This window comes from Variovorax sp. AB1(2024) (genome assembly GCF_037482385.2).
GTDB lineage: Bacteria > Pseudomonadota > Gammaproteobacteria > Burkholderiales > Burkholderiaceae_C > Variovorax.
This window is the reverse complement of sequence record NZ_JBBHKP020000002.1, coordinates 1-455,609: the sequence shown is the minus strand read 5'-3', so window position 1 is coordinate 455,609 and position 455,609 is coordinate 1. Positions and strand designations below refer to the sequence as shown.

General features: G+C 68.2%; 385 protein-coding genes and 4 pseudogenes (1 of these 389 running past the window's edge). 203 read left to right on the top strand and 186 right to left on the bottom strand.

Annotated features, from left to right (window positions below; genetic code table 11):
• The 6 genes in view from WIX39_RS29060 to WIX39_RS29035 are tightly spaced (each overlapping or abutting the next) and all read left to right on the top strand, a layout consistent with a single transcriptional unit that may run on beyond the window.
• Nucleotides 1–76: the 3' end of an acetate--CoA ligase family protein gene (locus tag WIX39_RS29060; protein WP_409196629.1), read on the top strand. 2,057 nt of this gene lie to the left of the window's left edge; the window shows 76 of its 2,133 coding nt (coding positions 2,058–2,133); the start codon falls outside the window, past its left edge; its stop codon occupies nt 74–76.
• On the top strand, nt 73–831 hold the full coding sequence (locus tag WIX39_RS29055; protein ID WP_081267621.1) for an SDR family NAD(P)-dependent oxidoreductase: 759 nt from the start codon (nt 73–75) through the stop codon (nt 829–831). Before WIX39_RS29060 ends, WIX39_RS29055 begins: the two co-directional genes overlap by 4 nt.
• A complete protein-coding gene (locus WIX39_RS29050; RefSeq protein ID WP_409196628.1) occupies nt 828–1,208 on the top strand; it encodes a VOC family protein in 381 nt (126 codons plus the stop codon). The genes WIX39_RS29055 and WIX39_RS29050 overlap by 4 nt, the downstream gene beginning before the upstream one ends.
• Nucleotides 1,205–1,750: a nuclear transport factor 2 family protein gene (locus WIX39_RS29045; protein ID WP_409196627.1), complete on the top strand. Its 546-nt coding sequence runs from the start codon at nt 1,205–1,207 to the stop codon at nt 1,748–1,750. The genes WIX39_RS29050 and WIX39_RS29045 overlap by 4 nt, the downstream gene beginning before the upstream one ends.
• The gene (locus WIX39_RS29040) at nt 1,750–3,036 is read left to right on the top strand and encodes an SDR family oxidoreductase (protein ID WP_409196626.1); all 1,287 of its coding nucleotides are present in this window, start codon (nt 1,750–1,752) and stop codon (nt 3,034–3,036) included. Before WIX39_RS29045 ends, WIX39_RS29040 begins: the two co-directional genes overlap by 1 nt.
• On the top strand, nt 3,033–4,022 hold the full coding sequence (locus tag WIX39_RS29035; RefSeq protein WP_409196625.1) for a Bug family tripartite tricarboxylate transporter substrate binding protein: 990 nt from the start codon (nt 3,033–3,035) through the stop codon (nt 4,020–4,022). The genes WIX39_RS29040 and WIX39_RS29035 overlap by 4 nt, the downstream gene beginning before the upstream one ends.
• Before the next feature lie 142 nt (nt 4,023–4,164).
• On the opposite strand, the gene WIX39_RS29030 is transcribed toward WIX39_RS29035, so the two are convergent.
• Complete coding sequence (locus tag WIX39_RS29030) at nt 4,165–5,121, bottom strand: hypothetical protein (protein WP_409196624.1); 957 nt, start codon at nt 5,119–5,121, stop codon at nt 4,165–4,167.
• Between the two features lie 612 nt (nt 5,122–5,733).
• On the opposite strand from WIX39_RS29030, the gene WIX39_RS29025 reads away from it, so the two are divergent.
• From WIX39_RS29025 to WIX39_RS29005, 5 genes are all read left to right on the top strand, one after another.
• On the top strand, nt 5,734–8,187 hold the full coding sequence (locus WIX39_RS29025) for a phosphoesterase (protein ID WP_409196623.1): 2,454 nt from the start codon (nt 5,734–5,736) through the stop codon (nt 8,185–8,187).
• A 100-nt stretch (nt 8,188–8,287) separates the two neighbouring features.
• Nucleotides 8,288–9,697, top strand: a complete 1,410-nt coding sequence (locus tag WIX39_RS29020) for a cytochrome-c peroxidase (protein WP_409196879.1) — start codon at nt 8,288–8,290, stop codon at nt 9,695–9,697.
• Nucleotides 9,698–9,715: 18 nt separating this feature from the next.
• A complete protein-coding gene (locus WIX39_RS29015; RefSeq protein ID WP_409196622.1) occupies nt 9,716–10,366 on the top strand; it encodes a hypothetical protein in 651 nt (216 codons plus the stop codon).
• A 41-nt stretch (nt 10,367–10,407) separates the two neighbouring features.
• Complete coding sequence (locus WIX39_RS29010; RefSeq protein WP_409196621.1) at nt 10,408–11,079, top strand: hypothetical protein; 672 nt, start codon at nt 10,408–10,410, stop codon at nt 11,077–11,079.
• Between the two features lie 4 nt (nt 11,080–11,083).
• Nucleotides 11,084–11,962 carry a 2OG-Fe(II) oxygenase gene (locus WIX39_RS29005; protein WP_409196620.1) on the top strand — a complete coding sequence of 293 codons (879 nt, stop codon included), beginning with the start codon at nt 11,084–11,086 and terminating at the stop codon, nt 11,960–11,962.
• Here WIX39_RS29005 and WIX39_RS29000 read toward each other — a convergent pair.
• From WIX39_RS29000 to WIX39_RS28990, 3 genes are read right to left on the bottom strand one after another with little or no spacing between them, the layout of a single operon-like run.
• Nucleotides 11,955–13,679, bottom strand: a complete 1,725-nt coding sequence (locus tag WIX39_RS29000; protein ID WP_409196619.1) for an OPT/YSL family transporter — start codon at nt 13,677–13,679, stop codon at nt 11,955–11,957. The genes WIX39_RS29005 and WIX39_RS29000 overlap by 8 nt on opposite strands.
• Nucleotides 13,679–16,705 (bottom strand): bifunctional diguanylate cyclase/phosphodiesterase, encoded by a 3,027-nt coding sequence (locus tag WIX39_RS28995; protein WP_409196618.1) that lies wholly within the window; start codon nt 16,703–16,705, stop codon nt 13,679–13,681. Before WIX39_RS28995 ends, WIX39_RS29000 begins: the two co-directional genes overlap by 1 nt.
• Entirely contained in the window at nt 16,702–17,721 is a 1,020-nt protein-coding gene (locus WIX39_RS28990) for a TRAP transporter substrate-binding protein (RefSeq protein ID WP_155742470.1), read from the bottom strand. The genes WIX39_RS28995 and WIX39_RS28990 overlap by 4 nt, the downstream gene beginning before the upstream one ends.
• A 192-nt stretch (nt 17,722–17,913) precedes the next feature.
• Between WIX39_RS28990 and WIX39_RS28985 the strand changes: the two genes are divergently transcribed.
• Complete coding sequence (locus WIX39_RS28985) at nt 17,914–19,125, top strand: serine hydrolase domain-containing protein (protein WP_409196617.1); 1,212 nt, start codon at nt 17,914–17,916, stop codon at nt 19,123–19,125.
• Between the two features lie 87 nt (nt 19,126–19,212).
• Here the strand turns inward: WIX39_RS28985 and WIX39_RS28980 are convergent, their stop codons facing one another.
• Complete coding sequence (locus WIX39_RS28980) at nt 19,213–20,241, bottom strand: LysR family transcriptional regulator (protein WP_409196616.1); 1,029 nt, start codon at nt 20,239–20,241, stop codon at nt 19,213–19,215.
• Nucleotides 20,242–20,362: 121 nt separating this feature from the next.
• Between WIX39_RS28980 and WIX39_RS28975 the strand changes: the two genes are divergently transcribed.
• The gene (locus WIX39_RS28975) at nt 20,363–21,433 is read left to right on the top strand and encodes a Rieske 2Fe-2S domain-containing protein (RefSeq protein ID WP_409196615.1); all 1,071 of its coding nucleotides are present in this window, start codon (nt 20,363–20,365) and stop codon (nt 21,431–21,433) included.
• Between the two features lie 19 nt (nt 21,434–21,452).
• Entirely contained in the window at nt 21,453–22,589 is a 1,137-nt protein-coding gene (locus WIX39_RS28970; RefSeq protein WP_409196614.1) for an ABC transporter substrate-binding protein, read from the top strand.
• Nucleotides 22,590–22,618: 29 nt separating this feature from the next.
• Here the strand turns inward: WIX39_RS28970 and WIX39_RS28965 are convergent, their stop codons facing one another.
• Nucleotides 22,619–23,275 carry an O-methyltransferase gene (locus WIX39_RS28965; protein ID WP_409196613.1) on the bottom strand — a complete coding sequence of 219 codons (657 nt, stop codon included), beginning with the start codon at nt 23,273–23,275 and terminating at the stop codon, nt 22,619–22,621.
• Nucleotides 23,276–23,357: 82 nt separating this feature from the next.
• Between WIX39_RS28965 and WIX39_RS28960 the strand changes: the two genes are divergently transcribed.
• From WIX39_RS28960 to WIX39_RS28950, 3 genes are all read left to right on the top strand, one after another.
• Entirely contained in the window at nt 23,358–23,990 is a 633-nt protein-coding gene (locus WIX39_RS28960) for a TetR family transcriptional regulator (RefSeq protein ID WP_409196612.1), read from the top strand.
• Nucleotides 23,991–24,103: 113 nt separating this feature from the next.
• Nucleotides 24,104–24,460: a hypothetical protein gene (locus WIX39_RS28955; RefSeq protein ID WP_409196611.1), complete on the top strand. Its 357-nt coding sequence runs from the start codon at nt 24,104–24,106 to the stop codon at nt 24,458–24,460.
• On the top strand, nt 24,430–25,545 hold the full coding sequence (locus WIX39_RS28950) for a lactonase family protein (RefSeq protein ID WP_409196610.1): 1,116 nt from the start codon (nt 24,430–24,432) through the stop codon (nt 25,543–25,545). The genes WIX39_RS28955 and WIX39_RS28950 overlap by 31 nt, the downstream gene beginning before the upstream one ends.
• A gap of 2 nt (nt 25,546–25,547) precedes the next feature.
• On the opposite strand, the gene WIX39_RS28945 is transcribed toward WIX39_RS28950, so the two are convergent.
• Nucleotides 25,548–26,531, bottom strand: a complete 984-nt coding sequence (locus tag WIX39_RS28945) for a GlxA family transcriptional regulator (protein ID WP_106938292.1) — start codon at nt 26,529–26,531, stop codon at nt 25,548–25,550.
• A gap of 83 nt (nt 26,532–26,614) precedes the next feature.
• Between WIX39_RS28945 and WIX39_RS28940 the strand changes: the two genes are divergently transcribed.
• Nucleotides 26,615–27,841: an MFS transporter gene (locus WIX39_RS28940; RefSeq protein ID WP_409196609.1), complete on the top strand. Its 1,227-nt coding sequence runs from the start codon at nt 26,615–26,617 to the stop codon at nt 27,839–27,841.
• Nucleotides 27,842–28,503: 662 nt separating this feature from the next.
• Nucleotides 28,504–29,940: a PLP-dependent aminotransferase family protein gene (locus WIX39_RS28935; RefSeq protein ID WP_409196608.1), complete on the top strand. Its 1,437-nt coding sequence runs from the start codon at nt 28,504–28,506 to the stop codon at nt 29,938–29,940.
• 22 nt (nt 29,941–29,962) lie between these two features.
• Here the strand turns inward: WIX39_RS28935 and WIX39_RS28930 are convergent, their stop codons facing one another.
• The 3 genes from WIX39_RS28930 to WIX39_RS28920 are packed head-to-tail and all read right to left on the bottom strand — an operon-like array spanning nt 29,963 to nt 34,957.
• Entirely contained in the window at nt 29,963–30,697 is a 735-nt protein-coding gene (locus tag WIX39_RS28930; protein ID WP_285411274.1) for an amino acid ABC transporter ATP-binding protein, read from the bottom strand.
• A gap of 19 nt (nt 30,698–30,716) precedes the next feature.
• Nucleotides 30,717–31,976 (bottom strand): M20/M25/M40 family metallo-hydrolase, encoded by a 1,260-nt coding sequence (locus WIX39_RS28925; protein WP_106938534.1) that lies wholly within the window; start codon nt 31,974–31,976, stop codon nt 30,717–30,719.
• A gap of 14 nt (nt 31,977–31,990) precedes the next feature.
• Nucleotides 31,991–34,957 (bottom strand): FAD-dependent oxidoreductase, encoded by a 2,967-nt coding sequence (locus WIX39_RS28920; protein WP_409196607.1) that lies wholly within the window; start codon nt 34,955–34,957, stop codon nt 31,991–31,993.
• A 105-nt stretch (nt 34,958–35,062) separates the two neighbouring features.
• On the opposite strand from WIX39_RS28920, the gene WIX39_RS28915 reads away from it, so the two are divergent.
• From WIX39_RS28915 to WIX39_RS28895, 5 genes are all read left to right on the top strand, one after another.
• The gene (locus WIX39_RS28915) at nt 35,063–35,959 is read left to right on the top strand and encodes a dihydrodipicolinate synthase family protein (RefSeq protein ID WP_409196606.1); all 897 of its coding nucleotides are present in this window, start codon (nt 35,063–35,065) and stop codon (nt 35,957–35,959) included.
• A 62-nt stretch (nt 35,960–36,021) separates the two neighbouring features.
• Entirely contained in the window at nt 36,022–36,852 is an 831-nt protein-coding gene (locus WIX39_RS28910; RefSeq protein ID WP_409196605.1) for an ABC transporter substrate-binding protein, read from the top strand.
• Between the two features lie 40 nt (nt 36,853–36,892).
• Nucleotides 36,893–37,612, top strand: coding sequence for an amino acid ABC transporter permease (locus WIX39_RS28905; RefSeq protein ID WP_081267648.1), 720 nt, complete (start codon nt 36,893–36,895; stop codon nt 37,610–37,612).
• Between the two features lie 25 nt (nt 37,613–37,637).
• The gene (gene hydA, locus WIX39_RS28900) at nt 37,638–39,092 is read left to right on the top strand and encodes a dihydropyrimidinase (RefSeq protein ID WP_409196604.1); all 1,455 of its coding nucleotides are present in this window, start codon (nt 37,638–37,640) and stop codon (nt 39,090–39,092) included.
• Nucleotides 39,093–39,187: 95 nt separating this feature from the next.
• Nucleotides 39,188–39,874 (top strand): GntR family transcriptional regulator, encoded by a 687-nt coding sequence (locus WIX39_RS28895; protein WP_081267650.1) that lies wholly within the window; start codon nt 39,188–39,190, stop codon nt 39,872–39,874.
• Nucleotides 39,875–39,895: 21 nt separating this feature from the next.
• Here the strand turns inward: WIX39_RS28895 and WIX39_RS28890 are convergent, their stop codons facing one another.
• Together WIX39_RS28890 and WIX39_RS28885 are read right to left on the bottom strand one after the other, a co-directional pair.
• A complete protein-coding gene (locus tag WIX39_RS28890) occupies nt 39,896–40,111 on the bottom strand; it encodes a DUF3606 domain-containing protein (RefSeq protein WP_081267651.1) in 216 nt (71 codons plus the stop codon).
• Between the two features lie 174 nt (nt 40,112–40,285).
• On the bottom strand, nt 40,286–41,119 hold the full coding sequence (locus WIX39_RS28885; protein WP_409196603.1) for an IclR family transcriptional regulator: 834 nt from the start codon (nt 41,117–41,119) through the stop codon (nt 40,286–40,288).
• Between the two features lie 160 nt (nt 41,120–41,279).
• Between WIX39_RS28885 and WIX39_RS28880 the strand changes: the two genes are divergently transcribed.
• Genes WIX39_RS28880 through WIX39_RS28845 form a run of 8 tightly spaced genes read left to right on the top strand, consistent with a single transcriptional unit; the run spans nt 41,280 to nt 48,724 of the window.
• Nucleotides 41,280–42,578: a 3-isopropylmalate dehydratase large subunit gene (locus WIX39_RS28880; protein ID WP_081267803.1), complete on the top strand. Its 1,299-nt coding sequence runs from the start codon at nt 41,280–41,282 to the stop codon at nt 42,576–42,578.
• Entirely contained in the window at nt 42,575–43,108 is a 534-nt protein-coding gene (locus WIX39_RS28875) for a 3-isopropylmalate dehydratase (protein ID WP_409196602.1), read from the top strand. The genes WIX39_RS28880 and WIX39_RS28875 overlap by 4 nt, the downstream gene beginning before the upstream one ends.
• 16 nt (nt 43,109–43,124) lie before the next feature.
• Nucleotides 43,125–43,988, top strand: coding sequence for a branched-chain amino acid ABC transporter permease (locus tag WIX39_RS28870; protein ID WP_081267654.1), 864 nt, complete (start codon nt 43,125–43,127; stop codon nt 43,986–43,988).
• A gap of 13 nt (nt 43,989–44,001) precedes the next feature.
• Complete coding sequence (locus WIX39_RS28865; protein WP_409196601.1) at nt 44,002–44,958, top strand: branched-chain amino acid ABC transporter permease; 957 nt, start codon at nt 44,002–44,004, stop codon at nt 44,956–44,958.
• Entirely contained in the window at nt 44,955–45,806 is an 852-nt protein-coding gene (locus tag WIX39_RS28860; RefSeq protein WP_409196600.1) for an ABC transporter ATP-binding protein, read from the top strand. Before WIX39_RS28865 ends, WIX39_RS28860 begins: the two co-directional genes overlap by 4 nt.
• A complete protein-coding gene (locus WIX39_RS28855) occupies nt 45,790–46,533 on the top strand; it encodes an ABC transporter ATP-binding protein (protein ID WP_409196599.1) in 744 nt (247 codons plus the stop codon). The genes WIX39_RS28860 and WIX39_RS28855 overlap by 17 nt, the downstream gene beginning before the upstream one ends.
• 42 nt (nt 46,534–46,575) lie before the next feature.
• Nucleotides 46,576–47,790, top strand: a complete 1,215-nt coding sequence (locus tag WIX39_RS28850; RefSeq protein ID WP_081267658.1) for an ABC transporter substrate-binding protein — start codon at nt 46,576–46,578, stop codon at nt 47,788–47,790.
• Between the two features lie 37 nt (nt 47,791–47,827).
• Nucleotides 47,828–48,724, top strand: coding sequence for an isocitrate lyase/PEP mutase family protein (locus tag WIX39_RS28845; protein ID WP_106938321.1), 897 nt, complete (start codon nt 47,828–47,830; stop codon nt 48,722–48,724).
• 27 nt (nt 48,725–48,751) lie between these two features.
• On the opposite strand, the gene WIX39_RS28840 is transcribed toward WIX39_RS28845, so the two are convergent.
• Nucleotides 48,752–49,660, bottom strand: coding sequence for a LysR family transcriptional regulator (locus tag WIX39_RS28840; protein WP_285411414.1), 909 nt, complete (start codon nt 49,658–49,660; stop codon nt 48,752–48,754).
• A 171-nt stretch (nt 49,661–49,831) separates the two neighbouring features.
• Here WIX39_RS28840 and WIX39_RS28835 point away from each other — a divergent pair, with 171 nt between their 5' ends.
• Together WIX39_RS28835 and WIX39_RS28830 are read left to right on the top strand one after the other, a co-directional pair.
• Nucleotides 49,832–51,040: a CaiB/BaiF CoA transferase family protein gene (locus WIX39_RS28835; RefSeq protein WP_409196598.1), complete on the top strand. Its 1,209-nt coding sequence runs from the start codon at nt 49,832–49,834 to the stop codon at nt 51,038–51,040.
• Between the two features lie 52 nt (nt 51,041–51,092).
• Complete coding sequence (locus WIX39_RS28830) at nt 51,093–52,097, top strand: Bug family tripartite tricarboxylate transporter substrate binding protein (protein ID WP_409196597.1); 1,005 nt, start codon at nt 51,093–51,095, stop codon at nt 52,095–52,097.
• 78 nt (nt 52,098–52,175) lie between these two features.
• On the opposite strand, the gene WIX39_RS28825 is transcribed toward WIX39_RS28830, so the two are convergent.
• The 8 genes from WIX39_RS28825 to WIX39_RS28790 are packed head-to-tail and all read right to left on the bottom strand — an operon-like array spanning nt 52,176 to nt 60,548.
• Complete coding sequence (locus WIX39_RS28825; protein WP_081267663.1) at nt 52,176–53,027, bottom strand: alpha/beta fold hydrolase; 852 nt, start codon at nt 53,025–53,027, stop codon at nt 52,176–52,178.
• A 34-nt stretch (nt 53,028–53,061) separates the two neighbouring features.
• Nucleotides 53,062–55,014: a TRAP transporter large permease subunit gene (locus WIX39_RS28820; RefSeq protein WP_409196596.1), complete on the bottom strand. Its 1,953-nt coding sequence runs from the start codon at nt 55,012–55,014 to the stop codon at nt 53,062–53,064.
• On the bottom strand, nt 55,011–56,024 hold the full coding sequence (locus WIX39_RS28815; protein WP_409196595.1) for a TRAP transporter substrate-binding protein: 1,014 nt from the start codon (nt 56,022–56,024) through the stop codon (nt 55,011–55,013). The genes WIX39_RS28820 and WIX39_RS28815 overlap by 4 nt, the downstream gene beginning before the upstream one ends.
• Nucleotides 56,025–56,083: 59 nt before the next feature.
• Nucleotides 56,084–57,673, bottom strand: a complete 1,590-nt coding sequence (locus WIX39_RS28810; RefSeq protein WP_409196594.1) for an acyl-CoA synthetase — start codon at nt 57,671–57,673, stop codon at nt 56,084–56,086.
• Nucleotides 57,670–58,839 carry an acetyl-CoA acetyltransferase gene (locus WIX39_RS28805; protein WP_081267667.1) on the bottom strand — a complete coding sequence of 390 codons (1,170 nt, stop codon included), beginning with the start codon at nt 58,837–58,839 and terminating at the stop codon, nt 57,670–57,672. Before WIX39_RS28805 ends, WIX39_RS28810 begins: the two co-directional genes overlap by 4 nt.
• A 12-nt stretch (nt 58,840–58,851) precedes the next feature.
• The gene (locus WIX39_RS28800; protein ID WP_409196593.1) at nt 58,852–59,661 is read right to left on the bottom strand and encodes an SDR family NAD(P)-dependent oxidoreductase; all 810 of its coding nucleotides are present in this window, start codon (nt 59,659–59,661) and stop codon (nt 58,852–58,854) included.
• A 22-nt stretch (nt 59,662–59,683) separates the two neighbouring features.
• Nucleotides 59,684–60,082: a PPC domain-containing DNA-binding protein gene (locus WIX39_RS28795; protein ID WP_081267669.1), complete on the bottom strand. Its 399-nt coding sequence runs from the start codon at nt 60,080–60,082 to the stop codon at nt 59,684–59,686.
• The gene (locus WIX39_RS28790) at nt 60,075–60,548 is read right to left on the bottom strand and encodes a PCC domain-containing protein (protein WP_409196592.1); all 474 of its coding nucleotides are present in this window, start codon (nt 60,546–60,548) and stop codon (nt 60,075–60,077) included. The genes WIX39_RS28795 and WIX39_RS28790 overlap by 8 nt, the downstream gene beginning before the upstream one ends.
• A gap of 201 nt (nt 60,549–60,749) precedes the next feature.
• Here WIX39_RS28790 and WIX39_RS28785 point away from each other — a divergent pair, with 201 nt between their 5' ends.
• Nucleotides 60,750–61,676: a LysR family transcriptional regulator gene (locus WIX39_RS28785; RefSeq protein ID WP_081267671.1), complete on the top strand. Its 927-nt coding sequence runs from the start codon at nt 60,750–60,752 to the stop codon at nt 61,674–61,676.
• Nucleotides 61,677–61,728: 52 nt separating this feature from the next.
• On the opposite strand, the gene WIX39_RS28780 is transcribed toward WIX39_RS28785, so the two are convergent.
• The 6 genes from WIX39_RS28780 to WIX39_RS28755 all read right to left on the bottom strand — a co-directional run bounded on the left by WIX39_RS28780 (nt 61,729) and on the right by WIX39_RS28755 (nt 66,931).
• Entirely contained in the window at nt 61,729–62,328 is a 600-nt protein-coding gene (locus tag WIX39_RS28780; RefSeq protein ID WP_409196591.1) for a VOC family protein, read from the bottom strand.
• 38 nt (nt 62,329–62,366) lie between these two features.
• Complete coding sequence (locus WIX39_RS28775) at nt 62,367–63,371, bottom strand: zinc-dependent alcohol dehydrogenase family protein (protein WP_409196590.1); 1,005 nt, start codon at nt 63,369–63,371, stop codon at nt 62,367–62,369.
• 2 nt (nt 63,372–63,373) lie between these two features.
• Nucleotides 63,374–63,952: an amino acid synthesis family protein gene (locus WIX39_RS28770; protein ID WP_081267673.1), complete on the bottom strand. Its 579-nt coding sequence runs from the start codon at nt 63,950–63,952 to the stop codon at nt 63,374–63,376.
• Nucleotides 63,953–63,973: 21 nt separating this feature from the next.
• A complete protein-coding gene (locus WIX39_RS28765) occupies nt 63,974–64,945 on the bottom strand; it encodes a tripartite tricarboxylate transporter substrate binding protein (RefSeq protein ID WP_409196589.1) in 972 nt (323 codons plus the stop codon).
• Between the two features lie 91 nt (nt 64,946–65,036).
• Nucleotides 65,037–65,897, bottom strand: a complete 861-nt coding sequence (locus WIX39_RS28760) for a fumarylacetoacetate hydrolase family protein (RefSeq protein ID WP_409196588.1) — start codon at nt 65,895–65,897, stop codon at nt 65,037–65,039.
• A 311-nt stretch (nt 65,898–66,208) separates the two neighbouring features.
• Nucleotides 66,209–66,931 carry a GntR family transcriptional regulator gene (locus WIX39_RS28755; RefSeq protein ID WP_081267675.1) on the bottom strand — a complete coding sequence of 241 codons (723 nt, stop codon included), beginning with the start codon at nt 66,929–66,931 and terminating at the stop codon, nt 66,209–66,211.
• A 36-nt stretch (nt 66,932–66,967) separates the two neighbouring features.
• Between WIX39_RS28755 and WIX39_RS28750 the strand changes: the two genes are divergently transcribed.
• Nucleotides 66,968–67,546 (top strand): NADPH-dependent FMN reductase, encoded by a 579-nt coding sequence (locus tag WIX39_RS28750; RefSeq protein ID WP_409196587.1) that lies wholly within the window; start codon nt 66,968–66,970, stop codon nt 67,544–67,546.
• A gap of 174 nt (nt 67,547–67,720) precedes the next feature.
• A complete protein-coding gene (locus WIX39_RS28745) occupies nt 67,721–69,244 on the top strand; it encodes a GGDEF domain-containing protein (protein ID WP_409196586.1) in 1,524 nt (507 codons plus the stop codon).
• Between the two features lie 18 nt (nt 69,245–69,262).
• On the opposite strand, the gene WIX39_RS28740 is transcribed toward WIX39_RS28745, so the two are convergent.
• Nucleotides 69,263–70,069 (bottom strand): IclR family transcriptional regulator, encoded by an 807-nt coding sequence (locus WIX39_RS28740; protein ID WP_409196585.1) that lies wholly within the window; start codon nt 70,067–70,069, stop codon nt 69,263–69,265.
• A 131-nt stretch (nt 70,070–70,200) separates the two neighbouring features.
• On the opposite strand from WIX39_RS28740, the gene WIX39_RS28735 reads away from it, so the two are divergent.
• The 9 genes from WIX39_RS28735 to WIX39_RS28695 are packed head-to-tail and all read left to right on the top strand — an operon-like array spanning nt 70,201 to nt 78,654.
• The gene (locus WIX39_RS28735; protein WP_081267807.1) at nt 70,201–71,187 is read left to right on the top strand and encodes a Bug family tripartite tricarboxylate transporter substrate binding protein; all 987 of its coding nucleotides are present in this window, start codon (nt 70,201–70,203) and stop codon (nt 71,185–71,187) included.
• 6 nt (nt 71,188–71,193) lie between these two features.
• Complete coding sequence (locus tag WIX39_RS28730; protein ID WP_409196584.1) at nt 71,194–72,114, top strand: amidohydrolase family protein; 921 nt, start codon at nt 71,194–71,196, stop codon at nt 72,112–72,114.
• Nucleotides 72,111–73,097, top strand: coding sequence for a Bug family tripartite tricarboxylate transporter substrate binding protein (locus WIX39_RS28725; RefSeq protein WP_409196583.1), 987 nt, complete (start codon nt 72,111–72,113; stop codon nt 73,095–73,097). The genes WIX39_RS28730 and WIX39_RS28725 overlap by 4 nt, the downstream gene beginning before the upstream one ends.
• Nucleotides 73,098–73,136: 39 nt before the next feature.
• Nucleotides 73,137–73,826, top strand: coding sequence for an RraA family protein (locus WIX39_RS28720; protein ID WP_081267680.1), 690 nt, complete (start codon nt 73,137–73,139; stop codon nt 73,824–73,826).
• The gene (locus tag WIX39_RS28715) at nt 73,823–74,764 is read left to right on the top strand and encodes an NAD(P)-dependent oxidoreductase (protein WP_409196582.1); all 942 of its coding nucleotides are present in this window, start codon (nt 73,823–73,825) and stop codon (nt 74,762–74,764) included. Before WIX39_RS28720 ends, WIX39_RS28715 begins: the two co-directional genes overlap by 4 nt.
• A 39-nt stretch (nt 74,765–74,803) precedes the next feature.
• Complete coding sequence (locus WIX39_RS28710) at nt 74,804–75,784, top strand: Bug family tripartite tricarboxylate transporter substrate binding protein (RefSeq protein WP_409196581.1); 981 nt, start codon at nt 74,804–74,806, stop codon at nt 75,782–75,784.
• A gap of 46 nt (nt 75,785–75,830) precedes the next feature.
• On the top strand, nt 75,831–76,787 hold the full coding sequence (locus WIX39_RS28705; RefSeq protein WP_409196580.1) for a tripartite tricarboxylate transporter substrate binding protein: 957 nt from the start codon (nt 75,831–75,833) through the stop codon (nt 76,785–76,787).
• A 7-nt stretch (nt 76,788–76,794) separates the two neighbouring features.
• Nucleotides 76,795–77,682, top strand: coding sequence for an amidohydrolase family protein (locus tag WIX39_RS28700; protein ID WP_409196579.1), 888 nt, complete (start codon nt 76,795–76,797; stop codon nt 77,680–77,682).
• 30 nt (nt 77,683–77,712) lie between these two features.
• Entirely contained in the window at nt 77,713–78,654 is a 942-nt protein-coding gene (locus WIX39_RS28695) for an SMP-30/gluconolactonase/LRE family protein (RefSeq protein WP_409196578.1), read from the top strand.
• A 12-nt stretch (nt 78,655–78,666) separates the two neighbouring features.
• Here WIX39_RS28695 and WIX39_RS28690 read toward each other — a convergent pair whose 3' ends face one another.
• Both WIX39_RS28690 and WIX39_RS28685 read right to left on the bottom strand, forming a co-directional pair.
• A complete protein-coding gene (locus WIX39_RS28690; RefSeq protein WP_409196577.1) occupies nt 78,667–80,661 on the bottom strand; it encodes a phosphatase PAP2 family protein in 1,995 nt (664 codons plus the stop codon).
• Nucleotides 80,662–80,910: 249 nt separating this feature from the next.
• The gene (locus tag WIX39_RS28685) at nt 80,911–81,534 is read right to left on the bottom strand and encodes a TetR/AcrR family transcriptional regulator (protein WP_285411302.1); all 624 of its coding nucleotides are present in this window, start codon (nt 81,532–81,534) and stop codon (nt 80,911–80,913) included.
• 144 nt (nt 81,535–81,678) lie between these two features.
• Here WIX39_RS28685 and WIX39_RS28680 point away from each other — a divergent pair, with 144 nt between their 5' ends.
• The 4 genes from WIX39_RS28680 (at nt 81,679) to WIX39_RS28665 (ending at nt 88,370) form a co-directional block, all read left to right on the top strand.
• Nucleotides 81,679–82,887 (top strand): efflux RND transporter periplasmic adaptor subunit, encoded by a 1,209-nt coding sequence (locus WIX39_RS28680; protein WP_409196576.1) that lies wholly within the window; start codon nt 81,679–81,681, stop codon nt 82,885–82,887.
• A 15-nt stretch (nt 82,888–82,902) separates the two neighbouring features.
• Nucleotides 82,903–86,064, top strand: coding sequence for an efflux RND transporter permease subunit (locus WIX39_RS28675; RefSeq protein WP_409196575.1), 3,162 nt, complete (start codon nt 82,903–82,905; stop codon nt 86,062–86,064).
• A gap of 10 nt (nt 86,065–86,074) precedes the next feature.
• On the top strand, nt 86,075–87,535 hold the full coding sequence (adeC, locus tag WIX39_RS28670; protein WP_155742480.1) for an AdeC/AdeK/OprM family multidrug efflux complex outer membrane factor: 1,461 nt from the start codon (nt 86,075–86,077) through the stop codon (nt 87,533–87,535).
• Between the two features lie 190 nt (nt 87,536–87,725).
• Entirely contained in the window at nt 87,726–88,370 is a 645-nt protein-coding gene (locus tag WIX39_RS28665; protein ID WP_409196574.1) for an SGNH/GDSL hydrolase family protein, read from the top strand.
• A 15-nt stretch (nt 88,371–88,385) separates the two neighbouring features.
• Here the strand turns inward: WIX39_RS28665 and WIX39_RS28660 are convergent, their stop codons facing one another.
• Together WIX39_RS28660 and WIX39_RS28655 are read right to left on the bottom strand one after the other, a co-directional pair.
• Complete coding sequence (locus WIX39_RS28660) at nt 88,386–89,417, bottom strand: HAMP domain-containing sensor histidine kinase (RefSeq protein ID WP_409196573.1); 1,032 nt, start codon at nt 89,415–89,417, stop codon at nt 88,386–88,388.
• Between the two features lie 6 nt (nt 89,418–89,423).
• Nucleotides 89,424–90,119, bottom strand: coding sequence for a response regulator transcription factor (locus tag WIX39_RS28655; protein ID WP_081267692.1), 696 nt, complete (start codon nt 90,117–90,119; stop codon nt 89,424–89,426).
• Between the two features lie 124 nt (nt 90,120–90,243).
• Here WIX39_RS28655 and WIX39_RS28650 point away from each other — a divergent pair, with 124 nt between their 5' ends.
• Genes WIX39_RS28650 through WIX39_RS28640 form a run of 3 tightly spaced genes read left to right on the top strand, consistent with a single transcriptional unit; the run spans nt 90,244 to nt 95,878 of the window.
• On the top strand, nt 90,244–91,692 hold the full coding sequence (locus WIX39_RS28650; RefSeq protein ID WP_409196572.1) for an efflux transporter outer membrane subunit: 1,449 nt from the start codon (nt 90,244–90,246) through the stop codon (nt 91,690–91,692).
• Nucleotides 91,689–92,807: an efflux RND transporter periplasmic adaptor subunit gene (locus WIX39_RS28645; protein ID WP_409196571.1), complete on the top strand. Its 1,119-nt coding sequence runs from the start codon at nt 91,689–91,691 to the stop codon at nt 92,805–92,807. Before WIX39_RS28650 ends, WIX39_RS28645 begins: the two co-directional genes overlap by 4 nt.
• Nucleotides 92,804–95,878: an efflux RND transporter permease subunit gene (locus WIX39_RS28640; protein ID WP_409196570.1), complete on the top strand. Its 3,075-nt coding sequence runs from the start codon at nt 92,804–92,806 to the stop codon at nt 95,876–95,878. Before WIX39_RS28645 ends, WIX39_RS28640 begins: the two co-directional genes overlap by 4 nt.
• Before the next feature lie 36 nt (nt 95,879–95,914).
• Here the strand turns inward: WIX39_RS28640 and WIX39_RS28635 are convergent, their stop codons facing one another.
• From WIX39_RS28635 to WIX39_RS28595, 9 genes and pseudogenes are all read right to left on the bottom strand, one after another.
• Nucleotides 95,915–97,087, bottom strand: a complete 1,173-nt coding sequence (locus tag WIX39_RS28635) for a CMD domain-containing protein (RefSeq protein WP_409196569.1) — start codon at nt 97,085–97,087, stop codon at nt 95,915–95,917.
• On the bottom strand, nt 97,080–98,399 hold the full coding sequence (locus WIX39_RS28630; RefSeq protein WP_172839830.1) for an acyl-CoA thioesterase/bile acid-CoA:amino acid N-acyltransferase family protein: 1,320 nt from the start codon (nt 98,397–98,399) through the stop codon (nt 97,080–97,082). Before WIX39_RS28630 ends, WIX39_RS28635 begins: the two co-directional genes overlap by 8 nt.
• Nucleotides 98,400–98,409: 10 nt before the next feature.
• Nucleotides 98,410–99,987, bottom strand: coding sequence for an ABC transporter substrate-binding protein (locus WIX39_RS28625; RefSeq protein WP_409196568.1), 1,578 nt, complete (start codon nt 99,985–99,987; stop codon nt 98,410–98,412).
• Between the two features lie 34 nt (nt 99,988–100,021).
• Entirely contained in the window at nt 100,022–101,020 is a 999-nt protein-coding gene (locus tag WIX39_RS28620) for an ABC transporter ATP-binding protein (protein WP_409196878.1), read from the bottom strand.
• Nucleotides 101,021–101,044: 24 nt separating this feature from the next.
• A pseudogene (locus tag WIX39_RS28615) lies at nt 101,045–102,085 on the bottom strand (ABC transporter ATP-binding protein); the annotation flags it as partial.
• Nucleotides 102,082–102,981, bottom strand: a complete 900-nt coding sequence (locus tag WIX39_RS28610; protein WP_081267698.1) for an ABC transporter permease — start codon at nt 102,979–102,981, stop codon at nt 102,082–102,084. The pseudogene WIX39_RS28615 and the gene WIX39_RS28610, both read right to left, overlap by 4 nt.
• Entirely contained in the window at nt 102,978–103,952 is a 975-nt protein-coding gene (locus WIX39_RS28605) for an ABC transporter permease (protein WP_081267699.1), read from the bottom strand. The genes WIX39_RS28610 and WIX39_RS28605 overlap by 4 nt, the downstream gene beginning before the upstream one ends.
• Nucleotides 103,949–105,442, bottom strand: a complete 1,494-nt coding sequence (locus tag WIX39_RS28600) for a SidA/IucD/PvdA family monooxygenase (RefSeq protein WP_081267700.1) — start codon at nt 105,440–105,442, stop codon at nt 103,949–103,951. Before WIX39_RS28600 ends, WIX39_RS28605 begins: the two co-directional genes overlap by 4 nt.
• Entirely contained in the window at nt 105,439–106,428 is a 990-nt protein-coding gene (locus WIX39_RS28595; protein ID WP_285411316.1) for a LysR family transcriptional regulator, read from the bottom strand. Before WIX39_RS28595 ends, WIX39_RS28600 begins: the two co-directional genes overlap by 4 nt.
• A 412-nt stretch (nt 106,429–106,840) precedes the next feature.
• On the opposite strand from WIX39_RS28595, the gene mdcA reads away from it, so the two are divergent.
• The 8 genes from mdcA to WIX39_RS28555 are packed head-to-tail and all read left to right on the top strand — an operon-like array spanning nt 106,841 to nt 113,927.
• Nucleotides 106,841–108,487, top strand: a complete 1,647-nt coding sequence (gene mdcA / locus WIX39_RS28590) for a malonate decarboxylase subunit alpha (protein WP_285411317.1) — start codon at nt 106,841–106,843, stop codon at nt 108,485–108,487.
• Between the two features lie 12 nt (nt 108,488–108,499).
• A complete protein-coding gene (mdcC, locus tag WIX39_RS28585) occupies nt 108,500–108,817 on the top strand; it encodes a malonate decarboxylase acyl carrier protein (protein WP_285411318.1) in 318 nt (105 codons plus the stop codon).
• Nucleotides 108,814–109,743: a biotin-independent malonate decarboxylase subunit beta gene (locus WIX39_RS28580; protein ID WP_285411319.1), complete on the top strand. Its 930-nt coding sequence runs from the start codon at nt 108,814–108,816 to the stop codon at nt 109,741–109,743. Before mdcC ends, WIX39_RS28580 begins: the two co-directional genes overlap by 4 nt.
• Complete coding sequence (mdcE, locus tag WIX39_RS28575) at nt 109,730–110,467, top strand: biotin-independent malonate decarboxylase subunit gamma (RefSeq protein ID WP_409196567.1); 738 nt, start codon at nt 109,730–109,732, stop codon at nt 110,465–110,467. Before WIX39_RS28580 ends, mdcE begins: the two co-directional genes overlap by 14 nt.
• Complete coding sequence (gene mdcG / locus WIX39_RS28570) at nt 110,442–111,125, top strand: malonate decarboxylase holo-[acyl-carrier-protein] synthase (protein ID WP_409196566.1); 684 nt, start codon at nt 110,442–110,444, stop codon at nt 111,123–111,125. Before mdcE ends, mdcG begins: the two co-directional genes overlap by 26 nt.
• The gene (gene mdcB / locus WIX39_RS28565; RefSeq protein WP_409196565.1) at nt 111,122–112,018 is read left to right on the top strand and encodes a triphosphoribosyl-dephospho-CoA synthase MdcB; all 897 of its coding nucleotides are present in this window, start codon (nt 111,122–111,124) and stop codon (nt 112,016–112,018) included. The genes mdcG and mdcB overlap by 4 nt, the downstream gene beginning before the upstream one ends.
• Nucleotides 112,015–112,983 (top strand): AEC family transporter, encoded by a 969-nt coding sequence (locus WIX39_RS28560; protein ID WP_409196564.1) that lies wholly within the window; start codon nt 112,015–112,017, stop codon nt 112,981–112,983. The genes mdcB and WIX39_RS28560 overlap by 4 nt, the downstream gene beginning before the upstream one ends.
• Nucleotides 112,980–113,927, top strand: a complete 948-nt coding sequence (locus tag WIX39_RS28555) for a malonate decarboxylase subunit epsilon (RefSeq protein WP_285411323.1) — start codon at nt 112,980–112,982, stop codon at nt 113,925–113,927. The genes WIX39_RS28560 and WIX39_RS28555 overlap by 4 nt, the downstream gene beginning before the upstream one ends.
• 132 nt (nt 113,928–114,059) lie before the next feature.
• Here WIX39_RS28555 and WIX39_RS28550 read toward each other — a convergent pair whose 3' ends face one another.
• The 7 genes from WIX39_RS28550 to WIX39_RS28520 form a co-directional block, all read right to left on the bottom strand.
• Nucleotides 114,060–114,974, bottom strand: coding sequence for a LysR family transcriptional regulator (locus tag WIX39_RS28550; protein ID WP_285411324.1), 915 nt, complete (start codon nt 114,972–114,974; stop codon nt 114,060–114,062).
• Between the two features lie 106 nt (nt 114,975–115,080).
• A complete protein-coding gene (locus WIX39_RS28545; protein ID WP_409196563.1) occupies nt 115,081–116,262 on the bottom strand; it encodes a carboxylesterase family protein in 1,182 nt (393 codons plus the stop codon).
• A 230-nt stretch (nt 116,263–116,492) separates the two neighbouring features.
• A complete protein-coding gene (locus WIX39_RS28540; RefSeq protein ID WP_285411326.1) occupies nt 116,493–117,080 on the bottom strand; it encodes a bacteriohemerythrin in 588 nt (195 codons plus the stop codon).
• Between the two features lie 376 nt (nt 117,081–117,456).
• Nucleotides 117,457–117,900, bottom strand: a complete 444-nt coding sequence (locus WIX39_RS28535; protein ID WP_409196877.1) for a Bug family tripartite tricarboxylate transporter substrate binding protein — start codon at nt 117,898–117,900, stop codon at nt 117,457–117,459.
• A gap of 117 nt (nt 117,901–118,017) precedes the next feature.
• Entirely contained in the window at nt 118,018–118,269 is a 252-nt protein-coding gene (locus WIX39_RS28530; RefSeq protein WP_253819837.1) for a high-potential iron-sulfur protein, read from the bottom strand.
• A gap of 120 nt (nt 118,270–118,389) precedes the next feature.
• On the bottom strand, nt 118,390–118,893 hold the full coding sequence (locus tag WIX39_RS28525; RefSeq protein WP_409196562.1) for an NUDIX domain-containing protein: 504 nt from the start codon (nt 118,891–118,893) through the stop codon (nt 118,390–118,392).
• Between the two features lie 9 nt (nt 118,894–118,902).
• Nucleotides 118,903–120,381, bottom strand: coding sequence for a trypsin-like peptidase domain-containing protein (locus tag WIX39_RS28520; RefSeq protein ID WP_409196561.1), 1,479 nt, complete (start codon nt 120,379–120,381; stop codon nt 118,903–118,905).
• 137 nt (nt 120,382–120,518) lie between these two features.
• On the opposite strand from WIX39_RS28520, the gene WIX39_RS28515 reads away from it, so the two are divergent.
• The 3 genes from WIX39_RS28515 to WIX39_RS28505 are packed head-to-tail and all read left to right on the top strand — an operon-like array spanning nt 120,519 to nt 122,941.
• Nucleotides 120,519–121,046 (top strand): flavodoxin family protein, encoded by a 528-nt coding sequence (locus WIX39_RS28515; protein ID WP_409196560.1) that lies wholly within the window; start codon nt 120,519–120,521, stop codon nt 121,044–121,046.
• A gap of 3 nt (nt 121,047–121,049) precedes the next feature.
• Entirely contained in the window at nt 121,050–122,510 is a 1,461-nt protein-coding gene (locus tag WIX39_RS28510; protein ID WP_409196559.1) for a trypsin-like peptidase domain-containing protein, read from the top strand.
• A 56-nt stretch (nt 122,511–122,566) separates the two neighbouring features.
• Entirely contained in the window at nt 122,567–122,941 is a 375-nt protein-coding gene (locus WIX39_RS28505) for a TraR/DksA family transcriptional regulator (RefSeq protein WP_409196558.1), read from the top strand.
• Between the two features lie 16 nt (nt 122,942–122,957).
• Here the strand turns inward: WIX39_RS28505 and WIX39_RS28500 are convergent, their stop codons facing one another.
• Nucleotides 122,958–123,431, bottom strand: coding sequence for a hypothetical protein (locus WIX39_RS28500; RefSeq protein WP_409196557.1), 474 nt, complete (start codon nt 123,429–123,431; stop codon nt 122,958–122,960).
• Between the two features lie 157 nt (nt 123,432–123,588).
• On the opposite strand from WIX39_RS28500, the gene WIX39_RS28495 reads away from it, so the two are divergent.
• Entirely contained in the window at nt 123,589–125,253 is a 1,665-nt protein-coding gene (locus tag WIX39_RS28495) for a PHA/PHB synthase family protein (protein WP_409196556.1), read from the top strand.
• 37 nt (nt 125,254–125,290) lie between these two features.
• On the opposite strand, the gene WIX39_RS28490 is transcribed toward WIX39_RS28495, so the two are convergent.
• Both WIX39_RS28490 and WIX39_RS28485 read right to left on the bottom strand, forming a co-directional pair.
• Complete coding sequence (locus tag WIX39_RS28490; protein WP_106938399.1) at nt 125,291–126,010, bottom strand: Crp/Fnr family transcriptional regulator; 720 nt, start codon at nt 126,008–126,010, stop codon at nt 125,291–125,293.
• An 85-nt stretch (nt 126,011–126,095) separates the two neighbouring features.
• Nucleotides 126,096–126,680, bottom strand: a complete 585-nt coding sequence (locus WIX39_RS28485; RefSeq protein WP_081267712.1) for a hemerythrin domain-containing protein — start codon at nt 126,678–126,680, stop codon at nt 126,096–126,098.
• 166 nt (nt 126,681–126,846) lie between these two features.
• On the opposite strand from WIX39_RS28485, the gene WIX39_RS28480 reads away from it, so the two are divergent.
• A complete protein-coding gene (locus WIX39_RS28480; RefSeq protein ID WP_409196555.1) occupies nt 126,847–127,353 on the top strand; it encodes a universal stress protein in 507 nt (168 codons plus the stop codon).
• Between the two features lie 97 nt (nt 127,354–127,450).
• On the opposite strand, the gene WIX39_RS28475 is transcribed toward WIX39_RS28480, so the two are convergent.
• From WIX39_RS28475 to WIX39_RS28450, 6 genes are all read right to left on the bottom strand, one after another.
• Nucleotides 127,451–128,293 carry a universal stress protein gene (locus WIX39_RS28475; RefSeq protein ID WP_409196554.1) on the bottom strand — a complete coding sequence of 281 codons (843 nt, stop codon included), beginning with the start codon at nt 128,291–128,293 and terminating at the stop codon, nt 127,451–127,453.
• A 146-nt stretch (nt 128,294–128,439) separates the two neighbouring features.
• Nucleotides 128,440–129,147, bottom strand: a complete 708-nt coding sequence (locus WIX39_RS28470) for a VIT1/CCC1 transporter family protein (protein ID WP_081267715.1) — start codon at nt 129,145–129,147, stop codon at nt 128,440–128,442.
• A gap of 208 nt (nt 129,148–129,355) precedes the next feature.
• On the bottom strand, nt 129,356–130,393 hold the full coding sequence (locus WIX39_RS28465; protein ID WP_409196553.1) for a zinc-dependent alcohol dehydrogenase family protein: 1,038 nt from the start codon (nt 130,391–130,393) through the stop codon (nt 129,356–129,358).
• Nucleotides 130,394–130,451: 58 nt separating this feature from the next.
• A complete protein-coding gene (locus tag WIX39_RS28460; protein WP_409196552.1) occupies nt 130,452–130,718 on the bottom strand; it encodes a hypothetical protein in 267 nt (88 codons plus the stop codon).
• 240 nt (nt 130,719–130,958) lie between these two features.
• Nucleotides 130,959–132,143 (bottom strand): DesA family fatty acid desaturase, encoded by a 1,185-nt coding sequence (locus WIX39_RS28455; protein ID WP_409196551.1) that lies wholly within the window; start codon nt 132,141–132,143, stop codon nt 130,959–130,961.
• Between the two features lie 63 nt (nt 132,144–132,206).
• Nucleotides 132,207–133,082, bottom strand: a complete 876-nt coding sequence (locus WIX39_RS28450; RefSeq protein WP_409196550.1) for an MBL fold metallo-hydrolase — start codon at nt 133,080–133,082, stop codon at nt 132,207–132,209.
• Between the two features lie 86 nt (nt 133,083–133,168).
• On the opposite strand from WIX39_RS28450, the gene WIX39_RS28445 reads away from it, so the two are divergent.
• The 3 genes from WIX39_RS28445 to WIX39_RS28435 are packed head-to-tail and all read left to right on the top strand — an operon-like array spanning nt 133,169 to nt 134,377.
• Nucleotides 133,169–133,495, top strand: coding sequence for an ArsR/SmtB family transcription factor (locus WIX39_RS28445; protein WP_409196549.1), 327 nt, complete (start codon nt 133,169–133,171; stop codon nt 133,493–133,495).
• On the top strand, nt 133,495–133,929 hold the full coding sequence (locus WIX39_RS28440) for a YeeE/YedE family protein (protein WP_409196548.1): 435 nt from the start codon (nt 133,495–133,497) through the stop codon (nt 133,927–133,929). The genes WIX39_RS28445 and WIX39_RS28440 overlap by 1 nt, the downstream gene beginning before the upstream one ends.
• A gap of 10 nt (nt 133,930–133,939) precedes the next feature.
• Nucleotides 133,940–134,377, top strand: a complete 438-nt coding sequence (locus WIX39_RS28435; protein ID WP_409196547.1) for a DUF6691 family protein — start codon at nt 133,940–133,942, stop codon at nt 134,375–134,377.
• Nucleotides 134,378–134,406: 29 nt separating this feature from the next.
• Here the strand turns inward: WIX39_RS28435 and WIX39_RS28430 are convergent, their stop codons facing one another.
• Complete coding sequence (locus WIX39_RS28430; RefSeq protein ID WP_409196546.1) at nt 134,407–134,580, bottom strand: hypothetical protein; 174 nt, start codon at nt 134,578–134,580, stop codon at nt 134,407–134,409.
• Between the two features lie 95 nt (nt 134,581–134,675).
• Here WIX39_RS28430 and WIX39_RS28425 point away from each other — a divergent pair, with 95 nt between their 5' ends.
• The 4 genes from WIX39_RS28425 (at nt 134,676) to WIX39_RS28410 (ending at nt 136,528) form a co-directional block, all read left to right on the top strand.
• The gene (locus tag WIX39_RS28425; protein ID WP_106938415.1) at nt 134,676–135,134 is read left to right on the top strand and encodes a universal stress protein; all 459 of its coding nucleotides are present in this window, start codon (nt 134,676–134,678) and stop codon (nt 135,132–135,134) included.
• A 48-nt stretch (nt 135,135–135,182) separates the two neighbouring features.
• Entirely contained in the window at nt 135,183–135,800 is a 618-nt protein-coding gene (locus WIX39_RS28420; protein WP_106938416.1) for a hypothetical protein, read from the top strand.
• A 33-nt stretch (nt 135,801–135,833) separates the two neighbouring features.
• Nucleotides 135,834–136,085, top strand: coding sequence for a BON domain-containing protein (locus WIX39_RS28415; RefSeq protein ID WP_409196545.1), 252 nt, complete (start codon nt 135,834–135,836; stop codon nt 136,083–136,085).
• Nucleotides 136,086–136,159: 74 nt separating this feature from the next.
• On the top strand, nt 136,160–136,528 hold the full coding sequence (locus WIX39_RS28410; RefSeq protein ID WP_409196544.1) for a LuxR C-terminal-related transcriptional regulator: 369 nt from the start codon (nt 136,160–136,162) through the stop codon (nt 136,526–136,528).
• Between the two features lie 12 nt (nt 136,529–136,540).
• On the opposite strand, the gene WIX39_RS28405 is transcribed toward WIX39_RS28410, so the two are convergent.
• Both WIX39_RS28405 and WIX39_RS28400 read right to left on the bottom strand, forming a co-directional pair.
• Nucleotides 136,541–137,380 carry a universal stress protein gene (locus WIX39_RS28405; RefSeq protein WP_409196543.1) on the bottom strand — a complete coding sequence of 280 codons (840 nt, stop codon included), beginning with the start codon at nt 137,378–137,380 and terminating at the stop codon, nt 136,541–136,543.
• Nucleotides 137,377–137,787, bottom strand: coding sequence for a hypothetical protein (locus WIX39_RS28400; protein ID WP_409196542.1), 411 nt, complete (start codon nt 137,785–137,787; stop codon nt 137,377–137,379). The genes WIX39_RS28405 and WIX39_RS28400 overlap by 4 nt, the downstream gene beginning before the upstream one ends.
• 151 nt (nt 137,788–137,938) lie before the next feature.
• Between WIX39_RS28400 and WIX39_RS28395 the strand changes: the two genes are divergently transcribed.
• Complete coding sequence (locus WIX39_RS28395; protein WP_409196541.1) at nt 137,939–140,308, top strand: phosphoketolase family protein; 2,370 nt, start codon at nt 137,939–137,941, stop codon at nt 140,306–140,308.
• 21 nt (nt 140,309–140,329) lie between these two features.
• Here WIX39_RS28395 and WIX39_RS28390 read toward each other — a convergent pair whose 3' ends face one another.
• Complete coding sequence (locus tag WIX39_RS28390) at nt 140,330–142,309, bottom strand: YadA family autotransporter adhesin (protein ID WP_409196540.1); 1,980 nt, start codon at nt 142,307–142,309, stop codon at nt 140,330–140,332.
• 223 nt (nt 142,310–142,532) lie between these two features.
• On the opposite strand from WIX39_RS28390, the gene WIX39_RS28385 reads away from it, so the two are divergent.
• The 3 genes from WIX39_RS28385 to WIX39_RS28375 all read left to right on the top strand — a co-directional run bounded on the left by WIX39_RS28385 (nt 142,533) and on the right by WIX39_RS28375 (nt 146,404).
• The gene (locus tag WIX39_RS28385; RefSeq protein ID WP_409196539.1) at nt 142,533–143,459 is read left to right on the top strand and encodes a helix-turn-helix transcriptional regulator; all 927 of its coding nucleotides are present in this window, start codon (nt 142,533–142,535) and stop codon (nt 143,457–143,459) included.
• Between the two features lie 100 nt (nt 143,460–143,559).
• Nucleotides 143,560–144,291: a winged helix-turn-helix domain-containing protein gene (locus WIX39_RS28380; RefSeq protein ID WP_409196538.1), complete on the top strand. Its 732-nt coding sequence runs from the start codon at nt 143,560–143,562 to the stop codon at nt 144,289–144,291.
• Nucleotides 144,284–146,404, top strand: a complete 2,121-nt coding sequence (locus WIX39_RS28375) for a PAS domain S-box protein (RefSeq protein ID WP_409196537.1) — start codon at nt 144,284–144,286, stop codon at nt 146,402–146,404. The genes WIX39_RS28380 and WIX39_RS28375 overlap by 8 nt, the downstream gene beginning before the upstream one ends.
• 19 nt (nt 146,405–146,423) lie before the next feature.
• On the opposite strand, the gene WIX39_RS28370 is transcribed toward WIX39_RS28375, so the two are convergent.
• Nucleotides 146,424–147,155: a Crp/Fnr family transcriptional regulator gene (locus WIX39_RS28370; RefSeq protein WP_409196536.1), complete on the bottom strand. Its 732-nt coding sequence runs from the start codon at nt 147,153–147,155 to the stop codon at nt 146,424–146,426.
• Nucleotides 147,156–147,362: 207 nt separating this feature from the next.
• On the opposite strand from WIX39_RS28370, the gene WIX39_RS28365 reads away from it, so the two are divergent.
• The 3 genes from WIX39_RS28365 (at nt 147,363) to WIX39_RS28355 (ending at nt 149,609) form a co-directional block, all read left to right on the top strand.
• Complete coding sequence (locus tag WIX39_RS28365; protein WP_409196535.1) at nt 147,363–147,866, top strand: ornithine carbamoyltransferase; 504 nt, start codon at nt 147,363–147,365, stop codon at nt 147,864–147,866.
• 137 nt (nt 147,867–148,003) lie between these two features.
• Nucleotides 148,004–148,579 carry a BON domain-containing protein gene (locus WIX39_RS28360; RefSeq protein ID WP_409196534.1) on the top strand — a complete coding sequence of 192 codons (576 nt, stop codon included), beginning with the start codon at nt 148,004–148,006 and terminating at the stop codon, nt 148,577–148,579.
• A 34-nt stretch (nt 148,580–148,613) separates the two neighbouring features.
• Entirely contained in the window at nt 148,614–149,609 is a 996-nt protein-coding gene (locus WIX39_RS28355; protein ID WP_409196533.1) for a zinc-dependent alcohol dehydrogenase family protein, read from the top strand.
• Between the two features lie 34 nt (nt 149,610–149,643).
• On the opposite strand, the gene WIX39_RS28350 is transcribed toward WIX39_RS28355, so the two are convergent.
• A complete protein-coding gene (locus WIX39_RS28350) occupies nt 149,644–150,468 on the bottom strand; it encodes a universal stress protein (RefSeq protein WP_409196532.1) in 825 nt (274 codons plus the stop codon).
• Nucleotides 150,469–150,703: 235 nt separating this feature from the next.
• On the opposite strand from WIX39_RS28350, the gene WIX39_RS28345 reads away from it, so the two are divergent.
• Complete coding sequence (locus tag WIX39_RS28345; RefSeq protein WP_409196531.1) at nt 150,704–152,284, top strand: oleate hydratase; 1,581 nt, start codon at nt 150,704–150,706, stop codon at nt 152,282–152,284.
• A 236-nt stretch (nt 152,285–152,520) separates the two neighbouring features.
• The gene (locus WIX39_RS28340) at nt 152,521–152,802 is read left to right on the top strand and encodes a hypothetical protein (protein WP_409196530.1); all 282 of its coding nucleotides are present in this window, start codon (nt 152,521–152,523) and stop codon (nt 152,800–152,802) included.
• Between the two features lie 31 nt (nt 152,803–152,833).
• Here WIX39_RS28340 and WIX39_RS28335 read toward each other — a convergent pair whose 3' ends face one another.
• Both WIX39_RS28335 and WIX39_RS28330 read right to left on the bottom strand, forming a co-directional pair.
• On the bottom strand, nt 152,834–153,043 hold the full coding sequence (locus WIX39_RS28335; protein WP_081267737.1) for a hypothetical protein: 210 nt from the start codon (nt 153,041–153,043) through the stop codon (nt 152,834–152,836).
• A 43-nt stretch (nt 153,044–153,086) separates the two neighbouring features.
• Nucleotides 153,087–153,656: a hypothetical protein gene (locus WIX39_RS28330; RefSeq protein WP_409196529.1), complete on the bottom strand. Its 570-nt coding sequence runs from the start codon at nt 153,654–153,656 to the stop codon at nt 153,087–153,089.
• A gap of 319 nt (nt 153,657–153,975) precedes the next feature.
• Here WIX39_RS28330 and WIX39_RS28325 point away from each other — a divergent pair, with 319 nt between their 5' ends.
• Nucleotides 153,976–154,593, top strand: coding sequence for a LexA family protein (locus WIX39_RS28325; protein ID WP_285411365.1), 618 nt, complete (start codon nt 153,976–153,978; stop codon nt 154,591–154,593).
• Nucleotides 154,594–154,814: 221 nt separating this feature from the next.
• A complete protein-coding gene (locus WIX39_RS28320) occupies nt 154,815–155,051 on the top strand; it encodes a hypothetical protein (protein WP_409196528.1) in 237 nt (78 codons plus the stop codon).
• Nucleotides 155,052–155,065: 14 nt separating this feature from the next.
• Here WIX39_RS28320 and WIX39_RS28315 read toward each other — a convergent pair whose 3' ends face one another.
• The 11 genes from WIX39_RS28315 to WIX39_RS28265 all read right to left on the bottom strand — a co-directional run bounded on the left by WIX39_RS28315 (nt 155,066) and on the right by WIX39_RS28265 (nt 164,885).
• Complete coding sequence (locus WIX39_RS28315) at nt 155,066–155,770, bottom strand: sulfite exporter TauE/SafE family protein (protein ID WP_409196527.1); 705 nt, start codon at nt 155,768–155,770, stop codon at nt 155,066–155,068.
• 2 nt (nt 155,771–155,772) lie between these two features.
• The gene (gene hemN, locus WIX39_RS28310; protein ID WP_409196526.1) at nt 155,773–157,176 is read right to left on the bottom strand and encodes an oxygen-independent coproporphyrinogen III oxidase; all 1,404 of its coding nucleotides are present in this window, start codon (nt 157,174–157,176) and stop codon (nt 155,773–155,775) included.
• A 2-nt stretch (nt 157,177–157,178) separates the two neighbouring features.
• Nucleotides 157,179–157,445: a hypothetical protein gene (locus tag WIX39_RS28305; RefSeq protein WP_409196525.1), complete on the bottom strand. Its 267-nt coding sequence runs from the start codon at nt 157,443–157,445 to the stop codon at nt 157,179–157,181.
• Entirely contained in the window at nt 157,442–157,732 is a 291-nt protein-coding gene (locus WIX39_RS28300) for a FixH family protein (RefSeq protein ID WP_409196524.1), read from the bottom strand. The genes WIX39_RS28305 and WIX39_RS28300 overlap by 4 nt, the downstream gene beginning before the upstream one ends.
• A 9-nt stretch (nt 157,733–157,741) precedes the next feature.
• Complete coding sequence (gene ccoG, locus WIX39_RS28295; RefSeq protein ID WP_409196523.1) at nt 157,742–159,157, bottom strand: cytochrome c oxidase accessory protein CcoG; 1,416 nt, start codon at nt 159,155–159,157, stop codon at nt 157,742–157,744.
• Nucleotides 159,158–159,169: 12 nt separating this feature from the next.
• Complete coding sequence (gene ccoP, locus WIX39_RS28290) at nt 159,170–160,105, bottom strand: cytochrome-c oxidase, cbb3-type subunit III (protein WP_409196522.1); 936 nt, start codon at nt 160,103–160,105, stop codon at nt 159,170–159,172.
• 12 nt (nt 160,106–160,117) lie between these two features.
• Nucleotides 160,118–160,258, bottom strand: a complete 141-nt coding sequence (locus WIX39_RS28285; RefSeq protein ID WP_081267746.1) for a cbb3-type cytochrome oxidase subunit 3 — start codon at nt 160,256–160,258, stop codon at nt 160,118–160,120.
• A 19-nt stretch (nt 160,259–160,277) separates the two neighbouring features.
• Nucleotides 160,278–160,910, bottom strand: coding sequence for a cytochrome-c oxidase, cbb3-type subunit II (gene ccoO, locus WIX39_RS28280; RefSeq protein ID WP_106938439.1), 633 nt, complete (start codon nt 160,908–160,910; stop codon nt 160,278–160,280).
• Nucleotides 160,911–160,918: 8 nt separating this feature from the next.
• Nucleotides 160,919–162,355: a cytochrome-c oxidase, cbb3-type subunit I gene (gene ccoN, locus WIX39_RS28275; protein ID WP_409196521.1), complete on the bottom strand. Its 1,437-nt coding sequence runs from the start codon at nt 162,353–162,355 to the stop codon at nt 160,919–160,921.
• A gap of 65 nt (nt 162,356–162,420) precedes the next feature.
• Entirely contained in the window at nt 162,421–162,558 is a 138-nt protein-coding gene (ccoS, locus tag WIX39_RS28270; protein WP_081267749.1) for a cbb3-type cytochrome oxidase assembly protein CcoS, read from the bottom strand.
• Nucleotides 162,558–164,885 (bottom strand): heavy metal translocating P-type ATPase, encoded by a 2,328-nt coding sequence (locus WIX39_RS28265; protein ID WP_409196520.1) that lies wholly within the window; start codon nt 164,883–164,885, stop codon nt 162,558–162,560. The genes ccoS and WIX39_RS28265 overlap by 1 nt, the downstream gene beginning before the upstream one ends.
• 104 nt (nt 164,886–164,989) lie before the next feature.
• On the opposite strand from WIX39_RS28265, the gene WIX39_RS28260 reads away from it, so the two are divergent.
• The 3 genes from WIX39_RS28260 to WIX39_RS28250 all read left to right on the top strand — a co-directional run bounded on the left by WIX39_RS28260 (nt 164,990) and on the right by WIX39_RS28250 (nt 169,058).
• Entirely contained in the window at nt 164,990–165,433 is a 444-nt protein-coding gene (locus tag WIX39_RS28260) for a universal stress protein (RefSeq protein ID WP_409196519.1), read from the top strand.
• A gap of 306 nt (nt 165,434–165,739) precedes the next feature.
• Entirely contained in the window at nt 165,740–166,801 is a 1,062-nt protein-coding gene (locus tag WIX39_RS28255; RefSeq protein WP_234383088.1) for a ThuA domain-containing protein, read from the top strand.
• 31 nt (nt 166,802–166,832) lie between these two features.
• Nucleotides 166,833–169,058 (top strand): PQQ-binding-like beta-propeller repeat protein, encoded by a 2,226-nt coding sequence (locus tag WIX39_RS28250; protein ID WP_409196518.1) that lies wholly within the window; start codon nt 166,833–166,835, stop codon nt 169,056–169,058.
• A gap of 75 nt (nt 169,059–169,133) precedes the next feature.
• Here WIX39_RS28250 and WIX39_RS28245 read toward each other — a convergent pair whose 3' ends face one another.
• Genes WIX39_RS28245 through WIX39_RS28225 form a run of 5 tightly spaced genes read right to left on the bottom strand, consistent with a single transcriptional unit; the run spans nt 169,134 to nt 173,918 of the window.
• Nucleotides 169,134–170,561, bottom strand: coding sequence for an ELWxxDGT repeat protein (locus tag WIX39_RS28245; protein ID WP_409196517.1), 1,428 nt, complete (start codon nt 170,559–170,561; stop codon nt 169,134–169,136).
• A 1-nt stretch (nt 170,562) separates the two neighbouring features.
• The gene (locus WIX39_RS28240) at nt 170,563–171,843 is read right to left on the bottom strand and encodes a TRAP transporter large permease (RefSeq protein WP_081267754.1); all 1,281 of its coding nucleotides are present in this window, start codon (nt 171,841–171,843) and stop codon (nt 170,563–170,565) included.
• Complete coding sequence (locus tag WIX39_RS28235; protein ID WP_081267755.1) at nt 171,840–172,403, bottom strand: TRAP transporter small permease; 564 nt, start codon at nt 172,401–172,403, stop codon at nt 171,840–171,842. Before WIX39_RS28235 ends, WIX39_RS28240 begins: the two co-directional genes overlap by 4 nt.
• 46 nt (nt 172,404–172,449) lie before the next feature.
• On the bottom strand, nt 172,450–172,896 hold the full coding sequence (locus tag WIX39_RS28230; RefSeq protein WP_081267756.1) for a type II 3-dehydroquinate dehydratase: 447 nt from the start codon (nt 172,894–172,896) through the stop codon (nt 172,450–172,452).
• A gap of 20 nt (nt 172,897–172,916) precedes the next feature.
• The gene (locus tag WIX39_RS28225; RefSeq protein WP_409196516.1) at nt 172,917–173,918 is read right to left on the bottom strand and encodes a TRAP transporter substrate-binding protein; all 1,002 of its coding nucleotides are present in this window, start codon (nt 173,916–173,918) and stop codon (nt 172,917–172,919) included.
• A gap of 137 nt (nt 173,919–174,055) precedes the next feature.
• Here WIX39_RS28225 and WIX39_RS28220 point away from each other — a divergent pair, with 137 nt between their 5' ends.
• Nucleotides 174,056–174,838 carry an IclR family transcriptional regulator gene (locus WIX39_RS28220; protein WP_081267758.1) on the top strand — a complete coding sequence of 261 codons (783 nt, stop codon included), beginning with the start codon at nt 174,056–174,058 and terminating at the stop codon, nt 174,836–174,838.
• Nucleotides 174,839–174,863: 25 nt separating this feature from the next.
• Nucleotides 174,864–175,880, top strand: a complete 1,017-nt coding sequence (locus tag WIX39_RS28215; RefSeq protein WP_409196515.1) for a TRAP transporter substrate-binding protein — start codon at nt 174,864–174,866, stop codon at nt 175,878–175,880.
• Between the two features lie 62 nt (nt 175,881–175,942).
• Here the strand turns inward: WIX39_RS28215 and WIX39_RS28210 are convergent, their stop codons facing one another.
• On the bottom strand, nt 175,943–176,464 hold the full coding sequence (locus tag WIX39_RS28210) for a TetR family transcriptional regulator (RefSeq protein WP_409196514.1): 522 nt from the start codon (nt 176,462–176,464) through the stop codon (nt 175,943–175,945).
• A 125-nt stretch (nt 176,465–176,589) separates the two neighbouring features.
• Between WIX39_RS28210 and WIX39_RS28205 the strand changes: the two genes are divergently transcribed.
• From WIX39_RS28205 to WIX39_RS28175, 7 genes are all read left to right on the top strand, one after another.
• Nucleotides 176,590–177,483, top strand: coding sequence for an SDR family oxidoreductase (locus tag WIX39_RS28205; RefSeq protein WP_409196513.1), 894 nt, complete (start codon nt 176,590–176,592; stop codon nt 177,481–177,483).
• Between the two features lie 237 nt (nt 177,484–177,720).
• On the top strand, nt 177,721–178,566 hold the full coding sequence (locus WIX39_RS28200) for an STAS domain-containing protein (protein WP_081267762.1): 846 nt from the start codon (nt 177,721–177,723) through the stop codon (nt 178,564–178,566).
• A gap of 12 nt (nt 178,567–178,578) precedes the next feature.
• Nucleotides 178,579–178,953 (top strand): STAS domain-containing protein, encoded by a 375-nt coding sequence (locus WIX39_RS28195; protein ID WP_081267763.1) that lies wholly within the window; start codon nt 178,579–178,581, stop codon nt 178,951–178,953.
• Nucleotides 178,943–179,347: an anti-sigma regulatory factor gene (locus tag WIX39_RS28190; RefSeq protein ID WP_409196512.1), complete on the top strand. Its 405-nt coding sequence runs from the start codon at nt 178,943–178,945 to the stop codon at nt 179,345–179,347. Before WIX39_RS28195 ends, WIX39_RS28190 begins: the two co-directional genes overlap by 11 nt.
• Nucleotides 179,338–180,369 carry a SpoIIE family protein phosphatase gene (locus WIX39_RS28185; RefSeq protein WP_409196511.1) on the top strand — a complete coding sequence of 344 codons (1,032 nt, stop codon included), beginning with the start codon at nt 179,338–179,340 and terminating at the stop codon, nt 180,367–180,369. Before WIX39_RS28190 ends, WIX39_RS28185 begins: the two co-directional genes overlap by 10 nt.
• A gap of 3 nt (nt 180,370–180,372) precedes the next feature.
• A complete protein-coding gene (locus WIX39_RS28180) occupies nt 180,373–181,251 on the top strand; it encodes a sensor histidine kinase (protein WP_409196510.1) in 879 nt (292 codons plus the stop codon).
• A gap of 2 nt (nt 181,252–181,253) precedes the next feature.
• Entirely contained in the window at nt 181,254–183,242 is a 1,989-nt protein-coding gene (locus WIX39_RS28175; protein ID WP_409196509.1) for a hybrid sensor histidine kinase/response regulator, read from the top strand.
• 2 nt (nt 183,243–183,244) lie between these two features.
• On the opposite strand, the gene WIX39_RS28170 is transcribed toward WIX39_RS28175, so the two are convergent.
• From WIX39_RS28170 to WIX39_RS28155, 4 genes are all read right to left on the bottom strand, one after another.
• Nucleotides 183,245–184,963, bottom strand: coding sequence for a thiamine pyrophosphate-dependent enzyme (locus WIX39_RS28170; RefSeq protein ID WP_409196508.1), 1,719 nt, complete (start codon nt 184,961–184,963; stop codon nt 183,245–183,247).
• A 149-nt stretch (nt 184,964–185,112) separates the two neighbouring features.
• On the bottom strand, nt 185,113–186,615 hold the full coding sequence (locus WIX39_RS28165; RefSeq protein WP_081267769.1) for a tripartite tricarboxylate transporter permease: 1,503 nt from the start codon (nt 186,613–186,615) through the stop codon (nt 185,113–185,115).
• Nucleotides 186,616–186,625: 10 nt separating this feature from the next.
• Complete coding sequence (locus WIX39_RS28160) at nt 186,626–187,048, bottom strand: tripartite tricarboxylate transporter TctB family protein (protein WP_345891203.1); 423 nt, start codon at nt 187,046–187,048, stop codon at nt 186,626–186,628.
• 149 nt (nt 187,049–187,197) lie between these two features.
• A complete protein-coding gene (locus WIX39_RS28155) occupies nt 187,198–187,533 on the bottom strand; it encodes a phage integrase family protein (protein ID WP_409196507.1) in 336 nt (111 codons plus the stop codon).
• A 328-nt stretch (nt 187,534–187,861) separates the two neighbouring features.
• Between WIX39_RS28155 and WIX39_RS28150 the strand changes: the two genes are divergently transcribed.
• On the top strand, nt 187,862–192,280 hold the full coding sequence (locus WIX39_RS28150) for a DEAD/DEAH box helicase (RefSeq protein WP_409196876.1): 4,419 nt from the start codon (nt 187,862–187,864) through the stop codon (nt 192,278–192,280).
• A 9-nt stretch (nt 192,281–192,289) separates the two neighbouring features.
• Here WIX39_RS28150 and WIX39_RS28145 read toward each other — a convergent pair whose 3' ends face one another.
• Both WIX39_RS28145 and WIX39_RS28140 read right to left on the bottom strand, forming a co-directional pair.
• On the bottom strand, nt 192,290–193,009 hold the full coding sequence (locus WIX39_RS28145) for an MgtC/SapB family protein (protein ID WP_409196506.1): 720 nt from the start codon (nt 193,007–193,009) through the stop codon (nt 192,290–192,292).
• Nucleotides 193,010–193,096: 87 nt separating this feature from the next.
• Nucleotides 193,097–194,533: an aldehyde dehydrogenase family protein gene (locus WIX39_RS28140; protein ID WP_409196505.1), complete on the bottom strand. Its 1,437-nt coding sequence runs from the start codon at nt 194,531–194,533 to the stop codon at nt 193,097–193,099.
• Nucleotides 194,534–194,680: 147 nt separating this feature from the next.
• Here WIX39_RS28140 and WIX39_RS28135 point away from each other — a divergent pair, with 147 nt between their 5' ends.
• Nucleotides 194,681–195,583, top strand: coding sequence for a LysR family transcriptional regulator (locus WIX39_RS28135; protein WP_409196504.1), 903 nt, complete (start codon nt 194,681–194,683; stop codon nt 195,581–195,583).
• Between the two features lie 50 nt (nt 195,584–195,633).
• Nucleotides 195,634–196,797, top strand: a complete 1,164-nt coding sequence (locus tag WIX39_RS28130) for a PDDEXK nuclease domain-containing protein (RefSeq protein WP_081267776.1) — start codon at nt 195,634–195,636, stop codon at nt 196,795–196,797.
• 82 nt (nt 196,798–196,879) lie between these two features.
• Here WIX39_RS28130 and WIX39_RS28125 read toward each other — a convergent pair whose 3' ends face one another.
• Nucleotides 196,880–197,356, bottom strand: a complete 477-nt coding sequence (locus WIX39_RS28125) for a DUF1566 domain-containing protein (RefSeq protein WP_409196503.1) — start codon at nt 197,354–197,356, stop codon at nt 196,880–196,882.
• Between the two features lie 221 nt (nt 197,357–197,577).
• Here WIX39_RS28125 and WIX39_RS28120 point away from each other — a divergent pair, with 221 nt between their 5' ends.
• From WIX39_RS28120 to WIX39_RS28100, 5 genes are read left to right on the top strand one after another with little or no spacing between them, the layout of a single operon-like run.
• On the top strand, nt 197,578–198,810 hold the full coding sequence (locus WIX39_RS28120) for a SpoIIE family protein phosphatase (RefSeq protein ID WP_106938463.1): 1,233 nt from the start codon (nt 197,578–197,580) through the stop codon (nt 198,808–198,810).
• Between the two features lie 13 nt (nt 198,811–198,823).
• Nucleotides 198,824–199,396, top strand: coding sequence for a SiaB family protein kinase (locus WIX39_RS28115; RefSeq protein ID WP_081267779.1), 573 nt, complete (start codon nt 198,824–198,826; stop codon nt 199,394–199,396).
• A gap of 34 nt (nt 199,397–199,430) precedes the next feature.
• Complete coding sequence (locus tag WIX39_RS28110) at nt 199,431–199,820, top strand: DUF1987 domain-containing protein (RefSeq protein ID WP_081267780.1); 390 nt, start codon at nt 199,431–199,433, stop codon at nt 199,818–199,820.
• Entirely contained in the window at nt 199,821–200,567 is a 747-nt protein-coding gene (locus tag WIX39_RS28105; RefSeq protein ID WP_409196502.1) for a GGDEF domain-containing protein, read from the top strand. It begins immediately after the preceding gene.
• Nucleotides 200,564–202,786 carry a putative bifunctional diguanylate cyclase/phosphodiesterase gene (locus WIX39_RS28100; RefSeq protein WP_409196501.1) on the top strand — a complete coding sequence of 741 codons (2,223 nt, stop codon included), beginning with the start codon at nt 200,564–200,566 and terminating at the stop codon, nt 202,784–202,786. The genes WIX39_RS28105 and WIX39_RS28100 overlap by 4 nt, the downstream gene beginning before the upstream one ends.
• Nucleotides 202,787–202,809: 23 nt before the next feature.
• Here the strand turns inward: WIX39_RS28100 and WIX39_RS28095 are convergent, their stop codons facing one another.
• Complete coding sequence (locus WIX39_RS28095) at nt 202,810–204,618, bottom strand: acetolactate synthase 3 catalytic subunit (RefSeq protein WP_409196500.1); 1,809 nt, start codon at nt 204,616–204,618, stop codon at nt 202,810–202,812.
• A 93-nt stretch (nt 204,619–204,711) separates the two neighbouring features.
• Here WIX39_RS28095 and WIX39_RS28090 point away from each other — a divergent pair, with 93 nt between their 5' ends.
• A complete protein-coding gene (locus tag WIX39_RS28090) occupies nt 204,712–204,834 on the top strand; it encodes a hypothetical protein (protein ID WP_409196499.1) in 123 nt (40 codons plus the stop codon).
• A 36-nt stretch (nt 204,835–204,870) separates the two neighbouring features.
• Here WIX39_RS28090 and phnE read toward each other — a convergent pair whose 3' ends face one another.
• Genes phnE through phnD form a run of 3 tightly spaced genes read right to left on the bottom strand, consistent with a single transcriptional unit; the run spans nt 204,871 to nt 207,364 of the window.
• The gene (gene phnE, locus WIX39_RS28085; protein WP_409196498.1) at nt 204,871–205,695 is read right to left on the bottom strand and encodes a phosphonate ABC transporter, permease protein PhnE; all 825 of its coding nucleotides are present in this window, start codon (nt 205,693–205,695) and stop codon (nt 204,871–204,873) included.
• Nucleotides 205,692–206,498 carry a phosphonate ABC transporter ATP-binding protein gene (gene phnC / locus WIX39_RS28080; RefSeq protein WP_409196497.1) on the bottom strand — a complete coding sequence of 269 codons (807 nt, stop codon included), beginning with the start codon at nt 206,496–206,498 and terminating at the stop codon, nt 205,692–205,694. Before phnC ends, phnE begins: the two co-directional genes overlap by 4 nt.
• Nucleotides 206,495–207,364 carry a phosphonate ABC transporter substrate-binding protein gene (gene phnD / locus WIX39_RS28075; RefSeq protein WP_106938470.1) on the bottom strand — a complete coding sequence of 290 codons (870 nt, stop codon included), beginning with the start codon at nt 207,362–207,364 and terminating at the stop codon, nt 206,495–206,497. The genes phnC and phnD overlap by 4 nt, the downstream gene beginning before the upstream one ends.
• Before the next feature lie 127 nt (nt 207,365–207,491).
• Here phnD and WIX39_RS28070 point away from each other — a divergent pair, with 127 nt between their 5' ends.
• The gene (locus tag WIX39_RS28070; RefSeq protein ID WP_409196496.1) at nt 207,492–208,379 is read left to right on the top strand and encodes a LysR substrate-binding domain-containing protein; all 888 of its coding nucleotides are present in this window, start codon (nt 207,492–207,494) and stop codon (nt 208,377–208,379) included.
• 15 nt (nt 208,380–208,394) lie between these two features.
• Here the strand turns inward: WIX39_RS28070 and WIX39_RS28065 are convergent, their stop codons facing one another.
• The 8 genes from WIX39_RS28065 to psrA form a co-directional block, all read right to left on the bottom strand.
• Nucleotides 208,395–209,267, bottom strand: a complete 873-nt coding sequence (locus WIX39_RS28065; RefSeq protein ID WP_409196495.1) for a LysR substrate-binding domain-containing protein — start codon at nt 209,265–209,267, stop codon at nt 208,395–208,397.
• A gap of 100 nt (nt 209,268–209,367) precedes the next feature.
• Complete coding sequence (locus WIX39_RS28060) at nt 209,368–211,518, bottom strand: phosphocholine-specific phospholipase C (RefSeq protein WP_409196494.1); 2,151 nt, start codon at nt 211,516–211,518, stop codon at nt 209,368–209,370.
• A gap of 46 nt (nt 211,519–211,564) precedes the next feature.
• Complete coding sequence (locus WIX39_RS28055) at nt 211,565–211,834, bottom strand: hypothetical protein (RefSeq protein ID WP_409196493.1); 270 nt, start codon at nt 211,832–211,834, stop codon at nt 211,565–211,567.
• 13 nt (nt 211,835–211,847) lie between these two features.
• The gene (locus WIX39_RS28050) at nt 211,848–214,070 is read right to left on the bottom strand and encodes an alkaline phosphatase family protein (RefSeq protein ID WP_409196492.1); all 2,223 of its coding nucleotides are present in this window, start codon (nt 214,068–214,070) and stop codon (nt 211,848–211,850) included.
• Nucleotides 214,071–214,255: 185 nt separating this feature from the next.
• Nucleotides 214,256–215,704 carry a phosphonoacetaldehyde dehydrogenase gene (gene phnY / locus WIX39_RS28045; RefSeq protein ID WP_409196491.1) on the bottom strand — a complete coding sequence of 483 codons (1,449 nt, stop codon included), beginning with the start codon at nt 215,702–215,704 and terminating at the stop codon, nt 214,256–214,258.
• Nucleotides 215,705–215,718: 14 nt separating this feature from the next.
• The gene (phnA, locus tag WIX39_RS28040) at nt 215,719–216,945 is read right to left on the bottom strand and encodes a phosphonoacetate hydrolase (protein WP_106937742.1); all 1,227 of its coding nucleotides are present in this window, start codon (nt 216,943–216,945) and stop codon (nt 215,719–215,721) included.
• A 54-nt stretch (nt 216,946–216,999) separates the two neighbouring features.
• Nucleotides 217,000–218,307 (bottom strand): MFS transporter, encoded by a 1,308-nt coding sequence (locus WIX39_RS28035; protein ID WP_409196490.1) that lies wholly within the window; start codon nt 218,305–218,307, stop codon nt 217,000–217,002.
• Between the two features lie 96 nt (nt 218,308–218,403).
• Nucleotides 218,404–219,495, bottom strand: coding sequence for an iron-containing alcohol dehydrogenase PsrA (gene psrA / locus WIX39_RS28030; RefSeq protein WP_409196875.1), 1,092 nt, complete (start codon nt 219,493–219,495; stop codon nt 218,404–218,406).
• 174 nt (nt 219,496–219,669) lie between these two features.
• Between psrA and WIX39_RS28025 the strand changes: the two genes are divergently transcribed.
• A complete protein-coding gene (locus tag WIX39_RS28025) occupies nt 219,670–220,536 on the top strand; it encodes a LysR substrate-binding domain-containing protein (protein ID WP_106937745.1) in 867 nt (288 codons plus the stop codon).
• A 38-nt stretch (nt 220,537–220,574) separates the two neighbouring features.
• Here the strand turns inward: WIX39_RS28025 and WIX39_RS28020 are convergent, their stop codons facing one another.
• From WIX39_RS28020 to WIX39_RS28010, 3 genes are read right to left on the bottom strand one after another with little or no spacing between them, the layout of a single operon-like run.
• Complete coding sequence (locus WIX39_RS28020) at nt 220,575–221,045, bottom strand: Fur family transcriptional regulator (RefSeq protein WP_409196489.1); 471 nt, start codon at nt 221,043–221,045, stop codon at nt 220,575–220,577.
• Nucleotides 221,046–221,092: 47 nt separating this feature from the next.
• A complete protein-coding gene (locus WIX39_RS28015; RefSeq protein ID WP_409196488.1) occupies nt 221,093–222,772 on the bottom strand; it encodes a cyclic peptide export ABC transporter in 1,680 nt (559 codons plus the stop codon).
• Between the two features lie 50 nt (nt 222,773–222,822).
• Nucleotides 222,823–223,062: a hypothetical protein gene (locus tag WIX39_RS28010; protein WP_106937748.1), complete on the bottom strand. Its 240-nt coding sequence runs from the start codon at nt 223,060–223,062 to the stop codon at nt 222,823–222,825.
• A 177-nt stretch (nt 223,063–223,239) separates the two neighbouring features.
• On the opposite strand from WIX39_RS28010, the gene fhuF reads away from it, so the two are divergent.
• The 7 genes and pseudogenes from fhuF (at nt 223,240) to WIX39_RS27975 (ending at nt 231,844) form a co-directional block, all read left to right on the top strand.
• Nucleotides 223,240–223,992, top strand: coding sequence for a siderophore-iron reductase FhuF (fhuF, locus tag WIX39_RS28005; protein ID WP_106938476.1), 753 nt, complete (start codon nt 223,240–223,242; stop codon nt 223,990–223,992).
• 66 nt (nt 223,993–224,058) lie between these two features.
• A pseudogene (locus WIX39_RS28000) lies at nt 224,059–224,997 on the top strand (alpha/beta hydrolase); the annotation flags it as partial.
• A gap of 447 nt (nt 224,998–225,444) precedes the next feature.
• A complete protein-coding gene (locus WIX39_RS27995) occupies nt 225,445–226,140 on the top strand; it encodes a GNAT family N-acetyltransferase (protein ID WP_409196874.1) in 696 nt (231 codons plus the stop codon).
• Nucleotides 226,122–227,426 carry a lysine N(6)-hydroxylase/L-ornithine N(5)-oxygenase family protein gene (locus tag WIX39_RS27990; protein ID WP_409196487.1) on the top strand — a complete coding sequence of 435 codons (1,305 nt, stop codon included), beginning with the start codon at nt 226,122–226,124 and terminating at the stop codon, nt 227,424–227,426. Before WIX39_RS27995 ends, WIX39_RS27990 begins: the two co-directional genes overlap by 19 nt.
• A 160-nt stretch (nt 227,427–227,586) precedes the next feature.
• Entirely contained in the window at nt 227,587–228,183 is a 597-nt protein-coding gene (locus tag WIX39_RS27985) for an RNA polymerase sigma factor (RefSeq protein ID WP_081267789.1), read from the top strand.
• Between the two features lie 8 nt (nt 228,184–228,191).
• Nucleotides 228,192–229,235: a FecR family protein gene (locus tag WIX39_RS27980; RefSeq protein WP_409196486.1), complete on the top strand. Its 1,044-nt coding sequence runs from the start codon at nt 228,192–228,194 to the stop codon at nt 229,233–229,235.
• Between the two features lie 167 nt (nt 229,236–229,402).
• Nucleotides 229,403–231,844: a TonB-dependent siderophore receptor gene (locus tag WIX39_RS27975; RefSeq protein ID WP_409196485.1), complete on the top strand. Its 2,442-nt coding sequence runs from the start codon at nt 229,403–229,405 to the stop codon at nt 231,842–231,844.
• 77 nt (nt 231,845–231,921) lie between these two features.
• Here the strand turns inward: WIX39_RS27975 and WIX39_RS27970 are convergent, their stop codons facing one another.
• The 11 genes from WIX39_RS27970 to WIX39_RS27920 all read right to left on the bottom strand — a co-directional run bounded on the left by WIX39_RS27970 (nt 231,922) and on the right by WIX39_RS27920 (nt 274,040).
• Nucleotides 231,922–245,598, bottom strand: coding sequence for a non-ribosomal peptide synthase/polyketide synthase (locus WIX39_RS27970; RefSeq protein ID WP_409196484.1), 13,677 nt, complete (start codon nt 245,596–245,598; stop codon nt 231,922–231,924).
• Nucleotides 245,599–253,356: an amino acid adenylation domain-containing protein gene (locus tag WIX39_RS27965; protein ID WP_409196483.1), complete on the bottom strand. Its 7,758-nt coding sequence runs from the start codon at nt 253,354–253,356 to the stop codon at nt 245,599–245,601.
• Nucleotides 253,353–256,448: a non-ribosomal peptide synthetase gene (locus WIX39_RS27960; RefSeq protein WP_409196482.1), complete on the bottom strand. Its 3,096-nt coding sequence runs from the start codon at nt 256,446–256,448 to the stop codon at nt 253,353–253,355. Before WIX39_RS27960 ends, WIX39_RS27965 begins: the two co-directional genes overlap by 4 nt.
• 14 nt (nt 256,449–256,462) lie before the next feature.
• On the bottom strand, nt 256,463–263,554 hold the full coding sequence (locus tag WIX39_RS27955; RefSeq protein WP_409196481.1) for an SDR family NAD(P)-dependent oxidoreductase: 7,092 nt from the start codon (nt 263,552–263,554) through the stop codon (nt 256,463–256,465).
• Nucleotides 263,554–268,845: an amino acid adenylation domain-containing protein gene (locus tag WIX39_RS27950; protein ID WP_409196873.1), complete on the bottom strand. Its 5,292-nt coding sequence runs from the start codon at nt 268,843–268,845 to the stop codon at nt 263,554–263,556. The genes WIX39_RS27955 and WIX39_RS27950 overlap by 1 nt, the downstream gene beginning before the upstream one ends.
• Before the next feature lie 63 nt (nt 268,846–268,908).
• Nucleotides 268,909–269,649: a thioesterase II family protein gene (locus WIX39_RS27945; protein ID WP_409196480.1), complete on the bottom strand. Its 741-nt coding sequence runs from the start codon at nt 269,647–269,649 to the stop codon at nt 268,909–268,911.
• Nucleotides 269,650–269,653: 4 nt separating this feature from the next.
• Nucleotides 269,654–269,902, bottom strand: coding sequence for an MbtH family protein (locus tag WIX39_RS27940; protein WP_081266156.1), 249 nt, complete (start codon nt 269,900–269,902; stop codon nt 269,654–269,656).
• 202 nt (nt 269,903–270,104) lie between these two features.
• Nucleotides 270,105–270,353 carry a FecR/PupR family sigma factor regulator gene (locus tag WIX39_RS27935; RefSeq protein WP_409196479.1) on the bottom strand — a complete coding sequence of 83 codons (249 nt, stop codon included), beginning with the start codon at nt 270,351–270,353 and terminating at the stop codon, nt 270,105–270,107.
• Between the two features lie 33 nt (nt 270,354–270,386).
• Entirely contained in the window at nt 270,387–270,911 is a 525-nt protein-coding gene (locus WIX39_RS27930; protein WP_409196478.1) for a sigma-70 family RNA polymerase sigma factor, read from the bottom strand.
• Between the two features lie 165 nt (nt 270,912–271,076).
• Complete coding sequence (locus tag WIX39_RS27925; protein WP_409196477.1) at nt 271,077–273,473, bottom strand: penicillin acylase family protein; 2,397 nt, start codon at nt 273,471–273,473, stop codon at nt 271,077–271,079.
• A 120-nt stretch (nt 273,474–273,593) separates the two neighbouring features.
• Nucleotides 273,594–274,040: an SRPBCC family protein gene (locus WIX39_RS27920; protein WP_409196476.1), complete on the bottom strand. Its 447-nt coding sequence runs from the start codon at nt 274,038–274,040 to the stop codon at nt 273,594–273,596.
• A gap of 159 nt (nt 274,041–274,199) precedes the next feature.
• Between WIX39_RS27920 and WIX39_RS27915 the strand changes: the two genes are divergently transcribed.
• Entirely contained in the window at nt 274,200–274,865 is a 666-nt protein-coding gene (locus WIX39_RS27915; RefSeq protein ID WP_409196475.1) for a hypothetical protein, read from the top strand.
• 6 nt (nt 274,866–274,871) lie between these two features.
• On the opposite strand, the gene WIX39_RS27910 is transcribed toward WIX39_RS27915, so the two are convergent.
• Together WIX39_RS27910 and WIX39_RS27905 are read right to left on the bottom strand one after the other, a co-directional pair.
• The gene (locus tag WIX39_RS27910; protein ID WP_409196474.1) at nt 274,872–276,128 is read right to left on the bottom strand and encodes an MFS transporter; all 1,257 of its coding nucleotides are present in this window, start codon (nt 276,126–276,128) and stop codon (nt 274,872–274,874) included.
• A 348-nt stretch (nt 276,129–276,476) separates the two neighbouring features.
• Nucleotides 276,477–278,216, bottom strand: coding sequence for a methyl-accepting chemotaxis protein (locus tag WIX39_RS27905; protein WP_409196473.1), 1,740 nt, complete (start codon nt 278,214–278,216; stop codon nt 276,477–276,479).
• Between the two features lie 271 nt (nt 278,217–278,487).
• On the opposite strand from WIX39_RS27905, the gene WIX39_RS27900 reads away from it, so the two are divergent.
• Together WIX39_RS27900 and WIX39_RS27895 are read left to right on the top strand one after the other, a co-directional pair.
• On the top strand, nt 278,488–279,192 hold the full coding sequence (locus WIX39_RS27900) for a response regulator (protein WP_409196472.1): 705 nt from the start codon (nt 278,488–278,490) through the stop codon (nt 279,190–279,192).
• Complete coding sequence (locus WIX39_RS27895; RefSeq protein WP_409196471.1) at nt 279,189–281,705, top strand: hybrid sensor histidine kinase/response regulator; 2,517 nt, start codon at nt 279,189–279,191, stop codon at nt 281,703–281,705. Before WIX39_RS27900 ends, WIX39_RS27895 begins: the two co-directional genes overlap by 4 nt.
• Here WIX39_RS27895 and WIX39_RS27890 read toward each other — a convergent pair.
• The 14 genes from WIX39_RS27890 to WIX39_RS27825 all read right to left on the bottom strand — a co-directional run bounded on the left by WIX39_RS27890 (nt 281,693) and on the right by WIX39_RS27825 (nt 296,533).
• Entirely contained in the window at nt 281,693–282,559 is an 867-nt protein-coding gene (locus tag WIX39_RS27890; RefSeq protein ID WP_409196470.1) for an isocitrate lyase/PEP mutase family protein, read from the bottom strand. The genes WIX39_RS27895 and WIX39_RS27890 overlap by 13 nt on opposite strands.
• Complete coding sequence (locus WIX39_RS27885) at nt 282,556–283,968, bottom strand: FAD-dependent oxidoreductase (protein WP_409196469.1); 1,413 nt, start codon at nt 283,966–283,968, stop codon at nt 282,556–282,558. Before WIX39_RS27885 ends, WIX39_RS27890 begins: the two co-directional genes overlap by 4 nt.
• Entirely contained in the window at nt 283,965–284,579 is a 615-nt protein-coding gene (locus tag WIX39_RS27880) for a cysteine hydrolase family protein (RefSeq protein WP_409196468.1), read from the bottom strand. Before WIX39_RS27880 ends, WIX39_RS27885 begins: the two co-directional genes overlap by 4 nt.
• Nucleotides 284,576–286,630 (bottom strand): hydantoinase/oxoprolinase family protein, encoded by a 2,055-nt coding sequence (locus WIX39_RS27875; protein WP_409196467.1) that lies wholly within the window; start codon nt 286,628–286,630, stop codon nt 284,576–284,578. The genes WIX39_RS27880 and WIX39_RS27875 overlap by 4 nt, the downstream gene beginning before the upstream one ends.
• Nucleotides 286,627–288,327: a hydantoinase B/oxoprolinase family protein gene (locus tag WIX39_RS27870; protein ID WP_409196466.1), complete on the bottom strand. Its 1,701-nt coding sequence runs from the start codon at nt 288,325–288,327 to the stop codon at nt 286,627–286,629. Before WIX39_RS27870 ends, WIX39_RS27875 begins: the two co-directional genes overlap by 4 nt.
• Nucleotides 288,320–288,841, bottom strand: coding sequence for a 3-isopropylmalate dehydratase (locus WIX39_RS27865; protein ID WP_409196465.1), 522 nt, complete (start codon nt 288,839–288,841; stop codon nt 288,320–288,322). The genes WIX39_RS27870 and WIX39_RS27865 overlap by 8 nt, the downstream gene beginning before the upstream one ends.
• Nucleotides 288,838–290,112 carry a 3-isopropylmalate dehydratase large subunit gene (locus WIX39_RS27860; RefSeq protein WP_409196464.1) on the bottom strand — a complete coding sequence of 425 codons (1,275 nt, stop codon included), beginning with the start codon at nt 290,110–290,112 and terminating at the stop codon, nt 288,838–288,840. The genes WIX39_RS27865 and WIX39_RS27860 overlap by 4 nt, the downstream gene beginning before the upstream one ends.
• Nucleotides 290,113–290,132: 20 nt before the next feature.
• Nucleotides 290,133–291,098: a tripartite tricarboxylate transporter substrate binding protein gene (locus tag WIX39_RS27855; protein WP_409196463.1), complete on the bottom strand. Its 966-nt coding sequence runs from the start codon at nt 291,096–291,098 to the stop codon at nt 290,133–290,135.
• A gap of 39 nt (nt 291,099–291,137) precedes the next feature.
• Nucleotides 291,138–291,848: an ABC transporter ATP-binding protein gene (locus WIX39_RS27850; protein WP_106937771.1), complete on the bottom strand. Its 711-nt coding sequence runs from the start codon at nt 291,846–291,848 to the stop codon at nt 291,138–291,140.
• Nucleotides 291,845–292,606: an ABC transporter ATP-binding protein gene (locus WIX39_RS27845; RefSeq protein ID WP_106937772.1), complete on the bottom strand. Its 762-nt coding sequence runs from the start codon at nt 292,604–292,606 to the stop codon at nt 291,845–291,847. The genes WIX39_RS27850 and WIX39_RS27845 overlap by 4 nt, the downstream gene beginning before the upstream one ends.
• Nucleotides 292,599–293,591, bottom strand: a complete 993-nt coding sequence (locus WIX39_RS27840; protein ID WP_081266176.1) for a branched-chain amino acid ABC transporter permease — start codon at nt 293,589–293,591, stop codon at nt 292,599–292,601. Before WIX39_RS27840 ends, WIX39_RS27845 begins: the two co-directional genes overlap by 8 nt.
• On the bottom strand, nt 293,588–294,460 hold the full coding sequence (locus WIX39_RS27835; RefSeq protein ID WP_106937773.1) for a branched-chain amino acid ABC transporter permease: 873 nt from the start codon (nt 294,458–294,460) through the stop codon (nt 293,588–293,590). The genes WIX39_RS27840 and WIX39_RS27835 overlap by 4 nt, the downstream gene beginning before the upstream one ends.
• Nucleotides 294,461–294,530: 70 nt before the next feature.
• Nucleotides 294,531–295,733, bottom strand: coding sequence for an ABC transporter substrate-binding protein (locus WIX39_RS27830; protein WP_081266178.1), 1,203 nt, complete (start codon nt 295,731–295,733; stop codon nt 294,531–294,533).
• Between the two features lie 17 nt (nt 295,734–295,750).
• Complete coding sequence (locus WIX39_RS27825) at nt 295,751–296,533, bottom strand: GntR family transcriptional regulator (protein ID WP_106938481.1); 783 nt, start codon at nt 296,531–296,533, stop codon at nt 295,751–295,753.
• 308 nt (nt 296,534–296,841) lie between these two features.
• Here WIX39_RS27825 and WIX39_RS27820 point away from each other — a divergent pair, with 308 nt between their 5' ends.
• Nucleotides 296,842–298,293 carry an NHL repeat-containing protein gene (locus tag WIX39_RS27820; RefSeq protein WP_159053756.1) on the top strand — a complete coding sequence of 484 codons (1,452 nt, stop codon included), beginning with the start codon at nt 296,842–296,844 and terminating at the stop codon, nt 298,291–298,293.
• A gap of 207 nt (nt 298,294–298,500) precedes the next feature.
• Here the strand turns inward: WIX39_RS27820 and WIX39_RS27815 are convergent, their stop codons facing one another.
• The 3 genes from WIX39_RS27815 to WIX39_RS27805 all read right to left on the bottom strand — a co-directional run bounded on the left by WIX39_RS27815 (nt 298,501) and on the right by WIX39_RS27805 (nt 303,251).
• Nucleotides 298,501–299,883 carry a sigma-54-dependent transcriptional regulator gene (locus WIX39_RS27815; RefSeq protein WP_199852014.1) on the bottom strand — a complete coding sequence of 461 codons (1,383 nt, stop codon included), beginning with the start codon at nt 299,881–299,883 and terminating at the stop codon, nt 298,501–298,503.
• Nucleotides 299,870–301,726 carry a sensor histidine kinase gene (locus WIX39_RS27810; protein ID WP_409196462.1) on the bottom strand — a complete coding sequence of 619 codons (1,857 nt, stop codon included), beginning with the start codon at nt 301,724–301,726 and terminating at the stop codon, nt 299,870–299,872. Before WIX39_RS27810 ends, WIX39_RS27815 begins: the two co-directional genes overlap by 14 nt.
• A 175-nt stretch (nt 301,727–301,901) precedes the next feature.
• The gene (locus WIX39_RS27805) at nt 301,902–303,251 is read right to left on the bottom strand and encodes a dicarboxylate/amino acid:cation symporter (RefSeq protein WP_409196461.1); all 1,350 of its coding nucleotides are present in this window, start codon (nt 303,249–303,251) and stop codon (nt 301,902–301,904) included.
• Between the two features lie 462 nt (nt 303,252–303,713).
• On the opposite strand from WIX39_RS27805, the gene WIX39_RS27800 reads away from it, so the two are divergent.
• Entirely contained in the window at nt 303,714–304,730 is a 1,017-nt protein-coding gene (locus WIX39_RS27800) for a tyrosine-type recombinase/integrase (protein WP_409196460.1), read from the top strand.
• A gap of 27 nt (nt 304,731–304,757) precedes the next feature.
• Here WIX39_RS27800 and WIX39_RS27795 read toward each other — a convergent pair whose 3' ends face one another.
• Genes WIX39_RS27795 through WIX39_RS27785 form a run of 3 tightly spaced genes read right to left on the bottom strand, consistent with a single transcriptional unit; the run spans nt 304,758 to nt 308,232 of the window.
• A complete protein-coding gene (locus WIX39_RS27795) occupies nt 304,758–305,735 on the bottom strand; it encodes a Bug family tripartite tricarboxylate transporter substrate binding protein (protein WP_285414764.1) in 978 nt (325 codons plus the stop codon).
• Between the two features lie 32 nt (nt 305,736–305,767).
• Nucleotides 305,768–307,027 carry a DUF1254 domain-containing protein gene (locus tag WIX39_RS27790; RefSeq protein ID WP_409196459.1) on the bottom strand — a complete coding sequence of 420 codons (1,260 nt, stop codon included), beginning with the start codon at nt 307,025–307,027 and terminating at the stop codon, nt 305,768–305,770.
• Entirely contained in the window at nt 307,024–308,232 is a 1,209-nt protein-coding gene (locus WIX39_RS27785; protein WP_409196458.1) for a CaiB/BaiF CoA transferase family protein, read from the bottom strand. The genes WIX39_RS27790 and WIX39_RS27785 overlap by 4 nt, the downstream gene beginning before the upstream one ends.
• 88 nt (nt 308,233–308,320) lie before the next feature.
• Between WIX39_RS27785 and WIX39_RS27780 the strand changes: the two genes are divergently transcribed.
• Nucleotides 308,321–309,286 carry a LysR family transcriptional regulator gene (locus WIX39_RS27780; RefSeq protein ID WP_409196457.1) on the top strand — a complete coding sequence of 322 codons (966 nt, stop codon included), beginning with the start codon at nt 308,321–308,323 and terminating at the stop codon, nt 309,284–309,286.
• 104 nt (nt 309,287–309,390) lie between these two features.
• On the opposite strand, the gene WIX39_RS27775 is transcribed toward WIX39_RS27780, so the two are convergent.
• Nucleotides 309,391–311,637, bottom strand: coding sequence for a DUF6351 family protein (locus tag WIX39_RS27775; protein WP_409196456.1), 2,247 nt, complete (start codon nt 311,635–311,637; stop codon nt 309,391–309,393).
• Here WIX39_RS27775 and WIX39_RS27770 point away from each other — a divergent pair.
• Both WIX39_RS27770 and WIX39_RS27765 read left to right on the top strand, forming a co-directional pair.
• Nucleotides 311,636–312,463 (top strand): Crp/Fnr family transcriptional regulator, encoded by an 828-nt coding sequence (locus WIX39_RS27770; RefSeq protein ID WP_409196455.1) that lies wholly within the window; start codon nt 311,636–311,638, stop codon nt 312,461–312,463. The two genes, WIX39_RS27775 and WIX39_RS27770, sit on opposite strands and share 2 nt — an antisense overlap.
• Nucleotides 312,464–312,557: 94 nt before the next feature.
• The gene (locus tag WIX39_RS27765) at nt 312,558–312,971 is read left to right on the top strand and encodes a BLUF domain-containing protein (RefSeq protein WP_409196454.1); all 414 of its coding nucleotides are present in this window, start codon (nt 312,558–312,560) and stop codon (nt 312,969–312,971) included.
• A gap of 9 nt (nt 312,972–312,980) precedes the next feature.
• On the opposite strand, the gene WIX39_RS27760 is transcribed toward WIX39_RS27765, so the two are convergent.
• Nucleotides 312,981–314,057 (bottom strand): LacI family DNA-binding transcriptional regulator, encoded by a 1,077-nt coding sequence (locus WIX39_RS27760; protein ID WP_409196453.1) that lies wholly within the window; start codon nt 314,055–314,057, stop codon nt 312,981–312,983.
• A gap of 134 nt (nt 314,058–314,191) precedes the next feature.
• Between WIX39_RS27760 and WIX39_RS27755 the strand changes: the two genes are divergently transcribed.
• The 5 genes from WIX39_RS27755 to WIX39_RS27735 are packed head-to-tail and all read left to right on the top strand — an operon-like array spanning nt 314,192 to nt 320,289.
• Nucleotides 314,192–315,211, top strand: a complete 1,020-nt coding sequence (locus WIX39_RS27755; protein WP_285414750.1) for a TRAP transporter substrate-binding protein — start codon at nt 314,192–314,194, stop codon at nt 315,209–315,211.
• A gap of 6 nt (nt 315,212–315,217) precedes the next feature.
• Nucleotides 315,218–317,107 carry a TRAP transporter large permease subunit gene (locus tag WIX39_RS27750; protein WP_409196452.1) on the top strand — a complete coding sequence of 630 codons (1,890 nt, stop codon included), beginning with the start codon at nt 315,218–315,220 and terminating at the stop codon, nt 317,105–317,107.
• A 43-nt stretch (nt 317,108–317,150) separates the two neighbouring features.
• Entirely contained in the window at nt 317,151–317,690 is a 540-nt protein-coding gene (locus tag WIX39_RS27745) for a VOC family protein (protein WP_285414748.1), read from the top strand.
• 5 nt (nt 317,691–317,695) lie between these two features.
• On the top strand, nt 317,696–318,964 hold the full coding sequence (locus tag WIX39_RS27740) for a ribulose-bisphosphate carboxylase large subunit family protein (RefSeq protein ID WP_409196872.1): 1,269 nt from the start codon (nt 317,696–317,698) through the stop codon (nt 318,962–318,964).
• A complete protein-coding gene (locus WIX39_RS27735) occupies nt 318,961–320,289 on the top strand; it encodes a four-carbon acid sugar kinase family protein (RefSeq protein ID WP_409196451.1) in 1,329 nt (442 codons plus the stop codon). Before WIX39_RS27740 ends, WIX39_RS27735 begins: the two co-directional genes overlap by 4 nt.
• Before the next feature lie 60 nt (nt 320,290–320,349).
• On the opposite strand, the gene WIX39_RS27730 is transcribed toward WIX39_RS27735, so the two are convergent.
• On the bottom strand, nt 320,350–320,718 hold the full coding sequence (locus WIX39_RS27730) for a VOC family protein (RefSeq protein WP_409196450.1): 369 nt from the start codon (nt 320,716–320,718) through the stop codon (nt 320,350–320,352).
• A 118-nt stretch (nt 320,719–320,836) separates the two neighbouring features.
• Nucleotides 320,837–323,137 carry an FdhF/YdeP family oxidoreductase gene (locus WIX39_RS27725; RefSeq protein ID WP_409196449.1) on the bottom strand — a complete coding sequence of 767 codons (2,301 nt, stop codon included), beginning with the start codon at nt 323,135–323,137 and terminating at the stop codon, nt 320,837–320,839.
• Between the two features lie 328 nt (nt 323,138–323,465).
• On the opposite strand from WIX39_RS27725, the gene WIX39_RS27720 reads away from it, so the two are divergent.
• A complete protein-coding gene (locus WIX39_RS27720; RefSeq protein WP_081270340.1) occupies nt 323,466–323,987 on the top strand; it encodes a Dps family protein in 522 nt (173 codons plus the stop codon).
• Nucleotides 323,988–324,030: 43 nt separating this feature from the next.
• On the opposite strand, the gene WIX39_RS27715 is transcribed toward WIX39_RS27720, so the two are convergent.
• Nucleotides 324,031–324,765, bottom strand: a complete 735-nt coding sequence (locus WIX39_RS27715) for a response regulator (protein WP_081270341.1) — start codon at nt 324,763–324,765, stop codon at nt 324,031–324,033.
• Between the two features lie 155 nt (nt 324,766–324,920).
• Between WIX39_RS27715 and WIX39_RS27710 the strand changes: the two genes are divergently transcribed.
• The 5 genes from WIX39_RS27710 (at nt 324,921) to WIX39_RS27690 (ending at nt 330,247) form a co-directional block, all read left to right on the top strand.
• Nucleotides 324,921–325,298 carry a response regulator gene (locus tag WIX39_RS27710; RefSeq protein WP_409196448.1) on the top strand — a complete coding sequence of 126 codons (378 nt, stop codon included), beginning with the start codon at nt 324,921–324,923 and terminating at the stop codon, nt 325,296–325,298.
• On the top strand, nt 325,295–327,394 hold the full coding sequence (locus tag WIX39_RS27705) for an ATP-binding protein (protein WP_409196447.1): 2,100 nt from the start codon (nt 325,295–325,297) through the stop codon (nt 327,392–327,394). Before WIX39_RS27710 ends, WIX39_RS27705 begins: the two co-directional genes overlap by 4 nt.
• Nucleotides 327,395–327,519: 125 nt before the next feature.
• Nucleotides 327,520–328,341, top strand: a complete 822-nt coding sequence (locus tag WIX39_RS27700) for an alpha/beta fold hydrolase (protein ID WP_081270344.1) — start codon at nt 327,520–327,522, stop codon at nt 328,339–328,341.
• A 224-nt stretch (nt 328,342–328,565) separates the two neighbouring features.
• The gene (locus WIX39_RS27695; RefSeq protein WP_409196446.1) at nt 328,566–329,273 is read left to right on the top strand and encodes a VOC family protein; all 708 of its coding nucleotides are present in this window, start codon (nt 328,566–328,568) and stop codon (nt 329,271–329,273) included.
• Nucleotides 329,270–330,247: a Bug family tripartite tricarboxylate transporter substrate binding protein gene (locus WIX39_RS27690; protein ID WP_409196445.1), complete on the top strand. Its 978-nt coding sequence runs from the start codon at nt 329,270–329,272 to the stop codon at nt 330,245–330,247. Before WIX39_RS27695 ends, WIX39_RS27690 begins: the two co-directional genes overlap by 4 nt.
• A 38-nt stretch (nt 330,248–330,285) precedes the next feature.
• On the opposite strand, the gene WIX39_RS27685 is transcribed toward WIX39_RS27690, so the two are convergent.
• The gene (locus tag WIX39_RS27685) at nt 330,286–331,635 is read right to left on the bottom strand and encodes an amidohydrolase family protein (protein ID WP_409196444.1); all 1,350 of its coding nucleotides are present in this window, start codon (nt 331,633–331,635) and stop codon (nt 330,286–330,288) included.
• Nucleotides 331,636–331,760: 125 nt separating this feature from the next.
• Between WIX39_RS27685 and WIX39_RS27680 the strand changes: the two genes are divergently transcribed.
• The gene (locus WIX39_RS27680) at nt 331,761–332,435 is read left to right on the top strand and encodes a TetR/AcrR family transcriptional regulator (RefSeq protein ID WP_106937850.1); all 675 of its coding nucleotides are present in this window, start codon (nt 331,761–331,763) and stop codon (nt 332,433–332,435) included.
• 36 nt (nt 332,436–332,471) lie between these two features.
• Here the strand turns inward: WIX39_RS27680 and WIX39_RS27675 are convergent, their stop codons facing one another.
• Nucleotides 332,472–333,440: a LysR family transcriptional regulator gene (locus WIX39_RS27675; protein ID WP_285412499.1), complete on the bottom strand. Its 969-nt coding sequence runs from the start codon at nt 333,438–333,440 to the stop codon at nt 332,472–332,474.
• 73 nt (nt 333,441–333,513) lie between these two features.
• Nucleotides 333,514–334,494, bottom strand: a complete 981-nt coding sequence (locus tag WIX39_RS27670) for a LysR family transcriptional regulator (protein ID WP_409196443.1) — start codon at nt 334,492–334,494, stop codon at nt 333,514–333,516.
• A gap of 111 nt (nt 334,495–334,605) precedes the next feature.
• Between WIX39_RS27670 and WIX39_RS27665 the strand changes: the two genes are divergently transcribed.
• On the top strand, nt 334,606–335,826 hold the full coding sequence (locus tag WIX39_RS27665; protein ID WP_081270939.1) for an MFS transporter: 1,221 nt from the start codon (nt 334,606–334,608) through the stop codon (nt 335,824–335,826).
• Between the two features lie 11 nt (nt 335,827–335,837).
• On the opposite strand, the gene WIX39_RS27660 is transcribed toward WIX39_RS27665, so the two are convergent.
• Nucleotides 335,838–337,178 (bottom strand): MFS transporter, encoded by a 1,341-nt coding sequence (locus WIX39_RS27660; RefSeq protein WP_285412502.1) that lies wholly within the window; start codon nt 337,176–337,178, stop codon nt 335,838–335,840.
• Between the two features lie 412 nt (nt 337,179–337,590).
• Here WIX39_RS27660 and WIX39_RS27655 point away from each other — a divergent pair, with 412 nt between their 5' ends.
• The 14 genes and pseudogenes from WIX39_RS27655 (at nt 337,591) to WIX39_RS27590 (ending at nt 350,407) form a co-directional block, all read left to right on the top strand.
• Complete coding sequence (locus tag WIX39_RS27655; protein ID WP_106937854.1) at nt 337,591–338,841, top strand: ABC transporter substrate-binding protein; 1,251 nt, start codon at nt 337,591–337,593, stop codon at nt 338,839–338,841.
• Nucleotides 338,842–338,875: 34 nt separating this feature from the next.
• Nucleotides 338,876–339,736 (top strand): branched-chain amino acid ABC transporter permease, encoded by an 861-nt coding sequence (locus WIX39_RS27650; RefSeq protein WP_409196442.1) that lies wholly within the window; start codon nt 338,876–338,878, stop codon nt 339,734–339,736.
• On the top strand, nt 339,733–340,668 hold the full coding sequence (locus tag WIX39_RS27645; RefSeq protein ID WP_106937855.1) for a branched-chain amino acid ABC transporter permease: 936 nt from the start codon (nt 339,733–339,735) through the stop codon (nt 340,666–340,668). The genes WIX39_RS27650 and WIX39_RS27645 overlap by 4 nt, the downstream gene beginning before the upstream one ends.
• Nucleotides 340,665–341,405: an ABC transporter ATP-binding protein gene (locus tag WIX39_RS27640; protein ID WP_106937856.1), complete on the top strand. Its 741-nt coding sequence runs from the start codon at nt 340,665–340,667 to the stop codon at nt 341,403–341,405. Before WIX39_RS27645 ends, WIX39_RS27640 begins: the two co-directional genes overlap by 4 nt.
• Nucleotides 341,395–342,120, top strand: a complete 726-nt coding sequence (locus WIX39_RS27635) for an ABC transporter ATP-binding protein (protein WP_409196441.1) — start codon at nt 341,395–341,397, stop codon at nt 342,118–342,120. The genes WIX39_RS27640 and WIX39_RS27635 overlap by 11 nt, the downstream gene beginning before the upstream one ends.
• 41 nt (nt 342,121–342,161) lie before the next feature.
• Entirely contained in the window at nt 342,162–343,304 is a 1,143-nt protein-coding gene (locus tag WIX39_RS27630) for an amidohydrolase family protein (protein WP_409196440.1), read from the top strand.
• Nucleotides 343,305–343,326: 22 nt separating this feature from the next.
• Nucleotides 343,327–344,439: an NADH:flavin oxidoreductase/NADH oxidase gene (locus WIX39_RS27625; RefSeq protein WP_409196439.1), complete on the top strand. Its 1,113-nt coding sequence runs from the start codon at nt 343,327–343,329 to the stop codon at nt 344,437–344,439.
• Between the two features lie 35 nt (nt 344,440–344,474).
• Nucleotides 344,475–344,957 (top strand): (2Fe-2S)-binding protein, encoded by a 483-nt coding sequence (locus WIX39_RS27620; RefSeq protein ID WP_081270948.1) that lies wholly within the window; start codon nt 344,475–344,477, stop codon nt 344,955–344,957.
• On the top strand, nt 344,954–347,068 hold the full coding sequence (locus WIX39_RS27615) for a xanthine dehydrogenase family protein molybdopterin-binding subunit (protein ID WP_409196438.1): 2,115 nt from the start codon (nt 344,954–344,956) through the stop codon (nt 347,066–347,068). The genes WIX39_RS27620 and WIX39_RS27615 overlap by 4 nt, the downstream gene beginning before the upstream one ends.
• A gap of 54 nt (nt 347,069–347,122) precedes the next feature.
• Nucleotides 347,123–347,593, top strand: coding sequence for a VOC family protein (locus WIX39_RS27610; RefSeq protein ID WP_081270950.1), 471 nt, complete (start codon nt 347,123–347,125; stop codon nt 347,591–347,593).
• Nucleotides 347,590–348,840, top strand: a complete 1,251-nt coding sequence (locus tag WIX39_RS27605) for an FAD binding domain-containing protein (protein ID WP_409196437.1) — start codon at nt 347,590–347,592, stop codon at nt 348,838–348,840. Before WIX39_RS27610 ends, WIX39_RS27605 begins: the two co-directional genes overlap by 4 nt.
• Before the next feature lie 127 nt (nt 348,841–348,967).
• Complete coding sequence (locus tag WIX39_RS27600) at nt 348,968–349,297, top strand: hypothetical protein (protein ID WP_081270952.1); 330 nt, start codon at nt 348,968–348,970, stop codon at nt 349,295–349,297.
• Nucleotides 349,298–349,308: 11 nt separating this feature from the next.
• Nucleotides 349,309–349,503, top strand: a pseudogene (locus WIX39_RS27595) (NAD(P)H-quinone oxidoreductase); the annotation flags it as partial.
• A 205-nt stretch (nt 349,504–349,708) separates the two neighbouring features.
• Nucleotides 349,709–350,407, top strand: coding sequence for an HAD-IA family hydrolase (locus WIX39_RS27590; protein ID WP_409196436.1), 699 nt, complete (start codon nt 349,709–349,711; stop codon nt 350,405–350,407).
• Nucleotides 350,408–350,443: 36 nt separating this feature from the next.
• Here WIX39_RS27590 and WIX39_RS27585 read toward each other — a convergent pair whose 3' ends face one another.
• From WIX39_RS27585 to WIX39_RS27570, 4 genes are all read right to left on the bottom strand, one after another.
• Entirely contained in the window at nt 350,444–350,938 is a 495-nt protein-coding gene (locus WIX39_RS27585) for an Lrp/AsnC family transcriptional regulator (RefSeq protein WP_007828485.1), read from the bottom strand.
• Nucleotides 350,939–351,005: 67 nt separating this feature from the next.
• Nucleotides 351,006–352,409, bottom strand: a complete 1,404-nt coding sequence (locus WIX39_RS27580) for an aspartate aminotransferase family protein (RefSeq protein WP_409196435.1) — start codon at nt 352,407–352,409, stop codon at nt 351,006–351,008.
• A 157-nt stretch (nt 352,410–352,566) separates the two neighbouring features.
• Complete coding sequence (locus WIX39_RS27575; protein ID WP_409196434.1) at nt 352,567–353,499, bottom strand: 2-hydroxyacid dehydrogenase; 933 nt, start codon at nt 353,497–353,499, stop codon at nt 352,567–352,569.
• A gap of 59 nt (nt 353,500–353,558) precedes the next feature.
• A complete protein-coding gene (locus WIX39_RS27570; protein WP_409196433.1) occupies nt 353,559–354,437 on the bottom strand; it encodes a GNAT family N-acetyltransferase in 879 nt (292 codons plus the stop codon).
• A gap of 515 nt (nt 354,438–354,952) precedes the next feature.
• On the opposite strand from WIX39_RS27570, the gene WIX39_RS27565 reads away from it, so the two are divergent.
• The 12 genes from WIX39_RS27565 (at nt 354,953) to WIX39_RS27510 (ending at nt 370,012) form a co-directional block, all read left to right on the top strand.
• Nucleotides 354,953–355,618: a haloacid dehalogenase type II gene (locus tag WIX39_RS27565; RefSeq protein WP_081270965.1), complete on the top strand. Its 666-nt coding sequence runs from the start codon at nt 354,953–354,955 to the stop codon at nt 355,616–355,618.
• Nucleotides 355,619–355,649: 31 nt separating this feature from the next.
• Complete coding sequence (locus WIX39_RS27560; RefSeq protein ID WP_409196432.1) at nt 355,650–356,942, top strand: NAD(P)/FAD-dependent oxidoreductase; 1,293 nt, start codon at nt 355,650–355,652, stop codon at nt 356,940–356,942.
• 73 nt (nt 356,943–357,015) lie between these two features.
• Nucleotides 357,016–358,638, top strand: coding sequence for an ABC transporter substrate-binding protein (locus tag WIX39_RS27555; RefSeq protein ID WP_409196431.1), 1,623 nt, complete (start codon nt 357,016–357,018; stop codon nt 358,636–358,638).
• A 161-nt stretch (nt 358,639–358,799) separates the two neighbouring features.
• Entirely contained in the window at nt 358,800–359,756 is a 957-nt protein-coding gene (locus tag WIX39_RS27550) for an ABC transporter permease (protein WP_081270968.1), read from the top strand.
• Nucleotides 359,757–359,766: 10 nt separating this feature from the next.
• Nucleotides 359,767–360,672 carry an ABC transporter permease gene (locus WIX39_RS27545; protein WP_285412532.1) on the top strand — a complete coding sequence of 302 codons (906 nt, stop codon included), beginning with the start codon at nt 359,767–359,769 and terminating at the stop codon, nt 360,670–360,672.
• Nucleotides 360,672–362,309, top strand: a complete 1,638-nt coding sequence (locus tag WIX39_RS27540; RefSeq protein ID WP_409196430.1) for an ABC transporter ATP-binding protein — start codon at nt 360,672–360,674, stop codon at nt 362,307–362,309. The genes WIX39_RS27545 and WIX39_RS27540 overlap by 1 nt, the downstream gene beginning before the upstream one ends.
• Before the next feature lie 11 nt (nt 362,310–362,320).
• Entirely contained in the window at nt 362,321–363,409 is a 1,089-nt protein-coding gene (locus tag WIX39_RS27535) for a tartrate dehydrogenase (protein ID WP_106937874.1), read from the top strand.
• 22 nt (nt 363,410–363,431) lie between these two features.
• Nucleotides 363,432–364,937 carry an NAD-dependent succinate-semialdehyde dehydrogenase gene (locus tag WIX39_RS27530; protein ID WP_409196429.1) on the top strand — a complete coding sequence of 502 codons (1,506 nt, stop codon included), beginning with the start codon at nt 363,432–363,434 and terminating at the stop codon, nt 364,935–364,937.
• On the top strand, nt 364,934–366,376 hold the full coding sequence (locus WIX39_RS27525) for an aldehyde dehydrogenase family protein (protein WP_285412535.1): 1,443 nt from the start codon (nt 364,934–364,936) through the stop codon (nt 366,374–366,376). Before WIX39_RS27530 ends, WIX39_RS27525 begins: the two co-directional genes overlap by 4 nt.
• A gap of 76 nt (nt 366,377–366,452) precedes the next feature.
• Nucleotides 366,453–367,778: an NAD(P)/FAD-dependent oxidoreductase gene (locus tag WIX39_RS27520; RefSeq protein WP_409196428.1), complete on the top strand. Its 1,326-nt coding sequence runs from the start codon at nt 366,453–366,455 to the stop codon at nt 367,776–367,778.
• Nucleotides 367,779–367,786: 8 nt separating this feature from the next.
• Complete coding sequence (locus tag WIX39_RS27515) at nt 367,787–368,686, top strand: GNAT family N-acetyltransferase (RefSeq protein WP_081270975.1); 900 nt, start codon at nt 367,787–367,789, stop codon at nt 368,684–368,686.
• Between the two features lie 48 nt (nt 368,687–368,734).
• Nucleotides 368,735–370,012 (top strand): NAD(P)/FAD-dependent oxidoreductase, encoded by a 1,278-nt coding sequence (locus WIX39_RS27510; protein WP_409196427.1) that lies wholly within the window; start codon nt 368,735–368,737, stop codon nt 370,010–370,012.
• A gap of 127 nt (nt 370,013–370,139) precedes the next feature.
• Here WIX39_RS27510 and WIX39_RS27505 read toward each other — a convergent pair whose 3' ends face one another.
• Nucleotides 370,140–371,084, bottom strand: coding sequence for a LysR family transcriptional regulator (locus WIX39_RS27505; RefSeq protein ID WP_285412539.1), 945 nt, complete (start codon nt 371,082–371,084; stop codon nt 370,140–370,142).
• A gap of 102 nt (nt 371,085–371,186) precedes the next feature.
• Here WIX39_RS27505 and WIX39_RS27500 point away from each other — a divergent pair, with 102 nt between their 5' ends.
• The 6 genes from WIX39_RS27500 to aroQ are packed head-to-tail and all read left to right on the top strand — an operon-like array spanning nt 371,187 to nt 375,517.
• Nucleotides 371,187–372,116: a ketopantoate reductase family protein gene (locus WIX39_RS27500; RefSeq protein ID WP_081270978.1), complete on the top strand. Its 930-nt coding sequence runs from the start codon at nt 371,187–371,189 to the stop codon at nt 372,114–372,116.
• On the top strand, nt 372,113–372,496 hold the full coding sequence (locus tag WIX39_RS27495; RefSeq protein ID WP_409196426.1) for a VOC family protein: 384 nt from the start codon (nt 372,113–372,115) through the stop codon (nt 372,494–372,496). The genes WIX39_RS27500 and WIX39_RS27495 overlap by 4 nt, the downstream gene beginning before the upstream one ends.
• 43 nt (nt 372,497–372,539) lie before the next feature.
• Nucleotides 372,540–372,992, top strand: coding sequence for a MaoC family dehydratase (locus WIX39_RS27490; RefSeq protein ID WP_081271075.1), 453 nt, complete (start codon nt 372,540–372,542; stop codon nt 372,990–372,992).
• Nucleotides 372,989–374,218 (top strand): CaiB/BaiF CoA transferase family protein, encoded by a 1,230-nt coding sequence (locus WIX39_RS27485; RefSeq protein ID WP_409196425.1) that lies wholly within the window; start codon nt 372,989–372,991, stop codon nt 374,216–374,218. The genes WIX39_RS27490 and WIX39_RS27485 overlap by 4 nt, the downstream gene beginning before the upstream one ends.
• 10 nt (nt 374,219–374,228) lie before the next feature.
• Entirely contained in the window at nt 374,229–375,050 is an 822-nt protein-coding gene (gene aroE / locus WIX39_RS27480) for a shikimate dehydrogenase (RefSeq protein WP_409196424.1), read from the top strand.
• A gap of 23 nt (nt 375,051–375,073) precedes the next feature.
• The gene (gene aroQ / locus WIX39_RS27475; RefSeq protein WP_081270982.1) at nt 375,074–375,517 is read left to right on the top strand and encodes a type II 3-dehydroquinate dehydratase; all 444 of its coding nucleotides are present in this window, start codon (nt 375,074–375,076) and stop codon (nt 375,515–375,517) included.
• A 15-nt stretch (nt 375,518–375,532) separates the two neighbouring features.
• Here the strand turns inward: aroQ and WIX39_RS27470 are convergent, their stop codons facing one another.
• The 5 genes from WIX39_RS27470 to WIX39_RS27450 are packed head-to-tail and all read right to left on the bottom strand — an operon-like array spanning nt 375,533 to nt 379,846.
• On the bottom strand, nt 375,533–376,348 hold the full coding sequence (locus WIX39_RS27470) for an SDR family NAD(P)-dependent oxidoreductase (protein ID WP_081270983.1): 816 nt from the start codon (nt 376,346–376,348) through the stop codon (nt 375,533–375,535).
• Nucleotides 376,349–376,392: 44 nt separating this feature from the next.
• Nucleotides 376,393–377,211 (bottom strand): enoyl-CoA hydratase/isomerase family protein, encoded by an 819-nt coding sequence (locus tag WIX39_RS27465; protein WP_409196423.1) that lies wholly within the window; start codon nt 377,209–377,211, stop codon nt 376,393–376,395.
• Between the two features lie 17 nt (nt 377,212–377,228).
• Nucleotides 377,229–378,383, bottom strand: a complete 1,155-nt coding sequence (locus tag WIX39_RS27460) for a thiolase family protein (protein WP_409196422.1) — start codon at nt 378,381–378,383, stop codon at nt 377,229–377,231.
• Nucleotides 378,380–378,808 carry a Zn-ribbon domain-containing OB-fold protein gene (locus WIX39_RS27455; protein ID WP_409196421.1) on the bottom strand — a complete coding sequence of 143 codons (429 nt, stop codon included), beginning with the start codon at nt 378,806–378,808 and terminating at the stop codon, nt 378,380–378,382. The genes WIX39_RS27460 and WIX39_RS27455 overlap by 4 nt, the downstream gene beginning before the upstream one ends.
• Before the next feature lie 51 nt (nt 378,809–378,859).
• Nucleotides 378,860–379,846 (bottom strand): Bug family tripartite tricarboxylate transporter substrate binding protein, encoded by a 987-nt coding sequence (locus WIX39_RS27450; RefSeq protein WP_409196420.1) that lies wholly within the window; start codon nt 379,844–379,846, stop codon nt 378,860–378,862.
• A gap of 190 nt (nt 379,847–380,036) precedes the next feature.
• Between WIX39_RS27450 and WIX39_RS27445 the strand changes: the two genes are divergently transcribed.
• From WIX39_RS27445 to WIX39_RS27420, 6 genes are read left to right on the top strand one after another with little or no spacing between them, the layout of a single operon-like run.
• Entirely contained in the window at nt 380,037–380,861 is an 825-nt protein-coding gene (locus WIX39_RS27445; protein ID WP_409196419.1) for an IclR family transcriptional regulator, read from the top strand.
• A 38-nt stretch (nt 380,862–380,899) separates the two neighbouring features.
• Nucleotides 380,900–382,045 carry an acyl-CoA dehydrogenase family protein gene (locus WIX39_RS27440; RefSeq protein ID WP_275892592.1) on the top strand — a complete coding sequence of 382 codons (1,146 nt, stop codon included), beginning with the start codon at nt 380,900–380,902 and terminating at the stop codon, nt 382,043–382,045.
• 21 nt (nt 382,046–382,066) lie between these two features.
• Nucleotides 382,067–384,193, top strand: a complete 2,127-nt coding sequence (locus tag WIX39_RS27435; RefSeq protein WP_409196418.1) for an acetate--CoA ligase family protein — start codon at nt 382,067–382,069, stop codon at nt 384,191–384,193.
• The gene (locus WIX39_RS27430) at nt 384,190–385,293 is read left to right on the top strand and encodes a CaiB/BaiF CoA transferase family protein (RefSeq protein WP_409196417.1); all 1,104 of its coding nucleotides are present in this window, start codon (nt 384,190–384,192) and stop codon (nt 385,291–385,293) included. The genes WIX39_RS27435 and WIX39_RS27430 overlap by 4 nt, the downstream gene beginning before the upstream one ends.
• Nucleotides 385,290–386,294 carry an NAD(P)H-dependent flavin oxidoreductase gene (locus WIX39_RS27425; RefSeq protein WP_409196416.1) on the top strand — a complete coding sequence of 335 codons (1,005 nt, stop codon included), beginning with the start codon at nt 385,290–385,292 and terminating at the stop codon, nt 386,292–386,294. Before WIX39_RS27430 ends, WIX39_RS27425 begins: the two co-directional genes overlap by 4 nt.
• Nucleotides 386,291–387,241 carry an NAD(P)H-dependent flavin oxidoreductase gene (locus WIX39_RS27420; RefSeq protein WP_081270991.1) on the top strand — a complete coding sequence of 317 codons (951 nt, stop codon included), beginning with the start codon at nt 386,291–386,293 and terminating at the stop codon, nt 387,239–387,241. Before WIX39_RS27425 ends, WIX39_RS27420 begins: the two co-directional genes overlap by 4 nt.
• A 20-nt stretch (nt 387,242–387,261) precedes the next feature.
• Here the strand turns inward: WIX39_RS27420 and WIX39_RS27415 are convergent, their stop codons facing one another.
• Entirely contained in the window at nt 387,262–388,287 is a 1,026-nt protein-coding gene (locus tag WIX39_RS27415) for a substrate-binding domain-containing protein (protein WP_409196415.1), read from the bottom strand.
• Nucleotides 388,288–388,419: 132 nt separating this feature from the next.
• Between WIX39_RS27415 and WIX39_RS27410 the strand changes: the two genes are divergently transcribed.
• From WIX39_RS27410 to WIX39_RS27375, 8 genes and pseudogenes are all read left to right on the top strand, one after another.
• A complete protein-coding gene (locus tag WIX39_RS27410; RefSeq protein ID WP_409196414.1) occupies nt 388,420–389,277 on the top strand; it encodes an SDR family NAD(P)-dependent oxidoreductase in 858 nt (285 codons plus the stop codon).
• An 8-nt stretch (nt 389,278–389,285) separates the two neighbouring features.
• The gene (locus WIX39_RS27405; RefSeq protein WP_409196413.1) at nt 389,286–390,278 is read left to right on the top strand and encodes a Bug family tripartite tricarboxylate transporter substrate binding protein; all 993 of its coding nucleotides are present in this window, start codon (nt 389,286–389,288) and stop codon (nt 390,276–390,278) included.
• 7 nt (nt 390,279–390,285) lie between these two features.
• Complete coding sequence (locus WIX39_RS27400) at nt 390,286–390,858, top strand: carboxymuconolactone decarboxylase family protein (protein WP_409196412.1); 573 nt, start codon at nt 390,286–390,288, stop codon at nt 390,856–390,858.
• An 18-nt stretch (nt 390,859–390,876) separates the two neighbouring features.
• Complete coding sequence (locus WIX39_RS27395) at nt 390,877–391,851, top strand: Bug family tripartite tricarboxylate transporter substrate binding protein (protein ID WP_409196411.1); 975 nt, start codon at nt 390,877–390,879, stop codon at nt 391,849–391,851.
• Nucleotides 391,848–392,678, top strand: coding sequence for an SDR family NAD(P)-dependent oxidoreductase (locus WIX39_RS27390; protein ID WP_409196410.1), 831 nt, complete (start codon nt 391,848–391,850; stop codon nt 392,676–392,678). The genes WIX39_RS27395 and WIX39_RS27390 overlap by 4 nt, the downstream gene beginning before the upstream one ends.
• A 65-nt stretch (nt 392,679–392,743) precedes the next feature.
• A complete protein-coding gene (locus tag WIX39_RS27385) occupies nt 392,744–393,250 on the top strand; it encodes a nuclear transport factor 2 family protein (RefSeq protein WP_409196409.1) in 507 nt (168 codons plus the stop codon).
• Entirely contained in the window at nt 393,247–394,038 is a 792-nt protein-coding gene (locus WIX39_RS27380) for an SDR family NAD(P)-dependent oxidoreductase (protein ID WP_409196408.1), read from the top strand. Before WIX39_RS27385 ends, WIX39_RS27380 begins: the two co-directional genes overlap by 4 nt.
• Nucleotides 394,039–394,204: 166 nt before the next feature.
• A pseudogene (locus WIX39_RS27375) lies at nt 394,205–394,923 on the top strand (cupin domain-containing protein).
• A 216-nt stretch (nt 394,924–395,139) separates the two neighbouring features.
• Here the strand turns inward: WIX39_RS27375 and WIX39_RS27370 are convergent.
• The 3 genes from WIX39_RS27370 to WIX39_RS27360 all read right to left on the bottom strand — a co-directional run bounded on the left by WIX39_RS27370 (nt 395,140) and on the right by WIX39_RS27360 (nt 400,095).
• Complete coding sequence (locus WIX39_RS27370; RefSeq protein ID WP_409196407.1) at nt 395,140–397,272, bottom strand: putative bifunctional diguanylate cyclase/phosphodiesterase; 2,133 nt, start codon at nt 397,270–397,272, stop codon at nt 395,140–395,142.
• 63 nt (nt 397,273–397,335) lie between these two features.
• Nucleotides 397,336–398,805, bottom strand: a complete 1,470-nt coding sequence (locus WIX39_RS27365; RefSeq protein ID WP_409196406.1) for a PLP-dependent aminotransferase family protein — start codon at nt 398,803–398,805, stop codon at nt 397,336–397,338.
• Nucleotides 398,806–399,126: 321 nt separating this feature from the next.
• Nucleotides 399,127–400,095, bottom strand: coding sequence for a LysR family transcriptional regulator (locus tag WIX39_RS27360; protein ID WP_409196405.1), 969 nt, complete (start codon nt 400,093–400,095; stop codon nt 399,127–399,129).
• A 102-nt stretch (nt 400,096–400,197) separates the two neighbouring features.
• Here WIX39_RS27360 and WIX39_RS27355 point away from each other — a divergent pair, with 102 nt between their 5' ends.
• Nucleotides 400,198–401,184 (top strand): Bug family tripartite tricarboxylate transporter substrate binding protein, encoded by a 987-nt coding sequence (locus WIX39_RS27355; RefSeq protein ID WP_106937901.1) that lies wholly within the window; start codon nt 400,198–400,200, stop codon nt 401,182–401,184.
• A gap of 17 nt (nt 401,185–401,201) precedes the next feature.
• On the top strand, nt 401,202–402,818 hold the full coding sequence (ggt, locus tag WIX39_RS27350) for a gamma-glutamyltransferase (protein ID WP_409196404.1): 1,617 nt from the start codon (nt 401,202–401,204) through the stop codon (nt 402,816–402,818).
• 7 nt (nt 402,819–402,825) lie between these two features.
• Here ggt and WIX39_RS27345 read toward each other — a convergent pair whose 3' ends face one another.
• The 7 genes from WIX39_RS27345 to glgX form a co-directional block, all read right to left on the bottom strand.
• A complete protein-coding gene (locus WIX39_RS27345; protein WP_409196403.1) occupies nt 402,826–404,163 on the bottom strand; it encodes a methyl-accepting chemotaxis protein in 1,338 nt (445 codons plus the stop codon).
• Nucleotides 404,164–404,269: 106 nt separating this feature from the next.
• Nucleotides 404,270–405,745: a helix-turn-helix transcriptional regulator gene (locus WIX39_RS27340; protein ID WP_285412568.1), complete on the bottom strand. Its 1,476-nt coding sequence runs from the start codon at nt 405,743–405,745 to the stop codon at nt 404,270–404,272.
• Nucleotides 405,746–405,829: 84 nt separating this feature from the next.
• Complete coding sequence (locus tag WIX39_RS27335) at nt 405,830–406,810, bottom strand: hypothetical protein (protein ID WP_409196402.1); 981 nt, start codon at nt 406,808–406,810, stop codon at nt 405,830–405,832.
• Between the two features lie 29 nt (nt 406,811–406,839).
• Nucleotides 406,840–407,088, bottom strand: coding sequence for a CsbD family protein (locus WIX39_RS27330; protein WP_081271008.1), 249 nt, complete (start codon nt 407,086–407,088; stop codon nt 406,840–406,842).
• A 54-nt stretch (nt 407,089–407,142) separates the two neighbouring features.
• Nucleotides 407,143–407,334, bottom strand: coding sequence for a CsbD family protein (locus WIX39_RS27325; protein WP_081271009.1), 192 nt, complete (start codon nt 407,332–407,334; stop codon nt 407,143–407,145).
• A gap of 217 nt (nt 407,335–407,551) precedes the next feature.
• Nucleotides 407,552–409,243 carry a lactonase family protein gene (locus tag WIX39_RS27320; protein WP_409196401.1) on the bottom strand — a complete coding sequence of 564 codons (1,692 nt, stop codon included), beginning with the start codon at nt 409,241–409,243 and terminating at the stop codon, nt 407,552–407,554.
• A 204-nt stretch (nt 409,244–409,447) separates the two neighbouring features.
• Nucleotides 409,448–411,592, bottom strand: a complete 2,145-nt coding sequence (gene glgX, locus WIX39_RS27315; RefSeq protein WP_409196400.1) for a glycogen debranching protein GlgX — start codon at nt 411,590–411,592, stop codon at nt 409,448–409,450.
• A 167-nt stretch (nt 411,593–411,759) separates the two neighbouring features.
• Between glgX and WIX39_RS27310 the strand changes: the two genes are divergently transcribed.
• Nucleotides 411,760–412,113 carry a hypothetical protein gene (locus tag WIX39_RS27310; RefSeq protein WP_285412576.1) on the top strand — a complete coding sequence of 118 codons (354 nt, stop codon included), beginning with the start codon at nt 411,760–411,762 and terminating at the stop codon, nt 412,111–412,113.
• A 13-nt stretch (nt 412,114–412,126) separates the two neighbouring features.
• On the opposite strand, the gene WIX39_RS27305 is transcribed toward WIX39_RS27310, so the two are convergent.
• The gene (locus WIX39_RS27305; protein WP_409196399.1) at nt 412,127–414,565 is read right to left on the bottom strand and encodes a catalase; all 2,439 of its coding nucleotides are present in this window, start codon (nt 414,563–414,565) and stop codon (nt 412,127–412,129) included.
• 125 nt (nt 414,566–414,690) lie between these two features.
• On the opposite strand from WIX39_RS27305, the gene WIX39_RS27300 reads away from it, so the two are divergent.
• The 4 genes from WIX39_RS27300 (at nt 414,691) to WIX39_RS27285 (ending at nt 418,572) form a co-directional block, all read left to right on the top strand.
• A complete protein-coding gene (locus WIX39_RS27300) occupies nt 414,691–415,863 on the top strand; it encodes a PAS domain-containing sensor histidine kinase (RefSeq protein WP_409196398.1) in 1,173 nt (390 codons plus the stop codon).
• A gap of 182 nt (nt 415,864–416,045) precedes the next feature.
• Nucleotides 416,046–416,492, top strand: a complete 447-nt coding sequence (locus WIX39_RS27295; RefSeq protein WP_409196397.1) for a DUF2934 domain-containing protein — start codon at nt 416,046–416,048, stop codon at nt 416,490–416,492.
• 2 nt (nt 416,493–416,494) lie between these two features.
• On the top strand, nt 416,495–416,827 hold the full coding sequence (locus WIX39_RS27290) for a hypothetical protein (protein ID WP_081271019.1): 333 nt from the start codon (nt 416,495–416,497) through the stop codon (nt 416,825–416,827).
• A complete protein-coding gene (locus tag WIX39_RS27285) occupies nt 416,827–418,572 on the top strand; it encodes a RecQ family ATP-dependent DNA helicase (protein WP_409196396.1) in 1,746 nt (581 codons plus the stop codon). Before WIX39_RS27290 ends, WIX39_RS27285 begins: the two co-directional genes overlap by 1 nt.
• An 11-nt stretch (nt 418,573–418,583) precedes the next feature.
• On the opposite strand, the gene WIX39_RS27280 is transcribed toward WIX39_RS27285, so the two are convergent.
• Both WIX39_RS27280 and WIX39_RS27275 read right to left on the bottom strand, forming a co-directional pair.
• A complete protein-coding gene (locus tag WIX39_RS27280; RefSeq protein ID WP_409196395.1) occupies nt 418,584–419,291 on the bottom strand; it encodes an NAD(P)-dependent oxidoreductase in 708 nt (235 codons plus the stop codon).
• A gap of 40 nt (nt 419,292–419,331) precedes the next feature.
• Nucleotides 419,332–420,198 carry an SDR family oxidoreductase gene (locus WIX39_RS27275; RefSeq protein WP_285412588.1) on the bottom strand — a complete coding sequence of 289 codons (867 nt, stop codon included), beginning with the start codon at nt 420,196–420,198 and terminating at the stop codon, nt 419,332–419,334.
• Between the two features lie 99 nt (nt 420,199–420,297).
• Here WIX39_RS27275 and WIX39_RS27270 point away from each other — a divergent pair, with 99 nt between their 5' ends.
• Nucleotides 420,298–421,194 carry a LysR family transcriptional regulator gene (locus WIX39_RS27270; protein WP_409196871.1) on the top strand — a complete coding sequence of 299 codons (897 nt, stop codon included), beginning with the start codon at nt 420,298–420,300 and terminating at the stop codon, nt 421,192–421,194.
• Nucleotides 421,195–421,231: 37 nt separating this feature from the next.
• Here the strand turns inward: WIX39_RS27270 and WIX39_RS27265 are convergent, their stop codons facing one another.
• Nucleotides 421,232–421,588, bottom strand: coding sequence for a hypothetical protein (locus tag WIX39_RS27265; protein ID WP_409196394.1), 357 nt, complete (start codon nt 421,586–421,588; stop codon nt 421,232–421,234).
• Nucleotides 421,589–421,797: 209 nt separating this feature from the next.
• On the opposite strand from WIX39_RS27265, the gene WIX39_RS27260 reads away from it, so the two are divergent.
• From WIX39_RS27260 to WIX39_RS27240, 5 genes are all read left to right on the top strand, one after another.
• Nucleotides 421,798–422,514, top strand: a complete 717-nt coding sequence (locus tag WIX39_RS27260; RefSeq protein WP_409196393.1) for a glycosyltransferase — start codon at nt 421,798–421,800, stop codon at nt 422,512–422,514.
• A gap of 22 nt (nt 422,515–422,536) precedes the next feature.
• A complete protein-coding gene (locus WIX39_RS27255; RefSeq protein ID WP_409196392.1) occupies nt 422,537–422,911 on the top strand; it encodes a response regulator in 375 nt (124 codons plus the stop codon).
• A 53-nt stretch (nt 422,912–422,964) separates the two neighbouring features.
• A complete protein-coding gene (locus WIX39_RS27250; RefSeq protein ID WP_409196391.1) occupies nt 422,965–423,381 on the top strand; it encodes a hypothetical protein in 417 nt (138 codons plus the stop codon).
• A gap of 69 nt (nt 423,382–423,450) precedes the next feature.
• Complete coding sequence (locus tag WIX39_RS27245) at nt 423,451–423,876, top strand: CopG family transcriptional regulator (RefSeq protein ID WP_409196390.1); 426 nt, start codon at nt 423,451–423,453, stop codon at nt 423,874–423,876.
• 28 nt (nt 423,877–423,904) lie between these two features.
• Entirely contained in the window at nt 423,905–424,978 is a 1,074-nt protein-coding gene (locus WIX39_RS27240) for an extracellular catalytic domain type 1 short-chain-length polyhydroxyalkanoate depolymerase (protein ID WP_409196389.1), read from the top strand.
• A 133-nt stretch (nt 424,979–425,111) separates the two neighbouring features.
• On the opposite strand, the gene WIX39_RS27235 is transcribed toward WIX39_RS27240, so the two are convergent.
• The 7 genes from WIX39_RS27235 to WIX39_RS27205 all read right to left on the bottom strand — a co-directional run bounded on the left by WIX39_RS27235 (nt 425,112) and on the right by WIX39_RS27205 (nt 433,240).
• Entirely contained in the window at nt 425,112–425,522 is a 411-nt protein-coding gene (locus WIX39_RS27235; RefSeq protein WP_081271026.1) for a hypothetical protein, read from the bottom strand.
• A gap of 179 nt (nt 425,523–425,701) precedes the next feature.
• A complete protein-coding gene (locus WIX39_RS27230; protein WP_106937920.1) occupies nt 425,702–426,574 on the bottom strand; it encodes a glucose 1-dehydrogenase in 873 nt (290 codons plus the stop codon).
• 115 nt (nt 426,575–426,689) lie between these two features.
• Nucleotides 426,690–429,302: an excinuclease ABC subunit A gene (locus tag WIX39_RS27225; RefSeq protein WP_409196388.1), complete on the bottom strand. Its 2,613-nt coding sequence runs from the start codon at nt 429,300–429,302 to the stop codon at nt 426,690–426,692.
• A gap of 9 nt (nt 429,303–429,311) precedes the next feature.
• Entirely contained in the window at nt 429,312–429,713 is a 402-nt protein-coding gene (locus WIX39_RS27220) for a response regulator (RefSeq protein WP_106937922.1), read from the bottom strand.
• Nucleotides 429,710–430,219, bottom strand: coding sequence for a low affinity iron permease family protein (locus WIX39_RS27215; RefSeq protein WP_409196870.1), 510 nt, complete (start codon nt 430,217–430,219; stop codon nt 429,710–429,712). The genes WIX39_RS27220 and WIX39_RS27215 overlap by 4 nt, the downstream gene beginning before the upstream one ends.
• Nucleotides 430,220–430,317: 98 nt before the next feature.
• Nucleotides 430,318–430,806 carry a hemerythrin domain-containing protein gene (locus tag WIX39_RS27210; RefSeq protein ID WP_409196387.1) on the bottom strand — a complete coding sequence of 163 codons (489 nt, stop codon included), beginning with the start codon at nt 430,804–430,806 and terminating at the stop codon, nt 430,318–430,320.
• Nucleotides 430,807–430,936: 130 nt separating this feature from the next.
• A complete protein-coding gene (locus tag WIX39_RS27205) occupies nt 430,937–433,240 on the bottom strand; it encodes an FdhF/YdeP family oxidoreductase (RefSeq protein WP_409196386.1) in 2,304 nt (767 codons plus the stop codon).
• Nucleotides 433,241–433,457: 217 nt separating this feature from the next.
• Here WIX39_RS27205 and WIX39_RS27200 point away from each other — a divergent pair, with 217 nt between their 5' ends.
• The 6 genes from WIX39_RS27200 (at nt 433,458) to WIX39_RS27175 (ending at nt 440,027) form a co-directional block, all read left to right on the top strand.
• Nucleotides 433,458–434,240 (top strand): exodeoxyribonuclease III, encoded by a 783-nt coding sequence (locus WIX39_RS27200; RefSeq protein ID WP_081271033.1) that lies wholly within the window; start codon nt 433,458–433,460, stop codon nt 434,238–434,240.
• 154 nt (nt 434,241–434,394) lie between these two features.
• Nucleotides 434,395–434,901 (top strand): 2Fe-2S iron-sulfur cluster-binding protein, encoded by a 507-nt coding sequence (locus WIX39_RS27195; RefSeq protein WP_081271034.1) that lies wholly within the window; start codon nt 434,395–434,397, stop codon nt 434,899–434,901.
• A complete protein-coding gene (locus tag WIX39_RS27190) occupies nt 434,898–435,887 on the top strand; it encodes an FAD binding domain-containing protein (protein ID WP_081271035.1) in 990 nt (329 codons plus the stop codon). The genes WIX39_RS27195 and WIX39_RS27190 overlap by 4 nt, the downstream gene beginning before the upstream one ends.
• A complete protein-coding gene (locus WIX39_RS27185) occupies nt 435,884–438,199 on the top strand; it encodes a xanthine dehydrogenase family protein molybdopterin-binding subunit (RefSeq protein ID WP_199852019.1) in 2,316 nt (771 codons plus the stop codon). Before WIX39_RS27190 ends, WIX39_RS27185 begins: the two co-directional genes overlap by 4 nt.
• A gap of 34 nt (nt 438,200–438,233) precedes the next feature.
• Nucleotides 438,234–439,532, top strand: coding sequence for a cation:proton antiporter (locus WIX39_RS27180; RefSeq protein ID WP_106937925.1), 1,299 nt, complete (start codon nt 438,234–438,236; stop codon nt 439,530–439,532).
• A 159-nt stretch (nt 439,533–439,691) separates the two neighbouring features.
• Complete coding sequence (locus WIX39_RS27175; protein WP_106937926.1) at nt 439,692–440,027, top strand: hypothetical protein; 336 nt, start codon at nt 439,692–439,694, stop codon at nt 440,025–440,027.
• Nucleotides 440,028–440,037: 10 nt separating this feature from the next.
• Here WIX39_RS27175 and WIX39_RS27170 read toward each other — a convergent pair whose 3' ends face one another.
• On the bottom strand, nt 440,038–443,241 hold the full coding sequence (locus WIX39_RS27170; protein WP_409196385.1) for an EAL domain-containing protein: 3,204 nt from the start codon (nt 443,239–443,241) through the stop codon (nt 440,038–440,040).
• Nucleotides 443,242–443,447: 206 nt separating this feature from the next.
• Between WIX39_RS27170 and WIX39_RS27165 the strand changes: the two genes are divergently transcribed.
• Nucleotides 443,448–443,876, top strand: a complete 429-nt coding sequence (locus WIX39_RS27165) for a universal stress protein (RefSeq protein WP_409196384.1) — start codon at nt 443,448–443,450, stop codon at nt 443,874–443,876.
• A 61-nt stretch (nt 443,877–443,937) separates the two neighbouring features.
• On the opposite strand, the gene WIX39_RS27160 is transcribed toward WIX39_RS27165, so the two are convergent.
• The 6 genes from WIX39_RS27160 to WIX39_RS27135 all read right to left on the bottom strand — a co-directional run bounded on the left by WIX39_RS27160 (nt 443,938) and on the right by WIX39_RS27135 (nt 451,337).
• Complete coding sequence (locus WIX39_RS27160) at nt 443,938–445,344, bottom strand: ABC transporter ATP-binding protein (RefSeq protein ID WP_409196383.1); 1,407 nt, start codon at nt 445,342–445,344, stop codon at nt 443,938–443,940.
• The gene (locus tag WIX39_RS27155; protein ID WP_409196382.1) at nt 445,341–446,177 is read right to left on the bottom strand and encodes an ABC transporter permease; all 837 of its coding nucleotides are present in this window, start codon (nt 446,175–446,177) and stop codon (nt 445,341–445,343) included. The genes WIX39_RS27160 and WIX39_RS27155 overlap by 4 nt, the downstream gene beginning before the upstream one ends.
• Entirely contained in the window at nt 446,174–447,139 is a 966-nt protein-coding gene (locus WIX39_RS27150; protein ID WP_409196381.1) for an ABC transporter permease, read from the bottom strand. Before WIX39_RS27150 ends, WIX39_RS27155 begins: the two co-directional genes overlap by 4 nt.
• Nucleotides 447,136–448,692 carry an ABC transporter substrate-binding protein gene (locus tag WIX39_RS27145; protein WP_409196380.1) on the bottom strand — a complete coding sequence of 519 codons (1,557 nt, stop codon included), beginning with the start codon at nt 448,690–448,692 and terminating at the stop codon, nt 447,136–447,138. The genes WIX39_RS27150 and WIX39_RS27145 overlap by 4 nt, the downstream gene beginning before the upstream one ends.
• A gap of 1 nt (nt 448,693) precedes the next feature.
• Nucleotides 448,694–450,862, bottom strand: coding sequence for a TonB-dependent siderophore receptor (locus WIX39_RS27140; RefSeq protein ID WP_409196379.1), 2,169 nt, complete (start codon nt 450,860–450,862; stop codon nt 448,694–448,696).
• A gap of 103 nt (nt 450,863–450,965) precedes the next feature.
• Nucleotides 450,966–451,337, bottom strand: a complete 372-nt coding sequence (locus WIX39_RS27135) for a DUF2946 family protein (RefSeq protein WP_409196378.1) — start codon at nt 451,335–451,337, stop codon at nt 450,966–450,968.
• Between the two features lie 71 nt (nt 451,338–451,408).
• Between WIX39_RS27135 and WIX39_RS27130 the strand changes: the two genes are divergently transcribed.
• Entirely contained in the window at nt 451,409–451,768 is a 360-nt protein-coding gene (locus tag WIX39_RS27130) for a DUF2946 family protein (protein WP_106937936.1), read from the top strand.
• A gap of 123 nt (nt 451,769–451,891) precedes the next feature.
• Nucleotides 451,892–454,225, top strand: a complete 2,334-nt coding sequence (locus WIX39_RS27125) for a TonB-dependent receptor (protein ID WP_409196377.1) — start codon at nt 451,892–451,894, stop codon at nt 454,223–454,225.
• Nucleotides 454,226–454,247: 22 nt separating this feature from the next.
• Here the strand turns inward: WIX39_RS27125 and WIX39_RS27120 are convergent, their stop codons facing one another.
• Nucleotides 454,248–455,609, bottom strand: coding sequence for an ABC transporter ATP-binding protein (locus tag WIX39_RS27120; RefSeq protein ID WP_409196376.1), 1,362 nt, complete (start codon nt 455,607–455,609; stop codon nt 454,248–454,250).

Here is a 455,609-nt window from a genome sequence, read left to right as displayed (position 1 = left end):
GGAGCAGGGACGCGGCGCCCATGCGCTGGATGCGCTGCTGGTGCCCGAGGAACAAACCATGAAAGCCAAGCCATGAACATGTCTCTTTCAGGCCGTGCGGCCTTCATCAGCGGCGCCGGCCACGGCATCGGCCGCGCCACCGCGCGGGCCATGGCGCGCCTGGGCGCGACCGTCGGCATCAACGACCTGAAGCCGGAATTCGTGGAAGAGGCCGTGGCCGAGATCCGCGCCCTGGGCGGCCAGGCCATCGGGCTGCCGTGCGACGTGTCGACGCGCGAAGGGATGCGCGAGGCGGTGGCGCAGTTCGCCAGCGACGCGGGACGGCTGGACATCATGGTCAACAACGCGGCCTGGGTGCGCTACCAGCCGCTCGCCGAAATCACCCCGGAGGTGATGGACCGCATGGTGGAGATCGGCTTCAAGTCGGTGATCTGGGGCATACAGGCCGCGGCGGAGGCGATGGACCCGCAGCGCGGCGGCTCCATCGTCAACGTGGCATCCATCGCGGCTTTCAAGTCGCCCATGCGCTCGGTGGTCTACAGCGGCATCAAGGCCGGCGTCCTGGGCATTACCCGGGCTTCGGCCGCCGACCTGGGCGCCCGCAACATCCGCGTGAACGCGGTGGCGCCCGGCGCCATCCCCACCGAGGGCACGGCCAAGCATCGCAATGCGGAGCTCGACGCCAAGCGCATCGGCCGCACGCCGCTGGGCCGCCTGGGCACGGTGGAAGACATTGCGGACGCGATCTGCTTCCTGGCCGGCGACGAATCGCGCTTCTTCAATGCGGACGTGCTGCGCCTGGACGGCGGCGCCTCGGAGACCTCGCTGTGAGCGGCGCGGTGCGACCGCCCAAGCGGGTGCAGAACGTGTTCGTCGCGGCAAGGGATCCCGCCAGCCTGCACGGCTTCTATGAAGGCGCGCTCGGCCTGCCGATGAAGTTCCGCGATGGCGACCGCTGGATCCAGTACGGCGCGGGCAATACCAACGTGGCGCTGGCCTGCCTCGAAGAGGCCGCGCCTGCCACCGGCGGCCTGGTGATGGTGCTGGAGGTGGATGACTTCGAGGGGGCGCCGGAGCGCATTGCGGCCGCCGGCGGCCAGGTGCTGGGCCTGCGCGACATGGGTGCCCACGGCGCCGTGCTGTCGCTGCGCGACCCGGAAGGCAACCTGCTGCAGCTGTTCCGGCGCGCCGCGCCCGCCGCTGCATGAGCGAGCCGCAGACCGTGCCGGCAGCCTTGCAGTCGCTGCTGGACCGGGAAGCGATCCGCGACTGCCTGCTGCGCTATTGCCGGGGCATCGACCGCTGCGACGAAGACGCATTGCGTTCGGCCTACTGGGAGGACGCCACCGATTGCCACGGGGCCTGGAACGGCAGCGCCGCCGGCTTCATCGCGCAGGCGCTGCCCAGGCTGCGGCAGGGCGGGCGCCGCGTCCACCAGATCACCAATGTGCTGATCGAACTGCACGGCGACTTGGCTGCCGTGGAAAGCAGCTTTATTGCATTGCAGTCCACGGCCGCGCAGCCGGATCGCGAGACCTTTCTTTGCGGCCGCTATGCGGATCGCTTCGAGCGTCGCGGCGGCGAATGGCGCGTGGCCGCGCGAACCGTGGTCTATGACTGGATCGAGGAGCGCACGCGGCCCGAGCTGGCGCAGGACGACGCGGCCCTGTTCGGTGCGCGCCAGCCCGTCGGCGGCCGTGCACCGCACGATGCGGTGTATGCGCTGCTGCACAACGTGCGAGGCGGCTGATGGCTGAATCTCGCAGCGTGCTGATCACCGGCGCAGGCGCCGGCATCGGCCGCGCCGCGGCGCTGGGCCTGGCGCGCGCGGGATGGCGCTGCGTGATGGTCGACGCCGACGCGGCCGCATTGGAACGCACCGAAGCGCTCTGGCCGGCCGGAGCCCAGAGGCCGCTGGGCCTGGTGGCAGACCTGACGGACGCGGCCCGCATCGAACGCCTGCGCCTGGAGGTTCCGCCGCTCGATGCGCTGGTCAACAACGCGGGCATGTCGGCCGGCGGCGCCGAGGCGACATCCGGCCATGACGACGGCGGCGCGGCGCGCCTGCTGGCGCTCAACCTGGCGGCACCGGCGCGCGTGGTGCAGGCGTGCGCCCCGCATTTGCGGCCGGGGGCGCGCATCGTCAACGTGGCTTCCGGGGCGGGCCTGCGAGCCATTCCCTGGCGCGGCCTCTACAGCCCGAGCAAGGCCGGATTGATCGGGCAGGGCCGCGCGCTGGCGCACGCCAGGCCCGACTGGACGGTGACCACGCTCGCACCGGGTTTCGTGAGAACCGAACTCGTGCAACGCCTGATCGACGGTGGACGGCTGGACCCCGCGCAGGCGGCGTCGAAGATTCCCATGGGCCGCATGGCCGAGCCCGAGGAGATGGCCGACGCCTTGTGCTTCCTGGCCAGTCCGGGCGCGCGCGTGCTCACCGGCCGGCTGCTGGTGCTGGACGGCGGCTCGTCCGTGTGCGGAGGCAGCCAGCCGTTGCCGCCTTGCGAACGTCCGCCCCTGGCGTTCGATGCGCCCTTGCGCCCGAGTTGCGAGGCGGTGCGCGAACCGCTGTGGCGCGCCGCCCTGGACAAATGGGTTCGCTCTCATGCGAGCCATGCGAGCCATGCGAGCCATGCGGGCTCCACGGGCTACGCGGGTGTTGCCGATGCGCGCGCGCTGGATGCGCCGCCGGGCTCTCGGCTCGATGCGGTGCTCGATGCGGCGCGCTGCTTCCGCGCGCGCCATGCGGCGCACGCCAGCCTCACGCTGCTGATGCCTGCGCCCGAACCGGGGCTCGACTGGCAGATGGCCGGCGATGCCGATGCGGCACGGATGCTGGTCGCCACGCTGGCCGCCGAATGGGGCTCGCACGCGCTGCGCATCAACGCGCTGGAGCTGCCGCGCGATCTCGCACCCGACGCCTGCCTGCCGCTGCTCGACTACATGGCCGGCCCCCGGGCGCAGTTCCTGACCGGCCAGGTGCTTCGCCTCGGCGCCGCCGCGGCCCGAGATCACAACAAGGAGACTTTTGCATGATTCCACCGACCATTTCACGCCGCCGCCTGCTGGCGGGCGCGGGGCTGCTCGCCCTTCAGGGCCAAACATGGGCCAGCGAAGCCGGCGCCTGGCCGGCGCGCCCGATCCGCCTGGTGGTGCCCGGCCCTCCGGGTGCCGGCTCGGACATCTTCGCGCGCCTGCTGTCCGTGCCGCTGCAGCAGGCCCTCGGGCAGCCGGTGGTCGTGGACAACAAGCCCGGCGCGAACGGCCTGATCGGCAATGACACCGTCGCCAAGGCGGCGCCCGATGGCTACACCATCCTGCTGTCGCCGTCCTCGGCGATTGCGATCAACCCGGTCATCCAGCCGAAGATGCCCTACGACACGCAGAAAGACCTTCTGCCCATCGCGCAGGTCGGCGCCGCCGGCATCCTGCTGGTGGCGAACCCGTCGACGGGTATCCGCTCGCTGGCAGACCTCGTTCGCCAGGCCAAGGCCAACCCCGACAAGCTGGCCTGCGGTTCCTGGGGCAACGGCTCGACCGGCCACCTGGTGCTGGAGGGCATCAAGGCCCAGTACGGCATCAGCATCGCGCATGTGCCCTACAAGGGCGTCTCGCCGCTGGTGACCGACCTGCTGGGCAACATCATCGGCGTGGGCTTCGTCGACATCGCATCGCCGGTTCCGCACATCCGCAGCGGCAGGCTGATCGCACTCGGCAGCACCGGCTCCGCCCGCGGACCCGCGCTGCCGGAAGTGCCCACGCTGACCGAGCAGGGCTACCGCTCCGACGTGGACGGCTGGTACGGCATCTTTGCGCCGGCGGCCACGCCGCGCGAGGTGGTCGCGCGCCTGAACCAGGAGATCAACCGCATCCTGTCGACCGAAGAGATCATCCAGAAGTTCGCCGCGCAGAACATGCCGCGCCCGCCGATCAAGAACGCGGAGCAGTTCGGCGCCACCGTCCACCGGGACCTCGCGGTCTGGCAGTCGCTGGCGAAAGTCGCCAGGTTGCGGGTGGAGTGACGAACGCGGCCGGCTTCACTGATGGCTAGTGAAAGAACAGGGCGATCAGGATGATGACCGGGATCGGCACGCCGAGAAACAAGAGCAGAAGCGAACGCATGATGAGGATCTCCTAGGAAGTGTGTTCACGCAGGCCGGTCGTTCAGAGGTCGCGCCGGCGCCCGCCGTAGGTCGCGGCGAAGCTGGCGACGAAGGCGCCGATCAGCATCGAGACCACCAGCCACAAGGCGGCATACGCCGATGCCTTGCGGGCCGCGTCGGCGGCTTCCCGGGCCTTGGCCTGCGCGTCGCGCAGCGTGGCCTGTGCCTTTGCATAGGTGTCGTTCACGCGCTTCTCGGCGTCCTGCTGGCTCAACCCCGTGCGCTGCGCCACGACCTGGCCGACATACCGCGCATCCTCCGGCGGCAGCGCACCGGTGCGGATGCTGTTCAGGAAGATGCGGCTGACTTCGGCGTTGGCCGCGGCCGTGCCGCGTTCCGGCATGGCGGGCTGCCCGGTGCCCGCGTCGCCGGTCGCGGCGGCAGGAGCGCTGGCGTCGCGACGGAACAGTGAATCGATGAAGTAGTTCATCGGGCCGGTGCCGCCGTCCTGTGCCGACTGCGATGCGGCAGCGCCTGCGCCAGCCCCCGCCATGCCCACAGCCGTGGCCGCGCCGCTCGCGACAGTGGCACCAGCCTGCGCACCCGCGCCCACGATCGAACCCACCACGGAACTGAGCAGCGCGGCGGTCAGCAACGTCGCGACAGACCAGGCCAGGAAGCCATGGGCCGTGTCGCGGAAGTAGACCTCGTCCGTATGCACGCCGGCCCACTTGGTGCGCAGCCGGCCCGCCAGATAACCGCCCATGCCCGACGCGGCGATCTGGGTGAAGCTCAGCCACAGGATCGTCGCGACGCCGATGGCGCCCGCACTGGCGCCCTGATGGGTCCAAGGGCTGACGGAGGACATGCCGAGGCCGGTGCCTAGCACCAGCAGGATCAGCGACAAGGATGCGGCGCCGGCCGCGCCCGCGAAGATCGCGCCCCATGAGACACCGCTTCGGCTGCCCTCCGCGGCGAGCACGCCGGGGGGTGGTGTATTGACGCCATATGAGCTCATGGTCGCTCCTTGTCTGCTTGTTGTGGAGCTCGCACTTTTTGGCTTGCGTCGCGGCGCTTCGGTCGGTGGCCGGCGCTAGCGGGGGTAGGCAATGAGCCCGAGCGGGGCATCGCTTTGTCGCAGCAATGCGCGGCCATCAATTCAAGAGCTCATTGATTTGCGAATCAATTTGTGGAAATTTTGATCGCGTGGCGGGCTTGGCAATTGACTAAAAAAGAATTGGAGATCCGGTGATTTTCCAAATCCGGATGCCCAGACGAATTGGTTTTTTGCCTGGATCAATTGATTTTTGGATTGGAATGTCCGGCTTGGGAAGCGCTGCGTTACATGCCGGACGTGCTCTGCGCGTCGCCCTTGTAATCCACGTCTAACTAATTGCTAACTCTCACCTAATTTTGAAGTCAGCTTCTGGTCAGTCGATAGCGCCGCCGGAAATTCGGATGAAAAAAACGCGCGTGAGATTCGAGGATGTATTGCGGTTTGACACACAAATGTCACCCGCGATTTCTACATTTCTCCTCGATGCGGCATTTGTTAATACAAAAGCAGCTGCCTCTGTTGCCGCTTGCAGGCCGGAAAAAACCATCCATAACTCTCAGCCCCAAGATTCATATGAACATTCTCAATAGAAAAGCCCTGTTCACGTCCTTGACGACGGTCGCGGCTTGCGTGCTCGCCGCTTGCGGGGGAGGCAACGGCGGGCCCGGCGCCATCGTCTTCCCGGTCGGAACGACGCCCGCCGCCAGCCCCACCACCTACAGCGGCGTGGTCGCCGCCAGCGGCTTCGTGCCGGGCAGCGCCACGGGCAACCCGACCCTCAAGGCCGGCTACTACCAGAAGGCCACGGTCTTCGTGGACACCAATGGCAACGGCGTGCTCGACAGCGGCGAAGTGTCGGCAGTCACGGACGCCACCGGCAAGTTCACGCTGACCACGACCCAGACCGGCCCGCTGGTGGCGGACATCGGCACGGGTGCGATCAACACCGCCACCGGCACTCCGGTGGCCAGCCACCTGATCCTGCGCGCTTCGGCCGACCAGATCGCGGACCAGGGCGCGGGCAAGGTCGTCATCAGCCCGCTGTCGAGCGAAGCGCAACGCCTGGTGGAAGCCAACGGCAGCAGCTACGCGGCAGAGAAAGCCAACCTCGTCGCGCGCCTCAACGGACCGGCGTTCAATCTCGGCACGGCCACGGTCGCCGACCCGCTGGCGGACGTCAACACACTGAGCGGCGCCAGCCAGTACGCGGTGCTGTACGAAGACAACCAGCTGACCAACCGCTACACCTATGCGACGACCAAGCTCGACCGCAAGGACATGTTCCCCGACAACCTGGCCGTCGCGGGCGGCGACCCGCGCCTGGTGGGCCTGTCGAGCGTGACCATCACCAACAGGGACGGCAGCAAGGTCACGCTGTCGGTGCCGACGCAGAAGCAGGCGCCCATCACCTTCGCGCAGGCGCAGCAGGCGGCCTTCAACGTGGAAGGCGTGCCGGCCTACGACAACATCTTCGTGGTCGTCGAGGAGAACAAGTCGACCGATGTGATCGTCGGCAACTCGCGGGCCGTGAACATCAACTACATCCTGAACAAGTACAACCAGCTGACGACGTACTATTCGACCGGCAATCCGTCCGAGCCGAACTACACCGCGCTCGGCGGCGGCGACGACTTCGGCATCAACGACGACAACTGGTTCGGATGCGGCGTGATCGCCGGCAGCGCCAACGCCATCACCGACGTCGCATTCACCGGCGGCACGGCCTCCGACGGCCAGCCGCTGCCAGGTCAAGGCCCGCTGCCGCCCGCCGGCAGCGCCACGCGCGCCGGCTACAGCGCGGCCAGCACCACCTGCGGCGACAACCCGACCAGCGGCACCGTACACAACGTCCTCGGCGACAACCTGTTCACGCTGATGTCCAGGACGGGCCGCACCATCCGCACCTACAGCGAATCGATGAACCCCGGCCAGGACGTTCGCGCCGACAGCATCGCCGACGCGTCCGTCACCGCCACCTACGACGCAGGCAACCGCCTGAACGGCTTCACCAATCTCGACGGCTCCACCCCCAGCCTTACCGGCACCGCCAACTTCGGCGTGGTGAACGGCCTGTACAAGGTCAAGCACGGCCCGTCGATCGCCTACCAGAGCGCGCGCAACCTGCCCGAGTTCGTGGCCACCAACCGCACCATCTTCGGCACCCAGTACCAGGAAGCGGATTGGCTCAAGTCCTCGGCCTACCCGATTCCGAACGGCTGGGTCTATGACCAGTTCAGCAAGGACCTGGCCACGGGCGACGTGGGCAACATCAACTTCATCGTTCCGGACCAGTGCGACGACATGCACGGCGTCGGCAGCGACACCAGCTGCGTGAGCAACAACAACGGCCAGGCCAACGGCGTCATGCGCGCCGACATCTACCTCGGCATGGTGGTGAAGAAGATCCAGAACTCCGCGCTGTGGAAGAACCCGCAGAAGCGCGTCGCGATCGTCGTGATGTACGACGAAGGCGAAGGCGGCAGCAACGGCTCGTGCTGCGGCTGGAACGCCGGCGGCAAGAACTCGGGCGCCGCACCGGTGACCGTGGATGCGAACGGCAAGGCGACGGCCACCACCGCACCGGTCAACTACAGCTCGGGCAACTTCGGCCACGGCAACTCGATCTTCGGGATCATCTCCAACCAGCAGGACGTGGGCACGGCGAAGACGAAGATCGCGGACAGCGACTCCTACAGCCACTTCTCGTTCGTGCGCACGCTGCAGGACATGTTCCAGATCGCCGACCCGGCCGTGGATGCGACTTACCTGAACCGCGCCAAATACACCGAAGCCTTCATCACGGCCAACATCACGGCGCTGCCGGAATTCGCGGGCAGCGTGGACACGCACTTCGACTCGGTGCGGCCCATCAACCATGCCTACGTGATCCCGGGCAACTACACGCAGAAGCTGTATGCGGCCGACATCGTCGGCCAGGTCGACACGCTCACGGGCAAGCTGGAAGGCCAGATCACCCCGCAAACGGGCCCCGACGCAAGCCAGGCCAACGTCTGGGCAATCAAGTAAGCCGAAGGCCGCCCCGGGGAAACCGGGGCGGTGTTCCAGGCGGAACCCGTTGCGGGGCCGCCTGGAACAGCTTTTTCCAGCCTTCGAGCAACGGTGAATGATGAATCTGGTAACGGAAAAGACGCTCCCCCTCGTCGTGGCGCTCTCGGTGGCGCTTCTGGCTTTGGCGGGCTGCGATGGCAAGGGCACGGCGATGGCGGCAAGCGCCGGCCCGCGCGCGCCGGCCCTGAGCCCGGGCGCCCAGGTCGGGCAGATGTTGTTCTTCGACAAGAACCTGTCGAGCGGCAAGAACATGTCGTGCGCGAGCTGCCACGACCCGCAATACGCCTACGGGCCGCCGAACAGCATCTCGGTGCAACTGGGCTCCGACATCACGCAGGCCGGCGCGCGCGCCGTGCCCTCGCTGCGCTACAAGGAATCGACACCCGCCTTCGACGACGACGCGCCGAACCCGGACGGCGTGACCTCCAACTCGCCCGGCGGCGGCTTCATGGCGGATGGCCGCGCGGCGACGCTGGCGGCGCAGGCCGCGCTGCCGCTGCTCAATCCGCTGGAGATGAACAATCCCTCGAAGGAAGAGGTCGTGAAGGCGGTGCGCAACGCCGCCTATGCCGGCCTGTTCAGGCAAGCCTTCGGCGCCGACGTCTTCAACGACACCGACAAGGCCTTCGACGCCATCGGCACCGCGATCCAGGCGCTGGAGACGGAGGACCTGAGCTTCCACCCGTACAGCAGCAAGTACGACCTCTATGTCTTCAACAAGGCAGGCGGCACGCTGACGCCGGCCGAACGGCGCGGCGAGGTCGTGTTCCACAGCAGCGGTGTTGCCAACTGCTCCGGCTGCCACTACACGGGCGCCAACTTCAACGGCAACTCCGGCCTGATGACGGACTTCACCTACCAGGCCCTGGGCGCGCCGCGCAACGACAGGTCGATCCCGAACAATCCGGATCCGATTCCCGCCAACGACGATCCGAAGTACTTCGACATGGGGTTGTGCGGCCCCTACCGCACCGACCACATGCCCGCCACGCCGCAGACCCCCAACCCCTACTGCGGCATGTTCAAGGTTCCGGTGCTGCGCAACGTGGCGACGCGAGGCGCCTTCTTCCACAACGGCGTGCTCCATTCGCTGGAGCAGGTCGTCAACTTCTACAACACGCGCGACACCAACCCGGAGTACTGGTATCCGGCCGACAAGGACGCCACCGGCGCGCCGCAGGCCAACCCGGCCTGGGCGCTGCAACCCACCCATGTGCCGGGGGCGACGGTCCGCAAGTACAACGACCTGCCGCCTGCGCAGCAGGGCAGCATCGACGAGGAAGTGCCGATGGGCACAGGCGAGGGCGGCGACAAGACGCTGGCCAGCGGCACCAGGCCGCGCGCGCCCGGCTCCCCGCCGGCCATGACGCCGCAGCAGGTCGACGACCTGGTCTGCTTCCTGGGTGTCCTGAGCGACGGCTATCAGCCTGCCGCCAAGCCACCGGCCACCGGCAAATGCGTGAACTGAAGACGGCTCGTTGATTCGATGACGCAAACAACCTCATTCCTCGCACGCCGCGTCGGCGGCATCGGCTTTCTTCTGGCGCTGCTGGCCTTGCTGGCCGGCTGCGACAACGAACAGGCGCGCTTTCCGGACCGCGACAACTTCACGGCGACGGTCAATGACTATCTCGCGCAGCGCGGCCATGTCTGCCTGGCCAAGTACACATGGCCGATCACGGTGGCGGCCGGATCGCACGAACCCGATGCGCAGCAGATGCCGTTGCTCGAGAAGCTGGGCCTGGTGACGGGCAGGGATGTCGCGGCCAGCCAAGCGAACGCGCCGGCCCGCGAATACGCGCTGACCGACGCGGGCCGCAAGTACTACCTGCAGGTGCCCGTGGTGATTCGCACCACGACGCAGACCGTGACACACCCGGGCGACTTCTGCGCGGCCACCCTGAGCCTGGACCGCCTGGTCGGCTGGGATCCGCCGCAGACGCGCGACGGCCGCACCGCGACCTCCTTGCTCTTCACCTACCGCATCGCGCCCGACCAGTGGGCCGGCACGCCTGAAGTGCAACAGGCCTTTCCGCTGCTGGCGCGCGCCATCCAGCGCGAAGGAACCATGCAGGTGCGCCTGGGCGTGCACCTCACGCGGCGCGGCTGGGTCGCGGACGAGCTGGACATGCACTGAGTCCGCGATCGCCCTTGCTCCTGAAAACAACCACAGATCCCATGAATCTCTTTTCCATCTGCCCGAGCCGGGGCCCCCTGGCCTCGATCAAGACTCTGACGGGCATTGCGCTGATCTGCGCACTGGCCGCATGCAGCGCGAGCCACGACCCCAAGGCCCCCACCGCGGAGAACCTCGCGCCCGCACTGGATGAGCATCTGGCCCAGCGCGGCGACATCTGCCTGGCCATGTTCGACTGGCCCATCGATCTGACCGAGGCCGAGGCCGGCTCCGGCGCGCGCCATGCCGTCCAGTTCCCGGTGATGGAACAGCTGGGCCTGGTGCACAGCACCATCGTGGCCGTGCCGAAGAGCAGCGAGAACCCGGACGGCGCCGTCAAGCGGTTCGAGCTGACGGATGCCGGGCGCAAGTTCTACAAGCCGCATCCCTACCTCACCCGTGGCGCCGAGCACGCCAACGACTTTTGCGTGGCGCATCTCAAGCGCGAGAAGATCGTCGACGTCAAGGTCGACACCTCCGACGCGAAGCATCCGATGGCGGTGGTGAGCTACACCTACCAGATCGACACGGCGCCGTGGATGCAGAACGCCGACGCGCAGCGCGTGTTCCCGATGATCACGCGCATCGCCAACGGCGCGGGCGGGCAGCTGCAGCTGCGCCAGGGCTTCACGCTCGGCGACAAGGGCTGGGTCGCGCGGCTGGGGCCCGTGTGAACCCATGAGCACCGTCGTCCGCTTCTCGCCCGATCTGGGCCGCTGGCTCACGCACAACCTGAATGCCGGGCGGGCGCCGCAGGCACTGGTCTCCACCATGCTCGGGCAGGGGATGAACGAGCGCTCGGCGCGGGCCATCGTGTCGGCTTACGTCGATGCACGGCAGCGCGGTACCGCGATGCCTGCCGATGCCATCGAAATACCGGACGAGTCCCCCGGCAGGCCCTTGGCGCGGCTCGCATCGGGCACGCGGATCTCGACCACCGATCGCGAGGTCGTCGTGCATTCGCGCGGCGACGATCCGGTCTACGCCGCGCTCGGCAATGTCGTGGATGCGCACGAGTGCAAGGCCGTGATCGAGATGGCGCGTCCGCGCCTGAAGCCTTCCACGCTGGTCGATCCGATGAGCGGGCGCGACGTGGTGAGCGACAAGCGCACCAGCTGGGGCATGTTCTTTCGGTTGGGCGAGAACGAGCTGATCGCGCGTCTCGACCGGCGCCTGTCCGCGCTGATGAACCTGCCAATGGAAAACGGCGAGGGGCTGCAGGTGCTGCACTACCCCGCCGGCGCGGGCAGCGAGCCTCACCACGACTACCTGGCGCCCACCAACGCCGCCAACCGCGAATCCATCGCGCGAAGCGGACAGCGCGTGAGCACCCTGGTGACTTATCTCAACGACGTGCCGGACGGCGGCCAGACCGTCTTCCCGCAACTCGGCCTGGCGTTCTCGCCGATCCGGGGCAACGCCTGCTACTTCGAATACGGCGACGACAGCGGGCGCGTCGATGCGCGTTGCCTGCACGCCAGCGCGACCGTGGACCGCGGCGAGAAGTGGGTCATGACCAAGTGGATGCGCGAGCGCCGGTTCGTGGCGGCTAGGTGACGGCAGCGAGCAGGCTGGCCACGCCCAGTCCCACCGCGGCCAATGCGTCGCCGGCGATCAGGCCGCCGCCGAACAGGGAGGCGCTGCTCATGTCCTGTGGCGCATCTCCGCGCGCGGGTGCGCGGGCGGCCCACTGGCTGCCGGCCACGCCGCCCGCTGCGAACCACAGCGACGCCGACAGCGGCACGAAGCCGCCGAACGACAGCGCATACGGCGACGGCAGCACGATCGCGTCGAGCACGAAGCCGCGCGGCCGGATCCACTTGCGCAGGCCCTCGATCACGAGGCCCGCGGCGATTCCTATGCCGATCGCCGTGCGCTGGTAAGGCACGTCGTCGGTGAGGCTGCGCAGCACGCCGACGAACTTGTAGGTCATGGCCGAGGTCCAGCCGCCCGGCTGCTGATCGGCCTTCAGCACTGTCTGGTCCTGCAGCAGCACCGGGTAGGCCGCCATGAACAGGCGCGCGAACACCACCGCGAGCACGGCGCCCACCACGATGCCCATCACCTGGTAGCGGAACTGCAGCGTGCGCGAACTGCCGAGCCTCCAGCCCGTGGAGCGGTCCTGCTGCATGTCGCAGGCCACGCCGGTGGCCATGAGCAGCACCGCGCCGGCCATCAGGCCCACCGTGGGGTCGCGCAGTCCGAGCGCGGCGAGGATGACGACGGTCACGACGAAGGCCGACGAGATCGGGTTCGAATCGCTCACGCCCACCGAGATGCCGTTGACCAGCGCGAAGACGAACACCAGCGCCACGGCCACCACCAGATAGAACACCGGCTGCGCCAGCAGCCAATGACCGCAGGCCACGGTGGCGGCGCCCCAGAACAGCACCCAGAGCGCGAGACCGCGCGTGACCCCGGGCCTGGGCATCTCGTCGTGCGCTGCGGCCTGCCGCCGTGCGCCCGGCAGTGCCCGCTTGAAGATCAGCGCCATGTCCAGGATCGCCGCGCCCATGATCGTGCCCAGCGCGATGAGGAACATCACCTTGCGCGGCGCGTCGTCCGCCTGCAGCCAACCGGCCGAGACGAACCACGGCTTGAGCGCCAGTCCGATGAGGCCTCCGGTCAGCGCCGGGACGCCGATGCGCGCGCCCACCACCAGCCCCGCGCCCAGGGTCGATGCCGACATGCCGATGGCGCCCAGCACCGCCAGCCGTGCGGTGGCCAGCCCCGCCACCAGCCCGATGCCCATGCCGCCGCCGAGTTGCTTCACCGAGCGCCGCAGCAACGCCGGATCGGTCAGCGCGCGCAGGATGTTGGCCACGGCCAGCCCCGACGGATAGGTCAGCCGCATGCGTTCCACCAGCACCGGCGTATAGAGCATGCCCACGCCCGCGCCCAGCATGCCGATGCAGCCCAGGTACAGCATCAGCTGCCATGCCGGCGGCTGCGGCATTCCCATCCACGCCATGGCCTGCAGCAGCACGCCCAGTCCGCTCATGGCGGCCACCGAGGCGGCCGCCGTCTGGATGTAGTTGGCGCCGTGCCGTCCGCTCGCGCCGTAGCCCGCCGTCACGGCCGATCCCAGCAGGCCGGCGAGCACCTGGCCGCCGACGAAAAAGCCGAGCGAGAAGTTCATGTAGGCCGCCGTCACGCCGGCTAGCGGCCCCAGCACGAGGGCACCCGCGGCCACCAGCAGCAGGTGGTAGCGCCAGCTGCCCTCGGCCGGCAACCAGCGCCGGCGGGCTCGCGGGGAGGCTTGCGAGGGCGGCATCAGGCGGCCGTGTCGAATTCGAGTTCGCGTTCGTAGAGGTGCAGCGGCTGGGGCCGTCCGAACAGGTAGCCCTGGCACACGCGGCAGCCGTGGCGCTCGAGGAAGTCGCGCTGCGCCTGTGTTTCCACGCCCTCGGCCACGATCTGGAGCTCGAGGTTGCGCGCCATGCCGATGATCGTCTGGATGATCAGCTCCACCTTCGGGTTCAGGCCGATGCTGTGCACGAAGAACTTGTCGATCTTGATCTGGCTCAGCGGCAGCTGCGTCATGTACGACAGCGACGAATAGCCCGTGCCGAAATCGTCCATCGAGAACTGGATGCCGAGCGCCGCCAGCGCGTTCATCTTGCCGATGGCGTCGACCACTTTTTCGTGCAGCAGGCTTTCGGTGAGCTCCAGCTTGAGCTTGCGCGGGTCGGCGCCGGTGCGCTGCAGCACCCGGCTCACCTGGTCGACGAAGTCCGCCTCGCGGAATTGCCGCGCGCTCACGTTCACCGACAGCTGCAGGTGGCCCAGGCGCGGGTCGTCCCGCCAGGCCACCAGCTGCAGGCAGGCGGCCTCCAGCACCCACAGGCCGAGCGGGATGATGAGCCCCGTGTCTTCCGCCACGTCGATGAATTCGTGCGGCAGCAGCAGGCCGCGCACCGGGTGGCGCCAGCGCACCAGCACCTCCGCGCCCGTGACCTTGTTCTCGTCGGTGACCTGGCTCTGGTAGTACAAGACGAACTGCCGGGCGGCGATGGCCGCGTGCAGCTCGCTCTCCAGCGTGGCGCGCGCGGTGATGGTGGTCTGCATGCCGGCCTCGAAGAAGCGCAGCGCGTTGCCGCCGTCGGTCTTGGCGTAGTACATCGCGATGTCCGCCTGCTTGAGCACTTCCTCCATCGATGCGTTCCCCGCATCGAAAAGCGCGGCGCCGATGCTGCAGGTGCTGTGGTGCTGCTGCAGGCCGAGCTGGTAGGGCTGGCTCAGCCGCGCGAGGATGGCCGCGCCCATGGTCTCGGTCTGCGAGGTGGCGACGACGTTCTGCGTGTCCAGGTCTTCGAGGATCACGACGAACTCGTCCCCGCCCAGGCGCGCCACCATGTCGCCTTCGCGCAGGCATTCCTTCAGCCGCTGCGCCACCTGCTTGAGCATGACGTCGCCGATGTCGTGGCCGAGCGCGTCGTTCAGCGTCTTGAAGTTGTCGAGGTCGAGAAACAGCAGCGCGCAGCGGCGCGAGCCCCGCGCATTGGAGCCCATGGCCCGCTTGAGCCGGTCCAGCAGCAGGCGGCGATTGGGCAGGCCGGTGAGCGTGTCGTAGAAGGCAAGGTGCTCGATCTCCCGCGCCGCGCGCTTGCTCTCGGTGATGTTGCGCAGGATGACGATGAAGCGCGCGTCCCGGCCATCACCTATCGATTTGCGCGAGGCCGAGATCTCGAACCAGTCCTTGTCCCCCGCGTGGCGCAGCTCGAACTGCCGGCCGGCCGAATGGCCCTTGGCGTCGGCGTCGTGCAGCGCGCCCATGACTTCGGCGGTCGCCTCGGCGGGCAGCAGTTCGGACAGCAGGTGGCCGACCGGGTCCGCGATCTCGATGGCCGGGAACGGCACGCGCGGCGAGTGGCAGCCGTGGCAGCGGCCGTCCAGGCCGACCTCCAGCAGCAGGTCGGGCAGCGCATCCAGCGTGGCCTGCAACTGTGCCTTGCTCTCGATGATGGCGGCCATGTGGCGGCGCTTCTCGGTGATGTCCTGGTAGACGCAGACGATGCCGCCGTCGGGCGTGCGGCTGCGCGCCGCGCGGATCACCTGGCCGCTCTCCAGCAGTGCCTCCTGCTCGGAGTAAGGCTGATCCATCTGCGGCGTGTTCAGCGCCGTCCAGCCGGCCGGGCCCTGGTCGTGCACCACATGCCGGGCGGTCTCGTCCATGATCTGGCGAAACGGCAACTGGGGCGCGATCATCGGCGCAACCCACGGGAACATCGCGACGAAGCCGCGGTTCCAGGTGAGCACGCGGTTGTCCGAGTCGAGCAGGATGAAGCCGTCGATCATCGACTCCAGGGCCTGGTCGAGCGTGAACTTGGAACGCAGCAGCTCCATCTGCGCGAGCCACTGCCTTCGCAGCTGGATGTGCGTGAAGCAGGCCACCGCCAGGATCATCAGCCCGATGGCGACGGCCGTCCAGGCGATCAGGTCGCGCTCGCGGCGCCATTCGCGCAGCGCCGCGGTCAGAGGAATGCTCGCGACGATCAGCAGGTTGCGGTGCAGGGTCGGGCGGGCCACCACGATGGCCGGCAGCCCGCTCAGGCGCGCTGCCATGCGCGATGGCTTGCCGTCGCTCGTCCTCTCGTGCAGGGCGGGCTCGATCTGCCGGCCGTCGAGATCGTCGCGCGGCGGCAGGCTCGCCAGCAGCGGGCCGCCGTCGCGCTCCAGCGTGACTTCGAGCCCGTAGATGCCGGCGCCCTGGGTCATGATGGTGGCCAGCAGCGAGAGCTGCACCTCGGCCACCGCCACCATGCGCGAGCCGTCGGCCAGCGTCGTGGCGCGCGCGAAGAACAACACCCTCTGCGAGGTGACCAGGCTGGTGGCCGGCTGGCTGATGGCCAGGGTGGACACCGGGTTGGCCAGCACGCTGTCGATGAAGCCGGCGGGCAGCACCAGCGGCAGCTGTGCGCCGCGCCGGTCGGAAGATGCCACCACGGCGCCGCGTGCGTCGACGAAGGCGACGTGGCGCACCAGCAGGTTCTGCCGCACCACGGTGTCCAGCAGCCGGTGGTCCTCGAAGCGACCCATGTCGTTGCCGGCGCTGCCGACGGTGGAGCTGCGCAGCAGTTCGTTGGCGCCCGCCAGCAGCATGTCGACGCTCAGCAGCGAGCGGTTGAGCGCCGCCTCGGAGCCGCTGACGAATCGCACGGCCAGGTTCTCGTGGTCGCTGATCGCCTTCTGGCGCCCATCCCAGACGATGAGGCTTGCCACGGTCACCACCGTGGCGAGAAAAAGCACGGCCACGCCGAAGACGATGGCGGTGACGCGGCGCGGGAAATGCGGCTTCACTGAACTGAAGGAGCGCGCAGCCCCACCACCGGCGCCAGCGTGTCGTTCCAGGCCTTGGCGCACTCCGGGCCGCAACGCCGCACCCAGCCGGGCAGCACGCGGTTCGCGAAGATCTCGCGGCGGCGCGCTTCGTCCTGTGGCGACGGCCGGACGGCCGTCATGCGGCCCTTGGTGGGCTTGGTGCAACCCGCCGCACCGGTGTTGCAGGCGATGCCCTCGTCGGTTTCCCGCTCCGACTGGGTCCATACCGCGTTTTCCAGCTTGGGCAGTTCCTTGCGCAGCAATGCCTGAAGATCGGCCGGCAGCGCGTTGAAACTTTCGCGGTTGGCCGCGAACACCGCGACGCCCCAGCTCAGCGGCAAGGTGTAGATGGTGCTGGTCACCTCGTGCAGGCCCAGCGTGTGGCCCGACATGGTGCCGGTGACCGCGCAGTCGGTGTTGCCGGACCTCATGTTCGCCATGATCTGCGAAAACTCGGTGTAGACCGGCGTGCCGCCCACCGCGGCGATGAAATCCGCCTGCGTCGAGCTCGACACCCGCGTGCGGCGGCCCGCCAGGTCCGACAGCTGCTGCAGCGGCTTGTTGCAGAACACCTCCTGGGCCGGGTAGATGTACACGGCCAGCAGTTCGGCGCCGTAGCGTTCGCGCAGCGCGGCGGCCAGGTAGGGGCGAAATGCGCCGACCGTGCGCCGCAGCGTGGACACGTCGGGGTTCAGCCCCGCCATGTCGGCGGCGCCCAGCTCCGGATACTGCGTCGAGACCTGGCTCAGCAGCGCCGTGCCGAAAGGCACCACGCCCAGCTGCATGAGGTTGAGCATCTCCTGTCCCGGCACGCCGGCACGGTCGAAGGGCACGATGCTGGCGGTGTAGCGGCCGCCCGACAGCGTGGCCAGATCCCGGGTCCAGAACTGCTCTTCGTGGCCGGTGTACTGCGTGACTCCTCCCAGGCCGCCGACGATGCGCAGCCGTTGCTCGGGCGCCGTCTGCGCGTGGCAGAGCAGCGAGGCGAAAAACATCAGGAGTCCGGCGAGGTAAACCAACATAGGCCCTAAGCGAGAAGGGTTTCAAATCATTACACAGGTTTCACGGGCAGCGATGAGTGAACGCCCTCGGATGTTGTAACGGGCTCGGGGCCGGCCGGGACGGCTTGGTGTCCAATGCGCTGCACATCGTCGTCACTCATCACCGTCTCGCATGGAATTCTCAGCATGAAGCTTGGCAAGATCGTTCTCGGGGGGCTCGCCGTGCTGGCCATCACCGGGGCGGCGGGCTGGTACAGCCTGGACAAGGAAACGCGCGGGCTGCTCTCCACGCTGCCCACCAACAGCGATGTGCTGTTCTGGAGCCAGCGCCAGCGCGATGCGGGCTTCCGGGCCCTCGACCGCTTGCCGGTGCTGGCCAAGGCGCACGTCGTGGCCGCCGGTGCCGCGCCGTCGGCCTTGCCGCCGGGGCCGCCGTTGGCGCTGTCCCTGGACGTCGATGCATACATGGCGCAGCAACGCAGCGCCGCGCTCGTGATCCTGCAAGACGGGAAGCTGCGCCTGGAGCGCTACGGCCTGGGCTTCGACCGCGAAGGGCGCTGGACCAGCTTCTCGGTGGCGAAATCCATCACTTCCACCTTGCTCGGTGCCGCCGTGCGGGACGGCCACATTCGCAGCCTCGACGACAAGGTCAGCGACTACATCGTGGAGATGAAGGGCTCGGCATATGACGCTGTCAGCATCCGCCAGCTCCTGACGATGACCTCCGGCGTGCGCTGGAACGAAAACTACGGCGATCCGCAGTCGGACGTGGCGCGCTTCAACAACCATCGGCCGGAGCCGGGTGCCGACGCGCTGGTGAGCTACCTGCGCCAGCTCCCCCGGGCGGCACCGGCGGGCACCCGCTGGAACTACAGCACGGGCGAGACCAATCTGGTGGGGGTGCTGGTGGCACGGGCTACGAGCAAGCCGCTGGCTACCTATCTGTCGGAGAAGATCTGGCGGCCCGCGGGCATGGAGCAGCAGGCCACCTGGATCCTGAACCGCTCGGGGCAGGAGATCAGCGGTTGCTGCATCCAGGCGGCCACGCGCGACTTTGCCCGCTTCGGGCAGTTCGTGCTCGACGGCGCACGCATCGGCGGCCAGCCGATCGTGCCGGACGGCTGGCTGGCCGAGGCCACCACGCGGCGCACGGACATCGGCCAGCCGGGCCGCGGCTACGGCTATCAATGGTGGACCTACGACGACGGCAGCTTCGCGGCGCGCGGCATCTTCGGCCAGGGCATCTTCATCGACCCGAAGCGCAGGCTGGTCATCGCCTCGAACGGCAACTGGGCGGGTGGGGCGTCGAACCGCGCCGACAGCGCGGCGCGGGAGAGTTTCTACAGGGCGGTGCAAAAGGCCATCGACGACGAAGGCCTGGGGAAGCCCGGCGGCTGATCCGCCGGCGCGCAAGAGACGCCAGGTGCGCAGAGCCAAAGACCGACATCGTTTTTGCAGGCTCACGCCTCGAAAGAGAAAACCGGACTAGGTCCGTTGCCTGGGTGCCCCGCGATTCGTCTTCGGCTTGGGCGCCTGCGTACGTCTGGAGCGCAACGATGGGCCGTAGAGCTTCGTCTCCATGTCGCGCCACTCGTCGGTCGCATCGTTGAACAGATCGGAGCATTGTTTGCGCAGCCATCGGTTGCGGGCGTCGTGCTGCACGAGCCGGTGCCAATGCGCGTGCACCGGAAACGTCGGCGGCTGGAACGGTAGACCGAGCAACTGCACCACGCCGAGTTGCGCGAAGCGCGCACCCGTTGCCAAGGGCACGGTGGCCAGCAGGTCGGTCGCCTCGATGATCGCCGGCAGGCTCATGTGGTGCTGCGTGCTCAGGACGATGCGGCGTTGCAGGCCGCGCCGGGCGAGGAATCTGTGGAAGAGCTCGTTGCTGCGCGCCGGCGACGCGACGTCGGCGTGTCCATAGTGCAGGTACGCTTTCTGCGTGAGGCGGCTGCCTTCCAGCGGATGGCCCTTGCGGACCATGCATGCATAGGTGTGGACATAGAGCCGTTGTCTGAAGAACGACTGGGCGCTCAGATCCGGAAAGTACCCCAGCGCGAGGTCGATCTCGCCCGCTGCCATGGCTTGCTGGAGCGGGCCGTTCGGCAGCGTGACACAGACCACGCGCGCATGCGGCGCATGCACCTGGAAGTGCCGCAGCAGGCGGGGAAGGAACACGATCCCGGCGACGTCCGCCATGGCCAGCCTGAACTCCGTGCGGGTGGTGGCGGCATCGAATTCCGGTTGGCCGAGGACGCCCTCGGCCACCTGCGCGAGCACCGAGCGAGCCGTCTCGACCATGCGCTCGGCGCGCGGCGTGGGAGACATGCCGTCGGCCGTACGCACGAACAGCGGGTCGCCGCACAGCTGCCGCAACCGCGCGAGCGCGCTGCTGAAACCGGACTGGCTCATGCCGAGGGCGCTTGCGGCATGCGTGACGCTGCGGGTGTTGCCGAGCGTCACCAAGACACGCAGCAGGTTCAGGTCGAACGCGGTGTCCAGGGTCTTGTCCATCGTTTCCACAGATAGTGATTCTCCGGTTCAGCGCGTTGCGCGATAGAGGGCCACTACCTAGAGTCGGCCTGGCATTGACCGAGAAACAGGCGGAACCATCCGCCGGACTGGAGACGACACGATGTTTGTGAAGAACTGCTGGTACGTGGCCGCCTGGGACCACGAGGTGCTGGCCGATACGCTGCTTGCGCGCACCATCCTCGATCAGCCCGTGCTGGTGTATCGACGCGCCGACGGCACGGCCGTGGCCATAGACAACCGCTGCGCGCATCGGGGCGCGCCGCTGTCGATGGGCCGGCGCGAAGGCGACGCCATCCGCTGCATGTACCACGGCCTGAAGTTCGGCGCCGACGGCCGCTGCACCGAAGTGCCGGGCCAGGACAACGTGCCGGCCAGGCTGTGCGTGCGCAGCTACCCCGTGGCCGAGCGCGGGCGATGGATCTGGATCTGGATGGGCGACCCGCAACGCGCCGATGTCGCACTCATTCCCGATGCCTTCTCGCTCAAGCATCCGGACTGGCGCTACAAGCCGGGCTATCTGCACTATGACACCGACTACCTGCTGATCTGCGACAACCTGCTGGACTTCTCGCATCTTTCCTACGTGCACGAGAAGACGCTGGGCGGGTCACCCAACATCGCGCAATCGCGGCCCGTGGTGACACCGCTGCCGCGCGGCCTGAACGTCACGCGCGACGTGCGCGGCACCGTGCCGGCGCCGTACCACGCGCGCCTGGGCGGCTTCCAGGGAAAGGTCGATCGTCGCTTCAACTACGACTTCCTGCTGCCGGGCGTGCTGCTGATGCATGCCCATGTCAAACCCGCCGACACGCCCGATGAAGACATGACCGGTGCGTTGCAGTTCCACAGCTGCCAGGCGCTGACGCCGGAGACGGCCCACAGCACGCACTACTTCTTCATGCAGGCCCACCGGTTCCGGCTGGACGACGCAACCATCACCGAGTCGATCTACCAGAGCCTGTGCGCGGCATTCGAGGAAGACCGCCAGATCATCATGGCGCAGAGCCGCATGCTCGACGCCACGCCCGGTGGCCAGATGCATCCCATCGCGGCCGACCTTGCCTTGGCCCGGTTCCGCCGGCTGGTGCAGGAATTCTCTGAGGCCGAGCGCGAGGATTCGATGCCGCTGCCGGCGGCGATCCATCGGCCCGTGCACGCACCCATCGCCTGAAGAAGAAGAGGAGACGACCATGAACATCCAACGACGCATGGCCATGCTGGCCGCTGCCGCACTTGCCGCCTTTTCCGCGCACGCCGAGATCGTCATCAGCGCCAGCTTCTCCATCACCGGACCGGCCGCGGCGCTGGGCATCGCACCGCGCAACACGATGCAGCTGTTCCCCGAGCAGATCGGCGGAGAGAAGCTTCGCATCGTCGTGCTGGACGACGCCACCGATTCGACCGCCGGGGCCAGGAATGCGCAGCGGCTCATCACGGAGGAGAAGGCAGATCTGATCATCGGATCGACGGCGAGCCCGCCCGCACTGGGCATTGCCGAGGTCGCGCTCCTGTCGCAGACGGTTCAACTGGCTGCCGCGCCGATAGAGCTGGCTGAAGGCCGCGACAGCTTCACTTTCCGCCTGCCGCAGGGCATCGCGCTGATGGCCGAAGGAACGGTCGAGCAGATGAAGAAGTCGGGCGTGAAGACCTTCGCCTTCATGGGCTACTCAGACGCATATGGCGAGAGCTGGTTGCGTGAAATGAAGCGCCACGCCGACAAGGCGGGCGTCCGACTCGTGGGGACCGAACGGTTCTCGCGCACCGACATGACCGTGGTGTCGCAGGCGCTCAAGGTGATGGCCGCCAACCCCGACGCCGTGCTCGTTGTCGCATCGGGCAGCGGTGCCGTCATGCCGCAGAAGGCACTCGTGGAGCGCGGATACCGGGGCAAGGTCTACCAGACCTACAGCGCCGTTGCGCCCGACCTGCTGCGCATGGGCGGCAAGGACGTGGAAGGCACGCTGGGACTGTCGGGTCCCGCTGTCGCGGCCGACCAGTTGCCGGACACGCATCCGTCGAAGAAGGTGGCCCTTGATTTCATCAAGCTCTATGAATCGAAATTCGGCGCCGGCACCTACAACCAGTTCGCGGCCAACATCTGGGGCGCGAAGCTGCTGCTCGACAAGGCGATTCCGATCGCGCTCAAGCAGGCCAGGCCGGGGACGCCGGCGTTCCGTCTCGCCCTGAAGGACGCGCTGGAAACGATGGGGGAGGTTGTCGTGCCGCAAGGCGTGCTTCGGTACTCGGCAAGCGATCACTACGGCTATGACGGCCGTGCCCGGTTCGTCCTCAGTGCCCAGGGCGGCGTCTGGCGCGGGATCGACTAGATGCACCGTGATGTTCATCGCGAGCAGCCTCAGCCCACGCGCATGGACAGTTCCACGTCGGCGGCGAAGGGGACCGACAGGTATCCGCCGTCGGACGCACGCACGCGTGCGAGGTACGCCGGGCTGTGGTCGGCGTTGTCCGCCACGATCAGCGCACCCGGCCGCAGGCGGCTCTCGACCAGCGCCAGGATGTCGGGGTAGAGCGCCTTCGCGCCGTCCAGCAGCACCAGGTCGATGGTCTGGGGCAGGTCGACGGCCAGCGTCTTCAGCGCATCGCCTTCGCGGATTTCGACCAGGTCGCTCACGCCCCCTTCAGTCAGGTGCTCGCGGGCCTTGGCGATCTTCGATGGCTCGAACTCGCTGCTGATGAGCCTGCCGCCGCCGTTGTCGCGCAGCGCGGCGGCCATGTAGAGCGTCGACAGGCCGAACGAAGTGCCGAACTCCACGATGTTGCGCGCGTTCATGCTGCGTGCCAGCTGGTAGAGCAGCACGCCGGTCTCGCGCGACACCGGCAGCCAAAGATCCTTCATCCGGCCATAGAGGTCGAGGTACTCGGTCTTGCTGTGCATCAGCCGTTCGCGTTCCTCGCGGCTGATGCTGGCAATGGCAGGGCTGGTTGCCGCGGCGGCCTGCAGGAACAGGCGGTCGAGCAAAGGGGCGAGGGGAGGGGAGGTCAGGGTCGTCACCGGGTTCTTTCGTGTGAAAAAGCAGATGCGAAATAATATGAAGAACCCTTCACGTTTTCCATTCGCGTTACGGATACTGCCCATGACCGACCGCCCGAGTGCGTCCATCTCCTCTCGCCGAAAGCCCAAGCAGGCGCGCTCGGCCGACCTTCTCCAGGCCATTCTTCAGGCAGCTATTCAGGTTTTGGCGAAGGAAGGGGTGAGCCGCTTCACCACCACGCGCGTTGCCGAGAGGGCCGGGGTCAGCGTCGGTTCGGTCTATCAGTACTTTCCGAACAAGGCGTCGATCCTGTTTCGTCTGCAGAGCGACGAATGGCAGCAGACCACGGAAATGATGCGCGGCATTCTGGGGGACATGCAGCGGCCCGTGCTCGAACGCCTGCGCATGCTCACGCACGGCTTCATTCGCTCCGAGTGCGACGAGGCGCAGGTGCGAACGGCGCTCGGCGACGCCGCGCCGTTCTACCGTGACGCGCCCGAGGCCCGGGAAGTGCGCGCCGCCGGCGGCGAGATCGTGAGGGTGTTCATGAAGCAAGCCCTGCCCGCGGCTTCCGATGCCACACGTGAAATGGCGGGCGACCTGATCGTGAGGACGCTCAGCACGGTGGGCAAGGATTTTTCGGAGAGCCCCCGGACCGCCGCCGAGATCGAGGCCTGGGCGGACGCGATGGCCGACATGCTCTGCGCCTACCTGGAAAGCCTCGCATCGCGCTGAGCCCGGCGCCCGGAATCCACACCGTTCTACCCGTTCTCGGGGATGGCTTCGGAAAGCCTCCTTCGATAGCCTGCGCGTTCGTCAAAAAAACGCCTCACTCGCCGACCATCCCGATGACGCTGCATTCCGCCTTTTCGCGCCGCGCTGGCTACGCCCTTGCCGCGGCCCTCACCCTCGTGCTTGTTGCCTGCGGCGGCGGAGGAGGGGGCGGGGAGGGCGGCTTCGTCCCGGTCATCCCTGCATCTTCATCGACGCCACCCGCGTCAACGCCTGAGCCCTCGCCGCCGCCGGCGGCACCGACTTACGCCGTGAGCGGCACGGTCACCGGGCTGCTGGGCACGGGACTCGTGTTGCAGAACAACGCCGGCGACGACCTGCCCATCGCCGCCAATGGCCGCTTCAGTTTTGCGACACAGCTTGCCGGCGGTACGCGCTATGCGTGTCGATCAAGTCACAGTCGAAGATCCTGACGCGCGTGTGCACCGTCGCCAACGGCAGCGGAACCATCGCAGCGGCCGCGGTGGACGACGTGCAGGTCGTCTGCACCGAGCCTCCTTCGCGCTTTGCCTATGTGTCGAACGGCGGCAGCAACAGCGTGTCTGCGTACACCGTCGATGCGTCGACAGGAGCGCTGCGCGCCGCGACGACGCTGTCGGTGCCGAGTCCGTACGCGCTGACCGTCGATCCATCGGGCCGCTTCGTCTACGTTTCGAGCACGTCGGGCGCCGGCGTGTCGGCGTATTCCATCGATCGTGTGACAGGTGACTTGACTGCCATCGGCGCGTTATCCGTGGCAGCCGGTGGCACCTCGGCAGGGATGGCGGTGGACCCCACCGGCCGCTTCGCCTACTTCGTGAACCTGGCGGGCGACCGCGTGCTGGCTTTCGACGTCGATGCGAATACGGGCGCACTGAGTCCGATGGCGGTGTCGTCCGTAAAGACCGGCGGATCGCCTTACGGTATAGCCGTGGACCCCACGGGCCGCTTCGCCTATGTGGCGAATACCGGCGACGGTACCGTGTCGGCCTACAACCTCGATGCCACGTCCGGAGCGTTGAGCCCGATGGCGATTCCCACCGTGACGGCCGGATCCGGGGCTCGCGACATTGCCGTGGATCCCTCGGGCCGCTTCGCCTATGTTTTGAACCAGGGCGACATGACCGTCATGGCTTACGGCATCGATGCCGTGACGGGCGCGCTGACGGAGCTAAAAGCAAAGCCGCCCAAGACAGAAGGGGGTCCATTCAGCATCACCGTGGACCCGAAGGGACGCTTTGCCTACGTGGCAAACCTGGACGGTCACAACGTGTCGGCCTATACCTTGAACGCCTCGACCGGCGTGCCGACGCCTGCGGTGACGCCGACGATTTCCACCGGCAATCGTCCCGCCTCCGTGGCGATAGACGCGAGCGGCAAGTTCGCCTACGTGGCGGACAACACGGACGGCAAGGTGTCGATCTACACCATCGATGCGGCGTCGGGTGTGCTGGATCCGCAGGCGGCGCTGACGGTCAATGCCGGACAGGCGCCGAACAGGATTGTCTTGTCGAGGTGAGCTCAGGCACGAAGCGCCCCGGCTGGCGCCGCCGCTCGCGCCATGCGCCGCAAGGCCTGCGGCGGTTGGCCATACACGCGCACGAACGCGCGCCGCATGCGCTCCGGGTCCTCGAAACCGGTGAGCCGCGCAACCGCTTCGATGCTGCTGTCGCCGCCTTCGATGTGCGTGCGTGCAACTTCGGCACGGATGCGCTCCACGGCCTTGGCGGGCGTCTGTCCCGTCTCTGCCTTGAAGGTGCGCATGAACTGGCGCGGGCTCACGCAGGCCACTTCGGCGAGCCGGTCGATGTCGAGGTCGGCCGTGAGGTTCTCGCCGATGTGTGCGAGCACGGCGCGCATGCGTTCGCTCTGCGGCGCGAGGTCCTGCAGCGCGGAGAACTGCGACTGGCCGCCCGTGCGCCGGTGGTAGACGACCATCTCGCGCGCCACCGCGCCCGCGATGTCGGCGCCGAGATCCGCCTCGACGAGCGCCAGTGCGAGATCGATGCCGGCCGCGATGCCCGCCGAACTCCACACATGGCCGTCGCGCACGAAGATCCGATCGGCATCGACGGTGATGGCGGGATAGTTGCGTTGCAGCAGCGCGGCCTGGCGCCAGTGCGTGGTGGCACGGCGCCCGTCTAGCAGGCCCGCCTCGGCCAGCAGGAACGCGCCGGTGCACACGCTGGCCACGCGCCGCTTCGCCGCCAGCGCGGCGCGCAGGTATTGCACCAGCGCGGGCGTGGCCGCGCCGGGCTTTCGTGCGCCCTGGCCGCCAGGAACGATGACGGTGCCGGCCTGCGAATCGCGCCACGAGCGCGTCTGCATTTCGAGTCCGGCCGAACACGCCACGCGACCCCCGCGTTCGGAAAGCACCGCTATTTCGTAGGCCGGGCCACGCCGGCTGCGTCCGATTTCGGCGGCCACCTGAAACACCGACAGCGGGCCCGCCATGTCGAACAGTTGGAACTCCGGAACGAGCAAGAAGGAGACGGAGCGGGTCATGTCGTTTAACGAGGGAAGTATGTCATTCGTGCCGGAGTGTCGTTGCCTAGAGTTCAGGCTGTCAAACCCGCTCTTTCGCTTTCATGACCGACACCGCCACCATCTCCACCGGCCGCCGCGATGCGCGGGTGCTCGCGATCTGCCAGGGTCTCTACACGGCGGCCGTTTCGATCGACCTCACGCTCACCGCGCTCACGGGCCACATGCTTGCGCCCGACAAGTCGCTGGCGACGCTGCCCTTTGCGCTCATCACGGTAGCGGGGGCGGTGGTGACGTGGTTCGCGTCGCTGCTGATGCAGCGCATCGGGCGGCGTGGCGGGTTCGCACTGGGCGCGCTCGCGGGCACGGCGGGCGGCCTCGTGTCGGTGTGGGCTGTCTTTCACGGCAGCTTCTGGGTGTTCTGCGCCGGCACGGCATTGGTGGGCGTCTACCAGGCCTTCGCGCAGTTCTACCGGCTGGCCGCGGCCGACGGCGTGGCGGTCGCCGACAAGAGCCGCGCCGTGTCGACGGTGCTGGCCGGCGGCGTGATCGCGGCTGTCGCGGGGCCGGCGCTCGCGGCCTGGAGCAAGGACCTCTTTCCGCCAGCTCTGTTCGCGGGGGCCTACCTGATGGTGGCGGTGCTGGGTGCAATCTCGGTCGTCTTGATCGTGGCTCTTTACCGCGACACGCAGATGCAGGCCGCGGCGAGCGGGCCTGTCGACACTCGGCCAGCCCGCCCGCTGGGCGAGATCGCAAGGCAGCCCATCTTCATCGCCGCGCTGGCCAACAACGTGGTGGGTTCGGTGTCGATGATGTTCGTGATGACGGCCGCGCCGCTCGCGGCCGTGGCCTGCAACCACTCCATCGACGACGGCGCGGGGATCATGCAGTGGCACCTGGTGGGCATGTATGCGCCGGCGCTGTTCGCGGGCGCGCTCATCCAGCGCTGGGGCTTGCCGCGTGTGGTGAGCCTGGGCATGTTGCTCAATGTCGTGTGTTCGGTCGTCGCGATGAGTTCGACCACGCTGCCTTCCTTCTACGCGGCACTGTTCTGCCTGGGCGTGGGCTGGAACTTCATGTTCGTCGGCGGCACCACGCTGCTGGCGCAGTCATATCGCCCGCAGGAGCGCGGCCGTGCGCAGGGCGCCGCGGAGTTGCTGCGCAACGTGTGCACGGCTTTCGCGACGCTCGCCGCCGGCCCCGCGCTCGATCACTTCGGCTGGGCGCCGCTCAATGCAGCGATGCTGCCGGTGGTGCTGCTCGCTGCCGCCATGACGTTCGTCTGGGCGCGTTCCACGCGCGCTGAACGGCTGCCGAGCCTTCGCGGGTGAGCCGTTTTCATGGCGTTAGGGCGATCGGTGACGTCAGAAATCCATGCAATGTATCTTATGTTAACTTTGACTGCTCGCAAAGGAGAGTTGCGGTTAGAAGCAAAGCACGAATTACGAATTTTCCTGCGTACAAGAAAATTCGTATGGTTGGAAAACGTAGCGTGCAAATCGCGACGAGGTTATCGAAAACTTCCAATAACTACATGGTCAGGTCCAAACCCATCCTTTTGCAAAATTCAAGGGTAAGGAACAACATAAGGAAAGACGAAGCGACGAATGCCAATCCCACCTTGATGGACGTGAGCAACACGGCAGCCGTCTTTTGATTCTTGTATTTCTGTCCTCGAACGTAATGCCACTTCACGGCCAAATACATGCCGACGCTGAGCACGAGGATCTTGAAAATAACAAAAGAAACAGGAATCGAATTCATGATTTAAACGAAATGAAAAGCCAATCTGGTAAAGCTACCGACTGGCACCACAGAAGCACTTTCAACGTGTTGTCGAGTGTTCACTTTTCAGACTGATACGTACAGAACCAGATCGGCTCCAGATTTGCATATCAGATGCCGGGCGGCCGGTAGTCGCGCCGGCGCATGCCGACGTCTGATACGAAAATCTGTGAAGCGGTCCCGAATGACCGTATCAGGAGGAATGCCCATGAACCGCTACGAGAAGCTCGCCGACAACATCGCTCAGCGCATTCGCGCCGGCAGGCTGAAGGCGAACGATCGCCTTCCCTCGGTGCGCGAACTGAAGTCGCAGATGGGCATCAGTGCGTCCACCGTGTTCTCTGCTTACTACCTGCTGGAGGCGCAAGGGCTCGTCGAAGCGCGGCAGCGGTCGGGATACTTCGTTCGAGCGGGCGCGGAAACGACGGCCAACGAACTCGCCGCCAGCGCGCCTGTCCTCCGGTCCATGTCAGTCGACGTCTCGTCGCTCGTCTTTCAGGTCCTTGCACAGGCGCGCGAGCGCGACATGGTCCCGCTCGGTTCGGCCTTTCCGTCGCCAGAGCTGTTTCCCTTCGAGCAACTCGCCGCCGGCCTGACGCGAGCGCTCAAGCGGATGGATCCTTGGCAGACCGTCGAGGACCTGTCACCCGGAAACGCGCTTCTACGCCATCAGATCTCCCTGCGTTACGGCAGCGTCGGAATGGATGTTCCCGCGTCGGAACTGGTCATCACCAGCGGGGCGATGGAAGCACTCAATCTCGCGCTCGAATCGGTGACGCAGCCGGGCGACGTCGTGGCGATCGAAACACCGACCTTCTATGGTGCGTTGCAGGCACTGGAGCGGCGCGGTCTTCGCGCGGTCGAGGTCGAGACCCACCCGCGTACAGGTGTAGATCTCGACTCGCTTGCGCGCGTGATCGACCAGCATCCGGTGAAGGCCTGCTGGTTCATGCCGACCTTCCAGAATCCGATGGGCTGCACCATGAGCGACACAGCCAAGGAGCAACTGGTCGGCATGCTCGCCACCCGTTCCATACCGCTGATCGAAGACGACGTGTACGGCGAGCTCGCGCATGGCGCTCGTAGACCGCCACCAGCCAAGGCCTGGGACCGGGACGGCTGGGTGCTGCACTGCAGTTCTTTCTCGAAATCCCTGGCACCCGGATATCGCATCGGTTGGGTAGCGGGTGGCCGCTTTGCAGCCACTTTGAGCCGGAACAAGTTGATGAGCTCGCTGGCGACGGCCCTCCCCTCCCAACTGGCGTTGCAGGAGTACCTGCAACACAAGAGTTTCGATCGTCACCTGCGCGTACTGCGGCATTCGCTCAGCCGCCAGCAGGCTGTATGCTTGCGACTTGTCGATCGATACTTTCCGGCTGGCACGCGGGTCACGCGCCCCGAGGGTGGCTATTTCCTGTGGCTCGCGCTGCCGGAAGGTGTCGACTCCCTCGCACTGCACCAGGACGCTCTTCGGCTCGGCATAGGCGTAGCGCCGGGGCATTTGTTTTCAGCCGACCGCCGGTACACCCGGCACCTGCGCATCAACTACGGGTATCCCAGCGATCCGCGCCTGGAAGGGGCGATCAGGAGTCTTGGAGATCTCGCCAACGAGCAGCTCGAATCTAAAACCGGAAAATCGGGGTGATCAGGCTCGGCAACCGCCGGCGTCAGTGCTGGAGGATCTTCGAGAGAAACTGCTGCGCCCGGTCGGAGCGGGCCGACGGGTCGCCGAAGAACTCGTCCTTGGCGCAGTCTTCCACGATGCAGCCGCGGTCCATGAAGATCACCCGGTTCGCCACTTTGCGCGCGAACCCCATCTCGTGCGTGACGCACATCATGGTCATGCCCTCGCGGGCCAGGCCGACCATCACGTCGAGCACTTCGTTGACCATCTCGGGGTCGAGCGCCGAAGTGGGCTCGTCGAACAGCATGGCGATGGGGTCCATGGCCAGCGCGCGTGCAATGGCCACGCGCTGCTGCTGCCCGCCCGACAGCTGGCTCGGGAACTTGTGGGCATGCGCACGCATGCCCACGCGCTGCAGCAGCGCCATGGAAGCGGCGCGGGCTTCGGAAGCCGAGCGCTTGAGCACCTTGACCTGCGCGATCGACAGGTTGTCCTCGATCGACAGATGGGGAAACAGCTCGAAGTGCTGGAACACCATGCCGACGCGCGCGCGAAGCTTGTTCAGGTCGGTCTTGGGGTCGCCGACGGACACGCCGTCGACCGTGATGCGCCCCTGCTGGAAAGGCTCCAGCGCGTTGACGCACTTGATGAGCGTGGACTTGCCCGAGCCCGAGGGCCCGCAGACCACCACCACTTCGCCCTTGCGAATGTGGGCGGTGCAGTCGGTCAGCACCTGGAAGGCGCCGTAGCTTTTGTTGACGTGGCTGATTTCGATCATGGCTCGGCTCCTTGGCGCTTCAGCGCGTCAACAGGTGGTGCAGCGTGTTGGCGACCACGCGGGTGGCCTTGCGCAGTTCGTCCAGCGGCACACGCTCGTCGGCACGGTGGCCGTTGGCTTCGAGCAGCGATTCCGGGCCGGCGCCATACATCACGGTGGGAATGCCCGCTTCGCTGTACAGGCGCGCGTCGGTGTAGAGCGGCACGCCGATTGGCGTGACCGGCTTGCCCATGACATCGCTGGCCTCGCGGCACACCAGGGCGGCCAATTCGTCGGCCCCGGGCGCCGGCGCGAACGGGCGTGCCAGCAGGATCTGGCGGATCTCCACCGAAATGCCGGGCAGCGCGCGGCAGGCCGATTCGATCACTTCGCGCAACTCGGCCTCCACCGCCTCGGGCGATTCCTCGGGCACGATGCGCCGGTCGATTCGCAGGCTCAGTGCGTCGGCCACCACGTTGGTGTTGATGCCGCCGGCAATGAGGCCGACCACCATGGTCGGATGGGTGATGCCTGGCGTGCGCGAGGGCCGGTCGGCCAGGCCGTCGCGGTAGCGGTACAGCGCAGGCAGCAACGTGGCGGCGGCCTCGATCGCGTCATGGCCGGTGTCGGGCCGCGCTGCGTGTGCCGAGGTGCCGCGCACCGACACCTCCAGGTGCAGGCAGCCGTTGTGCGCGACCACCACGTGGTGCGAGAAAGCGGCGGAGAGCACGAAGTCGGGCCGGCTCAGGCCCTTCGACAGGATCCATCCGGGGCCGGTCACGCCGCCGGTTTCCTCGTCGTAGGTCAGGTGCAGCTCGACCGTGCCGGCCAGCGGCGTGCCCGATGCGGCCAGGTGCTTGAGCGCGCGCATCGCGAACGCGTAGGTCGTGAAGTCGGATTTCGACACCGCAGCGCCGCGGCCGTACAGCCAGCCGTCGCGCACCTCGCCGCCATAGGGGTCGACGCTCCAGCCGGCGCCCGGGGGCACCACGTCGCCGTGGGCGTTGAGCGCGATGACAGGGCCTTCGCCGAAGCGCTCGCGAACGATCAGGTTGGTCACGCTGCGCATGCCGTGCGCGGCGGCGTACTCGGGAGGCACTGCATGGCGCTCGACCTCGAAGCCCATGGCTTCGAGCAGGCGGGCGGTGAGTTCGGCATGCGGCGCGCAGTCGCCGGGCGGGTTGTCGGAGGGGCAGCGCACCAGTTCGGCGAGCGTGCTCACCTGCTCGTCGAAGTGGGCGTCGATGAACTGGCGCAGCGAATCGCGCGCAAGGGTGAAGGCGGGGGCGTGGTCGGTCATGTCGATCATGGCGGTCAGAGAAAGCGTTCGATGCGAAAAGGCGTGATGTCGAAGTCGGTGCGCCCGCGCACGATCAGCTCGGTGACGAGTTGTGCGGTGACGGGCGCGAGCGTGTAGCCGTTGGAAGTCACGGCGTTGAAGAAACCAGGGCATCCCGGCACCTCGCCGAGGATCGGAGCGCCGTCGATGTTGACGTTCATGCCGGCCCAGCAGCGCACCATGTGCAGGCCGCGCACCGCGGGCAGCACGCGGCGCGCGACCCACAGGTTGCCCTCGATGCTGTCGCGCACGGCGCGGTTCAGGCGCATGTCTTCGTTGAAGGCGGCGGTCCAGCCGCCGCCGACGATGAGCCCGCCGCTGGCGGCCTGCTTCAGGCTCAGGTGCCGGTCGGCATGCGCGACCAGGTGATTGACCAGCGGCGGCGCGGGCTCGGTCACGATCATCTGCAGCGGCGCGCCCTTCACCGGGATGGTGACGCCCAGCATGCGGCCGATGGCGCTCGACCAGGCGCCGCTCGCGTTGACCACGCGCCCCGCATGGATGACGCCGCGCGACGTGCGCACGACGTAGCCGGCGCCGTCGCCCGGCAGCCGCTCGATGGCCTGCACGTCGCAACCGCGCAGCACGCGCGCGCCCTGCTGCTGCGCGCGCCGTGCCACGGCGTAGGTCGCCCGCAGCGGGTTGATCTTGCCTTCCATGGGGCACAGCTCGGCGCCGAGCAGCTCGCCCGAGAGCGCGGGCGACAGGCGGCGCAGGTCGGCGCCGTCGATCACCTGCGCATCGATGCCGTGGCGCCGCTCCAGCGCGGCCTTGGCCTCGAGGAAGCGCATGCCGGCTTCGCTGTCGGCGACCATGAGGCCGCCGGTGATCTTGATCTCGAGGTCTTCGCCGCAGTCGGACTCGATCTCCTGCCACAGGCGCACCGACATCGGCCCCAGCGGCAGCGTGGCCGCGGCGGGGCCACCGCCCTCCTGGGCCTTGGCGCCGAAGTCGAAGGACAGCAACTGCACGTGCAGGCTGCCCGCATTGGCGCCCGAGGCCTGCAGGTTGAGGTCGTCGCGGTCCACCACCGTGACGTCCCGGCCCGCCTTCGACAGGAAGTAGCCCAGGCATGCGCCGAGCACGCCCGCGCCGATGACCAGCACGTCGGTGCGCAGCGGCTCGAAGGGCGCGTGCTCGACCGGCCGTGCGAGGTTGGGCGTGATGGCGGGCTTGTGGCCGCCCCATTCGGGCTTCTCGAAACCGAGCGCGCCGGCGGGCACCGGCTTGGCGGGCGGACGCGGCGCGAAGTACTGCTCGACCTCCGGCGGCCGGCCGGTGAGCTCGGCCACCAGCCGCCCGGCGGTGACGGCGCAATAGCGTGCCTGGCAGCGCCCCATGCCAAGGCGCGTGTTTCGCTTGATGGCGGCCAGGGTGTCGGCACCGGCACGGATCTGCTCGCGCACCGAGCCGAAGCTGACTTCCTCGCAGCGGCACAGCAGGGTGTCGTCGGGCACAGCGGCCAGCGTGACGGGCGGCGGGGTGTAGATCGACCACAGTGCCTGCTGGAAGCACTCGGCGCGGTGCAGGCGGGCCGGTGCGTCGGCCAGCGCCGCCGACGCTTTCGCCCGTAGGCCCAGGTTGTGCGCGGCCGCGGCGCCGGCCAGCGTGCCGCGCGCCAACGCCACGCGTGAGCCGCCCAGGTCGGCACCGTCGCCCACCACGTAGACGCCGGGCACGCTGGTGGCGCCGTCTTCCTGTGTGATGGTGGCCAGGTGTCCCAAGTGCCGGTCGGCGAGCCGGTGCGCGCAGCCGAGCATGCGCGCGAGCTCGGTCGAGGGGATGAAGCCATAGCCCAGGCAGAGCGTGTCGGCCTCCAGCGCGCGCTGGGTTGCCGGCACCGCGCGGCCTTGGGCGTCCACGCGTGCGATCTCCACGCGGCGAAGGCCGCTCGTGGCGTCGGCATCGCCCTGCGCCTCGACCACGGCGTGCCCCCACAGCACCGGTACGCCGGCGGCGCGCAGCCGCCGCAGATAGCGCCAGCCGTCGACCACCAGGTCGGGCGCGGTGCGGGCGGCGGCCAGCAACTGGCGCCAGTGGCGCAGCGACGGGCGCGGCGCCGACTCCAGCACGGCAACCACTTCAGCGCCGCCAGCCAGCAACTCCGCGGCCAGTTGAAGGTTGAGCGGGCCGTTGCCCGCGATGACCACCCGGCGGCCCGGCGAGACACGGTAGGCGCGAGCCAGCGTCTGGCCCGCGCCGGTCGTCATCACGCCGGGCAAGGTCCAGCCGGGGAACGGCACCGGACGCTCATAGGCGCCGGGCGCGATCACGAGCTGGCGGCATTCGATGACCGTGGCGCGCCCGTCGATGAGCGCCGCGACCTCCGTCGGCGAGAAGGCGGCCCAGACCTGGGCGCCCTGGATGACCGTGACGCCGGCGGCGCGCACGTCCTGCGCCAGCGCCAGCGCCTGGGCGAACTGGCGGTCTGCCGGCGTGGCTGCGCGATGGGACGGTGCGAGCGGTTTGTAGAACTGCCCGCCTGATTCCAGGCGTTCGTCGAGCACGAGGACCTCGGCGCCAGCCTGGCGCGCGGCCAGCGCCGCCGAGAACCCGGCCGGGCCGGCGCCCACGACCAGTACATCGACCTGCCGCCGGGCGGGCTCGGCGCCGGCGTCGGGCGTGAGCGGCTGCAGCGGGTCGTCCGGCGTGCCGGCCGGCAAGGTGGAGCGCACCTGCTGGCCGTCGGCCACCTTGGTCAGGCAGGCGCGCTGGCTGGCCTGGCCGTCCACCGTGACCAGGCAATCGAAACACGCGCCCATGCCGCAGTAAAGGCCGCGGCGCTCGCCGCCGCGGGTATGCCGCATTGCCTTGATGCCACTGGCCGCGAGCGAGGCCGCAATGGTCTCGCCTTCGAGGCCGTCCACCGGCTGGCCGTCGTACCAGAAGCGCACGGGACGTCCGGCCGTGGCGATCGAGGGGTGGTTCAGTCTGGCGCTCATGGGCAGGTGCGAGGAAAAAACGGAATCCGCGTTGACGCGTTTGAATGTATACGTATACTACACGTATACGTATACTTCGTCATCCGATTTTCCAAGGACTGCCCCATGACAGCGTTCCGCGGCACCTATACGGTGCTCATCACCCCTATGACCGACGACGGCCTGCACGTGGACGTGCCGGCACTGAAGAAGCTGGTCAATTGGCAAATCGAGGAGGGAATCCACGGGCTGATCCCCTTGGGCAGCACCGGAGAGTTCCTGTCGCTGACGCCCGATGAGCGCCAGCTGGTGATCGAAACCTGCGTGAGCACTGCAGCAAAACGCGTGCCGGTGCTGATCGGCACCGGCGCGGAGTGGACCGACGAATGCGTGCGGCTGAGCCGCGAGGCGCAGAGCATGGGTGCCGACGGCGTCATGATCATTCCGCCCTTCTACAGCACGCCCACCGACGACGAGTTGTTCGCGCACTACCGCAAGGTGGCCGAGTCGATCGACATTCCGATCATGGTCTACAACAACCCGGCCACCGCCAACGTCGACCTCAAGCCGGAACTGGTGGCCCGCCTCTCGCGCATCGACAACTGCAAATACATCAAGGAGTCGACGCTCGAGGTGACCCGTGTGCGCGACATCATCGAGCTGTGCGGCGACCGCATGACCGTGTTCGCCGGCATCCTCGGCTACGAGTCGTTCTGGCTCGGCGCGCAGGGCTGGGTGGCCGTGTGTTCCAACCTGATCCCGAAGATGTCCGCGCGCCTGTTCGAGCTGGTGGCCGACGAGCGCGACATGCCCGCCGCACTCGCCCTCTACAAGCAGATGCTGCCCATCGTGCGCTGGGTGGGCGGCCACCGGTACGTCGCCGCCTCCAAGGACGGGCTCACGATGATGGGCCTGCCGGTCGGCAAGCCGCGCGCGCCCCGCCTGCCCCTGCCCGAGGCCGACGCCGCTGACTTGCGCAGCGCCCTCGCGCGCCTCGACCTGCTGGATTCGATCCACGCCTGAGCGCCCGCCCTCTTACCAGTTCACCTCGTCGCCTCGTTCGTTCATTCCTCAAGGACACTCCCATGAAACTGCTCTCCGCTCTCGCGTCGGCAACGGCACTCTTCGTCTTCTGCGCGGGCGCCGCGAACGCGCAGGCCTGCAAGTCGCCCGTGCCCGACTCGGCGCTCGTCAAGAAGGGCACGCTGACCATGTCGGTCAACCCCACCCTGCCGCCGATGCAGTTCGTCGACCAGACGGGCGCGCTCAAGGGCATGCGCGTGGAACTCGGCGAGGCCATCGCCAAGCGCCTGTGCCTCACGCCCGAATACGTCCGCATCGAGTTCTCCGCCATGATCCCGGGACTGCAGGCGGGCCGCTGGGACGTCATCAACACCGGCATCTTCTACACGGAAGAGCGCGCCAAGCTGATGCAGATGCTCATCTACGAAGACCAGGCCATCAGCATCAGCACCGCCAAGGGCAACCCGCTGAAGATCACCAAGCCGGACGACCTGTCGGGCAAGAGCATCGGCGTGGAGCTCGGCGGCTTTGAGGAGCGCAAGGCGCGCGAGCTCGACAAGCAGCTCACCGACAAGGGCATGAAGGGCATGACCATCCGCACCTTCGAGAACTTCGCCATGGCGTTCCAGGCGCTGCGCGCGGGGCAGGTCGAGGTGGCCCTGTCGATCGACTCGACGGGTGCCGAGTACCAGAAGCGCGGCGACTTCGAACGCGTGCTGCATGGCCTGTTCCCCACGCCCGTCGCGCTGGCCGCGCGCAACAAGGACCTGGCCGCCGCGATGGCCAAGGTCATGAACGACATGAAGTCCGACGGCAGCTTCCAAAAGCTGTTCGACCAGTACGGCGTCAAGGCCGTCGACGGCGCGGTGAGCGTCAAGGGGCCGGCGGGCTGAGCCCCGCCGCCATCGCCATCGAGCACACCAAGGAACACTCATGGGACAAGGCTGGAGCTGGTCGGGGTTCGTCGACTACCTGTTCAATCCGTACATCCTCAGCGGCGCGGTGACCACGCTGTGGCTCACGCTCGCGGCCATCGCGGGCGGGCTGGTCGTGGGCTGCGCGCTCGCGCTGGCCCGGCTGTCGAGCCGCCGGTGGATCGCGGGGCCCGCGCACTTCTACATCTGGGTGTTCCGCGGCACGCCGCTGCTGGTGCAGCTGATCATCATCTACACCGGGCTGCCGCAGCTGGGTCTGAAACTGTCGGTCATCGAGTCGGCGCTTCTGGGGCTGATCCTCAACGAGGCCGCCTACCTGGCGGAGATCGTGCGCGGCGGCATCCAGTCGATTTCCGCCGGCCAGACGAACGCCGCGCGCGCGGTCGGCTTCAGCAGCGCGCAGACCATGCGCTACATCGTGATGCCGCAGGCCATGCGACTGATCGTGCCGACGCTGGGCAACAGCATCAACGGCCTGCTCAAGACCACCTCGATCACCTCCGTGATCTCCATGGAAGAGCTGCTGCGCCGCACGCAGGTGTTGATTCAGGAGAAGTTCATGGTGCTGGAGCTGTTCGTGGTCGCAGCCATCTACTACCTGCTGATGACCACCGCGTGGGACTTCGTCCAGCGGCGCATCGAGCGCCACTACGGCCGTGCCTACGGCAACGCGAGCGCGCCGGCGGTGCCCGCCGAACCGGCGCTCGAGCAGCGCTAGAAAGAAAGCCTCCGGAGCACGCCTCATGACCACTTACGACCTGATCCTGCGCAACGCCGACATCGCCACCGCGGGTGACCGCTACACCGCCGACATCGGCGTGCGCGACGGGCGCATCTGCGCCATTGCGCAAGGCCTCGACGCACGCGCCGGCCACGAGATCGACGCGCGCGGCCGGCTGGTGACGCCCGGCGGCGTGGACGGCCACTGCCACTTCGACCAGCCGACCAGCGACGGCTCGCGCTTCGCGGACGACTTTCTCACCGGCACGCGCTCCGCGGCCTGCGGCGGCACCACCACCGTGCTGCCCTTCGCCGCGCAGCAGAAGGGCCACAGCATCCAGGAGGCGGTGGACGACTACCACCGCCGCGCCGACGGCAAGGCCGTGATCGACTACGCCTTCCACCTGATCGTGGCCGACGCCACGCGCGACGTGACGCAGCGCGAGCTGCCCGCATTGATCGAGAAGGGCTACACCTCCTTCAAGATCTACATGACCTACGACGACCTCAAGCTGGACGACCGCCAGATCATCGAAGTGCTGGCCACCGCGCGAAAGCACGGTGCCATGACCATGATCCACGCGGAGAACAGCGACTGCATCGCCTGGCTTACCGAGCAGCTGCTCGACGCGGGGCTCACCGCGCCGCGCTACCACAGCAGCTCGCGGCCCATGGCGGTGGAGCGCGAGGCCACGCACCGCGCCATCGCACTGGCCGAGCTGGTCGACACGCCGATCCTGATCGTGCACGTGTCCGGCCGCGAGGCGGTCGAGCAGATCCACTGGGCGCGCGGACGCGGCCTGCCGATCCATGCGGAGACCTGCCCGCAGTACCTGTTCCTGAGCGCCGAGGACCTGGGCATCGACCCCGACGATCCGATGCATGGCGCGCGCTGCATCTGCAGCCCGCCGCCGCGCGACAAAGCCAACCAGCAGTTCATCTGGAACGGGTTGTCGAGCGGGCTGTTCACCATCTTCTCGTCCGACCACGCGCCCTTCAACATGGGCGGCAGCGACGGCAAGCGCGTGGCCGGCGACGACGCGTCCTTCGACCGCATTCCCAACGGCATTCCGGGCGTGGAAACCCGCTTGCCGCTGCTGATGAGCGAGGGCGTGCTCAAGGGGCGCATCGACATTCACCGCTTCGTCGAACTCACGGCCACCAATCCGGCGCGGCTGTACGGCCTCTACCCCCGCAAGGGGACCATCGCGGTCGGCAGCGACGCCGATTTCGTCGTGTGGGACGTGTTCGCCCAGGGGCAGGAGAAGCTGCTCACCAACAGCATGCTCCACCACGCGGTCGACTACACGCCCTATGAAGGCATGCAGCTTCGGGCGTGGCCGGGCGTCACCGTCTCGCGCGGACGCGTGGTGTGGCAGGACGGCGAGTTCCTGGCCGAACCGGGGTCGGGGCAGTTCCTGCCCTGCCTGCGGCCGCGCGTGCCGAACGACGGCAATCCGCTGGACAAATGGCTTTGACGCAACCGGGCCGCACCGCGATGCGGCCCTGCTAAGCTCTCCCGCCCCCACCGGCCTGCTTCGCGGCCTCCATCGTGGCCTTTGTTCCTTTTCGCATGCCCAGCCTTCCAAGCCCCACGCAGCCTGCCACCATCACGATCGCTCCGCTGGAGGTGCGGTCCGCCAGCCTTGCCGAGCAGGCGTACGAGCGGCTGCGCACGCTCATCCTGGACCGCCAGATCTCCGCCGGTAGCCCGTTGCAGGAAGCCCGGCTCGCGGAAGACCTGCGCATCTCGCGCACGCCGATGCGCGAGGCCCTCGTGCGGCTGGCGGGCGAGGGCTTGCTGGTGCGGCGCGACGCACGCTCCTATGCGGTGCGCGCACTGGGCACCAAGGAATACTTCGACTGCATGCGTGCGCGCGAAGTCATCGAAGGCGAAGCGATCGCCATGGCAGTCGGCAAGATCACCGACGCGGAGATCGATGCGCTGGAAGCCGACATCCAGTCGCTGAACGCCGGCGAACACAGCGAGACCGAGCACTGGCATTTCGATGACCGGTTCCACCTGCTCATCGCCAGGGCCAGCGGCAACGTGGTGTTTCCGCGCCTGGTGGAAGAGCTGCGCGTCAATGCCCGGCTCTTTCGCCTGCACAGCCCGCTGCACAGGCAGCCGGAGAACCACGACGAGCACGGCGCGATCATTCGTGCCTTGCGCGCAAGGGATCCGGAAAGCGCGCGCGTGGCCATGCGCGATCACCTGCGAAGCCTGCAGGAAGACGTCAAGCGTGCGCTGACCGAGTAGGCCAGGGTAACGGCGCGCCTTCTATTTCCCCTTTCCAGCCGCGCTCGCGGTGTCCGCGTTCGTCGAGCTGCGGCTGCCCTTGAGATAGAGCTCCACATCGGCCGCCTTGTCGCCGACCTTGGCAATGGCCTGGGCCAGCTGTTCGTCGGTCACGTCGAATTCGCGCGTCCAGCGCGCGACCTGCGCTGCGTCGCTCTTGTCGATGCGGGGTGTCGTGGAATCGCCTGAATTGGCCATGAGATGTCCTGTGCGAAGTGGGTGGGGAAGTGGGTGGGTTGAGAGAAATCCGTTCGAAGCGGCTGTCCAAAAATTAGGCCGCGTGCCCTGCCCTTCTTGTAGGAGCACAAGCCCTCGCCTTGCGCGTGCGTGCCGTGGACCGGGCTTCGACCGCGCGGCTGCCCGAGCCCCCCTTCAGTTCTCTTCCACGCCCTCGTCCGAGGCCGCCGTGGCCGAGCCTGCGGTGCCCAGCATGGACGCCTCGATCTTGCGCACCTCGCGTCGCAGCTCTCGCGCCATGTCCTCGCGACGATCCGCGCCCAGCCGCCCGGAGATGGCCGCGATGCTGATCGCGCCGACGGGGTTGCCCTTCGGGAACGCCATGCCGATGGCGCCGGTACCCGGTGTCACCGCGCTGTCGAGGAACGCGTAGCCCTGTGCCCTGCCCCGTGCCACCGCCTCGCGCAGGAAGTCCGCGGTGAACGAGGCGAACTTCTCGTAGCGGTGGCCGTTGGCCTGGATGATGGCCTCGGCCTCCGCCTCGGGCATGGCGCACAGCATCGACAGGCCGCCCGCGCCCACGCCCAGCGGCCGGCGGATGCCGATGTCCAGCGGCATCGCCTTGATGGGAAAGTCGCCGAGCGCGCGGTTGGTGCACACGGCCTCCATGCCGCTGCGCTCGCTGAGATAGAGCGTGTCCTGCGTGACGTCGGCCAGCCGGTGCAGTGCACCGTCGCACAGGTCGCTCAGCCGGTAGCGCGGCCGCGCGAGCAGGCCCAGCTCATGCAGCAGCGGACCGAGAAAGTATTTGCGCGTGGCCACGTCGCGGTCGACCAGGCCTTCGATCTCCAGCCGCGCCAGCATGCGCGCGCAGGTCGATTGCGGCAGGCCGCTGGTGGCCGCGATCTCGCCGATGCGCATGCCGCGCCGCCCGCGCGACGCCACAACGCGGAGCATGCCGACCACGCGCTCGATGCTCTGCGTGCCGGTGCGAGTGCTCTCACCTTGTGGCGATTGTTTGTCCGCCATGTCTGGCCTCCTGCTTTTGTCACCTGGGTGTCGCTTTATATTGCATCCACATTGTGGATATTTAAGGGTTAACCTCATCCGGAGCCATACCGCTGCTCATCTGTAATTCATGGAAGACGGCAATACATGCCGCCACATTGTGGATATCCAAGGAATGCAGATGCCCCAGACGATGACCGAAAAGATCCTGGCCCGCGCGGCCGGGCTTGCCAGCGTTCGCGCCGGCGACGAAGTGCTGGCCCGCCCCGACTTCGTGATCGCCTACGACTTCCCCGGCTACACCGACGTGTTCTTCAAGGAGGCGCGTGAAGAGTTCGGCGTGGACAAGGTGCCCAGCCCCGAACGCTTCGTGCTCTTCATCGACCACATGGTCCCGGCCACCGCGCCCAAGGAAGAAGAGCTGCACAAGGTCACGCGCGCCTGGGGCAAGGAACAGGGCGTGCCGGTGCACGAGCGCGAAGGCATCGGCCACCAGGTGTCGGCCGAGCTCGGCTACGCCACGCCAGGCGCCTTCGCGGTGCACTTCGACGGCCACGTGAGCCAGCTCGGCGCCTTCGGCACGCTGGCGATGGGCGCGCGCAAGAGCGTGCTTGAAACCTTCGTGAGCGAGACCATGGCGCTGACCGTGCCCGGCACGGTGAAGATCGAAATCACGGGCACGCTGCAGCCTGGCGTGATGGCGCGCGACGTGTTCCACCACATGGTGCGCGTGCTCGGCCCGTCGTCCTGCCGCTTCAAGGTGGTGGAGCTGTGCGGCCCGGTGATCGACGCGATGAGCATCGAGGGCCGCCAGACCATCTGCGGCCAGGCCATGTTCCTCGGCGCGACCACCATGCTGATCGCACCCGACGCGAAGACGCTGGCCTACGCCGAGGGCCGCTCGAAGATCGCGCTCGCGCCGGTGTACCCGGACGCCGGCGCCGTGTACGACCGCGAGGTCAGCATCGACGTGAGCGACCTCACGCCCATCGTGGTGGCGCCGCCGAGCCCCGCGAACACGCGCGACCTGAGCGAGTACGCGGGCCTGGAGGTGCACACGGGCTACCTCGGCTCCTGCGCCAGCGGCCGGCTGGAGGACCTGCGCGCCGCGGCCGACGTGCTGCGCGGGCGCCGCATCAAGCCCGGCTTCCAGCTGCACGTGGTTCCGACGTCGCAGGCGATCATGTCGCAGGCCGCCAGGGAGGGGCTCATCGCGACGCTGGTGGATGCCGGCGCGTTCATCAGCTCGTCGAGCTGCGACTACTGCTACGGCCGCATCGCGACCATGACCGACGGCCAGCGGGCGGTTTCCACCGGCACGCTCAACACGCCCGGGCGCATGGGCAGCGCCGACTCGGAGATCTTCATCTGCAACGCGGCGGTGGTCGCGGCTTCGGCGCTCGAGGGCTGCATCGCCGACCCCCGGCCCTACCTGGCGCAGGCTGCGCAGGCCCGCGCCCTCGAAGGGAGCGCCGCATGAGCATGCCGAACCTGCAAGGCCGCGCGGCCTGGATCTTCGAGGAAGACGACTTCGACATCGACCTGATCGTCGGCATCAAGAACATCAAGATCACCGACATCCACGAGCTCGCCGCCGTCACCATGACGAGCTACGACCCCGCCTTTGCCGCCTCGGTGAAGAAGGGCGACCTGCTGGTGGGCGGCCACAACTTCGGCTACGGCCATCCGCACTATCCGGCGATGCGCGCGATGCGCCACCTGGGCGTGGCGGGCGTGATTGCCGAGTCTTTCTCGCCGGGTTTCTTCCGCGGCGAGATCAGCATGGGTTTTCCGCTCGTCACCTGCCCCGGCATCCGCGAGATCACCAGCCGCTGGGACGAACTGAAGGTCGACTGGGACGCCAGCACGGTGACCCATGTGGCCAGCGGCAGGTCGCTGCCCTTCGAGCGGCTGTCCTCCGTGGAGCGCGGCACGCTCGAAGCCGGCGGCTTCATCCCGTACCTGAAGGCACGGCTCGCGCGGCAGGGCGAAACCCCTGCGGCCGCCTGAGCCCGGAGCGCAACGCATGCTGCAGATGATCGTGAGCGGCGTCGCCCTGGGCGCCATCTACGGGCTCATCGCCCTGGGCATCGTGATGGTGTTCAAGGCGACGGGCATCCTCAACTTCGCGCACGGCGAGGCGGCCATGCTGTCGGCGTTCACCGCGTACACGCTGGTGCGGCTGGGCCTGCCGATGTGGGCCGTGGTGCCCATCGTGCTGCTGTTCGGCGCGGCACTGGGCATGCTGATCGAGCGCTTCATCATCCGGCGCTTCATCGGCAAGGCGCTGCTGTCGTCGGCCATCTGCACGCTGGGCCTGTTCCTGATCTTCGGCGACCTCGCCATCTGGATCTGGGGCAAGGACACGCAGGAGCTGCCGAGCGTGTTTCCCGCCGCGCCCATCGACGTGGGCGGCGTGATCGTCTCGGGCATCGACCTGGGCATCGTGGGCGTGTGCGCCGCGCTGGCCGCAGCGCTGTTCGCGTTCTTCCGCTTCACACGGCTGGGCATCGCGATGCAGGCGACCATGGAGAACCCGACGGCCGCGCGGCTCATGGGCATTCCCATCAAGCGCATCTACTCGCTGGCGTGGGCGCTGTCGCACGTGATCGCGGCGGCCGCCGGGCTGCTGATCGCGCCGCTGACCTTCGTTCATTTCTCGATGATGCAGAGCGCCCTGCACTTCGCCTTTGCAGCGGCCGTGCTCGGCGGCATCGGCAGCATGCCGGGCGCGCTGCTGGGCGGCGTGATCATCGGCGTGACTTCCAACCTCACCGGCGCCTACCTGTCCTCCGAATGGAAGGACGCGGTGCCTTTCATCGTGATGCTGGCCATCCTGATCCTGCGCCCGCACGGGCTGCTGGCGCGGCGCCAGGTCAAGAAAGTCTGAGCAGGCACATCCCATGACACGCATCTTCGACTCGCGGCCCTGGCTGGCACCGCTGGTGTTCATCGCGCTCTTCGTGCTCGCGCCGCTCATCCCCGGCGGCTATGTGCTCTACATCTTCACGCTGGTGCTGATCTACACGCTCGCGTCCTTCGGCACCAACATCCTCACCGGCTACACCAACCTGATCTCGATGGCCGGCGCGGTGTTCTTCGGCATCGGTGCCTATGGCAGCGCCATTCTCACGACCCACTTCGGCGTGCCGCTGGTGCTCTCGATGCTCATCGCCGCGGCGATCGCCACCGTGGTGGGCGTGCTGCTGGCGCTGCCGGTGCTGCGCCTGGAAGAGGTGTTCCTGGCGATCGCGACGCTGGGCTTCGTGATGATCTCGGTGGAGATCGCCAAGTCCGGCGGCGAGCTCACGGGTGGCGAGAACGGCATGGGCGCGCCCGGGCCCACGCTGTTCGGCTTCGCGCTCGGCGAGCGGGCCTACCACCTGTTCGTGGCGGTGGTGCTGGGCGCGGCGCTGTGGGTGGCGCGCAACCTGTCGCAGAGCCATTTCGGACGCGGCTTTCTCGCGCTCAAGGGCAGTGAAACGGCTTCGCGCGCGCTAGGGCTCAACGCGACCAGGCTCAAGCTCATCGCCTTCGGCGTGTGCGCCTTCTACACGGGACTTTCGGGCGCGCTGTATGCGCCGGTGGTGCGCTTCATCGACCCGTCGCTGTTCAACATCATGGTGTCGATCAGCTTCGTGTCGATGGTGATCGTGGGCGGGCTGGGCTCGATCATGGGCTCGGTGCTGGGGGCGGTGTTCGTCATCGGCGCGCCGCAGCTGCTCACCTATTTCGGCTTCGACCAGTTCCAGCGCGCGCTGTACGGCGTGGCGATGATCCTGGCGCTGATGTTCCTGCCCGACGGGCTGGCCAGCCTGCTCAAGCGCAGGAAGCTGCCGGGCGCGGAGGTGCCGCGATGAGGGCACTGATCGAAGGCACGCCCGTCGCGACCCGGGCCCGGCCGGTCCCCGGCACCGCGCCCCTGCTGCGCCTGTCCGACGTGCGCATGAGCTTCGGCGGCATCGTCGCCGTGCAGGATGTCGGCTTCGACGTGATGCCCGGCACCGTGCATGCGCTGATCGGCCCGAACGGCGCCGGCAAGACCACGATGCTCAATTGCATCAGCCGCTTCTACACCCCGCAGAAGGGCACGATGCGCCTGCGCACGCCCACCGGCGAACACGACCTGCTCAAGTGCAAGGCACACCAGATCTCGCGCCTGGGCATCGCGCGCACCTTCCAGAACCTGGAGCTGTTCTCGGAACTCACGGTATTCGACAACGTGCTCATCGCGCGCTCCGGCGCCATGCGCTGCACGCTGGCCGAGGCGCTGCTGCGGCTGCCGCGCCAGCGCCGCGAGGAGCGCGAGCAACGCGAACGCACGCAGCAGATCATCGACAGCCTGGCACTGGGCGCTCACGCCCACACGCTGGTGCGCGACCTGCCCTACGGCACGCAGAAGCTGGTGGAGCTGGCACGCGCCATGGCGCTGGAGCCGGTGCTGATGCTGCTCGACGAACCGGCCGCCGGCATGAACAACCGTGAGATCGATGCGCTGGGCGACACGCTGCGCCGGCTGCAGCAGGCCACGGGCGCGACGCTGCTGCTCATCGAGCACAGCATGCCGCTGGTGATGTCGATCTCCGACACCATCACCGTGATGCACAACGGCGCCTTCCTGGCGCAGGGCTCGCCGCGCGAGATCGAGCAGAACCCGGCCGTGGTCGAGGCCTATCTCGGAGGAGGCAAGAGTGGCAAACGCCGTTGAATCCCCCAAGCGCGCAGGCACGCTGCTGCGCGTGGACAACCTGAGCGCCGCCTACGGCAAGATCCGCGCGCTGCACGGCGTGTCGATCGATGTGCCGGCCGCGGGCATCGTGTGCGTGCTGGGTGCCAACGGCGCGGGCAAGACCACGCTGATGCGTGCGCTCTCCGGCCTGCTGCCGGTGGCCGGCGGCACCGCCGTCTTCGACGGACAAAGCATCGCCAACGTGCCGGCGGAACAGCTGGTGCGCCGCGGCGTGGTGCACGTGCCTCAGGGCCGCATGGTGTTCGCGCAGCTGTCGGTGAAGGAAAACCTGGTGCTCGGCGGCTACACCCGACCGGCCGCCGAGGTGCGCGAGGACATCGACCGCGTGCTCGGCTACTTCCCGCGTCTGAAGGAGCGCATCACCTCGCGCGCGGGCACGCTGTCGGGCGGCGAGCAGCAAATGCTGGCCATTGCGCGCGGCCTGCTGGCCAAGCCGCGCCTCCTGATGCTCGACGAGCCCTCGATGGGCGTGGCGCCCATCATGAAGGACGCCATCTTCTCCACGCTGCGCGACATCCGCGATCGCGAGCGGCTCACGCTGCTGATCGTGGAGCAGGACGCCGACATCGCGCTGGACATATCCGACGAAGGCTACGTGATCGAGACCGGCCGCGTCGTCATGCACGGGCCGGCGGCCGAGCTGGCCGGCAACGAGGACATCCGCCGCGCCTATCTGGGCGGCTGAGACGCACCTATTTCCCCCCATCAACGACAGGAGACACACCCGATGAAACACATTGCTTCGCGCCGCACGGTGCTCGCCACCACCGCCGCGCTGCTGGGCGTCGCCGCGCTGCCCACGCTCGCCCTTGCGTTCGAGAACAAGGCCGAAGGCGTTCTCGACAAGGAGATCGTGCTGGGCTCGTCGCAGCCGATGTCGGGCACGCTGGCCTACATGGGCAAGGCGGTGGACGAAGGCATCCGCACCTACTTCGACATGGTGAACGAGCAAGGCGGCGTGAACGGCCGCAAGATCAAGCTCATCACCTATGACGACGAGCTCAAGCCCGCGAAGTCGGTGGCCAACGCCAAGCTGCTGGTCGAGCGCGACAACGTGCTTGCGATGGTGGGCAACATCGGCCACGCCACCAACATCAGCGCCTACGAATACAGCGCCACGCGCAAGGTGCCGACCATCGGCGCGCTGAGCATCTCGGACCTCACGAGCACGCCGCCGCGCGAATTGCTCTACGTGCTGCCTTCGCCGCAATCGACGGAGACTGCTGCCTACATCGACTACGCGGTGGAGAAGCTGAAGGCGAAGAAGATCGCGATGCTCTACCAGAACGACGGCTGGGGCAAGCCGGCCTACGACATCGCCATCAAGCAGCTCGACAAGCATGGGCTGAAGCTGGTGGAGGCGCAAAGCTTCGAGCGCTTCGCCACCGACATCACCTCGCAGGTGTTCAAGCTCAAGCAGGCCGAGCCCGACGTGGTGATCGTCTATGCGCTGGGCCAGGAGGCGGTGCTGTTCTTCCGCGGGGCCGAAAAGCTCGGCTGGAAGCCGACCGTGTTCGGCGCGGGCGGGCTGAACGACCCCAAGTTCGTCGAGCTGCTGGGCAAGAGCCCGGCCAAGCTGTACGTGGCCTCCTACTACGACGCGGTGGAAGGCGACAACCCCGCCATCAAGGACTTCTTTGCGCGCTACACCAAGCTGTACCCCAAGTCGGCCCCCTCCTCCACGGCGCTGATGGGCTACTCGGCCGCGGCCGTGACCGTCGAGGCGCTCAAGCGCGCGGGCAACGAGCCCAGCCGCGCCAAGGTGGTGGCTGCGCTGGACGGGCTGTCGGGCTTCGACCAGAAGATCGGGCCGAAGATTTCTTTCCAGCCCATCAGCGCTGGCGGCTATGCGCGGCGCGGCCAGACCGGCGTGGCGCTGATGGAGCTCAAGGACCAGAAATTCGTTTCGCTCGGCGGCTACATCGATCCCGTCAAGCGTTGATTCCCGCCCGCAACAACCGCAAGGAGCGACTCTTTCAATGACCTCAGTTCGCAAGACGATGCGTGCGCGCATCACCTCCGGCCCCACCTTCTGGATGGCCGGCGCGCAGGACGCGCTGTCGGCCCTGCTCGTCGACCAGTCGGGCTTCGACGGCATCTTCACCACCGGCTTCGGTATCTCCGCGTCGCTGCTGGGCCAGCCCGATGTCGAGCTCTACACGCTCACCGAGAACGTGGGCGTGGTCAACCGCATCGCCAACATCGTGCGCAAGCCGATATTCGCCGACGCCGACACCGGCTACGGCAACGTGATCAACGTGGCGCGCACGGTGCGCGAGTTCGAGAAAACGGGCGTGGTGGCCATCTCCATCGAAGACCAGTTCAGCCCCAAGCGCTGCCCCGCGGCGGCCAGCACCATGCCGCTGGTGCCGGTGCGCGACGCGGTGGCGAAGATCCGCGCGGCGGTGGACGCGCGCCAGGACCCCGACTTCCTGATCGTGGCGCGCACCGACGCCATCGACCCGGCGGAGGCGACCGACCGTGCCTGCCAGTACGCCGAAGCCGGCGCCGACCTGATCCAGCCGATCTCGCGCACCTTCAAGGGCTTCGACGACCTGGTGAAGCTCAAGGAGGCCACCGGCCGGCGCCTCTCGCTGCAGCTGATGCAGGGCCTGTGGATGGCCAGCCTGAGCCGCGCGCAGATCGAGTCGGTGGCCGCCTTCGCGACCTATCCCATCGTCACGCTCATGAGCACGGTGCATGCGCTGCAGGCCAACCTGGAGGTGCTGTCGCAGCGCCGCACCGGCGACGTTGATGGCCTGCCCGGCGGCCAGACGACGATGCCGGCGTTCAAGGAAATCATCGGCTGGAACGCGGTGGAGGAACGCCAGGCGTACTACGAGGTGGATGCGCCGGCGCACAAGCGCGCGGCCTGAGGGGCTCGCCGTGCGGGCTCGCGCGCGTCAGTCCATGCGCGGGCGCGATCCCTGTTCCCTTTCCACGAGAAAGTCGATCAGCGTCCGCACGGCCTGCGTCTGGTACCTGCTCGGCACGTAGAGCAGAAACTTCTGCGTCGACAGGAAGTCCAGGTCTTCTTCCTGCAACGCCAGCGCCTGCATTTCTCCGCGCGCAATGGGCGCCTGCACCATGTAGTCCGGCAGCAGCCCCACACCCAGGCCCTGCGCGATCGCGTCGCACAGAAAATGAAAGTTGGCCGAAATCAGCCGAGGCCGGGTCTGCAATGAACGGTGGCCGCCGGCCTGCCCGCCGGCCATGCTCAGGCGCTCGCTGGTCTGCTGCGAGGTGATGAGCGGCAGCCGCTTGAGTTCTTCCAGGCTCGTCGGCATTCCATGCCTTGCGATGAACGACGCAGTCGCACACGCCACGTACCGCACGCGCCCCAGCTCGCGGGCAATCAACTGCGCCGGTGGCTCGGCCATGACGCGCACCGCGAAATCGACCGAGCCCTTCACCAGCTCCTCGATGTCGTTGTCGAAGATCACGTGCAGCGTGATCTCCGGATGCCGCTCCATGAACTCCGCCAGCCACCCCGACATGCGCAGCTGCCCGTAGCCGCTGGGCACGCTCAGGCGGATCATTCCCTGAAGGCCCTTGCCGAGGCTGCTCACGGCTTCGGCCGCGGCCTTCACCTCGTGGCGTACGGCACGCCCGTGCTCGTACAGCTTCATGCCCAGCTCGGTGGGTTCCAGCTGGCGCGTGGTCCGTCGCAGCAGCTGCGCACCGAGTTCACGCTCGAAGCGATTGATCCGCTGGCTCACGTTGGCCCGGCTCATGCCCAGCATGGTGGCGGCCTTGCTCAGGTTGCCGGCTTCGATGATGTCGACCAGCAGGCCCAGGGCTTGAACATCCATTGTCAATTTCAGATTTACATCAACGTCAAAAAACCGAACGATTGTAAATTTTCAGGCGGCGGCAAATAATCCGTGCATTCCCTGCCAGCCGCCCGCACGCATCGCAAGGCCCGTCCTGCGGTCGCCGTCCGTCTTCGCTCGTTCTCGTTCGCCTTCGCCCGTCCGTCCCCCATGCCTCAAGCCGCTCCCGTCCAGCCCCTGGCTGGCCTACGTGTTCTCGACCTGTCCCGCGTGCTCGCGGGCCCGATGTGCGCCATGGCGCTGGCCGACCTGGGCGCCGACGTCATCAAGGTCGAGCACCCCAGCCGCGGCGACGACACGCGCGACTGGGGCGTGCGCGTGGGCACCCGCAACACCTCGTATTTCAACAGCGCCAACCGCAACAAGCGCTCCGTCACCATCGACCTGCAGTCCGCCGCGGGCGTGCAGATCGCGCGCGAACTCGCCGCGAAATCTGACGTGGTCATCGAGAACTTCAAGGTCGGCGGCGCCGACAAGCTGGGCCTGGGCTACGAGCAGCTCAGCGCGTCGAACCCGCGCCTGGTCTACTGCTCCATCTCCGGCTATGCGCGAAGCACGTCGGAGGCACAGCGCCCGGGCTACGACCTGCTGGTGCAGGGCGAGGCCGGCATCATGGCCATGAACGGCGAAGCGGGCCAGGGGCCGCTGAAGTTCGGCGTGGCCGCGGTCGACATGTTCACCGGCATGTACGCGGGCCAGGCCATCCTCGCCGCGCTGTACGAGCGGCACGCCACGGGACGCGGGCGCCATGTGCAGATGGCGCTCTACGACTGCGGCCTGATGATCACCTCTTACTACGGCATGGAGGCCCTGCTGAAGGCGGGCGATCCGCCCAAGTTCGGCAACGCGCATCCTTCGATCGTTCCCTACGGCGTCTTCGATGCCGCGGACGGCCCGGTGGTCATCACCGTGGGCAACAACGGCCAGTTCGTGCGCTTCTGCGAGCAGGTCGTCGGCCGGCCCGAGTGGGCCGCCGACCCCCGCTTCGCCACCAACACCGAGCGCTCGGCCAACCGCGAGATCCTGCTGCCGCTGGTGCGCGAAGCCCTGCGCGGGTTGAGCCGCCGCGAGTTGCTCGCCAGCCTGGCGGCGGCCGGCATCCCCTGCGGCGAAGTGCTGGGCATGTACGAGGCGCTGACCTCGCCGCGCACCGCCCAGGCCAACCTGCTGCACCACTTCGACGACGCGGAAGCCGGGCCGCAGAGCGTGCTCGCGCCCCCCTACGTGATGGACGGCGAGCGCACGCCCGTGCGCCGGCCGCCACCCCACCTGGGTCAGCACACCGACGAGGTGCTTCGCGAAGTGCTGGCCATGGACGACCAGGCCATTGCCGCGGCGCGCGCGCAGCAGGCGATCTGACCCGCCGCGGCCGCACGCCAGGACACCCTTTCATCTTTCAGAAAGAACAGACATGAACCAAACTCACATCATCAGCCGCCGCCACCTGCTGGCCACCGGCGCCGCAGGCGCACTTTCCACCCTGGGCCTGCCGTCGTTCGCGGCAGACGCCGAATGGCCGGGCAAGATCGTCAAGATGGTCGTGGCCTTCCCCGCTGGCGGCCCGACCGACACGGCCGCGCGCATCACTTCGCAGAAGCTCGGCGAACGCCTGGGCACCTCGATCATGGTGGACAACCGCCCCGGCGCGTCCGGCTCCATCGGCACGGCCCAGTTCATCAAGTCGCCGGCCGACGGCAACACGCTGTCGATGTTCGGCATGCCGGCACTGCTGGCACCGCTGCTGTACAAGAACGGCGCCTACGACGTGGAGAAGGACTTCATGTGCGTGGCGACCGTGTACGACCTGCCCATGGCCATCGTCGTCAACCCGACGCTGATGCCGGGCGTGGACTCGCTGCAAAGCCTCATCGCCCATGCCAAGGCCGCGAAGACGCCGCTGAACTACACCAGCTCGGGCGCGGGCAGCTTCGGCCACCTGGCCATGGAGCAGCTGAAGGACCTGGGCGGCTTCGACATGCAGCACGTGCCCTACCGCGGCAGCGCGCCGGCCGTGACCGACCTGCTGGGCGGCCAGCTCGGCGTGATGTTCGCGGACGTGGTCGCGGCCCTGCCGCACATCAAGTCGGGCAAGCTGCGCGCCGTTGCCGTGAGCTCGCCGCGCGGCAACGTGCTGCTGCCCGGCGTGAAGACGGTCTCGGCCCAGGGCTTCCCCAACTTCGACTTCGATTCGTGGGGCGGCCTCATCGCACCGCTGGGTACGCCCGCATCGGTGGTGGCACGCATCAACAAGGAGCTCTCCGACATCCTGTCCAAGGACAAGGACGTGCAGGACAAGCTGGTCCACGCCGGCGCCATCGCCGCGTACCAACCCGCCGCGGCCATGCGCAAGCGGCTGTCCGCGGATGCCGCGCGCTGGACCAAGGTGGCCAAGGACAAGAACATCAGCGCCGTCTGAGTCTTCGCGGCCCGACTGAGCTTCCGGAAATGCCGGAGACCGTGTCCGGCATCCGCTTCGGGGGCCTCGCACCGGGCATCAACCGGCGAATCCCGCGAGCAGCGCATTGAACTTCCCCGCGTTCTCGATGAACATGAAGTGCGAGCCCGCTTCCCCTTCTTCGAAGATCTCCACCCTGGCGCCGGGCACCTGGGTCGCCTCCCACCGCATGCAGCTGTGCGGCACCAGGCTGCCCTCGCCGCCGATGAAGAGCGTCGGCCGGTCGATGCGCGGGAGCACCTCGCGCCAGTCCTGGTGGCAGTGGTTGTAGAGCAGGTCGGCCGCCGCGGCGCGTGGCATCTTCAAGTTCATGTCGACGATCCACTGGAAGGCCTCGGCGGGCATGTCGGCCGTGACCATGGAGCGCAGGAAGCCGACCGTGGCCTCCACCCCGCCCGCGCCTCGCAGTGCATTGGCGGTCTCGACCACGCTGTCGGCCGTGAAAATGGGGCCGTAGTCGGCGACCTGCTGGTCGGTCCACTCGGGGTTGCGCGTGAGGCATGTCGCCTGGTCGCAGAACACGTACCGGCCGATACGCCCGGCTGCGAACAGGTCGAAGTGGCACCAGAGCACCGAGCAGCCCATCGAGTGGCCGACGATGGTCACGTCCCGCAGGTCGAGCGCGACCAGCGCATTCTGCAGGTCGGCCGCAAGGCGCGGGATGCGGTAGCCTCGCCCGGGCTTGTCCGAATCGCCATGGCCGCGCAGGTCGAACGCGATCACGCGATACCGGTCCGCCAGGCCTTCGAGTTGGTACCTGTACTGTTCGGCCGTTTGCGACCAGCCAGGGATGAGCACCAGGGGAGCCCCGTTGCCGGCCTCCAGGTAGCTCAACCGGACGTCGCCGTCCACGGCGACTGTCTTGCGGGCGATGCCTGTCCTTGTTTCCATGCTTTTCTCCTTGGTGTGCGCAAACGGATGAATCTCATAGGAACCCGATGGAAAGCCACGGAATGGCCGCCACGGCCGTGGTGCCGACGAGCAGGGCCAGCATGTAGCCGACGATGGGCCTGATGCCCTCGTCGGGCCGCACGCGGCCGATGGCGCAGGCAGCGTAGTAGCCCACGCCCAGGGGCGGCGCGAACAGGCCCAGCCCCATCGACAACACGACGACCATGGCGTAGTGCACTTCGTGGATGCCCAGTTGCCGCGCGATCGGAAACAGCAGCGGACCGAACAGCACGATGGCCGGTATGCCCTCGAGCACGGAGCCCAGCACCACGAAGGCGACGAGCGATACCGCCAGGAACATCGGCGCGCCGCCGGGCAGGCTGCCCATGACCTCCGCCAGCCAGCGCGAGAAGCCCGATTGCGTCAGCCCCCAGGCCATGGCGGTGGCCGTGCCGATGATCAGCAGGATCGCGCCCGACAGCGAAGCGGTGGCCACGAGCATCGGGCCCAGCCGCCGCCAGTCGAACTGCCGGTACACCACGAGCCCGGCGACGACGGCATAGACGATGCCGATGGTCGACACCTCTGTCGCCGTGGCCACGCCTTCGACGACCGCCGCCCGGATCACGAAAGGCAATGCCAGTGCGGGCAGCGCCACCAGGCCCAGCTTCAGCACCTGCCGCACCTCGGGCCGCGCGATACCGCTCAGGTCCTCGTGCCGATTGCGCATGTACACCACCACGCACAGCATCAGGCCCAGGACGACGGCCGGCAGCAGCCCGCCCGTGAACAGCGCCGCGATAGACACGCCCGTGACCGAGCCGATGGTGATGAGCACGAGGCTGGGCGGCACGGTCTCGGTTTGCGCGCCGGTGGCCGCGAGCAGCGCCACCAGTTCGCCCTCGGCGGCGCCGCGCTTCTTCATCTCGGGGAACAGCGCGGGCGCGATGGCAGCCATGTCGGCCGCCTTGGAGCCCGAAATTCCCGACACCAGGTACATCGCCCCCACCAGCACATAGGAAAGGCCGCCCCTCACATGCCCCAGCAGGCTGGCAAGGAACGAGACCATCGCCTTCGCCATGCCCGTCATCTCGATGAGCAGGCCCAGAAAGACGAACAACGGCACCGCCAGCAGAATGAGGTGCGACATGCCTTCGTCCATGCGCCCGACGATCACTGGCAGCGCGGTGTCGGTGGTCAGCGCGAGGTAGCCGAAGGTACCGAGGCCGAAAGCGAACGCGATGGGAATGCCGCACAGCACGCAGGCCAGCACCACGCCGACGAAGAAAACCAGCAGGTTGAGCCGGCCCAGGTCTTCGAACACCGCGCGGCCCAGGGTGAATGCCGCGATGAGAGTCACGACGATCGCCAGGGCCTGCAACGACGTCTTCCAGTCGAAGTCGCGCAACAGCCGCAGCGCCGCGAACATGGCCATGAGCGCCACGCCCACCGGCAGCGCGGCGGCGCGCCAGGCGTTGGAGATGTCCAGCGCCGGCGTGGTGATGAAGCGCTCTTCCGACGCGTATTCCCACGCAGGCCACACCACCATCGCCAGGAAAGCGAGGGCTGCGTAGAGCGACACGGCCTCGGAGAAGCGGCGCCGCGTCGGCGGCAGTTTCGACACCAGCGCGGTCATGCGCATGTGCTCGCCGCGCCGCAGCGCCACCACCGCGCCCAGCATGGCGAGCCAGATGAAGAGCATCGAAGCGAGTTCGTCCGACCAGATCAGCGGCTGGTGCAGCACGAAGCGCGCGACCACGCCCGCCAGCAGCACCACCACGTCGGCCAGCACCAGGGCGCCGGCCGCGCCGTCCACCAGCGCGCCGAGCAGCCGCTCGATGCGCGAGGTCAACGAGGTCAACGAGCTTGGGTCGGCCTCGTTGGCCGCGTCGCCGTGGCCGTGGCCGTGCGCGCCGGCCGGGTCTTCCACTGCCGAGGAACCCGCGTGATGCTCGGGCGGCCGCGCCGCCGGGCGCGGCGCGTTCATGCGAGCTTGCCCGCGCTGCGCTCCAGCAGCGCCCATGCTTCGTCGCCGTACTTGGCTTTCCACTCCGCATAGAAGCCGGCCTTGCGCAACTGGTCGCGGAAGGCGCCGGGGTCGGGCTGGCTGACCTGCATGCCCTTGGCCGCGAGCTCCTTCTGCAGGTTGGCGTTGAGCTCGGCGACGTCGGTTCGCTCCTTCAGCGCCGCCGCGTTGATGTGCTTCGCGACGATGGCCTGCAGCGCGGGCGGCAGCTTGTCCCATGCACGCTTGTTGGCCAGGAACCAGAAGCCGTCCCACATGTGGTTGCTCATCGAGCAGAACTTCTGCACTTCGTAGAGCTTGGCGGTCGAGATGATCGCAAGCGGGTTCTCCTGCCCGTCGACGATCTTCGTCTGCAGCGCGGAATACACCTCGGCGAAGTTGATCGACGTGGGCGCGGCATCCAGCGCCTTGAACATCGAGGTCCACAGCGGCGACACCGGCACGCGGATCTTGAAACCCTTCAGGTCGGCCGGCGACGCAATGGCCTTGTTCGACGACGTGATCTGCCTGAACCCGTTGTCCCAGATCCTGTCCATGGCCACGATGTTGGACTTGGCGATCTGCATGCGGATATGGCTGCCCAGGTCCCCGTCCATGGCCTTCCATACGCTCGCGTAGTCGGGAAATGCAAAGCCCACGCCGCTGATGGAGGCCGCGGGCACCAGCGTCGACAGGATGAGTCCCGACAGCGTGAAGAACTCGACGCCGCCTGCGCGCAACTGGCTCAGCACGTCGGTGTCCGAGCCCAGCTGGTTGTTCGGGAAGATCTGGATGTCGACCTGGCCGCTGGTCTCCGCGCGGATCGCGTCGGCCATCTCCTTGGCCCGGATGTTCATCGGGTGCGAGACCGGCAGGTTGTTGGCGTACTTGTAGTTGAAGACGTTCTTCTGCGCGAAGGCGTGGCGCAGGGGCATGGCGAGGCTGGAAGCAGCGGCGGCGGTGCGCAGCACGGTACGGCGGTTGATGTTCATCTGTTGTCTCTATGTTCTGGTTGGTCTTGAATCCGATCGTCCGGGAAGAAAAGGCAGGCTCAGTGGGTTGTGGCCTCCCCGATCTCTCCGCGCTCCGAAAGGAGCCGGCGTATTTCGTTCTTGGTGACCTTGCCGTAGCCTGACTTGGGCAGCGACTCCCAGAAGAAGACGCGCCGCGGCCAGCGGTACCTGGCGCAGCGGCCGTCGAGGTGGCCCAGGATGTCTTCGGCCGTCACGCCTTCGCGATCGCACACCAGCACGGCCACGCCCACCTCGCCCCACTTGGCGTCGGGCAGGCCCAGCACGGCGGCCTCGCGCACGGCGGGATGCGTCAGCAGGATCTCCTCGACCTCGCGCGGGTAGACGTTGGAGCCGCCCGAGATGTACATGTCCGACTCTCGGCCCGTGATGTAGAGCAGGCCCTGCGCGTCCATGCGCCCCAGGTCGCCCGTGTGGAACCAGCCGCCGCGCACGGCCTTGGCCGTGGCCTCCGGGTTGTTGAAATATCCCGCGAACACGGCCGGTCCGCGGCAGCAGATTTCTCCGACGGCGCCGGCCGGCAGCCTTTGCATCTGCTCGTCGAGGATCGCGACTTCCATGCCGGTGCGCGGCCGCCCGCATGAGCCGATGTGCGCGTTGGCATCCGCGTCGTCGGCCGAGTGCATCGTCGGCGGCAGCACAGTGATGCAACCCGTCACCTCGCCGAGGCCGAAGTACTGCACGAGCACCGGCCCCAGCTTCTGCAACGCGCGCTTCTGGTCGGCGCGGTACATCGGGGCGCCGGCGTAGATCACGTAGCGCAGCGAGCGGTGGTCGAACTCGTCGACCGACGGGTCTTCGACCAGCATCTTGACGATGGTCGGCACTGTGAAGAGGTTGCTGACCTTGTGGCGCTCGACCAGCGACCAGAATGCGCGCGGCTCCAGCCGGTCCGACGACGGCAGCACCGTGGCCGCGCCGCGCGCGACGTTCAGCAACGCATGAATGCCCGCGCCGTGCGACAGCGGCGCCACGGCGATGGAGCAGTCGTTTTCGGTCGTGCCGGGAATCAGGTCGGCGAGATGGTTGGCGACGACGAAGGCGAGCTGGCCGTGCGTCAGCACGGCCGCTTTCGGTTTGCCGGTCGTGCCCGAGGTGTAGAAGTACCACAGCGGCGTGCCGGGCTCGACATCGGCAACGGACTTTTGCGCGCCCGCATTGGCGGCGATCAGCGCCTCGTAGCCCTGTTCGCCCTGGCGCGGCGCCCCGATGGTGACGACGTGGCGCAAATGCGCGCTGGCACCGCGCACTGCGTCGACGTGCGCGGCAAAGCCGTCTTCGGCCAGCATCACCGTCGCCTCGCTCGAGCTGCCCAGGTACGCCACTTCGGGCGGCGTGAGCCGGAAGTTGACCGGCACCCACACCGCACCCATGCGGAATGCGGCCCAGCAACTCTCGAACAGCGCGAGGTTGTTGCGCGACTGCACGAGCAGCTTGTGGCCGGGCTGCATGCCCAGCGCGCGCAGCCCCTGCACGAGCGCATCGACGCGCGAGTCGATCTCGTGCCAGGTCCAGCTGCGGTCCTCGAGGATCAGGCCGGCGCGCGCGGGAAACAGCGCCGCCGTCTGCGACAGCAGCACCGACAGGTTCGCGGCGTGCGCCTGGCTCATGCCGCCTCCAGCACGCTGAGGTAGTTGGCGACGGCGGCGCCGCCCATGTTGAACACGGCGCCGGGCTTGCCCGTGCCCACCTGCATGTCGCCGGCCGTGCCGGTCAACTGCATCGCGGCCATCACATGCTGCGACACGCCCGTCGCGCCGATGGGATGGCCGCGCGACTTCAGGCCGCCAGAGGGGTTCACGGGCAGCCGGCCGTCCTTGCGCGTCACGCCGTCGAGAATCGCGCGTGCGCCCTGCCCGTGCGGCGCCAGGCCCATGGCCTCGTACTCCAGCAATTCGGCGATCGTGAAGCAGTCGTGCGTCTCGACGAAGCCAAGATCGTCGAGCGTGAGCCGTGCCGTTTCCAGGCCGCGCCGCCACGCCAACGCCGCACCTTCGAAGCGCGTCGGGTCGCGCCGCGACAGCGGCAGGTAGTCGTTGACCTGCGTGTGCGAGCGCCAGCGCACCGCCGGCACCTTGGCCGACCCGACGGGCGTCGACGAAATGACCAGCGCCGCCGCGCCGTCGGACACCAGCGAGCAGTCGGAGCGCTTGAGCGGTCCCGCGACGAAGGGGTTCTTGTCCGACGGATTGCGGCAGAAGTCGAACCCCAGGTCGCGCCGCATGTGCGCATGGGGGTTGTGCACACCGTTGGCGTGGTTCTTGGCCGCGATGGCCGCGAGCGCGTCGCTCTGGTCGCCGAAGCGCTCGAAGTAGCCGCCCGCGATGTGGCCGAACACGCCCGCGAAGCCCGCCGGCGTCGTGCCTTCCTCCTTCACATAGGAACAGCGCAGCAGCGTCTGCGCGATGACCGGGCCGGGCACGGCGTTCATGATCTCGAAACCCACCACCAGCGCGTGGCGCACGCGGCCGCTCTTCACTGCGTCCAGCGCGGCCCAGATGGCGGCCGAACCCGTGGCGCATGCGTTCTCCAGCCGCACGGCCGGCACGTGGCGCAGGCCGGGCACGGCCAGCGCGACCAGCGACGCGCTGAAGTCCTGCGGCACGAAGCCGCTGTTGAAGTGGCCGACGAAGATGCCGTCGATGTCCGCGGCCTCGAGCCCGGCTGTCTGCAGCGCGGGCTCGACGGCGTCGCGGATCAGTTGCTCGCCGTCGGCCGCGTCGAGCTTGCCGAAGGGCGTGTGGCCCCAGCCGATGATGTAGCTGTCGTTGCTCATGGGATTCGCTCCTCAGGCGTGGTCGGCCTGCGCGTTGGCCGCGCCCCGGCGCAGCGTCGGCAGGCCGACGCCGGCGGCGTCGAAGCCGCCGTCCACCGCAATCACCTGGCCATTGATGAAGCTCGCCGCATCGCTGCACAGGAAGCCCACCGCGTTGGCCATTTCCTCGACGCTGCCGTAGCGGCCCAGGGGAATGGCGTCGACGTAGTCGGAGCGGATCGCCACGCTGTGCACCAGCTTGGCCATTTCGGTCTCGACCGGGCCGGGCGCGATCACGTTCACGCGCACGCCCGCGTTGCCCAGCTCCACTGCGTACTGCTTCGTGAGGTGGATGAGCGCTGCCTTGCTGGTGCCATAGGCCACGCGCAGCGTGCTGGCGCGCAAGCCCGAGATCGACGCCACGTTCACCACCGCACCCCTGCCGGCTTCGACCATCGAAGGGCTGAATGCCTGCGTGCAGAGGAAGGCGCCATCGAGGTTCGTGCCCATCACCGAACGCCAGTCGGCGAAAGAGGTGTCCGCGATGCGCTTGAACACCGCGACGCCAGCGTTGTTGACCAGCGCGTCGACGCGCCCGAAGCGGCCGGCGACGGCCTTGGCCGCGGCGGCTACCTGCGCCGCGTCGGACACGTCGCAGTGCACGCCCAGCACGCGATCGGGCAAGGCGAGTTCGGCGACGGCCGCATCGAGCGTGGCATGGTCGTTGTCGAGCAGCGCGACGTGGTAGCCGTGGGCCAGGAACCACTGTCCGATGGCAAGGCCTATGCCGCGCGCGCCTCCGGTGACGACGGCGACGCGGGGAAGGAAGGGGGTGTCTGTCATGGTTGCCTTGGGGTTTTCGAAATCAGGAATCTTCGGAAGGAAGCCACTCTTCGAGCGTGATCTCGAAGGTGACGCAAACAGCGTTGGCGCCGGCCACGAACGGACCGCCATGGACCCGGCCTTCGGTGTCGGCGACCACGCCCGTGAGGGCCGCGCGCAGCGTGCCGTCGGGCTGCAGGCGCACCTCGCCGGCCAGGCTCACGATTTCCACGGCGGGGCCGCGGACCACCTGGCACGCGCCGTCGGGCCGCTCCAGGCATGCGTCGATCAGGCTGCCGAGCGCACCGCGCACGAAGGCATGGCGCATGCCCTGGGCCACGCAGAGTTTTTCCACGCTCTGCACCAGGTCTTCATTGGGGCCGATGCGCGCGTAGGCCACGCGGCCCATGCGGCCGCGCTCCACCAGGCGAACGTCAGCCATGGGCCACCGCCCGCGCCTGGGGGCGCATCAGCGGCATGCGCGTTTCTTCGTCGTAGGCCACGCGCAACTCGAAGCTGTCCAGCGCGGTCACCACGACGGTGACGGGACTCCGGCCGACCAACGTGCGTTCGGCCAGGATGTGCCCGCCGCGCACGCGCCCGTCGACTTCGCGGAACACACCATGGCAATGGACGATGGGGCCGCCGTCGGCGCGGCGGCCCATCGTGGCGTTGCCGAAGATCAGGCGCGCTCCGCGCAGCGCCTCGGGCGCGCCGTAGGTCGCGAGCACACGGCCGGCGGGATCGGGCAGCGCCGTGCAGAAGCTCAGGTGTTCAAGTTCGCCGTCGATGAGCGTCATCGAAGCGCTGGCCACGTCTTCGGCGGCCAGCGCCTGCACCAGGCTGTCGTGCAGCGTGCGGCCCGCGGGGAGCGACAGCCGGAAGTGCCTTCCCTTGTCGGCATGCATGTGGGCGATCCGCACAGGACCGTAGGGGCCAGGGTGAACCACGGTCCGTGCTCGTGGCAGGGCCGTCGCTTTTTCGGTCATCTCTTTGTCTCCTTGGGGTGCGGCAGCGGGTAGCGCCGGCGTCCTCGGAGCAAAGTCTAGGATCGGACATCCATAGCAACAAATCTACAATTCATATCGATCAATACAGGATTCAGATCGATGGAACTGCGTCACCTCCGCTGCCTCGTCGCCGTGGCCGAAGAGCTTCACTTCGGCCGTGCCGCGCAACGCCTGCACCTGTCGCAGCCGCCGGTGAGCCTGGCCATCAAGGAGCTGGAAGACGAGCTGGGCGTGGCGCTTTTCGAGCGCACGTCGCGTCGCATCGCGATCACGCGCGCGGGCGAAGACGCGCTGCACGACGCGCGCGCCGTTCTCGCTGGCATGGAAACCATGCGCCGCCGCGCGCAGGACGGCGCGGCCGGCATCATGGGTTCGATCGCCGTCGGCTTCATCAGCCTTCCTGCCTATTCGTTCCTGCCGCCGACGCTGCGGCGTTTCAACGAGGCGCACCCCCGGGCCAGTGTGGCGCTGCGCGAAGGCATCACCGAGCAGATCGTCTCGGACGTCGAGGCCGGCCACCTCGACGTCGGCATGGTGCTGCAGCCGTCCGACATGCCGGCCACGCTCGGCTCGCGGCTGGTGCAGAAGGACACGTTGATCCTCGCCCTGCCCGAGGCCCACCCGCTCGCGGGCACGGGGCCGGTGGCCCTGGAGAAGTTCTCGAGCGAACGCTTCCTGGGCTTCGAGCGCCACATCGGCCCGCAGATGTTCGATGCCATCGTCGCGACTTGCATGCGGCGCGGCTTCAGCCCGCTGATGTTCCCTGCGCGGCAGATGAATACCATCGTGAGCCTGGTGTCGGGCGGCGTCGGCATTGCGCTGGTGCCGGCATGCGTGAAGGCGCTGCACCGTGAAGGCGTGGTGTACCGGTCGCTCAAGGGCGAGAAAACCTACGTCGACACGCTGGTGGTCTGGCGCAAGTCGGACGAGTCGCCGTTGGTGAAAGCCTTGCTGGCCTTGCTGCCGGACGAAGGCGCGAGCCGGCGCGCAAGGGCGGTTCCTGCGGAGACGAAGGGCAGGCTCTGAACATCGCCAGGGGCGTCATCTTGTCCAGGAGCCCTGTCGCCCGGGTCGCCGGTCACCGCTGGACCGGCGCCGGCTGACGCTGACGCTCGCCGTCGGCCTTCGATGCGCGCAGTGCCGCGCTTCGCTGCGCGAACAAGGCGGCCCATTCCTGTGCGGGCATGAAGCTCGGGTCCGAGCGCACCATGCGCTCGGTCTGCGCCCAGATCGCTTCGTCGGTCTCGTCGAGGTCCAACGGATCGCCGTGCGGCTGGCTGACGTACCAGGGTGTGTCGAGGTAGACCTCGACCGTGTTGTCCTCCGGGTCCATGCAGTAGATGGACAGCGCGTTGCCATGGTTGAGGCCGCGCATCTTCGTCGCGCCCAGCGACAGCGCGCGCCGGCGCGCTTCGCGCAGGTGGTCGATGGTGTGGATCTTGAACGAGAGCTGCATCACGGTGCTCGGCGCATCCGCGCCGCGGCCGCCCGCCAGCACCAGTTGGTGGTGCTGGTCGTCGCGTCCGCTGAGGAACACCAGCTCGTAGCGGAAGGTGCCGCCGACACCGCGGTCGGTTTCCTGCATGTCGAACACGCCGGTGTAGAAGCGCTTCATCACCGCGAGGTCGCGGCAGAAGATGCCGCAGTGCGACAGGTTGGGAATGTAGGGTGTGCTCAAGTCGGTCTCCGCCGGTTTCGGGTTCGTCGGTTGGGGGTTCACGGAACGAGGACAAGCTTGCCGAGCGCGCCGCCGCGGTCGAGCAACTCGTGCGCATGCCGCGCCTCGGCCAATGGCAGGCGGGTGGCGCGCGGCGCGCGCACCCGGCCCGCGACCATCAGCGCGATGGCTTCCTCCATCAGGCCGCGCCGATGCGCGATGTCGCTGTCGACGGTGTGGATGGAGAAGGTGCGGATCGCCAGGCTCTTGCCAAGCAGCTTGCGCAGTTCGTCGAACACATCGCCCGCGGGCGGGCCCGCGAGGATGTTGTAGGAGACCGCCATGCCGAAAGGCGCGAGGGAGCGCAGGCAGGCGATGAAGAGCGCGCCGCCCACGTGGTCGAAGGCCAGGTCGGCGCCGCGCCCGCCGGTGAGCGCCATCACGCGTTCGGGCAGCGTGGCAGGGTCGCCGTCGATGACCTCGCTGGCGCCGTTGTCCAGCGCGAAGGCGCGCTTCTCGTCGGACGAGGCGGTGCCGATCACGCGCAGCCCGCGCGCGCGGGCCACCTGCGCCACCGCGGTGGCCACGCCGCCCGCCGCGCCCGGCAGCAGCACGGTCTGCGCGGGCAGGTTGCCGTTGCTCGCCAGCAAGGCGATGGCCAGCTGGAAGTTGCCCAGGCTCACGGCGTCGTCGAAGCCCAGCGCCGGCGGCAGCACGAAGGGCGCAGCCTCGCTCACGCAGATGCATTCGGCGTAGCAGCCGCCGCGCTGCGCGAGTTCGCGCGCGCTCACGAGCACGCGCTGGCCCACCGACAGCCGCGTGACGCCGGCGCCGACCGCGTCGACCGTGCCCGCCATCTCGTTGCCCGGAATGGCCGGCAGCGGCGGCATCCACTTGTAGGTGCCGTTGCGGATGAGCACGTCGGGCCCGCCCGCGCCGATGGCGGCCGCCCGAACCCGCACCTGCCCCGGGCCGGGCTCGGGCAGCGGCAGGTCCACCAGCCGCAGGACTTCGGGGCCGCCCGTTTCGGACAACTGCACGGCGCGCATGGTTTGCGTCGCCATGCTCAGCGCTGCCCGTCGTTCACGCTGACCTGCTCCTTGGCGAGGCCGCCCAGGCGCGAATGGATGCGCCCGCCGTCGGCCATCACCAGCGCGAAGAGGATCTCGTCGGGCCGGGGAGCGTCCTGGATGCCGACCTCGACCGTGTTGAAGTGGCTGCGCACGTAGGCTGCGTGGATGTAGTGCAGCGGCACCATCAGCCGGTAGCCGGTGGCGGCTACCGCCTTGGCCGCGGGCACGATGGCCTTGGGCTCGCCCAGCACCTGGCGCATGGCCCAGCCGCCGGCCTCGTGCCAGACAGCGCCGTGCTCGAGTTCCCCGTTGACGCCGACGATCGCCGCCTTGCTGTAGGCCTCGACGTTCTCCTTGCCCAGCGTGGCCACCAGCTCTTCGGCCAGCGCGGTGCCAAGGCTGCGCAGTTCCGCCATGAAGGGCAGCAGGTCGGGCTCGTAGCGGCCGGCATAGGGGTTGCGGATGACGGCGCACGCGGCGGCGATACGCAGCGGCTTGTCGGGCGGCGGCCCGCCTTCATGGAAAACGGTCTCGACGGTGAGGCTTCGCTTGCGCAGCGCGATCAGTGACATGGCATTGCTCTTTCGTTCATTTCATTGCCTGGGAATCTTTGCATCGGCGACCACCTGGGTCCACTTCTCGAGTTCGCGCGCGACCAGCGCCTTCATTTCCTCGGGCGTGCTGCCGCGCGCCTCGCCGCCCATGTCTTCCAGGCGCTGGCGCACCGACGCGGCCTGCAGCGCATGCAGGGTCTCGGCGTTGAGCCGGTCGACGATGGGGCGCGGCGTGCCCGCGGGCGCCAGCACGCCGGCCCACGAACGCACGTCATACCCCGGCACGCCCTGCTCCGCAACCGTCGGCACCTTCGGCAGGCCCGGCCAGCGTTGCGGCCCGGTGGCGGCCACCGCGCGCAGCCTGCCGGCCTGGATGTTGGGAACCACCGCCGTCGGCGGCGCGATGATGAACGGCACCTCGCCGCCGAGCAGCGCGGTGAGCGCGGCCGCGTCGCCGCGGTAGGGCACGTGCATCATCGACACGCCGGCCATCTTGGTGAGCAGCTCGCCCGCCAGGTGGTGCGTCGAGCCGATGCCGGCGGTGCCGTAGGCGACCGTGCCCGGCGCGGCCTTGGCCGACGCGAGGATCTCCGCGAGGCCCTGCACTTTGGAGCTGGCGTTGACCACGATCAGGAACGGAAAGTAGGTGACGGTGGACACCGCCTCGAAGTCGGCCACCGTCTTGTAGGGCAGCGTGTTGTACAGCGCCCCCGCCACCGCGTGGCCGCCGGTGGCCAGCAGCAGCGTGTAGCCGTCGGGCCTGGCGCGCGCCACGGTGGCCGCGGCGATGGTGCCGCCCGCGCCGGCCTGGGCCTCGACCACGACCGGCTGGCCGAGGGTCTTGCCCATCTCGACGCCGATGGCCCGGGCGATCGCGTCGGCGTTGCCGCCCGGCGCGAAGCCCTGGTAGAGCTTCACTGGACGTTCCGGGTAGCCCTGCGCGAAGGCACGGGCGGCCGGCCATGCGGCGGCCGTCGCCGCGCACGCGGCGAGAAGGGTTCTTCGTTTCAAGTGTGTCTCCTGAGGCGGCGCCCTTTGCGGGCGTCTCGCACGATTGCGGTGGGGCGTTGCGCGGCGATGCGGCCGTTGCAGGCGGGTTGCGTCAGCCCTGCGCGACCACGGGGTTGCGCAGGAGGCCCACGGCCTCGATCTCGACTTCGACCACGTCGCCCGGCTTCATGAAGCGCGGCGGCTTCTTGCTCCAGCCCACGCCGGCCGGCGTGCCGGTGATGACGACGTCGCCGGGCACCAGCGTGAAGATGGTCGACGCGTAGGCGATGAGCCGCGGAATCGAGAAGATCATGTGGCCCGTGTGGCTGGACTGAACGACCTCGCCGTTGAGGCGCGTCTCGAGCCTGAGCTCGCGGCCCGGCGCAATCTCGTCGGCCGTCACCATCCACGGACCGAAGCCGCCGGTGGACTCGAAGTTCTTGCCCGAGGCAATCTGCTTGGCGTGGAACTGCCACTCGCGCACGCTCCCGTCGTTGTAGCAGCTGTAGCCGGCCACGTGCTTCCACGCGTCGGCCTCGGCGATGTCGCGTCCGCCCTCGCCGATGATCACCGCGAGCTCCCCTTCCCAGTCGAGCGACTCGGACACGCGCGGACGAACGATCGGACCTTCGTGCGGTGTCTGCGAGCGCCAGACGCGCAGGAAGATCGGCGGCTGCTCCGACAGCTCGCGCTGCATGCCGGCGGCCAGCACCTCCTGGTGGTGGTCCATGTAGTTGCGCACGGCGCACACGATCTTCTCGGGCTTGGGAATCACCGGCAGGTAGCGCACGTCGGACAGCGGCGTGTCGGCCGCGAGCCCCTCGACCAGCGCGTCGCGGCGCGCGAAGTCGGCGCTGGCGATGAAGTCGGCCAGCGTCGCGTGGCCGGTACGCGCGGCCAGATCGACCACGCCGCCTTCGACGACGGCACCCCAGGTTTCGCGGCCCGCGAGCGAGTAGGACATCAGTTTCATGCGTTGCTTCTTTCGGATGGGTACGTTGCACATCGGGCCGCCGTCGACCCGTCGAATGCACAGATTAATGCATGAAGATATTTTTGTGCATAAAACAAGATTGATGCATAGTGGTTTTTACCGACGACCTGGCGAGCGCGCGCGGCCTCGCGCCGCGTGCCGGGAACGCGGGACGCGAGGCTGAGAGAAACGGAAAGAAGCAGATTGGGGGATGGCGTCAAGCCACCGGCGAACGCGCGCGCCGCACGGGGGCGTCGCGTTCTCTGCGCGTGCAGGCGGCTGCACGCGGGCGATCCTGGCGCGGCGGCGCGCTAGTTCTTGTCGGCGCGCTCGGCGGCGCCCAGCACCGCCATCACATTGCGCTCGGTGCTGAGGATGTGTTCTTCGAGCAGTGCGCAGGCCGTCTTTGCGTCGCGGCGCAAGGTGGCGTCCATGATCTTGCGGTGCTCGTTCGACTTGCGACGCGCCGTCTTGCGAAAGCGCGCGGAATAGCGGCGGTAGCGCTCCGCCTGGTCGAACAGGCTCGCGCTCCAGGTGCGCAAGCGCTCCGAAGGGCAGGCCGCCAGCAGCGCGGCGTGGAAGGCCGAGTGCAGCTGGGTCCAGTCATCGTCCAGCACCACGGGCCCGTCGCCGAGGCGGCCTTCGATCTTCTCGAGCCGGTGGTAGGCACCGACCACCGACGCCTCCCAGGCGTCGTCGCCGTTCGCGATGGACTCGCGCAGCGCCTGCACGTCGAGCATGACGCGCATGCGGGTGATGTCCGCGAGGTCTTCGGGCGAGATGTCGGCCACGCGGAAGCCGCGGCGTTCGTCGGCACGGATCAGCCCCTCCTGCGCCAGCCGGCTGAGCGCCTCGCGCAGCGGGCTGCTCGAAAAGCCGTAGGCCGTCTGCAGCTCGTCGAGCTTGAGCTTTGCCCCGGCGCCGTAGGTGCCCGAGAGCACGTCCTGGCGCAGCCGGATGAAGGCCTGGTCGACGAGTGGGAGCGCGCGCTCGGCAGTCGATTCTTTTTTGTACATGTTTTCAATTTTATGCATAAACTCCCGCCGCTTGAAACAGAGGAACACCCCGCTTTGAACGACACCACCCACTCCACCACGCGACTCGTCGCCATCTCCGGCAGCATTCGCCGGGCCTCGAACTGCACGGCCGTGCTGCGCAGCCTGCAGCCGCTGCTGCCACCGCATGTGGCGCTGGAGATCGTGCCGCTGGACGACATTCCCATCTACAACGCCGACCTCGACGGCGACACGCCGCCCGCGCCCGTGGCACGCCTGAAGAGCGCCATTGCGGGCGCCGACGGGCTCGTGCTGTGCTCGCCCGAATACAACTACGGCATGCCGGGCGTGCTGAAGAACGCCATCGACTGGGCCTCGCGGCCCGGCTTCGCGTCGCCTCTGAAAGGCAAGCCGGCGCTGGTGATGACGGCGTCGCCCGGCACCGCAGGCGGCGTGCGCGCGCAGGCGCAGATCCGCGATGCGCTGGCCGCCACGCTGGCCCGCCCGCTGGTGCGCCCGCACGTGGCCATTGCCAATGTGGCCACGCGCATCCAGGACGGCCGGCTGGTCGACGCGGCCACGCTGGACTTCATCGGGGCGGCGCTGGCCGAGCTGCTCGAGGAGATCGCGCTGCTCGCCGGCGCACGCCGATAGTCACGCCGGCTCCTGCCCGGGCGTGCTTCCGGTCAGGTAGTAGATTTGATCAACAACCTGTCCGCGACATATAAACGCGCGATGGCGCCCCCTGTGGCGCCGGTCTCCCTGGTCAGGCATCGCCGCGCATTTCCGCCAAGGTCCTGCACGGCAGCCATCGACAAAAAAAGCGTCATGCCCCCGCGTCCCTGCTCACAGAGACTTGCCACCTTGGCAGGTCATCACCCTTTGATCGTCGGTGGGCTGGGGACGCTCCTGACACTGGTCGTGCTGTCCATCAGCGTCCTCACGCTGTGGGCGGACCGGGAAACGGCCGTCGAACATGCGCACGGGATGTCGAAGAACGTCGCAGCCGTTCTGGCGAGCAACATCTCTCGGACCGTCGAATCGGCGGATCAGTCGCTGCTCATGCTGATCGCCTCCTTGGACAAACCCATCGTCCGCAGCCTGAGTCCGGAGGTGCGGCACGAATTGCTGTTCGGCTCGACCGTCTCCGCCCGCTATGTCACCGGCATGGGCGTCACGGACGACAAGGGCCAGCTCATCGACGGTTGCTGCTCCAGCACGCATCGTTGGGATTTCAGTGACCGCGACTACTTCACCGCGCATCGCGATGCCACGAACCTCGGCCTCTATGTCTCGTCGGCCTATCGGGCACGCGCGCGCGAAGGCGTTGAGGCCATCGCGCTGAGCCGAAGAATCAACCGCCCGGACGGGACTTTCGGGGGCACCGCGCTCGTCGCCATCGACCTCGATTACTTCAAGCACTTGCTGGACGACCTGGAAATCGGCCCGCGCGGCGTGGCGGCGATCGTTCGCACGGATGGCACCCTGGTTGCCAGAAACCCCGCTCCGGGCAAGGCGCTCACCCACGACCTGAAAGGGTCGCCGACGTTTCCGCGCATGGTGAATCGGGAGTCCGGCTTCTATGCGGCGTCCTCGGTCATCGATGGAACGATTCGCCTGTACACCTTCCAGCGCGTGCCCGGAACGCCGTTCATTGCGGTGATTGCCCCGGCCTTGGACGATGCCCTGGCGCCCTGGAAACGGCTGTCGTGGATCGTCGGCCTTTCGTCGCTGCTGGTCAGCAGTGCCTTCTGCGCCGGCGTGTGGCTGCTCGCGTTTGCGCTGCGAGGCCGGGTGATCGCGGAGCAGCACCTGAGGGAGCTGACCCAGACCGATTCCCTCACGGGCCTGAAGAACCGGCGCGCGCTCGACCTGGCGCTGGAGAGCGAATGGGACCGCCTGCAGCGCGGCGACGGTTGCCTGTCCGTGCTCTTCGTGGATGCGGACAATTTCAAACGCTACAACGACGCGCATGGGCATGCCCATGGCGACGTCGCGCTCCAGCATCTCGCCAACTGCATTGCAAGGCACGTGCGGCGACGCGGCGATGTTGCGGCACGGTATGGCGGAGAGGAGTTCATGGCCGTTCTGCCCGACACGGACGAAACAGGGGCCATGCGGGTCGCCGAGGCCATCCGCGCCGAAGCCGAGGGCTCCCGCCCCAACGATGGCGCGCAAGACCTGGCGCCTCTCACCGTGAGCGTCGGCTGTGCCACGGCACGGCGATCGAACTCCGCGTCGCTCGAGGCATTGACGAAAGCAGCGGACACCGCGCTCTACCAGGCCAAGCGAAGCGGCAAGAACTGCATCGTCTGGACGTCGGTCGAGGCGACATCCCCGACTCGCACATAGTGATGGAGATGGCGCGGCCTACGGATGCCAGGTCGAGACGACGGCCGGCGTCTGCGCCGTGGGGCGGCCGGCCAACGCATAGGACAACTCGTTCGCCGCTTTCATGATCGTCTTCGCGTGGCCGATGAGCTTGGCTTTCGGCAAGCGGTCCGCCGGCCCGGAAATGCATACCGACCCGAGCAAGGCCCAGCGCAGGCCGAAGACCGGCGCCGACACCGTCGCCACGTTCTTCTCGCGCTCGCCGATGGAAAAGTGATAGCCCTTCTTGCGGATGTCCTCGTACAGCGTTCCCTGCTCCCCGGAAAACGCGAGGATCACCCGCCCCGGCGACCCCAGCTCCAGCGGAAGCATCGCGCCCATGCGCGCGTGATGGCGGATCGGCTGCGGTCCCTCCACGCGCGCGAGGCAGGTGCGCGAATTGCCTTCGCGCACGTAGAAGGCCGCGCTCTCGCCCGTGGCCTGCGATAGCGCAAGGAGCATCGGCTCCACCACGTTGTTGGCGTCGAAGCTGGCCTGGTAGCGCGCGCCGAGCCAGCCAGCGGCAGGCCCGAGCCGCCATTCGCCGTCGTCGCGCTGCACCACATAGCCGGCCAGCGCCAGCGTGCGAAGCAGCCGCAGGATGGTGGTCTTGTGCATGCCGGTGCGCCGTGTCAGCTCGGCCAGCGAAAGCCGCTCGTCCTGCATGCCGAAGGTGTCGAGCAGTTGCAGGGCGCGGGTGACCGCGGTCACGCCGCCTGTCGTCTCGAGATCGGCTTCGCGCGGGACCTCGACGACTTCGGTCGGTCGCCTGCGCCTTGCCGCCCCGGCGTTTTTCTCAGTGGTCATTTTGTTTCACTGGATGGTCCATGGTCCGCCTCATGAACCACCATTGTATGGCGCGAAACGCAAAACCAAAATCGCTGCATGCCCTGGAGCCCGTCTGCCAGGCACTCATCGAACGATTCGGAGACACCTACATGCGTAACTCAAGCCATAGCTCAATTTCCCGCCGTGCAGCGCTCGGCGCCGCCCTCCTGCTCACCTGCGGCATGGCCCTGGCGCAGGCCTATCCCTCGCGTCCGATCCGCCTGATCGTGCCCTTCCCGCCCGGCGGCGGCACGGACATCATTGCCCGCGAAGTCGCCAACAAGGTCGCGACATCCGAAGGCTGGACCATCGTCATCGACAACAAGCCGGGCTCCGGCGGCAACATCGGCGTCGATGCCGCGGTCAAGGCCAGCCCGGACGGCTACACGCTGGTGCTGGGCCAGACGAGCAACCTCGCGATCAACCCGTCGCTGTACGCGAAGCTGCCCTACGACCCGGTGAAGGACCTGGCGGCGGTGGGGCTTGTCGCGTCGGCGCCCCTGGTCGTGGTGGTGTCCGCCGCATCGCCCTACAAGAAGCTCGCGGACGTGGTCGCCGCCGCCAAGGCCAAGCCCACTTCGCTCAACTATGCGAGCTCGGGCAACGGCACCGTGGCCCACCTGGCCACGGAGCAGTTCCAGAAGGCCGCCGGCGTGCAGTTCACGCACGTCCCGTACAAGGGCGCCTCGCAGGGCCTGACGGACCTCGTCGGCGGCCAGATCCAGATGTACGTCTCGTCGGTGCCGACACTGATCGCCCAGATCAAGAGCGGCCAGTTGCGCGCGCTTGCGGTGACTTCGCTGCAGCGCAACAGCGACCTGCCCGACGTGCCCACCGTTGCCGAGTCGGGCTACAAGGACTTCGAGGCCGTGACGTGGTTCGGCGTCGCCGGACCCGCTGCCATGCCGAAGGACGCCATCGCCAAGCTGAACGCCGCATTCAACAAGGCCCTGGCGACGGACGAGGTGAAGAAGAAGCTGGTCGCGCAAGGCGCAGAAGTGATGACCGGCACGCCCGAGAAGTTCGCCTCGCTGATCCGCACCGACGGCGTGCGCTGGAGCGCGATCGTCAAGTCGTCCGGCGCCAAGATGGACTGACTCCGCATGGCTGCGATCGATGCTTCGTGCGCGGATGCGCTCGTCGCTCCGTTCTCCGCGGGGCGCGGCCGCACGCCCGTCGACGTTCCGCCCGGTGCCTGCGACTGCCACGTGCATCTGTACGACGCGCGCTATCCCGCGGCGCCCGCTGCCACGCTGCGGCCGCCGGACGCCAGCGCGGCGGACTACCGCCGGCTGCAGCGGCGCACGGGAACGCAGCGGGTCGTGTTCGTGACGCCTTCGACCTACGGTACCGACAACGGGCCGCTGTGCGACGCACTTGCCGCCTTCGGAGCGCAGGCGCGCGGCGTGGCCGTGGTCGACGAACGGGTCAGCGATTCCGAACTGGAGGCGCTGCACGCCCGCGGGGTGCGGGGCATCCGCCTGAATCTGTCGCTGGGTGTCGTGAATTCCGCCTCGCAGATCGAACCGCTCGCACGCCGTGTCGCGCCACTGGGCTGGCACCTGCAGCTGCTTGCACCCGCGCACGCGTGGAGTGACCTCGCAGGCGTGCTGGGGGACTTGCCGGCGCCGGTCGTGTTCGACCATTTCGGCCGGCTCGCGCCCGCCATGGCCGGCAGGCACGCGTCGCATGCGCTGATCCTTCGCTTGCTCGAAGAGCGCCGCGCCTGGGTCAAGCTGTCCGGCGCCTACATCGTCAGCGAGCGGGGCGCGCCGGGGTACGAAGACGTGGCCGCACTGGCACGCGGCTTCCTGGAAGCCGCGCCGGATCGCGTGCTCTGGGGCAGCGACTGGCCGCACGCATCTGCCAGCGCCGGCCACCAGACGAGGCCGGACGACGCACAGCTGATGGCGCTGCTCGCCGGCTGGACCGGCACGCGTCAGGCGCTGCACCGCGTGCTCGTCGACAACCCGGTCGCGCTCTACGGCTTCGACCGCCCCACCACAACTCTGGAGACTCCATGATCCGCATTCATCGGCGCCGGTTCGGCGCGCTGGGCCTGGCCGCGCTCGCCGCCGTGTCGTTGCCCGTTCTCGCCCAAGGCCAGTGGCCGACCGGCAAGCCCATCACCTGGGTGGTGCCGTACCCGCCGGGCGGCACCACCGACATCCTCGGGCGTGCCATCGCGCTGCGCCTGGGTACCGCCCTCGGCGCCACGGTGATCGTGGACAACAAGGCAGGCGCCACGGGCACGATCGGCTCGGCCTTCGTCGCGCGTGCGGCACCCGATGGCTACACGCTGCTGGGCACATCGATCGGCCCGCAGGCGATCGTGCCCAACCTGCTGCCGAAGATGCAGTACGACCCGGTCAAGGCCTTCGCGCCGGTGTCGCTCATCGGGACCATCCCGCATGTGCTCATCGTCGGTGCGAACCAGCCGTTCCGGACGGTCGCGGACCTTGTCGTGCAGGCGAAGGCGCGCCCCGACGAGATCTCCTTCGCCTCCGGCGGCAACGGCACCGTGCTGCAGATGCAGGGCGAACTGCTGCGGCTGCAGACGGGCGCGAAGCTGACGCACGTTCCCTACAAGGGCGACACGCCGGCCATCCAGGACGTCCTGGCGGGCCATGCCACCTTCATGTTCGCGCCGGTGGCCGCCGCGCTGCCGCACATCCAGAGCGGTCACCTCAAGGCGCTGGCCGTCACTTCGGCGGCACGCCTGAAGGCCCTGCCCGATGTACCGACCATGGGGCAGGCCGGCTTCAAGGACTTCGTGGTGGAGCAGTGGCAGGCCGTCTACGCGCCGGCCGGCACACCCGCGCCGGTGGTCCAGCGCCTGCACGACGAAATCGTGCGCCAGCTGAAGGACCCCGAGGTCGTCGCGATGGCCGACAAGCTCGGCGTCACGCTGGTGGGCAGCACGCCGCAGCAGCTCGCCGACACCCAGAAAGCCGACCTGTCCAAGTGGGCCAAGGTCATCAAGGACGCCGGCGTCAAGCCCGACTGAACTTCATTCCATTCCTCTTCCTTTCCTGAAAGCACTCCCATGTCCTCGACCCTTCCCGACATCATTCGCAACTTCGAGCGCGTGCCCGCGAACATCGTGGCGCAGGCCGCAGAGTTCCAGCCGGCCATCCTCGCCGACGTGGCCGGCCGCCGCGGCGCGCTCGACGGGCGCATCAAGGCCCTGCGCCCGCGCATGAAGCTGGCCGGCACCGCCCTCACGGTGGAAGTGCGTCCCGGCGACAACCTCATGATCCATGCAGCCATCGCCATGGCGAAGCCCGGCGACGTGCTCGTGATCGACGGCAAGGGCGACCTGACCTCGGCGCTGATGGGCACGATCATGATGACGGCCTGCAAGAAACTCGGCATCGCCGGCGTGGTGATGGACGGGGCCTGCCGCGACAGCCTCGAGATCGACGAGATGGACTTCCCCGTCTTCAGCGTGGGCACCAACCCGAACGGTCCGACGAAGAACATCGGCGGGCGCATCGGGCACCCGGTGTCCATCGGCGGCGTGACGGTGCGTCCCGGCGACTTCGTGATCGGCGACGGCGACGGCGTGGTCGTGGTCGAGCGCGAGAAGATCGAATCGCTGCTGCCGCTGGCTGCCAAGAAGGTCCGCGACGAGGCCGCGCGCATCGCCGCCATCAAGGAAGGCGACACCGCGGCCAAGTGGCTGGACTCCGCGCTGCGCGCGGCCGGCGTGCTGAAGGAAGGCGAGACGCTGTGACCGCGACCAACGCAAGCTCGATCCTCGTGACCGGTGCCGACTTGGCGCCGCAGGCACTCGCGCTGCTCGAAGGCCATGACATCGTCTACGCCGGCAAGGCGCCGACCGAGGACGACCTGGTCGCCCTTTGCCGCGCGCATGATCCCGTGGCCATCATCGTGCGCTACGGCAAGGTGGGCGCCGCCGTGATGGACGCGGCACCTTCGCTGAAGGTGATCTCCAAACACGGCAGCGGAACCGACACGATCGACAAGAGCGCGGCGCAGCAGCGCGGCATCGAGGTGGTGGCGGCCGTGGGCGCCAATGCGGCCGCGGTGGCCGAGCAGGCGCTCGCCCTGCTGCTGGCCTGCGCCAAATCGGTGGTGGCGCTCGACGCGCGCATGCATGCCGGCCACTGGGACAAGGCGACGCACAAGAGCCTGGAGCTCGGCGGGCGCACCATCGGCCTCATCGGCCTGGGCGCCATCGGCCTTCGCTTCGCGCGCATGGCCGACGCGCTGGGCATGCGGGTGCTGGGCTACGACCCCTACGCCAAGAACCTTCCGGCCTATGTGCAACCCGCGGACCTGGCAACCCTCTGGGCAGAGTCCGACGCCGTGTCGTTGCACTGCCCGCTGACCGACGACAACCGCGGGCTGCTCAATGCCCGCACACTGGCGCAATGCAAGCGCGGCGTGATCATCGTCAACACGGCCCGTGGCGGGCTGATCGACGAAGACGCGTTGCTGGCGGCCGTGCGTTCGGGCCAGGTCGCCATGGCCGGGCTGGACAGCTTCGCGGTCGAGCCGATGACGCCCGGCCATCCGTTCCAGGGCGAAAAAAACATCGTGCTCAGCCCCCACATCGGCGGCGTGACCAGCGATGCTTACGTGAACATGGGCGTCGGTGCGGCAAGGAACCTGCTGCAGGTGCTTTCGCGCCAGGCGGCGACCACCTGAGGCATGGCCGCCGCCGCTCAAAAGAAAAAGGAGACAGGAATGAAGAGAAACAGAAGCATCCGTGGCGTTGCGGCTGCCGTGGGGCTGCTGACGGTGCTGGCTGCACAAGTGCACGCACAGGCATGGCCCGCCAAGCCGGTGCGCGTGCTCGTGGGCTTTTCCGCGGGCGGCCCGACCGATGTGGTGGCGCGTGCCTTCGCCGACCACGCATCGCGTGCGCTGGGCCGGCCGTTCATCGTGGACAACAAGCCCGGCGCGAACACGATCCTGGCGGCCGAGGCCGTCGCGGCGGCGCCGGCGGACGGCTACACGCTGCTGCTGGGTGCGACCAACTACACGATGATTCCCGCGCTCTACAGCCAGCGGGTCAAGTTCGATGCGGTGCGCTCGTTCGCGCCGGTGTGTTCGCTCGCCGTAAGTCCCACGGTGCTGGTCGTCGGCCCGTCGATGCCGGTCACCTCCTTCGGGGCGTTCCTGCAGGCGGTGAAGGCGGAACCCGGCAAGCGCACGTATGCCACGCCGGGCTCCGGCAGCTCCGGGCATTTCGCGAGCGCGCACTTCACGCAGCTCACGGGCACGTCGATGAACCACATCCCGTACAAGGGTGCGGCGCAGGCGACCACCGACCTCATGGGCGGGCAGGTCGACAGCTCCTTCGCCACGCTGGGGTCGGTGCTCACGCAGGTGCAGTCCGGCAAGCTGACGGCCCTGGCGGTGGCATCGCCCAAGCGCTCGGCGCTGCTGCCGAACGTGCCGACCTTCGAGGAAGTAGGCGTCAAGGGCTACACGGCCGACGCCTGGTACGGCCTGCTGGCGCCCGCGAAGACGCCGCCGGAGGTGGTGGCCGTCCTGCGCCGTGTCGCCACCGAATTCGCACAGTCGCCGGCCACGCGGGAGAAATTGCGCTCGCTCGGCATGGAGGCGCAGAACACCTGCGGCGATGCCTTCGGCGCGCAACTGGCGCGCGAGGTCAAGCTGTACGGCGAGCTGGCCCGCTCGCTCGACCTCAAGACCGAATGAAAACGCTGCGCCCTGCCCGCAGCCGCCACGCCATATTGGAGACAACATGAAATTTCTCGTCCGGGGCATGTTCGCCCTGTGCCTGTGCGCCGCCGCGCTCGCCCACGCCGCCTATCCCGAGCGCCCCATCACCCTTGTCGTGCCGTATGCGCCCGGCGGCTCGGCCGATGCGCTGGCCCGTGTGCTCGCGGTGCGCGTCGGCCAGAAGCTCGGCACCAGCGTGATCGTCGACAACCGGCCCGGCGCCAGCGGCACCATTGGCGCGGCCTTTGCCGCCAAGGCCGCGCCCGACGGCTACACCGTGCTGTACGACGCCACGCCGTACTCGATCAACCCACACCTGTTCCCCCGCATGCCGTATGCGAGCAATGCGCTGCAGCCCCTGGCGCTCGTGGCACTGGCGCCGAACATCGTGATCGTGCGCGCGGAATCGCCGCTCAAGAGCATCAAGGATCTCGTGGACAAGGCCAAGGCCGAGCCGGGCAAGATGAACTACGCATCGGGCGGCAGCGGCACCGTGCAGCGGCTGGCGGCGGAACTGCTGCGACAGCGGCTCGGGCTGGACATGGTCCACGTGGGTTACAAGAGCGGCGGCCCCGCCATCGTCGACGTGATGGGCGGCCAGGTCGACTTCATGTTCAGCACCATCGCCGCCTCGTACCCGCTGGTGTCGTCGGGCAAGCTGCGCGCGCTGGCGGTGTCGTCGCCGCAGCGCTCGGCGCGCCTGCCGGAGGTGCCGACCCTGGGCGAGACGGTGGTCCCCGGCTACGAGGCCTACGAATGGAACGGCCTGCTGCTGCCCGCCGGCACGCCCGCCTCCATTGCCGACAAGCTCCACAAGACGGTCGTCGAAGTGCTGAAGGAAGACGATGTGAAGCGTCGCTTCGTGGACGTCGGCGTGCAACCGGTGGGCTCCACGTCGGCCGAGTTCGCCGACTTCCTGAAGAAGGAAGATGCGAAATGGGCGGACGTGATCCGCAAGGGCAACATCAAGCTCGACTGAAGACGCCATGAACAACGTGCCGGACTCTCGACCGGTTCCCCATTCCGTCGGCATCGACCGGCCCGCGCATGACTTGCCGCCGGATGCCTGCGACAGCCACATGCACATCTTCGATCCGCGGTTCGCGCCGTCGCCGCACTGGACGCGCCAGCCGCCGCACGCCGATGTGGCGGCCTATCGCCGGTTGCAGCAGCGGCTGGGGACCTCGCGCACGGTGGTGGTCAATCCCTCGACGTACGGCACGGACAACGCCTGCACGCTCGACGCACTCGCGCAACTGGGCGAGCGTGCACGCGGCGTGGCCGTCGTCGGCCATCAGGTGGCCGACAGCGAGCTCGATGCGCTCGCGGCGCAGCGCGTGTGCGGCCTGCGCGTGAACTTCGTCACTCCGCAGTCCTGGGGAACGACCACGCCGGAGATGCTGACCACGCTGGCCCGCAAGGTGGCCCGCCTGGGCTGGCACGTCCAGGTCTTCGTTCAGCCGGAGCAGCTGGTGGCGCTGGCCCCGGTGCTCGCCGCACTCCCGGTGCCGCTGGTCATCGACCACATGGCCCGCATCGACCCGGCGGAAGGCGTCAAGGGCGAGGCCTATGCGGTCGCGCGCCGGCTGCTGGACGGCGGCAACACATGGATGAAGCTGTCGGGCGTGTACATGCGATCGCGCGACGGGGCGCCCGCCTACGGCGACGCATTCGCGCTCGGCCGCGCGCTGGTCACCGCCGCGCCGGAGCGCCTGGTGTGGGGCAGCGACTGGCCCCACACCACCGAGGCGCCGGACACCGTCAACGATGCCGACCTGGCCGACGTTCTCGCGGCCTGGTGCGACAGTACCGCGGTGCGCGACCGCATCCTGGTGGACAACCCGGCGAAGCTCTACGGCTTTACGGCCGCCTAAGCCGCAGCACCGCCTTCCCAGGAGACCGACATGTACTTTCTGCAAGCGCCCCAGGTGCTGGAACTGCAGACCTTCACGACCATGCCCGCGTCGCTGCGCCGGCCGCAGCGCAGTGTCTGGGCCGACGCCAACCGCGGCGGGCAGCCGACCGACTCGTTCCTTGAAGGGCCGGTGTTCGACGACGCAGGCAACCTCTACGTCTGCGACATTCCCTTCGGCCGGATCTTCCGGATCGACCCGGCCGGCACCTGGACGCAGGTGGCCGAGTACGACGGCGAACCCAACGGCATGAAGTTCATCGACGCCCACACCCTGCTCGTCACCGACTACAAGAACGGCCTGATGCGCGTGGACGTGCAGACCGGGCAGATCACGCCGCACCTGCAGCGGCGCAATACCGAGAGCTTCAAGGGCGTGAACGACCTCGTGCTCGACGCCCAGGGCAACATCTACTTCACGGACCAGGGGCAAAGCGGGCTGCACGATCCATCGGGCCGGCTCTACCGGCTGCGCCCTAACGGCCAGCTCGACCTGCTCCTGTCGAACGTGCCCAGCCCCAACGGCGTGGCCCTTTCGCCGGACGGCAAGGTGCTCTACCTGGCGGTGACGCGGGGCAACTGCGTCTGGCGCGTGCCGCTGCTGGCCGACGGGAGCGTGGCCAAGGTGAGCCAGTTCTTCACCTCCTACGGGCCCAGCGGCCCCGACGGGCTCGCGGTCGACACGCAGGGCCGGGTGCTGGTTGCGAACCCCGGGCTGGGCTACGTCTGGGTGCTCAACACGCGCGCGGAGCCCGTCATGGTGCTGCGCGGTCCTGCCGGTGCCTCGACCACCAACATCGCCTTCGGCGGTCCGAACCGGTCCACGCTGTTCGTGACCGACTCCACGCATGGGAATGTGCTGACGCATTCCCTCGACACTCCGGGCGTCGAGCTGCACCCTTCCCGCCTGAAGAAGGGGCAGCCTGTCGGCTAGATCAACGGGAGGTCATGCGTCGAAGCGCACGACGAGCTGCGTGCCCGTGTAGGTCGGCGTGACCTTGAAGCCCGGTGCGTTGATGGCCGAGAAGCGGCCGGTCAGGGTGCTGCTGCTGATGACGGTAAGCGTATCGCCCGCGCTGGGCGCAAAGCCTGGCTTGAAGCTCAGGTTCAGCGTTCCGTCGAGGGCGGCCACACCCGCCACGCTCAGGCGGCCCGCGCCGTTGCCGCCCAGGTTCAGCTGCAGCGTCGTGCCCGCCAGCTGCGTGTAGGCGCCCGCCATCGTGACCGTCGAAGCGGCGTTGCAGACGAGCGTGCCGCCACCGACGTAGACGTTGCCCTTGCCGAAGGCCGCGGCAGCGTCCGCCTGCAGCGAGCCTTCCATCAGCTGCGTGCCGCCCGTGTAGCTGTTGCTGCCGCCCAGCGCGAGCGTGCCGCTGCCCTTCTTGGTGAGCTTGCCGGCGCCGGAGATGTTGTTGCGCCAGTTGTCCAGCGCATTGAAGCCGCCCCGGCTGGCGTCCATGGTCACGACCACGTCGCCGTTGAAGACGCCGTAGCCGTCGGCCGCGTCGAACAGGTTGAGGCGGCCCCAGCCTTCGGGGTCGTCCATCACCGGATAGCCCGAAGCGACGGCCGTGGTCTTGAGCACCACGCGGCGCTGCGTGGCATCGAGGTACGGCAGGCGCGTTTCGAGCAGCACTTCGGCGCCCTTGGGCACCACGGCGGGCTTGGTCGTATCTGCCACCGGCTTGAAGCCGAAGGTCAGGCGGCGCAGGTAGTCGGCCTTGCTCGCGGCATGGTCGGCAAAGCGGTCGGCCGCGGCGCCCTGCGAATGGGCGAAGTTGTTGAAGGCGGCGGCATCGCTGGCGCCCACCGCGGTCATCAGCACGCTCTGCGCCTGGGCATAGGCCGCGCTCTTGCGCGCGGCGTTGGCGCCGGTGGAAAGACTGGCGGTTGCCACGGCCTGGCCGTGCAGTCGTCCGCCGACCACGTCCAGCGGCGAATGCATGCCGGCCAGGATGCGGTTCTCGCCGAGCTCGAGGCCGCGCGCCACCATTTCCTGGAAGCGCTGCGGCACGACGTAGGCGGATGCGATGGCATCGCGCACCGCCTCGGCCGTGTGGCCGCTCACGAAGCCGCCGTCGGTGGCCGGCGTGCCGCTCTTGGCGGGTTCCAGCGCGGGCACCACCTTCACGCTGCTGCTCCAGCGCCAGGGACGCGCGTACTTGTAGAAGCGCTTGGCGGGCTCGGTGGAACCGTTCTCGCCGATGTTCTTGAGCAGGTCGACCACGGTGCCGAAGGCCGGGTTCGAGGCACCGCCCACGCCCACGTCGTTGCCGCCGTCGTTGTAGAGCACCGTGGTGGCATCCGGTGCGATGCCGGTGATGGTGGTGACCTGCTGCGTGGCCGCGCGCCAGGCGCTGGTGAGCGGGCCCATGCCGTCGCTGATGCTGTAACCCTTGCCGCGGCGGTCGTCCAGGTAGGCGGCCAGCTCCTGCGCGCTGGTGCGTGCGTTGGTGGCGTCGACGACGTACTGGATGTTGCTGTTCAGCACCCCGCTGTTGAGGATCTTGCCGTCGGAGGCGTCGCCCGGAATGCCGCTCCACGTGGACTGAACGACCGCCGGAAAGCTCCCCTGCGCCGGCGCCGACACGCCCGCGTCGACCAGCAGCGTGCTGGGCTGCCAGAAGTCGAGGAAGCCGGCCACCACGCGCACGCCGGCATTGGTTTCCTTGGTCGCGTAGCGCGCATCGCCACGCTGGTTGGTCGCGACGTTGTCGACGAAGGGCGGAATCGCGGCCGTGTCGGGCACGGGCGCGGTGTCCGTGAAGCCCAGGTCCTTCGGAGGCCCGGCCACCACGACGGCGGTCGGATTCGTGGTGGCCGGCGTGCCCGAGATGGGAAACGAGACACCGTCGTTGCTGCCGCCGCCGCAGGCCGAGAGGCACAGGGCCGCGACGAGAGTGATGGCGAAAGGGCGGGCGTAGGGAAAGAGATGCGGCATGAGGAAGTGAATGGAGGTAGGAAGGCGCGGGGCTCGGCATGTCGGCCCTCTGCGCCCACGCGCAATCTAGGGGGGCAAGAAGTCATTGCCGTGAACGGCAGGTCCATATCGCACGGCTGTGATGAAGCTGCGACAGCCCCGTGATCCGGACGTCCGTCGGGTCAGGCGCCGGTCAGGGTCGATTCCTGCCATCCATTGGCAGTTGAATTGAAAAAAGCGATTGCCAGGAGGCGTGCCTGCCTGCCGTCCTCACTCGGCAGGCCGGCCCTCCGCGGCGTATCCGCCAAGAAACACCTGCACGGCGCGCCGCGTCGCCTCGCGCAGCTCCTTGCGTGTCAGCGGTCCCTGGATGCCGATCAGGCTCGGCTTGACGGTCTCCGAATCCAGAAGGCTCATCAGGTGGTGTGCCGCCACGACAGGGTCGGCTGTTCGCAGCCGGCCCTTTTGCATCTGCCGGGCCAGGAAGTCCGCCATTGCGGTCACGCCCTTCCTGGGCCCGCCCTCATAGAAGAGCCGGCCTATGTCGCTGCGGCCGGATTCGGCGATCACCGCCCTCTGCGCCTGGATGACCTCTTGCGAGCACACCACGGCCAGGATCTTCTCGCCGAAACGCTGCAGCACCTGCGCGAGGTCGTCCTCGCCCTCCTGCGCCAGCGCCGTGAAGATCGGATCGAAGTGCTTGCTTGCGGAGGCGTGGATCACCGCAACGAACAGTTCTTCCTTCGAGCTGAAGTAGCCGTACAGGGTCGCTCTGGAGCCCCCCACGCGGGCAGCGATCTCCACCATCGAGGCGCCCTCGAACCCCAGCTCCCTGAAAACTTCCGATGCCACCTGGACGATGGCGTCGCGCTTGGCTTCTGTCTTGACCCGCATACCGTGTGCCTCCTTATTTTTGTACACGTCTGACTATTTTAATTGACACCCTCCTGAAGTCAAAATACATTTCAGTACAGCACTGTCTATTTATGAGTCGGCGAGACAAAGCAACGTCCCGTCGTTTTTCCCAGGAGAATCGCGATGCGCCCCCCTCTGACCTACGGCCTGACATTCCTCGCGGCCGTCATGTCCACCTGCATGCTCGTGGCCTGCGGCAAGCCGCCGGGCGGCCCGCCTCCGGCGGCCGGCACCCCTGAAGTCGGCGTGGTCACGGTGCAGCCGCAGCGCGTGGCCATCACGACCGAGCTGCCTGGGCGCACCGTGCCCTTTCTCATCGCCGACGTGCGCCCGCAGGTCGGCGGCATCGTCAAGACCCGCCAGTTCCGCGAGGGCAGCGACGTGAAGGCCGGCGAGGCGCTCTACCAGATCGATCCCGCCACCTACAAGGCGACCTACGACAGCAACGTCGCCGCGCTCGCCAAGGCGCAGGCCAGCCTGGTGACCACGCGGCTCAAGGCCGAGCGCTACAGGGAGCTGGTGGCCATCAAGGCCGTGAGCGAGCAGGACTACGACGACGCCGCCGCTTCGCTGCAGCAAGGCGAGGCCGACGTCGCCTCGGCCAAGGCCAACGTCGAAACGAGCCGCATTAACCTCGCCTACGCACGCATCGACGCGCCGATCTCGGGGCGCATCGGCAAGTCGTCGGTCACGCCGGGCGCATTGGTCACGGCCAGCCAGTCGACCGCGCTGGCGACCATCCAGCAGCTCAACCCGATCTACGTCGACGTGACCCAGCCCAGCGCCGCGATGCTCCAGCTCAAGCAGGCGATGGCGCGCGGCGACCTGCAGAAGAGCGGCGCCAATGCTGCGAAAGTGCGGCTGCTGCTGGAAGACGGCAGCACCTACCCGCTCGAGGGCAAGCTCGAGTTCTCCGACGTCACCGTGGACCAGAACACCGGCGCGATCACGTTGCGCGCGGTGTTCCCCAACCCCGACGCGGATCTGCTGCCCGGCATGTACGTGCGCGCGGTGCTGCAGGAAGGCGTGAAGGATCAGGCGCTCATGGTGCCGCAGCAGGCGGTGTCGCGCGACGGTGCCGGCAAGCCCGTGGCCTATGTGGTGGACGCCCAGCACAAGCTGCAGCGGCGCGCACTCGAGACCGAGCGCGCCATCGGCGACCAGTGGCTGGTGCGCAGCGGCCTGAAGGCCGGCGACCAGCTGGTGGTGGACGGCCAGCAGCGCGCGGCGCCGGGCGTCGAGGTGAAGACGGTGCAATGGAGCCCCAAGTCCGGGCCAGGCACCGAGACCGCCAAGGCAGCTCCGTCCGAGCCTGCCGGCGCGGCCAACTGATCGCGAAAGACCGTCATGGCACGTTTTTTCATCGACCGCCCCATCTTCGCGTGGGTGCTCGCCATCATCGTGATGCTGGGCGGCGCAATGGCAATCGCCACGCTGCCGATCGCGCAGTACCCGAGCATCGCGCCGCCCGCCGTCGCCATCACCGCCAACTACCCCGGCGCTTCCGCCAAGACGCTGGAGGACACCGTCACCCAGGTCATCGAACAGAAGATGAAGGGGCTGGACCGGCTCAGCTACATGGCCTCGACCAGCGAATCGTCCGGCTCGGTCACCATCACCCTCACCTTCGAGAACGGCACCGACCCCGACACCGCGCAGGTGCAGGTGCAGAACAAGCTCTCGCTGGCCACGCCGCTGCTGCCGCAGGAGGTGCAACAGCAGGGCGTGACCGTCACCAAGTCGGCCACCAACTTCCTGAACGTGCTGGCCTTCACCTCCGAAGACGGCAGCATGAACGGCTCCGACCTGTCGGACTACGTGGCCGCGAACGTGCAGGAAGCACTCAGCCGCGTGGAGGGTGTCGGCGACACCACGCTCTTCGGCTCGCAGTACGCCATGCGCATCTGGCTCGACCCGAACAAACTCGCCAACTTCAGCCTCACGCCGCTGGACGTGAAGACCGCGATCCAGGCGCAGAACGCGCAGGTGTCGGCCGGCCAGCTCGGCGGCATGCCGGCGGCCGCCAACCAGCAGATCAACGCGACCATCACCTCGCAGACGCGCCTGAAGACCGCGCAGGAGTTCGAGGACATCCTGCTGCGCACGCAGACCAACGGCGCCCAGGTGCGCCTGCGCGACGTCGCCCGCATCGAGCTCGGCAGCGAGTCGTACAACACGGTCGGGCGCTACAACGGCAAGCCGGCCGCCGGCCTGGCCATCAAGCTGGCCGCGGGCGCCAATGCACTCGATACGGTCAAGGCCATCGACGCGCGGGTGGCGGAGCTCGAGAAGTTCTTTCCGCAAGGCATGAAGGTGCAGAAGCCCTACGACACCACGCCCTTCGTGCGGATCTCCATCGAGGAGGTCATCAAGACGCTGGTCGAGGCCGTGGTTCTGGTGTTCCTGGTGATGTACCTGTTCCTGCAGAACTTCCGCGCCACGCTGATCCCGACCATCGCGGTTCCGGTGGTGCTGCTGGGCACCTTCGGCGTGCTCGCGGCCTTCGGCTTCACCATCAACACGTTGACGATGTTCGCGATGGTGCTGGCCATCGGCCTGCTGGTGGACGATGCGATCGTGGTGGTCGAGAACGTCGAGCGCGTGATGACCGAAGAGGGCCTGTCGCCCAAGGAGGCCACGCGCAAGTCCATGGGCCAGATCACCGGCGCGCTGGTGGGCGTGGCCCTGGTGCTGGCGGCGGTGTTCGTGCCGATGGCCTTCTTCGGCGGCTCCACGGGCGTGATCTACCGGCAGTTCTCGATCACCATCGTCTCGGCGATGACGCTGTCGGTACTGGTGGCGATGGTGCTCACGCCGGCGCTGTGCGCGACGCTGCTCAAGCCGGTGCACAAGGGCCACGCGATGGCGACCACCGGCTTCTTCGGCTGGTTCAACCGCAGCTTCGACCGTGGCAACGGGCGCTACCAGGGCATCGTGCGGCACATGGTGGCCAAGGGCTGGCGCTACATGGCCGTGTACGTGGTGCTGCTGGCGGTGGTGGTGGTCGGCTTCATGAAGCTGCCGGTGGGCTTCCTGCCCGACGAAGACCAGGGCACGATGTTCGCGCTGGTGCAACTGCCGCCGGGCGCGACCAACGCGCGCACGGAAGAAGTGATCCGCCAGGTGGAGCATCACTTCCTGGTCGACCAGAAAGATGCCGTCTCGGGCATCTTCACCGTGGCCGGCTTCAGCTTTGCGGGCAGCGGGCAGAACACCGGCTTCGCCTTCATCAAGCTCAGGCCGTGGGACGAGCGCAAGGGCGAGGCCCTGAGCGTGACCGGCGTGGCGGCGAAGGCCGGCGCCTTCTTCAACACGATCCGCGACGCCAAGGTGTTTGCCTTCGCGCCGCCGGCCGTGGCCGAGCTCGGCAACGCGACCGGCTTCGACCTGATGCTGCAGGACCGCGCCAACCTCGGGCACGCGGCCCTGATGCAGGCGCGCAACCAGTTGCTCGGCACGCTGTCCAAGGACAAGCGCCTGGTGGCCGTGCGCCCCAACGGCCTGGAGGACACACCCGAATTCAGGCTCGAGATCGATCCGCACAAGGCGCAGGCCCAGGGCCTTTCGATGTCGGACATCAACGACACCTTCTCGGCCGCCTGGGGCAGCAGCTACGTCAACGACTTCATCGACAAGGGGCGCGTGAAGAAGGTGATGCTGCAGGCCGATGCCCGCTACCGCATGCTGCCCGAGGACATCGACCGCTGGTACGTGCGCAACAGCGCCGGAACGATGGTGCCCTTCACCTCCTTCGCCAAGGCCGGCTGGAGCTCGGGTTCGCCGCGCCTGGAGCGCTACAACGGGGTGCCCTCGGTCGAAATTTTGGGCATGGCGATGCCGGGGAGCGCATCGAGCGGCGAGGCGCTCGCCATCGTGGAAGCGGCGGTTGCGCAGCTGCCGGCGGGCATCGGCTACGAATGGACCGGCCTGTCGCGCCAGGAGAAGGCATCGAGCGGCCAGACCGGCCTGCTGTACGGGCTGTCGATCCTGATCGTGTTCCTTTGCCTTGCCGCGCTCTACGAGAGCTGGTCCATCCCGTTCTCGGTGATCCTGGTGGTGCCGCTCGGTGTGCTGGGCGCACTGGTCGGAGCGATCCTGACCTGGAAGATGAACGACGTGTACTTCCAGGTGGGCCTGCTCACCACGATCGGGCTCGCTTCGAAGAACGCCATCCTGATCGTCGAGTTCGCGAAAGACCTGCATGCGCAGGGCAAGGGACTGGTCGAGTCGGCGCTGGAGGCGGCACGCCTGCGCCTGCGGCCCATCCTGATGACTTCGCTGGCCTTCATTCTCGGCGTGCTGCCGCTGGTGCTGGGCAGCGGCGCCGGGGCCGGCGCACAGCACGCGCTGGGCACGGCGGTGATCGGCGGCATGCTGTCAGGCACGCTGCTCGCGATCTTCTTCGTGCCGCTTTTCTTCGTGCTGGTGCGCGGTCTCTTCAAGGGCGGTTCGGCCACTCCCGCTGCTCCCGTCGCCCCCCACGCACAACCGGCCGCGGCCGCATCCTGAGGCATCCGCCATGAAACCATTCCGTCTAGCGCCCCTCGCGCTCGCAGTCCTGATGGCCGGCTGCAGCCTGATGCCTGCCTACCAGCAGCCCGCCGCCCCCGTGGCCGGCAAATTCGCCGGCGACACGGGTCCCGCCGACCCGGCATCCACGCCAGTGTCCGATCTTGGCTGGCGCGACGTCTTCACCGATCCATCGCTGCAGCGCGTGATCGAGATGAGTCTTGCCAACAACCGCGACCTGCGCGTGGCGGTGCTGAACATCGAGAAAGCGCGTGCCCAGTACCGCGTGCAGGACGCGGCGCTCTTTCCCACCGTCAATGCCAGCGCTGGCGGCAGCGGCAGCCGCACCCCTGCCGACCTGTCGTCCACCGGCGAGGCGCTCACTGCGCGCCAGTACAGCGCGTCGCTCGGATTCAGCGCCTATGAGATCGACCTCTTCGGTCGTGTGCGCAGCCTGAGCGCGCAGGCGCTGCAGCAGTTCCTCTCCACGGCCGAGGCGCGCCGCAGCACGCAGATCAGCCTGGTGGCCGAGGTGGCGACCGCCTATCTCACCCTCGCCGCCGACCAGGACCGGCTGGCACTCGCGCGCGACACGCTGCGCAGCCAGGGCGACTCCTACCGGCTCAACCAGCGCAGCTTCGAACTGGGTGCGGCTTCGGCCCTCACGCTGAGCCAGGCACAGACCAGCGTGGACAGCGCGCGCGTGGATGTCGAACGCTACACCTCGCAGGTCGCGCAGGACCGCAATGCGCTGGTGCTGCTCGTCGGCGCGGAAGTGCCCGACGAACTCCTGCCGCGCGCGCTCCCCGACGGGGCGACGGCCGAGGCCAGCCCGCTGGCTTCCATTCCGCCGGGGCTGCCTTCGGACCTGCTGCAGCGCCGGCCCGACATCCTGCAGGCCGAGCGCGACCTCAAGGCGGCCAATGCCTACATCGGCGCGGCGCGCGCAGCCTTCTATCCGCGCATCAGTCTCACGGCCTCGGCGGGCACGTCGAGCAGCGAGCTGTCGGGCCTGTTCAAGGGCGGCTCGGGCAGCTGGAGCTTCGCGCCGCAGATCACGCTGCCGATCTTCGACGGCGGCACCAACCGCGCCAACCTCAAGATCGCCACGGTGAGCCGCGACATCTCGGTGGCGCAATACGAGAAGGCGATCCAGACGGCATTCCGCGAAGTGTCGGACGCCTTGGCGCAACGCAACACGCTCGGGCGCCAGCTCGATGCACAGCAGTCGCTGGTGAACGCGACGGCGAACAGCTATCGCCTGTCTCAGGCGCGCTTCAGCCGCGGCGTGGACAGCTACCTGAGCGTGCTCGATTCGCAGCGCTCGCTCTATACCGCCCAGCAGGACCTGATCGGCACGCGCCTGTCGCGCTTCACCAACCTGGTGACTTTCTACAAGACGCTGGGCGGCGGATGGGTCGAGACCACCAACACGCCCGTGGCCGCGAAGCCTTCGGACAACGCCTCCTGAGTCGACGCGCCTGGAATCTCCGCGCATCCATCGCATGGCGCGGCACATCCCCTGCCGCTTCAGCTGCTGACCGGCACGGAGTCTCCATTTTTTCTCCTTCTTTGGCCCCTAGCCTCAGGGAATGCCTGATCTCATCCACGTTCCGCCTCGGCGAGCCGGCCGGTTCGGAACGATCGCCCGCATCTTGGGCATGGCGCTGGCCACCGGTTGCGCGCAAGCCCCCGTGGTCCCCTCGGAAGACCACGTCAAGAGCAGCGGCGTGTCGCTGGCAAGCCGCGCCGTGGCGCGTGCTGCGGCGCCCCAAGGCGCATGCAGTGTCGAGCTCTATGGCGACTCCATCCTTCATGGCGGTTTCCTGGGCGACCGGCGGCTCGATGAAAGCCCGGCGGCCGCTCTGCGCCGGATGCGTCCCAGATACCGGGTGATCGATCATTCCGTGAGCGGGGAAACAGCCAGCGCACGGTCGGCGGCATTCGCAAGCGAAGCACGTTCGAGCCGCATCGTGGTCATCCAGCATGGGCTCAATGACGCGATGCAGAACTTGCCCCTGGAGCCGGCGCTGCGCGCCATGGTCAACCAATCCAGGGCCGAGGGGCGCGATGTGGTCTTGACGGGCCTGTCGCAAACGCTCGCCGGTGCCGACGTGCGTGCACGAGGCGACGCGACGGTTCGGCGACTGGCGGGGGATCTCGCAGTGCCGTTTGCCGACTGGGGCAGCGTGCCGATGCGTCGCGGCGAGATGGCGGACATTCTCCATCCCTCGCAGATCTACTCGACTCGGCTCGTCGAGCGCCTGGTCAAGGTGCTGGACCACCTGGCTCCCGAATGCGTGTGAGGCGCAACGCGCACTTCAGCGCGGCAGTTCGATCCTGATGCGCAGGCCGCCGTTGTCGGCGAGCGATGCCTCGATCGTGCCGTCATGGGCCAGCACCGCGCTGCGCGCGATGGCCAGGCCCAGCCCGACACCACGATCGACCTCGCGGCGGTCGATCCGCACGAAGGGCACGAAGATCGCCTCGAGCATGTGCGGCGGCACGCCCGGCCCGTGGTCGCTGATCACCACCTCCAGCAAGCTGCCCTCCGTGCGCAGGCTCGCGCGCACCTCCACCGTGCTTCCCTGCGCCGTGTGCTTCACGGCATTGCGAATCACGTTCTCGAAGGCGCGGTAGATCAGCTCGCCGTCCACCTGGGCGACGAAGTGCTCGGGCGCCTCGATGCTCACCGAGCGGTTCGTCGCGCGCCCCTCGAAGTCTGCGTCGGCCACGATGTCGTGCAGCAGCTCGATCACATCGACCGCGCTGCGCGAGACGGGGGCCGATGCCGTCAGCCGATGCAGCGTGAGCATTTCGTCGATCAGCGCGTCCAGGCGCCGGGTCTCGCGCTCGACGCGTTCGACCATGGCACCCACCTGCGAGGAATCCTGCTCGAGCAGCCCGATGGCCGCCTGGATGCGCGACAGCGGTGAACGCAGCTCATGCGAGATGTCGTGCAGCAGGCGGTCGCGCGCGGCGATCAGCGCCTGCAGCTGCGCCGCCATGCCGTCGATGTCGTGCGCCAGATCGGTGATCTCGTCGCGGCGCCCTTTCATGAGCGGTTCGACGCGCGTATCGAGATGCCCTTGCGCCATGCGCTGGAGCCCCCAGCGCAGGTGCTGGAGCGGCCGGGAGAGATACCAGGCCAGGAAGCCGCCGAAGACCAGGCTGGCCAGGACGGCGATCATCGCGGGAACAACGGGAATCCCGCTCACCTTGGGCACCGGATCGCTGGGCGGCGGCACCGCTCCGATGAGCCACAGATAGAGCGCCGTCAACCCGATGCTCGAGATCATGCAGCTCGACAGCACCAGCAGCAGCTTGCGGAACAGGCGCATGGGCCGGGCCATGGCCGTTCAGTCCTTGAGCAACTGGTAGCCGAGGCCGCGCACGCTCTGTATCCACGACCGGCCGTCGTCGCGCGTGCCCATCTTCTGGCGGATGCTGCTGATGTGCACGTCGATGCGGCGATCGAATCGCGTGAGCGGCCGGTCGAAGGCGGCCAGGGAGATGTCCTGCTTGCTGATCAGCTGCCCCGCATGGCGCACCAGGACTTCCAGCAGGTTGAATTCGGTGCCCGTCAGCTCCAGCGGCGCACCCTGCCAGGCGGCCTGGCGCGTGCCGGGCCAGAGCGTGAGTGCGCCGGCCGTCAGCATCAGCGCGGCGTTCGCGCCCTCGGGCCGGTTGCGGCTTTCGGTGCGCCGCAGGATCGCGTGGATGCGCGCCACCAGTTCGCCGGGCGTGCATGGCTTGGGAACGTAGTCGTCCGCGCCCATGTTGAGGCCGACGATCTTGTCGACGTTGTCGCCGCGCGCCGTGAGCATGAGCACCGGCACGTTGCTCGTGGAGCGGATCCGGCGCAGCGCTTCGATGCCGGACAGGCGCGGCATCATGATGTCCAGCACCACGAGCGCATAGCTGCCGCGCAGCGCCTCGCTCACGCCGGCCTCGCCGTCATGGACCACACGCACATCGAAACCCTCGCGGGAGATGTAGAGCGACAACATCGATGTGAGGTCGACGTCGTCGTCGACAAGCAGAACCCTGTGCATGGGCGGAGTATGGCGCCGATCCGGCAGAGGCTCGTCAGGCAGGCGCCGATATTTACCCAGCTTAACGCTGGTTGACCGCAGCCAACAGGGGGCGCTTCTAACCTCGGTGGAGGAAGAAGATCTGATGACCACACCGCTGCGCTCCCTGTTCGTCACCCCGCTGGCCGTCTGCCTGGCCTGGGGCCTGACCGCCTGCGCCACAGGCCATCTCGAAGGCCCGCCACAACCGCAGGCACCGCCTTCATGGCAGTCCGAATTGCCGCACGGCGGGCGCACCGGCGACCTGCGGCAATGGTGGCAGCAGTTCGACGACACACGTGTCGCCCGCCTGGTCGAGATGGCCGAGCGAGACAGCCCCTCGCTCACGACGGCCTGGGCCAACATCGAGAAGGCACGCGCCACCTTGCGCAGCACGCGTGCGCAAGCCCGGCCCAGCGTGACTGGCAGCGCATCGGCTTCGCGCAGCAACCAGTTGCAGTCGGGCGAGTCCACGGCCACCGGCACCTCCCGCAGCGCCGGCGTCGATGCCTCATGGGAGCTGGACCTGTTCGGCAAGGTCCGCCGCAACACGGAAGCGTCCGAGGCGCGCGTCGAGGCACGCGCCGCCGACTGGCACGATGCGCGTGTCTCGCTCGCGGCGGAAGTGGCCGATACCTATGTGCAGTACCGCGCATGCGTGTTGCTTGCGGATGCGTACCAGCGCGAGGCCGCCTCGACGGCCGCCACCGAGAAGGCGACGGAGGCCGCAGTACAGGCCGGCTTCACCGCGCCGTCTGACGGCGCCCTGGCGCGTGCGAGCCTTGCAAGCGCGCAGTCGAGCCTTGTGCAGCAGCGCACGCAATGCGACATCCTCGTCAAGTCGCTGGTGTATCTCACCGGCAGCGACGAGCCGTCGCTGCGGCGGTTGATCACAGGCGGGGGCGACCCCGTGCCGCGGCCGGCCGACCTGCAGGTGCAGGCGGTGCCCGCGCAGGTGCTGCTGCAGCGCCCCGACCTGGCCTCGCTCGAGCGCGAGGTGGCCGCCACCGGCGCGGAGATCGGCGCGGCGCAGGCGGATCTGTATCCGAGCCTGTCGCTCAGCGGATCGGTCAGCGTGTCCGCGAGCAGCCTGACCTCGCCGGCCACGCTCTGGTCGTTCGGACCGTCGCTCTCGATACCGCTGTTCGACGGCGGCAAGCTCGATGCCGCAGTCGATACGGCGCGCGCCAGCTATACGTCGGCACTCGCCGCCTATCGGCAAGGTGTGCGCACCGTGGTGCGGGACGTGGAAGAAGCCCTCACGAACCTCGAAGGCGCCGCCCTGCGGGCGGAGCAGGCGGAGAAGGCCGCGCGCGAGTACCGCAGCTACTTCCTGTCTTCCGAGACCAACTGGCGCGCCGGGCGCACCAGCCTTCTCTCGCTGGAGGAGGCCCGGCGCTCGGCGCTGTCGGCGGAGATCACCGAGATCACGCTGCAGCAGAACCGCGTCCAGTACTGGATCGCCCTCTACAAGGCCGTCGGCGGCGGATGGCAGCCCGGCACGCCGGCCGTGTCGCCCGAAGCGCTGGCCGATGAAAAAACGAGAACGCCATGAACATCACATCGAAACCCAAGCTTCGCCGCGGCGCCGCCGTCGCCGTGGTCCTTCTCCTGGCTGTCGGCGGCGCGATGCTGCTTCTGCGGCCGCCGACCCGGGCGCTTGCGCCGAGCGCGCCGGCCAGCGCGATGACGGTCGAGGTCGTGACGCCGAACAACCGGGACTGGCCCCGAAGCCTGCAGGGCAGCGGCCCGGTGACGGCATGGCAGGAGATCATCGTGAGCCCCGAGACCGGCGGCTACCGCATCGCCGAGTTGATGGTGGATGTCGGTGCCACCGTCCGGCGCGGCCAGGTGCTCGCGCGTCTTGCGGACGAAGGCCTGCGGGTCGACCTGCGCAAGCAGGAAGCGGTGGTCGCGCAGTCGCGCAGCAGCCTCGAACAGGCCAGCGCGAATGTGCGGCGGGCGAAGGTCGTCGGCACGACGGGGTCGCTGTCCGCGCAGCAGATCGAGGAGTACCGCATCACGGAGGACTCGGCGCGCGCAACCCTGCAGTCGTCGCAGGCAGACCTCGACAGCGTGAAGCTCAAGCTCGCGCAGACGCGCGTGCTGGCTGCCGATGACGGCGTGGTGTCGTCGAAAACCGGCGTGGTCGGCAATGTGGTGAGCGCCGGCACCGAACTCTTCCGCCTCGTGCGGCAGGGCCGGCTTGAGTGGCGGCCCGAACTCGATGCCCGCGAGCTCGCCTCGGTGCAAGCCGGCCAGAAGGCCGAGCTGACGCTGCTCAACGGAGAGCGCGTCGAGGGCACCGTGCGCATGGCGGCGCCCACCTTGTCGACGACCACCGGGCGCGCCACGGTGTACGTCAGCCTGAACGGCGGCAGCACTGCGCGCGCAGGCATGTTCGCCAGCGGCCTGGTCAGGCTGGGCAATGCGCCGGCCGTGACGCTTCCGCAATCGGCGATCGTGATGCGCGACGGGCGTGCCTATGTCTATCTCGTGGATGGGAGCAGCAAGGTCTCCGCGCAGGCCGTGACGACGGGCCGCCGCCAGGATGACCGGGTCGAGCTGCTGTCGAAACTGCCCGCTGACGCGCAAGTGGTTGCCAGCGGCGGCGCATTCCTGTCCGACGGTGTGCAGGTGACGGTGAAGCAACCGGAGGCCAAGCGATGAATATCTCGTCCTGGTCGATCCGCAATCCGGTCCCCGCGATCCTGACCTTCATCCTGCTCACGGTGCTGGGGCTGATCGGCTTCAGGACGCTGCAGATCCAGGATTTTCCCGACACCGACCTGCCGACCATCCAGGTCTCCGCTTCGCTCGAAGGCGCCGCGCCGGCACAGCTCGAGACGGAGGTTGCGCGCAAGATCGAGGACAAGCTCGCGTCGCTGAGCCGGCTTGACCACATCACCACGACCATCACCGACGGCCTGGTGAGCATCAGCGTCAGCTTCGAGATCGACAAGAACTCGGAGGAAGCGCTCAATGAAGTCCGCAACGCGGTCGACAGCGCCAAGGCCGACCTTCCGGCCAACATGGCGTCGCCTACGGTCTCCAAGCTGACCACGGCCAGCAGCGCGCTGCTCACCTACACCATCGAATCGAAGACGATGGATGAGAAAGACCTGTCCTGGTTCGTCGACAACCAGGTCACCAAGAGCCTGCTGGCCGTCAAGGGCGTCGGTTCCGTGTCGCGGGTGGGGGGCGTCAGCCGCGAAGTCCACGTCGATCTCGATTCGCGGTTGATGGCGGGCCTGGGCGTCACGCCTTCCGATGTGTCCACGAGGCTCAAGGCGACGCAGAAGGAAGCCTCGGGCGGGGAAACCTTCGTGGGCGGCCAGAAGCAGTCGAGCCGCACCCTGGCCACGGTGGGGTCGGCCGCCGAAGTCGCGGCCATCACGCTGTCGCTGGGCGACGGCCGCTATGTGCGGCTCGACCAGATTGCGCGCATCAGCGATGCGAATGCCGAGCGCACGACCATGGCGTTTCGCGACGGCAAGAAGGTAATCGGGTTCCAGGTCACGCGTTCCAGGGGATTCTCGGACGTCGGCGTCGCCAACGATATCCGCGAGGCGCTGAAGAAGTTTTCCGCCGCGCATCCCGAGGCAAGGGTCGTCGAGGCCAGCAATACCGTCACGCCGATCCAGGAGAACTACCAGGGCTCCATGGAGCTGCTGCTCGAAGGCGCCGTGCTCGCGGTTCTTGTGGTGGGATGGTTCCTGCGCGACATGCGCGCGACCTGGATCGCGGCGGCCGCGCTTCCGTTGTCCATCGCGCCGGCCTTCGCTTTCATGGCGCTGGCGGGCTATTCGCTCAACACCGTCACGCTCCTCTCGCTTTCGCTGGTCATCGGCGTGCTGGTGGACGATGCGATCGTGGAGATCGAGAACATCGAGCGGCATCTGCTGATGGGAAAGACGCCCTACCAGGCGGCGATGGAGGCCGCGGACGAGATCGGCCTGGCCGTGATCGCCACGACGTTCACGCTGGTGGCGGTGTTCCTGCCGACGGCCTTCATGGGCGGCATTCCGGGCAAGTTCTTCCGGCAGTTCGGCGTGACCGCCTCGGTCGCGGTGCTCGCATCGCTGCTGGTGGCGCGCCTGCTCACGCCGATGATGGCCGCCTACCTGCTCAAGCCCAAGGCCGCCCATCTGCACAACGCATCGACGGACGAGCCCACGATGACGCGCTACCTGGCGTGGGTACGCGGCGTCCTTCAGCATCGCAAATCCACCGCCGCGGCCGCACTGCTCTTCCTGGTGCTTTCGATCGGGCTGGCGCTGTCGATCCCGACCGCCTTCATGCCGGCGCAGGACAAGGCGCAGAGCACGGTGACACTCAAGCTCGGCCCCGACGCCACGCTGGAGCAGACCGTCGCCGTCAGCCGGCAGGCGCAGCAGATGCTCGGCGAGATACCCGAGGTGCGCTCCGTCTTCGTCGCCGCCGGGACGGCCAGCACCGGAAGCGGCATGGGCGCGACGGCCACGACCGACGTCACCAGTTCCACACTCACGGTGGACCTGGTGGACCGCGGGGACCGCACGCTCAAGCAGTCCCAGGTCGAGTCGAAGATCCGCGACCGGTTGAAGACCATTCCCGGCGTGCGTGTGACCGTCAGCGGCAGCAGCAACGGATCGACGCTGGAGATCACGCTCGCTGGCGACGATGCCGACACGCTCGACAAGGCCGCCAAGCAGGCGGAGCAGCAGCTCCGTACCCTGAGGAATGTCGGCAACGTGACGTCGAGCGCGGCGTTGCAGCGCCCGGAGGTTCAGTTGCGCCCGGACTATGCGCGCGCCGCCGCCCTGGGCGTCACGTCCGAGGCGCTCGCGGACGCCGTGCGGCTGGCGACCTACGGCGACTACTCGACGGCGCTGCCCAAGCTGAATCTGCCCGAGCGCCAGATCGCGATTCGCGTGCGCATGGATGCCTCGGTGCGCGCCGACATGGATGCGATCGCCCAGCTGCGCGTCAAGGGAGACGACGGCGCGGTCAGCCTCGGCTCGGTGGCGGACGTGTCCATGGGCAGCGGCCCTTCGCAGATCGACCGCCTGGACCGTTCCCGCAACGTGACCCTGAGCGTGGAGCTCAACGGGCGTGCGCTCGGCGAAGTGCAGCAAGAGGCCATGGCCCTGCCGGCCTTCAAGTCGCTGCCCGCGGGCGTGCGCGTCGTGGAGCAAGGCGAGTTGCAGCGCATGGCCGAGCTGTTCACGAGCTTCGGCACGGCGATGGCGATCGGGGTGTTCTGCATCTATGCGGTGCTCGTGCTGCTGTTTCACGACTTCATGCAACCCGCCACCATTCTCTGCGCGCTGCCGCTCGCCCTGGGCGGCGCGTTCGGCGCGCTGTGGCTCACGAACCAGTCGTTCTCGATGCCGGTGGTCATCGGCGTGCTGATGCTCATGGGCATCGTGACCAAGAACTCGATCCTGCTGGTCGAGTACGCGATCCTCGCGAGGCGGCAGCGCGGAATGACACGGCTGGAGGCGGTGATCGACGCTTGCCACAAGCGGGCGCGCCCGATCGTCATGACGACCATCGCCATGGGCGCCGGCATGCTGCCCAACGCCCTCGGCCTCGGCGCTGAGCCCAGTTTCCGGCAGCCGATGGCGATCGTGGTCATCGGCGGGCTGATCACCTCGACCGTGCTGAGCCTTCTGGTGGTCCCCGTGGTGTTCACCTATGTGGACGACCTGCTGCAGTCGCTGCGCCGTCGGCTGCCGCAAAGGCAATCGGCCGCGTAGACCACCGATGGGCGATGCGCCCTGGCCGCGCGCGTGTCAGTCGCGCGGTGGAAACACCGGCTCGCCGAGGTTGAGCATCAGCCGGTTGGCCCACGCGAAGATCGCCACCGCGTGGATGGTGTCCAGGATCTCGAGATCGGTGAGGCCGGCGGCGCGCACGGCGCGCAGTTGCTCCGCACCGAAGCCGGCCGGGCTGCGCGTGAGCTCGATCGACAGGTTCACGATGGCGCGCTCGCGCGGCGTGGTGCCCGCGCCCTGCGGGTCGGTGAAGACCTGTGCGATCACGTCGTTGCGCTTGGCCAGCTGCTCGAAGCGCTGCGCGTGCACCGAGGCGCAGTACACGCAGCCGTTGATGCGCGACACCACCGCGCTCGCCAGTTCGCGCTCCGCGCGCGACAGGCCGCCGGGCGCGTACATGATGGCGTTGAACACCGTGGCGCGCTCCTGCAGGATGCGCGGCTGGTGCACCAGCAGCAGGTAGTAGTCGGAGCTGCGCGCCTTCGGGTGGCTGGCGTCCAGCACCTGCACCTGTTCGGCGGAGGCCTGCGTCAGGTCGATCACCGGCAGCCAGGCCTTCCAGCCCAGCGTCTCGCTGGTGTAGCCGTTGATGCGCAGCGGCTCGCCCGGCGGCGGCAGGTTGGCCGGGTGGACGAAGGGGGCCGTGTTCTCTTCCACGGCCGCTGCGGCGCTGTCGCCGCCGAGCGCGGCCAGCGCCTGCAGGCCGGCGACCACGCGAACCTGGTAGGCGACGAAGGCGATCAGCTGCGCCAGCGCCACGACCTCGGGCGTCGCCAAGCCGGCGGCCGGCAGCTTGAGCAGGGCCTCGCGATCGCCCTCGACCGGGTGATCGGTCAGCGTGCGCGTGAACGCGAGCACGGCCTGCAGCCGCGCATCCGCGCCGAGCGATTCGACCGGGGCGCCATCGGCGGCGGCCTGCTGCGTCGCGCTCAGCGGCGCCAGCGCATCGAGCCGCGCGCGGTAGTGCGCCTGCAGCGCGACGCTGCCCGCGCTGCGCGCGATGGCATGGGCCGCAAGCAGGCGCTCGACCAGCGGCGGGCCCGACAGTGCCGGATCGAACAGGGCCTCGTAGCTGCCCTGGGTGGCGGCGGCCACCTTGTCGCGCTGGTGGCGTACCGCATGCACGGCGCTGCCCTCGGCGAGCGGCACGCAAGCGTCGACGAGGTCGGGGGAAATCTGTGAGTCAGTCATGGGTGGTGTCTCCGGAAGATGTGGTGCGCGCGGCCACGGCCTGCTGCAGGAAGCGCAGCACGCCCTGCCAGGAAGCCTCGTCCGCATGCGCGTTGTTCGCAGGCGTGCCGCCCGAGGTGCTGCGCCGGCCCGACACCGGATGCGCATAGCCGAGCTGCGTGGTCGGCACATAGGGGAATAGGATCGAATGGCCCGCGCCTTCGAAATCGAGATGAGCCACCGCGTGCGGATGCCCGAACTGCGCGAGGCGCTCGGTCACCATGCGGCTGTAGAGGCTCGACGGCCAAGAGCCGTCGTCCGTCGCGGACAGCAGCATCACCGGGCCGCGGATGCGCTCGACCCGGATGCGCGCGCGCTCGACCGCCTCGGGGTCTTGCAGCGCGGTCAGCAGCGCGTCGGCATGGCGGCGCGGTTCGGGGCCTTCGTCCCAGGGCGCCCAGGTCGCGGTGCGGTTGTTTTCCCACACATGCGGCAGCGGCTGCCCGCGCAGGAGCCATGCGGGCCCTTCGCGTCCGAGCGATGGATCGCAAGCGTTCTGCGCGCAGTGCACCACGGCGCCGGGCACATAGCCGATCACCGCCGAGACCGATTCGGGAAACAGCGTGCCCAGCAGCAGCACCAGTTCTCCGCCGCGCGACTGGCCGCTGAGCGCGACGAAGCCGTGCGCCGGGCGCACCGTGCGGTGCAGCCAGGCCAGCGCTGTCTCGAAGTATTCGAGCCGGGTGTTCGAGATGTAGTCCGAGAGGCCCGGCGCCTTGAAGTAGGCGAGCGCGAAGGCCGCGTAGCCGTGCGATGCGTACAGCGCTGCGCGCGGCTCGTTGATGCCGCCGCCGGAGCCGTTGAGGATCATCACGGCCGGATGCGGACCCGGCCCCGCAGGCATGTAGAGCGTGCCGACCAGGCCCTCTTCGCGCACATCGCGGCGCGTCACGCCCTCGCCGGCCAGGCGCTGCACGAAGCTGCCATGCAGCTCGGCCGCATCGCCGCCCCGGCGCACGCCGATGTCGGTGCGCAGCGCCGCGCCCGGCACGGCGCCGAACTGCTCGCGCGCACCGGGCGTGTCCGGCACCTGGGACCAGATGAGGCCCATCGCCGACACGCCTTGGTAGCTGCTGCCGGCGATCGGCGCGTCGCGCTGCAGGTCGACCGTGCCCGCGGCGTCGGCCACGAAGCGCGCCGACGCGCGCCACGGCACGCCGGCGCCGCGCTGCGTGCAGCTGGCGACCTCGATCTGCTCGCCCGGCGCCAGGCCATCGACCGCGATGCGCCGGGACACATCGATGAGCGCGTCCTCGGGCGTGATGCTCAACATGCGCGCGCCCTCACTTGACCGGCGTGACCTGCATCGCCGTCGTGCGGTCGCTCAGCAGCGGCACCACCTTCAGGCCCTTCTTCGCGGCCCAGATGTTCTGGTAGTGGTAGAGCGGGATCTGGCCGACGTCGTCGGTCACCAGCTTGGCGGCGTGGCGGAAGATGGCTTCGCGGCGCTTGGCATCGAACTCGACGGTGGCGGCGTCCAGCGCCTTGTCGACCGACTCGTTGCTGTAGCGGCCCCAGTTGTTGGAGCCGCGGCCGCGCTTGGCGTCGGGCGTGGTCAGCGTCTGCAGCAGCCCGTAGCCTGCTTCGCCCGTGCCGTTGCCCCAGGCGATCACGCTGACCGCATATTCGTTCTTGTTGGCGCGGCTCGAGTACACGGCCCACGGCACCACCTCGACCTTGGTCTTCACGCCGATGCGGCTCCAGAACTGCGCCACGGCCTGCACCGTCTCGGGCGCCTGCGGGTAGCGGTCGCCGGGCACGTGGATCGCGATCTGGAAGCCCTGCGGGAAGCCGGCTTCTGCCAGCAGCTTCTTCGCCTGCTCGGGGTTGTAGGCGATGTCCTTGACTTCGGGGTTGTAGCCGAAGCTGCCCTTGGGCATCCACTGGTTGGCCTCGGTCACGGTGCCCTGCAGCACGCGGTCGACGATGGCCTTGCGGTTGATCGAGAGCGACAGCGCCTGTCGCACCTTCACGTCGAGCAGCGGGTTCTTCTCGAGCGGCTTGCCTGCGTTGTCGGTGATGAACTCGTTCGGGCCGGGCTTGAAGGTGGGTTGCAGCAGCAGCACGCGCAGGCCCGGGTAGGTGTACACGCTGACCTTCGGGTCCTTGCGCAGCTTCTCCACGTCGGTCACGGCGACCTTGTCGATCACGTCCACGTCGCCGGCCAGCAACGCGGCCGTGCGCGCCGCGCCGTTGTTGATGAAGCGGTAGTTGACCTTCTCCCACAGCGGCTTCGGGCCGTAGTAGCTGGGGTTGCGCTCGAACACCGTGCGGTCGCCAGGCACATAGGAGATGAACTTGTAGGGGCCGGTGCCGACCACGGCGCGGCCCGCGTTGTAGTCCTCGGTCTTCGACTTCTCGCCGACGTGCTTGCTCACGATGTAGATCGATGCGATCTCCAGCGGCAGCATCGGGTTGGGCGTGGTGGTCTTGACGATCAGCGTGGCCGGGTCCTTGGCGGTGGCGGACTCCACCGAGCGCAGCGCGCCCGAATACGAGGCCACGCTGCCCGGCACGTTGCGCGCGCGCTGGAAGGAGAACACGATGTCGTCGGCCGTGAAGGGCGTGCCGTCCTGCCACTTGATGTCGGTGCGCAGCTTGAATTCCCAGGTCTTGTCGTCCAGCGTCTTCCAGCTCGACGCGAGCGCGGGCTCCAGCTTGCCGCCGTCGCGCGAATTGATGATCGAGTCCCAGAAATGCAGCGCAAGCGATCGGTCGCCCGCGTGGTTGTTGAGCTCGGGGTCGACCGATGAGATCGGGTCGGCGAAGCCGATGGACAGCGTCTGGGCGGAGGCCGATACGGAGGCCAGCGCGCCGGCGGCGAGCAGTGCGGCGGCGGCGATGGGGAGCAGGCGGTTCATGAAGATCCTTTGGCGAAGACAGTGAATCGGGAGGTCAGTTGGTGTCGTAAAGGTGGCAGGCCGTGGCATGCCGGATCGCGATGCCGCGCAGCTGCGGCACCTCGGTGCGGCAGCGCGGCATCGCCTTGGGACACCGCGGATGAAAGTGGCAGCCCGAGGGCGGCGCGATCGGGCTCGGGATCTCGCCGCGGATCGCGCTGAAGGTGGTGCGCCGCGCGTCGATGCTCGGAATCTCGGCCAGCAGCGCCTGCGTGTACGGATGGGCCGGCCGCGCGAACAGCTCGGCCACCGGCGCGCTTTCGACCACGCGGCCGAGGTACATCACGACCACGCGGTCGCACAGATGCTCGATCACGCCCAGGTCGTGGCTGATGAAGAGGTACGCCAGCCCGAGCTGGTCGCGCAGGTCCATGAAGAGGTTGAGGATCTGCGCCTGGATCGACACGTCCAGCGCCGCCACCGCCTCGTCGCACACCAGCATCGAAGGCTGCACCGCGAGCGCCCGCGCAATGCCGATGCGCTGGCGCTGGCCGCCGCTGAACTGGTGCGGGTAGCGATGGCGCAGCGCGGGGTCGAGCCCGGCGCGTTGCAGCTGGGCGCTCACGTAGTCGTCCTGCCCCGCCGCATCGGTCAGCCCGCGGAGCAGCGCCGCCTCGCCCACGATGCGCGAGACGCGCAGGCGCGGGTTCAGGCTCGCATACGGGTCCTGGAACACCATCTGGATGCGCAGGCGCGCCGCCAGCTGCTCTTCGGCCGAAAGGCTCGCCACCGGCTTGCCGCCGACGATCACTTGCCCCTCCGTCGGTGTCAGCAGGCCCGCGGCGATGCGGCCCAGCGTCGACTTGCCGCAGCCGGATTCGCCGACCAGGCCGACCACCTCGCCGGGCCGCACGGACAGGTCGACTACATCGACCGCGTGCGTGACCACCGGCGGCTTGCTCATGCCCACGCTGCGCAACGCACGGCCGACAGCACCGGGCGGCGGCGTGACGCCGAAGCGCTGCGCGACCTGGCGCAGTTCGATCAGCGGCACATCGTTTTCCTGCGCAGGCGCGCGCGCGGCGGCCGGCAGCGCGGCCGGCAACGTGCGCACGGGCTTGTCGCGCTGCGGATGAAAGCAGCGCACCTCGTGCCAGGGCGCGTCATGCCGCGGGCGCGAAACCCCGGGCCGCGTTTCGCAGGCCGCATCCGCATGCGGGCAGCGCGGCGCGAAGGCGCAGCCGGCCGGCATGCCGAGCAGGCTCGGCGTCATGCCCGGGATCTGGCGCAGCCGCGCCCCGCGCTCGTTGGCACTCGGCAGGCTGTCGATCAGCCCGCGCGTGTACGGATGCTGCGGATGGTCGAGTACGTCGGCCACCGTGCCGTGCTCGACGATGCGACCGGCATACATCACGGCGATCTCGTCGGCCAGGCTCGCCACCACCGAGAGGTCGTGGCTGATCCAGATCAGAGAGGTGCCGGTGTCGCGCACCAGCTTCTGCACTTCGGAGAGGATCTGCGCCTGGATCGTCACGTCCAGCGCGGTGGTCGGCTCGTCCGCAATGATCAGGTCGGGGCCGTGCAGCATCGCGATGGCGATCGCCACGCGCTGGCGCATGCCGCCCGAGAGCTGGTGCGGGTAGGCGCGCAGGCGCTCTTCTGGGCTCGGGATGCCCATCAGCCCCAGCGTGTCGCGCGCATGGCGGCGTGCCTCTTCGGTGGAGACGCGCTTGTGCGCCTTCACCGCCTCGATCATCTGGGTGTCGACCCGCAGCACCGGGTTGAGCGTGGCCATCGGATCCTGGAAGATCATCGCGATGCGGTTGCCGCGCAGCTCGCGCCGCTCGGTTGCCGCCAGCTGCGTGAGTTCGCGGCCCTGGAACAGCACCTGCCCGCCCTCGACCTTTCCTGGCGGATCGACCAGGCCCATGATCGAGAAGCCGGTGACCGACTTGCCCGAGCCCGACTCGCCCACCAGGCCCAGCACCTTGCCGCGCCCCAGCGTGAAGGACACGCCGTCGACCACCGGCAGCACGCCGGCGCGCGTGTGGAAGCGCGTCTGCAGGTTGCGCACCTCAAGCGTCGGCACCTCGAGGTCTTGCACGGGAACGGCGCTCATTTCTGCAGCCTCGGGTTGAGCACGTCGCGCAGCTGGTCACCGACCAGGTTGATCGCGACGATGGCGGCCAGCAAGGCGACGCCGGGGAAGAAGCTGATCCAGTATTCGTTGGACAGCAGGTATTGGTAGCCGTTGGAGATCAGCAGCCCCAGCGACGGCTCGGTGATCGGCACGCCCAGCCCCAGGAAGGACAGCGTGGCCTCCAGCGTGATGGCGCGCGCGATCTGCAGCGCGCCGATCACCAGCAGCGGCGGCAGGCAGTTCGGCAGGATGTGGCCGGTGACGATGCGCCAGCGCGGAATGCCCTGCCCCTGCGCCGCGTCCACGTACTCGCGCCGCGCCTCGACCAGCGCCTGGCCGCGGGCGGTGCGCGCGTAGTAGGCCCACTCCAGCAGCACCAGCGTGAGCATCACGTTGCCCACGCCCTTGCCGACGTAGGCCAGGATCATCAGCGCCATCAGGATGGTCGGAAACGACAGCAGCAGGTCGACCAGCCGCATCAGCAGCGCGTCGACCTTGCCGCCGGCATAGGCGGCAATGAGGCCGACCAGCGTGCCGACCACCGCGGCGATCAGCGCCGAGCCCACGCCCACCGTCAGGCTGATGCGCAGCCCGTAGACGATGGCCGAGTACAGGTCGCGGCCCTGCCCGTCGGTGCCGAGCCAGTAGGTGTAGCCGCCCTCGCTGCTGTGCGAGCCCGGCGGCAGGCGCGCGTCGAGCACGTCGAGCTGCAGCAGGTCGTAGGGGTTCTGCGGCGTGATCCACGGCGCGAGCAGCGCGGCCAGCACCACGATGCCCAGCACCACCAGCCCGCCGACGGCGATGCGCGAATGCAGGAAGTCGGCGGCCACGCGCCACCAGATGGAGCGCTCGTCGTAGCTTTTCACTGCGCTCATTTCGCGCCCTCCAGCCGCACGCGCGGGTCGAGCAGCTTGTAGAGCAGGTCGACGATGAGGTTCAGCGTCACGAAGATCACGACCACCACCATCAGGTAGGCCACCACCACCGGGCGGTCGAGCGAGTTGATGCTGTCGAGGATCAGCTTGCCGGCGCCCGGCCAGGCGAAGATGCTCTCGGTGACCACCGCATAGGCGATGGTCGCGCCCAGTTCCAGCCCCAGCACCGTGACCAGCGGGATCATGGTGTTGCGCATCACGTGCATCAGCACCACGCGCGTGGGCGTGAGGCCCTTGGCGCGCGCGAACTTCACGTAGTCCTGCGGCAGCACCTCGCGCACGCCGGCGCGCGTGAGCCGCAGCACCAGCGAGATCTTGAAAAGCGCCAGGTTGAAGGCCGGCAGCAGCAGGTGCTGCCAGCCGTCGAGCGTGAGCCAGGACCACTGCACGCCGAACAGCTCGCGCGTGGCGCCGCGTCCGCTCGCGGGGAGCCAGCCGAGCTGCACGCTGAACACCATGATCAGCATCAGCGCGACCCAGAAGGCCGGCAGCGAGAAGCCGACGATGCTGGTGGCCATCAGCGTGCGCGACACCGGATGCTCGGGCTTCATGCCCGCGAACAGCCCCAGCGGCACGCCCACCATGATGGCCATGAGCAGCGCCGCGAAGGCCAGCTCCATCGTGGCCGGCAGGCGCTGCAGGATCAGGCGAACGGCGTCTTCCTGGTAGACGAAGCTGCGCCCCAGGCTGCCGTGCAGCGCGCCGTCGACGAAGGCCAGGTACTGGCGCCACAGCGGCTGGTCGAGCCCGAGCCGCGCGATGGCGGCCAGGCGCTCCTGCTGGTTCATGTCCTCGCCGATGAGGATGTCGATCGGGTTGCCGATGGCATGCAGGCCGATGAAGACGATCACCGTCATCGCCACCACGACGCCCAGCGCCTGCAGCACGCGGCGCAGGAGCCAGCCAGTCATGGCGACACCTCGCGGTCGCCGGCTTCGATGTACGGCGGCAGCTCCGAGGGCGTCCATTCGTCGCCGTCGAGCTCGGGCTCGGCGTAGCGCTGCATGGCGGCGAAGTGCTGGCCGGCATCCTCGCCCAGCAGCCTGGCCGCGAGGCCGCGTGCCAGGCGCTGCGCGCCGTCGGTGATCTGCGGGATGTCGCCGGCCGCGGCGCCGTGCGAGAGCGAGGCGGCATAGTTGAAGCAGTGCACGCGCTCCAGCCCGGGGCAGGCGCCGGGCGTCTTCTCCTGGAACTCGAACAGCGGCCCGAGGTCGGGAGATTCGGCGAGCTCGCTGTCGGCCATGCCTTCGGGCGGCGCGAAGCGGTCCTGCCAGACGCGCACCTGCGAAGAGAACGCGGCGAACTCGGGCCGCAGCGCCCAGTCGGTGCGAAAACCCGTGCTGAACACGACGAAGTCGGCCGCCAGCGGGCCCTTGGCCGTGTCCAGCCGCAGAGCGCCGTCGGGCCGCTGCGCGGCACCGAGCACCGGCGTGCCGAGCTGGAAATGCGCGTTCGCATGGCGCGACACACGCAGCGTGCTGCCGTGCGGCGGCGGCACCTGCTGCACGTTGATGTAGTGGCGGATGCGCCACTTCCATTCGTCGGGCAGTTGCCAGAAGCCGTGGACCATGCCCGGACTGCCCGCGCCCTTGCCCTTGTTGACGCGCGGCAGGTCGGCGCGGCGGATCAGCAGGTCGACGCGCGCGGCACCGGCTTCGAGCGCGCTCGCGGCGGCGTCCATCGCCGAGGCGCCGCCGCCGACCACGGCGACACGCTTGCCGCGCAGGCTTTGGGCGTCCCAGCGTTCGGACGAATGGGCCCAGCGATCGCGCGGCAGCGAAGCCGCCCAGTCGGGCACCCAGGCACCGCCGAGGCCGTCGCGGCCGGTCGCGAGCACGACGTGGCGCGCCTGCACGCTGTAGTGCCCGCCGCCCGCGGCGAGATCGGCCAGGTCGAGCTGCACCACGCCGTCGGCGCGCGGCAGCACCGCCCTCACCTGCTGCTCGTTGCGCACGTCGAGGTCGAGCACGCGGCGGTACCAGCGCAGGTACTCGGCCCATTGCAGGCGCGGGATCTTGTCGAGCGCGTCCCAGGCCGCCAGGCCCCACTGCGCCTCGAACCAGGCGCGGAAGGTCAGCGCCGGCAGGCCCAGCGCGGGGCCGGTGAGCTCCTTGGGCGAGCGCAGCGTTTCCATGCGCGCGGTGGTGGCCCAGGGGCCTTCGAATCCGGCCGGCGAGCGGTCGTAGATGCGGGCGTGCACGCCCAGGTGCTTGAGCGTCGCGAGCAGCGCGAGGCCCGCCATGCCGCCGCCGACGATGGCGACGTCCAGCAGCGCATCGCCGTGCGCCGGGTTGGGGGGCACCCAGCGTTTTGCGGGCAGGCCGAGCCACGACAGGTCTTGCCGCAGGCGCGCTTCGAGCGCGGGAAGGCCGAGGGGTACGTTCGTCACAGGGGCTTTCAGGAAATGCTTTCTTCGTCCGCGGCGGCATCGCCGCCGCCGTACAGGGTGCGCAGCAGCGCCGCGTGCGCCGACACGTCGTGCTGCACGAAATGCGGCAGCTCGCTGGCGGCGGCCAGCAGCGCATCGATCAGCGCGCGCACCGGCGCCGTGATCGGCTTGGCCTGCGGCGTGACCACGCCAAAGACGAAGGGAATGTCGGTATCCAGCGGCCGCACGGCCAGGCCTTCGAGCGGCGCGCCGCAAGCGGTCAGCGGCTCCAGCACGGCCACGCCGAGCCCGGCGCGCGCCAGCGCCTGGGCGTTGACCGAAGAATTGGTCTCGATCAGCGCGTCGCGCCGCGCCGGCGAATGGCCGGCGCGCGCCAGCGTGGCGTCGAGCCGGTGGCGCAGGCGGAACGGGTTGCTCATCGTGATGATGCGGCGCTGCGCCAGCGCCTCCAGCGGCACGACGTCGAGCGCCGCCAGCGGATCGTCCTGCGGCAGCACGGCCACGCAGGGCATCTGTCCGATCCAGTGCACTTCCAGCCCGCGGTGCTCCAGCGGCAGGCTGCTCGCGCCGAGCTGCGCCGCGCCGCTGAGCACCGCGTGCACGACCTGTTCGGCCGAGGCACTGCGCAGCTGGATGGGCATGGTGCCGGCCTGCGCCTCCATTTGCCGCAATGCCCGCGGCAGCAGCCCGAGCGCCAGCGCGGAGGTGGCGGCCAGCAGCAGCGGCTGGGCATTGCCGCGCGCGATCTCGGCCGCGCGCAAGTGGATCTGCTGCAGGCTGCCGAGGGCGCGGTCTACATCTTCATAGAGCAGGAAACCCTGCTCCGTCGGCGCCACCCGGGGTCCGTGGCGGGTGAACAACGCATAGCCGATCTCGGCTTCGAGTTCCTGCACCAGGCGCGACACCGCCGGCTGCGAGCGCGCCAGCAGCCGGGCGGCGCCCGTGACGCTGCCGGTCGACATGACGGCGGCGAAGGCTTCAAGCTGCCGGAGTTCCATGGGATTCAGTATCCATTTTCATCATCATGAAGCATTTAGCATGTGAATTGCAAATACTTCATCCGCATGAGCTTAGATGCGGGGTTTCTAAGCGGCGGATTCGAAAGTGCCTCATCGAGACGGTGCGTGACTTCGTGAGCGAGCCTGTTTTCCGAAATCTGGTGTCGGTTGGCGATGAATCGTTTCGCGCAGCGTAAAGATCCGACGCGGTCCTTAATTGATTCCGGGACTTCGTGCCGGTAACTTTGATTCCCAGACACGGCGTTCTTTCTCCCCCCTTTTTTGCGGGCGCCGTCATTCGGAAAGCAAAGCGCATGACCCCCCACCACACTCCGTTGACGGCCGCCACGGCCGACACTTTCGGCTCCGGTAGCTCCAGAGTTTCGATTCCGCGCGAACGGAAGGCTCCCCAATGACAACCTGGGACACCGCGAAACGCGCACGAGAAGGGCGGCTGCAAGCCGGCGCGCCCTATGCCAAAGGCAAGCACGTCGCGGCCAGCGACGCCACGGCGCTGCTGGAGGCCGTGCTGCAGCCGGGCGACCGCGTCTGCCTGGAAGGCGACAACCAGAAGCAGGCCGAGCTGCTGGCGGCCGCGCTGGCAGCCGTCGACAGCGCCAAGGTCCACGGCTTGCACATGGTGCAGTCCGGCGTGGTGCTGCCCGAACACCTCGACGTGTTCGAGCGCGGCATCGCCAAGCGGCTGGACTACGCCTATTCGGGCCCACAGTCGCAGCGCATCGCCAGGATGCTGTTCGGCGGAAAGATCGAGCTCGGCGCGGTGCACACCTACCTGGAGCTGTTCGCGCGCTACTTCATCGACCTCACGCCGCAGGTGGCGCTGATCGCCGCCGTGAGCGCCGACCGCGAGGGCAACCTCTATACCGGCCCCAACACCGAAGACACGCCCACCGTGGTGGAGGCCACCGCCTTCAAGGACGGCGTGGTCATCGCGCAGGTCAACGAGATCGTCGACAAGCTGCCGCGCATCGACATTCCGGCCGACTGGGTGCACTTCGTGGTGGAGAGCGGCAAGCCCTTCTACGTGGAGCCGCTGTTCACCCGCGACCCTGCCGCCATCACCGAGACGCAGATCCTCACCGCCATGCTGGCGATCAAGGGCATCTACGCACCCTACGGCGTCAAGCGCCTGAACCACGGCATCGGCTTCAACACGGCGGCCATCGAGCTGCTGCTGCCGACCTACGGCGAGCGCCTGGGCCTGAAGGGCAAGGTGGCCAGCCACTGGGCGCTCAACCCGCATCCGACCATGATCCCGGCGATCGAATCGGGCTGGGTCGAGCAGATCCACAGCTTCGGCTCCGAGGTCGGCATGGACGACTACATCCGCGCGCGCCCCGACATCTATTTCACCGGCCCCGACGGCTCGCTGCGCTCGAACCGCGCCTTCTGCCAGACCGCGGGCCTGTATGCCTGCGACATGTTCATCGGCTCCACGCTGCAGATCGACCTGCAGGGCAACTCCTCGACGGTGACCACCGAGCGCGTGGCCGGCTTCGGCGGCGCGCCCAACATGGGCAGCGATGCGCGCGGCCGGCGCCACCCCAGCGCCCCCTGGCTGCAGGCCGGCAAGGAGGCCGACCCCGACAGCCCGCCCGCGCTGCGCCGCGGCCGCAAGCTGGTGGTGCAGATCGGCGAGACCTTCGGCGACAAGAACGTACCGCTCTTCGTGGAGCACCTCGACGCCCTGCGCCTGGCTGAGAAGCTCGACCTGGACCTGGCGCCGGTGATGGTCTACAGCGACGACGTGACGCACATCGTGACCGAGGAAGGCATCGCGAACCTGCTGCTGTGCCGCGACCGCGACGAGCGCGAACAGGCCATCCGCGGCGTGGCCGGCTACACCGAGATCGGCCGCCGGCGCGACGCGAAGATGGTCCAGCGCCTGCGCGAGCGCGGCGTCATCCGCCGCCCGGAAGACCTGGGCATCGACCCGATGGACGCCGACCGCCGCATGCTGGCCGCGCGCTCCATCAAGGATCTTGTGAAGTGGTCCGGCGGCCTTTATGCGCCCCCCTCCAAGTTCAGAAACTGGTAAGGAAACACATCGATGGAACAACTCAATTTTCGGCACGCGGCGCGCCAGCGCGCGGCGGGGTCCATGCGCCAGGCCATCGTGGGCGTGGTCGCCTCCGGCAACCTGGAAGTGCTGGTGGAGCGGCTGCTGCCCGACGGCGAATGCGAGGTCGACATCCGCACCGCGGCCGAAGGCTTTGGCGAGGTCTGGCAGGCCGTGGTCCAGGATTTCGTCGAACGCCGTTCGCCGGGAGGGCTGAAGCTGTCCGTGAACGATGGCGGTGCCCGTCCCGACACCGTCGCGCTTCGGCTGGCACAGGCGGTGCGCGCCGTGGAAGGAGACCCCGCATGAACGCCCTCGTGCACCACGACGACCAGCGGCTTGCGGCCAGCTGGTACGAAGCGTCCGCGCGCCAACGCGTGGACGGCCTGCTCGACGCCGGCAGCTTCGAGGAGTTCATCGGCCCGGAACTTCGCGAGACCAGCCCGCACCTGCCGTTGTTCGATCTGCCGCAGCAGTTCGACGACGGCATGGTCGTGGGCCGCGGCCGACTCGACGGCGCACCGGTGCTGGTGGCCGCGCAGGAGGGCCGCTTCATGGGCGGTGCCTTCGGCGAGGTGCATGGCGCCAAGCTCACGGGCCTGCTGCGCGCCGCGCGCGACATCGGCACCGTGCCGGTGCTGATCCTGTTCGACACCGGCGGTGTGCGGCTGCAGGAAGCCAACGCGGGCGAACTCGCGATCGCGGAAATCATCCGCGCCCTGCTGGACGCGCGCCTGGCCGGCGTGCCGGTGGTGGGCCTCATCGGCGGGCGCGCCGGCTGCTATGGCGGCGGCGGCCTGATCGCGGGGTGCTGCTCGGCGCTGGCCGTTTCCGAGCAGGGCCGCATCAGCGTGTCCGGCCCCGAAGTCATCGAGACCAACCGCGGCGTGGAAGAGTTCGACGCCAAGGACCGCGCGCTGGTGTGGCGCACCATGGGCGGCAAGCACAGGCGGCTGATCGGCGGTGCCGAGCGGTTCGTGGACGACACCGTGGCCAGCTTTCGCGCGGCGGCGGTCGACCTGGTCCGCGGCACTTCGACACCGGACGAGGCCACCCTCGAGGCCGAGCAGGCCCGCCTGGCGCGGCGCATCGAACGCTTCGGCGAATGCCGCGACGCACTGGACGTCTGGCAGGCGCTGGGCGCCGACCACCCCGACGCCATTCCCGGCATGCCCTTCGAGGCATTCGTCGCCCTGGCCCAACGACTGGAGGCGCCTCGCCATGACGCTCGCTGAAATTCTTGCTTCGCTCTTTCCGAAGGGCCACCAGGTGGTGATCGAGGACGGCCTGCTGTCGGGCCAGGGCCCGCGCGCCGACGGCACGGAGATGGCCGTCATAGGTGTCGACGGCCGCAAGGCCATCGGCATCGACGAGGCGGCCTGGCTCGCGCGCAAGGTGCTGGACACGCTCAGAGCGGGGGGCACGACACCGATCCTGGTGCTGATCGACAGCGACAGCCAGCGCATGAGCAAGCGCGACGAGATGCTGGGGCTCAGCGAATACCTTGCGCACCTTGCCAAGTGCCTGAACCTCGCGGACGCGCGCGGCCACGCAACCGTCGGCCTGCTCTACGGCCACACGGCCGCGGGGGCCTTCATCGCCACCGCGCTGTCGACCCGCACGCTGGTGGCGTTGCCGGGGGCGGAGCCGATGGTGATGGACCTGCCGTCCATGTCGCGCGTGACCAAGCTGCCCATCGAGGTGCTGCAGGAGAAGGCCAGGTCCACCCCGGTGTTCGCGCCCGGCCTGGACAACCTGATGCAGACCGGTGCGGTGGCGTCCGTGCTGGACCCCGAGCGCCCTCTCGACCTGCAGATCGACGAGGTGCTCAAGTCCCTGCCCCGGCAGGGAGCGCATGCGCCGGACCTGCGAGACCAGCTCGGCAAGGAACGCCATGGCCGCCCGAAGGCCGCTGACATTGCGAGGCGCGTGTATGAGCTTGCCCGCCCTGCCCTCTGACTCGTGCCTGCCGCGGCACCAGCTGGTGCGGGCCGCGCCGCCGGCCTGGGCCGCGCTGATGGCTTCGCGCCAGGACCTGGCCGATGAGCCGCTGCTCGAAGGCTGGGCGCACCGTGGTTGGCCGCTCGTCGTGCGGCGTCGCCTGCCGGGAGAATCTGGCGGCGCGTCATGGTTGCCGGTGGGCCTGCCGCTGCCCCCGAAGGCCGGCAAGCGGCGCATCGCCTTGCAGGTGCAACTCGACCACATCGTCTCGGTTTCGGGCTTGCCGCAGCTGCACGAAGTGGTCGCCTCGGCGCCGCGGGCCTGGCAACCCGCCCTGCGGCAGCTCCTGGCCGTCGGTGAACACTTCGGCGTGCAGACCCGCGTGTTCGGCAGCCTCGCCTGGCAATGGCTGACCGGGCTGGAGTACCTGAGCCAGGGCTCGGACATCGACCTGACCTGGACGCTGCCCCCCAGCGACCGCACCGAGGAATTCCTGGTGGCCTTGGCCGGCATCGACGCCGCCGCGCCGATGCGGGTGGACGGCGAGCTGCTTCGGCCCGACGGGTCGGGCGTCAACTGGCGCGAACTTCATTCGCGCAGCGCCGAAGTGCTGCTCAAGACGGCAACCGACCCGCTCCTGTGCGCCCGCTCGCAGTTCCTGGAGCCGGTCGCATGAACGCGGCAGCGCCGGCATGGATCGCATCGGCCTCGGTTCGCCACGACCGAGCACGCGCCTGCGCGGAACACCTGAGTGCGCTGGCCGAGCGCAGCCTTCGGCTGGAGGTGCGCACCTGGCCGAAGCCGGGGCTGGTCAGCCACGTCGACTCTGGCAGCCACACGGACATGGACGCAGGCACCTTCCACCGCAGCGCGGCGGCACTCCGGCCCTACTTCGCGGAACTGGCCGAGGCCGGCATGCAGGACGCCGACATGCCCGTGCTGCGGAAGATCGGCCTGCGCGCCGAGTGCGCCATGACGGCGGCGACCGGCGGCGTGAACACCCATCGCGGCGCCATCTTCGGGCTCGGCCTGCTGTGCGCCGCGGCCGGACTGCAGGCGCGACGCGGCATCGAGGGCGGCCCCTCGCAGTCACTGGGCGACACCGTCTCGCGCCGCTGGGGCACCGACATTCTTGCCGGCCCGCGGCCGAGCGACAGCCACGGCGAAGCCGTGAAGCGCCGCTACGGCGCAGGCGGCGCCCGGCAGGAAGCCGCGCTGGGCTTTCCGAGCGTCTACGACATCGGCCTGCCCGCCCTTCGCCATGCCGCGCAACTGGCACCGCGCGATGCACAGGCCGCAAGGGTGCAGGCATGCTTTGCGCTCATCGCCGAGCTGGAGGACACCAACCTGCTGCACCGCGGCGGAGCCGCCGGCCTGCGCTTCGCCCAGCGAAGCGCGCGCGCCTTCCTGGCCGCCGGCGGCGTCGGGCGGCCCGGCTGGCGTCGCGCCGCCGAGAAAATCCATCTCGCCTTCGTGGCGCGCTGGCTGAGCCCGGGCGGCGCGGCCGACCTGCTGGCGATGAGCCTGTTCGCGATGGCGATCGAACACGAACACGAGCCCGCGCCGTGATCGCGATCATCCTGCTCGCGCTGGTGCCGATCTACTTCGTGCTTCTGCTGGGCTACACCGCCGGCAAACGGGGTGTGATCAACAACACGCACGTCGGCGAGCTCAACACCGTCGTCATGACCTATGCGCTGCCCGCCTCGCTGTTTGCCGCCACCGCCGCCACGCCGCGCGACACCCTGCTTTCACAGTGGCCGCTGCTCGTCATCCTGGGGGGCGCCATGATGCTGGTCTACCCGCTGTGGTACGGGCTGCAGCGCCGGTTGATGCGGCGCAGCGCCAGCGAGGCTGCGCTGCAGTCGCTCACTGTGGCGCTGCCGAACTATGCGGCGGCGGGCCTGCCCATCGTCGTGGCGCTTCTGGGGCCGACGCACACGGTGCCCGTGGCCGTCGCCATCGCGGCGGGCTCGCTGCTGCCCTCGCCCGTCACCTTGGCGCTGCTGGAGCTCTCTGCAGCGCGGCCGGGCGAAACGGCGACAGCCGGCGCCAAGGCCGTGCGGTTTGCACGTGCCATGGGACATGCGCTGGTAAAACCCATCGTGCTCGCTCCGATCACCGGCACGGCGATCGCCCTGCTCCAATGGAAGCTGCCGCCTGTCGCCGCTGCGTCGCTGGGACAGATCGGACAGGCCGCGGGCGGCATGGCGCTGTTCGTGACCGGGTTGATCCTTTCGGCCCAACGTTTCCGCTTGAGCTGGAACACCACGCTGGCGACCGTCACGGTCACCGTCGCCCAGCCGCTGCTGGCGCTGGGCATCGCCAAGGCCATGGGCGCACCCGCGGACATCACGCGAATCGCGGTGCTGATGGCGGCGCTGCCCTCGGGCTTCTTCGGTGTGCTCTTCGGCGCCAACGCCGGCGTGAAGTCGGAGGAATCAGGCTCCACCGTGATCGCCAGCACGCTGACCGCCATGCTCACCGTGGCCGTGACCATCGCATGGCTCTATGGGCCGGGCGGCATGCCATGACGCTCGCCATCCTGTGCCCCGGGCAGGGCAGCCAGAACGCCGGCATGTTCTCGCTGACGGGCCCCGCCGCCGAAGCGCAAGGGCTTTTCGCCCACGCCACCCGGCTGCTGGGACACGACCCGCGCACGTGGGTGCGCGAAGCCGCCACCGACGCACTGCACGAGAACCGCTCGGCGCAGTTGCTGTGCACGCTGCAGGCCCTCTGCGCCTGGGCCGTGCTGTCGGACGCGTTCGCGCCGCGCCGCTGCATCGCGGGCTACAGCGTGGGCGAGATGGCGGCATGGCACATCGCAGGCTTGACGACAGCAACGGACACGCTCGACCTCGTCGCCGCGCGCGCCGAGGCCATGGATGCCGCCCAACGAGCCAGGCCGGGCGAGCAAGGCCTTCTGTTCGTGCGCGGCCTCGAACGGGCCGGCATCGACCAGCTGTGCGCACACCGTGAAGCCGCCGTCGCCATCGTCAACCCCGGCGACGCTTGGGTGCTGGGCGGCATGCGCGACGCGCTCGCGGACATCGCGCCGCAGGCGCTGGCGCAGGGCGCGACGAGGGTCGTGCCGGTCGAGGTGAAGGTGGCCTCGCACACCTTCCTCATGGGCGATGCCACGACCTCCTTCCGGAACACCCTGGCCGGCGCCACCATCGCACGCGCTCCCCTGTCGGGCGCGCGCTTGTTCAGCGGCATCGACGGCGAAGTGGTGCTGAGCGCCGCGCAAGGCACGCAGAAGCTGGCCCTGCAGATTTCCCGGACGGTGCAGTGGGCGTCCTGCCTGGAAGCCTGCGTCGAAGCCGGCGCCACGGCCTTCTTCGAACTCGGCCCGGGCCGCGCACTCAGCGAGATGGTCTCCGGCGCGTATGCGGGCGTCGACGCGCGCAGCCTCGACGATTTCAAGACCCTGCAAGGGGCGCGAGACTGGCTGGTGCGCGCGCAGTCACGCACCTAGCAACGGCGGGCCAGGCGCCCCCGTTGGTCCAGCGGGACGACCACGCCGGCAAACATCAGGACGAACGCGAACACGAAGCACGTTCGCACAGCCAGCCATCAGGGCGTACAGGATCCAGCCTGCGCATGGGCCTCAGGACAGCTCGGCCTTCGCGCCGCGGCACACCGCCAGCAGCGCAAGCAGGTTCGGGTCACGTTCTCGCGTGCGCAGGAAGCTGACGCCCAGGGTTTGGCGCATCAGGTACTTGGGCTGTACGGGAATCAGCTGCACGTTCTTCGAGAACACGTCTCGTACGCGCCCCGGCAGCAGCGTGCAGCCGATGCCGCCGCTCACCAGATTCATCAGCGAGAAGATGTCGCCGGTCTGCATCACCACGTTGGGCGTGAACCCGGCTACGCGGAACGCTTCCACAAAGCCGTTGTATGTGGCAAAACCTTCCTTCAGGCTGACGAAGTTCTCGTCGGCGCAGGTGCTCAGGTCCACACGCTTGTGTCGCGCATAGCGCGAGCCCACGGGTGCGGCGAAATGGATTTCGTCATCGAACAGCGGCTCCGACACCAGGTCGGCCTCGTCTTCGGGGAGCGCCATCAGGGCCGCGTCAATGGCGCCGTCGCGCAGCTTCTGCAGCAGGTCGGCATTGGAGCCGAGTACGAGCTCGGTCTCCAGCGCCGGCTTGCGCACCTTCATGTGGATGAGCACCGTCGGCACCGTGCGGATGGTGAGCGAATAGAGCGACCCGATGCGGATACGGTCGGCCGAATAGCCTGCGATCTCCCGCGTGGCTCGTACGCCCTGCGCCAGCGTCTGCAGCACCTCGCGTGCCACCTCGGCCAGCGTTTGCGCTGCCTCGGTCGGATGCAGGTTGCGGCCCTCGTGCCGGAACAGCGCGCAGCGCACCCCCGACTCGAGCGAGTGCAGCGCGCGATGCACGCTCACGGGGCTCACGTCCAGCCGCTCGGCGGCGCGCGCCAGGTTGCCCGTTTCCATGAACGCGATCAGCGTTTCGAGCTTGCGGAAGGTGATTTCTTCATCAATGCGAGGTTGCATGCTGGGCCCGGAAGTGAATGGTGCATCGTAGCGATTCGAGTTGTCTTTGACTGTCGAAGGCCAAGAATGATTCGCTGCGTACGCACTCGGCGGCTCGCACAATCGCTCAGGGCAGATGCCTCACCGATCCGGCTTGCCAACCTTGCGTCGAGCCGCGGGCAAAGTCCGCCCAGATCCGGCGCATCTCCATGCCGAGCTGCTCTATGTCCGCCCAGCGGGCCTTGCCAAGTTCCGGCGCCGCCGACCACGCTTGCGCGCTGCCGAGCAGGAATGGCAGATCGATGCAATGGCAGGCACCGAATCCGGTATCCGGTGATTGCCAATCGAATCGAAACAGGTAGGCATTGCAGCCCTTCGCAGCCACCTCTTGAACCAGGCTGCGGGCCCCACCTTCAAAGAGCACATTCATCCGTGCCGTCTCGGCGGCGTAGCGCACTTGCGTACCGGGTGTTGCAGCGACGTGGTTGTTCAGGAGAACAAAGGGCAGCGCGTCATCCTTGCACCATCCAGCGATGGTGTCGACGGCAGATCCCGACGGAGTGTCGGGTGAGACAGGGGCCCAGACAATCAGTTGATTCAGGCTTTTGGCGAGTCGACTCTGAGCGGCAATGAGGTCGTCGACGCTCGCGACGCGAGGATCCTGTCCAAGTTCGTCGATAAACATCGACGATACCCTGTCTGCCTCGTCCCGCGTGCGGGCGGCACCGTTGGCTCCACTGTGCAGGATGGCACGCTGAAACAAGGTGCCTCCGTGGCCCCAAGCAAGCATTGCCACGATCGAGAACCCGCCAGCCGACTGTCCGAACACCGTCACGTTGTCCGGATCGCCACCGAACCGCGAAATATGCGTCTTGACCCATTGCAGCGCCGCGACTTGGTCGGCCATCGCAGGGCTGGGTCCGGTGCTCGACGGAAACTGCAGGTAACCGAACACTCCGAGACGGTAGGTCACCGACACCACGACGACGTCCTGCTCTGCCGCCAGCTTGTCCCCGTCGTGCCATGGCAACTCGCCGCCGCCGGTGACGAAGCCACCGCCATGGATGAACACCATCACCGGGCGCCGGCCCACGGTGCCCGGCGTGAACACCGACAGCACCTGGCAGTGCTCGTCGACGTCCATGGGTGCCAACGGTCCTTGCACGACCTCCAGGCGAGAAGGCGCCTGCGGACAGATCGGGCCGCGCTCGGTGTGATGCTTGCCATCCCAGGCCAGGGCCTCGGGTTGCTCGAAACGCTCGGCCCGTGCATATCGGATGTTGCGAAAAACTTCGACTTCGGTGGTCATTGCTCTTCCTTTCAAGATCGTTGAGGTTCGGAAAAAGCCGTCGACAGCGCGCAGCTTTCTGTCCCTGAACACGATCGTGCCGGCCCGGCGCAATGCCATCAATCAACGTAAGGGATGAAAAGTTAGCCTGAGCGAAACGGTTCGGCCGGCCGCGCGCGCGAGATTGCCGATTTCCATGAAGCAGACGGTTCGGGGACATCGCACATGCACGACGATGTCCGTCAGCATGGTTACCCGGCGAACAATCTCTTCAACCAACCCTGCTTGATCTGGCCGCCAGCCCTTCCCTGCGCCAGTTCCTTGCTTGCCTGCGCCTTGACGATCCTTTCAGCCGTCGACCCGGTGACCTCCAGATGCGCTTTCACGGCAGGGACATAGGCACCGTCCTCGTGACGAATGTGGTTGAAAAGCCAGCGCGAAAGCATGTCGTGGAGCTCGGCCAGCACATCCTCGCCACGCTCGAAACGGGTCCGAAACTCGACCACGCGGCGCACGAAGATCTCATGCACCTTCCTGTGCGGGCCCACGAACGAGTAGCCGGCGTCTTCGATCATGGCTTCCTCGAAGGCGAAGTGCGACGCGGTGTAGTCAATCGCCTCGTCGATGATCTTGCCGACGGCCCTTTGATCGTCCGTCAGCTTCGCATCGCCCAGCGCATTGATGTACTGGACGATGCGTTGGTGCTGGGTATCGATCTCGCGGATTCCTGTGTCGAGTTCGGTCTTCCATACGAGATGCGCCATGACTTCCAAAGATGAATTGCAGTTTGAACGATCAGTATCCGTGCGGCCAGCCTGCACACCGTTGATCCAGATCAAGCGCGTTCGATCGCGTGGGCGATGAAATCGGCCTTCCTGAAGTGCCCCGAATTCATCGCATTGCGGGGCACGAGACCGGCATGACCCATGAGCACGTACACGAGGAAAACCATGGCACGTCACTTCCGCCTGCCCGACATCACTGTGCGAATTCCCTTCGGGACCACGGAATCGGAACGCGTCGCCCTGTTATGTGCCGCTGGTGTGCCGTTGGACGCGCAAGGTGATGTTGCCTGTGGCTTCCTGCATGAGCGCACGCCCTTGCGGTTCGGCGGCGACACCATCTGCCGCTGGCTCTGCGCCGGTGATGCGACGTCTCCTGGATCCGAAGCCGGAGGCCAGTCCGGGGCCTCGATGCCTGCACGCGCGAGCTGCGCTAGTTCCGGGGCGCGTTGCTCTGCTTGACGAGCTGTTCGAATTGCGCACTGCTTTGCGCGACGAATGCGCCGAACGCCTGCGGATTCGCCGGATCGGAAATCTTGACGCCCAGTTCCGCGAAGCGTGACTTGACCTTCTGTTCCTTCAGCACCTCGGCGAAGGCGAGGTTGAGTTTGTTGACGATGGGGGCAGGCGTCCCCTTCGGCGCGAAGAGACCGGTCCAGAAGAAGAAATCAGCGCCTTTGAGCTCGGGCGTTTCGCCTGCGGACGGCAGGTCCTTGTTGCCCAGGTCGCGGGCCTTGCTCAGCACGCCGACGCCGGAGAGCCGGTTGCCCTTGATGTGCTCCAGCAGCGCGGGCAGCCCGGAGACGCCCACGTCGAGGTGGCCGCCCATGACATCCACCGCGATCTTCGAGGCGCTCGCGTAGGGAATGAAGTTCATGTCCACCTTCGCGCGCCTCTTGAAGTCCTCCATGGCCAGCGCGGGCAGCTTCCTGGCCGACCTGGTGTCGTCCGCCCTTCGTGACGCATGATTGAGGCGTCGCCGGTCCACCCTGAATCAGGCTTTCCTGGACCAGGCGCTGCACCAGCCTTTCGCGTGGACCGGCTTGCCCGCGAACAGCGCGCAGTTGCCCATGGCGTCGGTGGGTTTGGACTGCCACAGCGCGCAGCCGTTGCAGACCTGCGTGTTGTCGTGCTTCGGGTACTTCCTGGCATCGGCCTTCGTCGTGTCGGCGACGTAGCCGAGGGCCACGGCCTGCGGATCCTTTTCATCGAGCGCGGCCTGGGAGAAGGCCTCGGTCACTGACATCAGTCCACCGGTTGCGACAAGGGTCAAAAGAAAGGTGCGGCGATGTGAGGGCATTGTCGTTCTCGCATTGAGAGGAAAAAAAGCGGATCTACTCCGCCGCGCGGGCGGCGGTCCGTGCCTTCATTCTTGTGCGATGAAGTCCTGGTGACCTTGCGCGGGATCAACATCGGTGTGCCGCTGTTTCAGCGCCTGCAGTTGCGCCAGGATCGCCTTCAGCGAAAGTGCTCGCGTCAGCACGGCGACCAGGCTCTTCGCGCACCATTGCGGCAATTCGTCGAACCCCGCCCACCGGTAGGCATCCATCTCCGGCTGCGGCCGGCCGCGGCGGTCGACGAACTGGCTGGCGCATGTGCACGCATGCGCGTCGAAGTTGCTCGTCAGGACCGCGTAGAGCTGCAGGTCCTTCCCCGCTCGATAGGCGAAGCATCCCAGCGGCAGGAGGTCTTCGGGTGCCAGTCGCAGGCCGCATTCCTCGAAGGTCTCCCGCACAGCCGTCTGCCGGCCGGTTTCCGTCAGCGTGCCGCCGCCCTTGGGAATGTCCCAGTACGGGCTGCCGGTGGCGTGGCAGAGCAGCAGTTGCGCGTCGCCATTGAAGATCAGGACGCCGTGGCTGATCGATTTCATCGCCGGTTGTCAGTTGGCCGATGCAGGCCCGGCGGCATCCAGCCGGCGCGCCGCCGACACTGCGCCCGACCTGCGCGGCGCGATGGGCACGAAGGCTCTGGCGTTGCCTCGCATGATGAGCAATGCGACGGTCTCGTCGTCGCCGATGGATTTGATCGCCGCATCGAACTCGGCCTGTCCCGAGACGCTCACGTCGTTGACCGCGAGCACCATGTCGCCGAACCTCAGTCCCGCCCGCTGCGCCGAGCCCGTGACGGACTTGACGTAGAGCCCGGGGTCGAGCAACCCGACGCCCGGCGGACCCTTGCGCTCCGCGAGTTCGAGGCCGAACCGGACCTCGTGCATGTCGGTTCGCCGCGCGACCTGCGGCACGGCGTCCGCCACGCCCTGGGCCACCGCCACCTGCACCGGCAACGCGGATCTGTGGCGCCAGACGTTCAATGCCAGCCGGCTGCCGGGACGGGCCGAGGACACGCGGTTCTGGATGTCTTCATAGGACATCGGCTGCGCCGCGTCGACGGAAAGGATCACATCCCCGCTGCGAAGGCCCGCGATCTCCGCCGGGCTTGCCGCATCGACACGCACGATCAGGGCCCCTGTCGCCGCCGCCAGGCCGAAGGCCGGGGCGAGTTCGTCCGTCAGCGGCTGCGTCCTGGCACCGATCTGTCCCCGCGTGACCTTCCCCGTCGCGCGAAGTTCTTCGGCGATGCGCATGACCGTATCGATCGGGAGGCTGAACGACAGGCCGATGTAGCTGCCGCCAACGGCGTAGATCATCGAGTTCATTCCCACGACCTCGCCTCGTTCGTCGAACAGCGGACCGCCCGAATTGCCCGGGTTGAGCGCGACGTCCGTCTGTATGAGCGGCACGCCGCCGCCGCCCGGCATGTAGCGCGGATTCGCGCTGACCACGCCCGCCGTCACGCTGCGCTCGAATCCGAAGGGCGCGCCCATGGCGGCGACCCATTCGCCCGGGCAGAGCTTGCCTGTCCGGTCAACGGCCACCGTCGGGAGGTTGCCGCCCGGTATCTTGAGCAGCGCGACATCGGTGCGCCGGTCGAGCCCGACGATCACGGCGTCGAAGCGATGCCTGTCGGCCGTGGACACGACGACCTGCTGGGCGCCGAGCACGGCATGCGAACTGGTGAGGACATAACCGTCGCGGCTGAAGATGAACCCCGAGGCCAGGCCACGGCCCGGGGCCTGATCGAACGGTGCCGACACGCGCGCCGAGGTGTCGACGGTCGGCCAGTCGTCGCGCTGCCCGATCACGCTCACGCCGACGACGGCCGGTGCCTGGCGAGCCGCCGCGGCGGCGAAGTCCACGCCCTGCGACGACGGCTGGGTCCGCTGCGCGCACGCCTGGTCTTGCGACCATGCGACATGGGGCCCGAGCAGCGCGAGCATGCCCAAGACGATTGCGGCGGCGCGGCCGGCCGGCCCGCGCTTCGCGTGGTCGCCACCATCGAAGGCAGGCGGAATCTTCATGACGGTTCTTTCGACGGGGACATTCCCGATGGCCGGATGGTCGCCGCGACCCCTTCGCACCGCCTTGCGCCACATCAAGCCGGCCACGGGCCGCGAGGCCTAAATTGCTCTCCATGAATGCAGCAGCAGAGGCCAGCATGAACAACGTCCTTGTGATCGTCTATTCCTACACCGGCACCTGCCGCCGTCTTGCCCAGCTTCTTTGCAGCCAGCAGGGCTGGGAGATGGCAGAGATCCACGACCTGCACCCGAGAAGCGGCGCACTCGGCAACTGGCGCTGCCTGATCGACTCGTTCTTCCGGCGGATGCCCGCCATCCGCTACGACGGGCCGCCGCCCGGCGACTACAAGGCCGTGGTGCTGATCTCGCCGATCTGGGGCCTCCGGCTGGCCGGCCCGATGCGCACGTTCGTGGACCGCAAGGGTGCCCGCCTGCCCGACGTGGCACTGATCTCCGTCATGGGCGGACGCGGCGGCCCCAACGCCGTGGCGGAAGTCGGCAAGCGGCTCGGCCGCGCGCCCATCCTGAGTACCGCATTCACCATGCACGAGGTCGACGACGGCAGTTGTGCCGCCCGGCTGCAGGCATTCGGCACCGCGGTGCAGAGCGCGGAGGATTCGCGCGCCGTGGTGCGCCCCGCCACCTTGTCGCCCCAGGCGGTCTGACGCATGCGCTCGCCCGGCGCCATCCGCACGGCGGCCCTGCTGGCCTGCGGCTGTTTCCTGAGTGCCTGCACGAGCGGGCCGACGGTGGCGCAGCCCCATGCGTCGACCGCGACAGCGGCAGGCCCTGCCACCGCGCCGGCCGTTCTCGATTTCGCGTCCCTCGTGGCCAGTCGCAGGGCGTGGGTAGTCGACATCAGCACGCTGCGCGTCGGGCGCGACGAAAACTCGCAAGACATCGAACTCGAAATCGCGCCGGAGCGCGACTTCGCCGATCGCCTGGCCTGGCCGCTGCCGACGAGCGCCCGGATCAGCCAGATCCGCGACCTCGCCTCGGGCCTGATCATCGGCAGCGACGGGCTGATTCTCACGAGCGCCCACGTGGTCGCGAACATCGACGAAGCACAGGTCCAGCTGGATGACGGGCGCCGCTTCACGGCAAAGGTGGTCGGCGTCGACAAGCGCACCGACGTCGGGCTCCTGAAGATCGATGCGCACGCGTTGCCCGTGGCCGTGATCGGTGACTCCGCGTCGCTGGCCGCTGGCGACTGGGTCGCCGCGATCAGCTCGCCCTTCGGGTTCCACGGCAGCGTCACGGCCGGTGTCGTCAGCGCCGTGGAACGCGTCATGGGCGGCGCAGGCGAGATTCCCTTCATCCAGACCGATGTCGCCATCAATCCGGGCAGCTCGGGCAGCCCTCTGCTCAACAGCCGTGGCGAAGTGGTCGGCATCAACTCGCTGATCTACAGCGGCAGCGGCGGCTACATGGGCCTGTCCTTCGCGGTGCCGATCAACCTGGCGATGCAGGTTGCGCAGCAGTTGCGCGCGCATGGCGTGGTCCGGCGTGCCTATCTGGGCGCCGAGTTCCAGGAGGTGACGCCAGCGCTGGCCCAGTCCTTCGGCCTGCCTGCGACCACCGGCGCGCTGGTGGTGCGGGTCGAGAAAGGCAGCCCCGCGGACGCGTCCGGCCTCGCGCAGGGAGATGCAGTGCTGGAGTTCGACGGCAAGCCTCTGGCGCATGTCATCGATCTGCCGCAGCAGATCGCGCAACGCAAGCCGGGCAGCCGCATGCAGCTGGAGGTGTGGCGCAACGGCAAGAGCCGCCTGCTCCAGGTGTCCCTGGCGGCGCAGCCCGGGACGCCGGAGACATCTCTCACGAGCGCGGCCCCTGAATGGAACGACGGATTGGGCCTGAGCCTGGGTGATCTCTCGCCTGCGCAGCGGCTGCAGCTGCGCATCGACAGCGGCCTGATCGTGAGGGAGGCGGACGGTATTGCACGCAGCGGAGGGATTCGCGGGGGCGACGTGATCGTCGCGCTGAATACCGTGAAGCTCCATCGCCTGGAGGATTTCAGGCAAGGCCTGTCGCAGCAGCCTGCCGGGGGCATGGTCGCGCTGCTGGTGCTGCGCGACCGGCGCCTCGCTTACCTGGCGGTGCGCATGCCGGCATCGCGCGGGCGCCCCTGACCCGGCCCGAGCGGAATCTCGGCGGTCTTCTATTCACTTTTTCGCAAGGACACACCATGAGACATCTGGACGCAAGCGATCGCCTCGCGATTCGCCAGCAACTCGACCTGCTGAAGGAGCAGGTGCTCGAAGAACTCCGTGCATCGGCGCCTTCGGCGCACCTCATTTCCGCCGAGGACGCGCACGAAGTGAAGACACATGCCGACGAGGCCGAAGCGGAGCGTGCCGCCGACGTGTACATGGCCGAGGTGGAGGTCGACTACACCAGGCTCGAAGAAATCGAGCAGGCGCTCGCGCGCATGGAGGACGGACGCTACGGCATCTGCGAGCACTGCGGCGTGGAAATTCCGCGCGCGCGATTGCTCGCGCAGCCCACCGCCGTTCGCTGCACTGCATGCCAGACGGCGGCCGAGGCGCGGCATCGGACCTGAAGAAGCGAGGCCGCCCTCATTCGTGATCGTCCTTGCGGCGATCCTTCGCCTTCTTCGCTCTCTTTGCCTTCTTGTCCTTTTTCTTTCCGTCGGACGCATGCACTTCGTCCGCGACCTGCTGGCGGCCGGCGCCATGGAGCAACGACTTCTTGACATTGCCTGTCGCGGCTTCGTCTCGCGCGTAGCTCACGACGCGGTACACGGAGCGGTTGGCGCCGCCGCAGCCGAGGTTGCAGATGACCGTGTCGTTCCTGCTCGCGCTGTCGTTCTCGAAATCGGGGGCCTCGTCTTCGAGCCAGCCGTGGTTCTCGATCGTCGTCTCGATGCGGCACTCGCGTGGCACCACGATGCCGAGCCTGCGCAGGAATTCGCGCGGCCGTCCCAGGTAGGCGCGGAACTCGGCGGGCGTGCAGGCCCAGAAATGCGCGTTGAAAGGTTCGGCCCGAATGACTTCGGACCGGGCGGAAAAATCGACGACTCTGGTTGGCATGGGCGGCTCCGGTGGGTGGCCTAGGGGGCGTTCGGCACAGCGTAGGGGGCAGCTGCCGGCGGCGCATTGACGCCGGTCAAGGCAATTGGCGTGTGCGCCCCGCAGACTCGGCGCGGATGCCCGCAGACCATGCGTGGCGAATTTCCCAAGGACACCAGTGATCCAGGACCACAACGAACTCGACCGGGCCCTCCATGCGGCCTGGGCCGGACTCATCGGCAGCATGTCGCCGGCGGCGCTGCTGCTGGCGTGGTCCGACTGGGCCATCCATTTCGCGACGCAGCCCGGGCGAAGCTCCGGGGTCCTCTGGCCCCGGCCCGCTCCCGCCGGGCAGCCGCCCGCGCACGATCCGCGGCTCGGCGCCGAGGACTGGACGCCATGGCCCTTCGGCACGTACCGCGAAGCCTTCGAAACCACAGGACGCCGCCTGCTCGACCTGGTCCGCGGTGTGCCGGGCGTGGACCGGCACCATGAGCAGCTGGTGGCCTTCGCCGTGCGGCAGTGGCTGGAGATGATGTCGCCCGCCAACATCGCCGCGACCAATCCTCAGGTGCTGCAACGAACCGCCGCCACGGGCGGCGCGAACCTGCTCGCCGGCACCGCCCACTGGCTGGAAGACTTCTGGCGCGGCGCCCTCGGGCAACCACCGGCAGGCGCGGAGGCGTTCAGGCCCGGTCATGAGGTCGCGGTCACGCCCGGCAAGGTCATCCTGCGCAACGAACTCATCGAGCTCATCCAGTACGCGCCTGCGACAGCGACGGTGCACGCCGAGCCGGTGCTCGTCGTGAGTGCGTGGATCATGAAGTACTACGTGCTCGACCTTTCTCCGCGCAACTCGCTGATCCGCTACCTGGTCGACCACGGCCACACGGTGTTCGCGGTCTCCTGGAAGAACCCCGACGCGTCGGATGCACAACTCGGCATGGCCGACTATCTCCGGCTCGGCATCCGCGCCAGTCTCGACGCCATCGAAGCCGTGCTGCCCCGGCGCCGGGTGCACGCGCTCGGTTATTGCCTGGGCGGCACGCTGATGGCCATTGCCGCGGCGGCAATGGCCCGCGACCGCAGCGACCGCCTCGCCTCGCTCACGCTGCTGGCCGCCCAGACCGATTTCACCGAACCCGGGGAGATCGGCCTGTTCATCGACGAGAGCCAACTCGCGTTCCTAGAGGACGTCATGTCGCGCCAAGGTTTCCTGAGTTCGGCGCAGATGGCGGCCGCGTTCCAGGCGCTGCGCTCCGGCGACCTGCTCTGGGCGCCCATGGTGCGCAACTATTTGCTGGGGGAGCGCGTTCCGATGACCGACCTGATGGCATGGAACGCCGACGGCACGCGCATGCCCTACCGCATGCACGCCGACTACCTGCGCGGCCTCTTCCTGGAGAACTCGCTGGCCGAAGGCCACTACCTCGTCGACGGAAAGCCGGTGTCGCTGAACGACATCGACGTGCCGGTCTTCCTGCTCGGCACCCGCACCGACCACGTGGCGCCGTGGCGCTCGGTCTACAAGTTCAACCTGCTGTGCGATGCGGACGCGAGCTTCGTCCTGACTTCGGGCGGACACAACGCGGGCATTCTGAGCGAGCCCGGACACGCGCAGCGCAGCCATCGAATGCTGCATCGAAGGAGGAACGGTGCCTATGTTTCGCCCGACGATTTCCTTCGGGTGTCGAAGGAAATCGACGGCTCATGGTGGCCGGCCTTCCAGCAGTGGCTGGTTTCGCACTCGGGGCCTCGGCGGCGTCCGCCCGGCATGGGAGCGCCGAGGCAGGGCCTGCCGCCCCTGTGCGATGCACCGGGCACCTATGTCGCAGCGCGCTGACGAAAACGTTTGACGCCGGTCCGGATGTCGATTCAGCCTAGTGCTTGTGGCTGCCCGGTGGCGGCGCGGACGATGCCAGGCCTGCCCCGTCCATCAGCACGCCGAAATCGGTCACCGCCGCCTCGCCGGACACGTAGACCGCCTCGTTGTCCCGGCGCACGAGGCCCCGGCTCTCCATGTCGCGCATGGTCTTGTTGACCACCTCTCTCGAGAGGCCCGCGTAAGACGCGATCACCGACTGCGAAATCCGCTTGTCGAAGCCGCCGGTGCCGGAAAAAGGCGCCAGATCCGTGAGCTGGTGCAACACGCGGTGCACCACGGCTTCGGGCGGCAGCGAGGAGATGCGGCGCATCTGGGTGCGCAACATGCTCGTGCGCTTCATTGCCAGCCCCAGCAGACCGAAGACCACCTCGGGGTGACGTGCGCAAACTTCGCGCATCGCGGCTATCGGCACGAAGTAGACCGCCGAAGGAAGCGCGGCGACCAGCTTGTGCTTGGAGAGGTAGCTGTCCTCCCGGATCGACAGGTCGAAGAAGAAGTCCTGGCGTGCGACGAATTCGGTCGTCACATCGAAGCCATCGTCGCGTGCCGGCGTGACGACCCGCAGCAGGCCGCTTGCAACGTAATAGACCTGATCGGTCGACTCTCCCACATCCAGCAAGGTTTCGTTGCGCTTGTATTCGCGAAGCTCGCTGCACTTGATGAGCGCCTCGCGCTCTGCGGCCGGCAGGCCCGCAGTCAGGGGATTCAGGTACATGGACTGATCATGAACGCCCTGTGGCTGAACATCAATCACCCGGATATGGGATTTTCAGCGGCGCGCGCACGCGCATGTACAGGGCCTACAGCTCCGGCCCCAGGCCGATGGGCGCAGGCACGATGTTCACGATGCGCGTGAAGAGCGCGTTGTATTCAAGATCCGCCACGTGCCCGGTCAACGGATCCCGGTTCTGCGAGAAGGCCTCGTCCAGGTCGCGCCAGTCGTTCTCGGTCAGCACGCGCTCGGCCAGGGGCAGGATCTCCCGCTCCTCCAGGGCCATGTGGTTCAGGTAGAAGTCCACATAGTCGTTCACCGCGCTTTCGAAGGCCTCGCGCCGCGGCTCGCCCAGCATCTCGAACGCCAGCAGCGCATGCTCGACGTTGCGGATCCGGCGCTCGCCCCAGGCATGGTCGCTGTCGAGGCGGTCCATCAGCTCGCGCGACATCGGCGTCCTGGCGCGCAGCTTGGGGAAAAGCAGGTCGGTTTCCTTGCGGTGATGCCGCTTCTCGGGAAACTCGTCGACGTAGAAGAGCATGGCCCGCAGTGCCGCGAAATCGGGCAGCGTGCCTTTCTTGCGGTGCTGCTCGAGCAGCATGACGATGGAGCGAAGCATGGCCGCAAGCGCGGCATGCTCCTGGCGAATGATGCGGGTGGTGGCGTGGATCATGGGGGGCTTCCTGTGCATGCCCGCAGGGTCGCGCGTTCGGCAGTCCGCGGGGTTGCTCCAGATCAAGGACGGGCCCTGGGCGGGCCTCGCGCTTGATGCATGTCAATCCGCGCGGCAGCTCCGTCCGGATACTGGGCCGATCCCATCAGCCCACCGGAGTCTTGCCATGTACCAGAAAATTCTTGTTCCCATCGACGGCAGTTCCACGTCCGCCCGGGGCCTGGCCGAAGCCATCCGCCTCGCGAAGCTCACCGGCGGACGCCTGCGCTTCGTCCACGTCATCGACGAGCTGTCGTTCGCACTGGCCATGGATGCCTATTCCGGCTACGCCGGCAACTGGCTCGAGGAACTGCGCAAGGATGCCAGGAAGCTGCTCGAGGACGCGCGCGCCGAAGCCGCCGCGGCAAGTGTCGCGTCCGACGCCGTGCTGCTCGACAGCTTCAGGGGTGCCGTGCATGACCAGGTGATCGCCGAAGCGGTGTCGTCGAAGGCCGATCTGATCGTGATCGGGACGCACGGCCGGCGTGGAATCGGCCGCTGGGTCATGGGCAGCAGCGCGGAACACATCCTGCGCATGTCGCCGGTGCCGGTGTTGCTGGTCCGCGCGCCCGAGAGCGCGAAGGCCGAATCCGAAGACTTCAGGCTGCCGAGCGGGATGCTTGCCAGCCAGTGATTCGTCGTCAGCGGGCCGTCGCGCGCTCAGCCACACGGGAGCGCAGCGTGGCGTGCGCGGCGCGGCCAACTGCGCCGGCAGGCCCACGCCGGGCGGTTCAATGCGCGATGAGGACCGGCACGGTCATCTGCGCGAGTATCTGCCGCGTCACGCCACCCAGCACTCGCTCGCGCAGGCGCGAATGACCGTAGCCGCCCATCACGAGCAGGTCGGCACCCAGGTCCGAAAGCCGCGACAGGAGCGCATCGGCGATGTCGATCTCGGTCACCTCGGATTCGGCACGCGCCTGCACGCCGTGGCGCAGCAGGAACTGGATCATGTCCGACAGCAGCAGCCGTTGCGTGTTGTCTTCGTCATGCGGGTGGCGCAGCGAAATGAGCGTGACGCGCGCCGCCTGGCGCAGCGCCGGCAACGCCGAGCGAAGCGCGACGGCGGATTCGCGCGAGCCGTCCCACGCCGCGACGATGGTCCTTGGGCGGCCCTCGAAGCCACCGGCCGAAGGCACGACCAGCACCGGCCGCCCCACCTCCATCAGCACGTACTCGGCAAGTCCGCGGGTCGTGGTGTCGCCCCGGTTCGACGCGTCGCTTTGACCGAGCACTACCAGGTCGCTCGCGCGCCCGTACCGCACCACGGCGTCGGCCGCCACGTCGTCGACCATGCGCACCTCGTACGACAGCGGCCCCGATCTGGCGATGTCCGTCCTGAATTCCCGGGCAACGGCCTCGGCGCGCCGTCGCAGATAGTCGCTGGATTCCGCGATGTAGTCGGTCATGCCGGTGGCGATGGCACCGGCGGGAATGATGCCGTCGTACAGCCCCGAAGGCAGGAGCCCGACAAGATGGCTCTCGTGCGCCCGCGCCCAACGGGCGGCCATGGCGGCGCGCACGGGACTCCTGAGCGAGTGATCCAGGTGAACGAGGATGGTCTTGAAATTCATGCGTGCCCCGCGGAATGGCGCACCGCAAGCGGCGCAGTGGATGGACGGCAGGGCTGATGTTCATGCCGTGAAAGGAACGCGGCATTGACGGCGATCAAGCCGGCGTCATCTCGGTTGCGGCTCGCGCGGCCGCGAAGCCGCGAGGCTCACGCCTGCACGCCGAACAGGGCTCCCACGCCGGCGGTGACTCCCATGGCCAGCGTGCCCCAGAAGGCCACGCGCCAGACGCTTCGCGCGATCGGCGTGCCCCCGATCCTGGCGGCCGCAGCCCCCAGCAAAGCGAGGAATGCGATCGCGGTGCACACGGTCCAGGGCAGGAGCGCGCCGGAAGGCGCACATGCGACCACCACGAGGGGCAGTGCGGCGCCCACGGAAAAACTCGCCGCCGAGGCCAGCGCGGCCTGCAACGGCCGTGCGCTGAGCGTTTCCGAGATGCCGAGTTCGTCACGCGCGTGCGCCCCGAGCGCGTCGTGGGCCATGAGCTGCGCGGCGACCTGCTGCGCGAGCTTGTACTCGAGACCGCGCCGCACGTAGATCGCCGTGAGCTCCCGGTGCTCCGCGTCCGGCTCCGTGGCGAGCTCGATGCGTTCGCGCTCGAGGTCGGCCTTCTCGGTGTCGGCCTGCGAATGCACCGACACGAACTCGCCGGCGGCCATCGACATCGCGCCCGCGACCAGCCCCGCGATGGCGGTCGTCAGGATGGCCTCATGGCTGGCGTGGGCGGCGGTCACGCCCACGACAAGGCTGGCGGTGGAGATGATGCCGTCGTTGGCGCCCAGCACGGCGGCGCGCAGCCAGCCGATGTGTTCGGTGCGATGGCGCTCGGCGTGCGCGCGGTAGTGGAATGATTTCATGGGAATTGGCAGTCAGCGTGCAGAGCGCCCGGGCAGCATGCGAAAGCCGGGCTCGTCCTACCACCATCATGGCGAACAGCAGCCACCACACGACTGCGCCGAGGGTAAGCAGGTTGAGCGCAGGAGCAAAGAAGCGCGTCGCAATGTGCCCGGGATGCCAAAGAGAATCAGTCTTCTTATTGCCTTCCGGAGCGGCAGCCGCGCGGGCCTACACCTCGATGATCACTTTCAGCGCATGCGTCTCGGCCGCGCGACCGAAGGTGTCGTAGGCCTCCAGGACCTGGTCGAGCCTGAACCTGTGGGTGATCAGCAACTTCGGGTCCACCTTGCGCGACTGCACCGTCTTCAGCAGCATCGGTGTCGACACCGTGTCGACCAGCCGCGTGGTGATCGCGATGTTCTGCGACCACAGCCGCTCCAGATGAAGTTCCGCCGGATGCCCGTGAACACCGATATTCGCGATGGTGCCGCCGGGCGCCACGATGTCCTGGCAAAGCACGAAGGTGGCCGGTATGCCAACCGCCTCGATCGACACGTCGACGCCACGCCCGCCCGTGAGCGCGAGCACGGCCTTGGCCGCCATGCCGTCGGCGCTGTTGATCGTGTGCGTCGCGCCGAAGCGGCGCGCGACCTCGAGACGGCCGTCGTCCAGGTCGATCAGGATGATCTGCGAAGGCGAATAGAACCGGGCGGTGAGCAGCGTGGCCAGCCCGATCGGGCCCGCCCCCACGATCGCCACCGTGCTGCCGGGCGCGACCTTGCCGTTGAGCACGCCGCACTCGAAGCCGGTCGGCAGGATGTCGCTGAGCATCACCAGCGCCTCCTCGTCCGCGCCCGGCGGTATCGGATAGAGGCTGGTGTCCGCATGCGGGATGCGCACGTACTCGGCCTGCGTGCCGTCGATGGTATTGCCCAGGATCCAGCCGCCGGTTGCGCAGTGCGAGTACATGCCGCGCCGGCAGTACTCGCACTTGCCGCACGACGAGATGCACGAGATCAGCACGTGATCGCCCGGATGGAAGGCCGTCACGCCGTCGCCGACGGCTTCCACGACACCCACCCCCTCGTGCCCGAGGATGCGGCCCGGCGTGCAGGTCGCCACGTCACCCTTGAGGATGTGCAGGTCGGTGCCGCAGATGGTCGTCTTGAGGATCCGCACGATGGCGTCGCCCGCTGCCTGGATCTGCGGCTTGGGACGGTCTTCGAGCGACTTGAGGCCGGGGCCTTGGTATACGAGTGCTTTCATGGCCCTACGTTAGGTGCTTCCGAGCGCGCATTCCTTGAGATAGCGCAAGGAAAGCCGTTCACGGGCCGTCTATCAGACCGCGGCCTCGCCTGTGCGAGTTTTCCGAATTCGAACCGCGTCCGAGGATCGACCACCCCTGCGGCGTGATGCCGAGAACGGTCGCCGGATCCTGGCGCATGCAGTCGTCGCAATCGACATGCGGAGGCGGAATGAAGGCGCGAACGTATCCCGCCGCATCTAGCTTCCTGAGGTTCTCGATCTGCCGCCGGTCCGCCACGTTGACCGGAAACCTTGCAAGGGACAGCCGATAGAGTGTTTCAAACATGGTGGATGCCTCCATGGAGCGTGCCTGCCGGAACGTGAGCGATCCTGCGGCGGCCTGAACCAGGCACTCATCGTAGGCATGCCGCCGAGCCGGTGCGTTGCGCTGCATCAAGCGGTAGCTCGGGGCTCGGCCCAGGACGCGCTTGCGAATGGCAAGGTTTCCAGCGCGCTCGCCGCGCGGCGCACAGGGCGCAGAGCAACGGCACGGGCTTCATTCGCACCTCCCGGGATTCAGCTTCGTTCAGGCATAGGAGCGCAGGCGTCGGGAGAAGTCCGCCAGGGGGGCGATGCCGCTCGCCTCGGCGCGCTGGCACCAGTCCTGCAGTTGCCTTGCGAGCTGTTCGCCGGTGGCGGCGGATCGGCTCCACAAGGCGGTCAACTCCCCGCGCATCGCATACATCGTGGCCAGCACCTGCGATGCGCTCAACGCCTGCATCACCTGCTGTTGCCGTGACGGGCCCAGCACCCCCTGGTCCTTGCCGAGCAGCGGCTTGACCGTCTTCAGGGCGCGCGCGGCCTCCGGCGACATGCGGCGCAGGCGCTCGAGTTCGGCGACGCAGGCCTTCTTCAGCGAGCGCGTGTAGTTCGACAGCACGTCGTAGTGGCAGCGAATGACGGCCTGCACGGTGGCAAGGTCGATGTCGGCCTTGGGCGCCACGAGGCGCGGGCTCGGCGCCACATGTTTCACTTTCGCCAGGCCCAGGGCCTGCAGCACGCGGATGTAGAGCCAGCCGATGTCGAACTCGAACCACTTGCTCGACAGCTTGGCCGAGGAAGGAAAGGCATGGTGGTTGTTGTGCAGTTCCTCCCCGCCGATCAGGATGCCGATCGGCGAGATGTTGGTGCTGGCGTCCGTCGCCGGCCAGTTGCGGTAGCCCCAGTAGTGGCCGATGCCGTTGACCACGCCGGCCGCCCAGAACGGGATCCAAGCGATCTGCGTGAGCAGAATGAGGGCGCCCGGTACCGCGCCGAACAGCGCCATGTCCACTGCGCCCATCAGCACGATGCCGAGGATCTTGTATCTCGAATAGAGGCGCCGTTCGATCCAGTCGTCGGGCGTTCCGTGCCCATAGCGCTCGAGTGTTTCGGCATGCGCCGCCTCGCGCACATAGAGGAACACACCGCCCCACAGCACCCGGTTGAGGCCGTACACCTGCGGACTGTGCGGGTCTTCGGGGGTCTCGCACTTGGCGTGGTGCTTGCGGTGCACGGCGGCCCATTCCTTGGTCACCATGCCGGTGGTCAGCCACAGCCAGAAGCGGAAGAAATGGCTGGCCACGGGGTGCAGTTCGAGCGCGCGATGCGCCTGATGGCGGTGCAGGAAGATGGTGACCGACGCGATGGTGACGTGGGTGAGCGCCAGCGCGACCAGCACCGCACCCCACCAGGGAAGATCAAACACACCGGAATAGAGCAAGGATTGCATTCGTACCTCATGGACAGTGCGCAGCATTCTGCGGACCGCGCCCGGCCGGGACCTTGACGCAGGTCAAGGCAGCGGGAGTGCATTCAATGGGATGCGAAGGTAGGAGACGCCGTTGTCGTCGGCGGGAGGAAAGCGCCCGCCGCGCACATTCACCTGGATCGACGGAAGAATGAGCGTCGGCACCTCCAGAGTCGCATCACGGGCCGTGCGCATCGCCACGAACTCGTCGACACCGATGCCGTCGCGCACATGGATGTTGTGCGCGCGCTGCTTCGCCACCGTGGTCTGCCAGCAGGCCTGCCGCGACGCGGGCGGGTAGTCGTGGCAGACGTACATGACGGTGTCGGGCGGCAGGTCCAGCAGCCTGCGCATCGACGCGTGGAGCTGCCGGGCGTCACCGCCGGGAAAGTCGGCGCGGGCGCTGCCGACATCGGGCATGAAAAGCGTGTCGCCGACGAAGACGGCACCGTCCACCAGATACGCCATGTCGGCCGGCGTGTGGCCCGGCACCGCCAGCGCGGTGATCTCGACCTCGCCGATCCTGAAGACCTCGCCGTCCTGGAACAGGTGATCGAACTGGCTGCCGTCCGGCAAGAACCCCTGCTCGAAGTTGAAGAGCTTCTTGAAAGTCGACTGGACGACACGGATGTGCTCGCCGATGGCGATTCGTCCTCCCACCTGCGCCTGGACGTGGCGGGCGCCGGACAGGTGATCGGCGTGTGCATGGGTCTCCAGGATCCAGTCGACCTGCAGGCCGTGGTCCCTGACGTGGGCGAGCAGCCTGTCGGCCGACACTGTGCGCGTGTGCCCGGACTTGAAGTCGTAGTCCAGCACCGGGTCGATGACGGCGGCGTGCCTCGTTGCGTGTTCCCACACGACATAGGAAATCGTCCATGTCGCGGGATCGAAGAAACCTTGGGTCGTCGTGCGGGTTGTCATGGCGCTCCATCCATGGATGTCCGGTGGGGTCGAAAACAATATATATTTAAATATAATATATCGGCAGAAAGCGAAATCGGAAAGCCATGAATCCCTCCTCCCCCATGACCATCGATCCCGAAGCGCTGCGCGGTGCCGCCGGCCGTGCGGTCGCAGCGCTCAAGCTCCTGGCCAACGAAGACCGCCTGCTGCTGCTGTGCCAGCTGTCCCAGGGCGAGATGTGCGTGAGCGACCTGGAGCAGAAGCTGGGCATTCACCAGCCCACGCTGTCGCAGCAGCTGGGCGTGCTGCGCAACGAAGGCGTGGTCGACACACGTCGCGAGGGCAAGAACATCTTCTACAGCGTGGCCGACCCGGCGATGCTGGAAATCCTCGCGGTTCTCTACCGCCTCTACTGTCCCAAGGAGGAATGATGTCCATCGACTGGGCCCATTTCACGCCGCTCGCCGCGCTCGCCGGGGGTGCTCTCATCGGCCTCGCCGCGGCGATGTTCGTGCTTCTGAACGGGCGCATCGCCGGTATCAGCGGCGTGCTTGGCGGCCTGCTCAGGCCGTCCCGTGGCGACGTCGCCTGGCGTGTCGCCTTCTTGCTCGGACTGGTCGGCGCGCCGTGCGTCCATCTGCTTTTCGCGGCGCTGCCGAGGGTTCGCATCGATGCGGACTACGGCGCTCTGATCCTGGCCGGATTGCTGGTGGGCGTGGGCACCCGCTACGGGGCGGGCTGCACCAGCGGCCACGGGGTCTGCGGCCTGTCCCGCCTGTCGTCTCGCTCGCTCGTGGCCACGGCGGCGTTCATGGGCGCCGGCTTTGCGACGGTGTTCGTGGCGCGCCATCTGTTCGGCGCCTGAGGAGATTGCCATGATCGCTCTCGCTTCGTTGCTCGCCGGCCTGGTCTTCGGCCTCGGGCTGATCGTCTCCGGGATGGCCAATCCGGCCAAGGTGCTGGGCTTCCTCGACCTGGCCGGCGCATGGGATCCCTCGCTCGCCTTCGTGATGGCCGGTGCCATCGCCGTCGCCATGGCCGGTTTCCTGGCGGCCCGGCGCCGCACGCTGTCGATCCTGGGCGCGCAGATGCGCGTGCCCTCCGCGCGGCGCATCGATCGCCGCCTTGTCCTGGGCAGCCTGCTCTTCGGCGTGGGCTGGGGCGTTGCCGGCTTCTGCCCCGGGCCCGGGCTTGTCGCCCTCGGAATGGGCGAGCCCAAGGCCCTGGTCTTCGTGGCCGCGATGCTGGCCGGCATGGGCATCTTCGAACTGCTCAAGCGTCGGGTGCGGCCGGCAGGATCGCACAGCACCTGAAACGGGCTGCCCCAGCGCCTTGCGACGGCTCAGGCCTTGGCCGCGACGCGGGAGGCCGCCGGTGCGACGGCTTCCGCGCGCGGCGCACGCACCAGCAGCACGGGTACCGGGGCGCTGCGCAGGATCTGTTTCGCGCACCCTTTCGTGCCCGCTTGACGCGCATCAAGCCGCCGGTAAGTTCGAGCGATGTTGACGTGGCGCAAGCCCGCTTTGTCCGCACGGCCGAAGAATGCACCTGCCCGTCGCGCCAGGGCCGGCGGCAGGCAAGTGTTCCACGCGGCCCCAAGGAGAAAACGCCATGTCCCTGTACGCGCACATCCTGGTCCCGGTGGACGGAAGCCCCACGGCCGACCGCGGCCTGCGGGAGGCCATCCGCCTGGCTTCCGCGCTCGGGAGCAAGCTGCGCCTGCTGCATGTCATCGACGACTTCCCGATGCTCGTGGAGCTGTCGACGATCTCCAGCTTCGAGGCCGGCATGCAGCAGATGCGCCAGTACGGCGAATCGGTGCTGACGAAAGCCTTGTCGGAGGCCACGGCGGCCGATGTGCAGGCGCAGACCGTGCTGCGCGAGATCACGCAGGGCCGCGTGGCCGATGCCGTGATCGACGAGGCCGCCAAGACCGCCTGCGACCTGATCGTGATGGGCACCCATGGCCGCCGTGGCCTGGGCCGGCTGGCGCTGGGCAGCGACGCGGAGCGCGTCGTCAGGGGCAGTGCCGTGCCGGTGCTGCTGGTGCGCATGGAAGCGGCCGATTGAGCATTCCCCGGACCGCTCCCCTCCAACCTTCATTCAAGCGAGACCCCCATGACAAGCACCCACCCGCTTCGCACCTTGCTGGCGCCGATCGCCATCGCGCTCAGCGCCACGGCTTTCGCAGCCGACTACACGGCCCCCGCCCAACTGACTCCGCCCGAAAGCGCGATGCAGAAAAAGACCCGTGATGCCGCCCACAGGGCCGCACAGGATGCGGAACGGGCGGCCCGCAAGGCCGCCGACGCCGCCAGGGACGCGGCGGAGAAAGGCAAGGTCGGTGCGGGCAAGGTGTCGCGTGCCGTGGCCGAGGGCATCCGCCGCGCCGCGCAAAAGGCCGCGCAGGCCGCCACCCGGGTGGAGGAAAAGACCGCCGCCGCGAGCGCCCGCGCGCTCGATGAAAGCAAGGACGCCGCGCGCGCCGCCCAGGAAGAAGGCCGCAAGGCCGCCGCCGCGACCAGTGAAGCGCTTGCCAGGGCCGAGGAGTCGGTCGCACGCTCCGCGCAGGCGAGCAAGGAAGAGGCCGAGAAGGCCGCGCGTGCGACGCGCGAGGCGCTCGACAAGGCCGAGGAAGCCACCCGCGCCGCCGCCAAGGCCGCTGCGGACGCCTCTGCCCGCACGCTCGAAGCCATGAAGCGTGCCACCCGCCCCGCGGGTGCCGACAAGACCTGATCTCGTTCGCCTGCTTTTTCCGAAAGGATCGCCATGAACCCGGACATTCAACTCAGGCACGACGTCTTCGCCCAGCTCAACTGGGACCCTGCCGTCAACGCATGCGACGTCGACGTGTGCGTGGAGAACGGCGTCGTGACCTTGCGCGGCGAGGTCGCAGACGAAGCCCAGCGGCAGGCCGCCGAACGTGCCGCGCGCCGCACCGAGGGCCTGACCACGCTGCAAAACAAGCTCATCGTGCGTGACTCCGCTGGCCTGCACACGCTGACTCAACGCACCGCTTGACGCGGGTCAAGGCGCGTCCGAAGGCACGCCCGAAGAATGAAATCCGCAGCAAGACAGAGGGAGGTTGATCTTGGATGCGTTCCAGTCCGGCACATCTGCTCAAGAACTCGTGGTTCCAGAACTTCACGCAGGCGGTGCTGCAGGTCGTCAATGGCGGCGCGGCCGTATCGCCGAACGTGGTGCGGCACTTTCTCATGCGGCTGCGGCGATCCATGCCCGATGAGATGAGCCAGGCCGGCAGCACGCCTCCAAAGGCCCTGTCGATGCGCGAGCGCGAAGTGCTGCTACTCGTCGCCAAGGGCTGCCTCACGCGCGACATCGCGACGGAGCTTTCGATCAGCGCACAAACCGTATGCGCGCATGTGAAGAGCATCTGCCACAAGCTGCAGGTGCGCACGCGCGCGCATGCGGTGACTGCCGCCGTCAGCCGCGGTTTGATCTAGGGCCCGTTCGCCTCAGTGGGCGATCAGGACAGGCACCGTGGCACGCGCCAGCAGGTCGCGTGTCACGCCGCCCAGCATGCGCTCGCGCATCCGGGCGTGACCGTAGCCGCCCATCACGAGCAGGTCGCTTTCCAGCGCGGCGGCGCTGTCCAGCAGGGCATCGGAGAAACGCCAGGAGGTCTCGACCTGCTCGATGTCTGCCTGGATGCCGTGCCGCAGCAGCCAGTTGTTCATCTCGCCGGGGCACAGCGCGCGCTCGGCACTGGCGTCGCCTTCCCGAAGAAACGAAATCAGGGTGACTTTGGCTGCCTTGCGCAGCAGCGGCAGTGCATGGTGCACGGAGATCGCGGCCTCCCTGCTGCCGTCCCAGGCCACCAGGACCCTGTCCAGCGCACCGTCGAAGCGGCCGGCGCGCGGAACGATGAGCACGGGCCGTCCCGCCTGCAGCATCACCTCTTCGGGGAGCTGACGCACCGCGTGGTCGACAACGGCGCATTCGTCGGCCTGGCCCACGACGACGAGGTCGCTGGCGCGGCCAAGGCCGATCACGGCGCCCACAGGCTCGCCATCGACCAGCCGGGTGTCGAAGGACGCCAGTGTCGGCTCCGCGATACGGCAGCGGAACACATGCGCGACGGTTTCGGCTCTCCTGCGCAGGTGAAGCGACGCGCCGGCGATGCAGTCCTCCAGCTCGGCGTGCGCCGGCATGGGTGCCGGGATGCCCTCGATGCCGGTGGTGACGATGCCCACGAGATGGCTGGAATGCCGCCTGGCGAGCCGTGCCGCCAGAAGGGTGCGGACCTCGCAACGCTCGGTGTGGTCCAGGTGAACGGCGATGGTCGGGAGCGTCATGCCTTTCCTCGCGCCGCGGCCACAGGGGCCCTGGGCCTGGATCGGCGCGGCGCCGATCCCGCAGCCAGCGCCGTGTGAAGGGTGCGCAGCGCGTCGTGCACCACGTCGTTACGGGAGGCCGGGGCATCTGCCGCATGCGCCTGAGCGCCCTTGTTTTCCGGCGCTGCGCTCAAGGCCGGTTCCTGACGTGTTCCGACGGCGGCATCGGGCCAGAACGCGTGCAGCGGCGCCAGGGCCAGCGCTTGCCAGTCCTCGGCGCGCATGACCGCATCCGTCCCGGCGCGGGTCTCCTCGATGCCACGCTGCAGCGCGCTGGCACCGATGGTCTCCAGCATTTCGAGCGCATGCAGCCAGATGCTCCACTGCGCCTTGCACAGTGCCAGCGGAAATGTGATCTCGGTGCTCATGGTGTGTCCTCTCGGCCAAGGCCTGCAGGAACGAATGCTGAAGCCGCGGCGGCGCGACGGGCTTGCGCGGGATCAACATTGACCGAGCGCAAGCCGATGCACGGCCGGCTCCGCATACTGTGGCGCTCTTCCATCAAGAAAGCGGCCCGACATGGTCTCCTCATCCACACCGGCGGTCCCGAGCGAATTCCGGCTGCTCGATGCCTGGTGGCGCGCCGCCAACTACCTCTCGGCCGGCCAGATCTACCTCATGGACAACCCGCTGCTGCGCGAGAAGCTCACGCTCTCGCACATCAAGCCGCGCCTGCTGGGGCACTGGGGCACCACCCCTGGCCTGAACTTCATCTACGCGCACATGAACCGCGCCATCAATGCCCGCGATCTCGACGCGATTTTCATCGCGGGCCCGGGCCATGGCGGACCGGGCGTGGTCGCCAACACCTACCTCGAGGGTACTTACAGCGAGGTGTATCCGGCCATCGGGCAGGACGCCATCGGCCTGCGCCGGCTGTTCACCCAGTTCTCCTTTCCGGGCGGCATTCCGAGCCATGTCTCGCCGGAAACACCCGGTTCGATCCACGAAGGCGGGGAGCTGGGCTATTCGCTGCTCCACGCCTATGGCGCGGTGTTCGACAACCCCTCGCTGCTGGCCTGCTGCGTGATCGGCGACGGCGAGGCCGAGACCGGCGCGCTCGCGGCGAGCTGGCACTCCAACAAATTCCTGAACCCCGCGCGCGACGGCGCGGTGCTGCCGATCCTGCACCTCAACGGCTACAAGATCGCCGGCCCCACGGTGCTTGCGCGCATCGGCGACGAGGAGCTGGTCCAGCTGCTGCGCGGCTACGGACACGAGCCGTACTTCGTGGTGGGCGACGATCCGGCGCTGATGCATCCGCTGATGGCGCAGGTGCTCGACAGCGCGCTCGACCGGATCCGGTCGATCCAGGCGCAGGCGCGCGAGAGCGGCTTTCGCGAGCGGCCGCGCTGGCCGATGATCGTGCTGCGCTCGCCCAAGGGGTGGAGCGGACCGCGCCGGGTCGACGGCGTGCAGATCGAAGGCACTTTCCGTGCGCACCAGGTGCCGCTGGCCGACTTCCGCGGCAAGCCCGAGCACATCGGCCTGCTGGAGGACTGGCTGCGCAGCTACCGCCCCGAGGAACTGTTCGACGCGGCCGGCACCCTGCGTGCGGAGATCGCCGCACTCGCGCCGCGGGGCGCCCGCCGCATGAGCGCCAACCCGCACGCCAACGGCGGCCTGCTGCTGAAGGATCTGGCGATGCCGCCTTACCGCGCGCATGCCGTGGCGCTCGATGCACCCGGCGCCACCGACGCCGAGGCCACGCGCGTGGCCGGCGAGTTCCTGCGCGAGGTGATGCGGCTGAACGCGGATGCGGGCAACTTCCGGGTCATGGGGCCGGACGAGACCGCATCGAACCGGCTCGGCGCGCTGTTCGAGGTGACGCAGCGCACCACCAGCGCGCAGATTCTTCCGGCAGACGACCATCTCTCGCCCGACGGCCGCGTGATGGAGGTGCTGAGCGAACATCTCTGCCAAGGCTGGCTCGAAGGCTACCTGCTGACCGGCCGGCACGGCTTCTTCTCCTGCTACGAGGCCTTCATCCACATCATCGACTCGATGTTCAACCAGCATGCCAAGTGGCTGAAGGTGTCGCGCGGCATCGGCTGGCGCCGGCCCATCGCCTCGCTGAACTACCTGCTGACCAGCCACGTCTGGCGGCAGGACCACAACGGCTTCAGCCACCAGGACCCGGGCTTCCTGGACCACGTGGTCAGCAAGAAGGCCGAGGTCGTGCGCGTGTACCTGCCGCCGGACGCCAACACCCTGCTCTCGGTGACCGACCACTGCCTGCGCAGCCGCGACTACGTGAATGTGATCGTGGCCGGCAAGCAGCCTTCGCCGCAGTGGCTGGACATCGACGCCGCGACGCGCCACTGCGCCGCGGGCCTCGGCATCTGGGACTGGGCGAGCAACGACGAAGGTGGCACGCCCGACGTGGTGATGGCCTGCGCCGGCGACGTGCCCACGCTGGAGACGATGGCGGCCGTCGACCTGCTGCGCGACGAAGTGCCGCAGTTGAAGGTGCGGGTGGTGAACGTGGTCGACCTGATGGCGCTGCAGTCGCCCTCGGCGCATCCCCACGGCATCGCGGACGAGGAGTTCGACGCCATCTTCACCACCGACAGGCCCGTGATCTTCGCGTTCCACGGCTACCCTGCGCTGGTCCACCGGCTGATCTACAAGCGGCGCAACCACCCCGGCTTCCACGTTCACGGCTATTGCGAGGAAGGCACCACCACCACGCCCTTCGACATGACGGTGCTCAACCGGCTGGACCGGTTCCACCTGGCGGCCGATGCCATCTCGCGCACGCCCAGGCTTTGCGACAGCACGGGTCATGTGCAGCAGCACCTGCGCGACAGGCTTCTGGAGCACCGGGCCTACATCACCCGCCATGGCCGCGACATGCCCGAGATCGAGACGTGGCGCTGGAAGGGCTAGCCGGCGCCCGGCCCGCCACTGCTACCACTGATAGCCGGCTTGCACCCGTCCCCCGACCTGCGCGCCGGAGCCGGTGGCGACGGACAGGCCGCCGCCGATCTGCCAGTGCTCGTCGAACTGGTACGCGAAGCCCACACCGACCGCGCTCTGGCCCGCGTAGTTCGCGGCCGCCGCACCCACCCACCGGCGGCCGGCCTGCAGCATCGGCACCGAGGGCATGGCCATGGCCTGCGCGATGCCGCGCGCCGCGAACTCGCGCACGGACTGCACCTGGGCGCCGAGCTGTGCGCTCGAGCGTTCCAGCTGCGAGAGGTTGACGGCGTCCGTGGGCAGGGTGCCCGGGGCCACGTTGGCGACCTGGCGCGGCGCGCCCGCGCTGCCCACGCTTACTGTGGAGGGCCGGTCGGCCACCGAGCCCTGGCCGAGCGCCACCGACTCGGGCGCCAGTGCCTGCGCGTTCGCGCCCAGCGCCACCGCGTTGACCCCGTTGGCCAGCGAACCCGAGCCGACGGCGACGGTCGGGTCGGCCAGCGCCCGCGCGCCGTCGCCGATGGCCAGCGAACCCGCATGGAGCGCCTGCGCATTGCGCCCGATCGCTTGCGCCCCGTCGCCCTGCGCCGAGGCACCGATGCCCACCGCGACGGCGCCCATCCCGGTGGCGGTGGCAGCGGCCTGCCCGGCCACCGAACAGCGCAGCGCGCCACCGTCCACGGTGCACACGCCCAGCTGGCCGTTCACCACTGCCTGCAGCTGCACCGACTGCGCCTGGATCTGCGTGGTGTGCGCCTGCAGCTGCTGCGTCATGTCGATCACCTGCGAGCCCTGCGTGGTCGCGAGGGTCAGGGCCTGTTCGGCAGTGGTGCGCACGCCATGGAGCTGAGCGCCGTTGACGGCATCGGTGGATGTGGCGCTGACATCGCCCGCGGTGACGCCGCCGATGCGCCCTGCATTGGCGATGCCCGCGCCGCGGTTGTCGATGCCGCCCTGGGTGACCAGCCGCCCGCTCACCACCGCGCCCCCGCTGACGGACAGCGAGCCGGCGCTGACCTGGCCGCTGGCCTCGACGCCCGCGACGTTGGTCAGCGTGCGCCCGCTGCCCGGGCTGCCGAACGACACCACGTCGCTGCGGCCGCCGTCGCTGCTCTGGGCGCCGATGGCCACCGAGTTCTGCCCCCGCGCCTCGCTGAGCGCCCCCAGGGCCATGGAACCCAGGCCGCTGGCCAATGCACTGCGGCCCATCGCCAGCGCGCCGTCGGCATTGGCGAAGCTGGCATAGCCCAGCGCCAGGGCGCCGTAGCCGGACGCGCGCGCCGCCGAACCCAGCACCGCGCTGCCGTAGCCGCTGGCATCGCTGTCGGCGCCGACGGCCACGCTGCGTTCGTCGCGGGCCTTGCTGTTGACGCCCAAGGCGCTGGCGCGAACGCCGCTCGCCTGGCTGTCGTTGCCCACCGCGACCGCCCTCTCCGCGCTGGCCGCGCTGTCCGCGCCGATCGACACCGCCTCCACGGCCGACGCCGCGCTGCGGTAGCCCAGGGCGACCGATGACTCCCCGCTGGCCTTGGCGACGTTGCCCACCGCCAGGGCCGAGCCGGCACTGGCCTCGGTGAAGGAGCCGATCGCGGTGGCCGAATTCGCGCTGGCTTTGCTGGAGAGGCCTATTGCGGTCGCGCCGTTGGCCGCCGCCTGGGCACGGATCCCGTAGGCCGAAGCCGAGCCGCCGCTGGCCGTGGCCGATCGCCCGATCGCGGTGTTGCCCGACGTCAGGTCGATGCCGGCCTGCGACTCGGCGCCGCCGGCGATGTTGCTCTGGCAGTCGGCCTGCACCACGTCGCGGGCCGTGCTGAAGCCGGAGTAGGCGCCTTCGTCCCGGCTGCTGTAGAGCGTGCCGCCCGGGCACACGTTGGGATTGAGCACCTGCGCCTGCGCGTTCGGCGTGCAAAGGTGCAGCGCGCATAGCGCCGATGCCGCAGTCAGCAGGCGCGGTGATGGATGACGTTGCATGATGGTTTCTCCTCGCTGAAGCGGCTCCGTGGGCCAACACGGCGATGCTGCGTGCGCGAAGCGCCTGGCCCCTACCACGCTTTGTGGTAGCCTGCGGCGCCCCCGCCTGCCCGGCCCCTGCCCGGCCCTTGTGCACAGCCCGCGCGCCATGCCTCCACGGACGTCACCCTCCGATCCAGCCGCCCTGACCTCTTCCGGCGCCGAGCCGCTGCCGCTGCTGCGGATGGCACGCACCACCGGCAGCGAACGCTTCCAGCATGAGCTGCTGCGCCGCTTGCTGGACGAATTCCGTGCCGACCATGGCGCCATCAACACCTGGCATCCGCGCAGCTTCGTCTCGTCGGTGGGCATCGGCTACGACCTGGCCGCGATGAGCGAGCAATGGAACCGCATCAACGGTGCGGAGCTGGACTTCATCACCTTCGCCATGCGCGCGCAGCCCGAGCAGGCCGCATTCGCCAACGACGACGACCCGCGCTGGAAGCAGACGCCACCGGCATGGCGCGAATTCCTGTCGCGCCACGGCATCGTCCACCAGATGGGCGTGGCGATTCCCTTCGAGGGCAGCGACACCTTCGTGCACCTCTACCTCAACCGTGGCCCGGGTTCACCGGCGCACACCGAGCGCGATGCGCGCGCGCTGACCGCACTCACACCGCAGATCCGCGAGGCCATGCTGGTCAACCGGCTGTACGCGCATGCCCGCCAGGGCCTGGACGAGGAGGCGCAGCCGCTGGCCCTCACCGACTCGCAGGGCTGGGTGCTGTTCGCCAACCGCGCCTTCTGCGCAGCCTGGCCTGCGCTCGCGGAACTGGCGGGCGCGACCTCGCCGCGCCTGCCCGATGCCTGGCTGTCGGGCAGGCGCGGGGCGCTGCGGCGGCTGGAGGCCGCCGGCTGGTCGATCGAGGTCGGCCGCGACGACAGCGGCCTGCGCGTCGCGCTGCGCCGTCGCCCCTCGCGCGACGGCGTCGCCACCCTCACGCCGCGGCAGGCCGAGATCGCGCGGCTGTATTGCGCGGGGCATTCCAGCAAGGATGTGGCCCTGCGGCTCGGCCTGTCGCCGGCCACGGTGCGGGTGCACCTGCGCAACGCCTACGACCGCGCGGGCGTGGGCAGCCGCGCGGCGCTGCGGGCCTGGCTGGCCATCTGAGGTACCCATCCCGGGGGTGCCGCGGCGCGGCATGCGTGCTACGCTCCCGGCGATACAGGATGCCCACGGCATCCGCATTCCATTTCCCTCCTGCCATCGCATGAAACAAGCCTCCCACATCGCGGTGCTCGACGATGAAGTCGACATCACGCTGCTGCTGGCCAACTACCTTCAAGGCCACGGCTTCCGGGTCACCCAGGTCCACGACGGCCGCTCGCTGACGACGCTCATGGGCACGGACCCGGCGGACCTCGTGCTGCTCGACCTGGGCCTGCCCGGCGAAGACGGCTTCTCCATTGCCCGCCGCATCCGCGAAAACTGGCGCTGCGGCCTCGTCATCGTCACAGGCCGCGGCGACGCCGTGGACAAGATCGTGGGCCTGGAAGTCGGTGCGGACGACTACGTCACCAAGCCCTTCGACCTGCGCGAACTGGTCGCGCGGGTCAAGGCGGTGCTGCGGCGCCTGACGCCGGAGGCGCCCGCCGCGCCGGCCGCGGCCGCCATCGCCTCCCCCGACCGGTTGCGCTTCGCCGGCTGGCGGCTGGACACCGCCGCGCGCAGCCTGCACAGCCCGCAGGGCGAAGAGGTGCCGCTCACGGGCGGCGAGTTCGATCTCCTGTGCGCCTTCGCCCGGCACCCCGGCCGCGTGCTGTCGCGCGATTTCCTGCTCGAGCAGACACGCGGCCGCGAGGCCGCTCCCTTCGACCGCACGATCGACGTGCAGGTCGGCCGGCTGCGCAAGAAGATCGAGGCCGATGTGGACGACCCGCAGCTCATCAAGTCGGTGCGCGGCGCGGGCTACATCCTGGTACCGCCCGTTTCCAATGACTGATTCCGGAAACACCCCGCCTTTGCGGCCCGGCCGGCTGCCCATCCCGGGTCTGCCGTCGGGCATCGAGGAAGGCAGCGTGTTCCGCTCGCTTTTCATCGCCTATCCGGATTCGCTGCTGCTGGTGGACCAATCGGGCCACATCATGCTGGCCAACCCCTCGGCCGCCGCGCTGATGGGCTACACCGTCGACGAACTGGTCGGGCTGAACGTGGACGTGCTGGTGCCCGACAGCATCCGTCCGCGACATGCGTCCTACCGTGAGGCGTATGGCCGCGCCCCGCGTCCGCGTCCCATGGGCACGCACATGGAGCTGGTGGCCAAGCGCAAGGACGGCAGCGAGGTCATGGTCGAGATCGCGCTGAGTCCGCTGCAGGACCACGGGCTGCCGTTCGTGGTGGCGGCCATCCGCGACATCGGCGCCTATCCCCGCGTGAAGCAGGCACTGCAGCGCGCCCGGTACAGCGAGCATCTCGCCCAGTTGGGGCGCCTCGCCGTCGACACGCGCGACTTGCAGGTGGTGCTCAAGCATGTGCCGGAGATCATCACCACGGCGCTGCAGGTCGAAGTGGCGGTGGTCTGGCTGCTCGACAACAACCGTCTTGAATTCCGCGTGGCCAGCGGCGTCGGCCTGATCGCGGGCGAGGAGGTCGGGATGCGGCTGGCCAACCGGCCCGACACGCCCCCTGGCTTCGTGCTCTCACAGGGCCGGCCTGTCGTGGTGCCCGACTACCGCACCGAGCAGCGCTTCGCGGTGCCCCAGGCCTACCTCGACGCCGGCCTGACCAGCGCGCTGGCGGTGCCGTTGTCCGATCGGGGACGAGTGATCGGCATGCTGTCGGTGCGCTCGAAGGAGGCCAAGCGCTTCGGCGACGAGGAGCTGCGCTTCCTGGAGTCGCTGTCCAGCCTGCTCGCCACCAGCCTGCAGCGCGTGCAGACCGAGGAGGCGCTCAACCATGCGCAGCGGCTCGAAAGCGTCGGCCAGCTCACCGGCGGCATCGCGCACGACTTCAACAATCTGCTGACCGTGATCCAGGGCAACCTGCAGGTGCTGGGGGAACTGCCCGCGCTGGCGCAGGACGCCTACGCGCAGCAATTGGTGAACGCCGCCACGCGCGCCTCGCGGCGCGGCGCCGAACTCACGGGCAAGCTGCTGGCGTTTTCCAGGCGGCAGGTGCTGCAGCCGATGGCGGTGGACACCCATGTGTTGCTGCATTCGCTGGCCGACATGCTGCGCCGCACGCTCGATCAGCGCATCGGGATCGAGATCGATACCGCCCCCGGCTGCCCGCCGGTGCTGGCGGACCCCGGACAACTGGAGTCGGCGCTGCTGAACATCGCGATCAATGCGCGCGACGCCATGCCAGAAGGCGGCATCCTCCGGTTCCGTACCGAGATGTGCGATGCGCTGCCGGCCGTCCTGCACAGCGCTCACAGCGATTTGCAGAACCCTGCCCACGGACGCTTCGTGGCGATATCCGTCGCCGACAACGGCACCGGCATGGACGAAGAAGTGAAGGAGCGCGCCTTCGAGCCCTTCTTCACCACCAAGGAGGCCGGACGCGGCACGGGCCTGGGCCTGAGCACGGTCTATGGCTTCGTCAAGCAGTCCAGGGGAGGAATCGTCATCGACAGCAAGCCGGGCCAGGGCACGACGGTGAGGCTGTATCTGCCGCTGCTCGAAGCGGCTGACCCGCCCGGCGTCGAGGATGAGGAGCGCCCCGACGAGACCATCCCGCCAGGCCTGCGCGTGATGCTGGTGGAGGACGACGCCGAGGTCCGCAACGTGGTGCACACCTTCCTGACAACGCTGGGCTGCGAAATCACCACGGCCGCCACGGGCGAGCAGGCACTCATGGCGATGGACGCCGGCGGTGTCGCCTTCGACCTGCTCCTGAGCGACATCGCGCTCGGCCCGGGCATGCGCGGCACGCGGCTGGGCGCCGAGGCACGACAGCGCTTTCCACAGATGGCGGTGCTGCTGATGTCGGGCTTTTCGTCCGAGTTGCTGGATGCGGACCGCGAGGTCCCGCAGGATTGGGAGTTGCTGCGCAAGCCCTACACGCGCTCCGAACTCGCGCGGGCGATTTGCAGGGTGATGGCCGGCCGCGCTTGAGCGCGGCGGCTGCGCCCGTTCATTGCAGCATCGCGGGTGCCGGCGCCAGGCAGCGCTGCACGAAGGCCGACAGCGCCTCCACGTCGGGAATCTGGACGTCGCGGCGGCCCTTCTCGGCAAAGCCGATGACGTTGTCGCGCGCCAGCCGCGACAGTGCCCGGCTCACGGTTTCCAGCGTCATGCCCAGGTAGTTGCCGATCTCCGCGCGGGTCATGCGCAAGGTGATCTGGTCGGTGCGCATGCCGCGCTCGGCCAGCGATTCGGCCCAATAACGCAGGAAGTCGGCCACGCGCGCATCGGCTGGCAGTGTGCAGACCGACATCAGTGAATCGCGGTCGTGGGCGATCTCGCGGCTCATCGCTGTGTGCAGCACCTGCAGCAGGGCAGGATGCGAGACGCAGGCGCGCATCAGTGCTTCGTAGGAAACCATCCAGATCTCGCCCGTGTCCATCGCCACCGCGTCGCAGGAATAGCTGCCATCGGCGATGCCGTCGAAGCCAAGCCAGTCGCCGCGGAACTTCAGGCCGACCACCTGTTCGCGGCCGTCCGCCGTGAGGTTCACGATCTTGAAGAAACCCGAGTTCAGGATGTAGAGATTGCCGAAGCGTTCGCCGGCCTGGTAGATCACATCGCCTGTATGCACGACACGCCGCTGCGGCTTCAGCTGCTCGGCCAACAGCCTGAGGTTGTCGGACGTCTGCTGGCCCGTCATGGCCGTTGCTGTCTTCTCGTTGGTGGCAATCGTGAGCATCTGGAACTCCTGGGTTGTCTGTCGCGTGTCTTTCGATGGATGGATGCTAGGAAGCCGACGGCAATACAGAGACAACGCTCGGAATCGGTGCGTAACGCTCGGTGAACCGAATGTGTCCGGCGTGTATCAGCGCCCCGCCCTTGACCTGCATCAAGTTCGGTGCGAGCAGTCTGACTAGCCTCGACGGGTCACATACCGATCATTCCCATGCGCCTTCCGAACCGACTCCGCGAGCCCGAGGCCGGGCCCCAGCTTTCCCCGCTGGACGTGGCGAGCCTGCTGTGCCGGGCGCGCATGCTGCAGCGCGCCGCGTTGGAGGGAACCACGCCCAAACCGCTGCGCGGCAAGAATCTGGGGCTGCTGTACGAAACCCCCTGCGATGCGGCGCATGCGCTGTTCTGCGATGCCGCGGAGCGGTTGGGAGCGCGCGTTGCCACGATGCGCTCGAGCCTGTCGCTCGACACCCCGCCGCAGGAGGTACGGCATACCGCCCGCATGCTCGGGCGTCTCTACGAGGCCGTGGAGTGCCAGGACATGGACCCGGCCCTGGTGCGGCAGATCGGCGAACACGCGGGCATTCCGGTGTTCGACGGCGCCGCCATGGAAGACCATCCGGCCGTCCGGCTTGCCGAACTGCTCGGCGACGGGACTTCCCTGGCCGACAACCGGCGTTTCATGGTGCAGGCCCTGCTGCTGGAGCACATCGGCTGAGCCGCCTGGCGCATTCCGCGCCGGCCTTGATCCAGCGCAATGCGCCCGGGCGGGCTGCTTCCTACAGTGGATTGCACGGCCGTTTCGATGACAGCGCGACGCGCCGACTTTCCAACCACTGATCGCAAGGAATTCCCATGAAGACCGATACCCAATTGCGCGACGATGTCGAGGCCGAACTGAGCTGGGACCCGGCTTTCAAGGCCTCCGACATCGGCGTGATCGTCAAGGACGGCGTGGTGACCCTCACCGGCCACCTTTCCAGCCACGCGGAGAAGTACGCCGCGGAGCGCGCCGTGCAGCGCGTGCACGGCGTGAAGGCGGTGGCCGTCGAGATGACGGTGAAGCTGCCGTTCGGCAATGAGCGCACCGACGCCGACATCGCCATGGCGGCCGAGCGCGCGCTCGAATGGAACGTGCTGGTGCCGGACGGCAGGATCCGCCCCATGGTCGAAAAGGGCTGGCTCACGCTCCAGGGCGAAGTCGAGTGGGGCTACCAGCGCAGCGCCGCCGAAGGCGCGGTGCGCGACCTCATGGGCGTGACAGGCGTGTCCAATCTCGTGAAAGTCAAGCCGAAGTTGAGCCCCGCCGACGTGGAAAAGAAGATCCACGACGCGCTTTCCCGCCAGGCCGACCGCGACGCGGTGCAAGGCGCCGCGTGGGCCACGCCCGGCGTCTCGGTCGTGGTGAACGACCTGCTCGTGGACGCCTGAGCATGCGCGTCGCGCTCGTGAGCGCCTGAACATCATGCGTGCAATGGTGCTCGGCGCGGCGTGGCTTCCCCTCGAACTGGAGTGCCGCGCGACTCCGCAGCCCGGTCCCGGCGAACTGCGCCTGCGCGTGCTGGCCTGCGCGGTCTGCCGTACCGACCTGCACATCGTCGACGGCGAATTGCCGCTGCCCGTGCTTCCGATCGTGCCGGGGCATGAAATCGTCGGGGTGGTGGATGCGCTTGGAGCGGGCGTCGAGGGCTTTGCCATCGGCGAGCGGGTGGGCGTGCCCTGGCTGGGCCACAGCTGCGGCTGCTGCGCCTTCTGCCTGGACGCGCACGAGAACCTGTGCGATGCGCCGCGCTTCACCGGCTACCACCGCGACGGCGGCTTCGCGAGCCACGTGATCGCGGAGGCGGCGTTCTGCCTGCCGCTGAAGCTGCCTGAAACCGACGCAGCGCGCATCGCTCCCTTGCTTTGCGCGGGCCTGATCGGCTGGCGCAGCCTCAAGGCCGCGGGCGAGGTCGCGCATGCGCGCCGGCTGGGCCTCTACGGATTCGGCGCCGCCGCGCATCTCATGACGCAGGTGGCCGTCGCCCAGGGGCGCGAGGTGTACGCCTTCTCGCGGCCCGGCGACCATGCCACCCAGGCCTTTGCGCGCAGCCTGGGTGCGGCATGGGCTGGCGGCTCGGACCAGCGCCCGCCCGAACCGCTGGATGCGGCCATCCTGTTCGCGCCTGCCGGCGAGCTCGTGCCGGCCGCATTGCGCGCCGTGCGCAAGGGCGGCCGGGTCGTCTGCGGCGGCATCCACATGAGCGACATCCCGTCCTTCGCCTACCGCTTGCTCTGGGAAGAGCGCAGCGTGGCCTCCGTGGCGAACCTGACGCGCGCCGATGCGCGCGAGTTCCTGGATTTCGCCCAGTCCCACCCGCTGCGCGTGCACGTGAAGACCTATGCGCTCACCCAGGCCAACGAGGCCCTGGCCGATCTGCGCGCGGGGCGGATCGAGGGCGCGGCGGTGCTGGTGCCGTAAGCCGGCACGGCACCGGCCGTGCCTGCCTTCGCGCTCAATGCGACATCAGCACCGGCAGCGTCATCCACTGAAGGATCGACAGCGTCGTCCCGCCCATCACCCATTCGCGTGCCCGGCTGTGGCCGTAGCAGCCCATGACCAGCAGGTCCGCGCTCAGGTCGGCCGCGAAGGACAGCAGCTTGTTGCCGGCGTCGTCCTCCTTGTTGCCGCCCGGGTGCAGGGTGGCATTGGCGACACCCTGGGCCCGCAGGTACTCCTGCAGGCGCTGCAGGGCGCCCTCGGCGTCCTCGCCATAGGTGACCACGTGCACGCGAGCTGCGGTGCGCAGCCATGGCAGCGCCGCGGTCACCGCGCGCGCGGCTTCGCGGGTCTCCTTCCATGCCACCAGCACGTTGCGGCCGATGGGGCCGATGGGCCCCGCATAGGGCAGCACCAGCGCCGGCCGGCCGCTTTGCACCAGCACGCTGGGCAGGAAGTCGCCGGGCAGCTCGCCGTCCATCGGGTCGTCGCGGTCGCGCTGGCCCAGGATCATCAGGTCCGCATAGAGCGCGCGCCGCGCGAACCCCCAGGGCCCGTCGCTTTCGGGCTCCGCCCAATGAAGGCGCTGCGAGCCCGCGGTGTTGGCCATGAACGTGGCGTGCATCTTGTCGCGCGCCGCCTTGTCGATCTCCTGCATGATCGCGACGGCTTCGGCCGCACCCTCGATGGCGTACGGATAGCGCATGAGCGCGGACAGGGTGCACGGGCGGGCCGTGACCTCGGCATCGAAGGTCTCGGCCAGCTGGCGCGCCAGCTTGATGCGCTCCACCGTGCGGGCGGAGCCGTCGAGGTGAAGCAGGATGGATCCGGGCGTTTGCATGAAAGCTCCTTTGGTCGGCGGCCTGTGATGCGCAGACCTTAGGCCGTGGCTCGCGGTGCGGCATTGCGCTGCATCAACCGCGCGCTCAGGCGTGACCGCGGTGTTGCTTGATCGGGCGCAAACCCGCACCGTGGACTCCAGCCTAGCCTCGGGCGAGTGCCCGGCTTGGCCTCGAAGCCGCATCCGGATATCGCGCTTGCCGTGGCGCCGCCGGTATCACCAAAGGAACGACGAAATGACCTCCTTCCAACAAGCCTGCATCGTGGGTAGCGGCATCGGCGCGCTGTCCGCTGCGGTTCTGCTGATCCGCGATGCCGGCATGCCGGGCTCGCACATCCGCATCCTCGAGGAGTCCACGCTGCCCGGCGGCGCGCTCGACGGCGGCGGCGATGCGCGCCAGGGTTACGTGACGCGCGGCGGGCGCATGTTCACCGACGAGACCTACACCTGCCTGTGGAATGTGCTGGAGAGCATTCCCTCGCCCGGCACGCCGAACCGCACGGTGCGCGACGAGATCATGGCCTTCAACGCACTGTGGCGCTCCGATGCGCATGCCCGGCTGATCGACCGCAACCGCCGCATACTCGATGCCAGCGACCTGGGTTTCAACTTCCAGGACCGGCTGGAGCTCATGCGCCTGCTCGCCACACCCGAGCGCGCCCTGGGAACGAAGCGCATCGAGGAGTGCTTTTCCACGCACTTCCTGGACACCCATTTCTGGGCGATGTGGCGCACCACCTTCGCGTTCCAGAACTGGCACAGCGCGGTCGAGCTCAAGCGCTACATGCTGCGCTTCCTGCAGGAGCTGCCGCGCATCCATACGCTGGGCGGCGTGCGGCGCACCGAGTTCAACCAGTACGACGCCATCGTGCGCCCGATGGTGAAGTGGCTGCTGGAACACGGCGTGCGCTTCGACTACGGAACGCGCGTGTCCGATGCGGACTTCACCGCCGGCGCGCAGGGCCTGCGGCTCGACACGCTGCATTGCCTGCGGGAGGGACGCCCGTTCACCTACAGCCTGGGCGCGCACGAGTGCGCCTTGATCACCATCGGTTCGATGGTGGCCGACTCGCGCAACGGCAACGATCACCAGGCACCGGAGCTGGTACGCGACCAGCGCGACGGCGCCTGGACCCTGTGGCGGAACATGGCGCGCAAGGCACCGTGCTTCGGCCGGCCCGAGGTTTTCTGCTGCAATGTCGACGAGAGCAAGTGGGAGTCGTTCACCCTCACGATGCGCAGCCCTCTGCTGATCCGGCGCATCCAGGCCTTCTCAGGCAACGCCCCCGGCACCGGCGGGCTCATGACCTTCAAGGACTCGAGCTGGCTGATGTCGATCGTGGTGCCGCACGCCCCGCATTTCGAGGACCAGCCTGAAAGCGTCTTCACCTTGTGGGGCTACGGCCTGCTGCTGGACACGCAGGGCAACTACATCGAGAAGACGATGTCCCAAGCCGGCGGCCAGGACATATTGACGGAGCTCATGCACCACCTGGGCTTCGAGGACATCCTCGAAGAAGTCCGGCGCACCACGACCGTGGTGCCGGTGATGATGCCCTACATCACCAGCGAGTTCGAATGCAGGAGCGCGTCGGACCGGCCTTCGGTCATACCCGCCGGCGCACGCAACTTCGCCTTGCTGGGCCAGTACGTGGAAATTCCCGAGGACGTGGTCTTCACCGTCGAGTATTCGGTGCGCGGCGCGATGCACGGTGTCTACGGACTCATGGGCCTGGACACGGAGGTGCCCGCCATCTACCACGGGATCGCCGACCCGAAGGTGGCGTTGGCCAGCCTGCGCACGCTGATGGGCTGACGCTGGGGACGGCACGCGTCGGCGCGCGAAGATTGATCTATCTCAAGCGCTTGGCCGTGCGACCGCGCAAGATGTTTCTTCATCTGGCTCAACGAGAAACTCCCATGGCCTTCTTCTTCTGGCTACGCATTGCGCTCTGCATTGCACTGGGCGCGGCCATCCTGTGGTGGGCATTGCGGCTGCTCATCATTCGGCTCACGCTCGACTGAGCCCTGCGCGGAGAAACGCTCATGTGCATGGCCTTGCTGAGGAAGCTCGCCAGCGTGCGGCTTCCCTGCACCGAAGCCGATCCCGCGATGGTCGACAGGCTGCGTGTGCTCGAGGCCGCCGGCCATATCAGGGTGCTGATCCCGCCCGTGCATGTGGACCGCGATCACTGCATGCGCCAGCCCCCGGCGACCGTGCTCGAGATCACGCCTCAGGGGCGCAGGGTCCTGAGCACGGGGACGATCGAAGAGGAAACGCCATTGCCCGCCATGCACAGGCGGCATGCCTTGACCGCCCGGTCAGGAGACTGAGGCCGGGCTCATCGCCGCGCCCCCCGCGAAACTACTGGATGCTGGAGGCGAACCATCGAAAGGTGTTCTTCCGGTTCTGCGAGTTTCCTCCCGTCCGGATGAACAGGAAGCCGAACTGCGCATTGCCCAGCGAGTCGACTGGAATGCCTGCGGCGCGCAAGGCCGCGATTTCATCGCGCAGGCTCAGGTCGAGCGGCAGTTTCAGTGTGATGGTCGCACTGTGGATCGTCTGCTTTTGCATGGTTCACTTCCCTTGCGTATCCCCGATGAATCCAACCGTTCCCTTACGAAGGTCCGGCAGCCAGGAGCCTTGCGCGCAGCATGCCTTCGCGCAACGCATCGACAACATCGGCAGGCATGCCGCCCGCTTGTCGAAAGTCGAAGGTCGTTGTCTCGCCCTCATCCGATCGCACGACGATGACGTCGCTCTCGGCGTTCGGTGAAACATCCCCGATGGCTTGATGCGCATCGACCGGCATCTCGGTCGCTCGCCGCAGGTACAGGTCGAAGCGTCCATGAAAACCGAGCGGCAGCAATTCACCCTGCCCCCCGCGGACGACTTGCCGATGACGCGGTCCGGGATAGAAAGCGGACGTCCAGCGAATGCGCGCCTTCGTGTCGTCGACGGAGGTCACGCGGGCTCCGATGAAAACCGCGCCGGGCGCGAACATGCGGAACTCCCCGAGTGCCTCGAAATACCGGAACTGACGGTCGACACGGTCCTGAACCCAGGCGATCCCGTACCCGTTGGACTTCCACGCACGAGAGGCCAGGCAGGCGGCCCTCACGCGCTCGCCGAGCGTTCTGCCCGCAGCGAACTCGCTCACGGTTGCCAGGCGCAGATAGCGGTACATGGCCGTCAGTGGACGCGCACGGCGCCACTGACCAGACGATGCAACAACGGCATTGGCATGGGATTCCCTCAAGAACCGCCGGCAGCGAATGATTTTTTGGGGGCCGGCGCGAGTTCATCCTAAGACTGCGAAAGGACTAAAGCCAGGATAGAAATTTCGTCTGGTGGACACAAGACTATCCGCGTCGGATGGGTGGGGTGCCTCACGAGTCGGAGCGACTCATCTGGTCACATGAACCATCGCCGATAGCCCCTGTCCAGGTGATGGAAGAGCTATCATCGATTTTCTTTCTATCTGAAACAGCGCCTACCCTAGGGCTGTGAATAGCCGTCAACTAATTCGCGAAGGACGCAAGCGCCTCCAGATGAGCGAGCAGCAATTTGCTGATGCGCTGGGGGTTAGCCGTGGCGCAGTACAGCAATGGGAAAAGCAAGGCGGCACAGCTCCGAAGCGGGCCAATCAGGCACGCGTGGCGAAGCTGCTCGGGATTTCCGTCGCCGAACTGGTCTCGGGTGTGTCGGCGGGCGCACGAGGGGTCGACGTGCGTGCTGAGGTTCCCCTGGTCTCCGAGGTCGAGGCGGGCAACTACACCGTCATCGACAACTTCAAGCCGACGACGCAATTCGACGCCATCCCTGTGAGCGTGCCGGTCAAGCGGCACACCTACGCACTGCGGGTTCATGGCGACAGCATGGTCAGCGAAAGCGGTGACTCCTTTCCCGCCGGATCCATCCTGATCGTCGAGCCCGAGATGGAGGCCCTCCCCGGCGACTATGTCATCGCGGTGAACCATGCCAGCGAGACCACGTTCAAGCAGCTCGTGAAAGACGGCGGAGACCTGTACCTCAAGCCGTTGAACAGCCGATATCCCATCAAGCTGCTCGGCAATGCGCGGGTCATCGGCGTCGTGCGCGAATTCACCAAGCGTTTTCGGTAGCGGGCGCAAAAAAATCGCAAGTATGTAGATAGATTTTCTACAAAGCGATACATTTTCCATCCTGGCGCGGCAATCGCCTGGCTCATTCGGGCAAGACGGCTGCGGTGGAAAGGATCGAACATGGATCCTCCGCAGCGGGTCAACCCCGGCGCGAGTTTTCGATGGCCGAAAGAACCGGTCGAAAACCATGGATTCCGCAATCCTGGCGGAAGCAGGCGGCAATGAAGCTGATCCTGCCGCCACAGTACCGGGACCGGTTCGAATTCGTGTTCCACGTTGACCAGAGCTTCGATAGCGGGACAGTCGTGTGCAGGGCCGAGATCTTCGAGCATTCCGTCCTCAAAGCCGTCCTGCAGATCGTGGACACGAAGCGCACGCGGCTCGAAGTCGTCGATGCGGTCCTGGTTCGCTGCATCCGCTGGGCGGACCTCCGGATTCAGGACGAAGCGGGCGTCTGATTCGTCTCTCTGCCTTAGCGGCACCAGGCGTCGATCTGGCGAACGAGGTCCGACCACAGCGCCTGCACAGCCACTGCGGCCAGCAGCACGCCAGCCAACCTCGCGCCCCAGGCCTGGCGCGTCCTGCCGCCAGCCAGCCGCAAACGCTGCCAGAGCCACGGCCCGGCCAGCAGCGAGATGCCGCTGCCGGCAGCAAACAATGCCATCAGCGCCGCGCCCTCCAGCGCGCCGTTGGCCAGGCCTGCCAGCATCAATGCCGAGTACAGCAGCCCGCAAGGCAGCGCCACCCACAGCAGCCCGGTTGCAAGCACGCCCAGCCACGTGCCGCCGGCATGCGAGCGAAGACGCGATTCGAGCGAGCGGCCGATGCGCTGCGCCCACAGCGGCTGCCGGCCCGTGGCGGCCAGCATCGCGCCCCAGGCGAACACGAACACATGCAGCAGCACCCACAACGGCCGCAGCGCGGCAATCTGTGTGCTCGCCAGTGCGAGGCTGTCGACGCTGGCGGCGGCGACGGCGCCTGCCGCCGCGTAGCTCGCGAAGCGCCCCAGGTGGAATGCGCCAGGTGCTGCGAACGTCGCCATTGCGCCGTGCTGCGCCGTGGGCGCGATCGGCACGATGCGAATGACCGCCGACGAAGCCGCACCGCACATCGCCACGCAGTGCGGACCGCCGGCAAGGCCCATGACGAACGCGGCACCGGCGAGCGCGACCTGCATGTTCAGACCACGCGCGAAAAGCGCGTGCGGTTCGCGCGGGCGTAGCGGTCGAACACCATCGCGATGGCACGCACCAGGAACCAGCCTTGTTCGGTGACCGTGATGTCGTGATCGCTCAACCGCACCATGCCGCAGGCGACCAACGGCCCGAGCGCCGCGAATTCGGTGGGGAAGTAGTGCCGGAAATCGACGGCGTGGGCCTCGCCCATGGCATCGAAGTCGACCCTGCCGCGGCACATCAGCGCCATGATCACCGCGCGGCGCAGCAAGTCGTCGCGCGACAGCACGAGGCCGCGCACCACTGGCAGATGCCCTCGATCGAGAAGGTCGTAGTACTCGTCGAGCGTCTTGGCGTTCTGGCTGTAGGTGGCCCCCACGCGTCCGATGGCGGAGACGCCCAGCGCGATGAGGTCGCCATCGGGCCGCGTGCCGTAGCCCTGGAAGTCGCGCTGCAGCGTTCCGTGCCGCTTCGCGACGGCAAGCGGATCGTCTGGCAACGCGAAATGATCCATGCCGATGTACACGTAGCCGGCTGCCGTGAGCACGTCGATCGCCCGCGCGAGCATGCGCACACGCCCGGCCGCATCCGGCAGTTCCTCGGCCAGGATGCGACGCTGCGGCTTGAAGCGCTCCGGCAGGTGCGCGTAGGCGTACAGCGCGATGCGGTCGGGCCGCAGTTCGCGGATCTGCGACAGCGTGCGTTCGAAGGAGGCATCGTTCTGCCGCGGCAACCCGTAGATCAGGTCCACGTTGATCGACTCGAACCCCAGTGCACGTGCGGCCGCCATCAGAGAGAAGACCTGCGACGCCGGCTGAACGCGGTGCACGGCTTGCTGCACCGCGGGGTCGAAGTCCTGCACGCCGAAACTCAGGCGGTTGAACCCCAGCGCTGCCAGGTTCGACAGCCGCTGCGCGTCGACGGTGCGCGGATCGATCTCTATCGAGCGCTCGCCGCCGCGCTCGAAGGAGAAGGAGCGGTGCAGCAGCGCGGCCAGCTCGGCCAGTTCCTGGTCGTCCAGGAAGGTCGGCGAGCCGCCGCCCAGGTGCAGCTGGCTCACGGTCGCGCCGCGCCCCAGCCGCGCCGCCTGCAGCTCGATCTCGCGCGCCAGGTAGGCGAGGTACTGGCGCCCCCGCTCCTTGTGACGCGTGACGACCTTGTTGCAGGCGCAGTAGTAGCACAGCGATTCGCAGAACGGGATGTGCACGTAGAGCGACAACGGCGCCGCTTGCGCGCCGGCGTCGCGTCGCTCGCGCAGGGCCTGCAGATAGTCGTCTTCGCCGAAGGCCTCGACGAAACGGTCGGCGGTGGGATACGAGGTGTAGCGCGGCCCGGGAACGTCGAACTGCCGCAGCAGTTCGATCGGCAAGGCGGGCGCGGGAACGTCGAGGACAGCTGCTGAGGACATGTTCATCCCGAAAATGTTTGAGGCGGCGCGCCTCGGCGCTCGGCCGCCGGCGGCCTGGCGAGCAGCACGGTGCAGGCGCTCGATGCCGCCGCCATCAGCCAGAAGATGAAGAACGCCGCCGTGTACAGGCTCTGGCGGGACATCCGCAGCGCATCGGCACCGCAGAAGGTGTTGAGCGGATCGAACAGCGCGAACACCAGCACCTCCATGCCGCAAGCCACCAGGAAGGAGGGCCAGAGGATGGTCGCCAGCTGGCGCCACCCGTTCATGACCCGGGCCTCCCCGACGGCGGCGGCACATCCTCGGCGGGAGTGAGCGCATGGTTTCGCCCTGCGAGCGCGGGCATGAGTTTCCTGTCGCCCAGCGTCTTGTTGATCTCGATGCCCTCGCGGTAGTAGTCCTCGGACACCAGTGCTTCGGGGCGGGAGAGCGCGAGCCAGAGCGTCACGAAGCCCGCGACCACCACCACCGCGGGCCCCGCGATCACCATCCAGAGCATCGGGTAGCGCCACCATGCGAGCGCCGCGGGTTCGGGTGTTGTTGCCATCGTGTTCATATCGACCTTTCAGCGCGGCACCAGGAAGACCGCTTTTTCGGAGACCTGCACCGCGCCACCCTCTTCCCGGAGGTCGAAGTGCACCGTGTGGGAGCCGGCCGGCGCTGCGCCGTAAGGCACCTGCAGCCGCACCGCGACCCAGCGCGACTGGGCCGGCTCGACCGCAACCGCTTCGTCCGGCGAGACACTGAGGCCCTCGATGCCGTGCGCGGCGATCCGGTAGCGCTGCGGCTGCTCGGTGGCGTTCATGATCTGGAGCCGGTAGACGTTCTCCAGGCGCCCGCCTTCCACGATGCGCGCGAGCGAGGCGCGGTCGCGCACCACGTCCACCTTCAGCGGCGTGCGCGTGACGAGGCTGGCCAGCAAACCGGTCACCAGCAGCGCGAGGATCGACGCGTAGACCAGCACGCGCGGGCGCAGCACGCGGCGCAGCAGCTGGCGGCGGCTCCAGCGGCCTTCCATGCCGTTGTGCGTGTCGTAGCGGATCAGCCGCGGCGGGTAGCCCATCTTCGTCATGACGGTGTCGCAGGCATCCACGCACAGGCCGCAGCCGATGCATTCGTACTGCAGGCCTTCGCGGATGTCGATGCCGGTCGGGCATACCTGGACGCACAGGCCGCAGTCGATGCAGTCGCCCAGCGCCAGCGTGCGCGGATCCGGCCCCTTGCGGCGCGGCGCGCGCGGCTCGCCGCGTGCGGGGTCGTAGGTGACGATGAGCGTGTCGCGGTCGAACATGGCGCTCTGGAACCGCGCATAGGGACACATGTACTTGCAGACCTGCTCGCGCATGAAGCCGGCGTTGCCGTAGGTGGCCAGGCCATAGAAGAAGACCCAGAACACTTCCCAGGAGCCCATCTGCGTCTGCAGGAAGGCCATGCCCAGCTCGCGGATGGGCGTGAAGTACCCCACGAAGGTGAACCCGGTCCACAGCGCGATGCCGATCCAGATGATGTGCTTGGTCCACTTCTTCACCAGCTTCTCGAGCGACATCGGTTCGGCGTCCAGCCGCATGCGCGCGGTGCGGTTGCCCTCGATCCTGTGCTCCACCCACATGAAGATCTCCGTGTAGACCGTCTGCGGGCAGGCGTAGCCGCACCACAGGCGGCCCGCCACCGCGGTGAACAGGAACAGCGACAGCGCGCTGATGACCAGCAGGCCCGACAGATAGATCAGGTCCTGCGGGTACAGCACCAAGCCGAAGATGAAGAAGCGGCGCGCGGCCAGGTCGAACAGCACCACCTGCCGCCCGCCCCACTCCACCCAGGGCATGCCGTAGAACACGAGCTGGGTCAGGAACACCATGGCCCAGCGCCAGCGCGCGAACACGCCGCGCACGGTGCGGGGATAGATCTTCTTCGAAGCCTCGTAGAGGCCGACCTCCTCGGCTGCCGGCGCGCTGGCAATGGGAATGATCTTGCGCGGCATGGACGCGCGGCCTCAGGGTCCGGCCGCCGCGGGCGCGGCGGCGGTGGCGTTCGTGTTCGAGAAGCCCCACACATACGAGGCCAGCAGCTTGATCTGGGCCTCGGTGAGCCGGCCCTGCTGCGCCGGCATCTCGTTGCGCTTGCCCTCGTTGATCATCTGGATGATGGCGGCCTCGCCGTAGCCATGCAGCCAGATCTTGTCGCTGAGGTTGGGTGCCCCCAGCGCCTGGTTGCCGACGCCGCCGATCCCATGGCAGGCCGCGCAGGCCGTGAACTTCGACTTGCCAAGGCCGGCGCGCACCGAATCATGCGGCTCACCCGACAGGCTCAGCACGTAGTTGGCCAGGTTCTTCACGTCCTCCGTCGTCCCGACCGCCGCGGCCATGGGCGGCATGACGCCGATGCGCCCGTTGGTGATGGTCTCGACGATCTTGTCGGGCGTGCCGCCGTGCAGCCAGTCCTTGTCGGTGAGATTGGGAAATCCCTTGCTCCCGCGCGCATCGGAGCCATGGCACTGGGCGCAGTTGTTCATGAACAGGCGCTCGCCGATGCCCCTGGCCTGCGGGTCGCGCGCCACCTCTTCGACAGGCATGGGCGTGAAGCGGGCATAGACCGGGGCGAGGGCCTGCGTGGCCTGGGCGACCTCGGCGTCATAGGCGCTGCGCGAGCTCCAGCCGGACTGCCCCCCGAAGCTCCCCAGGCCGGGGAAGACAGCCAGATAGCCCAGGCCGAAAACGATGGTCAGCACGAAGAGCCCGATCCACCACATGGGGAGCGGGTTGTTGGCTTCGCGCAGGTCTTCGTCCCAGACATGGCCGGTGGTGTTGTCGGCGCTGGCCGGCACGCGCTTTCGCGCCGTCAGCCACAGCAGCAGCACGCAGCCGAGGATGCTCAGCAGCGACGCCACGGCAACGTAGTTCGACCAGAAATGGCTGATGAAATCGCTCATGTGGGGTCTCCTTCAGTCCTGCTCGAACGGCAGGCGGGCCGCTTCCTGGAAGTCGCGCGCATTGCGCCGCGAGTACGCCCAGATCACGATGCCTATGAAAAGCACGAAGCAGACGACGGTGGCGGCGACGCGCAAGGTGGTGATGTCGATCATGGTTTCGCTCCTTCGCTGCCTACTTGAGCGCCAGGCCCAGCGACTGCAGGTAGGCCACGGTGGCCTCCATCTCGGTCTTTCCCGTGACCTCTTCGCGGGCCTTGGCGATCTCCGCGTCGGTGTAGGGCACGCCGGCGACGCGCAGCGCGCGCATGTGGGCCGGCAGGGACTCTGCGTCGACCAGGCTCTTTTCAAGCCATGTGTAGGCCGGCATGTTCGACTCGGGCACGAGGTCGCGCGGATTGTTCAGGTGGATGCGATGCCATTCGTCGCTGTACTTGCCGCCCACGCGCTGCAGGTCGGGCCCGGTGCGCTTGCTGCCCCACTGGAACGGGTGGTCGTAGACGAACTCTCCGGCCACGGAGTAGTGGCCATAGCGCAGCGTCTCCGAGCGGAAGGGGCGGATCATCTGCGAGTGGCAGTTGTAGCAACCCTCGCGCAGGTAGATGTCGCGTCCGGCGAGCTGCAGCGGCGTGAGCGGCTTGACGCCCTGCACCGCTTCGGTGGTGGACTTCTGGAAGAACAGCGGCACGATCTCGACGAGGCCGCCGATGGCCACGACCACCAGGATCAGGACGATCATCAACAGGTTGTTGGTCTCGATCTTCTCGTGGGAGAAGCCGGTGGACGCGGGTGTCTTGGGATTGTTCATGGATGTCCTCAGGCGTGGGCGATGGCGGGCGGAACACTGGCGCGCACCGAGAAGCCCGAGATGACGGTCATCCAGACGTTCCAGGCCATCACCAGCATCCCGCTCAGGTAGAGCAGGCCGCCGATCAGGCGCACCACGTAGAACGGGAAGGTGGCCTTCACGCTCTCCACGAAGGTATAGGTGAGCGTGCCGTCGGGGTTGATGGCGCGCCACATCAGGCCCTGCATCACGCCGGCGATCCACATGGCCGCGATGTACAGCACGATGCCGATGGTGGCGATCCAGAAATGCGCCTCGATGGCCTTCACGCTGTACATGGTGGTGCGGCCGTACATGCGCGGGATCAGGTAGTACAGCGAGCCCATGCTGATGAAGCCCACCCAGCCGAGCGCTCCGGAGTGCACATGGCCGACGGTCCAGTCGGTGTAGTGGCTCAGGGCGTTGACCGTCTTGATGGACATCATCGGTCCTTCGAAGGTCGACATGCCGTAGAACGACAGCGCCACGATCAGGAAGCGCAGGATCGGATCGGTGCGCAGCTTGTGCCAGGCGCCCGAGAGCGTCATCACGCCGTTGATCATGCCGCCCCAGCTCGGCGCCAGCAGGATCAGCGAGAACACCATGCCCAGCGACTGGGTCCAGTCGGGCAGCGCGGTGTAGTGCAGGTGGTGGGGCCCCGCCCACATGTAGGTGAAGATCAGCGCCCAGAAATGCACGATGGACAGCCGGTACGAATACACCGGGCGGCCCGCCTGCTTGGGGATGTAGTAGTACATCATCCCCAGGAAGCCGGCCGTGAGGAAGAAGCCGACGGCGTTGTGGCCGTACCACCACTGCACCATCGCATCCTGCACGCCCGCATAGGCCGAGTAGCTCTTCATCCAGCCGGCGGGAACCACCGCGCCGTTCACGATGTGCAGCAGCGCCACCGCGATGATGAACGCGCCGTAGAACCAGTTGGCCACGTAGATGTGGCGGACCTTGCGCCTGCCGATGGTGCCGAAGAACACGATCGCATAGGCCACCCAGACCACGGCGATCAGGATGCCGATGGGCCATTCGAGCTCGGCGTATTCCTTGCCTCGGGTGTAGCCCAGCGGCAGGCTGATGGCGGCCGCCACGATCACCAGCTGCCAACCCCAGAACACGAAGGAAGCGAGCGCGGGCGCGAACAGCCGGACCTGGCAGGTGCGCTGCACCACGTGGAAGCTCGTGGCCATCAGCGCGCAGCCGCCGAACGCGAAGATCACCGCGTTGGTATGCAGCGGCCGCAGCCGCCCGTAGCTGAGCCATGGAATGCCGAGGTTGAGTTCGGGCCATGTCAGCTGGGAGGCGATGATCACGCCGACCAGCATGCCGACCACCCCCCAGACCACGGACATGAGAGCGAACTGCCGCACGACCGTGTCGTCGTATGTCGCGGCGGGTGGGTGCGTTGCTTGCATCGTCGGGCCTCTTGTTGGATGACGCGAAGTCTCTCCGGGGCCCCACTCGCGAGCCTTGATGCAAATCAATCGTTGTGCAGGATGCGGTCGCCCTCGACCTCGATGTCCTCGAACTGGCCGCGTTCGATGGCCCACCAGAGCCCGCCGAGGATCGCGAGCACCAGCACCACGGACAGCGGGATGAGCAGGAAGAGGATGTCCATCAGCGCACCGCCGGGCCGGCGGCGGCGAGCCGCGCCGCGTTGAGGACCACCACGAGCGAGCTCGCGGCCATGCCGAGGCCCGCGAGCCACGCCGGCAGCCAGCCGGCGACGGCGAGCGGCACGCACAGCGCGTTGTAGCCCGCGGCCCACGCGAGGTTCTGGCGCACCACGCGCACGGTCCGGCGTGCCTGCGCGATTGCCTGCGGAATGGCGCACAGCAGGTCCCCCAGCACGACGAAATCGGCGCGCGCCCGCGACAGCGGCACGGCGCGGCCGAAGGCGAAGGAGGCGTCCGCGCGTGCCAGCGAAGGGCCGTCGTTCAGCCCGTCGCCCACCATCGCGATTCGCCGGCCCTCGGCCTGCAGCCGCCACAGCACGTCGAGCTTGTCCTCCGGCGTGCAGTCGCCCTGCGCGAAGGCAATGCCGGCCTGCGCGCCGACGTCCTTCGCCGCGCTGTCGCGGTCGCCCGACAGCAGCCGCACCGTCACGCCCTGCGCACGCAGGGCCGCCACGGCCGCACCGGCATCCGCGCGCAGTTCCTCGGCCAGCACGAAGCTGGCGACCCATCCCTGTGCGTCGCGCAGATGGACCTGCGCCGATTCCACCTGCAGCGGTGGCACGCCGCAGAACGCGGCCGACCCGAGGCGCACGTGCCGCGGAGCGCCCGAGCGATCGCGCACGCGCTGCATCAGACCTTCGAGCCCGAGGCCGGCGGTCTCGCCGGCATGCGCCACGTTCCAGCCGGGCGGGGTGCGGAACTGCGCATGCCATGCCTTCACCAGTGCCTGCGCGACCGGATGCAGCGATTGCGCCGCGAGCGCGGCCGCCATCTCCAGCGCATCGCCGGGTCGCAGGCCCTGCCGGCAATAGATGCGCTCCAGGCGCGGCACGTCGCCGGTCAAGGTGCCGGTCTTGTCGAACACCACGGTGTCGACGGATGCCAGGGCCTCCAGCGCCTGCAGCTTGGACGTGAGCACCCCGCCGCGCGCCAGCGCGCCGGCGCTCGCGAGCATGGCGGCCGGCGCCGCCAGCGAAAGCGCGCACGGGCAAGTCACGATCAGCACCGCCACCGCCACCATCAACGCCCGGCCCGGGTCCACCCGCCACCAGAGCGCCGCGGCGCCCACCGCGCAGGCCAGCACCACGACGAGGAATGGCCGCGCCACCCGGTCCGCCAGCAGCGCCAGGCGCGGCTTGTTCAGCGCCGCGCTTTCCATCAGTCGCGCGATCTGGGCAAAGCGCGTGCCCTCGCCCACCGATTCGATGCGCACCTGGACCACCGCCGACAGGTTGTGGCTGCCGGCCAGTACCCGGTCGCCGCAAGGACGCGGCACTGGGCGTGATTCGCCGGTGAGCAGGGCCTCGTCCGCGCTGGTGTCGCCGTCGATCACCACGCCATCGGCCGGGAACACCTCGCCGGGGCGCACCCGGATCACGTCGCCGGCGGTGAGCCCGCGCGCGGCCACGCGGACCCAGCTGCCGTCGCGGGCCAATCGCTCCACGCTGTCGGGAAGCCGGTGCATCAGGGCCTCAAGCGATCCGGCGGTGCGCTCGCGCAGGCGCGCCTCCAGCCAGCGGCCGGTCAGAAGGAAGAAGACGAACATCGTCAGCGAGTCGAAATAGACCTCGTGGCCCAGCGGGCCGCCGCTGTCGAAAGTGGCGGCGCTGCTGACGGCGAAGGTCGTGAGCACACCGAAGGCCACGGGCAGGTCCATGCCGATGCGCCCCGCGCGCAGGTCGCGCCAGGCGCTGCGAAAGAATGGACCGCAGGAGAACAGCAAGACGGGCAGCGTGAGCACCCAGGAGGCCCAGCGCAGCAGCTGCGCCGCGTCGGCCGTCATGTCGCCAGGCCTGGCAATGTAGGCCGGGTAGGCGTACATCATGACCTGCATCATGCAGAAGCCCGAGACCAGCCAGCGCCAGAGCGCCATGCGCAGTTCACGCGCGCGCTGCCGGCTCGCCGGCTGGCTGTCGGCGGGAAGCAGCGGGTAGCCGGCCGCGGCCGCGGCCTCGAACCAGCGCGAGGGCCGCGTGGCCGCGGCAGACCACACCACGCGCGCGCGCCTGCTCGCGGCGTTGACCTGCGCGTCGACCACGCCCGGCACTTTCCGCAGCGCATCTTCGACGGTGAAGGCGCAGGCGGCGCAGTGCATGCCCTCGACCGCCACCTGCGAGGCCCATCGGCCCGTGGCCGCATCCCCCTGCTCCAGCTGGCTGAAGGCCGGCCACTCCAGCGGGTCGTCGAGCAGCCGCCAGCTCTCGGCTGCGGCCGTTGCAGCGGGTGCGGAGGATGGATGCGGAGAGAACGAGGCGAGCGCGGCTTGCATCGCAGCGAGGCTAAGGCCGGACTCAGTTGCGCTTGTTGATCTGCATCAACGCGCGGGGCGCGGGCCTGCCTAAGCTCGCGCAACACCTTCCCCGGAGACCCCCCATGTTCAAACGCATCCTCGTTGCCACCGACGGCTCCACGCTCTCGAAGAAGGCCGTGACGAGCGCGATCGCACTCGCCGCCCGGAACGACGCCGACCTCGTGGCGCTCAACGTGATTCCGCGCTATCCCAGGAGCTACCTGGAGGGCGCCATGACTTTTTCGGCGGAAGACATCGGGCGCATCGAGAAACAGTGGGCCGAGAAGGCACAGGCAATGCTCGACACCGTGAGCGCGCGCGCCAAGGAAAGCGGCGTGCGGATCAAGACGACGACGGCCAACTCCGATCTGGTGGCGGAATCGATCATCGCGGCGGCGAAGAAATACAAGAGCGACCTGATCGTGATGGCCTCGCACGGACGCAAGGGCATCAAGCGCCTGCTGCTGGGCAGCGAAACGCAGCACGTGCTGGCGCACTCGACGCTGCCCGTGCTGGTGCTTCGCTAGTGCGTTTCCGAAGATAGAGAGTCAGGGAGTCGCGCGTCCGCGCGATGTCCCGAACCTGCCTCCCCCGCTCATCTGGCCGCGGGGATTGCCCGCGACCGTTCCGGCCGTCCGGCAGCCTGACCTTCCGACTCATCTGAAGCGGCGGTTTTCGCTCGTTTTCGAAATAGGAAGGGATTTCCATAATGGAAATTATTTCCACAAAATTCCTATGATCGCCCCCGGCCGACTCCGTGACAGCGGAGCAGCCGGCCAGCACCAGCAGAGCGCTCGCACCTCTGCGCCATCGATCAGAACGAGGAGACTCCCTTGGAATTTGGCAAATCTTTGACTTTCAGGCTTGCATCGACCGCGGCCCTGGCACTGGCCGTGACCGCATGCGGAGGAGGAGACGGCGGTGGCGGCGGCATCCCCTTCACGGCCCTGCCCGCTTCGCCGGCCGCACCCAGCAGCCCGGCGGCTCCCGTCCAGGAGGCGCCGCCCGCGCCGGCGGACCCGGTTGCGGAGGCGCCCGACGACAGCTTCGACACCTACTACAACGTCTGCAGAGGCACGAACCCCAAGTGCTACAACGACTGGGGCGCCTTTGCCACCACGCCTGACCGGGTGCTCGTTTATTCGCGTACGGCGGGCCCGCGCCATGCGGTGCTGGGCACGCCGATGGCGGCCGGCCTGAACCCCGTGATGAACCCGGACAACGTGATGCAGGCGGGCCTGGTGCGCATGCTGTCGGCCGAGGGCATCACCGTCGACTGGACGGAAGACGTCGCGATCCTCAGCGGCCGCATCAACAACTACAAGGCGATCATCTTCGCGAGCTCGAACCGGGACACCTTGTGGAACGGCGCGGTCAGCACGAGCCAGGACGCGGCGCGCACCGCGCTGCGCAACTACATGCGCCGCGGAGGCGGCTTCGTCGGGCTGCACAACGCCTTCGGCGCGGAATACAACTGGCCCTACTACGAAGGCCTGCTCGGCAATGCGAACTTCTACAACCACGGTCCGAACCGCGGCGGCGATGTCGAAATCGTCTCGGACGACCCGTCTACGAAGGACGTGCCCAAGCGCTTCTCCTTCCAGGACGAGTGGTACAACCTGATGCCCTTCCCCACCAAGGTGAAGTTCCTGGCCAAGGTCGATACCTCGACGCTGAAACCACTCACCTCGGCGCCGCACCCGGGCCACGCCGACTTCCATCCGGTCGCCTGGTGCCAGTACTACGACGGCGGCCGCGCATGGCTCACGACCCTCGGCCACAACGCCCACTCGTTCACCGCCGACCTGCAGGGCGTCGGTGCCATCGAGTTCCAGAAGCTCGTCGTCCAGGGCGTCAAGTCGGCCATGGGCCTCACGCCTTTCTGCACCGAGTAATGCCCGGCAACCGTTCACGGGACAGACATCCATGAAGCAAAAATCATTGGTCACGTTGCTGATTTCCTGCGGCGTGCTCGCATCGCCATTGCTGATCACTGCCTGCGGCGGCTCGAGCGGCGACGGCGCACCCTTCCTGCCGGTAGCGCCGGCTCCCGCGCCGCCACCGTCATCCAGCGCGCCGCCGCCGCCAGCACCGCCGCCGGCGGCCGGCGCGCCCGCGGCCGACCTGTCGGACTGCTGCACCGCCGGCGACAAGGACTTTCCCAAGGTGGGAGGCAATCTCGGCAACCAGAACTACTCCAGCCTGCGCAAGATCGACAAGAGCGCGATCGGCCGATTGGGTGGCGCCTGGGTCAACCAGATCGAAGGCGGCATGACCACCGGCAACAACCAGAGCACGACGGTGGTGGTCGATGGCGTCATCTACATCGAGTCCGCCCTCGGCAACGTGATCGCGGTGGACGGCAAGACCGGCCTCACCAAATGGAAATGGACCACGCCCTACGGCGGCATCACCCGCCGCGGCGTGGCCGTCGCAAAGGACCTGGGCCTGGTGTTCACCGTGGCCACCGGCAACCGCCTGGTGGCCCTGCGCACCGACACGGGCGCCATCGCCTGGATCAAGCAGTATCCGAGCAGCACCACCGACCCCGACTATCAGGGCGCCCTGCAGAAGGTGGCTCTTGTCTATCACGACAAGCGCCTCTACCTGGGCACCAACGACGGCAATCGCGGTGCCGCCTTCTCCGCCGATGCACTGACCGGCAAGGTGCTGACGTCGTTCTGGGGCGTGCCGCGCGCGGGCGAGATCGGCTACGACACCTGGGGAGGTGCCGCCGAGTCCGATCGCACGGGCGCGACACCCTGGATCCATCCAGCCGTGGACCCGGAGCTGGGCCTCGTCTACTGGACCTTCGGCAACGTGCGCGGCGGCTCGTCGCAGAACGGTTCCGCACGTCCCGGACTGAACCTGTTCGCCAACTCGATCGTCGCCCTCGACCTCAAGACCGGCGAGTACAAGTGGCACTTCCAGTCCGTCCACCACGACATCTGGGACATGGACAACGTGATGTCGCCGGTGCTCGCGGACGTGAAGATCGACGGGCGTGATCGCAAGGTCGTGATCTACGGCAGCAAGACCGGCATGTACTACATCCTCGACCGAAAGGACGGCAGCGCGCCGCTGGGCATCGACGAAGTGCCGGTCAAGCAGGATGCCCGCCAGGCCAGCTGGCCCACGCAGCCCATGCCGCGCCAGGGCGCCTGGACCGAGACCTGCATCGTGGACCAGCCGCTGGGCACGGCGATTCCGGGCGACCCCAACCGCGCGGTGCCGAACTATGTGAAGGGTTGCCTGTACGACGCGCATTGGGACGTGCCCATCCTCTCCATTCCGGGGCACGGGGGCGGTGCCAACTGGAACCACCAGTCGTACAGCCAGCGCACCGGCCTGGTCTACACGGGCATGGGCTACGTGTCCGCCGCGCACTCGCTGACCGAGGCGAGCAACGGCCTGCGCCCGCCGGGCACCTACATGACGGGCGCCGTGGTGGCCGTCGATCCGGGCACCAACCTCGTCAAGTGGAAGAAGCAGATGCCGTACTCCCTTGCGCACGGCAACGGCATCCTGACCACGGCGTCCAACCTCCTCTTCATCGGCCAGCCCGACGGCAACCTGCTGGCCATGGATGCCAACGACGGCAGCGAGCTGTGGCGCTTCCAGACCGGCGCCGCGATCAGCGCCAGCCCGATCACCTACGAGATCGACGGCGAGCAGTATGTCGCCGTGTTCTCTGGCGGTACGAGCATTCCGTATGGCGACTCGGCCCCTCGCGGCGACCGCCTCTGGGCGTTCAAGGTCGGTGGCACGGTGCAGCCGCCAGCAACGCCGATTCCGCCTGTCGTGCGTCGCCCGGTGTCGGGGTCGGCCGTGGAAGGCGCGGCGCTGCCCACACCCAACACGGTGTTCCTGGCACGTGTGCAGACCGCCGGGAATGCGCCCGGGGCTGCCGAGTCGACGGCGGTCAACGCCATGACCCCGACCTTCATGCGCGTGCCGGTGAACACCACCGTGACCTTCACCAACCCGGCCGACAACGCCAACACGCATTGCGCCACTCAGTTCTTCGAGGGTCGCTTCAACTTCAGGCTGGCGCCTGGACAGTCCGCGAACCACACCTTCGACGCGCCCGGCGAGTACTTCTACAACGACTGCCACAGTCCGCGCCCCACGGGCAAGATCGTCGTGTACTGAGCTGCGCCGTTCGCAGGCTCCATGCAAAAAAACACCGGCATTTGCCGGTGTTTTTTTTGGAGCAGCGCAGTGCGATCAGCGCAACCGCTGCTCGAGCGGGTCTCCGACCAATGCGACCCGGCCATCGGGACGGCGGATCCACAGGCGCTCGTTGCCATGGCCGTCATCGGCCACGAAGAGCACCGCATCCGCGAGCGCGCGAAAGCCCAGCGGCATCGAATTGCGCGGACCCGCCGCGACATCGGCCACGGCGCGGGTCCCGGCCGACGAACCGTCGCTCGTCCAGGGCTCGACGCCGCGCGCGGCTCCGCCGTTCGCCGAGAACCACAGCCGCGAGCCGATGGCGGCGAAGCGTGCCGGAGAGCCGCTTTCGGCGCCCGGTGCGATGTCCTTGACGAGTGCGGTCCCCTTTGCCGTGCCGTCGCTGCGCCAAAGTTCGGCACCGGACAAACCGTCCGTCGCGGCGAAATAGAGCCGCCCGCCCATCGTCGACAACGGGCTCGCAATGGCACCCTCGGCGCCCGGACGGATGTCCGCCACAAGCGTCGTGCCGGCCGTGGTGCCGTCGCTCCTCCACAGTTCGGTGCCATGGACGCCGTCGTTGGCGGCAAAGTACAGCATGCGGTCGAGTGCGACCAGATGCGCGGGGCGCGAGGACGCTTCGCCCGGGCGGATGTCCTTCACCATTCGCGTGCCCTGGTCGGTGCCGTCGCTCTTCCACAGCTCGGCCCCGTGCACACCGTCGTTCGCGGTGAAGTAGACGCTGTCGCCCACGGCGGTCAGGCCTTGAATGTCCGCATCCTCGATGCCCGGGCGGATGTCCTTCACCAGGCGTGTGCTCTGCGGCGTTCCCTCGCTGACCCAAAGCTCATGGCCATGCTCGCGCGTGGTCGCGGTGAAGAACAGGCGCTTGCCGGCCACCGTGAGCTGGCGTGCGACTGCCCGGGGGCCGGTGTTGATCGAGGACACGCGCGTGGTGGTTGTCGCGTTGCCCGACGTCTTCCACACCTGGAAGCCGGTGCTGCCGTCGTTGGCGACAAAGTACAGCGCATCGCCGAACACCGTCAGCTCGCTGGGCATGGAGCCTTCCTCGCCTGGGCGCAGGTCGATCACCGGCGAAGTGCCTGCAGCCGTTCCATCGGTGCGCCAGAGTTCGAGGCCGCGCTCGCCGTCCGTGGCCGTGAAGTACACACGGCCACGGAACGGCGTCTGCCAGACGGGGAAAGATCCCCGGAAGCCGGGGCGGATGTCCTTGAGCATCTTCGTGCCCGCGGCGCTGCCGTCCGTGATCCAAAGCTCCTGGCCCGAGCTCGCGTGGAAGGCGGAAAAAAGCATCCGCGCGCCCAGCGGCGTCAGTCCGGTGGGAGAGACGAAGGCCAGCCGCTGGCGCTGCTCGGGAACAACTTCGCGCTCGGGATCCTGCGCGAACGCGGCCGATTGGGCGAGGAGCGCCAGCGCGGCGAACCACGCGGGGCGCGCGAAGCGCATCGCAGCCTTGGCCATCTCAGCCCCCGAACCACCGGGCCGGCACCGTCACCAGTTGCGGGAACAGCACCATGACGAACATGATGGCGAACTCGGCCGCCATGAACGGCAGCACGCCGCGGGTGACGTCGTCCATCTTCATCTTCCCGACACCTGCAACGACGTTCAGCACCACCCCCACGGGCGGGGTGATGAGCCCGATGGAGTTGTTGATGATGAACATCACGCCGAAGTAGACCGGATCGATGCCCGCGGCAATGACGACAGGCATCAACACCGGTGTCAGGATCAGGATGGTGGGCGTCATGTCCATGGCCGTGCCCACGGCCATGACCAGCACCATGATCGTGATCATCAAAAGGATCTTGTTCCCCATGAAGGGCTGGAGCAGTCCCACCACCTTGGACGGCAGGTCCGCCACCGTGATCAGCCAGGCGCTGACCATGGCCGCGGCAATCAGGAACATGACCACGGCGCTCGTCTTCGCGGCGCTCACGAACACCTTGTAGAGCTCGCCGAAGCTCAGCTCGCGATAGATGAATGTGGCGACGAAGAACGCGTAGACGGCCGCGACCACGGCAGCTTCCGTCGGCGTGAAGACACCCATGCGCAGGCCGACCAGGATGATGACGGGCAGCATCAATGCCCAGCCCGCGTCCCGCGCGGCCTTCATGACTTCGCGTGCCGGCTTGCGCGGCGGCGGCTGGATCTTCTCGTGCCGCACGAGCCATGCCCAGGTGACCCACAGCGCGCCGCCGATCAGCAAGCCCGGCACGATGGCGGCCAGGAACAGCTTGGAGATCGACACATTCGCGGCGACGCCGAAGATCACCAGGCCGATGCTGGGCGGAATCACGGGGCCGATGATCCCCGTGGCGGCGATGAGGCCGCCTGCCCGCGCCTTGTCATGGCCCGCCCTCACCATCATCGGCAGCAACAATGCGGTCAGTGCGGCGGCGTCCGCGACGGCCGAACCCGAGAGCGCCGAGAGCAGGCAGCCGGCCATGATGGTCACGTAGCCCAGGCCTCCTCGCACATGCCCGACCAGTGCCAGCGCAAGGTCGACGATGCGCTTGGACAGGCCACCGGCATTCATGATCTCGCCGGCCAGCATGAAGAACGGCACCGCCAGCAGCGGAAAACTGTCGGCACCGCCGATCACGTTCTGCGCGAGGATCTGCGCGTCGAACAGATCGAGGTGCCACATCAGCGCCACGCCGCATGCGAGCAGCGAGAACGCGATGGGAATGCCCATCGCCATGGCCAGCAGCAGGGAGCCCACGAAGACGAGTATGGTCATTTGCGTGCTCCTGGAGCCTCATCTTTCGATCCGAGGATCTGCTTGAGCTGGACGGCCTCTTCCGACTCCTGGATCATCACGAGCTCGTCATCGGCGATGCGCCCCGTGAGCAGTCGAAGCAGATCGAGCGCCAGGATGAACCCGGCCAACACCGAGAACACCACGCCGGAGGCATAGACGATGGCCATCGAAGCGCCGGTGACCGGTGCAGTGACGTCCCAGTTGATGCGCGCCTGCGCCACGCTGCCCTGGAACAGGAGCCAGACGATGTAGAGCATGACCACGTGGCCTACCGCGAGGCAGATCTTCTTGCCGAGGGGCGGCAGCTTCTGGACCACCATGTCCACGCCCAGGTGGCCGTGCTCCTTGAGCGCGACCACCGCGCCAAGGAAGGTCATCCAGATGAAGAGCCAGCGCGACACCTCTTCGGACATGGTGATGCCCGAATTGAAACCGTATCGCAGCACCACGTTGCCGAACACCAGCACCACCATGACCGCGAGCGCGGCGGCGATCAGTGCCTCGATGCCGGCACAGCACCGATCGATCCATTGATTCATCTTGTTTTCTCTCTGGCGGTCCGTCCTCGCCGGACAGCACGGTGTTTCAGGAGGCGGCCACCTGCTTTTGCATGTCGACCAGTGCGCGCAACGCCGCCAGGTAGGAATGCGGCCCCAGTCCCTGCACCGTGCCTTTCACCGCCGGCGAGATGATCGAGTGCGCACGCCAGGTCTCGCGTGCGGCGATGTTCGACATGTGCACCTCGATGGTCGGAAATGGCATGGCCTTGATCGCGTCATGCAGCGGCACGCCGTGCTGGGTCAGCCCTGCGGGGTTGACCAGCGCGCCTTGGGCATCGTCGATGTGGGCATGCAGGAAGTCGATGAGATCGCCTTCGTGGTTCGACTGGATCGTCTCCAGTGCCACGCCGAGTTCGCTTGCCAGCGCTTGCAGCTGGGCATTGATTTCCGCGAGCGTGGTCTTGCCGTAGATGTGCGGTTCGCGGCGCCCGAACAGGTTGAGGTTCGGGCCGTGGAGAACGAGGATTTTCATGAGGGAAGCCGAGCGGGCGGTCATTGTTTGCGGATGCGGGCGAGCTCGTCGTTGTAGAGCTTGACGATGGCGGGGTCGTACTGCGCCGCGAACTTGTCGATCGCCGGCTTGGCGATCTCGCGCATGCGCACTTGTTCTGCCGCGCTCACTTCGTTGAACTGCGCGCCCTTGGCTTGCAGGTCGCCGATCGCCTTCTGAGCAGCGGCACGGCTGACCTGGCGCTGATAGCCGCGCGCCTCGTTGGCGGCCTCATTCATCATCTTCTGCTCGGCGGCGCTCAGCGAGTCCCAGAACTTCTTGCTGACCAGCACGATGTTGGCCGCATACACGTGGTTCGTGGCGCTCACGAACTTCTGCACCTCGAAGAACTTGTTCGACAGGATCACCGAATACGGGTTCTCCTGGCCGTCGACCGCTTTCGACTCGAGCGCGCCATAGAGCTCGGCGAAGGGCATCGGCACCGGATTGGCCTTGAACGACTTGAACGTCTCCAGGAACACCGGGTTGGGAATGACCCGGATCTTCAGTCCCTCGAGATCCTCCGGCTTGGCAATGGGGCGCTTGCTGTTCGTCACGTTGCGAAAGCCCAGGTCCCAGTAGCCCAGCGCCACGAGGCCCTTCTCCGGCAGCTTGGTGATCAGTGCCTGTCCCAGCGGGCCGTCGAGCAACGCATCGGCCTGCGCGAAGTTGTTCACCGAGAACGGGAAATCGACCAGGCCGAACTCCTTGACGATCCCCGCCAGCGAGGTGGTGGCCGGTGCCGACATCTGCTGCACGCCGCCCTGCAGGGCGGACTGCTGCTGCATCTCGTTGCCGAGCTGGGAGGCCGGGTACTCCTGCACCTTCATCTTGCCGCCGCTCTTGGCGGCGAGCAGTTCGGCGAAGCGCTTCACGCCGAAGCTCACCGGATGGTCCGCATTGTTGAGATGGCCGAAGCGGATCACCCGCTCCTGCTGGGCCAAGGTCGGGGCGACAAGGCCGATGCACAGGCCGGCGACGGCAAGCGTTCGAAGAAGTTTCACAGGTATCTCCAAAAGGGTGCAGAAAAGTCTGACTGGCCCGATTCTGAGTTTTTCGGAAAAACTTTCCATAATGGAAATCCCTTCCCGTGATCTGATAGAGTGACGATGTCGCAACGCCACGCAACCGGAGACACGAAATGAGCGAAATGCTGGGACGCAGCTTCAAGGTCTTGGAATACCTGGCGGAGCATCCGCACGGCGTTGCACTGTCTACCGTGGCCAGTCAACTGCAGATCCCGTTGAGCGCATCGCACCGATTGCTGACGGAACTGATTCGCTGCGGCTACGTGCGCCAGGACATTGCCGACGGCCACTACGTGCTGACCATCAAGCTCGTCTCCGTCGGTCTGTCGTTCCTGAGCAATTCGGGCATCGTGGACGTGGCGCAGCCACTGCTCGACCAGCTTGCCGCGACCTCCGGCGAACTGGTGCGCCTGGCGGTGGTCGACGGTGAAGACCTGACCTTCGTGGCCAAGGCGCAAGGGGCAACGCACGGACTTCGCTACGACCCGGACATGGGGCTGTCGGTCACCCTGTCGTGCAGCGCGGCCGGGCATGCGTGGCTTTCGACCATGAGCGAGGACGATGCGGTGGCGCTGGTGGCCAAGAAGGGCCTGGGCAAGCCCGAAGACTACGGCCCGAAGGCGCCCACCACGCTCAAGGCGGTGATGACCTACGTGAAGGCGGCCCGCCAGCGTGGCTTCAGCATGATCAACGAGGTCTTCGCACCGGGAATGACCGCCATGGCCGCGCCGGTCTTCGCTTCCGGCGGTTCGGTCATCGGTGTCATCACCATCGCGGGGCCCGCCGTCAGGCTGACGCAGCAACGCATGGAGGCACTGGGACCCGCGCTGCTCGCCACGGTCGAGGAAGTGGCGCGTGCCAGCGGTGCTTCGGCGCTGTTCAAGAAAAGAGCATGAATGACACAACGAGGAGACAAACGCCATGAGGAAGAACTTGATTCACAGGCTGCTGGCAGCCGCTGTTGCCGCCACGGCCTTGCTTGCGGCATCGGGTGCGGCTGCGCAGGTCAAGGAGCGCACGCTGAAATTCGCGTTCCAGAACCAGGCGGGTCATCCGCAGGCGCTGGGCGCGCAGAAATTCGCTGACCTCGTGGCCGCCAAGTCCGGCGGCAAGATCGCGGTGAAGCTGTTTGCCGGCGGCGTGCTGGGCGGCGACCTGCAAACCGTGTCGGCCCTGCAGGGCGGAACCATCGAGCTCACGGTGCTGAACGCGGGCATCCTCTCGGCGCAGGTGAAGGAATTCGCGGCTTACGACTTGCCGTTCCTCTTCAACAGCGCCAAGGAGGCTGATGCGGTCACCGATGGCCCCTTCGGCCAGAAGCTCATGGCCAAGCTGGAAGACAAGGGCCTGCACGGCCTGGGCTACTGGGACCTGGGTTTTCGCAATCTCACCAACAGCAAGCGGCCGATCACGAAGGCGGATGACATTGCGGGCCTGAAGATCCGCGTGATCCAGTCGCCGATCTACATCGACCTGTTCACTGCACTGGGCGCAAACGCCACGCCGCTGCCGTTTCCCGAGCTCTACCCTGCGCTCGACCAGAAGGCCGTCGATGGGCAGGAGAACCCGAACACGACCATCCTGTCGTCGAAGTTTTCCGAAGTGCAGAAGTACATCACCCAGACCCGGCACATCTACAACCCGCAGGCGCTGCTGATCAGCAAGAAGACCTGGGACGGCATGAGCGCGGACGAGAAAAAGATCATTGCGCAGGCGTCGGCGGAATCCACGCTGTTCCAGCGTGCAGCCTCTCGCGGCGCCGCGGATGGCGCACTCGACGCCCTGAAGAAGGCTGGCATGGTCGTTTCCGAGATTCCGCCGCAAGAGACCGCGAAGCTGCGTGCCAAGGTCCAGCCGGTGATCGACAAATATTCAGCGTCCGTGGGCGAAGCCACCGTCGCGGAGTTGATGGCCGAAGTCGAGAAGGCGCGGAAGTAGCGCGAGCTTCAGCTCTGGCCGACGCAGCTTCGCACGCAGCAAGGCCCTTCACGGCCTGGGCCCTACTGGGCCGTCGAGAGCGTCTTCAGCCGCGTCAGCAAGGCGCCGACGATGTCGCCCCATGGCCGACGCTCGGCCGGTGCGACCCACAGCCCGAATGCGACGCGGAAGACCGCGATGCCCGACTCCGCCAGCAGGCTCGCGTCGGGCTCGGCGAATCCTCTGGTGCGCAAAGCCTCGGCCAGCGCCGTGGACAGCCTTGCGAGCTTGATCAGCTCTCGCTCGCGCAGTTCGCCGTTGGCTGCGATCACCGCAGCGCGCAAGCGGGCGAAGCCGCGGCGGTCCTCGTCGAAGAAATCGGCCGGCGCCTGCAGCGCGAAGGCAATGGCGTCCATGGCCGTTGCATCCGTCGGAGCGCTGTGCAGCGCGGCCACCATCGATTCCTGCAAGACCTCCGATCCGCTGAACAGCACCTCGCGCTTGTCGGCGAAATAGCGGAAGAACGTTCTTGAAGTCAGGCCCGCGCGCTCGGCGATGGCGGCGACGGTGGTCTGCTCATAGCCGATCTCCGCGAACAACTCCATGGCCGCCATGCGCAGGCGCCCTTCCCCATCCGGCTCCCAGCGACCCATCGCATCCTCACAGTGTTGACACAGAGTGACATCATAGGCCTACAATGATGTCACTCAATGACATCAAAGGAGCGCACATGCGAATTCTCGTCACCGGAGCCTCGGGCTGGATCGGATCGGCCAGCGTCGTCGAGCTGATCTCCGCGGGACACCAGGTGCTCGGCCTCGCCCGCAACGAAGAGGCCGCGGCCAAGATCCGAAAGCTCGGCGCTGAAGCGGTGAAGGGCTCGCTCGACGATGTGGCCAGCCTGCGCGCCGCCGCCGAACGCGCCGAGGGCGTGGTGCATCTCGGATACAACCACGACTTCTCGCAGATGGCCGATGCGGCGCGCACCGACCGGGCGGCCATCGACGCCTTCGCCGATGTCCTCCACGGCACCGGCGGCCCGCTGCTGATTGCGTCGGGCACGCTCGGCCTCGCGCCCGGACGAGTCGGCACCGAGAGCGACATGCCGAATCCGGCGGTGCACCCGCGCGTGGCCAACGCGGCATACACGCTCGGCCTGGCCGAGCGCGGCATTCGCTCGCTCGTGGTGCGATTTGCCCCGACAGTGCACGGCGCCGGAGGCGACCACGGCTTCGTCGCCACGCTCGCGAAGATCGCCCGCGCGAAAGGTGTGTCGGCCTACCTCGGCGCGGGCCGCAACCGCTGGTCCGCCGTCAACCGGCTGGACGCAGCCAGGCTCGTGCGGCTCGCGGTAGACAAGGCGCCGCCCGCGACCGTGCTGCATGCGGTGGCCGAGGAAGCCATCGCCACGCGCGACATTGCCGAGGCCCTCGGCCGATCGATTCAGGTGCCTGTGGAGTCGGTTCCGGTCGATCGCGCGGCTGCGCACTTCGACTGGATCGGCCCGTTCTTCGGCGCCGACGCGCCTGCATCCAACGCCAGGACGCGCGAGCTCCTGGACTGGGAGCCGAGCCACGCGACGCTGCTGGAAGACATCGCCGCCGGGCACTACCCCGGCCGCTGAAGCCGCTGCCGAGTCGTAGCGCGCATTCGATTTCTTCCTCGCTAGCACGGTCGTAGGAATCTACCTACGTCAAAAGACGCAGCTTGGCGCTTCTTGCGGCGCGTTCTGGCGGTTTCCCAAAGGTAGGATCGTCCATAGTGAAACTTCACGCCAGCAGCTCAACTGCATGGCGCATGCGTTCGGGCAGGGGCGCTGCCGTTTCACCGGACGACTCCAAAAACATCCGATGAGGAACTCATGAGAGAAGAATTCGAAGCGCTGCTCGCCACCGTGCGGGAAGAAGAAAAAGACGTCGTCGATGCCTGGCTGACCGAGGCAAGGCTGACGGACACCGGCGCGAGGCGCGCAGCCGAGACCGAGGCCCGCGACATCCTGAGCCAGCTGCGCCAGGCGCTGGAAAACGGCGGCGACCCCTCCCGTCTGGACACCGCCGCATGGGCGCCGTTGCGCGAGGTGCTGGGCGACCTGTCGAAAACCCGCGCGGCCAAAGGCCAGTCGGCGGCGGACACCAGCATGTTCCTGCTCGCTCTCAAGAAGCCCCTCTTCTCTTCGTTGCAGCGCCGCCTTGCCGCCAACCCCGAAGCCATGGCGGCGTCGCTCTGGTCGCTCTCGACGACCGTCGACAAGCTCGCGCAACACACGGTGGGCATCTACCAGCAGGCGCGGGAAGAAATCATCCGCCGCCAGCAGGAAGAGCTGCTCGAGCTGTCCACGCCCGTGGTCAAACTGTGGGACGGCGTGCTCGCCGTGCCGATGATCGGCGTGCTCGACAGCAGCCGCACGCAGATGGTGATGGAGGCCCTGTTGCAAAAGATCGTGGAAACCGGCTCCGAGCTGGCCATCATCGACATCACCGGGGTGCCCACGGTCGACACGCTGGTAGCGCAGCACCTGCTCAAGACGGTCACGGCCATTCGCCTGATGGGCGCCGACTGCATCATCAGCGGCATCCGTCCGCAGATCGCGCAGACCATCGTGCACCTGGGCATCGACCTGCAGGGGGTGCGCACCAAGGCCACGCTCGCCGATGCGCTCGCGCTCGCGCTTCAGCAGACCGGCTGGCGCGTCTCGCGCGACAAGTGAGCAGCAGGCCTCATGGACCGCATCCCAATTCTTCGCATGGGTGACACGCTGCTGGTCACCATCCAGGTCGACATGCAGGACCAGACAGCGCTGACGCTGCAGGACGATCTCTCCAACCAGATTGCCAAGACCGGCGCATCGGGCGTCATGATCGACATCTCCGCGCTCGAGATCGTCGACTCCTTCGTCGGCCGCATGCTCACCAGCATCTCGGGCATCGCCCGCATCCTCTCGGCCACGACCGTCGTCGTCGGCATGCAGCCGGCGGTGGCGATCACGCTGGTCGAGCTCGGGCTGTCGCTCGACGGTGTGCGGACCGCGCTGAATGTCGAGCGCGGCATGGAGCTCCTGCGGCGTTCCCGTCAGGAGAACGCCTTTGGCCACTGAACAATCCGGCACGTTGCCGTTGCTCAGCGAGCAGAACATCGTCGCGAGCCGGCAGTTGGTGCGCACGCTCTGCCAGGAGCTGAAGCTGTCCCTGGTCGACCAGACCAAGATGATCACCGCGGCCAGCGAGCTTTCGCGCAACACGCTCATCCACGGCGGCGGTGGCCAGATGCGATGGGAATTCGTGGAGCGCAACGGTCGCCGAGGCCTGATGCTGCACTTCGAGGACGAGGGTCCGGGCATCGCGGATCTCGCGCTCGCCCTGACTGACGGCTGGACCAGCGGCAGCGGCATGGGCCTGGGCCTGCCCGGGAGCAAGCGGCTCGTGAACGAGTTCGACATCGCATCGGCGTCGGGACAGGGCACCCGAGTGAGCATCACCAAGTGGAAATAGTCACCGGCTGGACCCACAAGGCCTTCCCCATGAGCGACGCCAGTTGCGTCGGCGAGGCACGGCGCCACGCCGCGCAGGCAGTCGCGAACATGGGCTGGAACGAGGTCGATGCGGGTCGACTGGCACTGGTGGTGACGGAGCTGGGCACCAACCTGCACCGGCACGCAATGAACGGGCGGCTGTTGATCGCGTCGCACCGGGAGACGGGCGAAGCCGGCGAGGTCGAGGTCATCTCGATCGATGACGGACCCGGCATCGCGGACCTTTCCCTTGCGATGCAGGATGGCCACTCCTCGGGCAGCACGCCGGGTACCGGGCTGGGCGCGGTGCGCCGCCTGGCCAGCGAATTCGACATCCACTCCAGCATGCCGGGCGGCACGGTGAGCGTGGCGCGCGTGCGTCCCGCCGTGTCTTCCGCCGAGGGGACATGGCATGTTGCCGACAGACAGATCGGCGCGATCTGCCTGCCCGCGCCGCACGAAGCCGTCTGCGGCGACGGCTGGGCGGCCGCGATCCATGACGAGCGGACCACCGTACTGCTGGCCGACGGGCTGGGGCACGGCCCGGAAGCCGCCAAGGCCTCGCAGGCCGCCACGGCCGCCTTTGCCTCTTGCTGCGAAGGAGATCTGCGCGAGACCGTGCAGAAGGTGCACCGCGAACTTCAGACCACCCGGGGCGCCGCGGTCTGCGCCCTGCGCATCGACACGGCCGACGCCACCGTCACCTACACCGGCGCCGGCAATATCGTGGGCCGGGTACTGTCGGGTGTGTTCGACAAGTCGCTCGTCACCCAGCATGGCACCGCGGGCATGCAGATCCGCAAGCCGGAGACCGCCTCGCTGGCGCTGCCTGCGCACGCGCTGGTGATCCTGCACAGCGACGGCATCGAGACGCGCTGGAACGTCGATCGCATCCGGCCACTGCTGCAAAAGGACCCAACGCTGGTGGCCGCGGTTCTTTTGCGCGACCATACACGTCACCGCGACGACGCCACCGTCGTGGTGATCCGTCAAAAGGAATAACCGATGAACAGCACCGGCCTGGCCGACTGCGACGACTCGCAAGCAGCGCTGGCAGCCAGCCGACGCGAAGTCGATGAACTGCGCGCGGAACTCGAGGAAACCAACCGCGGCGTGGTGGCGCTGTATGCAGAGCTCGATGCGCAGGCCGAGCAACTCAAGAAGGCCACCGAACTCAAGAGCCGTTTCCTGGCCTACATGAGCCATGAGTTCCGCACCCCGATCAGTGCGATCCGCAGCATCGCTCGCCTGCTCAGCGACCGCCTGGACGGACCGCTGACGCCGGAGCAGGAAAAGCAGGTCGGCTTCATCGACGGCACCGCGACGGAACTGGCCGAGATGGTCGACGACCTGCTGGATTTGGCCAAGATCGAGGCGGGCCGCGTCGACATCTCGCCGGCCTGGTTCGAGATGGTCGACCTGTTCTCCGCGCTGCGGGGCATGTTTCGCCCGGTGCTGCACAACCCCGCCACCGCCCTGATCTTCGAAGAGCCTGAGGGCTTGCCCAAGCTCTACACGGACGACCGCAAGCTTTCGCAGATCCTGCGCAACTTCATCTCGAACGCGCTCAAGTTCACGCCACAGGGCGAGGTTCGGGTGAACGTCATTCGCGTGGGCGAGGACGCCCTGAAGTTTTCGGTCGCCGACACCGGCATCGGCATTGCGCCCGAACACCACGCCGCGGTGTTCGACGATTTCTCGCAGGTCGATTCCCCCGTGCAGAAGCGCCTGCGCGGCACCGGACTGGGCCTGTCCCTCAGCCGGCAGCTCGCTGTGCTGCTCGGGGGACATGTCGAGGTGGCGAGCGAGCTGGGCAAGGGTTCGGTGTTTTCGGTGACGGTCCCCGTGCAGTGGCCCCGCCAGGCATCCGCGCCACAGGAATAGGCATGCCGAGCGGACCCCTGATCAACACCACGATCGACCGGTCGCGCCATACGGTGCTGGTGGTCGACGACAACCCCACGACGCGCTACGCGACCGCGCGCACGATCCGCGCGGCGGGTTTCCAGACCCGTGAAGCAGGCACTGGCGGCGAGGCGCTGGAACTCGCATCCCGGCAGATTGCGGCCGTGGTGCTCGATGTGCATCTCCCGGATTTCAGCGGCTTCGAGGTATGCCGCGAGCTGAGGGTGCAGCCATCGACCGCCACCCTGCCCGTGGTGCACCTGTCGGCCACCTTCGTGCGCAACGAGGACAAGGTGGCAGGCCTCAACGCCGGCGCCGACGCCTATCTGGTGCACCCGGTCGAGCCACCGGTGCTCATCGCCACGCTGCAGGCCCTCATCCGTGCCCGCATGGCAGAGGAGAAACAGCGCAACAGCGAGGCGCGCTTCCGTGCGATCCATGACCATGCGCCCACCGGCATCGCACTGATCGATGCCGAGGGGCGCTTTGCCGACGTGAATCCGGCGCTGGTCGCCATGCTAGGACAGCCGCGCGACGTCCTGGTCGGCCAGCCGGTCAGCGCCTTTGCCCCCGGCGAGTGGACCGCATTCGTGAACGCCCACACCCAGGGGGCGCAGCTTCCCTCGGCGCCATGGAAAGGCGAATTCCCGCTGTTGCGGCTCGACGGCTCCTGGATACGGCTCGAATGGACCATGTCCGGCCACATCGAGCCCGGCTTGCGCGTGGGCATCGCGCTCGATGTATCGGAGCGCTTCGAGCTGGAGGCGCGCCGCCGCGAAGTGCTGGAGCGCGAGCAGGCGGCGCGCGTTGCCGCCGAGCGGCTGAGCCGGACCAAGGACGACTTCGTGGCGGTGCTCTCGCACGAATTGCGCAACCCGCTCAACGCGATCAGCGGGTGGGTGCATGTGCTCAAGGTCGGCGGGCGAACCCCCGAGCAGATGGAAAAAGGGCTTGCCGCCATCGATCGCAGCGTCAAGGCGCAGACGCGGCTCATCGCCGACATCCTGGACGTCTCACGCATCAGTTCCGGAAAACTGCGGCTTCACCGCGAGTGGGCGGACCCACGCGCCCTGGTGAGCGCGGCGATCGAGGCGCTGGCCGCCCCGGTGGCGGCCAAGCGGCTGGACATCGTGTTCGACCGGCAGGAGGCCGATGCGCCCGCCTGGCTCGACGCCACGCGGTTCCAGCAGATCGTCTGGAACCTGCTTTCGAATGCCATCAAGTTCTCCGGCGAGGGCGGGCGCATCCTGATCGAGCTGCAACGGCAGGACCACATGTTGCATCTGTCGGTGCGGGACTTCGGCCGCGGCATCCGCGCGGACTTCCTGGAGCACCTGTTCGACCGCTTTTCCCAGAGCGACTCCCCCGACAACCGATTTCATGGCGGGCTCGGTTTGGGGCTGTCCATCGTGAAGAACCTCGCCGAGCTGCATGGTGGCGGCGTGTCGGCCCACAGCGAGGGCGAAGGCCACGGCGCAACGCTGCGCGTGACGCTCGGCGTCGTTCCTTCGGACGAAGCGTCGATCCTGCTTCTGGATACGCCGGATTCGCAGGCGGGCAGGCCGGCCCCTGCCATGAGCGGCGCGCTTCATGGCCTCGATGTGCTGGTGGTCGAGGACAACGCGGATGCGAGCGAGATCATCACCGTGGTGCTGGCCGACGCCGGCGCCAGTGTCCGGCTGGGCGTCGATGTCGAAAGCGCGCTGCAGCTGTTCGACCAGAAATGGCCCGATGTGCTGATCAGCGACATCGGCCTGCCGGGCCGCGACGGCTATGACCTGATCCGCGAAGTGCGCGAGCGCGAGCGCCTGCTCGGCAAGCCCAGGCTGTTCTCGGTTGCCCACACGGCTTTCACCCGTCCGCAAGACCTGGCGAAGACCACGGAGACAGGCTTCGATGCACACCTCGGCAAGCCATTGCAGCCGCATGCGCTGGTCGCGCTGGTGGCCAGCCGCGCCACGGCGGGCTGACGCTACTGCGTGAAATTGTCTTTGAGCAGATCGATGACGTCTGACGAGCGTCCGCTCAGGACGGCCTTGGCCGAATACAGCATGGTGCCGGCGACCTGGGCGAATTCCACCTTCGGCGGCATCACCAGTTCGGTCCGGTTGACGCTCACGTCCAGCAAAGCGGGGCCGGGATGCGCGAGGAACGCGCGCACCGCATCGGGCAGATCCTCCGCGCGCTCGACCTTCTGCCCGTAGAAGCCGATCACCTCTGCCAGCCGGGCGAAGTCGGGGTTGAGCAGGTCGGTGTAGTTGTCGAGCAGGCCTTCGACTTTCTGCTCCAGCTCGACGAAGTTGAGGCTCGCGTTGTTGTAGACCACCACCTTGATCGGCAGCTTCTCCTGCACGGCGGTCATCAGGTCGCCGAGCAGCATCGCGATGCCGCCGTCGCCCGAAAGTGAAATGACCTGGCGCCCGGGATAGGCCTTCTGCGCGCCAAGAGCCTGAGGCATGGCATTGGCCATGGTGCCGTGTAGCAGGCTCACCAGGGTGCGCCGGCGTCCGTTCATCGTCAGGTGGCGCAGCGACCAAACCATCGGGCTGCCGCCGTCCGCCGTGAAGATCGCATCGTCGGCGGCCATCTCGTCGATGACGCGCGTCAGGTGCTGCGGATGAATCAGGCCTTCCTTGCCCGGACGCTCGTCGCGGCGCAGCGTTTGCACCGCCTCTTTCCTGTGGCGCAGGCAATCATCGAGAAAGCTTCGGTCGCTGCGCTCTTCCAGCAGCGGAATGAGCGCCTCGATGGTGGCGGCCACGTCGCCGACCAGCCCCAGCGCCACGGGATGGCGCCGCCCGAGGTGGCTGCCGTCGATATCGATCTGCGCGATGGTGGCCTTGGCCGGGTAGAACTGGCTCCACGCGAAGTCGGCGCCGAGCAGCAGCAAGGTGTCGCACTCCTGCAAGGCGCGGTAGCCCGACTCGACACCGAAGATGCCGGTCATGCCCATGTTGAAGGGGTTGTCGTACTCCACGAAATCCTTGGCGCGGGAGGTGTGCGCGATCGGTGCCTTCAGGCATTGCCCCAGCGCGAGCAGCATCTCGTGCGCGCCTTCGCAGCCGTGGCCGGCGTAGATCGCGATCTTGTGTCCCTTGCCGAGCAGCGCGGCCAGCTGCGACAGCTCCGCATCGTTCGGCCGCAGCACCGGCCTGGCGCGGTGCACCGCGTACGTCAGGCCTTCTTTCACCTCGGTCTGCGCGATGTCGCTCGGCAGGATGATCACCGCCACGCCCTTGCGCGAGAGGGCCGCCTGTGCCGCGAGCGCAGTGAGCCGCTGCGCCTGTCCGGCCGAGTACACCTGTTCGCAGAACACGGTACAGCTCGCGTAGAGCGACTTGAAGTCGACCTCCTGGGGGAATTCCATGCCCAGCTCGGTCGTGACGACCTGGCTGGCGATCAACACCACAGGCGCGCGATTGCGGTTTGCCTCGAACACGCCGTTGATGAAATGCAGGCCGCCCGGGCCGCATGAGCCGGCACAGGCCGTGAGCTCGCCAGTCAGGTAGGACTCGGCGCCGGCGGCGAATGCGGCCGCCTCTTCATGCCGCACGTGGACCCATTCGATGTCACTGCGGTGGATGGCATCGGTGACATGGTTCAGCGTGTCGCCGACGATGCCGTAGCAGCGCTTGACGCCCGCATGCTGAAGAGTTTCGACGACGAGTTCGGCGACTTTGCGTTGAGCCATGGAGAGGGTCCTGGGGGGCGTTGTCTCAGGCATATGCCTGATCCCAGGAGGCTATGGCCACGGCGCGAAGACATCGTCGGCAGGCGTCGGCAGCACCGGTAGGATGGCGCCGCACCGGCCTGCTAAGGCCGATGCTGCGCCACATCAGTTCACTTCGCCTCGATGGCGACTCCTCTCTTGCGCGCCTGGAAGACGAACGAGACGACCTGCCAGGCCACGAAGACCGCGATCAGGCTCAGCAGCGTGCCGCTGATGGGGCGGGTCACGAAGGCGCCGAAGCTGCCGCGGCTCAGCAGCATCGCGCGGCGGAAGTTTTCCTCCAGCATCGGGCCGAGGATGAAGCCGAGCATCAGCGGCGCCGCATCGAGCTCCAGGCGCATGAACATGTAGCCCATGAAGCCGAAGGCGGCCGTGATGAAGACGTCTTCCAGGTTGTTGTTCACGCTGTAGGTGCCGATGCAGCAGAAGAACAGGATCGATGGAAACAGCACGGCGTACGGGATCTTGAACACCGACAGCCAGTACCGCACCAGCGGCACGTTCAGCACGAGCAGGAAGACATTGCCGATCCACATGCTGGCGACCAGGCCCCAGAACAGGTCGGGATGGCTGCCGATCATGTTCGGCCCCGGCTGGATGCCCTTGATGATGAAGGCGGCCAGCATCAGCGCCATCACGGCGTTCTCCGGAATGCCGATGCTCATCAGCGGAATGAAGCTCGTGCGTGCGGCGGCTTCGTCGGCAGCGGCCTGTCCGGCCACGCCTTCGATGCAGCCGGAGCCGATCTCGTGCTTGTACTTGCTGACCTTCTTGTCGATCGCGTAGGCCGCGAACTGCGCGATGGTGGGGCCGCCGCCGGGCAGGATGCCCAGGAAGGAGCCGATCACGCTGCCACGCAGCGCGCTGGGGATGATCCGCATGAACTCGGCCCGGGTCGGGATGAGATTGATCTTGCCGTTGAAAGGCGAGCGCTCTTCACGCGAATCGAGGTTCTTCGTGATCTCGGCGATGCCGAAGCAGCCCAGCGCAATGCTCACGATGCCGACGCCGTCCACCAGGAAAGGCAGGTCCATGGTGAAGCGCTGTGCGCCGCTGTTGACGTCGGTGCCGATCGTTCCCAGCAGCACGCCGATCATGCACATGGCCAGGCCGTTGAGCAGGCTGCCCGTGGTGACGAAGCTCACGCACACGAAACCCACCAGCATCATCGCGACGTAGTCGGCGGGGCCGAACAGGAAGGCGACCTCGCCGAGCACCGGAGCCAGGAAGGTCAGCACCAGGATGGCGACCGTGCCGCCGATGAAACTGGAGAAGCCCGCGGTGAAAAGCGCCAGCCCCGTCTGCCCCTTGAGCGTCATCGCGTACCCGTCGATACAGGCCACGATGCTGCTGGCGTGCGGGATCTTCATCGTGATGGCACTCACGCTGTCGCCGTACTGCGCGCCGTAGTAGATGCCGGCCAGCATGATGAGCGCGCCGGTCGTGGGAATGGAGTACGTCAGCGGCAGCAGCAGGCTGATGGTCGCCAGCGGCCCGAGGCCGGGCAGCAGGCCCACCAGCGTACCCACGGTGCAGCCGATGGCGCAGAACATCAGGTTCTGCCACGTCAGGGCATGCGAAAAGCCGAATGCGAGATTGTTCAGGACTTCCATGATCGTCGCCTCAGAAGAGTGGCAGGTTCAGGCCGAGGAGCTTCTGCAGCGCCAGCGCCATCACGATCAGGCCGGCCGAGACCTTGACGTTGCGCACCCACGAGTACGAGCTGCCTGCGAATGCCGAGCAGAACACCATGAAGACGATGCCCGCGATCATGTTCAGGAAGGTGGAAATCAGCGCGAACCCGCAGAGGCTTCCGAGGATGAGCGAGATGTTCTTGAAGTTGAAGTCGAGCTTCACCGGCGCGACGAAGAACGACCGGATCACGGTCGACACGCCGATCACCAGCAGCATCGCACTGACCATGGCCGGGAACAATCCCGGTCCTGCGCGACTCAAGTCTCCAATGGGGTAGCGAAGCGCCGTGAGGCCGAAGGCCAGCGCAATTGCCATGAGGAAGAGTCCTCTGACAAGGTTTCTGTTTTTCATAGTTCCCGATTTACTGGGTTGTCCAAAGTCACCGGCGCGGACAACTCCGCCCCGGCCCCGTCTCCATCCGGGTGGAACCCGGACGAACGGATGCTCTCGGGCGTACCTGAGCGTTGTCTGACGCCGCGGTAAGGGGAACTACGTATCTCTCAGGGAGCAGAAAACCAGGGCGGGCTTGCGGCCGGCCGTGCCGGTGCGTGGCGGACGGGCCTGCGTCTGTGTGCCTGCAGGTTGCCCAGGTCCACCTGCATGCCCGTGCTTTCCTGCTGTTCATGCAGCCACTGCACCAGACGCTCGGCACGCGTGACACCGATGCCTCGCACCGGATACCACCAGGTCGTTCCGGTGTCGTTGATCCGTTGCACCAGTTGCCCGAGCGTGCCGAAGCCGGCCTGCTCAAGCCGTTCGGACAACAGCGGGTCGAACCACGCGGCCACGCTGTCGTGTGCCTGAGGTACGTTGTCGAGCGATTGAAGCGTGTCCATGCGATGTCCCTGCGCGATGTGTGACAGCCCCCGGGGCGCGGGTGTGATGGTTGGTGACCTGCGCGACCAGGGGATCGCATGCTTCTTTGCATGGCCCGTGCCAGACGCCGAAACGTTGATTCACAAGGACATTTCTTGCGAGACGCTGGGCGTGTGTCGTTGATTCAGACAAATAGCGTGATCAATATTTGGACACATGCATGTCGAACACGCAGGGTTTACCAGCGTGCGCTGGGCGGGCGGGCGGTTGACTGGCGCGCCGCCGGCCGCTCTGAGCCGGGTTGAGATCGGGCGCCATGCCCCGATCTCTTGAGCCAGGACCTGCCGCATTTGCGCTCGCTGGGCGCCTGCCGTAGCCTTTCTTCCCGTGCCCCTGCATTCATTCCATCCCGCCGTTGCCCGTTGGTTCCTGAGAACCTTTCCCGGGCCCACGCCCGCCCAGGCCGAGGCTTGGCCGGCGATCAGCGCCGGGCGTGACACGCTGGTGGCAGCACCCACCGGCTCCGGCAAGACGCTGACCGCTTTTCTCGCCGCGCTGGACGATCTCGTGCGCCGGGGCCTCGAACCCGGCGGCCTGCCCGACGAGACGGCGGTCGTCTACGTGTCGCCGCTGAAGGCGCTGTCGAACGACATCCGCCTGAACCTGGAAGCGCCGCTCGCGGGCATCCGCGCCGAACTGGCGGCGCTCGGGCTGGCGGATGTCGACATCCGCACTGCCGTGCGTACCGGCGACACGCCGCAGCGCGAGCGCCAGCAGAGCCTGCGCCGGCCGCCGCACGTGCTGGTGACCACGCCGGAGTCGCTCTACGTGCTGCTGGGTTCGGCGTCCGGACGGCGGATGCTCGCAACGGTGCGCAGTGTGATCGTCGACGAGATCCATGCCGTCGCGGCCAGCAAGCGTGGCAGTCACCTGGCGCTGTCGCTGGAGCGATTGCAGGCGCTGTGCGCGGCACATTCGGGCGCGCGACCGGTGCGCATCGGCCTGTCGGCCACGCAAAAGCCCATCGACGAGGTGGCGCGCTTCCTGGTGGGCGCGGGCGCACTGTGCGCGGACGGCGCGGATGGCACGGCCGACTGCGCGGTCGTCGACATCGGCTATGCCAGGCAGCGCGATCTGGCGCTCGAACTGCCGCCGACGCCTCTGGAAGCCGTCATGTCCGGCGACCAATGGACGCAGGTGTACGCGCGCGTGGCCGAGCTGGTGTGGCTGCACAAGACCACGCTGGTGTTCGTCAACACGCGCCGCATGGCCGAGCGGGCAGCGCGGCACCTGGGCGACATTCTCGGCAAGGAAGCGGTGGCCGCGCACCACGGCAGCCTGTCGAAGGAAACGCGGCTCGACGCCGAGCAGCGCCTCAAGCGCGGCGCGCTGAAGGTGCTGGTGGCCACGGCCTCGCTGGAGCTGGGCCTGGACATCGGCGACGTCGACCTGGTCTGCCAGATCGGCTCGCCGCGTGCCATTGCCACCTTCCTGCAGCGCGCGGGGCGCTCGGGCCATGCGGTGGGCGGGGTGCCGAAGGCGCGGCTCTTCCCGCAGTCGCGCGACGAACTGGTCGAATGCGCCGCCCTGCTCGACTGCATACGCCGTGGCGAGCTCGACGCCTTGCGCATACTGCCTGCGCCGCTGGACGTGCTGGCCCAGCAGATCGTCGCCGAGACCGCTTGCCGCGAGTGGGACGAGGACGCGCTCTTCGCGCTGGTGCGCCGCGCCTGGCCTTACGCGCGGCTCACGCGCGAGAGCTACATGCAGGTGGTGTGCATGGTGAGCGAAGGCTTCACCACGCGCCAGGGCCAGCGTGCCGGCCATGTGCACCGTGACGCGGTGAACCACCTGCTTCGCGAACGCAAGGGTGCGCGCATGACCGCGCTGACTTCCGGCGGCACGATTCCGGAGACCGGCGACTACACGGTGGTGCTGGAGCCGCAGGCCGACAAGATCGGCACGGTCAACGAGGACTTCGCGATCGAGAGCCTGGCGGGCGACGTGTTCCAGCTCGGCAACACCAGCTACCGCATCCTGAAGATCGAGCCGGGGCGCGTGCGGGTGGAAGACGCGCACGGGGTTGCGCCCAACATTCCGTTCTGGCTCGGCGAGGCACCGGGGCGCAGCGACGAGCTGTCGTCCGGTGTGTCGCGCCTGCGCGAGGAGGTGGCGCGGGCCCTGGAAGCCGGCGGCCGCGACAGCGCCATGCGACTGCTGACGCAGACCCTCGGCCTCGACGCAGAAGCGGCGCGCCAGATCGTCGAACACCTGGCGCATGCACACGCGGTGCTCGGCGCGCTGCCGACGCAACGCACGCTGGTCATGGAACGTTTCTTCGACGCCTCGGGCGGCATGCAGCTGGTGATTCATTCGCCTTTCGGCAGCAGGCTCAACCGTGCGTGGGGTCTGGCGTTGCGCAAGCGCTTTTGCCGCACCTTCAACTTCGAGCTGCAGGCCGCGGCCACGGAAGACGCCATCGTGCTGTCGCTGTCCGCCAGCCACAGCTTTCCGCTCGACGAGGTCGCGCGCTATCTGCATTCGGCCTCGGCGCTGCACGTGCTGGTACAGGCATTGCTCGACGCGCCGCTGTTCAACGTGCGCTGGCGCTGGAACGCGACCACGGCGCTGGCGCTGCCGCGTTTCAGCGGCGGGCGCAAGGTGGCGCCGCAGCTGCAGCGCATGCGCTCCGAAGACCTCCTGGCGGCCGTGTTCCCGGACCAGGTCGCATGCGCGGAGAACATCGTCGGCGAGCGCGAAGTGCCCGCGCATCCGCTGGTCACGCAGACCCTCGACGACTGCCTGCACGACGCGATGGATGCCGACGGCTGGCTTGCGTTGCTGCGCCGGATGGAGTCGGGCGAGGTGAAGGTGATTGCGCGCGACCTGCCGGCACCCTCGCCGCTTGCGATGGAAGCGTTGAACGCGCGTCCCTATGCCTTCCTCGACGACGCCCCGCTGGAGGAGCGCCGTACGCAAGCCGTGCAGAACCGCCGCTACAGCGACCCCGAAAGCGCAGACGATGTCGGCCAGCTCGACGCCGATGCCATCGCCAGCGTGCGCGAGGAAGCATGGCCGCAACCGCGCAACGCCGACGAGATGCATGAGGCGCTGGGCATGCTCGGCGCGGTGGGCGACGACGAAGTGGCCCGGCAGGCGGACTGGAAGCCCTGGCTCGCGACGCTCGCCAAGGCAGGCCGCGCCACGCGCCTGCTGTGCGAAGGCAAGGGGCGTGCCGCGCGCGGGCTGTGGGTGACGGCCGAACGGCTGCGGCTGCTGCAGGCCGTGGCGCCCGATGCACCGCTGCAACCCGCCATCACCCCGCCCGCCGATGGCGAACAACCCCCGGACCGCGATGCCGCCTTGCGCGAGCTGCTGCGTTCACGCCTCGGCGGCCTTGGGCCGGTGACGGTAGAACAGTTGGCCCGACCGTTGTTCCTGCAGCCTGCCGATATCGAAGGTGCGCTGCTAGCGCTGCAAGCCGAGGGCAGCGTGTTGCAGGGCCGCTTCACACCGGGCACGACGGCCCTCGAGTGGTGCGAGCGGCATCTTCTGGCGCGGATCCATCGCTACACGCTCAAGCGCCTGCGCCGCGAAATCGAACCGGTGGAGCCGCGCGACTTCGTGCGCTTTCTCTTCGAGTGGCAGCACGTCGGCGCTTCCGCGCGGGTGCGCGGTCCGGAGGCGCTCTCGGGCATCCTGTCGCAGCTCGAAGGCTACGAAGCGCCTGCGCCGCTGTGGGAGGCCGAGCTGCTTCCCGCGCGCGTGGCCGATTACGCCGGCGCATGGCTCGACGACCTGTGCACCGCCGGACGAGTGTTGTGGACACGGCTGCGGCCCAGCGCCACGGAGAGCCGCAAGGGTGCGGGCAGTCTGTCGCTGCGCGCCACGCCGGTCGTGCTGCTGCCGCGTCGCAGCGCCGCGTTGTGGACCACGCTGGCACCCGCGCCGGCCGACGACGAACACCTGGGCTCGCGGGCCGCGCGCGTGGCCGCGCACCTTGCGCAGCACGGTGCCTGCTTCTTCGACGAGATCGCGGCCGGTACCCGGCTGCTGCCGGTCGAGATCGAGGAGGCGCTGGCCGAACTGGTCGCCAAGGGCCGTGTGCGCTGCGACAGCTACGCCGGCCTGCGCGCCTTGCTGGTGCCGGCGTCGAAGCGTGCGTCAGCCGACACACGGCGGCGCCGTCGCGCGCCGCTCTTCAGCATCGAGGATGCGGGCCGATGGACGCTGGTGCGCCCGCCGGCTGCTGAAGCCTTGCCGACCGGTTCCACGGAGGCCATCGAGCAGGTCGTGCGCGTGCTGCTGCGCCGCTATGGCGTGATCTGCTGGCGCCTGCTGGAGCGCGAGGCTGCATGGCTTGCGCCGTGGCGCGATCTGGTGCGCGTGTGCCGGCGGCTGGAAGCGCGCGGCGAGATCCGAGGCGGGCGCTTCATCGCCGGTGTATCGGGCGAGCAGTTCGCGTTGCCTGAAGCCATCGCGTCGATGCGGCAGGTGCGCCGCCAGCCGGACACTGGCGAGCTGGTCGCACTGGCGGCCAGCGACCCGGCCAACCTGCTGGGCACGCTGGTGCCCGGGCCGAAGGTGCCCCGCGTGGCGGGATCGCGCGTGGTGTACCTCGACGGCGTGCCGGTCGCCACCAGCGTGGCCGGGGAAGTCACGATGCTGGTGGCGCTCGATGCCGCGCAGAAGCAGTCCGCCCTGCGCGCGTTGTCGCTGGACGCGCCGCTGCGGTTCTCGGAGCTGGCTGCGCTGCAGCCTGGATGATCCGCAGGCTCAGCTGACCTCGGTGCCATGGCCGCCGCCACGGGTCGTGACCTCGACGGAGCGCACGCCAGGCTGCTGCTGCAGGCGCTGCACGAAGCGGTCGATGTCGGCCGACGACACGCGCACCAGCTGAACCGTGATGTCGTCCATCTGACCGCCCGGCTGCACCGCCACCAGGAAGCGCCGCAGCCGCGCAGGCTGGATGCCCAGGCCGCGTTCCAGCGTCTCGGGGCTCACCGCGCCGTGGTCCGCGACCACGCCCAGGCGGCAGCTCTGGCTGCGGGCACGATAGGCCTCTTCGAGCGGTTTGATCCCCGCCAGGATCACGAGGATGATCACCGTCGAGGCAGCGGCCGGAAAGTAGAGCCCGCCGCCCACCGCGAGTCCGATCGCTGCCACCGTCCAGATGCTGGCTGCCGTAGTGAGCCCACGCACGATCTCTCCACGCGCCAGGATCGCGCCCGCGCCCAGAAAGCCGATGCCCGACACCACCTGGGCGGCAGCGCGCGACGGGTCGAGCACCACATGCTCGCCGCGCAGGCTGTCCGCAAAGCCGTATGCCGATACCAGCATGAACAGACAGGCGCCGACACTCACGAGCATGTGCGTACGGATGCCCGCGGCCCAAAGCAATCGCTCGCGCTCCAGACCGACGAGGCTGCCTAGGGCAGCAGCGACGAGAAGACGCAGCAGCGTTTCACCATGGGGGATAAGGACAGAGGTTTGCATGGCACAACTGTGCGGGCGGCCATGCACCTGGTGCATCGGAATGCCGCTTCATCGGCCGTCAGAGTGCGCCGCGAAAGCTGTGGTCCGTCAACGCCGGGACCCCCCCGCTTCCATCAGCAGCGTCTTGGGCTCCAGATAGGCGTTCACTCCCCATCGCCCCATCTCGCGCCCGAGCCCCGAGTGCTTGAAGCCGCCGAACGGCGCGCGCGGCTCATGGGACAGCGTGTTGACGAGGACCCGGCCCGCATCGATCTGCCGCGCCACCCGTTCGCAGCGCGCGGAGTCCTTGCCGAGCACGAGGGCGCTCAGTCCGTAGCGCGTGTCGTTGGCGATGGCAATGGCGTCGGCCTCGTCTTCATAGGGGATCACGGTCAGCACGGGGCCGAAGATTTCCTCGCGCGCAATGCGCATCTGGTTGGTTGCGCCGGTGAAGATCGTCGGCTTCACGAACCAGCCCCTGTGCAGTCCCTCGGGCCGCCCTTCACCGCCGACGAGCAGCTTCGCGCCTTCGGCTTGGCCAAGGCGGATGTAGCTCTGCACGCGCTCCCATTGCTTTGCACTCACCATGGGGCCGATGTCGGTGTCGGCTTTGCTCGGGTCGCCCGACTTGATGTGCGACACCGCTTCCCTTGCGATCTGCTCGAACTCGGCCAGCCGCGCCCGCGGCACGAGAATGCGCGTCCCCGCGATGCAAGCTTGTCCGCTGTTGGCGAAGCCTGCCTGGAGCACGAGAGGCATGACGCTCGCGAAGTCGGCGTCCTCCAGCACCACCGTTGGCGACTTGCCGCCCAACTCCAGCGTCACGCGCTTCATCGTGGCCGCACCGGCGGTCACCAAATGCTCGCCGACGGCGGACGATCCGGTGAACGATATCTTGGCGATGTCGGGATGGCGTGCGATTTCCTCGCCGACGACATCGCCCCGGCCATTGACGATGTTGAACACGCCGGGAGGCAGGCCGGCGTCATGCAGCGCCTCGGCAATGACCTGCGTTTGCAGCGCGCTCATCTCGCTGGGCTTGATGACGACGGTGCAGCCTGCCGCAAGCGCCGTGGCGAGCTTGTTGCAGATGAAGCCCGCATTGCTGTTCCAGGGGGTGATCAGGCCAGCGACGCCCACGGGCGTCTGGATCACCCGCGCGGTTCCCGCCTGCTCCTCGAACGCGAAGGATTCCAGCACTTCGACGGCCTGCTCGATGACGGCGGCCGGATAGGTCGCCATCCAGCGCCCGCGCACCGAAGGCGCGCCGTATTCCTCCAGGATGGCTTCCATCAACCGGTCTTCGCGTGCGACGACGGCCCGGTGCATGCGCTTGAGCGCCGCCACGCGTTTCTCGCGCGTGGTGCGCGACCAGGCGGGGAACGCGGCCTTGGCAGCCGCGATTGCGCGCCTTGCATCGTGCGCATCGCCAAGCAGCACCTGGCCGATGACTTCCTCGGTGCTCGGATTGTGAAGATCGAACCATTCCTGGCCGTGCGGTGCGACGAATTCGCCGTCGATGTAGATGCGTTCAATGCGGTGCATGGTGACTCCTTGGAAATGACTCGCGGCCTTCGGCGCCAGGGAAGGAACGGGGCTCGAATCCGCGGTGACATGGAAGTCTAGGAATGGTTTATTGTTCTGATAAGCCGCCTTTTCGTGGATGGCATATCCGGATAATCAGGACAATTCATGCATCGCACAGGAATGACCGAGCTCGAAGTGGTGCTGGCCGTGGCACGCCGCAACAGCTTTCGCGCCGCGGCGCTGGAACTCGGCATGTCGACCACTGCAGTGAGCAGCGCCGTGGCCGGGCTGGAAGCGCGGCTGAAGGTGCGCCTGTTCAACCGTTCTACGCGCAGCGTGGCACTCACCGATGCCGGCCAGCGCTATGTGGAGCGCATCGCGCCGGCGCTTGCCGAGATCCGCAGCGCGGGTGAAGAGGCCGGCACCGGCTCAAGCGTGCCCAGCGGCACGCTGCGGATCAATGCGCCGCAAGGGGCAGCTTTTCTGCTGCTGGAGCCTCTCTTCAGCACGTACGCGCAACGCTATCCGCAGGTGCGGATCGACATCTTGAGCGAGTCGCGCATGGTCGACATCGTGGCCGGTGGCTTCGATGCGGGCATCCGCCTGGCCGAGTCCGTGCCGCAGGACATGATCGCGGTCGCGCTCTCGCGCGACATACGCATGCTCGTGGTGGCAACGCCGGCGTACCTGGCGCGCCACGGAACACCCAGGCATCCGCGCGACCTGCTCAAGCATCAGAGCATCGGCATGCGCATGTCGCACGGCGGCATCTATCACTGGGAGCTGGAGCGCAACGGCCAGAAGCTGCAGATGGACCTGCCCGTGCGCCTGGCGCTCAACGAGATGCCAGCCATCAAGCAGGCGGTGCTGCTCGGCCTGGGCATCGGCTTCATCTCCGAATGGTTCATCGAGGAAGAACTCGCGTCCGGCGCGCTGAAGCCTCTGCTGGTTCCGTGGTGCCCGCCGTTCGGTGGCCTGAGGCTCTACTACCCAGGCCGTCGCTTCGTGCCCGCGCGGCTGCGGGCGCTCATCGACCTGATCCATGAGCTGCGCCTGGCCGCGAACTGAAGGTCGCCACTGCCAGCAAGCCGCCGGACGCAAGGCACTATATTCCCCTGGTGCCCACCACCACTGCCCCCACCCCGTTCGACTACGCCCGCTTCGTCGAGGACCTGAAACAGCGCATCGATGGCGCGCGGCTGTCGGCCGCGCGGGCCGTCAACCGCGAACTGGTGGCGCTGTACTGGGACATCGGGCAGGCCATTCATGAGCAGCAGGCGCGCCGCGGATGGGGCGACGCGGTGGTCGACCGGCTGGCGCGCGATCTCAAGACCTTCTTTCCCGGGACGGCCGGTTTTTCGGCGGCGAGCCTCTGGCGCATGCGGCAGTTCCACGCGCTCTACACCGCGCCGGAATTTCTCGCACAGCTTGTGCGAGAAAACGAGCGCGATGCCAAGCGCCCGCGGGCGTCCAAGGCGCTTGCGGTGACCGGCGATCGGCAACTCGCACAGGCTGTGCGAGACATGGTGGAGGCCGTGCCCTGGGGCCATCATGTCAACCTGCTGTCCAAGCTCGACGACGCCGGCCAGCGGCTTTTCTACCTCAAGGCCACCGCGCGCTTCGGCTGGAGCCGCAACGTGCTGCTCAACCAGATCAAGGCGCAGGCCTACGAACGGTCGCTGGCCGAGGGCAAGGCGCACAACTTCGCGCTGGCGCTGCCAGAGCACCTCGCCGAGCAGGCCGAGGAAGCCCTCAAGAGCAGCTACAACCTGGAGTTCCTCGGCATCCGGCGAGAGATCAGGGAGCGCGAGCTGGAAGACCACCTGATCGACAGGCTGCGCGACTTCATCCTCGAGCTGGGCTACGGCTTCTGCTTCGTCGGGCGCCAGTACCGGCTCACGCTCGGGCGCAAGGAGTACTTCATCGACCTGCTCTTCTACCATCGCTTTCTCAAGGCGCTGGTGGCCATCGAACTGAAGATCGGCGCCTTCGAGCCGGAATTCGCGGGCAAGATGGACTTCTATCTCAACCTTCTCAACGAGAAGGAGCGTGCGCCGGACGATGCACCGTCCATCGGGATCATCCTGTGCGCCGAGAAGGACAACCTCGAGGTGGAGTTCGCGCTCAAGAGCAAGTCGAACCCGATCGGCGTGGCCGAGTACCACCTCCAGGGCCGGCTGCCGGCGGAGATGAAGGGCAAGCTGCCCTCCCCGCGCCAGCTGCAGGAGGTGGTGCGGGCCAGCTATCCCGGGCTGGCTTCGCGGGATCGGAGTTCCAGATAGTTCGGCCGACGCAGGCACGCGGGCGCAGCAGGCGGGTGTACGCCCCGAGCCTTTCCGGCACCTGAGCGGCCGCGGAGGCCGATCAGCGCGCCTGGTCGGCCACCGGCCGCACGGCGTAGGTGGATTCGGCGTCCTCGTTGAGGCCGATCCACGCATTGCCGAAGTTCACGGCGTAGAAATGCTGCTCGGCTTCGCTGCCGGAGCCCGACCAGAACTTGACGGCTGGCGTGTCGGGAAAGCGCGCCGTGTCGATCGTGGGGATGCGGGTCTCGCCTGCGCACCATCGGGGCAAGGTCACGGGGGCCTGCTCGGGGCCCAGTGCAAGCGTGAAGCTCTCTTCCACCAGTCCATGGTCGCATCGCCGCAGGGCTGCCAGTTCCGTGATGGTCGGCAGCCGCCACTGGTCGATGCCTTCGTGGCCCTGGGCATTGAGCGCCTGAACGCGCGCCTGGGCATCCATCAGGCCCAGTGCCTCGGCGTTGCCCACGCAGCGTTCTTCCTTCCAGGTCTGGCCCACGGCGCATCGCAGCCATCGCAACCCGGTGGTGGGATCGGTCATGACAGCCGCTGTCGTCGGACCGGGTGAAGATGAAGCAGGCTGCTCGTTGCAGCCGACCAGCAGAGACAGCGCCATCAAGGCGACCACGGCCCGCCTCAGCGACCAAGGCTTCGCATTGCGCACTCAAATCCTCCATCGGCGGTAGCCGTCATTCGTTTGTCATGGATACGAAACGTTAAAAACATAACATAAGTACACATATATCAGCAGGCGCCGTTTCCATGCCCGAAACCTCCGAGTACTTGAGCGATTTCCGGCCGCGTTTTCGCCAGCCCAGTGCGGCGGATCTCTGCACGGAAGTGCCGTGCATGACGACCGAGGAAACGAACGAGAAAGTGCTGGAAGTCTTCAACCGGCACCGCGACCTCGTCAGCCTGCCGGTGGTGGAGGGAAACCAGCCGATCGGCCTGATCAACCGGAACATCTTTCTCTCGCAGATGAGCAAGCCGTTTCGCGTGGAACTGTACGGCCGCAAGAGTTGCATCGCCTTCATGGACAAGGACCCGCTGATCGTCGATGCGGCGCTGGACCTGGAAGCGCTGACCCTCAAGACCGTGGCGCACGGCGAGAAGGCCCTGTCCGACGGCTTCATCATCACGCGCGAAGGCGAATTCGCCGGTGTGGGCAATGGCCTGCAGCTCATGCGCCTGGTGGCGGACCTGCAGGTGTCGCGCAACCGCCAGATCATGCACAGCATCGAATACGCCAGCGTGATCCAGCGCTCCACCTTGCGCAGCTCGCTCGATGCCTTGGCACGCGCGTGCCCGCAGGCGCACCTGGTGTGGGAGCCGCGCGACGTGGTCGGCGGCGATTTCTACCAGTTCAGCACCGCGCCGGACGGCTGGTTCGCCACCGTGGCCGACTGCACGGGGCACGGCGTTCCCGGCGCCTTCATGACGCTGATCGCCTCCACCAACCTGAACCGCGCCATCGAGCAGCACGGCCCGCGCGACCCCGCTCGGCTGCTGGGCAACGTGAATCGCAGTATCAAACATATGCTGGGCCAGATGGACGGGCAGGACGCGACGCCCGGCTCGGACGACGGCATGGACGCCGCATGTTTCTGGTTCGAACCCGCGCAAGGCCGCCTGGTGTTTGCCGGCGCACGGCTGTCGCTGTTCCTGCTGCGTCCCGATGCCGATGCCGTGGAGCTGGTCGAAGGACGGCGCAAGGGCGTGGGCTACATGGACACCGAGTTCGACTTCAGCTGGAGCAACCAGGAACTGCTGTTGCCCCCGGGCAGCCTCGTCTTCGTCAGCACCGACGGGCTGATCGACCAGGTCGGCGGTCCCCGCGCCATCGCGCTGGGCAAACGGCGTGTGCGCGAACTGCTGCTCGAGCAGCGCGGGCGCACGGCCGCGCAAGTCAACCAGGCCGTGCTGGACGCCCTGCAGGCCTGGCAGGGCGAGCACCATCGCCGCGACGACCTGACATTTTTCTGCTTCCGCACCTGACACGGAATCACTCATGCCCTTCCCTCAGATCGCCGACAAGTACGGCTCCTTCTTCAACGTGGCGCGCCAACACCAGGTCATCTTCTATTACGTCGGCTACTTCTCCCAGCACATCGTGGCCGCCATGTCCGACGCCGTGAAGCTGCAGCTCGAGGTGGCCGGCGTCGCCGGCCCGACCCGGCGAAGGCTGTTCTCCTCGTTCGTGGAGATGGCGCAGAACATCATTCACTACTCTGCCGACACGCTCACTGCCGCGAGCACGCACAGCGGCGAGCTGCGCCACGGCTCGGTCTGCATCCGCCGCGAAAGCGATGGCGGCTTCCTGCTGCTGTGCGCCAATCCCGTGGAGCCCGAGATCGCCGATGCGCTGCGCGCGAAACTGGAAACCCTGCGCAGCATGACGCTGGAAGAGATCAAGCAGGCCTACCGCCAGACGCTGCGCGAGGAGACACCCGAAGGCAGCAAAGGCGCGGGCATGGGGCTTCTCACGGTCGCTCGCGACGCCCGCGAACCGCTGGAGTTCGATTTCGACGCCGCGGACAGCGATGGCGGCGCCCCGGTGTTCTACCTGAAGGCGGCGATCTGACACGCCCAAGCCCGGCAACGAATCGAGATTACAGATGGAAAACCTCTACATCGCCCCGACGCCCAGTTCACCCCAGGTGGACTTCAAGTTCGACACTCGGACACTCAGCCTGCGGGGCGAGTCCTACCCCGAGAACGCAGCCGCCTTCTACGGCGAGGTGATCTCGCGGCTCAAGGACTACCTGGCCCAGCAGAACGGCACCCAGATCGAGGTCAATATCGCGTTGGCCTACTTCAACAGTTCCAGCACCAAGATGCTGTTCAACCTGATCGCGGCGCTCAACGACGCCGTGGAGGCCGGCAACCGCGTCACCCTGAACTGGTACCACGACGAGGACGACGACACCATCCTCGAATTCGGCCAGGAGCTCAGCGAAGACTTCCCCGCGATCGATTTCGCGAGCCATCCCGTGAAGTCGAGCTGAATGGACACCGCCGCACCACCGGACCTGTTCGACGCCGAGAGCCGGGCGCTGCAGGCCGCGCGCGCAGCCTACGACACTTGTGCCGCGACGCAGCCCGCACCCTGCCACCGGGCGTTGGGCGAACTGCTTACCGCCTACGAGCGGCTCCTGCGCGAAACGCGCCGGCTGGTGCGGCGCAGCGATCGCGCCGAGCTCGAGATGAATCAGCTGAACCTGCGCCTGCAGGATCTGGCCGCCGAACTCGAATACCGCGCCACGCACGACCCCCTGACCGGCGTGCTCAACCGGGCGGCCGTCATCGAGCTCGTGAACAGCCATTTCGCGGACGGCGACATCGCGCTGATCGTGCTGGACATCGACCACTTCAAGCGCATCAACGACAGCTTCGGCCATCCTGCGGGCGACCGGGTCATCCAGGCCGTGGTGACCTGTCTGCAGGCGCAGGTGCCGGCGACTGCGCACATCGGCCGTGTCGGCGGCGAGGAGTTCACCGTGGTGCTGCCAGGGCAGCGCGGCGATACCTGCGGGCAGGTCGCACAGACGCTGCGAAGCGCCATCGAGGCGTACGCCTTCGACTTGCCCGACGGCAGCGGCGTCACGGCCAGCTTCGGCGTTTGCTGGCTTCCACGCGGCAGCAACTTCGACATCGCCTACGGGCTGGCTGACGAAGCCTTGTACGTTGCCAAGCGCGGCGGCCGCAACCAGGTCGCGCTCGCATCCGGCCACGTGCATGTGCAGCCCGCATGAGGCGCGCGGCTGAGCCGGGGCGGCCGGCCCACGCAAGGCGCCGGACGCCCGACTGGCGCGTGCTCGTGGTGGACCAGGACGCCGATGTGCATGCCGCAGCGCGCGCCGCGCTGCAGGGCCTCACGCTGTTCGAGCGGCCATTGGTGTTCGTGCATGCGTATTCCGGCGAGGAGGCACGCGCGCTGGTGCTGCGCGAGCACGACCTGGCCGTTGTGATCCTGGACGTGGTGACCGAAAGCACGAAAGCCGGCCTGGACCTGGTCGACTTCATCCGCCACACGGCCGGCCTGCGCAACACACGCATCGTGCTGCGCACAGGCGGCCCCGGCCATGTGCCGGCGCTCGACACGCTGCTGCGCTACGACATCAACGACTACCGGACCAAGGCCGAACTCACCCAGGACCGCCTGCTGGCCATGGTCGTCACGGCCGTGCGTTCCTACAAGCAGCTGTGCGCCATCGAGGCCAACAGCCGCAGCCTCGAACTCATCGTGCGCTCCAGCGCCTCCTTGCTGGAGGAGACCGACCTGCGCGCGTTTGCCCGCAGCATCATCACGCAGCTCGCCGCGCTGCTGGGCGCGGCCGGCGACGGCCTGGTCTGTGCACCCGGCATGCAGCAGGACAGTCCGTACCGCGTGATGGCGGCGGCTGGCCGGTTCTCAGGCCTCGTCGATCTGCCGCTGGATGCGGTGCCGCAGCTGCCCGAGTTGTCCGGCCTGCACCTGCTGCGCCGCGCGCTGGCGCTCGGCTGCAATGTCTACGGCGAGGAAGGCGGGGTGGCCCTGCACATCGGACGCAAGGACGAGCAGGACATGGCCGTCTTCATCGACACGACCGGGGTGCGCGGCACCATCGACCGGCAACTGCTGGACGTCTTCTGCGTCAACCTCAGCACGCTGCTGCACAGCCGGGGACTGCTGGAGCGGCTGCATGAATATGCCTACTACGATCCCCTGGTGCGCCTGCCCAACCGCACCCACTTCGTCGAGGAGGTCGACGCCTGCGCACGGCAAGGCAGGCGGGACCACATCCTGGCGCTGGTCGACATCGACGATTTCAGCGCCACCAACGATGTCATGGGCCACCGATTCGGCGACCGCCTGCTGGAGACCGTGGCCCGGCGCCTGGCCGACGCATTGCCGGCCGGCATCATGCTGGCCCGCCTGGGCGCCGACACGTTCGGCGTGCTCGGCCCGGTGGGCCAGGTGTCGCCGCCGCAACTGCTGGAGTGCGTGCGCCAGCCGCTGGCGGTCGACGGCGTGCCGCACAAGGTCTCGCTGACCTGCGGCTACGTATTGCTTCCGGAAGATGCGCAGGCCGGCGTCGACCTGGTCAAGGACGCCACCATTGCCCTGAAGCGGGCCAAACGGGACCACCGCGGCCAGCACCTGCAGTACTCCGGCCACATGGGCACCGAGGCGCGCGCCCGCGCTTTGTTGCTGTCCAACCTGCGTGCCGCGATCGACAACCGGCAGCTGTTCCTGGTCTATCAGCCGCAGATCGACCTGGGCACCTGCGCGCTGGTGGGCCTGGAGGCACTGCTGCGCTGGCGCGCCGAGGACGGCAATCTGGTGCCGCCGGACCGGTTCATTCCGGTGGCCGAGCACTCGGGGCTGATCGTGGCGCTCGGGCAATGGGTGTTGTCCACGGCCTGCATGACCATGCGCGAACTGCTGGACGCGGGGCGCGCGCCGCTGCGCATGGCGGTCAACGTCTCGACCGTTCAGTTGCAGGACCCCGGCTTCTTCGAGAGCGTGTGCGCGGCGCTGGCGCACAGCCGGCTCCAGGGCCATCACCTGGAGCTGGAGATCACCGAATCGGTGGCTGCGCTGCCCACGCAACTGCTCGAATCCACCCTCACCGCCTTGCGCGCCCAAGGCATCTCCATCGCCATCGACGACTTCGGCACCGGCTATTCGTCGTTGAGTTACCTGGAGCGGCTGCCGCTGGACCGCATCAAGATCGACGGCACTTTCGTACGCCAGCTCAGCGAGACACAGGGGGCGCGCATCGCGGAGATGGTCGTGCAACTGGGCCGCAAGCTCGGCCTGCACGTGCTGGCCGAAGGCATCGAGGACGCCGCGGCCTGGCAGGCGCTGCTGGCCATGGACTGCAACGAAGGCCAGGGCTACTGCATCGCAGCGCCCATGGACAAGGAGGCTTTGTCCTGCTGGCTGCAGGAGCGGGCAGAGAAAACCCCCTGCCCGGCAGCTTGCTGATGGTCGGCGACGCGCCTTCCTGTTCAGAGGTCTTCGCTTCCCAGCAACATCTCGTTGATGCCCTTGCCGACCTCCACCACGGGGAAAACGTTCTCCGTCGGATCGATGCGGAAATCGAGAAGCACGGTACGGTCGCGCATGGCCCGGGCTTCTCGCAGCGCACCTTCGATATCGGCCGGGCGTTCGATCAGCATGCCGACGTGGCCGTAGGCTTGCGCGAGCTTCACGAAGTCGGGCAAGGCGTCGAGATAGCTTTGGCTGTATCGGCCCTCATGGCTGATCTGCTGCTGTTGCCGGACCATCCCGAGATAGCGGTTGTTCAGAAGAACGATCTTGATCGGCGTGTCGTACTGCAGGCAGGTCGACAGCTCCTTGGTGCTCATCTGCACCGATCCGTCGCCGACGATGCAATAGACCTCGCTGTCGGGCCTGCCCATCTTCACCCCCATCGCGAAGGGGATGCTCACGCCCATGGTGCCAAGCCCACCTGAATTGATCCAGCGCCGCGGCTTCTCGAAGCGGAAGTACTGCGCGGCCCACATCTGGTGCTGCCCGACATCCGATGCGATGTAGACATCTTCATTGCGGGTGATGTCGCACAACGTCTCGATGACGCGCTGCGGCTTGATGACGTATGTGTTGCCGCGATCGTAGTCAAGGCAACGCCGGGCGCGCCACGTCCCGATCGCCGACCACCATTGCGCCATGTCCTGCGGCGCGGGCCGAACGTCCGAAGCATCGAGCAGCGACAGCATTTCCACGAGAACAGTCTTGACGTCCCCGACGATGGGAACGTCCACCTTCACGCGCTTGGCAATGCTCGAGGGATCGATATCGATGTGAATGATCTTGCGCTTGCCTTGCGCAAAGTGCTTCACATTGCCGATGACCCGGTCGTCGAAGCGAGCCCCGATGGCCAGCAGCACGTCGCAGTCCTGCATGGCGTTGTTGGCCTCCCAGGTGCCGTGCATCCCCAGCATCCCGAGAAACTTGGGATCCGACGCCGGGTAGGCGCCCAATCCCATGAGCGTGCTGGTGACCGGGAAACCCAGCCGGTCGACCAGCGTGCGCAGTTCGTCGCAAGCACCGCTGAGGATCACGCCCCCACCTGTGTAGATACAGGGACGACTGGCGGTCAGAAGCAGTTGCAGCGCCTTTCGGATCTGTCCGCCGTGTCCCTGCAGCGTGGGTTTGTACGTCCGCATTTCCAGCGTTTGCGGGTAGCCCGCATAGATGATCCTGCTTGCCGACACGTCCTTCGGAAAGTCCACCACCACGGGGCCTGGACGCCCGCTGCGCGCGATGTGGAAAGCCTTCTTCATGGTCTGCACGATGTCGCGCGGATCCTTGATCAGAAAGTTGTGCTTCACGATCGGACGCGTGATGCCGACCGTGTCGCACTCCTGGAACGCGTCCTGCCCAATGTCGCGGGTCGGCACCTGGCCGCTGATGACGACCATCGGGATCGAGTCCATGTAGGCCGTCGCAATGCCGGTCACGGCATTGGTCAGGCCCGGGCCGGATGTGACGAGCGCCACGCCGACATGGCCCGTGGCACGCGCATAGCCGTCGGCCGCATGTACGGCCGATTGCTCATGCCGGACCAGCACATGCTGGATCTGCTGCTGCCTGTGCAGGGCGTCGTACACATGAAGAACGGCACCGCCGGGGTAGCCCCACAGGCAGGCGACACCTTCTGCCTGAAGGCATCGGACGAGGATTTCAGAGCCTGTGAGCTCTTCGCTGGATGCGTCGTGTGAAGCCGGCGCGGCGGATGTTTCGCGCGGCAATGCCGCGGCTTCCGGGATGTGCCCGGCGGGGAAGTTTTGCATGGTCTACCTTTGTGAATTTCTCTGACGAAATACCTCGGGTGCCCCTTCTCCCGACCCTTGTGAGGTGGTGTTGGGACCTTGGACCCAGCGGCCATGGACGCAATGCTTGCTGCGCCGGACCGGGATCTGTTTGCCGTTGAAGTGCAGCGGGGATTATTCCGCATCGTGGCCGAAGCGGTGGAGCTCGCGCCAAGCCTGCGTCGGAAGACTTCGTGAATACCGACTTGAAGCCGCGACCGTGGATAGCGCCCCTCAGTGCCGCCCGTTGCGCTGGATGCGATGGCGCAGTTGGCTTGAAAGCGTGTCCGCGATGATCACCATGAGGGTGATGACGATGATGCAGGTGGCGGTCTCGGGGTAACGAAAGAGCTTGAGGCTGCTGACGAGTTCGAATCCGAGTCCGCCGGCGCCCACCATGCCCAGCACCGTCGCCGAACGCAGGTTCACCTCGAAGCGATAGAGCACGACCGCGATCCAGGCGGTGACGACCTGCGGGAGCACGCCGAAGACGATGACCTGCAACGGCCGCGCGCCGGTCGCCCGCAGGGCTTCGAGCGGCCCCTGGTCGATCTCCTCGATGGCATCGGCGAAGAACTTGCCCAGCATGCCAGCACCGTGAAGCGCCAGCGCCAGCACGCCGGGGAACGGTCCGAGGCCGACGGCGGAGACAAACACCAGCGCCAGGATCAGCTCGTTGATGCTGCGCACCACGTTCAATGCCTGTCGGGTGCTCTGGTACACCCATCGGTTGCTCTGGAGGTTTCTCGCGGCCAGGAACGAAAGAGGAATGGCGGGCAGCACGGCCAGCAAGGTTCCCCAGACGGCGATCTGCACGGTTTCGAGCGCGGGAGCGAGCAACCGGCCAAGGATGTGCGTGTCGGGCGGCAGCGTCCGGCCCAGGAAATCGATGATCTGCGGCAGGCCCGCGGCAAGCTCCGACCAGCTGAGCTGGGCGCCGCTGGCGCTCCATTGCAGCGCCCAGCCGACGACGCAGATACCGACGAGCAGGTTGAACCAGCTTCGACGCCCCTCGGGGCGCGGCCCGGTCCAGGCGTATTGGGTAGACGGGTTCTTCATGTTCCTGTTCCGGTGCTTGCCATCAGCGGCATCGACAGCGCGAGGGGGCTGGCCGCGTCCTTCCTGTCGGACGCGGGTTGCGGCATGTAGATGCGATCGATGTCGTCCTGCCCCATGGCCTGGGGCGTGCCGTCGAACACGACGCGGCCTTGCGCGAGCCCGACGATGCGGTCGGCGAACTCGCGCGCGTAGTCGACCTGGTGCAGGTTGCACAGCACGGTGATGCCCAGGTCGCGCGAGGCGTCGTGCAGGTACTGCAGCACCTTGCGCGAGGTCTGCGGGTCGAGGCTTGCGACAGGCTCGTCCGCAAGGATGAGCCGGGGGCGCTGCGCGAGCGCGCGGGCAATGCCCACGCGCTGCATCTGCCCGCCCGACAACGAATCGGTCCGCTCGTGCGCCTTGTGCGCCAGGCCCACACGGCCCAGGCATTCGTGCGCCAGATCGATGTCCGCGCGGCTGAAGAAGTGCATGATCGAAGCAAGGGTCGACACGGCGCCGAGGCGGCCGGTCAGCACATTCTTCAATGCGCTCAGCCGAGGCACCACGTTGTGGTGCTGGAAGATCATCGCGACGCGCTGGCGCAGCGCGCGCGTGTCCGCGCACTTCACCGCATCCATGCCGTCGACCTTCAGTTCGCCACCATCTGCCACGGCCAACCGGTTCACGCATCGCAGAAGTGTCGACTTGCCGGCACCCGATTCGCCGAGAACCACCACGAATTCGCCCGCGGCGGCGTCCAGATCCACACCGCGCAGCACGGCGTTGCCGCCATACCGCTTGGTGAGTTGCCGGATGCGGATCACTTCATGCTCCGCAGGTCCAGCTTGAGCACCTTGGCGGTGTCGCGAACCACGTTGTAGGCCGCATCGTTGGTCGGCTGGAAGCCGTTGAGCACGCCCTGGTCGCCCCATGGCAAGTCCTTGACGTTGGCCAGGGCCTTGGCGATTTTCGCCTTCAGCGCCGGATCGAGATCCTTGCGCCAGACCATCGGCGATTCGGGAATCGGATTCGACGACCAGACGATCTCGAGCTCGTCCTGCTTCACTTGGCCCTTGGCGATGGCGCTGGCGAGGATGCGGTCCGCCACGGATGCGGCATCGACCTTCTTGTTGGCCACGGCCAGGATGCTCGCGTCGTGCGAGCCCGAGAAGATGACGCGGCCGAAGAAGGTCTCGGGGTCGTAGCCGGCCTGCAGCAGGCCCGACTTGGGGAACAGGTGGCCGGACGCGGAGGTCGGATCGACGAAGGCGAAAGTGCGGCCCTTCAGGTCGGCGGTCTTGGCGATGCCGCTGTCCTTGCGCGTGATGATCACGCTCTTGTAGGAGCTCTGGCCGGTCTTCTTGGTGACTGCAACCGCGAAGGCTTCCACGTCCGCGACCTGGTTGGCCAGCACATACGAGAACGGGCCGAGGTAGGCCACGTCGAGCTTCTTCGACCGCAGCGCTTCGATGACGCCGTTGTAGTCGGTCGCCACGAAGGGCTTGACCGGCATGCCCAGCTGCTGCTGGAGGCTGTCGAGGACCTGCCGGCTGCTCTCGATCATGGCCTGCGAGTCTTCGGCGGGAATCAGGCCGATGGTGAGCGGCTGCACGGCCAGGGCGGGCACGGCGGCGCCCGCGGAAAGTACCAGGGCAATCAGGCGGCGGCGCAGGCGAAAGAGGGTTTTCATGATGAGTGGTACTCGTGTATGGGAATGGGAGGTTGCTCGGGAATACCTCAAGGCTAAGAACGCCGTATGACACCCGCATATCAAATCAATCACGGATTTGTCATGGTTCTATCGACACAATCTATGGATGTCCGCAGCCAGACTCCGCGCCTTTCTCGCCGTGGCCCAGCATGGAAGCTTCAGTGCGGCGGCGCGCGCCGTGGGCTTGAGCCAACCGACGCTGACCACCCAGGTACAGGCCCTGGAGCGCCAGCACAACGTGGTGCTCTTTCATCGGCAGGGCCACCGCATCGAGCTGACGGATGTCGGCGAGCGCCTTCTTCCCATTGCGCGCCAGATCGCGTCGCTGGAACTGGATTCCTACAACCTGCTGCACGACAGCGGCGACCTGCAGTCCGGCGAACTCAAGCTCGGAGCGGTCGGTCCCTTCCATGTGATCGAGATGGTCGATGCCTACCGCAAGCGCTACCCGCGCCTCGATGTTTCGATCCGCATGGGCAATTCGGCCTCCGTGTTCAAGGACCTTGAGGAATACGCGGTCGACATCGGCGTGCTTGCCCGGTTCCACGAGGCTCCGGGCTTCAGTGCGACGCCGTATGCGCGGCATGCGCTGATACTGTTCGTTCATCACGAGCATCCGTTCGCCAACCGCGGCCAGATCCGGCTGGAAGAGCTGCATGGGCAACCGCTGCTGCAGCGAGAGAGCGGCTCGAGCACCCGGCGCGTGCTCGACGAGGTGCTTCAGCGCGCGGGTATCCGGCCGAAGCTCGCCATGGAAATCGGAAGCCGCGAAGCGATCCGGGAGGCGGCCGCGCGCGGCATCGGCATCGGTGCAGTCTCCGAAGCGGAGTTCATTCCCGACGCTCGCCTGCGTATCGTCCGCATCGAGGGCGATCCTGCCGTGACGCAGACCTATCTCTACTGCCTCCAGATCCGGCGCGAAAGCCGTGTGCTGGCGTCCTTCTTCGACGTGGCGCTCAAGCTTCGCAAGGGCGTGTTCGATACGAAGCCATGACCCGGCAAGGCAGCATCAGCCGCGCAGCGGGCGGGCCTCGATGGCCTCGAAGAACGACGAGATGAGACGGCTGTCCCGTCGCTCGCGCAGGCAGCAAACGTGGATGTGCGTGGAGACGACATCGCCCTCTATGCGCACGGGTCTCAGGCGCGGATCGGGCACGTATTCGGACTGCGAAACCGTGCCGACGCCCAGGCCCCTGGCGACCGCTTCGCGTAGCGCTTCGCGACTCCCGATCTCCATCGCGATCTGAACGGCCACGCGCTGCCTGGCGAGCGCCTCTTCGAGCGCCTTGCGGGTGGTCGAGCCAGGCTCGCGCATCAGCATTGGTTGCCCCGACAGCTCTTTCAGCGCGATGGATTCGCGCCTCGCGAACGGATGGTCGACATGCACGAACACGATCACCGGGTAGCGCGCATAAAGCTGTATGTGGTAGCGCTCGTCAGGAAGCCAACTCGCCACCACCGCCACATCGCTCACGTATTTGTCGAGCGCGCTCAGCACGAACTCGGAATTGCCGAGCGTGACGGAGAGCTTGATGCGGGGATGGAGCGCGTGATAGGCCTCGATCATCTCGGTGACATGAAAGGGGCCCACCGCTCCCACTTTCAACGACCCGCGGTGCAGCTTGCCGCTCTCGTCCATCAGCGAGCTCATGTCGCCTTCGAGCGCGATCATCCGCCTGGCCAGGGGCAACATCTCCAGCCCCAGCGCGGACAACTCCACGCGCCGGCCGCGGCGATAGAACAGTTCGGCCCCGTATTCGCGCTCCAGCATCTGGATCTGCGAATTGAGCGTGCTGTGGCTCATGCCCAGCGTGCGCGCGGCGGCGGTGAAGCCGCCGTCGTGCGCGACTGCGATGAATGCGCGTATCTGGTTGAGCGTCACTGCAAGGTCTCCCGGGGCTTCTGGTCGCCTGAAGTCAAAGCACGCGATGATGCCCACCGATCATGATGGCCATGTGTAAGCCCCCTGCCCGCGCCGCGCGCTACACGGTGGCGACGCCCATGGCCGGATCGCTCACGCCGTCCTTGCCGGTCTCCAGGCGTCCAGCGAAACGCCGCTCGAAGCTGTCGCCCATGGTCAGCGTGAAGTCGTACCAGCTGTTGGTGCCCGCGAGCTTCCACGATGGCTCCATCTGCATGCCGGGCGCCACGGTGTAGGTCCACGGCCCGTCGGTGCGGTAGGCGTTGGAGCTCACCGTCACGGCCGCCGGCGCGTTGCCCATGTTCATGATCGTCAGGCGGATCTCATTGCCGTCGTGGTCGTAGCACACACGCACCTCCGGATTCGGTCCGCTCGACAGGGTGCTCAGGTCGCCCTTGAAATGCCGGTGGTAGCCGTTCGGCCCGAGCACCCAGAGGCTGTACTTGCCCGCGTTGTCCGCCACAGCCGCCCATGCATCGGAGATCATCTTTCCCGCTTCCACCGTGTAGCGGCGGGGATAGCGCGAGAGGTTCAGCTCGTCGTACACATGGAACACCGCACCTTGGGTGCCTGTGTTGCTGAACGTGAGCCATGCCTGTCCGTTGGCCAAGTCGACGTTGGCGCTCGTATGCAGGTGATACGGCAATGCACGCGAGGGCCGCGCGGCGCGTGCCTGCGAAGGCAGCGGCACCGAGCCCGCGGCGGGAACGGGCACGCCGGGCGACGCCACCTGCTGCGTGTACGTGGCGTCCGCCTGCGCCTTGGTCGGCGCCGTCACCAGAGCGGGCTTGGCCGCGTTCGGATTGCGGAAGTCGAAGCACGACATCAGGTCCCCGAAAACGGTGCGGCGCCACGGGCTGATGTTGGTCTCGCGCACGCCGAAGCGCTGCTCCAGGAAGCGCAGCGTCGAGGTGTGGTCGAACACCTGTGAGTTGACCCAGCCGCCCACGCTCCACGGCGAGATCACGAGCATCGGCAGCCGCACGCCGGCGCCGAAGGGCTTGCCGTCGGGCGTGCGCTGGCTCGAATCGCCGGGCGGCGCCGGCATCGTGTAGTACTCCTTGCCGATGTCCACCGTCGACTTGCCCTGATAGGTGCCGTCCGCATTGCGCCAGGGCGGTGCCGGCGGCGGCATGTGGTCGAAGAAGCAGTCGTTCTCGTCGAAGTTGACGATGAGCACGGTCTTGCTCCAGACATCCGGATTCGCGGTGAGCATGTCCAGCAGCGTCTGGATGTACCAGGCGCCCTGCTGCGGGACCGACATGCTCGGATGCTCGCTGTAGGCACCCGGCGCGACGATCCAGCTGACCTGCGGCAGCGTACCCGCGGCGATGTCGTCGGCCACGGCCTGCAGGTAGCCGCCGTCCGGCATGGTGTTGCCGAAGCCCTTGTACAGCGGCGACTGCGCCTCGAGCGCCGGCGAGTACGCCACGTTCGGCGAACCCTGCGCGCGCAGTTTCTCATCGACGGCGCGGTAGGAGGCGAATGCGACCAGCTGGTTGTTGTTGCTGTTGTTGCCAGGCCTGTTGTAGACCTTCCAGCTCACGCCGGCTGCCTGCAGGCGCTCCGGGTAGGTCGTCCACGTCAGGCCGTCTGTCGAGGGCCCCAGGCCGCCCCAGTTGGCGTTGGTGACGCAGGCCTGGCCCGCGACGTTCGCGCCGTTGGTGCCGCTCCACAGGAACATGCGGTTGGTGAAAGTGCCCGTGTGGATCGAGGTGTGGTACGCGTCGCAGATCGTGAATGCGTTGGCGAGCGCCCAATGGAACGGCAGGTCGGACTGCTGCAGATAGCCCATCGAGATCTTGGTGTTCTTGGCTTTAGGCCACGCCGCCATGCGTCCGCCGTCCCATGCCGATTGTTGATCGCCCCAGTCATGCGCGCCGCCGACGCGCAGCGCATTGCCTTTGGTGGCGTCGAGATAGAACGGCTGCACCGCGTCGGCCGTGCCCTGCTGGATCCACACTGGCTTGCCCGTAGCCATCGGGATGGTGAAGCGGTCGCTGAAGCCACGAACGCCGGGCATGGTGCCGTAGTAGTGGTCGAAGGAGCGGTTCTCCTGCATCAGGATGATGACGTGCTCCACGTCGTTGATGGTGCCCGTCGCGTTGTTGGCCGGAATGGCCAGTGCGCGCTGGATGGCGGGCGGGAACGGACCGAGTGCGGCGCTGGCCGCGGCGGCGCGCAGGAAGGTGCGGCGATTGAATGGCGTCATGGTTCTTGTGTTCGGCGGTGTGGGGTGACCGGCTGCATTCGCGCGGTCAAGGTGCGCAGTCGAGCTTCGAGTTCGGGCGCGGCGCGTCGCCCCCTGCTTGCGCGCAGTCGCCGGGCATGGGCGCCGCGACGATCGGCGCCTGCTTGGTCGCGGCGCCGTCGCCGGACGCGGCGGGAGCGACCGGCAACATCGCGGCCAGGGCCGGGCTGCCATCGCCACCACCGCCGCATCCGGCGATGAGAAGGCATGCGGCGCAGGCCGCGCCTGCTGCCCTCACGGCGCCAGGCAATCCGCTGAAGGAGAAGCTGGATGTCATCGTGTGTCCCCTCTCAGTTGATCGGCAGCGTGGACAGCGGCTTGTTCGACAGGAAGATCGACTGCAGCTCGGCATCGGTCAGCACGCGGTTCCACATCGCCAGGTCGCCGAAGTGGTGCTGGTACGTCGGTGCGGTTGCGCACTTTCCGGCGAAATACGGCGGTGTGACCGTGCCGTTGCACTTGTTCATCAGGAAGGTGCCGGTGCCGTCGTCGCCGATGCCCCATTGCGGATACGGGGAGAGCTTCGAGAGGTCGACGGTGCCCGTCGACTTGCCCACGGCCACGCGGTTGGTCGTGCTCGTCACCGGATCGAACACGTACATGTTCATGGTCTTGGCCACGCCGTCGACCGAGAAGGCGATGTACACCCAGCGGTTGACGGTGATCTGCGTGTAAGGGCTGGTCGGTCCGTCCGCACGCACGCCCCCGCCGGAACCGATGTTGAATGCCACGCCGCACTGGTTGCCCGAGCTGGCGAACAGGCCGATCGCGACGCCGGCGTTGCCGCCGCTGACGTAGCTCTTGTTCGAGATGATCGTCACGTTGTTCGTGGCCACGCACGAAGGCGTCTTGAACCAGAGCCCGATCGTGAACTGCGGCGCGGTGCCCGTGGAGATGTCGAAACCGCTGGCCGGCGTGAGCCTGTAACCCTCGAGGCCATTGGTGTTGACGAAGTTCGTGTCCACCAGCAGGCCGTTGCTGCCAGCGAACGGCCCCGGCACGACGAGGCCGGCCGCGGCCGGAAGATCGCTGGCGGCCGGTCCCATCGTGCTGTGCGCCATCGCATCGACCGGCGGCAGCGTGGCGCTGAACGGGTAATAGGAGACCAGCCCGTTCTTCAGCGTCGATGCCAGCGGCACCGGCGGAACATACGACACGGGCGGCGAAAGCGTGGCCTTGGACACGGCAGCCGCGCCTTCGCCGGCTTGCACCGTGTAGCTCAGCTGGTACGTGCCCTTGGCGCTCAGGACCTGCGAAAGCTGGTTGTCGGTGTACGACGTGGTGCCGGCCGGCAGCTTCGACGCGATGACCTGCCCGTCACGCAGCACGGTGATCTTGCCGGTCGAGGGCGCCACCCAGTTCAGCACCACGTTCGCGTCGGCGGAGTTGTTGTTGCCGACGATCGCGGTCAACTGCGATACGGGCTGCGCACCGATGAGCGAGCCGCCCTCCATCAAGGAGGTCTTCGCGTCCGGCAGCGCGCCCAGGTAGCCGAGCACGGTCGGCGTCACGTCGGCGATGCTGGCGTAGGCATACAGGTCGGCCAGCTTCGCGGGCAACGGGGCGCCCACGCCTTGGGCTGCGATGTTGGCGGCCTGGTTGAGGCCGATGAAAGTGCTCGACTCGGGCACCAGCGGCAGCCCGTCGTCCTGGCTGTTCGCGCTGAGGCCATGGTTGCCGGTCACCACGATAAGCCAGCGGCTGTTTCCGCGCTTGGCGGTGGCGGCGACGAGGATGCCGACCGCCTTGTCCAGCTTGGCCAGCGTGCCAGCGTACTGGGTGGAGCCGAGCCCGAAGTCGAGCGCGGCGTCTTTCGTCGAGCGGTACTGCGCCAGCACCGTGGCGTAGTCGCCGCCGATCAGTTGCACGGCCTGCGTGGTCACGCAATCGGTGGCGGCCGCAGCCTTCGAACAGTCGGTGAGGGAGTCGAGGTAGCCGCTCTCGTGGTCCGATGACAGCAGCTGGGCCAGGCCGGCGGAAGCGACGGCGGCGCCGTTCGACCCGGTGTTCTTCTGGCGGGCCATCTGGAACACCGAAGGCATTCGCAGTGCCTGCTTGGGCGCTTCGGACATCACCTGGTGGCGGTTGGCCCAGGTGCCGGTCAGCAGCGTGGCCCAGCCGGGCGTGTCCAGCGTGGGTTGCTGGCTCGGCGCGCCGGCAACGCCGCCGCTGTAGGCCAGCCGCACTTCGAGCTTGGCGAGGTTAGGCAGCGTGCCGGCGGCGATGCCGTTCTGCACGGCGCTATAGGTAGCACCGTCGAGGTCGATGACCAGCGTGCGGTTGGCTGCCGGGGCGGACGGTGCGCTGGGCGCGGCGCCTTCAGGCGACGACGGGACTGGCAAGGCCAGGGCCGCGCCGCCTCCGCCGCTGCCGCCACCGCAGCCGCTCAGCGCCGCGACCAGCGTTGCAGCGAGCGCAACGACACGCGTCCATGCAGCGGTGCGTTGCCGCGGACCTCGGGGGCCCGAGGCATTGCAGATGGTCGCAGGCTCCTGCCGATGAAGCGTCCGCACGGCGGCGCCTGAAAAGCGATGGGAAGAGAGTTGCTCGACTGACATTTTTTTCGACGACCTCTGGTGTGGGAGTGGTCGAATTACAGAAGAGGGAGGTGACGTCAGAGCGACGAAAGCCCATGGGTATTTCGGCAGTTCTGTCGGTTTTTTCGTCAGATCGGACGCCCTCTCCCTGGCCCTCGCTATTACCAGGGCAGCGAATAGGTCTTGCAGTTGGTGAAGCTTTTCATGGCCTCGAGGACGCCTTCCTTGTAGCCCAGGCCCGAGTCCTTGATGCCGCCGAAGGGTGTGAGCTCCAGCCGGTAGCCCGGCACCTCGCGCACATTGACGCTGCCCACGTTCAGCTCGCGGATGAAGCGCGTGATGTAGTCCATGCGGTTGGTGCACACCGCCGAGGACAGGCCATAGGCCGTGCCGTTGGAGATGCGGATCGCCTCCTCGATGTTCTTGAACCGGATCACCGGCGACACCGGCCCGAAGGTCTCGTGCTTGGCCACCGTCATCTGCGGGTCCACATGGTCGAGCACCGTGGGCGAGTAGAGCGCGCCGCGGCGCTCGTTGCCGCACAGCAGCCTCGCGCCCGCCTTGATGGCCTCGTTGACCACCGACTCGAACTGGATCGCCGCCGCCTCGTCGATCACCGTGCCCATGTCGGTGGCCGGATCAATCGGGTCGCCGTACTTCAGGGCCCTGGTCTTGGCCACCAGCAGTTCGACGAACCGGTCGGCCACCGCCTCATGCACCAGCATGCGCTTGATGGCGGTGCAGCGCTGGCCCGAATTCTTGTAGGAGCCGCTGGCCGCCAGCGTCGCGGCCTCCTCGATGTCGGCGTCTTCCATCACGATGATCGGATCGTTGCCGCCCAGCTCCAGGATCTGCCGCTTGTAGACCGCCTTGCCCGCGATGTACTTGCCGATGGCCACGCCGCCGGTGAAGGTGACGAGGTCGACGTCGTCGCTCGTGAGCATCTCGTCGGCGATCTCGCGCGGGTCGCCGGTGATCACCGACAGCATCTGCGGCGGCAGTCCCGCCTCGTACAGGATGTCGGCCAGGATGAAGGCGGTGAGCGGGGTCTTCTCGCTGGGCTTGAGCACCATGCGGTTGTTGGTGGCGACGGACGGCGCCACCTTGTGGATCACCTGGTTCAACGGATGGTTGAACGGCGTGATGGCGGTGATCGCGCCCTGCAGCGGCTCACGCAGCGTGTAGACCTTGCGGCTCTTGCCGTGGTGCGTGAGGTCGCAGGAGAACACCTGGCCGTCGTCCACCAGGGCCTGGTTGGCCGCGAACAGCAGCACATCGGAGGCACGGCCCACCTCGTACAGCGAGTCCTTGCGGCACAGGCCCGACTCCATGGTGATGACGCGCGAGATCTCATCCAGGCGCGAGGCGATGATCTCCCCCGCGCGCATCAGGATCTTGTAGCGCTCGTAGCGCGTGAGGGTGGGCTTGTAGTCGCGCGCGATCCTGTAGGCCACCCGCAGGTCCTCGAGCGAGGCCTTGGGCACGGTGGCGATCACTTCGCCGGTGTAGGGGTAGGTGACTTCGATCGTGCGATCGCGATAGACCTTTTCCCCGGCGATGCGCAGCGCTTCCTTGTGAATGGTGCCTGGCTTCAGCATGGCTTGGCTCATGAGGTTCTCCGCAGTTACTGTGCGTGGTTCAAGGCGAGGTCGAGCGCATCGAAGTTGCGCAGCCGGCGCCCGGCGGCGATCCCGGTGACCGGTCGGTTGCAGATCAGCGGCACGCGCTGCTCCGAGACGCCGCCGTGCGAGCGCAGCGGCACTTCGAGGGCCGACAGGTCGTGCCGGCTGGCCGAGGTGCCGATGACCGTGCTCTGCTCGCTGACGACCACGATGTCGCCGATGCGGTCCGGCGGCAGCTCGAATCGCTCGGCGGCTTCCTTGCGCGAGAGCACCAGCTCCATGCCGGGAATGCCCTTGATGCGCTCGATCCAGCCGGGCACGCTTGCCTGCGCAGGCACGTACACGGTGGCGAATGAGCCGAGCGCACCGTGGTGCACCACGTAGGGGTCGGTGATCGGGAGGATGACCCTTGCCTCGTCCTGGCCGTACCAGCCGTCGAGCACGTCCTGCAGGTAGATGACCTTGGGCGCGCCTTGCGCGTCGTGCTTGTCGTTCATGCCGTGGTCGGCGGTGACCACGATGGTGGCGCCCATTGCATCGAGCTGCGACAGGTAGCCGTCCATCATGGCGTAGAAGGCATTGGCCGCCGGACTGCCCGGTGCGGCCTTGTGCTGCACGTAGTCGGTGGTCGAGAGGTACATCAGGTCGGGGCGGCGCGACGCCATCAGCTTCACGCCGGCGGCGAACACGAACTCCGACAGTTCGGCGCTGTAGACCGAGGGCACGGGCATGCCGACCATGTCGAGCACGTTGTCGATGCCATTCTCCTCCATCGTGACCTGGTCGGACTTCTCGGAGGAAAAGCAGATGCCCTTCATGCGGTGGCCCAGGAGCTTGCGCAGCTTGTCCTTGGCGGTGACCACGGCGACCTTGGCGCCTGCGTCGGCAAAGGCGGCGAGCACGGTGCCCGCGCGCAGGTACTTGGGGTCGTTCATCATGACTTCCTGGCCGAGTTCGCGGTCGAAGAAGTAGTTGCCGCAGATGCCGTGCACCGCCGGCGGCGCGCCGGTCACGATGGACAGGTTGTTCGGGTTGGTGAACGAGGGCACCACGCAGTCGGCCAGCAGGTCGGCGCCGGACTTCCTCATGCGGTCGAAATACGGTGCCACGCCCGCGGCGATGGCCGCGTCCAGGTACGCCGGCTCGCAGCCGTCCACGCACACCACGACGACCGGGCGCGACATCCAGCGGTAGCTGCGGGCGTTGACTTCGAGTGATTCAGGCTTCATTGGGAAAGGGCTCCTCAAGGGAAAAATGAGTAAAGAACGAACGCAAGGGGGTCCTCAGCGACGAATGAACAGCGCGATGAAAGCGCTGATGAGGCAACTCGTGGCCACGATCGGGAAGACCATCGAGGTGTTGCCCGAGTGATCCAGCAACCTTCCGATCAGCGGTTCGCCGAGGCCCGCCAGCAGGTACGAGAAGAAGTTCATGACGCCGGTGGCAGTTCCCGACCGCTTGGCCCCGACGAGGTCGGGGCACAGGGCCCAGAACGAAGAGGCGGGGCCGTAGACGAAGAAGCCGGCCAGGAAAAGCAGCGCCAGGCCGCCGACGCTGGTGGGCAGCACATACATGCCGACGGAGGCGGCAGCGCCGAGCAGCATGTAGAGCACGATGGCCTTGTAGCGCTTGGAGCCGAAGACACGATCCGAGATCCATCCGTTGGTGAGCGCACCGAAGGCCATGCCCACTGGCAGCGCGACGGAGATCCACACGGGATCGATCATCCCGCCGGACATCTTGCTCCAGTCCTTGCCGAGGAAATGCACCGGCACCCAGACGATCAGCCCGTACCGCGCGGCATTCTGGAAACCGATGGAAAGCGCCGCGATGAGCAGCTTCGGGTTGCCGATGACCGCCTTGTAGCGCGACCAGGAGCTTTCTTCGGACGTGCTCTGCAGGCCCGCCGCCTTCGCGTCCTGTGCATTGGCGATACCCGTGTCGGGCGACTTGAAGCCGAGGTCCTCGGGGCGCTCCCGTGCAATCAGGTAGAACGCGATGCCGCCGACGAGCATCAGCAGCACGGGCAGCCTGAAGATCCATCGCCAATCCAGTTGCAGCACGTTCACCACCACGATGGACGTGACAAAGGACAGGACCGATGCACAGCCGGCGGCGAAGGTGTAGCAGCCGAACACCTTGCCCCGCTCTGCGGCACCCCACCAGTTCGACAGCAGGCGGCTGCCCGGCGCCCAGCCGAGCGCCTGGAAGTAGCCGTTGACGCCCCAGGGAATCGCCAGGCTCTTGAAGCCGACGGCGAAGCTCACCACCCAGTTCGCCGCGCACGACAGGACGGCGCCGGCCGTCATCACGCGGCGCCCGCCGAACTTGTCGGCAAGGTTGCCATTGATGGCCTGGCCGATGGCATAGCACCAGAGAAGGCTGGCCGATGCCCAGCCGAGCACCTCCTTCGACAGTCCGAACTCCTTCTGCAGCCCCGGGATGGCGAAACCGAATGTCTGTCGGCCCGTATAGAAGAAGAAATAGCAGAACATGGCGGCCAGCAGCATTCGCCACTGCGCGCGCCGGAATGAATGTTCCAGAGGCTGCGCATACGCGCCGGCCTGCAAGCCTTGATTTGCCAATTCCATTTTTGTCTCCTGTTCTTGACGGACGTGGGTCCGTGGGACCGGCTTCGATGCCGGCATTTTTTCTCGACGCTCTGCTCGCTCTACTGCTTCGACCGGCTAGGCGGAAACCGCCCCGATGAAGTTCTTTCCGCGCGCCCCGTCCATCGCGCGCGCGATCATGGCAGCGGCTTCGCTGTCCGCCACGCCGTAGTCCGCGAACTCGGTCTTCACGCCGAGTCCCTGCAGGAAGCCGCGCAGACGCCGGGCGGCGATGCGAAGGTCCGGCCCGAAGAGGCGCCGCAGCGTGCGGTCCCGATCGGGGGATCGTGCCCATGCCTTCTCGAGAACCAGCGGCAGCGTGAACGAACAGGCAATGCCGTGCGCCAATCCGTGCCGCAGCGTCATTTCATATGAGATGGAGTGGGCCAGGGCCGTCTTTGTGTTGGAGAACGCAAGCCCGGCCTTGAGCGCAGCCAGCGCCATGCGCTCGCGCAATTCGATGTTGCGAAGGTCGGAAGCCAGTGCCGGCAGGCACTCGAAAATGTCTTCGACGGCGGAGATGGCCAAGGCGTCTGAGATCGGGTTCGCGTTCACGTTCCACACCGACTCCAGCGCGTGGGACAGCGCATCGAGCCCCGTCGAAATGGTGGTGCCCGCCGGCACCGAGAGCATCAGGTCGGGGTCGACGATGGCCGCCTCCGGCCAGGTGGCGTCCAGGTGCAGCGAATACTTCTTCTGGTTCGCGGCATCCCAGATCGTGGCCCAGGGCGTCACCTCGCTGCCGGTGCCCGCCGTGGTCGGCACGGCTATCAGCGGCTTGACGCTGGCCGGCACGAAGGGCTTGCCGGCCGCAAGCAGACCCACCAGTTCGTCGAAACGGCCGCTGGCCGTGCCGACCATCAACGCCTTGGCGGTGTCGATCGCGCTGCCGCCGCCCACGGCGACGACGGCGTCGCAGGCCTCGGCCGACTCCCAGAATCGGTTGTAGAGGGCCGACAGGCGCGCCACATCGGGGTTCGGGCGCACGTCGTCGATGACTCCGAGCAACGAGTCTTTCAGGAGGTCGCGCAGCTGTGCGACCAGCCCAAGCTCGCGCGCTTCCGGAAACGTGACGACCACCACACGCCGACCGGCAAGGATGCCCGGAAGCTGCCCGAGGCTGCCTTGGCCGCAGTGAATGGAAACTGGGTTGTGAAATGCGTGAAGCATCTGGGCTTTCTCCTGAAATGGCCGTTTTGTGCATCGCGCCATGTCGCGCGTTCTGCTTGGGTGGGCAGTGTCGAAGCCGGCCACCATCGCGTCCAATCGCATTTCCGATGGCCGCATCGTCGAAAATCGATGGATCCAGCCACCAGGCCCTAGCCTCCCGCGAGGATCGCCTCCATGTTTCACCAGTACTACAAATCAATTCGTTGCTTCCATGCCGTGGCAAAGACAGGCGGCTTCACCTCGGCGGCGCACTATCTGCACATCGGCCAGCCCACGGTGACGGACCAGGTCAAGGCGCTGGAAACACGTTTCGGGGTCGAACTCTTCCTTCGCACCGGCCGCAGCGTCCGGCTCACCGCCGTGGGAGAACGGCTCTATGCGATCACCCAGGGGCTGTTCGGACAGGAGGAGGAAGCAATCCAGTTCCTGCAGAGCGCGCACAAGCTCAAGGCCGGCGTGGTCCGTGTGGGTGCGGTGTCTCCGCCGATCGCGCTGGAACTCGCGCACAACTTCCGGCAGGCGCATCCCTCACTGGAACTGACCGTCTCGATCGGCTCCGAAGACGCCACACTGCGGGGCCTGCAGGACTTCGACATCGACGTCGGCATCATGGTGGAGCCGGCGGCGATCGAGGGGCTGCATATTGCCCCCTATCGCGACGAGCGGATCGTCGCCGTTGTGCCCGAGAACCATCCATGGATGGCACGCCCCTCGATCGGCACCGGTGACATCGCGGGAGAGGCGGTCATCCTGCGCGAGGCCGGATCGAAGACCCGCCATCGCGTCGAACGCGCATGCCAGAAAAAGAACGTGCACCTGAACTGCGTCATGGAAATCAACAGCCGCGAGGCCATCCTTCACGCGGTCGCCAACGGCATGGGCATTGGCTTTGTCACCCAGGTGGAGTTCATTCCCCTGCCCGGCCTCGCCGCGGTCCAGATCGACGACAGCGAGCTGTCGATCAGCTACTCGCTATGCTGCTTGGCGGTGCGCAAGGACCGGCCGTTGATTCGCTCCCTGTTCGAAGTGGCGCTTCAATGAGCACCGCGTTGCGCCGCGAACGAGGCCGGCCCCGCGTCTCAACGAACGCATTCCGCCCGCGCGCAGGCGAGCTGCACCGTGAAGGGCCCGCCTGCCGGCATGCCATGCGCCTGCGCCGCGCGCAGCAGGCCCTCGTGCAATGCCTCGTCGACCACCTCGACGCTCGCGTTGCAGCCCCCGCAGCGCAGGCGCACCGTGCTTTCTGGCGTTTGCGTGCGCCGCAGCCGGTGCACCGCGCGCGCGCCACCCAGGCCGCGCTCCCATTCGCGCTGCACGAGCCTGGCTTTTTCCAGCTCCTTGATCACGCGGTAGACGCTCGCCAGGCCGGTGGCCGTGCCGCGCTTGAGCATGCGGCGAAACACTTCCTCGCCACCGAGCCATTGCGAATCGCTTTCCGCCAGCGTCTGCAGCACGCACAGACGAATGACGGTGGGCCGAATACCCAGGCTGCGCAGTTGCTCTGAAAAGCCACTGCTCGCCGGCACCTGCGCCCCGTGCGTGCCTGACACTGCCGTCGACTTGCGCACCTTCCGCTGCCGCCCGTGTTGCCGTGCGTTCAGGCCGCAAGGCCTGGCGCCGGCGCCTTGGTGTCCTGCGCGATGCGCCCGGCCTTCATGTGGACGATGCGGTCGGCCACGTGGAAGTAGCGGTCGTCGTGCGAGATGACCACCAGCGAATGCCCTTTGGCGCGCAGCTCGGGCAACAGCTCGGTGTAGAAAAGATGGCGGAAGGTCGGGTCCTGGTCGGCGGCCCATTCGTCGAACACCAGCACGGGGCGGCCTTCCAGGTAGGCGTGCACCAGCGCGAGCCGCTTGCGCTGGCCCGTGGACAGATCGGTGGTGCTGAACGCGCCGTCCTTCACAGACACCTTGTGCGCGATCTCCAGCCGCTGCAGGTAGGGCAGCGCGGTCTCGGGCAGCGCCTGGTGGCCGCCCTCCTCGCCGGCAACGAGATCCTCGAACAGATAGAAGTCGGAGAACACGGTGGTGAACAGCTGGCGGTAGTCGTCGCGCGTCTCGGGTGTGATGGGCTTTCCGTCGAGCACGACCTCGCCCTGCTGCGGCACGTAGAGCCCGAGCAGCAGCTTGATGAGCGTGGTCTTGCCCGAGCCGTTGTCGCCCACGACGAAGACGATCTCGCTGCGCCCGATCTGCAGGTCGACCGGCCCCAGCGAGAAGGCCTCGCTGCCCTCTGGCGTGTCGAACGCGTAGCGCACGCCGCGCAGCTCGATGGCGTTGCGCAGCGGCGGTGAAGTCGGCGGGGAGCCGAGGTGCAGGTGCGGCTCCGGCGTGGCGAAGCGGGCCGACAGGTCGGCGATGCGCTCGAACGCCACCCTGGCGCGGCCCAGGTGCGGCAGGGCACCGACGATCTGGTCGATCGGCCCCTTGATGAACAGCAGCACGAGCACGAAGCCGCTGAGCACCACCGGGTCGGTCGTGCGCCAGGCGGCCCAGCCGAGGATCAGCGCGATCAGCAGAAAAAAAAGTGCCGAGCCGAAGGACGTGGCCAGCACGAAGATGTTGATCGCGCGGCGGTTGATGTCGCGGATGTTGTCGACGGTGCGGGCGATCTGCTCCTCGTACACCCTGGCGCGGCGGGCACGATGCATGCGCAGTTCCTTGGCGCCTTCGCTGATGCCGCGGTAGGCCTTGTGCAGCAGCTCTTCCTGTTCGCGCGACTGGAAGAAGCCCGCGATGCCACGACCGTGGGCCCAGGTCTGGACTGCCACGCCGATCAGCATCGCCACCACCAGCAGGCCGAACAGCGGCAGCGACAGCCACGCGAGGTAGCCCAGGCAGCCCAGCGCGATGGCCAGGGAAATCATGGTGGCGGCCAGCATGAAGGCCACGTCGCTGATCATGTCCACGTCCTGCGTGAGCACGGGCATCAGCCGGTGCATGCGGTAGCGCTCCAGCGCATCGATGGGCGCCGCGAGAATTTTCTGGGCCAGGTCCTTGCGCACCTGCGCGACCAGCCGCTGGCCCACGACGTTGTTCGAGATGTCGGACACCGCGCGGCCGACGAGCGCCAGGGCGCACAGCGCGACGAAGGTCAGCAGCAGGCCGCCGGCCATGCCGCCGGGTCGGCTGAGCACCTCGTTGATGGTTGCCAGCAGCGCCACGGTGGCCACGCCCGCTCCGATGCCGGTGACGGACGAGAGCGCGATCCAGGGAGTGAAGGGTTGCAGCAGCCGAAGAAGGTCGGACGCCTTGGCGCTGGCGGGTTGGGTTTGCATGACGGGTAAGACGGTCCGGCGGCCGGAATGTTTAGCGCGCGCCGGTGCCGCTATTGCAGCGTCGATTCGTGCCTGGATTCTTCGCCGGACGCGGAGCCGACCATTGCCGCACCGGCCAGCGCCCAGAGCGTCAGCGCCTCGTCGAAAGCACGCACATGCTTCGCATCGCGCCCCAGCCACAGGACCAGCTTTTGCGCGCGGTCGAGCGACGGCGCGTCGTGCAGCGCGCGAAAAAGCCGCCAGGCCTCGCTGAAAGCCGGATCGGAAGGAGCCTGGTGTCGGGAGTTCATCGCATTCTGGAGGCCGGACTGCTGTGGATGCGTGGATAGACGCGACCCGCCGCCGTATGTTTAGCGCGTGTCATCCGCGCGTCGCAATTTCGTGGACCAGTGCGCCGCACTAAACCCGGGGGCGCCCGATCCGTCTCCATCAGCGATGAGCTTCATTTGCGCGGCTGCGCCTTTTCGATGATTCCCCTGCTGGTGCCGATCTTCCAGGGCGAATGGGCGGCCTACGGCGAGGCGCTGGCATGTGCGCCGCAGCCACCGGCCGGCGCGCTGCGGGTGGCCGACCTCGTCGCCGATCCCGCGCTGCTCGCCGGGCTGCTGCAGGCGCACGCGCGCCACCTGCGGGTGCGCAAGCCCGACCTGCGCCCGGTGGCCTCGGCCTGGAGCATGCATTACCTGAATGCCCTGCTGCCACCGGTGACGGCGGCGGCCAGCCTGCTGCAGCACGTCTTTCCGATGGCGCCGGCGCAGGTCTGGCTTTCATTGGCCGAAGGGGCCGTGCCGCAACGTTTTCACATTCCGCACGAAGGGCAGCCGTTTCCGGGCGCCGACACGGCGGCGCGCTACGCGGGACTGCTCGGTGAGCACCTGGCCCCGCTCTTCGAGCAACTGACACGTCTCACGCGCATTGCGCCGAAGATTCTGTGGGGCAACGCGGCGCGCTACCTGGAGCCCGTGCTCGAACAAGGACTGGCATTGAGCGGGCATGCGCCATCCATCGCGAAAGACCTCCAGTACCTGCTGCATCAGCCGCGCTGGGACGGCGAGGAGAATCCGATGTTCGCGGTGCAACGCAAGGTCGTGCGGATGCACTCGGGCATGCCCGAGCATCTCTCGCTGCACCGGCAGTGCTGTCTCTACTACCTGCTGCCCGAAGAAGGCTATTGCGGCGCATGTCCGCTGGCGCCGGAATTCCGCAAGACGGCTGCTTAAACAAACGCACTGGCCGCGCGTCATTTGCGGTTAAGCATCCATTCATCGGTGCCACTGCGATTCCCCATGCCACTGCATCCCGATCTCGAAGCCTTCCTCGAACTGGCCACTCTCGCCGAAGAAGACGGGCGCCCGCCGATGTGCGAGATGTCGCCCGCGCAGGCCCGCGAGAGCTACGACCAGTCGACCTTGGCGCTGGACGGCGTCGGCCCCGACCTGCCGGTCGAGGACATCGCCTTTCAGGCGCGCGACGGCGCGACGCTGCGGGCCAGGCTCTACCGGGGCGTCGCTACAGCGGCGCCGCTGCCGACGCTGCTGTATTTTCACGGCGGCGGTTACGTGGTCGGCGGCCTCGACTCGCACGACGCACTGTGCCGCGCGATCGCGCTGCGCACGCCCTGCGCGGTGCTGGCGGTCGACTATCGGCTCGCGCCGGAGCACAAGTTTCCGACTGCGTTCCACGACGCCGAGGACGCCGCGGCGTGGCTCCTGGCGCACGGCGGCTCGCACGGCCTCGACACCGCGCGCGTGGCCTTCGGCGGCGACAGCGTCGGCGGCACGCTGGCTACCGCCTTGACACTGGCCGCGCGTGAAGCCGGCCGCCCGCAACCTCTGCTGCAACTGCTGCTCTATCCATGCACCAGCATCCGACAGGACAGCGCCTCGCACCAGCGTTACGCGCGCGGGCATCTGCTCGAACAGCGCACGCTGCAGTGGATGTTCGACCACTACCTGCGCAGCGACGAGGATCGGCAGGACTGGCGCTTCGCGCCGCTGGCCGCACAAGACCTGTCGGGCCTGGCGCCCGCGCACATCGTGATGGCGGAGTACGACCCGCTGGTGGACGAGGGCAAGGCCTATGCGCAGCGACTTCAGGCCGCCGGCGTGCGCACACAGCTGGACGTGCACGAGGGCATGGTCCACGACTTCGCGCGCCTGAGCCAGGTGGTGGAGGAAGCCGACACGCTGCGCACCGCGATCGCGCGGACACTGGCCGACGCGTTCTGTCCTCCGGCCGTCTCCGCAGCGCCGATCACGCCGGCCTCGATCGGAGCCTGGGTGTTCCATGCGCATCCCGATGGCCATCCGCTCGAAGTGCGGCTCGACGGGGCGAGGCTGACCGTCGGACCGCAGGCGAGCAAGGAAGGCGCGAGCCAATGGGCGGTGCGCGAGCAAGCCGATTCGCTGCGTCTGGAATGGCCGGGCGGCAGCGTCACGGAGCCCGAGGAGCCTCATCTGCTGGCAGCGATCGAGGCGGCCTTCGTGCGTCACCCCGGGCATGGCCTGCTCTTGCTGCAGGTGCCTGCGTCGCGCATCGCACGGTTGGTGGACGCGGGTGCGGCAAGCGAGGCTTCCGGTTCGCGGCCGGCGATCGTCTCGCGCGAAGCCTTCTGGCAATTGCCTCGCGTGTGGCAGCGCAACCCGCGCGAGCCCTTCGCGCAGCGCTACACCATGAGCCAGGGCAAGCGCCATCCGTTGCGCCCGGCCAAGCCATCGGGCACCGTCTACCAGCGCCACATTCCGTGGCTGTCGCAGACGCTGACACTGGACGCCGTCGACATCGAGCGCGACCTCCCAGCCTTCAACCGCTGGATGAACGACCCGGTGGTGGCCCACTTCTGGGAGGAACAGGGCGACCTCGCCAGGCACCGCGCCTACCTCGAGGCCATTGCCGCCGATCCGCGCGTCACCGGGCTCGTCGGCCGGCTCGACGGCGAGGCATTCGGCTACTTCGAGGTGTACTGGGCCAAGGAAGACCGCATTGCGCCCTTCTGCGACGCCGGTGACCACGACCGCGGCTGGCATGCGCTGATCGGCGAGCCGCGCCTTCGTGGCAAGCCGTTCCTCACGGCGTGGATGCCTTCCGTGTCGCACTACCTGTTCCTGGACGACTGCCGCACGCAGCGCATCGTGATCGAGCCGCGCGCGGACAACCACAAGATGATCAAGAGCCTGGGCCGCTGCGGCTATGCCCACGTCAAGGAGTTCGACTTTCCGCACAAGCGGGCCATGCTCGGCGTGCTGCTGCGCGAACGCTTCTTCGGCGAGGCCCTCTGGATTCCCCAAGGGGAGTCGACCATTTCGCCAACTTCGGCCAAGGGCGCCGAACTTCCCATCGAGGACACCCCATGCAAATCCATGACCTGATCGGCGTCGGCTTCGGCCCGTCCAACATCGCCCTGGCGATCGCCCTCGACGAGAAACGCCACCACGGCCAGTTCGTGGATGCGCTGTTCATCGAGAAGCAGCCGGGCTTCGTCTGGCACAAGAACATGCTGCTGGACAACGCGCACATGCAGATCTCCTTCATCAAGGACCTGGCGACACTGCGCAACCCCGCGAGCCGCTTCACGTTCCTGAACTACCTGCATGAGAAGCAGCGCCTGCAGGACTTCGTCAACCTCAAGACTTTCTTCCCGAGCCGCCACGAGTTCAACGACTACCTGGGCTGGGCCGCCGCGCAGTTCGAGGACCGCTGCGCCTACGGCGAGGCGGTGTTCGAGGTGCTTCCGGAGATGCGCGGCACGGATGTGCAACTGCTGCGGGTGCGCTCGCGCGAAGCGGGCGGCGCCGTGCGCGAACGGCTGGCGCGCAACCTGGTGGTGAGCGTGGGTGGTGTACCGAACGTTCCCACGCGCTTCCTGCCCTTCAGGGACGACGCGCGCGTCTTCCATTCGAGCAGCTACCTCGAGGCGATTGCCCGGCATCCGGATGCCAAGCGCATCGCCATCGTCGGCGCGGGGCAGAGCGCTGCCGAACTCTTCATGGACCTGCAGAGCCACCCGAACAAGCCCGCCGTCGACCTGATCATGCGGGCCCGCTCGATCAAGCCGTCGGATGACAGTCCGTTCGTCAACGAGATCTTCAATGCCGACTTCACCGACTTCGTGTTCAACCGCTCGGAGCCCGAGCGTGCCGAGCTGCTGGAGGAGTTCTGGCACACCAACTATGCCGCGCCCGACCTGGAATTGATCCAGCAGATCTTCAACGTGTTCTATCGCCAGCGCGTGGCCGGCGTGGCGCGCCACAGCTTCCTGCGCCGCCACGAGGTGTCGGCGGTGCGCGCGGCCGCCGACGGCATCCACCTGGCGCTGCACGACATGAACACCGGCCAGCGCGGCAGCCAGGCTTACGACGTGGTGATCCTCGCGACCGGCTACAAGCGCGACGGCCACAAGGCGCTGCTCGATCCGATCGCGCCGTACCTGGGCGACTTCACGGTCGACCGCCACTACCGGCTGCAAGCCGCACCGGAACTGAAGCCGGCCATCTTCCTGCAAGGCGCCTGCGAGATGAGCCACGGCCTGAGCGACACGCTGCTCTCGGTCACGGCGATCCGCTCCGACGAGATCGGACAGGCGCTGCTGAATGCGAATCCGCGGCCGGCGGCTCAAGCGGCAGAACGCGCGCCTCAGGCGGCAGCCGTTCTTTGAGATTTGCTGTTCCTCGGACGCGGCTCGGTGATACACTCAATAAGAATAGTTCTTATTAACACCCGTCCCCGGGTTCACCGAAGCGCAATGTCGGCACCGCCAGCATGATCGACGCCCGGTATCCGGGGCTTATCGTCGATGCTTGCGAGAAGGCGGCCGGATGCGCGACCTCGTCCAGGAACTTGTAGCTCACTATGCGGACTTGCGCCGGCAGCTGACTCGCGACCTGAGGGATCCCCACTACGCGGCCGACATCGCGCAGTCGAGCTTCGAGCGGGTGTACGCACAGGCCACGAAGCCGCGCGGTGCCGCGTGCGACGACGCGAACGGCGGCATCGAATCGCCGCGCGCCCTGCTCTTTCGGGTGGCCCGCAACCTGTGCATCGACGAGGCGCGCCGCCGCAAGGTGGCGCAGGAATGGGTCGGCACGCACGCCACGCTCGGCACCCACCTCGTGGCACCTTCCAGTGAATTCATCCTGGCGCAGCAACGCGTGCTTGCGCGCGTGGTCGACACCATGGAAAAGCTCCCGCCGCGGCGACGCGAGGTCTTTCTGCTGTTCCGTGCCTACGGCCACACCCGCGCCGAGATCGCCCAGCGCCTGAACATCACCGAGATGGCGGTGGCCAAGCACCTGCTGCGCGCCACCATCGATTGCTCTCGGGTGTTCGCCGAACTGCGCGCCGAACTGATCGAGCCGCAGCACGTGCACAACCACGCAGGCTTCGACACTGCGCTCGCCGAAGACTTCTCGTGAGCGGCGGCATGGCGATCGGCGCTCCGCGCGAACGGCTGATCGAGCGTGCGCTCGCGTTGATCGTCGAAGGCGAGATCGCGCCGGGCGAGGCCGCGCAGCGCGCCCGCGCGGCCATGAACCAATGGCGCAGCAAGTCGCCGGAGCATGCGGCTGCCTTGCTGGAGGCGCGGCATCGCTGGGACGCGCTCGGCGGTATGGCAGGCGAACTGCGTGCGCACTTCGACGAACCGGCGGCGGGCATGGCGGCTGCGGCGGCGCAATCCGGCCGGCGGTCGCAGCGCCGCAAGATCCTGCTTTCCATCGCAGGGTTGCTTGGCGGCGGTTTGGTCGCGGGCCGCGGCGTGCAGTGGTATTGGCAGCAGCCAGTTTTTCAAGCGGCCTACAGCACCCGCACCGCCCAGATGCTGAAAGTCACGCTCGCGGACGGCGGCGGCAACGCGGCGGGCAGCCAGCTCGACATCGCGCCGCAAAGCGCCGTCGACGTCACGCTGTACCGGCAGCGCCGCATCGTCGACATGTCTCGCGGCGAGGTGCGCTTCGAAGTCGCGCACGACACGCAGCGCCCCTTCCTGGTCCGCACGCGTGCAGCCGTGATCGAGGTGGTCGGTACGGTGTTCACTGTGCGCGACCGTGGCGGGCCCGTCACCGTGGGTGTGGAACAGGGCCATGTGCGCGTGCAGGTCCATGCCCGCCAGGGCGATGGAGCGTCCGCTCGGAACGCGCCGCAAGCCATCGACCTGCGCGGGGGTGAACTCGTGGAGGTGCAGGATGGCCATGCCGACGCGGTGCGGCAGGCCGATATCCGGGCCATGTCGGCCTGGCGCGAGGGCTGGCTGGTTTTCGACAACACGCCGCTGGGCGAAGCGCTGGCGGTGGTCAACAGCTACCGCGCCAGTCCGATCGTCAGCGCCAGCGAGCGCATCGACGCGCTGCGCCTGTCGGGCCGCTTCCGCGCCAACGACTCGGCCGCCTTGGTGGCGGTGCTGCCGACGATTCTTCCAGTGACGGCCGTCTCCCGGGCGGGTGGCGGCGTGGAACTGCAGCCCCGCTGACAACGAACCGCGCCGGGCCTCTGGCGCGTCGTGCCTGAAACAGGCTGTCTCTGTTTGACGAGTTCAAACGTCTTACTTTGAGAAGCGCCAGGGACCCGATCAATTCGGGGGCTCTGCCGCCCAAAAGTACGAATACGTCGCATTTATCTGACCTGGAGCCCTGACCCATGCGTTCTTCGCCTCGCCACCGCCTTCTGAGTGCCGCGCTTGCCGCTGCCTTTGGAACCACATTCGTCAGCTGGAGCGGCATCGCTGCCGCCCAAGCACCCGGGCAGGCGGCCACGCCGACATTCGATATCAATGTCGGGCCGCAGCCGCTGGCGGCGGCCCTGAACGAACTCTCGCGCCAGACCAGCGCTCAGGTGCTCGCAGCGGGTGACGTGGTGACGGGCATCAACGCGCCCGCCGTGTCGGGGCGGCTCACGCTGCAGCAGGCGCTGGACCGGCTCCTGGTGGGCAGCGGCCTGGTTGCCGTTCGCAACGGATCGTCGCAAGTCACGATCCAGCGTGCCTCGGCCGCCGCCGCAGGCTCATCGCTGCCGACGGTGACCGTCCAGGCCGACTCCGACGGCACCACCGAAGGCACCGGCTCCTACACCACGCGCTCCACGGCGACGGCCACGCGGCTGGACCTGTCCCAGCGCGAGACGCCCCAGTCCGTGAGCGTGATCGGCCGCCAGCAGATCGAGGACCAGAACCTCGTGACGCTCGACGACGTGCTGCGCCAGACGCCCGGCATCGTGTCCGACCGGCTGGACGAGCGGGTCAAATTCACCTCGCGCGGCTTCGAGCTGGGCACCATGATCGACGGCGTCCCCACGCTGTCATTCAGCTCCGTGGCGGGCGAGGCCAGCATGCTGAGCACCGCCATCTACGACCGCGTGGAAGTCATCCGCGGCTCTGCCGGCCTGCTCAGCGGCTCGGGCTCGCCGGGTGGCGTGGTGAACCTGGTTCGCAAGCGGCCCACCACCGAGTTCGCGGGTCACGTGACCGGGGGCTTCGGCTCGTGGAACCGGTACAACGCCGAGGTCGACGTGGGCGGTCCGCTGAACGCGGCAGGCACACTGCGCGGCAGGTTCGTGGCTTCGCGTACCGAAGGCAAGAGCTTCATCGAATCGAAGAAGACCGCGGAGGACGTGCTGTACGGCATCCTCGAGGCGGATCTCTCTCCCACTACGACGCTTTCCCTCGGCGTCGAGCACCAGAAGACCGCCACCGACGGCGCCAACTTCGGCCAGGCCCCGCTCTTCTTCAGCGACGGCACGCGCACGAACCTGCCGCGCTCCTTCAACTCCAGCGCGCCATGGAGCTACTGGAACATGTATTCGGACAAGGTCTTCGCGAGCCTCGACCAGCAACTGGGCAGCGGCTGGCGCCTCAAGCTCGATGCGAGCTACACGAAGACCAAGCGCAAGCGGGCCTCCGGCGACCTCAACACCTACTACCCCGTCGACGGCGTGACGGGCGACTCCACCATCGATATCCGGGACAACCCCGCGAACGGGAAAAACACCTCGTTCGACGCCTACCTCCGCGGGCCCTTCGAAGCCTTCGGCCGCCAGCACGAGGCAGTCCTCGGGCTGAGCTACAACAACTACGACTACGCCATCGACACCAACCTGGCAACCTCCACGGCCTTCGACACCCGGCCGCTGAACTTTTACACGCTGCAATCCTTCCCCGCGGTCACGTCCTTCCCTTACAAGTCGTACACCCTGTCGGGCCAGGTGACCCAGAAGGCAATCTATGCGTCGACGCGGCTGCGTCTTGCCGATCCGCTTTCGGTCATCGTGGGCGCACGGGGGACCTGGTACACGGACAGCTCCCTGAACCGCAACCAGGTCGCTGGCACGCTGACCCGGAACCCGGGCTCGCACGAGAGCGGCGTCATCACGCCCTATGCCGGCATCGTGTACGACCTGAGCAAGGAGTTCTCGATCTACGGCAGCTACACCGACATCTTCCTTCCGAACTCCCAGCGCGACAGCAACAACAGGCTGATCGCGCCGCAGCGCGGCAAGAACTACGAGGTCGGCATCAAGGGTGAACATTTCGGCGGCAAGCTCAACACCAGCCTCGCGGTATTCCGCACCAAGCAGACCAACGTTCCGGTGGAAGACACCAGCGCAGGCCTGCTGCCAGACGGCAGCATCCCCTATCGCGCCGTCCCGGGTGCGCACAGCAAGGGCTTCGAGTTGACCGCCTCCGGCGAACTCGCGCCCGGCTGGCAGGTACTGGCGGGCTACACCTACTACGCCAAGCGCGACAAGGATGGCGCGCTCCTGGAACCTACCATCCCCAACCGCCTGTTCCGCGTCAGTACGAGCTACCGCCTGCCGGGCGAATGGAGCAAGCTCACCATCGGCGGCAGCGTGAACTACCAGAGCGGCATCTACTACGACGAGTACTCCGGCCTGGGCCGCGCGAGCCAAGGTGGGCTGACGGTGATCGGCCTGATGGCGCGCTACGAGTTCAGCAAGAAGCTGAGCGCGTCCCTCAACATCGAAAACCTGGCCGACAAGCGCTACTACAGCGGTCTTGGCGGCTACAACGGCTACACCTACGGCCGTCCGCGCAACGCCTGGCTGAAGCTGACCTACAAGCTCTGACGCTCCGCGCAACAGCGTACGAAAAAAACATGGCCGGTCCCGAAAGGGGCCGGCCTTTTTTTACCCCTCGCCGGTGCCTACCCGCGGGCCCGCTGCGCCACCTCGACGCAGTGGTCCACGATCTCCTCCAGCGCTTCGCGGTAGAAGCCGATGAGTTGCTGGACGGTTGCCTCGTCGTACATGGCCCGGCTGAAGATCCAGCTCATCGAGAGCTGCCCCTCGTACACGTTGCCTGCAATCTCCAGCCAGTTGGCCAGCGGCGCCTCCTCGTCGTGCACCGGCCCGGGATGCTCCTCGGCCGGCTTGAACATGGCGTCGTCTCCCCCCAGGCTGCGGTCGAACTGCCCCAGGTAGTTGAAGGTGATGCGCGGCTGGGCTTTGCCAAGCGTGGCGCCGTGAGGCCGGAGGTACTTCAGCACGCCATGGCCGACGCCGCGGCGCGGCACGTCCTGCCGCTGCTGCCTGGCGGAAAGAATCAGCGCTTCGACCGGCGAGTTGCCCTCGCGCAGCCGTACCGGATACACGCTGGTGAACCAGCCCAGCGTGCGGCTCAGGTCGAGCCCGGCGGCATCGCCCTCCCGCCCGTGGCCTTCCAACTGCACCAGCGTCTCGGACTCGCCGCACCAGCGCCAGACGGTTCTCGACAGGGCCGCCAGCAGCAGGTCGTCGATAGACGTACCGTAGGCCGACGGCGCCACGCGCAGCAGCTGGGCCGTGCGCTCGCTGTCCAGGCGCAGGCGTTGTGTCACCGCATCGCGATCCAGCAGCGCATCGACCGGGCGGTCGCGTGGAATATCGGTCACCGGCTGCATCTGCGCCTGCCAGTACGCGATTTCGCTGTCGAGCTCGCCGCTCTGCGCCAGGCTTTGAAGATGCTCGGCCCACGCTTTGAAGGACGCACTCTTGCCGGGCAACTGCACCGCGCGGCCGTTGCTCAGCTGGCCGTAGACCGCTTGAAGGTCTTCCAGCAGCACGCGCCAGGACACACCGTCGACCACCAGGTGATGCACCACAAGCAACAACCTCGCGCTGCCGTCCGCATGCCGCATGTGCACTGTGCGCCAGACAGGGCCTTCGCTCAGGTCGAGGCTGCGCTGTGCGGCGTCGGCCACGCGCACGATCTCTTCGGCATCGGCAACCTCGCGGCTCCAGAGCAAGTCGCGCGGCTCGGCCTGCGCGCTATAGCGCTGCTCCCAGCTTCCGTCGGCCCGCGGCGCATAGCGCAGCCGCAGCGCATCGTGATGCGCCGCCAGCGCATCCAGCGCTTGCAACAGCAGCGATTCGTCCAGCGGCTGCGCGGTCTGCAGCATCAGCGCCTGGTTGAAATGATGACGCCGCGGAATGGCCGTGTCGAAGAACCAGGCCTGGATCGGAATGAGCGGCAGCGTGCCCTCAGCCTCGGCCTCGGCGGTGGCTGGCACCGGCTGTGCGGGCGCAGCGTCGGCGAACTGTTCCAACAGCGTCTCGATGGTCGGGTGGCGCATCAGGTCGCGAAGGCGCAACTGGAAGCCGATCCCGGCTTGGCGCACCTTCGAGATCACCTGCAGGCTCAGGATCGAGTCGCCGCCCAGCTCGAAGAAGTTGTCCGAGATGCCCACCGAATCTACGCCCAGCACGCCGGCCCAGATGGCCGCGAGCTGGCGTTCCGTGTCGTTGCGCGGCGCCTTGATTTCGCGTTGCGCGTCTATGTCGGGTTCGGGCAGCGCGTGACGGTCCAGCTTGCCGCTGATCAGCCGTGGCAGCGCCTCCAGCACGATCAGGTGCGCGGGAACCATGTGCTCGGGCAGGCGCCGGCGCAGTTGCTGCAGGGCCTGTTTCGACAACTGCGCGCGCGGTCCGTTCGGCATGGGCACGATGTAGCCGACCAGCTGCCGCCCTGCCGCGCCTTCGTGCAGTTGCACCGCAGCTTCGAGGACGCCCGGCACCTCGCGCAGTTGCGCCTCGACTTCGCCCAGCTCGATGCGAAAGCCGCGGATCTTGACCTGCTGGTCGGCACGCCCGATGTAGGCAACGTTGCCGTCCTCGCGCCACCGCACCAGGTCGCCCGTGCGGTACAGGCGGCCACCGCCGCCGCCGAACGGATCGGCAACGAAGCGTTCGGCCGTCAACGCGCTGCGCCCCAGATAGCCGCGGGCCAGGCCATAGCCGCCGATGTACAGCTCGCCGACGCTGCCCCGGGCCACCGGCCGCAGTTCGGCGTCGAGCACGTGGACCGTGCGTTCGCCGACCGGGCGGCCGATGGGTGCATAGGCTTCGTCGAAACCGCGGTCCGCGCTGGTCTTCCAGATGAGGGGCGTCACGACGGTCTCCGTCGGCCCGTAGCCGTTGATCAGCGTGCGCGGGCGCAGCGACTGGCAGACCTTGTCGTAGGCGGCGCGCGGCATCGCCTCGCCGCCGAACACGTAGAGCTCCACCGGCGGGGCCTCGCCGCGCGCATGGGCCCAGTCGGCCAACTGGCTCAGGTAGGCCGGCGGGAAGGCGGCGTTGGTGACGCCGTAGCGGTACAACGCGTCGCAGGTCTGCTCCGCCGTCCAGAGTTCGTTGTCGCGCAGCGCCAGGCTGGCGCCCACCGTGAGCGCGGTCAACCAGCGTTCGTGGGCCCCGTCGAAGGAGAAGGACATGAAGTGCAGTTCGCACGAGCGCGCCACCATGCCGTAGATCTCCGCCGTGGCCTGGCAATGCATGCTGAGCGGCCCGTGCGACACCGCCACGCCCTTGGGCTGGCCGGTGGAGCCCGAGGTGTAGATCACGTAGGCCAGTTGGTCCACGTGAACCTCGGTCCCGGGATCATGGTCGGGCCAGCAGCAGAGATCCGTTTCGTCCAGCACGAGCGTGTCGTCCATCGAAGGCAGGCGCGGCAGCACCGCGCGCTGTGTGAGCATCAGCCGCGCGCCGCTGTCCTTGCACATGAAGTGCAGGCGGTCTTGCGGATAGTCCGGGTCCAGTGGCAGATAGGCGGCGCCGGCCTTGAGCACCGCGAGCAGCGCGACGATGGTCTCCAGCGAGCGCTGCAGCGACACCGCGACCACCGCATTGCCGTGCACGCCCCGGTCGATCAGCGCATGGGCGAGCCGGTTGGCGCGTGCGTTGAGGTCGGCATAGTTCAGCTCGGCATCTCCCATCAGCAGGGCAATGGCCTCGGGCTGCAGCTGCGCCTGCTGCGCGATCAACTGGTGCACCGGCGTGCGCAGGAAGCCGTGGCGTCCGCTGCGTCCCAGCCGCGCGATCTCGGTCTGCTGCGTGGGCGTCAGCGTGTCCAGGTCGCGCAGCGCCTTCGAGCCGTCCTCGCGCATCCGCTCCATCAGGCCGAACAGCTGCTGCGAAAGCGCCTGCACGTCGGCTTCCTTGAAGCGTTCGCGCAGGTACTTGAGCTTGATCGTCAGCACTTCGCCGAGATGGACTTCCACGTCCATCGGGTAATGGGTCACGTCGACCGACTCTGCCTGCTCGAATTTCAGCCCCTGGTCGGCGCGGCCGGCGAGCGTCTGGTCGATCGGGTAGTTCTCGAACACCACGATGCTGTCAAACAGCCCCTGCCCGCCGCCCTGCCCGGCCCAGCGCTGGATGTCGTGCAGCGGCGTGTATTCGTGCTCTCGCGATGCCAGGTTCTGCGCCTGCAGTTCGCGCAGCCAGTCGCCCAACTGTTGCGCCGACGTGGCGTCGACGATCACCGGCAGCGTGTTGATGAACAGGCCCAGCATCCGGTCCGCGCCCACCAGTCCCGCGGGTCGGCCCGCCACTGTGGCGCCGAAAACGACCGTGTCCTGCGCGGTGTAGCGCGCGAGCAGCAGCGACCAGGCGCCCTGCACGAGAGTGTTCAGCGTCACGCGCTCGCGCCGGGCGAAGGCCTGCAGCGCCTGCGTTCCCGCGACATCGAGCGCGGCCCCGACTTCGCCGTGGCCCTCCCCGGTGGCCGGCGGCTCCAGCGCCGTGCCGAGCAGCGTCGGCGCATCCACCTGCCGCAGCCTGCCGCGCCAGTAGGCTTCCCCGTCCTTTGCAGGACGCGCGGCCAGCCATGCGATGTAGTCGCGATAGTTGCATGCCGGCTCCTCGACCGCCACGCCGTCGTAGGCCTGCAGCACCTCGCCAAACAGGCGCGACATGCTCCAGCCGTCCAGCAGCAGGTGATGGCAGCTCCAGATGAAACGATGGCGCTTGTCGTCGATACGGATTGTTGCGAGCCGCATGAGCGGTGGTGCCGCCAGGTCGAAGGCCGCCTGTTGTTCCAGCGCCAGCGCCTCGGTGGCCTGCGCCTGGTCGGTGCGCCCGCGCCAGTCGTGCTCGACAAACGGCAGCACCACCTGGCGGGCGACCCACTGCATCGGAGGCTGGGCCATGCTCAGGAAGCCTGTTCGCAGCACGTCATGGCGCTGCACCACCTGCTGCCAGGCGTGCCTGAAGCGCTCCACCTGCAGTCCCTGCACTTCGATGCGCAGCTGCGTCACATAGGCGGTGCCGCCCCCGTCGTACACGCTGTGGAACAGCATGCCCTGCTGCATCGGCGACAGCGGGTATAGGTCTTGCACTTTCTGTGCTTCCAGCGGCAAGGCGTCCAGCTGCGCCTGCGTCAGCGCGGCCAATGCGAAGTCCGAGGGCGTCACGCCTGCGGCACCGCCCGTGCAGTGCGCCACCAGCGCCTGCAGCTCCTCGCGCAGTCGGGTGGTCCACGCCCGCACGTCTTCTTCCCGATGGCGCTCGCGCCCGTAGCTCACCGCCAGGCTCAGCTCGCCCTCGTAGACCCGCGCGTTGATCGCGAACTCGTGCGCCTGCGGCGCGTCCGCGCCCATCGCCTGGCCGCCGCCTCGCGCCGCCGGGCGCCACGGTGCCTGCTCGTCGAAGCTGCCGTCGAACTGGCCCAGGTAGTTGAAGACCACCTGCGCCTTCGGCAGTGCCGCGATGGCCTGCCTCTGCGCATCGCTGCCCAGGTGCTGGAACACGCCGTGGCCCAGCCCCTTGCGGGGAACCTGGCGCAGTTGCTCCTTCACGCGCTTGAGCGCTTCGCCGATCTCGCCCTGCGGCGCCAGCGCCACCGGGTACACGCTGGTGAACCAACCCACGGTGCGGCTGAGGTCCAGGCCTTCGAAGATGTCTTCGCGCCCGTGGCCTTCGAGGTCGATGAGCACGCCAGGCTGGTCGCTCCAGCCGCACAGGGCGCGTGCCAGCGCGGTCAGCAGCAAGTCGTTGACCTGGGTGCGGTAGGCGGCGGGGGCGTCCTTGAGCAGGCGCTGGGTGGTGGCCGCGTCCAGGGTGATGGTCACGCTGGCCTGGTCGCTGGCGCGGCGGCTGCCTTGCGGGTTGGCAAGCGGCAGCGAGGCGGGCGCATCGCCCAATGCCTGTTGCCAGTAGTCCAGCTCGTCAGAGTGGACCTGGGCGTAGCCCTGCAGGGCCTGCGCCCAGTCGCCGTAGCTGCTGCTGCGCGCGGGCAGCTCGACGCCCTGGCCCTCGACGCGGGCGCGGTAGATGCTCTGCATGTCTTCGAGCAGGATGCGCCAGGACACGCCGTCGACCACCAGGTGGTGGATGGTCAGCAGCAAGAGCCAGCGGCCGTCGGCCACCTCGATGGCCAGGGCGCGGATCAGCGGACCGCGCTGCAGGTCCAGGCTGCGCTGGGCTTCGTCGCACAGGGCCTCGATGCCGGCGTCGTCCTTCGCCTTGCGCACCCACAGCAGTTCCTGCAGTTCGGGCTCGGCAACGGGTTCGTAGCGTTGGGTCCACGTACCTTGTGCCTGGGTGTAGCGCAGGCGTAATGCGTCGTGGTGCTGCACCAGCACGGCCAGCGCCTGGCGCAAGGCCTTCACATCCAGCGGTTCGCGGCTTTGCAGCAGCACCGACTGGTTCCAGTGATGGCGAGCCGCCATCTGCATGCCGAAGAACTCGGCCTGGATCGGCAGCAGCGGCACCTCGCCTTCGGCCGGTGCGCGCACCTGCGCCGCAGCCGCCTGATGGTCCAGTTCCTGCACCACGCCGGCGAGCTGGGCGATGCTCTGGCGCTCGAACATCTGTCGCGGGGTGAGCTGCCAGCCAGCGCGCCGCGCCTGCGCGACGATCTGCAGGCTGAGGATGGAGTCGCCGCCCAGCTCGAAGAAGTTGTCGTGGCGCCCGACCTGGGGCAGGCCCAGCACCTGGGCCCACACCTGCGCGAGCGCCTGTTCCACTTCGCCCTGCGGTGCCTCGTAGTCCTGCGCCGTGGCGTACCCGGGTTCGGGCAGCGCCTTGCGGTCGACCTTGCCGTTGGCGTTCAGCGGCAGCGCATCGAGCACCACGATCGCTGCGGGCACCATGTACTCGGGCAGCACCGCGCCGAGCTGCTCGCGCAGCGCGGAAGCTTCCAGCGCCACCCGGCCCTCGTGGCCGCAGACGTAGCCGACCAGGCGCGCCCCGCTGGGGCCCTCCTGCGCCACGACCACCGCCTCGCGCACGCCGGGCCGGGCCAGCAGCTGCGCCTCGATCTCGCCGAGCTCGATGCGAAAGCCCCGCACCTTGACCTGGTGGTCCAGCCGGCCCAGGTACTCCAGCTGGCCGTCCTCGCGCCAGCGCACCAGGTCGCCCGTGCGGTACAGCCGGCCGCCACCCTCTTCGAACGGGTCGGCGATGAAGCGCTGCGCCGTCAGGCCCGCGCGGTTCAAGTAGCCGCGCGCAAGACCCGCACCCGACACATACAACTCGCCCGCGACACCGTGAGGGACCCGATGCAGATCAGAATCCAGCACATGCATGCTCAGGTCCGGAATGTTCACGCCGACCGGGCTGCGCGGCACCTCGAGATCGAGTGCCGTGATGGGCCGGTAGGTCACGTGGACGGTGGTCTCGGTGATGCCGTACATGTTGATCAGCCTTGGCTGCGCATCGCCGAAGCATTCGATCCACGGCCTCAGGCTTTGCGGCTCCAGCGCTTCACCACCGAAGATCACGTGGCGCAACGACAGGCTGCCCTCCTCGTACAGCCCGCGCGCGGTCATCAACTGGCGGAAGGCGGACGGCGTCTGGTTCAGCACCGTGACGCGCCGCTCGCGCAGCAGCGCCAAAAAGTCGTCGGGTGAGCGGCTGATCCAGAAAGGCACCACCACGAGCTGGCCACCGTGGCACAGGGCACCGAAGATTTCCCAGACCGAGAAGTCGAAGGCATAGGAGTGGAACAAGGTCCACACATCGTCCGCGCCGAAATGGAACCAGTCCTGCGTCGCGCTCAGCAGCCGCACCACCTGTCGATGGCACAACTGGGCGCCCTTGGGCTTGCCGGTGGAACCCGAGGTGTAGATCACATAGGCCAGCTGGTCCGCATGCTGCGGCACGGCCGGATCGTGCGCCGGCCCAGACTGCAGATCGAGCGTGTCCAGCGCGAGCACGCGCACGTCGGGACCGCTGGGCGGCAGGTCAGACTGCACCTCGCTGTGCGTGAGCAGCAACGCGATGCCGCTGTCTTCCATCATGTGGGCCAGGCGATCGGACGGATAGGCCGGGTCCAGCGGCACATAGGCGGCACCAGCCTTCAGGATGGCCAGCAGCGCGACCACCATCTCGATGCCACGCTCCACCGCCAGGCCGACGCGATCCTCGGGCCGCACGCCGAGTGCGACGAGGCGATGCGCCAGGCGGTTCGCCTGCGCATTGAGCTCCGCGTAGCTGAGTCGGTGCTCCCCGTACACCAACGCCGTGGCCTGCGGCCGCGTGCGGGTCTGCTGCTCGAACAGACCGTGCAGCGAAGCGCTGGAAGCCATCGCCGACTGTGCCTGTTCGGCCCCCCAGGCCTGCACGGTGTTGCGTGACGCCACGTCCAGCAGCTCGAGCCCATCCAGGCATGTCGCCTTCGCCTCGACCAGCTGCAGCAGCAATTGCCGCATCCGATCCCCGATCGCCGAGGCGGTCTGCTCGTCGAAACTGTCGCGCATGAACCCGAACTGCAGCCCCAGCGTGTCGGCCTGCCGCACAACCAGGGTCATCGGGTAGTTGCTTTCCTCGCTGTGCGCGATGTCACCAAAGCGCAGTCCGCCGGGTGAATTTGCCTTCAGCGCCTGGTCGACCGGATAGTTCTCGAACACGACGATGCTGTCGAACAAGCCCTGCCCGCCACCCTGCCCGGCCCAGCGCTGGATCTCGTGCAGCGGCGTGTGCTCGTGTTCGCGCGATGCCAGGTTCTGTGCCTGCAGCATTCGCAGCCAGTCGCCCACGGGCCGGCCTGGCTCGATGCCGACGATCATCGGCAGGGTGTTGATGAACAGGCCCAGCACCTGGTCGGCGCCGCGCAGCTCGGTAGGGCGCCCCGCCACCGTGACGCCGAAGCTCACGGTGCGCTGTCCGGTGTGGCGGGCCAGCAGCAACGACCAGGCGGCCTGCACCAGCGTATTCACGGTCACGCGCTCGGCCCGCGCGAAGGCCAGCAGGCGCTGTGTTTCCGAGAGGTTCAGCGTGCGGATGCAGCGGCCGTGTCCCGGCCCCATTTGCGCCGGCTTGGGCAAGGCCTGGCTCAGGTGCGTGGGCACGTCGAGGCGCGCGAGCTGGCCGCGCCAGTAGGCCTCATGTACAGCGGCATCCTGCGCTTGCAGCCATGCAATGTAGTCGCGATAGCGGCCGGGCTGCGGCGGCAGGGCAGCGCCCGCATAGGCGCTCAATACCTCACCCATCAGCCGAGAAAGGCTCCAGCCGTCCAGCAGCAAGTGGTGGGCGGTCCAGACCAGGTGATGGCTGTCCTGCCCGGTGCGGATCGCCAGCAGTCGGGCCAGGGGCGGTTGCGCGAGGTCGAAACCGCGTGCGAGGTCTTCGCTCGCCCAGTCGTCCAGCGCCTGCCGCGGGTTCGCCTCGGCCCGCGCATCGCGCTCCAGCCAGGGCGTCTCCACCTGGCGGGCGACCCACTGCATCGGAGGCTGGGCCATGCTCAGGAAGCCTGTTCGCAGCACGTCATGGCGCTGCACCACCTGCTGCCAGGCGTGCCTGAAGCGCTCCACCTGCAGTCCCTGCACTTCGATGCGCAGCTGCGTCACATAGGCGGTGCCGCCCCCGTCGTACACGCTGTGGAACAGCATGCCCTGCTGCATCGGCGACAGCGGGTATAGGTCTTGCACTTTCTGTGCTTCCAGCGGCAAGGCGTCCAGCTGCGCCTGCGTCAGCGCGGCCAATGCGAAGTCCGAGGGCGTCACGCCTGCGGCACCGCCCGTGCAGTGCGCCACCAGCGCCTGCAGCTCCTCGCGCAGTCGGGTGGTCCACGCCCGCACGTCTTCTTCCCGATGGCGCTCGCGCCCGTAGCTCACCGCCAGGCTCAGCTCGCCCTCGTAGACCCGCGCGTTGATCGCGAACTCGTGCGCCTGCGGCGCGTCCGCGCCCATCGCCTGGCCGCCGCCTCGCGCCGCCGGGCGCCACGGTGCCTGCTCGTCGAAGCTGCCGTCGAACTGGCCCAGGTAGTTGAAGACCACCTGCGCCTTCGGCAGTGCCGCGATGGCCTGCCTCTGCGCATCGCTGCCCAGGTGCTGGAACACGCCGTGGCCCAGCCCCTTGCGGGGAACCTGGCGCAGTTGCTCCTTCACGCGCTTGAGCGCTTCGCCGATCTCGCCCTGCGGCGCCAGCGCCACCGGGTACACGCTGGTGAACCAACCCACGGTGCGGCTGAGGTCCAGGCCTTCGAAGATGTCTTCGCGCCCGTGGCCTTCGAGGTCGATGAGCACGCCAGGCTGGTCGCTCCAGCCGCACAGGGCGCGTGCCAGCGCGGTCAGCAGCAAGTCGTTGACCTGGGTGCGGTAGGCGGCGGGGGCGTCCTTGAGCAGGCGCTGGGTGGTGGCCGCGTCCAGGGTGATGGTCACGCTGGCCTGGTCGCTGGCGCGGCGGCTGCCTTGCGGGTTGGCAAGCGGCAGCGAGGCGGGCGCATCGCCCAATGCCTGTTGCCAGTAGTCCAGCTCGTCAGAGTGGACCTGGGCGTAGCCCTGCAGGGCCTGCGCCCAGTCGCCGTAGCTGCTGCTGCGCGCGGGCAGCTCGACGCCCTGGCCCTCGACGCGGGCGCGGTAGATGCTCTGCATGTCTTCGAGCAGGATGCGCCAGGACACGCCGTCGACCACCAGGTGGTGGATGGTCAGCAGCAAGAGCCAGCGGCCGTCGGCCACCTCGATGGCCAGGGCGCGGATCAGCGGACCGCGCTGCAGGTCCAGGCTGCGCTGGGCTTCGTCGCACAGGGCCTCGATGCCGGCGTCGTCCTTCGCCTTGCGCACCCACAGCAGTTCCTGCAGTTCGGGCTCGGCAACGGGTTCGTAGCGTTGGGTCCACGTACCTTGTGCCTGGGTGTAGCGCAGGCGTAATGCGTCGTGGTGCTGCACCAGCACGGCCAGCGCCTGGCGCAAGGCCTTCACATCCAGCGGTTCGCGGCTTTGCAGCAGCACCGACTGGTTCCAGTGATGGCGAGCCGCCATCTGCATGCCGAAGAACTCGGCCTGGATCGGCAGCAGCGGCACCTCGCCTTCGGCCGGTGCGCGCACCTGCGCCGCAGCCGCCTGATGGTCCAGTTCCTGCACCACGCCGGCGAGCTGGGCGATGCTCTGGCGCTCGAACATCTGTCGCGGGGTGAGCTGCCAGCCAGCGCGCCGCGCCTGCGCGACGATCTGCAGGCTGAGGATGGAGTCGCCGCCCAGCTCGAAGAAGTTGTCGTGGCGCCCGACCTGGGGCAGGCCCAGCACCTGGGCCCACACCTGCGCGAGCGCCTGTTCCACTTCGCCCTGCGGTGCCTCGTAGTCCTGCGCCGTGGCGTACCCGGGTTCGGGCAGCGCCTTGCGGTCGACCTTGCCGTTGGCGTTCAGCGGCAGCGCATCGAGCACCACGATCGCTGCGGGCACCATGTACTCGGGCAGCACCGCGCCGAGCTGCTCGCGCAGCGCGGAAGCTTCCAGCGCCACCCGGCCCTCGTGGCCGCAGACGTAGCCGACCAGGCGCGCCCCGCTGGGGCCCTCCTGCGCCACGACCACCGCCTCGCGCACGCCGGGCCGGGCCAGCAGCTGCGCCTCGATCTCGCCGAGCTCGATGCGAAAGCCCCGCACCTTGACCTGGTGGTCCAGCCGGCCCAGGTACTCCAGCTGGCCGTCCTCGCGCCAGCGCACCAGGTCGCCCGTGCGGTACAGCCGGCCGCCACCCTCTTCGAACGGGTCGGCGATGAAGCGCTGCGCCGTCAGGCCCGCGCGGTTCAGGTAGCCGCGCGCAAGACCGGCACCACCCAGATACAGTTCGCCGGCCATGCCGGCCGGCACCAGGTTCAGCTCGCTGTCGAGGACGACCGCCGTGCGGTCGCCGACCGGTGAGCCGATCGGCATGTAGGCCGCGTCGAAGCCCTCACCCGCGTGCGCCTTGGCGATGGTCGGCGTGATCACCGTTTCCGTCGGCCCGTAGCCGTTGATGACGCGCGGCGGGCGCAGGTTCGACATCACGCGATCGAAGGCGGTACGCGAAGTCGCCTCTCCGCCCACCGTGTAGGAACGCAGCGAGGGAACATGGCCCTCCTCGCCCATGCCCTCGGCCAGTTGCTGCAGATAACTCGGCGTGAAGCAGGCGATCGTGATGCCGTGGCGGCGCATTTCCTCGTGGCTGCGCTGCACCGACCACAGCTCTTCGCTGCGCGGCATCAGCACCGAGCCGAAGGCCAGCGGCGTCCAGATGCGTTCGTGCGCACCATCGAAATTGATGGAGGCGAACTGCAGCTCCCGATCCTGCGGCGTCATGCCATAGACCTTGCCCACGGCCAGGATGTGCATGCCTAGCGGTCCGTGCGCGACGGCGACGCCCTTGGGCTGCCCGGTCGAGCCGGAGGTGTAGATGACATAGGCCAGGTGCTCGCCGTTCAGCGCGACCTCGGGGTTGTCCGTGCGTCCCGTCCCCAGCACCCCTGCATCCACCAACAGCACGGGGAGTTCGCGCATCCTGGCCGGCAGGCGATCGCGCACACGGGCTTGCGAGAGCAGCAGGCAGATGCCGCTGTCCGCTGCCATGAACTCCAAGCGTTCGGCGGGATAGCCGGGGTCGAGCGGCACATAGGCGCCGCCCGCCTTGAGCACGCCGAGCAGCGCCACGATCATCTCGATGGAGCGCTCCACCGCCAGGCCCACGCGGCTCTCCGGGCGCACGCCCAGGGCGATCAGGCGATGAGCCAGCCGGTTGGCGCGGGCGTTGAGTTCGCCATAGCTGAGCTCGACGTCGCCCATGATCAGCGCGGTGGCGTCCGGCCGCGCGTGTGCCTGCTGTTCCACCAGGCGATGGACCAGCGCGACTTCTTCTCGAGAATCACGCTCTCCCGTTCCCCAGCGCTGCAGTTGCACGCGCTCTGCTTGGTCGAGCAACTCGACCTCGCGCAGCGTCTGCCCGGGCCGGCTCACCATCTGCTGCAACATTGCAAGGTAATGCGCCGCCAGCCGCTCGATGGTCCGCGGCTCGAACACAGCCTTGGCGTATGTGACGACGAAGCTGAACCCGCCGCCGGACTCTTCCAGCGTGTCGAGCGCCAGTTCGAGCGGCGCGGCCTGCTCCTCGATTTCATACGGTTCCAGCGCGAGGCCGGGCAGTTGCGCGATCGCGTTCAGGTCCTGCTGTTGATGATTGAAGATCACCTGGAACAGCGGCGGCTGACTCAGGCTGCGCTGCGGCGCCAGGGCATCGACCAGCTGCTCGAAGGGCAGGTCCTGGTGGGCCTGCGCATCCAGGGCGGCCTGGCGCGCCTGCGCTAGCACCTGGGCCAGTGTCATGTGGCCGGCCAGCGTGCTGCGCAGCACCTGCGTGTTGACGAACATGCCCACCACGCCGGCCACCTCGGGCCGGTCCCGGTTGGCGACCGGCACGCCGAGGCGGATGTCCGTCTGGCCGCTGTAGCGATGAAGCAGGCCCTGGAAAGCGGCCATCAGCAGCATGAACGGCGTGGCCTTGTGCGCCGTGGCGCTGCGTCGCAGTTCGCGGGCCAGCGCCAGCGGCAATGCGGCACGGTGGCGCGCCACCCGGTAGGGCCCTTGCGCGGGGCGCGGATGGTCGCCGGGCAATTGCAGCAAGGGCTGCTCGGTGCCAAGCTGCGCTTTCCAGTAGCCGAGCTGTCTGTCGCGTTCGCCGGCATCGAGCCAGTTGCGCTGCCATGCGGCGTAGTCGGCATAGCGCAGCCTCGGCTCGGCGAGCGCTGGCGCCTGTCCCGCCGCATGCGCCTGGTAGAGCCGGCCGAACTCGTCGATGAGGATCTGCATCGACCATCCGTCGGCCACGATGTGATGCATCACCAGCACGAGGATCTGCTCTTGCTCGTCCAGCCGGATCAGGCCGACGCGCAGCAACGGACCGGCGCCCAGGTCGAAGGCCTCGCCGGCCATGCGGCTTGCTTCTTCCTGTGCCCGGGCTGCGCGGGCACCTGCAGGCAGGGGCCTCAGATCGACCTGCCGCAGGTCGGGCATCGCCTCGGCGCGAACGACCTGTTCGGCCACGCCATCGGCGTCGGCCCTGAAGTTGGTTCGCAGGGATTCGTGCCGGGCCACCAATGCGGCCAGGCTGGCTTCGAGCGCATGTTGGTCCAGATGGCCCTTCAGCGTCAGTGCGGCCGTGATGTGATGCGCCGCGCTGACGGGCTCCATCAGCCACACGAACCACTGGCGTGCCTGTGCATAGGACAGCGGCAATGCCGCTCCACTGGGCTGCGGCACGATGGGAAGCCGGCCGAAGTCGATGCCCTGCTGTCGCAACGCCGCGATGAATTCCTTCTGCTTGGCCGGCGGCAGCTCGGCAAAGCGTTGTGCGATCAATGTGCTGCGTGCGTTCACTTAGGCTCCCAGACTTTCCAACAATGCATCCATGCGATCCAGCTCCGAGCCGTCCTGCGCAGCCTGTGCACGGCCTTCGGCCGCCACCACTTGCGCGCAGGCCGCGAGGCTCGGGCATTCGAAATAGCGCTGCAGCGGCAGGTCGACGTCCAGGCGCGCCTTGACCAGCTGCCGCAGCCTCAGTGCGGCCAGCGAATGGCCCCCCAGTTCGAAGAAGTTGTCGTGGCGCCCGACCTGGGGCAGGCCCAGCACCTGGGCCCACACCTGCGCGAGCGCCTGCTCCACTTCGCCCTGCGGTGCCTCGTAGTCCTGCGCCGCGGCGTACCCGGGTTCGGGCAGCGCCTTGCGGTCGACCTTGCCGTTGGCGTTCAGCGGCAGCGCATCGAGCACCACGATCGCTGCGGGCACCATGTACTCGGGCAGCACCGCGCCGAGCTGCTCGCGCAGCGCGGAAGCTTCCAGCGCCACCCGGCCCTCGTGGCCGCAGACGTAGCCGACCAGGCGCGCCCCGCTGGGGCCCTCCTGCGCCACGACCACCGCCTCGCGCACGCCGGGCCGGGCCAGCAGCTGCGCCTCGATCTCGCCGAGCTCGATGCGAAAGCCCCGCACCTTGACCTGGTGGTCCAGCCGGCCCAGGTACTCCAGCTGGCCGTCCTCGCGCCAGCGCACCAGGTCGCCCGTGCGGTACAGCCGGCCGCCACCCTCTTCGAACGGGTCGGCGATGAAGCGCTGCGCCGTCAGGCCCGCGCGGTTCAGGTAGCCGCGCGCGAGCACTTCGTCGCCGACATACAGTTCGCCGGCAACGCCCACGGTGGCTTTCCGCAGGCAGCTGTCCAGCACCAGAAGGCGCGCGCTGGAGGCCGGCCGCCCGATGGGCGGCAGCCCTTCGCCACCGGCAAGTTCGACGCCGAACTCGCTGACCACATGGGTCTCGGTGGGGCCGTACTGGTTGAGGAGCCGGCATTGCGGCTCGCGCTGCAGCCACGCGATCAGGGCCGGCGTGAGCTTGAGCTGTTCGCCGGCCGTGATGATTTCCCGCAGCGCCGGCAGCCGCGTGTCCTGGGCCAGCGAAGACTCGGCCAGATGCTGCAGCACGGAAAAGGTCAGGAACACGCGCTCCACCGCCTGCTCTCGCATCAGCGTCTCGAGTTCGACCAGATCGAGCCGTTGCGCTTCAGCGCTCTGCACGAGGCAGCCGCCCGACGCCAGGCCGCTGATCATCTCCTGGAAGGCGACGTCGAAGCACGGCGATGCGTACAGCAGCGTGCGGCGCGCGGCCGGCGCGCTCGCCAGCTGCCATGCGATCAGTCGCGCGACTGCGCCATGCCGCATCGCGACGCCCTTGGGGCGGCCGGTGGACCCGGAGGTGTAAAGCACGTACGCCAGATGGTCGCCATGGATCGGCACCATCGGGGCGTCTTCAGCTTCGTCGCTCACATCGGCGGCGTCGAAGGACAGCAGGCGCACGCCGGGCCGCGACGGCATCCTTTGCGCGAGCGCATCGCGCGTGAGCACCCAGGCCACGCCGCTGTCCTCCACCATGTAGGCGAGGCGTTCGGCCGGGAAGGCCGGGTCCAGCGGCACATAGGCCGCGCCGGCCTTCAGCACCGCCAGCAGACCCACCACGGTCTCGACGGAACGGTCGACCGCGATCGCCACGCGATCCTCGGGCCGCACGCCGAGCCGGATCAGGCGATGGGCCCAACGATTGGCGAGCCGGTCGAGCTCAGCGTGGCTGAGCTGGCGTTCGCCGACGACCAGTGCAGGCGCATCAGGTGTCGCCCGCGCCTGCCGCTCGACCAGCCGGTGCACGGGCTCGGGCGCGTTCGCCGCGAAGTCGCCTCGCTCGAAGCGCGCAAGAAGCGCCTGCTCCCGCGCATCGGCCAGCGTCAGCTGCGCAAGCGGCTTCTCGCTGTCTTCTGCCAGGGCGAGCAACAGAGCTTGCAATTGGGCCGCCAGACGCACGATGACGGCCTCGTCGCACAGTTCCTGCGCATAGAGCCAGTCCAGCTCCAGCGTGTTGCCCTGGTGGATCAGCAAGCTCAACGGATAGGAGGTATCCGCCTGCGTGCGCACCGCCGAGAACACCAGGCCGCCCGGTGCCGACTCTCGCAACACCTGGTCCACCGGGTAGTTCTCGAAGACGAGCAGGCTGTCGAACAGTCCCTGGCCCGCGCCGCCGGCCCAGGCCTGGATCTCGTGCAGCGGCGTGTGCTCGTGTTCGCGCGCCGCCACCTGGCTGGCCTGCAGCGCGCGCAGCCACTCGCCCACTCGCTGCCCGGGCCGCAGCGGCACGACCACCGGCAGTGTGTTGATGAACAGCCCCAGCATCTGCTCGGCACCGCGCAACTCGGCCGGCCGCGTGGCGGCGGTGGCGCCGAACACGACCGTGTCCTGCCCCGTGTGTCGCCCCAGCAGCAGCGCCCAGCCCGCCTGCATGAGGGTGTTGAAGGTCACGCGCTCGCGCCGCGCGACATGCTGCAGGCGCGCCGTCCCGGAAACATCCAGCGCGCTGCGGTGGCGTGCTTTCCCCGTGCCTGGCTGGACTGGCGGGCGCAATGCGGAGAACAACCGAGTCGGCGCTTCCAGCGTGCCCATGACCGTGCGCCAGTAGCGTTCGCCGGCCTGCGGGTCGCGCGCCGCCATCCAGGCGATGTAGTCGCGGTAGCGGCCGGGCGTCGGCACCGGCGGCTGTCCGTCGTAGCGGCGCAGCACTTCGGCCATCAACTGCGCGGCACTCCAGCCGTCCAGCAGCAGATGGTGGTGCGTCCAGATCAGCCGATGGCGTCGTTTGCCGATACGCGCAAGCAGCATGCGCATCAGCGGCGGGCGGGCCAGGTCGAATCCTTGTGCCTGCTGTTCACGGGCCAGCGCCTCCAGCGCGGCGTCGGGGTCGGCGCTGTCGCGCAGGTCCTGCTCGATCCAGGGCATCGCGGCGCTCGCGGCGACCCATTGCAGGGGTGTGTCGCCGTGCACCAGGAAGCCGCTGCGCAGGATGGCGCTGCGCTGCAGTGCTGCATCCCATGCGGCGCGCAGGCGCATCGGGTCCAGGTGTTCCACATCCACGGCCAGCTGGTTGACGTAGCTGCCGTCATGCGGCTCGAGCAGGCCATGGAACAGCATGCCCTGTTGCATGGGCGACAGCGGGTAGAGGTCTTCCAGCGCGGCGACCGGCACCGGCAGGGCGTCGAGCTCCGCCTGGCCGAGACCGGCCAGCGGAAAGTCCGACGGCGTCACGCCGCGTGCGCCGGCGGCGCAATGTGCGATCAGCGCATCGAGTTCTTCCTCGAAGCGCCGCACCCATGCCTGCACCGTCTGCCGTTCGTGGCGGGCATGGCTGTAGCTCACCGTGAGGCTCAGCTCGCCCTCGAGCACCTGCCCGTTGACGATGAACTCATGCATCAGCGGCGCGGCTTCGTGGATCGCCGCGCCCGGATTCTCGTCGGCCAGCCGCCAGGGCGCTTGCGCGTCGAAGCCGCTGTCGACTTGCCCGAGGTAGTTGAAGACGAGTTGCGGACTGGGCAGCGCGCGCAGTACCTGCCGCTGGGCTTCGCTGCCCAGGTGCTTCAGCGCGCCATGGCCGAGCCCTTTGGCGGGAATGTTTCGCAGGCTTTCCTTGATGCGCTTGAGCGCATCGACCGGTGAGCCCGACGGGTCGAGCAGCACCGGGAACAGGCTGGTGAACCACCCGGTGGTGCGCGAGAGATCGACGCCTGCGGGCAGCAGATCTTCGCGCCCGTGTCCTTCCAGCATGACCAGCAGCCGCTCGTGGCCGCTCCAGGCGCACAGCGCCCGGCCAAGGGCCGTGAGCAACACGTCGTTGACCTGCGTGCGGTAGGCCGCCGGCACCTTTTTGAGCAGCGCGTGCGTCCTGGCGCGGTCGAGGCGCAGTTCGACGCTGACGCGCTCGGCCTGCGTGTTCGCGCCTTCCGGATGCTCGCAGGGCAGCTCCGCGGATGCCCGGGTCAGCGTGCGCCAGAAAGCGAGTTCCTCGTCACCGTGCGCGGCGGCATGGGCCTGCAGTGCCAGCGCCCAATCCTTGACGCTGCCGGTCTTGGCGGGCAGCACAACAGGCTCGCCTGCGCGCAGCCTTGCATAGGCGTGCCCCAGGTCCTCCAGCAGGATGCGCCACGACACGCCGTCGATGACGAGATGATGGATTGCGAGCAACAGGCGCCAGCTGCCGTCGGCCAGCTTGATCGCCAGCGGCCGCAGCAGCGGACCCTGCTCCAGGTCCAGGCTGCGCTGAGCTTCGTCGCACAGGGCCTCCACCCCGGCCGCATCCTTGGACTGGCTTACCCACAGCAGGCCCTGATGCCAGTTTTCAGGCAGCGGTTCGCAGGCCTGGCGCCATGCGCCGTCGGCGTCCTGGCCGAAGCGCAGCCTGAAGGCGTCGTGGTGTTCCATCACAGCCACCAGGGCGCTTTCGAGCGCGGGCAGGTCCAGTGGCTCGCGGCTGTGCAGCAGCAGGGCCTGGTTCCAGTGATTGCGCCTTGGCATCCCGGTCTCGAAGAACTCGGCCTGGAACGGCAGCAGCGGCACCATGCCCTCGACCGTGCCCCCCACTCCCGCCTGCGCTGTTACCGCATCCTCGGGCTCGGCCACCTCCGCGAGTTCGGCGATGGTCTGCTGGTCGAACATCTGCCGGGGCGTCAGCTTCCATCCGGCCGCGCGAAGCCGGGAGACGATCTGCAGGCTGAGGATGGAATCGCCGCCGAGTTCGAAGAAGTTGTCGTGCCGCCCGACCGATGCCACGCGGAGCACCGCAGCCCAGATGCCGGCCAGAACCTGTTCGACGCCCTCGGCGGGTACCTCGTACGCGCCGGTCGCACCCCATTCCGGCTTCGGCAACGCCTTGCGGTCGATCTTGCCGTTGGCGTTCAGCGGCAGTGCATCGAGCATCACCAGTGCCGAAGGGATCATGTAGTCGGGCAGCACCGTGGCCAGACGCGTCTTCAGCGCCGCCGGCTCCAGAGGCTGGCTCGACTTCAACGACACATACCCCACCAGCCGCGCGCCGCCGGGACCGTCGTCGGCGATGACCACCGCCTCGTGCACCTCGGGCTGTGCCAGCAGCTGCGCCTCGATCTCGCCCAGCTCGATCCGGAAGCCCCGGATCTTCACCTGGTGGTCGATGCGCCCCAGGTACTCCAGCTGGCCGTCCTCGCGCCAGCGCACCAGGTCGCCCGTGCGGTACAGCCGCTCGCCCGTGTCGCCGAACGGATCGGCCACGAAGCGCTCCGACGTGAGAGCGCTCTTGTCCAGATAGCCGCGCGCCAGCCCGATACCGCCCAGGTACAGCTCCCCACCCACGCCCTGCGGCACGAGGTTCAGGCCCGCGTCCAGCACGTAGGTCTTCGTGCCCGCGATCGGACGGCCGATGGCCACGTGGTTGCGCCCGTCCGCCTGGCAGGTCCAGTGCGTCACGTCGATGGCCGCTTCGGTCGGGCCATAGAGGTTGTACAGGCCCGCGCCCGGCAGGCGCTCGAACACCCTGGCCTGCGCCTCGGCGGGCAGTGCCTCGCCGCTGCACACGATGCGCTTGAGGCTCGTGCAGGCCTCGATGCCTTCATGGGCCACGAAGGCCTGCAGCATCGAGGGCACGAAGTGGATGGTGGTGACGCAGTGGCGGCGGATGAGCTCGACCAGCCTGCCCGGCTCGCGGTGATCGCCCGGCTGCGCGACCACCAGACGTGCGCCCTGCATCAGCGGCCAGAAGAACTCCCACACCGACACATCGAAGCTGAAGGGCGTCTTCTGCAGCACCGTATCCGTCTCATCGAGCGAATACGCGTCCTGCATCCAGGCCAGGCGGTTGTAGAGCGAGCGGTGGCGGTTGGCCGCCCCCTTGGGCCGGCCGGTGGAGCCAGAGGTGTAGATCACATAGGCCAGGTGTTCGCTGTGCAGGGGCACGTCGGGGTCGACGCTCGGACCCGTCTCCAGGTCCAGCAAGTCCAGTTCGATCGTCTGCACGTCCTCGCGCACCGGGATCGCACGCGCGATGTGGCTCTGGGTGAGCAGCAACGAGACGCCGCTGTCCTCGAGCATGTAGATGATGCGGTCTTGTGGGTACTCGGGGTCGATGGGCACGTAGGCGCCACCGGCCTTCAGGATCGCCAGCAGCCCCACCACCATCTCCACGCTGCGTTCCGTGGCAATGCCCACTTTCGTGTCGGGCCGCACGCCGAGCGCGATCAGGCGGTGCGCCAGGCGGTTCGCGCGTGCTTCGAGCTGCGCGTAGCTCAGCGACACATGCCCGAACACCAGCGCCACCGCTTCCGGCGTGCGCCTGGCCTGCTGGCCGATCAGGCGGTGCACGGGATCGGCGCAGGCGCGATGCGGCAGGTTCTCGCTCTGACGCATCAGTTGCGCTTGCTCGCCCTCGCTGGTCAGCACGAGGTTGGCGAGCACGCTGTCGGGCTCGGTCGCGAGGGCTTCGAGCACCCGCAGATAGCGCGCCACCAGACGTTGCGCGGTGCTTTCCTCGAACAGGTCGGTGTTGTATTCGAGGCGGCCGCGAACGCCCCGCGCATCGACATAGAAGTCGAGCGACAGGTCGAATTTGGCACCCGCGTCGTCGAACTCCTCGATTTCCGCGCGCACGCCCTCGAGATCGAATGCCACCGTCTCGCCAGCCATCTGCACGCCGAACATCACCTGGAACAGCGGGCTGCGCGCCGGGTCGCGCCGGTCCGTGCGGCTCGCGAGCAGCACCTCGAAGGGCAGCTCGGCATTGTCGAGCGCCGCCAGCGCGTCGGCGCGCACCTGCCGGCAGATCTCGCGCAGGCTCTGGCGCGGCGACAGCCGCGCGCGGAACACCTGGGTGGTCACGAAGAAGCCGAGCAGCTCGCTCACTTCCTCGTGCTGGCGTCCGGCGTTGGGCACGCCGACGGCAAAGTCGTTCTGGCCGCTGGAACGGGCAAGCAGCACCTGCCATGCCGCGAACAAGGCGACGAAAGGCGTGCATTTCTCGGCGCGGCAGAACTTCTGCACGGCGAGCGCGAGCGCTGGCGGCACATCGAAGCCGAGCGCGGTTCCAGCGAAGCTCTTGCGCGAGGGCCGCGCGCGGTCGGTCGGCAGGTCGAGCACCGGAACCTCCGGACCCAGATGCCGGTTCCAGTGCGCAAGCTGGCGCTCCAGCGCGCCGCCCTCTACGTTCGCGCGCTGCCACACCGCATAGTCGGCGTACTGCACGGCAAGCGGCGGCAGCCTGACCGGGCCGGCGCTGTGCAAGGCAAGGCGGTAGGCCTCGGCCAGATCGCGCGCGAGGATCGGGTTCGACCAGGCGTCGGACACGATGTGGTGCAAGCAGACGGCAAGCACATGCCGTTCGTCTCCGAGCTTCACGAGGCATGCGACCATCGCGGGCGCCACGCCCAGGTCGAACACATGCCCGGCCGTGCGGCGCACGGCTTCGTCCAGCGGTGCCTTCTGCGCTTCGACGTCCAGGCTCGACAGGTCGATGCGCTCCACCGCGAACGGCGCGTCGGCCTGCATGCTCTGCATCGGCACACCGTCCTGCTCGAAGAAGCGGGTTCGCAATACGGAATGGCGCGCGATCAGTGCCTGGAAGGCACGCTCCAGCGCGCCCGCATCGAGCCGGCCGGCCAGCCGAAAGACGCGAGGCAGGTTGTAGGCCGTGAGCCCCGGTTCGAGCTTCTGCAGAAAGCACAGCTGCTCCTGCGCATAGGACAGGGCCACGGCGTCGCCCTCGGACACGGTGCGGGCGATGGTGGGCTGAATCAGGGAATGGGTCATGCGGTCTCGCTCATGTGTTCTTCGGGCCGCCTGTGGGCCTGCGCACGCTGCTCGAGTTGTGCGGCGTCTTCGCTGCCTTCACGCAGCGCCGCCGCCAACGCCGCCGGCGTCGGATGGTCGAACACCACGCCCGCCGCCACCTCGACCTGAAGCAGCTTGCGGATGCGCGCGACCAGCTTGATGACCTGCAGCGAGTGCCCGCCGAGTTCGAAGAAGTCGTCTTCCACGCCGATGGGGCCGCTGCCCAGCAGCGAGGCCATGCCGTCGGCGATTACCGCTTCGAGCGCGTCGCGCGGCTCGATGCGGGCCTTGTCTGCGCGGGCGGCAGGCGCGATCGCAGACAGCGCCAGCCGGTCGATCTTTCCGTTGGGCAGCCGGGCAAAGGCATCCGTGGCCACGAAGGTCGCCGGCACCATGTGCGCGGGCAGCAGCTCGGCCAGCCGTTCGCGCAAGGCGCGGCCATCGGCGAGCGCCGCATCGGCGACGAAGAAGGCGGACAACGTGGTCGCACCTGCGGCATCCGGCACCGCAAGCACCACCGCCTGGCGCACGCCCGGCTGCGACAGCAGCACCGCCTCGACCTCGGCCGGCTCCACGCGGAAACCGTGGATCTTCACCTGGTGGTCCGCACGCCCCGCGAGGCGGATGCCGCCTTCGGCCAGCACATACGCCAGGTCGCCTGTGCGATACAGGCGCTGGCCCGGGTTGAAGGGGTCGGGCACGAAGGCGTCGCCCGCCGCACGATTCAGGTAGCCGCGGCACAGCTGCGCGCCACCGACATAGACCTCGCCCAGCGCGCCAGCTGGCACGAGGGCCAGCGCCCCGTCGAGCACGTGCACGCGGTTGTTCGCGAGCACCCGCGACAGCGGCAGCTGCTCGGGCACCTGCCCGTCGGCGGGCACCGCGTGAACCATCACGCCGACCGTGGTCTCGGTCGGGCCGTAGTGGTTGTACACGGCGCACTGCGGCGCAAGCCGCGCGATGCGCTCGACAAGCGCGCGCGGCGCGGCCTCTCCGCCCAGCACCAGCGTGCGCGGCAGGCAAGGCGATGCGCATTCGAGCAGCGCCTCCAGGTGCGAAGGCACGATCTTGATCGCGTCGATTTCGTTGTCGGCCATGAAGCGGGCGAAGGCGTCTGCGTCCTTCACCTCGTCTTCGGCCGCCACCACCAGGCAGGCGCCGTTGAAGAAGGCGGCGAACAGCGCCGTGTTGCCCAGGTCGGCGACGACCGAACTGGTGAGCGCCCAGCGGCGGCAGTTGCCGAGCTTCATCGCAGCCGAGGCGGCGGCCACATAGTTCAGCAGATGCCCTTGCTCGATGACGACGCCCTTGGGCTTGCCTGTGGAACCGGAGGTGTAGAGCACGTACGCCAGGTCCTTCAGGGCGATGCGATGTGCAGGCGCCGCATCCGTCGTGCCGTCGAGGGCAGGCAGCATGGCCGCATCGAGCACGATTGCCGGCTGCGCGTCCGCGAGCACGGCCGCACGGCGCGCCTCGGGCCATTCGGGCTCCAGCGGCAAGTAGGCGGCACCCGCGCGCCAGGCGGCGAAGATCGCCACCGGCAGTTCGACCGAGCGCGGCAGGTTGAGCGCGACGATGGAACCGGGCGTCACGCCCTGTGCAGTGAGCCAGTGTGCGAGCCGGTCGATGCGGGCATCGAGTTCGCGGTAGCTCAGGCGCTGGCCGCCCGCTTCGAGCGCGGGGGCATCCGGCGTGGCCTGCGCCCAATGTGCGATGCGGTCGGCCACGGTCTGCATGCCCGCATCGATGCGTTCGCCGCAGCCCTGCGCGAGCAACAACTCACGTTCTTTCGGCCCGACCAGCGACAGCGCTTCAACCGGCGCATCGGGCTGCGCGGCAACGGCATCGAGCAGCGTGACGAACTGCAGCAACAGGCGTTCCAGGACCGCCCGACCGTAGCGGGAGGCATCCGCATGCAGCGACAGCACCGCGCCTTCCGCCTGCCATGCGGCCTGTAGCGCGAGTTCGAAACAGGGCATCGGTCCGGGCAGCCCGATGAGGTGCCACCGCGCATCGGTGCCGTGAGGCGGCGTCACCACGTGCGAGGCAAAGCCGACGACGGTGTGCGTCGAGATGGGCGGCGCATCGACAGGCCAGTATTCCTGCGCATCGACATGCGCCGCCAGCGCGGCGTCGAGCCTGCCGGTCCAGCCTGCGAAGGACTCGCCCGGCGCCACGTCGATCACCACCGGCAGCACCTTGTCGAACACGCCGACCGCGCCTTGCATGGGTTCGTAGTCTCGCCGGCAGTCGTGCTGCCAGCCGCCGATGAAACGGCCGGTACCGCTCGACCTGGCAAGCAGCAGCCACCACGCCGCGTGCAGCAGGGTCTCGGGCTGCGCGCCGAGCGCATCGGCACACGCGGCCACGCGGCCTGCGAGCGCTGCGTCCATCGCAATGGAAACACGATGGCGCGGGGCCTCTTCCTGCGCAGCATGGAGCCGCTCTTGCAGGCGCGGCGGCGGGAGGGCCGAGGCGTCGGCCACGAACCGCTGCCAGTAGGCACGTCCCTGCGCCGCATCTTCGCCTTCGAGCAGGTCCTGCCGCCATTCGACGAAGCGCGCGTACTGGAAGACCTCCGCCGGGTCGAAGCCGCCTTCGCCCGAGCAGGCCGTGGCGATCTGGCCGAAGAGGTTCTGAAGGCTTTCCCTGTCCGCCACCAGCGGGCTGACCGAAAGGGCCAGCATGTGTCGGGTCTCGCCCGTGCGCACAAGGGCGGCGCTGACGAGTTCCCCGCGCTCAGTGGCGAGCGGCTCGGCGTTGAAGGCGTCGAACCAGGCGTCCAATGCGCCGTCGTCCGCCTCGCTGAGGTCGGCCAGCTGCCATTTCAGCGGCGGCACCGCTTCGAGAGACTGTTGCCGCAGGCCCCTGTAGCCCGGCACCGGGCGGATGGCCATGCACAGCGCACCGTGCGCGCGCAGCACACGCTCCACGGCGAGGCGCAGGCGCCCCGTGTCCAGCGGGCCTTCGATGCAGGCTCGCAGGAGCAGGCGCTGTGCGCCGGCGGGCACCGCGCGCTGTTCGGGAGAAAGGGGGAACGTGGCTTCGAGACTGTCGGTCATCGCGTTCATCGCGTTCATTGCGTTCAGGCCCCCTGCTCGTCGGCCAGGCGCGCATCGGCGGCGACCTGCGGCGCGCCTTCGAGCGCGGCACGGTCGAACATCGCGCCCATCGCCACCACGATCTTGCGCGGCCCCTCGTACGGATCGCGCGCATGGGCCGCGAGCATGTTGTCGAGCATGACGATGTCGCCCTGCTGCCAGTCGAAGCGCACGGCGCATTCCTCGTACACCCGCCCGACGATGGCCATGGTTTCGTCGGCGATGGGCGAGCCGTCGCCGTACATCACGTGGCGCGGCAGGCGGTCGATGCCGCCCATGGCGAGCAGGTCCTCGCGCACCTGCGCCTCCAGGCAGGCCACGTGGTGCAGCTGGATCTGGTTGAAGAAAACCTTTTCGCCCGTCAGCGGATGGCGGATCACCGCCGGGCAGCGCGTGCGCGTCTGCAGCGTGTCGTTGTCGAGCCAGCGCCAGGCGATGCCGGCGGCGGCCAGGCGGGCCTCCACCTCTTCGCGGCGCTCGGTCTTGTAGAAGTCGCGCCAGCTCACGTCCAGGCCCGGCGTGAAGGTACGCACGTACAGCAGTTCCTTGCGTTCGAACTCGGCCACCATGTCGGCGGGCAGGCGGCGCAGCATCTCGCGGCAATCGACGATGGGCGTGGCGCCGCCCACGGGCGAAGGCAGCTCGCAGAAGAACCACTGCTTGCGCGGCCAGCGGTCGAGGTGCGAGCTTTCGTTGTGGAACAGGATCATCTGCCGCTCCGGGTACGGCGTGGAGCGGTAGGTCTTCTTGCCGCCTTCCTTCTTCGGCAGGTCGCCGTAGCTGCCGTACAGCTCCGGCTCGATGGCCTCGGCAAAGGCCTCGAAGTCCTGCGGTGTCTTCAGGCCGAAGTTGCGAAACAGGATGCCGCCGTGCCTTGCAACCAGCATCTCGATGTAGTCGGCCTGGCTCCTGGCCCAGGCCACGGTGTCGAGGTCGTCGGTGGTGGCCTGCAGCACGATGGGGAATTCGGCGCCGGGCTGGAGGAAAGAGGTCTGCACGACGGGGCGCGCCGCGGCGCGCGTCGCTTCGCGGCCCGGTCCTGCCTTGCCCAGTTTGTCCAACTTGCCGAGCTTGTCCAGCTTGCCGGCGGCGCCGGTGGATTTCGCGGTGTTCATGTTGATTCGCTCCTGCGTTTGCGAGGGGGCCAGTGCCTCGATAGCCTGGCCCGGTGTTGCGACGATCCGCTCCAGCAGCGCATGCCACGAAGCGGTGAACTCTTCGACGGTCTTCCGCCGGTACAGGTCCGTGGCGTACACCCACTCGACGGTGAGCGCGCCGGCCTGTTCCCTGGCGAACACCGCCAGGTCGAACTTGGATTCGTTCATCTGCTGGGGCAGCACCTCGACCTCGGCGCCTTCGATGGCGAACCGGATCTCTGGCGTGTTCTGCAGGACGAAGAGCACCTGCACCAGCGGGTTGCGGTCACGCGCGCGCCGTGCGCCCGACAGCTCGACGATCTGGTCGAAGGGCGCGTCCTGGTGGTCCATGGCGGCAAGCGTCTGCTGCCTGGCCTGCGCAAGCCATTGCCGGAAGTCCATCCGCCGGTCGTCCAGGCGCGAGCGCAGCGGCACCACGTTGACGAAGAAGCCGAGCAACTGTTCGAGGTCCGGGTGGCCGCGGCCAGCCACGTCGGTACCGATCACGATGTCGTCCGCGCCCGAGGCCTGGTGGAAGAACAGGAAGAAGGAGGACAGCAGCAGCGTGAACAGCGAGGTGTCGCATTCGCGCGCCAGCGCGGCCAGCGCCTGCGACAAGGCCGGCGGCAGTTCGAGCACCACCGAATCGCCCGCATGCGAGGCCGTGCCCGGACGCTGGTGGTCGGGCTGCAGTGTCGAGACCTCCGGCGCGTTGCGCAGGCAGGTGCGCCAGAACTCGGCCTTGGGCGCGAATGCCTCGCAGGCGAGCGTGCGGGCGTACCACGCGGCGTAGTCCACGTACTGCACCGGCAGCGGCGCAAGCGCCAGCGGCTGCCCGCGCAGCGCCCGTTCGTAGAACTCGCCGAGCTCGCGCGCGAACACCGCGATCGACCAGCCGTCGAAGACGATGTGGTGCACCACGAGCACCAGCACATGCTCGCGCTCGCCCATGCGCACGATGGTGGCCTTGATGAGCGGGCCTTCAGCCAGCGAAAAAGGCGTGCGTACGAGCTCGTCGAACAGGGTCGCGTAGCGGCGCTCGCGCGCGTCCTTGTCGGCTTCGTCGATATCGACGAGCGGAATGTCCAGGCGCGCGCCGGCACCGATCACCGACACCGGTTCGCCCTCGTCGTCCTCGGCGAACACGGTACGCAGCACCTCGTGCCGCGCGACGATGGCGTCGATGGCCGCGCGCAGCACATCGACATTCAGTTCGCCGTGCAGAGCCAGTCCGGCCGACATGTTGTAGGCCGCGCGGCCCGTCACATTGCGGTCGTCGGTGAGCCGGTCGACGAGCCAGAGGCGGCGCTGCATGGGCGACAGCGGCAGCGCACCCGTGCGCGGAATGGGCGCGATCTCCATCGCGGCGGCCGGCGTCGGCCAGGTCGCCGTGCCGTTCGCCGGAATGTGCGCGATCAGTCCGGCGATGGTCGGCGCCTTGAAGAACTCGCTGGGATGCAGCTCGACCGCGTAGGCCTTGCGCACGCGCGACAGCAGCTGGATGGCCACCAGCGAATCGCCGCCCAGCTCGAACAGGTTGTCGTCCATGCCGATGGGCGCGATGCCCAGGCGCTCGGTCCACAGCGCGGCCAGGGCATTGGCGAGTTCGCCCTCGGGCGCGACGAAGGGCGTCTGCAGCGCGGGGCGCGGATGGCTGCCGCCGCTCGCCGCGGGCTGTGCGTCCTCGGCCGCGAGCATGTCGAGCATGCCGTTGTCCAGCGGGCCGAGGCGCTGGGCGAGGTCGGTGGTCGAGATCACGGTCTGCGGCCGCAGCGGGCCGTTGACGATGCGCTCGAAGGTGCGCGCGCCTTCCGGCCCGTCCATGCCGATGCCGTCGGGCACCTCCATGTGCTCGGCCATGCCCAGGCCGCGCCAGGCGTCCCAGTTGACCGAGAAGACCGGGAACTTGCCGACGCGCGCATGGGCGATGGCCACGGCGTCGAGGTACGCATTGGCCGCGGCGTAGTCGCTCATGCCCAGCCCGCCGGCCACGCTGGAGATGGAAGAGCAGAACTGCACGAAGTCGAGCGGCCGGCCGCGCACCGCGTCCAGCAGCACGCGGGTGCCGCGCACCTTGGTCGCGAAGACGGTGTCGACCTGGGCGCGCGTGCGCTGCGCCATCATGCCGCCGCCCGCGTCGCCTGCCGCGTGGACGATGCCGTGCAGCCCGCCGAAGCGCGCGTCCGCCCGTTCGAGTGCGGCGTGCAATTGGGCGGCGTCGGACACGTCGGCCGCGACGGTCAGCACTTCTGCGCCCAACGATTCGAGTTCGAGCAACTGGCGCAGCCTGTTCTTCAGCGCGGCGGGCTGCGCTTCGTCCTCGGCCAGCGAGGCCCATGCCGCGCGCTCCGGCATCGCGGTGCGGCCGAGCAGCACCAGCTTGGCCTGCCAGTGCTGTGCCAGATGCTTCGCAATGGCGAGGCCGACGCCGCCGAGGCCGCCGGTGATCAGGTACACGCCCTGCTTGCGCAGGCGCTGCGCGGTGGCTGGAAGCGGCGCGGGCTCGTAGACCTTCGCCCAGCGGTGCGCACCGCGATAGGCCAGCAGCGGCTCGCCGGGCTCGGCCCGCAGCGCGGCGGATTCCGCGGCGATCTGCTCGACCAGCAAGGTTTCGGCATCGCTCTCGGGCGCGGGCAGCATGACGTCGATCACGCGGCAATGGATCCGCAGGCATTCCTGCCCGATCACCTTGGCCATGCCCGGCAGCATGGCCTTCTCGGGACACAGCGGCTCGGTGCCGGTGACATCTTCGATCTGGTTGGCGACGACGGTGATCGGCAGCTTGCCGGCCAAGGCAGCCGAGGTGCGCGTGTCGAGCGCCTGCACGAGCGCCAGCAGGCTGAAGAAGCTGCGCTCCAGCAGCTCGGGCTGCGGCTGCGAGGCCGGCACTTCGTCGAGGCACCACAGGTGGTGGATGGCCGTGACCGCGCCGAAGTCGGCTTCGACCTCGCGCAGCAACTGCGCATGGTCGTCGCGCTCGCCGGCGCGCAGGGCCCAGTCATCGCGGCCGGTACGCGCGAAGGCCGGGCCGCGCTGGGCGACGACCACCGCATGGCCCAGTGAACGCAGATGCCGGGCGAGATGGCCGGTGAGGCTGCGGCCATCGCCGAACACGAGCACGCAGCCTGCATCGGCCGTGTTCCCGGGCGCGGCGGACAGCAGCGGCTCGATCCGCTTCCACGACGGGACGTAGAACGCATCCGAAGGTGCCTTGCGTGCGGACTTCGCCGACGTGGCATCGGGCGCGTCGACCCAGTAGCGGCGGCGCTGGAACGGATAGGCCGGCAGCGGCACGCGGCGCCGCGCCTGTCCCGCATGGCAGGCGGCCCAGTCGATGTCCACGCCCGCAAGCCACAAGCTGGCGAGCGCATGGGCGATCTGCTGCGCGTTGCGCGTGCGTTGCTGCGGATGTGCCTGGCTGGCCTGCACGGCGGCGGCCGAGGCGGCCATCGGGTGCTGGCGCGCCAGGCCGGCGAGCGTTTCGCCGGGGCCGACTTCGAGCACCACCCGCCCCGGCACCTCGAAGAGCGTGCGCAGTCCGGCGGTGAACTGCACCGTGCCGCGCAGGTGTCGCGCCCAGTAGGCCGGGCTGACCGCCTGCTCGGCCGTGATGAGCCGGCCGGTGACGTTGGAGATGAACGGAATCTTCGGCGCCTGCCGCGGCACCGAAGCGATGAGCTGCTCCAGCTGCGCGAGCAGCGGCTGCGTCATCGAGGAATGCGAGGCGATGGACACGTGCAGCCGCCGCGGCAGGTGGCCCTGTGCGCGCAGCTTCTCTTCGGTGGCCTCGATGGCGTCGAGCGGACCGGAGATCACGCACAGCTGCTCGCCGTTGTCGGCTCCCAGGTCGCAGCCGTGGGTCAGGAAAGGCGCGAGTTCTGCCTGCGACAGCGGCACAGCGGTCATTGCGCCGGGAGGCATGGATTGCAGCAGGCGACCGCGCACGGCGGCGAGGCGCAGCGCGTCTTCCAGCCGGAACACGCCCGCCAGGCAGGCCGCCACGTATTCGCCGAGGCTGTGGCCGAGCATCACGGTGGGGCGCACGCCGCGCCGCATCCACCAATGCGCCATTGCATATTCGACGACGAATAAAGCAGGCTGCGCGAAGGCGATGTCGAACAGGCGCGCGTCGGCCCCGGCCTCCGCTTCCGTCGCGGTAAACAGCAGTTCGCGCAGGTCGAGACCGAGCTCGGGGCGCAGCAGTTCGCAGCAGCGGTCGATGTCCTCGCGGAACGGCGCATCGTCGCGATAGAGCGCGAGGCCCATGTTGGCGTGCTGCGTGCCGCCGCCAGGGAACAGGAAGGCCACTTCCGGCGGCTGCTCGGGTACCGGGGCGGAAGCCGTGATGACACCTTCTCCCGAAGCGAGCATGCGCGCGGCGGCCTGCGACTCGTCGGCGACCACGGCGCAGCGATGGGCGAAGGGCCTGCGGCCAGTCTGCAGCGTGTATGCGGCGTCGGCCAACGCGGCATGGGGCTGTTCCGCGAGGTGCGCGCCGAGCCGCTGCGCGGCCTGCCGCACGGCGGTGGCGCTCATGGCCGACAGCGGCAGCACCTGCCAGCCGCCCTGCCCTTGCGGCGACGCGGCGACGGCCGGCGCTTCGGGCGCCTCTTCGAGCACGACGTGCACGTTGGTGCCGCCGATGCCGAAGGCGCTGACGCCCGCGCGGCGCGGCGCATCGCCCTTGGGCCACGGCCGGGCCTCGGTGTTCACATAGAACGGGCTGTTCTCAAAGTCGATCTGCGGATTGGGTTGCTCGAAATGCAGGCTGGGCGGCAGCGTCCTGTGCCGCAGCGCCATCGTCGCCTTGATGAGCCCGGCCACGCCGGCGGCCGCATCGAGGTGGCCGATGTTGGTCTTGACCGAGCCGATGGCGCACCGGCCTCCAGCCGCCGCCCCGCCGCTCGCAAAGGCCTGCGTCAGCGCGGCCATCTCGATCGGGTCGCCGAGCGTGGTGCCGGTGCCGTGCGCTTCCACATAGCCGATGGTGTGCGCGGGCACGTCGGCCATCATCTGCGCCGCGCGGATCACGCCGGCTTGCCCCTGCACGCTGGGCGCGGTGAAGCCGATCTTGTCCGCACCGTCGTTGTTGGCGGCGCTGCCCTTGATGATTGCGTGGATGGTGTCGCCGTCGCGCAGCGCCTCCTGCAGCCGCTTGAGCACGACGATGCCCGCGCCGCTGCCGATGACGGTGCCCGCCGCCTTGGCGTCGAAGGCGCGGCAGTGGCCATCGGGCGAGAGGATGGCGCCGCTCTGGTAGCGGTAGCCGCCCTCCTGCAGCAAATTGAGCCACACGCCGCCGGCCAGCGCCATGTCGCAGTCGTGGCTCAGCAGGGCCTGGCAGGCCATGTGCACCGCCACCAGCGACGTCGAGCATTCGGTCTGCACGCTGACGGCAGGGCCGCGCAGGTCGAGCTTGTAGGCCACGCGTGTGCACAGCGAGCCGGCGGAGTTGCCGCTCATCAGGCCCAGCATGTCGGCGATGCCCGTGCCGGCGTCGACGCCGAAGGCGGGCAGCAGGTGCCGCATCAAGTAGAGGTTGGGTCCGTCGCCCGCGTAGACGCCGACCGACGCGGGGTTCTTCCTGGCCTGCCAGCCCGCGTGCTCCAGCGCCTCCCAGGCGCATTCGAGGAAGATGCGCTGCTGCGGATCGAGGTGCTCGGCCTCGCGCGGGGAATAGCCGAAGAAGCCGGCGTCGAACTGGTCGAAGCCTTCGAACAGCACGCCGGCCTTCACATAGTCGGGGTCGGCCAGCGTGCGCTCGGGCACGCCGCGCGCGCGCAGTTGCTCGTCGCTGAAAACGGTGACCGATTCGACGCCGTCGCGGATGTTGCGCCAGAAGGTGTCGACATCGGGCGCGCCCGGAAATCGCCCGGCCATGCCGACGATGGCGATCTCGATGCCCGTGAGTCCGGACGGCGCTGTGTCTTGGTCTTGCATCAGAAGCTTCTTTCGGTGGGACGGCGGCGCTGCAGCAGGGCGGCACGCTGGCGCTGGGCGCGCGCCTGTTCGCTGTCGCCGTCGTCATTGCGGGCGGCCTGCGCCGCGCCGCGTCCCTGCTCGATGCGGCGCGCCAGCGCGCCGACGGTGGGAAACTTGAAGAGATCGACCACGGTCAGGCCCGGACTGAGCCGGTCTTCCATCAGCCGGTGCATGCGGATCACCAGCAGCGAGTTGCCGCCGAGATCGAAGAAGTTGTCGTGCATGCCCACCTTCTCGACCTTGAGCAGTTCGGTCCAGATCGAGGCCAGCGCCTGGGCGATGTCACCCTGCGGTGCCTCGTAGTCCTGGCGGTCGGGCAAGGCGGGTGCGGGCAGCGCGCGGCGGTCGACCTTGCCGCCTGCGGTGAGAGGGAAGCTGTCGAGCGCCACGATGGCCGAGGGCACCATGTAGTCGGGCAGGACGCGGCCCAGTTGCTCCCGCAACGCCGCTGTGTCGATCTGCGCGGCGGGTGCGGGCGATACATAGGCCACCAGCGAGGCGCCGGCTGCGCCGTCGTGCACGAGCACCAATGCCTCGCGAACCGCCGCGTGCTCGCGCAGGCGCGCTTCGATTTCGGCAAGCTCGATGCGAAAGCCCCGGACTTTCACCTGGTGGTCGAGACGGCCCAGGTATTCGAGCTGGCCGTCGCCGCGCCAGCGCACGAGGTCGCCGGTGCGGTAGAGCCTGCCGCCCGCGGCATCGAAGGGATCGGCGACGAAGCGTTCGGCCGTGGGGGCCGCGCGGCCGAGGTAGCCGCGCGCCAGCCCTTCGCCGCCGAGGTACAGCTCGCCGGGAACGCCCTGGGGAAGCGGCTGCAGGTTCGCGTCGAGCACATGCGCGGTGCGACGGCCCACGGGACGGCCGATGGGCACGTAGCCCTGCGGCGCCTGCTCCGCGTCATCCGCCGTGCCGTGCCAGGCGGTGGGCGTGATGACGGCTTCGGTCGGGCCGTAGGCGTTGACGATCTGCCCCGGGCGCAGCACGCGCCGGATCAGTGCGATGTCTTCGCCGGTCCAGGCCTCGCCGCCGAAGAGCGCAAGGCGCACGGCATGCGCGAACGGTGCCTGGCCCTGCATCAGTTGGCGTGCATAGGCCGGCGGGAGGTCGACCACGCTCACGCGGTGGCGCTGCAGCAGGGCGTCGAGTTCACCGGCAAGAGAACACCACTGCGGCTGCACCACGAGCGCCGCACCCGCAACCAGTGGCAGCAGGCATTGCTCGATGGATGCGTCGACATGCGGCAGCGCGAATTGCAGCGACCGGTCTTCCGCGCGCATGCCGCAGGCCCGCGCCATTGCCTGGACGTGCATCGACAGCGCGCCGTGTGCCACGGCCACGCCCTTGGGCCGCCCCGTGGTGCCGGAGGTGTAGACGACGTAGGCGAGGTGGGCGTCGTGCAGCGCGATGTCTGGATCGGCGGCCGGCTCGGTGCCTTGGGCCGGCGCCTCATTGAGCACGACCCTGGCGACGCCGCCCGCATCGAGCGAATCGGCGTTGGCGCTGTCGGTGAGCAGCACGCGCGCGCCGCTGTCTTCCAGCAACTGCGCAAGCCTTTGCGGAGGATGCGAAGGGTCCAGCGGCAGGTAGGTGCCTCCGGCCTTCAGCACGCCGAGGAGGCCAATCACGCGATCGGCCGGTGCTTGGATGGCCACCGCGACAGTGCGGTCGGGCACCACCCCCTGGCGGACCAGCCGGTGCGCGAGTCGGTTGGCACGCGCGTTCAGAACCGCGTAGCTGAGTTGGGTGTCGCCGTCGATCAGGGCAATGGCCCCGGGCGTGGCTCGCGCCTGCGCCTCGAACAGGCGGTGCACGGGCTGCGCGTGCGGCGCTTGCGGCTCGCCGGCCGACCATTCGCGCAGCCGATGCCGCTCGGTGGCAGCGAGCCACTGCACGTCGCCCAGCGCCTGCGCGGGATCGGCCGCCAGCGCTTCCAGCAGCGCGCGGTAGTGCGTGGCCATGCGCGCGATGGTGGTTGGCTCGAACAGTTCGGCCGCATAGGTGAGCACCGCACCGGTGCTTCCGTCGGCATGTTCGCGGATGTCGAGCACGAGTTCGAACTGCGCGGCGCTGTCGGCGATGCGGTGCTCGCGCGCCTCCAGGCCGGGCAGCAAGCGCAGCATGCCCGTGTCTTCACGCAGGTGGTTGAACATCACCTGGAACAGAGGGCTGTGGCTCAGGCTGCGCTGCGGCTGCAGGGCCTCGACGATCTGTTCGAACGGCAGGTCCTGGTGCGCCTGCGCGCCGAGCGCGGCTTCCGGTGTCTGCGCCAGCAGTTGCGCAAGGCTCATGCGGCCCTGCAGCGTGCTGCGAAGCACCTGGGTGTTGACGAAGAAGCCGATCAGCCCGGCGGTTTCCGGCCGCTGGCGGTTGGCGACAGGCACGCCGACACGCACATCCTGCTGGCCCGTGTAGCGGTGCAGCAGCGCCTGGAAGCCGGCAAGCAGCGCCATGAAGAATGTCGCGCCGTGCGCCTGCGCGGTGGCGCGCAGGCGCCGGGTGAGCGCGGCGTCGAACTCGAAGGCATGGCCGGCCGCGCGGTAGGCTGCGACCGCATGCCGGGGATGGTCCGTGGGCAGAGCCAGCACGGGATGGTCGGCGCCCAGCTGTTCGCGCCAATACGCGAGCTGGCGCTCAGCCTCGCCGGCGGCGAGCCAGTCGCGCTGCCAGAGGGCGTAGTCGGCATACTGGACGGGCAGCGGCTTGAACAGCGGTGCCGCGCCTTTCGCACGGGCGGCATAGGCGGCGCCGAGTTCCTCGACCAGCACCTGCATCGAAGCGCCATCGGACACGATGTGATGCATGACGACGACCAGCAGGTGCCGGGCCTCGTCGATGCGGATCAGCGCCGCGCGCAGCAGCGGGCCTTCGCCGAGGTCGAAGGGCTCGGCGTGGCACTGGCTGGCATGCTCGGCGGCAGCGGCCTCCCGCGCTTCGGCGGGCCATGCGCCGAGGTCGATACGCCGCAGCGCGAGCCGCAGCGCCGGCGCAATGACCTGGGCAACCGTGCCGTCCGCCGCCGCGCGAAACACGGTGCGCAGGCTCTCGTGGCGATCGACCAGGTCGCCGAGCGCTGCGTCCAGCGCATCGGCGTCCAGGACGCCGGCCAAATCCAGCGCCACGCTCACGTGGTAGGCGGTGCTTTTCGGGTCGAGCTGCCACAGGAACCACTGGCGCTCCTGCGCGTGCGACAGCGCGAGCGGCCTCGCACGATGCTCGGCCGGCATCACGGGGATCACGCTGCGCGGCTTGCGCGGGCCGGTCGCGAGCACGCGTCGCACATGCGCGGCCAGCGCGCCGAGGCGCGGCTGCTCGAACAGCGCGCGCACCGGAAACTCGATCTCCCATCGATCGGCGATGCGGGCCGCCACCTGCGTCGCGGCGAGCGAGTTGCCGCCGTGGATGAAGAAGTGCGTGTCGCGCGGTAGCGCGGTCTGTGCGTCGCGGCGCAGCACTTCGCTCCAGATCGCGGCGACGGCCTGCTCCACTTCATCGAGCGGCCGCTCGGTGGCGGGTGCGGGCGCCGCGGCGGAACCGCCGAGAACGAACGCACCGTGCGCATACATCGCATAGGCGTCGGCCGTGCCGTCGATCCAGCCCTGGCGGCAGGCACCGCGCTGCAGCTTGCCGCTCGTGGTCTTGGGCATGCCGCCGGGGTTCAGCAGCATGACGACGGACAGCGGCTCGCCGAACTGCTCGCTCACCGCGGCGCTGAGCGTCTCGACCAGCGCTTCGGGCTTCACCAGCTTCTGCGTGCTGCGCGATATCTCGGCGGCCAGCCCGATGCCCTCCCCCTCGGGGCCGTCGACGGCGAAGGCGGCCACACGGCCCTTGCGCACGATGTCGACCTCGAGTTCGATCATGCGCTCGATGTCCTGCGGGTACAGGTTGTGGCCGCGCACGATGATCATGTCCTTGATGCGCCCCGCCACATAGAGCTGCCCGTCGTGCAGGAAGCCGAGGTCGCCGGTGCGCAGCCAGATCGCGCCGTCGTGCGCGACGAAGGTCTCCCGCGACACCTGCGGCTTGTTCCAGTAGCCGCTGCCGATGCTGGGGCCGCTGGCCCAGATTTCGCCGACATGGCCCGCATCGCGCACCGCCAGCGTGACGGGATCGACGATGCGCACGGCATGACCCGTGACGGTGCGGCCGCAGCCAACGAGCGTGGCACTTTCTTCGGTGCCGGTTTCGACGATGCCGCGGGCCAAGCCGCTGCTGGAGAAGTCGCGCGCCACCATGCCGGCGCCGCGCTCGCCGCCCGTCACGAACAGCGTGGACTCGGCCAGGCCATAGCAGGGGTACACCGCGCCGGCGGCAAATCCTGCGGGTGCGAACTGCTTCCTGAACTCGCGCAGCGTGTCGGCGCGCACGGGCTCGGCACCGGAAAACGCCAGGCCCCAGCTCGACAGGTCGAGCTTCTGCAACTGCGCTTCGGACACGCGGTCGAGGCACAGGCGATAGGCGAAGTCGGGGCCGCCGCTGATGGTCGCGCGGTGGCGCGAGATGGCTTCGAGCCAGCGCACGGGCCGCTCCAGGAAATAGCGTGGCGACATCAGTGCGACGGGAATGCCGCGATGCAGCGGCTGCAGCAGGCCGCCGATCAGCCCCATGTCGTGGTTCAGCGGCAGCCAGGTCGCGAAGATGTCGTCGAGTCCGACCGAGAGCCCTTCTTCGATCGCACGCATGTTCGCCATGAGGTTGGCATGCGTGACCATGACGCCCTTGGGCGCCGAGGTGGAGCCGGAGGTGTATTGCAGGAAGGCGATGTCAGTGGCAGAGGGGGTGTGCGGCGTCCAGCGCTCGGCGTCCTCGGCACCGATCCCGTCCACGGGGATCAGCGGCACGTCGACGAAGGCCCCGCCCACGCCGGCGATCGCCGCTTGGATGGTGGCGTGGGTCAGCACGCAGCAGGCGCCGGCGTCGGCCGCAATGCCTTCGAGCTTGCCGAGATGCCGTTTGCGCGTGGATTCCGGCGGAAACACGGGCACGGCGATGAGGCCGGCATAGAGGCAGGCGAAGAAGCTCACGACGTAGTCGTCGCCGTTGTCCAGCATGATCAGCGCGCGTTCGCCGCAACCAAAGTTCTGTTGCAGATACGCCGCGAGGCCGCGCACGCGCGTGTCGAGCCGGCGATAGGAGATGGGCGTATCCAGGGCGGCGCCGTCGCGGTCGGTCACGGCGATGAGCGCGGTGTCGTCGGGCCGCCGTGCAGCCAGGTCGCGCAGGTGGCTCACGAAGTCCACGGGATGCATCGGATTCACATCGGTTCCTTGATTGGCCGGGCCGGCAGGACGGCGGGACCCGGCAACGGCGGCTCAGGCCAAGGCACGGGGCGCATGGACGCCTCCCGCCGCGGACTGGGCCAGGCGCTGCGCCAGTACGGCCAGCACCGGTGTCTCGTGCTGCCGGATGAAGAAATGGCCGCCCTCGAACCAGTCCAGCGTGAAACCGGGGCAGGCGGTCTCGCCGCGCCAGGCTTCCATGCGCCAGGGCTCGACGTCGTCCTGCCGGCCGGCGAAGGCATGCAGCGCAACGGGCAGCGGCGCGTTGCCGGGGTGTTCGAAGCTCTGGCACACGCGATAGTCGGCGGCCAGCGTGTCGAGCGTCATGCGCAGCAGTTCGGGGCTGGCGAAGAGTTCCTCGGGCGTTCCACCCTGCTTGCGCAGATCACCGATGAGGGCATCGTCATCGTCCATGTCGACGAAACGGTCCGGATCGCGCTGCGAAGGCGCGGCGCTGCCCGACACGAGCAGCGCCCGCGGCAGCGCCTTGCCGCTGGCGCGAAGGCGCTGTGCAATGCCCCAGGCCAGCAAGGCGCCCATGCTGTGGCCGAAGAGCGCGAAATTGCCGCGCAGCGCGGCGTCCTGCTCGGCGCACAGCCGCGCGACCAAAGAATCGAAATCTTCGACGAAATCCTCGCCCAGGCGCTGCCCACGACCGGGCAGCTCGACCGGCACGACCTCGATCCAGCGCGGCAGCAGGCGGCGCCAGCGCAGGTACATGGTGGCGCTGGCGCCCGCACAGGGCAGGCACAGCAGGGAAAGGGGCGCCTGCATTCGCTCAGGCGGCGGCCGATGCGCTCTTGCTGCTGTCCTGCTGCGCCATCCAGTCGCGCAGAGACTTCGGACGCATGTCGGTCCAGGTTTTCTCGACGTACTCGAGCACGGTCTTCTTGTCGCCCTGGACGCCGTCGACAGCCTTCCATCCGCCGGGCACGGCCTTCCATTGCGGCCAGATCGAATATTGCTCTTCGTGGTTGACCAGGACGATGAAGGTTTCGTCTTCGCGGTCGAAGCAGCTGGTAGACATGTGCGGTCCTCTTGGGGTTGTTGAGACGACAGGCAAGAGGCGGTGCACACCCCTTCCCTTTGCGATACATGACGGGGCGGGAGGCCGGGTGTTTAGGGGGTGTGAACCCATTTCCCGCAGCGGCATGCGCGGGCACGGCTGCGCCGCGGCATGGCCGCTGGAAATCGGGCGCAAACGGGAATGCGGAGGTCAGCGGCCGCAGCTAGCGGCCGGCGATGCCGTCGGGTGAATGGTCCGGCGGAGGGACGTCGTTGGCGGGCGGCACCAGGCCCACGAGCAGCCAGAGGCGGGCCGCCTCCTCATGGGTCTTGCGGTGAAGGGGATCTGCGGCGAGCCACTGCATGAACTCGTCGCGCGTCGCGCCGTCGAGGCTGCCGCGCTGCTCGTGCTGGCGACGCACCCAGGCCCATGCGGCCTGCCAGACCGGGTCGTGATCCTTGTCCTTTGTCATCGGCGCATCGTATCGCCGATGGGCGATGCGGGGTCAGCCGCCCTGCACCAGGTACCGGCAGCTTTCGAGGGCCGCATCGGCGTCCTTGATCATGAAGTTCACGAGCGTGGCGGAGCAGCCGAGGCGCACGCCGATCTCCCGTTGAGTCATGCCGCTCAGGCGGTTGAGCTCGAAGGCCAGGCGGGTGCGCGCGGGCAGCGCGTCGAGCACGCGGTCGATCGCGGCCAGCGCCTGGCGCCCGTCCAGCAGGCGCTCGGGCGCGTCGTTGCTCGGGGGGCTGACAAGCTCCACGTCCTCGCAGTACGTGCGGTAGCTGGCTTCGACGGAATGATGGCGGTGGTAGTCGAAGGCCACGTTGCGCACCACCTGGCAGCAGTAGCCGAGCGGCTTGCGCACCTCGCGCAGGGAGGCGCCGTCGGCCAGCTTGAGATAGGCGTCCTGCAGCACTTCGTCGGCCAGGTCCGCCGTGCGGACGATTTTTTGCGCGACGCGCTGGAGCTGGGCGCGGTTGGCGACGAAGACTTCCGCCAACGTGAGTTCGGCTGGCTGCAGCGACATGTCCATGGGTACTCCTGAAGTATTCACTGTAGACAATACAAATGAGAACTATTACTATCTTGTGACGGAAGAAGGCCCGGATTTCCGAGCTGCTCCCTGTCTCTTAACCTAAAGACGTTTGAACCGCCCAAAGCGAGACAGGCGGACGATTGCGCCGGCGCCGACTCAGGGACGCACTGTCACGCGCCGCAGTTGTGGATCGCGCGCGATGTCTTCCTCGCGGAACGGAAAGCGCAGCCAGTCCTTGCGCGCATAGCGCGCCACCGGTCCGAGCCCACTGCCGCCGGTCACTGCGGTTTCGCATTCACCGTGTGCCAGCAGCGTGCGCGCCTGCACACCGCGCCGGTCGAAGTACACGACCTGGAGGTAGGTGTTGCCATGCGAGCGATCGTCCGTGGCGTAGTCGCCGTCGTTGGCGCAAGCGACCGTGAAATAGCCTTCCGCGTCGCAGCCGCCGAAGAGGGGTAGCTTCCTGCCCTCGCTGCGGGCGAAGCGCTGCTGGCCCAGCGGCGCATCCAGCGCCCAGCCCTTGCGCGCCATGTCCTGCACCGCGCCGGCCAGCGCGGAGGCCACGCGCGGGTCCGCCGCTTGAATCGCCGACGGTGTCTGCAACGGCGCCGATGCCGAGAACGGCTGCGCATAGAGCTCATTGGCCGGAATTTCCTGGACCCGGGTCCAGAAGGCATCCCAGAGCAGCGCGCCCCGGTCGTGCGCATCCGCGCGATTGGACCAGCGCCGCAGCACGTCGCATGCCCGCCGTATATCCGCCTGGTTCTTCGCACAGGCGCCCCCGAGCAGCGCTGCCTTGAACCGGTCCGCGGTCGATGCGCGGGCCTCCAATGCCTTGCGCATGACGCGGTCCGCCAACGCGTTGGCCGAGCTCGAGCCGGCACTGGCGAGTTCACTCGCGATGCGATGCCCTTCCCACCCCCGCATCGACAGCGGCTGGCCTTCCCCTCCGAGGATCGATGCGAACCCCGACAACGGCCACGCCGGGTTCGTGAGCCAGTAGCTGTCGTTCATGTTGGCGACGTAGTCCTCGCGCAGCAGGCTGGGCATGCGGTCGGCGGCCATGGCGCCGGGCTGCACTCCGTTCTTCGCGGACCGCCATTCGCAGGCCGACCGGCTGCCATCGAGCACCGGCATGGCGGGGTCGAGCGCGGCAAGCGCCTTCGACAGCGGCGTCGCGCAGGCCGCGCGAAGGTCGTCGGGCACGCCGGGTACCGCCCCGATGTCGGCATACCAGGCCCGACCGTCGCCGCGCCCGATGGCCGCCGTATTGACCCATGGCATGGCCGTCTCTTCCCGCTGGATGGCCATGAACTCTTCGAGCGAGCGCGCCTGGTTCCAGCGGAAGAAGTTGCGGAAGATGCGCAGGTTGTCGGCATTGATGTCGCGCATCGCGAGCGCCTTGCGCGCGCCCCATGCCAGCGCCGGGTTGCGCGCCCCCAGGTCGACCACCGGGCCGAAGCGCGTGCGATAGAGCGTGCGGCGCACCAGGTCCACCGAGCCGTCGGACCGGCGCACCGCCACGGCAAGCGTCTGGGCCTGCATGGGTTCGGAGCGGCCGTCGACCATGTAGCGCGTGGGGTCGGCCGGATCCAGCGTCAGGTCGAACAGTCCGAAGCGTCGCGCGGCGGAGACCGTGTGGCTCCAGGCCACATCGTTGTTGAAGCCGATCATGATGACCGGAATGCCGAGGAAGGACACGCCCGCCACGTCGAGCTTGCCCGGCAACGTGAGGTGCGCCTGGTAGAAGCGGTCGGGCCCGCCCCAGTACCAGTGCGGATTGCCGAACAGAACGCCGCCGCGTTCACCGGTCGCCGCCTGGCCGAATGCGAGCACGTTGCTGCCGATGCCGCGCGCGTCGCCCACCGGGACGTCGAGCCGCGAAGACAGCGAGAGCTTGTCCGCCGGCACGGGCGGCGCGGCGGCCGCGGGCTTCGCATTCACGATCTCCGAAACGAAACGCGTGTACCCACCGGCCAGCCCCGCGGCGATCATGCGGCGGTAGACATCCTCGGGCCCGATGGCTCGCACCCACGGCGCGCCGGCACACGCATGCGACGGCGCGCCGCGTCCGGGCTTGCGTGACTGCAGCGTGCGCAGATGGCGGTTGTAGCCCTCCGCGTAGCCGGCAATGAGTTCGTTGAGGTCGGCCGGCTGTTCACGCTTGAGCGCCTCGACCGCCTCGGGACCTGCGAATGCCCGGAAGAAGAAATCCAGGTCGAGATTGTCGGCCTCGCCGAACGTAGAGCGCGTCCGGGGCTTTCCCTCGGCGCCAAAGTACAGCGAACGCTGCCCGCCGTAAGTGACGAAAGCCTCGGCGAGCGTGCACAACGCGTCTTCGGCCTGCGCCTGCCCGTAGCCGAGGCCCAGCCCGCGCCAGCTGTTGGCGCGCACATGCGGAATGCCGTCGGTGGTGCGCCGGATCTCTATGGAGTCGGTTGGTGCCCCGCCGCGAGCCGACGCCGGGGCGGGACCGAAGACGGCAAAGGAGATTCCCAGGGCGGCCACGCACAGGCCCCGCGCGGGCACGCGAAAAAAAGAGAGTAGGTCCACGTCGTCGTTCGCTGGTGGCATGAATGGATGCCGCGACGCCAGCACAACGCCGCTTCCTGCATAGACGGTTCGGCGCGCGCGTTGTTTACGCCGAGCGGTGAAACACGAGCGGCTGCGTCCTCAGCCCGGGATGTCCGGCTCCACCAGTTGCGCCAGGGCGACGAGCGATTCTTGCCAGCCCAGGTAGCACATCTCCACGGGAATCACGTCGGGGATGCCTTCCTGCACGACCGATAGTTCCGTGCCGCAGGACACCGCGGTCAGCGTCACCGTCGTCTTCATGGTGCCTGGAAGATTGGCATCGTCGAAGGTCGCGTCGTAGGCAATGCGCTTGTGCGGGACGATTTCCAGGTACTTCCCGCCGAACGAATGGCTGTGCCCGGTGCCGAAGTTGGTGAAGGACATGCGCCAGGCGCCCCCGACCACTGGCTCCATGGCGTGGATCTTGCCGGTGAATCCGAACGGCGGCAGCCAGCGTTCGAACGCGCCAGGCTCCACGAAGGCCCGGTAAAGGCGCTCCGGCGAGGTGCGCAGCACGCGATGAAGACGGACGGTATTGGTGGCCATGGTTGTTGCTCCTGAAAAATGAGGAAGACCCTCGATGGATACGTCGGCCGAGCCTCGTCAAGATCGACATGCCGAAGGACTGGGGCCCGCGGCTTCGGGACGGCCCCGCAACTTCATAATCCACGCCTCTCCAACAAAGCCGAACGAATCGAAACACCCGTGAGTGCTGCAGATTTTCTCCTGTCCCCCGCCGTGCAAAAGATCATGCAGGTCCTGTATGCGGCCCCCGACCAACCGTTCTCGGTGGACGAGCTGGCCCGGCAAACCAGGCAGGAGCCGGGCGAGGCCGGCCAGACGATCGAGCACCTCGTCGAGAGCGGCATCCTCGCCAGGCAGAAGGCGGCGGCAGAGCAACCCGACACCGTCAAGCTGGACCGCTCGTTCGTCTTCTATGGCGAACTGCGCAGCATCGCCCTGAAGTCGTTCGCCGCGGCCGAGCCGGTCCGCGCCATGCTGCGCTCGAAGTTCAAGGACTCGGTCGTGCGTGCCTTCGTGCTGGGAGAGGATGCCGACAACGTCATCGAACTGCTGATCGTGCATGGCGCCGTGACGCCTGACGAGACCGCCATGACGGCGGCCTGCAAGAAGCTCTCCAAAGCCCTTCATCGGCATTTGCAGGTGCACGTGATCTCTGTCGCCAGATTCAATGGCCTTGCCGATCACGACACGCTCGCGGCCAAACTGGCGAGCGCTTCGGCGTTCGAGATCATCGCGCCGGGCGACACCAAGGCGCAGTTGCCGGCCGAGCGGCTCGGGCTGCTGCAAAGTGCGAAAAAGAAGCTGGCCGCGTTGTCGCTGGCCCAGCACCGGCGCGAGTCGCGATAAGGCGCACTACCGCTTCGCGCCCTGCCTCGTCGTGCCCGGCCTCACGCCGTCGGCGCTCCTGTGCCGCGGAATCCAGTACGCCAGCGTCCCGGCCGCGGCAAAGGCGATCAGCCCGGTCACGGCGATGCCCGCAGCCAACGACAGCCCGCCGGCCAGGAGGGACAGCAGCGCCGGACCGCACGAGGAGCCGATGTCGGACATCAGGCGCCAGATGCCGAGGAAGTGTGCGCGCCCGTGGCGCGGAGACTGGTCTGCGCCGAGGGTCATGATCATCCCGGACCCGATGCCGTTTCCGAAACCGATGGCCAATGAGGCGAGCAACAGCGTCAGGGCGCCGGACGTCAAGGGCATCAGCAGCATGGCCAGGCCCATGATCAGCATCGACGGCACGGCGACCCAGCGCCTGCCTTTCCTGTCCATCACCTTGCCGGCCGGATAGAACACCAGCATGTCGATAGCGCCCGCAAGACCGTAGATCAGCGAAGCCACCGAAGGGGCCAGCAGCAGGTGGTCGGCCCACAGGGGAATCACGGCCTGGCGCGAAGCCCGCACCGCGCTGACGAGGACCACGCCGATGCCGAGCGTGAGGAACACATGGCGGTGATCCCGCAGCGTGGAAACGACGGAGGTCGAAGCGGGTGCCGCCTGCCCGGGCGGGACCGGTGGCACCGCGAGGTCGGGGATGCGGGCGCCTATCGCGGCGGCCCCCATCACCGCCACGATGCCGACCACATAGGCGGCCTGCAGGCCGAATGCATGCACCGCCGCCGCCGCCAGGAAAGGCCCGGCAAACATGCCGATGCGCATGACGCCGCCCAGCGTCGACAGTGCCCGGGCCCGGTATTCGACAGGCACGGCTTCGGTCATGTAGCTCTGGCGCGCCAGGTTGTAGACCGCCTGCGACATCCCCACCATGAAGCATCCCGTGGCGAACAGGCCCAGATGGGTCGTCAGCACGCACAGGAGCATGCCGAGACCGCTCCACACACCCGCCGCGACGATGGCCCAGCGTTCGCCCCAGCGCATCGTGATCATCGAGGCGGGAATGTTGTTGAGCAGCGAGCCGATGCCGATCATCGCAATCACCAGCGCCGCCATGGGCACGGAAGCCCCCAGGCCACGCGCCGTCAGCGGCACGATCGGCAGGATGGCGCCCTCGCCCAATCCGAACAACAGCGAGGGCGCAAAGGCCGGCACGGCGATGCGCCACAGGGAGAACGAAGTCGCGGGCGAAGAGGTCGAATCGGCGGGCGGGGATGACATGCGCAGAGGGGTTCGGGTAGTGGCCGTCGCCCGCCTGGCGGACAAGACAGCGTGATTGTCTCGCCGCCGAGGAATTCCTGCAGCGCCCTGGCACCCGGTCGATCACGCGCATGCGCCCTGCGTTGCAGGGCGAGTGGCGTGCAACAGGACACTTGGTATCGTTTCACGCAACCCGCGCACAAACTTCACCCTGACTTCACCTGCCCCGAGCACACTGCCCTTCGACAGTGGTTCGGCGCTGGTAGAGGCCAGGGAGAAAAAAGCCGCTCAGGGAAACCGCCTCGATGCCGGCCACTGTCACTCTCTCGGCCGCTGATCTTGCCGCACCACGATCGCGGCAGTGACCGCTCAGAAGGTGACCCACTCCCTGTCGTTCTCGCGTTGGCCGCCTTTCGGATGGCCAAGCACCGGCACGGCTGATGCACCGTTGGAAATGCGCTGCGCCCGAGCGGGGGCCGCGGCGCTTTTTTCTTTGGCACGCCGTTCCCCGCCGTGCGCCGCGCGGGAGGACAGCTCCGTCTCGGCGCGCTCCGCGCGCCAGCCCGTCCCCAACTGGAAGAACTCGACGAGCGAAGACAGCCGCACCGCCTGGCTTTTGAGGCTTTCCGCGGCGGCAGCCGATTCTTCGACCAGCGCAGAGTTCTCCTGGGTCATCTGGTCCAGCTGCGTCACCACCGAGTTGATCTGGTCGATCCCGGCCGCCTGCTCGACCGCTCCGGCACTGATTTCGCTGACGGTGTGGGAGACGCGTTGAATGCTCTCGACGATCTTGCCCATCGTCGCGCCCGCATCGTTGACCAGTTGGGTGCCCGACCCCACCTTGTCGACCGATGCTTCGATCAGCGTCTTGATTTCCTTGGCCGCGACCGCGCTGCGTTGCGCGAGGTTGCGGACCTCGCTCGCCACCACGGCGAAGCCCCGTCCCTGTTCGCCCGCCCTGGCGGCTTCCACGGCCGCGTTCAGTGCCAGGATGTTGGTCTGGAAAGCGATGCCGTCGATCGTGCCGATGATGGCGGCGATCTTCTGCGAACTCCCGTGGATGTCACGCATCGTCTCCACCACTTCCGAGATGACTTCCCCGCCGTGCACCGCGACCTGCGATGCGGCCTGTGCCAGCTGGTTCGCCTGCTGCGCGGCTTCGGACGCCGTCTTGACGGTGGTCGTGAGTTCTTCCATCGATGCCGCGGTCTGCTGAAGGCTGCCGGCCGTCTGCTCCGTGCGGCTGGAAAGGTCGACGTTGCCCGAGGCGATCTGGGCGCTTGCCGTGGCCACGGAATCGCTGCTCTCGCGCATGCCGGTCAGGGTCTTGATCAGGTTGTCGCGCATCGCCGCGAGCGCCCTGAGCAAGTCGCCCACCTCGTCCTTGCTGCTGGCGCTCAGGCTGCGGGTGAGATCACCGCGCGCGACGGCCTCCGCCAGGCCGACGGCCTCCTTCAGCGGAATCACGATGCCCCTTGCCACGCTCCACGACAACAGCACGGCCAGCAAGATGGCAACGCCGGTGCCCGAAGCGATGAGGAAGAATCCGGTGGTGAACGTCTGGTTGCTCTCTTCGGCCTCGGCCTTGGCGCGATCCTCGTTGTGCTTGACCAGCTGAGTCAGCGGCTCCTTCAAGGCCAGGAAGGTCTCCCGCGCCTCGCCATTGAGCAGCTCGACGGCTTCGGCCCGCCGCTCTTCCTGGACCAGCCGTTCCACCTTGGCGTGCGACGCGGTCCATGCCGGATACTGGGCCTTCACCCGGTCGTAGATGGCCTGCTCGGTCGCATCGCCGATCGACGCCGGATAGGCCTTGTCGATGTCTTCGTAGGCCTTGGAGGTCTCGGCGATGGACTGCCGGACGGCCGCGGCTTCGGCCGCCGGCATCGTCGCCAGGCGGAATTCGAGCAGGCGCACCCGGTTCGCGATCTCGCTCATCTGGCCCGCATCGCGAACGCTCGCCATGCGCGCCGTCACCATGAAGTTGGTCTGATCGTTGAGGCGATCGAGGCGGTGGATCGAAATCACGGCCATCACGATCATCAGCAACACGATGCTGAGAAAGGCAAGTGCCAGCTTGGTGGAGATTCTGAGATTTCTGAAAAGCGTCATGGCGGTTGGGTCCAGGTTGCGGGGCGGGGCCGGTACCGTGCGTGGCGCCGCGCCCATGTCTATTGCTGCCTCCTGTCTATCGGCAGCGGTGACCCACAACGCATCTGACATATGTCATGCCCGGCGTCCTAGCGGGATTTCATCGATCCCTCGGGCTGCCCCTGCTAGAGTGCATAGGGCTCGCGTCGTTCGTCGCGAGACGCGTGTCCAGCGTGACCAGGCTGGCGGTGAGTTCGGTGACCCGGGGGCAACGGCGATGGCGTCGAGGATGATGGAAAACGGAAACTTCGACGCAGCAACAACGGCCGACGTGCTGATCGTCGAAGATCAGGCGCTCGTGAGCGCCGGCATGCGCTCCCTTCTGCAGAAGGCCGCGCCGCATTACCGGGTGCACGAGGAATCCTCGTACCAGGGGGCGATTGCTCGCCTGGCGGCCAACTCGTTCCAGTTCGTCTTCATCGACATCCACCTCGGCTCGGAGGCCTCCGGCCTGGACGTCCTGCGTTTCGTGCGCGAACGCGAAATGCCCTGCCACGCCATCATGCTGTCGGGCGACGACGACCGTGCGCTGGTTCTCTCCTGCATCGCGCAGGGCGCGTCTGGCTACATCACGAAGGCCACCGGAGACGGTGGCGTCTTCTCGGCCGCCATCCAGACGGTTCTCGACAACGGGATCTATCTTCCGGAATCGATCCTCGAGCGCGCTCCCAGGAGCGAGACCGCCGCGGGCGCCTATGGCTGCACCGCCGCATCGCTGGGGCTGGCGCCCAGGCAGCGCGAGGTTCTCTATTACCTGTGCCAGGGCCTGCCCAACAAGGCCATCGCCAACCGCATGGGCATCAGCGAAGGGACGGTCCGAAAAAGCTATGTCTCGGAACTGCTGCGATTCTTCGGCGTGGCCCGGCGCACGGAACTGCTGATCGAGGTGTCTCGCCGGCGCATACGGATTGCCGTGCCGGGCTCGGAGGGTTCATGAAGGCCGCGAAGGCCGCGAACGCCGCTCACGTCGCGATTGCGGGCCTTCTTCGAATCGTCTTCTGCTGCGCGTTGGTGCTTGCCTGCCATGTCGCCTCGGCCGATGCCGGTCACAGGGTGCTGCAGGTGGATTACCTGGTCGAAGACGGCACGCCGCTTTCGTTGTCCGAGGTCACCGCGCTTCCCGAAAAAGCCTGGAAACGCCGGCCCTGGTCATCGGCCAGCTATGGCTTCGCAACAGCGCCCCACTGGTTCAGAAGCGATCCGCTCACCGCGAGCCCCGGCGACGCGGGCACCCTGATGGTGGAGGTGGGCTACCCCCTGCTCGATCATCTCGACCTGTACGTCAAAGCCGGCGCAGCCACGTCCTGGACGCGGTGGAGCCTGGGCGACCGGCTGGCTTTCGCGCAGCGTCCCTACAACGCGCGAAGCTTCGTCGTGCCGGTGTCCGTGCAGCCCGGCGACAAGGTGGAGATTCTTGCGAGGGTGCAGACCGAAGGCGCGATGCGCTTTCCTCTGGGCATCTGGCAACCGCGGGAATTCGAGAAGGCCGAACACACGGCGCTGCTGGCCAACGGCATCTATGTCGGGCTGATGGGCGGGCTCTTCTTCTGCCACCTCATCATCTTCCTAATCGTGCGCGAGCGCATCTATCTCTACTACGTCGGATGGATCCTGATGACCGCGGGATTCGTCCTCAGCTACAACGGCATCGCGTTCCAGTACCTCTGGCCCGAGGCCACGGCATGGAACGACTGGTCGCGGATCGTTTTTCTCCTGCTCGCGGCCGGGCTCTTCACGTCCTTCACGATTCAATTCGTCAGCAATGCCGCAACCGCGGTGCGGCGGTGGCACTGGGCGCCGGTGCTGCTGGCGGTCGCCCTGGCCATGGGCGCGAGCGGGCTGCCCTTTCCCCAGGCCGTTCGGATGGCGTTCCTGGTGCAGTTCGTGGCCATGGTGGTGTGCTTCGGTCTCGCGCTCTGCAAGGTCCGGGCCGGCCATGCCCACGTCCGTGTCTTCCTGGTGACGTTCTCGGGCGTCCTGATCGGCGCCGTCCTCAACACGCTGGATATGTTGGGAATCACCGCACGTTTCGGGAGCTCCATCGACTTCGAGGTGGCGCCACAGGTGGGCTCGGCACTCGCGGTGCTTCTGTTCTCGGCGGCGTTGGCCCACAGGCTGCTCGAAGAGCGCCGCCAGCGCGCCATCGCGGCGGAGCTTGCGCGGACCAACGCGACACTGGCCGACTCCATGCGCGTGCAGCAGGAGCGCTCCGAGCTCCTGCTGAAAATCAAGGACCGTCTGCGCACCGATGCCGAGCGCAGGGACCAGCGAAAATCCCGCTTCCTGGCCGATGCCATCCACGATTTGCGCCAGCCGCTGCAGGTGATCGGGAACGCACTCGAACCCATCGGTGAAGCGATTCAGGCGGGTCGCACGGCCGACGCTCTTGGCCTCGCCGGTATGGCGAGCCGCGCAGCCGGCAACATGCGCGCCCAGCTGGCCGCCATCATGGATCTCTCGCGGCTGGAGTCGGGCTTCGTGAAGGCGGAGCTGTCCGACTTCGACCTGGTGGCGCTGCTCAGGGACACGGTCGAGCAGACCAAGGCCATCGCCCACGAAAGCAGTACCTGCGTCGAATTCGATGCGCCGCCGGGGAAGCCGGTGTTCGTGAGGAGCGACCGCCACTTCCTCCAGCGCATTCTCTTGAATCTCGTCAGCAACGGCATCAAGTACCGGTCCGCGGAAGGGGGACGCCGCAGCCACGTGCGCCTGCTCCTGACGGCGCACGGCGAGCTCACGCGCCTGGCCATTCAGGACAACGGCCTCGGAATAGCCGAGGAAGCCCTGCGCAGCGACATCATCTTCCGCCCCTTCGTCCAGCTGAACAATCGGCATGCGCAGGCGGCCGACAAGGGCGTGGGCCTGGGGCTGTCGATCGTCTCGGCCATGCTGAAACTGCTCGAGGGCCATCAGCTTTCCATCCAGTCCGAGGTGGGCGTGGGAAGCACATTCACGCTGGAGATTCCGGCATCCGTGATCGCACCGGCCTTCGACGGCATTGCGCTCGACGACTTCATGGCCGGCGGCGTCGAAGCGAGCCGCGGCAAGTACGTCGTGCTGATCGAGGACGACGAGCTGGTCAGGCGGTCGCTCGCTGCGGTATTCGATGCGCACGGCGTGTTGCACGAAGCGTGGGGGTCGATCGAGGAGATGCGGCGAGAACTGCCGCTGACCGAGCGGGCGCCGGATGTCCTGCTCAGCGACTATCGTTTGCCGGACGGGAAAACCGCCCTCGATGCGATCGAACTGATGCGCGCGCACTGGGGCGATGTGCCCACCCTCATCGTGACCGGCGAGTCGCTGAACTCCTATGCGCTCACGTCCTTGCGCGGGATCCCGATCTGCTACAAGCCCGTGGCGCCTCTGGACCTGCTGCGCCGGATTGCCGCCAGCGCGAGGCGCGCGGCCGAGCCGCCGGGTTCTGCCGGCGACGACGATCAATCGCCGTAGCTTTTCCCGACCCGCATCAGTTCCGGCGTACCGATCACCTCGTTGAGTGCGTCGAAATCCAGCATCTGCGAGCGCCAGGGCTGCGTGGTGCGGTGCCGGTGCAGGCTTGCGTAGTAGCCCTGAAGGGTGTGCACCACCGCACGGGCGGTGCCGCCAGGGAAGATGGCGATGCGAAAACCGTGCCTTTGCAGCGCGTCTGCATCCTGGATCGGCGTCTTGCCGCCTTCGACCATGTTGGCCAGCAGCGGCACCCGGTGCGCGAAGCGGCTGCAGGCCGCATCCATCTGCTCGGGCGAACGCAATGCCTCGATGAAGAGCGCGTCCACACCGCATGCGAGGTACGCTTCGGCCCGCTCCAGTGCGGCGTCCAGGCCCTCCACCGCCACCGCGTCGGTACGGGCCAGGATCAGCGTGTCGCTCGACGCACGCGCGTCGAGCGCGGCCTTGAGCTTTCCGACCATCTCGCGCTCGGGCACCACGGCCTTGCCGTCGAGGTGCCCGCAGCGCTTGGGGAAGGTCTGGTCCTCGATCTGGATCATGGCCGCGCCCGCGCGTTCGAAACCGCGCACGGTGCGCTGTGTGTTCAGCGCATTGCCGAAGCCGGTGTCGGCATCGACGATCACCGGCAGGCGCACGCGCTCGGTGATGTGCGCAAGCGTGTCGGCCACCTCGGTGAAGGTCGTCAGGCCGATGTCGGACCGGCCGAGCCGCGTGTAGGCGATGGATGCGCCCGATAGGTACAGCGCCTCGAAGCCCGCCTGCTCGGCCACCAGCGCGCTCAACGCGTCGTACACGCCGGGGGCCAGCACCACGTCGGGCTTCGCCAAGCGGGTCTTGAGGGTGTGATTCGTCATGCCGACGTCTCCTTGGATCGAATGAGCGCGGCGGCCGTGCGCGCCGCGATGAAACCACCGGCCACGGCGCTCAGCAGTCCGTTGCCGGAGAGGTAGCCCCACACCGCGTCGCCGGAAACGCCACCGGCCGCGCCGCCTGCGGCCAGCAGGTTGGGCAAGGGGGTACCGTCCTCGCGCAGCACGCGCGTGTCGGCGGCAATGTCGAGGCCACCCTGGGTGTGGAAGAGCGCGCCCGTCACCTTGACCGCGAAATACGGGGCGTCGAGACCGCGTACGAACACGCGTCCATCGGGTGCCGGCGCACCGCCTCGCAGCGTGTCGAGCGTTTCCTGCAGCACGGCGTCGTCGCAGCCGATGCAGGCGGCCAGTTCGTGCACCGACCCGCATCGGCGCAACGCGCCGGCCGCTTCGGCATCGCAGAAATCCGGAAAGCCCCGTGCTAGCGCAAGCAGCGGCGTGTCGAACACGTTCCATGCCACGCCGCCGGGCTGCGCCAGCACATGCACCGCAGCCTCCGAGTAGCCCTGCGTCTCGTCGTGAAAGCGCCGACCCTCGCGGTTGATCTGCACCCCGCCTTCCATCATCACGGCCCACGACATCAGCGCGCCCTGCGGCGTGACCCAGGAGCCGTGCCCCTGGTAGCCGCCCAGGTCGCGCAGCCGCGTGCCCAGCGCCTGGCCCCAGAGGATGGCGCTGCCGTCGTTGCCCACATGGCCGCCGAATGCGGCCTCGGCCATCTCGGGCAGCAGCGCGCGCACCATCTGCGCATTGCCTCCGAAACCATTGCAGGCCAGCAGCAGCGCGTCGCAGCCGAGCATCTCGCGCCGGCCGTCGGGCCGCAGGTAGTCGATGCCGATCACGCGGTCGTCGGCGTCGAGCACCAGCGTCTCGGCCACGGCCTGCGTCAGCACCGGAATGCCCGCGGCTTCGGCCGCCGCCTGGAGCCTTGCCATCAGCGCGGCGCCGGTCTTCTGGGGCAGCGTGTGCATGCGGTGCACGCTGTGGCCGGGGTAGAGAAAGCCGTCGAGCAGCGTCCAGTCGAAGCCGTGGCGCGCCTGCAGCGCATCGAGCGCCGGGCCGATGGCGGCGGCATACGCATCGACCAGCACCGGCGCGGCGCGGCCGTGCGCCTTGGCCTGGATGTCGGCGGCGAATCGCGCGGCGCTGTCGTCGACGCCGTGCGCGCGTTGCACGCGCGTGCCCGGCGCGGGAATGAAGCCCGAGGACAGTGCCGTCGAGCCGCCCGGCTGCGCATCGCGTTCGAGCACCACGCAATCGACGCCTGCGTCCGCCAGCATCAACGCCGCCGTGAGACCGCAGGCACCGCCCCCGACAACGGCCACCGACACATGCGCTTCGGCCGGAAGCGACGCCGCACGGCGGACGGTTCGCACGGGCGCCGTCGTCATGCCAGCGAATCCGCGAAGGGTTGGCACGCCGTGACCTCGGCCACATTGCGCATGTCGGCCAGCGCTGTCTGGTGGCGCTCCTCGCCGAAGGCCGCGCAGCCGTCCGCCAGCACCAGCGTGCGGTAGTCGCGCATGTGGGCGTCGCGCACGGTGCTCGCCACACCGCCGTTGGTCACGATGCCGCACACGGCCACCGTGTCGATGCCCGCGCGGCGCAGCACCCAGTCGAGCTGCGTGTTGAAGAATGCCGAGTACGCGACCTTGCTGACCGTCACGTCGATCAGACCGGTTAACGCATCCACGTTCGCCTGCCCCCAGCTGCCGGGGGCAAAGTCGCCCTTCTTCAGGTATGGGCGCAGGGCCTTGAGATGCGGCGACACCATCGGCTCTCCGCTCGCATCGGGCCACAGCGTGAACTGGCTCGCGACAACCAGTCCACCGGCCGCCTTCAGCGCGCGTGCCACGGCTGCCACGCGCTCGGGCAGCAGCAAGGCGGGCGGATTGGTGTCGCCGCCGCGTGCGTAAGCGCCCTTCGCGTCCAGGAAGTCGTTCTGCAGATCGATGATGACCAGCCCCGTATTGGCCGCGACGATGCGTTGCCCTTCGCTCATGACGGCCTCACCAGCAGGTTGCCGTACGCATCGACCTCGGCATGGAAGCCCGGCTCCAGCCAGACAGTGGTGTCGGCCTGCTCCAGGATGGCGGGGCCGTCGATGCGCGCACCCACCGGCAGTTCGAGGCGGGCGTAGCGCGCGGCGTCGTGCCACTGGCCCTGATGGAACACGCGCTGCGTGCCCAGCGGCGCAATGCTGCCCTCGCCTTCGGGCGCCAGCACGGCCAGGTCGAACTTGGGCCGCACGCCGATGCGCGCATAGCGCAGGTTCATCACGCGGATCGCGATGCCGTCGAGCACGCGGCCGAAGGCGGCGCTGTAAGCGGCTTCGAAGGCGGCGCGGACCGATGCGGCGGTCAGCGGCGTCTTGCCGGTGTCGGCCAGCGTCACCGGCAGCGTGTGCGTCTGGCCCGCGTAGAGCATGTCCAGCGCCACCACCTCGCGCACTTCGTCGAAGCGCACGCCCGACGAATCCAGCCGCTGCTGGCAGCTGGCGGCCAGTTCGTCGATGCGGCGCCGCAGGTCGGCCACGTCGAGATCGGCCAGCGGCGTGTTGAGGGTCTGCACCGCGTCATGCCGCATGTCGGCGATCACGCAGCCCAGCGCCGAGGTGACACCGGGATAGCGCGGCACGATGCCGGTGGCCACGCCCACTTCACGCATCATCGCGCACACGTGCAGCGCCCCGCCGCCGCCAAAGGGCATGTAGGCGAAGCGGCGCGGGTCGTGCCCGCGCTCGATGGAGACCAGACGGATCGCGCCGGCCATGCGTGCATTGGCCACGGTCAGGATCGCCTCGGCCGCCGCATGCACGTCGAGCCCCAGCGGGCGCGCCACGTGCACTTCGATGGCCTCGCGCGACTTCTGCGCATCCAGCGCCGCGAGCAAACCGCCACCCAGCGGCCGGTCGGCGGCGATGCGCCCGAGCAGCACGTTGGCATCGGTCACCGTAGGGCGCATGTTGCCGCGTCCGTAGCATGCCGGCCCGGGCACGCTGCCCGCCGACTCCGGCCCGACCTGGAGCATGCCGCTGGCGTCGACGGACGCGATGGAGCCGCCGCCGGCGCCGATGGTCTCGATCTGGATCATCGGCGAGCGGATCACCATGCCGAACTCGATGGCGGTCTGCGCCGCCAGCGCGGCCTCTCCGTTGGCCACCAGCGACACGTCGAACGACGTGCCGCCCATGTCGCCCGTGATGGCGTTCGGAAAGCCCGCCGCACGCGCGATCGCCGCACAGGCGATGACGCCCGCCGCCGGGCCCGAGAGCGCGGTGCGCACCGGCAGGTCGCTCGCGGTCTGGCGCGACATCACGCCGCCGTTGCTTTGCACCACCAGCAGTTCGCCCGCGAAGCCTTGCGCACGCAGGTCGCTCTCCAGGCGCCCGAGGTAGCTGCCCACCACCGGCTGCAGCGCCGCGTTGAGCGTGGCGGTCGAGCAGCGCTCGAACTCGCGGATCTCGGGCAACACCTCGCTGGCCGAGGTGACGTGCGGGTTCGGCCAGATCTCGCGCACCGCCGCCACCGCGAGGCGCTCGTTCTCGGGGTTGGCGTAGGTGTTGATGAAGAACACGCAAACCGCCTCGCAGCCGGCTTCGAGCAGCGAACGCGCTTCGGCGCGCACCTGCGCCAGGTCGACTGCCGTGTGCAGCGTGCCGTCGGCCAGCACGCGCTCGTCGACCTCGCGGCGCAGGTCCCGCGGCACCACCGGCAGGAAGCTGCCGCGCAGGCCCCAGGTCTGCGGGCGGTCGCGGCGGCGCATCTCGAGCACGTCGCGAAAGCCGCGCGTGGTGATGATGCCGGTGCGCGCCACCTTGCGCTCGAGCAGCGCATTGGTGCCGACCGTGGTGCCGTGCACGATGGTGGCGATGGCCGCGGCCGAATCGGCCACGCGCGCCACGCCGTTCATGAAGCCGCGCGCTTCCTCGCCACGCGTCGAAGGCACCTTGACGATGCGCGCGGTGCCGTTGGCTTCGTCGAGCACGAAGAGGTCGGTGAAGGTGCCGCCGACATCGACGCCGACGACCAGGGATTTGCCAGGGGAACTCATTGGGACGCTTTCTTGTCGTTGCTGCCGTTGGTCACATAGCCCATGGCGACATCGGCTGCTCGCTGTTCGAGGGGCCGCTCCGCGGCGTAGCCCCAGCCGCCGCCGCCGGGGGTTTCGAGGCGCACGCGCTCGCCGCGTGCCAGCGTGATGCCACGCATCTTCGACACCATGGGCGGCGTATGCCATTCGCCGGCGTTCTCGTAGCGGAACACGTTGACGGCACCGCTGCCGCCGCCCGCGATGCCCTTGGGCGGCGAAGTGCCGCGCTCGCCGAAGACGAACACTTCCGCATCCTTCTCGAGCAGTTCGATTTCGTAGACGGCCCCCAGGCCGCCCCGATGCTGGCCATCGCCGCCGGAGTCGGCGCGCAGCGACCATTCGGTGAATCGCACGGGATACGCCGCCTCCAGAATCTCCAGCGGCGGAATCGTTGCCGTGGAGATCGGCGCATTGCCGTGCGCCAGGCCGTCGCCGCCCGAATGGCCGCCATGGCCACCGCCGAAGAAGCTGAACATCACCCAGCGCTGGCCCTCGCGGCCCTTGTCGCTGCGGTGCCCGGCAATCGACAGCGCATTGATGGTGCCGTAGGCCTGCGCCACGGCGCACGTGGGATCGGCCTGCGCGGCGGCGCTGAAGATCACGTCGATCATGCGCAGGATGGTCTCGGTGTAGCCGCCGACCGGGCGCGGGCGCTCGCAGCTGATCACCAGCTTGTCGGGAATGACGAAGTCCACCGCGTCGAGCACGCCCGCGTTCGCGGGCACGTCGGGAAACAGGTGCTTGAGCGCGACGTAGCAGGCAGCCACCGCGGTCGCGCGCGAGATGTTCACCGGCCCCGCGCATTGCGGCGACGTGCGCGAGAAATCGAGTGTGAGCCGGTCGCCCGCCACGGTCATGTCCAGTGCGATGGTCAGCGGCTCGTTGACGATGCCGTCGTTGTCCAGCACATCCTCGAAGCTGTAGCGCCCGTCGGGCAGCGAGGCGATGTGCGAGCGCATCAGGCGCAGCGCGCGGCCGCGCAGTTCGCCCAGCGCGTTCATCACCAGGTCGTCGCCGTACTCGTCGAGCAGGCCGTTCAGCCGCCTGGCGCCGAGTTCCAGCGCGGCGAGCTGGCCGTTCAGGTCGCCCCAGAGGCTGTCGGGCAGGCGCGTGTTGGCCTGCAGGATGGAGAGCACATCGGCGTCGAGTTCGCCATTGCGCACGATGCGCACGGGCGGGATCTGCACCGCCTCCTGCCAGCATTCGGTGGCGGCGGGGTTGTAGTTGCCGGGTACCGCGCCGCCGACGTCGTGCCAGTGGGCCGCCGAGGCCATGTGGCAATACAGCTTGCCGTTGCGGAAGAAGGGCTTGACCAGCTTGAAGTCGTTGGCGTGCGTGCCGCCGTCGTAGGCGTCATTGCTGATCCAGACGTCGCCGTCCTTCATCCCGCCGCGGGCGTCGGCGGCCTTGGCCGTGGCCCGCACGGCGAAGGCCATGGCGCCCACGAACACCGGCAGGCCCGACTTGCCCTGCACCAGGGTGTCGCCGGTGACGGCGTCGTACAGGCCGTGGCAGGCGTCGTGCGCCTCGGCAATGATGGGATTGAACGCGCTTCGATAGAGCGTGGCATCCATTTCGTCGGCCACCTGTTCGAGGCGGCCGCGCAGCACGGCGAGCGTGACGGGGTCGAGGGTCGGGGCACAGGAGAGATCAGGCATCGGGGGCTTTCGTGAAGGCGGTTCGGGCAGCGCGCTGGCGCAGCTGGTTCAACAATCCGCCGGCGCGGACCATGTCCATGAGAAATCCGGGCACCGGCTCGCAAGCCAGGCGCCGTGCGCCGGGCGCGACGATCTCCGGCGAGCCCGTGTCGAGGGTGATCTGATCGCCCTCGCTCAGCGTCTCGGCCTCGGCGCAGGTCAGCAGCAGCAGCCCCACGTTGAAGGCATTGCGAAAGTAGAGGCCGCTGTACGAGGGCGCGATGACCGCCGCCACGCCCAGTTGCACCAGCACGGCGGCGGCCTGCTCGCGCGAGGAACCGATGCCGAAGTTGGGCCCGGCCACCAGCACGTCGCCGGGCGCCACGCCCGAGGCGAAGTCGGGGCGGATGGCCTCCAGGCAGTGCTTCGCGATCACGTCGATGCCGTGCTTCATGGCATGGCCCGGCGCGAGCAGGTCGGTGTCGATGTCGGCGCCCAGGCGCCAGACGCGATGGGTGGCCCGGGTGACGCTCATGCCAGCACCTCGCGCGGATCGGTCACGCAGCCGCGCAGTGCCGCGGCGGCCACCGTGTAGGGTGAGCCCAGGTACACCTGCGCGGTCGGCGAGCCCATGCGTCCCTTGAAGTTGCGCGCCGTGGTCGAGATGACGGTGATGTCGTCGCCCATCGGGTCACCGTAGCCCGAGCAGGCTCCGCACGCGGTCGGAAACAGCTCAGCGCCCGCGTCCATCAACGCCTGCAGAACGCCCTCGGCGCGCGCCTGCTCCTGGTCCTGGATGCTGGCGGGCGCGACGATCAGGCGTATGCCGGGCGCCACCTTGTGCCCGCGCAGCACCTGCGCCGCGGCGCGCAGGTCGTCGAGCTTCGCGCCGGTGCAGGCGCCGATGTAGGCCACGTCCACGCGCGTGCCCGCATAGCGGCTCACGCCGTGCGAGTTGGCCGGGCTGTGCGGCGCGGCGATGTGCGGCTCCAGCAAGGCGGCGTCGAAGCGGTGGCGCGTGAAGTCCGCGTCTTCGTCGGTGAACCAGCGCGCCATGTCGGCGCGCGGTGCGCCCGCGCCTTCGAGGAAGGCGGCCGTGGTTTCGTCTGGCGCGATCAGCCCGGCCTGCGCGCCCAGCTCGGCGCTCATGTTCGACAGCGTCATGCGCTCCTGCATCGACAGCGCGGCCACCGCCGGCCCCGCGAACTCCACCGCCTGGTAGCGTCCACCGTTCATGCCGAAGCGCCCGATCATGTGCAGCATCATGTCCTTGGCGGTCACCCCGGCGGGCAGCGCGCCGTCCCACCACATGCGGATGGTCTCGGGCACGCGCAGCCATATCTCGCCGGTGACGACCACGCCCAGCATCTCCGTGCTGCCCACGCCGAACATGTAGGCACCGAATGCCCCGCCGGTGGGCGAGTGCGAGTCGCCGCCCACGCACAGCATGCCGGGACGGATGTGGCCGTGCTGCGGCACCACCACATGGCAGATGCCCTGGCTGTCGTACACGTGCGGCAGCTGCTGGTCGCGCGCCCAGTCGCGCGCGATGCGCACGATGCGGCGCGAGTCGTCGTCGCGCTCGGGCACGTAGTGGTCCATCACCAGCACGATGCGCGAGCGGTCCCAGATCTGTGCGCCCAGTTCCTCGAGCATGGGTTTCAGGCGGCGCGGACCCGAGGAGTCATGGAACATGGCGAGGTCGACGCCGCAGGTCACGATCTCGCCCACCGCCACGTGCGCCCGGCCGCTCGCGCGCGCGATGAGCTTCTGCGCCAGTGTCTGCGGCGCTGTGCGGCTTGGCATTCGGGTTGCTGCGGAAGGGCTCATTCCGGCTTGGCTCCCGAGAACTTGACGACCTTGGCCCAGCGCGGAATCTCGCTTTGCACGAACGCGGCGAACTGCTCGGGCGAGTTGCCGACCGCCACGGCACCCTCGGTGTCCAGCCGCTTGAGCATGTCGGGCTGCTGCAGCGCATGGCGCGCCGCGTCGCTGAGCTTGCGCGCCACGTCGGCTGGCAGGCGAGCCGGGCCGAACAGCCCGAACCACGCGCTCGACTCGTAGCCCGGCAAGGCCTCCGCGATGGCCGGGACGTCGGGGAACGCGGGCAGGCGCTTCGCGGTGGTCACGCCCAGCGCCTTGAGCTTGCCGGCCTGGATGTGTGCCTTGACGTTGCCTACCGCCGCGAACATCAGCTGCACCTGGCCGGCGAGCAGATCCTGCACGGCGGGCGCGGTGCCTTTGTAGGGGATGTTCACGATGTCCACGCCCGACTGCATCTTGAAGGCCTCGCCGGCCATGTGCAGCGAGGAGCCCACCGCGCCGATGGCGAAATTGAGCTGTCCGGGCCTGGCCTTGGCCAGCGCGATGAGCTCGCGCACGTCCTTCACCGGCAGGCTGGGACTGGCCACGAGGATGGACGGCGAGGTGGCCACGCAGGTGAGCGCGGTGAAGTCCTTCACCGGGTCGAAAGGCAGCGTGGGGTACAGCGTGGCATTGATGGCGTGGCTGGTGAAGCTCAGCAGCAGCGTATTGCCGTCGGGCGCGGCCTTGGCGACCGCGTCGGCGGCGATGTTGCCGCCCGCGCCGGGCCTGTTCTCGACGATCACGGTGCGGCCCAGGGCGGGTCCCATGCTGACGGCCAGCGAGCGCGCGAGCGTGTCGGTCGAGCCGCCGGCGGGCGCACCGACGAGGATGCGCACGGGCGCGTTGCCGACCTGCGCACGGGCGCCGGCGGCAAAGGCCAGCGCGGCCAGTGCGGGGGGCGCGATGAGGATGTCACGGCGTTTCATCGGGAGGTCTCCTTGTATTTCTTGAAGGGCTCGGTGGGCTCACAGGCCCAGGTACGCACGCCGCAGCTCGTCGCTGCGCATCAGCGCATCGGGCTTGCCGGAGAAGCGCACGCTGCCGTTCTCCAGCACGTAGGCGCGGTCGGCGATCTCCAGCGACTGGCCCACGTTCTGCTCGACCAGCAGCACCGCGAGGCCGCCGTCGCGCAACTCGCGAATGAGCGTGAACATTTCTTCCACCAGCAGCGGCGACAGGCCGAGCGAGGGTTCGTCGAGGATCAGCAGCACGGGTTCGGCCATGAGCCCGCGCGCGATGGCCAGCATCTGCTGCTCGCCCCCGCTCATGGTGCCGGCGTGCTGCGCCATGCGTTCGCGCAGGCGCGGGAAGATGTGGAACATCTTCTCGACGTTGGCCGCGCGGCGTGCGCGTGCGCGCGTGAAGGAGCCGAGCTCCAGGTTCTCCAGCACGCTGAGGTTGGGAAACACCTTGCGCCCTTCGGGCACCTGGATGAGACCGGCCTTGACCACGTCGCGGTAGTGCGCACCGCTCAGGTCCTTGCCGTCGAAGCGCACGCTGCCGCTCCATGCGGGCACCAGGCCGCAGACCACCTTGTTCAGGGTCGACTTGCCCGCGCCGTTGCTGCCGAGCAGCGCGACCATCTCGCCGGCGTCGACCTGCAGGTCGACGCCGCGCAGCACCTCGACGCGGCCATAGCCGCCGCGCAGGCCCTGGATGTCGAGCAGCGCGCTCATGCGGATGCTCCCGCAGCGGCCTTGCGCAGCCGCGCCGCCGTGCCGTGCCCGAGGTACGCCTCGACGACCCGGTCGTCGGAAGTCACCTGCGCGGGGTTGCCCTCGGCGATGAGCCGGCCCTGCGCCAGCACCCACACGTGCTCGGCGAGGTTCATCACGGCCTGCATCACGTGTTCGATCATCAGCACGGTCACGCCGCTGTCGGCGATGCCGCGCACCACCGGCATCATCTCGGCGATCTCCTGCGGGTTGAGGCCTGCGAGCACTTCGTCGAGCAACAGCAGGCGCGGGCGCGTGGCAAGCGCGCGGGCGAGTTCCAGGCGCTTGCGGCCGGCCACGGTGAGGTCAGATGCGGCCTTGTCCAGCTGCGGCGCCAGGCCCACGCGCTGCGCGACCGCCTCGGCGTTGCGCAATGCCTCGGCGCGGTTGCGCACGTGCAGGTGCGCGCCCACGGCGATGTTCTCGCGCACGGTCTGCGCGGCGAAGGGCTTCACGATCTGGAAGGTGCGCGTCATGCCGAGCACCGCATTGCGGTGCGGCTCGTGGCCGGTGATGTCCTGCCCGGCGAAGCGCACGCTGCCGGTGTCGGGCTTCAGAAAGCCGGACATCAGCGCGAACAGCGTGGTCTTGCCCGCGCCATTGGGACCGATCAGCGCCGTGAGGCTGCCCTGCGTGACGGCCAGGCTCACGTCCTGCACGGCTTTCAGGCCGCCGAAGGAGCGCGAGATGCCGTCGAGTTTCAACAAGGGCTCAGTCATTGCGCTCTCCCTTTGCCTTCCACAACTGCCGCACCGACAGGCCCAGCCCCGCCACGCCGCGCGGCAGGAAGATCACGATCAGCACGAGCACCGTGCCGTAGATGACCATGTTGATGCCCGGCAGCTCGCCGAACAGGTTGCGCGTGAGGTCCGACAGCAGATGCAGCACGGCCGCGCCCAGCACCGGCCCCCACAGCGTGCCCATGCCGCCCACGATGGCCGCGACCAGCGCCTCCACCGAGGTGACGGAGCCGTAGGCGATGCCCGCGTCGATGTACTGGAACACCTGCACGTAGAACGCACCGGCCGCGCCCATGAAGGCGGCCGACAGGCCGATGGCCGCGAGCTTGACGCGAAACGGATTCACGCCCACGGCGCGCGCGGCGTCCTCGTTGTCGCGCACCGCCTGCAGGTAGGCCCCGAAGCGGCCGTTGCGCAGCCACCAGGTCACGAGCAGCGCCACGACCACCATTGCCAGCACCACCCACAGGTAGCCCGCGCGCGACGCGAACTGCATGTTGCCCACCGCTTCGCGCAGCGGCACCATGAGGCCGACGCCACCGCCGGTGAAGGGCACCGAAGTCGCGACGATGCGGAACACCTCGGCGAAGGCCAGCGTGACCAGCGCGAAGTAGGAGCCCTTCAGGCCATAGCGGAAGGTGAGCGCGCCGACGAAAAGGCCCACCACCGCGGCACCAGCCACCGCCAGCGGCAGCGCGACCCACGCGTTGATGCCGCCCTGCAGCTGTGCGATGGCCTGGATGTAGGCGCCGGTGCCGAAGAACAGTGCGTGCCCGAAGGAGAACTGCCCGCCAAAGCCGCCGAGGATGTTCCAGGCCTGCGCGATGAGCGTGGCGTAGAGCGCCATCATCACGAAGTTCAGCATGACGCCCGACTGGGTGACCAGAGGCACGCAGCCGACGACCACGGCAAAGAGCGCGATGGCCGCGAGCTGTCTGTATCCGGCGTTGATTCCCGCTTTCATGCCTTGGCTCCGAACATGCCCTGCGGGCGGAACAGCACCACGCCGATGAAGATGGCGAAGATGCCGATCTGCCCGAGCGACTCGCCCAGGTACAGGCCGCCGAGCGACTCGACCACGCCCACGAGGAAGCCGCCGATGAGCGCGCCCACGAAGCTGCCCATGCCGCCGAGCACGACGATCGTGAAGGCCACGAGCACGAAGCCGCTGCCGACCTGCGGGTTGACGTAGTACGCGGGCAGCAGGAAGCACGCGGCCGCGCCGAGGCAGGCCAGGCCGATGCCGAAGCTCATGGCGTACACGTGGTCGACGTCGATGCCCATGAGCTTGGCGCCCTCTTTCTCCTTGGCGACGGCGCGAATGGCACGGCCCAGGTCGGTGCGGCCCATGATCCAGAACAGGATGCCCGAGACCACCAGCGCGCCGGCAAAGGCGACCAGCTTGGGCACCGCGATCATGGCGGGGCCGATGGCCACGGTGCTCAGCGAATAGGCGGTCTCGATGCTGCGGGTGTCGGACTTGAAGAACAGCAGCGCGAGGTTCTCCATGACGATGGCGATGCCCAGCGTGGCGAGCAGGATGTTCTCGTCCTTGCCGTGGCCTGCCTTGTTGATGACGACGCGCTGCAGCGCATAGCCCAGCGCGAACATGCCGATGATGGCAATCGGCAAGGCCATGTAGGGGTCGATGCCCCAGCGCTCCTTCAGGAAGTACACGGCGTACAGGGCCAGCATCAGGCTTGCGCCATGGGCGAAGTTGATGATGTGCAACACGCCGTAGATGAGCGTGAGTCCCACGGCGATCAGGGCGTATACGGCGCCTGTCGTCAGTCCGTTGAGGACCGAGGGGAAAAGAATGTTGATGTCTGGCATGTGGCTGGCTGGTGCTTGGCTTCTTGTCTCTTCATGAAGGCCGCCCGCCATGCGGTGCCGGCCCTGCGGCTCAAGCCTTCAGCGGGAAGACGGGGTCCACTTCGCGGTAGTCGCGCGGGATGATCACCTTGATGTCGTTCTTCACCACCTGCGTCATCAGGGGCTGCGCGCCTTCGTTCTGTCCGTTGACGAACTTGGTGGGGCCGTACGGCATGATGTGATTCGAGAAGGTGCTCTTCTCCAGCGCGTCGATGATGGCGGCGCGCTCCGTCGACTTCGCGCGCTCGATGGCATCGGCCAGCAGCCACATCGAGGTGTAGGTCATGAAAACCTCGTAGCTGAAGAACTGGCCCTTGGCCTCCACGCGCTTGCGCAGTTCCTGCGAGCGCTTGTCCTTCGGGTTGAACCAATGGTTGCAGTCGATGATGCCGTTGGCCGCGTCCGGAAACTCCTTGACGAACTTGTAGCTCGACGCGGCGCCGCCCAGCACCGAGAAGATCGCCTTGGGCACGACCTTCTGTTGCTGCATGGTGCGCACCAGCAGTGCGTATTCGTTGTAGTAGTTGGCGGGGATCACGATGTCGGGGTTGACCGACTTCATGCGCAGCACGATGTTGTTGAAGTCGCGCGTGGGGTTGGCATGCTTGACCACCTCCTTCACCTCGAAGCCGTAGCCCGGGAGCTCGCGCGACAGCAGCTGCGCGGTGCCAGCGCCGAACAGCGACTCCTCGTGGATGATCATCACGGTCTTGGCGGGGCTGCCCGCGGCCTTGTTGAGCACCAGCAGGTTGGCCATGGCCACCTCGGTCGACTTCCTGTAGCCGGGACCGAAGCGGAAGGTGTTCTTCAGGCCGCGCTCGACGATCTGGTCGGCCACGCCCACATCCACCACATGCGGCAGGTTGTACTTGGCGGCGGCCTGCGTGGTGGCCAGGCAGATGGCCGAGGCGAAGGCGCCCACGATGGCCGAGACACCGGCTTCGTTCATCTTCTCGACCTCGGCCGCGCCGGCCTGCGGCTGCGACTGCGCATCGCCCAGCAGCGCCTCGAGCTTCGCGCCGCCGAGCGACTTGATGCCTCCCGCGGCGTTGATGTCCTCGATGGCCATGAGCGCACCCAGGCGGCACTGCTGGCCGGAATAGGCGAGCGCACCGGTGACCGGATGCAGCACACCGACCTTGACGGTCTTGGGCTGCGCGCCGGCCACGAGCGGGAAGGCGACGGCAGTGGCCAGGGCGGCGGACTGCGAAACGAAACTGCGGCGGTTCTGCATGGGGCTTTCCTTCTTCTTCAGTTGAACTGGGCTGACACGTCTTTGCTGACCCACACCTTCGCGTCGATGCTGCCCACGCGGGAGAGCTGCATCTCGTAGGTGTAGCGGTCGGGGCGATAGAGGCCGTGCAGCCACTGCACGGGCCGCTCGTCTTCGTCGTAGATCAGGCGGCGCACCGCGAGCAGCGCGGAGCCGACGGACACATCCAGGTGCTGTGCGAGCACGTTGTCCGCCAACCGCGCCGAAATGGTCTGGTGCGCGCGCCCCACCTTGACGCCGGACTCTTCCAGCAGCACGAGAATGGGCTTCTTCGACAGCTCGCGCCGGCCGAAGCGGCGTGCGATGGAGTCGGGCACATAGGTCGTGATGTGCGAGAGCGGCCCTTCCTTGGTGGAGCGCACGCGCACGGCCTTCTGAACCGGATCGCCGAGGTCCAGTTGCAGAGCCTGGGCGACCTGCGTGGACGCGGTGATGGTCGCCACCTCGATCACCTTGACGGAGGTATGAAGGCCCATGGTCACCAGGTTCTCGAGCAGGCCGCGCAGATTGGCACGCTCCATGCTCTTGCCCTCAGGCCCGTCGCCCGCGACGGGCGGCGCCAGTGCGCGCGTGCGGCGCCCCGGGTTGCGCGCGATCAGGCCCTCCGAGGCCAGCTGTTCCAGCGCGCGCCGGACCGTGACACGCGCGACATTGAACTGCGCCATCAGCGCAAGTTCGCCCGGCAGGCCTTCCGCGAAACGCCCCTCGTGCAACTGCTCACGCAGGACCAGATAGATCTGGTGGTATTTCGGCAAAGGCATTTGCGACATGCCTTTGATGTTTTTGCAGTTTCAATGTTCTGTCAATGGGACATTTAAAACGCCAACGCTTTCCGGACTAGTCGCACGGTCACCCTAAAGTTTTCCTATTTGTTACCGATATGTGAAACCGTGGGCGTTCAGCGTCCGGCAGGCGCAGTCCGCGTGGGCAAGGCGATGGCGGAGCGCTGACGCACATGCGACGCGACCGGCGAGGTCGATGCGCTTCGTTTCGGCCCCAGTCCCGGACGGATTGGCTCGGCGCCAGACACCGCGTAAGGGGCTCTCACAACCATCAGAGGAAAAGACAAGTGACTATTCGGACTTACTACAGGCCACTGGCTGCGGTGAGCGCTGCCGCGCTGCTGCTGCTTTCAGCATGTGGCGGTGGTAGCAATGGGGGAGGCTCGTTCTTCGCGGGCGTCGGTGCAAACGGGAACACCAGCAGCAGCGGCAACAGCGGCAATCCGCCTACCAGCGGCGAGACCACAACCAACACCGACTCGACCGCCAAATTCACGATCGGCGGCACCATCTCGGGCTTGAGCGCCGAAGGGCTGGCACTTCAGAACAACGGTGCGGACTCGCTTTCAGTGGCCAGCGGTGCCACGAGCTTCAAGTTCTCAAGGGCACTGACGTCCGGCGCCTCGTACAGCGTTGGTGTCGCGGGCCATCCCTTCGGCGAAGTCTGTTTCGTCAACGGTCCGTCTGGTACCGCGACCGCGGACGTGGTGTCGATTGCCATCGTATGCGGTGACTGGGTCGCGGTCTCGGCGAAAGTCGATGTGTTCTCGGGCGCCACGACGCCGGGCGTCGCGGACGGGGCCGGTTCCAGCGCACGCTTCAAGGGACCCTATGGGCTCGCCTTCGGTCCTGACGGAACCATGTACGTTGCGGACACCGCTAACAACACGATCCGCAGTATCACGCCCGCAGGCGTCGTTTCGACGCTCGCCGGCGATTCCAGCCTGCCAAGCGGGGGGCACGACGACGGAGCCGGAACGGCAGCGAGCTTCAAGGGACCCAGAGGTGCCGCCGTCGGTGCGGACGGCACCATCTATGTGGCCGACTATGAGAATCACATGATCCGCAAGATCACGCCCCAAGGTGCCGTGAGCGTCTTTGCGGGCAGTACGGCTGCGGGCAACGCCGATGGCTCGGGCACCAGCGCGCAATTCCAGTATCCATGGGGCATCGTGGTGGACGCCGGCGGCAATCTCTTTGTCGCGGACCAAGGCAATCATCTGATCCGCAAGATCACGCCCGCGGGTGTCGTTTCGACCTTCGCTGGCTCGGGCGCGCCGGGATTCGTGAATGCCAACGGGACGAGCGCGCAGTTCCACTACCCCACCGGACTGGCCATCGATGCCGCGGGCAACCTCTATGTGGGAGACCAGAACAACAACGTGATTCGCCAGATCACCCCCCTGGGGACAGTGTCGACATACGCCGGCAGTGGGGTGTCGGCTTCCATCGACGGCACAGGCTCGTCGGCGGCGTTCAATCTCCCGATCGGCGTCGCGATAGATGCCGGCGGCAACGTCTACGTGACGGAGTTGCTCAGCAACAGCATCCGCAAGATCTCGCCGGCGCAGAAGGTGACGACGCTGGCCGGTGGCAGCTCTCTCGGCGCATACGTGGATGGTCCCGGTAACGACGCGCGCTTCAGCGACCCGATGGGTGTTGCCGTCGATCGCAACGGCGATGTGTTCGTTGCGGATCGCTCGAACAACATGATCCGCAGGATCACGCGCACCCACTGACCCTGTCCTTCCCACGAAGCCGACGGGCGCATCCTGTATGCGGAAGCGCCTGGCGGCTGGTGCGCAAGAAGATCGTCGAGCGTGCTGGCCATTCGCTTGGCGCCTTGGCAGCCGTCAGCAGCATGCGGAGAGTGCATGAGCCGCGAACTCGCCAGCAAATGCAACCCCGACGGTCCTGACCCGCAGAGCCACGACCGAACCAAGGCGCTACTTGAAATCGTCCGCCAGGATGTCGAACTTGCGCAGCTTGTCGTGCAGCGTCTGCCGCGCGATGGCCAGCGCGGCGGCCGTGGCGGGCTGGTCGCCCTTGTGCTTGCGCAGCGCCTCGACGATCACCGCGCGCTCGAAAGCCTCGACTTGCTGCGGCAGCGCACGCGGCAATGCCGGCAGGCCGTCGCCGCTGGCGCGCGTCTGCGTGAGGCGCTCGCCGAGCAGGCCCAGCACGAAGCGGTCCGCCACGTTGCGCAGTTCGCGTACGTTGCCTGGCCACGCATAGGCCATCAGGTCGGCCAACTGCGCGTTGGTCAGCGCTGGCGCCGGGCGCTCGTAGCGGTTCGCGGCCAGCAGCGTGAAGTGCTCGAACAGCAGCGGAATATCTTCGCGCCTCTCGCGCAGCGGCGGCAGTTCGATGAAGGCCACGCCGAGCCGGTAGTACAGGTCGGCCCGGAATTTCTGGCGGTCGCTCATTTCCTTCAGGTCCTCCTTGCTCGCGGCCACCACGCGGCAGTCGAAGGGAATGGCCTTGTTGGAGCCGATGCGCTCGATGCTGCGCTCCTGAAGCGCGCGAAGCAGCTTGATCTGCACCGGCATCGGCATGCTCTCGATCTCGTCGAGGAACAGCGTGCCGCCGTTGGCGTATTCGAACTTGCCCACCCGCGCGCGGTTGGCGCTGGTGAAGGCGCCGGCTTCGTGGCCGAACAGCTCGCTCTCGGCCAATGCCTCCGGCAGGCCGCCGCAGTTGAGGGGCACGAAATGCTGGCGGCGGCGCTCGCTGTGCGCATGCAGGCATTGGGCGACGAGTTCCTTGCCGGTGCCGGTTTCGCCGTAGACCAGCACGTCGGCCGAGGTCTCGGCCAGCGTCATCACGGTGCGGCGCACGTGCTGCATCTGGGCCGAGCGGCCGAGCAGCACCGACTGGATGCCGTTCCAGTTGTCCAGCGCGTCGCGCAGCTTGCGCACCTGCAGCGTGAGCTCGCGTCGTTCGATGGCGTGGCGCACGATGGCCACCAGTCGCTCGGAGCTGAAGGGTTTCTCGATGAAGTCGTAGGCACCCTCTCGCATCGCCTGCACAGCCATCGCGATGTGTCCGTGCCCCGTGACCAGGATGACTGGAAGCTCCGCGTCGGCCGTGTGCAGTTCGTTCAGCCATTCGGTGCCGCTCATGCCCGGCAGGCGCACGTCGCTGATCACGATCGCCGGAACGCCGAAACTGATGTGCGCCCGGGCGCGCTCGACACTGGCGAAGGCTTCGACCTCGAAGCCCGCCAGGGCCAGCACCTGGGCCGTGCTCAGGCGGACGTCTTCGTCGTCCTCCACCAGCAGCACACGGATGGCAGGGTTGTCGCTCACTTGGGCATCACTCCTGTGCATTGGAATCAAGGGAATTGGAAGGAAAGGAACCGGGCGGGTTGTGGATCACGGCAATGGCAGCAGGCAAGTCGACCACGAAGCAGGCACCGCCCTGCGGCAGGTTGGCTGCGCGCAGCGTGCCGTCCATCGCGCGCACCAATTGTGCCGAGATCACGAGGCCCAGGCCCAGACCGGCACCCGCCGGCTTGCTGGTGACAAAAGGTTCGAACAGCCGCGGCAGGATGTCGGGATGGATGCCGGTGCCGGTATCGCTCACACGAAGGATCACACGGCCCTCCTCCAGTCGCGCTGCGAGCCTGAGTGTGCGCACGGGCGCCTCCTGCATGGCGTCGACGGCATTGCGCATCAGGTTGGCCAGCACGCTGCCCAGCGCCGCCTCCTCGGCCATGACGCTCAGCGTGGCGGGCTGCACATCGACCTCGATGCCGATGCGGTGCTTCCTCGCGGCCTCGGCCACCATCGCCTGTGCATCGGCTATGGCCTGCGACAACGGCAGCGGCACCAATGGCAGGTCGCTGCGGTGCGCGAATGTCTTCAATTGCGAGGTCAGGCGCGCGAGCCGGTCGACCATGCCGCAGATGCGCTGCAGGTTGCCGCGCACGTCGTCTAACCGATTCCTGTCGAGCAGGATGCCGGCGCTCTCGGAGAGAGTGCGCATGGCCGTGAGTGGCTGGTTGAGTTCGTGCGCCACGCCGACCGACATCTGGCCCAAAGCGGCCAACTTGCCCGCATGCACCAGTTCGCCCTGGGCCGCGCGCAGCTGCGCGGTTCGAGCCACCACGGTCGATTCGAGCGTGTCATGCGCCGCCTGCAGCGCCGCCTGGTTGGCGAGCTTCTGGTGCACCGCGCGTCGGCGCTGCAAGAGCGCGACGGCCACCAGCAACAGCACCGCCATGGCCAGGCTCGCGGTGATGGCCGTGTTGCGCGCCGCCACCCGAACCGGCGCCAGATTGTCGAGCACCATCAGTTGCCAGGGGGCATCACGCAAAGGCCTGGCCGAGGCGAGCTGATCGGTACCGTCCAGCGCGATCACCTGGACGTTGCGGTCCAGCGCCTGCTTCTGCGTCCACTGCAGCGGCTGCAACGTGGCGTTGCCGTAGGGACGCGAGCGCAAGACCTCGGCGCGTTGCAGGGCGTCGAGCGGCAGCAGTGGACGGAATTTGAGGTCTTCGCGCGTGGAGAGGATCACCACGCCGCGCTGGTCGATCAGCGCCACGTCGCCCGGCAGCTTGCGCCAGGCGCGCTCGGCCTCCTCGAGGTTGACCTTGACGGCCACCACGCCACGCGTGGGCTGGCCACGCCGAAGCGCGTAGGACAGGTAGTAGCCTGGCCGGTTGCTGGTGATGCCCACGCCATAGAAGCGGCCGCGACCCTGGCTCAGCGCGTCGATCACGTAGGGTCGGAACGACAGGTCTTGTCCCAGGGTGGTACCGGGCTTGTTCCAGTCGGACGCCGCCTGCGAGATGCCGGAGCGGTCGAGCACGTAGAGCATCTCCGCGCCCGCGGTGGCGTTGACGCCGTCGAGGTAGCGGTTGACCGCGTCGCGCAGGTGTGTGTCTGACGGCGTTTCGAGCAGCGCGGGGACGATCGGGGTCATCTCCAGTAGCGCAGGCAGGTACTCGAAGCGGGCCAGGTCGGCGTCCAGGCCCGTCGCGAGCATGTCGAGGCGATGGTCCGCAGCTTCGCGCAGCCGCGCCAGGCCGGCCTGCATGGCGAACTGGTGGCCCGCGAAGGCGGCCATTGCCACCAGCGCCAGCGCGCCGCACCAGCGCGCCAGGCCGCGCCATCGTCTGGAATCGTCGAAAGGCAAATCGAAGCGCCGGGCCGGCTCCCTTGAAGTCAAGGAAGCGTTATTGCACAAGGCCGTGGGGCGCGCATCGGTGCCTGCCCGGTGACGGGCGGGCAGTAAGTGAAAGATGAGGTGGGCCGCGGACCGCATACCACCGAGTATCGGGGCGGACGGCCGCCTGATCTTGCTGTCGCGCGCCTCCTCGCCGCTTGCGAGACAGCGACGGCGCTCAGCGCACCGAGCCGGCGGGCATGTGTGCCTCGGTGGCGTCGAGCACGCGCTCGGGCTCGTCGGCTTCCAGCGGACTTTCCTGGTTCAGGTGCTGGTGCATGCGCACGGTGTCGAGGTCCCCAGTCCACTTGGCGACCACGATGGTGGCCACGCCGTTGCCGATCAGGTTGGTGAGCGCGCGGGCTTCCGACATGAAGCGGTCGATGCCCAGGATGAGCGCGAGCCCCGCCACCGGCACGTGGCCTACGGCCGACAGCGTGGCCGCCAGCACGATGAAGCCGCTCCCGGTAACGCCGGCGGCCCCCTTCGAGGTGAGCAGCAGCACAGCCAGCAGCGTGAGTTGCTGCGTGAGCGTCATGTCGGTGTTGGTGGCCTGCGCGATGAACACGGCCGCCATCGTCAGGTAGATCGACGTGCCGTCGAGGTTGAACGAGTAGCCCGTGGGCACCACCAGGCCGACCACAGACTTCTTCGCGCCCAGGTTCTCGAGCTTGGCCATCATGCGCGGCAGAACCGATTCGCTGGACGACGTGCCCAGCACGATCAGCAGTTCTTCCTTGATGTACTTGATGAACTTCCAGATGCTGAACCCGTGGGCCCTGGCGATGCCCCCGAGCATCACGAAAATGAACAGCAGGCAGGTCGCGTAGAAAGTGGCCATCAGCTGGCCCAGTTGCAGCAGTGAGCTCACGCCGTACTTGCCGATGGTGAAGGCCATCGCGCCAAAGGCGCCGATGGGCGCGACCTTCATGATGTAGCCCACGATCACGAAGAGCACGTGCGAGCCCTTCTCGATCACGTCGAACACCAGCGTGCCGCGCCCGCCGAAGCGGTGCAGCGCGAAGCCGAACAGCACGGCAATCAGCAGAACCTGCAGGATCTCGCCCTTGGCGAAGGCGTCGACCAGCGTGTTGGGGATGATGTTCAGGATGAAATCGGTGGTGCTCTGCATCTTTCCCGGGCCCGTGTAGGCCGCGATGCTCTTGGTGTCGAGCTGGCTCACGTCCACGTTCATGCCAGCACCGGGCCGCACGATGTTGATGATGACCAGGCCCACCACCAGCGCGATGCTGGAGACGATCTCAAAGTACAGCAGCGCTAGGCCGCCGGTCTTGCCGACCTTCTTCATGTCCTCCATGCCGGCGATGCCGACCACCACCGTGCAGAAGATGATCGGCGCGATGATCATCTTGATGAGCTTGATGAAGCCGTCGCCCAGGGGCTTCATCGACGCGCCGGTGTCCGGGTAGAAATGCCCCAGCAGCACACCGAGCACGATGGCGGTGATGACCTGGAAGTACAGGGACTTGTAGAGGGGTTTGGCTGTAGTTTTGGCTGGGTGGTCCACGGGTTGGTCTCCTGGAAATTTTCGGGTGCCTGCGGCGATGGCGTGGCGCAGGTGCACCTTGCCCGGCGGGCAAATCGGTTGTCTCCTGTGTCATGGCCGGGCATCGCAGCAGACGTGCGGCAGGCCAGGATGCTCAGCAATCGACATGCCACTGGCGCGGAGCTCGGCGAAGTGCGCTAAGTGGTTGATTTGGCTGGAGGTACCGCAGCCGCTGGACTCATGCAGAGCCGCCTATCCGGACGAAGTGCGGCAGACGCGTCCGGGCTTCCGGATCGAGACGTAGGTGGAAACCCGAAGGGACAGGCGAAGTGTTGCGAGCGGAACTGGCGCTCAGGGGCTTGTCCTTTTCGCATAGATTTGCCAGGAATGAAAATACACTAACGGCACAGGTTTCTTGGACAACCGGACGCAAAATTCAGCAAACAGATAGCGCGTGCCGTTAGTATGTTTATGATCTGTGCCATGCCTGTGGACACGCCTGCTCCCGACGTCGCCGCCCCCTCCAGCCCACCCGGCCCCGTCGCCACATTCGCCCAAGCTTTCGAAACGTGGCTTGCCGACCAGCGAGGCTTGGGCCTGCTGAGCCAGGACGGCTCCGTTGCCGTCTACCAGGACATGTGGCGGGCTTTCATGGCGTGGTGCCTGGGGCAGTCGCCGGCGGTGAACCTGTTCAACCTGGAGCTGGAAGACCTGCAGGCCTTCAAGGCGGCGCGCTTCGGACGCAAGACTTCCGATCTATCGCTCACTCCCCGCTACGCATTGCGGCTGATGCGACTGATCGACCGCGTGCTGCGCCATCATGCAGCGCGCACCGATGCCCCGGTCAACAAAGCCGCGGCGAACTGGCTGGCAGCCAATCCCGACATTCGCTATGCAGATGCCTCGCATGCCGACCCGCTGCCGGACTACCTCTCGACAGACGAAGCGGCGCAGCTCATTGCCTATCTCTCAGAGGCTGGGCCACAGGCAGAACTTTCCTGGCAGGAGGTGCGCAACCGCGCCTCCGTGGCCTTGCAGCTCGGTGCCGGGCTCACGCCGGGCGACGTGCGCGCACTGACGCTGGCCTCCGTCATCAAGCAGGACGGCCATGCGCGCGAGCGGCCATGGAAGCTCCACGTCCCTGGAAACGGCAACTCGCCGGCACGCGAAACACCGGTCGCGCCCTGGGCGGCAGAGTTGCTGCGCCACTGGCTCACCGTGCGGGCCGACTCGGGATTGGAGGGGCAGTACCTGTTCCCTTCCACGCGCACCGGCAAGCAATGGCAAAAGCCATCCCAATACGAGCGTGCAAGACAGGTGCTCGAGGCGGCCGGCATGAACTCCGGCGAAGGCGGCTCGTTCCGCCTGCGGCACACCTTTGCCCTCAGGCAATTGCAGCGAGGCACATCGCCTGAAGAAGTGGCCCGGTGGCTGGGCATCGAGCCGGCGAAGATGAAACGCTACGAGCGCGTGCTGCCGCCTGTGATCGACGTGGTCTGAGCAGCGCGCCACCTCCAACGGTGTCGATCACTCCGCCGTGATGTTCGCCGACTTGATGATCTGCGCCCACTTGCGCGTCTCGCTGGCGATGAACGCGCTGAACTCGGCGCTGGTGCTGCCGCGCAATTGCAGTCCCGCTGCCTCGGCCTTGCGGCGGACCTCCGGGTCGGCCACCGCGGCGTTGATCTCGGCATTGAGCCGCGCCACGATGGCAGCCGGCGTTCCGGCCGGCGCGAGCATGCCGTACCAGCCGTAGCCCACGACGGACGGCAGCCCCTGCTCGCGCAAGGTCGGCGCATCCGGGTAGAGCGGCGTGCGCTCTTCGTTGGCGACGCCCAGGACCCGCAGCTTCCCGGCCTGGATATGCGGCACGGCGGTCGAGATGGCTGTCAGCGTCGCGTCGAGCCGCCCGGCGAGCAGATCGGTGTAGGCGGGCGCATCGCCGCGGTACTGCACGACGACGCCTTTCGCCTCAGCGGCGCGCAGCAGCAGCTCGGCCGTCAGGTGCGGCGCCGAGCCGGCGCCGGGCGAGCCGAAGCTCACGCCCTTGGCATGCGCCTTCGCATACTTGATGAATTCCGCAAGCGTCTTGTAAGGCGCATCGGCATTGACCACCAGGAACAGGGGTGCGATCGCCGTGCTGGCGATCGAAGCGAAGCTCTTGTGCACGTCGTACGGCAGGTCCTTGTAGAGCGCCTCGCCGATGGCGATCGGGGCGGCCGCATGCAGCAGCGTGTAGCCGTCGGCCGGTGCCTTGGCCACGAAGTCGTTCGCGATGCGCGTGCCTGCGCCGGCCTTGTTGTCCACCACGATGGCCTGCCCCAGCCTGCGCCCGAGGAAGTCGCCGAGCACGCGCGTGAGGATGTCGTTCGAGCCGCCCGCGCCGTAGGGCGAGACCATGCGGATCGGCCTTGCCGGCCAGGCCTGCGCCTGGCTCGGCAGACACCAGGGCATCGCCAGGCCCGCCGCGGCTGCGGTGAGAAGTTGTCTGCGGGTCGTTGTCATGTGTTCTTGTCTCCGTGGGTTTTCTTGGGATGTCAGACCGGCTCGATGGGCGGATAGTCGAACCGCAATTCCAGGTGATCGGCATGCGGCTGGTAGAGGCGCAGCACGACGTAGAACGGCTCGCCCGCGGGTGCCGGAAGCCAGTTGGCGCCGGGTCCCGGGTCGTCGGCCTGCAGCCGGATGACCAGGCCGCCGTCGGGATCGTGCCTCAGGCCCGGGGTGCGGTCGCCGATCGAATACCGATCGATCGGATTCGCCACGAACAGGCAGTCGCTGCGACGGTACATCGTGAGCGACCAGAAGGCCCCCACCTTGAGCCCCTTGCCCGGTGCGAAGCGCAGCGCGTAGCGCCGCGATCCGTCCAGCGGCGCGCCGCGCGCGTCCACCTCGGCGGTGGGATACATCGCCTCCTCCACGCCCAGCGCGCCGATGAAGTTGCGGGCGATGCGCGCGCGCGTGAGGTGGTCGTCGCCCCAGTGCGTCTTCACCATGACCGGGATCGCCCAGCCGCCGCCCAGGTCGTGGGGCTGGTTGCCGGTGCGCAGCCGCTCGTACACGGCGGGCAGCGCGGTCGCGAGCTCGGCCTCCATGGGCGGCCATGCCAGGGTTTCTCCGGCCGGCACCGGATTGCGCCGCAGCGCGGCGCTCACGATGGCCAGGTACGGCGCTGACGCTGGCGCACCGGTGTCGCGTGCGTCGAGCCATGTGTCCACGCGCATGGCGGCATCGCTGCCGTCCGGTCGCACGAGTCTCATCGCGCGTTGCGCGTCGCGCACGCGGGCGGCGTCCTCGCCGTCGTCCTCCACGAGGTGGCGCCCGATCAGCCACACGTCGTCGCCGGGGGCGGCCACGGTCTGCGTGATGCCGGACGGCACCGCGCCGCGCCAGCCGGGGCCATGCACCAGCGTGCGCTGGGGCCGGTTGCCGGTCGTGCGCCGCCCGACGTAGGCGAACGGGTTGGTCCACGCATCCAGCAGCCCCAGCGTCCAGTAGCGCTCGCCCATGTCCGGCGTCTCGATGACGACGGGTCCTTCACAGAGGTCCAGCCAGGCGTTGCTGTAGACCGTGTCGTTGTTCGGGCTGACGACCTCCCTGTCCTGCGGGCCGAGCCGGCGATGGGTGTGCGTGAACTGGTTGACCCAGCGCATGGCCGATGCGGGATCCGGCGCCGCGAAACCGAGGACCGGATGGCGGCGCGCGGTGGTCGCGGCGCGCATGCGCATCATCTCGAACAGCGGCAGCGTCTGGATCACCACGTCTTCGCAGCCGCGGGGGATGGCGGCGTTCGTCATGCGACAGCTCCGGCGCGGCGAAGGCCTGCGATCTCGTCCGCCGAGAGGCCGAGCTCGGCCAGCAGCCGGTCGGTGTCGGCTCCGCACGCAGGCGCGGCCGGCGGATTGGCGCGCGGCGCATCGCCCAGCCGGTAGGGCAGCGCCAGCGAGGGATAGCGCCGGCCGTCGGCGCCAGGCGCATCGACCAGCAGCCCGCTCGCCTGCACGTCCGCGCTCTGCAGCACCTGCGCGTAGCTGCGAACGAAGCCGACGACGATCTGGTTGCGGCTCAGCAGCGCCACGCATTCCTCGCTGGTGTACGAAGACAGGCATTCGCGCAGCACCACGCGAAGCTCGCCGCGGTGCTGCACGCGCAGGGCGTTGGTGCAAAACCGCGGATCGCTCGCGAGCGACGCGCGCCCCACCACGCGGCAAAAGCGCGCCCAATGCTCGTCCGCGTAGGCCGACAGCACGATGTGCCCGTCGCGCGTGGCCACGACCTCCGCCGCCGGCGCATTGTTGGGCTGGCCGTCGCCGATGCGCGTCGGCTCCGGGGCGCCGCCCAGGTAGTCGCACCAGGTGGTGGCCTGCAGATGCAGTGCCACCTCCAGCAGCGAGGTGCGCAGCGTCTCACCCACGCCGGTCTGCGCGCGGCCATAGAGCGCGGCCAGCACCGCCTGCGCGCCCAGGTGCGCGGCGGCCGCGTCGATGATAGGCACGCCCACCTTCTGCGGCAGGCGGTCGGGTTCGCCCGTGACCGACATCAGCCCGCTCTCGGCCTGCGCCGCGATGTCGTAGCCGGGGCGCGCGCTCGACGGGCCCTGGTCGCCGAAGCCGGAGATCGACAGGTAGATGACCTTCGGAAACCGCGCGCGCACCTCGGCCGGGCCGAGGCCCAGGGCCTCCACGGCCCCGGGGCGCAGGTTCTGGATCACGACGTCGCAGCCGCCGATCAGGCGCCACGCGATGTCGCGCCCGGCCTCGCTCTTGAGGTCCAGCGCGATCGACTGCTTGCCGCGGCTGTATGCGCGGATCATCGACTCGCCGTAGCGGCCGATGTGCCGGGCCTGGTCGCCCGCCAGCGGTTCGATCTTGATCACCTGCGCGCCCAGCTCGGCCAGCACCATGGCCGCGCCGGGCCCGGCGATGTACTGCCCCATGTCGATCACGCGCACGTTCTTCAGGGGCACGGCGGGCCCGGATGTCTCTTGGGTCGTTGCATTCATCGGAGGCAACGTTATCGCCTTCCCCGATTCTTGAAAATTCGATAATCGTGAGGGAGTGATCACGAACAGCTATGCCACCGGATGCGACATGCACACCAAGACTGACCGCCTGATCCGCACATTGCGCCTGCGCCACCTAGAGCTTCTCGCCGTGCTTTCCGAAGCCCGCACCATGCGCGGCGCGGCCACGCGGCTGCACCTGAGCCAGCCCGCGATCAGCAAGATGCTCGGCGAGATCGAGGGCTGCTTCGGCGCGCGGCTGTTCGAGCGCAGCCACCAGGGCATCCATGCGAATGCGCTGGGCGCCAGCGCGGCCTTCAGGGCGCGCGCGGTGCTCAACGAGCTGGCCCGCGCGACCGAGGACGTCGACGCGATGCAAAGCGGGATCACCGCGGTGCTGCGCGTGGGCGCACCCTCGGTGACCGCGGCCGTTCCGGCGGCCATCGTCGAGCTGCGCCGGCGCATGCCCGGCGCCGCCGTGCAGCTGCGCGAGGGCCGCGTGCATGAGCTCATCCACCGCCTGCTCGACGGCGAGCTCGACTGCGTCTTCGGCGCCATCACGCCCGAGCTCGTCGCCAGCGACCTGATTCCCATGCTCGAGCCCGTGGTGCTGCTGGAAGACGAACTCTGCGTTCTGGCCTCCTGCGCGAACGAGGGCGTGGCCGGCCGCCGGCTGCGCTGGACCGATCTGCAGGCCGGCCCCTGGGTGCTGCCGCCGAAGGAAACCCTCGTGCGGCAGGCCTTCATGACCGCCTTTCTCAACAGCGGCGCGACGCCGCCCGTGCCCGTCATCGAGGCGCTCTCGTCGGTGACGATCGGCACCGTGCTTCGCAAGGACCCTTCGCTGCTGTGCGCGGTGCGCCTGGAGCACGCCGCGGACGAGGTCGCCCGCGGCGGCGTTCAACGGCTGAAGGTCCTGCCGAAGATGGTCCTGCCGTCATTCGGCCTGTTCTTCCGGCGCGACGGGATGGAGAGGCCGCCGGTCCTGGGTGCGTTCGCCGAGGCCATCCGGCGTGTCAGCGGTTCCCTGAAGAAAACGGGCGCGAGGCCGTAGCCCGCCACCGCGCTTGCGGCCTCAAGGATCTCCAGCTGGCATCGAGCGGACAAGCGATGCCTCGACCTGAAAGCCGAGGCATCCTCATGCCCCGGTGCAGGCCGTCAGTTCAGCGGCAACCGCAGGTAGGTGCCGCGCAGCGCCTCCTGGCTCACGCCAGGCTTGCTCCAGTCGCACACGCCGCTCGGGAAGATTGTCTGCAGCCGCGCGAGATCGGCCCCGGCAATCGTCACTGAGTAGTCGGCGGGGTTGACCGGCTTGAGCTGGCACTTGAGCACGTCGTTCACCAGCGGCGAGCCGGCCTGGATGCGCGGCGTGGTGAAGCGCGGGTACACGACGTTGCAACTGGCCGCCGCATCGAGCGACGCGGGCTCGTCGATGCGCTTGCCGGTCTTGTCCCAGCAGGCATCGTTGGCGCCGGCGGGCTTGTTGCGCACCACCTTGTCGATCGAAGCGGGCGACGGGTCGGCCGCCATGTTGTCCAGCCATTTGTTCAGGAGATCGATCGAGCCGCTCATGTAGTCGTAGCCTGAGGTGGAGCCGAGCGTCCAGATGATCTGGTTGTCGCTGCGGCCGTTGGCGCGTTGCAGCCGGGCTCTGATGATCAGGTCCTGCGTCGTGTCGTGGATGTCGCCCACGGCATCGGCGTTGCCGCGCTGCGTGATGATCGGGATGTTCGCAAGGCCCGCGCCCCTGAAGCCGTTCTTGAAGCCGCCGGCGTAGCTGAGCCTGAGCGCATCCGGATCGGCTTCGGAGCGCGCGGGCTGCGGGTTGCCGTCGCCGTCGTAGCCGCCCACCTTCTCGTTCAGGTCGAGGAACTCCTTCACCGAGATCGTGCCGGCATTGAGCGCCCCCAGGCCGTACTGCACGCCGATGTTGTCCAGCGGCCGGCGCGCCTCCTGCGTGCCGGGCCGCTTGCCCAGCAGATTCACGTTGGTCTGGAACAGGTCGCAGCGGATGCCGCCCGGGTTGGTCGCGCGGTTGAAGACGTTCGCCACGTTGGCCGGCTCGATGAGCCCGCAGCCCGCCGCGTTGTCCGACTTGATGATGCTCGCGAACGACAGGTCCCACGCGGTGCAGGTGTTGGTGTTGAAGCCGTTCACCGCATTCTGCTTGGCCGTCGTCCAGGTGGCGGTGTCGAGCTTGTAGACGTTGTTCAGCAGGCGGCACTCCATCACCTCGGGCATCAGCGTCTCGGGGAAGGAGACGATCGGTTGGATGCCGTCCAGGAGCCCCGGATAGAGCTGCGCGATCAGGTACTGCTGGATCGCACCGCCCGAGCCGCCGAAGCCGGCCGTCCACTTCGGCACTTCGCCGAATTCCTCGATCACGTGCTCCTTCAGCATCATCAGCGTCTCGCCCTGCAGGTGCGGATTGGCGTGCTGGTTGTTCCAGAGTTCGGTCGAGTTCATGAAGGCGAAGCCGCGCGAGAGCTGGATGTGGCCCACGTCGCCGAGGATCGACTCGATCGGGTGCACGCCCTGGTTGTACTGCGCCGAACCGCAGCAGTCGAAGTAGGCCACGAGCTTCCTGTTCCAGCCCGGGCCGGGCTTCCATGCGGCGGGCGAATCCTTGGTCGGGTTGTCGAGCACCGCGAGCCGGTACACGCCGCGGTTGATGGTGCCCGACTCCACGCGCACGATGTAGGGCACCGTGGTGCCGTCGTTCGTGGTGGTCGTAGCAAGATCGGCCGGGCGCGTTCCCTTGGGGTCTGCGAGCGGCTTGAAGACGTTGGTGTTGGTGCGGTAGTACCAGACCACCTGCGTCGCGGCCGAGCAGTCGGCATCGAGCGCGGCACCCAGGCCGTTTTGCACCGTGCGGCATTCGTAGGGCGAAATGTGCGGGCCCGACAGGATCGGGCCGGTGATCGGATAGTTGACCAGCCGGGTCTCGGTGCGCTGCGCCGCAACATCGGCATTGCTCACCACCAGCGTGTTGACGCTGCCGGTGGTGCTGGCCTTGTCGGTGGTGAGGCCGGTGACAAGTCCGCGCAGCACGCGGGCGGTGCTGTTGACGACGGGCACCTGGGCGGTCACGTCCTTGCCGTTGAGGCTCACGCGCACCTTGTCGAGTGCAACGCCCACGGGCGCGGTGATTTCGATCAGCGTGTCGCCTCCGCTGATCATGTCGGGCGCGGAAGAGAGCGTCCTGATCTGGAACGCGGCCGGCGTCTGCACGACGGGCGGGGGACTGGCGCCCGGAATGAACGAGAACCCCGAACCGTCCGACCCTCCGCCGCAACCCGCGGCGAGCAGTGCGCCGGCCATCGCGAGCCCGGCTGCGGCGGCCTGCGGCCGGATCCGGAGCCACGGAAAAACCCGCTTGCGCGGACGGCGAGGTGTAGCGAGCATGGAAGTCTCCTTCTGTTGTGTGTTCTGGAAGATTAAGGATGGACGTTCCACGCTGCGGTCGTCGCGACGACACATGAGGCGCCAATCGCTAGAGGTAATCCCTGATTCCGTCCGGGCCCCGGCCGCGCCTCAGCTGGAAGACATGGTGCGGCGCTCGCGGTGGGCGGCAGGTCTCGCGCCCGCGGATGTGGAGCACGTGCTGGGCAGCATGCAGGAGAGGCAGTTCGCGCGCGGCGCCTGCATTGCGCGGGCGGGGCAACAGGTCGAGCACTGGATGGGGCTCGTCGATGGTTTCGCCAAGATGTCGGTGGCCTCGCAGGAGGGGCGGATATCGACGCTCACCGGCGTCTCGGCCGGTGTGTGGTTCGGCGAGGGATCGCTCTTCAAGCACGAGGCGCGCCGCTACGACGTGTTCGCGCTGCGGCCGACGCGGATCGCGCTGATGCCGCGCCGCACCTTCGAATGGCTGCGCGGCACCAGCGTGCCGTTCAACCATTACCTGCAGGAGCTGTTGAACGCGCGGCTGAGCCTGTTCATCGGCGCGCTCGCGCACGAGCGGCTGCTCGACACCGACGCGCGCGTCGCGAACTGCCTGGCGAGCCTGTTCAACCCTGATCTGTATCCGGACGCGCCGCGCTTCCTGGAAGTCGGGCAGGTCGAGATCGGGCTGCTGGCAAACGTATCAAGGCAGCGCGTGAACGTGGCACTGCGGCGCTTTCAGGCGCTTGGACTCATCCGCCTCGAAAAGCGCGGACTGACCGTGCTCGACCTGGGCGGGTTGCGTGGTTACCAGCAAGGCGCCGTGCCGCTGAGCCTGGGTGGGTGAAGGCGGCGATCGCCATTGGGTGGAATTTCCGTGCTGTTCCAAATGAAAGGGGAATGTCCTACCATGCGCCTTTGGACGCCAAGGAGACATCGTCTTGCTGGCCCGACTGATCTATCGCAGCATGTCCAGGGGACCATCGGCGGGCGACGTCGAAAGCATCCTGCGCGCCTCGCGCCGCAACAACCGGGAAGTAGGCGTCACCGGCGCACTGTGCCACTTCCAGTGCAACTACATGCAATACCTCGAAGGCGACGAGGCCGCCATCGAATGCGTGATGGCCAACATCGCAGAGGACCCGCGGCATGCGAACCTGACCGTGCTGGAGTACCGGTTCATCGCGGCGCGCGCGTTCCCGCGGTGGTCGATGGCGCTGCTGGTGTGGGACGAGCAGGTTCGAGAAGTCCTCGGCCCTCTGGCGGACATGGGCCTGAACGGTATCCAACCCTCGGAAGCGGCGCCAGTCTTTCGTGCGCTCACGAGAACGCCGCAATGGGTGAGCCTGCACTAGGTGCACCGGCTAAGGAAGGTTCTCCCGAAAAATCACCTGGCTGCGCGTCGTTTCCACGCCGCTGAGCGCCTCGCGCTTGTCGCGCAGGTTGGTGAAGATGCGCACGCAGCTCATCAGCGTGGTGTGCGGGCTCTGCGTGATCACCGCATCCATGCTGCCGTCGATCAGCAAGGCGCGCGTGTCGGGCGTCAGGCCGTGGCCGATGAAGACCACCTTCTGCTCGCGCCCCGCTTCCTTCAGGGCGCGCGCCACACCGTCGGACGCTCCGCCGATGTTGTAGATGCCGCCCATGTCCGGGTGCTGCTCCAGCAGCGCGCGCGTCTGGCGGTAGTTCTTGTCCGCGTCGTCCTGCCCTTCGCGCAGGCCCACCACTTCGAGCCGCGGAAACATCTCTTCGATGACATGCAGGAAGCCCGCCTCGCGTTCCTCGTGCGCCTTGTAGCTCAGGCTGCCTGCGATGAGCGCGACCTGGGCCGCGCGCGTGCCGATGAACCGGCCGATGAGGTAGCCCGCCGTGCGCCCCGCGGCCCGGTTGTCGAGCCCCACGAACGCGGCGCGCTCCGAGTTCGACAGGTCCGAGATCAGCGTCACCACCGGCAGCCCGCGTGCGGCGAGCGCAGCCACCGCCTCGCGCACCGCCGGATGCTCGAGCGCCATCATCGCGATGCCGTCGCAGCGCTGGCCGTGCCGGTGCAGCGCGTTCGCCAGCTCATGCGGATTGAAGCTCTCGATGAACACCGTGCGGCACTGCACGTTGAACGGCGCCCAGTGCTCCTGCGCGTAGCCCACCATGTCGCCCAGCATGCGGATGAACCGGTTGGTGCCCGCCGGCAGCAGGAACACCAGCCGCAGCGGCGGCGGCGTCAGCGCCGCATACAGCGCCGGCCCGGGCAGGTAGTCGAGCTCGCCCGCAGCCTTGAGCACGCGCTGCACCGTCGCATCGCGCACGCCCGGGCGCCGGTTGAGCACGCGGTCGACGGTGGCGGTCGACACCTGCGCCGCGCGAGCGATGTCCACCACGCGGGCGCGGCGCGCTTCCAGAGGTGAAGCAGACGAGTCGGGAAGCGTTGAAGGGTTATCCCTCATACATCAAAAACCATCAGAGCCAAGTTTGACCGGGATCATGCATCCTTTTATCTTCCCTCTGGCCTGAATTCAATGATGCATCAGATTGCATCAACCGCAGTCCGCAAGAACTGGACGATCACGGAGACAAAATCATGACCTCGCTGACCCGCAGGCGCGCCCTGCGCACCCTTTCCGCCCTCCCCGCTGCTGGCATCGTCACGGCGCTGCCGCGCATCGCACGCGCCGCCGAGTTCTCGTACAAGTACGGCAACAACCTGCCGCTGACGCACCCGCTGAACATCCGCGCGCAGGAGGCGGCCGAGCGCATCGCCAAGGAGACCAAGGGCCGCGTCGAGATCAAGATCTTCCCCAACAACCAGCTCGGCGGCGACACCGACATGCTGGCGCAGGTGCGCTCGGGCGGCATCGAGTTCTTCACGCCCTCGGCGCTGGTCATCGCCACGCTGGTGCCGGTGGCGGCCATCAATGCCGTGGGCTTTGCCTTCAACGATTACGCCCAGGTGTGGGCCGCGATGGACGGCAAGCTCGGCGCACATGTGCGCGGCGCCATCGCCAAGTCGCGCCTCTATGCTTTCGAGAAAATGTGGGACAACGGCTTTCGCCAGACCACCAGCAGCAAGGCCGCGGTAGCCACCGCCAAGGACATGGACGGCCTGAAGATCCGCGTGCCAGTGAGCCCGCTGTCGATCTCGATGTTCAAGGGCCTGGGCGCCGCGCCGGCCAGCCTGCAGTTCAGCGAGGTCTACTCGGCGCTGCAGACGAAGATCGTCGATGCGCAGGAGAACCCGCTGCCCATCATCCAGGTCGCCAAGCTGTTCGAGGTACAGAAGTTCTGCTCCCTCACCAACCACATCTGGGACGGCTACTGGTTCATCGCCAACGGCCGCGCCTGGGAAGCACTGCCCGACGACCTGAAGACCATCGTCGCCCGCGCCATCAACGATGCCGGCATGCAGCAGCGCGACGACATCCGCAAGCTCAACGAATCGGTGGTCGGCGACCTGCAGGCCAAGGGCCTGAGCATCAACCGTCCCGCCGCCGAGAGCTTTCGCGCGAAGCTGCGCGAGTCGGGCTTCTACGGCGAATGGAAAGGCCGCTTCGGCCCCGAGGCCTGGGCGCTGCTCGAGGGCGCGGTCGGCAAGCTGGCCTGACCACCCATGGCGCATGAATCGACCTTCGAGGCGGCCGCCTTTGCCGGCGCCTCGGCCAACCCGCTGAGCGGCATGGCGTCGCGCATCGACCGCGTGTTCGGCGCGGCGGTCGAGGCCGTGGCCGCGCTGCTGGTGCTCGCCGAGATCTGCGTGCTGTTCGCCGGCGTGGTGTCGCGCTACCTGTTCCACGCGCCGCTGGTGTGGTCCGACGAGCTCGCGTCCATCCTCTTCCTGTGGCTGTCCATGCTCGGCGCCGTGGTGGCGCTGCGCCGCGGCGAGCACATGCGCATGACCGCGCTGGTGCAGAAGGTGCGCCCGCAGACGCGCGCCATCCTTGATGCCTTCGCGATCGCCGCCTCGGTCGCGTTCCTCGTCCTGATCATCTGGCCGTCGATCGACTACGCCCACGAAGAGTCGTTCATCGTCACGCCGGCGCTGGAGGTCAGCAACGCGTGGCGCGCCGCGGCCATTCCGGCGGGCATCGGCATCATGCTGGTGATGGCACTGCTGCGCCTGCTGCGCGTGTGCACCGGCCGGCAGATCGCGCTCGCGCTCGTCGGCACGGCCGCGCTGGTGGGCGCCTTCTGGCTTGCCGCACCGGTGTTCGCCGGCCTCGGCAAGTTCAACCTGGTGATCTTCTTCGTGGTCATCGTGGCGGCCACGGTGCTCTCCGGCGTGCCCATCGCGTTCTCGTTCGCGCTGGCGACCTTCGGCTACCTGGCGCTCACCACGCGCACGCCGCTGCTGGTGATGGTGGGCCGCCTCGACGAGGGCATGTCGCACCTGATCCTGCTGGCGGTGCCGCTGTTCATCTTCCTGGGCGCGCTCATCGAGATGACCGGCATGGCGCGCGCCATGATCCAGTTCCTCGCCAGCCTGCTGGGCCATGTGCGCGGCGGCCTCTCGTACGTGCTGATCGGCGCGATGTACCTGGTGTCGGGCATCTCGGGCTCCAAGATCGCCGACATGGCGGCCATCGCGCCCGTGCTCTTCCCCGAGATGACCAAGCGCGGCGCCAAGCCCGGCGACCTGGTGGCGCTGCTGTCGGCCACCGGCGCGCAGACCGAGACCATTCCGCCGTCGATCGTGCTGATCACCATCGGCTCGGTCACCGGCATCTCGATCGCGGCGCTGTTCACGGGCGGCCTGCTGCCGGCCGTGGTGCTGGGCGCCGCGCTGTGCGCGGTGGTGTGGTGGCGCTACCGCCGCGAAGACCTCAGCGGCGTGCAGCGCTACAGCAAGCGCGAGATCGGCAAGCTGCTGCTGGTGGCGCTGCCGGCCGTGCTGCTGCCCTTCGTGATCCGCGCCGCCGTGGTCGAGGGCGTGGCCACGGCCACCGAAGTGTCGACCATCGGCATCGTCTACGCGGCCATCGTGGGCCTGGTGGTGTACCGCCAGTTCGACTGGAAGCGGCTCAAGCCGATGCTCGTCGACACGGCCTCGCTCTCGGGCGCGATCATCTTCATCGTCGGCTGCGCCACGGCCATGGCCTGGGGCCTCACGCAGTCGGGTTTCTCGCAAGACCTGGCGCGGGTCATGGGCACGCTGCCCGGCGGGGCCTACGGCTTTCTGGCCGTGTCGATCGTCGCCTTCATCGTGCTGGGCAGCGTGCTCGAGGGCATTCCGGCCATCGTGCTGTTCGGGCCGCTGCTGTTTCCCATCGCCAAGGCGGCTGGCGTGCACGAGGTGCACTACGCCATGGTCGTCATCTTCTCCATGGGCATCGGCCTGTTCGCGCCGCCCTTCGGCGTGGGCTACTACGGCGCGTGCGCTGTGAGCAAGGTCAACCCCGACGAAGGCATACGCTACATCTGGGGCTACATCGGCGCGATGCTGGTCGGCCTGGCGATCGTGGCCGTGGTCCCGTGGTTTTCGACCGGCTTCCTGAAATTCTGATGCACACCACAACAACACACTCACATCCACGGAGCCAAACGCAATGAGTCGATTCCTCGGCGAGATCCGCCAACTGGGCTATGTCGTGCACGACATCGAAGCCGCCATGGACTACTGGAGCACGAAGCTGGGCGTGGGCCCCTGGTTCTACAACCCCCGCGTGCCCATCAGGAACTACCGCTACAACGGCGAGGCGCACGAGCCGCACAACTCGGTGGCGCTCGCCAACTCGGGCTACGTGCAGGTGGAGCTCATCCAGACGCGCAACGACGTGCCATCGATGTACCGCGACTTCCTGCGGGCCGGCCGCACGGGACTGCAGCACGTGGCCTACTGGACCGCCGACTACGACGCCGACCTCGCGCGCCTCACGGCGCAGGGTTTCAAGCCAGTGATGAGCGGGGAAGTGGGCGAGCGCGGACGCTTCATCTACTTCGACACCGAATACCACCCGGGCACCGTCATCGAGCTGTCGGAAGTCGCGGGCCCCAAGGGCAAGATGTTCGAGCTGATCCGCAACGCGTCGCAGGGCTGGGACGGCAGCGAGCCGGTGCGGCCCTTTCCCGACCTGAGCAAGCTGTGAGCGCGATGGCACCCGAGCGCGTTCGCGCGCGCTACCTGGTCGAGACGCCGCATGACGTGGCGGCCGTCGCGCAGGTGATGGCCGGCGAGCAATCGTGCGGCACCTTCACGCGCGTCGAAGGCGAGACCGACGCGCTGCGCGAGCGCGCGCGCGCCACGGTGGAGGCGATCACCGAGCTGGCGCCGGCCGGGGCGCCGAGCCTGCCGAACGCCCTGCTCGAGCGCCAAGGCGCGCGGGGCCCGTGGCGGCGCGCGCACGTCGACATTTCGTTTCCGGTGGCCAACATCGGCGCCAACCTGCCGACCCTGGCCGCGACGGTGTCAGGCAACCTGTATGACCTGGGCGAGGTGACGGGGCTGCGGCTCGAATCGCTGCAGGTGCCCGCGGCCTACCGCGCGCGCTTCGAGATGCCGCGCGCCGGCATCGCCGGCACGCGGCGCGCGACCGGCGTGGCCAGCGGCGCGCTGGTCGGCACCATCATCAAGCCGAACGTCGGCCTGTCCGCGGCGCAGACGGCCGAGCTCGTCGGCCGTCTGTGCGCCGCGGGCGTCGACTTCATCAAGGACGACGAGGTGTGCGCCGATCCCGCGCATGCGCCGCTGGCCGAGCGCGTGCCGGCCGTGATGGCCGTCGTGCGCGCGCATCAGGCGCGCACCGGCAAGCATGTGATGGTGGCGTTCAACATCACCGACGAGACCGACGCGATGAAGCGGCATGCCGACCTCGTCGAACGCGAAGGCGGCTCGTGCGTGATGGCCAGCCTGAACTGGTGCGGGCACTCGGGCATCCAGACGCTGCGGCGGCACACGGGGCTCGCGCTGCATGGGCATCGCAACGGCTACGGCGCACTGTCGCGGCATCCGCTGCTGGGCATCTCTTTCCAGGCATACCAGACGCTGTGGCGCCTGGCGGGGGTGGACCACATGCACGTGCACGGGCTGCAGGGCAAGTTCTCGCAGCCGGACGGCGAAGTCATCGCGTCGGCGCAGGACTGCTTCACCCCCCTGACCGATGCGGCGGACGATCGCGTGATGCCGGCCTTTTCCTCTGGCCAATGGGCCGGCACCGTGCCGGCGACGTGGAAGGCCATCGGCAGCGACGACCTTCTGTTCATGGCCGGCGGCGGCATCCTCGCGCACCCCGACGGCGCGGCGGCCGGCGTGACGAGCATCCGCCAGGCATGGTCGGCCGCGCGCGCGGGCGTGCCGCTGGCGGACGCCGCCAAGGACCAGCCCGAGCTCGCCCGCGCCCTCGCCTTCTTCGGCAAGCCATGAGGCCGCGTCCGTCGATCGTCTACTACGGCGACGATTTCACCGGCGCGACTGACACGCTCGGCACCGCGGCGCGCGCGGGGCTGCGCGCGCTGCTGTTCCTCCAAGTGCCCGACGCCGCGCGCCTCGATCGCGCGGGGCCGCTCGACGTGCTGGGCATCGCGGGCGCGGCGCGCGCCATGACGCCCGAGGAAATGCGCACCGAGCTTCGCCCGGTGGCCGCCCTGTTCCGCTCACTGGACGCGCGCGTGCTGCACTACAAGACCTGCTCCACCTTCGACAGCGCGCCGCACATCGGCTCGATCGGCGCAGCCGTGCGCGCGTTGCGCGCGGCGGTGGAGCAGCCATGGACCGCCATCATCGGCGGGCAGCCGAACCTGGGGCGCTACTGCCTGTTCGCCAACCTGTTCGCAGCCGCGGGAAGCGGCGCGCAGGTGCACCGCATCGACCGGCATCCGACGATGAGCTGCCATCCGGTGACGCCGATGGACGAGCCGGATCTGCGGCTGCATCTGGCGAAGCAGGGGCTCGCGGATGTGCGTTCCATGCCGTTCACCGCGGCGTCGCGCGGCAGCGATGCGCTGGATGCCGCCTTGCGCCAGGCACTGCACTCGCCGCCAGCGGACGCGGTGCTCTTCGACGTGGCCGATGCGATGCAGTTGCGCGCCATCGGCCAGGTGCTGTGGACCAGGGCGCAAGCCGCCACGCTGCTGGCCGCGGGGCCGAGCAGCGTGGTGGATGCGCTGTCGATGGCGATGGGCGCGTCACACCGGGACGGCGGCAGTCCACCGATGGCGCGTGACGGCGTTCCACCCGCCCAGGGCCCGGTGCTGGTGCTCGCGGGCAGCCTCTCGCCCGTCACCGCGCGGCAGGTGGCGGCCGCGAAATCGTTCGACATCGTGTGGCTCGACGCACAGAAGCTGGCGCAACGCGGCGAAGCCGCCGTGGCCGAGCAGGCCGAACTGGTCATCGGCAGCCTCGCGCGCGGGCGCCACGTGCTGGCCTGCACGCGCGCGCCCGGCGCAAAGCCATCGGGCGGCGGCCTGGACGCCCAGGCGCTGGCACGCGCGGGCGGCGACATGTTGGCCAAGGTGCTGGCGAGCGTGCCGCTCAGACGCATCGGCGTGGCCGGCGGCGACACCTCCAGCCACGGCGTTCAGGCGCTCGACGCGTGGGGCCTGTCCTATGTCGCCGACATGGGCGCCGGCACCTCGCTGTGCCGCGTGCACAGCGACGACGCCGCGCTCGACGGGCTGGAGATCATGCTCAAGGGCGGCCAGATGGGCGCGGAGGACGTGTTCGAGCGACTGGTGCACGGCTTCGCCTAGAAGAGTGCGGCCTTCACGGGCGTCCGACGGACATCACGGTGCGTCAATGCCCTCGGGCGTTCAACCCCCGGGCAGATGGCACACCGCCTCCACGTTGTGGCCATCGGGCGCGACGACGAAGGCCGCGTAGTAGTGAGGGTGGTAGTGCGCGCGCAGCCCCGGCGGCCCGTTGTCCCTGCCGCCTGCCTCGATCGCCGCACGATGGAACGCATCGACCTGGCCGCGGTCCTGCGCCGTGAACGCAAGATGCAGCGCCACCGGGCGCTCGTCGCTCTCGTAGATCCAGAGCGAGGGCTTGCCGTTCTTTCCCAGGCCCACCCCGTGGGGCCCCTTCATCGCAACGCTCACGCCCAGCGGGGCCAGCGCGCGCAGGAAGAAGGCTTCGCTGGCCTCGCGGTCGCTCGCGCGGATACCGATGTGATCGAACATGAGAACGCCTTTGTCGAGGATATGAAGGTCTGCCTTGACGTTGTAGCCGCTGCCGTCCGGACCCGCTTTGCGATGGATCAAGCCGCACTGTGCGCCGTGCCGCCGACCGCCTGCGGCGTCAACGCGCGCGCCGCACACGAACCGGCACCGACTTGTACGACGGCGTGCCGCTGCGCGGATCACGGTGCGACAGCGCGATCAGCACGTTGGCCTCGGGGTAGTAGGCTCCGGCCGATCCCCTGGGAATGTCGTAGGCCACCGCGGTGAGGTTCCTGAGCACGGCGCCGGGCGAGGCCGCCTCGCCTTCGAAGGGCACGGCTTTCAGGTCCACGCGGTCGCCCGGCGCCAGGCCTTGCGCGGCCAGGTCGTCGGGGTTCAGGAACACCACGTCCCGGCGCCCGAAGATGCCGCGGTAGCGATCGTCGAAGCCGTAGATGGTGGTGTTGTACTGGTCATGGCTCCTGAGCGTGGCCAGGGTCAGCACCGCCGCGCCTGCCGCGCGCGGGTCCTCCTGGATGCCCGGCATGACCATGAACTGCGCCTTGCCCGAGGGGGTGTGCCAGATGCGCTGCGCAGGTCCGATCGGCAGCCGGAAGCCGCCCGGCTGCCGGATGCGCAGGTTGTAGTCGGCGAACCCAGCCAAGACACCCTCAATGCCGTCGCGGATGCGGCCGTAGTCGGCCACCAGGGCATCCCAGTCGATGCCGTGCCGGTCGCCCAGCACCGCCTTGGCGATGCCCGCGACGATGGCCGGCTCCGAACGCACCTGGTCCGACGGCGGCGGCAGGCGCCCGGTGGAGGCGTGCACCATCGACATGGAATCTTCCACGGTGATCGATTGCGCGCCGCCCGCCTGCAGGTCGAGTTCGGTGCGCCCGAGGCAGGGCAGCAGCAGGCTTTGCCTGGCGGTGAGCAGGTGCGATCGGTTGGGCTTGGTCGCGATGTGCACGACCATTTCCAGGCCGCGCATGGCCGCAAAGGTGCGCTGCGGGTCGGGCATGGCCACGGCCAGGTTGCCGCCCAGGCACATGAGGAATCTCGAGCGGCCCGCTTCGATGGCTTCGACGGCTTCGGCGGCGTCGTGCCCGGGCCGCGCGGGCGGCGTGAAGCCGTAGACCCGCTCGATGCCCTGGCGCAGCGCCAGCGGCGCCTTCTCGTCGATGCCCACCGTGCGGTTGCCCTGCACATTGGAGTGTCCGCGCACCGGGCAGATGCCCGCGCCGGGGCGCCCGTAGTTGCCGCGCAGCATCAGCAGGTTCGAGATCTGCTGCACGTTGTCGGTGCCCAGCCGATGCTGGGTGATGCCCATGCCGAAGGCGATGATGGTGGCCTTGGCTTTGCAGTAGAGCCTTGCCACATGCTCGAGCGACGCGCGGCTCAGGCCCGAGGCGCGCTCCACATCGGCCCATTCGGTGGCGCGCAGGTCATCGGCCAGCGCGTCGAAGCCCTGGGTGTGCGCGGCGATGAAATCGCGGTCGAGCAGGCCCGCGCCGCCGGCGGCCAGGTCGTCGTCATCGAGGGCCAGCACGGCCTTCATGACGCCCTTGAGCGCGGCGGCGTCCCCCCCGACCTTCACCTGCAGGTAGTCGCTGGCGATGTCGGTCGCGCTGAAGGTGGCCATCTCCAGCGGGTCCTGCGGCGCCGCGAAGCGTTCCAGCGCGCGCTCGCGCAGCGGGTTGAACACCACGATCGGTGCGCCGCGCCGTGCGGCCGCATGCAGCGTGGTCATCATGCGCGGATGGTTCGTGCCGGGGTTGTGCCCCATGGAGATGATCAGGTCGGCATGGTCGAAGTCTTCCAGCGACACCGTGCCCTTGCCGATGCCGATCGACTGCGGCAGGCCCACGCTGGTGGCTTCGTGGCACATGTTCGAGCAGTCGGGAAAATTGTTGGTGCCGTAGGCGCGCGCGAACAGCTGGTAGAGGAACGCCGCTTCATTCGACGCGCGGCCCGAGGTGTAGAACTCCGCCATGTCGGGCGAGGGAAGCGCGTTCAGCACCTTCGCGATGCGCGCGCAGGCCTCGTCCCATCCGATCTGCACGTAGCGGTCTGTGGCCGCGTCGTAGGCCATCGGGTGCGTGAGGCGGCCCAGGTCCTCGATGTCGTGGTCGCGCCAGCCCAGCAGCTCGCTCACGGTGTGGCGCTGGAACACCTCGGGCGTGGCGCGCTTGCGCGTGGCTTCCCAGGTCACGGCCTTGGCGCCGTTCTCGCAGAACTCGAAGGCCGAGGTGTGCTTCGGGTCGGGCCACGCGCAGCCGGGGCAGTCGAAGCCGTCGGGCTGGTTGTTGCGCAGCATGATGCGCGTGCCCGAGACGGCGCTCATCTGGCCGTGGATGGCCTTGGCAACCGCGCCCAGCGCGTCCCAGCCTCCGGCGGGGTGTTCGTACTGGCGGATGCCTGCGTCGGTGGAGCGGGTCATGACGTTGTCCTTGGGCGGATTGAAGTGTTCAGTTGCTGCACACGATGCGAAGCGTGCGCGCGGGAAGTCGGTGGAGACCATGTGCCATCGTGCGGGTTGCCGCTTGCAGCGCGGTTTCATGAAGGCGGCGACATGTTTCATCTGTAGCGCGGCGCGAGATTCGCCACGTGCACGGCAGGACGGAATTGCATCTGCAACATGGCCGCCTGAAATGAAATGACCCGGCAACCGGCCCGTCGCAAAGTGCATCCATGGGCCACCGGCCAAGCATCAGCCGGCGGTCCATCCACCCTCTCCGATGCGACCGATACAACCTGCAGGCACTTCCATGTCCATGACACCTGAATCCACCATCGCCCGCCGCCAGGCGCCCTTGCACACGCCGACCGCGCTTGGCGCCGAGGCCCGGCGCGACATCGGCGGCGGCCTTGCCGCCCTGCTGGCGGACAGCTTCGCGCTGTACCTGAAGACCAAGAACTTCCACTGGCACATGTCGGGCCCGCACTTTCGCGACTACCACCTGATGCTGGACGAGCAGTCGGACCAGATCTTCGCCATGACCGACCCCATCGCCGAGCGCGCCCGCAAGCTGGGAGGCACCACGCTGCGCTCGATCGGCGACATCACGCGCCACCAGCGCCTGTCGGACAACGATGCGCCGTTCGTCACCCCGGCCGACATGCTGGCCGAGCTGCGCGAGGACAACCTGCGCCTGGTCGACTTCATGCGCGCCACGCACGGCATGTGCGACGGTTACGGCGACGTGGCCACGGCCAGCCTGCTGGAGGTCTGGATCGACGAGACCGAGCGCCGTGCATGGTTCCTGTTCGAGAGCGGCCGCCAGGGCTGAACGGACGATGGCACCGGGACGCAAGGGCCCGGTGCGCGCCGCCTCAGTGCAGCACCTGCACCTGCGGCTCGAACACGTAGCCTGCCCCGCGCTCGGTGCGGATCATCTTCGGCGCCGAGGCATCGATCTCGATCTTGCGGCGCAGCCGCAGGATCTGCACGTCGATGGAGCGGTCGTACACCTCGGCGCCATGCAGGCGCGACAGCTCCAGCAGCTGGTCGCGCGAAAGCACGCGCTGGGGCTGCTCGCACAGCGCCAGCAGCAGGTTGAACTCGCCGTTGCTCAGTTCCACGCGCTGCCCCTCGGGCGAGGTCAGCCGGCGCGCCAGCAGGTTCAGCTCCCAGCCCGCGAAGCGGTAGGCCCGGCGCTTGGTGCTGCGCCCGGCCGGCGCCGCCTCGGTGCGCGCCTGATAGCGGCGCAGCACGGCGCGGATGCGCGCGAGCATTTCCCGGTTGCTGAAGGGCTTGGTGACGTAGTCGTCGGCGGCGATCTCCAGGCCCATGACACGGTCGGCCTCGTCCTGCTTGCCGGTGACGATGATCACCGGCAGCTCGCTGGTGTCGCGCAGGCCGCGCGCCAGCTGCATGCCATCCTCCCCGCCCAGGCGCAGGTCGAGCAGCACCAGGTCGATGACCGTCTCCTGCAGCACCGCGGTCATCTCGGCGCCGCTGGCCACGGCCGTCACCTGGAATTCGTTCTCCGTCAGGTACGCGGACATCAGCTCGCGCAGTGCCGGGTCGTCGTCGACCACGAGGATGTGGGGTGCAGCAGTGTTCATGGCGCCCGAAGCGTAATTCAATTGGTCCTACGGGCGCCTACCGGCACATTACAAATGAAATGAAGCGCCGCCGATCTGACATCGCCCCGGCACCTGCGTCGGCGCCAATACGTTCCTGGGGCGCTGGAGCGCCGGCACGAACAGGGACTGATTTCATGTCGAACATCATGGTTTTCGAGGAAGATGGCGCGATGCGCGTGCTGATCTCCGAATGGCTGGGCAGCGAGGGACACCGGGTCCGCTCGCTGCCGCGGCATGGCGCCGCGCTCGACGCCGCGGCCGACCCCACGGTCGACCTCGTCGTGCTCGACCTGCCGCATCCGCGCTCGCGCAGCGGCGACGCCTTGCGCGCCGTGCAGGCGGTGCACGCCGCGTATCCGCGCTCGGCGGTCGTCGGCATCTCCGCGCAGGTGGCGCGCAGCCTGGGCGACACCTCGGAGGTCACCCGGGCGCTGGGGGTCAGCCGACTGCTCGCCAAGCCCTGCTCCCGGGAAGAGCTGCTGGGCGCCGTCGCGGCCGCCATCGCCGCATGACGTCGAGCGAGCGGCTGCGACAGCGGATCATCGCGGCGGGCGTGGTGCTGGTGGCGGCATTCGCCGGCTCGGCGGTCTATGACGGCTGGCGCCTGCACCAGCAGATCACCTTCGCGACCGAACGCGAGCTCGGCAACCTCGCCAAGGCCCTGGCCGAGCAGGGCGCCCGCAACCTCCAGGCCGTCGACCTGCTGCTGCGCGACACCGGAGAGTGGTGGGAGACCACCGGCCGTGCGCTGGCGCCCGAAGCCGTCGCGGAGGCGCTCGCCTCGCGCGTGGTGGGCGTGTCGCAGGTCAGCGTGCTGACGGTGGTCGACGCCCAGGGCCGGCAGCGGCACCGCTCGCGCGTCACGGGCGAACCGCTGGCCGACGTCTCGGACCGGCCGTACTTCCAGCATCAGCGCCAGGGCTCCGCGGACGGCCTGTTCATCAACGAGCCGGTCGTCACGCGCACCGACGGGCGCCCCGCACTGGTGGTGTCACGCCGGCTCACGGCGCCGGGGGGCGGCTTCGACGGGGTCGTCACCGCCATCGTCACCTTGCAGGAACTGCAGGCCGCCTATTCGGCCCTGGCGCTGGGGGAAGGCAGCGCGCTGCTGCTCACGCTGGACGACGGCACGCTGGTGGTGCGCCAGCCGGAGGAGCCCGGCATGCCCAGCGGCCAGCGCTTTCCGGAACTCACGGCGCTGCGGGGCGCCCCGCTGATCGACCGCTCGGTGAGCCCCGTCGACGGCAGGGCCAAGCTGGTCGCCGCCGTGGGCCTGGGCAAGCGGCCGCTGACCCTGACCATCACGCGCGACGAACACCATGCGCTGCGCCCCTGGCACGACGAGATGCGAAGCGCCATCGTGCGCACGCTGCTGCTCGCGACGCTGGTGGTGCTCACGATCGCCGGGCTGTTGCGCCAGCTGCGGCGCCTGGAAGCCGGCGAGGCCGAGAAGGCGGCCCTGCAGGCGCGGCTGCAGAAGGCCCAGCGGCTGGAGTCGCTGGGCACGCTGGCCGGCGGCATCGCCCACGACTTCAACAACATCCTGGGCGCGATCCTCGGTTTCGGCGAGATGGCCCAGCAGCATGCCGAGCCCGGCAGCGACATGCGCCGCTACATCGACCGCGTGATGCAGGCCGGCGCGCGCGCGCGCGTGCTGGTGCGCCGCATTCTCGAGTTCAGCCGCAGCGGCGTGGCCGAGCGCCTGCCGGTGAACATCCAGGCCGTGGTGGAAGAGGCCCTGGCGATGCTGCGCCCGACATTGCCCGAGGCCATCCGCATCGACACGCGGCTGGAGGCCGGCACGGCCGCCGTGCTGGGCGACGGCACGCAACTGCACCAGGTGGTGATGAATCTGTGCACCAACGCCGCCCAGGCGCTGGGCGACGCCGGCAGCATCGCGGTCGGGCTGGATCGCACCGCCTCCAGCGTGGCGCAGCCGATGCTGCATGGCGAACTGGCTCCCGGCACCTATGTGCGGCTGGTGGTCGCCGACACCGGCGCGGGCATGCCGCCCGAGGTGCTGCAGCGCGCCTTCGATCCCTTCTTCACCACCAAGAAGCTGGGCGAAGGCACGGGCCTGGGGCTGTCGATGGTGCACGGCATCGTCACCGACCTGGGCGGCGCCATCGACATCGAGTCCGAGCCCGGCCACGGCACGCGCGCGACGGTGTGGCTGCCCGTGTGCGGCGAGTCCGAGGCGCCGCCCGCGCGCCCCGACCCGGCCTGGCCGCGCGGCAACGGGCAGGTCGTGATGGTGGTGGACGACGAGCGGCCGCTGGTCGAGCTGGCCGAGGAACTGCTGGCCGAGCTGGGCTACGAGCCGGTCGGCTTCGATTCGAGCGAACGCGCGCTGGAGGCCTTCCTGGCCGACCCGCAGCGCTTCGATGCGGTGCTCACCGACGAGATGCTCCCCAGCATGGCAGGCAGCGAGCTCGCCGCCAGGGTGCTCGCCCTGCGCCCCGGCCTGCCGGTGATCCTGGCCAGCGGCAATGTCGGTGCGGCGCTCGAGCAGCGTGCGCGCGACGCCGGCGTGGTCGCGCTGCTGCGCAAGCCGCTGGGGTTGCAGGAGCTCGCGGAAAGCCTTGCGCACGCGCTGGACGCACGCTGACGGCGCGCGATGGACTGAGAGCTTGCAGGGCGCATTACGGCTGAAACAGGCACACCGCCCGCTGCAATGCCCGCGCAACACGCGGCGTCGACAGTGAGGGCTCCATTCACCCACAGGAGTTCTTCATGAGCAGCATCACCACCGCCGACGGCACCGAGATCTACTACAAGGACTGGGGCAGTGGCCAGCCCGTCGTGTTCAGCCACGGCTGGCCCTTGTCTTCCGACGCCTTCGAGGACCAGATGTTCGCGCTGGCCTCGCAAGGCTTTCGCTGCATCGCGCACGACCGCCGCGGCCACGGCCGTTCCAGCCAGCCCTGGCAGGGCAACGACATGGACACGTACGCCGACGACCTGGCCGAACTGGTGAAGAAGCTCGACCTCAGGGACGCCATTCACGTCGGCCACTCGACTGGCGGTGGCGAGGTCGCGCGCTACATCGGCCGCCACGGCACCGCGCGCGTGGCCAAGGCCGTGCTCATCGGCGCCGTGCCGCCGCTGATGGTCAAGACGCCCGCCAACCCGGGCGGCACACCGCTGGCGGCCTTCGACCAGATCCGCACCGCCGTGCTGGCCGACCGCTCGCAGTTCTGGAAGGACCTGAGCATGCCCTTCTACGGCTTCAACCGCGCGGGCGCGAAGGTGTCCGAAGGGGTGCGCGAATCGTTCTGGCAGCAGGGCATGGCCGCAGGCATGCCGGCCTCGTATTTCTGCGTGAAAGCGTTCTCGGAAACCGACCTCAGCGAGGACCTGAAGAAGTTCGATGTGCCCACCCTCATCCTCCACGGCGACGACGACCAGATCGTGCCCATCGCCGACTCGGCGCTGCTGTCGGCGAATCTGGTGAAGGGTGCGGTGCTGAAGGTCTACCAAGGCGCGCCGCACGGCATGTGCACCACGCGCAAGGACGACGTCAACAGCGATCTGCTGGCGTTCGCGCAGGGCTGAACGCGGCGCGAGGTGGCCGCAGGGGCATCCCGTCGCGGGCGCTGCCCCAGGTCCTGGCAGCTGCCGCGGCGCGGCATGCATGACCTGCGATGTCATGAATACTGATAAATATTGTCCTTTCTAGACATGGTGAAGACGCCGAAGATTCGGTCGAACGCGTACCGGAGCTCTCCGGCGCAAGCATCCGCATCCAACGATCGCCACCATTCTGGAAGGACCTCGAATTGATCCATTTCGACCATCTTTGCCTCGCTACGCCCAACGTCTACGAATCCACCTTCAGACTCAGCCAGGAGACGGGCCTGGGCAACTACGACGGAGGCTTTTTTCCGCTCTACGGCGTCGGCCATCGCGTGGTGCCCTTGGCGCCGGACGTGTACATCGAGCTTGAAAGCATCGTGGACCAGCGAAAGCTGCGAGACGGCGTTCCCTTCACGGCCTTCATGGCGCGCCAGACGCAGGCGGGCGAACGCTTCATCGGCTGGTGCCTTCGCGCGGACACCCGCGAAGAACTCGACGCGTTCGCCGCGCACCATCGCACCACGGTGGACGAGCGCACGACCGGCAAGGACGCCGGGCGCCAGATGATGAACGGGACGCGCGGCTTCGCGCTGCAGACACCCAGCGCGCTCACGGCATGGCCGTCGGGCAAGCCCAACCTGTATTTCAAGCCCGACGCGGGCACGCATGCGGCGAGCCTGCCGGTCGTTCCGGGATCGGGTACCACCCACGGGCGCGGCATCGCGTGGATCGAGATCGGCGAGTCCGAGACGGCGCTGGCCGCATGGCTGGGCGATGTGGCCTCGCCGCGCGGCTTTCCCTTCGAGATCCGCTACAACGGCGGCCCCGCGGGCTTCTACGCCGTCGGCGTGGACACGGACGAAGGCGTCAAGGAAATCCGGCGCGCCGCCGTGCAACTGGAGGCCCCATGAAGGCGCTGCTTCGCGCCCGCGGCGTGCTGGCGCTGGCGGCGGCGCTGTTCGCGGCGGGCCTCGCACAGGCCCAGGTGGCCTACCCGAGCCGTCCCGTCTCGATCGTCATCGGCTACCCGGCGGGCGGCAGCGTCGACGCCGTGGGGCGCGCCGTGGCCGACGGCCTCGCCAGGCAGCTGGCCGCCCCCGTCGTGGTCGAGAACCTGGGCGGTGCCGCCGGGGCCATCGGCGTGCAGCGTGTCGTCAACGCCGCGCCCGACGGCCACACGCTGGTCTTCGGCTCCAGCAGCGAATTCGTCGCCACGCAGCTGCTCAATCCGGCCCAGAAATACGACGCCTCGAAAGACCTGGTGCCCGTGGGCTACGTGGGTGCCATTCCGCTGGTGCTGGTCGCATCCACGCCAAGCGGCGTGAAGACGCTCGAGCAGTTCGTCTCGGCCGTGAAGGCGAACCCGGGCAAGTACAGCTACGGGACCTCGGGCATCGGCTCGATGCTGCACTTCTCGGGTGAGCTCGTGAAGAAGCAGGCAGGGCTGTCGATCACGCACATTCCCTATCGCGGCGCGAGCAACATCGGCAGCGACCTGGCCGGCGGCTCGATCGAGTTCGCATTCCTCGGGCCTGGGGCCGCCAAGCCCTTCATCGACAGCGGTCGCATCGTGCCGGTCGCGGTGACCAGCGCGCAGCGCATCGCCCTGCTGCCCGCCGTGCCCGCGCTGGGCGAACATCCCGCGCTCAAGGGCTACGACCTGGTGGCCTGGTATGCACTGATGGCGCCGCGCAAGACACCGCCGGACATCGTCGCCAAGCTCCAGGCCGCCTTGAAGGACACCCTGCGCGAACCGGCCGTGCGCCAGCGCCTGGAGCTGATCGGCGTCGTGGTCGGCCGCGGCGACGAGAACCTTGCGCAGATCATGACGAAGGACGCGGGCCAGTATCGGCGCATCGTCGAGTTCGCGGGCATGCGCCAGTAGGACGCGGGCCTCGCGCGGCTCGAGCCCCGCGCGACGCTTCAACCGCCGTTGCGGGCAGCAGCGAAGATGGCCGCCCTCGACTGCGAGACCCTCTGCGCGGTGCGGCCCGCGTCATGGTTCAGCAGCCGCCCGCCGGACAGCAGCGCCTGTCCGTCCACGAACACCGTGTCGATCTCCCGCGCGCTGGTCTGCAGCAGGAGGTGGGCGCACAGATCGTCCGCAATCGAATCGCCGAACAGGCCCTTTCGAACGAGCACGATGTCCGCGCGCTTGCCTGCCTTGAGCGAGCCGATCCGGTCGGCCATGCCCAGGACCTGCGCACAGCCGATGGTCGCGCGGCGGATCAGGTCGGCGGGCCGCAGCAGGGGCATGCCGGGACGCACCGCAGGCCGGCGGCCGGTGACTTCCTCGCGGGCACGCGCCGTCAGGCCGTCGATGAAACCCTGCACGGCGTACATCACGCGCAGCTGCATCATGGGGTCCGAGGCCACGTGGCATGGGACGTCGCAGCCGAACACCACCGGCACACCGTGCTCGGCGGCGCGTCGCACCACGTCGGCGGGCGTGCCCTGCACGTCCGCCGAAGGCGTGAAGCACAGCGGCATCGCGCTGCGCGCCATGCGCCGCAGCTCCTCGTCGGTGAGCAGGTTGCCGTGGATGCCCAGAAGATCGGGCCCCAGCAGGCCCTGGTTGTCCAGCGCCGCGACGTCGCCCCAGGCGTTCAGGTGAATGCAGCTCGCCGCACCCAGCGCGCGAGCGAACGCGAGCTGGCCGGCCACGTTCGCCGTCCCGATCGATTCGATGCCGAAGTTCACCGTGGTGCGGCTGCCCGGATCGTCGAAGCGCTCGAACACCCGCCGCGCATCCGCGAAGCGCGCGGCCTCGCTGTCGAAGGCGTCGGGCAATTCGCTCATGAACGAGTAGGTGAAGACGTGCCGGATGCCGGATTCGCGCAGCCCCTCGATCGCGGCGTCGGCATAGCCGGGCGCGCGGATGTTGTGGCAGTAGTCGACCACCGTCGTCGTGCCATAGGAAAGCATCTCGTGGCCGCCGACACAGCCTGAATTGAAGTTGTCGACCGGCTGAAAGTAACGCCGCAGCGGCAACAGCCGGGTGAAGTAGTTGCCCGTCCACAGGTCGGGCACATAGCCGCGAAGCACCGTCTGCCACATGCAGTTGTGCGCATCGATGAGGCCCGGCAGCGCGATCATGCCGCTCGCTTCCACCACCGCCGCGCCCTCGCAGCTCGGCCCATGGCTGGACGCGATGTCCGGCGCGACCCGCACGATGGTGCCGTTGTCGATCAGGATGTCGCATCCCCGGATCTCGCCGCACGCATCTTCCATGGTGATGACGTCGGCGTTGCGGATCAAGGTCCTCTGGTTCATGGGATCATTTCCGTCGCGTGGCGCTCGCCTTGACGCGTCAGGCGCCTTTGTTTATCGTCCGATCACTTTGAAGCGGGCGAGCTAATTTGTCAATCGATCAATAAACCAGGGACATCCCGACCCACATGGCCACCAGCAAGCCCCCCGGGGTCCAAGACAGCGCGGCGCCGCCGGCGCGAAGGCGCCTCGCGCCAGAGGACCGCGAACACCAGATCGTGCAGGCGGCGACCGCGTTCTTCGCGCGCAAGGGCTTCGATGCCAGCACCCGCGAACTGGCCGGCGAGCTCGGCATCACGCAGCCCCTGCTCTACCGCTACTTTCCCACCAAGGAGGCGCTGGTCGACCGCGTCTACGAGGACGTGTTCGTGCGGCGCTGGAACCCGGAATGGGAAGAATGGCTGGCGGACCGCTCGGTGCCGCTGCCCGAGCGGCTCAAGCGCTACCTGAAGGACTACGCGCGCTTCGTGCTGCGCGGGGAATGGGTGCGCATCTTCATCTATGCGGGCCTCAGCCGCGGCGGCATCAACCAGAAGTACCTCGCGCGCCTGCGCGAGCGGCACTTCGTGGTGATTGCCCGCGAGCTGCGTCACAGCCACGGCATTCCCGAACCGCGCAACGCCCAGGAAGAAGACGAGGAGGTCGAGCTCGTCTGGGCCATGCATTCGAGCGTCTTCTACATCGGCGTGCGCAAGTGGATCTACGAATTGCCCACGCCCAGGAATCTCGAGCGTCTCATCGACATGCGTGTCGATGCCTTCATTGCCGGCGTGCCGGTGGTGCTGAAGGCGCAACGGTCCTGAGCGCGACTGCAGGCCGTGCGGCCGCGCACCGCGCGCTCAGCGCTTGGAGGCACGGCCTCGCGCGCCCTCGCCGCGCCCGCGCACCGGCCGCGCCACGCTGTGCTTCGGCGCCGCCGCGCGGCGCACGCGCGCAGGGTGCGGCACGTGCGGCAGCGCATCGAGAAAGCGCTGCGCCGCGGGCGACACGGCCTCCGGCCGCCAGACGATCCGGTACTCGGTCTGCATCTCCAGCAGCGGCAGCGGCCGCGCGACGATCATTTCGCCAGCGAACTGCACCAGGCTTTCCTGCGCCGCGCACAGCCCGAACTCGTTGGCCACCAGCGCGAGCGCCGAGACGATGTCGCCCGCCACGCAAGCCACGCGCGGCTCGAATCCCAGCCGGCGGCAGGCCGTCATGAATTTCGCGCGCAGCGAGGGCCCGCTGCGTTCGGGCGTCACCACCCACTGCGCGTCGACGAGCATCTGCAAGGGGATATCGGCCACCGCGACGAGCGGGTGCCGCTTGGGCATGAGCAGCACGTAGTTCTCGGTGCTGTACAGGCGCGACGCCAGCGAGGGATCGGTCACCTCCTGCGTCTGCACGGCGAAGTCGAGCCGGCCGCGGCGCAGGGCCTCGAGCTGCTGAAGCTCCTCCGCGCCCTCGAACTGGAAGGCGATCGAGGGATGGGCGAGCTGCACCTGCCGCGCCGTGCCGGGGATGATGCCGTTGTAGAGCGCGCCGGCCATGTGGCCGATCACCACCGTGCCGCCGATGCCGTCGGCCCTGCGCTGCAGGTCGCGCATCAGGGTCTCGTTGCTTCGCAGCAGCTCGCGTGCATTCGCCAGCAGCTCGCGACCGGCGTTGTTCAGGCGCAGCGAGCGGCCCACCCGTTCGAACAGCGCGAAGCCCACGCGCGCCTCGAGCTGCAGGATGGTGCGGCTCAGGGGCGACGCCGAAATGTGCAGGGCCTCGGCCGCACGGGAGATGCTTTCGTGCTCGGCCACGCTGACGAATTGGCGGAGCATCCGAAGTTCGATCAGATGCATGGGGGTGGTCTTGGGGCGGTCCAGCGGGAAGGCCGAATTCTAGGCACGGGCCTCATGTTCCGCCCGTGGCGGGGGTGATGGGAGTGACGGGTGTGGCGGTGTCCAGCGCCACGGGCACCGACTGGCGAACGAGCTCGAGGAACTGGCGCAGCTTGGCGGGATAGAAGCGTGCGGGCGGGTATGTGAGAAACACGGGCAGCGGCGGTGCCTGCCAGTCGGGCACCACCTCGACGAGCTCGCCGCGCGCCAGGTCGTCCTTGAAGAGCCAGCTGGACCCGACGCACACGCCCAGGCCGTTGAGCGCCGCGCTGCGCAGCGCGAACAGGCTGTCGGTGATCATGCGCGGGGCGATCGCCAGCTGCTGCCGCTCGCCGGTGGACGTGTGCACCAGCATCAGCTCGTTGCGGTAGAAGGTGCGCAGCGCCAGCCAGGGCCAGTCCGCCAGCATGCCGGCATGCGTGGGGGTGGGCCGCCCGGCCAGCACGCTCGGGGCCGCCACTGCGATGCGCGGCACTTCGGAGAGCTTGCGCGCCACAACCATCGGATCGGTCACCTCCCCGACATGGATGGCGCAATCGACGCCCTCGGCAACGAAGTCGGGCTGCCTGTCGTGGAGCAGCCATTCGACGGACACCCGCGGGTAGCGGCGCAGGTATTCGGCCAGCGGACGCACCAGCAGCGCCTGTCCGAAGGCGTGCGGCACGACCACGCGCAAAGTCCCTTCGGGTTCGTTGTCGACGCCGCGCATTTCGGCGTCGAACGCGTGCCAGTCGGCCAGCATCGCCTTGGCCCGCTCGAAACACCGCTCCCCGTCCTCGGTGAGCTTCATCGCGTGGGTCGACCGCTGCAGCAGTTTCACGCCGAGCCAGAGTTCCAGGGCCTGCAGCCGGCGGCTCACCGTCGGCTGGGTCGAGCCCAGCTGCACGGCCGCCGCGGAAAGGCTGCCAGCCTGCACGATGTGGACGAAGGTCTGCAGCAGCTCCACGCGGTCGCTGCTGGAAGCGGTGATGTGATCGGGCCGCGTGGATGCCATGAATCCCTCTTTTATACGTCGCGCGAATAAACGTTGTTCGCTCCACGATGCTACCAATCGCCTGCAAGCGGCGTCAGACTTGCGGCATCGAAACGTTTAAGGGTTAACACCATGTCCCACATTCAAGATGTGCATGCATCGGCCGCTCCGGGGGTCCGGCCGGCCGAACCGGCAGGACTCGCGCCCTCGCTCACCTGGATGCTGGCGGCCGGCGCCGGCCTGTCGGTGGCGTCGCTCTACTACAGCCAACCCATGCTGGGCGTGCTGGGCGCGGACATCGGCGCCTCGACGCAGGCCGTGGGCCTGCTGCCGACGCTCACCCAGTTCGGCTACGCGATGGGCATCCTGCTGCTGGCGCCGCTGGGCGACCGCCGCGACAGGCGCACCATCATCCTGATCAAGGCCGCCGTGCTCTGCGCCGCGCTGTTCATGGCCGCGCTCTCGCCTTCCATCTCCACGCTCTTCGTCGCCAGCCTGGTGATCGGCCTGGCCGCCACGATGGCGCAGGACATCGTCCCGGCAGCGGCCACGCTCGCGCCGGAAACGCATCGCGGCAAGGTCGTCGGCACGGTCATGACAGGGCTGCTGTCCGGCATCCTGCTCTCGCGCGTGGTCAGCGGGTTCGTCGCCGAGCACTGGGGATGGCGCGCGATGTTCGCGGTGGCCGGCGTGAGCATCGCCGTGGTCGGCCTGGTCGCCTGGAACCGGCTTCCGCGCTTCAAGGCGACCACGCACCTGTCGTACCTCGCGCTGCTGCGCTCGCTCGGCGCGCTGTGGCACCGGCATGCCGAACTGCGTCGTGCGACTTGGTCGCAAGGCCTGTTGTCCGTCGGGTTCAGCGCCTTCTGGTCGACCTTGGCAGTCATGCTGCACGCGGCGCCCTTCAACCTCGGCGCCGCAGCAGCGGGCGCTTTCGGCCTGGCGGGTGCCGCCGGCGCGCTGATCGCACCGGTGGCAGGGCGCGTCGCGGACCGCCGCGGTCCGGCACTCGTCACCCGGCTGGGCGCAGCGCTGGTCGTCGGGTCGTTCGCGGTCATGGGACTGTCGTTGTTCATGGCGCCGGGTGCGCAGCTCTGGGTGCTCGTCGCGAGCACCGTCGGCTTCGACCTCGGCATCCAGGCCGTGTTGATCGCTCACCAGTCGATCGTCTACGGCATCGATCCGGGCGCACGGAGCCGGCTCAACGCGGTGCTGTTCACCGGCATGTTCATCGGCATGGCCATCGGATCCGCGCTGGCGGCGGTGCTGTTCGCGCATTTCGGGTGGATGGCGGTCACGGCCCTGGCCACGGCCTCCGCACTCGCGGCCCTCGTCCTGCGCATGGCGCGCTGAGGGCTCGCATGTCAGGCCCGCTCGATGCGCGCGGCGGCGCGCCGGTCGCTGGCACCCAGCAGCCCCGCGCGGCGCATCCCGCGACTCGCGACGAAAACCAGCGCGGCGCCCAGCAGTGCCGCGATGGCGAGGAACAGCAGCCCCGCGTCGTAGGAACCCGTGCGGTCCTTGAGGTAGCCGATGAAGTACGGGCTGAACATGGAGCCGACGATGCCGAAGGAGTTGACGTAGGCGAAGACGACGGCCGCCGTCTTGCCCCTGACACCGATCGCGGTCAGCTGCCAGATGCAGATCGGGCCGCTGACCAGGCCGGCCGTCAGCAGCGACAGCCCGAGGATCGACGCGTAGAGATTGCGCACGCTCACAAGGACGGCAATGCCCACCGCGGCCGTGACGAAAGAGGCAATCGCGTGCCAGACGCGTTCGTTCGTCTTGTCGGAATGCGCGACCCAGAACCAGTACAGCGTCATTCCGATGATGCTCGGTATGGCGGACAGCAAGCCGACCTGCACGGTCGACAGCGTGGTGCCGAAGAGGCGCCCGAATTCCTGCACGATCTGCGGCGTGAAGATCAGGCTTGCGTAGAAGCCCATCTGCGCCGTCGCATAGGCGAGCGACAGCAGGACGAGGTGCGGTTGCAGCAGCGTTGCGGGCAAGGGCTTGTCGGCATGCGCAGACACGGCGGCGCCATCAGACTCCCTGGCCGCGATGACCTCGCGCTTTTCCGCGTCCGTGAGCCAGTCCGCATCTTCGGGCCTGGAGGTCAGGTAGCGGGCGGAGTAAAAGCCCAGCAGCACAGGCAGCAGACCCTCGACGAACAGCATGATCCGCCAGCCCGAGAAGCCCATGAGGCCGTCGGCGTACTGCACGATGGCTGCCGACATCGGCGTGCCGACGATCACCGCCCAGGGCAGGACCAGGATCACGAGCATGCGCCCGCGCATGCTCGGCGGAAACCACAGTGCCAGGCAATAGATCAGCCCCGGGAAAAGTCCCGCCTCCGCGAAGCCCAGGAGCATGCGCACCGCGACGAGTTGCCAGCCGTTCTGCACGAAGGCGGTGCAGGCCGAGATCAGCCCCCAAGTGACCATGATCCGCGTGAGCCAGACGCGCGCGCCGATCCTGTGCAGGATGATGTTGCTGGGAATCTCCAGCAGCAGGTAGCCGATGAAGAACAGGCCGGCGGCCAGGCCGAAGACCTGCTGGGAAATGCCCAGCTCCGCATTCATGCGCAGCGCGGCCGTGCCGATGTTGATGCGGTCCAGGTAGGCCATGGTGTACATCAGCATCAGGATCGGGACGATGCGCCGGATCACCTTTCGCTGGACGGACGCGGAAAGAGTAGCAGTCATTTCGTAAGCCAATAACGTCGGGAAGTTGGCGAGCGAGGCTCGCATTCGAGGTCCGCCGGTCCTGTCCGAAGCGCGGCGTTGATCAAATGATCAATGTCGCCTTGACGTCCGAAAAGGACAATATTTCTCTGCATGTCGGACTTTTCGAGTCTGATCCGAGCGCGCTCCGAATCCGGGCACATCCGTGCACGCCGAGGCTCCGCGCCCTGGGCACAGCCACGCGTCGCAAGCTATCGACCGATCACCAAGGAAGCGCGGGCCACGCACCGCCGATCCGGGAAAACCCGTCCTCTCCGGCCTCGATTCGGTCTTGCCGCAGTGCCTTTCAGCGAATACTATTGATCAATCGATCATTAACAAGACACTGACGATCGACGCAGGACGAGTTCCACCCCCACAGATCGGAGACACCATGACCATCGACCGCAGGCGCTTCATCGCCACCGCCGCCACTGCCGGCGCCACGCTCGGCCTGCCCGTGCTGGCGCGCGCCCAGGGCGCAGCCGAACCCTTGCGCCTGGGGCTGCTGACGGCCAAGACCGGCCCGTTCGCCTCGGGCGGCCTCGACATGGAGCGCGGGCTGCAGGCCTACCTCGCCGCCAACGGGCAGATGCTGGGCGGGCGCAAGGTCGAGCTGATCGTCGCCGACACCGGCGGCGTGCCGTCGACGGCACGCACCAAGACACAGGAACTCGTCGAGCGCGAACGCGCGCAGGTGTTGATGGGCCCGCTGGCCGCGTTCGAGGCGCTGGCCACCGACGACTACATGCGCGCCCGGAAGATCCCGGTGTTCCCGGTGGCCGCGGCCGAAGACATGACGCAGCGCAAGGCCAGCCCCTGGCTGTTTCGCGCAAGCTCGACGTCGGCGCAATGCGCCCATCCGCTGGCCGACTACTGCGCGAAGAAGCTCAAATACAAGCGCATGGTGCTCGTGGCGGACGACATCGCGTACGGACACGAAATGACCGCGGGTTTTCAGCGGGTCTTCGAGGAGGCGGGCGGCAAGGTCGTGCAGAAGCTCTTCCCGCCCCTGACCGCGCCCGACTACGGCACCTTCCTCGCGCAGCTCAGCCGCGAGGCCGACGCGGTGTTCCTCGGCTTCGCCGGCTCCAACGGGTTTCGCTTCATCCGCCAGTTCAACGAGTACGGCCTGCGGGGCAAGCTCGCGCTGGTCGGCGGCATGACCGCACTCGACGAGGCCGTGCTTCGCAACATGGGCGACGAAGCACTGGGCATCGTCACGGTGAACTGGTACTCGGCCGAACTCGCCAACCCGGTCAACGCTGCGTTCGTCGCGTCTTTCCGCAAGGCCTACAGCTACGACCCCGGTTTCTATGCGGCCTGCACACACGTCAGCGCCTCGGTGCTCGATGCGGCACTGGCGCCCATGAAGGGCAAGGCCTTCGACAAGGAGCAGCTGCGCGCGTCGCTGCAGCAGACCCAGGCGATGACGGCACGCGGCCCGGTGAAGTTCGACAGCTACGGCAACGTGGTGGGCAACGTCTATGTGCGAAAGGTCGAGCGCAAGGAAGGCCGGCTGGTCAACAGCATCGTCGATACCTACGACAACGTGAGCCAGTTCTGGACCTACGACCCGAAGAAGTTCCTGGCCGAACCGGTCTATTCGCGCGACTGGCCGCCTGCGCGCAATCTGGTCGGCTGAGCGCGCCGAAGCACCCCAGCGTACCGGCAGAACCATGCAATTCTGGTTGACCCAAACACTCAACAGCCTAGCCCTCGGCGGCCTGCTGCTGTTGCTCTCGTCGGGCTTCGCGCTCATCTTCGGATTGATGCGCATCGCCAATCTCACCCACGGCGCACTGTTCATGATGGGCGCCTACGTCGCGGCCCAGGTGGCGCGCGCAGGCTGGGGATTCGCCGCCGCGGTGGTGGCCGCGGCGCTCGCCACCGCGGCCATCGGCGGCCTCATCGAGCGGCTGGTGCTGCGACGCCTGACCGGCAATTCGCAGGCGCAGGTGCTCGCCACGCTGGGGCTGTCGTTCATTGCGGCGGACCTGTGCCTGGTGCTGTGGGGCGGCGACCCGATACCGGTCGCGCCGCCCTCCCTGCTGGCAGGGCCCGCCAGTGTCCTCGGCTTCAGCTTTCCAAGCTACCGGCTGGCGGTCATCGTCGTCGCGGTCGTGGCGGCGGCCGTGCTGTTCCTGCTGCTCGAGCGCACCCGGCTGGGCGCGCGCATCCGCGCCGGCGTCGACGACATGCCGATGGCGCGCGCCGTGGGCATCCGGGCCTCGGCGCTCTTCACGAGCGTGTTCTGCCTCGGCGCGGCGCTCGCCGGCCTGGGCGGGGCCGTGGGCGGACCGATGCTCTCGGCCTATCCGGGCCTGGACGCGGACATGCTGCCGCTGGCGTTGATCGTCGTCATCCTGGGCGGCGTCGGCAGCCTCGTGGGCACCTTCATCGCGAGCTTCATCATCGGGTTCATCTACACCTTCGGCACCGCGCTGGTTCCCGACCTGGCGTATGTGATCCTCTTCCTGCCGATGATCGTCGTGCTGGCCTTCCGCCCTGCCTGCCTGCTGGGGAGTGCACGCGCATGAAGAAGCTGGCATGTCTCCTGCTGCTGGCACTGCTGGCGCTGCTGCCGGCGGTGCTCGGCGAGTACTACGTCAACCTCGGCAGCCAGATCCTGATCGCCGTGATCTTCGCCACCAGCCTCAACCTGCTGGTCGGCTATGCCGGCCTGACCTCGCTGGGTCATGCGGCCTACCTCGGCCTGTCGGCGTACATCGCCGGCTGGCTGGCGCTGCACCTCGGCCTCGGGCACGCCATGGCGGCACCGCTCACGCTGCTGGCCACCACCGCCATCGGCGGCGTGTTCGGCTGGATCGCGCTGCGCGCCTCGGGCCTGAGTTTCCTGATGCTGACACTGGCGCTGTCGCAGGTCGTCTGGGGCGTGGCCTACCGGTGGACCGCCGTCACCAACGGCGACAACGGACTGTCCGGCCTCACGCGGCCCATGCCGTTGGGCATCGACATGGAGAACAGCAACGCCTACTACTGGTTCGTTCTCCTGATCACGGCCCTGGTGCTGGTGGTGGTCGCACGCCTGGTCGACTCTCCCTTCGGCGCGTCGCTGCGCGGCACGCGGGACCAGGCGCGGCGCATGAGCTCGCTCGGCTACAACGTCTGGGCGATCCGCTGGTGCGCCTTCGTGGGAGCCAGCTTCCTGGGCGCGGTGGCCGGCCTGCTGTACGTCTACTTCCACAAGTACGTGCATCCCAGCGTGCTGTCGGTCACCGCCTCGGCGGAGGTGCTGCTCAGCGTGATCGCGGGCGGCGCGGGCACGCTGGCCGGACCGGCCATCGGGGCGCTGCTGGTCGTGCTGCTGAAGAACTATGCCTCGGGCTATGTCGAGCGCTGGAACATGCTGCTGGGCGCGGTGTTCGTCTTCATCGTGCTGGTGATGCCGCACGGCATCGTGCCCGGGGTGCGCGCGCTGTTTGCCCGAGCCAAGGGAGACCGCGCATGACCGCCGCGCTCGAAGTCCGGGGACTGAAGAAGTCCTTCGGCGGCATTGCCGTGACCCAGAACGTCTCGCTGACCATGCAGCCGGGCGAGCGGCGGCTGATCATCGGACCCAACGGCGCGGGCAAGACCACGCTGTTCGGGTTGATCGCCGGCGAGATCCGGCCCGACGCGGGCTCGATCCGCATCTTCGGGACCGACGTGACACGCCTGCCGGTGCCCGCGCGCGCACGTTGCGGGCTGTCGCGCACCTACCAGATCATCACGCTGTTCCCCAGGGACACGCTCGCGCACAACGTGGTGCTGGGCTTGCTGGCACCGATGGCACTGCGGCACAACGCGGCCGTCGACCTGTCGAAGCGCACCGACCTGCATGACCACGCGGTCGAACTGCTCGAAGGCGTGGGCCTCGGGGCCAAGGCGCTGCAGCGGGCATGCGACGTGTCGTACGGCGAGCAGCGCCGGGTCGAGCTCGCCCTGGGCCTGGCGCAGCGCCCGCGCCTGCTGCTGCTCGACGAGCCGCTGGCGGGCCTGTCGCAGGACGAGCGCACCGTGGTGCAACGGCTCATCGCGAAGGTGTCGCGCGAGACCGCCATCCTGATGATCGAGCACGACATGGATGTCGCGCTCGAGTTCGCCGAACAGATCACTGTGCTGCACTACGGGCAGGTGATCGTCGAAGGGGACCGCCAGACGGTCGTGAACCATCCGAGAACCAAGGAGATCTATCTTGGTCACTGAAGCATTGCACGTGAACAAGCTCGACGTGTGCTACGGGCAGAGCCAGGTGGTGCACGGGCTGTCCCTGTCGCTGGGCGAAGGCCGGGTGCTGGCGCTGCTGGGGCGCAACGGCGCCGGCAAGAGCACGTCGCTGAACGCCTTTGCGGGGCTGCTGTCGCCGCGGGCCGGGACCATACGGCTCGGCAGCATGGCCGTGGAGCGCATGTCGCCCGAAGGCATCGCGCGCGCCGGCATGCGGCTGGTGCCCCAGGGGCGGCGGATCTTTCCGAGCCTCACGGTGCTCGAGAACCTGCAGGTTGCGCAACAGGCCGCCCCGCGCGCCACGCCGTGCGCGCAGGCCTGGACGCTCGAGCGTGTATACGCCACCTTCGCCCGCCTGCGGGAGCGCTCGCGCCAGCGGGCGGGCACCCTGTCGGGCGGCGAGCAGCAGATGCTCGCGATCGGCCGCGCGCTGATGGGCAACCCCCGCGTGCTCCTGCTCGACGAGCCCTCCGAAGGGCTGGCGCCCATGATCGTCGCGGAGGTGGCGCAGGCCATCAAGATGCTGAAAGCCGACCGGCTCTCCATCGTGCTGGTGGAGCAGAACTTCCACCTGGCGCTCGACGTCGCCGACGACGTGGTCGTGCTCAACACCGGCCGAGTCGTGCATGCCGGCACGGCCGAGGCGGTGCGGGCCGAGCCGACGCTGGCCACGCGCCACCTCGGCGTGTTCTGAATTTCTCACACCTCTTTCTTCGCTATCCACGGAACACCCCCATGCTCTACACCTGTTCGCCCCATTGCACCGACCCGACCCATGCGCACGGTGCCACCAACGCGCCGAGGCGTCGCGCGTCGGCGCTCTCCGCGCCGCGCGCGGCCAGTGCCTCCACGCCCGCGCGCGGCCAGCGCAACCCGGTGGTCGATGTCCATTGCCACTACCTCAACCCCGACGTGGTGAAGGCCAGCGCGGACCTCGACGTCGGCGCGCACGACCCCAGCGTGATCTACGCCAACGAGCTGACACGGCAGACGAACGTCGCACAGATGCGCGACCGCGCCCCCAAGCTCACGGGCATCGACCAGCGGCTCGAAGACATGGACCGCATGGGCATCGACATCCAGGCGGTCAGCCCGGCACCGTTCCACTACTTCTACTTTGCGCCGCCCGAGCGCGGCGCCAGACTGGCCCGCCAGGTGAACGAAGGCATTGCCGCGCTGGTGGCCGCCACGCCCGAGCGCTTCGTCGGCCTCGGCTCGGTGCCCCTGCAGAATGCCGAGCTCGCGATCCAGGAACTGGACCACGCCGTCGGCACCCTCGGCCTGCGCGGCATCGAGATCAACACCAACGTGAACGGACGCAACCTCACGGACGCGTCGCTCGGCCTGGAACCCTTCTTCGCGCGCGCCGACCAGCTCGGCGCCGTGCTGTTCCTGCACCCCGTCGGGTACTCCGACGGTGCGCGGCTGACCAACCACTACTTCAACAACGTCATCGGCAACCCACTGGACACCACGGTGGCCGTGAGCCATCTGATCTTCGACGGGGTGGTGGCCCGCTATCCGAACATCAAGTTCATCGCGGCGCACGGCGGCGGCTACGTGGCGCACTACTGGGCGCGCATGGACCATGCATGGCGCGCGCGCCCCGACTGCCGCACGGTGATCGACCGGGCGCCTTCGAGCTACCTCAAGACCTTCTACGTCGACACCATGGTCTTCGACCCCGAGATGCTGCGGCACCTGGTCGACACCTTCGGCGCCGACCGCGTCCTCATGGGCACCGACTACCCCTACGACATGGGCGAGGACCATCCGCGCGAACTCATCGCGCAGGTGAAGGACCTGAGTGCCGACGAGGTCGCCCGCATCGAAGGGCTGAATGCGGTGAAGCTGCTGAACATCACGCCGGTGCGTTGAGCACCCCGCGGAGCACACCCCCATGTCCCCTCTGTTCGAAGCGCTGCGCATCGGCGATGTGCATTTCCCCAACCGCATCGTCGTCTCGCCGATGTGCCAGTACTCGGCCATCGACGGCATGGCGAACACCTGGCATCTGCAGCACCTGATGCAGCTCGCCATGTCGGGCGCCGGCCTGGTCATGGTCGAGGCCACGGCGGTCGAAGCGCGCGGGCGCATCACCCACGGCTGCCTCGGCCTGTACAGCGACGAGGCCGAAGCGGCGTTGGGCCGGGTGCTGGATGCGGCACGCGCCGTGTCGGCGCCGGGCACGCGCTTCGGCATCCAGCTCGGGCATGCGGGCCGCAAGGGCTCGGCCCATGCGCCGTGGGAAGGCGGCGGGCCGCTGCGGCCGACGACCTCGCAGGCGCTCCCGTGGCAGTGCGTCGCACCATCCGCCGTGCCCTTCGCCGAAGGATGGGACACGCCGCAGGCGCTCGACGAGGCGGGCATCGACCGCCTCGTCGAGGCCTATGTCGACGCCGCGCGGCGGGCCGTGCGGCTGGGCTTCGACGTCATCGAGCTCCACTGTGCCCACGGCTACCTGCTGCACCAGTTCCAGTCGCCGCTGTCCAACCGCCGCAGCGACGCGTGGGGCGCCGATCAGGCGGGTCGTGACCGCCTGGCGCTGCGCATCGCACAGCGGCTGCGCGGTCTTGCCCCGGCGGGCCGCGTGCTCGGCGCGCGCATCACCGGCACGGACTGGGATGCGGGCGGGCTCGGCATCGACGATGCCGTGCGCCTCGCGCAGTCGCTGCAGGCCATCGGCTTCGGCTACGTGTGCGTCTCCAGCGGCTTCGTGGTGCCGGGCGCGCGCATTCCGTTCGGCCCGGGCTTCCAGGTCGGGCTGGCCCACGAGGTGCGCAAGCGCACCGGGATCGTCACGCGGGCGGTCGGCGGCATCGCCGAGCCCGCCCAGGCCGCCGCGATCATCGCGCAGGGCCAGGCCGACCAGGTCGCCCTGGCACGCCCCTTCCTGGCCGACCCGCGCTGGGTATGGCGCGCGGCGGAGACGCTGGGTGTCGAACCCTTCTATCCGCCGCCCTACCGGCGCGCGGCCGGCTTGCGCAAGCCGCCGGCGATGCCTGCGGCGTGACGCATGCCCGCTCCTTCCAACGCTCGAGTCCACCCATGACCCCTTCCATCGAACTCCAAGTGAACGGCGTGAGCCACCGCGTGCAGGCCGGCGACAACGACCTGCTCCTCTACGTGCTGCGCAACGACCTGGACTGCAAGGGCGTTCGCTTCGGCTGCGGCGCCGGCAACTGCGGGGCCTGCACGGTGTTGATGGACGGGCGGGCCGTGCAGTCGTGCGACATGCCGATGTGGGGCGTGGCCGGACGCTCGCTCTCGACCCCCGAACAGCTGGCCGGCGACCCGGTCGGCGCCGTGGTGCTCGACGCATTCCTGGAATTGCAGGCGGCCCAGTGCGGCTACTGCATCAACGGCATCATGATGTCGGTCACGGCACTGCTTCACCGCACCACCTCGCCCACGCCGGCGCAGCTGCAGGACACGCTGCACCGCCATCTTTGCCGCTGCGGCGCGCATGCGCGGATCCTGCGGGCCATCGAGGCCGCGGCCGCCCGCCTGCGTGAGGAGGCCTCGGCATGAGCCCCGGAGAGACCCCGCCACCCGCCATCCAGGCGCACCCGCTGCTGAACCAGTGGGTGCGGGTGGGTCCGGGACAACAGCTCACCGTGTTCACGGGCAAGGTCGAACTGGGCCAGGGCATCGCGACGGCCCTGGTCCAGATCGCCTGCGACGCGCTGGGCCTGGCACCGGCGCAGGTCACGCTGGTGGCAGGCGACACCCAACTGTCGCCCGACGAGGGCTACACGGCCGGCAGCCTGTCGGTGCAGTACGGCGGGGCCGCCGTGCGCTGGGCCTGCGCGCACGCCTTTGCCCTGTTCCGCGCAGAGGCTGCAAGACGCTGGAACGTCGCGCCCGCGCAGGTCCATGCCGACGCCGGATGCTTTCGCGATGCGGGCGGCGGACTACAGACGAGCTACTGGGCCCTCAGCGATGGCGTCAGCCTGGACGTGGGCATCCTGGCGCCGCCGCCGGCTCATCGCCGCACAGAGACGCCCTACGCCGGGCGGTCGCTGCCGCGGCTGGATTTCGCCGCCAAGCTCACCGGCGCGGCCTATCTGCAGGACCTCGTGATTCCGGGCATGCAGCATGCGCGCATGCTGCGCGGACGGCATCCCGCCCAACGCCTGAAGTCGCTGCCGTTGGCGCAGCTCCGGGCGCTCGACGGTGTCGCGCAGGTGGTGCGCTGCGGCGATTTCCTGGCCCTGGTGGGACCCCATGAAGGCGCGCTGGTCCGTGCGTTGCCCAAGGCCAGAAAGCTGCTCGAATTCACCGATGCGCCGCTGCCGCACGCCAGCGAGGACACCGTGTCGCTGCTGCAGCACATGCCCAGCCACGCGCAACGGGTGCATGAAGAGGGTTCGCCTGCCGCCTCCCGCCCAACCCACACCGCCACCTATTCGCGGCCGTATCTGGCCCATGCGTCGATCGGCCCGTCGTGCGCGGTGGCCGACCCGCGCGGCGACGTGCTGCGCGTCTGGTCGCACACGCAGGGCGTCTTTCCGCTGCGCGGCCAGATCGCCCGCGCGCTGGGGCGCGACGCCGGCACGGTCGAAGTCATCCATGCGCCGGGCGCGGGCTGCTATGGACACAACGGCGCCGACGACGTGGCCTTCGACGCGGCCTTCATCGCCACGCGCACCGGCCTGCCGGTGAGAGTCCAGTGGATGCGGGAAGACGAGATGTCCGTGGCACCTTTCGGCTCGGCGAGCGCGGTGCGGCTGCAGGCGGGCCTGGACGACACGGGGCGCATCGAGCGCTGGGAGATGGCCATCTGGAGCCACACCCACATGAACCGTCCCGGCTGGGGAGAAGGCGTCAACCTCCTGGGCGCCTGGGCGCTCGAGCCGCCACAACACCCTTCCGTGCCGCGCGACATGCCGCTGCCGATGGGCGGCGGCCACCGCAACGCGATCGCCATCTACGACCTGCCGCACCAGCAGGTCGACCATCACTTCATTGCGGATTCGCCCGTGCGGGTCTCCGCGCTGCGCTCGCTCGGCTCCTACGCCAACCTGTTCGCGATCGAGTGCTTCATGGACGAACTGGCCGCGCTGCGCGACGAGGACCCCGTCGCGTTCAGGCTGCGCCATCTGGCCGATCCCCGCGCCAGGGAAGTGCTACAGGCAGTGGCCGACATGGCCGGATGGTCGCAGCGCAACGAGGCGGGCTCGGGCAGCGGCCTGGGCATCGCACTGGGGCGCTACAAGAACCACGCCGCCTACTGCGCCGTGGTGACGCAGGTCAGCGTCGAGGAAAAGATCCGGGTCGAGAAGGCCTGGGTCGCCGTCGATGCGGGCGCGGCGATCAACCCCGACGGCCTCGTCAACCAGATCGAAGGCGGACTCATCCAGTCGCTGAGCTGGACGCTCAAGGAAAGCGTGACGTGGGACGCCACGGGCATCACGTCCTGCGACTGGGACCACTACCCGATCCTGGGTTTCGACGAGATCCCCGAACTCGCCGTGCATGTCATCGACAGACCGCACGAACCGAGCCTTGGCGTGGGCGAAGCGGCCGCCGGCCCGGCAGCCGCTTCGGTGGCCAATGCGGTGGCCCACGCGCTGGGCCTGCGTGCCCGCGACCTCCCGCTCACGGCCGAACGCCTGGCAGCGCTCATCTCCGCGGGCTGAGGCGCGCGGTTCTCTTCTTTTTTCCCCATTCGTCTTCATTGCCCAAAGGACACAATGACCATCCAGACCCTCGCGCACTATTCGGTTCGCACGACAAATCTCGACGCGTCGCGCCGCTTCTATGTCGACGTGCTCGGCCTGCAGGAAGGGTTTCGCCCGCCCTTCGACTTTCCGGGGCTGTGGCTCTACAAAGGGGGCGACGAGGCGCAGTTCGGTGTGGTGCACATCATCGGCATCGATGCCAGTTCGCCCGAAGGCCTGATCGCCTACCTCGGCGACAAGGCGCAGGCATCGCTGCATGGCAGTGCCGCTGTCGACCACCTGGCATTCCTGGCCAGCGATCTCCCGGATGTGCACCAGCGTCTGCGCGACGCCGGCCTGGCGTTTCGCGAGCGCACCGTTCCCAGCCTGGGGCTGCACCAGGTGTTCGTGGAAGACCCGTCAGGCGTGACGATCGAACTGAACTTCGCTGCGGAAGAGGCGCGGGCGCTCGCCGCGGGCACTGCGCCGGGAGCTGCGGCATGAGCGCGTCGTCTGCACCGGCTCGCAAGGCCCTGGTCATCGGCGGATCGCTCGGCGGGCTGTTCGCGGCCAACCTGCTGCTGCGCAGCGGCTGGGATGTGCATGTGTACGAACGCGTGGCCGATGATCTCGAAAGCCGCGGTGCGGGCGTCGTGACGCATCCGGAGCTCATGGAGGTACTGACGGCGGCCGGTGTCGACGTCGCGGACGGCATCGGCGTCGAGGTGCGCGAGCGGATCACGCTTGCGCGCGACGGCACGCGCGAAGATTCCAGGCCGCTGCCGCAGACGCTCACTGCCTGGGGGCGCCTCTACCAGGTGCTGCGCCGGGCCTTTCCGTCGGAGCGCTACCACAACGACAAGCAGCTGGTGTCGTTCGAGCAGGATGCGCAGGGCGTGCGCGTCGTGTTCTCCGACGGCAAGGTCGAGCGCGGCGATCTGCTGGTGGCCGCCGACGGCCTGCGCTCCACGGTTCGCAAGGTCCTGCTGCCGCAGGCGATGCCGCAGTACGCGGGCTACGTGGCGTGGCGCGGCCTGGTCGAAGAAGCCAGCCTCTCGCCCCGCACGCTGGAGGAACTCTTCCCGTTCTTCGCCTTCGGCCTGCCGCCACGCGAACAGATGATCGCCTACCCGGTCGCGGGACACGGCAACAGCGTGGCGCCGGGCAAACGTCGCTACAACTTCGTCTGGTACCGGCCCGCCGACCAGGCCACCACGCTGCGCGAGATGCTGACCGACGCGTCCGGCAAGACGTGGCCCGACGGCATTCCGCCGCCCTTGATTCGCCCCGAGGTCCTGGCCGCGGCAAGACAGGCCGCCCAGGACGTGCTCGCACCGCAGTTCGCCGAGGTCGTCGAGAAAACCGACAACCTCTTCTTCCAGCCAATTTTCGACCTGGAAAGCGAGCGCCTGGCCTTCGGGCGCGTCGCGCTCCTGGGCGACGCGGCATTCGTCGCCAGGCCCCACTGCGGCATGGGCGTCACCAAGGCCGGCAGCGATGCGGCCATGCTGGTGCGCGCACTCGACAGCCACGCGGATGTTGCCGACGCGTTGAAGGCCTACGAACGAAGCCGCCGGGAGGCGGGCAGCTTCATCGTGCACCACGCGCGCGCACTCGGCGCCTACATGCAGGCACAGCTCAGCACGCCGACCGAGCGCGCCATGGCCGAACGCTATCGCTCGACGGAAGCGGTGATGCGCGAGACCGCGGTCCCGCCGCTGCGGCCGCAAGGCACGGTACCGGCCGGCTGAGTTACACACGTAATCCGCGACCCCTGGCCTGAAATGAATGCGAAGCCGCGCGCTTGAAGAATCACGGCGTGGTGAGCGAACAGCGCATCACACATCCATTCACCGACAAGCACACAGAGGTCTCCAGATGAAAGCTATCTACACGCTCGCAGCCTTCGCACTCGCAGCCACTGCCGGCCTGGCCCACGCCCAGGCCGGCGGCGACGCATCGTCCACGCGTTCGCCGATCCTCGACAGCAAGCCGCAACTGCGCGCCGAAGCGAAGAAGGACGCGAGGACGCCCGGCAAGGTCAAGGCCGTGGGCGGCGACGAACTCAAGACGGCCGAGGACGACAGCATCGGCAGCGACAAGTCCGCCAAGTCGGGCCAGACGCGCGTCGCATCGCGCGAAGCGCGCCACCCCGACCGCAAGCCCGCACAGCAGGGCGGCACGCCGGACCTGCCCGGCGCGAAGTAAGCAACGCCCGGGTGCTCAGGCAGCCGCTCGGACGCGAAGTGCTCACGACCCGCGAGATTGCCCGCCCGCAGGTTCGGCCCCATGACCTGATGGTGGCCAATGCCTCGATCGGCGTCAACCGCGCCGACATGTCGCATCGCAAGGGGGCCTACGGGCGCGCCAACTTCGGTGACTCGGACATCATGGGCCTGGAAATCGTCGGAACGGGCTGCATCGCGATCCCGAGGCCGGTTGATTGCGACTGCCCCGAGGCGGCAGGCCGCCGGGCCATTCGCCCTTCGCGCAAGAAGATGCTGGAGGGCCGCCGACAACGACATCCTGTGCCGCGGCGCAACCCCAGTTCAGGACCGTGCTCCCGGTGGCGGACCTATGCTCGACGAAGCCATCCCACTTCCTTCCTGGAGCTGTTCCATGTCCCTGAAAGATTTCAAGGTCCTCACCTTCGACGTCGTCGGCACGCTGATCGATTTCGAGGGCGGCATGCTCGCCTATCTGCGCAGCGTGGCGCCCGATGCCCGGGTGAGCGACGACGACTTCCTCGCCGCCTACCGGCGCGCACGCGCCGACGGCAACGCCGGCTGGTATCCCGACGACCTGGCGCGCTGCTGGCACGCCGTTGCCCCCGCGCTGGGCCTGCCCGATGACGACGCCATTGCCCAGGGCCTGCGCGAGTCGGTCTCGCAATGGCCGGCCTTCCCCGATGCGGTGGAAGCGCTGAAGCGGCTCGGCAAGCGCTTCAAGCTGGTGACGATGACCAATGCGCAGGCCTGGGCACTGGCGCATTTCGACAAGACGCTGGGCTCGCCTTTCGACATGCTGCTGAGCTGCGACGACGCGCTGTGCGAGAAGCCCGATGCGCGCTACTTCGCCTATGCACGCGGCCGCTTCGAAGGCGCCTGGGGCTTCAGGCAGGCCGACAACCTGCACGTGGCACAGAGCCAGTACCACGACATCGGCATTTCAAAGCAGTTGGGCATCACGACCTGCTGGATCGAGCGCCGTCATGCGCAGAAAGGTTCGGGCGGCACCATCGAGTCGAAGCACACCGTGCCCGACTACCACTTCCACACGCTGGCCGAACTGGCCGATGCGGTCGAAGCCGGGCATTGAGCACCTAGGCCGTCGCCTGCATCGCTCAGGCGCCGGTCAGCGCTCGTGGGGAAAGAGCCGTTCGATCGGACAGTGCGTCTTGATGAACGGCGACTTGATGACGATGTAGCTGAAGTACTTCGCGATACCGATGTTGCGTTCGAGCAGCCCCTCGATCACTTCCTGGTAGTGGTTCACCCCACGGGTGAGGAAGCGCAGCAGGTAGTCGTAGCCGCCACTGACCAGATGGCATTCGAGCACCTCGTCGACCTCGCGGATCGCGGCCTCGAAGCGCACGAAATCCTCGCGGTGGTGGTCCGACAGGGTGACCTCGGTGAACACGGTCAGCGTGTCGCCGAGTTTTTCGAGCCGCAGGTGCGCGCCGTAGCCGGCGATGTAGCCGGCCTGCTCCAGTCGCTTCACCCGGATCAGGCAGGGGCTGGGCGACAACCCGACCGCGTCGGCCAGGTCGACGTTGGTCATGCGCCCGTTCTTCTGCAACTGGGCCAGGATGCGCAGGTCAAGTCGGTCGATCTTGAAAGCTTCAGACATGGCAATCCTGAAAAATGCGAAAGAGGCCTCGATTCTGCTTCGTCGGCGCGATGCCGGGGCAGTCCTTTCAAGTCGCCAGCGCAGCGCGGACGTCGGGCGCGTCGAGCACGTCGTCGAGCGTCTTCTTCAGGCGCGCGAACAGCTGCGCGAACTCGTCCTGCGTGAAGGTGAGCGCGGGCGCGAAGCCGAGGATGTGATCGCCGAAGGAGCGGAACACCAGCCCGTTGCGATAGCCGGCTGCAAAGATGCGGTCGGACAACCCGAGCGCCGCGTCGAAGCCGCGCTTGCTGGCCTTGTCGCTCACCAGCTCCAGCGCGCCCAGCAGGCCGCGGTGGCGCGCGTCGCCCACCAATGGATGCGCGCGCAGCGCATCGAGCCCGGCCGCGAAGTGCGCCGCGCCGCGCTGGCCGTTGGCCAGGATGCCGCCTTCCTCGTAGAGCCGCAGCACCTCGAGCGCAACGGCGGCGCCGACCGGGTGCGCCGAATAGGTCGCGCCGTGGCCGATGGATGCGCCCGCGGGCGCGCCGTCGGCGATGCCGGCGTAGACCTTCTCGGACATCATGGTCGCGCCCATCGGCACGTAGCCGGCCGTCAGGCCCTTGGCCATGGTCATCAGGTCGGGCTCCACGCCTTCGGCCTCGCAGGCGAACATGGGGCCGGTGCGGCCGAAGCCGGTGATTACCTCGTCGACCACGAAGAGGATGTCCAGCTCGCGCGCGGCCTCGCGCATGGCCTTGAGCCAGCCCTTGGGCGGCACGATGACGCCGCCCGAGCCCTGGATGGGCTCGCAGAAGAAGGCCGCCACGTTGTCCGCGCCCAGCTCGGCCACCTTGGCGCGCAGCGCCGCGACCGACGAGGCAATCAGTGCCTGCGGATCGGCGCCGTCGGCGTGGCGGTAGGCATAGGGCGACGCGATGTAGTGCTGCGTGGGCAGCGGCAGGTCGAAGCCGCGATGGAAGGCCGGCAGCGCCGTGAGGCCTGCGCCGGTGGACGACGAGCCGTGGTAGCCGCGCTCCAGCGAAATGAACTGCTTCTTCGACGGCCGGTCGGTCGCGTTGTAGTACTGCACGATGAAGCGCACCGCGGCATCGACCGCCTCGGAGCCGCCCAGCGTGAGGTACACGCGGGTCAGCGACGCGGGCGTGATCTGCACCAGCTTCTGCGCCAGGCGGATGGCCGGCTCGCTGCTGAAGTGGAAGTAGGCGGTCGCGTACGGCAGCTTGCGCATCTGCTCGGTGGCGGCCTGCACCACGCTCTCCTGCCCGTAGCCCACGTTCACGCACCACAGGCCGGCGAAGGCGTCGAGCAGTTGGTGGCCGTTGCCGTCGGTGAGCCAGGCGCCCTGGCCCGAGGCCAGCACGGTGGGCCCGCGCTGCTCGTGCACGCGCCAGGGCGAGACGGGGTGGATGAGGTGCGCGCGGTCGACGGCGTCGAGCGCGGCTTGTGGGGGCAGTGCGGTGGGGTGCGTCATGGGCTGTGAATAAGCGAGAGCGGAGGAAGCTTTCGATGCCCTCAGCTTAGGCGGCACGCCCTGCGAGGTGGTGCTGCTTTGGGGGTGCCGCACGCAGCAGCCTGCGGTTGTGCATGCGGCATGCAGCAGATCGTGCGGCGGCCTGCGATTCCTCCGCTCAGTACCCGCGCGCGCGGTCGACCAGCCCGACCATCGGCTTGCCTGCCTCGAAGCGCGCGAGGTTGTCGAGCACCACTTCCGCCGCGCTCAATGGCTGCGTCATGCTCGCGATGTGGGGCGTGAGCTGGATGCGCGGATGGCGCCAGAAGTCGTGCTCCGGCGGCAGCGGCTCGGGATCGGTCACGTCGAGCACTGCATCGCCGATCCGTCCGCTGGCGAGTGCGCCCAGGAGGTCGGCATCCACGAGTTGCGGCCCGCGCCCCGCATGCACCAGTCCGGCGCCCGGTGGCAGCAACGAGAACAGCCGCGCATCGAGAAAACCGCGCGTCGAATCGGTCAGCGGCAACAGGCACACGAGGATGTCGGTGCGCGCGAGGAATGCCGGCAGTTCGTCCGCGCCGGCATGGCATTGCACGCCATCGACGGCATGCCGTGAACGGCTCCAGCCCGCGCAATCGAAGCCCAGCGCAACGAGCTGTGCCAGCACGGCCTGCCCGAGCGAGCCCAGCCCGAGCACGCCGATGCGGCGTTCGCTCGCAGGGCGCACCGTCAGCGGCTTCCAGAGGCCCTCCTGCTGCTGGCGCCGGTATTGCGGCATGTCACGGTGCAGGCCGAGCACCGCATGCGTCACGTACTCGACCATGCCGCGCACGATGCCGGGCTCGACCATGCGCACCACGGGCAGCGCAGGCGGCAGCGAGGCGAAGTCGAACTGGTCGACGCCCGCGCCCGAAGAAAACAGCACCTGCAGATCGGGGAAGCGCGTCGCCAGGTCGTCCGGCGGCTCCCACGCCGCGAGAAAGCGCACCTGCGCCGGATCGCCGATGTCGGGCCAGATGCGGAAGTCGATGTCGGGCGCGCGTCGGCGGAACACGTCGGCCCACAGGCGGCCTCTTGCCGGGTCGGATTTGTAGAGGAAGGTGGTTTTCATGAGGAGATCAGCTCAGGCTGGTACCCGGTCGGCGCGCTCGCGCCCTGAACAGCACGCGCTCATCCCACGGCCTGGGTCACGACGGCGAAGAGCGAGGGCCCGCCGGGCGGCGTCACGAGAGGCGCACCACGCACCATCGTCGTGGGCGCATCCACGCGCAGCAGCCCGATGCTCTCCAGGCATTCGGCCAGCCCGCTGTCGAAGTCGATGTCGATGCGCGTGAAGTGCCCGGCATTCACGCTGGCGAGGTGCGCGATCAGCGCCTTGGCGCCATCGAGATCGGGCGCGACCACCGGCCCTATCGAATGACCGCGCCCGAAGCGGCGCAGCATCGCGAAGCCGCGCGGTTCGTTGTCCTGGTCGAGCACCACGCAGGCGTCGGCGCTGGCGAGCAGATCCTTGATCAGTGCATCGCGCGGCATGCCGCGCGCTGCGGCGTCCAGGGCCTGCAACGCGGCCGCCTCGTGGACACCGGCGGGCCGCAGTCGCCAGCCGGGCTGCAGGGCCACCAGCGGCGCGGGCTGCGCGATGCCCTGGTGCTGCCGCAGTTCGCCCGTGCGCACGAAGCCCAGGCGCTCGTAGAGGCCGCGCCCCTCGGCGGTGGCGTGCAGCAGCACCGTGCGCTCTTCCAGGCCGTCGAGCACCGCGCTCATCAGGCGATGCCCGATGCGGCGGCCCTGGCAGGCCGGCGTCACGACCACGAGGCCCAGGCTTGCGTGGCGCTCGCCCCAGAGCCAGCGCAGCGCGCAACCGACGATCTCGCCGTCACGCTCGGCCACCACGCCCTGCGCATGCGCGAACACCTGCTCCCAGTCCGCCAGCCGGTGCGGCCAGCGCAACTGGTCGGTCAGCGCCTGCGCGGACGGCAGGTCGGAGGGGGTCATCGGTCTGAGCACCACGCCGTCGCCGGCGGGTGCATTCGGGGTCTGGTCGGGCATTGAAGGGTCTCGCAGCAAAGGGATTTCCCTTCCATCTTGGACGACATCGGCGCGCGTTGCCAGACCGGAAGCGATCCGCGACGCAACTTGCAAGCTTCGGCTGCCCAGCGCCCGGGTTTTGCAATTCGCTGCGGTGGGGCGCCGCTGTACGCATACAAATGCTGCGCCAACCTGCCTAGCATGGACCGCCGCCCTTGCGCAGTCCCACCGATCACACGCCCATGCAAGCCTTCCAGACGCGACAAATCTTCCCGGCCGATGCCGGCCGCATCGCCGTGCATCGGCGGCGCACCGAGGTGCACGCCGCACCTGCGCAGGGCAGACCGCATGGCATGCCGTCGCCGGCCCTCCAAACCGCAGCTTCATCGCGGCGGGCAACGTATTTCCGTACAACTGCTGCCTTACTGCGTGCTGCAATCAATCCGTAATTTGCTTGTCGCAATTGCCGTCTGAAGAAGTGGCCAGCGACCGGTTCCAACAGGCCGACGAACTAACGACACACAGGACCAGAGACCATGACCTTCAAACCCAAGTACGTGACTTTCGACTGCTACGGAACGCTGACCCGCTTCCGCATGGCGGAGATGTCCCACGAGCTCTTTGCCGACCGCGTTCCGGCCGAGCGCATGGCGCAGTTCATCGCCGACTTCGCGGCCTACCGCTTCGACGAGGTGCTGGGCGCCTGGCAGCCCTACGAGGTGGTGCTGAAGAACGCTGTGCGACGCCTGTGCCGCAAATGGAAGATCCAGTACTTCGACATCGACGCGCAGAAAATCTACGACGCGGTGCCCACCTGGGGCCCGCACGACGACGTGCCCGCCGGCCTGGCCAAGGTGGCCAAGGAAATTCCGCTGGTGATCCTGTCGAACGCATCGGACGACCAGATCCAGAAGAACGTCGCGACGCTGGGCGCGCCCTTCCACCGCGTCTACACCGCGCAGCAGGCCCAGGCCTACAAGCCGCGCCTGACGGCCTTCGAGTACATGCTCGACTCGCTGGGCTGCAACCCTGAAGACGTGCTGCACGTCTCGTCCAGCCTGCGCTACGACCTGATGTCGGCGGACGACCTGGGCATCGTCAACAAGGTGTTCGTCAACCGCGGCCACGGGCCCGGCAATCCGGCGTACCGCTACACGGAAATCAAGGACATCGGCGGCCTGCCCGGCGTCGTGGGTCTCTGATCTTTCTTCTCCACCGCACCAGCCCCCAGCCATGAAGCTCGACTCTTACTGGACCGATTCGGCACCTGCCTTCGTGCCCGAAGCGCGAGAGCTGCCGGCGCAGGTCGACGTCGCCATCGTCGGCGGCGGCTTCACCGGCCTGTCGGCGGCGCTGGCGCTGGCCAGGCGGGGCGCGCGTGTCGCGGTGCTCGAAGCCGGCGCGCGGGTGGCGGCCGAAGCGTCGGGGCGCAACGGCGGGCACGTCAACAACGGGCTGGCGGTCGACTACGCCGATGTGGCCGCCAAGGTGGGCGTCGAACGCGCACGCGGCTGGTACCACGCGTACGACGCCGCGGTCGACACCGTGGCGCGGCTGGTGCGCGAGGAAGCCATCGACTGCGACTTCATGCGCCACGGCAAGCTCAAGCTCGCCACGCGGGCGAACCAGATGAGCGCGCTCGCGCACAGCGCGCGGCGCCTGCTCGACGATGGCGTGGACAGCGACATCGAGATCCTGGACGCGGCACGCGTGCGCGCCGAAGTGCAGAGCGATCGCTTCCACGGCGGCCTGCTCTACAGGCGCAGCGGCCAGATGCACATGGGCCGCTTCGCGCACGGGCTGGCGACGGCAGCGCAGCGCTGCGGCGCGCAGATCCACACCGGCACCGAGGTGCGCCGCATCGAACGGGTGGGCCAGGGCCACGCCCACCGGCTGCACACAGCGCGCGGCACGGTCGCCGCCGAGCAGGTGCTGCTGGCCACGGGCGCGACGCGCCATGGCGGGTACGGCAGCTTCGGCTGGCTGCGCCGGCGCATCGTGCCGATCGGCAGCTTCATCGTCGTCACCGAGCCGCTGGGCGCGGAGCGCGCGCATGCGCTGCTCGCGGGACAGCGCACCTACACGACCATCGCGAACATCCACCACTACTTCCGGCTCACGGCGGACCACCGGCTGGTGTTCGGCGGGCGCGCACGCTTCGCGGTCTCCAGCCCGCAGTCGGACGCCGCCAGCGGAGAGATCCTGCGCGCAGGGCTGGCCCAGACCTTTCCGCAGCTCGGCGAGGTGCGGCTCGACTATTGCTGGGGCGGACTGGTCGACATGACGCAGGACCGCCTGCCGCACGCCGGCGAACGCGACGGCCTCTACTACGCCATGGGCTACAGCGGCCACGGCACGCAGATGTCGGTGCACATGGGCGATCGCATGGCCGCCGTGATGAACGGCGATGCGGGCGCCAACCCGTGGCAGGGCCGCAACTGGCCCGCCATTCCCGGCCACTTCGGCCCGCCGTGGTTCCTTCCGGCGGTGGGCCTCTACTACCGGCTCAAGGACAGGCTGGCCTGAGGCTTGCCTTCGCCCCTTCTTTCTTTCGTTTCCGCTTTTTTCTTCCACCCACGGCCTCCCAGGAGCACCCACCATGAGCGACAGCAGCAACAAGAGCTTCGAAAACCTCGTCGGCCCCGATGAAAGCCTTCCTGTCATGGCATCGCTCAAGCGCGGCGCCTCCCGGCGCGACATCCTGGCGATGCTGATGGCCGGCGGCATGCAGGCCACGCTGGCCGGCAGCCTCGCGGGCATGGCGGTGTCGGCGCACGCGCAGACGCCGCGGCGCGGCGGCCGCATCCGGGTGGCGGGCGCCACGGCCGCCGCGACCGACACGCTCGACCCCGCCAAGCAGTCGAACCAGACCGACTACTCGCGCTGCAACATGCTCTACAACGGCCTGACTTCGCTGGACGGCAGCCTCGCGCCGCAGCCCGCGCTGGCCGAATCCTTCACCACGAAGGACGCGAAGACCTGGGTGTTCACGCTGCGCAAGGGTGTCGCCTTCCACGACGGCAAGGCGCTCGCGCCCGCCGACGTGGTCTTCTCGGTGATGCGCCACAAGGAGCCCGCCGTCGCCTCCAAGGCCAAGGTGCTGGCCGACCAGATCGAGAGCGTGAAGGCCACGGGCGCGAATGAAGTGACGATCGTGCTGAGCGCGCCCAACGCCGACCTGCCGGTGATCCTGGGCACCTTCCACTTCCAGATCGTCAAGGACGGCACCACCGACTTCAACGCCGGCATCGGCACCGGCCCCTACAAGCTCAAGGAGTTCAAGCCCGGCATCCGCTCGCTGGTGGTGCGCAACGAGGCCTACTGGAAGCCCGGCAAGCCGTACCTCGACGAGATCGAGTTCGTCGGCATCGGCGACGAGAGCGCGCGCGTCAATGCGCTGCTGTCGGGCGGCATGGACCTGGTGGCCTCGGTCAATCCGCGCTCGGTGGAGCGCGTCAAGGGCACGCCCGGCTTCGGCATCTTCGTGACCCAGTCGGGCCAGTACTCCGACCTGGTGATGCGCAAGGACGTGGGCCCCGGCGCCAACCCCGATTTCGTGCTCGGCATGAAGCACCTGTTCGACCGCGAACAGATGAAGAAGACCATCGCGCTCGACTACGCGGTGGTCGGCAACGACCAGCCGATCGACCCGACCAACCGCTTCCACTTCGCCGGCCTGCCGCAGCGCCCCTTCGACCTCGACAAGGCCAGGTTCCACCTGCAGAAATCGGGTGTCACCGGCAAGGTGTCGATGGTGGCCTCGCCCGCCGCGCTGTACTCGGTGGAAATGTCCTTGCTGCTGCAGCAGACCGCCCAGCGCGCCGGCCTGGAGATCGACATCAAGCGCATGCCGGCGGACGGCTACTGGTCGAACCACTGGCTCAACAGCCAGGTGGGCTTCGGCAACGTCAACCCGCGCCCGAGTGCGGACGTGCTGCTCACGCAGTTCTTCCAGTCGGGCGCTGCCTGGAACGAGTCGCGCTGGAAGAGCGACAAATTCGACCAGCTGCTGCTGGCCGCGCGCGCCGAGACCGACCTGGCCAAGCGCAAGCAGATGTACGCCGACATGCAGACCATGATCCACCAGGACGCGGGCATCGGCATTCCGCTGTTCCTCGCGAGCATCGACGGGCACAGCGCCAAGCTCAAGGGGCTGTCGCCGATTCCGCTGGGCGGCCTCATGGGCTACAACTTCGCCGAGAACGTCTGGCTTGAATCATGACTCTCCCCCAGGCTTCGCGCACTTCGTGTCGCTTCGCCAACCCCCTTCCGGGGGCAACACCTGCGGCCCGGCAAAGCCGGTTCCGCGGTGTTTCCCGAAGGGGCCTGGCTCCGCCGGCCGCGTCGGTGCGCTACTGCCTCCGGTGAAATGGGATTGCTGAGATGAATCGACTGATCCTCAAGCTCTTGGTGCAGCGCGTTGCGCTGGCGCTGCTGTCGCTTCTGGCGGTGTCGGTGATCGTGTTCTCGATCACGGCGGTGCTGCCGGGCGACGCGGCCGAGGAGCAACTCGGGCAGGACGCAACGCCGGAAGCCCTCGCCGCGCTGCGCGTGCAGATGGGCCTGGACGTTCCCGCGCCCAGGCGCTATGCGCAATGGCTGCTCGGCATGGCAAAGGGCGACCTGGGCCGCTCGGCGACCACGCAGATGCCGGTGTCGCAACTGGTGGCCAGCCGCCTGCCCAACTCGCTGCTGCTGGCCGCCGTCACCGCGCTGTTCTCGGTGCCCATCGCGCTCGCGCTGGGCATCGCCTCGGCGGTATGGCGCGGCTCGTGGTTCGACCGCGCGGCCTCCACCTCGGCGGTGGCGGTGGTGTCGGTGCCGGAGTTCCTGGTCGCCACGCTGGCGGTGCTGGTGTTCGCGGTGAAGCTGCGCTGGCTGCCGGCGCTGTCCTTCGTCAGCGACATCGATTCGCTCGGCCAGATGCTGCAGGCCTTCGCGATGCCGGTGCTCGTGCTGTGCTGCGTGATCGTCGCGCAGATGATGCGCATGACGCGCGCCGCCGTGATCGACCAGCTCGAGGCGCCCTACATCGAGATGGTGCGGCTCAAGGGCGCCTCGCCGATGCGCACGGTGCTGGCGCACGCGCTGCCGAACGCCGTGGGGCCGATCGCCAACGCGGTGGCGCTGAGCCTGTCGTACCTGCTGGGCGGCGTGATCATCGTCGAGACCATCTTCAACTACCCGGGCATCGCCAAGCTGATGGTGGACGGCGTCTCCCAGCGCGACATGCCGCTGGTGCAGACCTGCGCCATGATCTTCTGCAGCGCCTACCTGATCCTGGTGACCGCCGCCGACATCTGCGGCATCGTCGCCAACCCGCGGCTGCGGCACCGCTGAAGGAAGCGTCATGGAAACGTCCACAACTCCCGAGGCCGTGAACGCCGCGGCCTCCCTGGCGCCGGTGGCGCAAGAACGCCGGGGCGGCGCGAGGCGCTGGCTCGGCGCCTTTGGCGCCTCCGGCCTGCTCGGTCTCGCGGTGCTGCTGTTCTGGGTGCTCGCGGCGGCCTTCGGCCCCTGGCTGCTTTCGTTCGGCACGGCGGCGACGGGCACCTCGAACGTGTTCATGCCGATCAGCGCGGCGCATTGGCTCGGCACCGACTACCTGGGCCGCGACATGCTGGCGCTCGTGGTCCAGGGCGCGCGCTACACGGTCGGCGTGGCGCTGCTCGCCACGGTCGTGGCCAGCGGCATCGGCACCACGCTGGCGCTGCTGGCCGCCGCCAGCGGCCGCTGGCTCGACGCGACGCTCAGCCGCGGCCTGGACACGCTGACCGCGATCCCGAGCAAGATGTTCGCGCTCATCATGGTGGCGGGCTTCGGCTCCTCGGTGCCGATGCTGGTCGCCACCGCGGCCATCATCTACGTGCCGGGCGCCTTCCGCATCGCGCGCTCGCTGGCCGTCAACATCAACGCGCTCGACTACGTGACGGTGGCGCGCGCACGCGGCGAGGGCACGCTCTACATCATGCTGCGCGAGATCCTGCCCAACATCGTCGGCCCGATGCTGGCCGACCTGGGCCTGCGCTTCGTCTACATCGTGCTGCTGCTGGCGAGCCTGAGCTTCCTCGGCCTGGGCATCCAGCCGCCGGCGGCCGACTGGGGCTCGCTGGTGCGCGAGAACATCGGCGCGCTGGCCATGGGCGGGGCCTCGGTCATCGTGCCGGCGCTGGCCATCGCGAGCCTGACCATCTCGGTCAACCTGGTGATCGACAACCTGCCCGGCCGTGCCGCGCGCGAAATGGGGAAACGCTGATGGGAGCACCACTCACCGTCGAGGGCCTGAGCATCCGCGCGGGCGCGAGCACACTGGTCGACGACCTGAGCTTCTCGGTACAGCCCGGCGAGGTGCTGGCGCTGATCGGCGAGTCGGGTTCGGGCAAGACCACCACCGCGCTGGCGCTGATGGGCCATGCACGCCAGGGCTGCAGCATCTCGGCCGGCCGGGTGCGCATCGGCGACACGGAAGTGCTGTCGCTCGATGCCCGCGCCCAGCGCGCGCTGCGCGGGCGCACCGTCTCCTACATTGCGCAGAGCGCGGCCGCATCGTTCAACCCCTCGCGCACGATCATGGACCAGGTGATCGAGCCCACCGTGATCCACGGCCTGTGCAAGCGGGCCGAGGCGCAGGCCAAGGCCGTGGCGCTGTTCCGCGAGCTGGCGTTGCCCGACCCGGAAGGCATCGGCGCGCGCTATCCGCATCAGGTCTCGGGCGGCCAGCTGCAGCGGCTGATGGCTGCGATGGCGCTGATCGGCGACCCCGATCTCGTGATCCTCGACGAGCCGACCACGGCGCTGGACGTGACCACGCAGATCGAGGTGCTGCGCGCCTTCCGCCGCGTGGTGCGCGAGCGCCGCGCCACCGCCGTCTACGTGAGCCACGACCTGGCGGTGGTGGCGCAGATGGCCGACCACATCCTGGTGCTGCGCAACGGCCGCATGCGCGAGATGAACGCGACGGGGCAGATCCTCGCCGCGCCGGCCGACCACTACACGCGCAGCCTGCTGGCCGCGGCACGCCCGCAGACGCGCGCTGCGGCCGGTGCCACGGACGACGGCCGCGAACTGCTGCTCGAGGTGCGCCAGCTCTCGGCCGGCTACGGCCCGGCCGACGCGCAGGGCCGCCCGGCCAAGCCGATCCTGCAGGACATCGACCTGAAGCTCTACCGCGGCCAGGCGATCGGCGTGATCGGCGAATCGGGCTCGGGCAAGACCACGCTGGCACGCGCGGTGGCGGGCCTGCTGAAACCCAGCAGCGGCAGCGTGCTCTTCCACGGCCGCGAACTGAAGCCGACGCTGCAGCAGCGCGAACGCGACGAGCTGCGCCGCATCCAGATCGTGTTCCAGATGGCCGACACGGCGCTGAACCCGTCGCAGACCATCGAGCGCATCCTGGCGCGGCCGCTGGAGTTCTACAAGGGCCTGCGCGGGGAGCCGCTGCGCCGGCGCATCCGTGAACTGCTCGACCTGGTGAAGCTGCCGCAGACCGTCGCCGGGCGCCTGCCCGGCGGCCTCTCGGGCGGGCAGAAGCAGCGCGTGAACCTCGCGCGCGCACTGGCGGCCGAGCCCGACCTGATCCTCTGCGACGAAGTGACCTCCGCGCTCGACACGGTGGTCGGCGCCGCGGTGCTCGACCTGATCGCGGAGCTCAGGCGCGAGCTCGGCGTGTCCTATCTCTTCATCAGCCACGACCTGCACACGGTGCGCGCCGTGTGCGACGAGATCGTCGTGATGCAGCACGGCCGCAAGCTCGCGCAGGTGGCGCGCGCCGACTACGACCGCGGCCCGCACCACCCCTACTACGAGGTGCTGGCGCGCTCGGTGCCGGAGTTGCGCCAGGGCTGGCTCGACGACATGGACCGCATGGACCGCCCCCATGCCATCGCATCATGAGCAGGACCGAAATGACGCCCACCTTCCGCATCGCCGTGATCGCCGGCGACGGCATCGGCAAGGAAGTGATGCCCGAGGGCCTGCGCGTGGTGCAGGCCGCCGCGGAGCGCTTCGGCTTCGAACTCGACTGCCGCACCATCGACTGGGCGAGCGCCGACCACTACGCGGCGCACGGCCAGATGATGCCGGACGACTGGAAGGAGCAACTCAAGGGGGTGGACGCGCTGTACTTCGGCGCCGTCGGCTGGCCCGCGACGGTGCCCGACCATGTGTCGCTCTGGGGGTCGCTGCTGAAGTTCCGCCGCGAATTCGACCAGTACATCAACCTGCGTCCGGTGCGCCTCTTCGAGGGCGTGCCCTGCCCCCTGGCCGGCCGCAAGCCCGGCGACATCGACTACCTCGTGGTGCGCGAGAACACCGAGGGCGAGTACACCTCGCTCGGCGGCGTCATGTACGAAGGCACCGAGCGCGAGATCGTGATCCAGGAGTCGGTGTTCTCCCGGCACGGCACCGACCGCGTGCTGCGCTTTGCCTGCGAGACGGCGCGCGCGCGCCGGCGCAAGCACCTGACGGTGGCCACCAAGAGCAACGGCATCGCCATCAGCATGCCGTGGTGGGACAAGCGCGCCGATGCGGTCGGCCTCGACTACCCCGAGCTGACGATCGACAAGCAGCACATCGACATCCTGTCGGCGCGCTTCGTGCTGCAGCCCACGCGCTTCGACGTGGTGGTGGCGAGCAACCTGTTCGGCGACATCCTCTCCGACCTCGGGCCCGCGACCACCGGCACCATCGGCCTCGCGCCTTCGGCCAACCTGAATCCGGAGCGCAGGTTCCCGTCGCTGTTCGAGCCGGTGCACGGCTCCGCGCCCGACATCTACGGCCAGAACATCGCCAACCCGATCGCGATGATCTGGTCCGGCGCGCTGATGCTGGACTTCCTCACCCAGGGCCAAGGCGCGGGGCGGGCCGCGCACGACGCGATCCTGGAAGCCATCGAGGCGGTGCTGCGCGACGGCCCGCGCACGCGCGATCTCGGCGGTTCCGCGAGCACAACCGAAGTGGGCCTTGCGATCGCCGAGCGCGTCGCGGCGGCCTGAAACCAGGAAAGACTTTTAGACCATGACCACCGAACTCCAACCTGCAGACCTGATGCCCGGGCGGCATCTCATCGGCGCCGAGTGGCGCGAAGCCAGCGACGCGCGCCGCCTCGACGTCACCGACCCCGCGACCGACGGCGTCTTCGCAAGCGTGCCCGACGGCACGCCCGCCGATGCACGCGCGGCGGTCGATGCCGCGCATGCGGCCTTCCCCGCATGGCGCGCCGTGCCCGCCAAGCAGCGCGCGCAGATCCTCAAGCGCTGGAACGACCTCGTGATGGCCCGTCAGGAAGACCTGGGACGGCTGATCTCGCGCGAACAGGGCAAGCCGCTGGCCGAGGGCCGCGGCGAGGTGGCCTATGCGGCCAGCTACATCGAATGGTTCGCCGAAGAAGCGACGCGCGCCAACGGCGAGGTGATCCCGGCGCCGGTGACGGGCCGCCGCATGCTCGCGCTGAGGGAGCCCGTGGGCGTGGTCGCCGCGATCACGCCGTGGAACTTTCCGGCGGCCATGATCGCGCGCAAGATCGCGCCGGCGCTCGCCGCCGGGTGCACCGTGGTGTGCAAGCCGGCCGAAGACACGCCCCTGACCTCGCTCGCGCTCGTGAAGCTGGCACAGGAAGCGGGCGTGCCGCCGGGCGTGCTCAACATCGTGACCGCCTCGCGCGAACGCACGCCGGAAGTCGTCGACGCCTGGCTCGACGACTCGCGCGTGCGCAAGATCACGTTCACCGGTTCGACGCCCGTGGGCAAGCACCTCGCCCGCCGTTCGGCCGACACGCTGAAGAAACTGTCCCTCGAGCTCGGCGGCAACGCCCCCTTCATCGTGTTCGAAGACGCCGACCTCGACGCCGCGGTGGAAGGCCTGATGGCCGCGAAGTTCCGCAATGGCGGCCAGACCTGCGTGTGCCCGAACCGCGTGTTCGTGCAGGCTGCCGTGCACGATGCGTTCGTGGACAAGCTCGCGGCACGGGTCGGCGCGCTGCGCGTCGGGCCTGCCAGCGACGAGTCCTCGCAGATCGGTCCGATGATCAACGCGCGCGCCGTCGAGAAGATCGAGCGCCACGTGCACGATGCCGTCTCGCGGGGCGCGCGCATCGTCGTCGGCGGCAAGCGGCTGCGCGATGCGCGACGCGACGGCCCCAACTACTACGCGCCCACGGTACTGGTGAATGCCGACGCGACGATGGAGTGCAGCTGCGAGGAAACCTTCGGGCCCGTGGTGCCGGTCACGCGCTTCGAGAGCGAGGCCGACGTGATCGCCGCCGCCAACGACACGCCCTTCGGCCTCGCGGCGTACTTCTATTCGACCGACGTGCGGCGCATCTGGCGCGTGGCCGATGCGCTGGAGTCGGGCATCGTCGGCATCAACGAAGGGGCCCTGGCCGCCGAGGCGGCGCCCTTCGGCGGCGTGAAGGAATCGGGCTACGGCCGCGAAGGCTCGGTGCATGGCCTGGAGGACTACATGCACATCAAGTACGTATGCCAGGGGCAGCTGTCGACCTACCCGTGGAGCGAAACTCGATGACGGCATCCGACGACCGCAGCGGGGACGACGCCCGGTTCTATGTCGACGGACGCTGGGAAGAACGCAGCCACGCCGCGAGGATCGCGGTCGTCAATCCCTTTTCCGAAGAGATCGTCGGGCATGTCGCGGCCGGCTCGACGGCGGATGTGGACCTTGCCGTCGCTGCAGCCCGGCGGGCTTTCGAAACCTTCTCGCGAAGCACGGTCGACGAACGGCTGGCGCTGCTGGGCCGCGTCCTGGCGCTGCTGGAAGCGCGCGCGGAGTTGTTCGCGCAGGCCATCGTGACGGAGATGGGCGCGCCCATCGGGTTCGCGCGGTCCGCCCATGTGCCCTTCGCGATCGCGCATGTGCGCACCCAGATGGAAGTGCTGCGGCGCTACAAGTTTCTTTCCATCGAGGACGGCTTCGCCATCTCGAAGGAGCCGATCGGGGTGTGCGCGCTGATCACGCCCTGGAACTGGCCGCTGTACCAGATCACCGCCAAGGTCGCGCCCGCGATTGCCGCGGGGTGCACGGTGGTCCTGAAGCCCAGCGAGCTGTCCCCCTACAGCGCCCAGCTCTTTGCGCAGGTGATGCACGACGCCGGCGCGCCGGCCGGGGTCTTCAACCTGGTCGGCGGCACGGGCGAAGTGGTCGGCGCGGCATTGGCGGCGCACCCCGACGTCGACATGATCTCCATCACCGGCTCGACGCGCGCCGGCGTCCTCGTGGCGCAGGCGGCCGCGGTGACGGTCAAGCGCGTGGTGCAGGAACTGGGCGGCAAATCGCCGAACCTCTTTCTCGACGACGCCGATTTCGAACAGGGCGTCGCGAAGGGCGTACTGGCGGGCATGCGCAATGCAGGCCAGTCGTGCAGCGCGCCCACACGCATGCTGGTGCCCGAATCGAGGCTCGCCGAGGTGGAAGCCCTGGCACTTGCGGCGGTGTCCGGCATCACGCTCGGCGATCCGCGCAACGAAAAGACCTCGATGGGGCCGATTGCCAATGCCGCGCAATACGCCAGGGTCCAGGCAATGATCGCCAGCGGCATCGAGGACGGCGCCAGGCTGGTCTGCGGCGGTCCGGGCAGGCCCGATGGCCTGGGCCGGGGCTATTTCGCGCGCCCGACGGTGTTCTCCGATGTCACGCCCGCCATGCGCGTGGCGAGCGAGGAAATCTTCGGCCCGGTGCTGGTGGTCATGCCCTACCGCGACGAGGCGCAGGCCATCGCCATTGCCAACGACACGGTCTACGGGCTCGGTGCGAGCGTGCAGTCCGGCGACCGCGACCGCGCGCGCCGCGTGGCGGCCCGGCTGCGCGCGGGCCAGGTGCATATCAACTATCCGGCCTGGAACGGCCACGCGCCTTTCGGTGGCTACAAAAGGTCCGGCAACGGCCGCGAATACGGCGTCCACGGATTCGAGGAATACCTCGAGACCAAGGCTGTCGTCGGCTATTGATCCCGTCTTCAGCATCCGGCGACGAACGGCAAGCATGCCCGCAGTCTTTCACTGACCGCTCACGAATATTCCGAGAATGCCCGCACCACTATCTTCCGTAGCCTCCAGCCCGGACCTGCCGACGCACGCGGATGTCGTCGTGATCGGCGGCGGCATCATCGGCGTTTTCGCCGCCTACTACATGGCCAGGCGCGGCATGAAGGTCGCGCTGGTGGAAAAGGGCCGCGTCGGCGCCGAACAGTCGAGCCGCAACTGGGGCTGGTGCCGCCAGCAGAACCGGGACGCCCGCGAGTTGCCGATGGCCACCAAGAGCCTGGACCTGTGGGAGCAATTCACGGCGCAGACCGGTGAGGTCACCGGCTTTCAGCGATGCGGCCTGCTCTATCTAAGCAACAGCGAGCAGGAGCTGGCTGGCTGGGCCCGCTGGGGCGAGTTCGCGCGCACGGTCGACGTGAAGACCCAGATGCTGAGTGCGCAAGAAGCGGCGCAGCGCGGCCGCGCCACCGGCAAGCCTTGGAAGGGCGGCGTCTTTGCTCCCACCGACGGCACCGCGGACCCTTCGCGCGCGGCCCCGGCGGTGGCCCGGGCGCTCCTGAAACTCGGCGCAACGGTGCACCAGGGCTGCGCGGCGCGGGGCGTGGAGACAGAGGGCGGGCGGGTCTCGGCAGTGGTCACGGAGCACGGATCGATCCGCACACAGGTCGCGGTACTCGCCGGAGGTGCCTGGGCATCCTCGTTCTGCCGCCAGTACGGCATCCGGTTTCCCCAGGCTGCGATCCGGCAGACGGCGCTGTCGGTGTCCACGGGCGAAAAAGACATACCGGCCGCACTCCACACGAGCGGCGTTTCCATGACACGGCGCGTCGACGGGGGCTACACGCTGGCCGTCAGCGGCCGGGGACGGGTGGACCCTACACCGCAGCTTCTGCGTTTCGCACCGCAGTTCCTGCCCATGTTCCAGCGAAGGTGGCGCAACCTCGCGCCCGGCGGACTGGAGGGCGTGCGCTCGGGCCATGAAGGCTGGTCCCGCTGGCGGCTCGACAAGCCGACCCCGATGGAGCGGATGCGCATTCTGGATCCGAAGGCGGACGCGGCGGCGGTCGAGCTGACGTACAGGCGCGCGGTGGAACTCGTGCCGGCACTGGAGGGCAGTCCCGTCACGGCCGCCTGGGCGGGCTATGTGGACAGCACGCCCGACGGTGTCCCGGGAATCGGCGAGATGTCGAGCCTGCGCGGACTGGTGCTGGCGGCCGGCTTCAGTGGCCATGGCTTCGGCATCGGGCCCGGGGCGGGCCATCTGATCGCCGACATCGTCAGCGGCGCCGCGCCCCTCGTCGATCCACGGCCCTATCACCCGGACCGATTCCTGTCGTCGGCGTGGGGCAAGGTCGCGGACTTCTAGGGACGGCCATGACGCCCGAGCGCCGCGGCGGCCCGCACGCACCAGCCGACAAGATGATTGCGCGCCTGACCCCATTGCGCATCGATCACTTGCCGGACGCAGTCAGCCAATCCTGCGCACTGGGCTGGCCATACCGGGAAGACGACTGGCGCTTCGCCTTCGATCTCGGCAGCGGCTTCGCCGTCGAAGTCGATGGCCGCCTGGTGGGCACCGCGATGTGGTGGCCCTATGGCCAGACTCATGCCTCGGTCGGCATGATCATCGTGGACCCGGCCATGCGAGGACGAGGCCTGGGGCGTGCCTTGACGCAGAAGTTGCTCCACGAGGCGCGGGAGCGCACGGTGTTGCTGAACGCCACCCAGGAAGGGCTGCCTCTCTACGCACAGCTCGGGTTTGTCGCGCGCGCACACGTGTTCCAGCATCAGTCGGTGCTGCCGGCACAGGCGTTTCCTGCCACCACGCCGTCGAGCATCCGTGCCATGCATGCCGCGGACGACCAGCGGTTGCGCCAACTGGACCTGGCCGCCACGGGGATGGAGCGGACCGCATTGCTGGATGCTTTGTTCGCTGCCGGAACGACGATGGTTGCCGAACGGCGCGCTGGTGTGTCGGCGTACGCCTGCCTGAGGGAATTCGGGCACGGCGTGGTGATCGGGCCGGTGGTCGCCTCGGGCGAAGATGCCGCCGTCGATGCGATGGCCCTCATCGCCGCCCTCGCCCTGCGCGCTCGCGGCCGGTTCGTGCGCATCGACACGACCGAGGACAGCGGTCTCTCCACATGGCTGAGCGACATGGGGTTGCCCTGCGTCGGCCACGCCGTGCCGATGGTGCGCAACCCCCGGGCTCGCCCGATCGGCGCCGATGCGAACACCCGCCTGTTCGCCCTTGCCAACCAGTCCTTCGGCTGAGTCGCGCCATCCATGCAATGACATCCAAGAGATGACGAAAGTTCTTTCATGAAGCTGATGCCCTACTGGCTCGATACCTCTCCCAGGTTCACGGGAGGTCAGACGCAGGCGCCCGGCGGCAACGTCGATGTGGCGGTGGTGGGTGCGGGCTTTACCGGCTTGTCCGCGGCAATCGCGTTGGCGAAGAAAGGCGCCAGTGTGGCGGTGTTCGATGCCGCCACTGTGGCCAGTGCCGCTTCGGGCCGCAACGGCGGCATGTGCAACAACGGTTTCGCACAGGACTACTGTGCGCTGTCGGGCAAGCTCGGGCGAGAGCGCGCCAACATGCTCTATCGCGCTTTCGACGCGGGCGTGTGCAAGGTGGAGTCGCTGATCGCCGAGGAAGGCATCGACTGTGATTTCAAGCGTGTCGGAAAGCTCAAGCTGGCTGCCAAGCCGGAGCACTACGACAAGCTGGCCCGCGCGCAGGCGCTGATGGCCAAGGAGTGCGATCCCGACACCCACATGGTGACGCGTGCCGAACTGCACAGCGAGATCGGATCGGACCGGTATTTCGGGGGCCTGATCTTCGGCAAGAGCGCAGGCATGCACGTGGGCCGCTACGGCCACGGCCTCGCCATGGCCGCGGCCAAGCGCGGCGTGCGCATCTATGAAAACTCGCCGGTCATCGCGCTCAAGCGCCAAAGCGGTTCAATCCATCAGGTCGAAACGCCCAACGGCAGCGTTCGCGCCAGGCAGGTGCTGCTGGCGACCGGGACTTCGGCCGTAGGGCCATTGGCCTGGTTTCGCCGACGCATCGTGCCCGTCGGGGCGTTCATCATCGTGACCGAACCGCTGCCGGTCGACGTGCTCGACCGGTTGACGCCGCGGCGCCGGATGACGACGGACACGAAGAACTTCGTCAACTACTTCCGTGTCACGCCCGAAGACCGGCTGCTGTTCGGCGGGCGCGCGCGTTTCGCGACGACCAACCCGAAGTCGGACATGAAGAGCGGCGCCTTCCTGCAACGATCGCTCGCGGAGGTCTTTCCCGAGCTGGGAAACACCCGCATCGACTATTGCTGGGGCGGCATGGTCGACATGACGCGGGACCGTTTGCCGCGCGCCGGAGAGCGCAACGGGCTGTTCTACTCGATGGGTTACAGCGGCCACGGAACCCATATGTCGACCTACATGGGTGCGATCATGGCCGAGGTGCTGGATGGCCGCGCCGACCTGAACCCGTGGCGGGATTTCGACTGGCCGGCGATTCCCGGCCACTTCGGCAAGCCGTGGTTCCTTCCCGTGGTCGGCGCGTACTACCGCTTTCAGGATCTGGTGCGCTGAGACCGCTTGCCGGCTCCCCTGCGCCTCGAAGCCCAGGCCGTTCGCCATGACCTGGTGCTGCAGGAGCCGAGGTTCGGCTGATTCGCATGCCCTGGCACGGGGCCAACCATCGCCGCAGAGGATCAGGCTAGCCGCGCGCTTTCGATTTCCTGGCAAAGAGCCCCTCGCACAGCCCGCGCAGCCAGCGGTTCGCGGGGTCCTGGTTGTAGCGCGCATGCCAGTGCTGCTTGACGGTGAAGGGCGGCACCGGCACCGGGCAATCGAACACAGCGAGCCCGTTGGTGCGGGCCAGCGTCTCGCCGATCTGGCGGGGCACGGTGGCCACGAGGTCGGTGGTCGAGACGATCGCGGCCAAGCCCAGGAAGCCTGGCAGCTCCAGCAGGATGCGGCGCGCCACACGGTGCCGAAGCAGCGCCGCCTCCAGCAACTGCACGCCCGTGCCGCCGACGATGCCGATGTGCGCCTCGGCCTTGTAGTCGCGCAGGCCCATGCCCTTGGCGCCCACGCGCGGATGCCGTGCATTCACCAGGCACACCCAATCCTGCGGATAGAGCACCTGTTGGTAGAAGCCTGATTCGAGCCAGGGCACCAGTCCGATCGCAAGGTCGGCCTGGCCGGACTGCAGCGCCTGCCCGGTCTGCTCGTCGATGCGCGCGGCCTCCAGGCGAATGCCCGGGCCCACAGCGCGCACATGGGCCAGCAGTTGCGGCAGCAGCGTGATGTGGCTGGCGTCGGTCATGCAGATGCGAAAGCGCCGCGTCGCACTCGACGGATCGAACACTTCCTGCGGCGCGGCCACGCGGCGCAGCGCCGCCAGTGCCTCGCGCGCCGGAACGATCAGCTCGTCCGCGCGCGGCGTGGGCTGCATGCCCGCCGCGGTGCGCACGAACAGCTCGTCGCCCAGGTGCCGGCGCAGGCGGCCCAGCCAGTTGCTCACCGTCGGCTGGCTCTGGCCGAGCTGGTCGGCCGCGCGCGTCACGCTCTGCGTGGTGTAGATCAAGTCGAACAGGCGCAGCAGCTTGAGGCTGAGCAGGCCCGTGCCCGCATCGAGGTTGTCGTCGTCGGCGTTCATTTCAAAACGGAATGTAGACCATTCGTCCCATGTCATGGACGAGATGTTGCTCGCAACCTATCTTCAGCGCATTCCTTCGAGATATTCCTTGTGGAGACAGGCATGAAGATCTATTTCCTGGGCGCTGGCGCGCTCGGCTGCGCCATCGGCGGCACGCTCGCCGCCGGCGGGTCGGACGTCACGCTCATCGATCCTTTCCAGGCGCACGTCGACGCCATCAACCGCGACGGCCTCCTCATGAAGGAAGGCGACTCGGAACGCCGGGTCACGGTGCGCGCGGCGAACAGCGTCGAGGGCCTGCCGCCGGCCGACCTGGTGATCGTGCTGGTCAAGTCCTTCCACACGCGCTCGGCCATCGAAGGCGCGCTGTCGATCGTCGGCCCCGGCACCGCGCTGATGTCGCTGCAGAACGGCATGGGCCACGAGGAGATCCTGGCCGAAGTCGCCGGCCGCGCGCACGTGCTGGCCGGCAAGACCTACGTCGGCGGCGTTCTGCTCGGCCCGGGCAGCGTCATTGCCGGCACGCGCGGCAAGCGCACGGTGATCGGCGAACTCGACGGCAGCGTGAGCGAACGCGCCAGGGCCATCGCGGCCGAATTCGAGCGCGCCGCACTCCCCTGCGAGGTCAGCGACAACATCCTGGGCGTGATGTGGGACAAGCTGCTCATCAACGTCTCGACCGGCGCGCTCAGCGGCATCACGGGCCAGGTGTACGGCAGCCTCTACGCGGTGCCCGAGATCGAGGCCACGGCCGTCGCCGCGGTGGCCGAGGCCATGGCCGTCGCGCGGGCCAGCGGCGTGAAGCTGTCGATCCAGTCGCCGCGCGACGCATGGGTCATGGCCGCCGAAGGCCTGCCCTACGAATTCAAGACCTCGATGCTGCAAAGCCTGGAGAAAGGCTCCATCACCGAGATCGACTTCATCAACGGCGCGGTGGTGCGCGGCGGGCTGCAACATGACGTGCCGACGCCGGTCAACCAGACGCTGGTTGCGGCCATCAAGGGCATCGAACGCCGGCTGGAGGCGAAATGAGCACGCCGCGCGCCTATGTGGAGCACGTCGCCATCTGGGTGAAGGACATCCACTGGCACATCAGGTTCTTCCACGACGTCTGCGGCATGACGATGCGCGAAGTACAGGGCACGCTCGAAGAGCCGGTGCAGTACTGGACCCTCGGCGGCCTGCAATTCATGGCCAAGCCGGACTACGCAGGGCCTGAAGGCCGCCTCGGCCATCTCGGGGTGATGTGCGAAGACCTCGAAGCCGCACTCACCGCCGCGCAGGCCTTCGGCGTGACCGAAATGCCGCAGGGCCGCAACTGGCTGCGCCTGCCGGACGGCCTGGCCGTCGAGTTCATCCAGGCCAGCGCCGGCGCCGTGGCGCGCGTGCTCGCCATCGATCCCCGCGCCTGACGATCCGCCACCCATACAGAGAGAGACACACACCATGAGCGCCTTGACCATCGAAGACAAATACTGGGACGACGCCGTCGTCGGCCAGGAATGCATCAGCCCGCCCTATGAAGTGACGGAGGCGCGCGTGATGGCGTATGCCGACCTCACCGGCGACCACACCCCCGTTCACACCGACGAAGCCTATGCGCGCACCACGCCCTTCGGCACCCGCGTGGCGCACGGGCTGTTCGGCCTGTCGGTGGCCGACGGGCTCAAGACGAAGAGCGACATGCGCTTCATGCCGGGCATGTCGCTCGGCTGGGAATGGCGCTTCGTGGCCCCCATCAAGCTCGGCGACACGGTGCGCGTGAAATTCCACGTCGGCAGCAAGCGCGAATCGGCGAGCAAGCCGGGCTGGGGCATCCTCGTGCTGCCGTCCGAACTCATCAACCAGCGCGACGAGGTCGTGCAAAAGGGCGAGCACCGCGTGATGGTGCCGAGGAAGCCGGCATGAGCGCGTCACCGAAACAGGCGCTGCCGCTGGCCGGCCTGCGCGTCATCGACTACAGCCACTTCCTGGCCGGTCCCTATGTCGGGCGCTGCCTTGCCGCGCTCGGTGCGGAAGTCATCAAGGTCGAGCGTCCCGGCACGGGCGACGCAGGGCGCCAGCATGCGTGGTTCGTCGGCGACCACAGCGGCTATTTCCTGCAGCAGAACATGGGCAAGAAGGGCCTCAGCGTGAACACGAAGGACCCACGCGGCCGGGCGCTGATGAAGAAGCTGGTCGACAGCGCCGACGTGTTCGTCGAGAACTACCGCCCCGGCGCGCTCGACAAGCTGGGCCTGGGCTATGCCGAACTCGCCGAGACCAACCCCGGCCTGGTGTACTGCTCGATCTCGGCCTACGGCCACACCGGCCCCGACGCGCACCGCGCGGGCTTCGGCCTCATCGCGGAGGCCAAGAGCGGCATCATGCAGATGGTCGGCAATCCGGGCGAAGCACCACCGCTGCTGCGCATCTCGCTGGGCGACATGTACACCGGCATCCACGCGGTCGCCGCAATCAACGCCGCGCTGCTGGGGCGCGTGAAGTCCGGCCGCGGGCAGCACATCGACATGGCGCTGTACGACACGCTGGTGTCGATGCACGAGTACGCGGTGCAGTGCTACACGCTCTCCAATGGCCAGGAGGTGCCGGTGCAGACCGGGCACGACATGCCCAATTCCACGCTCTACGGCGTGTTCTGCGCGCAGGACGGCGATCTCGTGATCGCCGCGCAGGTGGACGACGCCTGGAAGCGCTTTGCCGCGCTGGTCGAACAGAACGGCGGCCCCGCGGGTTTCGGCGGCGACACGCGGCTGCACGCGTCGGCCGGGCGCAATGCCCATCGCACGGAAATTCTCGACGTGGTGAAGCCGTGGGTGGCGGCGCGGCCGGTCGCGCAGGTGCTGAAGCTGCTGGACGGCATCGACGTGCCGGCCGCCAAGGTCCAGCGCATCGACGAAGTGCTGGCCGATCCGCAGATCCATGCGCGCGGCATGGTGGTCGAGCAGGAGCATCCGGTGCTCGGAAAAATCCGCCTGCCGAACCTGCCCTTCCACATGTCGGGTTGCGACACCTCGATCACGCAGGTGGCCCCCGAGCTGGGCGAGCACAACGCGGAGATCGCGGCGAGCCTCGGTTTCGATGCCGCGCAGATCGCCGACATGCAGGCCGACGGCGTGCTCTACAGCAGGTAAGGAAACAGCCATGACCGCCAAGTACGCCGTGATCGGCAACCCGATTGGACACACCAAGTCGCCGATGATCCATGGCAGCTTCGCGCAGGCGACCGGCCAGGACATCGACTACAGCGCGATCGAAGGCTCGCTGGAGCGCTTCGCCGACGACGTGCACGCATTCCGCAAGGCGGGCGGGCGCGGAATGAATGTCACCGCCCCCTTCAAGCTGCAGGCCTTCGCACTGGCCACCGAGCGGCTCGAACGCGCCGAGCTCGCCGGCGCCACCAACGCGCTGAAGTTCGAAGGCGAACGCATCCTTGCCGACAACTTCGACGGCGTGGGCCTGACCAACGACATCCAGCGCAACCTGGGCTTTCCGCTCGAGGGCGCGCGCATGCTGGTGCTCGGCGCGGGCGGCGCGGTGCGTGGCGCACTGCAGCCGTTTCTGGCGCAACAACCGGGCGTGGTGGTGCTGGCGAACCGCACGCAGGCCAAGGCCGTCGACCTCGCGAAACAGTTTGCCGGGCATGGCCGCGTGCAAGGCTGCGGGTACGGCGATCTGGCGGGCGAACGATTCGACATCGTCATCAACGGCACCTCCGCCAGCCTCCGGGCCGAACTGCCGCCCCTGCCCGCACAGGCGCTGCAGGGCGCGAAGCTCGCCTACGAGCTCGCCTACGGCAAGGGCCTGACGCCCTTCCTGCGCCTGGCGCAGAACGCCGGCGTGCCGAAACTGGCCGACGGCGTCGGCATGCTGGTGGAACAGGCGGCGGAAGCCTTCCTGTGGTGGCGCGGCGTGCGGCCCGACACGCGCAGCCTCATCGACCGCATGACCATTCCCCTGGTCTGACCCGACGACCTGGAGACGACCTCATGAAGATCCTCATGCTGCACGGCATCAACCACGACATGTTCGGCAAGCGCGACCCGAAGCAGTACGGCACGGTGACGCTGGCCGAGATCGACGCGCAACTGCAGGCACTCGGCAAGGAGCTCGGCACCGAGGTCGAGAGCTTCCAGACCAATTGCGAAGGCGCGATGTGCGAGCGCATCCATCGCGCCTTCACCGAGGGCGTGGACGCGGTGCTCATCAACGCCGGTGCCTGGACGCACTACAGCTACGGCATTCGCGATGCGCTGGCGATCCTCACCGTGCCGGTCGTCGAGTTGCACATGTCGAACATCCATGCGCGCGAGACGTTTCGCCATCACTCGGTGTTCGCCGAGATCGTGAAGGGACAGATCTGCGGCTTCGGCGTGGACAGCTACCTGCTCGGCCTGCGTGCCGCGGCATCGGCCGCGGTGCGGGCGCACTGAGACCGCGCTGGTGCGTCAGATCATCGCGAAGCCGCCCGACGCTCCGACGGTCTGGCCCGTGATGAACAGCGCCCGGTCGGACGCGAGAAACGCCACCAGGCCGGACACGTCCTGCGGCCTGGACAGCCGCCCGACGCCCTTGGAGATCGGATAGATGTTCACCATCTTGGCGAGCAGTTCGTTGTTCTGCGGCGTCGCGTCGATGTGCAGCGGGCCGTCCTTGATGCCTTCATGCGACACCGCACCCAGCGCGATGGAATTGACGGTGATCGCATGGCGGCCGTGTTCGCGCGCCAGTGCCTTGGCGAAGCCGGCAATCGCGGCCTTGGCGCCGGAGTAGACGGCCATGTTGGCTTCCCCGATCCGGCCCGCCTCCGAGATGATGTTGACGATGCGTCCGCGCCTGGCCGCCACCATGCCGGGCAGCACCGCATGGCAGCAGTGGAAGGTGCCGTAGACGTTGAGGTTGACGATCTTGGCCCAATCGGCCACGGGCATGTCGACGAAGGCCGGTGTGCGCCCTCCTTTTTCGCGCCGCTCGGGAATGATGCCTGCGTTGTTCACCAGGATCTGCACGGGCGCATCGAAGTGCCGGTGCGCGGCGTCCACCATGCCTTGCACCTGATCGGCCTGCGTGATGTCCGCGGGCGCGGCCAGCGCTTGGCCTCCCTCGCTCTCGATCTCGCGCGCCACGGCCTGTGCGCGCTCGGCAAACAGGTCGTTGACGACCACGCGCGCGCCTTCGCGGGCGAGCTCGATGCAGATCTGGCGTCCGACGCCCTGCCCGCCTCCGGTCACCAGGGCCACCTGGGATTCCAAACCGAGTTTCATGTGTACTTTCCTTGCTGTTGGATGAATGAAGATGCGGGCGGCGCTCAGCGGCCCTGGAACACTGGTTTTCGCTTCTCGACGAAGGCCCGCATGCCCTCCTTGCGGTCCTCGCTGTCCACCAGGAGGGCCGCGGCATAGCGCTCGTACTCGAGGCCGCTGTCCAGGTCGGTCTGCATGCCGCGGTTGACCGCCCGCTTGACGAAGCGCACGGCCAGCGGCGGCATCTCGCCGATCTGCTGCGCCAGCGCGAGGGCGCCGGACATCAGTTCGGCGCCCGGCATCACCTGGGTGACCAGCCCGTAGTCCAGCGCGCGAGCCGCATCGATCTGGGCGGCCGTCAGCATCAGCGCCTTGGCGCGCGCCTCGCCGATCAGGCGCGGCAGCCTTTGCGTGCCACCGGCCGCGGGAATGACGCCCAGGCGGACTTCGGGCAGCCCCAGGCGGGCATGGTCCGCCGCGATCCGGATGTCGCAGCACAGCGCAAGTTCCAGCCCGCCGCCGAGTGCCACTCCGTTGATCGCCGCGATGGTGGGCTTCTCGAACTCCTCGATGCCGCGGAACAGGTCGTGCGTGGTCTTCTGCGCGACGAAGAAGTCGGTCGCGCAGATCTGATGGTCCGCGCGCTCCTTGATGTCGGCACCCGCGCAGAACGCGCGCTCGCCGGCGCCGGTGAGCACCACCGCGCGCACGCGCGCATCCGCGCGCGCCAGTTCGAAGAACGCGCGCGCGAGGTCCGGTTTCATCGTGCCGCCGAGCGTGTTCATGCGATCGGGCCGGTTGAGCGTCACGACGGCCACGTGGCCCTGGACGGCGTAGTCCAGCGTCGGGAGCTCGACGTGGTCAGGATGCGTGTTGTCGGTCATGGGTGTCTCCATTTCGTTCAGGCGGTGCCGCGCGAGAGCACGTGCGCGATCGCGACGGATCCCAGGCCGATCATGTGGGCCATGCCCCAGCTGGCGCCCTCGTGCTGCCGTCCGCTGGCTTCACCGCGAAGCTGCCGGGTGATTTCCGCGATCTGGCCGATGCCGGTGGGCCCCAGCGGATGCCCCATGCCGATCAGGCCGCCCGACGCATTGATCGCGCAGCGCCCGCCGATCTGCGAGTCGCCGCGCTGCAGGAAGGCCGCGCCCTCGCCCGGCTCACAGACACCCACGGCCTCGCTGTAGAGCAACTCTTCCACCGAGAACGCGTCATGCAGTTCCAGCAGATCCAGGCGTGACGCGGGAATGGCCGCCTGCGCGAGCGCGGCGCCTGCGCTGGCGCGCACCAGGTCGACGGCGGCGGCGCCGTAGCTGGTTTCCGGCGTCTCGCTGCACGCTGCCGAGGCGCGCACGCGCACACAGCGAGCGGCATCCAGGCCCAGGCGGCGCAGCGCGCGGCCCGACACCAGGATCGCGGCGGCCGCGCCTTCGCCGCGCGGGCAGCATTGCTGGACCGTCAGATCCCCCGCCACGCGCGGCGAGCCGAGCACCTGCTCGAGGGTGCGCGGCTTGCGGAACTGCGCATACGGATTGCGCGAGGCATTGCCGTGGTTCTTGACGGCAACCTTGGCCATCGCCTGCGCGTCGGCGCCACGCTCCCTCAGGTAGGTGCGCGCCATCATGGCGAACTTCACGGCGGGCACCGTGGCGGTGTCGCTCAGCCGTGCCAACCCTTCCTTGTCGGCGGCGCGCCGGCCGTCGCCGTGCTTGTCCACGCCGACGGCCAGCACCACGTCGCTCACGCCGCGCGCCACCTCCATGCATGCCTGGCGGAACGCGAACGACCCCGATGCGGACGCGTTCTCGACCTGCGTGACCGCCAGCCCCGTGGCGCCGAGGTGCCGGAACATCACGCGCCCCGCGGCCATGCCGATGGACGTGGTTCCGACATAGGCGCTCTGGACCTGCGGCCACGCCAGGCCCGCGTCTGCCAGCGCGCCCCGCACTGCGGCGAGCCCCAGGTGCGTGTAGGGCGTGTCGCTCGGGAACTGGTACGCATGCATGCCGATGCCGGCCACGTACACGCCGTCGTTGTCGTCGATCCAGTTGCTCATCGCGCCGCTCCTTCGGCCGGCACGAAGCGGCATGCAAAAGTCTCTCCGCCGGGCAACGCAACGGCGACGGCGCGAAGCGCCATGCCGACCCGCAGGCACGACTCGTCCGATCCGGCCATCACGCCCTCTTCGATGATTCCGTCCTCGATGAGGATGTCCGCCGCAATGCGCGGCACCTCCATGCCGGGCAGCAGCGGCACGTGCAGCGTCACGAACTCCAGCAGCTTGCCGCCGCCTGGTCGCGCGACCTTCCCGGCGTTGCTCAGCGGGTCGCCGCAATGGCTGCAGCCGGGCACGTTGGCGGGGAAGGCGAGCTTCCCGCAGGCCGGGCATTGCGCGAAGAGGAACTCCAGCGACGCACCGTCGGGCGCAAGCTGGTAGAGCGTTGGATGCTGTGGCTGAAGGCCACGCAATTCATTGGTCATGGAAGTGATTTCCTGGTTTTGCAAAAAAGGCGGGGGGCGGGCAGCGCGTGGCTACTCCAGCTTGGCGCCGGAGCTCTGCACCACGTCGCGCCAGCGCGTCATTTCCGACTTGACGAAAGCGTCCAGCTTCTCGCCTCGCATGCCGCGCATCGGCACGCTGCCGAACTTCTCGGTGGCGGCCAGCAGCTCTGGATTCACGATGGCTTCGGCCATGGCGTCGGCAAGTCGCTTGACGATGGGCGCCGGCGTCTTCGACGAGACGAACATCGCGCCCCACGCGCTCGACGCAGCGCCGGGATAGCCCAGTTCGCCCACGGTCGGCAGGTCAGGCGCGCTGGACAGCCGCGACTTGCCGGTGACCGCCAGCGCCTTCAGCTTGCCTGACTGCACGAAGGGCAGCACCACGGCTGCGTAGTCGAAGGCGAGGTCGAGGTTGCCGGCGATCAGGTCGGTCAACGCCGGGCTGCTGCCCTTGTAGGGCACGTGCGTCATCCGGATGCCCGCGGTCGTCTGGAAGAGCTCCGCCGTCAGGTGCGTGGCCGTGCCCGCGCCCGCCGAGCCGAAGTTGAGCTTGCCGGGGTTCTTCTTGGCGTACTCCACCAGCTCGGGCACCGTCTTGAACGGCTTGTTCGGATTGATGACCAGGATCAGCGGCGACTCCGACATGCCGTGCACGGCGGTGAAGTCCTTGACCGGGTCGTAGCGCACGTTCTTGTAGAGCGCCAGGTTGGCGGCGTGCGTGCCCTGGGTGCCGTAGATCAGGGTGTAGCCGTCCGCCGGCTGCCGCACCGCGGAATCCACCCCGATCGAGCCGCCCGCGCCGGGCCGGTTTTCCACGACCACGGGCTGCCCGAGCTTCTCGCCGAGCTTCTGCGCCAGCAGGCGCGAGGTGTTGTCGGTGATGCCTCCGGGCGGGAACGGCACGACGAAGGTCAGCGGCCTGGACGGCCAGCCGTCGGCCTCGCTGGCGGCGTGCCCGGGGGCGGAAAGAAGAAGTGCGCAGCCGAGAGCGGCAATGGCTTTGAGGAAGGTTTTCAAGGTTGTCTCCTGGTTTTGGAATTCGATTCGTTTGTGTTTTTTCTACGAATGGACGTAGACTACTTCAACCCTTCGTTGTTTGACAACCGTGTTTTCTGCCTTTTTTGATCGCCGCTCAGAATGCAAACTCCGTGAAAGTCGTGAATGTCGTCGCTATGATCGACAACTTCTACGACCTATCGGAGGATTCATGCCCACCATCGTTCCTGCGGCCACCCGCACGATGACCCTGCTCGAAGTCTTTGCGCGAGAAAAGCGCGAGCTGTCCAACTCGGACCTGGCCCGGCTCATGGACCTGCCCGAGAGCAGTTGCTCCGACCTGCTGCACACGCTGCACGAGTTGGGCTACCTGCTGCGCACCGCGCGCAGCCGGCGCTTCTATCCAACCGCGCGCCTGTTGACGGTGGCCAAGGAAATCTCGGCAAGCGACCCGCTCTACGCCGTGGGTGCCGAGGCGTGCGAACTGCTGCGCGACCGCACCGGCGAGACCGGGCTGTGCGGCAGGCTGGAGAGCGGCGTCGTGAAAGTCATCGCGCTGAGCGAGGGCCGCCATGCGCTGCGCTACATGCAGCACGTGGGCGACAAGCTGGCGCTGCACGTCTCCGCGCTGGGGAAGGCGATCCTCGCGATCGGCACGCCCGAAGAAGCGGCGCGCCAGTTGCGGCTGAAGCCGCTGCGCTCGCTGGCCTCCGGAACGATCACCGACCTGTCCGAGCTGGAGGCGCAGGTGGCGCGCGCGCGCGAACAGGGCTGGATCTGGGTCGAGAACGAAGGCAGCGAAGGCCTGACCGCCGTGGCGGTGGCCGGCCAGATCGGCGGCGAGACCCTGGCCCTGTCGGTGGCCGGCCTGACCCACCGCATGCGCGACCAGCGCGAGCGCTGCATCGAGGCGCTGCAGGAGGTCAAGGCCGTCGTCTTCCGCGAGCAGCAGCCGGTGCCATCGCCTGCCTCCTCCTCTTCTTCTTCCACATCTTCCCGCCGCGGCACCAAGGCCCCGCCTCCCGACGAGCCTTGAGCGCCGCTCAACTTCACCTTCAAAAACCAGGAGACCCCGTGTACACCCAGACTGCAGAACAAACCATGCTGCGCGACAGCATCCGCCGCTTCATGAAGAGCGAAGTCGCACCCGTCGTTGCCCGCCACGACCAGGAGCGCACCTTCCCCTTCGAGCTGCTCAAGCCCCTGGCGGAGTTCGGCTACCTGGGCGGCCGGCTGGCGGAAGAGGAAGGCGGCATGGGCCTGGACCAGCTCACCTGGGCCATGCTGATGGAGGAGGCAGGCTACGCATGGCTGTCCCTGCGCACGATGCTCAACATCACCAACGCGGCGATCAACAAGCTCGCGGCCGAAGCCACGCCCGCGCAGAAGGAGCGCTTCCTGCAGCCCCTGCTGGCCAACGAGCGCCGCTGCTTCAGCGCCATCAGCGAGCCCGGCACGGGCTCCAACATCGCGCAGGTGCAGACCCGCGCGGACCTGCAGGGCGACCACTACGTGCTCAACGGCCGCAAGCTGTGGATCACGAACGGCGCCTTCGGCGATTTCGGCATCGTCGTGGCGCGCACCTTCAGCCCGGACTGCCAGGGCCAGCTCTCCACGTTCCTCGTGGAGCGCGACGTGTCGCCCTACGAAATGCGCCGCGTGGACACCATGGTCCTGCGCAGCACGGGCACGGCGGAACTGGGCTTCGACAACGTCAAGGTGCCCAGGGAGAACCTGCTGGGCGAGGAAGGCGGCGCACTCAAGAAGATGCTGATCGGGCTGGACAGCGCGCGCGTGAACATCGCCATGGGTGCCGTGGGCGCCGCGCAGTCGGCGCTCGATCTTTCCATCGACTACGCGCGCACGCGCACGCAGTTCGGCAAGCCCATCGGCAGCTTCCAGCTGGTGCAGAAACTGATCGTCGACATGACGATCCGCGTCGAAGCCGCGCGGGCGCTGGGCCTGCGCGCGGCCGCCGCGCTGGACTCCGGCAGCGGCGCACGCACCGCCGCGTCGATCGCCAAGCTCTACGCCACCGAGGCCGCTCACGAAGTGGCCAGCATGGCCTTGCAGGTGCACGGTGGCCTGGGCTACGCCACGGACTACCCGATCGAGCGGATTTTCCGCGACACCCGCGGCGGCACCATCCCGGAAGGCACGACCGAAGTGCAGACCCTGATCGTCGGGCGCGAGATCCTGGGCATCTCCGCCATTGCCTGAACGTCGCCGGAGTTGCACAGCATGACCCATCCGACCTTCAGCACCGACCTGTCGCGCCTCATCCATCCACGCTCCATCGCCCTGGTCGGGGCGTCCGATCGGCCACAGAGCATCGGCGGGCGTACCCTCAGCAACCTGCTGGACCATTCGCAGATCGACGGCGAGCTCTACCTGGTCAATCCGACCAAGGCCGAATTGCGCGGCCGGCGCTGCTGGCCCAGCGTCGCGTCGCTGCCGCAGACGCCCGACGTCGCCGTCATCGCGGTGCCCGCATCGGGCGTGCTTGCCGTGATGGAGGAATGCGCGGCCAGGCGCGTGCCGTTCGCCATCATCCTCACCTCCGGCTTCGGCGAAGCCGGCGCCGAGGGAGAGCGGGCGCAGGCCCGCCTCAAGGAAATCGCCGATCAGGCCGGCATGCGCATCTACGGCCCCAACTGCCCCGGCCTCACCAACGTCAACCAGCGCCTGGGCATGACCTTCTCGCCCTCTTTTCCGCATGACCTGGTCAAGGGCCCGATCGGCCTGGCCACGCAAGGCGGCGGGCTGGGCCGCAACGTGATGCAGGCCATGGAGCGCGGCATCGGCATCGGGCTGTGGGCGTCCACCGGCAACGAGGTGGACCTGCAGGTGGCGGACTTCATCCAATACATGGCAACCGCGCCGGACATCAAGGTGATCGTGACCTTGCTGGAAGGCATCAAGGACGGCCCGCGTTTCCTGGCCGCGCTCCAGTGCGCCGCCGACAACGGCAAGCCGGTCATCGCGCTGAAGGTCGGCAAGTCCGCGTATGGCCAGCGCGCCGCGCAGTCGCACACCGCTTCGCTGACGGGCTCGGCCGAAGTCAACAGCGCGGTGTTCCGCCAGTACGGCGTAATCGAGGTGGACGACATCGACGAACTGGTGGACACCGCCTGGCTTTTCGCGCGCGCCATGCCGAGCGAGCGCGAGGCGATCGGCGTCTATTGCTCGTCCGGCGGCACCACCGCCCTGACCGCCGACGCGGTGGGACTGGCAGGACTGACCCTGGCGGAGTTCGCACCGCACACCACCGAGCTGCTTCGCAGCAAGCTGCCCGACTATGCGGCGGTCAACAACCCCGTCGACACGACAGCGGCCGTGCTCAGCGACGCCGACCTGATCGAAAGCACGCTGGGCGCAGTCGCCGCGGATCCCAACCTGGGCTGCGTGATTGCGCCCATTGCGCTGGACTACGGCGAAACCACCATCCGCATGGCGCAGACCATCATCGCCGCGCAGGCACGTGTGCAAAGTCCCATCGTCCCGATCTGGATGAGCGACCGGCTGGGCGAGGGCTACCGCATGCTGGTGGCGGCAGGCTTCGCGCCGCCGCGTTCGGTCGGCAAGGCGATCAGCGCCATCAAGCGTTGGACGCAATGGGGCCAGCGGCACCGCAGCATGGCAGGTCCATCCGATCGCCGTCGCCCCGTTTCCATGCCCCTGGCATCAGCACTCGCCGTTCGCAACCTGTCGGAACTGCAAGCCAAGACGCTGCTCGGGCAGGCCGGCATCCCGCTGCTGCCGGTTGCCGTGGCCCGCACCCGGGCCGAGGCGCGCCTGCTGGCCGATGGCATGGGCTACCCCGTGGTCGCGAAGATCGCCAGCCCCGACATCCTGCACAAGTCGGACATCGGCGGCGTCAAGGTCGGCATTTCGAATGGCCTGCAGGTGGAGCTGGCATGGGACGACATCATGGCCTCGGCCAGGCATCACAAGCCCGATGCCGCCATCGACGGGCTGCTGATCGAGAAAATGGCGCCAAGCGGCGGCGTCGAGCTGATGGCGGGCGTGACGCGCGACCCGGTGTTCGGGCATGTGATGACCTTCGGCCTGGGCGGGGTCTATGTGGAAATCCTGCGCGATGTCACCCGCCGCCTGCTGCCGCTGAGCGCCGCCGACGCCGCGTCCATGGTGCGCGAGATGCGCTGCTTCCCCGTGCTCGCCGGCGCGCGCGGGCGGCCGGTGGCCGACGTTGCCGCACTGGAGCGCTTGCTGATGGGCGTGTCCGAGTTCGTGATGGCCAACGCCGAACGCATCGAAGAGATGGACCTCAACCCGATCTGGGTCGGCGCCGAGGGCGAGGGCGCGCTGCCGCTGGATGCGGTGGTCGTCGAAAGGAGCGTGGCATGAGTGCCCCCGGCCCGCTCGCGGGCATCACCGTCCTCGACTTCAGCGAACTGCTGCCCGGACCGTTCTTCACGCAGAACCTGGCGCAGATGGGTGCGCGCGTCATCAAGATCGAGCGGCCGCCCGGCGGCGACAACGCGCGGCGCATGGGACCAGGCGGCTTCGAAGCCGTCAACCGCGGCAAGCTCAGCCTGCTGGTGGACCTGAAGGACGAGGCCCAGCGCGCCCGCGTGCGCGAGCTGGTGGCTCAGGCCGATGTGCTGGTGGAGTCCTACCGCCCCGGCGTGATGGCGCGCCTGGGCCTGGACTACGCCAGCTTGCGCGAGAGCTTCCCGCGCCTGGTCTACGTGTCGCTCAGCGGCTATGGGCAGGAAGGCCCCTGGGCTCATCTGCCCGGCCACGACATCAACTACCTGGCCGCGGCGGGGGCGCTGGCGGTCTCGGGCGAGCCCGGCGGGCCGCCGACGCAGAACTTCGGCCTGCCGGTGGCGGACCTGTGCGGCTCGATGTATGCGCTCTCGTCCACGCTGGCGGCGCTGCTGCAGCGCGACCGCACGGGCCGGGGCCAGCACCTGGACGTGGCGCTGGCCGACTGCGTGCTGCACTGGATGAACCCGCGCCTGGGCGCCTACCGCGCGGACGGCGCGACCAGCCTCGAAAGCCAGCGCGCCGCCACGCAGGTCAAGCCCGCGTACGGCAGCTTCCGTTGCCGTGACGGACAGTTCCTGAGTGTCGCGGCGCTGGAAGACCACTTCTGGGCACGCCTTTGCAGCGTGCTGGACATGGGCGACTTCGCGAACGAGGGCTGCCGGACGCTGGGTGCGCGCAAGAAGCAGGCGCAGGCCATCAACGAGCGCATCGCGCAGCAGCTCGCGCAGCGCGATTCGGCGGAGGCCTTCGAGACACTGGCGCGCAGCGACCTGCCCGTGGCACCGGTGGTGGCCCCCGGCGCGCTGGCCGCCTTGCCGCAGTTCGCGGGGCGCGGCCTGTTCAACGGCACGCAAGCGCTGTCGCTGGTGCGATTTCCGGTGCCGCTGGCAGGCGTCGATCCGGCGGCGCTGGCTGATGCGCCGGCCCTGGACAACGCACGGCAGCAGCTGTGAGCCAGCCGCCGCTGTCCACCCGCCTGACGCGGCTCTTCGGGCTCGCCTACCCGATCCTCGGCGGCGGGTTGATGTGGCTCTCGGACGCCCGCTACGTCGGCGCGCTGACCAACGCGGGGTGCATGGGCTTCATCACGCCACGCTCCTTCGACGGCGAGGATGCGCTGCGCGACCAGCTGCGGCGCTGCAGCGACCTGACGGGGGGGCGCCCCTACGGCGTCAACCTCACGCTGTCGGCGCGCCCGCAAGCGAACACGGGCGTGCACCGCGCGCTGGAGATCGCGCTGGCCCACGGCGTGCGCCACTTCGAGACTGCCGGCCATGCGCCGGATGCGCTGATCCGGGCCATCCACGCGGGCGGCGGCGTGGTGATTCACAAGGCATCGAGCGTGCGGCATGCCCTCGCCGCGCAGGCCGCCGGGGCCGACGCGGTGGCGCTGGTGGGCATGGAGGAAGGCGGGCATCCCGGTGCCAACGAGCTGCCCACCATGCTGATGGGCGCGCTGGCCACGGCACGCCAGCAGTTCCATGTCCCGCTGGTCCTGGGCGGCGGCATCGGCCATGGCGCCCAGCTGGCCGCTGCCCTGGCGCTGGGGGCCGACGGGGTGTTGATGGGCAGCCGCTTCCTCGTGAGCGAGGAGGTGTCCGCCCACGCCGCCTACAAGCAGCACCTGCTGGGCTGCGACGAACACAGCACCATGCGCCTGCTGCACACGCTGGGCAACACCTGGCGTGTGCTGCGCAACGACACGGCCCTCCAGGTCGACGCGATCGAGCGCGCCGGCGCGGCCGACCACGCCGCATTCGGCCGCCTGCTCGACAGCCGCGTGGCGCGCGAACGCTGCTACGGCGGCGGCGACTGGCACAGCGGCATGCTCTCCCTCGGGCCGGCCATCGGCTTTGCCACGCGCATACAGCCGCTGTCGGCGATCGTCGAAGAACTCATCCAGCAAACACGCGCCGCCCTGGGGCACCTGAGCGCATCGACTGCACTGCCATGACCCACGCCCTTTCCTTCCTCGACCGATTGGCCCTGCCCCTCATCGCGGCGCCCATGCTGCGGGTCTCCGGCATCGAACTGGTGTCCGCCGCTTGCGCCGCCGGCGTGATCGGCGCCTTTCCGACAGCCAACTGCCAGACGCTCGACGAGTTCGACGCCTGGCTCGCTCGCCTGGACGACGAGGCCGCCGGCGCGCCGGCACGCACGGCGCCCTATTGCCCCAACCTCATCATGCGGCGCGACCCTGCCAGGGTGATGGCCGAGGTCGAACTGATCGCCAGGCACCGCGCGCAAATGGTCATCACCAGCGTCGGCTCGCCCGCTGCCGTGGTGCCGCGCCTGCACGAGGCCGGCTGCCGCGTCTTCGCCGACGTGGCCTCGCTGCACCATGCCGTGCGCGCCATCGAGTCGGGCGTGGACGGACTGGTGCTGCTCACCGCGGGTGCCGGCGGACACACCGGCTGGGCCAACCCCTTCGCCTTCGTGCGCGCGGTCCGCGACGTGTTCGACGGCCCGATCGTGCTGGCCGGCGGCCTGTCGGACGGCGTGGCCCTGCGGGCCGCGAAGACGCTCGGCTGCGACCTCGGCATCATGGGCACCCGCTTCATTGCCACGCGGGAGAGCCTGGCGAGCGGGGAGTACCGTCAGATGCTGGTCGACAGTTCGATCGACGACGTGCTGCTCACGCGCGGCTTCACCGGCTTGCCCGCCAGCTTTCTCGCGCCGTCGGCGCGCAGGCTGGGCATCGATGTCTCCGCGCTCGACGAGAGCATCTCGGTGGAAGAAGCGAGGAGACGCTACGGCGGTGGCGCCAATGCGGCGCCGAGCCAGCGCTGGACCGACATCTGGAGCGCGGGCCATTCGGTGTCCGGCGTGCGCGCCGTGCCGACGGTCGCCGAACTGGTGGATGCGCTGGGCCGGGAATACCGCGGCAGCGCGCCGGCGTGACGGGCTCCTGAGGCCCGGCCTCAGCGCGAGGCTCGCGCGGGGGGCGCCACCGAATCGCGCTCCACGTAACGCAGCGCGATGCGGGCCTTGCGCTGGGGCAGCCCGTTCTCGGCGATACGGGTGAGCAGCAGGTCGACCAGGCAACGCGCGGTTTCGGCCTGGTCGATGTCGAGCACGCTCACCGCGGGTTCGTGCTCGGCCGCGAAGGGCGTGTCGCCGATGGCGACCACCGAGATGTCGCGCGGCACCTGCAGGCCCCGGGCGGAGATGGCCCGCAGTGCGCTGTTGAGCATGTGCGTGCCCTGCACGATGAGCGCGCTCGGTCGGTCGGGGCGACCGAGCAGTTCGGTGACCTCCGCGTTGACCGAGGCCGTGACGCTGCGCGCCTGCACCAGCAGGTCGGGCACGGGCAGGCCCGCAGCCTGGAACGCGGTGCGAAAGCCCTGCACGCGGCGCCGCACGGGCCGTGTGTCACCCTGCCAGAGAACGAGTGCGATGTCCCGGTGCCCCAGGCCCAGCAAGCGCTCGACCACGCGCCGCACACCGCCCGCGTGATCGATGAGCACGGCGTCGTGTGCGCCGCTGACTTCCCGGTCGAACACGACGGCCGGCATGGGCAACAGCCGCAACGCCTCCACCAGTTGCGCGTTGCGCTCGTTGCCGGGCGCGAGGATCACGCCGTCCATGCCGCGCTGCGTGAACGTTCCCAGTGCCTTCACTTCGCGCTCGGCGTCGTTGGCGCCGTTGGCCAGCAGCAGCAGGTAGTCGTGCCGAAGGAATTCGTCCTCCAGGGCGCGAAACACCTGTGCGTACAGCGGGTTCGAGATGTCGGGCAACAGGCAGCCGACGGTTCGGCTGAGCCGCGAACGCAGCACCCGCGCCGCATGGTTGGGACGGTAGCCCAGCGCCGCCGCGGCCTGGCTGACCTTTTCCTGCGTGGCCGCCGACGCACCCGCGCCGTTCATCGCCCGAGAAGCACTGCCCAGCGACACCCCCGCCAGCCGAGCCACGTCGCGCAGATCGATCTTCTGTTTTCCTGCATTCATTCGGAGGGACTTTCCCTTTGGGGCAAGAGCATGGGGTGCATCTTAGGTGACAGCCTGCAAGGGTTTCCACCATTTCGGAAACGTTTCCAAAAACCAACCATGGGCGCACCCAACGCGCAAAAGGAAACATGCATGACCTCGCCAGCCATCCAGCCCGGGCTCCAGCTCTTCGCAGAAGCACTCGGTGACCTCCGCCCCTCGGCCGGACGCCTCGAGCAACGCCGGATCCTCGTGGTGGGCGCGGGCCAACGCGACATCGACGACCCCGATCCGCCCGTGGGCAACGGACGCGCGATCTCCCTGCTGTTCGCCCACGAGGGCGCAACGCTGACCTGTGTGGACATCAATCCCGAGTCGCTGCAGCGCACCTGCGATCTGGTGCGCGCATCGGGCGCGACCGCCCATGCCGAGGTGGCCGACGTCGCGCAGCCGGATGCCGCCGCTTCGACCGTGGAGCGCGCGGTGCACAAGATGGGCGGACTGGACGGCCTGGTGATGGTGGTGGGCGTGGCGAGCGGACTCTCCCTGGACAACCAGAGCGCCGAAGCCTGGGACCGCGAGCACGCGACCAACGTGCGCTCCTGCATGCTGTTCGGGCAGCAGGCATTGCGGCACATGGCGCCCGGAGGCTCCATCGTGCTGCTGTCGTCGATCGCCGCGCTGCGCAATTCCAGCTTCAACCCGGCCTACGAAACGACCAAGGCCGCCCAGGTGTCGCTGGCGCGCTCGATCGCGATGGCGGGGCAGGCCAAGGGCGTGCGCTGCAACAGCATCCTGCCCGGCCTGATGGACACGCCCATCGGTCGTGCGGCGACGCGCCGCAGGTCCGACCGCCTCGCGATGCCGTTGCCTTTCGGGCGCCAGGGCACAGGCTGGGAAGTGGCCTATGCGGCGTTGTTCGTGATGTCGCACGAGGCCTCCTACGTGAACGGCCATGCACTCGTCGTGGACGGCGGCCTGACCGGCGGCATCGCCGCGCCGCGCGCCTGATGGCAGCCATGCAGACGCTCCAACGACGTCGCGTCCTCCAGGCGGCCGCCTGCGCCGTCGCGGCGCCGCACCTTGGCTTCGCCGTCGCGGGCCAGGCCGATGCCTATCCCAGCCGGCCCGTGCGCCTGGTCGTGGGCTTCCCGGCGGGCGGCTCGGCCGACCAGTCCTCGCGTCGACTGGCCGAGCAGCTGGCACGCCAGCTGGGCCAGCCGGTGCTCGTCGACAACAAGCCCGGCGCCTCCGGGAACATCGCGGCCGCGGTCGCGGCGCGCAGTGCGCCCGACGGCTACACGCTCTTCTACGGCACCAACGCGACCCACGCGATGAACGTCAGCCTGTATCCGAAGCTGGACTACGACCCGGTGAAGGATTTCGCGCCCATTGCGCTCGAAGGCAAGGTCTACAACGTGCTCTGCGTCAACCCGGCCTTCGAAGCGCGTGACCTGAAGAGCTTTCTCGCGCTGGCCCGCTCGGCCCCCGACCGGGTCGCCGTGGCCACGCCCGGAAACGCCACCAGCGGCCATCTGTCGCTGGTGCTGCTCAATCGCGCGGCCAAGGTGCAGCTCGCGCACATTCCGTACAAGGGCAGCGCTCCGGCCATCTCCGATGTGATGGGCGGGCAGTTGCCGGCGATCTTCGACAACGTGGCGGGCAACCTTGCCTACATCCGCAGCGAGAAGATTCGCCCGCTGGCCGTGACGTCGCGCAGCCGGCTGCCGCTGCTTGCGCAGGTGCCGACATTCGAGGAACTGGGCCTGCCCGATTGCGAACTCGCGGCCTGGGGCGGCCTGTGGGCGCCCAGCGGCACGCCGGCGCCGATCATCGAAAGGCTCAACCACGAAGTGAACCGGGCGCTGCAGACCGCGGCGGTGGCCGATCGCATGCGCGAACTGACGATCGAGCCCCAGGGCGGCACGCCCCAGGCCCTGGCCGAGTTCGCACGCAATGAAACCGCCAGGTGGCGCGAGGTGATTCGCACCGCCGGCATCCGACTGGATTGAAAAACCCATGGCTCGCATTCCCTACTTCGACCTGGCCGAGGCACCGCCGGAGCTCCACGCGCTGCTGGACGGGCGCCCTCCGCTCAACATCTACCGCATGGTCGCCCACGGCGGCGCCACCGCGCAGGGCTTCCTCGGCCTGGGCTCCAGCATCCTGCGGCATTCCTCGCTGCCCGCGAGGCTGCGCGAGCTGGTGATCCTGCGGGTCGGCGCGCTGTGCGGCTCCACCTACGAAGTGACCCAGCATCGGCGCGTGGCCGCGCAGGCGGGCGTGCCCGCCGCGCAGGTCGAAGCGGTGCTCGGCCATCCGCAAGGCAGCGCCGACAGGGAGCCATTCGACAGTCTCGAGCACCGCGTGCTCGACTTCACCGACGCCGTGGTGCGCCAGGTCAAGGCGCCGCCCGAGATGTTCGATGCGCTGGCCGCCCTGCTGCCGCCGCAGCAGCTGATGGAGGTCGTGATGACGATCGGCTACTACATGCTGGTGTGCCGGGTGCTGGAGAACTTCGAGGTCGAGCTGGAAGACGGCAACGTGCTCGACAGCCACGGCCGGTGGTCCGAAATACTGGGCAAGAACTGATCCGCCGGAGACACACGGATGACCATCAATCGCCGCCAATTTTCCGCCGCCGCCGGCCTGCTTTCCCTGTCGCCGATGCTGCGCGCGCAGGAGGCCTATCCGGCCAGGCCCATCACCCTCGTGGTGCCCTTCTCGGCGGGCAGCGTCGTCGACCAGCAGACACGGGTGATCGCGCGCGTGTTGAGCACCCGGCTCGGCCAGCCTTTCGTGATCGACAACAAGGTCGGCGTGAGCGGCTCGATCGGAGCCGAGTTCGTGTCCCGCGCCGCGCCCGACGGCTACACGCTGCTGGTGGGTACGCAGGGCACCCAGGGCACCAACAGCGCGCTCTACAAGACCATCCGCTACGACCCCGTGAAGGACTTCGTGGCCATTCATGGCCTGTCCGGCAATGCCAACGTGCTGGTGGTGAGCCCGCATCTGGGCATCGGCACGGTGGCCGAACTGGTGGCGTACGCCAGGAAGAACCCGGGCAAGCTCAACTTCGGATCCGGCGGCAACGGCACGTCCGGGCATCTGTGTCTCGAACTCCTGCAGAACTGCACCGGCACGCGGTTCACCCACGTTCCGTACAAGGCGAGTTCGGCCGCGCTGGTGGATCTCATCTCGGGCAACGTCGACGCGATGTTCGACTTCGTCCAGACCTCCGCGCCCCATATTCGCAACGGCAAGATCCGGGCGCTGGCCGTGACGCGCGGCCAGCGCATGCCGATGCTGCCTGACGTCCCGACCATGGCCGAAGCGGGTTACCCCGGCATCGAAGCCCTCAGCTGGGGTGGTCTCTTCGCACCGGCGAAGACGCCGGAGGCCATCGTCAAGCGCCTGTCCGCCGAGGTGACCGAGACGCTCCGGTCGCCCGAAATCAAGGGCTCGCTGGATGCGGTGGGCAGCTTCATCATCGACATGCCCCACGCGGAGTTCCAGGCGTACGTGGCACGCGAGGCCGCCAAGTGGACCGAAGTGCTGCGCACCGCCGGGGTGTCGCTCGAATGACCGGCCATCGCGTTGCCGCGATCACGGGCGCGGGCAGTGGCATCGGACGGGAACTGGCGCTGGCCTGTGCGCGCGAAGGCATGGCCCTCGCGCTGGCCGACATCGATATCGAGGGCCTCGCGGCCACCGAAGCGCTCGCGCGCACGCTGGGCGTGCCGACGTTCGCGCAGAAGTGCGACGTCGCTCGCGCCGGCGACGTCGAGGCTTTCGCCGCTTCCTGCGAGAAGGTCTTTGGTGGGGTCGACTGGCTGTTCAACAACGCGGGGGTCGCGGTGCTCGGGCCCGCCTGGACGGCCACCGACGCCGACTGGGAGTGGGTGCTGGGCGTCAACCTGCGCGGCGTCGCCAACGGCGTGCGCAGCTTCGTTCCTCGCATGCGGGCCCGCGGTGTTGCGGCCCATGTGATCAACACCGCATCGGCCGCCGGCCTGGCCACGCTCGCGGGCTCCGCCGTGTATTGCGCCAGCAAGCACGCCGTCGTCGCCTTTTCCGAATGCCTGGCGCGCGACCTCGAGCAGGCGGGCGATCCGATCGGCGTTTCCGTGCTGTGTCCTTCGCTGGTACCCACGCAGATTCATCAGGCGCAGCGCAGCCGGCCGGCTCATCTTTCAGACACCGTCGAGCCTGCCGCTGCATACAACGACCGGGTGCGCCTCGGAATGGCCGCTTCGCCCATCGACGCGGCCGACGTTGCCGCGGCCACGCTTGCAGCGGTTCACGCGGGACGCTTCTATGTGATCCCGCACGTTCAGACCGGCGGTTCGATCCGCCGGCGCATGGACGCGATGCTCGGTGACTTCGATGCGCAACACCCCGGTGTTCCATGACGCGCGCGCGCTCTGCCCGTCCACACGCCGCCTTCCCTGCCGGCACCTTTCCCGGAGCAACTTGAATGAATCCTGAGATCCAACTTTTCGCGCAACTCGAGGACCGGCTGGCGAGCCTGCAAGCGCGGGTCGACGAAATGGAAAGCCGCGACGCGATACGCACGCTGCGCGCCCGCTATCACGTCTTTGTCAACGAAGACGAAGGCCAGCGTCTCCACGAGCTGTTTTCGGAGGACGCAAGCGTGATCTACAACGGTCGCCCGGAGGTTTTCGGGCGCGAGGCGATCCGTGCGTTCTTTGCGAACTTCCCGGTGCAGTACGCGCGGCAGTTCATCCACCAGCACGAGGTCGAGGTGCGTGGAGACACCGCGATCGGCCACTGCTACCTGGACGGACGCCCCGTGCACGGGGACCGCAGCATGTACGTGGTCGGTCGTTTCGATGACGAGTACGTTCGCGTCGATGGCCGGTGGATGTTCAAGAAGGTCGTGCTCACCGTCCACTACATGGTGGAAGCGGCCGAGCACTGGGAGTCGAGCCTGCCCATGAAGAAGACGAGGCAGCCCGCATGAGCGTTCACCAACTTTTCGATCTCGGCGGACAGACCGCGCTGGTCACGGGCGCCGCCAGCGGGCTTGGATCGGCGATTGCCGAGGCTCTTCTCGCTGCGGGCGCGCGCACGCTGATGACCGACGTGGACGAAGACGCGCTGAACGCGCGCGTCGCGCTGCTGCGCAAGCACCATCCCCTGGCCGAAGGGGCGGTGCTGGATGTTGCCAACCCCGATGCGGTGGATGCGGTGGTGGATGACGCGGTGCGCCGCTACGGCCAGCTCGATTGCGTCTTCGCCAATGCCGGCATCAGCGCGGGCCGCGGCTTCGCAGTGGAGGCGGGCCAGCTCGAACACGTCGAGCGCCCTGCCTGGGACCGCGTCATGCGCATCAACCTGGACGGTGTCCTGGCAACGCTTCGCGCCTCGGTACGGCACATGAAGCCGCGGCGCCAGGGACGCATCATCGTCACCTCATCCATTGCCGGCATCCGCGCGGAGCCTCTTTCGGGCTACGCCTACGTCGCGTCCAAAGCGGCGGTGAACAACCTGGTTCGCCAGGCCGCGGTCGAGCTGGCACCCTTCAACGTGCTGGTCAACGCGATCGCGCCGGGCCCGTTCGCAACCGAGATCAACGGCGGACGCCTGAAGCTGCCCGAGTCCGCCGAACGCATGCGAACCTACATTCCGCTCGGGCGCGTCGCGCAACCGCACGAAATCCAGGGCCTGGCGCTGCTCCTTGCATCGCCCGCTTCGAGCTACATCACGGGTGCGGTCATTCCCATCGACGGCGGTGCTTCCGCCCGCTGAGGTCACGCAGGCCTGACCTTCCGGCCGACGGCAGGATCTGCCGTAGCGGCCCGCACAACGGCAGCCTGCCCTGCGCAGGGCCCTCATTGAAGCACCGGCACCAGCGGCTCGCAGCCTAAGCTCAGGGCTCACGGCTTTCACTGACGACATCGCGCAGGAACAATCAATGACCCAGGCCCTGGTACTGCATCGCGCCGACGGCGCGCCCGTTTCAACCGCCTTCCGCAGGGCCGCCTTCGGCAAGGACGATCCTTTTGCACGGCATCGCGAGATCGCGTGGGAAGGCCCGGGCGCGATGAGCGCGGGCCGCACCAGCTTCATCGGCGAGCTCGACATTGCAAGCTATCCCCACATCGAAACCATCGTCGTGGTCGAGGGGGAGCTGACGCTGACAGCGGACGGCGCGGCCCCGGTGGTGGTCGGCCCCAGGCGGGCGCCGTCATCGGATGCGGTACCTCGCTGCGCGTGCAGGCCGGGTCCCGCGCGCGATTCGTGTTCTGCGCCGCTGCTTGCGAGAAGCCGACCCGGCGCGGCCTTTTTCCCCTGAGCGCCGACGCCGACTTCAAGCCCTCCGCCACGCTGCCCGCGGACGTGCTGCTGGGCCCCTCGCCGGCGTGCCGCAGCGACAACGTCTTCATCGACGACGGTGCGCAATACAGCGCCGGCACGTGGGACTCGACGCCCTACCACCGGATCGTTCGCCCGCACCGCGTGAACGAGTTCATGCATCTCCTGGCAGGCAGCGTGCGCTTCGCCTCCCCCGACGGCAGCGTGCTGTCGGCGGACACGGGCGATGCGCTGTTCGTGCCCCAGGGGGCACCCATCGGATGGGAAAGCAGCGACCGCGTGGCGAAGTTCTACGTGGTCCAGAGCGTCCAGGGCTGAGGCGCCGCGCGCGCTGCGTCATGCTGCTTCCGCTGGACCGCATCGGCGCGGACGCGATCGGTGCCTCGCTGCGCCTGGTCGCGCAGGGCCGGTTGCAGACGCATGCGCTTTGGAAGCCCGGGCCCGCCGGTGCTCGAGCCACGGCGCGGATGGTGCCGCTGGAGCCGCGCAATGCCAGAACGGCCAATCGGCCGCAGGAGGCGTGCGTGTCGCCAACTAGCGCCACAAGAGAAGCGCTGGATCGATCTTGCGATCTTCGCGAAGCATCGTTTCGATTGCCGCTGCAGGAAGCGCCGCGCTGAACCAGTAACCCTGCATCTGATCGCACTGATGCGCCGCCAGCAGGGCCGCCTGGCCTTCGCTTTCGACGCCCTCGGCAAGCACCTTCATCTGCAGCTGGTGTGCCATCGTGATGATGGCGCGGGTGATCGACGCATCTTCTGCCAGCGCGGTGACGTCGGGTACCAGCGAACGGTCGATCTTGACGACGTCCACCGGCAGCCGGCGCAGGTAGCTCAGGCTCGAGTAGCCGGTGCCGAAGTCGTCGAGCGAGACTTCGACGCCCAGCGCGCGCAGCGCTTGCAGGTGCTGCACCGCCTGGTCGAAGTTGCCGATCAGCATGCTCTCGGTGACCTCAACGCCGAACAGCCGGGGATCGAGGCCTGCCGAGGCGAGCAGGCCTTCGATGCGGCGTGCCAGGTCCGGATGCAGCAACTGGCGCGCCGACAGGTTGACGGCCATGCGCAGCGGCGGCAGCCCGGCCTCCTGCCAGGCCGCGGCCTGCTCGATGGCGCGGCGCAGCACCCAGTCGCCGATGGCGACGATCAGGCCGGTCTCCTCGGCGATGGGGATGAAGCGATCCGGCGCGACGCGGCCCAGCGTCGGGTGCTGCCAGCGCAGCAATGCCTCCACGCCCACGATGCCGCCATGCGCAAGGTCGACTTGCGGCTGGTAGTGCAGATCGAGCTGCTCGTCGCGCAGCGCCTTGCGCAGCGCTGTCTCCAGCGCCAGCCGGTCGGGGTCGTCGTCGTGCGGTGCACCGGCGTAGATGCTGGCCTGGTTGCGTCCCAGCATCTTGGCCTGGTGCAGTGCGGCGCTGGCGCGGCGCAACAAGGTGTCCGCGTGGTCACCGTCGGCAGGTGCCGTGGCGATGCCGATGCTGCAGGTCATATGAACTTCCTGCCCCGCGATCGGCATCGGACGGGCAATGCTGTCGAGCAGCGCCTGCGCCGTGTGCAGCACCGGCACGGATGGCGCCGGCATCACGATCACGAACTCGTCCCCGCCGCGGCGCGCCACCAGATCGCCGCTGCGCACGGTGGCGCTGAGGCGCTGCGCCACTTCGCGCAGCACTGCGTCGCCGATGTCTGCGCCGAGACCGTCGTTGATACGCTTGAAACGGTCGAGCTCCAGCACCAGCACCACGGTCTGGAGGCTGGTCTGCGCCGTCGCGTTCAAGCGCTCCAGGAGCAGCTGGCGATTCGGCAGCCCGGTCAGTTCGTCGAACTGCAGCAGTTGCAGGATGCGCCGCTCGGTGGCACGGCGTTCGCGCAGGTCGTCGATGCAGACATGGGCGAAGGACGCCTGGCCGCTGGTCACCAGGCTGACGGAGACGTCGACCGGAATCTCATGCCCCGCCTGGTGGCGCACGGTGGTCTCGAAACGCAGCGAACCCCGGTCGCACAAGTCGCGCCAGCGCCGCGGCCACTGCGCCACATCGATCTGGGTTTCGATGTCGGGCACACGCAGCCGCAGCAGTTGCTCGCGGTCCAGGCCCAGCAGCCGGCAGGCCGCTGCGTTGGCATCGCGATAGGCACCATCGGGCCCGACCTGCAACAGCGCGTCGTTGGCCTGTTCGACGGCTTGTCGCGTGAGCTGCAACTGGTGCTGCGCCTGCTCACGTTCGCTCACGTCGCGCGCAGACGGGATCAACCACACCACGCGGCCAGCCTGGTCGTAAAGCGGCAGCAGCGAGAAGTCCATCGACAAGGTGGCGCCGCCGCTCGTGGCCACTCGCACGTCGAAGCGCGAGGCCTCGCCGCGCACCGCGCCGGCCAGCGCTTGCTGAAGCCGCTGTCGCGAGACCTCGCAGGCTTGCCACCAGGGGGTGGCGTCGAAACGCTGGCCGAGCACCTGCTCCGGCGCGCTGCCGATGGCCTGCAATGCCGCCTGGTTGGCATAGCGCAGCACGCCGTCGGGGTCGAGCAGCCCGGCGAAGATGGAGGGGCCCAGACGGTCCAGCACCTCCTGCAGGGTCATCTGCGGGCCCGCCGATGTGGGACTGGCCGCCATGCGCGTGAGCGCTGCACCGCGGCGCGGATCACCCCGCAGGGCGTGTTTCTTGGGCATGGCACCAGTTTGTCCCGCAGCCACTGCTGGCGGCGTGTGCAGCTGCGGGCCCGAACGACCGGATCAGATCGACGGTCGAGAAGCCGTCGCGTCGCGCGGTGCGTGGTCGACCAGCCTTGCCAGCGTGCGCATGGCGCGTTCCAGCGTTTCATTCCAGGGCTGGCCGCAGGTCAACCGGATGTGGTGCCGGAACTCCGCCCGCGCAGAGAACATCGGCCCCGGGGCCAGGCTGATGTGCTGCGCCAGCGCGGCGCCGTGCAAGGCGATCGCGTCGACGCCGCTGGGCAGCTCGACCCACACGAAATAGCCGCCCGCCGGCCGCACGACCCGCGTTCCGTCCGGAAAAAGCCGGTTCACCGCGTCGAACAGGCTGTTGCGCTGCGCCTGCAACGTCATTCGCAGGCCTCGCAAGTGCCGGTCGTAGCCACCTTCCTGGAGGTACGCTGCCAGCGCCGCCTGCACAGGAATCGAACCCGACAGGCTCGTCGACAACTTCAGCCGCTCGACCTCGCGTGTGAAACGGCCGGGCGCGGCCCAGCCCACGCGGTAGCCAGGAGCCAGGCACTTGGAAAACGACGAGCAGTGCAGCACCAGGCCGCGCCGGTCGAAGGCCTTGGCCGGCAGCGGGGCGACCTTGCCTTCGTAGAGCTCGGCATAGACGTCGTCTTCGATCAACGGCACATCGTGCCGGGCGAGCAGCGCGACGAGGTCGCGCTTCTTCGCTTCGGGCATCAGGCTGCCCAGGGGGTTCTGAAAGGTCGTCATCAGCCAGCAGGCCTTCGGACTGTGGAGCGCCATCACCTGCGCCAGACGACCGAGATCGATGCCCTCGCGCACATGGGTCGGCACTTCGATGGCGCGCAGGCCCAGCCGCTGCAGCGCCTGCAAGGCCACGTAGAAGGTGGGGGACTCCACCACCACAGCGTCGCCAGGCCGCGCCACCGCATTGAGGCACAGGTTCAATGCGTCCATCGCTCCGTGGGTGAGCACGATCTCGTCGGTGGCCACGGCAAAGCCTTGGCGCAGATAGCGTTTCGCGATCTCGCGTTTGAGCTGCTGATTGCCGGGCGGCAGGTCTTCGACCATGCGCCAGGGGTCGAGCCGCCGCATGCTGGAGACCAGGGCGCGCCGCAACCTGTCCAGCGGAAACAGCGTCGGGCTGAGGAACGCAGAACCCAGAGGCACGATGTTGCGCGCGCGCGCGGAGCCGAGGCACGCGTAGATCAGGTCGTTGATCTCGACAGGCTGCGATCCGGATCGCGGCTGCGAGATTTCCGGTTCCCGCAGCGACGTGCCGTCGGCGCGAGCCGTGACGAAGTAGCCCGACCGTGGCACCGCACGCACCAGGCCGCGCGATTCGAGCAGATAGTAGGCCTGGAACACCGTGCTCGCGCTCAAGCCCCGGCTGGAACAGGCCTGGCGCACGGAAGGCAGGCGATCGCCAGGGCGCAGCACGCCACCGGCAATCTGCTGCTCGAGCTCCAGAGCCAGAAGTTCGTACCGCGTCGAAGCAGCGTCCGGACGATGGGGCATGGTGTGGGCACCGCGCCTCGGTCGACTGCCGGCTGGGTGGGTGGGTTTCTGGCAGTCTATCGATTGCGCCCTGCGATGCAAGCAGCGTTCACGATGCCAGGCATCCAACGGCGCGGTGGCAAGCTCGCGTCTGCCGCGATCGACGCCCGGCAGCCAGCCGTTACTCAAGCCGCTGAATCAGCCGGCCCAGCTCCGCCATGTCCGTGCCGTTGAGCGCCGGACCCGGCCGACGCACATAGGCCGACCGGATCGCGCCTGCGTTCGAACGTACCGGGCCGTGACGCACCGCAAGCCGCGCGCTCGAGGAGAGTGGCGTGGGCGCTAAGCGCCAGGCGGCGCCTGCACCGGCACACCAGGCACGCCCCGCGCATGCGCCTTCAGGCAGGCGACGAAGTCCATGAGGGTGGCCGAGGCGTGCTCGCGGTTCCAGACCACGGTGATGGGGCCGAACCGGATGTTCGAATCGACCGCGACTTTCCTGAACAGCCCCAGCGAGGCCATGTAGTCCGCCATGGATTCCGAACACACGCCCACGTAGTCGCCCTTTTGCAGCAGCGCCTGCATCATGGCCAGCGAGGCGGTTTCCGCCTTGGGCACCAGCCACGAAGCCTGTTGCTCGATGAGGTAGGCATCCATCTGGATGCGCGTGAGGGTGCCGACGGGCGGCATCACCCACTTCTCGCGCAGCACGTCGGCGAAGTCCAGCACCCGGTTGCTGCCCCAGTGCCTGCTGCCCTGCCCGATGACGATGCTCACCCGGTCGTCGAACAGCACCTGGTGTGCCAGCTGCGGCTGGTGCGCCCGCGCATCCAGGACACCGATGACGGCATCCATGGCACGCGTCTCCAGGCCCTTGAGCAGGTTGTCGAACGGCCCGTCGTGGATGGACACGGCCACGTCGGCGTGCCGCTGCTGGAAAGCGGCCACCGCCTCGGGCAGGCCGCCGGCGATGCCTGCCCAGACGCTGCCCACGTTCAGGCGCGGCACGCGCCCCGCCGCCACCGCATGCATCTCGCGGCCCGTGCGGGCGACGTCGCCCAGCACCGTGAGCGCCAGCCGCCTGAGCAAATGCCCGGCCGGCGTGAGCTGCACCTTGCGCCCGCGCACCACCAGCGGCGTGCCCGCCACGCGTTCCAGCTCGGCCAGCCAGTGCGACATGGCCGACTGCGTCATGTGCAGCCGCGCGGCCGCCGCGGTCAGCGTGCCCGCTTCGTCCAGCACCAGGAACGACTCCAGGTGCCGCACCTTGATGCTTCGCGCCCAGGACGCGCCCTCCGATCGATCAATCATGAGTAAACTTTCATGCACCCATTGTGCATTTTCACTAGGAGAGCGACAGGGTCGTCATGAAAATACCTTCATCTTTCATGACAGCCCTCTGAGGAAGCCCCCGTGCCCCAACCCATCACGCACATCTCCAGGATCCTGATCGGTGCCGCGCTCGCGGCCGTCGCGGCCGCCACCGCGTACGCGCAGGCAAGCTACCCCAGCCGGCCGGTGCGCCTGGTCGTATCGCAAGCCCCGGGCGGCAGCAGCGACACCATCGCGCGCTTGTGGGCCGAACACGCCGGCAAGGCCATCGGCGCCACCATCGTGGTGGAGAACAAGCCCGGTGCGGGCGGCCTCATCGCCGCGCAGAACGCGCTGAATGCGCCCGCCGACGGCTACACCCTGCTGCTGGGCAGCGTCTCGCTGATGGTGCTCAACCAGTTCACCTACAAGCCGCTGCCCTACAACCCCGAGAAGGACTTCGTGGGCGTGTCCATGCTGACCACCGTGCCCTTCGTGCTGTCGGCCAACCCGGCCACGGGCATCAAGACGCTCAAGGATCTGACGGAAAAAGCCAAGGCGGCGCCCGGCAAGCTGAACTTCGCCTCCGCCGGACTGGGCAACTCCACGCACCTGGCCGTCGAACTGGTGGACAACGCCCTGGGCATTTCGATGACCCACATCCCCTACAAGGGCGAGGCCGACGGCGTGCTGGCCACCATCGGCGGGCAGACGGAGGTGATGGCGCCGGTGTATGGCACGGCCTTGCCCCACATCAAGAACCACAAGCTCAATCCGCTGGCCGTGCTGGCACCGCAGCGCACCCCTGAGCTGCCCGATGTGCCCACGCTGGGCGAACTGGGCGTGAAGGGTTTCGACAACATGGGCTGGAGCGCCGTGGTGGCGCGCGCCGGCACGCCGGCCGACATCGTGGAAAAGCTCAACAAGGCCACGCAAGCCTTCCACAAGAGCCCCGACGTGCAGGCCAAGCTCAAGAGCATGGGCGTGATCCCTCTGTCAGGCCCTTCGGCGCTGGTGATGGAGACGACGGTGCGTGACGCCAAGGCCTGGGGCCCCACGCTCGAAGCGCTGAACCTCAGCGCCAAATGAACCGGCATGCAACGCCCATGAAAAAAGAAGCCATGGTGGTCTGCCCGCAGCCGGAGGCCGCCGAATCGGGCATCGACATCCTGCGCGCGGGCGGAAACGCGGTCGATGCCGCCGTGGCCACCGCGCTGGCCCAGACGGTGGTCGATCCGCTGATGTGCGGCATCGCGGGTTTCGGCACCGCCGCCGTCTACCTGCCCGGCGCCCAGGTGCACGAATATTTCGACTTCCACTCGCCCGCGCCGCTGGCCGCCAGGGAGGACATGTGGGAGCACCTGCTGGAGGGCGAGACCCGGGACGGCTTCGGCTTCATCCTCCAGGGCCGTGTCAACGACATCGGCCCCCAGTCCATCGGCACGCCGGCCACGCTCAAGGGCCTGGAGGCGATGCACCAGGCGCACGGCCGCCTGCCGTGGCGCCAGGTGGTGGAGCCGGCGATCCGCTGGGCGGCGGACGGCTACTTCGTGCGCCCCGGCATGCACGCCTTCTGGATCGACGAGCCGGCCATGGGCCGCGTCGGCAACCTCGAACGCCTGCAATACAGCGACGAGGGCCGCCAGCTCTACTGCCGCCCCGACGGGCGCCCCAAGCCCATCGGCGCGCCGCTGCGCAACGACGGCATGGCCGCCGTGCTGCGCCAGATTGCCGAGGAAGGCGCGCGGCCGTTCTACGAAGGCGACCTGGCGCAGCGGATGGTGGCGCACCTGCAGTCGCTGGGCGCGCTGCTCACGCTCGACGACCTGGCCCGGTACCGGGTGCAGCGCAACCCGCCGCTGGTGGGCCGCTACCGCGACCGCACCGTCACCACCAACCAGCCGCCGGGCGGCGGCGCCATGCTGCTGGAGATGCTCAACATCCTCGAGCACTTCGACCTGGCGGGCATGGAGCACAACAGCCCCGGCTACCTGCAGCGGGTGTGCGAGGCCATGAAGAAGGCGACCATCGACAAGGACCGCTGCATCGGGGATCCGAAGTTCTTCGACGTGCCGCTGGAACAGCTGCTGTCCAAGGACATGGCGCGCGAAGTGGCCGAGCAGATCCGCACGGGCCACCGCTTCAACGTGGAGCGCGTGAACCCCGGCGCGCCGGTGCCCCGCGACACCACCCACCTGAGCGTGGTGGACGCCGACGGCAATGCGGTCTCGCTGACCCACTCGCTGGCCATGCCCTCGGGCATCATCACCCCGGGCATGGGCTTCCTGTACAACGGCTGCATGGGCGTGTTCGACCCGCGCCCGGGCCGCGCCGGCAGCATCCGGCCGGGCAAGAGCCGCTTCACATCGTCGTGCCCCACCATGACCTTCAAGGACGGCGCGCTCGACGTGGTGCTCGGCGCCCCCGGCGGCACGCAGATCGCCATGGGCGTGCTGCAGGTGCTGCTCAACGTGATCGACCACGGCATGGAGATGCAGGCCGCCGTGTCGGCGCCGCGCTTCTCGTCCACCAGCAATGCCATCGACGTGTGCAACCGCATTCCGCGTTCCACCACGCGCGCGCTCGAAGCACAGGGCTACGCCATCGGCCGCAACCCGTACAACTACACGATCGGCTGGGTGCACGGCGTGCAGGTGCAGGCCGACGGCCTGCATGGCGGCGCGGACCCCGGCCGCGATGGCGTGGCGTACCGGCTGCGCTGACGACCGCTCAGGCGCGGCTGTCCGCGGCCTCCAGCCGCGCCATCGCCTCGTGGACCGCGCCCAGGCGCACATCCTGGCTGCGCGAGGCGTCGACGATCGCCTCCATGATCCGGGAAGCCTGCTGAGCCGATTGCTGGATCTCCCGTATCACGCGGCCCGACGCCTGCACCTTCTCGTTGCCGGCCTGCACGCGGGCCGTCGAGGCGGAGACCAGCCCGCCGATCTCTCGCGCGGCGGCTGCACTGCGGTGCGCGAGGCTGCGCACCTCGCCCGCGACCACGGCAAACCCGCGGCCCTGTTCGCCCGCGCGCGCGGCCTCCACCGCCGCGTTGAGCGCGAGCATGTTGGTCTGGAAGGCGATGCCGTCGATCAGTCCCACGATGTCGGCGATGCGCTTGGAGTCGGCCTGGATCTGCTGCATGGCCGCCATGGCGTCCGCCGAGGCATCCGCGCCATCGAGCGCGACGCTGGCCACCTGGCGGGTGTGCGAATGGGCGTCGCCCGCCTGGCTGGCGCTGTGCCTGACCAGCTGCTTCAGTTCCTCGAACGCGCCTTGCACCATGCGCGTCGCTTCGAAGCGGGCGGTGATGTCGGTGGCGTACTTGACCACCTTGAACGGCTGGCCGGCCTGGTCGAGCACCGGGTTGTAGTTGGCCTCGATCCACACCGTGTTGCCCTCGCGGCCGACACGCTCGAACTGGCCCTGGTGGAACTGCCCGCGCGCCAGGTGCTGCCAGAAGGCCTTGTACGCGGCGCCCTGGCGTTCATCGGGGCGCACGAACATGCTGTGGTGCCGGCCGACGACATCGCTTTCGTGGCGGTAGCCCATCGCATCCAGGAAGTTGCGGTTGGCACGCAGGATGCGGCCCTGGAGGTCGAATTCGATCACGGCCTGCGCGCGCCCTACCGCGGCCAGCTGGCTTTGCGATTCCGCGTCGCGCAGCACCTGCCCGGAGATGTCCATGGCGTACTTGACGACCCGCACCACCTTGCCTGCGCCATCGAGCACGGGGCTGTAGTTGGCCTGCAACCAGACCTCGCCGCCGTTGCCGGCGATGCGCCTGCAGCGCCCGACGAAGGGCTCGCCGCTTTGCAGCCGGTTCCAGAACTGTGCGTAGTCGCCGGAATGCCGCTCGGCCGGGTCGACGAACATGCTGTGGTGCCGGCCCTTGATTGCGTCGAGCGAATAGCCCATCAGCGCCAGGAAGGGCTCATTGGCAAACACCACGTCACCCTGCGGCGTGAACTCGATCACGGCCTGGTTGCGGTAGAGCGACTGGAGCTGGCGCCGTGCGGAAACACGCCGGCCCGAAAGGAACGAAACCAGGGAGCGGAAGGAGGTCATGGTCGATCTGAGTACGATTTGATTAATCTACTCATCGACGGTTGGCCCGGGTGTAGGAAACGAGCGCAAAGGCTCGCGCCGCCCCCACGGCGGGCGCTCCTCGGGCCTAGCTCTGCGCCTGCTTCGACGCCACGAAGCATCCATGGTCGCGCGCCCAGAGCAGCGCTTCGCCCCGGCTGTGGACATCCAGCTTGGCGTAGATGGTCGCGACGTGATTGCGCACGGTGCTCAGCGCCACGCCGAGTTCTTTCGCGATCTCCTTGTCCGAATGCCCCCGGCACAGCGAATCGAAGACGTCGCGTTCACGCTTCGTCAAATCCCCGAGTTCTGCCGAGTTGCCGGCGCGCTTCACATTCGCCAGCTTCTCGATGAGCGATCGGCTGAACCAGGAGGCGTCCTGCATCACCGTCTCGATGGCGCTGACCAGTTCGAGTTCGGAGCGCTTGCGATCGGTGATGTCCAGCCACGCGAGAAGCACGCAATCCTGGCCGTTGATGGTGACCGTCTCGGCCGACACCAGCGCGTCGATCGCATCGCCCTCCTTGCGGCCGATCCTGAAATCGGCGTTCCTCACGCTGCCGCCCGGGGCGAGCCGCTGCGCGATCTTCGATGGGACTTCGCCCGGCCAGACCCCGGCCTCCTCGCCGGCCCGTCCCACGACGTCCTCGCTCGCGTAGCCTGTGGCGGCGCTGAACGCCTCGTTGATGTCCAGGAAGACCAGGTCCTCCGCCCTGAGCACCGCGCTGGGCACGGGCAGCATGCGAAACGCCTTCTGGAACCGTTCCTCGCTCTGGCGCAGGGTGCTCTCGGCCTTGCGCCGCGGTTCCAGGTCCATGAAGGTGAAGAGCATGCAGGCCTCTTCACCGATGTCGATCGGCTGGCCCGCCACCACCACCGGCTTGTGGCCGCCATCGGGGAGCCGCAGCTCGGCCTCCATCTGCGGGATGGTGCCGCCTTCACCGAGCCGCTCCACTGCCAGGTCGCGCCTGTCGGCATTCTCGAAAACATCGAGCTGGTACACCGAGCGCCCGATGACCTGCTCGCGCACGTAGCCGGTCATCTCCAGGAAGCCCTGGTTGACCTTGATGTAGCGCTGGTCGCTCAGCCGGCAGATCACGGCCGGCGCCGGGTTCGCATTGAAGGTCTTCTCGAAGCGGTTCTCGGCGCTGGCCCACTCGCTGGCGTCGTGCAGGATCAGCGCCAGGCAGTCGGGCTCGCCGTCGCTGTTGGTCAGCACCAGGCTGCGCACGCGGTGTACCCAGTTGACGCTGTCGTCGTGGGCCGGAAACACCTCCACGATCACGTCGCTGAAGCATTCGCCGGCGATCACGCGCTCGATGGGGTACTGGCCTTCCTGCAGCGGATGGTTGTTGCGATATCGCAGGCGAAACCGCTCGCGGTACTGCGTGACGTCGGCGCCCAGTTCGGCCACCTTGTCCACGCCGTGCATCTTCAGGGCGGCCTCGTTGGCCCAGACGATGCGCTGATCGGGCTCGATCAGCATCACACCCTCGGTGAGCCCGGTGATGATCTGCTGGAGCTGGCGCCTGTCGGTCTGGGTTTGTAGAACGCGATCGTTCATGGTGTAGGTCTTGATCGGCGGAAGTCCCGCATGCGCGCCATTACAACCCGGCTCGCGATGCGGGAGCTTGCGTTGCCTCGTGCGTCAGTCGCGCACGCTGCGCCGGCCCAGGAAGCCCGCGCCGCCCGACACCAGGACACCCAGCAACAGCGCGATCACGCCGGCCCAGGCCGCATGGCTCACGCCCTTGGCCGCGGCATCACCGGCCTCGCGGGCCTTCTGCTCGGCTTGCTGCTTGAAGGCGTCGTACTTCGCCACCGCCTGGTTGAAGCTCTGCTCGTAGTTGTCGGCGATCTGCTGGGCTTCGGCGCGGCTCTTGCCGGTGCGCGCCGCAATGATGTTCACCAGCGCGTCCTTGTCCGCCGCATCGAGGCCGGGCTGCGCCTTCTGGCGCAGGCGATCGAAGAAGGCCGCGAGGTCGTCCGCCGATGTCTGCGGCGCGGTGGCCGCGTCGGCGGCGGTCGCCTTGCCGTCGCTGGCCGCCGCGCGGGCGTCAGCCTTCAGCTTGTCAGGGTCCAGCGCGGGCTTGCCGGTCTGGCGCAGCAAGGTTTCCAGCTGGGCGCGGGCGTCCGACATGTCGAAGTTGATCCCGTTCTTCTGCAGCTGGTCCTTCACGCCCGAAGCCAGCGTGGGCGCGGCGGCCGCCACGCCCTGGCCGGCGAGCGACAGGCCGGTGCTCGCCACACCCGAGGCCGCACCGATGACGCCGCCTGCGAGCGTCGAGATGGCATAGACCGTGACCAGCGTCGTCACCGCCCAGCACAGCACGCCATGCAGGATGCCCTTGCCCGGTGCCGAGCGCCCTGCGAAGAAGGCGCCCACGGCCAGCGCGATGAGCGTGGAGGCGCCGACCCACAGGCCGGTTCCCATGCCGAAGCCCGCGAGCGGATTGCGCTCGCGCAGCGCGTCGATGGAGCCGGTGCCCACGGCCGTGCCGAGCACGCCCAGGAACAGGTAAGTCGCCAGCGCGAGGAACAGGCCGACGAAGACCGCGCCCCAGGACACGCGCCCCCGATAGACCTCGGCGGAATGCGGCAGGAGCACCGTTGCAGTTGTGGTTGTCATGTTCTTCTCTCCCGTGGAATGCACGCGTCTCAGCGCTTGGCCCAGAGGGCGCCCAGGACGAAGCTCACGCTGGCCACCACCGCGAGGGTCGCGACGGGGTTGACCACCGCCGACTCACGCACCTGGTCGAGCACGGCGCCATAGCCCTGTTGTGCCTTGCCGGCCACCTGCCTGGCCTTGCCTTCCAACTGGGTCGCGGTGTCGCCGGTGGCGGCGCCGAATGCGTCCTGGACGCGGCCTGCGATGTTCTGCATCGTTCCTTCAGCTTTTTCAAACATGTCTATTTCCTTCGTGGTGAGTTGATGTGAATGGGATATCGGCGAGCCACTGAACTACTTGCGCAGCTTGTCGGCGGCGTCCTTGGCCGCTTCCTGCGTCTTGCCGACGCCTTCCTGGGCCTTGCCGGCCAGCTTCTCGGCCGCGCCTTCGACTTCGAGGCGCTTGTTGCCGGTGACCTTGCCCAGCGCTTCCTTGACCGATCCCTTGACCTGCTTGAGATTGCCGTCGACCGTGTCCTTGTTCATCTCGTGATCTCCAAAGGTTGCCCGTGCGGAATTGCCCCAGGCGTTCGCATCAGCAGCGAATGGAGAAATCGTAGATTCGCGAAGGGCTTCGAAACACAGACAGATGCACTAGAAGACGTAGTGCATTTGCCCCGATTCGGGACGTGATTCTTCAGGGAGCGTAGGACGACCGGCAGCCCATGCGTGGGAGCCACGCCCACGGCCGGTTTTGATGGCCCTACTTCGTGAGCGCGACGTATTGGGGACTGGTGCCGCCCGACGGAAACTGGACCGGGCTCGACAAGGCGCCGGTGACCGGATCGATGTCGAAGACCGAAACCGTGCCGGATATCTGGTTGGCGGTGTAGACACGGCGGCCGGTGCGGTCCACGCTGATCGACGTCGGCCCCGACCCTCCGGTGGCGAAGGGACTGCCGGACAGCGGCGTCGGAACGCCGGTGCGCGCGTCGATGGCGAAAGCCGACACGTTCGCAGCGTTGACGTTCGCGACGTAGACGAATCGCCCTGTCGGATCGATGCCGAGGCCGCGTCCGGCCATTCCGGTGTCGGCCGACGCAACCTGCGTCAGCGTGCCCGCCCGCGGATCGATGGCATACGCGATGAGCCTGGAAGGCGCCGGGTTGGGGGCTGTTGCCGCCACGTAGGCGAACCGTCCGGAGGGTTCCAGCGCGACGTTGAATGCCTGCAGTCCGACCGGCAGGACGACGCTCTGCACGGGCCCGCTCAATGCGCCGGAGGTCGCATCGATGGCGAGCACGTCGACGCTGCCATCGAGGTGCGGAAGGTACGCGAACCGGCTATCGCCATCGATGGCCATCCAGAAGTCGTTGGGCGAGCCACCGGTGGCGAAGGAAGTTGCCGCGCCAAGCTGCCCCGTGGCGCTGTCGATCGCGAACTGCACGACACTGCGGTTGCCCAGCACATAGGCGAAACGGCCCTGCGGTTCGATGGCAATGAACCTGGCGCTGTTGACGAAGACAGTCTGCACAAGCAGCAGCGCGCCAGTGCCCGGGTCGATCGAGAACACGAAGACGGTGCTGCTCAGCAAGCCGGCGACATACGCGTAGCGCCCCGAGGGGTCCACCGTCATGTGCTGCGGCGAGCTGCCTGCGGCCACCGTCGTGGGCGCCGGCAGCGAGCCGCCAGCGCCGATCTCGAATGCGCTCGCGTTGTTCGAGTGTTCGTTGGGCGTGTAGGCGAAACGCGAAAGGCCGACGTCCGTGCAACGCACTTCGACGGACGTGACGTCGGACGCGCCCACGGTGCCGAACGCACCGTGCGCCACGCACGTCTGCGCCGCCGCGGGCTGCGTCTTCACGGTGACGCCATACCCGGCACCGCTGGCCACCGGCGTGGCGAAGCTGAAAGTGCCGTTGGCCGTGACCGTCAGGTCGTCGCCCGCATTGTTCTGCAGCACCACCCGGTCGCCGCCCGCAAGCTTCGTGACCTTGACACTCACGTTGAACGCGGCAGCCGAGCACACGACCGCGATGTCGCCCACGTCGGCCTCGCCCACCGTGCCCGCGCCGCGGTTGACCGTGCATGTCTGTGGCGGGTTGGCGGGTTGCTGCTTCACCGTGACTGCGTAGCTGGCGCCCTTGGCACGACGGTCCCCGAAAACGAAGCGGCCGTCCGCCGCGACCGCCACGTCGGCCGAGCCGGCTTGCTGCAGCACCAGCCCGCTGCCCAGGAGGCCGCTGACGTTGCCGCCCACGGCGTACGTGGACGCCTGCTCCGCGGGCGTGCCGCCACTGCCAGCGCCCCCGACCGGCAGCGGGAAGGCCGAAAACCCGGACCCTCCGCCACCGCCGCCGCCGCACGAGAGCACGGCGAGCGGCAACAGCAGCAGCGATGCCTTTTGCAAAAGGCGCAAAGAGGTGGCGGCGCGGATGCTGCTGGTCAAAGGCATGTCGACTTACTCTAAGAAACAATTGGCGCAACAATGTTACTTGAGTCCGCCGGCGCGCAGGCGCTGCGTCAGCCGGGTCCGGTGGTCGATGACGAACCGATGGTCCGGATGCTGGTCACCGAGGTGCTCCAGGATGACCAAGCCCTTTCCGGCCGAAGCCTTGGCGGCGCGGGTGCAGGAGATGCTGGCGCAGCCCTGAGGCGATCACTCGGACGCGCGCGGCGCGCTCAGGAAAACCAGGACCGAGCGGCCGGTGGCAAGATATTCCTCAAAGGTCTCGTTCGATGCACCGTTCGCGTCGTTGTTCGTTTCCATGGCCAGTGTCCAGGGCTCGCCGGGTGCGGGGGGAAGCTTGAAAGGCACCGCGTCCTGCCAGCCATTGAAGATGACGAGCGCGCTGGTGTCGTGCGCGGGCCGGTCGACCGCCGACACGGGCGCTCTGCCATCCAGAAGCAGCGCGAACGACCGCGTCTGCGTGTCTTCCCAGTGCGCGGGCGTCATCTCGTTGCCGTCGGGAGCGAACCAGGCAGCGTCCTTGGCGCCGCTCTCGCCTCCGAATGTCGCTCCCGTCAGGAAGCGATTGCGGCGCAGCACGGGGGTCTGCCTGCGAAGCGCCAGCAGCTTCTGCGTGAAGCCGCGCAGTGCGCGTGCAGCGTCCGTGCCTGCGGCCTCCCAGTCCACCCACGAAATATCGTCGTCCTGGCAGTACGCGTTGTTGTTGCCCTTTTGAGTTCGCCCGAACTCATCGCCGGCCAGCAGCATCGGCGTGCCTTGGGACAGGAACAGCGTGGCCAGCTGGTTTCGCTGCTGCCGCGCGCGCAGTGCAAGGATCTGGGGGTCGTCGGTGGGACCTTCGGCGCCGCAGTTCCAGCTGCGGTTGTCCGAATGGCCATCGCGGTTGTCTTCGCCGTTGGCTTCGTTGTGCCGCTCGTTGTAGCTCACGGTATCGGCCAGCGTGAACCCGTCGTGCGCGCTGATGAAGTTCACCGACGCCCAGGGGCGGCGGCCGCGGTTGTTGAAGCGGTCGGCACTGGCCGTGACGCAGGACGCCAATTTGGGCGCCATGGCTTCATCGCCCTTCCAGAATGCACGCACCGTGTCGCGGAACTGGTCGTTCCACTCGGCCCATCCCGGCGGAAAGCCGCCGACCTGGTAGCCGCCCGGGCCGATGTCCCACGGCTCCGCGATGAGCTTCACGCTGGAGAGCACCGGATCCTGCCGGCAGCTCTTCAGGAAGCCGCCGCCTTCGTCGAAGCCGTGCGGCTCGCGCGCCAGGATCGTGGCCAGGTCGAAGCGAAAGCCGTCCACGCGCATTTCGGTCACCCAGTACCGCAGGCTGTCCGTGACCATCTGCAGCACACGCGGATGGCTCAGGTTGACGGTGTTGCCGGTGCCGGTGTCGTTGATGTAGTAGCGCGGCTCGTTCGGCATCAGGCGGTAGTAGCTCGCGTTGTCGATGCCCTTGAAGGAAATGGTCGGGCCCAGTTCGTTGCCCTCGGGCGTGTGGTTGTAGACCACGTCGAGGATCACCTCGAGCCCCTGGCTGTGGAAACGGTCGACCATGTGCTTGAACTCGTCGATGTGCGGACCGTCCATGTAGCGCTGGTCCAGCGCGAAGAAGCCGATCGTGTCGTAGCCCCAGAAGTTGGTCAGTCCCTTGTCCGTCAGGAACGGCTGGTTCAGAAAATACTGGATCGGCAGCAGCTCGACGCTGGTAACGCCCAGCTCACGCATCCCGGCGATCACCGCATCCTGCGCCATGCCCGCGAAGGTGCCTCTGAGGTTCTCGGGCACGCCCGGGTGGCGCATCGTGAAGCCGCGCACATGGGTTTCATAGAACACCGTGTCGCTCCAGGGCACCATCGGTCCCTGGGGCTGCGACCACGCGAACTTCGAATCCACGACCACGCATTTCGGCATGAAGGGCGCGCTGTCGCGCTCGTCGAAGCTCAGGTCGCCGTCCGGGTGGCCCACGGTGTAGCCGAACAGCTCGGGGCCCCATTTGAGCTCGCCCATGTGGGCCTTGGCATAGGGATCGAGCAGGAGCTTGTGGTGATTGAAGCGGTGGCCCTTCTCCGGCTCATAGGGGCCATGAACACGCAGGCCATAGCGCGCGCCGGGCTGCAGGCCCGGGATGAAGCCGTGCCACACCTCGTCGGTGTATTCCGGCAGGGTGACACAGCCCAGTTCCTTTTCACCGGCCTCGTCGTAGATGCAGACGTCGACCCGGGTCGCATGCGCCGAAAAGACTGCGAAGTTGACCCCGTCGTCTCGGTACGTGGCCCCAAGCGGATAAGCATGGCCCTCCTCCGCAGAATATGTGGCGTTGGCGTCGGAAGCAGTGGACATGTCGGCGTACCCGAGTTTCAGAGGGTGAGAGCGTCACCGTACGGCCCGGCAACGGACATCGGATAGACCGCTGAGCAAACGTAGGACCACATGGATGCGGTCCAGTTAGTACAAAAGCCCGAGCCGGCACCCCCCGAAAATCAAGGTTTTCAACAAAAGGAAAGTCGATGAACAAACCCGCCCGAATGCTCATGCTTGCTGGCGCTGTCGCGCTGTTGATTGGCGCGTTCCTCGCCTTTGCCGGCGGGCCGCCCGGGGCGGATGCCGCGCTGGAAGCGAAATGCCGCGCGAACATGACGGCCCGCAACGCGGACGCCGCCTTGCTCGCCCAGTGCAAGGAAGCAGCCTTCGCGACCGCGATGACCGCGACCGACGCCAACGCGGCAGCCAGGGCGATCAGCGCGGCCAACAACAGCGAGATCGGCGGCAACGCCTTGGCCATGTTCCTCATGGGCTTTGGCGTTGTGCTGCTGCTGGTCGGGTTCGCGAAGGCGCGAAAGGGCCAGGACCGGCTTTCCTGATCGCCCGCGCCGATCAGGCCCGTGGCGGGTCGTTCTCGCGGCCGAACTGGCGTGGGCCGCCCACGGCCGTGATGAAAGCGGTGATGGCATCGTCCACACTGGCGGCGTCGGCCAGGATCAGCCCCGGGTCTGGCTCCCCCTCGGGCATCGTCAGCGGGATCTGTGCTTGAGCGAGCAGAGCTTCCGACGCGCCGAGCGCCAGGATGGTCTTGCAGTGCCAGTACTGGTCGCGCAGGAATTCGAGCGTGTGCGCGTCAGCGTCGAGCGCCTCCACGGCCTGCGCGCCATCGGGCAGCACGAGCGCGTCGAAGAGGAAGCCCGGGGAGTTTTCCATGGTCGCATCGACCGCGAACTTCTCTCCGCCGGCGCCCACGCAGGTGCCAAGCCGCGCACCCACGAGCCGCGGCACCGCACCCTCGGCCACCAGCGCTGCAATCACCTTCTCCAGCGACGCGCCTTCCACGCCGTTGGCCACCAGCACCGCCACCTTGCGCGTGCGGATGCCGCCGTCACCCGGGCGTGCCGTCAGCGACAGCGCGGGCGACTGTTCCACCTCAGGCGTGGCGGGCGTTTCCAGCGCCTTCGGCATCGGTGCCGGAAGCTCCATGCCGAGGTCCTGCGCCAGGCGCTGCGCCAGGTCGGGCGCGGCGTTCATCAGCATGGAGACCACCCGCTCACGAATGGCGGGCACCGTGACCTTCGACAGCTCGAAGCGGAACGCATTGCCGATGTGGGCCTGCTCCACTTCGGTCTGGCTCTCGAAGAACAGCCGCGCCTGCGTGTAGTGGTCCGCGAACTTCTCGGGCTTGATGCGCACCTTGTCCGCGCTCTCCTTGGCGTCGACGCGCCGTGCCACGCTCATGAAGCCCTGCGCCGCGCCGGCCTGGAACGGGCAGCCGCCGGCCAGCGAGTTGGGCTCGTAGGCCACGCGTCCGCGATGGATGGCCTGGCGGTGCATGCCGTCGCGCTGGTTGTTGTGCACCTGCGCGATCGGCGCATTGATCGGCAGCTCGTGGAAATTCGGGCCGCCCAGGCGGCTGATCTGCGTGTCCACGTAAGAGTGGATGCGCCCCGCCAGCAGCGGGTCGTTCGTGAAGTCGATGCCGGGGACGACGTGCGCCGTGCAGAAAGCCACCTGCTCGGTCTCCGCGAAGAAGTTGTCGGGGTTCCGGTTGAGCACCAGGCGCCCGACGATCTGCACCGGCACGAGCTCTTCGGGAATCAGCTTGGTGGCATCCAGGATGTCGAAGCTGAACTGCTCGGCCTGCTCCTCGGTGAAGATCTGCAGGCCGAGCTCCCACTCGGGATATTCGCCTGCGTCGATGGCCTCCCACAGGTCGCGCCGATGAAAGTCGGGATCGGCGCCGGAGATCTTCACGGCCTCCTCCCACACCAGCGAATGCGTGCCCAGCTTGGGCTGCCAGTGGAACTTCACCAGCACGCTCTCGCCGGCGTCGTTGACGAGGCGGAAGGTGTGCACCCCGAAGCCCTGCATCATGCGGTAGCTGCGCGGAATGGCGCGGTCGCTCATCTGCCACATGAGCATGTGCGTCGACTCGGGCATCAGCGAGACGAAGTCCCAGAAGGTGTCGTGCGCGCTCGCGGCCTGCGGCATCTGGTGGTGCGGCTCCGGCTTCACCGCGTGCACGAGGTCGGGGAACTTCATCGCATCCTGGATGAAGAACACCGGCATGTTGTTGCCGACCAGGTCCCAGTTGCCCTCGTCGGTGTAGAACTTCACGGCGAAGCCGCGCACGTCGCGCGCGGTGTCCTTGGAGCCGCGCTCGCCGGCCACCGTCGAGAAGCGCACGAACACCGGCGTGACCTTGCCCGCCTCCTTGAAGGGCGCGGCCTTGGTGTACTGCGTGAGCGGCTCGTAGCACTCGAAGAAGCCGTGCGCGCCGGAACCGCGTGCATGCACGATGCGCTCGGGAATGCGTTCGTGGTCGAAGTGCGTGAGCTTCTCGCGCAGGATGAAGTCTTCGAGCAGCACCGGCCCGCGCGCACCCGCCTTGAGCGAGTTCTGGTTGTCCGCGATGTGCACGCCCTGGTTGGTCGTGAGCACCTGGCCGCTCGAATCGACGCGCACGCGATCGAGCGTGCCGATGGTCGCGTTGAGCGCCTCCAGCGCGACGGCGCCGGTCTTGTCCGACGCATTGGCTTCGGACAGCGTGCTGGCGCCAGGCAGGCGCGAAGGCGGCGCCACTGTCACGCCTGCCGGTGTCGACTGCGCGTTGGCCTCGCCGTGCTCGAGCGGCTTGTTGGCGTTCGAGGTCATGCCGCTGGCCAGCGCCTGCGTGTCGATCGCGCGCTGCGCGGGCGCGTCGCCCTTGCCGGCGGCTGCGGGCGCCGGGCTCGCGGGCCCGCTGTCGGTGTTGCGTGCCGCGGCGCGTGCCGCGAGGATTTCGGCTGCGCTTGAAGCTGCCGCCTTGACTGGGGGTTTTTTGGACATGATTGGCTCGTGAAGTGAGCGGGCGATGCTGGGCGTGCATCCGAAGCCCCCATGTAGGAGGCCGCCGCACGGCGCGCGGTAAGCGCGCTGACGCGGTGCGCACGCGCCGTGTCTACGATGGATCGATGACCACGCCCGACGAGGAAGCACCTCCCACCCCAACTGCGAACGGTGCGCGGGCCACCGCGACGCCCGTCGATCCTGCACGGGCTGCGGTCCTGCTCTGGCAGCAGTCGCCGGACATCGCGTTCGTCCTGCTGGACCCGGCCGGCACGATCACCGCCTGGCAAGGTGCCGCTGCGGCGCTGTTCGGCTATGCCGAAGACGACATCGTGGGGCAGCCCATCGATGTGTTGTTCGTGGCCGAGGACCGCGCCCTGGGCCTGCCCATGCTCGAGCGCCAGGTCGCGGTTTCCGCGAACCGCTCGGAAGACGACCGCTGGCATCTGCGCAAGGACGGGGCGCGCATCTGGGTCACCGGCAGCATGGTCGCGCTGCGGGAACAGGGCGTGCATGTCGGGTTCGTGAAGGTGATGGCGGACCGCACCAACCTGCGCGCGCAGATCGAGACCACGGAGAACCGGCTGCAGGGCGCGCACGATGCGATCCATGGGCGCGACGCGTTCTTCGGCCGGCTGGTGCACGAAGTGCGCAACGCCCTCGGGCCGATGGGCATGGCCGCCGAGATCATGGCCAGGAAGGGGCTGGTGACCGATGAACTGGCCGGCCCGGCAGGCGTGGTCAATCACCAGATCATCCTGCTGGAGCGGATGATGAAAGACCTGGCCGAGGTGGTGCGCTTCGGCGCAGGCAAGCTCAGCCTGACCAAGACGCGCTTCGACCTCGGGGCGGAGATCGAGAAGATCGCGGCCGTCGTGCTCTCGGAGGCGAACAAGAAGCAGCACGTGGTCTCGGTGCTGGTGCCGCCCGTGCCCGTGCCGGTGGTGGCGGACCGGCAGCGGGTTCACCAGATCGTGTTCAACCTGCTTCACAACGCCATCAAGTACACCCCGCCGGGCGGCAGCATCTGGCTGCGCTGCACGGTCGAGATCGACCACGCGGTGATCAGGGTGGAGGACACCGGCATCGGCATCGATCCGTCCCTGCTGCCGGTGATCTTCGAGCTGTTCACCCAGGAGAATCCGCAGAACTCCGAAGGCGGCTTCGGCGTCGGGCTGTCGCTGGTCAGGGATCTGGTCCACGCGCATGGCGGCTTCGTGGACGTGCGCTGCGACGGCAAGGGCCATGGCAGCGAGTTCAGCGTTCGCCTTCCGCTGAACCCGGGCGACGACGCCTGATCGTCGTGTGTCCCGGGCCGTGCGGCACGTGCGGTCGGCGGCGCAACGAACTCCAATCTCATACATCCAGTGCTGAAGTGCGCCTACGCCGTGGCATCCCCGTGCGCTCGAATCTTCAGGCGTGCACGGCCCTCGGCCGCCCTTGGCCGGCACCTCTGAACACCAGCACACAGGAGAACGACATGAGCGATACCCCCGTCAGCGGTTCCGGCGACGGAACCCGCCCCGCCACCAGCGGCGGCGTCGACAACATGGGAGCGGGCAAGAGCTTCACCGGCAGAAAGACCGCCGCGGGCGAAGACGTGTCCGGTCCCGGTCCGACCGAGCGCATGCAGGACATGCGCAAGAACGTGGCCGCCACGAAGCAGGACGACTCCGCGGCGTTCGGCCTGACCGAGGACCTGACGCCGGCGCCCAATCGCGAGCCCGGTGCAGGCCAAGGCAACGCGCCGGATGACACGCCCGGCGAAGTCTCGCGCGAGGAAGCGATCCGCCGCGCCGCCTACGACGCCTACCAGCGGCGTGAGCGCGAAGGCGGCGGCGCCGGCAGCGAACAGCAGGACTGGCTGCAGGCCGAGCAGGAAATCGACCGGAAGGCGAACGCCTCCAACCCGACGCGAGGAACCTGACCATGGCGACCAGCAGCATCCTGGGCGGCGAGCGCCCGCCCCTCGACCCCAAGGGAACCGACGAAGAAAGCCTGGGCCCCAGCGACTCGAGCGACAGCGGCAGCGATGCCCTGGGCACGGGCGACCACGCGGCCAACGAAGGCGGCGAGGCCGGCTTCGAGGAAGCCACCAACGCGGACATCCTGCCCGACCGGGTGGGCGTCTTTCCCGATGACGCCTTCGAAGCGTCGACCTCCATCGACGACCCCGATGCGGCACGCGCCGACGAGCTTGCGGCCGAAGGCGAGCAGGACGCAGGGGATGAGGGGGACGACAGCGACGCCGAGGAAATCTGATGGCAGGCCATACGAAGGCGAAGGGCATCCACGGCAGCGTGCGGCAGGTATTGCACGGCGTCTTCGGCCACCGGGATCTGCGCCGCGGCCAGGCCGAGGTGATCGAGCGCGTCATGTCAGGCTTGCCGACACTCGCCGTGATGCCCACGGGCGCGGGCAAGTCGCTGTGCTACCAATTGCCCGCGCTGCTGCTCGAGGGCAAGACAGTGGTGGTGTCGCCGCTCATCGCGCTCATGAAAGACCAGTGTGACCGGATGCGGCAGCTGGGCATCCACGCGGTGCAGGTCAACAGCGCGCTCGGCGCCGAGGAAGTTGCGCAGGCCGAGCGCGACATCGCCGACGGCAGCGCGCGGATCGTGCTGACGACGCCCGAGCGGCTGGCGGAGCCCGATTTTCTCCGGCGCTTGGGTGCGCATCCGACGGCGCTGGTCGTCGTGGACGAGGCGCATTGCATTTCGCAATGGGGGCACGATTTTCGCCCCGCCTTCTTGGAGATCGGACCGTCCATCAAGGCGCTGCGCAGCCCGGCCGTGCTGGCGCTGACGGCCACGGCCGGCGAAGAGGTGGTTGCCGATGTGATGAAGCAGCTGGGCATTCCCCGCACGGGCCTGGTCGATACGGGCGCCTACCGCGACAACCTGCAGTTTGCGGTCGAGCAGCTGGCCGACGAGGACGAGCGTTTGCGCCGCACCGTCGAGCTGGTGGCGCAGGAGACAGGCAGCGGCATCGTGTATGCCGCGACGGTGAAGGCCGCCCAGCGCACCTTCGATGCGCTGAAGGCACGCGACGTGGCGGCGGCGCTCTATCACGGCAAGCTCGGTTCGCGCGAGCGCACCGCTGCGCAGGAGGCCTTCATGGCGGGCGAGGTACGGGTCATGGTGGCCACCAATGCGTTCGGCATGGGCATCGACAAACCCGACATCCGCTTCGTGCTGCATGGCCAGATGCCCTCGAGCCTGCACGCGTACTACCAGGAAGCCGGACGCGCCGGGCGCGACGGCGAGCGCGCGCGCTGCACCCTGCTCTTCCACGCCAAGGACCGGACGGTGCAGCAGTTCTTTCTTGCCGGCAAGTATCCGCAGCTCGAGGACCTCGACGCGATCCACCGGCAATTGCTGGCGTCACCGCCCGATCCCGCGGGCTGGACGGCCGCCCGCCTGCTCGACGCGCTGGAGCAGCCACGCACCCGGTTGCAGGCCGGCATCGCTCTGCTCAAGCAGGCACAGGTGCTCAGGGCCGACCGGCGCGCACGCCTGTCGGTGCGCAAGACCGAGATCACCGACGCCGACCTGCGCGCCTTGCTCGAGACCTACACGCAGCGGCGCGTGCAGGACCGCGAGACGCTCGAACGCATGGTGGCGTACGCGCAGTCCGGCCAGTGCCGATGGCAGATGCTGCTGGGCGATCTGGACGAGTCCGCGCGCATGCGGCGCTGCGGCACGTGCGACAACTGCCGGCGCATTGCGGCGCATGAGGCGGCCATGGCCCAACCCATCGTCGTGAGCGCCGGCAACGTGCAACAGGCCTCGCCGGCGCTGTCGGCCTTTTGCGCCGGCGACGCCGTGAAGGTCCGGCGCTTCGGCCGGGGCACGGTGGTGGCATCGGACGGCAGCTCGGTCACGGTGGGGTTCGACGATGGAAGCGAACGCTGCTTTCATCCGGACTATGTGACAGCGCTGCGCCGGTCCGTGGCGCGCGCCGCCGCCGTGCGGAAGTCGCTGTCGGCATGCGCGCAGGCGGCCTGACGCCGGCCACTTCACCAGGAGATCAGGGGTGAACGGTGCAGCCAGGCGTCGCTGTTCACCTGGTCCAGCGCGAAGCGCGCGGCGTCCGCCCTCGCGATGGTTCCCCCATGGAAGCCGGAGAGATCCGTGAAGGCACGCACCACCGGTCCGGAGGTCTTGTCGTTCAGCACTGACGGCCGCACCAGCACCCAGTCCAGACCGCTCTGCCGCACCAGCGCTTCCTGCCGGTTCTTGTCGTCGTAGACCTTGCGCAGCAGCGCGGGAAAGATCAGCCGGTCGAAGAAGAAGCCGCCGTGCCCGGCGCTGTCGCCGGCACCCATGCCGGTGATGCAGACGAGCCGGCTGACGCTTTCCGCGCGCATGGCGCCGACGAGGGCACGCGTTGCGGCGGAGAGCAGGGTCACCTCCCGCAGCGGGCTGGCCGGCGTGCCCAGCGCACTGACGACGGCATCCCTGCCCTCGAGGGCGGTGCGCAACGCCCGTTCGTCGCGGGCGTCCCCGAAAGTGAGCGTTGCGCCCTCCAGGCCGGTCGCCTTCTCGGGCGAGCGCACCAGCGCGTGGACGTCATGCCCGCGTGCCAGCGCCTGCTGGACGATCAGCCGGCCCGTGCCGCCGGTGGCGCCGAGCACCAGGACGCTCCGGCGGCGGCCCTGGTCCGCGGCATCGCGCATCGCCTGCTCGCGGCCAGGCACCGTCTCTGTGGCGGATGGATAGATCATGGTGGGATCCTTTCGTGTGCGTGGGTGGCCGGCGCGGCGCTCAGGCCGCCGCGCACACCTCGGATGCGAAATCGCGGTACGAGCGCAGGGGACGCCCCAGCAGCGCGGTGAGGCGCTCCACGTCGCCGGCCTCGGGGATCATTCCCTCCGACAGGAAGCGTTCGCTCATGAGGCGCATGTCGTAGGCCATCCAGCCCGGCATGAAGTTCAGCAGGTTCTTCTCGAAGGCGGCCGTGTCGTCGCCGCCGTAGGCAATCGGGCGACCCGACACGGCCGACCACAGGCCGGCGACATCGGCGCCCGTCAGCGTGTCGGGCCCCACCAGGTTGATGCGCTGCAGCGGCAGCGGTTGCGACGCGTCGCGCCGCAGCAGTTCGATGGCGGCGATCTGCGCGATGTCGCGCGTGTCGATCATCGCGAGCCCCTTGCCGCCGACCGGCATCGGATAGACGCCATGCCCGAGCACGACATCCTTGACCGTGAGGTCGTTCTGCATGAAGTAAGCCGGGCGCAGGATGGTGGCGCCGAAGCCCATCTGCTCGAGCATGCGCTCCACGCCGAACTTGCCCGCGAAATGGGGAACGTTGAGGTACTTGTCGCTGTGGATCACCGACAGGTAGACGACGCGCGCGATCCCCGCCTCGCGCGCCAGGTTGAGCGTGACGAGTGCCTGCGTGAATTCGTCGGGCACGACGCCGTTGAGCAGGAACAGAGTCGACACCCCCGCCAGGGCGCGCCGCGTTGCCTGCACGTCCAGCAGGTCGCCCTGCACGACCTCCACGCCGGCCGGAAAGGCGACTTTGGAAGGATCGCGCACGAGCGCACGCACCGCGGCACCGCGGTCGACGAGATGTTGGACGACCTGGCGGCCGATGGCGCCGCTGGCGCCGGTGATGAGGATGGTCATGGAAGAACTCCGGTTCGTTGAAGGAGCCTCGATCTTCAAAGTTCCATCAATGGACCGATAGCCCATATATTTGGACACCTCGTCTCACCGATGGAACACATGGACTTCCTCGCACTCACCGACTTCAACCTGGTGGCGCGTCACGGCGGCTTCGGGCGCGCGGCCCGGGAATCCGGGCGGCCCAAGGCGACCCTGTCGCGCCGCGTCGCCGACCTGGAAAGCGCGCTCGACCTGCGGCTGTTCGAGAGGGGCGCGCGCACCCTGAAGCTCACCGAGGAAGGCCGCGCCCTCTACGAGCGGACATCGGTATTGCTGACCGAACTCGACGAAACCGCGGCGCAGATCGCCTCTGGCGGCGGAGCGCCGCGCGGCAGGCTGAGGGTGAGCGCGCCGCTGCTTTTCTCGCAAGCCGCGATGGGCAAGCTCGCCGCCGGCTTCGCCCTGAAATACAGGGACGTGCACCTGGAGATCACCACCGAGGACCGGCCGGTCGACATGGTGGAAGAGGGTTACGACCTGGTGATCCGCGTGAACCCGGACCCTGATGCGCGGCTGGTGGGCCGTATCTTCCTGCGTGACCGGCTCGTGGTGGTGGCGAGCCCGGCGCTCGCCCGCCCGAAGGGCGCCGCGGCCGCCCCGGCCGTGGTGCGCGCGGGCGGAGCGGCGGCCTCGCATTCGAGCTGGGAGGTGGCCGCCGCGTCCGGCAGGCGGCGCATCGCCGTGGAACCTGTGCTGCGCCTGTCCTCGTTGTTCATGGTTCGCGACGCTGTCAGGGCGGGCGTGGGAACGGCGCAGCTGCCGCTGTCGCTGGTCGCTCACGACCTGAGCGCCGGCAGGCTGGTGCACTGGGGCGATGTCGAAGGGCCCGAGATCGCACTGTGGGTGCTCTATCCGTCGCGCAGGCTGCTGAGCCCGCGTGTTTCAGCATTCCTGGACTTCCTGAAAGAGGCATTTCCCGCCGGAACGCCCGACGAGCTGGCGTCCTTCATCGATTGAGGCCCCGGCACGGCGGCGTCGCGGCGCGACGAGAGGGTCAGACCTCCTTCAGCGACGAAAGCTTCACCGGTCCGTCCTGGCTGGCGAAGGTCGGAGCGCCGCCTTCGGCGTTCTGTTGCTGCTGGCTCACGCCTGTGATGCGGTGGCCCTCCGTGTCGTACTGCCTGACCGTGCCATTCTGTTTCACGACCAGCCGCCGCTGCTGCGCGAAGAAGGCGTAGCTCACGCCGTTCTGGCTGCCGGTGCTCGAGGGGTCGGACAGGCCGCCGGGCCACCAGCTGCTGTCCGGCGGCTCCATCGGCTTCATGGGGGCCATGTTCTTCATGGGCTTCATGGGCTTCATCGGTTCCATTTCGCTCTCCTGCTTCATGTCGACAACTTGTCGAGATGTCATTGGGCAGTTCGCAGCTCGCACCGTGTGTCGGGGCGCATGTGGAACGCCTGTAGGTGGGCCCGCTTCGGCGCCTCTTGCGGGCGGGCTGCATGAAGGCCGCCTACAGCCCCGCCGCTTGTCGCCTGACGCGGCCCCCTTGACCGTGAATCTATCTTGCGGATTCACACCGTCGATTCCACCAAAACAGCAACACCATTGAGGGCCCCACCATGATCGGCATCGTCATCCCGGCGCACAACGAAGAGCAGGTCATTCGCGATTGCCTGGCGGCCACGCGGCTGGCCGCGCGACATCCGGCACTCATGGGCGAGCCGGTGGAAACGATCGTGGTGCTCGACGACTGCACCGACGCGACCGGCGTGCTGGCCGCGAACGCCGGTGCCGCGACCGTGAGCGTTCGCGCGCGCAACGTGGGCCTGGCCCGCGCCGTGGGCGCGCAGGTCATGCTGTCGCGCGCGGCGAGATGGCTGGCCTTCACCGACGCGGACACCCTGGTTTCCGAAGAGTGGCTGGCCAGCCAGCTGTCGTTGCAGGCCGACGTGGTCTGCGGCACGGTGTGCGTGCAGGACTGGTCTCCCCACGGATGCCATGCCGATATGCTGCAGGCGCACTTCCAGCAGACGTATTTCGATCGCGAGGACCACCGCCATGTGCACGGCGCGAACCTCGGCGTGTCTGCCGAGGCCTACCGCAGCGTGGGCGGCTTCAGGCACCTGGCCTGCAGCGAAGACGCCGAGCTCGTCGACGCGCTGGTCAAGGCGGGTCGGCGCGTCGCATGGAGTTCGCGGCCTCGCGTGGTGACCAGCGCGCGCACCGATGCGCGGGCGCCGGGCGGATTCGCGGGCGCGTTGCTGAACGCCGTGGCGCAGCGCATCGCCGAGGTCACGACGGCTCCGTTGCTGGCGCCGCCTGCCGCGACCGTCTGAACGGCACCGTCGCGCACGGACCATGCCTGTCACTGCGTTCCTCGTCGAGGACAACCAAGTCATTCGAGACAACCTCATTCCGACCATCGAGAGCTTGTCCGCAGCCCGCGTGGCCGGCATTGCCGAGACCGAAGAAGAAGCGATGGCGTGGCTCGACGCACACGATGGGCACTGGGACGTCGCCGTCGTCGACCTCTTCCTGCGTGAAGGCTCGGGCCTCAACGTGGTCGACCGCTGCCGGGCACGGCTGCCGCACCAGCGGGTCGTCATCTTCTCGAACTATGCGACCGAGGAAGTCCGTCGCCGCGCGCTGCTGCTGGGAGCGGATGCGGTCTTCGACAAATCGACCGAGATCGACGGACTGCTGGATTTTCTCGAGCAGTTGAACAGGCTCTAGCGCTCGGCGCCCTCGCGCCCTTGCCGGCTTGAACGATGGCATGCTCGCTGCCCATGAGCCATACGGATCGAATTCTTTGCGCTTTGTTGGCTGTGTGCGCGCTGTCGGGCTGCGACGTGTCTACGGCACCGGCCGCACCGCCGGCGCTGAGCCCCGAAGCCGTCTTCACGCGTGACGCGCCCGCCGAGCAGGTGTTCCAAGGCCGCCTCGCCGGCGCGCCCGCGCATTTCCTGGTCCATGACTGCGAGGTGTTCCAGGTCGAATACCGCGCGGGCCGCGAGGTCCGTTGGACAAGCGTCCTCAAGCCCGACCCCTATCCGTTCTGGACCTCCTGCGAACGGCAGTCGCTGTCTTTCGACGGCACCGCATTGACCGCGACGCTCGGGCGCCGGGCCTTCGGTGCCGGTGGCTGCTGCGCCACAGGCGGCACCTATCGCACGGTCGACGGCCGCAGCTGGAAGAAAGTCTGAGCCGGTCCACCGTCACACCATCCCAAAAACATCCATAGACCATCCATATGGATGGTGCTAGGATGGCGCATGTCACTGACGACCTCGCCCAAACTCCCTCTCGCCAAAGCCCCCGAGTCCGAGAAGATCACCATCAACATGGGCTTCGTGGACCTCGGCCACATCGACCTGCTGGTGGCCGAGGGCTTCTACTCGAATCGCACGGATTTCATCCGCACGGCGATCCGCACCCACCTGGCGTCGCATGCCGACGCGCTGCGCCAGGCGGTGTCGAGAAAGACGCTGGTGCTGGGCTTGCAAAGCTTCTCGGCGGCGGATCTCGAGGCCGTGCGCGCCGCGGGCGAGATGCTGCAGATCCGCGTGCTCGGCCTGGCCGTGATCGCGCCGGACGTAACCCCCGCACTGGCCCTGGCGACCATCGAATCGCTGACCGTGCTCGGCGCATTCCACGCTCCACCCGCGGTGAAAGCCGCGCTGGCGGGACGTGTCCATTGACCTCACCGGTACCTCACGGGCCCACACCATGAATCCACTTTTCTCCGGCCTGATGAACGAAGCCGCCGAGCTCACGCGCACCGGGCAGCTGGCCAAGGCCACCGAAGCCATCCAGCGCGCGCTGCGCGGGGAAGCGAACGCGCGACCCGCAGCGCCAGCGACGGGGACCGACGACGCCGACGTGATCGATGTCGAGGCGCGAGTGATCGAGCGCGAGCGGCCTGCACACACCCCGCCGCCGCGCGAGGAGCAAGGCGAAGCGGACGTATGGACCCGAGCCTCTTTCGCACACAAAGGCCGAAGCATCGACTACATGCTCTTCGTGCCGAAGCGCGCCGCCGGCGAAGCCGCCACGCCGCGCCCGGTGGTGCTGATGCTGCACGGCTGCACGCAGTCGGCGGCCGACTTCGCAGCCGGCACGCGAATGAACGAGCACGCACGCGGCAGCGGCGCGATCGTGGTCTACGCCGAGCAGACGCAACGCGCGCACGGCCAGAAGTGCTGGAACTGGTTCAAGACACCGCACCAGCAGCGCGGGCGCGGCGAGCCGGAGCTGCTGGCCGCGCTCACGCAGCACATCGTCGCGCAGCAGGACGCGGACCGCCTGCGCGTGTACGTCGCCGGCCTGTCGGCGGGCGGTGCCATGGCCGACATCCTCGGGCATTGCTACCCGGACATCTATGCGGCCATCGGCGTGCACTCGGGCCTGCCGCATGGCGCGGCGCACGACATGATGAGCGCGCTGAACGCCATGCGCTCGGGGCCCGCGGCCAGCGGGTCCGGTCCCGACGTATCCTCGCCGCCGACCATTGTTTTTCATGGCGACGCCGACACCACGGTGCATGCGAGCAACGGCCTGGCCATCGTGGCGGGCGCGGCGCCCGGGGCGGTCGACGAAGGCCGTTCGCCGGCAGGCAGGCGCTACACCCGCACGCTCTACGCCGCATCGCCCGGTCGCGGACAGGCGGAGCATTGGCGCCTGCACGGCGCGGGCCACGCCTGGTCCGGGGGCAGTGCGCAAGGCAGCTACACGCAGCCCGACGGCGTCGATGCAAGCCGGGAGATGCTGCGCTTCTTCCTCGGCCAGCGGCTGGCGCGGTAAAAGCCACGGCAGAAAGACGCCAGACTGCCCATGAAAAATGCCCTCCGGGCTCAAGCCGGGAGGGCATTTTTCGGGGACCGCTGCAGGCTATTTACACAGCGTGCAGGCGAATCCCCGATGTCGCTGAATCAAATCAGCTCTTCATGGCCTTGATGTCGGCCTTGGCCTTGTCGTGATCGGCCTTGGCCTGGTTCACGCAAGCGCTCTTGGCATCGCCGGACTGGTCGTCGCACTTTTCCTTGGCCACTTCGTAGTTCATGGTGGCGGTCTCTTCGGCGACCTTCTTGGCGTGGCTGGCGCTCGGCTTGTAGTCCTGCTCCAGTTGGGCCTTGGCAACGTTTTCAGTGCCCTTGGCTTCCTTCATGCACACGTCCTTGGCGTTGTCCTTCAACGCGTCGCACTTGGCCTTGGCCACCTTGTAGTCGGCCGAGATCTTTTCCTTGGCGACCTTGTATTGATCCTTCGTCATGCCGTCGGCTGCGTTGGCAGCGGTCATGGCGAAGCAGGAAGAAGCGATGGCGAGAACGAGAAGATGTTTTTTCATGGGAATGTCCCTCACGGAGTTGATTGATCTGCGGAGTGCACTGTGCGTCTCCGGTGAAATCAATGTAGGAAATCGGAGAGACCTTCCGGGTAGGACGACGCCTTCAAGCGGGCTAGGTCGTTGCCATTCGCGCGCGCAGGCAGGAAGTGCACATGGGCCTGCCGCCATCTCCCGCAGCCTCAGATGAACGGCACGCCGCCCGTGACCGGTATGGTCGCGCCCGAGATGTAGCTCGCCTGGTCGGAGGCCAGCAGCACATACACGGCCTGCAGCTCCGCCGGCTGGCCGGGACGCTTCATCGGCGTCTGCTTGCCGAACTCCTTGACCTTCTCCGGCGGCATGGTGGAGGGAATCAGCGGCGTCCAGAAGGGCCCCGGCGCCACGCAATTCACGCGGATGCCTTTCTCCGCGAGCAACTGCGCCATGCCGCCCGACATGTTCTGGATGGCGCCCTTGGTCGCGGCGTAGGCGACGAGCGTGGCATTGGGCTTGTCCGCATTGACCGACGCGGTACTGATGATGGCGCTGCCCGGCCGCATGTGCGCCGAGGCAGCCTTGCAAAGGAAGAAGTTGGCGTAGACGTTGGTGCGGAAGGTGCGGTCGAACTCTTCGGCCGTGATCTCGCCCAGGTCCTTGTGGCTCATCTGGAACGCGGCGTTGTTCACGAGCACATCGAGCTTGCCGAAGCGCTCGATGGCGGTAGCGACGAGCCGGTTGCAATGCGCCTCCTCGCAGATATCGCCGGGCACGGCCACGCACACCCGGCCTTCGCGCTCGATGAGCTGCTTGCACACCTGCGCGTCGGATTCTTCGTCGGCCAGGTAAGAGATCAGCACGTCGGCGCCCTCCCGCGCGAAGGCAAGCGCCACGGCACGGCCGATGCCGCTGTCACCACCGGTGATCAGCGCAGCCTTGCCCTGAAGCTTGCCGCTGCCGACATAGGAAGACTCGCCGAAGTCGGGCCGCGGCTCCATCTTCGACTCGAGTCCGGGCGGAGATTGTTCGGGTGTGTGGAAAGGCGGTCGGGGACCGGCGTGCAGTGGATCCGTCATGGCGTGCTCCTTCGGGGGGTGTGAATCAGGCGTGTCTGCCGTTCAAATTACCCGCCGAGGAACACGCTGCCGTCGGACAAGCGCCCGACCTGATGCGCTCGATTCCGAGCGCCCGTCAGCCGCGCCCGGAAGCTGTCCAGCGCGCCAGATAGGGGGCGGTGCGGCCCTGCGTACTCGTTGCAACGTCGCCTGGCGTTCCGCTGGCGACGATGCGCCCCCCTTCCCCGCCGGCCCCGGGCCCCATGTCGATCACCCAGTCGCAGCCCGCGACCAGGCGCATCTCATGCTCGATCACGATCACGGTGTTGCCCGCATCCACGAGGCTGTTGAGCTGCGCGGTCAGCTTGTCGACGTCGGCGGGATGCAAGCCCGTGGTCGGCTCGTCCAGCACATAGAGCGCGTCGCCGCGTTGCGCCCGCTGCAGTTCGGTGGCGAGCTTGATGCGCTGCGCCTCGCCGCCCGACAATTCCGTGGCGGGCTGCCCCAGCCGCAGGTAGCCCAGTCCGATGGACCTCAGCAATTGCAGCGGCCGCTCGATGGCAGCGTCGGCTTCGAAGAAGGCGTGTGCCTCTTCCACCGTCATCGCCAGCACATCGGCAATGGTGCGACCGCGCAGGCGCACGCTCAATGTCTGCGCGTTGAAGCGCGAGCCGTGGCAGGCCGGGCAAGGCGCGTACACGCTGGGCATGAACAGCAGTTCGACGCTGACGAAGCCCTCGCCCTCGCAGGTCGGGCATCGGCCCTTGGCCACGTTGAACGAAAACCGCCCGGCGTCGAAACGACGCGCCTTCGCGGCGCGGGTGGCGGCAAACAGCTTGCGCACATGGTCGAAGAGCCCGGTGTAGGTCGCCAGGTTGGAACGCGGCGTGCGGCCGATGGGTTTCTGGTCGACGCGCACCAGCCGCCGGATTCCCTCCATGCCCTGCACGATGCGTCCACCCGTGCGGCCCGCGACCGCCGGTTCGTCCCCCTGCTCTTCTTCGGCCGGCGGCGGCTCATGGCCCAGATGCGCGGCCACCAGTTCGACCAGCGCCTGGCTGACCAGGCTGGATTTGCCGGAGCCCGACACGCCGGTCACGGCGCTCAGCACACCGAGCGGGAACGCCGCCGCCACGCCCGACAGGTTGTTGCGCGTGACGCCCTCCAGCTTCAGCCATCCCTTCGGCGTGCGCGACGCCCGCGCGGGCGCCGACTCCGCCGAGAACAGGTAACGGGCCGTGTGCGATTGCGCCACATGGCGAAGGCCCTCGGGCGGCCCGCTGTAGAGCACGACGCCGCCCTCTTCTCCCGCGCCCGGCCCCACATCCACCAGCCAGTCGGCGCGCCGCATCAGGTCGAGGTCGTGCTCGACCACGAAGAGCGAATTGCCCGATCGCTTGAGCGTGTCGAGTGCGAGCACCAGCGCCTCGCCGTCCGCGGGATGCAGGCCGGCCGAGGGCTCGTCGAGCACATACACGACGCCGAAGAGGTTGGAGCGGATCTGCGTGGCCAGCCGAAGGCGCTGCAGTTCGCCGGGCGAGAGCGTCGGCGTGCTGCGGTCGAGCGACAGGTAGCCCAGCCCCAGCTCGAGCAGCGTGGTCACGCGCTCGAGCATCTCGTGGGCGATGCGCTGTGCGGCGATGCGCTTTTCCTGCGACTGGTTGGGCGTGCGCCGCACGTCGGGGGCGCTCGCATGGCTGCCAGCACCCGCCGTGCTCTTGCGAAGCGCGGCGCGTGGGGCCGGCCCCGGGGCCGCGGCGCCGGCGGCGTCGCCGAGTGCCACGGGCCGCAGCACATCCGCGAAACGGGCCAGCGGCATGCGCGCGATCTCGCCGATGTCGTAACCCGCGAAGCGTACCGACAGGGCCTCCCGCTTGAGCCGCTTGCCATGGCACTGCGGGCAATCGCCACCCACCATGAAGCGCGCGACGCGGTTCTTCATCAACGCGCTGTGGGTGGTCGCGAAGGTGTGCAGCACATACTTTCGCGCCCCCATGAAGGTGCCCTGGTAGCTCGGCTCCATCTTGCTGCGCAGGGCGGCGCGCGTCTCGGCCGGCGTGAAGCCCGCATACACCGGCACCGTGGGCTGCTCCTCGGTGAAGAGGATCCAGTCGCGCGTCTTTTTCGGCAGCTCGCGCCAGGGCTTGTCGACGTCGATGCCCATCGTCACCAGAATGTCGCGCAGGTTCTGCCCGTGCCACGCGGGCGGCCAGGCGGCGATCGCGCGTTCGCGGATGGTGAGCGTGTCGTCGGGCACCATCGACTGCTCGGTGACCTCGAAGACACGGCCCAGGCCGTGGCAGGTCGGGCAGGCGCCTTGCGGCGTGTTCGGGGAGAAATCTTCCGCGTACAGCATGGGTTGCCGCGCGGGGTAGTCGCCCGCCCGCGAATACAGCATGCGCAGCAGGCTCGACAGCGTCGTGACGCTGCCCACCGACGAACGGGCGCCCGGCGTGCCGCGCTGCTGCTGCAGGGCCACCGCCGGCGGCAGGCCGTCGATGGCATCGACCGCGGGCACGCCGACCTGGTCGATCAGCCGGCGCGCATACGGTGCGACCGATTCGAAATAGCGCCGCTGCGCTTCGGCATAGAGCGTGCCGAAGGCGAGCGATGACTTGCCCGAGCCCGAGATGCCGCTGAAGACCACCAGCGCGTCGCGCGGGATGTCGACATCCACGTTGCGCAGATTGTGTTCACGCGCGCCGCGCACGCGAACGAACCGGTCAGGGGCGAATTTTGGATCCGGCATGGTTGCGCTTCAGGGCAGGCTGCGCGCCTGGCCCGGATGCCGCTTCGCGGCAGCCTCGCAGTAGCTCAGGAACTCGTTGATCTCGGCGGCCTTGTCGAAGACCGCGTCCGCACCGAGCCGCAGGCAGGCGGTGCGGTTGCCAGGCGACGCCGCATTGGTCAATGCCACCACCGCGCCCCTTCGCGCGCACTGCGCCAGTGCGGCGAGCACGCCGAGCCCCGATCCCTGCGTGAGGAACAGATCCACCACCAGCAGGTGCCAGCCGCCTTCGTTCGCCTGGAGCCAGGCCACGGCTTCGGCTTCGGAACGCGCCGCGCCGATGACCTCCGCGCGCAGGAAACCCTCGATCACGACCTTGAGGCTTTCCTGTATGACAGGCTCGTCCTCCACCAGGAAAACGGCGAATTTCATGATCGCTGCTCCGCAAGATTCTGCTCGTCGATCGAGTGGCGCTCCTTGCAGGCGACAGAGTTGCGCGCACGTGCTGCAAGCCGCACGTAGAACTCCGCGACCTCGCGCAGGTCCTGCTCGTCCAGGTCTTCGATGCCGATCATGCGATTGCTCGCGACCTTGCTCGCTGCCAGCAGTTCGTTGAGCTTGAGATGCAGCGCGACGCTGTCCTTGTTCTGGCTCTGCTGAATGAGGAAGACCATCAGGAAGGTCACGATGGTCGTGCCCGTGTTGATCACCAGCTGCCAGTTCTCCGAAAAGTGGAACAGCGGGCCGACGAGTGCCCACAACAGCACCGCCAAGAGCGCCATGCAGAACGCCAGCGGCGTGCCCGCCCAGCGCGTCACCCGGCTGGCGAAGTGGTCGAACGCGGACAACACGCGCGACCGATGGGCATACGAAGCGCTGGCGGTGTCGGGCATCGAGCCGACGGGATCGTCGGCGGACTGCCAATCTGATGAGGTCATGTCGGGCATACGTTCGGACTCCGGTCAACATGCGACAAAGCCGCCCGAAGGGCGGCTCGCTTTGCCGGCAAGGGAAGCGGGCAGGAAAAAGACGTCCCTCAGGCCATCACCGACATCTCGGCCATCAATTCCTCCTTGCGGGCGGCGAGTTCGTCGCGCATCGCCACCAGGTCGAGTTTGCGCGCCGCCCTCGCTTTCGGGAAGAGTTCGTTGCGTTCTTCCTTCACATGGTGGTCGATGTACTCGCCCAGGACCTTGACCTTCGCGTCGAACATGTCGTCCACCTCGCCTGCTTCCTGGATCTGGGCGATCAGGTCTTTCGCACCTGCGTGCTCGACCTCCGCTTCGTCCAGGAGATCCGTCTCCTTGATCGCCGCGCGAGCCGCGGGATAGAAGATTTCTTCCTCGATCTGCGCATGCACCGTGAGCTCCATGCAGATCTGCATCGCGAGGTCGCGGCGCTTGTCGCGCGCGGAAGCGGCCCTGGAATTGGTGAGCTCCTCATAGGCGGCGAACATCTTCTTGACGTTCCTGTGGTCTGCATCCAGCAGGGAGCATGCATCGGGTTGGGCGCGCTTGGTGGTCATGGGGGTCTCCGTGGGTTGGTTCATCGAACGATCGCGATGCGTTCAAAGCAGGCTCGTAGGACCTCTTCCCGATCCGGAGTCGGTCCCGCCGAAATAGTGCGCATCACTGCTGCGAGCGGCTGCACCTTCGTCAGGCATTCGCAGACGGGCTCAGCCGGATCGGAATGGCCTTGGAAGCGGGCACCTTGCTGTGCTCGGCGTGGTGCGCCAGCGGCACGAGCGGATTGCATTCGGGGTAGTAGCCGCCCGCGCAGCCCGCCGGGATGTCGTAGGGCGTGACGCGCAGCCCCCGGACGCTTCGCGCATGGCCGTCATCGACGGCGGTGTGCACGTCCACGCTGTCGCCTTCCGCGAAGCCGAGCCGCCGGATGTCGTCATGGTTCATCAGCAGCACGCGGCGCGTGCCGTAGACGCCGCGGAAGCGGTCGTCCAGGCTGTAGATCGTGGTGTTGAACTGGTCGTCGCTGCGCAGCGTCATGAGCCGCAGCACCTCGGGCCCGGTCTCGGGCGTGTCCGGATCGGCGCATAAGTTGCCATAGCCCTTGAAGCAGGCCTTGCCGTTGGGTGTCTTCCACACGCGCTCCTTGGCGGGCAGCGGGCGCGGGAAGCCCCCGGGCGCCTTCAGGCGCTCGTTGAAGTCGTGAAAGATCTCCGGGAAAGTCTGCGCGATGTGGTCGCGCACCAGGGCATAGTCCGCCACCCAGCCGTCCCACGGGACATTCGGGTTCGGTGGCAGGCTGGCCTTGGCAATGCCGGCGACGATGGCGGGTTCCGACAGCAGCGTGGCCGCCGCCGGCTCTGCAACGCCCCGGGAAGCGTGCATCACGCCGGTCGAATCCTCCATCGCCACGGTCTGCTCGCCGCTTTGCTGGCGGTCGACCTCGATGCGGCCCCGGCAAGGCAGGAGGTACGACACCTTCCCATGCACCAGGTGGCTGCGGTTGAGCTTGGTGGCCACCTGCACGGTCAGCTGCAGGTTGCGCCATGCCGGCTCCAGCCGGTCGGAATCGGGCACCGCGCGCACGAAGTTGCCGCCCAGCCCGATGAAGGCGCGAACCTGTCCCTTGAACACGCCCTCGCAGGTCTCCACGGTGTTCAGGCCCTTTTCGCGCGGCGGTTCGAAGCCGTACATCGTCGCCAGCCTGTCCAGGGGGGCCAGTTCCGGCTTCTCGGTGATGCCCACGGTCCTCTGCCCCTGCACGTTCGAATGGCCGCGCACGGGACAGATGCCGGCGCCCGGCCGACCGATGTGTCCGCCGAGCAGCAGCAGGTTGGAAACCATCTGCACGTTCTCCACGCCCTTGCGGTGCTGCGTGAGGCCCATGCCGTAGATGCCGATCACCGCCTTCGCGCCGGCGAAGGTGGCGGCCGCGGCTTCGAGCGCTTCGCGCGACAGCCCGGACTCCGACTCGATGTCGTCCCAGGACGCTTCGCGCAGGAAGGCCGCGAAAGTGTCGAAGCCGTCGGTGTGCTCGGCGATGAACGCCGCGTCCAGCACGCGCGCCCGGCCCGACGCCAGGGCGTCGTCGTCGGCCGCGACCAGCGCCTTGCACATGCCGGTGAGCGCGGCGAGATCGCCGCCGTTCTTCACCTGCAGATACTGGGTGCTGATCTGCGTGTTCGCCGGCGTGAGCATCTCGGTGGGCGACTGCGGGTTCACGAACTCCACGAGCCCCCGCTCGCGCAGCGGATTGAACGTGACGATCGGCACGCCACGCTTGCGCGCGTCCTGCAGCTGGTGGAGCATGCGCGGACTGCTCACGCCCGTGTTGTGGCCGAAGATGAAGATCGCATCGCACAGCTCGAAGTCGTCCAGCCGGACCGTGCCCACGGGCACGCCGATGGTCGCGGGCAAGGCCACCGAGGTGCTTTCATGGCACATGTTCGAGCTGTCGGGCAGGTTGTTGTTGCCGTACAGGCGCGCGAGCAACTGATACATGTAGCTGGCCTCCAGCGAGGCCCGGCCCGAGGCATAGAAAACCACCGATGCGGGATCCTGTGCATGCAGGGCACGCATCTCGGCGCCGATGCCTTCGAAGGCCTCCTGCCAGCCGATCTCCAGGTACCGGTCGGAGTCGGCATCCCATTTCATCGGCACCGTCAGGCGGCCCTGCGCTTCCAGGTCGTGGTCGCTCCATGCCAGCAGGCTGCTCACCGTGTGCTCGAGGAAGAACGACGCGGGCGCACGCTTGGCGGTGAGCTCCCACGCCGTGGCCTTGGCACCGTTCTCGCAGAATTCCGCCGGACGCGGATGCTCGGGCTTGGCCCACGCGCAACTCACGCAGGCGAACCCGCCGGGCTTGTTCTGCTTCCAGAGCGCTTCCGCGCCGACGATGGGAATTCGCTCGCGCAGCAGGTAGGTGCTCACGGCCTTCAGGGAACCCCAGCCGCCCGCTGAGTGGGTATAGGGTTCGAATCGCGTGCTGTCTGTCACTGGCGGTCCCGAGAACAAGAGTGCCGCAACCGTATACCGTTGCCGGCTGCTGCCTGTAGGCCGCCGCCGAGCGCGCCTGTGCGTCTAAAGGGGGTGTCGGCCAGCCCGCAGGTCCGCGCTGCAAGCGTTGTCACCGCCCGGGAGGATGCCTTGTCCCACGCACGTGCAACCGGCGCGGGATGAAGATCCGTTTTTTCTTCCCTGGGGGAGCGCCACGATGAAGATCGCCACTTTCAACGTCAACGGCATCGGAAGCCGCCTGGAACGCCTTCTGGAGTGGCTGGCGCAATCCCGGCCCGACGTCGCCTGCCTGCAGGAGCTCAAGTCGCCGAACGAGAAGCTGCCGCTGGAGGCGATCCGCAGCGCAGGCTACGGCGTGGTCGCCCATGGGCAGCGTGCGTGGAACGGCGTGGCCATCCTCGCGCGCGGATGCGAGCCGATCGAAACGGGACGCGGCCTGCCGGGCATGGACGACGATCCGCAAAGCCGCTATGTCGAAGCGGTGGTCCACGGCGTGGTGGTGGGCTGCCTCTACCTGCCCAATGGCAACCCGCAGCCCGGGCCGAAGTTCGACTACAAGCTGCAGTGGTTCGAGGCGTTCAACCGGCATGCGAAGAAGCTTTTCTCCAGCGGCATGCCCGTCGTGCTGGCGGGCGACTACAACGTGGTGCCCACCGATGCCGACATCTACAACCCCGCGTCCTGGCGCGAGGACGCGCTGCTGCAGCCGGAGAGCCGGCTGGCTTTCGCGCGGCTGATGAAGCAGGGATGGACGGACGCCATCCGCGCCTGCCACCCCGACCGCGTGCCCTACACGTTCTGGACGTACTGGCGCAACCGCTACCCAAGGGATGCCGGTCTGCGCATCGACCACCTGCTGCTGAACGCGGAACTGGCGCCCATGCTGCGCGCGGCCGGGGTCGACCGCGACGTGCGGGGACGTCCCGGCGCGAGCGACCACGCGCCCGCCTGGATCGAGCTCGACCTGCCTGCGGCCTGACTGCCGGGCCGAGGGCGCTGCGCCCCGGCGTGCTGAAGGAAATGGCTGACGCCACCGCCGGCTTGCGCGTGTTAAGAAATCAGTTCCCGCATCCGACGCGCGTCGTGCGCGTCGCGACAACTGTTTACAACACCTCTTCCCCACGAGGACGCACATGCCAATCACCATCAACGGGTCGACAGCCGAGTTGCCCGACGACCCACGGGTCTCGCTGCTGGATTTCCTGCGCGAGCACCAACATCTGTTCGGCGCCAAGAAGGGCTGCGACCAGGGTGCCTGCGGCGCCTGCACCGTGCTCGTCGACGGCGAACGCGTGCTGTCATGCCTGACGCTGGCGGTGCAGTGCCAGGGCAAGTCCGTCACCACCATCGAGGGCCTCGCGCCGCACGCAGGCATGCATCCGTTGCAGGAGGCCTTCGTCGCGCATGACGGCTTCCAGTGCGGCTACTGCACGCCCGGGCAGATCTGCTCGGCCGTGGGCATGGTGCAGGAACTCCGCCGCGGCGTTCCCAGCCACGTGACCGCCGATCTGCGCACGCCGGCCATTGCGCTCACCCACGACGAACTGCGCGAGCGCATGAGCGGCAACCTCTGCCGCTGTGGCGCGTACAACGGCATCGCCGCGGCGATCGCCGAAGAATTCGAGAGGGCGCCCACATGACCCCCTTCACCTATGGCCGGGCGCAGAACGTGGACGATGCGCTCGAGCTCGGCGCCCGGCCCGGCGCCAAGTACCTCGGCGGCGGCACGAACCTGGTCGACCTGATGCGCGAGACCATCGAGCGCCCCGTCGCGCTGGTCGATGTGACGCAGCTCGATCACGAGATCGAAGAGCGCGCCGACGGCAGCCTGCTGATCGGCGCAGCCACCCGCAACACCGCCCTCGCCTCGCACCCGGCGGTGAGAGCGCGCTACCCGGTGCTGGCACGGGCCATCACCGCCGGCGCATCCGCGCAGATCCGCAACATGGCGACGGTAGGCGGCAACATGCTGCAGCGCACGCGCTGCGCGTACTTCTACGACGACGACGGCGGCTCGCGCTGCAACAAGCGCCACCCCGGGCAGGGGTGCGACGCGGCGGAGGGCATCAACCGCTATCACGCCATCCTGGGAGCCTCGCCGAGCTGCGTCGCCACGCATCCGTCCGACATGTGCGTGGCGCTCGCAGCGCTGGGTGCCGTGGTGCACCTGCGCAACGCCGAAGGCGAACGCGCGCTGCCATTCACCGACCTGCATCGCCTGCCCGGCGACCAGCCCGAGCTCGAAACGCAGCTCTGGCCCGGTGAACTCATCACCGCCGTGGAGCTGCCCGCGCTGGCTTTCGGCGCTCGCTCGACCTACCGCAAGGTGCGCGACCGCGCCAGCTATGCCTTTGCGCTGGTGTCGGTGGCGGCAGCCCTGGAACTGGACGGCGACACCGTCAAGGACGTGCGCATCGCCCTCGGCGGTGTCGCGCACAAACCCTGGCGCGCCTGGAAGGCGGAAGACGCGCTGCGCGGGCAGCCAGCGACCGCCGAGGCATTCCGAGCCGCCGCGCAGGCGGAACTCGCCCAGGCGCAGCCCCTGCGCCACAACGGATTCAAGGTCGAACTCGCCCGGCGAACGATCGCGGCAGTGCTTGCCGAACTCAAGGAGATGAAAGCATGAGCATCATCCAGGAGACCGTCCAGGCGGTCATGAAGAAAGCCATCGAGGCCGCGCCCGACGCGTGGATGCCCGGCGGCACGCCGGACCCGCTGATCGCGCGCGCGCAAGGCCTGGTCGGTGCGCCGGTCTCGCGCCTGGACGGGCCGCTCAAGGTGCAGGGACAGGCGCGGTTCGCGGCCGAGTTCCCTCTGGAAGGGATGCTCTACGCCGCGCTGGTCCACAGCACGGTCGCGCGCGGGCGCATTGCCACGCTCGACACGGCCGCCGCCGAGGCGTCGCCCGGCGTGGAGCTCGTCATGAGCCACGGGAACGCACCGCGCATGAAGCCCATGCCGCTGTTCATGTCCAAGGACAAGGCCGCCGGCGGCGACGACCTGCCCATCCTGCAGGACGATCAGGTCCACTGGAACGGCCAGCCCATCGCCGTCGTGCTCGCCCGGACGCAGGAGCAAGCCGATCACGCCGCGTCGCTGGTGCACGTGGTCTATGACCGCGAGCCGGCCACGACCACGTTCGCGGCTGCGAAGGCCAAGGGGACGAAGCCCGGCACCTTCCAGGGCGAGCCGCTGAAGATGGAGATCGGCGACGCCGAGGCGGCGCTGGCTGCCGCCGCGCACCGGGTCGACGTCACGTACGCCACGCCGCGCCACAACCACAACGCCATCGAGCTGCACGCGGCGACCGTCGCCTGGAAGGGCGACGAACTGTTCATCCATGACGCGTCGCAGGCCGTGGCGCACATGGCGTGGTCCATGGCGGAGATCTTCGGGATCGACGAGAAGCAGGTGCACGTGACCTCGCAGTTCGTGGGCGGCGGCTTCGGCGGCAAGACCCTCTGGCGCCACCAGGTGCTGGCGGCGGCGGCTTCGAAGCTCGCCGGGCGGCCGGTGCGCATCATGCTCTCGCGCGAAGGGGTCTATCGCGTCGTGGGCGGGCGAACCAACACCGAGCAGCGCGTGGCCATCGGCGCACAGGCGGACGGACGCTTCGACGCGCTGATCCACACCGGCGTCGTGACCATGACCGAGCACAACAACATGCCGGAGCCGTTCGTGCTGCCGGCACGCTCGGCCTACGCGGCGGGCAGCTTCAAGCTCGACGTCGAGGTGGCCACGCTCGACATGCTGGCCAACACCTTCATGCGCGCGCCCGGCGAGGCGGTGGGCACCTTCGCGCTGGAAAGCGCCATCGACGAGCTGGCCCACGCCATGAAGATGGACCCGATCGAGCTGCGCATCCGCAACGAGCCCGAGAAGGATCCGACCACGGGCGTTCCCTTCTCGTCCCGGCACATCGTCGAGGCCTACCGCGCGGGCGCGCAGCGCTTCGGCTGGAACCGGCGCAACGCGACGCCGGCGGCACGCCGCGACGGCGAGTGGCTGATCGGCATGGGCTGCGCCACCGCCACGTATCCGTACTACCGCATGCCGGGCGGCGCGGCCCGCATCACGCTCTCGCGCGACGGCCACGCGACGGTGGAGATCGCCGCGCATGAAATGGGCATGGGCACCGCCACGGCGCAGACGCAGGTCACCGCCGAGCGGCTCGGGCTGTCCATGGATCAGGTCCGGTTCTGCCACGGCGACTCGGCCTTCCCCGGGGTGGTGCTTGCGGGCGGTTCGCAGCAGACCGCGTCGATCGGCAGCGCCGTCATGGCGGCGCAGCACGAACTGTTCGCCGCGCTGCTGAAGCTCTGCGGCAAGGAATCGCCCCTGCACGGCCTGCAGCCGGACGAGGTCATCGGGCGCGACGGGGGCCTGGCAAAGGCCGACGACCCTGCCCGGTTCGAGCGCTATGCGGCCATCCTGGCGCGCGCCGGCCGCGACACGCTGGCGGTCGAGGCCGACGCGCCCAGGCCGTTGGAGGTGCAGCACTGGTCGATGCATTCACACGGCGCCATGTTCTGCGAAGTGCGGGTGAACGAGGTGACGGGCGAGACGCGCGTGTCCCGCTTCCTGGGCTCGTTCGACTGCGGCCGCATCGTCAACGCCAAGACCGCGGCCAGCCAGTTCCGCGGCGGCATCGTCATGGGTCTGGGACTCGCGCTGATGGAAGAGACCCAGTTCGACGAACGCAACGGCCGCATCATGAATCCCAGCCTCAGCGACTACCACGTGCCGGTGCACATGGACGTGCCGCAGATCGATGTGATGTGGACCGACATCCCTGACCCGCACTCGCCCATGGGCGCGCGCGGCGTCGGCGAGATCGGCATCACCGGGGTCGGCGCCGCCGTGGCCAACGCGGTGTTCAACGCGTGCGGCAAGCGTGTCCGCACCCTGCCCATCACCCTGGACAAGCTGATGGGCTGAGGGTGCCAGCCCGCCCCGCCGAGAAGCCCCGCTCATGACCGCGGCGACCTGGGACCTGCTGGTCGGCGCCTTGCTGATCCTGATGGCGCTGTCCGGCACCTTGCTCAAGACGCTGCCCATCAGCGCGGCCGCGCTCTACATGGGCCTGGGCTTTGCGGTGGGGCCCGGCGGCTTCGACCTTTTGAAGCTGGGCATCAGGGCGGATGCGGCGCTGATCGAAACCATCACCGAAGTCGCGGTGCTGGTTTCGCTCTTCGCAGTCGGCCTTCGGCTGCGCATCCGCCTGCGGTTGTCGAGCTGGGTCCAGCCGGTCCTGCTCGCCAGCGTGGGCATGGTCGTCACGATCATGCTGATGACGCTCGCTGGGCTGGCACTGAAGCTGTCGCTGGGCGCCGCGCTGCTGCTCGCGGCCATCCTGGCTCCCACGGACCCGGTGCTGGCGTCCGACGTGCAGGTCAGGCATGAGAACGACCGGGACGACCTGCGATTCGGGCTCACCGCCGAAGGCGGCCTGAACGACGGCGCGGCCTTTCCGTTCGTGATGCTCGCGCTGGGGCTGAGCGGCGCGCACGACCTGGGAACTGCGGGGCTGCGCTGGCTCGGGCTGGATGTCCTGTGGGCGATCGGCGGGGGCCTGGCGCTGGGATGGACCTGCGGCGCCGCGTTCACCCGGCTCGTGCTGTTCCTCCAGACGGAAAAAAAGCAGGCGCTCGGCATGGAGAGCTTTCTTGCGCTGGGCCTCATCGCGCTGACCTACGGCATCGCCCTGCACGCCGCGGTCTACGGCTTCCTGGCCGTCTTCGTTGCCGGCCTGAGCATGCGCAATGTCGAGCGCCAGGTGGAAAGCGAGGCCGCGCTTGCCAGCCGGTCGAAGGCGCGTCCCCAGGAGAAGGTGGAAGCCGTCGCGCAGGCCAGGACGGCGGACGACATGACGCGCGACGTGCTCGAGTTCGCCAAGGAACTGGAGAAATTCGTGGAGCTCGCGGCCATGCTGGTGATCGGATGCCTGCTGCGGGTCGAGATGCTGACGGCGAGGAACCTGCTGATTGCCGGTGTGCTGATCGCGGTGGCCCGCCCGGTCGCCATCTACATCTCCACGGCCAAAGGCAGCTGGACGGCGTCGCAGCGACGGCTGGGCGCATGGTTCGGCATCCGCGGGGTGGGCTCCATCTATTACCTCGCCTATGCGTCGACGCACGGCGCACGCCTGTCGGAAATCGGCGCCATCGGCGAAGCCGTGCTGGTCACCGTGGCCGTGTCCGTGATCGTGCACGGCATATCGGCCACGCCGCTCATGAACCTCTATCAGGCGGCGACGCAACGCAGAGGCTGAGACGGCGACGTGCGGCACGCCATCTCGGCATCCCATCTCGGCATGTCTTCCGACAGAACTTGCGCGGGAGCGGATCTAAATTCTTCGCCGTTGCGTCGCCGTGCCTTGCGCCCGGACGAGCACGCCAGGACAGACGCAGGCCCGACCACAGACACATCCATGATTTCCGCCTATTTCCCGCCGCCCCCGACACGACCCGCGCTTCGCGCACACCGCGACAACGCCGCACCGCGCACGGCCGCCGCTACCGACGCGGCGTGCGCCGGTTCATTCAGCGAGTCGGAGCGCCACCCCGGCGGGTGGGAGTTCCGCTACCAGCTGGTGCCGTCGCTCGAGAAATTCACGGGCTCGGCGCAGATCCACTGCCAGGGCCAGTCGCATGGCGAACTCGCCATCTTCGAGCCCCAGGCCAACGCGCTCGCCTCGATGGACCTGCTGCGCGAGCAATGCCTGGCCTGGATCGAGGCTCGCGCAGCGGGCACCGCCGACCGCTAGGCGCCGGGCGCTACGCCGGGGCGCCATCGAAGGCCCCGTGCGCGTGCCACGCCGGCGGTGACGCCTGTTCGATCCAGCCCCCCAGCTTGCCAGGCGGCATCGGCCGGGCGATGAGAAAGCCCTGCAGCTCGTCGCAACGCGCGGCGCGCAGGCTGTCCGCTTCCTCGCGCCGCTCCACGCCCTCGGCCACGACGCGCAGTCCCAGGGCATGGCCCAGGCCGATGATCGCTCGCGCGATGGCCATGTCGGTGGGGTCGCCCAGCATCCTGTGGATGAAGGAGCGGTCGATCTTCAGCTTGTCGATGGGAAAGCGGTTGAGGTAGTTCAGGCTCGAATAGCCGGTGCCGAAGTCGTCGATCGACAACATCACGCCGAGCGACTTCAGCGCCTGCAGCTGCGACAGGGACTGCTCGGCCGCATCCATCAGCGTCGACTCGGTGAGCTCCAGCTCCAGATCGCCGGGCGACACGCCGTGCAGCGCGATGGCGCCGCGCAGCACCTCCAGCAAGCCGCCGTCGCGCAACTGCAGCGCCGACATGTTGATCGCCACCCGGATCGCGCCCAGCCCCTCGCGGCGCCAGGCGGCGTGCTGCGCGCAGGCCTGCTCGATCACCCAGGCGCCGATGGCCACGATCTGCCCCGACTCCTCGGCGATCGGGATGAACTGCGCAGGGGGCACCTGCCCCAGCTCCGCGCTCTGCCAGCGCAGCAGCGCCTCCACGCAGATCAGCGCGCCGGTGTGCGCATCGATGCGCGGCTGGTAGTGCAGGCTCAGCTCGCCGCGCTCGATCGCATGGCGCAGGCTCGACTCCAGCTGCAGGCGCTGCTGGGCGCGCTCGTTCATCTCGGGGGTGAAGAAGCGCGCGGTGTCGCGCCCGCTCGCCTTGCTCTGGTACATGGCGACGTCGGCATGGCGCATGAGCGCGTCGATGTCCTGCGCGTCGTCGGGGTACACCGCGATGCCCACGCTGCACGACACATGGATCTCGGCGCCGTCGATGTCGTGGGGCTGGCGGATCAGCGCGATGAGCCGGCGCTCGACCAGCGACAGGATCTCCTGGCCGTCGGCCACGTTGTTCAGCACCACGACGAACTCGTCGCCGCCCAGGCGGCTCACCGTGTCGCCGGGCCGCACGGCCTGGCTCATGCGCGCGGCCACCGAGCGCAGCAGCGCGTCGCCCACGTGGTGGCCCAGCGAGTCGTTGATGTTCTTGAAGCGGTCCAGGTCGATGAACAGCACCCCCACGCGCTGCCCCTTGCGCCGGGCCTGCTGCAACGCCAGCCCCAGGCGCTCGATGCACAGCGACCGGTTGGGCAGCTCGGTCAGCACGTCGTGATGGGCCAGGAAGCGGATGCGCGCCTCGCTGCGCTTGCGGTCGCTCACGTCGATGGACGTGAAGATGTAGTGCGAGATGCGATCCGGTCCGTCGCGCACCACGCTGGCGACCAGCCAGGCGGGGTAGCTGTCGCCGTTGCGCCGGCGCACGCTGACCTCGCCCTGCCAGGTGCCGCGCTGGTCGAGCACCGGCCACAGGTCGGCGAAATGCGCCGTGTCGTCGCGCATGAGCTGTTCGGGCGGCTCGCCCACCAGATCGCTCAGGTCGTGGCCGGTGAGGCGGCACAGCGCCCGGTTCGCCGTGAGGATGCGATGCTGCCCGTCGATGATCAGGATGCCCTCGGACGAGGCCTCGAACACCTTGGCCCAGAGCATCAGCCGCTGCTCCATCAGTTTGAGGTGGTTGATGGGCGTGAAGGCGGTGAGCAGCGCGTCCTGCCCCTGGTAGACCAGCCGCCGCGCCGACAGCACCGCCCACGACGGCTCGGCGCCCCCGAGCCAGCGCACCTCGAATTCGTCGACGGCGCCGCGGTCGGCCAGCTGCTGGAAGAAGCGCGAGCGCACGCCGGGCGCCAATCCCAGCGCCCACGGGTCGCGCGTGCCCCCGCCAAGCCACGCCAGCGCGCTGGGGTTGGCGTTGAGCACTTCGTGGTTCGGAATGGCCGTGACCATCAGCGGGATCGGAATGGCCGCGACCAGGTCGCGCTGCGCTTCGGCCGCGCGGGCGCTGGCCGCGAGCTCCTGCTGCGCCTGCCGCTGGCGGTCGAGCTGCGCGAGCATGTCGTTGAAGCCCAGCACCAGCAGGCCGATCTCGTCGCCGCTGTCCCAGTGCGCGCGCAGGCTGTGGTCGCCGGTGCGGCGCACGGTGTCGACCACGCCGGACAGCCGGCGCAGCGGCAGCGAGATCTGGCGCGCCACGTAGAACACCGCCGTGAGGATCATCAGCAGCAGGAACAATGCCGTGCCCAGGTGCATCCACATGCGTGCGAAGAAGCCGTGCTCGCGCGAGGTGAGCATGGCGTCGAGCTCGCCGATGGCGCCCGACCACGCGCCGTCGAGCTCGGCAAACAGCGTCTGCTGGGCCGCGTCGAACGCCGCGAGACCGCGGTGGCTCGCGCCGGCGTCGGTGCTGTCGCTCGATTCCAGCACGCTGCGCGAAGCACGCCTGAACCCCTCGATGCTGGCCAGCAGGCGCGCACGCGACGGATCGAGCCGCGCCTGCAACGGCCCCTTGGCGGCGGCGAAAGCCTCCGCATAGTCGCTGCGGATGCTGGCCGCGATGGCATCGATGCGCCCTTCGAGGATGAAGTACTGCGTGCGCGCCTCGGTCGCGGCGAGGCCGCTGGCACCAGGGGCGTGCAGCCGCGCGGCCATGTCGGCGCCGAGTTCGAGCAACTCCGGAAAGCGCAGCAGCACCAGCGACATCGTGTAGTAGCTGTCGAGGTCCGGGTCGAGGATCAGGTTCGACTGGTTGCCGATGCGCGTCACCAGTGCGCGCCCCTGCTCGAGCGCCGCGCGCCTGGCCGTCTCGCGCCCGGCGGGGCCGGCCTGGGCGGCGGACGCCAGCGCCTCGCTGAACCGCTGGCTGACCTCGGCGCTCTGCAAGCCCTCGCCGTACTGCTGCTCGAGCCGCTCGAGCGCCAGCGGCGGCGCGGGCTCGGCGCCGTGCCAGCCGGCGGCGGCCAGCAGCGACGGGCGCATGCGGTCGATGTAGGCCGCGCCCGCCATCTCCTTGCGGCCGAAATCGATCGCGATGAACTTCTCGTTGATGAGGATGCCGCTGATGAAGATGACCGCGCTCAGGTCGAGCAGGTAGATGACCAGCAGTTTGCGGCCAACGCTGAGCCGGCTGAGGCGACGCGTAATGAAATGCACCATATCCCTCCAGGGTCTGGTGCATGTATGCAATCTTTAGGCCTCGTTGGCGCCGAGCGGCCAAGGATCACTGGGCACAAGCACCGCCGCGCCGGCGCATCGGTTTCGCATTCGCTTGATCTGTGTCAAACGCCGCACGGATCGCGGCTGCGCGAGAGGCCGTGCACGCGATAGGCTGTGTGGGCCCGTCAATCAATCGAACTCAAACCATGAAGCTACTCGTCGCGGTCGACGGCTCCAAGAACTCGCTTCGCGCGGTGAAATACGCGGCCAAGCTTGCGCACCTGCTGCGCACCAGTTCGAACAAGATCACGCTGGTCAGCGTGCATGACGACACCGGCCTGCGCCATGCCAGGGCTTTCGTCGGGAAGGCGGAAGTCGCGGACTATCTGCGCGAACTCAGCGAAAAGGAACTCAGGCCTGCCCGCAAGCTGCTGAAGGACGACGGCATCGGCTACGACATGGAGATCCGCACCGGCCACGTGGCCCAGGAGATCATCGACTGCGCGAACACAGGCAGTTTCGACATGATCGTGCTGGGCTCGAAGGGCCGTGGCGCGCTGGCGGATCTGCTGCTTGGCTCCGTGGCGCAGCGCGTGCTCGCGAACGCAAAGCAGCCCGTCGTGATCGTGAAGTGACGGCGGCCTGCTCCACATGAGCCGGGACGGGTCGACTCGTCGCTTTTTTTCGGCCAGGGACTCAGGTCTGCATGAATCTCCAACGGGTCGTTCCCACGGCATCCGCAATGTCTTCGTCGTGCGTCACCAGCATCAACGCGGCGCCGCGCTCGTCCAGCGCATCGAGGAGCACGTCCATGGCCTCCTGCTGCGACAAAGGATCCAGCCGTGAGGTCGGTTCATCGGCAAACACCAGGGCGGGCCGCACCGTGAGTACGCGTGCAAGCGCGACGCGCTGCAGTTCGCCGCCGGACACCTCCGCGGGCCGACGCCCCAGCAAATCCGCGGGTACGCCCAGCCGTTCGAGCTGCTGCAGCACACCCGGCCAGGCGCAGCGATGGCGCGCGGCCACATCCCGCAGCGAACTCTCCAGGCTGACGCTGGGCGCGAAAGACCCGACCGGGTCCTGGTAGAGCTTCTGGAAGGCGGTCGAGGACAGGCCTTCGGCACGCCGCACCACGCCCCGATCGGCCGGCAGCAGGCCCAGCAGCACATTGCCCAGCGTGCTCTTTCCCGTGCCGCTGGGGCCCTGCAACACGAAGCGGTCGCCGGCATGGATCTGCAGATCGAGCCCGTCGAACAGCGGCTTGCCGCCAAAGCCCTTCGACAGGCCTTGCGCGCTCAGCACCGGTGCACCTGTCGCGACCGTCGCCCTCCGTGGCCAATGGGCCGGCTCGGCCGCAACGAGCCGCCGCGTGTACGCATGCCGCGGGCTCGCGAGGACAGTTTGGGCGTCGCCCTGTTCGACCACTTCGCCCGCGCGCAGCACGATCAGCTGTCCGCCCAGCGCCCGCGCAACGCGCAGGTCATGCGTGATGACCACGACGCAGCCGCCGCCGCGCTGCACCGACTGAAGCATCGCCACAGTATGGTCGCGCCAATGCGCATCCAGACCCTTGGTGGGTTCGTCCGCCAGGAGTACGCGTGCGCCGCCTGCACAGGCGACGGTTGCGGCGGCGCGCTGCGCCATGCCGCCGGACAACTCCCACGCATAGCGCCGCGCCGAGGCGGCCAGACCCGCGGCATCGAGGTCTCTCGCGGCCGCCGCCTCGGCCTCCTCGAAGGCGGCGCCACGAACCAGTTCGTGCGTTTCGGACAACTGGGGCGCGATGCGCATCAGCGGATCCAGCGCCAGAGCGGGCTCCTGTGGCAGCAATGCGAGCGTGCGTCCCCAAAGCGACCGACGCGCCCTGGCCTCCTCGGCACGACTTTCGACGCCGTCCAGCGAGACCCTGCCTCCAGCGCGCAACGCCGCGGGAAGGTTCCCCATTACGGCCTGAGCCAGCAGCGATTTGCCGGCACCGCTTTCACCGAGCAGCGTGAGCACTTCGCCGGGGCGCAGGCTGAAGGACACGTCGCGCAGCAGCGGCCTGGCGCCGGCGTGCACACCAAGATTCTCGACAGCGAGCAGGACGGAAGAAGTGGTCATGCCGGTTCCCCCTCCGAAACGAGCAGCATCATCCCGAGCACCAGCAGCATCAACAGCGCCACCGGCGCCGCGATGAGCCATGGCGCTTCCTCGTAGTGGGGAAGGAATTCAATCATCATCAGTCCCAGTTCAGGCGTCGGTGGCTGCAGCCCCACGCCGATGAAGCCCAACGCGGCCAGCGCCAGCACGGCCTGCGCGGCGCTGAAGGCCAGCAAGGTGCCCAACACCGGTGCGAGTGCCGGCAGCAGATGCCTGCGCAGGACATAGCCCGGCCCGAAGCCCAACAGGCGCGAAGCCTGCACCGCATCACCCGCGAGCACCGGCCGGCTCGCCGCGCGAGCGACGCGAAAGTACTCGACCCACAGCGACAGCGAGAGGCCGATGTAGAGCGCCCAGTAGCGTCCCGGCGCCAGTGCGGCGAACAGCAGCACCAGCAGCAGGCCTGGCACCGAGAGCACCGCATCGGCCAGCATGACCAGCCCGCGTTCGATGCGCCCGCCGCGCCAACTGGCAACGACGCCCAGCAGCACGCCGGGAATGGCCGCGGTCACTGCGGCCAGCAATGCGAGACCGAGCGAGAGCCGGGCTGCGTGTGCCAGGCGCGCAAGCGCGCTGCGGCCCAGCACGTCGGTGCCCAGCCAGTGGGCCGCGCCCGGCGGCAGCAGCGTGTCGGCGAGCGTCTGGCGGGCCGGGTCGATGCCGATCACGGCCGGCCCGAACAGCGAAAACACCGCCACCGATGCGAGGATGCAGAGGCCCGTGCGACGGCGCGTCGCCGCGCGCCGCGACCTCCGCCCGGTGAGCGCGGATGCGTCGAGCAGACTGCCGTTCATGCCGCCTCCCCCCTGCGCCGGCGCGGATCAAGCGCGAGGCAACCCGCATCCACCAGCAGGTTGAACACCACGAACAGCAGGCCCATGCACAGCGCAGCCCCCTGGATCATCGGCACGTCGCGACCGAACACCGCATGCACCAGTGCATGACCGATCCCGGGCCAAGCGAACAAGGTCTCGACCACGACGGCGCCTTCGACCAGGAACACCGCGTGCACACCGAGATAGGCCACCACCGGCGCCGCGGCCTGGCGCAGGCCGTGGCGCACCAGCGCCTGCCGGTCCGACAGCCCCTTGGTGCGGGCGAACTCGAAGGATGGAGAAGCGGCCGCCTCGCGCATCGCGGCCCGGGTCACGCGCGCAAGCCCCGCGGCCAGGCCCAGGCCCAACGTGAGCGCCGGCAGGAGCACGCTGCCCACGTGGTGGTCGCCCGCCACCGGCAACGCCCCGAGCCGCACCGCGACCAGCACCATCAGCAACACGGCGAGCAGGAAGGGCGGCACCGCGCGCAGCACCACCGCCAGCGCCAGCGTGAGCCGGTCGATCCAGCCGCCCGCATGCAGTCCGGACCAGGTGCCCAGCGGCAAGCCGACGACGACCGCGACGGCCAAGGAAGCGACCGCCAGGTCGATGGTGGCGCCCAGTTGATGCACCACTTCACTCCAGACCGAATTGCCGGTGACCAGCGAAGTGCCGAGATCGAGGCGTGCGATTTCTCCCCACCACTGCAGCAGCGCGAGCCACAAGGGCCGGTCGAGCCCGAGCTCGATGCGCACGGCATCGGCCGCCGCGTTGCTCACGAGGTCGTAGCCGTAGCGTCCCGCCGCGATGCGGGTGGCCATGTCGCCCGGCAGCGAACGTGCCATGAAGAAGCACACCGTGCCCACCAGCAGACCCAGCGCGACGATCTGGATGGCACGGCGCAGCAGGATGCCCGTCCAGGCTGTGCGTTTCCCGCTCATGCGCTCCACCTCATCGCGCTGAGCCGATAGGAACGCTCCAGCGGATCGAGGCTGACGCCGGTGACACGCCCGCTGACCGCGACCTGCTGGCGATACCAGGTGACGGGGATCACCGGCAACTCGGCTTGGAGCACCGCCGTGACCCGAGCACGCAGCGCGGCCGCGCGCTCTGCCGACGACGTGCCGCGCGACAGCTCGGACAGCGCCTGGACCAGCGCATCGCTGCGCCAGCCCATCGCGCCCCAGTCACCGCCAGCGGCGGTGAAATCCTGCAGCAGCGTCCCTGTCGGGTCGGGCACGGTGCAGTAGTTGCGCGCGGCCAGGCCCAATTGCAGGCTGCCGTCGCGGTGGCCCAGCGGAATGTCGCCCGAATTGCCGACATTGACCTGGACCGCGATGCCAGCCTGGCGCCACTGCTCCTGCAGCGCCGAAGCGATGACAGGAAGCTCGGGTCGGTCGGGAAAGGTTCGCAGCGACAGTTGCAACGGCCGGCCCGAAGCGTCGCGCAGTCCGTCGGCCGCCCGGCGCCAGCCGGCCTCGGCCAGAAGTCTCGCGGCGGAGCCCGGGTCATGAATCAGCGGCGGCAGCGTGGGGTCGTGCCACGCCTTGAGCGTGGGCGGAAAGAGCTGCGTTGCCGAGAGCTCCGGGTCGCGCAGCAATGCCTTCGCAATGCCGGCCCGATCGATGCACAGGCTCAGCGCCTGACGCACGCGTCGATCCGTCAACGCCGGGAGGCCCGCGTTGACCTTGAGGATCGCGGTGCGCGGCAGCGTGACCGTATCGACGCGCACCCGGCCGCGCTTGCGCAGGCGCACGAGGCTGGCCGGGTCGAGGCCATAGGCGAGGTCGGCCTGCCCACCCTCGGCCATCAGCGCGCGGGTTTCGGAGCGACCGACCGTCAGGTAGCGCACGCGCTCCACCGCAGGCCTCGCGCCGTCATAGCCTTCGAACACGGCCGCCTCCACTTGCTGCGGGGGTGCGAGCGACACCACGCGGTAGGGGCCGCTGCCGAGGACGGCCTTGACCTCGCCGCCGGAGCCATAGCTCGCGGGCGCGAGCACCATCGTGCTGCTGTGTGCCAGCAGCGCAGGCAATCCGCCATGAGGCGATGCGAGCCTGACCACGACGACGCTGGAGCCATCGGCCTCGAGGGATCTGATCGGCGCCAGGCTCAGCAGCGCCGGCGCCACGCGCGCCGCCTGCAGGCAGCGCACGACCGCGGCCGCCGTGACCGGCGTGCCGTCGTGAAAGCGCGCCGCGGAACGCAGTGTGAAATGCCACACCAGGCCGTCGGCCGACACGCGCCAGCGCTCGGCCAGGCCCGGCAGCGGGGTGCCGTCGTCGCCGGCCTCCATCAGCGTCTCGGTGATCTGCATGCGGGTGAAGACGTAACCGCTGCTGGCGGGCGCAAGACCGCCTATTTCCCAGGGACCGACGATCTGCAGCGGCGCTCGGGCCGGTTGTGCCTGCAACGCGGTCGATGCGGCGACGGCCGGGCCGACCGCACCTAGCTGGAGCGCCCGGCGGCGCGTCAAAACGAATGGCTGTGTCATCTCAGAACTTGGCCTGCAGGCCGACGGTGATGGTGCGCGATATGCCTGGCGTGACCCAGACGCGGCTGTACGAACTGGCGTAGTAGGTCCTGTCGAACAGGTTGTCGACATCGAGCGTCAGGCGCAGCGTGGGGTTGAGGCGCCAGTACGCAACCAGCTTGGCGGTGGTGTAGGCCGGCAGGTCGAACGCGGGCGTTCCCGCATTCGCCTCAGCCTGCGTGCGAGCCTGGCCCAGCCGCTTGCCCATGTGGGTGAAGCCGCCGCCGATGCCATAGCGTTGGCCGTTGGAGAAGCCGTCCTCGTAGACCGCGAGCACGCTGCCGTTGACCCGCGGGACATTGAGCAGCCGGCCGCCGACTTCCAGCGTGTTGTCCTTCGTGATCTCCACGTCGTTGAGTACCAGGCTGGCATTGACGCGCCAGTTCCTCGTGACCTGGCCCGAGAAGTCGAACTCCAGGCCCCGGCTGCGGATTTCTCCCGCCGCCACCGAATAGCCGGTGTTCACCGGATCGGAGGTCAGCACGTTGCGCTTGCGGATGTCGAAGAGCGCCGCGGTGGCGCCCATGCGCTGGTCCGCACTCTCCCACTTGGTGCCGAGCTCCAGTGCGCGGCCCGTCTCGGGCACAAAGCCGTTCGAGGCGAAATCGGAGCCTGTGTTCGGCCTGAACGAACGGCCCGCGTTGGCGTACAAAGTCCACTGCGGCGTCGGCAGCCAGCTCACACCGATGCGCGGCGAGGTCGACGAAGGTCCCTGGCTGGCCGTGGTGCCGTTTCTGCGATTGAGCAGCGACTGGCGGTAGTTGTCGTCGCGCACGCACGCGACGAGCCGCCATTCCGGCGAAAGCTTGATCGCGTCCTGCACATAGAACGCGTTGTTGTTCTGGTGTTCCAGCGTGTCGGTGTTGGCCGTGGGCACCGGCTGGAACTGGCCGTAGACGGGGTTGTAGATGTTGATCGCGTAAGGCCGGGCAGTGCTCGGGTTCGCGCGCAGCATCAGGGAGTCCATGTCGAAGCGGAAGCTCTCCACGCCGAACAGGAGCTCGTGCTCGATGGCGCCGGTCTTCACGTTGCCCTGAAGTTCGGCCTGCAGTGCGATGTCGTTCGAGCTGTAGTCGCGGTAGCGGCGCTGACGTGCGAGGTTGCCGTTGGCCAGCAGCGCAGTCGGCTCGGTGGAGAAGCCCTCGAGCGAAGTCTCGCGGTACGACAGGCCCACCCGGCTGCGCCACGTCGAGTTCCATTCATGGGACAGGATGAACTGGTGCGTCTGGTTCTTGACGGTCATGTCGCCATCGGCCGGTTCGCCGAGGAAGCGGCTGCGTGGAATGGCGCCCAGGCGGTTGTCGACCGCCACCACGCCGCGGTCCAGCGGCGTGGCATGCCGCAGGTATTCGCCCGCGTACTCCAGCACCGTGTCGCGTCCGAGCTTCCAGGTGAAGGCTGGCGCGACGACTTCGCGTTTGGCGCCGACGAAGTCGCGGAAGCTGTCGCGGTCTTCCACCGCCACGTTGAGCCGGTAGGCGAAGTTCTTGCCGATCGGGCCGGTGCTGTCGAAGGCGCCACGCCTGAGGCCGTGGCTCCCGGCGTAGGCCTCGACCGAATTCGCGGCCGTCCACAACGGACGCTTGGACACGATGTTCAGCGTGCCGCCGGGTTCGCTGCTGCCGTAAAGCGCAGCCGCGGTACCTTTGAGGAACTCGACGCGCTCCACACCCGCCAGATCGCGCGGCGCGTTGAACCCCCGGTTCGCGGAAAAGCCGTTGAGCAGCGTCGCCATCCCGGTGCTCTCGTTGCCGGGCAGACCGCGGATGGCGATGTTGTCCCAGAGGCCGCCGTAGTTGTTCTGGCGCGAGACGCCGCCGACGTAGTCCAGCACGTCATCGAGCTTGGTGGCACCCAGGTCGTCGATGGCCTGGCGCGTGACGATGCGCACCGATTGCGGCAGCTCGCGCAGCGGCAGGTCCGTCTTGGCCCCGGCGGCTTCTTCGGCCTGGTATGTGCCCGACTCGCCGCGGCCGACCACTTCGATGGGTTTCAGCTGGCCCTCGACAGGGGCATCGGAAGACTGGGCGATGGCCGGTCCGGCAAACAGCGCCGAGACGGACAGCGCAAGAGGAAGGCGGCGGAACAGGGGAACGCGTTTGCGCGCGCGTTCGCAAAGAATGACGATCATGAGTGGCACTCGACGAGACAGTGCCGCCGCGCCTTCGACGGGCCCGGCAGCAAGATAAAGAAATGAACGCGTCACAGCCCCGCTGGGGCGGTGCGGCGGAATGTCAGGTCGATGCGTACGGAGGATCGCGCGAGGCGAAGGGCCAGCGGCCCGGATCGGGCACGAAGGCCAGCGCGGGCGGCGCACGTGGAAGTGCCAAGGCAAACGCCACTTCGAGCGCGGCCAGCCGCTGAGCGGGCGCAGTGGCGTGGTGCACATGGGCAAGGCACCACTCGCACAGGCCGTGAGCTTCTTCGGTGTGCCCGAGAGACTCGGCATCCGCGCGGGCTTCGAGCGCGGCTTCCTGCTCCACACCTGCCATTGCCTGGCGCAGATGCCCGGCTTCGTGCAACGGCATGCCGATGGCCGCGTTGAAGAACACGGCCAGCAACAGAAGCCGAAGGAGGCGTTGGAGATGGAGAGGACGAAGCTGCATGGCGAGGCGGGGGGATCATACCGGTGAGAGCCGGTGGCGCGGACCAGGGGCAGTGCGCACATAATCGCCCCATGCCCGCCCTGCGCCATGCCCGCCAACTCGTCCGCTTCGTGCTGGCGTGGTTCGTGCTGTCGCTGGGGGTGGCGATCGCGTCGCCGATGGTCCAGCCACAGTCGATGCAGCTCGTGTGTTCGGCGGCCGGCGCCATCAAGGTGATCGTGCAGACCGACGACGGCGCGCGCGAACTCGGCGCCAGCCATCTGGACTGCCCGATGTGCATGCTGACCGGTGCGCCTCCGCCCGCGGCGCAGCCCATCGACCTCCCCCGCATTCTGCCGCTGGGCCATGCCGTGCAGTCGATCCCGGCCGCGCGCATTGCCGCAGCCACCGCCGCGCCCTTGCCCGCGCGCGGGCCTCCTTCGCTCTCCTGACTCGTTTTCGGTTCCGTCGCACGTGACGCTGTCCATGGCCTTGGCCTTGCGCAGTCGTCGCTCGCTGCAACGCATTTCCCTGCAATGAGTCGGCGCCTTCATGGCGCCGAAAGAGAGCTTTCCATGAACAAGACCCTTTTGTCGCTCGCGCTCGGCGCGGCATTCCCCTGGCTGGCGGTGCCCGCCTTCGCGCAAGGCGCCACGACCTCCGAAGCCGCCGAAGCCGCCGCGGACAACACGCCCGAGCGCACCAAGTCGCTCGGCGTCGTCACCGTCACCGGCGGCCAGCCGACCTCGCTGCCCACGCAGATTCCCACCACCATCGAGGGCGTCACGCGTGAGGAGATCGAGACCCGCATCAACGCCACCGACAGCGAGGACGCGCTCAAGTACCTGCCGAGCCTGCTGGTGCGCAAGCGCTACATCGGCGACTACAACCACGCCATCCTGTCCACCCGCGCCTCGGGCACGGGCAACAGCGCGCGCTCGGCGGTCTACGCCGACGGCATCCTGCTGTCGAACTACCTGGGCAACGGCATCGCCAACGGCACCAACTTCGCGCCGCGCTGGGGCCTGGTCACGCCCGAGGAGATCGAGCGCGTCGACGTGATGTACGGCCCCTTCTCGGCGGCCTACCCCGGCAACTCGGCCGGCGCGGTGGTCGACTACGTCACCCGCATGCCGACGCAGCTGGAGGCGCACGTGAAGGTCGGCTACTCGTCGCAGCCCAACAACCTCTACAGCACCCGCCAGACCTTCAACAGCTGGCAGACCAGTGCGTCGCTGGGCAGCAGGAGCGGCGACTGGTCCTGGTGGATCGACATCAACCGCACCGACAGCGAAGGCCAGCCGCTGACCTTCACCACCGCCACCCTCGCCTCCGGCACGCCCGGGCGCGCGGGCACGCCGGTGTACGGCGCGCTGGGCGGCCTCAACACCACCAACACGCCCTGGTACATCCTGGGCACGGGCACGCAGTACCACACGCTGCAGGACCACGCCAAGCTCAAGCTGGCCTACGACTTCTCGCCCACGGTGCGCGCCACCTACACGCTCGGCTGGTGGCAGAACACCGCGAACGGGCAGTCCGCCAGCTACCTCACGAATGCGCAGGGCCAGCCTGTGTACAGCGGCCCGGTGAACATCAACGGGCGCAGCTTCAACCTGGCCCCCACCGCCTTCCCCCTCACCGCGGACAGCGCCACGCACTACATGCACGGCCTCTCGGTCAAGAGCAACACCCAGGGCGTGTTCGACTGGGAGCTGGCCGCGAGCCTCTACGACTATTCGAAGGACACGCAGCGCGCGCCCACCACCGCGCTGCCGCTGGCGGCCTACGGCGGCGCGGGCACGCTACAGGACCAGGGCGGCACCGGGTGGAACACCCTGGCGGCCAAGGGCTCCTGGCGCCCGCAGGGCGCAGGCGGCGCGCACATCGTCGACTTCGGCGTGGGGCGCGATGCGTACAAGCTCGGCATCGTGAAGACCAATGTGCTGGGCAACTGGCAGGACGGCGCGGCGTTCACGCCCGTGAGCAACGTGGGTGGCCGCACGGAAACCTACAGCGCCTGGGCGCAGGACGCCTGGTCGTTCGCGCCGAAATGGAAGGCCGTGCTGGGCCTGCGCTACGAGCACTGGGAGGCCAAGGACGGCTTCACGGCCACGGCGGCCACTGCGCAGTCGTACGCCTCGCGCAGCGAATCCGACGTGTCGCCCAAGGCCGCGCTGGCCTACCAGTTGACCAAGGACACGGTGCTCAAGGCCTCCGTGGGCCGCGCCGTGCGCTACCCCACCGTCGGCGAGCTCTACGGCGCCACCTCGGGCGGCGCGCTCTCCTTCATCAACGACCCCACGCTGAAGCCCGAGAAGTCATGGACCGGCGAACTGTCGGCCGAGAAGGACCTGGGCAATGGCCTGCTGCGCGCCACGCTGTTCCACGAGACCACGAAGAACGCGCTGTACAGCCAGCTGATTCCCAACGCCACCGTCTCGCGCGTGCAGAACATCGACAAGGTGCGCACCACCGGCGTGGAGATCGCCTACACCGGGCAGAACGTGCTCATCAAGGGCCTCGACCTGGGCGGCAGCCTGACCTATGCCGACTCGAAGACGGTGGCGGACGCCGCGTTTCCGGCCGCCGTGGGCAAGTGGCAGCCGCGCGTGCCGCGCTGGCGCTCGACCGTCTACGCCACGTACAAGCCCGATGCGCGCTGGTCGTTCACGGCCGCGGCGCGCTACAGCGGCCGGCAGTACTCCAACCTGGACAACAGCGACGTGAACGCCTTCGCCTACTTCGGCGCGAGCAAGTACTTCACGGTCGACTTCCGCGTGCGCTACCAGATCGACAAGCAGTGGTCGGCCGCCTTCGGCATCGACAACGCCAACAACTACCAGTACTGGAACTTCCACCCGTATCCGCAGCGCACCTACACGGCCGAGCTGCGGTTCGACCTGTGAGGCCGGACGAATAGAGGGCCGTTCAGTTCACGCCGTGCAGGTGGGCGTCGTCGCTCGAATCATCGTTCTGCGGGACGAACACCATGCCGGTCTTCGCGTTGTAGTCCATCAGGCCCGCGTAGCGGCCCCAGGCGATCATGGTCTCGAAGGTCTTCTCGGGATTGTCGTAAGGCAAGGCGCTGCCGATGTCCTTGATCACGCGCTCGGCCTCGACTTCCTCGTACTCCTTGAGCAGCGCGATGATGATGTGGAAGAGCCGCAGCTTGAAGACCTGCTCCTCGAAGATCGCGCGCTTGCCGAGGCGGTCCGCGGCCACGAACTTGCGGCCCAGTTCCGTGAAACGCACTTCCTGGCGGGGCGTGTCGATGAGGTCGAGGATCTCGGCCGCCTTGAGGATCGCGATCGTCTCGCCGAACTCCTTGCCGATCTCGTCCGAGATGTCGTAGATGTTGGACAGGTCCGGCGAGTCGCTGAGGATGCTCATCAACCCGAGGATCTGGCCCACCGGCACCAGCGGAATGGACTCCATGCGCGTGCGGGCGCGCGAGATCGGCTGGCCCTTCTCGCTCGCCTCGGGCGGCAGGTCGGGCAGCGTCATCGTGGTGATGGACTCGTGGATCACGCTGACCAGCCGCTGGAATTCAGGGTGCTTGGTGTCCCGCGGGTACGGCAGCTTGTTCTCCAGCACGAGCCCGACGCGCCCCGGCCGGGGGAACACGACCACGATGCGCGTGGCCATCTCCACGGCCTCTTCGATGTTGTGCGTGACCATGAAGACCGAGCTGAGATCGCCGTTCGGGCCGCGCCACAGGCTGATCAGCTCCTGGCGCAGGTTTTCCGCGGTCAGCACGTCCAGCGCGCTGAAGGCCTCGTCCAGGCACAGCAGCCTGGGCCGGGACACCAGCGCCCGCGCAATGCCCACCCGCTGGCGCATGCCGCCCGACAGCTCGCGGGGGAAGGCCGCGTGGTAGTTGCCCAGGCCGATCAGTTCGATCGCGCGGTTGACCGCGGCGTCGCGCTCGGTGCGGCCGATCTTTTTCGACATGAGGCCCACCGCAACGTTCTGCTCCACGGTCAGCCACGGGTAGAGCGCGAAGGTCTGGAAGACGACCGAGGCATCGGGATTCACGCCGTCGAGCGATCTGCCGCCGGCCAGCGCGCGGCCCGAGGTCGGCGCGATCAGGCCGGTGAGGCAGCGCAGGATGGTCGACTTGCCTGAACCGGACTGCCCCAGCAGCGCCAGGAACTCGCCTTCGTGGACGGCCAGGTCGATGTTGTCGAGCACCTTGAGCTCGTGGTTGCCGGCGGTCCTGAACGTCTTGGTGACGGCGCACAGCTCGGCCACCGGCTTGGCCGGCTCGGGGGAACGGGAGGTTGTGTTCAT

Excerpts from the sequence above, each read along its gene's own strand:
- WIX39_RS28960 (WP_409196612.1), top strand. The coding sequence starts at position 23,358 with ATGACCGACCGCCCGAGTGCGTCCATCTCCTCTCGCCGAAAGCCCAAG.
- adeC (WP_155742480.1), top strand. The coding sequence starts at position 86,075 with ATGAAACCATTCCGTCTAGCGCCCCTCGCGCTCGCAGTCCTGATGGCC.
- WIX39_RS27855 (WP_409196463.1), bottom strand. The coding sequence starts at position 291,098 with ATGAAACGCCGTGACATCCTCATCGCGCCCCCCGCACTGGCCGCGCTG.
- WIX39_RS27665 (WP_081270939.1), top strand. The coding sequence starts at position 334,606 with ATGTCCCACATTCAAGATGTGCATGCATCGGCCGCTCCGGGGGTCCGG.
- WIX39_RS28195 (WP_081267763.1), top strand. The coding sequence starts at position 178,579 with ATGGACCGCATCCCAATTCTTCGCATGGGTGACACGCTGCTGGTCACC.
- WIX39_RS28240 (WP_081267754.1), bottom strand. The coding sequence starts at position 171,843 with ATGACCATACTCGTCTTCGTGGGCTCCCTGCTGCTGGCCATGGCGATG.
- WIX39_RS27135 (WP_409196378.1), bottom strand. The coding sequence starts at position 451,337 with ATGCAGCTTCGTCCTCTCCATCTCCAACGCCTCCTTCGGCTTCTGTTG.
- WIX39_RS29030 (WP_409196624.1), bottom strand. The coding sequence starts at position 5,121 with ATGAGCTCATATGGCGTCAATACACCACCCCCCGGCGTGCTCGCCGCG.
- WIX39_RS27525 (WP_285412535.1), top strand. The coding sequence starts at position 364,934 with ATGACGGCATCCGACGACCGCAGCGGGGACGACGCCCGGTTCTATGTC.
- WIX39_RS27715 (WP_081270341.1), bottom strand. The coding sequence starts at position 324,765 with ATGAACACTGCTGCACCCCACATCCTCGTGGTCGACGACGACCCGGCA.
- WIX39_RS27675 (WP_285412499.1), bottom strand. The coding sequence starts at position 333,440 with ATGCTCCGCCAATTCGTCAGCGTGGCCGAGCACGAAAGCATCTCCCGT.
- WIX39_RS28625 (WP_409196568.1), bottom strand. The coding sequence starts at position 99,987 with ATGAACCGCCTGCTCCCCATCGCCGCCGCCGCACTGCTCGCCGCCGGC.
- WIX39_RS27725 (WP_409196449.1), bottom strand. The coding sequence starts at position 323,137 with ATGACCCGCTCCACCGACGCAGGCATCCGCCAGTACGAACACCCCGCC.
- WIX39_RS27235 (WP_081271026.1), bottom strand. The coding sequence starts at position 425,522 with ATGAAAAAACATCTTCTCGTTCTCGCCATCGCTTCTTCCTGCTTCGCC.
- hydA (WP_409196604.1), top strand. The coding sequence starts at position 37,638 with ATGACCACTTACGACCTGATCCTGCGCAACGCCGACATCGCCACCGCG.
- WIX39_RS27700 (WP_081270344.1), top strand. The coding sequence starts at position 327,520 with ATGAGCAGCATCACCACCGCCGACGGCACCGAGATCTACTACAAGGAC.
- WIX39_RS27945 (WP_409196480.1), bottom strand. The coding sequence starts at position 269,649 with ATGCAGGCGCCCCTTTCCCTGCTGTGCCTGCCCTGTGCGGGCGCCAGC.
- WIX39_RS27265 (WP_409196394.1), bottom strand. The coding sequence starts at position 421,588 with ATGACATCTCGACAAGTTGTCGACATGAAGCAGGAGAGCGAAATGGAA.
- WIX39_RS27865 (WP_409196465.1), bottom strand. The coding sequence starts at position 288,841 with ATGAGCGTCACCCGGGCCACCCATCGCGTCTGGCGCCTGGGCGCCGAC.
- phnY (WP_409196491.1), bottom strand. The coding sequence starts at position 215,704 with ATGAGCCAAGCCATGCTGAAGCCAGGCACCATTCACAAGGAAGCGCTG.
- WIX39_RS27200 (WP_081271033.1), top strand. The coding sequence starts at position 433,458 with ATGAAGATCGCCACTTTCAACGTCAACGGCATCGGAAGCCGCCTGGAA.
- ccoN (WP_409196521.1), bottom strand. The coding sequence starts at position 162,355 with ATGCAAGCAACGCACCCACCCGCCGCGACATACGACGACACGGTCGTG.
- WIX39_RS28890 (WP_081267651.1), bottom strand. The coding sequence starts at position 40,111 with ATGGCCAATTCAGGCGATTCCACGACACCCCGCATCGACAAGAGCGAC.
- WIX39_RS27920 (WP_409196476.1), bottom strand. The coding sequence starts at position 274,040 with ATGGCCACCAATACCGTCCGTCTTCATCGCGTGCTGCGCACCTCGCCG.
- WIX39_RS28010 (WP_106937748.1), bottom strand. The coding sequence starts at position 223,062 with ATGAACTCCCGACACCAGGCTCCTTCCGATCCGGCTTTCAGCGAGGCC.
- WIX39_RS28775 (WP_409196590.1), bottom strand. The coding sequence starts at position 63,371 with ATGGCGACGCAAACCATGCGCGCCGTGCAGTTGTCCGAAACGGGCGGC.
- WIX39_RS28980 (WP_409196616.1), bottom strand. The coding sequence starts at position 20,241 with ATGGACAAGACCCTGGACACCGCGTTCGACCTGAACCTGCTGCGTGTC.
- WIX39_RS28305 (WP_409196525.1), bottom strand. The coding sequence starts at position 157,445 with ATGAACGGGTGGCGCCAGCTGGCGACCATCCTCTGGCCCTCCTTCCTG.
- WIX39_RS28215 (WP_409196515.1), top strand. The coding sequence starts at position 174,864 with ATGAGGAAGAACTTGATTCACAGGCTGCTGGCAGCCGCTGTTGCCGCC.
- WIX39_RS27210 (WP_409196387.1), bottom strand. The coding sequence starts at position 430,806 with ATGACCACCAAGCGCGCCCAACCCGATGCATGCTCCCTGCTGGATGCA.
- WIX39_RS27285 (WP_409196396.1), top strand. The coding sequence starts at position 416,827 with ATGGCAGGCCATACGAAGGCGAAGGGCATCCACGGCAGCGTGCGGCAG.
- WIX39_RS27985 (WP_081267789.1), top strand. The coding sequence starts at position 227,587 with ATGCGCGACCTCGTCCAGGAACTTGTAGCTCACTATGCGGACTTGCGC.
- WIX39_RS28545 (WP_409196563.1), bottom strand. The coding sequence starts at position 116,262 with ATGACCACCGAAGTCGAAGTTTTTCGCAACATCCGATATGCACGGGCC.
- WIX39_RS27530 (WP_409196429.1), top strand. The coding sequence starts at position 363,432 with ATGACCACCGAACTCCAACCTGCAGACCTGATGCCCGGGCGGCATCTC.
- WIX39_RS28345 (WP_409196531.1), top strand. The coding sequence starts at position 150,704 with ATGACCTCCTTCCAACAAGCCTGCATCGTGGGTAGCGGCATCGGCGCG.
- WIX39_RS28265 (WP_409196520.1), bottom strand. The coding sequence starts at position 164,885 with ATGCAAGCCGCGCTCGCCTCGTTCTCTCCGCATCCATCCTCCGCACCC.
- WIX39_RS28470 (WP_081267715.1), bottom strand. The coding sequence starts at position 129,147 with ATGAAATCATTCCACTACCGCGCGCACGCCGAGCGCCATCGCACCGAA.
- WIX39_RS28400 (WP_409196542.1), bottom strand. The coding sequence starts at position 137,787 with ATGAGCACCGAGATCACATTTCCGCTGGCACTGTGCAAGGCGCAGTGG.
- WIX39_RS27885 (WP_409196469.1), bottom strand. The coding sequence starts at position 283,968 with ATGACGACGGCGCCCGTGCGAACCGTCCGCCGTGCGGCGTCGCTTCCG.
- WIX39_RS28405 (WP_409196543.1), bottom strand. The coding sequence starts at position 137,380 with ATGACGCTCCCGACCATCGCCGTTCACCTGGACCACACCGAGCGTTGC.
- WIX39_RS27195 (WP_081271034.1), top strand. The coding sequence starts at position 434,395 with ATGCCAATCACCATCAACGGGTCGACAGCCGAGTTGCCCGACGACCCA.
- hemN (WP_409196526.1), bottom strand. The coding sequence starts at position 157,176 with ATGTCCTCAGCAGCTGTCCTCGACGTTCCCGCGCCCGCCTTGCCGATC.
- WIX39_RS27910 (WP_409196474.1), bottom strand. The coding sequence starts at position 276,128 with ATGTCATCCCCGCCCGCCGATTCGACCTCTTCGCCCGCGACTTCGTTC.
- WIX39_RS28230 (WP_081267756.1), bottom strand. The coding sequence starts at position 172,896 with ATGAAAATCCTCGTTCTCCACGGCCCGAACCTCAACCTGTTCGGGCGC.
- WIX39_RS28920 (WP_409196607.1), bottom strand. The coding sequence starts at position 34,957 with ATGAGCGCCAGACTGAACCACCCCTCGATCGCCACGGCCGGACGTCCC.
- WIX39_RS28460 (WP_409196552.1), bottom strand. The coding sequence starts at position 130,718 with ATGTTTGAAACACTCTATCGGCTGTCCCTTGCAAGGTTTCCGGTCAAC.
- WIX39_RS27575 (WP_409196434.1), bottom strand. The coding sequence starts at position 353,499 with ATGAAAACCACCTTCCTCTACAAATCCGACCCGGCAAGAGGCCGCCTG.
- WIX39_RS27535 (WP_106937874.1), top strand. The coding sequence starts at position 362,321 with ATGACGCCCACCTTCCGCATCGCCGTGATCGCCGGCGACGGCATCGGC.
- WIX39_RS27520 (WP_409196428.1), top strand. The coding sequence starts at position 366,453 with ATGCCCGCACCACTATCTTCCGTAGCCTCCAGCCCGGACCTGCCGACG.
- WIX39_RS28530 (WP_253819837.1), bottom strand. The coding sequence starts at position 118,269 with ATGTCAGTGACCGAGGCCTTCTCCCAGGCCGCGCTCGATGAAAAGGAT.
- WIX39_RS28285 (WP_081267746.1), bottom strand. The coding sequence starts at position 160,258 with ATGATCGACATCACCACCTTGCGCGTCGCCGCCACCGTCGTCTGCTTC.
- WIX39_RS28925 (WP_106938534.1), bottom strand. The coding sequence starts at position 31,976 with ATGACCGACCACGCCCCCGCCTTCACCCTTGCGCGCGATTCGCTGCGC.
- WIX39_RS28140 (WP_409196505.1), bottom strand. The coding sequence starts at position 194,533 with ATGCACCGCATTGAACGCATCTACATCGACGGCGAATTCGTCGCACCG.
- WIX39_RS27270 (WP_409196871.1), top strand. The coding sequence starts at position 420,298 with ATGGACTTCCTCGCACTCACCGACTTCAACCTGGTGGCGCGTCACGGC.
- WIX39_RS28515 (WP_409196560.1), top strand. The coding sequence starts at position 120,519 with ATGAACAACGTCCTTGTGATCGTCTATTCCTACACCGGCACCTGCCGC.
- WIX39_RS27190 (WP_081271035.1), top strand. The coding sequence starts at position 434,898 with ATGACCCCCTTCACCTATGGCCGGGCGCAGAACGTGGACGATGCGCTC.
- WIX39_RS27325 (WP_081271009.1), bottom strand. The coding sequence starts at position 407,334 with ATGAACAAGGACACGGTCGACGGCAATCTCAAGCAGGTCAAGGGATCG.
- mdcA (WP_285411317.1), top strand. The coding sequence starts at position 106,841 with ATGACAACCTGGGACACCGCGAAACGCGCACGAGAAGGGCGGCTGCAA.
- WIX39_RS28465 (WP_409196553.1), bottom strand. The coding sequence starts at position 130,393 with ATGAAAGCACTCGTATACCAAGGCCCCGGCCTCAAGTCGCTCGAAGAC.
- WIX39_RS27660 (WP_285412502.1), bottom strand. The coding sequence starts at position 337,178 with ATGACTGCTACTCTTTCCGCGTCCGTCCAGCGAAAGGTGATCCGGCGC.
- WIX39_RS27940 (WP_081266156.1), bottom strand. The coding sequence starts at position 269,902 with ATGTCTACCAGCTGCTTCGACCGCGAAGACGAAACCTTCATCGTCCTG.
- WIX39_RS28975 (WP_409196615.1), top strand. The coding sequence starts at position 20,363 with ATGTTTGTGAAGAACTGCTGGTACGTGGCCGCCTGGGACCACGAGGTG.
- WIX39_RS27310 (WP_285412576.1), top strand. The coding sequence starts at position 411,760 with ATGAACAAACCCGCCCGAATGCTCATGCTTGCTGGCGCTGTCGCGCTG.
- WIX39_RS27880 (WP_409196468.1), bottom strand. The coding sequence starts at position 284,579 with ATGAGCGAAGGGCAACGCATCGTCGCGGCCAATACGGGGCTGGTCATC.
- WIX39_RS27580 (WP_409196435.1), bottom strand. The coding sequence starts at position 352,409 with ATGACGCACCCCACCGCACTGCCCCCACAAGCCGCGCTCGACGCCGTC.
- glgX (WP_409196400.1), bottom strand. The coding sequence starts at position 411,592 with ATGTCCACTGCTTCCGACGCCAACGCCACATATTCTGCGGAGGAGGGC.
- WIX39_RS27410 (WP_409196414.1), top strand. The coding sequence starts at position 388,420 with ATGACCTCGCCAGCCATCCAGCCCGGGCTCCAGCTCTTCGCAGAAGCA.
- ccoS (WP_081267749.1), bottom strand. The coding sequence starts at position 162,558 with ATGGACATCCTCTTCCTGCTCATCCCGCTGTCCGTGGTGCTGGTGCTC.
- WIX39_RS27430 (WP_409196417.1), top strand. The coding sequence starts at position 384,190 with ATGAGTGCCCCCGGCCCGCTCGCGGGCATCACCGTCCTCGACTTCAGC.
- WIX39_RS28725 (WP_409196583.1), top strand. The coding sequence starts at position 72,111 with ATGATCCGCATTCATCGGCGCCGGTTCGGCGCGCTGGGCCTGGCCGCG.
- WIX39_RS29055 (WP_081267621.1), top strand. The coding sequence starts at position 73 with ATGAACATGTCTCTTTCAGGCCGTGCGGCCTTCATCAGCGGCGCCGGC.
- WIX39_RS28340 (WP_409196530.1), top strand. The coding sequence starts at position 152,521 with ATGGCCTTGCTGAGGAAGCTCGCCAGCGTGCGGCTTCCCTGCACCGAA.
- phnE (WP_409196498.1), bottom strand. The coding sequence starts at position 205,695 with ATGAAGAACCCGTCTACCCAATACGCCTGGACCGGGCCGCGCCCCGAG.
- WIX39_RS27995 (WP_409196874.1), top strand. The coding sequence starts at position 225,445 with ATGAGCCAGGGCAAGCGCCATCCGTTGCGCCCGGCCAAGCCATCGGGC.
- WIX39_RS28525 (WP_409196562.1), bottom strand. The coding sequence starts at position 118,893 with ATGAAATCGATCAGCCACGGCGTCCTGATCTTCAATGGCGACGCGCAA.
- WIX39_RS27160 (WP_409196383.1), bottom strand. The coding sequence starts at position 445,344 with ATGACCACTTCTTCCGTCCTGCTCGCTGTCGAGAATCTTGGTGTGCAC.
- WIX39_RS28800 (WP_409196593.1), bottom strand. The coding sequence starts at position 59,661 with ATGACAGACACCCCCTTCCTTCCCCGCGTCGCCGTCGTCACCGGAGGC.
- WIX39_RS28250 (WP_409196518.1), top strand. The coding sequence starts at position 166,833 with ATGAAGCAAAAATCATTGGTCACGTTGCTGATTTCCTGCGGCGTGCTC.
- mdcB (WP_409196565.1), top strand. The coding sequence starts at position 111,122 with ATGAACGCGGCAGCGCCGGCATGGATCGCATCGGCCTCGGTTCGCCAC.
- WIX39_RS28910 (WP_409196605.1), top strand. The coding sequence starts at position 36,022 with ATGAAACTGCTCTCCGCTCTCGCGTCGGCAACGGCACTCTTCGTCTTC.
- WIX39_RS27720 (WP_081270340.1), top strand. The coding sequence starts at position 323,466 with ATGTCCATGACACCTGAATCCACCATCGCCCGCCGCCAGGCGCCCTTG.
- WIX39_RS27380 (WP_409196408.1), top strand. The coding sequence starts at position 393,247 with ATGAGCGTTCACCAACTTTTCGATCTCGGCGGACAGACCGCGCTGGTC.
- WIX39_RS27255 (WP_409196392.1), top strand. The coding sequence starts at position 422,537 with ATGCCTGTCACTGCGTTCCTCGTCGAGGACAACCAAGTCATTCGAGAC.
- WIX39_RS28690 (WP_409196577.1), bottom strand. The coding sequence starts at position 80,661 with ATGCCGCATCTCTTTCCCTACGCCCGCCCTTTCGCCATCACTCTCGTC.
- WIX39_RS28365 (WP_409196535.1), top strand. The coding sequence starts at position 147,363 with ATGCGCCTTCCGAACCGACTCCGCGAGCCCGAGGCCGGGCCCCAGCTT.
- WIX39_RS27800 (WP_409196460.1), top strand. The coding sequence starts at position 303,714 with ATGCCTGTGGACACGCCTGCTCCCGACGTCGCCGCCCCCTCCAGCCCA.
- WIX39_RS28415 (WP_409196545.1), top strand. The coding sequence starts at position 135,834 with ATGAACCCGGACATTCAACTCAGGCACGACGTCTTCGCCCAGCTCAAC.
- WIX39_RS27460 (WP_409196422.1), bottom strand. The coding sequence starts at position 378,383 with ATGAGCAACTGGATCGACGACAACGACGGCGTGTACGTGGCCGGCATC.
- WIX39_RS28330 (WP_409196529.1), bottom strand. The coding sequence starts at position 153,656 with ATGTACCGCTATCTGCGCCTGGCAACCGTGAGCGAGTTCGCTGCGGGC.
- WIX39_RS28380 (WP_409196538.1), top strand. The coding sequence starts at position 143,560 with ATGAAACAAGCCTCCCACATCGCGGTGCTCGACGATGAAGTCGACATC.
- WIX39_RS28125 (WP_409196503.1), bottom strand. The coding sequence starts at position 197,356 with ATGACCGATCCCACCACCGGGTTGCGATGGCTGCGATGCGCCGTGGGC.
- WIX39_RS27690 (WP_409196445.1), top strand. The coding sequence starts at position 329,270 with ATGAAGGCGCTGCTTCGCGCCCGCGGCGTGCTGGCGCTGGCGGCGGCG.
- WIX39_RS27735 (WP_409196451.1), top strand. The coding sequence starts at position 318,961 with ATGAGGCCGCGTCCGTCGATCGTCTACTACGGCGACGATTTCACCGGC.
- WIX39_RS28845 (WP_106938321.1), top strand. The coding sequence starts at position 47,828 with ATGACCTCAGTTCGCAAGACGATGCGTGCGCGCATCACCTCCGGCCCC.
- WIX39_RS28320 (WP_409196528.1), top strand. The coding sequence starts at position 154,815 with ATGAAGCTGATCCTGCCGCCACAGTACCGGGACCGGTTCGAATTCGTG.
- WIX39_RS28640 (WP_409196570.1), top strand. The coding sequence starts at position 92,804 with ATGAATATCTCGTCCTGGTCGATCCGCAATCCGGTCCCCGCGATCCTG.
- WIX39_RS28675 (WP_409196575.1), top strand. The coding sequence starts at position 82,903 with ATGGCACGTTTTTTCATCGACCGCCCCATCTTCGCGTGGGTGCTCGCC.
- WIX39_RS28860 (WP_409196600.1), top strand. The coding sequence starts at position 44,955 with ATGAGGGCACTGATCGAAGGCACGCCCGTCGCGACCCGGGCCCGGCCG.
- WIX39_RS29025 (WP_409196623.1), top strand. The coding sequence starts at position 5,734 with ATGAACATTCTCAATAGAAAAGCCCTGTTCACGTCCTTGACGACGGTC.
- WIX39_RS27545 (WP_285412532.1), top strand. The coding sequence starts at position 359,767 with ATGGAAACGTCCACAACTCCCGAGGCCGTGAACGCCGCGGCCTCCCTG.
- WIX39_RS29000 (WP_409196619.1), bottom strand. The coding sequence starts at position 13,679 with ATGCCGCCCTCGCAAGCCTCCCCGCGAGCCCGCCGGCGCTGGTTGCCG.
- WIX39_RS28720 (WP_081267680.1), top strand. The coding sequence starts at position 73,137 with ATGTCCTCGACCCTTCCCGACATCATTCGCAACTTCGAGCGCGTGCCC.
- ccoG (WP_409196523.1), bottom strand. The coding sequence starts at position 159,157 with ATGCCGCGCAAGATCATTCCCATTGCCAGCGCGCCGGCAGCCGAGGAG.
- WIX39_RS28395 (WP_409196541.1), top strand. The coding sequence starts at position 137,939 with ATGGTCTCCTCATCCACACCGGCGGTCCCGAGCGAATTCCGGCTGCTC.
- WIX39_RS28610 (WP_081267698.1), bottom strand. The coding sequence starts at position 102,981 with ATGAGCGCAGTGAAAAGCTACGACGAGCGCTCCATCTGGTGGCGCGTG.
- WIX39_RS28105 (WP_409196502.1), top strand. The coding sequence starts at position 199,821 with ATGGACACCGCCGCACCACCGGACCTGTTCGACGCCGAGAGCCGGGCG.
- aroQ (WP_081270982.1), top strand. The coding sequence starts at position 375,074 with ATGAAGATCCTCATGCTGCACGGCATCAACCACGACATGTTCGGCAAG.
- WIX39_RS27585 (WP_007828485.1), bottom strand. The coding sequence starts at position 350,938 with ATGTCTGAAGCTTTCAAGATCGACCGACTTGACCTGCGCATCCTGGCC.
- WIX39_RS28665 (WP_409196574.1), top strand. The coding sequence starts at position 87,726 with ATGGCGCTGGCCACCGGTTGCGCGCAAGCCCCCGTGGTCCCCTCGGAA.
- WIX39_RS27295 (WP_409196397.1), top strand. The coding sequence starts at position 416,046 with ATGAGCGATACCCCCGTCAGCGGTTCCGGCGACGGAACCCGCCCCGCC.
- WIX39_RS27250 (WP_409196391.1), top strand. The coding sequence starts at position 422,965 with ATGAGCCATACGGATCGAATTCTTTGCGCTTTGTTGGCTGTGTGCGCG.
- WIX39_RS27515 (WP_081270975.1), top strand. The coding sequence starts at position 367,787 with ATGACGCCCGAGCGCCGCGGCGGCCCGCACGCACCAGCCGACAAGATG.
- WIX39_RS27875 (WP_409196467.1), bottom strand. The coding sequence starts at position 286,630 with ATGAGTTCCCCTGGCAAATCCCTGGTCGTCGGCGTCGATGTCGGCGGC.
- WIX39_RS27245 (WP_409196390.1), top strand. The coding sequence starts at position 423,451 with ATGTCACTGACGACCTCGCCCAAACTCCCTCTCGCCAAAGCCCCCGAG.
- WIX39_RS27850 (WP_106937771.1), bottom strand. The coding sequence starts at position 291,848 with ATGAGCGCGCTGCTCGACATCCAGGGCCTGCGCGGCGGCTATGGCCGC.
- WIX39_RS28155 (WP_409196507.1), bottom strand. The coding sequence starts at position 187,533 with ATGGACACGCTTCAATCGCTCGACAACGTACCTCAGGCACACGACAGC.
- WIX39_RS27930 (WP_409196478.1), bottom strand. The coding sequence starts at position 270,911 with ATGTCGCTGCAGCCAGCCGAACTCACGTTGGCGGAAGTCTTCGTCGCC.
- psrA (WP_409196875.1), bottom strand. The coding sequence starts at position 219,495 with ATGCTTCACGCATTTCACAACCCAGTTTCCATTCACTGCGGCCAAGGC.
- WIX39_RS27640 (WP_106937856.1), top strand. The coding sequence starts at position 340,665 with ATGACCGCCGCGCTCGAAGTCCGGGGACTGAAGAAGTCCTTCGGCGGC.
- WIX39_RS27120 (WP_409196376.1), bottom strand. The coding sequence starts at position 455,609 with ATGAACACAACCTCCCGTTCCCCCGAGCCGGCCAAGCCGGTGGCCGAG.
- WIX39_RS27485 (WP_409196425.1), top strand. The coding sequence starts at position 372,989 with ATGAGCGCGTCACCGAAACAGGCGCTGCCGCTGGCCGGCCTGCGCGTC.
- WIX39_RS27420 (WP_081270991.1), top strand. The coding sequence starts at position 386,291 with ATGACCCACGCCCTTTCCTTCCTCGACCGATTGGCCCTGCCCCTCATC.
- WIX39_RS28710 (WP_409196581.1), top strand. The coding sequence starts at position 74,804 with ATGAAGAGAAACAGAAGCATCCGTGGCGTTGCGGCTGCCGTGGGGCTG.
- WIX39_RS29035 (WP_409196625.1), top strand. The coding sequence starts at position 3,033 with ATGATTCCACCGACCATTTCACGCCGCCGCCTGCTGGCGGGCGCGGGG.
- WIX39_RS28990 (WP_155742470.1), bottom strand. The coding sequence starts at position 17,721 with ATGTTTTTCGCCTCGCTGCTCTGCCACGCGCAGACGGCGCCCGAGCAA.
- WIX39_RS28315 (WP_409196527.1), bottom strand. The coding sequence starts at position 155,770 with ATGCAGGTCGCGCTCGCCGGTGCCGCGTTCGTCATGGGCCTTGCCGGC.
- WIX39_RS28145 (WP_409196506.1), bottom strand. The coding sequence starts at position 193,009 with ATGCAAACCTCTGTCCTTATCCCCCATGGTGAAACGCTGCTGCGTCTT.
- WIX39_RS27815 (WP_199852014.1), bottom strand. The coding sequence starts at position 299,883 with ATGCACAGGAGTGATGCCCAAGTGAGCGACAACCCTGCCATCCGTGTG.
- WIX39_RS27495 (WP_409196426.1), top strand. The coding sequence starts at position 372,113 with ATGAGCACGCCGCGCGCCTATGTGGAGCACGTCGCCATCTGGGTGAAG.
- WIX39_RS27900 (WP_409196472.1), top strand. The coding sequence starts at position 278,488 with ATGGAAAACGGAAACTTCGACGCAGCAACAACGGCCGACGTGCTGATC.
- WIX39_RS28785 (WP_081267671.1), top strand. The coding sequence starts at position 60,750 with ATGGAACTGCGTCACCTCCGCTGCCTCGTCGCCGTGGCCGAAGAGCTT.
- WIX39_RS28885 (WP_409196603.1), bottom strand. The coding sequence starts at position 41,119 with ATGGCGGACAAACAATCGCCACAAGGTGAGAGCACTCGCACCGGCACG.
- WIX39_RS28630 (WP_172839830.1), bottom strand. The coding sequence starts at position 98,399 with ATGTTGAGCATCACGCCCGAGGACGCGCTCATCGATGTGTCCCGGCGC.
- WIX39_RS27125 (WP_409196377.1), top strand. The coding sequence starts at position 451,892 with ATGAACAAGACCCTTTTGTCGCTCGCGCTCGGCGCGGCATTCCCCTGG.
- WIX39_RS27225 (WP_409196388.1), bottom strand. The coding sequence starts at position 429,302 with ATGCCGGATCCAAAATTCGCCCCTGACCGGTTCGTTCGCGTGCGCGGC.
- WIX39_RS28055 (WP_409196493.1), bottom strand. The coding sequence starts at position 211,834 with ATGACATCCAGCTTCTCCTTCAGCGGATTGCCTGGCGCCGTGAGGGCA.
- WIX39_RS29010 (WP_409196621.1), top strand. The coding sequence starts at position 10,408 with ATGAATCTCTTTTCCATCTGCCCGAGCCGGGGCCCCCTGGCCTCGATC.
- mdcG (WP_409196566.1), top strand. The coding sequence starts at position 110,442 with ATGAGCTTGCCCGCCCTGCCCTCTGACTCGTGCCTGCCGCGGCACCAG.
- WIX39_RS27415 (WP_409196415.1), bottom strand. The coding sequence starts at position 388,287 with ATGAATGCAGGAAAACAGAAGATCGATCTGCGCGACGTGGCTCGGCTG.
- WIX39_RS28440 (WP_409196548.1), top strand. The coding sequence starts at position 133,495 with ATGTCCATCGACTGGGCCCATTTCACGCCGCTCGCCGCGCTCGCCGGG.
- WIX39_RS27705 (WP_409196447.1), top strand. The coding sequence starts at position 325,295 with ATGACGTCGAGCGAGCGGCTGCGACAGCGGATCATCGCGGCGGGCGTG.
- WIX39_RS27565 (WP_081270965.1), top strand. The coding sequence starts at position 354,953 with ATGACCTTCAAACCCAAGTACGTGACTTTCGACTGCTACGGAACGCTG.
- WIX39_RS27890 (WP_409196470.1), bottom strand. The coding sequence starts at position 282,559 with ATGACGAATCACACCCTCAAGACCCGCTTGGCGAAGCCCGACGTGGTG.
- WIX39_RS28830 (WP_409196597.1), top strand. The coding sequence starts at position 51,093 with ATGAACCAAACTCACATCATCAGCCGCCGCCACCTGCTGGCCACCGGC.
- WIX39_RS28455 (WP_409196551.1), bottom strand. The coding sequence starts at position 132,143 with ATGCAATCCTTGCTCTATTCCGGTGTGTTTGATCTTCCCTGGTGGGGT.
- WIX39_RS27145 (WP_409196380.1), bottom strand. The coding sequence starts at position 448,692 with ATGACACAGCCATTCGTTTTGACGCGCCGCCGGGCGCTCCAGCTAGGT.
- WIX39_RS27150 (WP_409196381.1), bottom strand. The coding sequence starts at position 447,139 with ATGAGCGGGAAACGCACAGCCTGGACGGGCATCCTGCTGCGCCGTGCC.
- WIX39_RS27455 (WP_409196421.1), bottom strand. The coding sequence starts at position 378,808 with ATGACCAATGAATTGCGTGGCCTTCAGCCACAGCATCCAACGCTCTAC.
- WIX39_RS27990 (WP_409196487.1), top strand. The coding sequence starts at position 226,122 with ATGCAAATCCATGACCTGATCGGCGTCGGCTTCGGCCCGTCCAACATC.
- WIX39_RS27610 (WP_081270950.1), top strand. The coding sequence starts at position 347,123 with ATGACCATCCAGACCCTCGCGCACTATTCGGTTCGCACGACAAATCTC.
- WIX39_RS27540 (WP_409196430.1), top strand. The coding sequence starts at position 360,672 with ATGGGAGCACCACTCACCGTCGAGGGCCTGAGCATCCGCGCGGGCGCG.
- WIX39_RS28435 (WP_409196547.1), top strand. The coding sequence starts at position 133,940 with ATGATCGCTCTCGCTTCGTTGCTCGCCGGCCTGGTCTTCGGCCTCGGG.
- WIX39_RS27280 (WP_409196395.1), bottom strand. The coding sequence starts at position 419,291 with ATGATCTATCCATCCGCCACAGAGACGGTGCCTGGCCGCGAGCAGGCG.
- WIX39_RS28650 (WP_409196572.1), top strand. The coding sequence starts at position 90,244 with ATGACCACACCGCTGCGCTCCCTGTTCGTCACCCCGCTGGCCGTCTGC.
- ccoP (WP_409196522.1), bottom strand. The coding sequence starts at position 160,105 with ATGAGCGATTTCATCAGCCATTTCTGGTCGAACTACGTTGCCGTGGCG.
- WIX39_RS28685 (WP_285411302.1), bottom strand. The coding sequence starts at position 81,534 with ATGCGGGTCAAGACAGAAGCCAAGCGCGACGCCATCGTCCAGGTGGCA.
- WIX39_RS27550 (WP_081270968.1), top strand. The coding sequence starts at position 358,800 with ATGAATCGACTGATCCTCAAGCTCTTGGTGCAGCGCGTTGCGCTGGCG.
- WIX39_RS28210 (WP_409196514.1), bottom strand. The coding sequence starts at position 176,464 with ATGGAGTTGTTCGCGGAGATCGGCTATGAGCAGACCACCGTCGCCGCC.
- WIX39_RS28805 (WP_081267667.1), bottom strand. The coding sequence starts at position 58,839 with ATGAGCAACGACAGCTACATCATCGGCTGGGGCCACACGCCCTTCGGC.
- WIX39_RS28260 (WP_409196519.1), top strand. The coding sequence starts at position 164,990 with ATGTTCAAACGCATCCTCGTTGCCACCGACGGCTCCACGCTCTCGAAG.
- WIX39_RS27590 (WP_409196436.1), top strand. The coding sequence starts at position 349,709 with ATGTCCCTGAAAGATTTCAAGGTCCTCACCTTCGACGTCGTCGGCACG.
- WIX39_RS28350 (WP_409196532.1), bottom strand. The coding sequence starts at position 150,468 with ATGCAAACGCCCGGATCCATCCTGCTTCACCTCGACGGCTCCGCCCGC.
- WIX39_RS28810 (WP_409196594.1), bottom strand. The coding sequence starts at position 57,673 with ATGAGCCAGGCGCACGCCGCGAACCTGTCGGTGCTGCTGTCGCAGACG.
- WIX39_RS29020 (WP_409196879.1), top strand. The coding sequence starts at position 8,288 with ATGAATCTGGTAACGGAAAAGACGCTCCCCCTCGTCGTGGCGCTCTCG.
- WIX39_RS27405 (WP_409196413.1), top strand. The coding sequence starts at position 389,286 with ATGCAGACGCTCCAACGACGTCGCGTCCTCCAGGCGGCCGCCTGCGCC.
- WIX39_RS27185 (WP_199852019.1), top strand. The coding sequence starts at position 435,884 with ATGAGCATCATCCAGGAGACCGTCCAGGCGGTCATGAAGAAAGCCATC.
- WIX39_RS28245 (WP_409196517.1), bottom strand. The coding sequence starts at position 170,561 with ATGGCCAAGGCTGCGATGCGCTTCGCGCGCCCCGCGTGGTTCGCCGCG.
- WIX39_RS28300 (WP_409196524.1), bottom strand. The coding sequence starts at position 157,732 with ATGAACACGATGGCAACAACACCCGAACCCGCGGCGCTCGCATGGTGG.
- WIX39_RS28425 (WP_106938415.1), top strand. The coding sequence starts at position 134,676 with ATGTCCCTGTACGCGCACATCCTGGTCCCGGTGGACGGAAGCCCCACG.
- WIX39_RS27825 (WP_106938481.1), bottom strand. The coding sequence starts at position 296,533 with ATGCCTTTGCCGAAATACCACCAGATCTATCTGGTCCTGCGTGAGCAG.
- WIX39_RS27465 (WP_409196423.1), bottom strand. The coding sequence starts at position 377,211 with ATGACCGACAACACGCATCCTGACCACGTCGAGCTCCCGACGCTGGAC.
- WIX39_RS27275 (WP_285412588.1), bottom strand. The coding sequence starts at position 420,198 with ATGACCATCCTCATCACCGGCGCCAGCGGCGCCATCGGCCGCCAGGTC.
- WIX39_RS28695 (WP_409196578.1), top strand. The coding sequence starts at position 77,713 with ATGTACTTTCTGCAAGCGCCCCAGGTGCTGGAACTGCAGACCTTCACG.
- WIX39_RS27305 (WP_409196399.1), bottom strand. The coding sequence starts at position 414,565 with ATGTCCAAAAAACCCCCAGTCAAGGCGGCAGCTTCAAGCGCAGCCGAA.
- mdcC (WP_285411318.1), top strand. The coding sequence starts at position 108,500 with ATGGAACAACTCAATTTTCGGCACGCGGCGCGCCAGCGCGCGGCGGGG.
- phnD (WP_106938470.1), bottom strand. The coding sequence starts at position 207,364 with ATGAAAACCCTCTTTCGCCTGCGCCGCCGCCTGATTGCCCTGGTACTT.
- WIX39_RS27320 (WP_409196401.1), bottom strand. The coding sequence starts at position 409,243 with ATGCCTTTGACCAGCAGCATCCGCGCCGCCACCTCTTTGCGCCTTTTG.
- WIX39_RS28135 (WP_409196504.1), top strand. The coding sequence starts at position 194,681 with ATGCATCGCACAGGAATGACCGAGCTCGAAGTGGTGCTGGCCGTGGCA.
- WIX39_RS28355 (WP_409196533.1), top strand. The coding sequence starts at position 148,614 with ATGCGTGCAATGGTGCTCGGCGCGGCGTGGCTTCCCCTCGAACTGGAG.
- WIX39_RS28955 (WP_409196611.1), top strand. The coding sequence starts at position 24,104 with ATGACGCTGCATTCCGCCTTTTCGCGCCGCGCTGGCTACGCCCTTGCC.
- WIX39_RS27670 (WP_409196443.1), bottom strand. The coding sequence starts at position 334,494 with ATGGCATCCACGCGGCCCGATCACATCACCGCTTCCAGCAGCGACCGC.
- WIX39_RS28485 (WP_081267712.1), bottom strand. The coding sequence starts at position 126,680 with ATGATCCACGCCACCACCCGCATCATTCGCCAGGAGCATGCCGCGCTT.
- WIX39_RS29015 (WP_409196622.1), top strand. The coding sequence starts at position 9,716 with ATGACGCAAACAACCTCATTCCTCGCACGCCGCGTCGGCGGCATCGGC.
- WIX39_RS28865 (WP_409196601.1), top strand. The coding sequence starts at position 44,002 with ATGACACGCATCTTCGACTCGCGGCCCTGGCTGGCACCGCTGGTGTTC.
- WIX39_RS28060 (WP_409196494.1), bottom strand. The coding sequence starts at position 211,518 with ATGACGCCATTCAATCGCCGCACCTTCCTGCGCGCCGCCGCGGCCAGC.
- WIX39_RS28970 (WP_409196614.1), top strand. The coding sequence starts at position 21,453 with ATGAACATCCAACGACGCATGGCCATGCTGGCCGCTGCCGCACTTGCC.
- WIX39_RS28580 (WP_285411319.1), top strand. The coding sequence starts at position 108,814 with ATGAACGCCCTCGTGCACCACGACGACCAGCGGCTTGCGGCCAGCTGG.
- WIX39_RS27935 (WP_409196479.1), bottom strand. The coding sequence starts at position 270,353 with ATGACAAAGGACAAGGATCACGACCCGGTCTGGCAGGCCGCATGGGCC.
- WIX39_RS28850 (WP_081267658.1), top strand. The coding sequence starts at position 46,576 with ATGAAACACATTGCTTCGCGCCGCACGGTGCTCGCCACCACCGCCGCG.
- WIX39_RS27175 (WP_106937926.1), top strand. The coding sequence starts at position 439,692 with ATGATTTCCGCCTATTTCCCGCCGCCCCCGACACGACCCGCGCTTCGC.
- WIX39_RS27330 (WP_081271008.1), bottom strand. The coding sequence starts at position 407,088 with ATGTTTGAAAAAGCTGAAGGAACGATGCAGAACATCGCAGGCCGCGTC.
- WIX39_RS27730 (WP_409196450.1), bottom strand. The coding sequence starts at position 320,718 with ATGTTCGATCACATCGGTATCCGCGCGAGCGACCGCGAGGCCAGCGAA.
- WIX39_RS27605 (WP_409196437.1), top strand. The coding sequence starts at position 347,590 with ATGAGCGCGTCGTCTGCACCGGCTCGCAAGGCCCTGGTCATCGGCGGA.
- WIX39_RS28770 (WP_081267673.1), bottom strand. The coding sequence starts at position 63,952 with ATGTCACTGATCGCGCTGCGCAAGCGAAGCCTCACCGTCGAGACCGTT.
- WIX39_RS27895 (WP_409196471.1), top strand. The coding sequence starts at position 279,189 with ATGAAGGCCGCGAAGGCCGCGAACGCCGCTCACGTCGCGATTGCGGGC.
- WIX39_RS27300 (WP_409196398.1), top strand. The coding sequence starts at position 414,691 with ATGACCACGCCCGACGAGGAAGCACCTCCCACCCCAACTGCGAACGGT.
- WIX39_RS27510 (WP_409196427.1), top strand. The coding sequence starts at position 368,735 with ATGAAGCTGATGCCCTACTGGCTCGATACCTCTCCCAGGTTCACGGGA.
- WIX39_RS27630 (WP_409196440.1), top strand. The coding sequence starts at position 342,162 with ATGCTCTACACCTGTTCGCCCCATTGCACCGACCCGACCCATGCGCAC.
- WIX39_RS28595 (WP_285411316.1), bottom strand. The coding sequence starts at position 106,428 with ATGGAACTCCGGCAGCTTGAAGCCTTCGCCGCCGTCATGTCGACCGGC.
- WIX39_RS28870 (WP_081267654.1), top strand. The coding sequence starts at position 43,125 with ATGCTGCAGATGATCGTGAGCGGCGTCGCCCTGGGCGCCATCTACGGG.
- WIX39_RS27740 (WP_409196872.1), top strand. The coding sequence starts at position 317,696 with ATGGCACCCGAGCGCGTTCGCGCGCGCTACCTGGTCGAGACGCCGCAT.
- WIX39_RS28730 (WP_409196584.1), top strand. The coding sequence starts at position 71,194 with ATGGCTGCGATCGATGCTTCGTGCGCGGATGCGCTCGTCGCTCCGTTC.
- WIX39_RS28740 (WP_409196585.1), bottom strand. The coding sequence starts at position 70,069 with ATGACCACTGAGAAAAACGCCGGGGCGGCAAGGCGCAGGCGACCGACC.
- WIX39_RS28745 (WP_409196586.1), top strand. The coding sequence starts at position 67,721 with ATGCCCCCGCGTCCCTGCTCACAGAGACTTGCCACCTTGGCAGGTCAT.
- WIX39_RS28115 (WP_081267779.1), top strand. The coding sequence starts at position 198,824 with ATGCCCTTCCCTCAGATCGCCGACAAGTACGGCTCCTTCTTCAACGTG.
- WIX39_RS28680 (WP_409196576.1), top strand. The coding sequence starts at position 81,679 with ATGCGCCCCCCTCTGACCTACGGCCTGACATTCCTCGCGGCCGTCATG.
- WIX39_RS29005 (WP_409196620.1), top strand. The coding sequence starts at position 11,084 with ATGAGCACCGTCGTCCGCTTCTCGCCCGATCTGGGCCGCTGGCTCACG.
- WIX39_RS28475 (WP_409196554.1), bottom strand. The coding sequence starts at position 128,293 with ATGAATTTCAAGACCATCCTCGTTCACCTGGATCACTCGCTCAGGAGT.
- WIX39_RS28235 (WP_081267755.1), bottom strand. The coding sequence starts at position 172,403 with ATGAATCAATGGATCGATCGGTGCTGTGCCGGCATCGAGGCACTGATC.
- WIX39_RS27560 (WP_409196432.1), top strand. The coding sequence starts at position 355,650 with ATGAAGCTCGACTCTTACTGGACCGATTCGGCACCTGCCTTCGTGCCC.
- WIX39_RS28840 (WP_285411414.1), bottom strand. The coding sequence starts at position 49,660 with ATGGATGTTCAAGCCCTGGGCCTGCTGGTCGACATCATCGAAGCCGGC.
- WIX39_RS27770 (WP_409196455.1), top strand. The coding sequence starts at position 311,636 with ATGGAAGTCTCCTTCTGTTGTGTGTTCTGGAAGATTAAGGATGGACGT.
- WIX39_RS27755 (WP_285414750.1), top strand. The coding sequence starts at position 314,192 with ATGACCTCGCTGACCCGCAGGCGCGCCCTGCGCACCCTTTCCGCCCTC.
- WIX39_RS28025 (WP_106937745.1), top strand. The coding sequence starts at position 219,670 with ATGTTTCACCAGTACTACAAATCAATTCGTTGCTTCCATGCCGTGGCA.
- WIX39_RS27830 (WP_081266178.1), bottom strand. The coding sequence starts at position 295,733 with ATGCAGAACCGCCGCAGTTTCGTTTCGCAGTCCGCCGCCCTGGCCACT.
- WIX39_RS28935 (WP_409196608.1), top strand. The coding sequence starts at position 28,504 with ATGAACCGCTACGAGAAGCTCGCCGACAACATCGCTCAGCGCATTCGC.
- WIX39_RS27470 (WP_081270983.1), bottom strand. The coding sequence starts at position 376,348 with ATGAAACTCGGTTTGGAATCCCAGGTGGCCCTGGTGACCGGAGGCGGG.
- WIX39_RS28165 (WP_081267769.1), bottom strand. The coding sequence starts at position 186,615 with ATGGAAGTCCTGAACAATCTCGCATTCGGCTTTTCGCATGCCCTGACG.
- WIX39_RS27840 (WP_081266176.1), bottom strand. The coding sequence starts at position 293,591 with ATGAAAGCGGGAATCAACGCCGGATACAGACAGCTCGCGGCCATCGCG.
- WIX39_RS27505 (WP_285412539.1), bottom strand. The coding sequence starts at position 371,084 with ATGAACGCCGACGACGACAACCTCGATGCGGGCACGGGCCTGCTCAGC.
- WIX39_RS28070 (WP_409196496.1), top strand. The coding sequence starts at position 207,492 with ATGTCCGCAGCCAGACTCCGCGCCTTTCTCGCCGTGGCCCAGCATGGA.
- WIX39_RS27170 (WP_409196385.1), bottom strand. The coding sequence starts at position 443,241 with ATGGTGCATTTCATTACGCGTCGCCTCAGCCGGCTCAGCGTTGGCCGC.
- WIX39_RS28100 (WP_409196501.1), top strand. The coding sequence starts at position 200,564 with ATGAGGCGCGCGGCTGAGCCGGGGCGGCCGGCCCACGCAAGGCGCCGG.
- WIX39_RS27780 (WP_409196457.1), top strand. The coding sequence starts at position 308,321 with ATGCACACCAAGACTGACCGCCTGATCCGCACATTGCGCCTGCGCCAC.
- WIX39_RS27180 (WP_106937925.1), top strand. The coding sequence starts at position 438,234 with ATGACCGCGGCGACCTGGGACCTGCTGGTCGGCGCCTTGCTGATCCTG.
- WIX39_RS27785 (WP_409196458.1), bottom strand. The coding sequence starts at position 308,232 with ATGAATGCAACGACCCAAGAGACATCCGGGCCCGCCGTGCCCCTGAAG.
- WIX39_RS27860 (WP_409196464.1), bottom strand. The coding sequence starts at position 290,112 with ATGCCAAGCCGCACAGCGCCGCAGACACTGGCGCAGAAGCTCATCGCG.
- WIX39_RS28550 (WP_285411324.1), bottom strand. The coding sequence starts at position 114,974 with ATGCAACCTCGCATTGATGAAGAAATCACCTTCCGCAAGCTCGAAACG.
- WIX39_RS27230 (WP_106937920.1), bottom strand. The coding sequence starts at position 426,574 with ATGACGGATCCACTGCACGCCGGTCCCCGACCGCCTTTCCACACACCC.
- WIX39_RS27760 (WP_409196453.1), bottom strand. The coding sequence starts at position 314,057 with ATGAGGGATAACCCTTCAACGCTTCCCGACTCGTCTGCTTCACCTCTG.
- WIX39_RS27960 (WP_409196482.1), bottom strand. The coding sequence starts at position 256,448 with ATGAACGCGATGACCGACAGTCTCGAAGCCACGTTCCCCCTTTCTCCC.
- WIX39_RS27905 (WP_409196473.1), bottom strand. The coding sequence starts at position 278,216 with ATGACGCTTTTCAGAAATCTCAGAATCTCCACCAAGCTGGCACTTGCC.
- WIX39_RS28880 (WP_081267803.1), top strand. The coding sequence starts at position 41,280 with ATGCCCCAGACGATGACCGAAAAGATCCTGGCCCGCGCGGCCGGGCTT.
- WIX39_RS27980 (WP_409196486.1), top strand. The coding sequence starts at position 228,192 with ATGGCGATCGGCGCTCCGCGCGAACGGCTGATCGAGCGTGCGCTCGCG.
- WIX39_RS28110 (WP_081267780.1), top strand. The coding sequence starts at position 199,431 with ATGGAAAACCTCTACATCGCCCCGACGCCCAGTTCACCCCAGGTGGAC.
- WIX39_RS28945 (WP_106938292.1), bottom strand. The coding sequence starts at position 26,531 with ATGACCCGCTCCGTCTCCTTCTTGCTCGTTCCGGAGTTCCAACTGTTC.
- WIX39_RS28705 (WP_409196580.1), top strand. The coding sequence starts at position 75,831 with ATGAAATTTCTCGTCCGGGGCATGTTCGCCCTGTGCCTGTGCGCCGCC.
- WIX39_RS28755 (WP_081267675.1), bottom strand. The coding sequence starts at position 66,931 with ATGCATAAAATTGAAAACATGTACAAAAAAGAATCGACTGCCGAGCGC.
- WIX39_RS28090 (WP_409196499.1), top strand. The coding sequence starts at position 204,712 with ATGGACGCAATGCTTGCTGCGCCGGACCGGGATCTGTTTGCCGTTGAA.
- WIX39_RS28035 (WP_409196490.1), bottom strand. The coding sequence starts at position 218,307 with ATGGAATTGGCAAATCAAGGCTTGCAGGCCGGCGCGTATGCGCAGCCT.
- WIX39_RS27600 (WP_081270952.1), top strand. The coding sequence starts at position 348,968 with ATGAAAGCTATCTACACGCTCGCAGCCTTCGCACTCGCAGCCACTGCC.
- WIX39_RS28175 (WP_409196509.1), top strand. The coding sequence starts at position 181,254 with ATGCCGAGCGGACCCCTGATCAACACCACGATCGACCGGTCGCGCCAT.
- WIX39_RS27360 (WP_409196405.1), bottom strand. The coding sequence starts at position 400,095 with ATGATTGATCGATCGGAGGGCGCGTCCTGGGCGCGAAGCATCAAGGTG.
- WIX39_RS27260 (WP_409196393.1), top strand. The coding sequence starts at position 421,798 with ATGATCGGCATCGTCATCCCGGCGCACAACGAAGAGCAGGTCATTCGC.
- WIX39_RS29045 (WP_409196627.1), top strand. The coding sequence starts at position 1,205 with ATGAGCGAGCCGCAGACCGTGCCGGCAGCCTTGCAGTCGCTGCTGGAC.
- WIX39_RS27645 (WP_106937855.1), top strand. The coding sequence starts at position 339,733 with ATGAAGAAGCTGGCATGTCTCCTGCTGCTGGCACTGCTGGCGCTGCTG.
- WIX39_RS28450 (WP_409196550.1), bottom strand. The coding sequence starts at position 133,082 with ATGACAACCCGCACGACGACCCAAGGTTTCTTCGATCCCGCGACATGG.
- WIX39_RS27710 (WP_409196448.1), top strand. The coding sequence starts at position 324,921 with ATGTCGAACATCATGGTTTTCGAGGAAGATGGCGCGATGCGCGTGCTG.
- WIX39_RS28480 (WP_409196555.1), top strand. The coding sequence starts at position 126,847 with ATGTACCAGAAAATTCTTGTTCCCATCGACGGCAGTTCCACGTCCGCC.
- WIX39_RS28420 (WP_106938416.1), top strand. The coding sequence starts at position 135,183 with ATGACAAGCACCCACCCGCTTCGCACCTTGCTGGCGCCGATCGCCATC.
- WIX39_RS28095 (WP_409196500.1), bottom strand. The coding sequence starts at position 204,618 with ATGCAAAACTTCCCCGCCGGGCACATCCCGGAAGCCGCGGCATTGCCG.
- WIX39_RS28510 (WP_409196559.1), top strand. The coding sequence starts at position 121,050 with ATGCGCTCGCCCGGCGCCATCCGCACGGCGGCCCTGCTGGCCTGCGGC.
- WIX39_RS27975 (WP_409196485.1), top strand. The coding sequence starts at position 229,403 with ATGCGTTCTTCGCCTCGCCACCGCCTTCTGAGTGCCGCGCTTGCCGCT.
- WIX39_RS28795 (WP_081267669.1), bottom strand. The coding sequence starts at position 60,082 with ATGGCTGACGTTCGCCTGGTGGAGCGCGGCCGCATGGGCCGCGTGGCC.
- WIX39_RS28390 (WP_409196540.1), bottom strand. The coding sequence starts at position 142,309 with ATGCAACGTCATCCATCACCGCGCCTGCTGACTGCGGCATCGGCGCTA.
- WIX39_RS28370 (WP_409196536.1), bottom strand. The coding sequence starts at position 147,155 with ATGCTCACGATTGCCACCAACGAGAAGACAGCAACGGCCATGACGGGC.
- WIX39_RS27845 (WP_106937772.1), bottom strand. The coding sequence starts at position 292,606 with ATGACTGAGCCCTTGTTGAAACTCGACGGCATCTCGCGCTCCTTCGGC.
- WIX39_RS28360 (WP_409196534.1), top strand. The coding sequence starts at position 148,004 with ATGAAGACCGATACCCAATTGCGCGACGATGTCGAGGCCGAACTGAGC.
- WIX39_RS28505 (WP_409196558.1), top strand. The coding sequence starts at position 122,567 with ATGAGACATCTGGACGCAAGCGATCGCCTCGCGATTCGCCAGCAACTC.
- WIX39_RS27390 (WP_409196410.1), top strand. The coding sequence starts at position 391,848 with ATGACCGGCCATCGCGTTGCCGCGATCACGGGCGCGGGCAGTGGCATC.
- WIX39_RS27345 (WP_409196403.1), bottom strand. The coding sequence starts at position 404,163 with ATGACCTCCTTCCGCTCCCTGGTTTCGTTCCTTTCGGGCCGGCGTGTT.
- WIX39_RS27625 (WP_409196439.1), top strand. The coding sequence starts at position 343,327 with ATGTCCCCTCTGTTCGAAGCGCTGCGCATCGGCGATGTGCATTTCCCC.
- WIX39_RS27340 (WP_285412568.1), bottom strand. The coding sequence starts at position 405,745 with ATGAACGATCGCGTTCTACAAACCCAGACCGACAGGCGCCAGCTCCAG.
- WIX39_RS27365 (WP_409196406.1), bottom strand. The coding sequence starts at position 398,805 with ATGCCCCATCGTCCGGACGCTGCTTCGACGCGGTACGAACTTCTGGCT.
- WIX39_RS27950 (WP_409196873.1), bottom strand. The coding sequence starts at position 268,845 with ATGCATCCCGTGGACTTCGTGAGCCACCTGCGCGACCTGGCTGCACGG.
- WIX39_RS27240 (WP_409196389.1), top strand. The coding sequence starts at position 423,905 with ATGAATCCACTTTTCTCCGGCCTGATGAACGAAGCCGCCGAGCTCACG.
- WIX39_RS27445 (WP_409196419.1), top strand. The coding sequence starts at position 380,037 with ATGCCCACCATCGTTCCTGCGGCCACCCGCACGATGACCCTGCTCGAA.
- WIX39_RS27790 (WP_409196459.1), bottom strand. The coding sequence starts at position 307,027 with ATGACGAACGCCGCCATCCCCCGCGGCTGCGAAGACGTGGTGATCCAG.
- WIX39_RS28170 (WP_409196508.1), bottom strand. The coding sequence starts at position 184,963 with ATGGCTCAACGCAAAGTCGCCGAACTCGTCGTCGAAACTCTTCAGCAT.
- ggt (WP_409196404.1), top strand. The coding sequence starts at position 401,202 with ATGAAAAAAGAAGCCATGGTGGTCTGCCCGCAGCCGGAGGCCGCCGAA.
- mdcE (WP_409196567.1), top strand. The coding sequence starts at position 109,730 with ATGACGCTCGCTGAAATTCTTGCTTCGCTCTTTCCGAAGGGCCACCAG.
- WIX39_RS27775 (WP_409196456.1), bottom strand. The coding sequence starts at position 311,637 with ATGCTCGCTACACCTCGCCGTCCGCGCAAGCGGGTTTTTCCGTGGCTC.
- WIX39_RS27130 (WP_106937936.1), top strand. The coding sequence starts at position 451,409 with ATGCCCGCCCTGCGCCATGCCCGCCAACTCGTCCGCTTCGTGCTGGCG.
- WIX39_RS28490 (WP_106938399.1), bottom strand. The coding sequence starts at position 126,010 with ATGTACCTGAATCCCCTGACTGCGGGCCTGCCGGCCGCAGAGCGCGAG.
- WIX39_RS28335 (WP_081267737.1), bottom strand. The coding sequence starts at position 153,043 with ATGCAAAAGCAGACGATCCACAGTGCGACCATCACACTGAAACTGCCG.
- WIX39_RS28835 (WP_409196598.1), top strand. The coding sequence starts at position 49,832 with ATGCCTCAAGCCGCTCCCGTCCAGCCCCTGGCTGGCCTACGTGTTCTC.
- WIX39_RS28655 (WP_081267692.1), bottom strand. The coding sequence starts at position 90,119 with ATGCACAGGGTTCTGCTTGTCGACGACGACGTCGACCTCACATCGATG.
- WIX39_RS28220 (WP_081267758.1), top strand. The coding sequence starts at position 174,056 with ATGAGCGAAATGCTGGGACGCAGCTTCAAGGTCTTGGAATACCTGGCG.
- WIX39_RS27685 (WP_409196444.1), bottom strand. The coding sequence starts at position 331,635 with ATGAACCAGAGGACCTTGATCCGCAACGCCGACGTCATCACCATGGAA.
- WIX39_RS28820 (WP_409196596.1), bottom strand. The coding sequence starts at position 55,014 with ATGAACGCGCCGCGCCCGGCGGCGCGGCCGCCCGAGCATCACGCGGGT.
- WIX39_RS29040 (WP_409196626.1), top strand. The coding sequence starts at position 1,750 with ATGGCTGAATCTCGCAGCGTGCTGATCACCGGCGCAGGCGCCGGCATC.
- phnA (WP_106937742.1), bottom strand. The coding sequence starts at position 216,945 with ATGAAGCCTGAATCACTCGAAGTCAACGCCCGCAGCTACCGCTGGATG.
- WIX39_RS28180 (WP_409196510.1), top strand. The coding sequence starts at position 180,373 with ATGAACAGCACCGGCCTGGCCGACTGCGACGACTCGCAAGCAGCGCTG.
- WIX39_RS27745 (WP_285414748.1), top strand. The coding sequence starts at position 317,151 with ATGAGTCGATTCCTCGGCGAGATCCGCCAACTGGGCTATGTCGTGCAC.
- WIX39_RS27370 (WP_409196407.1), bottom strand. The coding sequence starts at position 397,272 with ATGCCCAAGAAACACGCCCTGCGGGGTGATCCGCGCCGCGGTGCAGCG.
- WIX39_RS28555 (WP_285411323.1), top strand. The coding sequence starts at position 112,980 with ATGACGCTCGCCATCCTGTGCCCCGGGCAGGGCAGCCAGAACGCCGGC.
- WIX39_RS28815 (WP_409196595.1), bottom strand. The coding sequence starts at position 56,024 with ATGAACATCAACCGCCGTACCGTGCTGCGCACCGCCGCCGCTGCTTCC.
- WIX39_RS27620 (WP_081270948.1), top strand. The coding sequence starts at position 344,475 with ATGACCCCTTCCATCGAACTCCAAGTGAACGGCGTGAGCCACCGCGTG.
- WIX39_RS28520 (WP_409196561.1), bottom strand. The coding sequence starts at position 120,381 with ATGAAGATTCCGCCTGCCTTCGATGGTGGCGACCACGCGAAGCGCGGG.
- WIX39_RS28500 (WP_409196557.1), bottom strand. The coding sequence starts at position 123,431 with ATGCCAACCAGAGTCGTCGATTTTTCCGCCCGGTCCGAAGTCATTCGG.
- WIX39_RS27290 (WP_081271019.1), top strand. The coding sequence starts at position 416,495 with ATGGCGACCAGCAGCATCCTGGGCGGCGAGCGCCCGCCCCTCGACCCC.
- WIX39_RS27570 (WP_409196433.1), bottom strand. The coding sequence starts at position 354,437 with ATGCCCGACCAGACCCCGAATGCACCCGCCGGCGACGGCGTGGTGCTC.
- WIX39_RS27400 (WP_409196412.1), top strand. The coding sequence starts at position 390,286 with ATGGCTCGCATTCCCTACTTCGACCTGGCCGAGGCACCGCCGGAGCTC.
- WIX39_RS28375 (WP_409196537.1), top strand. The coding sequence starts at position 144,284 with ATGACTGATTCCGGAAACACCCCGCCTTTGCGGCCCGGCCGGCTGCCC.
- WIX39_RS28535 (WP_409196877.1), bottom strand. The coding sequence starts at position 117,900 with ATGAACTTCATTCCCTACGCGAGCGCCTCGAAGATCGCGGTGGATGTC.
- WIX39_RS27955 (WP_409196481.1), bottom strand. The coding sequence starts at position 263,554 with ATGCAAGACCAAGACACAGCGCCGTCCGGACTCACGGGCATCGAGATC.
- WIX39_RS27395 (WP_409196411.1), top strand. The coding sequence starts at position 390,877 with ATGACCATCAATCGCCGCCAATTTTCCGCCGCCGCCGGCCTGCTTTCC.
- WIX39_RS27750 (WP_409196452.1), top strand. The coding sequence starts at position 315,218 with ATGGCGCATGAATCGACCTTCGAGGCGGCCGCCTTTGCCGGCGCCTCG.
- WIX39_RS28735 (WP_081267807.1), top strand. The coding sequence starts at position 70,201 with ATGCGTAACTCAAGCCATAGCTCAATTTCCCGCCGTGCAGCGCTCGGC.
- WIX39_RS28875 (WP_409196602.1), top strand. The coding sequence starts at position 42,575 with ATGAGCATGCCGAACCTGCAAGGCCGCGCGGCCTGGATCTTCGAGGAA.
- WIX39_RS28930 (WP_285411274.1), bottom strand. The coding sequence starts at position 30,697 with ATGATCGAAATCAGCCACGTCAACAAAAGCTACGGCGCCTTCCAGGTG.
- WIX39_RS28790 (WP_409196592.1), bottom strand. The coding sequence starts at position 60,548 with ATGCATGCCGACAAGGGAAGGCACTTCCGGCTGTCGCTCCCCGCGGGC.
- WIX39_RS28895 (WP_081267650.1), top strand. The coding sequence starts at position 39,188 with ATGCCCAGCCTTCCAAGCCCCACGCAGCCTGCCACCATCACGATCGCT.
- WIX39_RS28445 (WP_409196549.1), top strand. The coding sequence starts at position 133,169 with ATGAATCCCTCCTCCCCCATGACCATCGATCCCGAAGCGCTGCGCGGT.
- WIX39_RS28015 (WP_409196488.1), bottom strand. The coding sequence starts at position 222,772 with ATGCAAACCCAACCCGCCAGCGCCAAGGCGTCCGACCTTCTTCGGCTG.
- WIX39_RS27835 (WP_106937773.1), bottom strand. The coding sequence starts at position 294,460 with ATGCCAGACATCAACATTCTTTTCCCCTCGGTCCTCAACGGACTGACG.
- WIX39_RS28120 (WP_106938463.1), top strand. The coding sequence starts at position 197,578 with ATGCCCGAAACCTCCGAGTACTTGAGCGATTTCCGGCCGCGTTTTCGC.
- WIX39_RS28940 (WP_409196609.1), top strand. The coding sequence starts at position 26,615 with ATGACCGACACCGCCACCATCTCCACCGGCCGCCGCGATGCGCGGGTG.
- WIX39_RS27500 (WP_081270978.1), top strand. The coding sequence starts at position 371,187 with ATGAAGATCTATTTCCTGGGCGCTGGCGCGCTCGGCTGCGCCATCGGC.
- WIX39_RS27335 (WP_409196402.1), bottom strand. The coding sequence starts at position 406,810 with ATGACAACCACAACTGCAACGGTGCTCCTGCCGCATTCCGCCGAGGTC.
- WIX39_RS27680 (WP_106937850.1), top strand. The coding sequence starts at position 331,761 with ATGGCCACCAGCAAGCCCCCCGGGGTCCAAGACAGCGCGGCGCCGCCG.
- WIX39_RS28700 (WP_409196579.1), top strand. The coding sequence starts at position 76,795 with ATGAACAACGTGCCGGACTCTCGACCGGTTCCCCATTCCGTCGGCATC.
- WIX39_RS28410 (WP_409196544.1), top strand. The coding sequence starts at position 136,160 with ATGCGTTCCAGTCCGGCACATCTGCTCAAGAACTCGTGGTTCCAGAAC.
- WIX39_RS27615 (WP_409196438.1), top strand. The coding sequence starts at position 344,954 with ATGAGCCCCGGAGAGACCCCGCCACCCGCCATCCAGGCGCACCCGCTG.
- fhuF (WP_106938476.1), top strand. The coding sequence starts at position 223,240 with ATGATTCCCCTGCTGGTGCCGATCTTCCAGGGCGAATGGGCGGCCTAC.
- WIX39_RS28760 (WP_409196588.1), bottom strand. The coding sequence starts at position 65,897 with ATGAAACTGATGTCCTACTCGCTCGCGGGCCGCGAAACCTGGGGTGCC.
- WIX39_RS27220 (WP_106937922.1), bottom strand. The coding sequence starts at position 429,713 with ATGAAATTCGCCGTTTTCCTGGTGGAGGACGAGCCTGTCATACAGGAA.
- WIX39_RS27965 (WP_409196483.1), bottom strand. The coding sequence starts at position 253,356 with ATGACCCATTCCCTGATTCAGCCCACCATCGCCCGCACCGTGTCCGAG.
- WIX39_RS28635 (WP_409196569.1), bottom strand. The coding sequence starts at position 97,087 with ATGACTGACTCACAGATTTCCCCCGACCTCGTCGACGCTTGCGTGCCG.
- WIX39_RS28200 (WP_081267762.1), top strand. The coding sequence starts at position 177,721 with ATGAGAGAAGAATTCGAAGCGCTGCTCGCCACCGTGCGGGAAGAAGAA.
- ccoO (WP_106938439.1), bottom strand. The coding sequence starts at position 160,910 with ATGAACAATCCCAAGACACCCGCGTCCACCGGCTTCTCCCACGAGAAG.
- aroE (WP_409196424.1), top strand. The coding sequence starts at position 374,229 with ATGACCGCCAAGTACGCCGTGATCGGCAACCCGATTGGACACACCAAG.
- WIX39_RS27215 (WP_409196870.1), bottom strand. The coding sequence starts at position 430,219 with ATGACCTCATCAGATTGGCAGTCCGCCGACGATCCCGTCGGCTCGATG.
- WIX39_RS28645 (WP_409196571.1), top strand. The coding sequence starts at position 91,689 with ATGAACATCACATCGAAACCCAAGCTTCGCCGCGGCGCCGCCGTCGCC.
- WIX39_RS28915 (WP_409196606.1), top strand. The coding sequence starts at position 35,063 with ATGACAGCGTTCCGCGGCACCTATACGGTGCTCATCACCCCTATGACC.
- WIX39_RS28825 (WP_081267663.1), bottom strand. The coding sequence starts at position 53,027 with ATGGAAACAAGGACAGGCATCGCCCGCAAGACAGTCGCCGTGGACGGC.
- WIX39_RS28905 (WP_081267648.1), top strand. The coding sequence starts at position 36,893 with ATGGGACAAGGCTGGAGCTGGTCGGGGTTCGTCGACTACCTGTTCAAT.
- WIX39_RS28160 (WP_345891203.1), bottom strand. The coding sequence starts at position 187,048 with ATGAAAAACAGAAACCTTGTCAGAGGACTCTTCCTCATGGCAATTGCG.
- WIX39_RS28385 (WP_409196539.1), top strand. The coding sequence starts at position 142,533 with ATGGCACGCACCACCGGCAGCGAACGCTTCCAGCATGAGCTGCTGCGC.
- WIX39_RS28605 (WP_081267699.1), bottom strand. The coding sequence starts at position 103,952 with ATGACTGGCTGGCTCCTGCGCCGCGTGCTGCAGGCGCTGGGCGTCGTG.
- WIX39_RS27655 (WP_106937854.1), top strand. The coding sequence starts at position 337,591 with ATGACCATCGACCGCAGGCGCTTCATCGCCACCGCCGCCACTGCCGGC.
- WIX39_RS27435 (WP_409196418.1), top strand. The coding sequence starts at position 382,067 with ATGACCCATCCGACCTTCAGCACCGACCTGTCGCGCCTCATCCATCCA.
- WIX39_RS27165 (WP_409196384.1), top strand. The coding sequence starts at position 443,448 with ATGAAGCTACTCGTCGCGGTCGACGGCTCCAAGAACTCGCTTCGCGCG.
- WIX39_RS27795 (WP_285414764.1), bottom strand. The coding sequence starts at position 305,735 with ATGACAACGACCCGCAGACAACTTCTCACCGCAGCCGCGGCGGGCCTG.
- WIX39_RS28985 (WP_409196617.1), top strand. The coding sequence starts at position 17,914 with ATGAAGCTTGGCAAGATCGTTCTCGGGGGGCTCGCCGTGCTGGCCATC.
- WIX39_RS28205 (WP_409196513.1), top strand. The coding sequence starts at position 176,590 with ATGCGAATTCTCGTCACCGGAGCCTCGGGCTGGATCGGATCGGCCAGC.
- WIX39_RS27155 (WP_409196382.1), bottom strand. The coding sequence starts at position 446,177 with ATGAACGGCAGTCTGCTCGACGCATCCGCGCTCACCGGGCGGAGGTCG.
- WIX39_RS27385 (WP_409196409.1), top strand. The coding sequence starts at position 392,744 with ATGAATCCTGAGATCCAACTTTTCGCGCAACTCGAGGACCGGCTGGCG.
- WIX39_RS27870 (WP_409196466.1), bottom strand. The coding sequence starts at position 288,327 with ATGCCTGATCTCTCCTGTGCCCCGACCCTCGACCCCGTCACGCTCGCC.
- WIX39_RS27555 (WP_409196431.1), top strand. The coding sequence starts at position 357,016 with ATGAGCGACAGCAGCAACAAGAGCTTCGAAAACCTCGTCGGCCCCGAT.
- WIX39_RS27650 (WP_409196442.1), top strand. The coding sequence starts at position 338,876 with ATGCAATTCTGGTTGACCCAAACACTCAACAGCCTAGCCCTCGGCGGC.
- WIX39_RS27140 (WP_409196379.1), bottom strand. The coding sequence starts at position 450,862 with ATGATCGTCATTCTTTGCGAACGCGCGCGCAAACGCGTTCCCCTGTTC.
- WIX39_RS28660 (WP_409196573.1), bottom strand. The coding sequence starts at position 89,417 with ATGGCCCGGCCCATGCGCCTGTTCCGCAAGCTGCTGCTGGTGCTGTCG.